Annotated in this window: 406 protein-coding genes, 2 tRNA genes and 2 pseudogenes (2 of these 410 running past the window's edge); 175 read left to right on the top strand and 235 right to left on the bottom strand. The window is 72.3% G+C overall.

Annotated features, from left to right (window positions below):
- Positions 1-471 carry the beginning of a zinc-binding dehydrogenase gene (locus tag VA596_RS14580; RefSeq protein ID WP_323327205.1) on the bottom strand. It extends 579 nt beyond the left edge of the window, so 471 of the gene's 1,050 nt are visible here — the first part of the coding sequence; its start codon is at positions 469-471; its stop codon lies off the left edge, out of view.
- A gap of 33 nt (positions 472-504) precedes the next feature.
- Between VA596_RS14580 and VA596_RS14575 the strand changes: the two genes are divergently transcribed.
- Positions 505-1,098, top strand: coding sequence for a hypothetical protein (locus VA596_RS14575; protein WP_323327203.1), 594 nt, complete (start codon positions 505-507; stop codon positions 1,096-1,098).
- Here the strand turns inward: VA596_RS14575 and VA596_RS14570 are convergent.
- The 4 genes from VA596_RS14570 to VA596_RS14555 form a co-directional block, all read right to left on the bottom strand.
- Positions 1,095-2,051, bottom strand: coding sequence for a catechol 2,3-dioxygenase (locus tag VA596_RS14570; RefSeq protein WP_323327201.1), 957 nt, complete (start codon positions 2,049-2,051; stop codon positions 1,095-1,097). The genes VA596_RS14575 and VA596_RS14570 overlap by 4 nt on opposite strands.
- 10 nt (positions 2,052-2,061) lie before the next feature.
- On the bottom strand, positions 2,062-3,117 hold the full coding sequence (locus tag VA596_RS14565; protein WP_323327200.1) for a 4-oxalomesaconate tautomerase: 1,056 nt from the start codon (positions 3,115-3,117) through the stop codon (positions 2,062-2,064).
- The gene (locus VA596_RS14560; RefSeq protein ID WP_323327198.1) at positions 3,114-3,818 is read right to left on the bottom strand and encodes a 4-carboxy-4-hydroxy-2-oxoadipate aldolase/oxaloacetate decarboxylase; all 705 of its coding nucleotides are present in this window, start codon (positions 3,816-3,818) and stop codon (positions 3,114-3,116) included. Before VA596_RS14560 ends, VA596_RS14565 begins: the two co-directional genes overlap by 4 nt.
- Positions 3,819-3,966: 148 nt before the next feature.
- A complete protein-coding gene (locus VA596_RS14555; protein WP_323327196.1) occupies positions 3,967-4,641 on the bottom strand; it encodes a GntR family transcriptional regulator in 675 nt (224 codons plus the stop codon).
- A gap of 77 nt (positions 4,642-4,718) precedes the next feature.
- Between VA596_RS14555 and VA596_RS14550 the strand changes: the two genes are divergently transcribed.
- From VA596_RS14550 to VA596_RS14540, 3 genes are all read left to right on the top strand, one after another.
- On the top strand, positions 4,719-5,498 hold the full coding sequence (locus VA596_RS14550; protein ID WP_323327194.1) for an NAD(P)-dependent oxidoreductase: 780 nt from the start codon (positions 4,719-4,721) through the stop codon (positions 5,496-5,498).
- Between the two features lie 108 nt (positions 5,499-5,606).
- Positions 5,607-6,926, top strand: coding sequence for an MFS transporter (locus VA596_RS14545; protein ID WP_323327192.1), 1,320 nt, complete (start codon positions 5,607-5,609; stop codon positions 6,924-6,926).
- 573 nt (positions 6,927-7,499) lie between these two features.
- Positions 7,500-8,261: an SDR family oxidoreductase gene (locus VA596_RS14540; protein ID WP_323327190.1), complete on the top strand. Its 762-nt coding sequence runs from the start codon at positions 7,500-7,502 to the stop codon at positions 8,259-8,261.
- 22 nt (positions 8,262-8,283) lie between these two features.
- On the opposite strand, the gene VA596_RS14535 is transcribed toward VA596_RS14540, so the two are convergent.
- Entirely contained in the window at positions 8,284-8,535 is a 252-nt protein-coding gene (locus VA596_RS14535; RefSeq protein ID WP_323327188.1) for a DUF4287 domain-containing protein, read from the bottom strand.
- Positions 8,536-8,733: 198 nt separating this feature from the next.
- Between VA596_RS14535 and VA596_RS14530 the strand changes: the two genes are divergently transcribed.
- The 6 genes from VA596_RS14530 (at position 8,734) to VA596_RS14505 (ending at position 13,705) form a co-directional block, all read left to right on the top strand.
- The gene (locus VA596_RS14530; RefSeq protein WP_323327186.1) at positions 8,734-9,504 is read left to right on the top strand and encodes a response regulator transcription factor; all 771 of its coding nucleotides are present in this window, start codon (positions 8,734-8,736) and stop codon (positions 9,502-9,504) included.
- Between the two features lie 122 nt (positions 9,505-9,626).
- Entirely contained in the window at positions 9,627-10,025 is a 399-nt protein-coding gene (locus VA596_RS14525) for a cupin domain-containing protein (RefSeq protein WP_323327183.1), read from the top strand.
- A gap of 4 nt (positions 10,026-10,029) precedes the next feature.
- Complete coding sequence (locus VA596_RS14520) at positions 10,030-10,353, top strand: hypothetical protein (RefSeq protein WP_323327181.1); 324 nt, start codon at positions 10,030-10,032, stop codon at positions 10,351-10,353.
- Positions 10,354-11,724, top strand: a complete 1,371-nt coding sequence (locus VA596_RS14515) for an FAD-binding oxidoreductase (RefSeq protein WP_323327179.1) — start codon at positions 10,354-10,356, stop codon at positions 11,722-11,724.
- Entirely contained in the window at positions 11,714-12,373 is a 660-nt protein-coding gene (locus VA596_RS14510) for a DUF6875 domain-containing protein (protein WP_323327178.1), read from the top strand. Before VA596_RS14515 ends, VA596_RS14510 begins: the two co-directional genes overlap by 11 nt.
- 24 nt (positions 12,374-12,397) lie before the next feature.
- Entirely contained in the window at positions 12,398-13,705 is a 1,308-nt protein-coding gene (locus VA596_RS14505) for an FAD-dependent oxidoreductase (protein WP_323327176.1), read from the top strand.
- A 488-nt stretch (positions 13,706-14,193) separates the two neighbouring features.
- On the opposite strand, the gene VA596_RS14500 is transcribed toward VA596_RS14505, so the two are convergent.
- The 10 genes from VA596_RS14500 to VA596_RS14455 form a co-directional block, all read right to left on the bottom strand.
- Positions 14,194-14,799, bottom strand: a complete 606-nt coding sequence (locus VA596_RS14500; RefSeq protein ID WP_323327174.1) for a YdcF family protein — start codon at positions 14,797-14,799, stop codon at positions 14,194-14,196.
- Positions 14,800-14,858: 59 nt separating this feature from the next.
- A complete protein-coding gene (locus VA596_RS14495; RefSeq protein WP_323327172.1) occupies positions 14,859-16,061 on the bottom strand; it encodes an acyl-CoA dehydrogenase family protein in 1,203 nt (400 codons plus the stop codon).
- On the bottom strand, positions 16,058-17,356 hold the full coding sequence (locus VA596_RS14490) for an ATP-grasp domain-containing protein (protein ID WP_323327171.1): 1,299 nt from the start codon (positions 17,354-17,356) through the stop codon (positions 16,058-16,060). The genes VA596_RS14495 and VA596_RS14490 overlap by 4 nt, the downstream gene beginning before the upstream one ends.
- Complete coding sequence (locus VA596_RS14485; protein WP_323327169.1) at positions 17,353-18,621, bottom strand: MFS transporter; 1,269 nt, start codon at positions 18,619-18,621, stop codon at positions 17,353-17,355. Before VA596_RS14485 ends, VA596_RS14490 begins: the two co-directional genes overlap by 4 nt.
- A complete protein-coding gene (locus VA596_RS14480) occupies positions 18,618-19,664 on the bottom strand; it encodes an NAD(P)/FAD-dependent oxidoreductase (protein WP_323327167.1) in 1,047 nt (348 codons plus the stop codon). The genes VA596_RS14485 and VA596_RS14480 overlap by 4 nt, the downstream gene beginning before the upstream one ends.
- Positions 19,661-21,199: a class I tRNA ligase family protein gene (locus VA596_RS14475; RefSeq protein WP_323327165.1), complete on the bottom strand. Its 1,539-nt coding sequence runs from the start codon at positions 21,197-21,199 to the stop codon at positions 19,661-19,663. Before VA596_RS14475 ends, VA596_RS14480 begins: the two co-directional genes overlap by 4 nt.
- The gene (locus VA596_RS14470; RefSeq protein ID WP_323327163.1) at positions 21,199-22,479 is read right to left on the bottom strand and encodes a lysine N(6)-hydroxylase/L-ornithine N(5)-oxygenase family protein; all 1,281 of its coding nucleotides are present in this window, start codon (positions 22,477-22,479) and stop codon (positions 21,199-21,201) included. The genes VA596_RS14475 and VA596_RS14470 overlap by 1 nt, the downstream gene beginning before the upstream one ends.
- Before the next feature lie 287 nt (positions 22,480-22,766).
- Positions 22,767-25,583: an AfsR/SARP family transcriptional regulator gene (locus VA596_RS14465; protein ID WP_323327161.1), complete on the bottom strand. Its 2,817-nt coding sequence runs from the start codon at positions 25,581-25,583 to the stop codon at positions 22,767-22,769.
- 384 nt (positions 25,584-25,967) lie between these two features.
- Positions 25,968-26,039, bottom strand: a tRNA-Val gene (locus VA596_RS14460).
- 34 nt (positions 26,040-26,073) lie between these two features.
- Positions 26,074-26,148: transfer RNA gene (locus tag VA596_RS14455), tRNA-Val, on the bottom strand.
- 199 nt (positions 26,149-26,347) lie between these two features.
- Between VA596_RS14455 and VA596_RS14450 the strand changes: the two genes are divergently transcribed.
- Positions 26,348-27,808, top strand: a complete 1,461-nt coding sequence (locus VA596_RS14450) for a DHA2 family efflux MFS transporter permease subunit (RefSeq protein WP_323327159.1) — start codon at positions 26,348-26,350, stop codon at positions 27,806-27,808.
- A gap of 462 nt (positions 27,809-28,270) precedes the next feature.
- Here VA596_RS14450 and VA596_RS14445 read toward each other — a convergent pair whose 3' ends face one another.
- Positions 28,271-28,693, bottom strand: a complete 423-nt coding sequence (locus VA596_RS14445; protein ID WP_323327157.1) for a MarR family winged helix-turn-helix transcriptional regulator — start codon at positions 28,691-28,693, stop codon at positions 28,271-28,273.
- Between the two features lie 79 nt (positions 28,694-28,772).
- Here VA596_RS14445 and VA596_RS14440 point away from each other — a divergent pair, with 79 nt between their 5' ends.
- Positions 28,773-29,705 carry a quinone oxidoreductase family protein gene (locus VA596_RS14440; protein WP_323327156.1) on the top strand — a complete coding sequence of 311 codons (933 nt, stop codon included), beginning with the start codon at positions 28,773-28,775 and terminating at the stop codon, positions 29,703-29,705.
- A gap of 43 nt (positions 29,706-29,748) precedes the next feature.
- Here the strand turns inward: VA596_RS14440 and VA596_RS14435 are convergent, their stop codons facing one another.
- From VA596_RS14435 to VA596_RS14365, 15 genes are all read right to left on the bottom strand, one after another.
- Positions 29,749-33,084, bottom strand: a complete 3,336-nt coding sequence (locus tag VA596_RS14435; protein WP_323327154.1) for a serine hydrolase — start codon at positions 33,082-33,084, stop codon at positions 29,749-29,751.
- Positions 33,081-34,049 carry an ABC transporter ATP-binding protein gene (locus tag VA596_RS14430; protein WP_323327152.1) on the bottom strand — a complete coding sequence of 323 codons (969 nt, stop codon included), beginning with the start codon at positions 34,047-34,049 and terminating at the stop codon, positions 33,081-33,083. Before VA596_RS14430 ends, VA596_RS14435 begins: the two co-directional genes overlap by 4 nt.
- A complete protein-coding gene (locus tag VA596_RS14425; protein WP_323327150.1) occupies positions 34,046-35,947 on the bottom strand; it encodes a dipeptide/oligopeptide/nickel ABC transporter permease/ATP-binding protein in 1,902 nt (633 codons plus the stop codon). Before VA596_RS14425 ends, VA596_RS14430 begins: the two co-directional genes overlap by 4 nt.
- Before the next feature lie 10 nt (positions 35,948-35,957).
- Complete coding sequence (locus VA596_RS14420; RefSeq protein ID WP_323327148.1) at positions 35,958-36,938, bottom strand: ABC transporter permease; 981 nt, start codon at positions 36,936-36,938, stop codon at positions 35,958-35,960.
- Complete coding sequence (locus tag VA596_RS14415; RefSeq protein ID WP_323327146.1) at positions 36,935-38,524, bottom strand: ABC transporter substrate-binding protein; 1,590 nt, start codon at positions 38,522-38,524, stop codon at positions 36,935-36,937. Before VA596_RS14415 ends, VA596_RS14420 begins: the two co-directional genes overlap by 4 nt.
- A complete protein-coding gene (locus tag VA596_RS14410) occupies positions 38,521-39,408 on the bottom strand; it encodes a serine hydrolase (protein WP_323327144.1) in 888 nt (295 codons plus the stop codon). The genes VA596_RS14415 and VA596_RS14410 overlap by 4 nt, the downstream gene beginning before the upstream one ends.
- Positions 39,405-40,790: a serine hydrolase domain-containing protein gene (locus VA596_RS14405; RefSeq protein WP_323327142.1), complete on the bottom strand. Its 1,386-nt coding sequence runs from the start codon at positions 40,788-40,790 to the stop codon at positions 39,405-39,407. Before VA596_RS14405 ends, VA596_RS14410 begins: the two co-directional genes overlap by 4 nt.
- A 120-nt stretch (positions 40,791-40,910) precedes the next feature.
- Positions 40,911-42,014, bottom strand: coding sequence for an o-succinylbenzoate synthase (menC, locus tag VA596_RS14400; protein WP_323327140.1), 1,104 nt, complete (start codon positions 42,012-42,014; stop codon positions 40,911-40,913).
- Positions 42,011-42,895 carry a GNAT family N-acetyltransferase gene (locus tag VA596_RS14395; protein WP_323327138.1) on the bottom strand — a complete coding sequence of 295 codons (885 nt, stop codon included), beginning with the start codon at positions 42,893-42,895 and terminating at the stop codon, positions 42,011-42,013. The genes menC and VA596_RS14395 overlap by 4 nt, the downstream gene beginning before the upstream one ends.
- 31 nt (positions 42,896-42,926) lie before the next feature.
- Entirely contained in the window at positions 42,927-44,057 is a 1,131-nt protein-coding gene (locus tag VA596_RS14390; RefSeq protein WP_323327136.1) for a M20 family metallopeptidase, read from the bottom strand.
- Positions 44,054-45,520, bottom strand: coding sequence for an amidohydrolase family protein (locus VA596_RS14385; RefSeq protein WP_323327134.1), 1,467 nt, complete (start codon positions 45,518-45,520; stop codon positions 44,054-44,056). The genes VA596_RS14390 and VA596_RS14385 overlap by 4 nt, the downstream gene beginning before the upstream one ends.
- Before the next feature lie 123 nt (positions 45,521-45,643).
- Positions 45,644-46,279 carry a TetR/AcrR family transcriptional regulator gene (locus VA596_RS14380; RefSeq protein WP_323327132.1) on the bottom strand — a complete coding sequence of 212 codons (636 nt, stop codon included), beginning with the start codon at positions 46,277-46,279 and terminating at the stop codon, positions 45,644-45,646.
- A gap of 27 nt (positions 46,280-46,306) precedes the next feature.
- Complete coding sequence (locus VA596_RS14375) at positions 46,307-47,191, bottom strand: alpha/beta hydrolase fold domain-containing protein (RefSeq protein WP_323327130.1); 885 nt, start codon at positions 47,189-47,191, stop codon at positions 46,307-46,309.
- A 15-nt stretch (positions 47,192-47,206) separates the two neighbouring features.
- Positions 47,207-48,094 (bottom strand): alpha/beta hydrolase, encoded by an 888-nt coding sequence (locus VA596_RS14370; protein ID WP_323327128.1) that lies wholly within the window; start codon positions 48,092-48,094, stop codon positions 47,207-47,209.
- Entirely contained in the window at positions 48,091-49,074 is a 984-nt protein-coding gene (locus VA596_RS14365; RefSeq protein ID WP_323327126.1) for an SDR family NAD(P)-dependent oxidoreductase, read from the bottom strand. The genes VA596_RS14370 and VA596_RS14365 overlap by 4 nt, the downstream gene beginning before the upstream one ends.
- Before the next feature lie 98 nt (positions 49,075-49,172).
- Here VA596_RS14365 and VA596_RS14360 point away from each other — a divergent pair, with 98 nt between their 5' ends.
- The 4 genes from VA596_RS14360 (at position 49,173) to VA596_RS14345 (ending at position 52,088) form a co-directional block, all read left to right on the top strand.
- Positions 49,173-50,951 carry a flavin-containing monooxygenase gene (locus VA596_RS14360; RefSeq protein ID WP_323327124.1) on the top strand — a complete coding sequence of 593 codons (1,779 nt, stop codon included), beginning with the start codon at positions 49,173-49,175 and terminating at the stop codon, positions 50,949-50,951.
- Positions 50,952-51,039: 88 nt separating this feature from the next.
- Positions 51,040-51,438, top strand: a complete 399-nt coding sequence (locus VA596_RS14355) for a DUF6010 family protein (protein WP_323327122.1) — start codon at positions 51,040-51,042, stop codon at positions 51,436-51,438.
- A gap of 38 nt (positions 51,439-51,476) precedes the next feature.
- Positions 51,477-51,677: a hypothetical protein gene (locus VA596_RS14350; RefSeq protein ID WP_323327120.1), complete on the top strand. Its 201-nt coding sequence runs from the start codon at positions 51,477-51,479 to the stop codon at positions 51,675-51,677.
- 171 nt (positions 51,678-51,848) lie between these two features.
- Complete coding sequence (locus VA596_RS14345; protein WP_323327118.1) at positions 51,849-52,088, top strand: ArsR/SmtB family transcription factor; 240 nt, start codon at positions 51,849-51,851, stop codon at positions 52,086-52,088.
- Positions 52,089-52,090: 2 nt separating this feature from the next.
- On the opposite strand, the gene VA596_RS14340 is transcribed toward VA596_RS14345, so the two are convergent.
- Positions 52,091-53,320 (bottom strand): hypothetical protein, encoded by a 1,230-nt coding sequence (locus tag VA596_RS14340; RefSeq protein ID WP_323327116.1) that lies wholly within the window; start codon positions 53,318-53,320, stop codon positions 52,091-52,093.
- 155 nt (positions 53,321-53,475) lie between these two features.
- Here VA596_RS14340 and VA596_RS14335 point away from each other — a divergent pair, with 155 nt between their 5' ends.
- Positions 53,476-54,321 (top strand): alpha/beta hydrolase, encoded by an 846-nt coding sequence (locus tag VA596_RS14335; protein WP_323327114.1) that lies wholly within the window; start codon positions 53,476-53,478, stop codon positions 54,319-54,321.
- A 10-nt stretch (positions 54,322-54,331) separates the two neighbouring features.
- On the opposite strand, the gene VA596_RS14330 is transcribed toward VA596_RS14335, so the two are convergent.
- A complete protein-coding gene (locus tag VA596_RS14330) occupies positions 54,332-55,294 on the bottom strand; it encodes an alpha/beta hydrolase (RefSeq protein WP_323327112.1) in 963 nt (320 codons plus the stop codon).
- Positions 55,295-55,397: 103 nt separating this feature from the next.
- Here VA596_RS14330 and VA596_RS14325 point away from each other — a divergent pair, with 103 nt between their 5' ends.
- Together VA596_RS14325 and VA596_RS14320 are read left to right on the top strand one after the other, a co-directional pair.
- Positions 55,398-56,438, top strand: coding sequence for a PucR family transcriptional regulator (locus VA596_RS14325; protein WP_323327110.1), 1,041 nt, complete (start codon positions 55,398-55,400; stop codon positions 56,436-56,438).
- A gap of 71 nt (positions 56,439-56,509) precedes the next feature.
- Complete coding sequence (locus VA596_RS14320) at positions 56,510-56,887, top strand: hypothetical protein (RefSeq protein ID WP_323327108.1); 378 nt, start codon at positions 56,510-56,512, stop codon at positions 56,885-56,887.
- Positions 56,888-57,131: 244 nt separating this feature from the next.
- Here the strand turns inward: VA596_RS14320 and VA596_RS14315 are convergent, their stop codons facing one another.
- Genes VA596_RS14315 through VA596_RS14285 form a run of 7 tightly spaced genes read right to left on the bottom strand, consistent with a single transcriptional unit; the run spans position 57,132 to position 66,639 of the window.
- Positions 57,132-58,853: an acyclic terpene utilization AtuA family protein gene (locus VA596_RS14315; RefSeq protein WP_323327106.1), complete on the bottom strand. Its 1,722-nt coding sequence runs from the start codon at positions 58,851-58,853 to the stop codon at positions 57,132-57,134.
- The gene (locus VA596_RS14310; protein WP_323327104.1) at positions 58,850-59,629 is read right to left on the bottom strand and encodes a TIGR03084 family metal-binding protein; all 780 of its coding nucleotides are present in this window, start codon (positions 59,627-59,629) and stop codon (positions 58,850-58,852) included. Before VA596_RS14310 ends, VA596_RS14315 begins: the two co-directional genes overlap by 4 nt.
- A 1-nt stretch (position 59,630) precedes the next feature.
- Positions 59,631-60,377 (bottom strand): enoyl-CoA hydratase/isomerase family protein, encoded by a 747-nt coding sequence (locus VA596_RS14305; protein ID WP_323327102.1) that lies wholly within the window; start codon positions 60,375-60,377, stop codon positions 59,631-59,633.
- Positions 60,374-62,326 (bottom strand): ATP-binding protein, encoded by a 1,953-nt coding sequence (locus VA596_RS14300; protein WP_323327101.1) that lies wholly within the window; start codon positions 62,324-62,326, stop codon positions 60,374-60,376. The genes VA596_RS14305 and VA596_RS14300 overlap by 4 nt, the downstream gene beginning before the upstream one ends.
- A 4-nt stretch (positions 62,327-62,330) precedes the next feature.
- Positions 62,331-63,929 (bottom strand): acyl-CoA carboxylase subunit beta, encoded by a 1,599-nt coding sequence (locus VA596_RS14295; protein ID WP_323327100.1) that lies wholly within the window; start codon positions 63,927-63,929, stop codon positions 62,331-62,333.
- Complete coding sequence (locus tag VA596_RS14290; RefSeq protein WP_323327098.1) at positions 63,929-65,479, bottom strand: AMP-binding protein; 1,551 nt, start codon at positions 65,477-65,479, stop codon at positions 63,929-63,931. The genes VA596_RS14295 and VA596_RS14290 overlap by 1 nt, the downstream gene beginning before the upstream one ends.
- 8 nt (positions 65,480-65,487) lie before the next feature.
- A complete protein-coding gene (locus tag VA596_RS14285; protein ID WP_323327096.1) occupies positions 65,488-66,639 on the bottom strand; it encodes an acyl-CoA dehydrogenase family protein in 1,152 nt (383 codons plus the stop codon).
- Positions 66,640-66,708: 69 nt separating this feature from the next.
- Between VA596_RS14285 and VA596_RS14280 the strand changes: the two genes are divergently transcribed.
- Together VA596_RS14280 and VA596_RS14275 are read left to right on the top strand one after the other, a co-directional pair.
- Positions 66,709-67,329 carry a TetR/AcrR family transcriptional regulator gene (locus VA596_RS14280; protein WP_323327094.1) on the top strand — a complete coding sequence of 207 codons (621 nt, stop codon included), beginning with the start codon at positions 66,709-66,711 and terminating at the stop codon, positions 67,327-67,329.
- A 69-nt stretch (positions 67,330-67,398) separates the two neighbouring features.
- Complete coding sequence (locus VA596_RS14275; protein ID WP_323327092.1) at positions 67,399-69,060, top strand: AMP-binding protein; 1,662 nt, start codon at positions 67,399-67,401, stop codon at positions 69,058-69,060.
- Between the two features lie 54 nt (positions 69,061-69,114).
- Here VA596_RS14275 and VA596_RS14270 read toward each other — a convergent pair whose 3' ends face one another.
- Positions 69,115-71,205 (bottom strand): RICIN domain-containing protein, encoded by a 2,091-nt coding sequence (locus VA596_RS14270; protein ID WP_323327090.1) that lies wholly within the window; start codon positions 71,203-71,205, stop codon positions 69,115-69,117.
- 131 nt (positions 71,206-71,336) lie between these two features.
- Here VA596_RS14270 and VA596_RS14265 point away from each other — a divergent pair, with 131 nt between their 5' ends.
- The 4 genes from VA596_RS14265 to VA596_RS14250 all read left to right on the top strand — a co-directional run bounded on the left by VA596_RS14265 (position 71,337) and on the right by VA596_RS14250 (position 74,441).
- On the top strand, positions 71,337-72,095 hold the full coding sequence (locus tag VA596_RS14265) for an SDR family NAD(P)-dependent oxidoreductase (protein WP_410171880.1): 759 nt from the start codon (positions 71,337-71,339) through the stop codon (positions 72,093-72,095).
- A 272-nt stretch (positions 72,096-72,367) separates the two neighbouring features.
- Positions 72,368-72,670 carry a hypothetical protein gene (locus tag VA596_RS14260; protein WP_323327089.1) on the top strand — a complete coding sequence of 101 codons (303 nt, stop codon included), beginning with the start codon at positions 72,368-72,370 and terminating at the stop codon, positions 72,668-72,670.
- Positions 72,657-73,682, top strand: a complete 1,026-nt coding sequence (locus VA596_RS14255) for a ketoacyl-ACP synthase III family protein (RefSeq protein WP_323327087.1) — start codon at positions 72,657-72,659, stop codon at positions 73,680-73,682. Before VA596_RS14260 ends, VA596_RS14255 begins: the two co-directional genes overlap by 14 nt.
- Before the next feature lie 84 nt (positions 73,683-73,766).
- The gene (locus tag VA596_RS14250) at positions 73,767-74,441 is read left to right on the top strand and encodes an SGNH/GDSL hydrolase family protein (protein WP_323327085.1); all 675 of its coding nucleotides are present in this window, start codon (positions 73,767-73,769) and stop codon (positions 74,439-74,441) included.
- 16 nt (positions 74,442-74,457) lie between these two features.
- Here the strand turns inward: VA596_RS14250 and VA596_RS14245 are convergent, their stop codons facing one another.
- The 6 genes from VA596_RS14245 to VA596_RS14220 form a co-directional block, all read right to left on the bottom strand.
- Complete coding sequence (locus VA596_RS14245; RefSeq protein WP_323327083.1) at positions 74,458-75,297, bottom strand: alpha/beta hydrolase; 840 nt, start codon at positions 75,295-75,297, stop codon at positions 74,458-74,460.
- Positions 75,298-75,441: 144 nt separating this feature from the next.
- A complete protein-coding gene (locus tag VA596_RS14240) occupies positions 75,442-76,086 on the bottom strand; it encodes a response regulator transcription factor (RefSeq protein ID WP_323327081.1) in 645 nt (214 codons plus the stop codon).
- A complete protein-coding gene (locus VA596_RS14235; RefSeq protein ID WP_323327079.1) occupies positions 76,083-77,213 on the bottom strand; it encodes a sensor histidine kinase in 1,131 nt (376 codons plus the stop codon). The genes VA596_RS14240 and VA596_RS14235 overlap by 4 nt, the downstream gene beginning before the upstream one ends.
- Positions 77,214-77,238: 25 nt before the next feature.
- On the bottom strand, positions 77,239-77,922 hold the full coding sequence (locus VA596_RS14230; RefSeq protein ID WP_323327077.1) for a hypothetical protein: 684 nt from the start codon (positions 77,920-77,922) through the stop codon (positions 77,239-77,241).
- A 73-nt stretch (positions 77,923-77,995) separates the two neighbouring features.
- Positions 77,996-78,901: an ATP-binding cassette domain-containing protein gene (locus VA596_RS14225; RefSeq protein WP_323327075.1), complete on the bottom strand. Its 906-nt coding sequence runs from the start codon at positions 78,899-78,901 to the stop codon at positions 77,996-77,998.
- The gene (locus VA596_RS14220) at positions 78,898-79,146 is read right to left on the bottom strand and encodes a PLD nuclease N-terminal domain-containing protein (protein ID WP_323327073.1); all 249 of its coding nucleotides are present in this window, start codon (positions 79,144-79,146) and stop codon (positions 78,898-78,900) included. The genes VA596_RS14225 and VA596_RS14220 overlap by 4 nt, the downstream gene beginning before the upstream one ends.
- Positions 79,147-79,394: 248 nt before the next feature.
- Here VA596_RS14220 and VA596_RS14215 point away from each other — a divergent pair, with 248 nt between their 5' ends.
- From VA596_RS14215 to VA596_RS14200, 4 genes are all read left to right on the top strand, one after another.
- The gene (locus VA596_RS14215; RefSeq protein ID WP_323327071.1) at positions 79,395-79,967 is read left to right on the top strand and encodes a snapalysin family zinc-dependent metalloprotease; all 573 of its coding nucleotides are present in this window, start codon (positions 79,395-79,397) and stop codon (positions 79,965-79,967) included.
- 86 nt (positions 79,968-80,053) lie between these two features.
- Positions 80,054-81,463: a glucose-6-phosphate dehydrogenase gene (gene zwf, locus VA596_RS14210; protein ID WP_323327069.1), complete on the top strand. Its 1,410-nt coding sequence runs from the start codon at positions 80,054-80,056 to the stop codon at positions 81,461-81,463.
- Positions 81,460-83,262: a glycoside hydrolase family 15 protein gene (locus VA596_RS14205; RefSeq protein WP_323327067.1), complete on the top strand. Its 1,803-nt coding sequence runs from the start codon at positions 81,460-81,462 to the stop codon at positions 83,260-83,262. Before zwf ends, VA596_RS14205 begins: the two co-directional genes overlap by 4 nt.
- 41 nt (positions 83,263-83,303) lie before the next feature.
- Positions 83,304-83,738 carry a VOC family protein gene (locus VA596_RS14200; RefSeq protein ID WP_323327065.1) on the top strand — a complete coding sequence of 145 codons (435 nt, stop codon included), beginning with the start codon at positions 83,304-83,306 and terminating at the stop codon, positions 83,736-83,738.
- Positions 83,739-83,744: 6 nt separating this feature from the next.
- On the opposite strand, the gene VA596_RS14195 is transcribed toward VA596_RS14200, so the two are convergent.
- From VA596_RS14195 to VA596_RS14175, 5 genes are read right to left on the bottom strand one after another with little or no spacing between them, the layout of a single operon-like run.
- The gene (locus tag VA596_RS14195; RefSeq protein WP_323327063.1) at positions 83,745-84,140 is read right to left on the bottom strand and encodes a hypothetical protein; all 396 of its coding nucleotides are present in this window, start codon (positions 84,138-84,140) and stop codon (positions 83,745-83,747) included.
- Positions 84,141-84,160: 20 nt separating this feature from the next.
- Positions 84,161-87,430 (bottom strand): hypothetical protein, encoded by a 3,270-nt coding sequence (locus tag VA596_RS14190; protein ID WP_323327061.1) that lies wholly within the window; start codon positions 87,428-87,430, stop codon positions 84,161-84,163.
- A complete protein-coding gene (locus VA596_RS14185) occupies positions 87,430-87,744 on the bottom strand; it encodes a hypothetical protein (protein ID WP_323327059.1) in 315 nt (104 codons plus the stop codon). Before VA596_RS14185 ends, VA596_RS14190 begins: the two co-directional genes overlap by 1 nt.
- Before the next feature lies 1 nt (position 87,745).
- Positions 87,746-88,009 carry an acyl carrier protein gene (locus tag VA596_RS14180; protein WP_323327058.1) on the bottom strand — a complete coding sequence of 88 codons (264 nt, stop codon included), beginning with the start codon at positions 88,007-88,009 and terminating at the stop codon, positions 87,746-87,748.
- On the bottom strand, positions 88,002-89,645 hold the full coding sequence (locus VA596_RS14175; protein ID WP_323327056.1) for a fatty acyl-AMP ligase: 1,644 nt from the start codon (positions 89,643-89,645) through the stop codon (positions 88,002-88,004). The genes VA596_RS14180 and VA596_RS14175 overlap by 8 nt, the downstream gene beginning before the upstream one ends.
- Before the next feature lie 69 nt (positions 89,646-89,714).
- On the opposite strand from VA596_RS14175, the gene VA596_RS14170 reads away from it, so the two are divergent.
- The 3 genes from VA596_RS14170 (at position 89,715) to VA596_RS14160 (ending at position 93,057) form a co-directional block, all read left to right on the top strand.
- Positions 89,715-90,602 carry a carbon-nitrogen hydrolase family protein gene (locus tag VA596_RS14170; RefSeq protein ID WP_323327055.1) on the top strand — a complete coding sequence of 296 codons (888 nt, stop codon included), beginning with the start codon at positions 89,715-89,717 and terminating at the stop codon, positions 90,600-90,602.
- A 1,095-nt stretch (positions 90,603-91,697) separates the two neighbouring features.
- Complete coding sequence (locus VA596_RS14165; RefSeq protein ID WP_323327053.1) at positions 91,698-92,480, top strand: choice-of-anchor P family protein; 783 nt, start codon at positions 91,698-91,700, stop codon at positions 92,478-92,480.
- A 4-nt stretch (positions 92,481-92,484) separates the two neighbouring features.
- A complete protein-coding gene (locus tag VA596_RS14160) occupies positions 92,485-93,057 on the top strand; it encodes a class F sortase (RefSeq protein WP_323327051.1) in 573 nt (190 codons plus the stop codon).
- Positions 93,058-93,100: 43 nt separating this feature from the next.
- Here VA596_RS14160 and VA596_RS14155 read toward each other — a convergent pair whose 3' ends face one another.
- The 15 genes from VA596_RS14155 to VA596_RS14085 form a co-directional block, all read right to left on the bottom strand.
- Complete coding sequence (locus tag VA596_RS14155; protein WP_323327049.1) at positions 93,101-94,579, bottom strand: CoA transferase; 1,479 nt, start codon at positions 94,577-94,579, stop codon at positions 93,101-93,103.
- Positions 94,576-96,345: an acyclic terpene utilization AtuA family protein gene (locus tag VA596_RS14150; RefSeq protein WP_323327047.1), complete on the bottom strand. Its 1,770-nt coding sequence runs from the start codon at positions 96,343-96,345 to the stop codon at positions 94,576-94,578. Before VA596_RS14150 ends, VA596_RS14155 begins: the two co-directional genes overlap by 4 nt.
- 178 nt (positions 96,346-96,523) lie before the next feature.
- The gene (locus VA596_RS14145; RefSeq protein WP_323327045.1) at positions 96,524-96,847 is read right to left on the bottom strand and encodes an MFS transporter; all 324 of its coding nucleotides are present in this window, start codon (positions 96,845-96,847) and stop codon (positions 96,524-96,526) included.
- A gap of 133 nt (positions 96,848-96,980) precedes the next feature.
- On the bottom strand, positions 96,981-97,325 hold the full coding sequence (locus tag VA596_RS14140) for a VOC family protein (protein ID WP_323327043.1): 345 nt from the start codon (positions 97,323-97,325) through the stop codon (positions 96,981-96,983).
- A complete protein-coding gene (locus VA596_RS14135; RefSeq protein ID WP_323327041.1) occupies positions 97,322-97,489 on the bottom strand; it encodes a ribbon-helix-helix domain-containing protein in 168 nt (55 codons plus the stop codon). Before VA596_RS14135 ends, VA596_RS14140 begins: the two co-directional genes overlap by 4 nt.
- Positions 97,490-97,533: 44 nt before the next feature.
- On the bottom strand, positions 97,534-98,415 hold the full coding sequence (locus VA596_RS14130) for an SIS domain-containing protein (protein ID WP_323327039.1): 882 nt from the start codon (positions 98,413-98,415) through the stop codon (positions 97,534-97,536).
- Between the two features lie 26 nt (positions 98,416-98,441).
- Positions 98,442-99,752 carry an alpha-glucosidase/alpha-galactosidase gene (melA, locus tag VA596_RS14125; protein ID WP_323327037.1) on the bottom strand — a complete coding sequence of 437 codons (1,311 nt, stop codon included), beginning with the start codon at positions 99,750-99,752 and terminating at the stop codon, positions 98,442-98,444.
- Positions 99,749-100,687 carry a carbohydrate kinase family protein gene (locus VA596_RS14120; protein WP_323327035.1) on the bottom strand — a complete coding sequence of 313 codons (939 nt, stop codon included), beginning with the start codon at positions 100,685-100,687 and terminating at the stop codon, positions 99,749-99,751. Before VA596_RS14120 ends, melA begins: the two co-directional genes overlap by 4 nt.
- Before the next feature lie 7 nt (positions 100,688-100,694).
- Positions 100,695-101,567, bottom strand: coding sequence for a carbohydrate ABC transporter permease (locus tag VA596_RS14115; RefSeq protein WP_323327033.1), 873 nt, complete (start codon positions 101,565-101,567; stop codon positions 100,695-100,697).
- Positions 101,564-102,502, bottom strand: coding sequence for a carbohydrate ABC transporter permease (locus VA596_RS14110; RefSeq protein ID WP_323327031.1), 939 nt, complete (start codon positions 102,500-102,502; stop codon positions 101,564-101,566). The genes VA596_RS14115 and VA596_RS14110 overlap by 4 nt, the downstream gene beginning before the upstream one ends.
- 9 nt (positions 102,503-102,511) lie before the next feature.
- Complete coding sequence (locus VA596_RS14105; RefSeq protein ID WP_323327029.1) at positions 102,512-103,783, bottom strand: ABC transporter substrate-binding protein; 1,272 nt, start codon at positions 103,781-103,783, stop codon at positions 102,512-102,514.
- The gene (locus tag VA596_RS14100) at positions 103,783-104,607 is read right to left on the bottom strand and encodes an endo alpha-1,4 polygalactosaminidase (RefSeq protein ID WP_323327027.1); all 825 of its coding nucleotides are present in this window, start codon (positions 104,605-104,607) and stop codon (positions 103,783-103,785) included. Before VA596_RS14100 ends, VA596_RS14105 begins: the two co-directional genes overlap by 1 nt.
- Positions 104,608-104,804: 197 nt before the next feature.
- Positions 104,805-105,341: a TetR/AcrR family transcriptional regulator gene (locus tag VA596_RS14095; protein ID WP_323327025.1), complete on the bottom strand. Its 537-nt coding sequence runs from the start codon at positions 105,339-105,341 to the stop codon at positions 104,805-104,807.
- A gap of 13 nt (positions 105,342-105,354) precedes the next feature.
- A complete protein-coding gene (locus VA596_RS14090) occupies positions 105,355-105,900 on the bottom strand; it encodes a pyridoxamine 5'-phosphate oxidase family protein (RefSeq protein ID WP_323327023.1) in 546 nt (181 codons plus the stop codon).
- A 13-nt stretch (positions 105,901-105,913) separates the two neighbouring features.
- The gene (locus VA596_RS14085; RefSeq protein WP_323327021.1) at positions 105,914-106,417 is read right to left on the bottom strand and encodes a winged helix-turn-helix transcriptional regulator; all 504 of its coding nucleotides are present in this window, start codon (positions 106,415-106,417) and stop codon (positions 105,914-105,916) included.
- A gap of 132 nt (positions 106,418-106,549) precedes the next feature.
- On the opposite strand from VA596_RS14085, the gene VA596_RS14080 reads away from it, so the two are divergent.
- Positions 106,550-107,155 carry a VOC family protein gene (locus VA596_RS14080; RefSeq protein ID WP_323327019.1) on the top strand — a complete coding sequence of 202 codons (606 nt, stop codon included), beginning with the start codon at positions 106,550-106,552 and terminating at the stop codon, positions 107,153-107,155.
- A 49-nt stretch (positions 107,156-107,204) separates the two neighbouring features.
- Here the strand turns inward: VA596_RS14080 and VA596_RS14075 are convergent, their stop codons facing one another.
- Positions 107,205-108,338 carry an epoxide hydrolase family protein gene (locus tag VA596_RS14075; protein ID WP_323327017.1) on the bottom strand — a complete coding sequence of 378 codons (1,134 nt, stop codon included), beginning with the start codon at positions 108,336-108,338 and terminating at the stop codon, positions 107,205-107,207.
- A gap of 83 nt (positions 108,339-108,421) precedes the next feature.
- On the opposite strand from VA596_RS14075, the gene VA596_RS14070 reads away from it, so the two are divergent.
- The 3 genes from VA596_RS14070 (at position 108,422) to VA596_RS14060 (ending at position 110,266) form a co-directional block, all read left to right on the top strand.
- Positions 108,422-109,231 carry a metalloregulator ArsR/SmtB family transcription factor gene (locus VA596_RS14070; RefSeq protein ID WP_323327015.1) on the top strand — a complete coding sequence of 270 codons (810 nt, stop codon included), beginning with the start codon at positions 108,422-108,424 and terminating at the stop codon, positions 109,229-109,231.
- The gene (locus tag VA596_RS14065; RefSeq protein ID WP_323327013.1) at positions 109,228-109,827 is read left to right on the top strand and encodes a dihydrofolate reductase family protein; all 600 of its coding nucleotides are present in this window, start codon (positions 109,228-109,230) and stop codon (positions 109,825-109,827) included. The genes VA596_RS14070 and VA596_RS14065 overlap by 4 nt, the downstream gene beginning before the upstream one ends.
- A gap of 148 nt (positions 109,828-109,975) precedes the next feature.
- The gene (locus VA596_RS14060; RefSeq protein ID WP_247051281.1) at positions 109,976-110,266 is read left to right on the top strand and encodes a DUF1540 domain-containing protein; all 291 of its coding nucleotides are present in this window, start codon (positions 109,976-109,978) and stop codon (positions 110,264-110,266) included.
- A gap of 77 nt (positions 110,267-110,343) precedes the next feature.
- On the opposite strand, the gene VA596_RS14055 is transcribed toward VA596_RS14060, so the two are convergent.
- The gene (locus VA596_RS14055) at positions 110,344-111,081 is read right to left on the bottom strand and encodes an SDR family oxidoreductase (protein WP_323327011.1); all 738 of its coding nucleotides are present in this window, start codon (positions 111,079-111,081) and stop codon (positions 110,344-110,346) included.
- 62 nt (positions 111,082-111,143) lie between these two features.
- Positions 111,144-112,457, bottom strand: a complete 1,314-nt coding sequence (locus VA596_RS14050) for an NAD(P)/FAD-dependent oxidoreductase (protein ID WP_323327009.1) — start codon at positions 112,455-112,457, stop codon at positions 111,144-111,146.
- A gap of 191 nt (positions 112,458-112,648) precedes the next feature.
- On the opposite strand from VA596_RS14050, the gene VA596_RS14045 reads away from it, so the two are divergent.
- On the top strand, positions 112,649-113,509 hold the full coding sequence (locus VA596_RS14045) for an RNA polymerase sigma-70 factor (protein ID WP_323327007.1): 861 nt from the start codon (positions 112,649-112,651) through the stop codon (positions 113,507-113,509).
- 36 nt (positions 113,510-113,545) lie between these two features.
- On the opposite strand, the gene VA596_RS14040 is transcribed toward VA596_RS14045, so the two are convergent.
- Both VA596_RS14040 and VA596_RS14035 read right to left on the bottom strand, forming a co-directional pair.
- On the bottom strand, positions 113,546-114,364 hold the full coding sequence (locus tag VA596_RS14040) for a family 1 encapsulin nanocompartment shell protein (protein WP_323327004.1): 819 nt from the start codon (positions 114,362-114,364) through the stop codon (positions 113,546-113,548).
- Positions 114,365-114,368: 4 nt separating this feature from the next.
- On the bottom strand, positions 114,369-114,920 hold the full coding sequence (locus VA596_RS14035; RefSeq protein ID WP_323327002.1) for a hemerythrin domain-containing protein: 552 nt from the start codon (positions 114,918-114,920) through the stop codon (positions 114,369-114,371).
- A 244-nt stretch (positions 114,921-115,164) separates the two neighbouring features.
- Between VA596_RS14035 and VA596_RS14030 the strand changes: the two genes are divergently transcribed.
- Complete coding sequence (locus VA596_RS14030) at positions 115,165-115,959, top strand: IclR family transcriptional regulator (protein WP_323327000.1); 795 nt, start codon at positions 115,165-115,167, stop codon at positions 115,957-115,959.
- Here VA596_RS14030 and VA596_RS14025 read toward each other — a convergent pair.
- On the bottom strand, positions 115,926-116,882 hold the full coding sequence (locus VA596_RS14025; RefSeq protein ID WP_323326999.1) for a hypothetical protein: 957 nt from the start codon (positions 116,880-116,882) through the stop codon (positions 115,926-115,928). The two genes, VA596_RS14030 and VA596_RS14025, sit on opposite strands and share 34 nt — an antisense overlap.
- 62 nt (positions 116,883-116,944) lie before the next feature.
- Positions 116,945-118,324, bottom strand: a complete 1,380-nt coding sequence (locus tag VA596_RS14020; RefSeq protein ID WP_323326997.1) for an MFS transporter — start codon at positions 118,322-118,324, stop codon at positions 116,945-116,947.
- Between the two features lie 192 nt (positions 118,325-118,516).
- Here VA596_RS14020 and VA596_RS14015 point away from each other — a divergent pair, with 192 nt between their 5' ends.
- The 8 genes from VA596_RS14015 to VA596_RS13980 all read left to right on the top strand — a co-directional run bounded on the left by VA596_RS14015 (position 118,517) and on the right by VA596_RS13980 (position 125,758).
- Entirely contained in the window at positions 118,517-119,407 is an 891-nt protein-coding gene (locus tag VA596_RS14015; RefSeq protein WP_323326995.1) for a DUF6282 family protein, read from the top strand.
- Positions 119,408-119,422: 15 nt separating this feature from the next.
- The gene (locus tag VA596_RS14010) at positions 119,423-120,289 is read left to right on the top strand and encodes a cupin domain-containing protein (RefSeq protein WP_323326993.1); all 867 of its coding nucleotides are present in this window, start codon (positions 119,423-119,425) and stop codon (positions 120,287-120,289) included.
- On the top strand, positions 120,286-121,056 hold the full coding sequence (locus VA596_RS14005; protein WP_323326991.1) for an HpcH/HpaI aldolase family protein: 771 nt from the start codon (positions 120,286-120,288) through the stop codon (positions 121,054-121,056). The genes VA596_RS14010 and VA596_RS14005 overlap by 4 nt, the downstream gene beginning before the upstream one ends.
- Positions 121,053-121,898, top strand: coding sequence for an LLM class flavin-dependent oxidoreductase (locus VA596_RS14000; RefSeq protein ID WP_323326989.1), 846 nt, complete (start codon positions 121,053-121,055; stop codon positions 121,896-121,898). Before VA596_RS14005 ends, VA596_RS14000 begins: the two co-directional genes overlap by 4 nt.
- Positions 121,898-122,827, top strand: coding sequence for a beta-keto acid cleavage family enzyme (locus VA596_RS13995; protein ID WP_323326988.1), 930 nt, complete (start codon positions 121,898-121,900; stop codon positions 122,825-122,827). The genes VA596_RS14000 and VA596_RS13995 overlap by 1 nt, the downstream gene beginning before the upstream one ends.
- Positions 122,824-123,582: an SDR family NAD(P)-dependent oxidoreductase gene (locus VA596_RS13990; RefSeq protein WP_323326986.1), complete on the top strand. Its 759-nt coding sequence runs from the start codon at positions 122,824-122,826 to the stop codon at positions 123,580-123,582. Before VA596_RS13995 ends, VA596_RS13990 begins: the two co-directional genes overlap by 4 nt.
- Positions 123,575-124,804: an iron-containing alcohol dehydrogenase gene (locus tag VA596_RS13985; protein WP_323326984.1), complete on the top strand. Its 1,230-nt coding sequence runs from the start codon at positions 123,575-123,577 to the stop codon at positions 124,802-124,804. Before VA596_RS13990 ends, VA596_RS13985 begins: the two co-directional genes overlap by 8 nt.
- 132 nt (positions 124,805-124,936) lie before the next feature.
- Positions 124,937-125,758, top strand: coding sequence for a CPBP family intramembrane glutamic endopeptidase (locus VA596_RS13980; protein WP_323326982.1), 822 nt, complete (start codon positions 124,937-124,939; stop codon positions 125,756-125,758).
- On the opposite strand, the gene VA596_RS13975 is transcribed toward VA596_RS13980, so the two are convergent.
- Both VA596_RS13975 and VA596_RS13970 read right to left on the bottom strand, forming a co-directional pair.
- On the bottom strand, positions 125,742-126,416 hold the full coding sequence (locus VA596_RS13975) for a response regulator transcription factor (protein ID WP_323326980.1): 675 nt from the start codon (positions 126,414-126,416) through the stop codon (positions 125,742-125,744). The genes VA596_RS13980 and VA596_RS13975 overlap by 17 nt on opposite strands.
- Positions 126,413-127,543: a sensor histidine kinase gene (locus VA596_RS13970; RefSeq protein WP_323326978.1), complete on the bottom strand. Its 1,131-nt coding sequence runs from the start codon at positions 127,541-127,543 to the stop codon at positions 126,413-126,415. The genes VA596_RS13975 and VA596_RS13970 overlap by 4 nt, the downstream gene beginning before the upstream one ends.
- An 83-nt stretch (positions 127,544-127,626) precedes the next feature.
- On the opposite strand from VA596_RS13970, the gene VA596_RS13965 reads away from it, so the two are divergent.
- Together VA596_RS13965 and VA596_RS13960 are read left to right on the top strand one after the other, a co-directional pair.
- Positions 127,627-128,646 carry a methyltransferase gene (locus VA596_RS13965; protein ID WP_323326976.1) on the top strand — a complete coding sequence of 340 codons (1,020 nt, stop codon included), beginning with the start codon at positions 127,627-127,629 and terminating at the stop codon, positions 128,644-128,646.
- Positions 128,647-128,823: 177 nt separating this feature from the next.
- Positions 128,824-128,952 carry a hypothetical protein gene (locus VA596_RS13960; protein ID WP_323326974.1) on the top strand — a complete coding sequence of 43 codons (129 nt, stop codon included), beginning with the start codon at positions 128,824-128,826 and terminating at the stop codon, positions 128,950-128,952.
- Here the strand turns inward: VA596_RS13960 and VA596_RS13955 are convergent.
- Together VA596_RS13955 and VA596_RS13950 are read right to left on the bottom strand one after the other, a co-directional pair.
- On the bottom strand, positions 128,949-129,245 hold the full coding sequence (locus VA596_RS13955; RefSeq protein WP_323326972.1) for a hypothetical protein: 297 nt from the start codon (positions 129,243-129,245) through the stop codon (positions 128,949-128,951). The two genes, VA596_RS13960 and VA596_RS13955, sit on opposite strands and share 4 nt — an antisense overlap.
- A 53-nt stretch (positions 129,246-129,298) precedes the next feature.
- Positions 129,299-129,562 carry a GlsB/YeaQ/YmgE family stress response membrane protein gene (locus tag VA596_RS13950; protein WP_323326970.1) on the bottom strand — a complete coding sequence of 88 codons (264 nt, stop codon included), beginning with the start codon at positions 129,560-129,562 and terminating at the stop codon, positions 129,299-129,301.
- 124 nt (positions 129,563-129,686) lie between these two features.
- On the opposite strand from VA596_RS13950, the gene VA596_RS13945 reads away from it, so the two are divergent.
- Positions 129,687-130,403 (top strand): transporter substrate-binding domain-containing protein, encoded by a 717-nt coding sequence (locus VA596_RS13945; RefSeq protein ID WP_323326968.1) that lies wholly within the window; start codon positions 129,687-129,689, stop codon positions 130,401-130,403.
- 1 nt (position 130,404) lies between these two features.
- Here the strand turns inward: VA596_RS13945 and sigJ are convergent, their stop codons facing one another.
- Positions 130,405-131,259, bottom strand: coding sequence for an RNA polymerase sigma factor SigJ (sigJ, locus tag VA596_RS13940; protein ID WP_323327755.1), 855 nt, complete (start codon positions 131,257-131,259; stop codon positions 130,405-130,407).
- Positions 131,260-131,359: 100 nt separating this feature from the next.
- Here sigJ and VA596_RS13935 point away from each other — a divergent pair, with 100 nt between their 5' ends.
- Entirely contained in the window at positions 131,360-131,965 is a 606-nt protein-coding gene (locus VA596_RS13935) for an LUD domain-containing protein (RefSeq protein WP_323326966.1), read from the top strand.
- Positions 131,966-132,016: 51 nt separating this feature from the next.
- Here VA596_RS13935 and VA596_RS13930 read toward each other — a convergent pair whose 3' ends face one another.
- The gene (locus VA596_RS13930; protein WP_323326964.1) at positions 132,017-133,099 is read right to left on the bottom strand and encodes a Dyp-type peroxidase; all 1,083 of its coding nucleotides are present in this window, start codon (positions 133,097-133,099) and stop codon (positions 132,017-132,019) included.
- Between the two features lie 50 nt (positions 133,100-133,149).
- Between VA596_RS13930 and VA596_RS13925 the strand changes: the two genes are divergently transcribed.
- A complete protein-coding gene (locus VA596_RS13925; RefSeq protein WP_323326962.1) occupies positions 133,150-133,923 on the top strand; it encodes an isocitrate lyase/PEP mutase family protein in 774 nt (257 codons plus the stop codon).
- 73 nt (positions 133,924-133,996) lie between these two features.
- Positions 133,997-134,440 carry an SRPBCC family protein gene (locus VA596_RS13920; protein WP_323326960.1) on the top strand — a complete coding sequence of 148 codons (444 nt, stop codon included), beginning with the start codon at positions 133,997-133,999 and terminating at the stop codon, positions 134,438-134,440.
- A gap of 3 nt (positions 134,441-134,443) precedes the next feature.
- Here the strand turns inward: VA596_RS13920 and VA596_RS13915 are convergent, their stop codons facing one another.
- The 3 genes from VA596_RS13915 to VA596_RS13905 all read right to left on the bottom strand — a co-directional run bounded on the left by VA596_RS13915 (position 134,444) and on the right by VA596_RS13905 (position 137,864).
- A complete protein-coding gene (locus VA596_RS13915) occupies positions 134,444-135,613 on the bottom strand; it encodes an LLM class flavin-dependent oxidoreductase (RefSeq protein WP_323326959.1) in 1,170 nt (389 codons plus the stop codon).
- 95 nt (positions 135,614-135,708) lie between these two features.
- Positions 135,709-137,268: a carboxylesterase/lipase family protein gene (locus VA596_RS13910; RefSeq protein ID WP_323326957.1), complete on the bottom strand. Its 1,560-nt coding sequence runs from the start codon at positions 137,266-137,268 to the stop codon at positions 135,709-135,711.
- Entirely contained in the window at positions 137,265-137,864 is a 600-nt protein-coding gene (locus VA596_RS13905; protein ID WP_323326955.1) for a TetR/AcrR family transcriptional regulator, read from the bottom strand. The genes VA596_RS13910 and VA596_RS13905 overlap by 4 nt, the downstream gene beginning before the upstream one ends.
- 287 nt (positions 137,865-138,151) lie before the next feature.
- Here VA596_RS13905 and VA596_RS13900 point away from each other — a divergent pair, with 287 nt between their 5' ends.
- Complete coding sequence (locus VA596_RS13900) at positions 138,152-138,457, top strand: hypothetical protein (RefSeq protein WP_323326953.1); 306 nt, start codon at positions 138,152-138,154, stop codon at positions 138,455-138,457.
- 150 nt (positions 138,458-138,607) lie between these two features.
- On the opposite strand, the gene VA596_RS13895 is transcribed toward VA596_RS13900, so the two are convergent.
- The 4 genes from VA596_RS13895 to VA596_RS13880 all read right to left on the bottom strand — a co-directional run bounded on the left by VA596_RS13895 (position 138,608) and on the right by VA596_RS13880 (position 141,223).
- Positions 138,608-139,156: a hypothetical protein gene (locus VA596_RS13895; protein WP_323327754.1), complete on the bottom strand. Its 549-nt coding sequence runs from the start codon at positions 139,154-139,156 to the stop codon at positions 138,608-138,610.
- 92 nt (positions 139,157-139,248) lie between these two features.
- Entirely contained in the window at positions 139,249-140,373 is a 1,125-nt protein-coding gene (locus tag VA596_RS13890; protein WP_323326951.1) for a hypothetical protein, read from the bottom strand.
- Positions 140,370-140,708: a hypothetical protein gene (locus VA596_RS13885; protein ID WP_323326949.1), complete on the bottom strand. Its 339-nt coding sequence runs from the start codon at positions 140,706-140,708 to the stop codon at positions 140,370-140,372. The genes VA596_RS13890 and VA596_RS13885 overlap by 4 nt, the downstream gene beginning before the upstream one ends.
- A gap of 23 nt (positions 140,709-140,731) precedes the next feature.
- A complete protein-coding gene (locus VA596_RS13880; protein ID WP_323326947.1) occupies positions 140,732-141,223 on the bottom strand; it encodes a YbaB/EbfC family nucleoid-associated protein in 492 nt (163 codons plus the stop codon).
- Between the two features lie 167 nt (positions 141,224-141,390).
- Here VA596_RS13880 and VA596_RS13875 point away from each other — a divergent pair, with 167 nt between their 5' ends.
- The 3 genes from VA596_RS13875 to VA596_RS13865 all read left to right on the top strand — a co-directional run bounded on the left by VA596_RS13875 (position 141,391) and on the right by VA596_RS13865 (position 144,296).
- Positions 141,391-141,567 (top strand): CsbD family protein, encoded by a 177-nt coding sequence (locus tag VA596_RS13875; protein ID WP_323326945.1) that lies wholly within the window; start codon positions 141,391-141,393, stop codon positions 141,565-141,567.
- 171 nt (positions 141,568-141,738) lie between these two features.
- The gene (locus VA596_RS13870) at positions 141,739-142,944 is read left to right on the top strand and encodes an LLM class flavin-dependent oxidoreductase (protein ID WP_323326943.1); all 1,206 of its coding nucleotides are present in this window, start codon (positions 141,739-141,741) and stop codon (positions 142,942-142,944) included.
- An 11-nt stretch (positions 142,945-142,955) separates the two neighbouring features.
- Positions 142,956-144,296: an NtaA/DmoA family FMN-dependent monooxygenase gene (locus VA596_RS13865; protein WP_323326941.1), complete on the top strand. Its 1,341-nt coding sequence runs from the start codon at positions 142,956-142,958 to the stop codon at positions 144,294-144,296.
- A gap of 39 nt (positions 144,297-144,335) precedes the next feature.
- Here the strand turns inward: VA596_RS13865 and VA596_RS13860 are convergent, their stop codons facing one another.
- Positions 144,336-145,889 carry a carboxylesterase/lipase family protein gene (locus VA596_RS13860; protein WP_323326939.1) on the bottom strand — a complete coding sequence of 518 codons (1,554 nt, stop codon included), beginning with the start codon at positions 145,887-145,889 and terminating at the stop codon, positions 144,336-144,338.
- Positions 145,890-145,961: 72 nt separating this feature from the next.
- Positions 145,962-146,315 carry a winged helix-turn-helix transcriptional regulator gene (locus tag VA596_RS13855; RefSeq protein WP_323326937.1) on the bottom strand — a complete coding sequence of 118 codons (354 nt, stop codon included), beginning with the start codon at positions 146,313-146,315 and terminating at the stop codon, positions 145,962-145,964.
- 55 nt (positions 146,316-146,370) lie between these two features.
- Here VA596_RS13855 and VA596_RS13850 point away from each other — a divergent pair, with 55 nt between their 5' ends.
- On the top strand, positions 146,371-147,126 hold the full coding sequence (locus VA596_RS13850) for an SDR family oxidoreductase (RefSeq protein ID WP_323326935.1): 756 nt from the start codon (positions 146,371-146,373) through the stop codon (positions 147,124-147,126).
- A 42-nt stretch (positions 147,127-147,168) separates the two neighbouring features.
- On the opposite strand, the gene VA596_RS13845 is transcribed toward VA596_RS13850, so the two are convergent.
- Entirely contained in the window at positions 147,169-147,960 is a 792-nt protein-coding gene (locus tag VA596_RS13845) for a S1 family peptidase (protein ID WP_323326933.1), read from the bottom strand.
- A 356-nt stretch (positions 147,961-148,316) separates the two neighbouring features.
- On the opposite strand from VA596_RS13845, the gene VA596_RS13840 reads away from it, so the two are divergent.
- Positions 148,317-148,841 carry a zinc ribbon domain-containing protein gene (locus VA596_RS13840; RefSeq protein WP_323326931.1) on the top strand — a complete coding sequence of 175 codons (525 nt, stop codon included), beginning with the start codon at positions 148,317-148,319 and terminating at the stop codon, positions 148,839-148,841.
- Here VA596_RS13840 and VA596_RS13835 read toward each other — a convergent pair whose 3' ends face one another.
- Together VA596_RS13835 and VA596_RS13830 are read right to left on the bottom strand one after the other, a co-directional pair.
- Positions 148,842-149,171, bottom strand: coding sequence for a hypothetical protein (locus VA596_RS13835; RefSeq protein WP_323326929.1), 330 nt, complete (start codon positions 149,169-149,171; stop codon positions 148,842-148,844). It lies immediately after the preceding gene.
- Positions 149,172-150,923, bottom strand: a complete 1,752-nt coding sequence (locus VA596_RS13830) for a zinc ribbon domain-containing protein (protein WP_323326927.1) — start codon at positions 150,921-150,923, stop codon at positions 149,172-149,174.
- 208 nt (positions 150,924-151,131) lie between these two features.
- Between VA596_RS13830 and eno the strand changes: the two genes are divergently transcribed.
- Entirely contained in the window at positions 151,132-152,415 is a 1,284-nt protein-coding gene (gene eno / locus VA596_RS13825) for a phosphopyruvate hydratase (protein WP_323326925.1), read from the top strand.
- 207 nt (positions 152,416-152,622) lie between these two features.
- On the opposite strand, the gene VA596_RS13820 is transcribed toward eno, so the two are convergent.
- From VA596_RS13820 to VA596_RS13785, 8 genes are all read right to left on the bottom strand, one after another.
- Entirely contained in the window at positions 152,623-153,084 is a 462-nt protein-coding gene (locus VA596_RS13820; protein WP_323326923.1) for a molybdopterin-binding protein, read from the bottom strand.
- Positions 153,085-153,156: 72 nt separating this feature from the next.
- Positions 153,157-153,729: an alkaline shock response membrane anchor protein AmaP gene (amaP, locus tag VA596_RS13815; RefSeq protein WP_323326921.1), complete on the bottom strand. Its 573-nt coding sequence runs from the start codon at positions 153,727-153,729 to the stop codon at positions 153,157-153,159.
- Positions 153,726-154,256, bottom strand: a complete 531-nt coding sequence (locus tag VA596_RS13810) for a DUF6286 domain-containing protein (protein ID WP_323326919.1) — start codon at positions 154,254-154,256, stop codon at positions 153,726-153,728. The genes amaP and VA596_RS13810 overlap by 4 nt, the downstream gene beginning before the upstream one ends.
- On the bottom strand, positions 154,253-154,633 hold the full coding sequence (locus VA596_RS13805; RefSeq protein ID WP_323326917.1) for an Asp23/Gls24 family envelope stress response protein: 381 nt from the start codon (positions 154,631-154,633) through the stop codon (positions 154,253-154,255). Before VA596_RS13805 ends, VA596_RS13810 begins: the two co-directional genes overlap by 4 nt.
- Before the next feature lie 3 nt (positions 154,634-154,636).
- Positions 154,637-154,813: a DUF2273 domain-containing protein gene (locus VA596_RS13800; protein ID WP_323326915.1), complete on the bottom strand. Its 177-nt coding sequence runs from the start codon at positions 154,811-154,813 to the stop codon at positions 154,637-154,639.
- Positions 154,810-155,118 carry a hypothetical protein gene (locus VA596_RS13795; RefSeq protein WP_323326913.1) on the bottom strand — a complete coding sequence of 103 codons (309 nt, stop codon included), beginning with the start codon at positions 155,116-155,118 and terminating at the stop codon, positions 154,810-154,812. The genes VA596_RS13800 and VA596_RS13795 overlap by 4 nt, the downstream gene beginning before the upstream one ends.
- Positions 155,115-155,588, bottom strand: coding sequence for an Asp23/Gls24 family envelope stress response protein (locus VA596_RS13790; protein ID WP_323326911.1), 474 nt, complete (start codon positions 155,586-155,588; stop codon positions 155,115-155,117). Before VA596_RS13790 ends, VA596_RS13795 begins: the two co-directional genes overlap by 4 nt.
- 94 nt (positions 155,589-155,682) lie before the next feature.
- Entirely contained in the window at positions 155,683-157,068 is a 1,386-nt protein-coding gene (locus VA596_RS13785) for an MFS transporter (protein WP_323326909.1), read from the bottom strand.
- Positions 157,069-157,161: 93 nt separating this feature from the next.
- On the opposite strand from VA596_RS13785, the gene VA596_RS13780 reads away from it, so the two are divergent.
- Together VA596_RS13780 and VA596_RS13775 are read left to right on the top strand one after the other, a co-directional pair.
- Positions 157,162-157,680 (top strand): winged helix-turn-helix transcriptional regulator, encoded by a 519-nt coding sequence (locus VA596_RS13780; protein ID WP_323326907.1) that lies wholly within the window; start codon positions 157,162-157,164, stop codon positions 157,678-157,680.
- A 161-nt stretch (positions 157,681-157,841) separates the two neighbouring features.
- On the top strand, positions 157,842-159,833 hold the full coding sequence (locus VA596_RS13775; RefSeq protein ID WP_323326905.1) for a glycoside hydrolase family 31 protein: 1,992 nt from the start codon (positions 157,842-157,844) through the stop codon (positions 159,831-159,833).
- A gap of 334 nt (positions 159,834-160,167) precedes the next feature.
- Here the strand turns inward: VA596_RS13775 and VA596_RS13770 are convergent, their stop codons facing one another.
- From VA596_RS13770 to VA596_RS13760, 3 genes are read right to left on the bottom strand one after another with little or no spacing between them, the layout of a single operon-like run.
- Complete coding sequence (locus tag VA596_RS13770) at positions 160,168-160,716, bottom strand: phosphonate degradation HD-domain oxygenase (protein ID WP_323326903.1); 549 nt, start codon at positions 160,714-160,716, stop codon at positions 160,168-160,170.
- Positions 160,713-161,126: an ester cyclase gene (locus tag VA596_RS13765; RefSeq protein ID WP_323326901.1), complete on the bottom strand. Its 414-nt coding sequence runs from the start codon at positions 161,124-161,126 to the stop codon at positions 160,713-160,715. Before VA596_RS13765 ends, VA596_RS13770 begins: the two co-directional genes overlap by 4 nt.
- Before the next feature lie 30 nt (positions 161,127-161,156).
- On the bottom strand, positions 161,157-161,747 hold the full coding sequence (locus VA596_RS13760; RefSeq protein WP_323326899.1) for a hypothetical protein: 591 nt from the start codon (positions 161,745-161,747) through the stop codon (positions 161,157-161,159).
- A gap of 139 nt (positions 161,748-161,886) precedes the next feature.
- Here VA596_RS13760 and VA596_RS13755 point away from each other — a divergent pair, with 139 nt between their 5' ends.
- Complete coding sequence (locus VA596_RS13755) at positions 161,887-162,018, top strand: hypothetical protein (protein WP_323326897.1); 132 nt, start codon at positions 161,887-161,889, stop codon at positions 162,016-162,018.
- A gap of 43 nt (positions 162,019-162,061) precedes the next feature.
- On the opposite strand, the gene VA596_RS13750 is transcribed toward VA596_RS13755, so the two are convergent.
- Positions 162,062-163,096: a class I SAM-dependent methyltransferase gene (locus VA596_RS13750; RefSeq protein ID WP_323326895.1), complete on the bottom strand. Its 1,035-nt coding sequence runs from the start codon at positions 163,094-163,096 to the stop codon at positions 162,062-162,064.
- A 177-nt stretch (positions 163,097-163,273) separates the two neighbouring features.
- On the opposite strand from VA596_RS13750, the gene ligA reads away from it, so the two are divergent.
- Positions 163,274-165,265: an NAD-dependent DNA ligase LigA gene (gene ligA, locus VA596_RS13745; RefSeq protein ID WP_323326893.1), complete on the top strand. Its 1,992-nt coding sequence runs from the start codon at positions 163,274-163,276 to the stop codon at positions 165,263-165,265.
- Between the two features lie 205 nt (positions 165,266-165,470).
- On the opposite strand, the gene VA596_RS13740 is transcribed toward ligA, so the two are convergent.
- Complete coding sequence (locus VA596_RS13740; protein ID WP_323326891.1) at positions 165,471-166,115, bottom strand: TetR/AcrR family transcriptional regulator; 645 nt, start codon at positions 166,113-166,115, stop codon at positions 165,471-165,473.
- Between the two features lie 91 nt (positions 166,116-166,206).
- Here VA596_RS13740 and VA596_RS13735 point away from each other — a divergent pair, with 91 nt between their 5' ends.
- Complete coding sequence (locus VA596_RS13735; RefSeq protein ID WP_323326888.1) at positions 166,207-166,800, top strand: SRPBCC family protein; 594 nt, start codon at positions 166,207-166,209, stop codon at positions 166,798-166,800.
- A 26-nt stretch (positions 166,801-166,826) separates the two neighbouring features.
- The gene (locus tag VA596_RS13730) at positions 166,827-167,168 is read left to right on the top strand and encodes a hypothetical protein (RefSeq protein ID WP_323326886.1); all 342 of its coding nucleotides are present in this window, start codon (positions 166,827-166,829) and stop codon (positions 167,166-167,168) included.
- Positions 167,169-167,183: 15 nt separating this feature from the next.
- On the opposite strand, the gene VA596_RS13725 is transcribed toward VA596_RS13730, so the two are convergent.
- Positions 167,184-167,897, bottom strand: a complete 714-nt coding sequence (locus tag VA596_RS13725; RefSeq protein WP_323326884.1) for a TetR family transcriptional regulator — start codon at positions 167,895-167,897, stop codon at positions 167,184-167,186.
- A 101-nt stretch (positions 167,898-167,998) separates the two neighbouring features.
- Between VA596_RS13725 and VA596_RS13720 the strand changes: the two genes are divergently transcribed.
- Positions 167,999-168,412 (top strand): hypothetical protein, encoded by a 414-nt coding sequence (locus VA596_RS13720; protein WP_323326882.1) that lies wholly within the window; start codon positions 167,999-168,001, stop codon positions 168,410-168,412.
- On the top strand, positions 168,409-170,004 hold the full coding sequence (locus VA596_RS13715) for a multicopper oxidase family protein (protein ID WP_323326880.1): 1,596 nt from the start codon (positions 168,409-168,411) through the stop codon (positions 170,002-170,004). The genes VA596_RS13720 and VA596_RS13715 overlap by 4 nt, the downstream gene beginning before the upstream one ends.
- Before the next feature lie 82 nt (positions 170,005-170,086).
- Here VA596_RS13715 and VA596_RS13710 read toward each other — a convergent pair whose 3' ends face one another.
- The 4 genes from VA596_RS13710 to VA596_RS13695 form a co-directional block, all read right to left on the bottom strand.
- Positions 170,087-170,641, bottom strand: a complete 555-nt coding sequence (locus tag VA596_RS13710; protein WP_323326878.1) for a hypothetical protein — start codon at positions 170,639-170,641, stop codon at positions 170,087-170,089.
- Positions 170,642-170,998: 357 nt separating this feature from the next.
- The gene (locus VA596_RS13705) at positions 170,999-174,334 is read right to left on the bottom strand and encodes a glycosylhydrolase-like jelly roll fold domain-containing protein (RefSeq protein ID WP_323326876.1); all 3,336 of its coding nucleotides are present in this window, start codon (positions 174,332-174,334) and stop codon (positions 170,999-171,001) included.
- A gap of 116 nt (positions 174,335-174,450) precedes the next feature.
- Positions 174,451-176,463, bottom strand: coding sequence for a phosphocholine-specific phospholipase C (locus tag VA596_RS13700; protein WP_323326874.1), 2,013 nt, complete (start codon positions 176,461-176,463; stop codon positions 174,451-174,453).
- A gap of 108 nt (positions 176,464-176,571) precedes the next feature.
- Positions 176,572-177,411: a helix-turn-helix transcriptional regulator gene (locus VA596_RS13695; RefSeq protein WP_323326872.1), complete on the bottom strand. Its 840-nt coding sequence runs from the start codon at positions 177,409-177,411 to the stop codon at positions 176,572-176,574.
- Positions 177,412-177,512: 101 nt separating this feature from the next.
- Here VA596_RS13695 and VA596_RS13690 point away from each other — a divergent pair, with 101 nt between their 5' ends.
- Complete coding sequence (locus tag VA596_RS13690; protein ID WP_323326870.1) at positions 177,513-178,190, top strand: SDR family NAD(P)-dependent oxidoreductase; 678 nt, start codon at positions 177,513-177,515, stop codon at positions 178,188-178,190.
- 1 nt (position 178,191) lies between these two features.
- Here VA596_RS13690 and VA596_RS13685 read toward each other — a convergent pair whose 3' ends face one another.
- Together VA596_RS13685 and VA596_RS13680 are read right to left on the bottom strand one after the other, a co-directional pair.
- Positions 178,192-180,591 (bottom strand): glycoside hydrolase family 32 protein, encoded by a 2,400-nt coding sequence (locus VA596_RS13685; protein WP_323326868.1) that lies wholly within the window; start codon positions 180,589-180,591, stop codon positions 178,192-178,194.
- Positions 180,592-180,676: 85 nt separating this feature from the next.
- On the bottom strand, positions 180,677-181,099 hold the full coding sequence (locus VA596_RS13680) for a DUF6292 family protein (RefSeq protein ID WP_323326866.1): 423 nt from the start codon (positions 181,097-181,099) through the stop codon (positions 180,677-180,679).
- A gap of 103 nt (positions 181,100-181,202) precedes the next feature.
- Between VA596_RS13680 and VA596_RS13675 the strand changes: the two genes are divergently transcribed.
- The 3 genes from VA596_RS13675 to VA596_RS13665 all read left to right on the top strand — a co-directional run bounded on the left by VA596_RS13675 (position 181,203) and on the right by VA596_RS13665 (position 184,175).
- Positions 181,203-181,646 carry an SRPBCC family protein gene (locus VA596_RS13675; RefSeq protein WP_323326864.1) on the top strand — a complete coding sequence of 148 codons (444 nt, stop codon included), beginning with the start codon at positions 181,203-181,205 and terminating at the stop codon, positions 181,644-181,646.
- Between the two features lie 653 nt (positions 181,647-182,299).
- Positions 182,300-183,202 (top strand): NmrA family NAD(P)-binding protein, encoded by a 903-nt coding sequence (locus tag VA596_RS13670; RefSeq protein ID WP_323326862.1) that lies wholly within the window; start codon positions 182,300-182,302, stop codon positions 183,200-183,202.
- Positions 183,203-183,374: 172 nt separating this feature from the next.
- The gene (locus VA596_RS13665; RefSeq protein ID WP_323326860.1) at positions 183,375-184,175 is read left to right on the top strand and encodes an adenylate/guanylate cyclase domain-containing protein; all 801 of its coding nucleotides are present in this window, start codon (positions 183,375-183,377) and stop codon (positions 184,173-184,175) included.
- Between the two features lie 36 nt (positions 184,176-184,211).
- Here VA596_RS13665 and VA596_RS13660 read toward each other — a convergent pair whose 3' ends face one another.
- Together VA596_RS13660 and VA596_RS13655 are read right to left on the bottom strand one after the other, a co-directional pair.
- The gene (locus tag VA596_RS13660; protein ID WP_410171886.1) at positions 184,212-187,898 is read right to left on the bottom strand and encodes a CARDB domain-containing protein; all 3,687 of its coding nucleotides are present in this window, start codon (positions 187,896-187,898) and stop codon (positions 184,212-184,214) included.
- A 175-nt stretch (positions 187,899-188,073) separates the two neighbouring features.
- Positions 188,074-189,864: a sigma-70 family RNA polymerase sigma factor gene (locus VA596_RS13655; protein ID WP_323326856.1), complete on the bottom strand. Its 1,791-nt coding sequence runs from the start codon at positions 189,862-189,864 to the stop codon at positions 188,074-188,076.
- Between the two features lie 148 nt (positions 189,865-190,012).
- On the opposite strand from VA596_RS13655, the gene VA596_RS13650 reads away from it, so the two are divergent.
- Together VA596_RS13650 and VA596_RS13645 are read left to right on the top strand one after the other, a co-directional pair.
- Positions 190,013-190,453 carry a GbsR/MarR family transcriptional regulator gene (locus tag VA596_RS13650; protein ID WP_323326854.1) on the top strand — a complete coding sequence of 147 codons (441 nt, stop codon included), beginning with the start codon at positions 190,013-190,015 and terminating at the stop codon, positions 190,451-190,453.
- On the top strand, positions 190,450-191,265 hold the full coding sequence (locus VA596_RS13645) for a class I SAM-dependent methyltransferase (protein WP_323326853.1): 816 nt from the start codon (positions 190,450-190,452) through the stop codon (positions 191,263-191,265). Before VA596_RS13650 ends, VA596_RS13645 begins: the two co-directional genes overlap by 4 nt.
- On the opposite strand, the gene VA596_RS13640 is transcribed toward VA596_RS13645, so the two are convergent.
- The 4 genes from VA596_RS13640 to VA596_RS13625 form a co-directional block, all read right to left on the bottom strand.
- Positions 191,255-194,665, bottom strand: coding sequence for a glycoside hydrolase family 3 C-terminal domain-containing protein (locus tag VA596_RS13640; protein ID WP_323326851.1), 3,411 nt, complete (start codon positions 194,663-194,665; stop codon positions 191,255-191,257). The genes VA596_RS13645 and VA596_RS13640 overlap by 11 nt on opposite strands.
- Entirely contained in the window at positions 194,662-198,552 is a 3,891-nt protein-coding gene (locus VA596_RS13635) for a family 78 glycoside hydrolase catalytic domain (protein WP_323326849.1), read from the bottom strand. The genes VA596_RS13640 and VA596_RS13635 overlap by 4 nt, the downstream gene beginning before the upstream one ends.
- Before the next feature lie 160 nt (positions 198,553-198,712).
- On the bottom strand, positions 198,713-199,063 hold the full coding sequence (locus VA596_RS13630; protein WP_323326847.1) for a TraR/DksA C4-type zinc finger protein: 351 nt from the start codon (positions 199,061-199,063) through the stop codon (positions 198,713-198,715).
- 32 nt (positions 199,064-199,095) lie between these two features.
- Positions 199,096-199,911 (bottom strand): SDR family NAD(P)-dependent oxidoreductase, encoded by an 816-nt coding sequence (locus VA596_RS13625; protein WP_323327752.1) that lies wholly within the window; start codon positions 199,909-199,911, stop codon positions 199,096-199,098.
- Between the two features lie 56 nt (positions 199,912-199,967).
- Here VA596_RS13625 and VA596_RS13620 point away from each other — a divergent pair, with 56 nt between their 5' ends.
- Positions 199,968-200,609 carry a TetR/AcrR family transcriptional regulator gene (locus VA596_RS13620; protein WP_323326845.1) on the top strand — a complete coding sequence of 214 codons (642 nt, stop codon included), beginning with the start codon at positions 199,968-199,970 and terminating at the stop codon, positions 200,607-200,609.
- Between the two features lie 32 nt (positions 200,610-200,641).
- Here the strand turns inward: VA596_RS13620 and VA596_RS13615 are convergent, their stop codons facing one another.
- Positions 200,642-201,265, bottom strand: coding sequence for a TetR/AcrR family transcriptional regulator (locus VA596_RS13615; protein ID WP_323326843.1), 624 nt, complete (start codon positions 201,263-201,265; stop codon positions 200,642-200,644).
- Positions 201,266-201,346: 81 nt separating this feature from the next.
- Here VA596_RS13615 and VA596_RS13610 point away from each other — a divergent pair, with 81 nt between their 5' ends.
- Positions 201,347-201,943, top strand: coding sequence for a hypothetical protein (locus VA596_RS13610; protein WP_323326841.1), 597 nt, complete (start codon positions 201,347-201,349; stop codon positions 201,941-201,943).
- 186 nt (positions 201,944-202,129) lie between these two features.
- Here the strand turns inward: VA596_RS13610 and VA596_RS13605 are convergent, their stop codons facing one another.
- Positions 202,130-205,525: a TM0106 family RecB-like putative nuclease gene (locus VA596_RS13605; RefSeq protein ID WP_323326839.1), complete on the bottom strand. Its 3,396-nt coding sequence runs from the start codon at positions 205,523-205,525 to the stop codon at positions 202,130-202,132.
- 147 nt (positions 205,526-205,672) lie between these two features.
- Here VA596_RS13605 and VA596_RS13600 point away from each other — a divergent pair, with 147 nt between their 5' ends.
- The gene (locus tag VA596_RS13600) at positions 205,673-207,517 is read left to right on the top strand and encodes a glycoside hydrolase family 5 protein (RefSeq protein WP_323327750.1); all 1,845 of its coding nucleotides are present in this window, start codon (positions 205,673-205,675) and stop codon (positions 207,515-207,517) included.
- Between the two features lie 21 nt (positions 207,518-207,538).
- Here the strand turns inward: VA596_RS13600 and VA596_RS13595 are convergent, their stop codons facing one another.
- From VA596_RS13595 to VA596_RS13585, 3 genes are all read right to left on the bottom strand, one after another.
- A complete protein-coding gene (locus tag VA596_RS13595; protein ID WP_323326837.1) occupies positions 207,539-209,113 on the bottom strand; it encodes a succinic semialdehyde dehydrogenase in 1,575 nt (524 codons plus the stop codon).
- Between the two features lie 13 nt (positions 209,114-209,126).
- Positions 209,127-210,755: a GMC family oxidoreductase gene (locus tag VA596_RS13590; protein ID WP_323326835.1), complete on the bottom strand. Its 1,629-nt coding sequence runs from the start codon at positions 210,753-210,755 to the stop codon at positions 209,127-209,129.
- 101 nt (positions 210,756-210,856) lie between these two features.
- Positions 210,857-211,447: a TetR/AcrR family transcriptional regulator gene (locus VA596_RS13585; protein WP_323326833.1), complete on the bottom strand. Its 591-nt coding sequence runs from the start codon at positions 211,445-211,447 to the stop codon at positions 210,857-210,859.
- A 96-nt stretch (positions 211,448-211,543) separates the two neighbouring features.
- Here VA596_RS13585 and VA596_RS13580 point away from each other — a divergent pair, with 96 nt between their 5' ends.
- Positions 211,544-211,966: a VOC family protein gene (locus tag VA596_RS13580; protein ID WP_323326831.1), complete on the top strand. Its 423-nt coding sequence runs from the start codon at positions 211,544-211,546 to the stop codon at positions 211,964-211,966.
- Position 211,967: 1 nt separating this feature from the next.
- Here the strand turns inward: VA596_RS13580 and VA596_RS13575 are convergent, their stop codons facing one another.
- Complete coding sequence (locus VA596_RS13575) at positions 211,968-212,531, bottom strand: TetR/AcrR family transcriptional regulator (RefSeq protein WP_323326829.1); 564 nt, start codon at positions 212,529-212,531, stop codon at positions 211,968-211,970.
- 94 nt (positions 212,532-212,625) lie between these two features.
- Between VA596_RS13575 and VA596_RS13570 the strand changes: the two genes are divergently transcribed.
- The gene (locus VA596_RS13570) at positions 212,626-214,176 is read left to right on the top strand and encodes an FAD-dependent oxidoreductase (RefSeq protein ID WP_323326827.1); all 1,551 of its coding nucleotides are present in this window, start codon (positions 212,626-212,628) and stop codon (positions 214,174-214,176) included.
- Entirely contained in the window at positions 214,173-214,538 is a 366-nt protein-coding gene (locus VA596_RS13565; RefSeq protein WP_323326825.1) for a putative quinol monooxygenase, read from the top strand. Before VA596_RS13570 ends, VA596_RS13565 begins: the two co-directional genes overlap by 4 nt.
- On the opposite strand, the gene VA596_RS13560 is transcribed toward VA596_RS13565, so the two are convergent.
- Positions 214,504-215,094: a TetR/AcrR family transcriptional regulator gene (locus VA596_RS13560; protein ID WP_323326824.1), complete on the bottom strand. Its 591-nt coding sequence runs from the start codon at positions 215,092-215,094 to the stop codon at positions 214,504-214,506. The genes VA596_RS13565 and VA596_RS13560 overlap by 35 nt on opposite strands.
- Before the next feature lie 112 nt (positions 215,095-215,206).
- On the opposite strand from VA596_RS13560, the gene VA596_RS13555 reads away from it, so the two are divergent.
- Positions 215,207-215,971 (top strand): class I SAM-dependent methyltransferase, encoded by a 765-nt coding sequence (locus tag VA596_RS13555; RefSeq protein WP_323327748.1) that lies wholly within the window; start codon positions 215,207-215,209, stop codon positions 215,969-215,971.
- 47 nt (positions 215,972-216,018) lie between these two features.
- Here VA596_RS13555 and VA596_RS13550 read toward each other — a convergent pair whose 3' ends face one another.
- The gene (locus tag VA596_RS13550; RefSeq protein ID WP_323326822.1) at positions 216,019-216,756 is read right to left on the bottom strand and encodes an ABC transporter permease; all 738 of its coding nucleotides are present in this window, start codon (positions 216,754-216,756) and stop codon (positions 216,019-216,021) included.
- The gene (locus VA596_RS13545; protein ID WP_323326820.1) at positions 216,749-217,573 is read right to left on the bottom strand and encodes an ABC transporter ATP-binding protein; all 825 of its coding nucleotides are present in this window, start codon (positions 217,571-217,573) and stop codon (positions 216,749-216,751) included. The genes VA596_RS13550 and VA596_RS13545 overlap by 8 nt, the downstream gene beginning before the upstream one ends.
- Positions 217,574-217,636: 63 nt before the next feature.
- Between VA596_RS13545 and VA596_RS13540 the strand changes: the two genes are divergently transcribed.
- Complete coding sequence (locus VA596_RS13540; protein WP_323327747.1) at positions 217,637-218,260, top strand: TetR/AcrR family transcriptional regulator; 624 nt, start codon at positions 217,637-217,639, stop codon at positions 218,258-218,260.
- Here the strand turns inward: VA596_RS13540 and VA596_RS13535 are convergent.
- The gene (locus VA596_RS13535) at positions 218,257-218,946 is read right to left on the bottom strand and encodes a haloacid dehalogenase type II (protein WP_323326818.1); all 690 of its coding nucleotides are present in this window, start codon (positions 218,944-218,946) and stop codon (positions 218,257-218,259) included. The genes VA596_RS13540 and VA596_RS13535 overlap by 4 nt on opposite strands.
- A 69-nt stretch (positions 218,947-219,015) precedes the next feature.
- On the opposite strand from VA596_RS13535, the gene VA596_RS13530 reads away from it, so the two are divergent.
- From VA596_RS13530 to VA596_RS13510, 5 genes are all read left to right on the top strand, one after another.
- Positions 219,016-219,408 carry a nuclear transport factor 2 family protein gene (locus VA596_RS13530; protein ID WP_323326816.1) on the top strand — a complete coding sequence of 131 codons (393 nt, stop codon included), beginning with the start codon at positions 219,016-219,018 and terminating at the stop codon, positions 219,406-219,408.
- A 33-nt stretch (positions 219,409-219,441) separates the two neighbouring features.
- Positions 219,442-220,005 (top strand): PadR family transcriptional regulator, encoded by a 564-nt coding sequence (locus VA596_RS13525; protein WP_323326814.1) that lies wholly within the window; start codon positions 219,442-219,444, stop codon positions 220,003-220,005.
- Positions 220,006-220,049: 44 nt separating this feature from the next.
- A complete protein-coding gene (locus VA596_RS13520; protein WP_323326811.1) occupies positions 220,050-220,610 on the top strand; it encodes a TetR/AcrR family transcriptional regulator in 561 nt (186 codons plus the stop codon).
- A 16-nt stretch (positions 220,611-220,626) separates the two neighbouring features.
- A complete protein-coding gene (locus VA596_RS13515; RefSeq protein ID WP_323326809.1) occupies positions 220,627-221,361 on the top strand; it encodes a cupin domain-containing protein in 735 nt (244 codons plus the stop codon).
- 129 nt (positions 221,362-221,490) lie between these two features.
- On the top strand, positions 221,491-223,386 hold the full coding sequence (locus tag VA596_RS13510) for a glycoside hydrolase family 32 protein (protein ID WP_323326808.1): 1,896 nt from the start codon (positions 221,491-221,493) through the stop codon (positions 223,384-223,386).
- Here the strand turns inward: VA596_RS13510 and VA596_RS13505 are convergent, their stop codons facing one another.
- Entirely contained in the window at positions 223,387-223,956 is a 570-nt protein-coding gene (locus VA596_RS13505; protein ID WP_323326806.1) for a helix-turn-helix domain-containing protein, read from the bottom strand.
- A gap of 67 nt (positions 223,957-224,023) precedes the next feature.
- Between VA596_RS13505 and VA596_RS13500 the strand changes: the two genes are divergently transcribed.
- The 3 genes from VA596_RS13500 (at position 224,024) to VA596_RS13490 (ending at position 226,540) form a co-directional block, all read left to right on the top strand.
- Entirely contained in the window at positions 224,024-224,611 is a 588-nt protein-coding gene (locus VA596_RS13500; RefSeq protein ID WP_323326805.1) for a class I SAM-dependent methyltransferase, read from the top strand.
- The gene (locus VA596_RS13495) at positions 224,608-225,072 is read left to right on the top strand and encodes a DinB family protein (RefSeq protein WP_323326803.1); all 465 of its coding nucleotides are present in this window, start codon (positions 224,608-224,610) and stop codon (positions 225,070-225,072) included. Before VA596_RS13500 ends, VA596_RS13495 begins: the two co-directional genes overlap by 4 nt.
- A gap of 64 nt (positions 225,073-225,136) precedes the next feature.
- Positions 225,137-226,540: an alpha/beta hydrolase gene (locus tag VA596_RS13490; protein ID WP_323326800.1), complete on the top strand. Its 1,404-nt coding sequence runs from the start codon at positions 225,137-225,139 to the stop codon at positions 226,538-226,540.
- Between the two features lie 3 nt (positions 226,541-226,543).
- Here VA596_RS13490 and VA596_RS13485 read toward each other — a convergent pair whose 3' ends face one another.
- A complete protein-coding gene (locus VA596_RS13485) occupies positions 226,544-227,566 on the bottom strand; it encodes an LLM class flavin-dependent oxidoreductase (RefSeq protein WP_323326798.1) in 1,023 nt (340 codons plus the stop codon).
- Positions 227,567-227,616: 50 nt separating this feature from the next.
- Complete coding sequence (locus tag VA596_RS13480; protein ID WP_323326796.1) at positions 227,617-228,195, bottom strand: TetR/AcrR family transcriptional regulator; 579 nt, start codon at positions 228,193-228,195, stop codon at positions 227,617-227,619.
- Between the two features lie 69 nt (positions 228,196-228,264).
- On the opposite strand from VA596_RS13480, the gene VA596_RS13475 reads away from it, so the two are divergent.
- The gene (locus tag VA596_RS13475; RefSeq protein ID WP_323326794.1) at positions 228,265-229,182 is read left to right on the top strand and encodes an alpha/beta hydrolase; all 918 of its coding nucleotides are present in this window, start codon (positions 228,265-228,267) and stop codon (positions 229,180-229,182) included.
- Positions 229,183-229,185: 3 nt separating this feature from the next.
- A complete protein-coding gene (locus VA596_RS13470) occupies positions 229,186-229,605 on the top strand; it encodes a hypothetical protein (RefSeq protein WP_323326792.1) in 420 nt (139 codons plus the stop codon).
- 468 nt (positions 229,606-230,073) lie between these two features.
- Here VA596_RS13470 and VA596_RS13465 read toward each other — a convergent pair whose 3' ends face one another.
- The 4 genes from VA596_RS13465 to VA596_RS13450 all read right to left on the bottom strand — a co-directional run bounded on the left by VA596_RS13465 (position 230,074) and on the right by VA596_RS13450 (position 232,906).
- Positions 230,074-230,742: a hypothetical protein gene (locus VA596_RS13465; RefSeq protein ID WP_323326790.1), complete on the bottom strand. Its 669-nt coding sequence runs from the start codon at positions 230,740-230,742 to the stop codon at positions 230,074-230,076.
- A 61-nt stretch (positions 230,743-230,803) separates the two neighbouring features.
- A complete protein-coding gene (locus tag VA596_RS13460; protein WP_323327745.1) occupies positions 230,804-231,175 on the bottom strand; it encodes a hypothetical protein in 372 nt (123 codons plus the stop codon).
- Between the two features lie 65 nt (positions 231,176-231,240).
- Positions 231,241-231,609, bottom strand: a complete 369-nt coding sequence (locus VA596_RS13455) for a roadblock/LC7 domain-containing protein (protein WP_323326788.1) — start codon at positions 231,607-231,609, stop codon at positions 231,241-231,243.
- Positions 231,610-231,943: 334 nt separating this feature from the next.
- Positions 231,944-232,906, bottom strand: a complete 963-nt coding sequence (locus VA596_RS13450) for a GlxA family transcriptional regulator (protein ID WP_323326786.1) — start codon at positions 232,904-232,906, stop codon at positions 231,944-231,946.
- 71 nt (positions 232,907-232,977) lie between these two features.
- Between VA596_RS13450 and VA596_RS13445 the strand changes: the two genes are divergently transcribed.
- Positions 232,978-233,565, top strand: a complete 588-nt coding sequence (locus tag VA596_RS13445) for an HD domain-containing protein (RefSeq protein WP_323326784.1) — start codon at positions 232,978-232,980, stop codon at positions 233,563-233,565.
- Between the two features lie 36 nt (positions 233,566-233,601).
- Here the strand turns inward: VA596_RS13445 and VA596_RS13440 are convergent, their stop codons facing one another.
- Positions 233,602-234,735 (bottom strand): FAD-dependent oxidoreductase, encoded by a 1,134-nt coding sequence (locus VA596_RS13440; RefSeq protein ID WP_323326782.1) that lies wholly within the window; start codon positions 234,733-234,735, stop codon positions 233,602-233,604.
- A gap of 72 nt (positions 234,736-234,807) precedes the next feature.
- On the opposite strand from VA596_RS13440, the gene VA596_RS13435 reads away from it, so the two are divergent.
- The gene (locus VA596_RS13435; protein WP_323326780.1) at positions 234,808-235,497 is read left to right on the top strand and encodes a TetR/AcrR family transcriptional regulator; all 690 of its coding nucleotides are present in this window, start codon (positions 234,808-234,810) and stop codon (positions 235,495-235,497) included.
- A 21-nt stretch (positions 235,498-235,518) separates the two neighbouring features.
- On the opposite strand, the gene VA596_RS13430 is transcribed toward VA596_RS13435, so the two are convergent.
- Positions 235,519-236,418, bottom strand: coding sequence for an AraC family transcriptional regulator (locus VA596_RS13430; protein ID WP_323326778.1), 900 nt, complete (start codon positions 236,416-236,418; stop codon positions 235,519-235,521).
- Positions 236,419-236,488: 70 nt separating this feature from the next.
- Between VA596_RS13430 and VA596_RS13425 the strand changes: the two genes are divergently transcribed.
- The 6 genes from VA596_RS13425 to VA596_RS13400 all read left to right on the top strand — a co-directional run bounded on the left by VA596_RS13425 (position 236,489) and on the right by VA596_RS13400 (position 242,842).
- Positions 236,489-237,886 (top strand): FAD-dependent oxidoreductase, encoded by a 1,398-nt coding sequence (locus tag VA596_RS13425; protein WP_323326776.1) that lies wholly within the window; start codon positions 236,489-236,491, stop codon positions 237,884-237,886.
- Between the two features lie 57 nt (positions 237,887-237,943).
- The gene (locus tag VA596_RS13420; protein WP_323326775.1) at positions 237,944-238,846 is read left to right on the top strand and encodes a helix-turn-helix transcriptional regulator; all 903 of its coding nucleotides are present in this window, start codon (positions 237,944-237,946) and stop codon (positions 238,844-238,846) included.
- 61 nt (positions 238,847-238,907) lie between these two features.
- Positions 238,908-239,594 (top strand): hemerythrin domain-containing protein, encoded by a 687-nt coding sequence (locus tag VA596_RS13415; protein WP_323326772.1) that lies wholly within the window; start codon positions 238,908-238,910, stop codon positions 239,592-239,594.
- A gap of 5 nt (positions 239,595-239,599) precedes the next feature.
- Positions 239,600-240,463 (top strand): LLM class flavin-dependent oxidoreductase, encoded by an 864-nt coding sequence (locus VA596_RS13410; RefSeq protein ID WP_323326770.1) that lies wholly within the window; start codon positions 239,600-239,602, stop codon positions 240,461-240,463.
- 332 nt (positions 240,464-240,795) lie between these two features.
- Complete coding sequence (locus VA596_RS13405; protein ID WP_323326768.1) at positions 240,796-242,385, top strand: AMP-binding protein; 1,590 nt, start codon at positions 240,796-240,798, stop codon at positions 242,383-242,385.
- Positions 242,386-242,452: 67 nt separating this feature from the next.
- A complete protein-coding gene (locus tag VA596_RS13400; RefSeq protein WP_323326766.1) occupies positions 242,453-242,842 on the top strand; it encodes a hypothetical protein in 390 nt (129 codons plus the stop codon).
- Positions 242,843-242,848: 6 nt separating this feature from the next.
- Here the strand turns inward: VA596_RS13400 and VA596_RS13395 are convergent, their stop codons facing one another.
- The 3 genes from VA596_RS13395 to VA596_RS13385 all read right to left on the bottom strand — a co-directional run bounded on the left by VA596_RS13395 (position 242,849) and on the right by VA596_RS13385 (position 244,956).
- Positions 242,849-243,700, bottom strand: a complete 852-nt coding sequence (locus VA596_RS13395; RefSeq protein WP_323326764.1) for a hypothetical protein — start codon at positions 243,698-243,700, stop codon at positions 242,849-242,851.
- A complete protein-coding gene (locus VA596_RS13390) occupies positions 243,697-244,287 on the bottom strand; it encodes a hypothetical protein (RefSeq protein ID WP_323326762.1) in 591 nt (196 codons plus the stop codon). The genes VA596_RS13395 and VA596_RS13390 overlap by 4 nt, the downstream gene beginning before the upstream one ends.
- A 63-nt stretch (positions 244,288-244,350) precedes the next feature.
- Positions 244,351-244,956 carry an RNA polymerase sigma factor gene (locus VA596_RS13385; protein WP_323326759.1) on the bottom strand — a complete coding sequence of 202 codons (606 nt, stop codon included), beginning with the start codon at positions 244,954-244,956 and terminating at the stop codon, positions 244,351-244,353.
- Between the two features lie 135 nt (positions 244,957-245,091).
- Between VA596_RS13385 and VA596_RS13380 the strand changes: the two genes are divergently transcribed.
- The 4 genes from VA596_RS13380 to VA596_RS13365 all read left to right on the top strand — a co-directional run bounded on the left by VA596_RS13380 (position 245,092) and on the right by VA596_RS13365 (position 250,487).
- Positions 245,092-247,866 carry an AfsR/SARP family transcriptional regulator gene (locus VA596_RS13380; protein WP_323326757.1) on the top strand — a complete coding sequence of 925 codons (2,775 nt, stop codon included), beginning with the start codon at positions 245,092-245,094 and terminating at the stop codon, positions 247,864-247,866.
- A 20-nt stretch (positions 247,867-247,886) separates the two neighbouring features.
- Complete coding sequence (locus VA596_RS13375; protein ID WP_323326755.1) at positions 247,887-248,159, top strand: hypothetical protein; 273 nt, start codon at positions 247,887-247,889, stop codon at positions 248,157-248,159.
- 31 nt (positions 248,160-248,190) lie between these two features.
- Positions 248,191-250,020 carry a RiPP maturation radical SAM C-methyltransferase gene (locus VA596_RS13370; RefSeq protein WP_323326754.1) on the top strand — a complete coding sequence of 610 codons (1,830 nt, stop codon included), beginning with the start codon at positions 248,191-248,193 and terminating at the stop codon, positions 250,018-250,020.
- A gap of 65 nt (positions 250,021-250,085) precedes the next feature.
- Positions 250,086-250,487 carry a DUF6294 family protein gene (locus VA596_RS13365; RefSeq protein WP_323326751.1) on the top strand — a complete coding sequence of 134 codons (402 nt, stop codon included), beginning with the start codon at positions 250,086-250,088 and terminating at the stop codon, positions 250,485-250,487.
- Positions 250,488-250,532: 45 nt separating this feature from the next.
- Here the strand turns inward: VA596_RS13365 and VA596_RS13360 are convergent, their stop codons facing one another.
- Positions 250,533-251,354 carry a leishmanolysin-related zinc metalloendopeptidase gene (locus tag VA596_RS13360; RefSeq protein WP_323326749.1) on the bottom strand — a complete coding sequence of 274 codons (822 nt, stop codon included), beginning with the start codon at positions 251,352-251,354 and terminating at the stop codon, positions 250,533-250,535.
- Positions 251,355-251,464: 110 nt separating this feature from the next.
- Here VA596_RS13360 and VA596_RS13355 point away from each other — a divergent pair, with 110 nt between their 5' ends.
- Positions 251,465-251,818 carry a VOC family protein gene (locus VA596_RS13355; RefSeq protein WP_323326747.1) on the top strand — a complete coding sequence of 118 codons (354 nt, stop codon included), beginning with the start codon at positions 251,465-251,467 and terminating at the stop codon, positions 251,816-251,818.
- Here the strand turns inward: VA596_RS13355 and VA596_RS13350 are convergent.
- The 11 genes from VA596_RS13350 to VA596_RS13300 all read right to left on the bottom strand — a co-directional run bounded on the left by VA596_RS13350 (position 251,815) and on the right by VA596_RS13300 (position 268,063).
- Positions 251,815-253,656: a cupredoxin domain-containing protein gene (locus tag VA596_RS13350; protein ID WP_323326745.1), complete on the bottom strand. Its 1,842-nt coding sequence runs from the start codon at positions 253,654-253,656 to the stop codon at positions 251,815-251,817. The genes VA596_RS13355 and VA596_RS13350 overlap by 4 nt on opposite strands.
- Before the next feature lie 57 nt (positions 253,657-253,713).
- On the bottom strand, positions 253,714-257,676 hold the full coding sequence (locus VA596_RS13345) for a ThuA domain-containing protein (protein ID WP_323326743.1): 3,963 nt from the start codon (positions 257,674-257,676) through the stop codon (positions 253,714-253,716).
- Positions 257,673-258,656: a multicopper oxidase domain-containing protein gene (locus VA596_RS13340; protein ID WP_323326741.1), complete on the bottom strand. Its 984-nt coding sequence runs from the start codon at positions 258,654-258,656 to the stop codon at positions 257,673-257,675. Before VA596_RS13340 ends, VA596_RS13345 begins: the two co-directional genes overlap by 4 nt.
- A 17-nt stretch (positions 258,657-258,673) precedes the next feature.
- A complete protein-coding gene (locus tag VA596_RS13335; RefSeq protein ID WP_323326739.1) occupies positions 258,674-259,528 on the bottom strand; it encodes a TIM barrel protein in 855 nt (284 codons plus the stop codon).
- A 40-nt stretch (positions 259,529-259,568) separates the two neighbouring features.
- Positions 259,569-260,711, bottom strand: a complete 1,143-nt coding sequence (locus VA596_RS13330) for a Gfo/Idh/MocA family protein (RefSeq protein WP_323326737.1) — start codon at positions 260,709-260,711, stop codon at positions 259,569-259,571.
- Positions 260,712-260,741: 30 nt separating this feature from the next.
- Positions 260,742-261,797 (bottom strand): substrate-binding domain-containing protein, encoded by a 1,056-nt coding sequence (locus VA596_RS13325; protein ID WP_323326735.1) that lies wholly within the window; start codon positions 261,795-261,797, stop codon positions 260,742-260,744.
- A 25-nt stretch (positions 261,798-261,822) separates the two neighbouring features.
- Positions 261,823-262,821: an ABC transporter permease gene (locus tag VA596_RS13320; protein ID WP_323326733.1), complete on the bottom strand. Its 999-nt coding sequence runs from the start codon at positions 262,819-262,821 to the stop codon at positions 261,823-261,825.
- A complete protein-coding gene (locus VA596_RS13315; RefSeq protein ID WP_323326731.1) occupies positions 262,818-264,320 on the bottom strand; it encodes a sugar ABC transporter ATP-binding protein in 1,503 nt (500 codons plus the stop codon). The genes VA596_RS13320 and VA596_RS13315 overlap by 4 nt, the downstream gene beginning before the upstream one ends.
- Positions 264,317-265,483, bottom strand: coding sequence for an ROK family transcriptional regulator (locus VA596_RS13310; protein ID WP_323326730.1), 1,167 nt, complete (start codon positions 265,481-265,483; stop codon positions 264,317-264,319). The genes VA596_RS13315 and VA596_RS13310 overlap by 4 nt, the downstream gene beginning before the upstream one ends.
- Before the next feature lie 764 nt (positions 265,484-266,247).
- Positions 266,248-267,420 (bottom strand): ROK family transcriptional regulator, encoded by a 1,173-nt coding sequence (locus tag VA596_RS13305; RefSeq protein ID WP_323327744.1) that lies wholly within the window; start codon positions 267,418-267,420, stop codon positions 266,248-266,250.
- Positions 267,421-267,487: 67 nt separating this feature from the next.
- Complete coding sequence (locus VA596_RS13300; protein WP_323326728.1) at positions 267,488-268,063, bottom strand: CGNR zinc finger domain-containing protein; 576 nt, start codon at positions 268,061-268,063, stop codon at positions 267,488-267,490.
- Positions 268,064-268,145: 82 nt separating this feature from the next.
- Here VA596_RS13300 and VA596_RS13295 point away from each other — a divergent pair, with 82 nt between their 5' ends.
- Positions 268,146-269,300: an epoxide hydrolase family protein gene (locus VA596_RS13295; protein WP_323326726.1), complete on the top strand. Its 1,155-nt coding sequence runs from the start codon at positions 268,146-268,148 to the stop codon at positions 269,298-269,300.
- A 6-nt stretch (positions 269,301-269,306) separates the two neighbouring features.
- Here the strand turns inward: VA596_RS13295 and VA596_RS13290 are convergent, their stop codons facing one another.
- The 4 genes from VA596_RS13290 to VA596_RS13275 form a co-directional block, all read right to left on the bottom strand.
- Positions 269,307-270,569: a sigma-70 family RNA polymerase sigma factor gene (locus tag VA596_RS13290; protein ID WP_323326724.1), complete on the bottom strand. Its 1,263-nt coding sequence runs from the start codon at positions 270,567-270,569 to the stop codon at positions 269,307-269,309.
- Positions 270,570-270,789: 220 nt separating this feature from the next.
- Positions 270,790-271,368 (bottom strand): LutC/YkgG family protein, encoded by a 579-nt coding sequence (locus tag VA596_RS13285; protein ID WP_323326722.1) that lies wholly within the window; start codon positions 271,366-271,368, stop codon positions 270,790-270,792.
- Entirely contained in the window at positions 271,365-272,804 is a 1,440-nt protein-coding gene (locus tag VA596_RS13280; protein ID WP_323327742.1) for a lactate utilization protein B, read from the bottom strand. Before VA596_RS13280 ends, VA596_RS13285 begins: the two co-directional genes overlap by 4 nt.
- A gap of 17 nt (positions 272,805-272,821) precedes the next feature.
- Positions 272,822-273,547: a (Fe-S)-binding protein gene (locus VA596_RS13275; RefSeq protein ID WP_323326720.1), complete on the bottom strand. Its 726-nt coding sequence runs from the start codon at positions 273,545-273,547 to the stop codon at positions 272,822-272,824.
- A 288-nt stretch (positions 273,548-273,835) separates the two neighbouring features.
- Here VA596_RS13275 and VA596_RS13270 point away from each other — a divergent pair, with 288 nt between their 5' ends.
- Positions 273,836-274,612 (top strand): ANTAR domain-containing protein, encoded by a 777-nt coding sequence (locus VA596_RS13270; RefSeq protein ID WP_323326718.1) that lies wholly within the window; start codon positions 273,836-273,838, stop codon positions 274,610-274,612.
- Positions 274,613-274,624: 12 nt separating this feature from the next.
- Here VA596_RS13270 and VA596_RS13265 read toward each other — a convergent pair whose 3' ends face one another.
- The 5 genes from VA596_RS13265 to VA596_RS13245 all read right to left on the bottom strand — a co-directional run bounded on the left by VA596_RS13265 (position 274,625) and on the right by VA596_RS13245 (position 280,937).
- On the bottom strand, positions 274,625-275,641 hold the full coding sequence (locus tag VA596_RS13265; RefSeq protein WP_323326716.1) for a YihY/virulence factor BrkB family protein: 1,017 nt from the start codon (positions 275,639-275,641) through the stop codon (positions 274,625-274,627).
- A 5-nt stretch (positions 275,642-275,646) separates the two neighbouring features.
- On the bottom strand, positions 275,647-276,126 hold the full coding sequence (locus VA596_RS13260; RefSeq protein ID WP_323326714.1) for a pyridoxamine 5'-phosphate oxidase family protein: 480 nt from the start codon (positions 276,124-276,126) through the stop codon (positions 275,647-275,649).
- Between the two features lie 67 nt (positions 276,127-276,193).
- On the bottom strand, positions 276,194-277,156 hold the full coding sequence (locus tag VA596_RS13255; protein WP_323326711.1) for a glycine betaine ABC transporter substrate-binding protein: 963 nt from the start codon (positions 277,154-277,156) through the stop codon (positions 276,194-276,196).
- 28 nt (positions 277,157-277,184) lie between these two features.
- On the bottom strand, positions 277,185-279,554 hold the full coding sequence (locus VA596_RS13250) for an ABC transporter permease subunit (protein WP_323326709.1): 2,370 nt from the start codon (positions 279,552-279,554) through the stop codon (positions 277,185-277,187).
- 156 nt (positions 279,555-279,710) lie between these two features.
- A complete protein-coding gene (locus tag VA596_RS13245; RefSeq protein WP_323326707.1) occupies positions 279,711-280,937 on the bottom strand; it encodes an MFS transporter in 1,227 nt (408 codons plus the stop codon).
- A 59-nt stretch (positions 280,938-280,996) separates the two neighbouring features.
- On the opposite strand from VA596_RS13245, the gene VA596_RS13240 reads away from it, so the two are divergent.
- The 3 genes from VA596_RS13240 (at position 280,997) to VA596_RS13230 (ending at position 284,179) form a co-directional block, all read left to right on the top strand.
- Positions 280,997-282,124, top strand: coding sequence for an ROK family transcriptional regulator (locus tag VA596_RS13240; protein ID WP_323326706.1), 1,128 nt, complete (start codon positions 280,997-280,999; stop codon positions 282,122-282,124).
- A gap of 94 nt (positions 282,125-282,218) precedes the next feature.
- Positions 282,219-282,710, top strand: a complete 492-nt coding sequence (locus VA596_RS13235) for an SRPBCC family protein (RefSeq protein ID WP_323326704.1) — start codon at positions 282,219-282,221, stop codon at positions 282,708-282,710.
- Positions 282,711-283,072: 362 nt separating this feature from the next.
- Positions 283,073-284,179 (top strand): MFS transporter, encoded by a 1,107-nt coding sequence (locus tag VA596_RS13230; protein WP_323326702.1) that lies wholly within the window; start codon positions 283,073-283,075, stop codon positions 284,177-284,179.
- Between the two features lie 47 nt (positions 284,180-284,226).
- Here the strand turns inward: VA596_RS13230 and VA596_RS13225 are convergent, their stop codons facing one another.
- From VA596_RS13225 to VA596_RS13205, 5 genes are all read right to left on the bottom strand, one after another.
- Complete coding sequence (locus VA596_RS13225; protein WP_323326700.1) at positions 284,227-287,058, bottom strand: helix-turn-helix transcriptional regulator; 2,832 nt, start codon at positions 287,056-287,058, stop codon at positions 284,227-284,229.
- A 950-nt stretch (positions 287,059-288,008) separates the two neighbouring features.
- Positions 288,009-288,332, bottom strand: coding sequence for a DUF4387 domain-containing protein (locus tag VA596_RS13220; RefSeq protein WP_323326699.1), 324 nt, complete (start codon positions 288,330-288,332; stop codon positions 288,009-288,011).
- Positions 288,325-289,704: an acyclic terpene utilization AtuA family protein gene (locus VA596_RS13215; RefSeq protein ID WP_323326697.1), complete on the bottom strand. Its 1,380-nt coding sequence runs from the start codon at positions 289,702-289,704 to the stop codon at positions 288,325-288,327. Before VA596_RS13215 ends, VA596_RS13220 begins: the two co-directional genes overlap by 8 nt.
- Before the next feature lie 6 nt (positions 289,705-289,710).
- Complete coding sequence (locus VA596_RS13210; protein WP_323326696.1) at positions 289,711-290,667, bottom strand: phosphoglycerate dehydrogenase; 957 nt, start codon at positions 290,665-290,667, stop codon at positions 289,711-289,713.
- Positions 290,664-291,932: an MFS transporter gene (locus tag VA596_RS13205; protein ID WP_323326695.1), complete on the bottom strand. Its 1,269-nt coding sequence runs from the start codon at positions 291,930-291,932 to the stop codon at positions 290,664-290,666. Before VA596_RS13205 ends, VA596_RS13210 begins: the two co-directional genes overlap by 4 nt.
- A gap of 114 nt (positions 291,933-292,046) precedes the next feature.
- Here VA596_RS13205 and VA596_RS13200 point away from each other — a divergent pair, with 114 nt between their 5' ends.
- The 5 genes from VA596_RS13200 (at position 292,047) to VA596_RS13180 (ending at position 298,100) form a co-directional block, all read left to right on the top strand.
- The gene (locus tag VA596_RS13200) at positions 292,047-292,769 is read left to right on the top strand and encodes a GntR family transcriptional regulator (RefSeq protein WP_323326694.1); all 723 of its coding nucleotides are present in this window, start codon (positions 292,047-292,049) and stop codon (positions 292,767-292,769) included.
- A gap of 635 nt (positions 292,770-293,404) precedes the next feature.
- Entirely contained in the window at positions 293,405-295,378 is a 1,974-nt protein-coding gene (locus VA596_RS13195) for a hypothetical protein (protein WP_323326693.1), read from the top strand.
- Positions 295,379-295,380: 2 nt separating this feature from the next.
- Entirely contained in the window at positions 295,381-296,949 is a 1,569-nt protein-coding gene (locus tag VA596_RS13190) for a hypothetical protein (protein WP_323326691.1), read from the top strand.
- Between the two features lie 25 nt (positions 296,950-296,974).
- The gene (locus VA596_RS13185; protein WP_323326689.1) at positions 296,975-297,778 is read left to right on the top strand and encodes a hypothetical protein; all 804 of its coding nucleotides are present in this window, start codon (positions 296,975-296,977) and stop codon (positions 297,776-297,778) included.
- 88 nt (positions 297,779-297,866) lie between these two features.
- A complete protein-coding gene (locus VA596_RS13180) occupies positions 297,867-298,100 on the top strand; it encodes a hypothetical protein (RefSeq protein ID WP_323326688.1) in 234 nt (77 codons plus the stop codon).
- Position 298,101: 1 nt separating this feature from the next.
- On the opposite strand, the gene VA596_RS13175 is transcribed toward VA596_RS13180, so the two are convergent.
- From VA596_RS13175 to VA596_RS13160, 4 genes are all read right to left on the bottom strand, one after another.
- On the bottom strand, positions 298,102-299,415 hold the full coding sequence (locus VA596_RS13175; protein WP_323326686.1) for a DUF4474 domain-containing protein: 1,314 nt from the start codon (positions 299,413-299,415) through the stop codon (positions 298,102-298,104).
- Positions 299,412-299,720, bottom strand: a complete 309-nt coding sequence (locus VA596_RS13170) for a hypothetical protein (RefSeq protein WP_323326684.1) — start codon at positions 299,718-299,720, stop codon at positions 299,412-299,414. Before VA596_RS13170 ends, VA596_RS13175 begins: the two co-directional genes overlap by 4 nt.
- A gap of 109 nt (positions 299,721-299,829) precedes the next feature.
- Positions 299,830-300,663 carry an oxidoreductase gene (locus tag VA596_RS13165; RefSeq protein WP_323326682.1) on the bottom strand — a complete coding sequence of 278 codons (834 nt, stop codon included), beginning with the start codon at positions 300,661-300,663 and terminating at the stop codon, positions 299,830-299,832.
- 115 nt (positions 300,664-300,778) lie between these two features.
- Entirely contained in the window at positions 300,779-301,396 is a 618-nt protein-coding gene (locus VA596_RS13160; protein WP_323326680.1) for a TetR/AcrR family transcriptional regulator, read from the bottom strand.
- 116 nt (positions 301,397-301,512) lie between these two features.
- On the opposite strand from VA596_RS13160, the gene VA596_RS13155 reads away from it, so the two are divergent.
- The 3 genes from VA596_RS13155 to VA596_RS13145 are packed head-to-tail and all read left to right on the top strand — an operon-like array spanning position 301,513 to position 304,822.
- Positions 301,513-303,066 carry an acyl-CoA synthetase gene (locus VA596_RS13155; RefSeq protein ID WP_323326679.1) on the top strand — a complete coding sequence of 518 codons (1,554 nt, stop codon included), beginning with the start codon at positions 301,513-301,515 and terminating at the stop codon, positions 303,064-303,066.
- A complete protein-coding gene (locus tag VA596_RS13150; RefSeq protein ID WP_323326677.1) occupies positions 303,063-304,055 on the top strand; it encodes an LLM class flavin-dependent oxidoreductase in 993 nt (330 codons plus the stop codon). Before VA596_RS13155 ends, VA596_RS13150 begins: the two co-directional genes overlap by 4 nt.
- Before the next feature lie 11 nt (positions 304,056-304,066).
- Complete coding sequence (locus tag VA596_RS13145) at positions 304,067-304,822, top strand: SDR family NAD(P)-dependent oxidoreductase (RefSeq protein WP_323326675.1); 756 nt, start codon at positions 304,067-304,069, stop codon at positions 304,820-304,822.
- A 19-nt stretch (positions 304,823-304,841) separates the two neighbouring features.
- On the opposite strand, the gene VA596_RS13140 is transcribed toward VA596_RS13145, so the two are convergent.
- From VA596_RS13140 to VA596_RS13130, 3 genes are all read right to left on the bottom strand, one after another.
- Positions 304,842-305,402, bottom strand: a complete 561-nt coding sequence (locus VA596_RS13140) for a hypothetical protein (protein ID WP_323326673.1) — start codon at positions 305,400-305,402, stop codon at positions 304,842-304,844.
- Between the two features lie 2 nt (positions 305,403-305,404).
- A complete protein-coding gene (locus tag VA596_RS13135; protein ID WP_323326671.1) occupies positions 305,405-306,958 on the bottom strand; it encodes a Na+/H+ antiporter in 1,554 nt (517 codons plus the stop codon).
- A gap of 715 nt (positions 306,959-307,673) precedes the next feature.
- A complete protein-coding gene (locus VA596_RS13130) occupies positions 307,674-309,656 on the bottom strand; it encodes an APC family permease (RefSeq protein WP_323326669.1) in 1,983 nt (660 codons plus the stop codon).
- 517 nt (positions 309,657-310,173) lie between these two features.
- Between VA596_RS13130 and VA596_RS13125 the strand changes: the two genes are divergently transcribed.
- Entirely contained in the window at positions 310,174-313,251 is a 3,078-nt protein-coding gene (locus tag VA596_RS13125; protein ID WP_323326667.1) for an ATP-binding protein, read from the top strand.
- Here VA596_RS13125 and VA596_RS13120 read toward each other — a convergent pair.
- Together VA596_RS13120 and VA596_RS13115 are read right to left on the bottom strand one after the other, a co-directional pair.
- Entirely contained in the window at positions 313,209-313,973 is a 765-nt protein-coding gene (locus VA596_RS13120; protein WP_323326665.1) for an ABC transporter permease, read from the bottom strand. The two genes, VA596_RS13125 and VA596_RS13120, sit on opposite strands and share 43 nt — an antisense overlap.
- Entirely contained in the window at positions 313,970-314,920 is a 951-nt protein-coding gene (locus VA596_RS13115) for an ATP-binding cassette domain-containing protein (RefSeq protein ID WP_323326663.1), read from the bottom strand. The genes VA596_RS13120 and VA596_RS13115 overlap by 4 nt, the downstream gene beginning before the upstream one ends.
- Before the next feature lie 324 nt (positions 314,921-315,244).
- Between VA596_RS13115 and VA596_RS13110 the strand changes: the two genes are divergently transcribed.
- Positions 315,245-315,448 carry a hypothetical protein gene (locus tag VA596_RS13110; protein ID WP_323326661.1) on the top strand — a complete coding sequence of 68 codons (204 nt, stop codon included), beginning with the start codon at positions 315,245-315,247 and terminating at the stop codon, positions 315,446-315,448.
- Between the two features lie 11 nt (positions 315,449-315,459).
- On the opposite strand, the gene VA596_RS13105 is transcribed toward VA596_RS13110, so the two are convergent.
- Positions 315,460-316,059 carry a TetR/AcrR family transcriptional regulator gene (locus VA596_RS13105; RefSeq protein ID WP_323326659.1) on the bottom strand — a complete coding sequence of 200 codons (600 nt, stop codon included), beginning with the start codon at positions 316,057-316,059 and terminating at the stop codon, positions 315,460-315,462.
- A gap of 86 nt (positions 316,060-316,145) precedes the next feature.
- Here VA596_RS13105 and VA596_RS13100 point away from each other — a divergent pair, with 86 nt between their 5' ends.
- The 4 genes from VA596_RS13100 to VA596_RS13085 are packed head-to-tail and all read left to right on the top strand — an operon-like array spanning position 316,146 to position 320,461.
- On the top strand, positions 316,146-317,663 hold the full coding sequence (locus VA596_RS13100) for an FAD-dependent oxidoreductase (RefSeq protein ID WP_323326657.1): 1,518 nt from the start codon (positions 316,146-316,148) through the stop codon (positions 317,661-317,663).
- Positions 317,664-317,702: 39 nt separating this feature from the next.
- Complete coding sequence (map, locus tag VA596_RS13095; RefSeq protein ID WP_323326655.1) at positions 317,703-318,494, top strand: type I methionyl aminopeptidase; 792 nt, start codon at positions 317,703-317,705, stop codon at positions 318,492-318,494.
- A 53-nt stretch (positions 318,495-318,547) separates the two neighbouring features.
- Positions 318,548-319,426, top strand: a complete 879-nt coding sequence (locus tag VA596_RS13090; RefSeq protein WP_323326653.1) for a cyclase family protein — start codon at positions 318,548-318,550, stop codon at positions 319,424-319,426.
- A 15-nt stretch (positions 319,427-319,441) separates the two neighbouring features.
- Positions 319,442-320,461, top strand: a complete 1,020-nt coding sequence (locus VA596_RS13085; protein ID WP_323326651.1) for an aldo/keto reductase — start codon at positions 319,442-319,444, stop codon at positions 320,459-320,461.
- Between the two features lie 42 nt (positions 320,462-320,503).
- On the opposite strand, the gene asnB is transcribed toward VA596_RS13085, so the two are convergent.
- Complete coding sequence (gene asnB, locus VA596_RS13080; RefSeq protein ID WP_323326649.1) at positions 320,504-322,021, bottom strand: asparagine synthase (glutamine-hydrolyzing); 1,518 nt, start codon at positions 322,019-322,021, stop codon at positions 320,504-320,506.
- Positions 322,022-322,099: 78 nt separating this feature from the next.
- On the opposite strand from asnB, the gene VA596_RS13075 reads away from it, so the two are divergent.
- Positions 322,100-322,852 carry an IclR family transcriptional regulator gene (locus VA596_RS13075; RefSeq protein WP_323326647.1) on the top strand — a complete coding sequence of 251 codons (753 nt, stop codon included), beginning with the start codon at positions 322,100-322,102 and terminating at the stop codon, positions 322,850-322,852.
- Positions 322,853-323,086: 234 nt separating this feature from the next.
- On the opposite strand, the gene VA596_RS13070 is transcribed toward VA596_RS13075, so the two are convergent.
- The 5 genes from VA596_RS13070 to VA596_RS13050 form a co-directional block, all read right to left on the bottom strand.
- Positions 323,087-324,091 carry an SDR family NAD(P)-dependent oxidoreductase gene (locus tag VA596_RS13070; protein ID WP_323326645.1) on the bottom strand — a complete coding sequence of 335 codons (1,005 nt, stop codon included), beginning with the start codon at positions 324,089-324,091 and terminating at the stop codon, positions 323,087-323,089.
- Positions 324,088-325,122, bottom strand: a complete 1,035-nt coding sequence (locus tag VA596_RS13065; protein ID WP_323326643.1) for an NAD-dependent epimerase/dehydratase family protein — start codon at positions 325,120-325,122, stop codon at positions 324,088-324,090. The genes VA596_RS13070 and VA596_RS13065 overlap by 4 nt, the downstream gene beginning before the upstream one ends.
- 215 nt (positions 325,123-325,337) lie before the next feature.
- Positions 325,338-326,798 carry a helix-turn-helix domain-containing protein gene (locus tag VA596_RS13060; protein WP_323326641.1) on the bottom strand — a complete coding sequence of 487 codons (1,461 nt, stop codon included), beginning with the start codon at positions 326,796-326,798 and terminating at the stop codon, positions 325,338-325,340.
- An 86-nt stretch (positions 326,799-326,884) separates the two neighbouring features.
- Entirely contained in the window at positions 326,885-328,276 is a 1,392-nt protein-coding gene (locus tag VA596_RS13055) for an SMP-30/gluconolactonase/LRE family protein (protein ID WP_323326639.1), read from the bottom strand.
- A complete protein-coding gene (locus tag VA596_RS13050) occupies positions 328,273-330,057 on the bottom strand; it encodes a ricin-type beta-trefoil lectin domain protein (protein WP_323326637.1) in 1,785 nt (594 codons plus the stop codon). Before VA596_RS13050 ends, VA596_RS13055 begins: the two co-directional genes overlap by 4 nt.
- A 438-nt stretch (positions 330,058-330,495) precedes the next feature.
- Here VA596_RS13050 and VA596_RS13045 point away from each other — a divergent pair, with 438 nt between their 5' ends.
- Positions 330,496-331,104 carry a TetR/AcrR family transcriptional regulator gene (locus tag VA596_RS13045; RefSeq protein ID WP_323326635.1) on the top strand — a complete coding sequence of 203 codons (609 nt, stop codon included), beginning with the start codon at positions 330,496-330,498 and terminating at the stop codon, positions 331,102-331,104.
- On the top strand, positions 331,101-331,934 hold the full coding sequence (locus VA596_RS13040; RefSeq protein WP_323326633.1) for a class I SAM-dependent methyltransferase: 834 nt from the start codon (positions 331,101-331,103) through the stop codon (positions 331,932-331,934). The genes VA596_RS13045 and VA596_RS13040 overlap by 4 nt, the downstream gene beginning before the upstream one ends.
- Here the strand turns inward: VA596_RS13040 and VA596_RS13035 are convergent.
- The 4 genes from VA596_RS13035 to VA596_RS13020 form a co-directional block, all read right to left on the bottom strand.
- A complete protein-coding gene (locus tag VA596_RS13035) occupies positions 331,919-332,899 on the bottom strand; it encodes a sucrase ferredoxin (protein ID WP_323326631.1) in 981 nt (326 codons plus the stop codon). The genes VA596_RS13040 and VA596_RS13035 overlap by 16 nt on opposite strands.
- 16 nt (positions 332,900-332,915) lie before the next feature.
- Entirely contained in the window at positions 332,916-334,103 is a 1,188-nt protein-coding gene (locus VA596_RS13030) for a cupin domain-containing protein (protein ID WP_323326629.1), read from the bottom strand.
- A 17-nt stretch (positions 334,104-334,120) separates the two neighbouring features.
- A complete protein-coding gene (locus VA596_RS13025) occupies positions 334,121-334,255 on the bottom strand; it encodes a hypothetical protein (RefSeq protein WP_323326627.1) in 135 nt (44 codons plus the stop codon).
- 87 nt (positions 334,256-334,342) lie between these two features.
- Positions 334,343-337,309, bottom strand: coding sequence for a helix-turn-helix transcriptional regulator (locus tag VA596_RS13020; protein ID WP_323326625.1), 2,967 nt, complete (start codon positions 337,307-337,309; stop codon positions 334,343-334,345).
- A gap of 384 nt (positions 337,310-337,693) precedes the next feature.
- Between VA596_RS13020 and VA596_RS13015 the strand changes: the two genes are divergently transcribed.
- The 6 genes from VA596_RS13015 to VA596_RS12990 all read left to right on the top strand — a co-directional run bounded on the left by VA596_RS13015 (position 337,694) and on the right by VA596_RS12990 (position 355,061).
- Positions 337,694-338,302, top strand: coding sequence for a helix-turn-helix transcriptional regulator (locus VA596_RS13015; protein WP_323326623.1), 609 nt, complete (start codon positions 337,694-337,696; stop codon positions 338,300-338,302).
- A gap of 197 nt (positions 338,303-338,499) precedes the next feature.
- Entirely contained in the window at positions 338,500-339,069 is a 570-nt protein-coding gene (locus VA596_RS13010; protein ID WP_323326621.1) for a helix-turn-helix transcriptional regulator, read from the top strand.
- A 265-nt stretch (positions 339,070-339,334) separates the two neighbouring features.
- On the top strand, positions 339,335-345,385 hold the full coding sequence (locus tag VA596_RS13005; RefSeq protein ID WP_323326619.1) for a non-ribosomal peptide synthetase: 6,051 nt from the start codon (positions 339,335-339,337) through the stop codon (positions 345,383-345,385).
- Positions 345,386-345,406: 21 nt separating this feature from the next.
- Complete coding sequence (locus tag VA596_RS13000; protein WP_323326617.1) at positions 345,407-352,594, top strand: non-ribosomal peptide synthetase; 7,188 nt, start codon at positions 345,407-345,409, stop codon at positions 352,592-352,594.
- Complete coding sequence (locus tag VA596_RS12995) at positions 352,591-353,817, top strand: cytochrome P450 (RefSeq protein ID WP_323326615.1); 1,227 nt, start codon at positions 352,591-352,593, stop codon at positions 353,815-353,817. The genes VA596_RS13000 and VA596_RS12995 overlap by 4 nt, the downstream gene beginning before the upstream one ends.
- 17 nt (positions 353,818-353,834) lie before the next feature.
- Positions 353,835-355,061 carry an MFS transporter gene (locus VA596_RS12990; protein ID WP_323326613.1) on the top strand — a complete coding sequence of 409 codons (1,227 nt, stop codon included), beginning with the start codon at positions 353,835-353,837 and terminating at the stop codon, positions 355,059-355,061.
- A gap of 162 nt (positions 355,062-355,223) precedes the next feature.
- Here VA596_RS12990 and VA596_RS12985 read toward each other — a convergent pair whose 3' ends face one another.
- Both VA596_RS12985 and VA596_RS12980 read right to left on the bottom strand, forming a co-directional pair.
- Positions 355,224-356,336, bottom strand: coding sequence for a methyltransferase domain-containing protein (locus VA596_RS12985; RefSeq protein WP_323326611.1), 1,113 nt, complete (start codon positions 356,334-356,336; stop codon positions 355,224-355,226).
- 5 nt (positions 356,337-356,341) lie between these two features.
- A complete protein-coding gene (locus tag VA596_RS12980; RefSeq protein ID WP_323326609.1) occupies positions 356,342-356,545 on the bottom strand; it encodes an MbtH family protein in 204 nt (67 codons plus the stop codon).
- A 188-nt stretch (positions 356,546-356,733) separates the two neighbouring features.
- On the opposite strand from VA596_RS12980, the gene VA596_RS12975 reads away from it, so the two are divergent.
- The 5 genes from VA596_RS12975 (at position 356,734) to VA596_RS12955 (ending at position 364,480) form a co-directional block, all read left to right on the top strand.
- On the top strand, positions 356,734-359,028 hold the full coding sequence (locus tag VA596_RS12975) for a lantibiotic dehydratase (protein ID WP_323326607.1): 2,295 nt from the start codon (positions 356,734-356,736) through the stop codon (positions 359,026-359,028).
- A complete protein-coding gene (locus VA596_RS12970) occupies positions 359,025-360,503 on the top strand; it encodes an amino acid adenylation domain-containing protein (protein ID WP_323326605.1) in 1,479 nt (492 codons plus the stop codon). The genes VA596_RS12975 and VA596_RS12970 overlap by 4 nt, the downstream gene beginning before the upstream one ends.
- A 544-nt stretch (positions 360,504-361,047) precedes the next feature.
- Complete coding sequence (locus tag VA596_RS12965; protein WP_323326603.1) at positions 361,048-361,968, top strand: threonine ammonia-lyase; 921 nt, start codon at positions 361,048-361,050, stop codon at positions 361,966-361,968.
- Complete coding sequence (locus tag VA596_RS12960) at positions 361,965-362,201, top strand: acyl carrier protein (protein WP_323326601.1); 237 nt, start codon at positions 361,965-361,967, stop codon at positions 362,199-362,201. The genes VA596_RS12965 and VA596_RS12960 overlap by 4 nt, the downstream gene beginning before the upstream one ends.
- Positions 362,198-364,480, top strand: coding sequence for a lantibiotic dehydratase (locus VA596_RS12955; protein ID WP_323326599.1), 2,283 nt, complete (start codon positions 362,198-362,200; stop codon positions 364,478-364,480). The genes VA596_RS12960 and VA596_RS12955 overlap by 4 nt, the downstream gene beginning before the upstream one ends.
- 1 nt (position 364,481) lies before the next feature.
- Here VA596_RS12955 and VA596_RS12950 read toward each other — a convergent pair whose 3' ends face one another.
- On the bottom strand, positions 364,482-365,165 hold the full coding sequence (locus VA596_RS12950; protein WP_323326597.1) for a TetR/AcrR family transcriptional regulator: 684 nt from the start codon (positions 365,163-365,165) through the stop codon (positions 364,482-364,484).
- A gap of 70 nt (positions 365,166-365,235) precedes the next feature.
- On the opposite strand from VA596_RS12950, the gene VA596_RS12945 reads away from it, so the two are divergent.
- From VA596_RS12945 to VA596_RS12930, 4 genes are all read left to right on the top strand, one after another.
- Positions 365,236-366,345: an FAD-dependent oxidoreductase gene (locus tag VA596_RS12945; protein WP_323326595.1), complete on the top strand. Its 1,110-nt coding sequence runs from the start codon at positions 365,236-365,238 to the stop codon at positions 366,343-366,345.
- Between the two features lie 271 nt (positions 366,346-366,616).
- Entirely contained in the window at positions 366,617-369,703 is a 3,087-nt protein-coding gene (locus VA596_RS12940; RefSeq protein WP_323326593.1) for an ATP-binding protein, read from the top strand.
- A gap of 283 nt (positions 369,704-369,986) precedes the next feature.
- On the top strand, positions 369,987-370,355 hold the full coding sequence (locus VA596_RS12935; RefSeq protein WP_323326591.1) for a hypothetical protein: 369 nt from the start codon (positions 369,987-369,989) through the stop codon (positions 370,353-370,355).
- Positions 370,352-370,858, top strand: coding sequence for a roadblock/LC7 domain-containing protein (locus VA596_RS12930; RefSeq protein ID WP_323326589.1), 507 nt, complete (start codon positions 370,352-370,354; stop codon positions 370,856-370,858). Before VA596_RS12935 ends, VA596_RS12930 begins: the two co-directional genes overlap by 4 nt.
- A 336-nt stretch (positions 370,859-371,194) precedes the next feature.
- Here the strand turns inward: VA596_RS12930 and VA596_RS12925 are convergent, their stop codons facing one another.
- Positions 371,195-372,076, bottom strand: coding sequence for an SDR family oxidoreductase (locus tag VA596_RS12925; protein ID WP_323326587.1), 882 nt, complete (start codon positions 372,074-372,076; stop codon positions 371,195-371,197).
- Positions 372,077-372,163: 87 nt separating this feature from the next.
- Here VA596_RS12925 and VA596_RS12920 point away from each other — a divergent pair, with 87 nt between their 5' ends.
- On the top strand, positions 372,164-372,742 hold the full coding sequence (locus tag VA596_RS12920) for a TetR/AcrR family transcriptional regulator (RefSeq protein ID WP_323326585.1): 579 nt from the start codon (positions 372,164-372,166) through the stop codon (positions 372,740-372,742).
- On the opposite strand, the gene VA596_RS12915 is transcribed toward VA596_RS12920, so the two are convergent.
- On the bottom strand, positions 372,739-373,500 hold the full coding sequence (locus tag VA596_RS12915; RefSeq protein WP_323326583.1) for a maleylpyruvate isomerase family mycothiol-dependent enzyme: 762 nt from the start codon (positions 373,498-373,500) through the stop codon (positions 372,739-372,741). The two genes, VA596_RS12920 and VA596_RS12915, sit on opposite strands and share 4 nt — an antisense overlap.
- A gap of 68 nt (positions 373,501-373,568) precedes the next feature.
- Between VA596_RS12915 and VA596_RS12910 the strand changes: the two genes are divergently transcribed.
- Positions 373,569-374,009: a hypothetical protein gene (locus VA596_RS12910; RefSeq protein ID WP_323326581.1), complete on the top strand. Its 441-nt coding sequence runs from the start codon at positions 373,569-373,571 to the stop codon at positions 374,007-374,009.
- Between the two features lie 42 nt (positions 374,010-374,051).
- Here VA596_RS12910 and VA596_RS12905 read toward each other — a convergent pair whose 3' ends face one another.
- From VA596_RS12905 to VA596_RS12880, 6 genes are all read right to left on the bottom strand, one after another.
- The gene (locus VA596_RS12905) at positions 374,052-374,885 is read right to left on the bottom strand and encodes a hypothetical protein (protein ID WP_323326579.1); all 834 of its coding nucleotides are present in this window, start codon (positions 374,883-374,885) and stop codon (positions 374,052-374,054) included.
- Positions 374,886-374,978: 93 nt separating this feature from the next.
- Positions 374,979-375,914: an ABC transporter substrate-binding protein gene (locus VA596_RS12900; RefSeq protein ID WP_323326577.1), complete on the bottom strand. Its 936-nt coding sequence runs from the start codon at positions 375,912-375,914 to the stop codon at positions 374,979-374,981.
- A 17-nt stretch (positions 375,915-375,931) separates the two neighbouring features.
- Positions 375,932-376,696 (bottom strand): amino acid ABC transporter ATP-binding protein, encoded by a 765-nt coding sequence (locus VA596_RS12895; protein ID WP_323326575.1) that lies wholly within the window; start codon positions 376,694-376,696, stop codon positions 375,932-375,934.
- The gene (locus VA596_RS12890) at positions 376,693-377,616 is read right to left on the bottom strand and encodes an amino acid ABC transporter permease (protein ID WP_323326573.1); all 924 of its coding nucleotides are present in this window, start codon (positions 377,614-377,616) and stop codon (positions 376,693-376,695) included. Before VA596_RS12890 ends, VA596_RS12895 begins: the two co-directional genes overlap by 4 nt.
- The gene (locus VA596_RS12885; protein ID WP_323326571.1) at positions 377,613-378,098 is read right to left on the bottom strand and encodes a GNAT family N-acetyltransferase; all 486 of its coding nucleotides are present in this window, start codon (positions 378,096-378,098) and stop codon (positions 377,613-377,615) included. Before VA596_RS12885 ends, VA596_RS12890 begins: the two co-directional genes overlap by 4 nt.
- Positions 378,099-378,241: 143 nt before the next feature.
- The gene (locus VA596_RS12880; protein ID WP_323326569.1) at positions 378,242-381,043 is read right to left on the bottom strand and encodes a glycoside hydrolase family 2 TIM barrel-domain containing protein; all 2,802 of its coding nucleotides are present in this window, start codon (positions 381,041-381,043) and stop codon (positions 378,242-378,244) included.
- A gap of 172 nt (positions 381,044-381,215) precedes the next feature.
- Here VA596_RS12880 and VA596_RS12875 point away from each other — a divergent pair, with 172 nt between their 5' ends.
- The 4 genes from VA596_RS12875 to mftC all read left to right on the top strand — a co-directional run bounded on the left by VA596_RS12875 (position 381,216) and on the right by mftC (position 384,986).
- The gene (locus VA596_RS12875; protein ID WP_323326567.1) at positions 381,216-383,291 is read left to right on the top strand and encodes a PQQ-dependent sugar dehydrogenase; all 2,076 of its coding nucleotides are present in this window, start codon (positions 381,216-381,218) and stop codon (positions 383,289-383,291) included.
- A 135-nt stretch (positions 383,292-383,426) separates the two neighbouring features.
- A complete protein-coding gene (gene mftA, locus VA596_RS12870; protein ID WP_323326565.1) occupies positions 383,427-383,543 on the top strand; it encodes a mycofactocin precursor MftA in 117 nt (38 codons plus the stop codon).
- On the top strand, positions 383,533-383,823 hold the full coding sequence (mftB, locus tag VA596_RS12865) for a mycofactocin biosynthesis chaperone MftB (protein ID WP_323326563.1): 291 nt from the start codon (positions 383,533-383,535) through the stop codon (positions 383,821-383,823). The genes mftA and mftB overlap by 11 nt, the downstream gene beginning before the upstream one ends.
- A complete protein-coding gene (gene mftC, locus VA596_RS12860; RefSeq protein ID WP_323326561.1) occupies positions 383,823-384,986 on the top strand; it encodes a mycofactocin radical SAM maturase in 1,164 nt (387 codons plus the stop codon). The genes mftB and mftC overlap by 1 nt, the downstream gene beginning before the upstream one ends.
- 46 nt (positions 384,987-385,032) lie before the next feature.
- Here mftC and VA596_RS12855 read toward each other — a convergent pair whose 3' ends face one another.
- The 3 genes from VA596_RS12855 to VA596_RS12845 are packed head-to-tail and all read right to left on the bottom strand — an operon-like array spanning position 385,033 to position 387,267.
- Positions 385,033-385,281, bottom strand: a complete 249-nt coding sequence (locus VA596_RS12855) for an Atu4866 domain-containing protein (RefSeq protein WP_323326559.1) — start codon at positions 385,279-385,281, stop codon at positions 385,033-385,035.
- Between the two features lie 10 nt (positions 385,282-385,291).
- On the bottom strand, positions 385,292-386,095 hold the full coding sequence (locus tag VA596_RS12850) for an HTD2 family dehydratase (protein WP_323326557.1): 804 nt from the start codon (positions 386,093-386,095) through the stop codon (positions 385,292-385,294).
- 14 nt (positions 386,096-386,109) lie between these two features.
- On the bottom strand, positions 386,110-387,267 hold the full coding sequence (locus VA596_RS12845) for an acyl-CoA dehydrogenase family protein (RefSeq protein WP_323326555.1): 1,158 nt from the start codon (positions 387,265-387,267) through the stop codon (positions 386,110-386,112).
- Positions 387,268-387,449: 182 nt separating this feature from the next.
- Here VA596_RS12845 and VA596_RS12840 point away from each other — a divergent pair, with 182 nt between their 5' ends.
- Entirely contained in the window at positions 387,450-390,281 is a 2,832-nt protein-coding gene (locus tag VA596_RS12840; RefSeq protein ID WP_323326553.1) for an alpha-L-rhamnosidase-related protein, read from the top strand.
- Between the two features lie 5 nt (positions 390,282-390,286).
- On the opposite strand, the gene VA596_RS12835 is transcribed toward VA596_RS12840, so the two are convergent.
- Complete coding sequence (locus VA596_RS12835) at positions 390,287-391,123, bottom strand: AMP-binding protein (RefSeq protein ID WP_323326551.1); 837 nt, start codon at positions 391,121-391,123, stop codon at positions 390,287-390,289.
- 107 nt (positions 391,124-391,230) lie between these two features.
- Positions 391,231-391,734, bottom strand: a pseudogene (locus tag VA596_RS12830) (AMP-binding protein); the annotation flags it as partial.
- A gap of 86 nt (positions 391,735-391,820) precedes the next feature.
- On the opposite strand from VA596_RS12830, the gene VA596_RS12825 reads away from it, so the two are divergent.
- A complete protein-coding gene (locus VA596_RS12825; RefSeq protein WP_323326549.1) occupies positions 391,821-392,567 on the top strand; it encodes an SDR family oxidoreductase in 747 nt (248 codons plus the stop codon).
- A gap of 203 nt (positions 392,568-392,770) precedes the next feature.
- Here the strand turns inward: VA596_RS12825 and VA596_RS12820 are convergent, their stop codons facing one another.
- From VA596_RS12820 to VA596_RS12795, 6 genes are all read right to left on the bottom strand, one after another.
- Positions 392,771-393,913 (bottom strand): FAD-dependent monooxygenase, encoded by a 1,143-nt coding sequence (locus VA596_RS12820; protein WP_323326547.1) that lies wholly within the window; start codon positions 393,911-393,913, stop codon positions 392,771-392,773.
- Positions 393,914-393,995: 82 nt separating this feature from the next.
- Positions 393,996-394,757, bottom strand: coding sequence for an ABC transporter permease (locus VA596_RS12815; protein WP_323326545.1), 762 nt, complete (start codon positions 394,755-394,757; stop codon positions 393,996-393,998).
- Positions 394,757-395,524, bottom strand: coding sequence for an ABC transporter ATP-binding protein (locus VA596_RS12810; RefSeq protein ID WP_323326543.1), 768 nt, complete (start codon positions 395,522-395,524; stop codon positions 394,757-394,759). Before VA596_RS12810 ends, VA596_RS12815 begins: the two co-directional genes overlap by 1 nt.
- A complete protein-coding gene (locus tag VA596_RS12805; RefSeq protein WP_323326541.1) occupies positions 395,521-395,889 on the bottom strand; it encodes a DUF1048 domain-containing protein in 369 nt (122 codons plus the stop codon). Before VA596_RS12805 ends, VA596_RS12810 begins: the two co-directional genes overlap by 4 nt.
- Complete coding sequence (locus VA596_RS12800; protein ID WP_323327740.1) at positions 395,886-396,221, bottom strand: PadR family transcriptional regulator; 336 nt, start codon at positions 396,219-396,221, stop codon at positions 395,886-395,888. Before VA596_RS12800 ends, VA596_RS12805 begins: the two co-directional genes overlap by 4 nt.
- Before the next feature lie 99 nt (positions 396,222-396,320).
- Positions 396,321-397,514, bottom strand: coding sequence for an MFS transporter (locus VA596_RS12795; RefSeq protein ID WP_323326540.1), 1,194 nt, complete (start codon positions 397,512-397,514; stop codon positions 396,321-396,323).
- Between the two features lie 115 nt (positions 397,515-397,629).
- On the opposite strand from VA596_RS12795, the gene VA596_RS12790 reads away from it, so the two are divergent.
- The 3 genes from VA596_RS12790 to VA596_RS12780 are packed head-to-tail and all read left to right on the top strand — an operon-like array spanning position 397,630 to position 398,571.
- Positions 397,630-397,956 (top strand): PadR family transcriptional regulator, encoded by a 327-nt coding sequence (locus VA596_RS12790; protein WP_323326538.1) that lies wholly within the window; start codon positions 397,630-397,632, stop codon positions 397,954-397,956.
- Positions 397,953-398,309, top strand: a complete 357-nt coding sequence (locus VA596_RS12785; protein ID WP_323326536.1) for a DUF1048 domain-containing protein — start codon at positions 397,953-397,955, stop codon at positions 398,307-398,309. The genes VA596_RS12790 and VA596_RS12785 overlap by 4 nt, the downstream gene beginning before the upstream one ends.
- A gap of 1 nt (position 398,310) precedes the next feature.
- Positions 398,311-398,571 (top strand): DUF1048 domain-containing protein, encoded by a 261-nt coding sequence (locus VA596_RS12780; protein WP_323326534.1) that lies wholly within the window; start codon positions 398,311-398,313, stop codon positions 398,569-398,571.
- Here VA596_RS12780 and VA596_RS12775 read toward each other — a convergent pair.
- Positions 398,568-399,188, bottom strand: coding sequence for a TetR/AcrR family transcriptional regulator (locus tag VA596_RS12775; RefSeq protein ID WP_323326532.1), 621 nt, complete (start codon positions 399,186-399,188; stop codon positions 398,568-398,570). The two genes, VA596_RS12780 and VA596_RS12775, sit on opposite strands and share 4 nt — an antisense overlap.
- Before the next feature lie 48 nt (positions 399,189-399,236).
- Between VA596_RS12775 and VA596_RS12770 the strand changes: the two genes are divergently transcribed.
- Together VA596_RS12770 and VA596_RS12765 are read left to right on the top strand one after the other, a co-directional pair.
- Positions 399,237-399,617 carry a VOC family protein gene (locus VA596_RS12770; RefSeq protein WP_323326530.1) on the top strand — a complete coding sequence of 127 codons (381 nt, stop codon included), beginning with the start codon at positions 399,237-399,239 and terminating at the stop codon, positions 399,615-399,617.
- Between the two features lie 11 nt (positions 399,618-399,628).
- Positions 399,629-400,468 (top strand): alpha/beta fold hydrolase, encoded by an 840-nt coding sequence (locus VA596_RS12765; protein ID WP_323326529.1) that lies wholly within the window; start codon positions 399,629-399,631, stop codon positions 400,466-400,468.
- Positions 400,469-400,755: 287 nt separating this feature from the next.
- On the opposite strand, the gene VA596_RS12760 is transcribed toward VA596_RS12765, so the two are convergent.
- The 3 genes from VA596_RS12760 to VA596_RS12750 all read right to left on the bottom strand — a co-directional run bounded on the left by VA596_RS12760 (position 400,756) and on the right by VA596_RS12750 (position 404,608).
- A complete protein-coding gene (locus tag VA596_RS12760; protein WP_323326527.1) occupies positions 400,756-401,547 on the bottom strand; it encodes an FHA domain-containing protein in 792 nt (263 codons plus the stop codon).
- Between the two features lie 2 nt (positions 401,548-401,549).
- A complete protein-coding gene (locus VA596_RS12755) occupies positions 401,550-402,737 on the bottom strand; it encodes a right-handed parallel beta-helix repeat-containing protein (RefSeq protein WP_323327738.1) in 1,188 nt (395 codons plus the stop codon).
- An 80-nt stretch (positions 402,738-402,817) separates the two neighbouring features.
- Complete coding sequence (locus VA596_RS12750; RefSeq protein WP_323326525.1) at positions 402,818-404,608, bottom strand: serine/threonine-protein kinase; 1,791 nt, start codon at positions 404,606-404,608, stop codon at positions 402,818-402,820.
- Positions 404,609-404,805: 197 nt separating this feature from the next.
- On the opposite strand from VA596_RS12750, the gene VA596_RS12745 reads away from it, so the two are divergent.
- The gene (locus VA596_RS12745) at positions 404,806-405,615 is read left to right on the top strand and encodes a MarR family winged helix-turn-helix transcriptional regulator (protein ID WP_410171879.1); all 810 of its coding nucleotides are present in this window, start codon (positions 404,806-404,808) and stop codon (positions 405,613-405,615) included.
- 94 nt (positions 405,616-405,709) lie between these two features.
- On the top strand, positions 405,710-407,524 hold the full coding sequence (locus VA596_RS12740; RefSeq protein ID WP_323326520.1) for a GAF domain-containing SpoIIE family protein phosphatase: 1,815 nt from the start codon (positions 405,710-405,712) through the stop codon (positions 407,522-407,524).
- A 5-nt stretch (positions 407,525-407,529) separates the two neighbouring features.
- Here the strand turns inward: VA596_RS12740 and trxA are convergent, their stop codons facing one another.
- The gene (gene trxA / locus VA596_RS12735) at positions 407,530-407,853 is read right to left on the bottom strand and encodes a thioredoxin (RefSeq protein WP_323326519.1); all 324 of its coding nucleotides are present in this window, start codon (positions 407,851-407,853) and stop codon (positions 407,530-407,532) included.
- 32 nt (positions 407,854-407,885) lie between these two features.
- Positions 407,886-409,634, bottom strand: coding sequence for a cytochrome c biogenesis protein DipZ (locus VA596_RS12730; protein WP_323326516.1), 1,749 nt, complete (start codon positions 409,632-409,634; stop codon positions 407,886-407,888).
- A 220-nt stretch (positions 409,635-409,854) separates the two neighbouring features.
- Here VA596_RS12730 and VA596_RS12725 point away from each other — a divergent pair, with 220 nt between their 5' ends.
- Together VA596_RS12725 and VA596_RS12720 are read left to right on the top strand one after the other, a co-directional pair.
- On the top strand, positions 409,855-410,559 hold the full coding sequence (locus VA596_RS12725; RefSeq protein ID WP_323326514.1) for a response regulator transcription factor: 705 nt from the start codon (positions 409,855-409,857) through the stop codon (positions 410,557-410,559).
- Positions 410,556-412,142, top strand: a complete 1,587-nt coding sequence (locus tag VA596_RS12720) for a sensor histidine kinase (protein WP_323326513.1) — start codon at positions 410,556-410,558, stop codon at positions 412,140-412,142. The genes VA596_RS12725 and VA596_RS12720 overlap by 4 nt, the downstream gene beginning before the upstream one ends.
- Here the strand turns inward: VA596_RS12720 and VA596_RS12715 are convergent.
- Positions 412,139-413,125, bottom strand: a complete 987-nt coding sequence (locus tag VA596_RS12715; RefSeq protein WP_323326511.1) for an LLM class flavin-dependent oxidoreductase — start codon at positions 413,123-413,125, stop codon at positions 412,139-412,141. The two genes, VA596_RS12720 and VA596_RS12715, sit on opposite strands and share 4 nt — an antisense overlap.
- A gap of 130 nt (positions 413,126-413,255) precedes the next feature.
- On the opposite strand from VA596_RS12715, the gene VA596_RS12710 reads away from it, so the two are divergent.
- Both VA596_RS12710 and VA596_RS12705 read left to right on the top strand, forming a co-directional pair.
- Positions 413,256-415,199, top strand: a complete 1,944-nt coding sequence (locus VA596_RS12710) for an acetoacetate--CoA ligase (RefSeq protein WP_323326509.1) — start codon at positions 413,256-413,258, stop codon at positions 415,197-415,199.
- Between the two features lies 1 nt (position 415,200).
- A complete protein-coding gene (locus tag VA596_RS12705; protein ID WP_323326507.1) occupies positions 415,201-415,911 on the top strand; it encodes an LLM class flavin-dependent oxidoreductase in 711 nt (236 codons plus the stop codon).
- A gap of 73 nt (positions 415,912-415,984) precedes the next feature.
- On the opposite strand, the gene VA596_RS12700 is transcribed toward VA596_RS12705, so the two are convergent.
- On the bottom strand, positions 415,985-416,422 hold the full coding sequence (locus tag VA596_RS12700) for an SRPBCC family protein (protein ID WP_323326505.1): 438 nt from the start codon (positions 416,420-416,422) through the stop codon (positions 415,985-415,987).
- Between the two features lie 142 nt (positions 416,423-416,564).
- On the opposite strand from VA596_RS12700, the gene VA596_RS12695 reads away from it, so the two are divergent.
- Positions 416,565-417,164, top strand: coding sequence for a flavodoxin family protein (locus tag VA596_RS12695; RefSeq protein WP_323326503.1), 600 nt, complete (start codon positions 416,565-416,567; stop codon positions 417,162-417,164).
- A 22-nt stretch (positions 417,165-417,186) separates the two neighbouring features.
- Positions 417,187-418,145, top strand: a pseudogene (locus VA596_RS12690) (glutathione-independent formaldehyde dehydrogenase).
- Between the two features lie 10 nt (positions 418,146-418,155).
- On the opposite strand, the gene VA596_RS12685 reads toward VA596_RS12690, so the two are convergent.
- Positions 418,156-419,373, bottom strand: a complete 1,218-nt coding sequence (locus tag VA596_RS12685) for a PP2C family protein-serine/threonine phosphatase (protein ID WP_410171878.1) — start codon at positions 419,371-419,373, stop codon at positions 418,156-418,158.
- A 105-nt stretch (positions 419,374-419,478) separates the two neighbouring features.
- A complete protein-coding gene (locus VA596_RS12680; RefSeq protein ID WP_323326501.1) occupies positions 419,479-419,871 on the bottom strand; it encodes an ATP-binding protein in 393 nt (130 codons plus the stop codon).
- 170 nt (positions 419,872-420,041) lie between these two features.
- On the opposite strand from VA596_RS12680, the gene VA596_RS12675 reads away from it, so the two are divergent.
- Positions 420,042-421,625 (top strand): FMN-binding glutamate synthase family protein, encoded by a 1,584-nt coding sequence (locus tag VA596_RS12675; RefSeq protein ID WP_323326499.1) that lies wholly within the window; start codon positions 420,042-420,044, stop codon positions 421,623-421,625.
- A gap of 15 nt (positions 421,626-421,640) precedes the next feature.
- Complete coding sequence (locus VA596_RS12670) at positions 421,641-423,374, top strand: thiamine pyrophosphate-dependent enzyme (RefSeq protein ID WP_323326497.1); 1,734 nt, start codon at positions 421,641-421,643, stop codon at positions 423,372-423,374.
- Positions 423,375-423,389: 15 nt separating this feature from the next.
- On the opposite strand, the gene VA596_RS12665 is transcribed toward VA596_RS12670, so the two are convergent.
- Together VA596_RS12665 and VA596_RS12660 are read right to left on the bottom strand one after the other, a co-directional pair.
- The gene (locus tag VA596_RS12665) at positions 423,390-428,381 is read right to left on the bottom strand and encodes an RHS repeat-associated core domain-containing protein (RefSeq protein ID WP_323326495.1); all 4,992 of its coding nucleotides are present in this window, start codon (positions 428,379-428,381) and stop codon (positions 423,390-423,392) included.
- A gap of 62 nt (positions 428,382-428,443) precedes the next feature.
- Complete coding sequence (locus tag VA596_RS12660; protein ID WP_323326493.1) at positions 428,444-428,992, bottom strand: TetR/AcrR family transcriptional regulator; 549 nt, start codon at positions 428,990-428,992, stop codon at positions 428,444-428,446.
- Between the two features lie 143 nt (positions 428,993-429,135).
- Here VA596_RS12660 and VA596_RS12655 point away from each other — a divergent pair, with 143 nt between their 5' ends.
- Positions 429,136-430,203: an aldo/keto reductase gene (locus VA596_RS12655; RefSeq protein WP_323326491.1), complete on the top strand. Its 1,068-nt coding sequence runs from the start codon at positions 429,136-429,138 to the stop codon at positions 430,201-430,203.
- Between the two features lie 26 nt (positions 430,204-430,229).
- Positions 430,230-431,243 (top strand): SDR family oxidoreductase, encoded by a 1,014-nt coding sequence (locus tag VA596_RS12650; protein WP_323326489.1) that lies wholly within the window; start codon positions 430,230-430,232, stop codon positions 431,241-431,243.
- 4 nt (positions 431,244-431,247) lie between these two features.
- Here VA596_RS12650 and VA596_RS12645 read toward each other — a convergent pair whose 3' ends face one another.
- The gene (locus tag VA596_RS12645) at positions 431,248-431,679 is read right to left on the bottom strand and encodes a nitroreductase/quinone reductase family protein (protein ID WP_323326487.1); all 432 of its coding nucleotides are present in this window, start codon (positions 431,677-431,679) and stop codon (positions 431,248-431,250) included.
- Positions 431,680-431,881: 202 nt separating this feature from the next.
- Here VA596_RS12645 and VA596_RS12640 point away from each other — a divergent pair, with 202 nt between their 5' ends.
- Positions 431,882-432,841, top strand: a complete 960-nt coding sequence (locus tag VA596_RS12640) for a helix-turn-helix domain-containing protein (RefSeq protein ID WP_323326485.1) — start codon at positions 431,882-431,884, stop codon at positions 432,839-432,841.
- Between the two features lie 148 nt (positions 432,842-432,989).
- Here VA596_RS12640 and VA596_RS12635 read toward each other — a convergent pair whose 3' ends face one another.
- Both VA596_RS12635 and VA596_RS12630 read right to left on the bottom strand, forming a co-directional pair.
- Positions 432,990-433,730 carry a D-Ala-D-Ala carboxypeptidase family metallohydrolase gene (locus tag VA596_RS12635; protein ID WP_323326483.1) on the bottom strand — a complete coding sequence of 247 codons (741 nt, stop codon included), beginning with the start codon at positions 433,728-433,730 and terminating at the stop codon, positions 432,990-432,992.
- Between the two features lie 35 nt (positions 433,731-433,765).
- Positions 433,766-435,097 carry a GH25 family lysozyme gene (locus VA596_RS12630; RefSeq protein ID WP_323326481.1) on the bottom strand — a complete coding sequence of 444 codons (1,332 nt, stop codon included), beginning with the start codon at positions 435,095-435,097 and terminating at the stop codon, positions 433,766-433,768.
- Between the two features lie 260 nt (positions 435,098-435,357).
- On the opposite strand from VA596_RS12630, the gene VA596_RS12625 reads away from it, so the two are divergent.
- On the top strand, positions 435,358-436,935 hold the full coding sequence (locus VA596_RS12625; RefSeq protein WP_323326479.1) for a long-chain-fatty-acid--CoA ligase: 1,578 nt from the start codon (positions 435,358-435,360) through the stop codon (positions 436,933-436,935).
- A gap of 13 nt (positions 436,936-436,948) precedes the next feature.
- Here the strand turns inward: VA596_RS12625 and VA596_RS12620 are convergent, their stop codons facing one another.
- Together VA596_RS12620 and VA596_RS12615 are read right to left on the bottom strand one after the other, a co-directional pair.
- The gene (locus VA596_RS12620) at positions 436,949-437,638 is read right to left on the bottom strand and encodes a M15 family metallopeptidase (protein ID WP_323326477.1); all 690 of its coding nucleotides are present in this window, start codon (positions 437,636-437,638) and stop codon (positions 436,949-436,951) included.
- Positions 437,639-437,768: 130 nt separating this feature from the next.
- Positions 437,769-440,018 (bottom strand): protein kinase domain-containing protein, encoded by a 2,250-nt coding sequence (locus VA596_RS12615; protein WP_323326475.1) that lies wholly within the window; start codon positions 440,016-440,018, stop codon positions 437,769-437,771.
- Between the two features lie 224 nt (positions 440,019-440,242).
- On the opposite strand from VA596_RS12615, the gene VA596_RS12610 reads away from it, so the two are divergent.
- Positions 440,243-440,764 carry a hypothetical protein gene (locus VA596_RS12610; RefSeq protein WP_323326473.1) on the top strand — a complete coding sequence of 174 codons (522 nt, stop codon included), beginning with the start codon at positions 440,243-440,245 and terminating at the stop codon, positions 440,762-440,764.
- 21 nt (positions 440,765-440,785) lie between these two features.
- Here the strand turns inward: VA596_RS12610 and VA596_RS12605 are convergent, their stop codons facing one another.
- Complete coding sequence (locus VA596_RS12605) at positions 440,786-442,888, bottom strand: DUF6351 family protein (protein WP_323326472.1); 2,103 nt, start codon at positions 442,886-442,888, stop codon at positions 440,786-440,788.
- Positions 442,889-443,178: 290 nt separating this feature from the next.
- Between VA596_RS12605 and VA596_RS12600 the strand changes: the two genes are divergently transcribed.
- Positions 443,179-443,526, top strand: coding sequence for a hypothetical protein (locus tag VA596_RS12600; protein ID WP_323326470.1), 348 nt, complete (start codon positions 443,179-443,181; stop codon positions 443,524-443,526).
- 5 nt (positions 443,527-443,531) lie between these two features.
- On the opposite strand, the gene VA596_RS12595 is transcribed toward VA596_RS12600, so the two are convergent.
- Positions 443,532-445,751, bottom strand: a complete 2,220-nt coding sequence (locus VA596_RS12595; protein ID WP_323326468.1) for an ATP-binding protein — start codon at positions 445,749-445,751, stop codon at positions 443,532-443,534.
- Positions 445,752-446,009: 258 nt separating this feature from the next.
- Between VA596_RS12595 and VA596_RS12590 the strand changes: the two genes are divergently transcribed.
- Positions 446,010-446,834: a radical SAM protein gene (locus tag VA596_RS12590; RefSeq protein ID WP_323326466.1), complete on the top strand. Its 825-nt coding sequence runs from the start codon at positions 446,010-446,012 to the stop codon at positions 446,832-446,834.
- 30 nt (positions 446,835-446,864) lie between these two features.
- Here VA596_RS12590 and VA596_RS12585 read toward each other — a convergent pair whose 3' ends face one another.
- Both VA596_RS12585 and VA596_RS12580 read right to left on the bottom strand, forming a co-directional pair.
- Entirely contained in the window at positions 446,865-447,857 is a 993-nt protein-coding gene (locus VA596_RS12585) for an amidohydrolase family protein (protein ID WP_323326464.1), read from the bottom strand.
- Entirely contained in the window at positions 447,850-448,413 is a 564-nt protein-coding gene (locus VA596_RS12580) for an NADPH-dependent FMN reductase (protein ID WP_323326462.1), read from the bottom strand. The genes VA596_RS12585 and VA596_RS12580 overlap by 8 nt, the downstream gene beginning before the upstream one ends.
- 86 nt (positions 448,414-448,499) lie before the next feature.
- Here VA596_RS12580 and VA596_RS12575 point away from each other — a divergent pair, with 86 nt between their 5' ends.
- The gene (locus tag VA596_RS12575) at positions 448,500-448,961 is read left to right on the top strand and encodes a MarR family winged helix-turn-helix transcriptional regulator (RefSeq protein WP_323326460.1); all 462 of its coding nucleotides are present in this window, start codon (positions 448,500-448,502) and stop codon (positions 448,959-448,961) included.
- Here VA596_RS12575 and VA596_RS12570 read toward each other — a convergent pair.
- Entirely contained in the window at positions 448,958-449,524 is a 567-nt protein-coding gene (locus VA596_RS12570; protein WP_323326458.1) for a TetR family transcriptional regulator, read from the bottom strand. The two genes, VA596_RS12575 and VA596_RS12570, sit on opposite strands and share 4 nt — an antisense overlap.
- Before the next feature lie 85 nt (positions 449,525-449,609).
- Here VA596_RS12570 and VA596_RS12565 point away from each other — a divergent pair, with 85 nt between their 5' ends.
- Complete coding sequence (locus VA596_RS12565) at positions 449,610-450,533, top strand: alpha/beta hydrolase (RefSeq protein WP_323326456.1); 924 nt, start codon at positions 449,610-449,612, stop codon at positions 450,531-450,533.
- On the opposite strand, the gene VA596_RS12560 is transcribed toward VA596_RS12565, so the two are convergent.
- On the bottom strand, positions 450,530-451,693 hold the full coding sequence (locus VA596_RS12560; protein WP_323326454.1) for an acyl-CoA dehydrogenase family protein: 1,164 nt from the start codon (positions 451,691-451,693) through the stop codon (positions 450,530-450,532). The genes VA596_RS12565 and VA596_RS12560 overlap by 4 nt on opposite strands.
- Before the next feature lie 170 nt (positions 451,694-451,863).
- Between VA596_RS12560 and VA596_RS12555 the strand changes: the two genes are divergently transcribed.
- A complete protein-coding gene (locus VA596_RS12555; RefSeq protein WP_323326452.1) occupies positions 451,864-453,075 on the top strand; it encodes an oxygenase MpaB family protein in 1,212 nt (403 codons plus the stop codon).
- A 7-nt stretch (positions 453,076-453,082) separates the two neighbouring features.
- Here the strand turns inward: VA596_RS12555 and VA596_RS12550 are convergent, their stop codons facing one another.
- Both VA596_RS12550 and VA596_RS12545 read right to left on the bottom strand, forming a co-directional pair.
- Complete coding sequence (locus tag VA596_RS12550) at positions 453,083-454,252, bottom strand: TetR/AcrR family transcriptional regulator (protein WP_323326450.1); 1,170 nt, start codon at positions 454,250-454,252, stop codon at positions 453,083-453,085.
- Positions 454,253-454,307: 55 nt separating this feature from the next.
- The gene (locus VA596_RS12545; protein ID WP_323326448.1) at positions 454,308-454,667 is read right to left on the bottom strand and encodes an MmcQ/YjbR family DNA-binding protein; all 360 of its coding nucleotides are present in this window, start codon (positions 454,665-454,667) and stop codon (positions 454,308-454,310) included.
- A gap of 47 nt (positions 454,668-454,714) precedes the next feature.
- Between VA596_RS12545 and VA596_RS12540 the strand changes: the two genes are divergently transcribed.
- A complete protein-coding gene (locus tag VA596_RS12540) occupies positions 454,715-455,470 on the top strand; it encodes a DinB family protein (RefSeq protein ID WP_323326446.1) in 756 nt (251 codons plus the stop codon).
- A gap of 9 nt (positions 455,471-455,479) precedes the next feature.
- Here the strand turns inward: VA596_RS12540 and VA596_RS12535 are convergent, their stop codons facing one another.
- Positions 455,480-458,585: the 3' portion of a DUF6531 domain-containing protein gene (locus VA596_RS12535; protein ID WP_323326444.1), read on the bottom strand. 1,499 nt of this gene lie beyond the right edge of the window; only the last 3,106 of its 4,605 coding nucleotides appear in the window; the start codon falls outside the window, past its right edge; its stop codon occupies positions 455,480-455,482.

The following is a 458,585-nucleotide window of genomic DNA, read 5'->3' as shown; positions in this document are numbered from 1 at the left end:
CGGCGTCGACACCGCGTCCGGGATGATCGCCGCCTGGTCGAACGGGAGGTCGTCCGGGATCGGGACGACCGTGTCGGCCCGGGCGAGCGCGTACTCCGCCCAGCCGCCGTCGTAGTGCACCCCGCGCACCCTCAGGCGCCGGCACGGCAGGCGCCGCAGGCAGCGGTCGCAGACGTCGCAGGACTGGCCGGCCTGCAGCGTCACGCGCAGGCCGGTGGTGAGGTGCTCCGGCACGTCCGGGCCGAGCGCCTCGATCGTGCCCGAGACCTCGTGGCCGAGGGTGACCCGGCCGGTGCCGGGCAGCGTGCCGTCGATGAGGTGCAGATCGGACAGGCAGACGCCGGCCGCGGCGACCGCGATCCGCACCTCCCCCGGCCCTGGCACCGGGATCGGCACCTCTTCGACGCCGAACTCCCGTTTGTCCAGATCCAGCCGGCCCGCCAGCATCGTGTCGCCCATGCCTTCGATCACACCACAAAGATCGCCCGCGCGCGGGACCTCCCGATGAAGTACGTTGCGCCGATGGGCATCCCCGACGAGTACCACGAGTTCGCGATCGCCGTCGCCGGCGCGAGCGGCGCGCTGATCGGCCTGCTGTTCGTGGCCGTCTCGGTGTCCCCCGACCGCGTCCACCGGACGACGACGCACGCCGAGTACCACACGCGCGCGTCCGCGGCGATGCTGCTGTTCACCAACGCGCTGGTGCTGTCGCTGATGATCCTGGTGCCCGGCAGCACACCGGGCGGGTGGGCGGTCGCGTCCGGGGTGGGCATCCTGGTGTTCGACGCGGCGGCGACCCGGTCGATCGTCACGGCGGTGCGGCACCGGCGCGGGCACTGGAGCTCGCTGCGCATGGCGTCGGCCCTGCTGGTGATCGCGGGCTTCGAGATCTACGCCGGCGTCCGGCTCCTCACCGAACCGGGCAACTGGGACCCGCTGCGCACGCTGTACTACGTGCTGATCGGCGACCTGGCCTTCGGGATCGCCCGCGGCTGGCAGCTGATGGACATGCGCCGCATCAGCCTGTTCTCCTCGCTGCGCACCTTGGCCCACGGCGACGAGGCCGACGCCGAACCGGAGGAACCCGCCAAGGACTAGACCACCGGCGGGGTGCCGTGGGTGTGGAACGACTCGATCGTCTTCAGCCCCCACGCCTGCCCCTTGGCCCGTTCGGCCTCGGTCCAGGTGACCGGCTCCCAGTCCGGCGCGAAGATCAGCCGGGCGGCCGGGTTGCACAGCTCGATCCGGTTGCCGCCGGGCTCGTAGACGTAGAGGAAGAACGTCTGCTGGATCGCGTGCTTGTGCGGGCCGGTCTCGATGTGGACGTCGTTGTCCAAGGCGATGTCGGCCGCGCGCAGGATGTCCTCGCGGGTGTCGGTGGCGAACGCGATGTGGTGCAGCCGCCCGGTCGAGCGCGTCCAGTCCGTGGTGTACACGAGGTCGTACGACTTCTGCGCGAAGTGCGTCCACTGCCCGGAAATCACGCCGTTGTCGAGCCGGATCTGTTCGGTGACCCGGCCGCCGAGCGCGTCACAGACGAACTGCCCGTTGGCCGCCGCGTCCTGCGCGAGGTAGTTGACGTGATCGAGGCGCCGGACGCCGACCCCGCGGCCCGGGTAGGCCTGCGCCTGGTTCTTCAGCGCCGGGCGCAGGTGCTCGGGCGGCCGGTAGCGCTCGGTTTCCCAGTAGATCTCCAGCTCGTGGCCGTCGGGGTCGTGGAACAGGTAGGTCGGCCCGATGCCGGTGTCCCCGTCGACCCAGCCGACGCCGAGGCCGCGCTCTTCGAGGGCCTTCACCCGCCGTTCCAGCGCCTCCGCGCTCGTCGTGCGCAACGCCGTGCGCCCGACGCCGGACGTCTTCGCGGCGGTGAGCTTGAGGCTGTGGTGCTCGTAGTCGTCCCACGTGCGCAGGTAGACCGAGTCGCCGTCGGTGCCGTTCTCGGTCAGGCCGAGGACGCGGACGAAGAAGTCCAGGCTGCGCGCGGGTTCCGGGGTGAACAGCTCGACGTGACCGAGGTGCGCGATCTCGTGGCGGGGCGAGGGATCGGGCATGGCGGGCTCCTCAGGAACGGGGGAAGACGATGCCGTCGAACAACTTCCGCGCGGTGCGGAACACCGTCGAGCGGGCCACCCGCGGCGTCCCCGACGTCGTGTCGAACTCGACGCCGACACCCAGCGTGCCGCTGGGGTGCTCGACCTCGATCGGCTCCCCGGCGGGCGGGCGGACCAGCAGCTCGTGGCCGACCGCGCCGTCGAGCAGCAGCGCCGTCACGACGCTGACCCCGCCCAGCACGCCGATCGACGGGTGCGGCTTGACCGGGATGAACGTCTGGGTGGCGATGGCGCCGCCGTCGCGCGGAGCCGCGACGAGCGTCGTCTTCGGGACGGAGCTGCCACTCACGTCGCCGAGGCCCATGAGCTTGCCGGCTTCGACGCGCAGGGCGTCGACGCGATCGCCGAGGCCGGTCAGCTCCTCGACCGGTTCGTAGCCGGTGACGCCGAAATCGGCGGCGCGGGCCACGACGACCGGCATCCCGTTGTCCACACAGGACACTTCGATGCCACCGACGTTGTCCCGGATGTTTCCGGTGGGCAAAAGACTTCCGGTGACCGAGCCTTCGGTCTCGGTGAAGTCCAGCTCGACGGGCGCGGCCGTGCCGGGCACGCCGGAGATGGCGAGTGTTCCGGCGTAGTCGACCTCGCCGCCGGGAGTGGCGAACGTCGAGACCGCGATCGCGCCGGTGTTGACCAGGAGCACCCGGACGGTCGTGCGCTCGCCGCCGGCGGGCACCAGGCCGCGCTCGACGGCGAACTGGCCGACCCCGGCGAGCAGGTTCCCGCAGGTCTGCCGGTCGGACACGGTCGGCTCGTCGACCCCGAGCTGCAGGAAGAGGTAGTCGACGTCGCGGTCGGGACCGCCCGGCGGGGAGACGATCGCGACCTTGCTGGTGACGAGCTGCGCGCCGCCGACGCCGTCGATCTGGCGCGGGTCCGGGGTGCCCATGATCCGCAGCAGAAGGTCGTCGCGTTCGCCCGGGTCGGCGGGGAGGTCTTCGGCGAGGAAGTAGGCGCCCTTCGACGTGCCCCCGCGCATGAGCATGCAGCGCACGCCGGTCATCCCTGCTCCTTTTCGTACTCCTCGGCGGTGAGGTAGCGGACGCCCAGCGCGTCGAGCGTCTTGCGCAGGCCGTAGCGGTCGAGGCCGAGCTCGCCGCCGGCGAACGCCTCGCGCGCGGCGGCTTCCTTCTCCAGCCGGGCCTGAGAAGCCATCAAGCCCTCTTCGACGTCCTGGCGCCGGACGCGCAGCACACCGTCGTCGTCGGCCAGGATGGCGTCACCGGGGTGGACGGTCTGGCCGCCCACGACGACCGGGACGTTGACCGCGCCGGCCGTCGCCTTGACCGTGCCCTGCGCGCTGACCGCGGCCGACCACACGGGGAAACCCAGCTCGCGCAGTTCGGCGACGTCGCGGACGCCGGTGGTGGTGACCAGCCCGCGCACGCCGCGGTGGCGCAGCGCGGTGGCGAACAGCTCGCCGAAGAGGCCGTCCTGCGACGGCGAAGTCGTGGTGACGACCAGGACGTCACCCTCCCGGCACTGCTCGACGGCCGCGTGGATCATCAGGTTGTCCCCGGGCCAGCACAGCGCCGTGACGGCCGTGCCGCCGATCCGCGCGCCGTCCTGGATCGGCCGCAGGTGCGGGCCGAGCAGGCCGGTGCGGCCGAGCGCCTCGTGCACCGTGGCCACGCCGTACTCCGCCAGCCGGGTCACCTGCCCGACGTCGGCGCGGGGCGGGTTCGTGACGATGACCGGTTTCATGCCGTCGACGCTAGAGAGCACCGACGAAATTGTCAACAATCTTGGCGACAAGTGGTCGGTGCGCTCGATGCCGTGTCGTCCATCCAGGTACGCGTGTCGTCCGCCGGGGTACGCGTGTCGTCCGTTCCGGCACCGGCGTGCCCCGCAGTCAGCGCAGGTGGGACACCTCGGCCGCGTCGGCTTCGCGCAGGGCTTCGATGACGCTCTGCAGGTGGACCCGCGCGGCTTCGGCGGCCTCGACCGGGTGGTGGGCGCAGACCGCGTCGATGATCGCCAGGTGCTCGGGCAGCGAGACCTGCGGCCGGCCGGGGCGCATGGCGAGGCGGAACTGGTGGCGGACGCTCTGCCCGCGCAGCCGTTCGAGCACCTGCTCGGCGGTGCGCTGCCCGCCGATCTCGCGGACCCGGCGGTGCAGCCGCTGGTTGAGCCCGGAGTAGCCGACGACGTCACCGCTCGACACGGCGGCTCGCATCGCCTCCCCCAGCTCGCGCAGTTCGGCGATCTCGGTGTCGGTGATGCGCTCGGCGGCCTTCGCCGCGCACAGCGCCTCGAGCATCATCCGCACTTCGGAGATCTCGACGGCCTCCTCCAGCGAGACCGCGCGCACCCGCGCGCCGCGGTTCTGCACCCGCTCGACCAGGCCTTCGTTGGTGAGCTCGATGAGCGCGGACCGCACGCTGGCGCGGCTCGCCGCGAACTGGGCGGACAGATCGGCCTCGACCAGCCGCTGGTTGGGGACGAACTCGCCGCGGACGATGGCGTCGCGGATCGCGGCCACCACGGATCGTTCCCCCGGCCGCTGGTCGGCGGCAGTCTCCGCCATACTCCCACCCCTGTTTGTTGACAATTTTGTCGTGCAGATCGTTCACTTGATCGTAGGTGCCTGGAGAGGATTGTGCTATGCGCGGAACCATCGCGGTATTGGGGCTCGGCGAAGCGGGCGGCGCGCTCGCCCGCGACCTGGCGGCGGCCGGCGCCGTCGTCCGGGGTTACGACCCCGCCGCGCCCGCGCCGGAGGGGATCGTCGCCACCGGCTCGGAGGCCGAAGCGGCGACGGGCGCGGACGTCGTACTGAGCGTGAACAGCGCGTCCGCCGCCTACGACGCGGTCGCCGCCGGTCTCGCCGGGCTGGCGCCGGACGCGCTCTGGGCGGACCTGAACACGGCGTCACCCGGGACGAAGCGCCGGCTGGCCACCCTCGCGGCCGCGCACGGCGCCGGGTTCGCGGACGTGGCGATCATGGCGCCGGTGCCGGGCCGCGGGCTGCGGGTGCCGATGCTCGCCACGGGCACCGCGGCCGCCGAGGTGGCCGCGGTGCTCAACGGCTTCGGCGCGGCGGTGGACGTCATGCCGGGCGAGGCCGGGCTGGCGGCCGAGCGGAAGCTGCTGCGCAGCGTGTTCTTCAAGGGCATGTCGGCGGCGGTGGTCGAGGCCCTGCAGGCCGCGCGGGCGGCGGGGTGCGAGGACTGGCTGCGGCAGCTGATCACCGACGAGCTGACCGCCGCGAACGCGTCCACCGTGGAGCGGCTGGTCACCGGGTCCTACACCCACGCGGTCCGCCGCACGGCCGAGATGGCGGCCGCCGCGGAGATGCTCGACGACCTGGGCGTCCCGTCGGACGTCGCGGGCGCGGCGCGGGACCAGCTCGCGAAGTTGTCGAAGGAACCGGGCGGCCGTTAGGCCATGTCGGCCACATTGTGAACAATTATGCTGCGAATCTTGTGGCCAATATCTCAGCGGATGTAACTTCGGGACCCTTCGCCCCATCTCCGGACGAGAGGGACATCGATGTCCGCACCGGAACTCTCCCCCGCCGCCGAAACCGCTTCGAGCCGCCTGTCGGTCCGGGTGACCGCGCTCTGCTGGGTGCTCGTCCTGCTCGACGGCCTCGACCTGTTCGTCTACGGCGCGACGCTGCCCGGCGTGCTCGCCGACCGGGGGTTCGGCCTGACCGCCGTCACCGGTGGCACGATCGGCAGCCTGACCACCTTCGGCATGATGCTCGGCGCGCTGGCCTCGGGTGTCGTCACCGACCGGATCGGGCGCCGGAAGATCATCCTCACCGGCGTCGTCCTGTTCTCCTTCGCTTCGGCCGCGTGCGCGCTGGCCCCGAGCGTCGGGTTCTTCGGGGGCGCGCGGTTCGTGGCCGGGGTCGGGCTCGGCGGGCTGCTGCCGTCGGCGATCGCCATGGTCATGGAGTACGCGCCGCCGTGGCGGAGGAACCTCGCCGTCACCGTGGTGATGACGGCCCACCAGGCCGGCGGCGCGCTCGCCGGCGCGCTGGGCATGGTGATCGTCGAGTCGCTCGGCTGGCGCTCGGTGTACTGGATCGGCGCGGTGCCGATCGTCGTCGTGCTGCCGGTGGTCGCGGTGCTGCTGCCGGAGTCGCTGACTTTCCTGCTGGCCAAGGGAAAGACCGAGCGGGCGCGGGCGATCGCCGACCGGTTCTCGGTGCCGCTCGATGCGTTCGCCCCCGAGCCCGACCCCGGACGCCGCGGCGGGCTGCGCGGGCTGTTCGCGCCGTCGGTCCGGGCGACGACGCTGCTGTTCTGGGTCGCGTCGTTCGCCGGGCTGCTGCTGGTCTACGGCGTCAACACCTGGCTGCCGACCATGATGCGCGCCAACGGCTACAACCTCGGCTCGGCGATCAGCTTCCTGCTGGTGATCAACGTCGGCGGCATCGCGGGCATGCTGGTGGCCGGGCGGCTGGCCGACCGGTTCGGGTCGCGGCCGGTCGCGATCACGTGGTTCGCGCTCACCGCGGCCGGCGTCGGCCTGCTCGCGCTGAAGATGCCGCTCCTGGTGACGTACGTGGTCGTGTTCCTCACCGGCGGCTGGCTGTTCAGCGCGCAGACGCTGATCTACGCGAGCGTCGGCGCCTACTACCCCGCCGACAGCCGCGCCACCGCGCTCGGCTGGGTGTCCGGGGTCGGCAGGCTCGGCGCGGTCTTCGGCCCGTGGCTGGGCGGGATCCTGGTGGCGGGCGGGCTGTCCGCGCTGGGCTTCGGGGTCTTCGCCCTGGCCGGACTGCTGGGTGCGGTGATGGTGTCCCTGGTTCGCCGGCTGCCGAAACCTGTTGTGCTGCCCCGCAGGACCCAGCACGCGTGACCGCGGCCCGCGGGGGTGTCCGGCTCGGTACGGGCTTTCGGGGCGTGGCCGGACGGGCCCGGCCCGCCGCGGTCTCCGGGACACGGCTGCGCGGAATCCTCCCGCCGAGCGGGTTGCCCGCACTCGGCTTCACCCCGCCCACAGGACCCAGCGCGCATGAAACCGCTGCCTGCTGCGGGGCTGTTCGGCTCGGCGTGGTCTTCGGGCGTGGCCGGGCGGCATCTCGCGCCGGGCGGGCCCGGCCCGCCGCGGTCTCCGGGACACGGCTGAGCGGAATCCTCCCACCGAGCGGGTTGCCCGCACTCGGCTTCACGTCGCCCACAGGACCCAGCGCGCAGGAACCGCTGCCTGCGGCGGAGGTATTCGGCTCGGCGTGCTCTTCGAGGCGCGGCCGGGCGGCATCCTCGCGCCGGGAGCCTAGCGCGGGGCGAGGCCGGGCGGGCTCTCCGGACACTGCCGTGAACCGCCACCCGCGAGCCGGTTCGTGTGTGGTGCGCGTCCGGTCAGCGGGGCGCGGAAACCTTCGGTCGTCGCCGGGTCGCCACGGCCCGGCACCGACCGGAGGAGCCCGACATGACCGAGAAGACCGCACTGGTGACCGGGGGTTCGCGCGGCATCGGACGGGCGATCGCCCTCCGCCTGGCCGCCGACGGGGCCGTCGTCGCCGTGCACCACGGGGGCAACGAGGTCGCGGCCAAGGAGACCGTGACGATGATCGAGGACGCCGGCGGCCGCGCCTTCGCCGTCGCCGCCCGGTTCGGGGACGCCGGTGCCGTCGACGCGCTGGCGAGCGCGGTCGAAGCCGCGTTCGGCGACCGCGGGCTGGACGTCCTGGTCAACAACGCCGGCATCGGCTCGCACAGCACGCTCGCCCAGCTGACCGAGGACGAATTGGACCGGCTGCTGACCGTCAACGTGAAGACGCCGATGCTGCTGATCCGGCGGCTGCTGCCGCTGCTGAACGACGGCGGCCGGATCGTCACCGTCGGCTCGATGGCCTCGCGGATCGCCGTGTCGAGCCAGATCGCCTACACCGTCAGCAAAGCGGCGGTCGAAGCGCTCGCCCCGACGCTGGCCAACGACCTCGGCCACCGCGGGATCACGGTGAACACCGTCGCGCCCGGCCCGATCCGGACCGACCTGACCGCCCCGATGCTGGCCATTCCCGAAGCGGCGGCGGGCCTGACGTCGATGACCGCGCTGGGCCGGATCGGCGAGCCCGAGGACGTCGCCGACGTGGTCGGCTTCCTCGCGGGCCCGGGCGGCCGCTGGATCACCGGCCGCACCCTCGACGTCTCCGGCGGCACCTACCTCGGCCCGATGGCCCCGGCCTGAGCCGCCGTGCCGCCCAGGGCGATCAGCCCCGGGCGGCGACGCCGTCGAGGTGCAGGACGCCCTCGGTGTGGTGCTCGGCGACGAACTCCGGCCCCTTCGTGACGAGCCGGGCGATCGCGGTCGCGTGCCCGTGACCGAGGCCGTGCTCGGTCTTGAGCCACGTGACGATTTCGCCGTGCTTCGTCAGGTTCTTGCCGGACGCCAGATCGAGAAAACCACGCGGAGTGATCCCGGTCTGCTTCTCCGCGTTGTCGAGGTAGGCCTGAAAGGACATGACTGCTCCCGGTTTTCGAGGTCCGATGGTGACGATCCGGCTGTTCCGGGCCGTCCGCACCGGCGGTTCCCCGGTGCGTCTCGCGTGCTGCCACCGTCCCACCGACAACTTTTTTTGTCAATAATCCGCTGTCATCACGATGTCGACGGACTGCAACCGGATTGTCGACGGTGACTGCGAAGCTTCGCCGGTCCCCGGATGGGGCGGGGCCGAGGGGTGCTGGGGGAAAACGTGGAGCAGCAGGCGAACGCGGGCGAAATCACCTGGATGCCGGACCCGCGGGGCAGGTTGCACGCGGCCGACATCGACGCGGTGCCCGATGTCGCGGCACCGACCGTGGTGCTCGCCGACACCCGGCCCGCGGTGCGCCGCGGGGTCCGGTCGATGCTGGAGCGCTCCGGCGCGGTCACGGTCGTCGGCGAGGCGGCCACCGCCGCCGGGGCGCTCGCGGAGACCACCCGGCTGCGGCCGGACGTGCTCGTCATCGACGTGCAGCTCGGCGGCGAAGACGGGATCGACGTCATCAGCCGGGTCGCGCGCACCGCGCCCGGGACCGCCGTGCTCGTCTTCAGCGAGGTCGACGACGACCGCGCGATCACGTCCGCCTTCCACGCCGGCGCGCGGGGTTTCCTCGGCAAGGACGCCGGCACGGAGGAGATCGTGCGCGGCGTGCAGGCCGTGGCGGCGGGCCAGGCCATCATCGGCAAGGCGATCGCCGGCCGGCTCGGCGCGTGGATGCGCCCGGCGAGCACCCTCGACCCCTACCCGTTCGCGCAACTCACCGCGCGGGAACGGGAAGTGCTCGACCGCATCGCCGCCGGCAAGTCGAACCCGGCCATCGCGCGGGAGCTCGCCCTGGCGCCCAAGACGATCAGCAACCGCGTCTCGGCGATCTTCACGAAGCTCGGCACGGCCGACCGCGCGCGGGTGATCGTGATGGCGCGCGACGCCGGGCTCGGCCGCGGCTGAACCGCACGGGACCGATTCCCCGGCGGACGGGAACCGCTCCCCTATCCCGCGGGAACCGGCCGATTTTAGCCTCGGCTCAGCTTTTGAGCCCGAGCCTGAGCCACCACCGATCGGAGTGGGACGTGACCGACCTCGAACCTGCCGTCGTGACCATCCGGAAGCGGGAACCCGAGCACCTGCACCGCATGGACGGCCTCGACCTCAAGCTGCTGCTGCCGTGGGACGGCGTGGCGGCGCCCTTCCGCGGCGCCTGGTGCGTGCTGCGGCCCGGTGACGTCGCGCTCGAACACGCCCACGAGGACCGCGAGATCTTCTTCGTCATGTCCGGGCGGGCCGAGGTGCGCGGGGGCGGGAAGCGGTACGAAATCGCCGCCGGAGACCTGGTCTTCCTGCCGCCCGGGCTGGCGCACCAGGTCGTCAACGAAACCGACGAGGACGTTTCGTACTACGCGATTTGGTGGGACACCTCGATGTCGGAGGAGTTCCTCGCGCGGCAGGCGACGCCGGCCGAGGCGGGCTGAGCCGGTGCTGGACTACGACGGGAAGAAGTTCCGCAAGACGGGCAGCGAGTCCCACCCGGTCACCGTGTACCGGCAGGACGGCGACGTCGTGTGGTCGGAGTTCGCCGGCGGTGAGGTGCTGCGCGGCTCGACCGCCGGCACGCGCGCCGCGGACGGGACCCTCCACTTGGGATACACCATCGTGCTCGCGGGCGGGGAGATCATCAGCGGGCACACCGTCAACACCCCGGAAGTGACCGAAGACGGCCGGGTCCGGCTGCGTGAGGTGTGGGAGCGCTACGGCCCGCACGCGGCGACCGGCGTCTCCTACCTCGAAGAGGTGACCTGAGTGACCGCGACCGAGGCGGACTGGCGGCACCTGGCCGGCGCCGTGACCGGCCCGGTGTTCGCGCCGGGGCAGCCCGGCCCGGGGACGCCGTTCAACCGGCGGTTCGCCGGGACCGTGCCGGCCGGCGGCGTCGCCGTGACCGGCGTCGAGGACGTCCGGCGGACCCTCGCCTGGGCCCGCGACACCGGCACCGGCGTCAGCATCCGCGGGGGCGGGCACAGCTTCGCCGGGTACTCGACCGGGACCGGGCTGGTCCTCGACGTCGGCGCGCTGAACGCGGTGACCGCCGACGGCGAGACCGGGCTGGTCACGGCCGCGGGCGGCGCGCTGATGTCCGATGTGTACACCGCGCTGCAGCCGCACGAGATGGCTTTCGCGCTGGGCAACGGGGATTCGGTCGGGATCGCGGGCCTGACGCTCGGCGGCGGCAACGGCGCCACGTCACGCAAGTTCGGGCTCACCGCCGACGCGCTCGTCGCGACCACCCTGGTCACCGCCGACGGCGAGGTCGTGCGCTGCGACGCGCGGGAGAACGCCGACCTGTTCTGGGCGTGCCGCGGCGGCGGGGGCGGGAACTTCGGGGTCACGACGTCGCTGACGTTCCGCGCCCGCCCGGTCCGGGACTGCTCCACCTACCTGCTGCTCTGGCACGTCGCCGACGCGCCGAAGGTGTTCTCCGTACTGCAGGAGACCGTCCGGACCGCGCCCGACGAGTTCGCCGCGCGGATCGGCGTCGCCACGACCGGGGACGGCACCGTCGTCTCGGCCATCGGGCAGCACCTGGGCCCGGCCGCCGAGCTGCGGGAGATCCTCGACCCGGTGCTGGCGGTGGCCCGCCCGTTCCGGTGCGACGTCGACGACCGGACCTTCTGGGAGGCCAAGGACTTCCTGCGGCACGAGACCGCCGCGGGCGCGTTCGCGACGCGGACGGCGTTCACCCGGGAGGCGCTGCCGGACGACGCCGTGGCGACGCTGCTCTCGTGGCTCGAACGGTGGCCCGGCAGCGGCAACCCGGACGGCGGCGGCGCGGCCCTGTTCTCCTGGGGCGGCGAGGTCAACCGCGTCCCGGCGGCGGACACCGCGTTCCCGCACCGGGACGCGCGGTTCCTGCTGTCCATGGACACCTCCTGGGACGAGCACGACGAACCCGGCGTCGTCCGCGCCAACCTCGGCTGGCTCACCGGCCTGCAGGAAGCGCTGGCGCCCTACACCTCCGGCGGGGCGTACCTGAACTTCACCGACCCCGACCGCGCGGACTGGCGCACGGCGTACTACGGCGCCAACTACCCGCGGCTGCTGGAGATCAAGCGGCGGCTGGACCCGGACGGGCTCTTCGCCTTCGAACAGGGCATCGGCCGCGATGATCGGTGACGACCGGGTCCACATCTGGACCGCCGCCGAGGTCGACGACGGCCAGGTGCCGCCGGCGCAGCACGCGCCCGTGGCCGAGATCCTGGCCTGGGCCCGGCGTTACCTCGTGACGTCGAACCCCGGGCTCGGCCGCAGCGGCCCGGTGTGCCCGTACACCCAGCCGTCCCTCCACAGAGGACTCTTCCACCTCGCCGCCCTCACCGACGCCGGTGGCGCCGACATCGCCGAGGCCGTCGAGAGCCTGCGGTCCTGGTACGAGAAGCTCGCGGCCGAGATCGACGGCCAGGACCGCGAGCTGCTCACCATCCTGCTCGTGCTGCCGCACCTCGACCCGCTCAGCTCGGCCGCGCTCGACGCCGTGCAGGCGCGGGCGAAGGACCGGTTCGTGGCCGACGGCGTGATGATCGGCCAGTTCCACCCGGCGTGCGACCAGCCGGGACTGTGGAACCCGCACTTCAAGGCGCTGCGCGCGCCGGTGCCGCTGCTGGCCATCCGCAAGCTCGTCGTGTTCGACCTGCCGTTCCTGATGGACTCCGAGGTGCACGCCGAGAGCTACCTGCGGCGGTTCGCCCCGGACATCCCGCCCCGCATCCGCGACCAGCTCGTCCGGCGGCTGACGGAGCGCCGCGACGCCGTCCGCACGCCCTGACACTTTCGCCCGGAAGGGGTACGCATGGAGTTCACCATCGTGGGCGCCGGCATGGCCGGCGCCTTCCTCGCGCTTTCACTCGCCCGCGAAGGCCACACGGTCACCGTCTACGACCTCCGCCCGGACCCGCGGGTCGCGTCCGGTGAGGGGTCGTCGATGAACCTCGGCCTCTCCCGCCGCGGCCTCGACGCGCTCGGGCACGCCGGGCTCCGGTCCGAAGTGGACGCACTCGTCATGCCGATGCGGGGCCGGCTGCTGCACGACCGCGAAGGCGGCACGCGGTTCTCGACGTACGGCGACGGCGGCATCCTGGCCATCCAGCGTAGCGACCTCGGCGCGCTGCTCGTCGACGCGGCCGCGAAGGTCCCGGGCGTCCGGTTCGTCTTCGAGGCGCGGTGCACCGGCATCGAGAAGGACACCGCGACCGCGTACTTCGTCGACCAGACCACCGGCAAGGGGCTGACCGCGAAGGCGGACGTCCTGGTCGGCGCGGACGGCGTCTACTCGGCCGTCCGCCGCTTCCTGCAGCGCGACGAGCGCGCCGGCTACACGCAGGAGTTCCTCGACTGGGGCTGGCGCGAGCTGCACATCCCGGCCCGGCCGGACGGCGGGTTCCGGATGGACCCGGACGTCTTCCACCTGTGGCCGCGCGGCGACACGATGATGTTCGCCCACCCCAACCGCGACGGCTCGTTCACCTGCTCGTGCGTCCTGCCGTTCCGCGGCCCGCGCAGCTTCGAGACCCTGCGCGAAGCGGGCGACGTCGAACGGCTGTTCCGCGACCTGTTCCCGGACCTGCTGGAGCTGGTCCCGGACATCGGCACGTGGTTCTTCGACCGCCCGACGATGAACCTGGTCACGACGCGCACGACACCGTGGCACCACGAGGACAAGGTGGTCCTGGTCGGCGACGCGTGCCACGCGGTGTTCCCGTTCCTGGCCCAGGGCATGAACGCGGCGTTCGAGGACTGCCGCGAGCTGGTGAGCAGCCTGCGCGCGCACCCGGACGACCCGGGCGTGGCGTTCGAGCGGTACTACGCCCGGCGCAAGCCGAACACGGACGCGCTGGCCGAGATGTCCCGCCGCAACTTCGCGGAACTACGGGACACGGTCCGCTCCCCGGCGGTCCGGGTGGAGAAGGCCCTGGACGTGGCTTTGGAGCGGGTGTCGGGGAAGCGCTGGATGCCCCTGCACGCGATGGTGACCAACACGACGATCCCGTACGCCCAGGCCCAGCGCCGGGCGGCGCGGCAGCACCGGCTGCTACGGGGGCTGGGGGTGGTCGGTCTCGCGGCTATCGGCACGGCTTTGCTGCGGAAGCGGCTGTCCTGAACGGACTTGCTCGGAACGCCCGGCGGACTTCCTTCCGCCGGGCGTTCGTTTGACCGCCACCCGCTGCCGACCGTCGACAGCGCTGGACATTCGGCGTCGTCACACGGAACGGACGGCGGACTCGGATCCGCCGGGTTCGCGCGGCTGCCGCCGCACATCCATGGCCTACACCCGGCTGGCGTTCCGTGATTCGCATCCAGCGTGGGCACCCGAAATGCCCGGCGGACCCCTTCACCGAGCGTTCGCGCAGCGGCCACCCCATGTCCGTGGCCCGCGCACCCGGCGGCCGTTTCCGTCGTTGACGTTCGGTCGATGGAGGATTCGGGACGTCGGGCGGCCAGGTTCCTCCATCGACAGCGCTGCGCGTTCGGCGCGGTCACCCGGGACCCCGGCGGGACCTGCCACCGGGCGTTCGCGCCGTGCCGACCGCCGACGCCGAAATTCCGTGAAGGCCTCCTTACCGGCCATAAGAGCCGGTAAGGAGGCCTTCACGGAACTCGAGCCGACCGCAGCCGGTGCCAGGGAGCGCGTTCGGCGGGCTTGAGGCGGCGCAGGGTCCACAGGCCGTACAGCGCGAGCAGCGGCTTCACCAGCAGCCATTCCCCGGCGCGGTAGTCGTCCGCGGGCGCGAGTTTGGCGGCGAGATCCGGGCGACGGCGGCGGAGGTAGGCGCGGGCCTTGAGCGCGTGCGCCGGCTGGGAGGCGATCTTCACGCGGTCCACGTCCTCCAGCAGCGGGATCACGTTCGTGACGTTCTCCCACGTCGTCCGGCTCCGGTCTTCGAGGAGCACCCGGCCGTCGTAGCCGAGCACGCTTCTCGCGTAGTCGGCCATCACCTGGGCCTCCGCGGGGCCGTCGCCGGTCGTGCCGCCGCTGAAGATCACCCGGGTGTCGTCGCCCGTCAGGGAGCGCAGGCCGGCGCGGACGCGCCAGCGGTTGACGGCGTTGGCCGTCGGGCCGCGGTTGCGGTAGCCCAGTACGACCACGGCTTCGGAACCGCCGTCACGGCCGGGGGTGACGAGCGTGCGGGACCAGCGCCGGTTCAGCCACTCGCTCCACGCCAGGATCCCGGCCAGCACCCACACCGCTCGCATGGGACGACAGTAGGACACGCCCGGCGGGAAACCCGCCGGGCGTGTCCTGCGAACGCCGGCTAACTCGTGATGCCCAGGCAGAGGCGGAACTCGGGAGTCCCGCCCAGCAGGTGCGCGCCCGCGGACTGGAGGATGCGGTCCTGGGCCAGCAGGTGCTGGCACATCGTCGTGGTGTCGCGGAGCCAGCGGTCCAGCGGGCCGCTGCGGTGGATCGAACCCGTCTGCATCAGGTCGTACAGCCGCGTGACGATCGAACGGGCCGTGCGGAACGCGTGCAGCCGCGCCAGCGGCAGCGCCGCCTGCAGCTCCACCGGGACCGGCTTCCCCGCCGAGAGCAGCTCCCACTGCTCCCGCATCGTCCCGTAGACGCCGTGCCGGGACGCCGTGAAGTCCGCTTCGCACTCGGCCAGCGTCGTCTGCATCCGCCAGTTGTCCGCCCACGGGACGCCCGTCGCGCGGTCCACCCGCGTCCGGACGATCTCGCGGACGTGGTCCAGCGCCGCCCGCGCCACCCCGAGGGGCACGCCCGGGATCGTGCGCATGAACGACTCGGCGCTGGTCAGCGGGCTCGGGCGGCCGTGCACGGTGTCGAAGGCGAGGGTGCGCTCCTCCGGCACGAACACGTCGGTGATCGTGTAGTCGCAGCTGCCGCTCCCGGCCAGGCCGGTGGTGTGCCAGTTGTCGACGACCTCGACGTCGGCGCGCGGCACCATGAACAGGCGCGAGTCGTGCGGGTCGCGGCCGTCCGGGCTCGGGTCCGGCCGGCCGTCGCGGTAGATGAACGCGCCCGAGATGACCCAGTCGCTGTGGGTGACCCCGCTGCCGAACGTCCAGCGCCCGGTGAGCCGGTACCCGCCGGGCACGCGTTCGGCGCGGCCCACCGGGAACAGCATGCCGGCCGTGACCAGGTCGAGGCCGGCGAACATCTCCCGGGCCGCCGGGCCGGCGATGAACGACGCGTACAGCCCGGTGCAGGCCCCGATGTGCGTGCACCAGCCGGCCGAAGCGTCGCCGTAGGACAGTGTTTCGACGACCTCGGTCTGCTCGATCGAGGTCAGCTCGGGGCCGCCGAACTCGCGGGGGAACGCCATCCGGAACACCCCGGCCCCCCGCATCAGCTCGACGACGTCCTCGGGCAGCCGCCGCAGCCGCTCGAACTCCCCCGCACGCTCGCGCAGGACCGGGACCAGCGCCTTCGCCCGGGCCAGGATCTCCTCGGCGGTCCGCGGCGGCGCCGGGCGCGTGAGGCTCTCGGCGGTCACGCGTCCACGTCCAGCAGACCGGCCGGCATCACGAACGACGCCCCCGTTTCCGGCGGGTCGAGCGGGTCGGCGTCCACTTCGACGAGTGCCGCCGCCTGGTCGAGCCGCTGGGTGCAGGCCTCGACGTCGTCGCCTTCGCACACGACGAAGGAGTGCCGGGCGAGGTAGCCACCCGGCGGCAGCCGCAGCGACGCGCCGGGCTCGACCATCTTCGACGCCGTCACCAGCCCGGGGGTTTCCGACGGCACCGTCACCGACCGGATCACGCAGTCGCGCGGCGGGCAGCCGAACCGGATGCCCACCACGGACTCCCGGGTCGGCGCCAGCTCCGGCCGCTGCCCGGTGGCGACGTCGAAGAGCACCTCGCCCGGGTCGATCCCGGTGGCGGTCAGGCCGAGGAACGGGATGAGGTCGCCACCCAGCCTGCCGTTGATCTCGATGATCAGCGGGCCCCGGTCGGTCAGCCGGACCTCGGTGTGGGTGATGCCGTCCTCGACGCCGAGCAGCCGGTGCGCGCGGGCGAGGGCGTCCATCAGCTCCCGGTCGCGCAGCAGCGGATCGGCCGCGTCCACGACGTGCCCGGTCTCCTCGAAGTACGGCTCGGCGCCGCTCTGCTTGCGGGCCAGGAACATCGGCAGGTACTCGCCCTTGTGGACGGCGGCGTCGACACTGATCTCCGGGCCCTGCGCGTAGCCTTCGACGATCGCGGTGCCCCCGTAGGGCGCGTGCTCGGCCCGGCTCGCGCCCGCGGCGACCTCGAACGCGGCCTCGACCTCGGCCGCGTCGGCGGCGAGCACGACACCGATGCTGGCGCCCATCGCGCGGGGCTTGACGACGACCGGGTACCCGATCTTCTCCGCTGCCGCGATCGCCTCGTCCGCCGTCGCCACCGTGGCGAAGCCGGGCTGGTGCAGGCCGGCTTCGGCGAGCACCGACCGGGTCCGGTACTTGTCCCGGCAGCCGACCGCGCCGTCCGGGCCGAGGCCCGGCACGCCGAGCTCGACGGCGAGCTCGCCCGCGGCCAGCACCACCGGCTCGTCCCAGCACATCAGCCCGGCGATCGGCCGCCGCGCGGCCACCTCCCGGGCCGCCGCGGTCATCACCTCGGCGTCGAAGACGTTGGTCAGCACGATCTCGTCGAAGTACTTCTTCTGCCAGGTCGGCTTGAGGTTGTTGAGCAGCACCAGGTCCAGCCCCGCCGACCGGGCGCGCCGGTGGATCGAGCGGACGAGGTACTCGCGGTAGAGCTTCAGCCCGCTGCCGATCACCAGCAGCACGCCGTTCGGTTCGGTCATGCCTTCCCTCCCACGGGTTCCGTCGCGGTCCCGGTCTCCACGGCCGGGACGGGCGCGGTCTTCTGCTTCATGGCCGCCCAGGCGAAGTAGCCGGCGACGAGGCCGAGCGCGCCGCCCAGCGGCCAGATGCCCCGGCCCAGCCACGTCCACGCCAGCACCCCGAACACCGGGCCGAGCGCCGAGGACAGGCCGATGATCGTGTGCTGCGTCCCGATGTAGCGGGCCTTCACCCGGGCCGGGAACCGGGCCGGGTAGGCGAACATGCTCGGCCCGGAGATCATCAGCCCGGACACGAAGAACACGGTGCTGAGGATCACGAGCGTGCCGGAGCCGGCGGCCAGCCCCCAGCCCGCGACCCCGACCGCGAAGACGGCGTGCCCGAGCCCGGCGGCCAGCGGGGGCGGCCAGCGGGTGACGTACGTGGTGAGCTTGAGCTCCGTGACGATCAGGATGATCGACGACGTCGCGAGCACCGCGCTGTAGAGCGCCTCCGGGTGGCCGTCGGCGAGGATCTGCAACGGTAGCGCGACGGTGAACTGGGCGTAGACGATCGTGCCGACGAACATGGATCCCAGGTAGAGCAGGAACTTGCCGTCGCGCACCATGGTCGCGTAGGCCGACTTCCGGTCCACTGTGGACGCCGGTTCCTCGTCCTCTTCGGGCGGGACGTCGACGTTCTTCGGCAGCAGTGCGAAGGCGAGCAGCGCGTACACCGCCGCGGTGGCGCCGTCCAGCCAGAACAGCAGGTCCCAGTCGACCAGGATGAGGCCCGCGGCGATCAGCGGGGCCAGCGCGGCCCCGATGTTCAGCGCGATCCGCATCATGGAGAAGCCCATGACCTGGTACTCCTCGGGCATCTGGTCCGACAGCAGCACCGCCGCCGCCGGGCGGTAGGCCTGCGTCGCGAGACCGCCCAGCGCGACGACGCCGGCCAGCGGCCAGAACGTCGACGGGTGAGCCAGCAGCGGGATCGACGCGACCAGCGGGGCCGACGCGATCATCGCCACCACGATCGTGGTGCGCGGGCCGAACCGGTGCGTGAGCTCACCGCCCAGCATCGTCCCGAAGATCGCGCCGACGCTGTAGGCGACGAGGCACAGGCCCGCCGCGGCGACCGAGACCCCCCGCACGGTCAGGTACAGCAGCAGGAAGGTCTGGACGAACGCGCCGAGCTGGTTGACGAACACGCCGCCGAGCAGGTAGCGCACGGGGGTCGGGGTCGCCTTCAGCACGGCGAACACGCCGGCCGGGGCCTCGTTGCTCATGCCGTCTCCTCTGTGATGGTCGTGACGAACCGGCGGGCGGCGAGCGGCGCCGTGGCGAACCCGGTGCCGCCGCACGCCGCGCGGGCCTGGACGGCTGGGCCGACGCGCGCCAGCAACGCGTCGCCTTCCCCGGTCAGGTAGTGGCACTGCTTGGCCCCGACGACGGTGTAGCGGTCCACATCGGACAGGACCGACGCCGCCAGCAGCCGCTCGGTCCAGTCCGCCGGGCCGTCCCCGGTGCAGTCCGTGTCGGGCACCTCGCGGCAGACGGCGTCCGAGCTGATCTTGAGCAGCGTGCCGTCACCGGGTGGCAGCAGCCACGCCCGCGCGTCCGCGCCGATCCGCCCGGCGCCGGGTGCGGTCTCCCACCACCGGGCCAGCTCGGCCGGGGGCCGGAGGTAGAGCATGGTCTGCCGGTGCCGGACCGCCGGCAGCCCGACCAGGTCGGGGGTCCACGGGCCGGCCGCGACCAGCACCCCGTCGGCCCCGAGGACCTCGCCCCCGGCGAGGGTGACCTTGCCGGTGTCGCCGTCCACCTCGGTCACGGCCGACCAGGGCCGCAGCCGCACGGCGGGGTGCGCGTCGAGCCAGCGCACCGCGGCCCGGAGCACCCGGTCGGCCAGCAGCACCCCGGCGTCGAGCTCGAGGACGCCGGTCGTGCCCGCCGGGAAGCCGATGTGCGGCAGCTTCTCCGGGGCGACGGTCGAGACCGGCACGCCGGCACCGATCGCCGCCTCGAGCACCCCGCCGACGTCGCCGTCCGGCCAGGCCGTGACGATGCCGACACGGCGCAGGAACCGTTCTCCCAGCAGGGTTTCCAGTTCGAGCCAGCGCCGGTGCGCCGCCGCCATCCGCCGGGACGCGGCCGCGTCGCCGGGGGCGAACGTGCGCAGCGCCCGGTGCTGGTCGGCCGAGCTGGCGTCCGGGTTGGGGATCGGGCCCCGGTCCAGGACGGTCACGCGATGCCTGGCGAGCGCGCACTCGACCGCGGCGAGCAGCCCGGTGACGCCCGCCCCGGCGACCACCACCTCCCGCGGTGTCACGACGGGACCGCGCCGTCGAGCCGGGGCAGCCGCCGCGGCGTGACGGTGGTCGCGGCCGCGCGCGCCGGGATCGTCCGGTCCGGCAGCGCCTCGGCCAGGTCGACCAGGATCGGCCCGGCGCAGCGCAGGAGGACGTCGACCTCGTGGCAGAAGTCGCCGGCGTCGTGCTCGCCGGGCTCCCAGCCGTCGAGGCGGCCCAGCTGCTCGGCCAGGGTGAACGCGGCCGCCGTCATGCTGAACCCGTCGACGCCGTAGGCGGCGGCGAACCGTTCGAGCACCCGCCCGGCCGCGGCCCGCGACCGCTCGGACACCGGCAGCTCGCGGCCCACCCAGGCGTCGACCTTCTCCGCGACCCGGTTCCACGGCCCGACGAGCCGCGTCTCGGTCACCCGCTCCAGCGCGCCGCGCGTGAAGTCGGTGCGCTGGAACTCGGGGCTGGTCGAGGCGAGGTGGAACCGGATCAGGTCCCGGGGCACCTCGCCGGCCAGCTCCCGCCCGGACACGACGTGGGCGCGGCTGGTGGAGAACTTGTCGTTGGCCAGCTCGTAGAAGTCGTTGGTGACGAACCGGTCCGGCAGGACGTACCCGCCGAGCGCCAGCAGCATCGCCGTCCCGACGACCGCGAACGGGTAGGTCGCGTCCAGGCCCATGAAGTAGACGACCTGCGTGCCCGAACCCGCCGCCCACAGCTCGTCGTCGGCGGCGAGCACCGCGCCCCGCCGCTCGGCGGCCAGCGCCGTGGTGCACATGCTCCAGGGCATGCCTTCCATGTGCGCGTAGAAGACCTGGCCGGGCGTCTCGGGGAACGGCGCCGGGATGCCGAACGAACCCGGTTGTGTGACCGGGAAGTCCGGCAGCGGCCGGGCCAGCATCTCGTCGATCAGCTGGGCCATGTGCGGGCGCATCCCGGCCCGGCGCGCGGCGAAGAACTCGGTGAGCTCCGCCCGGTACTCCTCCGGCGAGAACACCAGGATCTCGGCCTCGCGCAGTTCCACCGGCTCGTCGGGATCCAGCGCCGAACGCGGCGAGAGCAGCTCACCCGGCTCGATCGGGTGGCCGCAGCTCTCGCAGAGCCCGGAGTTCCCGTCGGCCAGGCAGAACGGGCAGCCGCCGCGCACGTAGGCGTCCATCAGGTACTGGCCCGACCGTGTCGAGTAGGGGAACTTCACCGCGCGCAGCTTGAGCTTCCCGAGGGCGTGCAACCGCTCGTGGAAGCGCAGCACCATCTTGACGAACCGGTCCTCCAGGCAGGCGAACCCGTCGACCCGGACGGCCAGCGCGGCCAGGGTCTCCGCCACCTGTGCGGCCGATTCCTCACGCAGGCCCTCGGGCGTCACGCCGAGGCGCCGCGCGGCCGTGACGATGTAGTTCTGCGTGAAGTGCATGCCGGTGCCGAACAGCGCCTCCCGCCCGGTCGCCTCGGCGTACCGGCGGCAGACGTCGGCGGCGAGGAACGGACCGGCGAGGTGCCCGAGGTGCAGGTCGCCGTTCGCGGTGGGCGCCGGCGAGAGCACCACCAGCCGCTCCCCCGCCATCACGCGCTCCGCACCGGTGCGACGCCGCGCCGGGACAGCAGGTCGTCGACGATGTCCTGCGACCGGTGGGCGAGCACGCTGATGAGGGAGTCGGCGATGCCGTGCGTCTCCTCGTTGACGCCCTGCAGGTACACCGCGCCCCACGCCGCGTCACCCAGGTCGACGCGGTAGCACCGGCTGACCGTGATCTCCGGCCGGCCGGCCTTGGCGGTCAGGTCCCGCACCAGCGCGGGCATCCGCGGGTCGTAGCCGGTGCCCAGCAGCACCACGTCGCACTCCAGCGGCTCGACCTTGCCGCTGGTGCGGTCCCGCAGGTCGAGCACGACCGCGCCGTCCTCTTCGCGCGCGGCGACGACCTCGGTCATCGCGCGGACGCGGGACCGTTCCGGTCCCAGCATCTTCTGCCGGTAGAGCATCAGGTAGAGCTCGTCGAGGAACGGCGGCGCCATGCCGCCGTAGTTGGTCAGCCGCATCTCGGACAGGAGCTCCTCGCGGATCTCCGGCGGGCTGTCGTAGAAGCGGTCCACGAAGGACGGGAAGAACAGCTCGTTGACGAACTTGCTCGTCTGGTAGTTCTGCGGGCCGACCGAGCGCACGACGAGCGTGATCTCGCTGGACGGCAGGTTTTCGTGCAGGGCCATGAACATCTCGGCGGCGCTCTGCGCCCCGCCGACGACCACCGCCCGCAGCGGCTCGTCCCGGTCGGTCTGCGCGATGCGCGTCCGGTACTGGGCGCTGTGGATCACGCGGTCGGCGGGCAGGTCGGCGAACACGGCCGGGACGTGCGGATCCCGGCCGCCGCCGACGATCAGGTCGCGGCAGCGGATGGTGTCGCCGTCGGTGAGGGTGACGGTCCAGCCGGTCAGCAGGCCGTCCGCGCCGTGCACCGGTTCGATCGACGCGGCGCGGGCGCCGTAGCGGATGTTGACCTGCTCCAGCGACTTCGCCACCCACTGCAGGTAGTCGGAGATCTCCCAGCGGAACGGGTTGAAGGTGCCGAGGTTGACGAACTCGTTCAGCCGGCCCGATTCGTGGAGGAAGTTCAGGAAGGAGAAGCGGCTTTGCGGGTTGCGCAGGGTCACCAGGTCCTTGAGGAACGAGACCTGGCTGCGGGCCCAGGGCATCAGCAGGTTGCGCTGCCACTTGATGTCGGGACTCTGTTCCAGCAGCAGGGTTTCCCCGGCGAGCTCGGGCGAACCGGACTCCTCGATGGCCGCGGCCAGCGCCAGGTTCGCCGGTCCCGCCCCGATCGCCAGTACGCCCACCTCGTGGTCAGTCACTCGGGTTCCCCCTTTTGTCGCACGTCGGCCGAAGGTCGGGACCGAATGTAACCGCGCCCTTTTCCCGGCCGACAGGGAAAACGATCCCGCCCGGCGGGGAAATCCGACCCGCCTTCGCCAGGCCCGCACGATCGGCGGCGCGCATCTCCCGGCGGCGGTGTACACATGGCCGCGCCACCCGTTCGGCGGTGCCCGGCACCAACTCCAGACGTCCGTGAAGGCCACCTTGAGGGACTCAGAGTCCCTCAAGGTGGCCTTCACGGACGTTCGCCTGTCCTGAAGTGGGGTCAGCCGGTGCGGCTGCGGCCGACGCGGTCGGCGGCCACGTGCAGCTCCCGGGCCCGGTACAGCTCCTCCGCCGCCCGCCAGGCCGCGCGGGCCCTCGCGGAGTCCGCCAGCTGCCGGTGGGTGTCGCCCAGTGCCGACAGGACGCCCGCCTGCCGGTAGGTGTTGTCGAGCGCGCGCCAGAGTTCCAGGGCCCGTTCGTAGTGCTCCAGCGCCTTTTCGTACTCGCCGAGGTCGTTCGCGATCCGGCCGAGGCTCTCCAGGCTGTCCGCCTCGCCATAGACGTCCTTGCGGCGCAGGGAAAGCGCGAGCGCCGTCCGGCAGTAGCGGCGGGCCTCGCCGTGGTGGCCGAGGTGGCTGTAACAGGTCCCGATCAGGCTCAGCGCGCGGGTTTCCCACTTGGTGTTGCCGAGCGTGCGGTACAGGTCGTGGGAGCTGAAGGCACGGGCGAGCGCGCGGACGTGGTCGTCCTGTTCGTGCCAGGCCAGCGCGAGCACGTAGTGGACACCCGCCTGGCCGAGCAGGTCGCCGATCTCCTCGGCCAGCCGCAGCGACTCGCCCAGGTGGTCCAGCGCCTCGGAGAACCGGCCCAGTGGCGCGTAGACGAGCCCGAGCCGCCGGTGCGCGCGGGCCTGGGCGGCCCGGTCGCCCAGCCGTTCGGCCGCGGCCAGGCCGGCCCGCCAGCACGCGATGTTGGCGTGCAGGTCGCCGCGGCGGTAGTGGAAGTTGTCGAGGGTCCAGGCGAGCTGCCACACCGCGGTGTCCCAGCCCTGTTCCTCGGCGGCGGCGCGCGCGGCGAGGACGCAGCGGTGGTTGGCGTCGAACCAGCCCATCGCCTCCTCGGCGTCCTCGAGGGGCCAGGGTTCGCAGCCGGGCGGGTCGAGGTTGATCGGCGGGTGCTGGTCGTCGAGCAGGCGGCTGCCGTGGTAGGCCGTGTGGAGGTGGAAGTCGACGACCCGGCGCAGCGCCGCGCGCCGGTCCGGCTCGGGTTCTTCGTCGAGCCCGGTGGTGTGCGCGTGCCGCCGGAGCAGGTCGTGGAAGCGGTAGCGGCCGGGCGCGTGCTGCTGCAGCAGGTGGTCGTCGACCAGGCTTTCCAGCAGCTGCTCGGCGTCGGCGAGGTCGAGCGCGGCGAGCGCGGCCGCGGCCGGGGCGTCGAAGTCCGGGCCCGGGTGCACGCCGAGCAGCCGGAACATGCGCTGCCGCGCGTCGTCGAGCTGCTCGTAGGACAACGCGAACGCGGCGGCGACCCCGCGGTCCCCCGCCGACAGCTCGGCGAGCGGCCACCGGGCGTGCTGCAGCCGGCGCGCCAGGTACCGCACCGTCCACGCCTGGCGGGTGCGCAGCCGGGCCGCGGCGAGGCGGATGGCCAGCGGGAGCCGGCCGCAGTGGCGCACGACGTCCAGGACGGACGCGGCTTCGGCGTCCCCGCGGGCCTGGCCGACGACCCCGGTGAACAGCACCACCGCGTCCGCCTCGGGCAGCACGTCCAGGGAGATGACGTCGGCGGCTTCGAGGTCGACGAGGCGGCGCCGGCTCGTGACCAGCGCGAGGCTGCGCGGGCTGCCGGGCAGCAGCGGCCGGACCTGCGCGGCGTCGGCGGCGTTGTCCAGCACCACCAGCACCGACCGGGTGGCCAGCTCCGCCCGCCAGAGCGCCGCCCGGGCGTGCTGGTCGGCGGGGATGCGGTCGGCGGGCACGTCGAGGGCGCGCAGGAGCGCGTCGAGGGCCGCCGCGGGCGACGTCGGCTCCTGCCCGGGGGTGTGCCCGTGCAGGTCGACGAACAGCTGCGCGTCGCGGTAGTGCCCGGCGAGGCGGTGCGCGGCGTGCACGGCCAGGGTCGTCTTCCCGACCCCGGCCATCCCGTCGATCGCGGTGACGACGGTGACGTCGGGCGCCTTCTCCCTCGCCGACAGCAGCCGGGTGAGCTCGGGTTCGCGGCCGGCGAAGTCGGGGATGTCGCCGGGCAGGTCGTTGCGCGCGGGTGCGGGCAGCCGGGTGACGACGCTCTGCGCCGGGCGTTGCCCGAGCAGCCGCGGGTCGCCGTCGAGCACCTGGCGGTGGATCTCGGCCAGCCGCGCCGAGGGGTCCAGGCCGAACCGCTCGACGAGCTGGGTGCGGGCGCGGGAGAAGACGTCCAGGGCGTCTGCCTGGCGGTTCGCCCGGTAGAGCGCGATCATCAGCTGGCCCCACAGCCGGTCGCGGCCGGGCTCGCGTTCGGTCAGGCCGGTGAGCTCCTCGACCAGGGTGGCGCTCGCGCCGGTGGCGAGCTCGGCCTCGACGCGGTCCTCGGTGGCGGTCAGGCGCAGGCTCTCCAGCCGGGCCGCCTCGGACCGCAGGGACGCCACGGCGGTGAACTCGCCGTAGGCGTCGCCGCGCCACAGGGCCAGTGCGTCGGCCAGGATCTCGCGCGCCTCGGCGTACCGGCTCGCCGCGAGGGCTTCGCGGCCCGCGGTGACCTGTCGTTCGAACCGGGCGGCGTCGACGAGTCCGGGCGGGACCAACAGGGTGTAACCGGCCGGGTGCGTGGTGATGAGTTCGCCGGTGCCGAGGGCGTCGGCGAGCGGCACCAAGCCGCGGCGCGCACGGGACACATAGGTCCGGACGGTGCGCCGGGCGTCCGGGGGCGCGTCGCCGCCCCACAGGGCTTCCACCAGCGCGCCGACGCCGGTGACGCGCCCGGCGTTGACGGTCAGGAGGGCGAGCAGGGTCCGGATCCGGGTGCCGCCGAGGACGAGGGCTCCCTCGTGCGCGCACACCTCGAACGGGCCGAGAACGCGGACCCGCGGCGGTCCGGCGTCCTGCTCCCCTGCGTTTTCCATCTCCCAAAGGAGAACACGCCCAGGCCCTCGGATACACGTCCGTTCAGGGCATTCCCCATTACCGGCACCCGCTCGGTCCACCGAAAGGCACCCTGCTGGCGGAAACCCCTACCCCGCAAGAAACCCCCACCATCCACAAAGGACACAAAAACGAACGGACAGTCACCGTCCAACCGCAACCCGACACCAACGGGAACTTCTTAACCACGTCCAGGCCCAACAGGACGAACAACAACACCCGACACCCGACAGACCAACGGAACCACGGTGGGGGTCCGGGGGCGTGCCCCCGGCGGGGGTGTGGGGGCTCGGCCCCCACAAGACACTGACGAGAAGAGCCCTGCTTGCGCATTCCGCAAGCAGGGCTCTCCTACGATTCTCGGGTGGGCGATACTGGGATCGAACCAGTGACCTCTTCGGTGTGAACGAAGCGCTCTCCCCCTGAGCTAATCGCCCGCGGTACGAACTCCGCTGAAGGGTTGGGGAACCCTGGTGCGCGATACTGGGATTGAACCAGTGACCTCTTCCGTGTCAGGGAAGCGCTCTCCCGCTGAGCTAATCGCGCGCTCCGGAAGTCCGTACTCGCAGAAGCATATCGGACGGTGTCGAGGGGGTTGCAGGGGGTTCGGTTTCGGCCGGTGTGACCGGGTCCACGCGGTAAACCGCCGTGACACGGGCCCCGCGGCCCAGGCAGACTGCAAGGGAGACCAGCGCACACTTTCCCCGACCGTCGCCGCCGGCGGCCGACAGGAGTTCCCACCCCGATGACCGACACCGTGCACACCGCACCCGCCTCCCGGACGGCCGCTCCGGCGGGCTCGGGGCTCCTCATCGGGGTTCTCGTGCTTTCGGCGTTCGTGATGATCCTGAACGAGACGATCCTGAGCGTCGCGTTGCGTGACCTGACGGTCGACCTGAACGTGCCGACCACGACGGTGCAGTGGCTCACCAGCGGGTTCCTGCTGACGATGGCCGTGGTCATCCCGACGACCGGGTTCCTGCTGGAGCGGTTCTCCCCGCGGCAGGTCTTCGTCGTGTCGCTGACGGCGTTCAGCCTCGGCACGCTGATCAGCGCGCTGGCCCCCGGGTTCGGGGTGCTGCTGGCCGGGCGGGTGGTGCAGGCGTGCGGCACGGCGGTGATGCTGCCGCTGCTGATGACCACCGTGATGCGGCTGGTGCCGCCGCAGAAGCGGGGCGCGACGATGGGCACGATCACGATCGTCATCGCGGTGGCGCCGGCCATCGGGCCGACGATCGGCGGGGCCGTGCTGTCGTCGCTGGGCTGGCGGTGGATGTTCTGGATCGTGCTGCCGTTGTCGCTGGCCGCGCTGGTGATCGGGCTGCTGCGGCTGCGGCTGGACAGCGAGACGCGCCGGGTGCCGCTGGACGTGCCGTCGGTGCTGCTGTCCGCGATCGGCTTCGGCGGGCTGCTGTACGGGCTGTCGTCGACCGGTGAGGCCGGCGGTGCGGAACCGCCGGTGCCGGCGTGGCTGCCGATCGTCGTCGGGGTGGTTGCGCTCGTGGTGTTCACGTGGCGCCAGCTCCGCCTGCAGCGCCGGGACCGCGCGCTGCTGGACCTGCGGCCGTTCACCCATCGCCCGTTCGTGGTGGCGCTGGTGCTGACGGCGCTGCTGTTCGTGTGCCTGATCGGCGCGGCGGCGATCCTGCTGCCGCTCTACCTGCAGACGGTGCTGCGCACCAGCACGTTCGTGAGCGGGCTGGCGGTGCTGCCGGGCGGGCTGGTGCTCGGGCTGCTGGGCCGTCCGGTGGGTGCGCTGTTCGACCGCGTGGGCGCGCGCCCGCTCGTCATCCCGGGCGCGGCGGCCATGGCGCTGTCGCTGTGGCTGTTCACGCTGCTGGGCCCGACGTCGCCGCTGATCGCGGTGATCGGGATCCACGTGCTGCTGATGGCCGGGCTGGGCCTGATGATGACGCCGCTGATGACCGAGTCGCTCGGCGTGCTGCCCGAGCACCTGTACTCCCACGGCAGCGCGATCCTGTCGACGCTGCAGCAGGTGGCGGGCGCGATGGGGACGGCGCTGTTCGTCAGCGTGGCCACCCTCGGCACCGTGAACGCGAGCGCAAGCAGCCCGGACGCGGCGGGCCTGCGGACGGCGTTCGTGGTCGCCGGGTGCATCGGGCTCCTGGCGTTCGGGCTCACCTGGCTGATCCGCCGCTCGTCGGCGAGTTCCGACAGCCCCGCTTCGGGGGATCAGCCGGGCTGAGTCACCCGAACGGGGCGGGGCTGCGGACGGGTTCGCGGTCGCCTGATGCACCGGTCTGCTGGCGTTCGGCTCTCATTCGGCTGATCCGCCAGCTAACCTCGCCCCAGGGGAGCAATCCCGGCCTGAGCCACCCGAACGCGGCGAGGCTGCGGACAGCATGCGGTCACCCGATGCATCGGGCTGCCGGCTCACCTGGCTGATCCGCCACTCGTTCATCGGCTCCAGCCGCTGACTCCGCTTCAGGGGAGCAGCCAGCCCGACCTACCCGGACGCGGCAAAGCTGCCGACGGTGTTCGGGGTCGCCCGATGCATCGGCCTGTCGGCGTTCGGCTCTCATTCGGCTGATCCGCCAGCCGACTCCGCTTCAGGGGAGCGATCCTGGCCTGAGCCACCCGAATAAGGCGGGGCTGCGGACAGCGCGCGGTCGCCTGATGCATCCACTTTCCGGCGAGGGCAGCTGGGTCACCTCTCCGGGGGAAGCATCCGGCCCAGGAGGACACCCAGCCGGTTCCGTTCCGCCGGGCTCAGGTCGTGGGTCAGCGGCGCCAGCAGCGTCGCGATCTCCGCCCCCAGCTCGCCGGCCAGCCGGTGGGCCTGGTCGGTCAGGCCGACGCGGACCGCGCGTCCGTCGTCTTCGCTGGCCTCGCGTCTGACCAGGCCGCGTTTGACCGCGCGGTCGATCAGCCCGGTCACCGACGAGCGGTCCAGGCCCAGGTAGTCCGCCAGCTCCGCCATCTTCGGCGTGCGGTCGCGCAGGATCGCCAGTGCGCGCAGCTGGGTCAGGGACAGGTCGTGGGCGGCCGCCGCTCGGCTGAGCAGGGCCATCACCGTGAAGGACACCTGGACCAGGTGGTCCATCACCTCGTCGGGGCCGGGTTCGGTCATGCCGCGACACTACCTTGAACTAGTTGGTAGTGCCAGCTAATCTAGTTGGTACTACCAATCAAATCCGTAGGGGGTCGCCATGCGCGCAGCGGTCGTCACGTCGTTCGGCACACCGCCGTCCTGCCAGGACTTTCCCGAGCCGGTACCGGAAACGCCGGACGAGGTGCTCGTCGACGTCCTCGCCGTCGGCCTGCATCCGCGGGTGCGGTCGCAGGCCGACGGCTCGCACTACACCGAGTCCGCCGAGCTGCCGTTCGTGCCCGGGATCGACGGCGTGGGCCGCGCACCCGACGGCAGCCTGCGGTACTTCGTCCTGCCGGACACGGCGATGGGCGCGCTGGCCGAGCGGACGGTCGTGGACCCGCGCCGCAGCGTCGTGCTGCCCGCCGGCATCGACCCGGTGCTCGTGGCCGCGGGCATGAACCCGGCGATGTCGGCGTGGATCGCGCTGCGTCGGCGGATCGCGTTCGCGGCCGGGCAGGACGTCCTGGTCCTGGGCGCGACCGGCAACGCGGGACGGCTGGCCGTCCAGGTGGCGCGCCACCTCGGGGCCGGGAGGGTCGTCGCCGCGGGCCGCGACCCCGGCCGTCTCGCGACCCTGCCGGGCCTCGGTGCCGACGTCGCGGTCCCGCTGCCCGACGTCGCCACGGAGGCCGCGGACGTCGACGTCGTCCTCGACTACGTCTGGGGCGAGCCGACCGCCGAGGCGCTGCGCGAGATCGTCACGCACCGCGCGGACCGGGCCCGGCCGCTGACGTGGATCGAGATCGGCTCGGTGGCGGGCCGGACGGCGTCGCTGCCGTCGGCCGCGTTGCGGGCGGCGCGGCTGCAGCTGGTGGGCAGCGGCCAGGGCTCGGTCCCGGCGCGGGACATCGTCGCCGAGCTGCCCGCCCTGGCCGAGGAGATCGGCCGGGGCACCTTCCGGATCGACGCGCGCACGGTGCCGCTGGAGGACGTCGAAGCGGCCTGGAAGGACCCGGGCGACGACCGGCGCGTGGTGATCGTCCCGTGAACGACGGTGGGCTCGCGCCCCCGATGCGCGAGCCCACCGGCGTTCACCCCGCCTTCGGCGTGGCCCGCACCCCCGTGTGCAGGTACCGCTCCCCCGTCGGCAGCTGGTAGAACGTCACCGACTGCCAGGACTTCGTGCCCGCCGGGCGCAGCGCGAACTGGGACGGGCCGATCGGGACCAGGGCGTCCTCCGTGCTCGGTTCCGGGACCAGCTCGGCGAGCGGGCCGGTGACCGTCTGGCGGATGCGCAGGCCCGACTCGCCTTCGAAGACCTCCGTGCGCACCGACTCCCGCTCGTACACCCCGAGGAACTCCGAGACGTCGACCTCGGGCGGGGTGGCCGCGGGCGTCAGCGGCCGCGGCATCGCGACGCCCGCCAGCTCCGCGAAGATCTCGCGGTACAGCTCCTCGTACAGGTCGTGGGTGTTGCCGCCGTTGGCGAGCAGCGTGACCGCCAGGCCGGGCTCCGGCAGGATCCGCAGGAACGCCGACTGCCCGATCGTGTTGCCGTCGTGGCCGTAGACGCGGTGGCCGTCCCAGTCGAAGCGGATCCAGCCGAGGCCCCACGAGTCGCCGAGGGTGTGCTTGTCGGGCATGTCCGCCTGGCGTTCCGTCATCGCGGCGGCGGACGCCGCCGAAAGGACCCGCGTGCCGTCCGGGCCGAGGCCGCCGGTCAGGTGCAGCCGGGCGAACGTCAGGACGTCCGCCGTGGTCGCCGTGATCAGGCCGGCCGGGCCCGCCGAGCGCGGCAGGCCCCAGACCGGCGCCGGCTGCGGCTCGGCGTCGCCGGCCGCGACGTGGCCCATCGCCGCGCGGAACATCAGGGCCTCTTCGGGCAGGGTGCCCGTGTGGGTCAGGCCGAGCGGGGTGAACAGCCGCTCCCGCAGCGCCGCGTCCCACGTCTTGCCGGTCAGCTTCTCGATGACCCGGCCCGCGAGGATGAAGCCCGAATTGCTGTACGACAGGGTCGCGCCGAGCGGGTGGGTCTGCGCGGCCTGGTCCAGCACCTCGACGTACTTCTCCACGCAGTCGTCGCCGCGGCCGGTGTCGGTGAAGACGTCGCCGTCGATGCCGCTGGTGTGGGTGAGCAGGTGCCGCAGCGTCACCTGCTTGGTGACGTCCGGGTCGGCCAGCCGCAGCTCCGGCAGCACGTCGGCGATCGGCGCGTCCAGCTCCAGCAGGCCCTCGTCGACCAGCTGCATCGCGACGGTCGCCGTCCACACCTTGGTGATCGAGCCGATCTGGAACACCGAGTCCTCGGTGACCTCGACCCCGGTCGCCTTGTTGAGCACCCCGGTGGTCGCGAAGATCCGCTCGTCGCCGTCGAGGCGCAGGATGCCCAGGGACGCGCCGGGCACGCGGTGCTTGCGGGCCAGCGCGGCGAGGCGCCGCCGCCAGCGCGCGGCGTCGAGCGGCACCCGGCCCGGCGTGCCCGCGTGCTCCTCCACCCAGTCGAAGACGCGGCGGTTGAAGTCCGCGCGGTGCGAGGGCTTGCCCTCGAGGATGAACAGGTGGGACGCGCCGGGGTAGAGCACCATCCGGGCCGGCACCCCCTGCTCGCGCAGCGCGGTGAACCACTGCTCGGCCTGCCCGACCGGGCAGCGGTCGTCGTCGGCGCCGTGCACCACGAGCGTCGGCGTGCGGACCTGCCCGACCCGGGCCAGCGGCGACGACTCGGCGAAGTGCGCCTGGTCTACGGAGGACGCTCCGCCCAGTTCGGCGACGCCGAGGTAGTGCCCGCTGTCGGACGTGCCGGACATGCTGACCGCGTCGCTGACGACCCCGCCGGCGACGGCTGCGGCGAAGCGGTCGTCGTGGCTGGTCAGGTAACACGTCATGAAGCCGCCGTAGCTGTAACCGGAGACCGCGAGCCGCTTCGCATCCGCGACCCCTTCGGCGACGAGCGCGTCCAGCGGCTCGAGGAAGTCCTTGGCGTCGGCGACGCCCCAGGCGCCGACGGCCGCGGTGTAGAACGCTTCGCCGTACCCGTCGCTGCCGCGCGGGTTGAGCAGCAGCACGGCCCAGCCGCGGGCGGCGAGCTGCTGGTGGTAGGCGTGCACGGCGTCGGCGGTGCCGTTCCACGCGTTGTGCGGGCCACCGTGGATGTCCAGCAGCAGCGGCAACGGGCCGGTGCGCTCGGGGTCCCGCAGCAGCCAGCCGTGCACGACGGTGCCGTCCGAGACGGTGAACTCGCGCTCCTCGCGGGGAAACAGCTCGACGTCGTCGTTGCCGTGCGCGGTAAGGACCTCGGGCTCTCCCCCGGCGACGGCGACCGTGGCGATCTCGCCGTACGACGTCGGCGTCGCGAGGACGACCGCCACCGTGTCTCCGGCGACGGAGACGTCCGACAGCGTGTTCCCGGCGCCGCCGGCCACGAGCCGCGGTTCGCCGCCGTCGACGCCGACCGCGTAGACGTGCGTGTAGCCGCGGTCGCGGACGCAGAACACGACGGACGCGCCGTCCCCGCTCAGCACCGGGACCGCGCCGGGATACCCCGGCCCGCCCGGCATCACGTTCCGGTCCAGCGCGGCGGCCAGGTCGGCGGTTTCCCCGCCGTCCAAGGGAATCCGCAGCAGGCCGAGGTGACCGGGCGCGGTGTCGCGGCGGCCGACGACGAGCAGCGCGGCGCCGTCGGCCGTCCAGGTGACCGTGCCGGACATGCCATCACCGGGGCCGACCGGCCGCGGCTCGGCGAGGCGGTCACCGGACTCGATGACGTAGGCGCCGGAGCGGAACGTCAGGTCCGAGTCGGCGTCCGGCCCGGCGGGGAAGGCCAGCAGCCCGCCGTCCGGGGACCAGGCGGGATCGCCCGCGTGCCAGTCACCCGACGTCACCTGCCGGACCTCGCCCGAAGCGACGTCGAGGACGTGGACGTGCTTGCGCAGGGTGCGCAGCAGCCCGGCACCGTCGGCCTTGAAGTCGAGCCGGTCGGCGACCACCGGAGCGCCCGCGCGGCGGGACCGGGCCGCGTCGTCGTCACCCTCGTCGGCGGAAAGGTCGACCGGGGCGGAGAAGGCGATCTCGGTGCCGTCCGGCCGCCAGACCGCGCTGCCCGCGCCGAGCGGGAGCGTGGTGACCTGCTCGGGTTCGCCGCCGTCGGCGGGCAGCAGCCACAGCTGCGCCGGGCCGTCGCCGGCGCGCAGGAAGGCGATCCGCGTGCCGTCGGGCGACCACACCGGGGCGGCGTCGGTGTCCCCGCGGGTGAGCCGGCGCGCCGGGCCGCCGTCCGTGGCGACCTGCCAGAGCGAGCGGGTGTCGCGGTCCGCGTCGCGGTCGGCGGTGCGCACGACGTACACGATCCGCGTGCCGTCCGGGGAAAGCGCGGGGTGCTCGGGGAACTCCTGCGTGTACAGGTCGTCGGCGCTCAGGCGGCGGGTCATGCGGATCTCCTCGTGGGAATCGGTGGGGTCGCGGCGAAGTGGCAGGCCGCGGTGTGGGGACGCTCGGCGGCCTCGGCGGCCGGGTCGGTGTCGAGGCAGACGGTGCTGTCGGTGTGCACGAGCGGGCCGATCGGGCACCGCGGGTGGTAGTGGCAGCCGGGCGGCGGGTGGTGCGGGTCGGCGGGTTCGGTGTCGGCCAGCGCGTCGTCCTTCACGTCGGCGAGCAGGCCGCGGTGCGGCGACGGTGCGGCGGCCAGCAGGTCCCGCGTGTACGGGTGCCGCGGATCGGTGAGCACCTGCTCGGCCGGCCCGGCTTCGACGATCCGGCCGAGGTACATGACCGCGACGAAGTCGCTCACGTACCGGACGACGGCGAGGTTGTGCGAGATGAACAGCATCGACAGTGACAGGCGTCGCTGGACGTCGCGGACCAGGTTGAGCACGGCGCCCTGCACCGAAACGTCCAGCGCCGAGGTGATCTCGTCGGCGATCAGCACCTTCGGCTGCCCGGCGAGTGCCCGGGCGAGCGCGACGCGCTGCCGCTGCCCGCCCGAGAGCTGACCGGGCAGCGTCGCGGCGCGTTCGGGATCCAGGTTGACCAGTTCGAGCAGCCGCGCCACCTCGGCCCGCCGCCCGGCCTTGCCGCGGTGCGCGCCGCGCGGCATCGCCTCGGTGATGGACTCGCCGACGGCCATCCGCGGGTCCAACGAGGAGTACGGGTCCTGGAACACCATCTGCAGCGGCTTGCGCCGGGGCAGCCGCCGGACGTCGGCGCCGTCGAGCAGCACCCGGCCGCCGCTGACCGGCGACAGGCCGACCGCGGCCCGTGCCAGCGTCGACTTGCCGGAGCCCGACTCGCCGACCAGGCCGACGACCTGTCCGGAAGGGACGGTCAGGCTGACGCCGTCGACCGCCGTCAACCGGCCGTAACGGACACTCACCGTGTCGAACCGCAGCTCGCTCACGCGGCACCTTCCTTTCGCGACCGTCCGGAAAGGACACTCACCTGCGGGTGCCAGCACGCGACCCGGTGACCGTCGCCGGCCCGGGCCAGCGCCGGGTCCTCGGTCCGGCAGCGCTCCGACGCCAGGGGGCACCGGGGGGCGAACGCGCAGCCGTCCGGCACCTGGTCCGGCTCCGGCGGGCGACCGGGGATCACGGCCAGCGGCTCGTCACGTGTGGTGTCGAGGTCCACCGTCGTCGCCAGCAGCGCCCGCGTGTACGGGTGCTGGGCCGGGCTTCCGGTCGGCAGGTCCTCCACGATCCGGCCGGCGTACATCACCAGCATGCGGTCGCACGTCTGGGAGACGACCGCGATGTCGTGGCTGATCAGCAGGATCGCCGCGCCTTCCGCTTCGCGGGTCCGGGCGAGCAGGCGCAGGACCTGCCGCTGCACGGTGACGTCGAGCGCGGTCGTCGGCTCGTCGGCGATGACGAGCTTCGGTGCGCCCATCAGGCCCATGCCGATCATCGCCCGTTGCCGCATGCCGCCGGAGAACTCGTGCGGGTATTGCCGGGCCCGCCGGGCGGCGGCCGGGATCCGCACCGCCGTCAACCGGTCGATCGCGCGGGCGAACGCCGCTCGCCGCGACAGGCCGTGGTGCTGTTCGGACACCTCGGCGAGCTGCCTGCCGACCCGGCGAGCCGGGTTGAACGACGTCATCGGATCCTGGAAGACCATGGCCAGCGCTGTGCCCAGATCGCGGTCCGACGCCTGCTCGACGGGTGTCCCGGCGAACTCCAGGCGGTCCGCCGTCACCACGCCCGGCAGCTCGATCAGGCGCGAGACGGCCAGCGCCGTCAGGCTCTTGCCGGAGCCGGACTCGCCGACGACGCCGATCGCCTCCCCCGCGCGCACGGTGAAACTCAGGCCGCGCACCGGGACCGTCCAGCCACCCGCGCGGGGAAAGGCCACCTGGAGGTTCTCGACGACGAGCACCGCGTCGTCCGCCGGCTCCTCGGCGACGGCGGGCCGCGGCGCGGGCAGCGGGCCGGACGCGCGCCGGGCGGCGCGGGAGCGGACGCCGACCACGGCGGCCACGGTCTCCCCCACCAGGTTGAACGCCAGCCCGGCCAGCACCACGGCGACGGCGGGCGCGAGCGCGGCCACCGGCGTCACGTAGATGCCGTCCAGGCCTTCGCGCAGCAGCCGTCCCCAGTCGTAGTCCGGGGCCTGCACGCCGATGCCGAGGAACGAGAGACCGGCGAAGGCGAGCAGCGACGATCCGGCGCCGATGGTCGCGTTCACCACCAGCGGCTCGCCGATGTTCGGCAGCACGTGCCGGGCCAGCAGCCGGATCCGGCCGACGCCGGACACCCGGGCCGCGGCGATGAAGTCGCGTCCGGCGACCGACGCCGAGAGCGTCTGGACCAGCCGGGCGAACGCCGGCGCCATCGCGAACGCGATCGCCAGCACCGCGCCGTGCGTGCCCACCCCGAAGATCACCGCGAAGAACAGGGCCAGCAGCAGCCCGGGGAACGCGACGGCGATGTCGATCGCCGACGTGAGCAGCCGGGCCGCCCACCGCGGCAGCACCGCCGGCAGCGACCCGAGCACGACGCCGGCCCCGACGCCGATCACGGTCGCGAGCACCGCGAGACCGACCGACAGGCGGGTCGCGACGAGCGTGCGCAGGAAGATGTCGCGGCCGAGGGCGTCCGTGCCGAACGGGTGCGCCGCGGAGGCGCCCTGGCCGATCGCGTCGGTGTCGACCACCGCGGCGCCGTCGCCCCAGAACAGCGGCGCCAGCACGGAAAGCGCGATCACCAGCACCAGCAGCACCGCCGAGCACGCGCCCACCGGCGTGCGCACGGCCGTCGTCCACACCGAACCGCGCTTGCCCAGCGAAAGCCGTGCACGCATCGCCGTCACCTCAGCTCTCCCGGATCGTCGAACGCGGGTCGAGCAGCCCGAGCACGACGTCGACCAGCAGGTTCACCAGCAGCACGGCGATGCCGTAGACGAGCACGATCCCCTGCACCAGCGGGTAGTCCTTCTGCAGGATCGACTGCACGATCGTCGAGCCGAGGCCCGGCCAGGCGAACACGTTCTCCACCAGCACCGTGCCCGCCACCAGGCCGGTCAGCATCAGCCCGCCCAGGGTCAGCGTCGCGGTCAGCGCGTTCGGCAGCGCGTGCCGGACGTACACCAGCCGCGCGGGCAGCCGTTTCGCCCGCGCGGTGCGGACGAAGTCGGCGCCCAGCACCGCGAGCAGCTCCACCCGGACGATCCGGGCGAGCACCGCGGCCGGCCCGATCGTCAGGGCCGCCACGGGCAGCACGTACGCGCCCGGGCCGTCGCCGCCCGCGACCGGGAACCAGCCGAGGCCGACGGCGAGCACCGCGACCAGCCCGACCGCCAGCAGGAAGTCCGGGATGGCGGCGAGCAGCACGCTGCCCGACGTGAAGCCCAGCTCGGTGCCGCGGCGGCGGCCGCCGCGGGTCAGCACCGCGAAGCCCACCCCGACCGGGACGGCGACGATGACGACCACGACGAACGCCAGCGCGGCCAGCTGCAGCGTGGCCGGCAGCCGGTCGCCGATCACCTGGGTCACCGGCTGCCCGCTCGCCATCGACGTACCGAAGTTCCCGGTGACGAGCCCGTGCAGGTAGTGCCCGTACTGCGTCCACAGTGGATCGTCGAGGCCGAGCTCGGCGCGGCGCGCCCGCACCAGCTCGGCGGGCGCGGTCATCCCGAGCGCGGCCCGCACCGGGTCGCCGGGGACCAGGTGGATCATCAGGAACGCCGCGGTGACCAGCGCCCACAGGGACACGGCGAAGCGGGCCAGCCGGCGCCCGGCGAACGCCGGCCACGGGCTGCCCCGCAGGCCGGCGGGCGCCGCCGCCGTGGTCATTTCGCGTACATCCGGATCGAGGACGGCGTGATGGCGCCCTGGCTGATCGTGAACTTCGAGCCGCTGCCGTAGACGGCGGTGACGGAGTCGATGTAGGGCACCACGTCCACCTGCTTGATCAGCGCCGTCTCCGCGGCGTTCCAGGTCGGGCAGCTGGCTTCGCCGTTCGCCGCGGCGGCCTGCTTCACGGCCTGGTCGTAGGCGGGGTTGGCGATGTGCCCGAAGTTCGTCCCGTCCGGCGCGGCCGGGCCGGACACGAACGGCACCAGCTGGCTGGGCAGCGTGAGCCCGAGCGGGCCGAGCGAGACCTCCCACTCACCGGTGCCGAACAGCACCTGGGACAGTCCCGGGCTGTCGACGCCCTTCAGGGTGACCTCGGCGCCGAGCGCCTTCCAGGTCTGCTGGAACAGCTCCGCCGTCGGCGCCATCGTCGGGCCGAGCTGGGTGCCGTAGATGACGTTCAGCGTCAGGCGCTTGCCGTTCTTCACCCGGACGCCGTCCGCGCCGGCCTTCCACCCCGCGGCGTCCAGCGCGGCCGCGGCCGCGGCCGGGTCGTGGGACGGCAGGTTGCCGGTGACGGTGTCGCCCGAGCACGCCTTGGGGTCGGCGGTGACCAGGCCCTGCGACGGCTTGCCCGTGCCGCTGGTCAGCACCTTGCCCAGCTGGGCGAGGTCGAGCGACTGCGTCAGCGCGCGCCGCACGGCTTCGTCCTCGCCGGGACGGCCCGCGGCCTGGTTGAAGAAGATCTCGCCCAGCGGCGCGTTGTAGTCGCCGTGGAACAGCTTGCGCGCGTCGAGGCGCTGGCGGTCCGGGCCGATGATCACCCCCGCGTTGAGCTCACCCGAGAGCAGCAGGTTCGCCGCCGTCGAGGTGTTGGAGACGACCCGCAGGACGACCTTGTCGGGCAGGCCCGGCTCGGCCTTCCAGTCCCCCGGTCCCCACTTGTAGTCCTTGCGGCGGGTGAACGTGTAGTGGTCGTTCGGCACGGCTTCGGAGACGGCGAACAGGCCGGTGCCGCTCTCGCCCTTCGCCAGCAGCTTGCGGTCGGCCAGGCCCTTGCCGCAGACGATCGGCAGCGAGCCGATGTTGCGGAGCAGGAACGCGTCCGGCGCGCCGCTGGTGACCGTGATCGTGCGGGTGGCCTCGTCGGCCGTGGCCTTCGTGCCGGGCGCGACCGTCAGTCCGGCGTACGGCGACTTGTTCGCCGGGTCGCCGACGAACACGATGTTCGCCGCGACGTCGGCGGCGGTCAGCGGGGCACCGTCGGCGCAGGTGAGGCCCGGGCGCAGGGTGAAGGAGGCGGCGGTGGTCGACGTGTCGGTCCACTTCTCGGCCAGCTCCGGCAGGGGCTTGCCGTCCGCGCTCAGCTCGGTCAGGGAGTCGTAGAGGAACTTGTCGACCTGGCCGGTCACCGACAGCACCGACATGTGCGGGTCGAGGTTGCCCGGGTCGGAGCCGAGGGCGAGGGTGAACGTCTGGCCGTCGACCGGGGTCTGTCCCGATCCGGCGGTTCCCGGTCCCGCGCAGGCGGTCGCCACGAGGGCGAGCCCGCCCAGCAGGACCACCGCGGTCCGTGTGGGGGTCATGGGGTTTCCTTCCGCAGGTGGTCCACGGCGAGGCGGGCGGCCGCGCCGATCCCGGCGTCGACGGCGGGCTGCCGTTCGTCGAGCGAGTCCGCGCGGGTGAAGACCGCGACGGCGAACCGGCGTCCGTCCGGAAAGGACACGACGCCGGCTTCGTTGCGGACGGCCGGCAGGGTGCCGGTCTTGGCCGCGATCGTGACGTCCGCACCGAAGCCGGACGAGATCCGGTGCGGCCAGATCTGGCGCGCCATCATCGAACGGACCTTCTCGCACGCCGCGGGTTCGGCGGCGCGGTCGGTCCAGACGGCGTCGAGCAGGGTGGTGACCTCCCGGGGCGTCGAGGACGACGTCCGCTCCGGGTCGAGCACCGAAAGCTTCCACGTCTGCTCGGGGGTGGCCCCGGCGAACGCGGCGTCGAGGTCACCGTCGGCGCCCAGGTCGGCCATGACCGAGGCGAACAGGTCCTCGCAGCAGCCGATCAGCCGGGTCCGCCCGAGGTCCAGGTCGGCCAGCACGCGGTCGACGGCGTTCTGCCCGACCCGGTGGTAAATGACGTCGGTGGCGGCGTTGTCGCTCATGGTCAGCATGAACAGTGCCAAATCCCGCCAGGACATTTCAACGTCGTCTTCGCAACCGGCGGTGCCGATCCCGCCGATGCGGTAGCGCTTCCCGACGCGGGTGCGCTCGGTCTCGTCGAGGCGTCCCGCTACGACTTCGCGGGCGTAGGCGACGGCGACCGGGATCTTGAACACCGACGCCAGCACCACCGGGTCGTCCGCACCGACGGCCACTTCGGCGGGGCCGCCGCCGATCTCGCGTGCGTGGACGAAGCCGCGCGCGCCCGCCGCGGTGAAGATCGCGGTGATCTCGTCTTCGACACCGGTCATGCGCGCACCCGCCGGTCGGCGCGGCCGGTGTGCAGGTACAGCGCGTGCCCGGTGCCGTCGTCGCCGACGAAGGCGTGCGGGATGTACATGCCCTGCATCGGCTCGGCGAGGATCAGCGTGTCGCCGTTCATCGCGACCAGCTCGCTCTTCACCGGGCCGCTCAGCTCGGCGAAGATCCCCTTCGGGACGCGCTCCACCCAGACGCGCCCGTCGTCGTCCTGGCTGACCAGGATGTCCGCGACCGTCGAGGAGTACTCGCCGACGTAGCGGGAGGCGTCGACGCGCGGCGCGGCCGGGTCCGGCACCGGCGGCGGCGCCATTTCGATGCCGGTCAGCTCGCGCAGGACGTGGCCGAGGATCTCGGTGTAGAGCGGGATCGGGTCGCCGCCGTTGGTCAGCAGCGCGACGGCGACGCCGTGCTCCGGGGCGACCCGCAGGAACGACGCCTGGCCGATCGTGTTGCCGTCGTGGCCGATCAGGGCCCCGCCTGGTGCGTCGAACAGCGACCAGCCGAGGCCCCAGGCGTCGCCCATCAGGCCGAGGTCGGGCAGCTCCACCCGGCGTTCCCGCATGGCGCGGGCGCTTTCCGCGCTCAGCACGCGGGTGCCGTCCGGGGCCTCGCCGTCACGCAGGTGCATGCCGGCGAACGTCGCGAGGTCCCGTGCCCGCATCGCGAGCATCGAGCCGGCCGGCGCGTTCGACGGCGCCAGCGCCCAGATCCCCGCGGGCTCCGGCTCGGCGCCCGGCTCCGGTGTCAGGTGGCCCAGCGCGGCGCGGAACCGGATCGCCTCGTACGGGCTCTGCGCCGCGTGCGTCAGTCCCAGGGGGACGAACAGGTGATCGCCCAGGCACTGGTTGTAGTCCTTGTCCCGCAGCACTTCCACGACGCGGCCGAGCACGCAGAGCGCGGCGTTGTTGTAGGAGAACATCTCGCCGGGCGGGAAGAGCTGGGGCACGTCGTGGAGCGTGGCGACGTACTTCTCGACGCAGTCGGCGCCGCGGCCGGTGTCGGTGAAGATGTCGCCTTCGAAGCCGGCGGTGTGGCACATCAGCTGCCGGACGGTGATCCGCGCGGCGGCCTCGTCGTCGGCGAGCACGAACTCGGGCAGGTACTTGCGGACGGGCTCGTCGAGCTCCAGCTTGCCCTCGTCGACGAGCTGCATCGCCAGGGTCACCGTCCAGACCTTGGTGATCGAGCCGATCTGGAACACCGAGTCGGCGTCCGCCTCGACGCCGGTGGCCCGGTTGAGCACGCCGGCCGCGCGGTCGAGGACCTCGCCGCCGGCGTACACGGCGACGGCCGCGGCGGGCACGTGGTTTTCGGCCAGCAGTGCGGGAAGCCGGCCGTCGAGCCAGGCCCCGAGCTCGGTGAGTTTCGACATGGTTGCCTCTCGTCCGATGGTGAACCGGCGTTGCCGGGGATGCTATGACCTGCGCTTACCCCGCCGGTTCGTCGAATCCGACGAGTCCGGGGGAAACTTCCGTCGCGGCGGACGAACCGGTCAGGCGAGCCAGCTCTTCGCGGTGGTCACCTCGGCGAGCCGGCCCGCGATCGGCGTGACGCCGAGGCCGGGGCCCGACGGCACCGGCAGGTGCCCGCCGGTCAGCACGAACGGCTCGGTGATGTCCTCGGTGTAGAACCGGTCCGACGCCGAGGTGTCGCCGGGCAGCGTGAACCCGGGCAGCGACGCGAGCGCGACGTTCGCCGCCCGGCCCAGCCCGGTCTCGATCATCCCGCCGCACCAGACCGGGATCCCGTGCGCGGCGCAGACGTCGTGGACCCGCCGCGCCTCGAGGTACCCGCCGACCCGGCTCGGCTTGATGTTGACGATCCGGCAGGCGCCGAGCCGGATCGCGTCGGCGGCCGAGCGGGCGGAGACGACCGACTCGTCCAGGCAGATCGGCGTCCGGATGTGCTTGGCCAGCTCGGCGTGGCCCAGCACGTCCTCCTCTTCGAGGGGCTGCTCGATCAGCAGCAGCTCGAACGGGTCGAGCCGGGCGAGCTGCGGGATGTCCGACAGCGTGTACGCGGTGTTCGCGTCGACCTGGAGCAGGACGTCGTCGCCGAAGCGTTCCCGGACCGCGCGCACCGGTTCGACGTCCCAGCCGGGCTCGATCTTGAGCTTGATCCGGACGTACCCCGCGTCGAGGTAGCCGCCGACGACGTCGAGCAGGTGCGGGACGGTTTCCATGATGCCGACGGAGACCCCGCACGGCACGGAGTCCTTTGTGGACCCCAGGGCGGTCGCGAAGGACACGCCGTGCGCCCGCAGCTCCGCGTCGAGCACCGCCATCTCGAGGGCGGCCTTGGCCATCCGGTGGCCCTTGAACTTCGCCAGCAGCGGGGCGACCTTGTTCGCCGTCAGGTCGCCGGCCGCGAGCAGCGCCGGGACGAGGAAGGTCCGCAGCACGTGCTCGACGCCGTCGACGTACTCCGAGGAGTACAGCGGGTCGACCATCGCGCCGCACTCGCCCCAGCCCTCGCCGTCGGAGGTGACCGCGCGCAGGAGCAGCAGTTCGCGCTCGGCCTGCGTGCCGAACGACGTCCGGAACGGGGACACCAGCGGCATCCGGACCCGGAGGAGCTCCACACCAGTGAGTTTCACGACGACTGCTCCCTTGCCACGACGTAGAAACCGGCACGATCGAACCCGACGACCTCGGCGCCTTCGGCCATCAGCCCGCCGAGCGCCTCCCGCAGCGCGACGCGCCAGGACCGGCCCAGGTCCGGGTCGGCCCGGCGGAGCGCTTCGACGTCCGGCGGGACGGCGACCAGCACCACCGGCGCGTCCGCGCTCCCGGTCACCGGCCCGCCGTCGGGTCCGACGGTCAGCGCGGTCGCCGCGCCGCGCGCCCGCAGCGCCACGGCGTCGAACCGGGCCGGCTCGCCGAGCGCCGCGGCCCGCACCGGCGGGCTCGCCAGGTCCCAGGCGGCCATGATCCGGTCGGTGTCGCCCCCGCCGTTGATGGTGTCGTGCATCGGGCCGTAGAAGTTCGGCAGGTAGTACTCGGGACGGGCGCCGAGCTTGGTCAGGTTGAAGTGGGCGTTGCGCCGCACGAGCGGGTCGAAGGTCCAGGAGATCTCCGGGACGCCCTGCTCCAGCGCCCACGCCCGCTGGTGCAGCTTGAGCGCGAAGCCGAGACCCCGGCCCAGCCCGGCGGGCAGCACCCCGGCGATGTGGCTGTGCAGCCCGGCTTTCGCCGGGCGGCCGAAGAAGCCGAAGCAGGCACCGAGCAGCCGGGGGCCGTCGAAGGCCCCGGCCACGTAGTTGCCCGCCGTGACCATCGCGCGGAGCAGTTCGGAGTTCACCGGCTGGCTGCCCGGCCCGGGTTGCCAGATCGACTCGAAGAGCAGGGCCGCGGCCGTCAGTTCGGCGACCTCGGTGAGCTCGCGGACTTCGGTGCCCGATGCCGCGGCGGCGGTGGCGGCCGCGACAGCCGCCTCGTCCCGCACGGACGGGGCCGTGTTCGTCACAACGTCAGTCACGGGACCATCCTTTCCGGACAATGCCGGCGCGTCACCGTTGTCCCGCACCGGATTCGCCCCCGGTGTTGGTCGCGGCGGACGAAGATCCCTTGGCCAGCAACGTCTTGGTCAGCGTGACGAGCAGCGCGGTGCGCGGGAGCAGCTCGGAAACGCGGACGTGCTCGTCGTCGGCGTGGGCGCCGCCGCCCACCGCGCCGAGGCCGTCGAGGGTCGGGATCCCCAGTCCCGCGGTGATGTTGCCGTCGGACGCGCCGCCGACCGACGCGCCCGTGAGCGTGCCGCCGGCCAGGGAGTTCGCCAGTTCGAACAGGTCCGCCGACGCGTCGGCGTCCAGCGGCGCGCGGTTGACCGCCCCGGCGATCCGGATCCGCGCGCCCGCCAGCACGGGGCTCAGGCTCCGGACCGCCCGGTCGACCCGGTCCTGCTCGGCGGCGTCCCACGCCCGGACGTCGACCGCGACGCTCGCGGCGGCGGGCACGGTGTTGCCGGTCGTCCCGGCCGTGAGCACCGTCGGGACGACGGTCGTGCCCCGATCCGGGTCGGCCAGCGCGGCCACCGCGAGGATCTGGTGGGCGAGCTCGATCCCGGCGTTGACGCCCTTCTCCGGTTCGAGCCCGGCGTGCGCGGCCCGGCCTTCGACCTCGACCCGGTACTGGGAAACGCCTTTGCGGCGGGTCTTCAGCGCGCCGCCGTCGGCGGAGGCCTCCAGGACCAGCACCGCGCCGCAGCCCTTGGCCTCCTCCTCGATCAGCGAGCGGGACAACGGCGCGCCGATCTCCTCGTCGCCGGTGACCAGGATGGCCAGGCCGCTGCGGTCGGCCAGCGCCGCGGCCGCGTGCAGGGCCATCACGACGCCGGCCTTCATGTCGAAGCAGCCGGGTCCGCGCAGGACGCCGTCCTCGACCGAGAACGGGTGGGTCCGCAGGGAACCGAGCGGCCACACGGTGTCGTGGTGACCGAGCAGCAGGACCCGCGGCGGGCCGTCGCCGAACCGCCAGCGCAGGTGCGTGCAACCGTCGGTGACGAGGCGCTCGGGCTCGGCGCCCAGCAGGCGGCGGCCGATCGCCGCCACGACCTCGGCGCTGCGCGCGACGGCGTCGTGGTCCTGCGAGGGCGACTCGCACTCGACGAGGGCCTGGATGTCGGCGAGGAGGTCGTTCACCGCGGCTCACCTCGCAGCGGCTTGCCGGGGAGCGCGCCGGTGCGCAGCTCGCCGTCGCTGACCACGGGAGTCCCGCCGACATACAGGTGCCGGACGCCCCGGGACGGCCGGGTCGGGTCGGCGTAGGTCGCGGTGTCGGTGATCGTGGCCGGATCGAGGACCACGACGTCGGCGTCGGCGCCGACCCCGAGGTGGCCCTTGCCGCGGGCGGCGGGCGCGACGTCGTCGAGCAGCCGTGAAGGCAGGTGGGAGCAGCGGCGGAACGCTTCGAGCCAGCTCCACTCCCCCGCCTCCCGCACCATCAGGCGCAGCGTCTTGGCGAAGGTCCCGGCGGTGCGCGGGTGCGTCGTGCCGCCCGGCGGGAGCGGCCACTCGGTGGTCTCGGTGCGGCCGTCCTTCCAGTACACGGGCATCGCGTCGCTCGCGACGATCGAATCGGGGAAGGCGAGTGCCTGGTGCAGCAGCGCGCGGTCGCGGGGGTTCTCCTCGTCGAGGAACTCGAGGATGCAGGGCGCGCCGGGGTCGGCGTCGCGCAGCTGCCGCAGGCGGGCGGCGTCCGCGACGCGCTCGCCGGTCTCCAGGATCACCACGCTCGACGGGCTGAGTCCCTTGAGCCGCAGGCGGTCCGGGTCGATGAACGCGGCGCCGACGGCCGTGCTGCCCGCGCCGTACGGGTAGGCCTCCACGGTGACGCGGGAGCCCGCGCCGCGGGATTTCTCGAGTGTGGCCAGGACGCGGTCGATGTGGTGGCCGGAGGTGCTGTTGACGTGGCAGTGGTGCATCGCGGCGCCGGTCTCGGCCGCGGCGACGACGATCTCTTCCGAGCCGTCGACCGGGATCGCCGGGTCGACCTCGACCAGCTCGCGGACGTGGGTGTAGGTCGGCACGCCGGCCCGGGCGGCGAGGTGGGCGACGGCGAGGAACTCGCCGGGCTCGGTCGCCGGCGCGTACCCCATCAGGATCCCGATGCCGAGCGCGCCCGCGGCCAGCTCACCCTCCACAAGGGACAGCCAGGCGGCCAGTTCCTTCGCCGACGAAGACCGCTGCCACGCCGGGTTTCCGAGCACGGCGAGGCCGCTCTCGATCTGCGCGTCCGGCTCGATCCCGGCCAGGACCTGCGCGCGGGCCGCGCTCCAGGACGCGGAGAAGCCGTAGTGCAGCGGACGTCCGGCCGCCGCGGCCTCGGTGTAGGCCCGCTCGATGGGCATCAGCCCGGCTTCGAGGTCGAGGGCGGTGGTGACGCCGTCCATCGCCTGCAGCCGCTGCCCGGCGATCGAGTGGACGTGGCTGTGCAGGTCGACGAACCCGGGCCCGACGACCAGCCCACCGACGTCGACGACGGTCGCCGCCTCGAGCCCGCTCCCGACGGCGGCGACCTTGCCGCCGTCCAGGAGCACGTCGGTGACCCCGTCGAACCCGGTCCCGGGGTCGACGACCCGGCCGCCCCGCAAGAGTGTCCGCACCGCTGCGCCTCCTCGTCGTCACGTACTGGGGTCGTGGCGACGATAGGAGGCTTTCCGGCGGCACCGTTGGTCCGCGACGACGAACCGGGCGGCCCCGGTCCATCCGCGCGGACGAACGCGGGGCTAGGCGGTCACCGGGGCCAGGAGGAGGCCGGTGACCGCGTCGATCAGGCCCGTGCCCGCGTCGTCCCAGGTGGCGCGGGGGGTGGGGGTGTCCTCCGCCAGGGCTCGCTCGCGCTCGGCCGTCATGTGGATCATCAGCTGGCGGGCCATGTCGCCGCGCTCGGCGCGGACGTCCGGCGGGAGGACCGACAGGCTGCGGTTCAGGCCCGCGACCACCTTCGCCAGCGCCGGGGAGGCCATCGACTCCTCCGCGATGATCGCGCGCAGCGCCGGGTCGGTCAGCACCTGCGCGGTGAACCGGGCGAACCACGTCGGGGAGCCCAGCTCGCGCAGGTACGTCGTGGTCGGGCGGATCAGGCAGGCCACCCAGTCGCGCAGCTCGCCCGGGCCGTCGATGGCCTCGGCGACCTCCGCGCGCAGCCGCTCGACGCGCTCGGAGTGCTTGCGGACGATCGCGCGGACCAGGTCGGTCTTGGTGCCGAAGTGGTAGTTGACCGCGGCGTTGTTGCCCTGGCCCGCGGCCTCGCTGATGTGCCGGTTGGACACCACCTGCACCCCGTGCTCGGCGAACAGCCGCTCGGCCGTGGTCAGGATGCTCTCCCGGGTGGCGCTCGCGCGCTCCGCCTTCACGTTCATCCCATCACCCCGATCACGGCCCTCACCTTACGGAGCCACGGCCCGCCGGACGTGCCCGGCCAAGAACTCGTACAGCTCGCGCGTCAGCTCGGCCGACGCGCCGATCAGGTTGTACCCGTGGTCCACGCCCGCGACGTCGCGGTGCTCGACCAGCGCACCCGCCGCCTCGAGCTTTCCCGCGTAGGCCACGGCTTCCGCGCGCAGCCGATCCAGCTCCGCGGTAACGACGACCGCCGGCGCGATGCCCTCGATGCCGTCGCCGTTGGTCCCCCAGGCCGGGGACACCAGCGGATCCGTGCGGCGCCGGGCGTCCGGGACGTAGGCGGTGTCGAAGATCTCGCCCATCCAGGGCTTGATCACCACCGACCGCGCCGCCGGCTTGTCGCGGGCGGCGGTGACGAGGTCCATCGGCGGGTAGTGCAGCACCTGCAGCGCCAGGTCCGGGCCGCCGTCGCGCAGGGACAGCCGGGCGGCCGCCGCGGCCAGCGAGCCGCCCGCGCTCTGCCCGCCGACGCACAGCCGCGCGGCGGGCCACTCGGCGGCGGCCCAGCGCAGCACGTCGTGGACCTGCTCGCACGGCACCGGGAACCGGCGCCGCGGGGCCAGCGCGTACTCGACGTTCACCACCGTCACCCCGGCGTGCTCGGCCAGGAAGCGGCACCACGGGTCGTCGCCCGTCCGGCGGCCGGCGACGAACCCGCCGCCGTGGGCGTTGACGTACACCCCGCCCGGCGTCGACGGCGGCGCGTAGACGGTGGCCTCGACCTCGCCGTGGCGGGTCGGCACCCGCACCTCGCGCGTGCGGCCCGGGATCTCGGGGAACCGCAGGTGCGGCCGCACCCCGGCGGCCGGGATCGCGCCGAAGAGCCGCGCGAGCGTGTCCGCGACCAGGGGTACCGCGAGAACCGACATGAGCACTCCTCAGCGTCAGGTGAAGCTGCCCAGCCACTTCCGCGCGGTACCCAGGTACTCGCGGGCGAAGCCGGTCTTGGGGGCCCAGGACTCGAACCCGTGCGGCGCGCCCGGCACGACGTGGACGGTCGTGTCGACGCCCGCCGCGCGCAGCCGGCGAGCGTACTCGGCGTCTTCGTCGTGGAACAGGTCGATGTCGCCGACGCCGATCCAGGTCGGCGGCAGCCCGGCCAGGTTTTCGCGGCGGGCGGGCGCGGCGTAGTGCGGGACGACGTCCGCCCCTGGTTCGCGGCCGAGGTAGGCGCGCCAGCCGAAGCGGTTGAGGCGGTTGTCCCAGCCCCGGTGGCGCCGCGCGTCGAGGTCGCGCCGGGCGGCGGTGCGGTCGTCGAGCATCGGGCAGAACAGCCACTGTGCGAGCGGCCGCGCGCCTTCGTCGCGCAGGCGCTGGACGAGCGCGGCGGCGAGCCCGCCACCGGCGCTCTGCCCGCCGATGACGACCCGGCCCGGCTCGGCGACGTTCTCGCGGATCCAGGTCCAGGCGGCGTGGCAGTCGTCGAGCGCGGCCGGGTACGAGTTCTCGGGCGCGAGGCGGTACTCGGCCGACACCACGGTGATCCCGAGTTCCCGCGCCGTTTCCCCGCAGAACGCGTCGCCTTCGACGGCGGTGCCGATGACCAGGCCACCGCCGTGGATCCACAGGAGCGTCAGGTCGGACCGCGGCCGGCGAGGTCGGTAGATCCGCCACCCGGGTGTGACCTCGACGTCGACGTCCGGGACCGCCACGGGCCCCATCAGGGCCGTGGTCCGGCGCACCAGCCACAGCCCCCAAGGGCGCTCCAGCGGCAGGCGGGGCAGCCACCGCGCCCTTCCGCGCAGCTCGGGCGCGATCTCGGCGAGCTTCACTGGGCCGACCACCCGCCGTCGGAGGGCAGCACGACGCCGTTGACGTTCGCGCCGTCGTCGCTCAGCAGGAACGTGATCGACGCGGCCAGCTGCTCGGCCGTGGCGATCGGCGGCATCAGCCCGAAGAACGCGCCGAGCCGGCCCTGCCCGAACGCCGACGGTGACGCGCTCTGCCCGATGCCGGTCGCCACCCCGCCCGGCGCGACGGCGTTGACGCGGATGCCGTGCGGCCCGTACATCACCGCGCAGTTCCGGGTGATCCCGACGACCGCGTGTTTCGAAGCGGTGTAAGCGATCCCGGCCGCCGAACCGCGCAACGCGGCTTCGGAGGCGATGTTCACGATCGAGCCGGCACCGGCCTCCAGCATCGCCGGGAGCACGGCGCGGATGAGCGCGAGCGTGCCGTCGACGTTGACCGCGAAGACCCGCCGCCACAGCTCGTCGGTCACCTCGTGGGCGGGCGAGAAGTCGTCGGCGATCCCCGCGACGTTGGCCAGCCCGTCGATCCGGGTCCCGGCGGCGGCCAGGATCCGCTCGATCCCGGCGGTGCCGGTGATGTCCGCGCTGACCGGGACCAGCTCGGGCGTCTCCGCGGCGAACTCGTCTAGGCGCCCGGCCGAGACGTCGACCGCGACGACCCGGCCGCCTTCCCGCGCGATCCGGGACGCGGTGGCGCGGCCGATGCCGGACGCGGCGCCGGTCACGACCACCGTGCGGCCCTCGAACCGGCCGGGGACGGTCCGCTCCCGCGTCCCGGTCGCGGCCGGGACGACCCCGCCGTTGGCGCGCGCGACGAGGTCGTCGACGACGTCCTGGCCGAGTTTTCCCTGGCTGAGCGCGACGAGCTGCCCCAGCGGCACCTGGCTGATCGGCGCGAGCACGGTCTCGTCGAAGCCCGCGCCGGCGAGCAGGGCCCGGATGAGCGGGCCGCCTTCGGGGTGCGCAACCCACTCGCCGATCGGCGTGTCCGCGGTGATCACGGCGACAGCGTACCGCACTTTTAAAGCAACTGCTTGACCAAAGTTCCCGAACTCGGTTACCTGGAGGTGAGCCGATCACCGAACCCGGAAGGGCACCCATGTCCCCCACCCCGTCCCTGCCCGCCGACCTGGGTTTCGACCCGGACGCCCTGCGCGCGAAGTACCGCGCCGAGCGCGACCGGCGCCTGCGGCCCGACGGCAGCGCGCAGTACCAGCGGCCTGCCGGCCGGTTCGGGTACTACGCCGAAGACCCGTACGTCGAAGGCGACCTCGTGCGCGAGCCGCTGCACGACCGCGTCGAGGCCGTGGTGGTCGGCGGCGGGTTCGGCGGCCTGCTCGCCGCCGCGCGCCTGCGCCAGGCCGGCGTCGGGAGCATCCGCGTGATCGAGAAGGGCGGCGACTTCGGCGGCACCTGGTACTGGAACCGCTACCCCGGCATCCACTGCGACATCGAGTCCTACGTGTACCTCCCGCTGCTGGAGGAGGTCGGCCACGTCCCCGGCTGGAAGTACTCGCCGGGCGCGGAGATCCTGGAGCACGCCCGCGCGATCGGCCGGACGTTCGACCTCTACGACGACGCGTGCTTCCGCACCGCCGTGCGCGAACTGCGCTGGGACGACGGCGAATGGCTCGTCCGCACCGACCGCGAAGACGAGATCCGCGCGCGTTACGTCGTCGTCTCCAGCGGCACGCTCGACCACCCGAAGCTGCCGGGCATCCCGGGCATCGAGACGTTCACCGGGCACACGTTCCACACCAGCCGGTGGGACTACGGCTACACCGGCGGCACCGCCGACGGCGACCTGACCGGGTTGGCCGACAAGCGCGTCGCCCTCATCGGCACCGGGGCGACGGCCATCCAGGTCGTCCCCCACCTCGGCCGGGAAGCGCAGGAACTGGTCGTCTTCCAGCGGACGCCGTCCACTGTGGACGTCCGGGGGAACCGGCGCACCGATCCGGAGTGGGCCGCGTCGCTGGCGCCCGGCTGGCAACGGCGGCGGCGGGACAACTTCCTCACCGTCGTCACCGGCGGCCGGGCCGAGGAGGACCTGGTGGCCGACGGCTGGACCGGCAGCGCCCGCCTGCTGAAGGACCTGGTCGCGACCGACGCCTACGCGGACGTCCCGGCCGACGTCCACGAGCTGGCCGACTTCCGGAAGATGAACGAGCTGCGCGACCGGGTCGGCGAACTCGTCACCGACCCGGCCACGGCCGAGGCGCTCAAGCCCTGGTACCGCTACATGTGCAAGCGCCCGACGTTCAGCGACCACTACCTCCAGACGTTCAACCGCCCCAACGTGACCCTGGTGGACACGGCCGACAGCGGCGGTGTGGAGGCCGTCACCGAACGGGCCGTCGTGGCCGGTGGCCGGGAGTACGAGGCCGACTGCATCATCTTCGCGACCGGGTTCTCGGTCGGCGGTTCGGACGTCCTGGCCGGGCGCCTGCCGATCGTCGGCCGCGACGGCGTCTCCCTGCTGGAGCACTGGCGCCACGGACCCCGGACGCTGCACGGCTTCGCGAGCCACGGCTTCCCGAACCTGTTTCACCTCGGGCCGCTGCAGAACGCCAGCTCGGTGAACTTCGTCCACGTCCTCGACGAGCAGGCGAGCCACATCGGGGCGGTCGTCGCCGAGGCCCGCAAGCGCGGGGCGTCCCTGGTCGAGCCGACCGCGGCGGCCGAGGCCGCGTGGGTGGCGACGATCAGCGAGAAGGCCCCGGACCGCTACCAGTTCCAGCTCGACTGCACGCCGGGTTACTACAACAACGAAGGCAGGCCGCGGGAACGCAGCCAGTCGTTCGGCGACGGGCCGATCGCCTTCCACACGCTGCTGGCCGCGTGGCGGGAGAACGGCGGGATGGACGAGGTCATGTGAACCGCTTGGCGTCGTTGGCGAGAATCCGGTGGAGGCTGGCAGAACAGCCACTGGCCGGTGCCCGACCGGGTTCCTAGCGTTGACGGCCATGACCGCTGTGCTGCTGCCGATCCTCATCGGCGTCGTCTACGTCCTGCTCGGTTCGCTGATCCCCGAGCCGCACCGGCGGCGGTTCAACGCGGTGATGATCGCCGGCGCCGGCGCGGCCTACCTCTCCGGCGGCGCGCTCGGGCCGTGGGAGCTGGTGTTCTGCTCGGTGATGACCTACGTCGCCTTCCGCGGGCTCGATTCGTGGACGTTCATCGGGATCGGCTGGCTCCTGCACACCGGCTGGGACGTCGTCCACCACCTGAAGGGCCAGCCGATCCTCCCCTTCGCCCACGACTCGTCGTTCGGCTGCGCGCTCTGCGACCCGGTGATCGCCATCTGGTGCTTCACGGGCGGCCGTTCGGTGCTGACACCCCTGCGTTCACTCGTCACCCGGTGACGTGGTTGCCGCCGGGGTCTCGCGGGTAACCGGTGCCCATGACCAGCACCGACGTCGAACGCGCCGCGCACGCCTACTGCCCCAGGTGCCACCCGGACCCCCAGCCGGGCGAGCGCGTCACGGCCCTGTGCGGCGCCACCCACCCGTACTGGGGCCGCCGCGACCGCCCGGTGACGCGGTGCCCGGCGTGCACCGCCCTGGCCGGCGCGCCGACGCTGGCCTGCGGCCACTCCGGCTGAGGGCTCAGGCAGGCCCCGCACCAGGACCGGCACCGCCGCCACCTGTGCCCCCACGGCTGCGACCAGGTGCGGCACGCGCAGCCCGAACCCGCGGGCAACCAGGCCGCCGGCCGCGGATCCCGGCCATGCTCGAGGCCGACGTCGGGCACCGCGCCCGGCAGCTCGCCGCGGGTGGCAGCGCGAAGCTGTTCACCGGCCTGCACGCCGCCGGGCCGCACGGTCCGGCTGCTCGAGGCACTGCGGTCCCCGGCGACGACGACCGACCTGGCCCAGGCGCTCGGCGTCACGCCCAGCGCCGTATCCCCGCACTTCGGCGTCCTGCGCGAAAGCGGGCTGGTCGAGCGGGAACGTTCCGAGCGCCAGGTCCGCTACCTGGTCACGGCGCTCGGATTGGCCCCGCTCGACCCCTGAACTCAGGCCGCCAGCGACGACAGCGGCACCGCGAACACCGACCGGCCGCAGGTCTGGCTCTGCGCCGTGCAGTCCGCCGTCGACCACTCCGACTGGGACCAGACCAGGCCCGTCGCCCAGTCGTAGGTCAGCGCCTCCGGGTGGACGGCCCAGCAGGCCGCGGTGGAGCCGCACGTGACCGACGTGCTCTGCGTCGTCGTCTGGGTCCAGAGCTGGCCGTTGATCGTGGCCGAGCTGTGGGCGACGTACCACTTGCCGCCGTGGGACAGGACGCCCTGCATGTTGCCCACCGAGCTGCGGAACGCCTCCGTCGCGGTCCCGGACAGCAGGTAGTCCGCCCCCATCGGGAAGCGGTAGAGCCGGCCGTGCCGGCTCTGGTCCGAGAAGTACTCCGTCGTGACGATGCTGGCCGGGCTCGTGCTGCGGTCCAGGGAAATCGACGAGAAGCACGGCACCCCGGTGTCGGAGGCCATGCTGCACGTGCCGCCCGCGTAGGTGTAGTAGCCGACCTGCATCATCGCGTACTTGTACGAGTACGCCGCATATCCGCCCGAGGTCTTGCCGATCGCGTTCGACGTCGTGTCGGTCAGCTGGAGGATGTGCTGGGTGCTGAACACCCGGATCGCGGTGGAGGTGTTCCCGACGGCGGTGACGTAGATCTTGTCGCCGTACCAGGCCATCCCGCCCATGTGGGCCTTCGCCGCCGAGAAGGTGCTGCCGGTGCTGTTCGGCACGGCCAGGTACAGCATCCGGTGGGCGGCGGAGGCAGGTGTGTCGTAGTTGACCGCCTGGATCCGCGCGTCGTCGTAGCGGCCGAGCGCGTCGGTGCCGTGCCAGCCGGACAGGATGATCTTGTCGGCGCCCCACAGGCCGTCGTCGTCGGCGTCACCGGACGTCGTGATGCCCTGCGGGACCCAGGTCGTGCTGCCCGCGCGTTCGGCGTCCCAGCACAGCGACTTCGTGGCGGCCGGCGCCTTGGGCAGCGCGGCCTTCTCCGCGCCGGTGCAGCCGGTCATCGCGTAGCTCGGGTCGTTGACGACGGTGTTGAGGCTGACGTTCGGCAGCGCGTCGTCCAGCGCGGTCAGCGCGGCGGCCGGGGTCGCGTGCCAGACCAGGTTCTGCTTGGCCGTGGTCGTCAGCGGGTCGCTGTAGGCGGCGCTCGCCGTACCGGGCAGCACCAGCGCGCCGGCCACCACGGCCAGCACGAGAAGAAGCACTCGGGGAATTCGCATGGGCGCCATTGCCGCACGCGCCGGTCAAAATTTCGTACAACGGCACTTGTACGACTCCGCGAGCGGCCTCCGGGGACAGCCCGGGGCGAACCCGGCATTCCTCCCGCATCGTGGTACCGCTCGCCACACCCCGGCCGGGTCCCGATAGTGGTCCCGTGCTCACGCCCCGTGCTCCCCTCGCCGCGTTCGCCCTCCCCCGAGCCGAGCGCGCCGGAACGCGGGTGACCTACCGGGACGCGCTCGTCGCGCCCCTGCCCGGCTACCGGCCGCTGCTGCTGGACCTCGTCGTCCCGGCCGGGGCGCCGCCCGCGGTGGTCGTGTTCCTGGACGGCGGCGCGCTCGCGGCCGGCTCCCACAAGCACGGCCGGATCGGCGACCACGTCACGGAAACGTTGGTGGCCAACGGTTTCGCGGTCGCTCGGGCCCAGTACCGGCTGGGCCGGGAAGCCGCTTTCCCGGCCCAGCTGCACGACGTCAAGGCCGCCGTCCGGTGGATCCGGCGGCACGGCACCGAACTCGGCGTGGACGTCGGACGCGTCGCGGCCTGGGGCCACTCGGCGGGCGGGTACCTCGCCGCGATGCTCGCGGTGACGGCCGGCCACGCGGAGCTGGAAGGCGACCTCGGCGTCACCGGCGAGCCGAGCGGGCTCGCCGCGGCCGTCGCGTGGAGTCCCCCGACGGACTTCACGCACATCCCGCCGCCCCCGGAAGGGACGTCGCTGCACCGCACCGGTCACGACCCGCACGACTGGCGGCCGGACGCGTCGGCGAGCCCGCTGCTGCACGTCTCGGCCACCGCGGCGCCGCTGCAGCTGGTGCACGGCACCGACGACTTCGGCATCCCGATCGCGCACAGCGAGGCGCTCGTCGCGGCGTACTGGCGGGCCGGGGCCGACGCCGACCTCATCCGGCTGGACGGCGCCGGCCACTTCTACAGCAGGCAGAAACTGCAGCAGGCCACCGAATCCGGCCTCGCCTTCCTGCGCGAACGCCTCGGCTGAGAGCCGCAGGTCAGTCCTTCGCCGTCACCCCGAGCCCGCGGCGCAGCGCGGCGACCTCGTCGACCAGCATCCGGCGCGAGACCGCCGCGTCCTGGATGATCGCGGACCCGTGGAAGGTGCCCGGGTAGTGGTGCAGCTCCGTGGTCACCCCGGCCTGCAGAAGGCGTTGCGCGTACTGGATTCCCTCGTCGCGCAGCGGGTCGAACTGGCAGGTGCTCACGAACGCGGGCGGCAGCCCGGCCAGGTCCGTGGCGCGGGCGGGTGCGGCGTACGGGGAGACGTCGGCGCCGCCCGGCTCGGTGCCCAGGTAGCTCGTCCAGCTGTAGACGGCGTTCGGGCGGTTCCACATCGGAGTGTCGACGTAGGCGTTCATCGACGGCGTCTCGAGGCGGTCGTCCAGCTCCGGGATGCCGAGGTACTGGAAGCGCAGCGCCGGGCCGCCGCGGTCGCGGGCCAGCAGGGCCGTCGCGGCGGCGAGCCCGCCGCCCGCGCTCTCGCCGCCGACGCCGATCCGTTCCGGGTCGATGCCCAGCTCGGCCGCCTTCGCCGCGGTCCAGGTCAGCGCCGCGTAGCAGTCCTCGACCGGCGCGGGGAACGGGTGCTCGGGCGCGAGGCGGTAGTCCACCGACACGATCACGATGCCCAGCTCGTCGACCAGGTGCAGCAGGGAGGCGTGGAACATGTCCAGGTCGCCGAGGATGAACCCGCCGCCGTGGATGTAGACCAGCGCGGGCACCGTGCCTTCCCGGTCCGCCGGGCTGTACACGCGCACCGGGACGTCGGGGGCGCCGGACGGCCCGGGCACGGTCGTGTCCCGCACGTCGACCGGGTGCACCGGGTCGTAGGCCGGCATGACCTCCTGCAGCTGCGACATCGAAGCGCGCGCGGCCAGGAGGGCGTCGTAGTCGGGCAGGGTCACCGCGGGGAGCATGTCCAGCCAGGGCAGCAGCTCGGGATCGATCGCGTAGGTCATGCTCCGATCTTCGGCGCGCGCCGACGCCGTCGCCACCGCCACGCGGCGGGGGTTGGCGGCCCGGGCCTCGCCATCCGGCGGCGGACGCGCCTATCGTGGCCTCATGAAGGGCCTGCTGCTGAGGCTGTCCGGACTCGACGCCGACGCCGAGAACGCGGTGCGGGTGATCGGGTTCTTCGACCGCCTGATCACCGATCGGGCGAGTCTCGACGTCCTCGTGCGCAGCACGGCCCAGCTGGCCGGCTGCGGGGCCGGGGTGCACGCCCCCGCGCAGGGCCTCGCGCTGCGGGCGGAACCGGACGCCGGCGTCACCGCCTCGGGCCGGGTGCCCGCCGGGGCCGCCGTGCGCCGCCTGGAGGGTGGCGTGGTGGTCTGGGTCTGCCGCGAAGGCCCGCCGACCCCGCTCGACGACATCCTGCTGGAGCGCTTCGCGATCGCCACCGCCGTCCTGCTGGAGCACACCAGCGTGCCGCTGCCCGCGCTCGGCGACCCCGCGCTGGTCGAGCTGGTGCTGTCCGAGGGGATCGGGACGGCCGAGCGCTCGCGGGCGCTGCACCTGCTCGGCCTCGGCACGACGGCCCGGCTGCGCGTGCTGGCGGCCACCGGCGCCGACCTCCCCGGCCGGTCCGCCGCGTTCGGCGACGTCCGGGCCGTGCTCACCGCCGACGGACCCGGGACGGCGCCGCCGGGCGCCCGGATCGGCGTCGGCCCGGAGGTGCCCGCGCTGGACCTGGCCCGCTCCTGGCAGGCCGCGCGCACGGCACTGCGGTTCACAGCCGACGCCGAGCCCGTGGTGTGGTCGGACCGCCTCGGCAGCCTCGCCGCGCTCGCCGGCCGGCTCACGCCCGCGGACCTGGCGGAGTTCCCCGACATCCAGGCCCTCGACCGCCTGGCCGAGGAACCGCACGGCGACGACATCCTCGCGGCGTTGACGGCACTCTGCGCGACGGGCTCGGCCCGCAAGGCCGCGGCCGTCCTGCACCGCCACCACAGCACGATGCCCGCCCGCCTGGCCCGGGCCGGCTCGGTCCTCGGCTTCGACGTCGACTCCCCCACCGGCCGTCTCCGCCTGCACCTGGCCCTGATGCTGCGCCGGCTGCGCGACGCCGGACCGTCCGAAGTGGACACTGCGCCGAACGGGTGACACCGGGGCCCGCGACCCAACCGGCACCGGGCTCCCGGAGTGGACGGCACGGACATCCCCTAGGAGGACACGTGCCGAAACTGCCGACCCTCGCCATCGCGACCCTGCTGGCCGCCGCCGGAACCCTCGCCGTCGCGCCCGCCGCATCGGCGCACGACGCCCTCGCCGAGGTCGTCCGCTGCGGTTACCAGCAACAGTTCCGCTGCGGCTACGGCGGAATCACCAACAGCCACACCAGGGTCTACTCCTGCGACACCTGGAGTGACAGCTACGGCTTCCGCACGGAGTGGCGCACCCGCAGTGGCGGCGGAAGCGGCGTCGACGACGCCAACGGCAGCAGCTCCGGCTGCAGCGCGAAGACCCCGGGCACGGCCGCGAACCCGATCACCATCTTCCGCGGCTGCTGGAAGACACCCACCTGGACCTGCACGGACTGGATGAACGCCTGAGCCACACACCGGGAGCGGCTGGTGTCGCGCGTCGCAAGGTGGCGGCTTCGGCAGTGCGGGATGCACCCCACGCCACAGTGCGCGCATCCCACCGCAGCACAGCAACCTCAGAAACCCCTGCCACCAAACCGATCACGGAAAGTTCCGGTCCACGCGCGCCGAGAGCCACCTTCGCTGCGCATAGCAGGACCACCCCGTCAACGAACCACTCACCGCCGGCGAGCACGACCCTCACAGACCTGAGTCACGGCTCCAGCAAGACCACCGGCACCTCCACGGCCCGGCTCCGCAGGTACTCGCCGAGTCCCTTGGCCTGCGGGTCCGGCCGGGTCGCCGACGCCACGCCGTCGCCGAGCAGGCCCGCCACCACGAAGTTCAGCGCCAGCAGGTTCGGCAGCTCGAACCGGCGGACCTCCAGCTCGGCCGCCTCCGGCAGCAGCTCGCGGAAGCGCGGAACGTCCAGGTAGCCCCGCAACCACGTGTACTCGTCCTCGGTGCGGGTCCAGAAGCCGACGTTCGCGTTACCGCCCTTGTCGCCCGAGCGAGCACCCGCGATCGCGCCCAGTGAGACCCGTCGCGTCGGCCCGAAGTCCCGCGCCTCGAGGGAAACCGGAGGCACGGAGACCGCGGGCCCGGTCGGCGGATGCGGAATCACGAGACGTGAGCCGTCGGGCAGGGTCACCCGGTGCTCGACCAAGGCAGCGGGCACCAGAGCCGGCCAGTAGACGCCGAAAGCGCTCTCCGCGGTCGGCGGGGTCGTCGTGTGGAAGCCTGGATAACCGCCGAGGGCCAGTTCCATCGTGGTGTTCGAGAAGCGGCGGCCGACCTTGCGGGCGTCCGGGTCCTTCACCGTGATCCGCAGGTGCGCGGTCGCCTCGGCGTTGACCGGCGAACCCGGGTGGTCGAACCGCAGCAGCGTGACGTCGACCTCGGCGAACTGCTCCTTGCCGCCCAGCAGGTCGAACAGCTGCTGTTCGGCCCACGAAGCCTTCTCCTCGATGCGGTCGCCGGTCAGCACCAGCGTCATCGTGTTGCGGTAGCCGCCGTCGTAGTTCAGCGCGACCTTGAGCTGGTCCCCCGGCGGGCTGCCGCGGGTTCCGCTGATCCGGACCCGGTCCGGCTCCTCCTCGGCGAGCAGCAGGCTGTCGAAGTGCGCGACGGCGTCCGGCCCGGCGTACGCGGGTTCGGCGATCTCGTACAGCAGCTGCGCGGTGACCGTCCCGGCCGAGACCAGTCCCCCGGTGTCGGCGTGCTTGGTGATGACGCTCGAGCCGTCGCCCGCGACCTCGGCGATCGGGAAGCCCGGGTACCGCCGGTCGGTGACCTCGTCGAAGAAGGCGTAGTTGCCGCCGGTCGCCTGCGGGCCGCACTCGATCACGTGCCCGGCGGCCATCGCCCCGGCGATCGCGTCGACGTCCCCCGGCGTCCACCCGTGCCACCACGCGGCCGGCCCGACGACCAGTGACGCGTCGGTGACCCGCCCGGTCACGACGACGTCGGCGCCCGCCTCCAGCGCCGCCGCGATGCCCCAGCCGCCGAGATAGGCGTTGGCGGTCAACGGTTTCACCCCGGCTTCGGAGAGCTTGCGGCCGGTGTCGAGGTGCGCCAGATCCGGCAGGCGGTCGACGAGGTCGTCACCGTCCACGTACGCGATCTTCGCCTGCGAGTCCAGCGACGAAATCCGCGCGGCCAGCCCCGCCGGGTTCAGGCCACCGGCGTTCGCGACGATCCGGATGCCACGGTCGAGGCACGTGCCGAGGACGTGCTCGAGCTGGGTGAGGAACGTCTTCGCGTACCCGGCGGCGGGGTCCTTCCGGCGGGCCTTCCAGAGGATCAGCATGGTCAGCTCGGCGAGGTAGTCACCGGTGAGGACGTCGATCGGGCCGCCCTCGACCATCTCCCGCGCCGCCTCCAGGCGGTCGCCGTAGAAGCCGGAGCAGTTCGCGATCCGGACGGGGCGCTTCACGCGCGTCCCCGGCCGGGCGCGCCCGCGAAGGCCTGGGCGATACCGATCCACTCCTGCGCCACCGGTCCGCGCACCACCAGGCCGGTGTCCGAAGCGAGCCGTCGCTGGGTGACCGTCAGGCAGAAGTCGAGCGCCGTCCCTTCGACGCGGTCGGCGGCGGCGCCGTCACCCCACGTCCACCGGTCGCCCGAAGGCGCGTGCAGGACGACCCGGATCGGGACGACCGGCGCCGGGCGCTCGTGCAGCCCGAAGCTGAACGCCGTCGTCGAGACGCCGAGGTGGGCGATGTGCCGGAGCCGGTCGGTCGGCACGCGCGTGACGCCGAGCGTGTCGGCGATGTCCTGCCCGTGCGCCCAGGTCTCCATGATCCGCGCGGTCACCGACGACGCGACGCTCATGTCCGGCCCGTACCAGGGCAGCCGCGCCCGGGGGTCGCGGCCGCGGAACGCCGTGACGAACGTCGTCCGCGCGCGCCGGAACCACACCCGGATCTCGTCGGCGCCCAGTTCTTTGTACTGCGCGGCGACACGGTCGGGGAAGTCCATGCCGTCGGCCAGCAACGCTGCCGCCGCGAGCTGGAAGCCCTCGGGGTCGACGGCGGCCTGCGTCGCAGTCTGGTCGAAGAAGGCCAGGTGCGTGACCTGGTCCCGGATGTCCCAGCCCACCGCGGGGGTCGGCCGCGCGATGCCGTCGTCGTCGAGCGGGGCGAGCATGGCCTCGACGTCGGCGGACTCGGCGAGGAGGTCGTCGAGCAGGGCGTCCAGCGAGACGGGCATGTCAGCGTCCTTCCCACACGGGCGTGCGCTTCTCGCGGAACGCCGCGGGACCTTCCTGCGCGTCCCGCGAGCGGTACACCGGCGCCCAGATCTCGTCGGCGCGGTCGTAGACGTCCTGGCGTTGCAGGTACGCCGTCTGCTTCGCCGCCCGCACAGACAGCGGGGCGTTGGCCGCGATCCGCTCGGCCAGCGCCTGCGTCCGGGACCGCAGCTCGTCCAGCGGTACGACGTCGTTCACGAGCCCGACCTCCCGCGCCCGCTGGGCGTCGAGGGGGTCGCCGGTCAGCAGGATCTCCATGGCGATCCGCGGCGGCACCAGCCACGACAGCGGCGCCGCCCACGGCGCCCCGCGACCGACCTTCACCTCGGTCACCGCGAAGCGGGCGTGCGAAGCGGCCACGACCAGGTCGCACTGCTGGGCCAGCAGGAACCCACCGGCGTAGGCGACGCCGTTGACCGCGGCGATCGTCGGCTTGGGGACGTCGACGTTGCGGCCGAACACCGGCAGGAAGTCCGGCGGCGGGATCTCCAGGGCCGTCTCGGCCATCTCCTTCAGGTCACCGCCCGCGCAGAACGCCTTGTCCCCCGCCCCGGTCAAGACCAGGACGGCCGCCGAGTCGTCGTCGACGAACCTCCGGGTGCCCTCCCACAGGCCGTCCCGGACCTCTTTGGACAGTGCGTTGCGGGCTTCGGGCCGGTCGATCGTCAACCAGGCCACGCCGTTTTCGACCTCGTAGGTGACGCTCACGAGACGACCGCCAGCACCTGGCCGGTGTCTACCTGGTCGCCCTGGCTCACCCGCAGGTCCGAGAGCACGCCGTCGGCCGGCGCGGCGACCGTGTGCTCCATCTTCATCGCCTCCAGCACGACCAGCGGTTGCCCGGCCGTCACGGCATCGCCCTCACCCGCCAGGACCCGCACCACGGCACCGGGCATCGCCGCGAGCAACGACCCCGCGGCCGTGACGGCGTCCGGATCGGCGAACCGCGGCACCTCCACCAAACCTGCCGAACCGTCGGGTCCATCCACATAGGACACCCCGGCCACCGTCTGCACGGCGTAACTCCGGTGGACACCGTCGATCTCCAGCTCCACCAGCGAATGGGACGCGGACAGCAGCCGCACCACGCCACCGAGCGGCTCGCCGTTCACCGTGACGCGCAGGCCGGACCGCCGCAGCGAGTACGCGACCTCCAGGGTTTCCGAGCCGGCCGTGTACGCCACCCGTTGTAAAGCCCCGCCGACGTTGCGCCACCCGGACGGCATTTCGGGCACCACCCGCGCGGCGAGCCGGTTGCGCGCCTGGGCCGCCAACGCCGCGGCCGCCGCCTGCCGGGCCCCGCCGGAAAACGCGCCGAGCGCGGCCGGGTCGTGCCGGGTCAGGTAGCCGGTGTCGGTGCGCCCGGCCAGGAACTCCGGCTCGGCCAGGATCCCGGCGAGGAGGTTCCGGTTGGTCGTGACGCCGTGCAGTTCGGCCTGCCGCAACGCCCGCGCCAGCGTCCGCGCGGCCTCACGCCGGGTCCGGCCGTGGGCGATCACCTTGGCCAGCATCGGGTCGTAGTGCGGGCCCACGACGGACCCGTCCTCGACACCGGAGTCGACCCGCACCCCGCGCAGCGGCGGGACGCGGAAGCGGTGCAGCGTGCCGGTGGCGGGCAGGAACCCGGCCGGGACGTCCTCGGCGTAGAGCCGGACCTCGATCGCGTGCCCGTCGATCCGGGCCCCCAGCACCTCGGGCGGCAACGGCTCCCCTTCGGCGACGCGCAACTGCAGCTCGACGAGGTCCAGGCCGGTGACCAGCTCGGTGACCGGGTGCTCGACCTGCAACCGCGTGTTGACCTCGAGGAAGAAGAACCGGCCGTCCTGATCCAGCACGAACTCGACCGTGCCCGCGCCGGTGTAGCCGATGGCCTTCCCGGCGGCGACGGCCGCGGCACCCAGCTCGGCGCGCAGCGCGTCGTCCACGGCCGGAGACGGGCTTTCCTCGACGATCTTCTGGTACCGCCGCTGGATCGAGCACTCCCGCTCGAAGAGGTGCACCACCTCGCCGTGGGTGTCCCCGAGGATCTGGACTTCGACGTGCCGCGGGTCGACGACGAACCGTTCCAGGAACACCGAGCCGTCCCCGAACGCCGACGCGGCCTCACGCCGAGCGCCCTCGACGGCCACTTCCAGTCCCGCGGAGTCGTGCACCACCCGCATGCCGCGACCGCCACCGCCGAACGCGGCCTTCACCAGCACCGGGAAGCCGATCGACGCGGCGACGGCGGCGAGGTCGGTCTCGTCCGTGACGGTCGCTCCCGGCAGCACCGGCACCCCGGCCGCGTCCATCAGCGCCTTGGCCTCGATCTTCGAGCCCATCGACGCGATGGCCTCGGGTGACGGCCCGACGAACGTCAGCCCGGCTTCGGCACAGGCGCGGGCGAACCCGGCGTTTTCCGACAGGAACCCGTACCCCGGGTGCACCGCGTCCGCCCCGGTCGCCCGGGCGGCGGCGATCACCAGGTCGGCACGCAAGTAGGTCTCCGAAGGGGCGGATCCGGGCAGCCGGACGGCCTCGTCGGCGAGCCGGACGAAGGGCGCGCCCGCGTCCGGGTCCGAGTAGACCGCGACGGTGGAGATGCCGAGGTCGTGCGCGGTGCGCATGACCCGGGCGGCGATCTCCCCGCGGTTGGCGACGAGCAGTTTCGCGATCATCGGCTCACATCCGGAAGACGCCGAAGCCGCGACGGCCCTCGACGCGGTTGGAGTGGACGGCGGACAGCGACATCCCCAGGACGTCCCGGGTGTCGCGCGGGTCGACGATGCCGTCGTCGTACAGCCGGCCGCTGACGGCGAAGGCGTGCGACTCGGTCTCGATCTGCGCCTCGATCGCGGCGGTGCGCGCGCGGTCGGCGTCGTCGTCGAACGGCTTTCCCTGCGACGCGGCGGAGTTGCGGCCGACGATCGACATCACCCCGGCGAGCTGGGCCGCGCCCATCACCGCGAGCTTCGCGCCGGGCCAGGCGAACATCAGCCGCGGGTCGTACGCGCGCCCGGACATGCCGTAGTTGCCGGCGCCGAACGAGGACGCCATGTTGACCGTCAGGTGCGGCACCGTGCTGTTGGTGACGGCGTTGATCATCTTGGCGCCGTCCTTGATGATGCCGCCCTGCTCGTAGCGGGTGCCGACCATGTAGCCGGTCGTGTTCTGCAGGAACACCAGCGGGACGTCCGTCTGGTTGGCCAGCAGGATGAACTCGCTGGCCTTCTTGGCCTCCTCGCTGAACAGCACGCCGCGGTGGTTGGCGAGCACGCCGACCGGATAACCGTGGATGCTCGCCCAGCCGGTGACCAGCGAGGTGCCGTAAAGCGGTTTGTACTCGTCGAAGTCCGAGCCGTCGACGGTCCGGGCGAGGATCTCGCGCGGGTCGAACGGCACCTTCGGGTCCGGCGGCACGATCCCCAGGATCTCTTCCGGATCGAACCGAGGCGGCTCGGGCGTCCGGCTGGGTGCCGGGCCGAGCTTGCGCCAGTTGATCCGGGACAGCACGCGCCGGCCGAGGCGGATCGCGTCCCGCTCGTCGACCGCGAAGTAGTCGGACAGGCCGGAGACGCGGGAGTGCATGTCGGCGCCGCCGAGCGACTCGTCGTCGGCCTCCTCGCCGGTGGCCATCTTGACCAGCGGCGGCCCGCCGAGGAACACCTTGGCCTGCTGGTCGACGAGCACGGCGTAGTCGCACATGCCGGGCACGTACGCGCCGCCCGCGGTCGAGTTGCCGAACACGATGGCCAGCGTCGGGATGCCCAGGGACGACAGCTCGGTCAGCTCGTGGAAGATCCGCCCGGCCGGCACGAACAGGTCGGCCTGCGTCGGCAGGTCGGCCCCGCCGGACTCGACGAGGTTGACCACCGGCAACCGGTTGATGCGCGCGATCTCCAACGCGCGCAACGTCTTCCGCAACGAGTACGGATTCATCGCGCCGCCGCGGACGGTCGGGTCGTGCCCGATGACCACGCACTCCACATCGGACACCACGCCGATGCCGGTGAGCACCGAGGCGCCGACCGTGAAGTCGGTGCCCCACGCGGCGAGCGCGGACAGCTCCAGGAACGGGCTGTCCGGGTCGAGCAGCAGCTCCAGGCGTTCGCGCACCGGGAGCTTGCCGCGGTCGCGGTGGCGCTGGACGTACCGCTCACCACCGCCGGCGATGGCCAGCTCCAGCTGCTCTTCCAGCCGCGCCAGGGCTTCCAGCTGGGCTTTCCGGTTGGTCGTGTAGCCCTCGGCGGAGACGTCGAGCAGGGTCTTGAGAACGGTCATCAGGCTCCCCCGTAGTGCCCGGAGTGCTGGTCCCGGACCAGGTTCTTCTGGATCTTCCCGGTGGACGTGCGCGGCAGCTCGCCGGTGACGATCACGGCCTTCGGGACCTTGTACCCGTCCAGGCGGTCCTTCAGCCGCAGCCGCAGGTCCTCGGCGTCGATCGACGCCCCCGGTTTCGGCACGACCACGGCCGTGATGGCCTCGGTCCACCGCTCGTGGGGCAGGCCGACGACCACGACCTCGGCGACGTCCGGCTCGGTGTCGTAGACGGCCCGTTCGACCTCGATCGACGCGACGTTCTCGCCGCCGGTCTTGATGACGTCCTTGTACCGGTCGGCGAACCACAGCACGCCGTCCGGCCCGAACCGGCCGACGTCGCCGGAGTGGAACCAGCCGTACCGGAACGCCTCCTCGGTCGCCTCGGGGTTGTGCAGGTACTCCTGCATGGCCGACGGCGCCCGGTAGACGATCTCGCCCTGCTCACCGCGCGGCAGCAGGTTCCCGTCCGGGTCCATGATGCCGACCTGGACGCCGGTGAGCGGCGTGCCGACCGCGCCGACGTGCGAAAGCTGGTGCTCGGGCCGGAACAGCGTCGTGATCGGGCTCATCTCGGTCTGCCCGAACAGCAGCGCGAAGTCGCAGCGGAAGCCGTCGAGGCACGCCTTGATCTGCGCCTCCGGCATCGGTGCCATCGCGTAGACGGCGCGGCGCAGCGACGACAGGTCGCGCTCGCCGAACGACGGGTGGTCCAGCGCCGCGCGGTACATCATCGGCAGGCCGAAGACCTGGGTGATCTTCTCGCGTTCGATCGTGTCGAGGAACCGCTGCGGGTCGAAGCCGCGGTGCACGAAGATCGTGGCGCCGACGACGATCGCGGGCGTGCAGAAGGCGTTGAGCTGCGCGGTGTGGAACATCGGCATCATGGCGACGAACCGGTCGTCGGCGCGCCAGCCGGAGTCCAGCGCGGCCGACATGGATTCCAGGTGGATCGCCAGGTGCGTGCCGACCACACCCTTCGGTGACGCCGTGGTGCCGGATGTGTACAGATAGGACAGTGGAGCGCGGTCCTCGACGACGACCTCGGGTGACGTGGTGTCGTCCGAGAGCACGTCGTCGAGGGTCAGGCCCGTGACCTCGCCGGTGCCGGGCGCGACGATCACGTCGGCGTCGCCGGGCACCGCGGGCAGGACCGCGTCGGCGAGCTGGCTCTCCACGACGATGCCGCGGGCCTGCGAATGCCCGAGCACGTAAGCGATTTCGTCGCCGCGCCATCCCAGGTTGATCGGCACGCAGACGAGGCCGATTTTCGCGCAGGCGTAGTAGACGGCGAGGAACTCGGCGCTGTTGGCCGAGGCCAGCGCGAGAACGTCCCCGGTCGCGTAGCCGCGGGCGAGGAGGCCGTGCGCGAGCCGGTTGACCCACGTGTCGAACTCGCCGTAGGTCCAGCGGCGGTCGCCGTCGACGACGGCGAGGGCCTCCGGCCGGGCGAACGCGACGCGGGTCAGCGCGTCGCCGACGTTGACCCGGTGGACGAGGTTGTGGTCCGTCATCAGTCCTCCTAGTAGGACCGGGGCAGCCCGAGGCTGTGCTGCGCGACGAAGTTGAGGATCATTTCGCGGTTCACCGGGGCGATCCGCAGCAAGCGGGCCAGCCCCCAGTACGGCAGCAGCCCGAAGTCCGCCGAGACGCCGTTGCCGCCGTGGGTCTGGATCGCGGCGTCGACGGCGGCCAGCGCGGCCTCCGCGGCGGCGTACTTGGCCATGTTCGACGCCTCCCCCGCGGGCTGGCCGGCGTCGTGCAGCGCGGCGGCCCGGTGCGTCATCAGGGCGGCCAGCTCGGTTTCGATCTTGGCCTTGGCGAGCGGGTGCGAGACGCCCTGGTGGACGCCGATCGGCTGGTCCCACACGGTCCGCTCGCGGGCGTAGCGAGCGGCGACGTCGAGGGCGTACCGCGCGATGCCGACGCAGAGCGCCGCGCCGGTGATGCGTTCGGGGTTGAGGCCGTGGAAGACCTGCCGGAAGCCCGCGCCCTCGTCGCCGACGAGCGCCGACGCGGGCAGGCGGACGCCGTCGAAGTGCAGCGTGAACTGCTTCTCCGGGAGCATGACGTCCACCGGCAGGGGCGTCACCGTGAGGCCGGGGGCGTCGACCGGGACCAGGAACAGGGACAACTGGGCGGTGCCGCCGGGGTCGCGGCCGGTGCGGGCGACGAGCAGCAGCGCGTCGGCGGTGTCGACGCCGGAGATGTAGTACTTCTCGCCGTCGACGATCCAGTCGTCGCCGTCGCGGCGGGCGGTGGTGGCCAGCTTGTGGGTGTTGGAGCCGGCGTCGGGCTCGGTGATGGCGAAGACGACCTTCGTCCGGCCGCTCGCGATGCCGGGCAGCCATTCCTTGCGCTGCTCGGGCGTGCCGAACTCGCTGATCACCTCGGCGGAGATGGCTTCGGTGACGAGCAGCAGCAGGATCGGCGCGCCCTTCGCGGCGCTCTCCTCGATCACGATGGTCAGCTCGGCCAGGCCGCGGCCGCCCCCGCCGTACTCCTCGGGGATGTTGACGCCGATGAACCCGGCGTCGCCGAGCGCGTGCCACAGCTCGGTGCACTCACGGCCTTCACGCGCGTGTTCGACGTAGTACCGGCCTCCGAACGGGGCGGCGATCGCGCCGACCGCGGCCCGGAGGTCGCGGGCCTCGTCGCTCTCGAACACGTCCACGCCGACGCTCCTTAGTGATTTCATATTCACTTATAGCGCACCGTAGCGCCCGTCTGCGAGGATGACAAGATGACGGCACCCTCCTCGACCACCCGCCGCCGGCGCGACCCCGACCGGCGGGAGCGGATCCTGACCGCCGCGGCCGAACTGACCTCGCGGCGCGGGTTCCACGCGATCGGCATGGCCGACATCGGCGCGGAGGCGGGCATCGTCGGCTCGGGCGTCTACCGGCACTTCGAGAACAAGGACGCGATCCTGGTCGCGCTGCTCGACCGCGTGATGGACCGGCTGCAGGACGGCGCCGCCGCGATCCTCGCCGACGCACCCGGCGACCGGGCCGCGTTGTCCGGCCTGATCAGGGATCACGTCCGGGTCGCCATCGAGGACCGCACCGTGCTGGCGGTCTACCACCGCGAAGTCCACAACCTGCCCGAGGAGGACCGGCGGCGGCTGCGCCGGCTGCAGCGGCACTACCTCGAGGACTGGGTGCACGTGCTCGCCCCGCTGCGCCCCGACCTGGCCGACGGCGAGCTGCGCCTGGCCGTGCACGCGGCGATCGGCGCGGTGCAGTCGACGTTGTTCTTCCGCAGCGGCCTCGCCCCGGACAGGCTCGCGGCCCTGCTCGACGAGATGGCCCACGCCTGCCTCGGCGTCACGCCGACACCACCCGCCTCAGTGAATGGCGAATAACTTTCTCTTGATTTGGTGACCTGGCTCACGGCATGCTGATCGTCGTCGGCGACGGCGAAGGAGCCCGGCATGACCACGACCAGTGAGAGCGCCACGCAGGCGGCCATCGACGTCGAGACGCTGCGCGGCCGCCGCGCGGTGCACCGCTGGGAGCGCACGTCGATCGGCGACGTCTTCGAACGGCTCACCTGGAGCCGCCCGGACCAGGTCGCGCTCGAGGGCGTCTGCGGCGAAGAGCAGTTCGCCTCCATGACCTACCGGCAGGCCGACCAGGCCGCCAACCGGCTCGCCCACGCACTCGCCGCCGCGGGACTCGCGCCCGGCGACCGGGTGCTGCTGTTCTGCGAGAACACCGTCGAGGCGTTCCTGGCCAAGATCGGGATCGCCAAGGCGGGCATGGTCGCCGTCCCGCTGAACCCCGGTCTCGCCCCGGACGTCCTCGACCACCTCGTGCGGCAGACCGAACCCCGGCTGGCGATCGTCGACGCCGAACTCTGGCCGCGGCTGGAGGGCGTCCCGGGGGTGCGGGTCGGCGCCACCGTCACGGTCGGCGGCGGGCCGGTCGCGGGCTCGCCGTCGTTCGGCGGGTTCCTCGACGGGCAGCCGGACACCGAACCGGACGTCGAGATCCACGGCGACGACATCTTCCAGCTGCTGTTCACCTCCGGCACCACCGCGATGCCGAAGGGCGTGATGCTCTCGCACAGCTACGCGCACCTGGCCGGGCTGAACTTCGCGCTGTCGCTGACCCGCGGCCTGCGCCACGAGACCGACCTGCGCGTCTGCACGTTCTTGCCGATGATCTACCACGTCGGCGACGCGCTGTTCACGTACTCGACGTTCTTCGCCGGCGGCACGCTGATCCTGGGCCGCCGCCCGGTGCCCGGCCCGGTCGCGGAGTCGCTGGCGCGGTCGCGGGCCACCGCCGTCTGGGCGGGGTCACCGCAGTTCGTCACGGCGCTGTCCGACGAGATCGACGCTCGTGGCGACCTCGACCTGACTTCCTTGACGACGCTCGTCTACGGCTGGGGCGTCCTCTCCCCCGACGTGCTGCGGCGGCTGGAAGCCCGGACCGCGCCCGGGTTCGTCACGGTCGGCATCTTCGGGCAGACGGAAGCCATCGCGTGCCACCGGTTCTGGCCGTCGGCCTGGCCGGAGGTGCACGCGCGCACCGCGCCCGCGCTGAACTACGTCGGCGTCCCGAGCGGGCTGCTCGCCTCCGACGTCGTCGACGAGCTGGGCGAGCCGGTCCGCGGCGTCCCGGGCGAGGCCGTCTACCGCTCCCCGGTGATGACGGCGGGCTACTACCGCGACGCGGAGGCAACCCGCGAGGCCTTCCGCGGCGGCTGGTTCCACTCCGGCGACTCGGCCGTGGTGGACGACGACGGCCTGCGCGTGATGGTCGACCGCTACAAGGACATCGTGAAGACGGGCGGCGAGAACGTCTCGAGCATGCGCGTCGAGGCGGTGCTGGGCCAGCACCCGGCGGTCCTGCGGTCGGCGGTGATCGGGCTGCCGCACGAACGCTGGGGCGAGGCGGTGACGGCGGTGGTCGTCACCCGCACCCCGGCGTCCGAAGCCGAGCTGATCGCCTTCTGCCGCGAACGCCTGGCGGGTTACGAAAGCCCGAAGCGCATCGTCTTCGCTGAAACCCTCCCGGAAACGGTGGGCGGCAAGATCCTCAAGTACAAACTCCGCACCCAGCACTCCGCACTCTACGACGGGTCGTGAGTGCGTAACAGTGTTCTAACACTGTTACGCACTCACGACCACTTGCACCGAGGGCTAGCCGAGGGTCCAGCGCTGCAGGGCCGTCCCGGTGTCGGGCTGCTGCGTCACCGCCGCGCCGTCCACTGTGGACGCTGTGGTCAGGACCAGGCCGCTGTGTTGCGCCTTGAGAGTGCCGCCCGGGCCGAGCAGCCAGCGTTGGTTGGCGCCGCCCGTGCACGTCCACTGGATCACCTTCGCGCCCGCCGACGGAGAGCCGTCGGCGACGTCCAGGCAGAGACCCGACTCCGCGTTCGTGATGCGGTAGCTGCCGTCGGCCTGGTGCGTGAAGACCCACTTCTGGTTGGTGCCGCCGTTCGGCGTCCACGTCACCAGGGCCGTGCCCGCGGTCGTCGAGTGCGCCGGGACGTCCAGGGCCTTGCCGGACGCGGTCACCGTGTGCGTCCCGTCCACAGTGGACGCCGTGAAGGTCAGCGTCTGCTCCGCCGCGGTCCGGTTTCCGCCGGTCCAGGCACGGAACGGCGTGGTGTCGGCCACGCCGGAAAGGCTGAGCGCCAGCCCGCTGTACCGGTTGACCAGCCGGAACCCGCCGCCCTGGGCCGGGACGGCGAACCACTGCTGCCCCACGGACGATCCCGCCGTCACGACCGGTTTCGTGCCCCAGGCACGGTTCGCGGGTGACGTCGGCACGCCGAGCGCCTGGCCGGTGGCGGCGTTGGTGACCCGGTAGGCGCCGTCCCCGGTCGCGGTGAACGTCCACGCGGCGAGGTCCGAAGCACCGGTCGTCGACGTCGTCGCGGAGCTGCCCGAAACCTGGGCCAGGACACGGCCGGCGCCGCTGCCGATGCGGTAGGTCTTCGCCGGGTCGACCGGCGACGCCGCGGGAGTGCCGGTGACCGTGATGTTCGCGTACTCACCGTCCGAGGACGCGCAGGCGATCGAGCAGTACGACCGGAACGTCTTGCCGACGATCGTGGAACTCGTCTTGTTCGCGTTGTCGGTGAACCACCGGTACCAGGAGCCGGACTTGTACGCCCCGGAGTCGCCGATCAGGCGCCACTTCTGCGTGGCCAGGTCGTCGGTGACGTAGAACTTCTGCGGCGCGGTGCCGGTGACCACCTCGGGCTCGCCGATGTAGAGGCCGAGGTGCGCGTCGTAGGCGATGTTCATGACGAACAGGTCCGACTTCGGCGGCAGCTGCCCAGCGGCGACCTGCTGGTCGACGTTGCCGGTGTTCGCCGGGTCGTAGTCGTCGGCCGGCGGGGTGTACCCCGAAGCGTTGGTCCCGGTCGGCACCATGTTGCTTTCCTGGCCGCCGACACCCGGCTGCGTCCACTGGCCGTCGTACCACTTCTGCCACGAGCCGGTCGCCATCTTCGCCGACATCGGCGAGCGGGCGACGTGCGCGAGCCCCACCATGCTTCCGCCCGCGCCGGCCTTCGGGACGATCCGCGAGCCGTAGTAGACGTAGAAGTAGCCCGACACCGGGTCGGCGAACAGCCGCGGGTCGCCGTCGCCGTAGTCGAAGGTCTGGTTCGGGAACGCCGTCGTGTCGCCGCGCTTCGTGCTGTACGGCGAGGTGATGGCGTGGCCCTTGATGCTCCAGGTGTGGCCCTGGTCGGTCGAGACGGCCCAGTCGATCGCGTCGTAGTGCGAGAACGAGTACGCGCCGAACGGCTCGGGCGTGAACTCGTTGTGCACCAGGCCGTACCAGGCGCCGGTGTCCGGGTCGACCCAGGTGCCGACGAGGTCGCAGAAGTTCTTCTGCGTGTAGCCCGACCCGGCCGGCGGATCGGTCGCCTCCTTGCCGGTCGGGCTCGTGTTGCAGCGCCAGGTCGTGTCGTTGTTCCTGTCGCGGGAGTCGGCCGGGTTCACGGCGTTGCTCAGCGCGCTCGACTTGGTGGCCGAGTCGAAGTCGGCGCCCGTGTAGAACTCCCACTCGCGCGGGCCGTCCGCGCCGTAGAGGGCGGCGGACTGCTGGAAGTAGAACGTGCCGTCCTTGTCGATGAAGGCTCCGGCCGGCGTGTCGGTCGGGTACGCGTACGTCCCGGTGGACCCGACAGACACGGTGTAGGCGGCGGCCGGCGGGGCAGCCGCGAGCCCCGCGACGAGCGCCGCGGCAGCGAGCGAAGCACTGAGCGATGACATGACCACGGTCGTCTCCTCGGGGACCTGAGCGAGCGATCGAACAATATCGAACAGCTTCTGTGTCGTTTTCTGATCTGTCAAGAGCCGTTGTGAGCATGTTTGCTCATTTGACCGTGCCTTACGATCGGGACGTGAGCGACAACGCGGCCCGTGGCCTGCCCGACCTGTCCGGCACGGTCACCTGCGTCACCGGCGCGTCCGGCACGATCGGCCGCGGGATCGCGCGGCGGTTCGCCGAAGCCGGCAGCGCGGTGGCCGTGCACCACCGGCGTCCCGGCGCGGCCGACGACCTGGTGGCCGCGCTCGGCGACCGGGCCCGCGCGTTCACCGCCGATCTGACCGACGACGCCGCCTGCCACGCGATGCTCGAAGCCGTCTCGGAGTGGGGCGGCCGGCTCGACGCGCTCGTCAACAACGCCGGCGTGCAGCCGGTGGAAGCGCTCGACAAGCTCTCCGTCGAGCGGTGGCGGGCGATGCTGGACGCCACCCTCACGAGCGCGTTCTCCTGCACCCAGGCGGCGGCCCGGTTGATGGGCGACGGCGGGAGCGTCACGCACATCGCGTCGATCGAGGCGAAGCAGCCCGCGCCCGGGCACGTCCACTACAGCGCGGCCAAGGCGGCGCTGGTGATGCACGCGCGGGGCGCGGCGCTGGAGTACGGGCCGCGCGGGATCCGCGTCAACACCGTGTCGCCCGGGCTGATCGACCGCCCGGGCATGGACTGGCCCGAAGGCGTCGAGCGCTGGCGGCGCGCCGCACCACTGGAACGACTGGGCACACCGGAGGACGTCGCGAACGCGTGCGTCTTCCTCGCTTCGCCGCTGGCTTCCTGGATCACCGGCCACGACCTCGTCGTCGACGGCGGCGTCTCGGTCCACCCGACTTGGTGACACGGTCACGCCGTTACCCTGGGTGACAGCCACGCGAAAGAACCTCATGATCCACTCCGTGGGAAATCCAGCTATATTCGAAAAAACGCATGGTTGATCTTCCTTAGCAGCCACTCCGATCACTGTCTGTATCCGGGGGTGCCTGGCGCGCGAAGATCATCGCGGTACGTTTCGCAGCGTTCCTGCGGGCCCCGACGACGCGGCTCGCGCCACCCCCAGGCAGCACGCGCCCGTCCGGCGCGCGCTGCTTCGCCGTGCCGAAAGGAAGTTCCTTGACCGCCACGACGTTGACGCAGGTGCTCCGTGACACCCGCCCGGGCACCGGGACCACCCGGCTGATCGTGCGCTGGGACCGCGAAACGGGCTGGGCGCACCTGGCCATCGCCGTTCCGGGCACCGAGCAGGCCCGCTTCGCGGGTTTCCACCGGTTCACCCGCGGTACCGCCGAAGCCGTCGCCGCCGAGCTGGCGGCGGCCGGGTGCGTGTCCGCTCCCCCGCTGCACGTGGACGACACGCTGTCCGAGATCGAAGCCGTGCTGAGGCACCCGGAGGTGGCCCCCGATGCGGCTCGATGACCTGTACCTCAACGGGATCGGCTGCGACGTCGGCGCGCTGATCCCGGTCTCGGCGCCGATCGCGGCCGGGGAGTTCACCCACGACGACGCCGCCCGCACCGGGCAGCTGTCCACCGCGGTCGCCGAGCGGCCGGGCCCGGAGCTGGCCGTCCGGGCCGGCCGCCAGGCGCTTCAGCAGGCGCGGGCCACCACGGGCGAGCCGGTGTGGCCGTCGCTGTGCCTGCACGCCGGGATCTACCACTCCGGCATCGACTTCTGGCACGCCGCGTCGTACGTCCGCGACCAGCTGGGGGTCGGCGCCGGGCCGGGCCTGACGCTCGAGCTGGGCGCGATGAGCAACAGCCTGGTCGCCGGGATCGACCTCGCGGCCAGCGTGCTGCGCGGCCGCCCGGACCACGACGCCGCGCTCATCACCGCGGGCGACCGGTTCGGCGCGCCCGGGTTCCCGCACTGGAGCACGGACATCGGGATCGTCTACGGCGACGCGGGCAGCGCCGTGGTGCTGACCCGCCGGCCGGGCCTGGCCCGGATCCGGGCGATCGCGTCGTACACCGACCCGTCGCTGGAAGGCCTGCAGCGCGGGGACGAACCGTTCCGGCAGGCGAGCGTCGCCGCCCACCGCGGCATCGACATCCGCCGCCGCAAGCGCCAGTGGCTCAGCCGCCAGGGCGGCCCGGCGCACGTCGCCACCCGCAACGGCGACGCCGTCACCACGGTCGTCAAGACAGCGCTTTCCGACGCCGGGGTCGACCTGCCGGAGATCACGAAGATCTGCGCGCCGCACTACGGCAGGCGGCTGGTGGAGACGCAGATCCTCCGTCCACTCGGGATCACCGAGGACCGCACGATGACGGAGTTCGGGCTGCGGGTCGGGCACCTGGGCGCGAGCGACCAGGTCGTGGCGCTCGAGCACCTGCTGGCCAGCGGCGAGGCCGGTCCGGGCGACACGGTGCTGCTGCTGGGCATCGGCGTCGGCATGACGTGGACGGCGGTCGTGCTCGAACTCGCGTAGACCGGATGGGGTGGCCCAGGCCACCCCATCCGGGGCGAGCCCGGCGCCGAATCCCGGGAAACCGCTTCACGAAGGGACCTGCCCGTGCCGCGACGGACGTGGTCGAGCCGCCTGCTCGACGTCTCCGCAGTGCTGGTACCCGGCATCGGCCGGGTCCGCGCGCAGAAGGAACCGTTCGCCCGGTCGTGGGCCTCGGCCAACCGCCTGGCGCTCGCGTCCGGCCGGCCGCTGTGGGTGGCGCTGGGCGACTCGATGACCCAGGGCATCGGCGCGCACGACGTCGACGGCGGCTGGGTCCCGCGCCTGAACGCCCGCCTCGGCCGGCCGTTCGCGGTCCTCAACCTGTCGGCGTCGGGGGCCCGCATCCAGGACGTGCTCGACGCCCAGCTGCCGCACCTGCCCGAGGCGCCCACCCTGGTCACGGTGCTGGTGGGCGCGAACGACATGCTCACCCCGTCCCGCCGCCGCGACGTCCCCGCCCGGTTCGCGACGCTCCTGGAGCGCCTCCCGCCGGGACGCTCGGTGGTCGCGACCCTGCCGCAGGGCAACGCCGAGGCCCGCGCGGTCAACGCACTGCTCGACGAGGCGGGCGCTCACGGCCGCATCGAGGTGGCCGACATGCGCGGCCCGGCCCTGGGCCCGCTGCGTGGCAGCCTCGCCAGCGACTGGTTCCACCCCAACGACGTGGGCTACGAGAGCATCGCGGGGATCTTCGAGGGTCCGGTCCGCGCCTGCTTGGCGAGGCGGGCCCGCGACTGACCCAAGCTGGGGCGCGTCACGTGAGCGCGCGGGCGATTTCCGCGGCCACCAGGGCCATCGTGGTGCGGGCCCGCTCCGGGTCCTCCGTCAGGAAGTAGTGGTCTGCCCCCGGCGTCCGGTCGTGCAGCACCTCGACGCCCGCCGCGCGAAGGCGGGAGACGTAGCTCTCGCCGTCGGCGCGCAGGGCGTCCCGTTCGGCGGTCAGGACCACCGCGCGCGGCAGCCCGGTGAGATCGTCGGCCAGCAACGGCGACGCGTACGGGTGCCGCCGCGTCGCCGGGTCCGGGAAGTACACCCGGCGGACCAGATCGCGCAGCCCCGGCGAGATCATCCCGCCCGCCGCCGGGTCCGGGTCGGTGGCGAGGTCCAGCGCGGGCACACCCAGCACCTGCAGCCGCGGCCGCCACCCGCCCGCGTCACGCGCCTGCAGGCAGACCGCCGCCGCGAGCCCGCCGCCGGACGAGAACCCGCCGACGGCCACCCGGTCCGCGGCGATCCGGGACGCGACGTCGAAGCACTGGTGCTGCGCCACCGGGAACGCGACGTACGGTCCGCAGCGGTAATCGACGTTATACACCGTCACCCCGGCCGTGGCCGCGACGTACCGGCACCACCAGTCGTCCATCGCCGGGTAGCGCATCAGCCAGGCACCGCCGTGGAAGTGCACGTACGCGCCACCGGAATCCGCGGCCGGACGGTAGACGTGCACCCGCACCGGGCCGTGCCGGGTCGGGACCCGCACCACCGAGGGTGCCGGGAGGTCGGTGCCGGCGAAGCGCAGGTTGTCGCCGTAGCGCACGGTCCACCGCGCGGTGCCGTGCATGACCATCGCCGCGAGCCGGTCGCGAAGCCTCATACCCGGGGTTCGGAGCCGGCGCCGCGGCGGACGGGATCAGATCTTGGAGAAGTCCGTGTAGTGGTTTCGTCGTGCAGACACCGAGCGCGGCGGCCACTGCGGTGACGGTAATCCGCTTCGTGAGCGTCAGGCAGGCACGGAACCTCAGCCCAGACCGGCGTCGTGGACGAGGATCGCCACCTGGGTGCGGTTCGCCGCCTCGAGCTTCGCCATGATGTGTCCGATGTGGACCTTCACGGTCGACTCGCTGACCACCAGGGCCTTGGCGATCTCGCCGTTGCTCAGGCCGCGGCCGATCTGCACCGCGACGTCGTGCTCGCGCGGGGTCAGCGCGGCCAGCCTGCCCCGCGCCTGCTCCCGCGCCCCGCCGGTCGCGAAGTCCGTCAGCAGCCGCTTGGTGATCTTCGGCGACAGCATCGCCTCGCCGCGGGCCGCCACCCGCACCGCCGTGACCAGCTCGCGCGGCGGGGTGTCCTTGAGCAGGAACCCGGCCGCGCCGTGGCGCAGCGCGGCGTAGACGTACTCGTCGACGTCGAACGTCGTCAGCACGACCACCGCGGGCGCCGCCGGGTGCCCGGCCAGCCGGCGGACCACCTCGATGCCGTCGACCTTGGGCATCTGGACGTCGGTGAGCACGACGTCGGGGCGGTACCGGTCGGTCAGCTCGACCGCCCGCACGCCGTTGGTGTCCTCCGCGACGACCTCGACGTCCCCCGCCGACTCGAGGATCATCCGGATGCCGCTGCGGACCAGCTCCTCGTCCTCCAGCAGCACGACCTTGACCGTCACTTCGCCTCCTGTACCGGGAACACCGGGAATTCGGCCAGCACGCGGAACCGGCCGTCGCCGGTCGGACCGGTCCGCAGGTCGCCGCCGGCCAGTTCGACGCGCTCGCGCATGCCCACCAGGCCGTAGCCGGACCCCGGGACGCCGGTGTGGCGCGGGGTGAGCCGGTTGGTCACCTCGACCGCGAGCCGGTCGCCGTCGGTGGCCAGCCGGACGTCGACGGCGGCGTGCGGCGCGTGCTTCCCCGCGTTGGTCAGGGATTCCTGCACGACGCGGTAGGCGGCGCGCCCGACCTGGTCCGGCACGGCGGGCAGCGGGTCCGGCAGCTTCAGCTCGACCCGGGCGCCGGTCGCGGTGACCTCTTCGACCAGGTCCTCGAGCGACGCGAGCAGCCCGGCGCCGGGGCTCGCCGCGTCCGGGGCGTCGTCGCGCAGCACCTGCAGGATGCCCCGCAGCTCCTCCAGGGCGGTGGCGCTGACGGCGCGGATCGTCTCGGCGGCCTGCTCGGTCCGCTCGTCCGGCGCCCGCAGCGACAGGGCACCGGCCTGCAGCGCCACGGCCGTCACCCGGTGGGCGACGACGTCGTGCATCTCGCGCGCGATCCGCCGCCGCTCGGCGAACACGGCCTGGTCGGCGAGCAGGGTCCTGGTGCGCTCGGCCTCGTCGGCACGTTCCCGCAGCACGGCGAGCAGCGCGGCGCGCTGGTGCATCCAGAGCCCGGCGAGCACCGGGCCGACGGCGAACATCCCCAGCACCAGCACGATGGTCAGCAGGTCCGCCGGCTCCCGGACCACGTCCAGGACGCGGCCGGCGAGCACGGTGACGACCATCGCGACCCCGGTCAGGACGCTGACACCGTGGCGGGCCGCGACCGAGTACAGGGCGATGGTCAGCGGAATCAGCGTCACCCCGGCGAAGAGGCAGCCGACCCCGACGAGCAGCACCAGGAACGGCCATCGGCGGCGGGCGAGCAGCACGAGGGCGGAGAAGATCACCGCCGGGACGTAGAGCGCGGGGTGCGGGTCGCGCGGGTCGCCGCCGGCCAGGGTGACGGCGATCACGGCCGCCACCACCGCGACGTCGAGGGCGAGCAGCGCGACCCGGCCGTCCCACCACGTGAGCCATCGCATCGCGCCCAGGCTATGCCGACGGCCCTCACCCGGCACGGCGGGCCAGGGTGAATCCGGTCGCCGCCAGTGCGACGGCGGTCAGGGCCGCGAAGACCACCGGCCCGGGCATGCTCAGCAGGGCCGTCCCGCTGAAGGGCAGCGCGGTCATCGGCACCTTCGCGAGCGCGGCCAGCGTCGTCTCCGCCACCAGCGTCCACACGGCGAACACCCCGATGGCGGCCGCGGTGTGCCGCAGCAGCCCCCCGAGCGCGACGCCGGCGAGTCCGGAAAGGACGGTCAGCAGCAGCACCGCCGAGACGGTCCTGCCCGCCGCCCCCGCGCCGGCGGGCAGGACCCCTCCCCCGGCCAGCACCCCGGCCGCGGCGAGCGCCACCATCAGCAGCCCGCCGAGCAGCCCGAGGCCGCCGGTGACCAGAGCCCGCGCGGCGACGATCCGCGCGGGCGACCGCAGCACGAGCCGCGTGGTGGCGAGCGTCCCGTGCTGGTGGTCGAGCCCGAACGCGGCAACCCCGACCGCGGCGACGAGCAACGCCCCCAGCCGCGCGACCAGCCCGAACGACGAGGTGAACGCGTCGAGGTCGCCGAGATCGCGCTTGAGCCCCCAGTACAGGCCGGACACGAACTCCAGCACCCCGGCGGCGAGCAGCAGCAGCCAGGTCGACCGCAACGAACGGGCGCGGATCCATTCGTAAGCCAAGGCGTTCTTCACAACAGCTCCCCTCGGTGCAGGTCTGCGGGACGAAGCGGCACTTTCACGTGAAAGTGCCGCCGCTTCGCGGGACTCACGACGGCTCACCTCGGTGCCGCACCGCGGCGGCGGTCGCGGCGAGGAAGGCGTCCTCCAAACCACTCCGGCGGACGAACAGTTCCCGCACCCCCACCCCCGCCCGGGCGGCCACCGCGGCCACCCGCTCGGTGTCGGCGGTGTCCACCGCCAGCTCCCCGTCAGCCTCCTGCCGCACCCGCAGGCCGTCCCGGGTCAGCGCGACCATCAGCGCCGGTGCGCCGCCCGTCCGCACCACGACGTCCGCCTGCGCGTGCCGGGCGACGAACTCGTCCAGCGGGCCCGCCGAGACCAGGCGGCCGTCGCCGATGACGATCAGGTCCTCCGCCAGCAAGGACATCTCCGCCAGCAGGTGGGACGACGCGAAGACCGTGCGGCCCTCACCGGCCAGGCGGCGCAGCAGGTCGCGGATCCAGCGCACACCCTCGGGGTCCAGGCCGTTGGCCGGCTCGTCGAGGATCAGGTACTCCGGGTCGCCCAGCAACGCCGTCGCCAGGCCCAGCCGCTGCTTCATGCCCAGGCTGAAACGCCCAGCGGGCCGGCCCGCGACGGACTCCAGCCCGACCGTGGCCAGCACCTCGCGGACGCGCCGGGCGGGCAGCCCGCCACCCGCGGCGACCATCCGCAGGTGCGCGGCGGCGGTGCGCGCCGGGTGGATCGCGCCCGCGTCGGTGAGCACGCCCGCCGCGCGCAGCGGGTCCGCGACCTGGGCGTACGTGCGGCCGCCGAACGTCGTGCGGCCCGCGCCGCGCTCCAGGCCGAGCATGAGCCGGATGGTCGTCGACTTCCCTGCGCCGTTCGGGCCCAGGAACCCCGTCACGACGCCCGGGCGCACGGTGAACGACAGGTCCTCGACGCCGGCACCGCCGCGGTAGTGCCGGGTCAGCCCCTCCGCGACGATCATCGCCGCACCGGCTCACCCGCGTCGCGGCGGCCGAAGGCGAACCACAGCAGGCTGCCCAGGAACGGCGCGCAGAACGCGAAGACCACCCACACGAGCTTCATGCCCCCGGTCAGGCGCGAGCCGAGGATGCTGAAGAGGGCGGACACGAACAGCACGACGAAGGCCAGCAGGACCGCGCCGGTCAGGCCGAGCGCGAGCCACGACCACGTCGTCGCGTGGTCACCGGCGGCGGCGAGCGAGCTCATCGGGGTTCTCCTCACGGGATCTTGGCTGAGGACTCCACGATCGCCGCGCGGGCGTCCCGGCACATCGGATCTTCGGCCCGGCCGGGATAAGCGGAAAGTACTAGCCCGTGTCAACCCGCAGATAGTGTTGGGAATTCACCAAGCACGAGCCCTACGGAAGTCGGCTCCGGCGGCGTGTGTCCGCGGGGTAAATTTCCCCAAGCGCGCGCAAATCCGGCAAATCCCCGTCCCCCACGAGGAGTCTTCCGATGTCCAGGAAGTTCGCCCTGACCGGCGCTGTCGCGCTCGCGATCGCCCTCACCCCGCTCGCCGCGGGCACCGCGACCGCCGCTCCGGCGTCCACCCAGCAGGAAGCCGCCGTCACCACGGTGTACTACAGCACGTCGGGCGCCCCGTCGTTCCGTTCGCAGATCAACCAGGGTGCCGCGAACTGGAACAGCAGCGTGACCAACGTCCGGCTGGTCGAGCGGTCCTCCGGCGCCAGCCTGCGCTACGTCGAGGGCAACGACCCCCGCGGCTCGTACGCCCAGACCAACGGCCACGGCAGCGGCACCATCTTCATCGACTACACCCAGGCCCAGCAGTACTACCCGGTCCGGATCACCGCGCACGAGACCGGCCACGCCCTCGGCCTGCCGGACCACTACTCGGGCCCGTGCTCCGAGCTGATGTCCGGCGGCGGCCCCGGCACGTCCTGCCGCGTCGCGGTCCCGAACTCGGCCGAGCGCTCCCGGGTGAACTCCCTGTGGGCCAACGGCTTCGCCGCGAACAACGCGCCGGAGCAGCGGATCTACGAGGACGGCACGGTCCTCACGTTCTGACCGGCACCACCGGACGGCCCCCGCGGACCTCGTCCCCGGGGGCCGTTCAACGTGCGCGAACGGCGCGCGTGATCAACGATCGAGACGTGAAGACACCGCAGCCCCACGTGCTCGTCCTGTTCGGAGCCACCGGTGACCTCGCGCGCCGGAAGCTGTTCCCCGGGTTGTTCCGCCTCTACACCGCGAAGATGCTGCCCGAAGGGTTCGCGATCGTCGGGTCCGGGCGGCACTCGCCGGGCACCGACGACGAGTTCCGCGACCGCATCGGCGACGCCCTGCGCGACACCCTCGGCGACGACTTCGACGACAACGCCTGGCGCGAGTTCGCCGGGAGCCTGTCGTTCCGCACCTCGTCGGCCGACGACGGCGACGAGCTCGCCCGGCACGTCCGTGACCAGCGCGAAAGCCTCGGCGACGACGCCCGGACCCTGCTCTACCTCTCGGTGCCGCCCGGCGCGATGACCGGCATGGTCGGCATGCTCGGCGAGACCGGACTGGCCGACGGCGCCCGCCTGGTGCTCGAGAAGCCGTTCGGCAGCGACCTCGAGTCGTCGCGCGAGCTGAACGCCGCCCTGCACGAGGTGTTCGCCGAGGAGCAGATCTTCCGGATCGACCACTTCCTCGGCAAGGAGGCGGTGCAGAACATTCTCGTGTTCCGCTTCGCCAACGGCCTGGTCGAGTCGCTCTGGAACCACGACCACATCGCCTACGTCCAGATCGACATCCCCGAGACGATCGGCATCGAAGGCCGGGCCGCCTTCATGGAGTCGACCGGCACGTTCCGCGACATGGTCTCGACCCACCTGCTCCAGGTGCTGGGCTTCCTCGCGATGGAGCCGCCGCCGGAGATCAGCGCCGAGTGGCTGCGCGCCGAGAAGCACAAGCTCTACCGCAGCCTCCGGCCGCTCGACCCGGAGAAGGTCGTGTTCGGCCAGTACGAGGGCTACCGCGGCGAAGAGGGCGTCGACGACGCTTCGGACGTCGAGACGTTCGTCGCGCTGGAGGCCCGGATCGACAACTGGCGCTGGCAGGGCGTGCCGTTCTACCTGCGCACCGGCAAGGCGCTGGCCCAGACCCGCCGCACCGTGACCATCGGGCTGCAGGAGCCGCCGCTGGCCATGTTCACCGGCGAAGACGACCTCGGCGGCGGCAACGAGCTCGTCTTCGAGCTCACCGAGCAGCCGCAGCTCACGCTGGAGCTGCGGGCGAAGCGGCCCGGCGCGGACCTGTCGGTCGGCAAGGCCGCGCTGACCCTCGACACCGCCGGCATCTTCGACGGCGTCGAGCCGCTCGAGGCCTACCAGAAGCTGCTGCTGGACGTCATGCGCGGCGACCACACGCTGTTCAGCAGCGCCGCGGAGATCGAACGGCTCTGGGAGGTCTGCGAGCCCGTCCTGGAAGCGCCGCCGAAGGTCCTGCCCTACGCGAAGGGGTCGTGGGGTCCCGAGGCGGCGCTGCGCCTGCCCGGCGAACGCGGCTGGCGGGTCCCGGAGTGACCTACCTGCCGATCGCCGAGCACGGCCTGGTCGGCGACCTGCGCACCGCGGCGCTCGTCGGCACGGACGGCCGGATCAGCTGGTTCTGCGCGCCGCGGTTCGACTCGCCGAGCGTCTTCGGGGCGCTGGTGGACGCCGAGGCCGGCGGTGACTGGGAGCTGGCGCCGGTGTGCGAGGTCACCGCGCGCCACCAGTTCTACTTCCCGGACACGAACATCCTCATCACCCGGTTCCTCACCGAGGACGGCATCGTCGAGCTGCAGGACTTCATGCCGATCCTGCGCCCGCACGACGACGAGCACCGGCAACGGCTGGTGCGGCGCGTGGTCAACATCCGCGGGCACGTCCGGATGCGCACCCGGGTGCGCCCGCGCTTCGACTACGGCCGCGATACACCCGGCGTGTCCGAAAAGGATGGCCGGATCACGTTCCGGGGCAAGGAACTCCGGCTCTGCCTCGACTCGTCGGTCACGTTGGACACCAGCGGCGAGGACGCCTCGGCCGAGTTCGACGTCACCGCGGGCGACACCGAGCTGTTCGTCCTGGAGGTGCTCGAGGACGACACCGACCGGCCGCCCGCCGACGCGCAGGACCTGTTCGACGCGACCGTCGGGTTCTGGCGCGACTGGCTCTCCCGCTCGTCCTACACCGGCCGGTGGCGCGAGATGGTGCATCGCTCGGCGTTGACGCTGAAGCTGCTCACGCACGAGCCGAGCGGCGCGATCGTCGCCGCGCCCACCCTCGGGCTGCCGGAGCGGATCGGCGGGGAACGCAACTGGGACTACCGGCACGTCTGGCTGCGCGACGCCGGGTTCTCGCTGTACGCGTTGCTGCGCCTGGGGTTCACCGACGAGGCCGAGGCGTTCGTCGGCTGGCTGACCGACCGCGTCTCCGACGACCGCGACGGCGACCTCGGCCCCCTGCGCGTGATGTACTCCATCGACGGCGACGCCGACCTCACCGAGCACGACCTGGACCATCTCGAGGGCTACCGCGGCTCCCGCCCGGTGCGGATCGGCAACGGCGCGGCCGAGCAGCTGCAGCTGGACGTCTACGGCGAGGTCATCGACTCGATCTACCTGTTCGACAAGTACGGCAAGGGCATCTCGCACGCCAGCTGGGCGAGCCTGTGCACGATGCTGGACTGGCTGCTGGAGAACTGGGACCGGCCCGACCACGGGATCTGGGAAACCCGGTCGGGGCAGCGGAACCACACGTTCTCCCGGCTGATGAGCTGGGTCGCGGTCGAGCGGATGGTCCGGGTGGCGCGCCGCCGCGGCCTGCCCGCCGACCTGACGCGCTGGACGTCCGTGCGCGACGAGATCTACGGTCAGATCCAGGAGCAGGGCTGGAACGAGGAGATCGGCGCGTTCGTCCAGCACTGCGAGCCCGGACCCGGCACCGCGCTCGACGCGTCGCTGCTGCTGATGCCGATGGTGAAGTTCTGCTCCCCCACCGACCCCCGCTTCCTGTCCACTGTGGAACGCATCGGTGAAGAGCTGGTGCTGGACAGCCTGGTGTTCCGCTACGACCCGGAGGAGGCCCCCGACGGCCTCGACGGCTCGGAGGGCACGTTCTCGCTCTGCTCGTTCTGGTGGGTGGAGGCGCTCACCCGCGCCGGCCGCACCGACGACGCGCGGCTGGCGCTGGAGAAGATGTTCACCTACGCCAACCACGTCGGGCTCTACGCCGAGCAGATCGGCCTCACCGGCGAGCAGCTGGGCAACTTCCCGCAGGCGTTCACCCACCTGTCCCTGATCAGCGCGGCACTGAACCTGGATCGCGCCCTGGACGGCTAAATTCGGGCGACCCGACGCGACCCGAGCACTACAGTGGGCCGATGGTTTCGGTCAAACAGGTCCAGGTCACCTTCGACTGCGCGGAACCCGAGCGGGTCGCCCGGTTCTGGTGCGAGGTGCTGGGCTACGTCGTCCCGCCGCCACCGCCGGGGTTCGCGTCCTGGGAGGACTACGACCACTCGCTGCCGCTCGAGCAGCAGGGTTCGGCGTTCGCCTGCGTCGATCCCACCGGTGCCGGGCCGCGGCTGTACTTCCAGCGCGTGCCCGAGGGCCGGGTCGTCAAGAACCGGGTGCACCTCGACGTGCGCGCCGGCACCGGGCTCGTCGGGGAAGAGCGCCTCGCCGCGCTGATGGCCGAGCGCGACCGCCTGGTCGCGCTCGGCGCGGTCTGCGTGCAGGTCCTGTACGCCGACGAACACAACGAGTCGTGCATCCCGATGCAGGACGTCGAGGGCAACGAGTTCTGCCTCGACTGACGCCGGCTACCAGGGGTTGTTGAAGCCGTCGCCGTCGTCGTCGGGCTCGGCCCGGTGACGGCGGCCGCGGCGTGGCTCCGCCGGCGCCGTCGACGGCCCGGTCCCCGGCATCGGGGCGAACGGGGACGCCGCCCCCGCGCCCGGCTCACCCGCGAAGCCCTCCGGCTCGAAGCTCTGCGGGCCCCCGGCGTCGCGGACGCCCCAGCCGGACTTGGTCTTGCGGTTGGCCATCTCCCGCACGTGCTGGACGTACCGCTCGGCCGCCTGCACCTGCTTGGTCATGTACTCCTGGGACTTGGCCTTGATCTCCTCGCCCTGCTGCTCGCGCAGCGCCCGGCGTTCGGCCTGCTCGCGGACGAGGCCGTCGAGGCCGGCCTTCATGCCCGCCATGTCGTCGCTCATGCGTCCTCCTCAGCCCGGGCTCACCACCGGCGGGGGGCCGGTGGCTCCTCGTCGTCCAGCGACCCGACGATCCGGCCGGTGGGTTCGGCCATCGGCTCGAAGACCGCGCCCTCGATCCGGTACGCGCGGTTCGACCGCTCCTGGTCCCCGCCGCCCTGGCCGCCGCCGCCCATGCCACCCATCGGCATGCCGCCGCCCATCGACTGACCGGGCTGGCCGTTCGCACCGACCGAAGCCATCGGCGCGAACGCGGGCGCCGCCGTCTGCGACATCCCGGCGCCGACGCCACTGTGGACGCCCTCGGACAGCGACGGCGTCTCGCCGAGCGAGCCGCTCACCGCGCCGACGCCACCACCACCGCCGCCACCGACGTCGAGACCGGCCGTGGACAGCGCGTGGGCCCCGCCCCCGCCGCCGCCCGACGCACCGACCCCGTCGAGCGTGCCGCTGTGCTTGGGCAGGTCGTCGGTCTTGATCCCGGGGGTGTCGCCGAGGGGGTGCGACGCCGTGTCGCCCCGGAGCGCGTCGTCCAGGTGCTTCTTCGCGTCGTCCGTCAGGCTGCCGGGCGACGTGTCGTCCTCGCCGAGGGTGTAGGTCGTCGGCTTGCCGGTGCCGTCGTCGACGGTCACGACCGTCGGGCCGTTCGGGCCGTCGGGCCGCTCGGCGGTGATCTTGACGTCGCCGTCCTGGATGTGGATCTTGCCGTCCGCGCCGGGGTGGTAGACGCCGTCGGCGTCCGGCTTCCCCGGGTCGTCCGAGCCCGCGACGCCGAGGTCGGTCTTCGCGGCGTCACCGTCGGGCCAGTCGAGCTTGAAGTCCTTCGCCGGGCCGTCGCCTTCGCCGACCTTGATGTCCATCTTGCCGTCGGCGTCCGGCTCGGTCATCTCGAAGGTCTTGTCACCCTGCTTGACCTTCAGGTGGTCGAGCTTCTCGTCGAGGTCGGGCTTGCCGTCGCCGTCCTTGTCGACGGCGGCGTCGGGCTTGCCGTCGCCGTCCTTGTCGATGGCGGCGTCGGGCTTGCCGTCACCGTCCTTGTCGACGCCGGTGTCCGGCTTGCCGTCGCCGTCGGTGTCGAGCAGGCCCTCACCGGAGTCGGTCTTGATGCCCTCGCCGCCGAGCTTGTCCAGCGCGTCGGACGCCTGCTTCTTGGCGTCCTCCGCGGCCTTTTCGGCGGCCGCCTTGCCGTCCGCGGCCGGGTCGGAACCGGACCCGGAATCCGAGCCGGAGCCCGATCCCGAGTCGCCGCCACCGCCACTGCCGCCGCCACCGAGGGCGCCCGCGCCCTCACCGGAGTCGGTCTTGATGCCCTCACCGCTGAACTGGCTCAGCGCGTCGGCGGCCTTCTTCTTCGCCGCTTCCGCCGCCGCGGCGGCCGCGTCCTGGCCACCACCGGCTCCCGAGCCCGAACCGGCCCCGGACGGCGACGTGTCGCTGCCGCCACCGGCACCACCGCCGGTGTCGCTGCCACCGCCACCGCCGCCGAGCGCGCCCGCGCCCTCACCGGAGTCGGTCTTGATGCCCTCACCGCTGAACTGGCTCAGCGCGTCGGCGGCCTTCTTCTTCGCGGCCTCCGCCGCCGCAGCCGCCGCGGCCTGACCGTCCGAAGAAGACGGCGGCGTCGAGGACGACGGCGACGTGTCGTCGCCACCGCCCGAGCCCCCGCCACCGGACGTGTCCGGAATGGACGGCATCGGCCCGCCACCACCGGAACCCGAGCCGGATCCGGAACCACTGCCCGAGCCCGAACCGGAACCACCGGGGATGTCCGGGATCTGCGGCGGGTTGCCGCCGCCACCGGAACCGGAGCCCGAGCCGTCACCGCCACCCGCGCCGCCGCCGGAAGCACCGGACGGCGTGTCGAAGTCGGGGATCGGCGGCGGGTTGCCGCCACCGCCGGACCCGGAGCCCGAACCCGAACCGCCGGACCCCGAACCGGACCCCGAGCCACTGCCGGAACCGGACCCGCCGGAACCCGAGCCGCTGCCCGAACCCGAACCCGAACCGCCGCCGTAACCGCCGTTGCCCGAGCCCGAACCACTGCCGGAACCCGAGCCCGAGCCGCCACCGGACCCGCCGGAACCGGAACCCGGACCGCCAGGCCCGCCGGTGCCGGCACCGGCGCCCTCGAACTCGTTCTTGACCTTGCCCATGACCTTGTCCAGCTCGTCGTAGGCCTGGTCGACGAGGTCCTTGGTGTCCTTGCAGGTCTTGGCGAAGCCCTGGTAGAGCCGGTCCCACATGTCGGGGTTGAACTGGTTCTGGATCCACTGCTTGGCCAGGTCCTGGCCGTGCTTCTTGATCTCGTCGCCGTCGCAGCAGCCCTGGTCGTTGAGCGTCTTGACCAGGTTGGTGCCGAAGTTGGCGTCCATCCAGCCCGCGATCTGGGCCAGGTCCTGCTCGTTGCCGTGCTCGCCGCTGGCGACCGCGATGACCTTCTGCGCCATCGTGTAGTCGGCCTTGCCGACCAGGTCGGTGTACATCCCGATGACGGCGTCGGCCTTGCCCTTGCACAGCTGGAAGACCGTGGTGGCGGTGCTGAGCGTCGCCTCGCCCGCGTTGCCGAGGGTCTGGGCCAGCTTGTTCGCCTTGGGCAGGATCTTGTCGTTGTAGTTGTCCGACGACGCGTCGGCGCCGGCGCCGGTCCAGCTCTTGTACAGGCTGGAGAGCTCGGTGCCGGTGTTCTCCACCGTCTTGTCCACTGTGGTCGAGCCGGTCTTGAAGTGGGCGGCGTCCTCGACGAAGTTCTGGAAGCTGATGCCGCGCTGCTCGTCGAACGGCTTGCGGATGTCCTTGTCGAGGTCGAGCGCGCGGGTGTTGCCGCGGCAGTCGTCCGGGACCTTCGCCAGCAGCGACCCGAACGTCTCGAACAGCTTGAGCGCGGGAGCGGCGGCGTCGAAGATCTCGTCGGACGTCTTCGTGCCGGTGCTGCCGGTGCTGCCGCCCGAGTCGTCCGCGGCCGGCGGCTTGGTGTCGTCGAGCTTCTTCTTGCCGTCGTCGACGGCCTTCTTCTCCTGGTCCTCGTTGTAGCTGGCCTGGTCGCCCGCCTTCTTGGCGGTGTCGTAGGCCTCGTCGAGCGGGACGCCGGAGAAGAGCGGGTTCGCGTTGTAGGCGGTGGCGAGCTTCTCGGCTTCCTGCCGCTTCGCCTTGATGTCGTCCGGTTCCTGGTCGGCCAGGAACGGCGGGGGCGGCGGGTTCTCCCGCATCCAGCTGCTGATCAGCACGGTCTTCGTCTGGGCGGGCACGCTCGGGTCGTCGAGCACCGCCTTGACCTCGGTCCAGGTCTTGGCCATTACAGATCAGCCCCCGCGGTGGTGATCGCGCCCGCCTGGTTGTCCTCGTTCGCGCTGTAGGTGCTGCCCGCGGTGCCGAGGTTCGTGCCGAACGAGCCCAGCGTGCTGCTGTAGCCGCTGACCGCGGCCCAGAGCGCCTGCACCCCGGCGGTGTACTTCGTCGCGTGCGCGCCGTGGGCCTGTCCGAAACCCGCCGCGTCGACGGGTGTGCTCGACAGGTCCGGGTTGTCGTCCAGCAGCTGTTCCGAAAGCTGGCCGATGTTCTTGGACGCCGACGACAACGCTTCGGTTGTCGCCGTGTACCCCCCGCTCATCTCAGAGCCTCTCGTCAGATCCGCCGGTCGCGCCCGCGAGCGCTTCCTCTAGCACTTCGGCCACCGAACCCACGTCGGTGAACCGGTCGAGCTGGTCCAGGTCGATCGTCACCCGGAAGTAGACCTCCAGCGCCGCCAGCAGCTTGATCCGGCCCTTGGAGTCGATGCCCAGCTCCTCGAGGGGAGCGTCGGGCTCGACGCCGGCGGGGTCGAGCATGAAGGTCTCACTGACGACCTTCGTGACCTCGGCGCGGTGATCACCCACGAGAATCACCATAACGTGCCTTGGCGGCCGAACGGGCGACCTTGCCACTGGAAGTGCGCGGAAGTCCGCCGGAAGGGACCAGACGTACCGAACGCAGCGTGAGGTCGTGTTCGCGCGAGACGGCGCGGAGCACGGCCCTGGTGACGTCCTTGACGTCGATATCGTCGATGTCGGCGTCCCGCGCCCATTCGGCGACCACCACGGCGCCCTCACCGTCCGTGCCGGTCACGCCGAACGCGGCGACCCGGTCCCGGCGGACCGCGGGGTGCGCCTCCCCCGCCGCCGCTTCGATGTCCTGCGGGTGGAAGTTGCGGCCGTCGACGACGATGAGGTCCTTGATCCGGCCGGTGATGTAGAGCTCACCGCGGTGCACGACACCGAGGTCGCCGGTGCGCAGCCAGCCGCGGAGGCCGTCGAGGGTGGCGCCGAACGCGGCGCCGTCACCCCGGCCCCAGTAGCCGGTCGCGACGTTGGGGCCGTGCAGCCAGATCTCGCCGACCTCACCGTCGGGCCGCTCGAGCCCGTCGCGGACGATCCGCACCCGCTGCCCGACGGGCCGCCCGACCGAGACGAGTTCCTGCCCGCCTGTCACTTCCACGGCCCGGCCCTGCGCGAGCGCGTCCCGGTCGAACACCGCGCCCCGCGGCCCTTCGGGGCCCGCGCTCGCGACGTAGACGGTGGCTTCGGCCAGCCCGTAGGACGGGCAGTGGGCCTCGCGGCGGAACCCGCGCGAGCCGAAGGCCTCCTGGAACCGCTCGACCGTGCGGGGGCGGATCGGCTCGCTGCCGTTGAGCGCGACCCGGACGCCGGACAGGTCGAGGTCGTCGCCCGCCTCGGCGGCCGCGTCGGCGGCGAGGTCGAAGGCGAAGTTCGGGGCGGCGGTGAACACCGCGGGGTAGTCGTGCAGCTGGCGCAGCCAGCGCTGCGGCCGGTGCACGAACTCGGCGGGGGCCATGAACACCGACCGGCCGCCGGAGAAGACCGGCAGGCACAGCAGCTGGATCAGGCCCATGTCGTGGAAGAACGGGATCCAGCCGGCGCAGGTCGTGCCCTCGTCGACGGCGTAGGCCCGGCTGCCCTGCCAGCAGGCCGCGACGATCGCCCGGTGCGGGATCACTGCGCCGGCGGGCTCGCGCGTCGAGCCGGACGTGTACTGGAGGTAGGCGGGGGTTTCCGGGCCGACCGGCACCGGGTCGGCCCCCGGCCCGCTCACCTCGTCCACCACGACGAGGTGGTCGTGGTCCCCGGCTTCGCGCACCCGCTCGGCCGCGGCCGAGGACGTCAGCCACACGCGGGCCCCGCAGTCGGCCAGCACGCCGGTGAGCCGCTCCCGCTGGCCGCGGCTCGACGGCGCCATCAGCGGCACCGCGACCAGGCCGGCGGCGAGCGCGGCGAAGAACGCGAGCGGGTAGTTCAGGTCCTGCCCCACGAGCACGGCGACGCGCTCCCCCGGCTCGGCGACCCGGCGCAGCTCGCCGGTCACCACGCGCACCCGGGCGGCGAACTCGGCCCACGTCAGCGTGTGGTCCACGCCGGCGGTGTGGTCCTGGTGCGTGAACAGCGGCCGGTCTTCGGCCGCACGGGCGAAGAGGCACTCGATGATCGAGGTGCGCAGCACCTCTTCGGGCACGTTCACCGGCGGCGCGGGTGGACGGGAGGCATGAACGAAACCTACCGCGCGCCGCGGCCGGGCTAGGCTCGGGTCGTGGCGCGGACGTTCCGCTTGGCGGTGGCCCAGAGCGAAGTAGTCGAAGATCCGGCGGACGTCGACGCCCTGCGCGCGTCGGGTGCCCGGCTGCGCGAGCTGATGACCGAAGCGCGGGACGCGGGCGCCCGCCTGGTGCAGTTCCCCGAAGGCGCGATCACCTACCCGCACAAGCGCGTGATGTCGGTGCACGGCCCGGACCGGGTCGGCCCGGCCGACTGGACCCGCGCGGCCTGGCCGGTACTGCGCGCGGAAGCCGAGGCGATCGCCGACCAGGCCGGCCGCCTGGGCATCTGGGCCGTGTTCGGCTCGATCCACCCGCTGAGCGGCGGGAACCGTCCGCACAACAGCCTGTACGTCGTGTCGGACACCGGAAAGCTGGTGGGCCGCTACGACAAGCGGTTCCTGTCGAACACCGAGCTGCGGTACCTGTACACGCCGGGGACCGAGCCGCTGGTGGTCGAGATCGACGGGTTCCGCTTCGGCTGCGCGCTGTGCATCGAGGTCAACTTCCCCGAGCTGTTCGCCGAGTACGAGCGCCTGGACGTCGACTGCGTCCTGGTATCGGTCATGGTGGACGACGAGCCACGGGCTACGGTCGCCCAGGCGTACGGGACGCTCTACGGCTACTGGCTCGGCTACTCGGTCCCCGCCCAGTTCGCGGCGACGGTGCCGGCCGGGATCGTGGCGCCCGGGGGCCGCTGGATCGCGCGGGCACCTGCGCGCGCGGAACCGGCGCTGGCCATCGCGGACCTCAAGATGACGGACCCGGACATCGAGGTGTCGGTACAGCTGGCACGGCCTTGGCGCCGCACGGCACGGGCTGGGCTCTACGCGGACCACGTCGTTGTAGGCGACCCACGAAGCGACGACCGCGGTTCCTTCTGAGCGAGGTCCGTCGGGAACCGCCTGCCTCGGTCTGAACCACCCGGACCTGGCCGACCACGGCCGGACAGCACACCTCTTCCGGCAACACCGCAGCCGCCACCGCGACGATCCACTTCCCGGCCCGGCGCCGCGTCGGTATGCCTCCGCTACCCGCGAACCGGCGACCGCGGCTCCTTCCGAGCGAGGCATGACAAAAACACCCACCTCGGCCTGGCCCACCCTGCCCCGGCAAGCCCAGCTCACCGCTTCCCTGCGACCCCGCAGCCGCCACCGCGGCGAACCCGCTTCCCCGGCCCGCATCGAACAACCTCCACGACCTGCGAACCGAGGCCCCCTGGCGAAAGTTCGCCTCGGTCCGACCCTGCCTGCAGGATCGGACCGCTTGCCGCATTCCCACAACCTCACAGCCGCTACCGCCACCGCGGCGAACCGCCTCCCCGGCCCCGGCGCCGCACCGGCCTGCTTCTACAACGCCGAAGCGAGGATCTCGGCTCCCACTTAGCGAGACCTGGCGAGAACCCGGTCTGCCGGATCGACAGCTCGCCGCTTCCCTCAACCCCACAGCCGCTGCCGCCGCAGCGAACCGCCCCGCCGACCCCAGCGCCGCACCGGCTGCCTCCGCAACCCCACAGCCCCGCCGTGGCGATCCACCTCCCCAGCCCGCCTCCGCAACCCCGCGAAGCCACGACCACAGCCCTCCGACCGGCCACGCACAGCTCCCACCCATCCGCAGCTCAGGGAAATCGAACGCGTCGAATGCCGTGGCGGTCACATCACTCCTCGTGTTCGGCGCGCCCCAGCCGAGTAATCACTCGGACGTGTCACAGGGTCTGGTGAACCGCCCCGAATGCCGCAACCGGCGCTACTCGCCGTCGATCATCGGGGGAATGTGCGGTGCCGAAGTGGCCACTTCGAGTTGTTTGATTTCCGGAAGATCACGTTTTGCGAACGTGGGTAACCGCCGCGGAACTCGGCTTCCTTGGCAGCCAGCGCGATTTTGATAGCGTGGCCGAGCTTTCCTCCGCGGACCGAGTCACGCTCGGCCCGCCGTCGCCGCACGTTTTCGCGGCCCATTTCTTTGAAAGGACCTCGTTCATGCGCACAACCATGCTCCGAGCCGGGAGCCTGGCCGGCCTGACCGCCGTCGTCCTGGCGGCGAGCACCACCGGTGCCGCCGCGGCGGACGACGCCGTCAGCGGCTCCGCCTTCGGGGCGTCCGCCGAGGTTTCCCTGCTCCCCGGGGTGCTCAAGGACCTGGCCGGTGGCAAGGGAATCACCGTCGAGACCGGCAAGCTCGCGCCTTCGAGCAGCACCGGCCCGGCCTCGGCGAACGTGGCCGACGTGCCGCTGAAGGGGCTCGTCACCGCCAAGGCGATTTCCAGCTCCGTCGTCTCCGACAGCACTTCCGTCGCGGGCAAGGCGAGCATCGTCGAAGCGACGCTCCCGGTGCTGGCCGCGGTCGCCGGCCGGACGCCGACGGCGCGCCTGATCAGCGCCCGCTGCGGGTCCGCCGACGGCAAGGTCGTCGGCAGCAGCGACCTGGCCGGCGTCAACCTCGGCCGCCTCGGCACGATCCCCGCCGCGGCCGCGCCCAACACGCGTCTCGGCATCCCCGGTGTGGTCGAGGTGATCGTCAACGAGCAGAACCAGCGCTTCGACGGCGGCCTCGACGTGACCGCGCTGCACGTCAAGCTGCTCGGCGGCGACGTCACGGGCGCGCTCGGCAGCGGGGACATCAAGCTCGCCTCGGTGACCTGCGGCCCCGCGAAGGAGCACGCGCCGCAGGCCCCGCCGCGTCCGCAGGGCCCCGGCCAGGTGACCGTCGTCCCCGCCGGCGCCCCGCAGACCGGTGACGGCAGCCTCGCCGCCGAGGGCTGAGCCGATGCGCCGCGCGTTTCTCTTCGTCCTCACCGCGCTGCTGCTCGCCGGCTGCGGCGGGACCACGCCGCCGGCGGCGAACCCGGCACCCGCACCCGCCGCCGCGGCCGCCCCCGCCGGCCTGACGCGATCCCTGCCCACCGCGATCGACGTCCCCGCCATCGCGGCGCAGTCGTCGCTGGTGTCGCTCGGGCTCAACGCCGACAAGACCGTCGAGGTCCCGCCGGTCGACCAGCCGCTGCAGGCCGGGTGGTACGAGTACGGCCCGACCCCCGGCGAGGTCGGCCCGGCCGTGATCCTCGGCCACATCGACGGTGACCACCGGAAGGGCATCTTCTGGCGGCTGCACGAGATGAAGGCAGGCGACCAGGTGCACGTCGACCGCGCCGACGGCGGCAAGCTGACGTTCACCGTCACGAAGGTCGCCCAGATCGCGAAGAAGGAGTTCCCGACGGAAGCCGTGTACGGGAACACGAACGAGCCGGAACTGCGGCTGATCACCTGTGGTGGCAAGTACGACGCGGCGAGCCGCAACTACCTCGACAACGTGATCGTCTACGCGAAACTGGTGCAGTAGCCAGGTCGTGAGTGGTTAGGGCGGTTAGAACCGCCCTAACCACTCACGACCACTCGGGACGGGACGAGCCGCGCGGCACCAGCACCGTGCGGTAGTGGCCCGGTGTCGCGGACATCCGGACCTGGTCCGTGACGCCCTGGTAGTGGCCGAGCGGGGTGTCCGCGGTGAACGTCTCCGGGTCGAGGTAGGCGTGCGCCTCCCCGCGGCCGGCGGTGTCGAGCGCGTAGGCCTTGTCGAACACGCCCATGCTCAGGATCCACAACGCGGCACGAGTGAGCGAGACGTGCACGCGGTAGCTGCCGCCTTCGGTCGCCCGCCGCGTCAGCGCTTCGACGATCCCCGCGGCCATCAACCACGAGACGATGTAGTCGTTGACGACGAGGATCGGCGGCAGCGCCGGGGTTTCACCGTCCCCCTCCAGGTGCATCATGCCGGTGAGGCTGCCGGCGGTCTGGTCGAACCCGATCCGGCCGGCCCACGGCCCGTGCTCGCCGTTGAGGGACGCGGTCGCGTACACGATCCCCGGCCGGGTCTCCGCGGCCTGTTCCGCGGAGAGCCCGATGCGCGCGAGGTAACCAGGCCTTCGGTTGGCGTAGAAGACATCCGCGGTGCCGAGCAGCTCCCGGATCTTCTGCAGACCTTCCTCTTTGTAAGGATTCACGACGGCCGACCGGGTGCCGACGTTCGCCGTCACGTAGGTGACGTCGTGCTCGAGTTCGCCCGGCCGCCACAGGTTCAGGACGTCGGCGCCGTGCAGGGCGAGCGCGCGCCCGACACCCGCGCCGGCGATCACGTGGCCCATACCCAGCGCGCGGACGCCGGACAGCGGATCGGCGGCGCCCGGGGGCAGCGGCACCGGGTCGCTGTCGGCGATCTTGGTGATCTCGATCAGCGGCAGCCCGGCCAGGTGCTCGCGGTACTGCGGCTCGGCGAGCAGCTCGGTGGTGGTGCGCAGCATCGGCAGCACGGTCCCGGCCGCCACCGCGGCTTCTTCGAGCTCGACACCCTTCCAGCCGGCGACGGCGGCGGCCACCCGGTCCGGGTCCTCGGGCACGTCGAGCAGGCGCTGCGCGGCGATCTTGATCTTCGGGTACGGGTTGAGCGGCATCACCCAGCGGTCGTCGGCGGTGCGGTAGAACCGGAACCCCAGCGCCTGGCTCGGGTTGGCCGCCGCGCTCTGCGGGAAGCCGTTGACCAGCTCCCACTTCCGGTCGTAGAACGGGCACAGCCGGTGCGGCGCGACGCGGAGGTCGACGCCGATGTCCTGGCCCTCGCCACCGCGCAGCCGCCAGAGTTTCGCGACCGCCGCCGACTTCGCGGCCAGCGCGATCGCCGACGCGCCGCCGAGGCGCAGCGTGCTCGGCACGACCGGGTCGGCGCCGTCGAAGGTGATCGTGCCGCCGGTGTCGGCGGGGCTCATCCCGATGCCGCCGAGCACGTCGGCGAGCTCGGCGTGCGGGTCGAAGGCGTCGTCGGCCCGCGGGTGGGCGATCGCGTGCTCGACCCGTTCGGTGAGCGTCATCGGTGGTCCTCCCCTTCCAGGAGTTCTTCGGGTACCGGCACCAGCCGGGCGCGCAGGTACTCCCCGACCGCCTTGCCGACCTGGTCGACGCGCAGGTTCGCCGAGCCGCCGGTGCCGAGCAGCCCGCGCAGGACGAAGTGCACGGCCCGCAGGTGCGGGAACTCGTGCCGGACGATCTCGAGGTCCGCGGTCTCCGGCAGCAGCTTGCGGAGCCCGGCCGTGCTCAGCGTGCGCCGCAGCCACGGCCAGGCCGCCGGATCGGACGTCCAGACGCCGACGTTGCAGTTTCCGCCCTTGTCCCCGCTGCGCGCGTGCGCGACGGTGCCCAGCGGCACGAGCCGGGTCCCCTCCGGTTCCCCGTCAGGTTCCGGATGTTCCGGTTGGTCCACAATGGACGTCTGCGGCGGCGACGGCACGTCTTCTGCTTGTCCGTCACCGAAAACCACGCGGTGCGGCACGACGTCCGCGGCCAGCACGGCGGGCCAGTAGTCGATCCGGGGCCGCACCCGGACGGCCAGCTCACCGCCGCCGTCGTGGAAGAACCCGGGGAAACTCTGCAGGTACAGGCTGCCGATCCGGGTCGAAAGCCCGAAGCGCTCCAACGGTTCCCGCTCGCGGGAGGTCGCCATGATCCGCACTGCGGCGGTCGCGTCCCACTGGCTGCCGGGGTCCTCGGCCGGGACGCCGATCCGCGTGACGTCCAGCTCGACGCCGTCCGGCCGGTCGCGGCCGAGTTGCTCACGCAGCAGCGCGACCTTGGCGTCGACGTCGAGGCCGGTGACGTAAACGGTGTTGACCACGCTGTAGCCGATCTGCCCGAACACCGCGACCTTGGTCGTCGGGGGCGGCGGCGATCCGGTCGCGCCGGTGATCGCGACCCGGCCGGGTCCGGCCGGGCTCAGGCGGACGTCGTCGAGGTGGACGGTGACGTCGGGGTTGAGGTAGCGCGGGCCCTGGATCTCGTAGACGAGCTGGGCGGTGACGGTGTCGACGGTGACCGTGCCGCCGTCGCGGGCGTGCTTGGTGATCACGCAGCCGCCGTCCGCGGCGATCTCGGCGATCGGGAAGCCGGGCCGGGTCATCCCGGGAACGGCGGTGAAGCCGGAGAAGTTGCCGCCGACGGCCTGCGGCCCGCACTCGACGACGTGCCCGGCGACGACGGCACCGGCAAGGCGGTCCCAGTCCCCCGGGTCCCAGCCGTGCCACCACGCGGCCGGCCCGGCGGCCAGCGAGGCGTCGGTGACCCGCCCGCACACGACGATGTCGGCGCCGCCGGCCAGGGCGGCCGCGATGCCCCAGCCGCCGAGGTAGGCGTTGGCCGCGATGGGTGTGGTGTCCCAGCTCGACAGGGGACGTCCGGTGTCGAGGTGGGTCAGCGGGTGCGCGACGGCCAGCTCGCCCAGGTCCGCCAGCAGGTTGTCGCCTTCGACGTGCGCGACCGACAGCGTGACCCCGGCTTCGGCGGCGGCGGCGCGGACGGCGTCGGCGAGCGCGGCGGGGTGGAAGCCCCCGGCGTTGGTGACGACCTTGACGCCGCGATCGGCGAGCGTCGCGAGGTGGGGCCGCAGCTGGTCGAGGAAGTACTCGACGTACCCGCGGGCGGGATCACGCCGGTACCGCGCGGCGAGGATGGCCAGGGTGACCTCGGCGAGGTAGTCCCCGGCGAGGACGTCGACGGGGTCGCCGTCCAGGGCTTCGGCGAGCGCGGTGTAGCGGTCGCCGAGGTACCCGGAGAAGTTCGCGATCCGGATCGCCCGGTCCCGCATCCCGGCTCCCTCCGCCGTCGGCCGCCTCCGACGCTAGCCGCCCCGCGCGACGACGGCATCCCCGGCGGCCACACCTCCCCCTGACCTGCGGATTCAAGCTCTCTGCAACGTTTCGTGCCCGTGCGGCGGGCAAACTGGAGCCCGTGGGCCGTGCCGCCGAGGGGGCGGCACGGCCCCGTCATGCCCGAGCCGGCCGGCGGCCGCGGAGGGCGGAGAAGACCGCGGCCAGCGCCATGATCCCGGTCATCGCGTAGAACGCCGCGCTCAGGCCGTGCAGGCTGGTGGTGCCGACGAAGACGGCGAACGCCGTGCTGCGCGGGATCGAGTGCGCGGCGACCAGCATGGCCGTGGTGAACGAGAACACCATGCCGACGCTGGCGAACGTCCGGAGCACGCCGGAGGCGATCCCGAGTCGCTCGGGCGGTGCGGCCTTCATGACGGCCGAACTGCCGGCCGGGTAGAAGAGGCTGCCGCCGAGCAGGCCAAGCTGCGTGGCGAGCACGGTGACGACCAGCAGCTAGCTGATCACCACCCAGGTGACGGCCGACAGCGAGATGCCCAGGTCGGCTTCGATCGCGGGCACCACGATCACGCCGCGACGAGCACGACGAGCATCCCGAGGGTGCGCCGCCCGGTCATTTCCCGGGCGGCGCCTGGAGGATCCACGTGCGGCCGTCGGGATCGCGCACGCTCATCTCGCGCGTCCCGAAGTGGGTGTCCTCGAACGGGCTGACGACCTCGACCGGCGCGCCGGCGTCGAAGGTGTCCTCGGCGGGGACCTTGATGACGACCTGCATCCCGGTCGGCCGGTCCTCGGGCACCTCGGCGACGAACAGGTAGGCGCCGTCGCCGTTGCGCAGCAGCCCCGAGTTGTGGTCCGTCTCGAAGTCGAGCTCGAACCCGAGGGCCCGGAAGAACTGGGCGGCCTTCCCCCAGTTGTGCGTCTCGAGGTACAGGGCTTCGACGCCGTCACTCTTCATCGCTGGTCTCCTTCGGAGTCGGCCGTGGCGGCCAGGTACTGGCGCAGCGCGTCGGCCACGAGGGCCGACAGCGACTTCCCGGTGTCCACGGCGTGGTGCTTGACCTCACGGATCAAGTCCGTCGGCAGGTACACGTTGAACTGCTTGACGTCCTTGTCGCTCATGACAGGATGCTAGCACGCTAGCCAGCTAGCCCGCCATGGTGAAATCAGCTCGCCAGGACTACCGAGCGGGTCAGGTGGGCCGGGCGGTCCGGGTCGCGGCCCGCGGCCTCCGCGAGGGCCACCGCCAGGCGCTGGATCGTCACCAGCTCCGCCAGCGGGTCCAGCTCACCCTGGTGCAGGTACGCGCCCGTGGCCTCGATCTGGCCGACCAGGCCCGGGTCCAGGGGCGCCAGGCTCCAGACCGCCCGGCCCGGGGCCGCCACCGCGATCGGGCCGTGGCGGTACTCCATCGCCGAGTACGACTCCGTCCACCACGCCGCCGCCTCGCGGACCTTCAGCGCCGCCTCGTTCGCCACGCCCACGTGCCAGCCCGCACCGAGGAACGAGATCTGGGACGCCGCCAGCAGTTCCGGGTCGAGCGGGCAGTCCAAGGCCCGCGAAACGTCCGCCAGCGCCTGGTCCGTCGGCAGGCCCAGGTGGGCCCGCAGGAGCAGCAGCTGCGTCGTCGGGAACCGGGTCTGGACCACCGACCGCTCGTCGGCGTAGGGCAGGCAGACGACGTCGTCGGACAGGCCAGCCGCCGGGGAGTCGGCCACCGCGGTGATCGTCGTGACGCGGGTGCCCGGCTTCGTCCGCTCCAGCGCGGTCAGGATCTCCGTGGTCGTGCCGGAGCGGGTCAGCGCCAGCACGCGGTCGTACGGCCGGTCGAGCTTCGCCTCCGACGCCGCGAAGACGTCGGTCAGGCCGTGGCCGGCGTCCTCGCGCAGCTGCGCGTAGCTCTGGGCCATGAACCACGAGGTGCCGCAGCCGATGACGGCGACGCGCTCCCCCGCGGCGGGCAGCGCGGGCGCGTGCTGCGGCAGCTCGCGCAGGACCTGCGCCCAGCACTCCGGCTGGCTGGTGATCTCGTCGAGGGTGAAGGACATGGTTCTCCTGGGTTGGACGCGGACAGTCAGTGGCCGAGCAGGGTGCGCAGGGCGGGCTGGAGGCGGTCGCCGTGCGCGCGGACGAGGTCGTCGCACAGCTCCCAGATCCGCTCGACCGGCAGCGTCGCCGCGGTGGCGGGGTCGGTCATCGCGGCGTGGCGGATGTGGCGCGGGTCGTCCTCGACCGCCGCGCGCACGACCAGGTCGTTCATGCTCAGGTAAGTCCGGTTGAGCGCGGCGAGCTGCGGTGGCAGCGCGCCGATCCGCGTCGGCCGGACGCCGGTGCCGTCGACCAGGCACGGCACCTCGACCACCCCGCCGGCCGGCAGGTTCTCGATCAGGCCGCGGTTGACGACGTTGCCGTAGACCGTGCGCGGGGTGCCGGTGACGATGCTGTGGATGATCTGCGGCGCGTACTCGTTCGTGCCTTCGACGGGCAGCGGCTCACCGGTCGCGACCGCGTGGCGCGTCCGCTCGTACTCGGCCTCGTTCTCCGCGACGATCTCCAGGTAGGCGCCGACCGGCAGCCGCAGCCGCTCGATCTCGCTGTCGTGGTGCAGGTACCAGGGCACGTACTCGGCGGAGTGCTCGCTCGTCTCGGTCGGGTAGTAACCGAGCCGCCGGAACATGTCGAACCGGACGCGCCGCCGCAGCTGCTCGTCGGATTCGGCCAGCGCCGCCAGCCGCGGGTAGAGGTCGGTGCCGCCGTGCTCGAACCGCAGCACCCAGGCCTGGTGGTTGACGCCGGCGGCGACGTAGGTGACCTCGTCGAACGGCACGCCGACCAGCTCGGCGAGCCCGTGCACGGTCCAGTACACCGAGTGGCACAGCCCGACGACCCTGGTCAGGCCGGTGGCCTCGCTCAGGTACTGGACGTTCATCGCCATCGGGTTGGTGTAGTTGAGCAGCCAGGCGTCCGGGCAGACCTCGGCGATGTCCGCGCCGAGTCCCTTGAGGAACGGGAACGTCCGCAGTGCGCGGAAGATCCCGCCGATGCCGAGCGTGTCGCCGATGGTCTGGCGCAGGCCGTAGCGGGCCGGGACGGCGAAGTCCGTACGCGTTGACTCCCCCATCCCGATCTGGACCATGTCGACGACGAAGTCCGCGCCCGCCAGGGCTTCCCGGCGGTCGAGGTGCGCGGTGAGCACGGGCTTCACGCCCCGGACCGCGGCGATCTGCCGGGCCGCGGCCAGCGCGGTCGCCAGCCGCTCCGGGTCGATGTCGTGCAGGGCGACGTGCACCCCGTCCAGCTCGGCGTAGGTGAACAGGTCGGCGAGCAGGCCCTGGGTGAACACGACGCTGCCGGCACCGATGAAAGTGATCTTGGGGGTGGTCATGCGTGATCCGATTCGGTGCGTTCGAGGTGGACGAGGACGTCGTCCCACGTGGCCTGGCCGGCGGTGCCGCCGCGGGCGCGGACCGAGAAGCCGCCGCAGACGACGCCGCAGCGCAGCGCGGTCCCGAGCGGCAGCCCGGCCAGGACGCCGGCGAGGAACCCGGCGTCGAAGCTGTCCCCGGCGCCCACGGTGTCGACGGCGGTCACCGGGATCCCCGGTGTGGTGGTGAGTTCGCCGTCGCGGCAGGCGAAGGCGCCGTCGGCGCCGTCCTTGACCACGACGGCCGGGCCGCGGGCGGCCAGCATCGTCGCGGCCTCCCACGGGTCGTCCGCGCCGGTCAGCCGGATGGCCTCCGCGGCGTTGGGCAGCAGGAAGTCCGTCTCCCGCAACAGGTCCCCGACGTCCCAGCGGCCGGCCGGATCGTCGTTGGTGTCGACGGACGTCGTCGCGCCGTGCCCGCGGGCGGCGCGCAGCAGCTCCGCCAGTCCGGGCGCGAGCTTCGGGAGCAGGAAGTACGACGACGAGTGGACGTGCCGGCTCGCCGCGAGCAGGTCCGGCGGGACGTCCCCGGCGCCGAACGCGGCCAGGGTGCCCGGTGCGGTGACGATCGCGCGGTCGCCGTCGCGGGTCAGGACGGTGGTCAGCGGCGTCGGCAACGACGGGTCGGTGCGCAACGCCGTGGTGTCGACGCCGCGTTCCTCCAGCGCGTCACGGACGAACCGGCCGCCGGCGTCGTCGCCGACGCGCCCGGCGAAGGCGACCTTCAGCCCCAGCCGGGCGGCGCCGGCGGCGGTGATGGCGCCCGAGCCACCGAGGGTGAGCACGCCGGAGTCGGCGAGCTGCTCCCGCTGGCCGAACACGAGATCCGTCCGAAGTGGACCGACGATGACGTCCGGGTTGGCGTCGCCGACCACGAGCAGGTCGAACTGGTGCATGACGGCCCTAGCCCTTGAGGCCGCTGGAGGTGATGGACTGGATGAACGTCTTCTGCGCGCCGAGGAAGGCGAGCAGCACCGGCAGCACGGTGATCACGTTGCCCGCCATCACCGCGGCCCAGTTGGTGTGGTGCTGGCCCTGGAACGTCGTCAGGCCCAGCTGCAGCGTGTAGACGGTGTCGTGGTTGACCGCGATCAGCGGCCAGGTCAGGTCGTTCCACGTGCTCAGGAACGTCAGCACGGCCACCGTGCTCAACGCGGGCCGCGACAGCGGCAGCACGATCGTGAACAGCACGCGCAGCCGCGAGCAGCCGTCGATCCACGCCGCTTCCTCGAGTTCCCGGGGCAGGGACAGGAAGAACTGGCGCAGCAGGAACACCGCGAACGGCGTCACCAGCGACGGCACGATGAGCGCGCCCAGGGTGTCGATCAGGCCGAGCTCCTTCATCACCAGGAACGTCGGGATCATGGTCAGCTGGAACGGGATCGCCATCGTCGCGATCATCAGCCCGAGCAGCACCCGCGAACCGGTGAACCGCATCCGCGCGAACGCGTACCCGCCCAGCGTGCCGAACAGCAGGTTCGACACCACGGTCACCGCCGACACGATCAGCGAGTTCGTGAACCAGCGGACGAAGAGCGCGTTGTCGAGCACGTACCGGTAGCCCGAGAAGTCCAGGTGGGACGGCCACAGCGCGGGCGGGAACCGGTTGATCTCGGCGTTGCTCATCACCGAGCTGAGCAGCAGCCACACCAGCGGCGCGGCGAACACGAGCGCCAGCGGCACGAGCAGCAGGTGCCACGGGCTGAACGGCAGCCGCGGGCGGCGCAGCACGGGCAGGACGCGCGGCGCGGGCACGCCGTCGAGCCGGGCGGTCATCGGAGCACCTTCCGAACCGTCTTCTGGGGGCGGCGGAGCACGCGGACGGCGACCACGACGACCAGCAGGGCGAGCGCGAGCACGTACGCCGACGCCGCGCCGTAGCCGGCGGTGAAGTTCTTGAACGCCTGCTCCCACACGAAGTAGACGATCACCGTGGTGGAGCCGAGCGGGCCGCCCTTGGTCGTCACGTACACCAGGTCGAACACCTGCAGCGACGTGATCAGCTGCCACACCACCAGGAACGCCGTCACCGGCATGATCGCCGGCAGCGTCACGTGCCGCAGCACGCGCCAGGCGCCCGCGCCGTCCAGCCGCGCGGCCTCGACCAGCGACGGCGGGACGTCCTGCAGCGCGGCGAGGTACACCACGACGCAGAACCCGGTGCCGCTCCACAGCGTGATGCCCACGAGCACCAGCAGCGCCTGCCCCGGGTCGGTCAGGAACCCCTGCGGGGACACGCCGAGGTGGTGCAGCAGCGAGTTTGCCGCCCCGAACTGCGGGTCGAGGATGAAGGAGAACAGCACGCCCTGCGCGGTCGCCGAGAGCACGAACGGCACGAAGACCAGCGTCCGGTAGACGCCGATCAGCCGGATGCGCCGGTTCAGCGCCTGCGCCAGCAGGAACCCGAACAGGATGCTCAGCGGGACGTAGAGCACCGTGTACAGCACGGTGTTCCCGACCGCCTGGGCGAAGTGCGGGTCCTGGGCGAGCGCCGCGTAGTTGTCCCCGCCGACCCACCGGCTGGGCGTCACCAGGTCGTCGACCTGGAACGACAGCAGCAGCGACCAGGCCACGGGCACCACGCCGAGACCGAGGATGATGAGCACGGCGGGCGAGATGTAGGCCCAGGCGGCCGCGCTCTCGCTGCGCCGGCGCTTCTTGGCTTGACTCTGTGGAGGCGTGACGGTGATGGGCCTCGGCAGTCCGGGCATGGCGGCTCCCTATCGCGGAATGATCAGGGCGGCGTTCGCGGCCGCGGCGCAGTCGCGCAGCGCGTCGGCCGGGGACGCCTGGCCGAGCAGCACGGCGACGATCGCGGTGCCCAGCGCCGCCGACACCTGCGGGTAGGCCGGGTGCACCGGCCGGACCCGGGCGTTCTCCAGCGCGTCGACGAACACCGGCAGGCCCGGCGTTTCGGCCGTTTTCTCCTGCCACGCGGGCAGTTGCTGCGTCCGCCGGCTCAGCGGGAGGCTGCCCGCGCCGTCGTCCCAGCGGACGTCCTGGGCCGGGTCCGCCAGCCAGGACAGGAATGTGCGCGCCGCCGCGACCCGCTCCTCGCCGTTGTCGAAGAGCGTCCAGGTGTCCGGCCCGGAGATGGTCAGCGGCCGGCCGCTGAAGCTGGGCAGCGGCACCACGGCGTAGTCGACCCCGGCGTCGGCGATGTCGGGCAGCTGCCACGGCCCGGTGACGACCATGCCGATGTTGCCGCTCTCGAACGCCTGGTACATCTGCTCGCTGCCGGTCTTCGGGTCGAGGTAGACGGCCTTCGCCGCGGCGAGGTCGCGCACGACTTCGAGCGCGCGCACCCCTTGGTCGGCGAACCCGATGCCGCGGCCGCCCGGCCCGATCACGTCGCCACCGAGATCCCACACCATCGGCCACAGCCGCCAGACGGTGTCCTCGTCGCCGGTGGCCGGCCAGGCGGTGCCGAAGACGCCGCCGCCCGGATCGGTGAGTTTCTTCGCGGTGGCGACGAAGTCGGCCCACGTCCAGCCCGCGACGGGCGGCGGGGTACCGGTCTTGTCGAACAACGCCTTGTTGTAGACGACGCCCAGCGAGTCGAGCAGCGCCGGCACCGCGCGGACGCGGCCGTTCACGGTGACCGCCTCGCGGGCCGGGGCCCAGAAGCCGGGGCCCGCGTCGACGAGGTCGGTGACGTCGACGACGCTCGGGCTGCGCGCGACGCTGGCGAGGTCCGAGCCGAAGACGTAGGCGATGTCCGGGAAGGAGCCCGACGCGAGCGCCGCGGTGATCTTCTGCAGCATCGCGTCGGCGAGCACGCCGCCGCCGAGGTCGATCCGGATGCCCGGGTGGGTCCGCTGGAAGTCCGCGACGAGCGCGTCGAGGACCTTCTTGCCCGTGTCGGTCTGGCCGTGCCAGACCTCGACCGTCACCGGCCCGCCGCCGCTGCCGCCGGCTGTGGTGCCGCACCCGGCCAGCGCGGTGCCGAGGGTGAGGCCCCCGACACCGCGCAGGAAACCCCGCCGGTCCATCAGCAGGTTTTGCGGACGTAGCCGGACGCGCCCTTGGGGACGACGTCGAGGTCGCGGCGGACGATGCTGAGCGAGCTCCACCGGCTGCAGGCGGTCTTGAGGCCGCTGTCGGTGTACTCGATGACGATCACGTGGTCGCCGAACGCGGGGGTGAACTCGTCGCAGTTCTTCTGCTGCCCGCACTCTTCGGCAATGGCGAAGTCGAGCCCGTTGGCCTGGCGCTGCCCGGCCAGCTCGGAGGTGTTCTTCTGCGCGATCGCCAGGCCCTTCGCGTGGGCGTGGGCGGAAAGCAGGCGGATGTAGGCCTGCGCGTCGCTGTCGGACAGCAGCCCGCGGGAGCGCGTGAAGCTGTCGTAGTTGTCCGGCTCGATCGCCTGGTAGCCCTTCGCCGCGCAGTCGTCGATCCAGGCGTTCACCTTGGCCGCGACGCGCGTGCGCTTGTCCGCGGTGTGCACGTCGAGCAGCGCCTCGTCCCAGTCCTCGTCGACGACGACCTTGCCGTTCGCGTCGCGCAGCAGCAGGTCGCCCCACTCCCCCTCGGAGCCGGGCTGGGCCTGGAAAGCGTTGACGTAGCAGATGTTGTAGAGCCCGGCGGCCGGCGCGTCGCCGTGGTCGCGGCTGACGACCTGGACGCCGGAGGGCGGGGTGTAGGCGCCGCCGATCTGGTAGTCGAAGCCCGCCTTGACCGGCGGCGGGGCGACGGCGGCCGGCGCCGCCGACGCCGTACACGCGCTACCGCCGAGGACGGCGGCCGCGAGCGCGGCACTGGCGAGGAACTGAACGCGGGAGAAGGGCATCATCGAGCTCCGGATGATGGTGGGCACGACCCCGCCTCGGACCACGTGCGCGTCCTGGCGACTCAGTCCGGGCTCGCGGCGGAGGCCGACATACCGGCTGGGCGTACCTCTCACGTCGGGGCGTCCGTTCCGACGTGCCCAGAAGTAAAGCGAGCAAGACCGGGCATGTCAAGTGCTCGATACTGGGGTTTCTTCGTCGTTAATGGACAGTTTCGAGCACCGCGTCAGGCCGCGCCGACTCCGTGCAGCAGGGTGCCGACCAGCAGGTCCGCCGCCTCCGTCGGGCTCGACGGCTGCCGCGACGCCAGGTGCAGCAGCTGGATCAGGAGGTGGTACACCCAGCCCTCCGGGACGTCCGCCCGGAACACGCCCTCCTCGGTGGCGCGCGCGATGAAGGCGTTCACCTCGGCGATCATCCGGCCGCGACGGTCCTGAATGGACGGTTCGGCGCGCATCCGGGTCAGCTCCACCGGCCACTTGCGGTTGACCTCGATGATGCCCTCGGCGTAGCGGTGCAGGGCCGTCGGCACCGGCGCTTCCCGCAGCCGCGCGCGGTCGACGGCCTCCTCGACGGCCGACAGCCGAGCGTCGTAGACCGCGGCCAGCAGCTCGTCGCGCGAGGCGAAGTGGCGGTAGACCGTGCGGCGGTCGACCCCGGCTTCGGCGGCTATCGCGCCGATGCTGGCCGCCGGGTCGGCGGCCAGCATGCGCGCTCCCGTCGTCAGGACGGTTTCGAGGTTGCGCAGCGCGTCGGCTCTCATCCTGCCAAGCTAACTACTCGGCCGGCCGCGCGCTGGTGTGGGTGAACGCGACCGTCGACAACATCGACGTGTCCGACGCGGGCGTGCGCTGACGGCCGAACGTCAGCACCTTCGCGGGCTCCACCGCGAAGATCAGCGCGTCGTTGCCGCCCTGGCGCAGGCCTTCTTCGCCCACCTCGTACTTCCAGCTGCCGTCCCACTTCTCCAGGTACGCGGCGGCGAGGCGCTCGAGCGTCGGCCGGTCGGTGACGCGCCGGGCCTGCCCCTCGACCATGACGTCGAGGGCGTCGTCCCAGGTGTTGCGGCCGGTCGTCAGCACGACGTTCGGGTTCGCGGTGAGGTTGCGGTACTTCTGTTCCGTGGCACCGGTCCCGAAATGGACCTTGCCGTCCAGCCACACCGCGACCAGCGGCGTGACGTGCGGCCGGCCGTCCGCGCGCACCGTCGTGAGCCAGCTGATCTGGGCGGACTCCAGCACTTCCCGGGTCGTGGCCCAGTCGGTGGGCCGGGTGCCGGGGTCGCTGAACCGGTCGTCGAGGTGGATCGCCGGGTCGTTCATCGGTGAACTCCGATCATCGGTGGTTGACGGACGCCAGGTAGGCGGTCTCCATCCGCGCCGCGACGGTGGGACCGTCCGGCACCGGGCCGAGACGGGCGTCCGGTCCGAGGTGGGTCTCCCGCAGTTCGTCCATGAAGGCCTCCCACAGCGGCGGCCCCCCGGCCGTAAGCACCGCGGCGCGGGCGGCGTACGCGTCGCCCACCGGCAGGTGCCGCACCCCCCAGGCGCTGAGCTGGACCAGCACGGGCACCAGCTCGATCGCCCGCTCGGTGAGGCTGTAGGTGACCTTCTGCTTGTGCGACGGATCGCCGGCGCGGGTGAGCAGCCCGTGCTCGACGAGCACGGCGAGCCGGTCGGCGAGGACGTTCGACGAGATCCGCTCGGCACCGCCGAGCAGCTCGCGGAAGTGCCGCGCTCCGGCGAAGACGACGTCACGCAGGACGAGCAGGGTCCAGCGGTCGCCGAAGATCTCCAGCGACAGGTTGATCGGACAGCCCGACCTCGTGTCCTTGCGCACTGCTCTCACCTCAGAACTGGTTGCATTACCGCACCAGTATGAGGCACCGCACAAGCGGTAGCAAATCGGCGGCGACGAGGCCATGTTGAAGGTGCGACGCCGGATGGAGCCGCGAGAACCGAAGGAGTCCCGATGACGGACATGAAACTCGAGATCGCCGTGCTCCCCGTCTCCGACGTCGACCGGGCGAAGGCCTTCTACAAGGCGCTCGGCTGGCGCGAGGACGCCGACTTCCCGGGTGAAGGTGGCTTCCGGGTGATCCAGCTGACGCCGCCGGGTTCGCCCACCTCGGTGATCTTCGGCAGCCGGATCACCGACGCCGCACCGGGTTCCGCCCAGGGCCTGCACCTCGTCGTCACCGACATCGAGGCGGCCAGGGCCGAGATCGCCGCGCAGGGCGTCGCGATCAGCGAGGTGTTCCACGACGCCGGTGGCGTGTTCCACCACGCCGGCACCGAAGGGCGGGTCAGCGGCCCGGACCCGGACCACGCGAGCTACGCGTCGTTCGCCTCGTTCAGCGACCCGGACGGCAACGGCTGGGTGCTGCAGGAGATCACCACCCGGCTGCCGGGCCGGGTGACGGACGTGACGTTCTCCTCCGCCGCCGAACTGGCGGACGCCCTGCGCCACGCCGCGGCCGCGCACGGCGAGCACGAGAAGCAACTCGGCCACGAGGACGCCGACTGGCCGTCCTGGTACGCCGAGTACATGGTCCAGCACGGCCGCGCGGGGGCGTGACCCCCACGGATCTTCCCGCACCGGCCGATCACGTGCGGGTCGCCGGGGGTCAGCGGTAGGGGCGGAAGAACTCGCGCAGTTCGGCCGCGTAGGTCTCCGGCTCTTCGAACGCCGCGAAGTGCCCGCCGCGCGGGTGCTCGGTGACCCTTGCGACGTTCGCCGTGCGGTCCAGCCACGCCCGCGGTGGGCGCAGGATGTCGCCGGGGAACAGGGAAAAGCCCGACGGCACCTCGACCCGGCGCCGGAGCTGCTCGACCGGGATCTCCGAGTTCGCCCGGTACATCCGCATCGACGAGCCGATCGTCCCGGTCAGCCAGTAGATCATGACGTTCGCGAGGATCTCGTCCTTCGTGTACGAACGCTCGACGTCGCCGTCGCAGTCGCTCCAGGCCCGCATCTTCTCGACGATCCACGCGGCCAGCCCGGCCGGTGAGTCGGTCAGGCCGACCGCGGCCGTCTGCGGCTTCGAGCGGTGCATCGCGGCGTAGGCCCCTTCCGCCGCGCCCCAGGTCGCGACGGAGTCGAACCACTCGCGTTCCTCCGGCGCCAGCTCCTGGTCGGCGGGGAGGACCGGGATGCCCGCGTCGGTGCGGTGGACCGCCACCACCCGGTCCGGGTGGTCGAGCCCGAGGTACCGGCTCACGTGACTGCCGATGTCGCCGCCCGCGGCGCCGAACCGCGCGTACCCCAGGACGTCCATCAGCTCGGCCCACAGGCCGGCGACGGCGATCGAGTTCAGCGGCGGGCCGGCCGGGCGGTCCGAGTAGCCGTAGCCCGGCATGTCGGGCACGACGACGTCGAAGGCGTCGGCGGGGTCGGCGCCGTGCGCACCGGGATCGGTCAGCAGCGGGATCACCTTGGTATAGCGCCAGAACGAGTCCGGCCAGCCGTGGCTGAGGACCAGCGGTAGCGCGTTCCCGGTCGCCGCTTTCGCGTGCACGTAGTGGATCCCGAGCCCGCCGAGCGGGACGCGGAACCGGGGCAGCTCCCCCAGCTCGGCCTCCCGGGCCGGCCAGTCGAACCCGTCCGCCCAGTAGGCGACGAGCTCACGCAGGTAACCGACGTCGGTGCCGAGCGACCAGCCGGCGTCCTCGGGCGAGTCCGGCCAGCGCGTCGCGCGCAGCCGCGCACGCAGGTCTTCCAGTACGGCGGGGTCGGTCTTCGGGTGGAACGGATCGGGCATGCCCGCAGCTTACGACCGGCCACCGACATTCCCGCGAAGATATTCCTTGACACGAATATTCTGATCAGTGAATACTTCTGCTCATGGACGAGATCGCGGCAGCACTGGGAGACGCGAAGCGGTGGCGCATCGTGGAGCTCCTCGCAGAGCGGCCGCGGTCCGTCGGCGAACTGGCCGAGCGCACCGGCCTGCGGCAACCGCAGACCACCAAGCACCTGCAGACCCTCGCCCGCGCCGGCCTCGTCACCGTTTCCCCGCTGGGGCAGCGCCGGGTCTACGCGGTCGAAGCCGGCCCGCTCGCCGCGTTCGGAGAACGGCTGCGGGAGCTGGTCGGTGCCATCGAGGCACACGCCGGCGAACGGGACGTCCTGACGCGCTACCAGGCCGCGATCGAGGCGGAGACCGCCGCCGCGAGCCGCCGGCAGTGGGCGGACGGGCGCACGTTCACCTTCGACCGCCTCCTGCCGGCGCCCCCGGACGTCGCCTGGCGGCACTGGGCCGACCCGGACCTGCTCGCGTCGTGGTGGGTCCCGCCGTCGATGAGGGTCACCGAGTGCGCCCTCGAGCCGGCGGCCGGCGGGCGCGTCGTGCTCGCCTACCGCGACGCCGAAGGGCTTTACCGCTCCGAAGGGCGCGTCCGCACCGCCGAGGAGCCCGGGCACCTCGCGTTCGAGCTCTCGGTGCTCGACGCGGCCGGGGCCGTCTTCTTCACCGGCCACTACGACGTGACCTTGACCGCGGCCCCGGGCGGCACCCGCCTGCGGCTGGACCTGCGCATCACCGACACGACCGTCGAGTCCGCCCCGTTCGTCGCCGGCATCGAAACCGGCTGGGGCCAGGTGCTCGACCACCTCACCGCAGCACTCACCCGAGGAAAGGGAACCCCGTCATGACCAGCTCGACCGGCCGCAAGGTCACCGCCAACATCGCCCTCACCCTCGACGGGCACTACAACGGCCCGGCCGGGCCCGCCGACTTCGGCGCCATCGCCCCGTACGTGACGAGCGACGTCGCCCGGGACCACATGAGCCGCATCTGGGAGAACGCGACGACGGCGGTGCTGGGCCGCAACAACGCCGAAGGGTTCCTCGGCTTCTGGCCGTCGGTCGCCGGCGACGAGAACGCCGACCCGCGCGACCGCGGCTACGCGAAGTGGCTCGTCGACACCGAGAAGGTGGTCCTGTCGACCACCTTGACCGAGGCGCCGTGGGAGCGCGCCCGCGTCGTGAACGCCCCCGCCGCCGACGTCGTCACCGATCTCAAGGCCACCGGCGAGGGCGAGATCCTCGTCAACAGCAGCGCGAGCGTCATCAAGCCGCTGCTCGCGGCGGACCTGATCGACCGGCTCTACCTGCTGATCTGCCCCGAGATCACCGGTGGCGGCGGCCGCCTGTTCGACGACGGCCTGCCCGCGACCCGGTGGACGCTCACCCGCCAGGAGACCGGGTCGCTGGGCGAGGCCGCCGTGATCTACGACCGCAAGCGCTGAAAACCGCTTTGTCGATACCGTCATCTTTCACCCGACCGAGAGCGGAGGCCGGGTGAAAGATCACGGCCCGGATTGCCGGGTCCCGGAGCCGGTGGCAGCGTCGGACGCGCCCGAACGCATACCACCACCACGAAACCCGGGAGCCCGGATGACGACGACCGAAATGCCCGCCGTCCACGAGTGCACGGTCAGCGGCTGTTCCTACAACGACGACGGCTGCCACGCCTTCGCCATCACCGTCGGCGGCGACAACGGCTCCGCCGACTGCGGCACCTTCGTGCCGCTGAACACCAAGGGCGGCCTCGACCGCGTCACCGCGCAGGTCGGCGCCTGCTCCCGCGCGGACTGCCGGCACAACGCCGCCCTGGAGTGCACGGCGTCGAGCGTCCGGATCGGCGCCGGCGGCGGCACGGCGAACTGCCTGACCTACCAGAAGTAGCCGGGGTCCCCGGGTGGACGCGTCCGTCCACCCGGGACACCGCTTGCGTCCGTTGTGGACAGTGAGGCCCGACCCGATCAGGCGAGCCAGTCCGCCAGCCGGGTCTCGGCGAGCTGCGCGCCCGGTCCCGGCAGGAGGCTGTCCTTCTCCAGCAGGGTCCCGAAATAGCGCGCCTGCGGGTCGCTGACGACCTCGCGGGGGTCGGATCGCGCGGCCAGCACCGTGCGGATCCACTCGTCTAGGCCGAACACCTCCGGGCCGCCGATCTCGATCGTGCCGCCGGCCGGCTCACCGGCCGCGGCCCGGCCCACCGCCGCGGCCACCTCGGCGGCGGCGATCGGCTGGACCCCGCCGCTGGGCAGGCGCACGACGCCGCCGGTCGTCGCGGTGTCCGCGATGCCGCCCGCGAACTCGAAGAACTGGGTCGCCCGCACGATCGTGTAAGGCAGGCCGGCGTCCTCGATCAGGGCCTCCTGCGCCACCTTCGCCCGCAGGTAACCGGAGTCCGGCAGCCGCTCCGAGCCCACCACCGACAGCGCGACGTAGTGCCCGGCACCGGCTTCCTTCGCGGCCTCCACGAGGTTTCCCGTCGAGGTGCGGAAGAACGCGAGGACGTCGTCGTCGGCGAACGACGGCGAGTTCGACACGTCCACCAGGACGTCCGCGCCCTGCAGGACTTCCTTCAGCCCCTCGCCGGTCAGGGTGTTCACGCCAGTGCTCGGCGCGGCGGCCACGGCCTCGTGCCCGTGCTCCCCCAGCCGGGCGACGAGGGTCCTGCCGATGAGGCCGGTTCCGCCGATGACGACGATCTTCATGGTGTTCCTCTCCGTTGGTGTGTTCGTCAGTCAAGACAAGGCCGCCACCGGATCTGTGACCGTCACTTCGGGTCGCCGCCCGAGACGAAGGCGTCGCGGGGGTGCTCGACCGAGGCCAGCGACACGATGTCGCGGCCGAAGACGGCGGCGGTGAGCCAGACGGCCAGGACCCGGACCTTGCGTTCCCAGCTCGGCACGGCCAGCACGTGGTAACCGCGGTGCATCAGCCACGCGAGCGGGCCCTTGATCGTCAGCCGGCGGTACTGGAAGATGCCGCGGCCGAGACCGAGGGTCGCGACCGAGCCGAGGCTGTGGTGCCGGTACGGCTTCACCGCGCCGCCGTGCCGGGCCGCCGCGATGTTGCGGGCCAGCAGCTTTCCCTGCCGCACGGCGTGCTGCGCGTTCGGCACGGTGTAGGAGCCCGATCCGGTGACGAGGTCCGGCACGGCGGCGTCGTCCCCCGCGGCCCATGCGCCGGGCACGGGTTCGGCGTCGGTGCCGACGCGCAGGTCGGCCCGCACCCGGACCAGGCCGCGCCCGTCGACGGGCAGGTCGGTGTGGTGGTCCACCACGGGGTTCGCCGCGTTGCCCGCCGTCCACACGATGAGGCCCGAGTCGAACTCCTCGCCGCTCGACAGCACCACGTGGCCGTCGACGGCGGACGTCACGACGGTGTTCAGGTGGACGCGGGCACCGCGGCCCTCCAGCGAGCGCACCACCCACCGGCCGGGTTTCGCCGTGACCTCCGGGAGGATGCGGCCGGTCGCCTCGACCAGGTGGAACCGCACGTCGTCCGGCTCGATCCCCGGGTACCGGGCGAGCAGCGCGTGCGCGAGGGAGAGCAGCTCGCCGAACCCTTCGACGCCGGAGAAGCCGCCGCCCACGAAGGTGACCGTGAGCAGCTTGCGGCGCAGCGGCCCGGGCGGCAGGACGGCGGCGCGGTCGAACGCCGTCAGCAGCCGGTCGCGGATGGCCACCGCCTCCTCGACGTGCTTCATCCCGATGGCCTCGTCGGCGATGCCCGGCACCGGGAACTTGCGGGTCACCGCCCCGGCGGTGACCACGATCGTGTCGTAGCCGAGGGCGAACTCCGGGCCATCTGCGGGCCGCACGGTGACGCTGTGGTGGGCGTGGTCGACCGCGGTCACCCAGCCGGCGACGACCCGCGTCCGGCGCAGGTGCCGGCGCAGCGAGACCGCGGCGTGCCGGGCCTCGATCGAGCCGGCCAGCACCTCGGGAAGGAACGGCTGGTAGGTCATGTACGGGCGGGGATCGACCACGGTCAGCTCGGCCTCGTCGCGGCGCAGGAGCTTCTCCAGCCCCCACGCCGTGTAGAAGCCGGCGTACCCGCCACCGACGATCAGGATCCGGTCCACGTCGCACCTCGTTCCGCTCGGTTCACCCTTCGGACAAGACGGCCCGCCGGAACGTGACAGCGACGGTGCGGGACGTGCGTCACAGCTCCGGCCGGTCACGGACCACGGTGCCGCGTCGTCCCGTCCACGGGAAGCCGCCAGTAGGCTTTGCGACGAACCGGGAACGAGGGGGCGAAAGGGGTTCCGCGCGCATGGACCTCGACCAGGCGGCCGCGGTCTTCGCCGGGGTCCGGCCGCGGCTGTTCGGCATCGCCTACCGCATGCTGGGCAGCGCGGCCGACGCCGAGGACCTGCTGCAGGAGGTGTGGCTGCGGTGGCAGGCCTGCGACCGCTCGGCCGTCACCCACCCGGGTGCCTACCTCGCCACGACGACCACGCGGCTGGCCATCAACGCGGGCAAGACGGCCCGCGCGCGGCACGAGACCTACGTCGGGCCGTGGCTGCCCGAGCCCGTCGACACGACGGCCGATCCGCAGCTGGGCGCCGAGCGCGCCGCGGCGCTGGAGCTCGCGGTGCTGGTGCTGCTGGAGAGCCTGACCCCGAGCGAGCGCGCGGCGTACGTGCTGCGCGAGGCGTTCGACTACCCGTACCGGCAGATCGCCGAGATCGTCCGGACGACCGAGGCCGCGGCGCGCCAGCTCGTCAGCCGCGCCCGCAAGCACCTGGCGGCCGGGCGGCGCGCCCCGGCGAGCGCCCCCGAGCACCGTCGGCTGCTGACGGCGTTCGTCGCGGCCGCCCAGGCCGGCGACCTGCCCGCGCTGGAAAGCCTGTTCGCGGCGGACGTGGTGAGCTACTCCGACGGCGGCGGCGTGGCCCGCGCCTCGCGCATCCCGGTCCGGGGTGCCGCGACGGTGGCGAAGTACGTCCGGGCGTTCGCGAACCGCTTCTGGGTGGGTGTGGAGGTGGCGCCGGTCGTCGTCAACGGCTTGGACGCGGTGGTGCTGCGGCGTGACGACGTCGCGTTCGCGGTGCTGACCGTGGCGGCGTCGGAGGAGGGCATCGACCAGGTCTTCTGGATGATGAACCCGGCCAAACTCGCGGCGGCGGTGTAGCCGGTCCGTCCACGGAGGACGGACCGGCCCACCAGGTCAGACCGTGAGGGTGATCGCGGCGTCCGGCTCGGAGACCCGGAAGCTGAAGCTCTCCTCCAGGTACAGCGTCACGTTCTCCGCGTCGTGGTGGCTGTAGCCGACGGCCAGGTCCTGGCCCAGCTCGAGGAAGAAGTCGCCGCCCGCCAGGCTCAGCACCATCGCGCCGTCCAGGCCCGGGGCGCGGACGATCTTGCCGCCGCCGAGGACGCGGCGGACGTGGTCGAAGACCAGCTGGCCACCGTGCTCGGTGCTCTCCACGATCCGCGTGTAGCCCGACGGGCCGATCGCCAGGCCGTACGGGCCGTCGATGCCGGCGCGGCGCAGCGTGTCCACCGCGCGGGCGATCACGCCGGGGTACGCCTCGGCGTTCTCCCCCAGCGCCGGCTTGTCGTACGGGCACGTGTCGGCGATGCCGGTCATCCCGGCCGCGGCCCAGCCGTGGAACACCGCGCGGTTCTCGATCATCGCGATCTGCTTCGCGGCCCGGTCGAGGTCGTCGAACTCCAGGTCGTCGGCGCCGCGCTCGGCGTCGTCGAGCTCCTGGCGGGACACCGTGAACGGGACGCGGACCTCGGCCAGCGGCAGGACGCGGCGCCGGCGCACCACGACGCCTTCCTCACCGTCGGGCAGCGAGGACTCCTTGAGCGAAGTCGTACGGCCCAGGTCGGTGGCCGAGTACTGCCAGCCGTGCGGGCCGGCGACGTCGACCAGGCGCCGGGCGGCGAGGTGCGTGTGCAGCCGTTCCTTCGCTTCGGCGTCGACCTCCTTCCACCCCGCGTCGGAGATCGGGGCCAGGCCGCGCATCAGGTGGTTCATGTGTTCAATCCCGTTCCTTGAGGCTGCCGATACCGAGTGAGCCGTCGCCCGGCCCGGTACCGAGTTCCGCTTCGACGTACCCTTCCGGATCGATGTCGCTGACGTCCAGGTCGCGCGCGCCCTCGTGCTGCCGCTTGAACTCGGCGAACTTGCGCCCGAGCTCTTCGCGCAGGCCGGGGTCGGCGTTGCGCCGGAAGTCGGCCAGGCCCTCGTCCTCCTCCTCGGCCATGTGCTCGCTGTTGGCCATCCTGGCCTTGTGCACCGCGTCGAGCCAAGCGGTGCTGCCGACCGGGTGCAGCGCGGCCTCGTGGACGCCGTCGCGGATGTCGTTGTGGTCACCGATCGCGTCGAGGGTCTCCTCCTTCGCGTCGTCGCCGCGGCGCAGCAGGTGCGGGTAGAAGATCTCCTCCTCGGCCCGCGCGTGGACGTCGAGGAGGTCGGCCAGCGGCTGCCAGACCTTCGCGAGCTCGCCGGCGTCGGTGATGTCGTCCATGCGCGCGAACTGCCGCCGGAACCAGTCGTGGTCGTCGAGGATGAGGCTGGTGATGTCGGCCATGCGGTCAGCCCCTGACCCGCAGCGTGGTGGAAGTAGCCATGTCCCGTCTCTACCCCGTCCCCGGCACCGGAAAACACCGGACCGCCAGTCTCGGGCGCGGCCGGGCCACCCGCCGCGCCGGGCGCGGGTTTTCACCCTTGTGTGGGGGCCCGTGGACCGGGCCCGCGTCGGGTAGCCTGACGGACGTGTTCACGAAGTGAACAGCCGTTTCACGCTCTCGACCAGTGCTCGCCGGAGGCTCCCCGTGACCAAACCGACCCGGTCGCCGGAGGCCTCGCGCGCCGATCAGGCGGACATCCAGGCGGTGAGCCGGGTCAGCCAGATCCTGGCCCTGTTCGACCCGGCGACGCCGGAGGTGACGGCCGGCCAGATCGCCGAACGGCTCGGGCTCAACCGCACCACCGCGTACCGGTACTGCACGTCCCTGGTCGCGGCCGGCCTGCTCGAGCGCAGCGCCGAGGGCGGGTACGTGCCCGGTGGCCTGCTGCTGCAGCTGGGCGCGTTCGCCATCGGCCACCGCCGGGTCGTCAACCTCGCCCCGCGGCACATGCAGGCCCTTTCGCGGGCGACGCAGACCAGCGTCGTGCTCAGCCTGTGGGGCCTCACCGGCCCGGTGGTGTCCCGGGTGGAGGAGAACGTCTCGACGATCGTCGTCGTGTCCGTGCGGGTCGGCAGCCACCTGCCGCTGGACACCGCGCAGAGCAAGGTCTTCCTGGCCTACCACGCCGACCAGCTGTCGATGGAACGCCTGATGGCGAACCTGTCCGGCTCGGCGCGCGACGAGCTGCGCGAAGACGTCGAGCGCGTGCGCGAAGTGGGCCACTGCTCCGCGATGAGCACGCCCGGCGTGGTCGCGGTGGCCGCGCCGGTGTTCGACGAGTACGGCATCTGCGCCACGATCGCCATCGTCGGCCCGGACAACACGCTGTCCATGTCGGACGACGCCCCCGAGCTGCGGGTGGTGGCCGAAACGGCTCGCGAGCTGACCCACGAGCTGGGTGGCCACTACCGCCCGGACGACCTCAGCCGCGCCGTGTAGGGCAACCAGGCGGGCGGGCGCACCGGCGGGACCTCCGCGTACTCCCGCGCCCCGGCCAGCGCGCTGCCCACGAACTCCGCCAGGTCCAGGCCTTCGAGCCCGGCCACCAGCTCCGCGATCACCCCGGGACCCTCGATCCACAGCGCCGTGACGACCTCGACGGCCGACGCGCCCGAAGCCAGGAACCGCAGCACGTCGTCGGCGGTGCGGGCGCCGTTGGTGCCGATCAGGGGCACGCCGGGGCCCAGCGCCAGGCGCGTCTTGCTCACCCAGTACAGGCTCATCGGCAGGCACCCCGGCGCACTCCACGCGCCCCACGAGCCGAGGACCGCGCCGCCGTCGAGGTCGGGCAGGAAACCCGGGTAACGGCCGACCAGCCCGACGGCGTCCGCGCCCGCCGACCGGGCGGCGCGGGCGAGCGCGACGACGTCCGAAGCCTGCCCCGGCAGCTTGACGAACAGCGGCACGTCGACGGCGTCCCGCACGGTTCGCACCGCTTCGCCCACCGCGTCCACTTCGGTCAGCTGACGCACCGCGTGCGCCTCGCGGCCGTGCGGGGCACCGATGTTCAGCTCCACCGCGGGCACCACGGTCGCCATCGCCCGGCCGATCCGGGCGGCCGCCGACGGCTCCCCGAGGGTGATGCTGCCGATCACCGGACAGCCCCGCGGGGCGCCATGAGCCACGCCGTCGGAAAGGACCGCGAGCCACTCGTCCAGGTCCACCTGGGCCAGGCCGGAGCGGTTCAGCAGGCCGTCGCCGAGCCGCGCGGCGCCCGGTGGCCGGACCGCGCCACCGGGCGAGACGAACGCGTAGTCCGCGATGTCCAGCTGCCGCCGGGCTGCGGCGCTCTCGTTCACGGACTTCGCCACCACCGCCCCGGCCCCCGCGTCGATGCAGGCGAACAGCCCGTCGCGGGTCATGGTCAGCTCGGACGAGCCGACCCAGACCGGGTTGGCGGTGGCGAGGCCACCGATCCGTCCGATCAGGACAGTGCCGGGATCGTGCTGTCGTCGCCCATGTCGACGTCCTTGGTCTCCGGGCCGAGGAAGCCGCCGAGGCTGATCAGCACGCCGGCGAGGGCGATGAGCACCGCCGGGGCCAGGTGCGCGGGCATGACGCCGTCGAACCGCTGCAGGTAGAACTGGTAGAACGCCGGGGCGATGAGCGCGAGGCTGTAGCCGACGCCGTAGCCGGTGGAGCGGATGCTCGCCGGGAACCGTTCGGTCAGGTAGGCCGCGATCGGGCCGAACGTGCCGACGGTGAAGATCCCGATCAGGACACCCCAGCCGAGCGCCGCGCCGAAGCCGCCGTTCGACGCCATCAGCAGCGTGTAGGACCCGGCGCCGATCACCAGCACCGCCAGGCCGTACCCGATGTAGAACCGCCTTCGCCCGATGCGCTGGGACAGCAGCCCGAACAGCGGGTACGACAGCGCCGCGGCGGCGTTGATCACGAGCATCGTCATCGTGACCTCCTTGCTGGAGAGCAGGAGGTGCGACTTCAGCTGCGCGGGCGTCACGGCGGCTTCCATGTTGGTCGCCAGCCAGGTGCCGGTCATCAGCACGAACACCTGCGCCAGCGCCCGCGGGTACTTCACCAGCAGCCGGACGAACGGCATCTTGTGCTTCTCGCCGGTCAGCTCCGGCGGCGTCTCGTGCACGTTCTTGAGGTAGTAGCGGAACAGCACGGCCGCCAGCGCCGCGCCGACGAAGAACGGGATCCGCCAGCCCCACTGCACGTAGGCGCTGTGCAGGCCGACGGACGGCAGCAGCTGCAGCATCAGCAGCGTGATCGCGGCGATCACGGCGTACGCGGCGGGCGAGGTCGACGTGATGATCGAGGCGTAGAGGCCGCGCTTGTGCTTCGGGCTCCACTCCATCGCGAGCGGCACCGCGGTCGTGTACTCGCCGCCGAGGAAGATCCCGTCGACGAACCGCAGGCCGATGAGCAGGCCGACCGACCACACGCCGATCGTCTCGTGGCCGGGCAGGCACGCGGTCAGCAGCGTGATGGCCCCGAAGCCGCCGACGGCGACCAGGGTCGTGCGCTTGCGCCCGACGGTGTCGGCGAAGTGCCCGAAGATGATCGCGCCGAGCGGGCGGCCGATGAGCGTGGACGCGAACACGAGCGACGCGAGCAGCGCCGTCGTGCTCGCGCTGAGGTTGGCCGCCTGGAAGTACGCCGTCGCCGGTGCGAGCACCACGATCGGCAGGTAGATGTCGAACTGGTCGACGAAGTAGGCAAGGGTCCCGCCACGGACGGCGGCGCGCACCTTGGCGCTGTCCGGGCCGTGCGGGACGCGGGGGCTGACGTCGTCCAAGGCCGTCGATCGCGGCTCTGCGGCGGGTGGCGGTACGGACATCGTCGTCCTCCGAGGGCTCTGGCTACTCGCAGCGCGTGGGTGACCACACCGGGTGCAATCCGAACTGCGAGTTCACGAAGTGAACAACGGATACCGTAAACACGAGATCCTCGCCGCACAAGAGGGTCCCCAGGGTTGACATGCGGTCTTATAGTGAACTTTGAATTCACAATGCGAACGAAGGGCGGCCTCATGAGCCAGCGTCCCGCCATCACCTCCGTCCTGGACGGCCTGGTCGACATGCACGTCCACTCCGGGCCCAGCCCGTTCCCCCGGCGGTTCGACCACGTCGAGGCCGCGCAGGACGGGGCCCGGATCGGGATGCGCGCGATGGTCGCGAAGTCCCACCACCACAACACCCAGATGGACGTCCTCGCGATGAAGGGGCGCCTCGAAGGCGTCGCCGCCGAGGTCTACGGCGGGATCGCGCTCAACAGCACCGTCGGCGGGCTCAACGTGCACGCCGTGCGCATGTGCCTGCGGATGGGCGGCAAGGTCGTCTGGTTCCCGACGATCTCGTCGGGCCGGCACATCGACTGCCACCCCGAGGACGGCGCCTTCCCGACCACCACCGTGCCGCTGACGCTCGAGCGCATCGACATCGTCGACGAGAGCGGCGAGCTGAAGCCCGCGACGATCGAGATCCTCGAGGAGATCAAGGAGCAGGGCGCCGTCCTCAACGGCGGGCACATGTACCCCGAGTACATCAAGACGCTCTTCACCGCGGCGAAGGAACGCGGCATGAAGCGGATGGTGGTCAGCCACCCCGACTTCGTGATCGGCGCCGACCCCGAGCTGTGCCGCGAGCTGATCGAGCTCGGCGCGTTCGTCGAGCACGAGGTCGGCATGTACGACCCCGAGGGCACCCAGAAGTGGGACCCGAAGCAGCTGCTGACCTGGGTCGAGACGCTCGGTCCGGAGCACATCGTGCTGGCCTCGGACTTCGGCCAGAAGGCCAACCCCAAGCCGGTGGACGCGTGGATGCGCGTCGGCGAGGCGCTGCTCGACCTCGGCCTGCCGGAGAAGGACCTGCGGCGCATGGTCCGCGACAACCCGGCCTACCTGCTCGACCTCGACGCCTGAGCGAAAGGACTCACCGTGTACGAAAAGGACGATCCCCGGTCCGCACTCGCGACCGCGGCGCGACCGGACAACGGCGCCGCGATCACCGCCGCGCAGTACCTCGACCTGCACGAGAACGAGGTCGTGCGCGCGCAGAACGTCATCCTGATCCACACCGAGGCCCACTCCGGTGACGACCTCGACAACGGGTACCTCGAAGGCGAGCTGGCGATCGTCGTCACCGGCGCCTCCCCCGCGTTCACCCTCTTCACCGACGACGGCGCCACCCGGATCGCCGAACCCGGGCTCGTCGTCGCCCCGCCCGGCGCGTCCCGGATCAGCGTCGAAGGCGACGGACCGCTGATCCGCCTGGTCGAGGCGACCGAACGCGACTGGCGCACCCGGCCGGCCAACGCCGCCGCCTACGCCGAAAACCACCCGCGCGTCACGCTCTTGCAGCGGTGGCCGGAACCGGCCGGTGGCAATCGCGTCCGGTTCTACCCGCTGTCGGAGATCCCGCAGGACCCGAAGCGGTTCGGGCGCATCTTCCGCACCCGGGCGTTCATGGTGAACTTCCTGCCCGAGCAGGACGGCCCGCGCGACCCGCACAAGCTCTCGCCGCACCACCACGACGACTTCGAGCAGCTTTCCCTGGCCGTGCAGGGAGAGTACGTCCACCACATCCGCACGCCCTGGCTCAACGACCGCACCACCTGGCGCGAGGACGAGCACGTCCGGATCGGCAGCCCGTCGGTCACGGTCATCCCGCCGCCCACCGTGCACACCTCCGAGGCGAGCGACCCCGGCGTCAACCAGCTGATCGACATCTTCAGCCCGCCGCGGGCAGACTTTTCCGAGAAACCGGGCTGGGTCCTGAACGCCGACGACTACCCGATGCCGTGAGCGGGCGCACCGGTGCCGGGCTGTTCGACCGCCCGGCCACTCCCCTGGGCACCTGGCTGAAGATCGCCTCGGGCGAGCCGGTCGAGATCATGGCGTACGCCGGGTTCGACTTCGTCGTGATCGACCTGGAGCACGCCCCGCTCGACCTGCAGACCGCGTACCGGCTGATCAACTCGGCCGCCGCTCTCGGCGTCGTCCCCATCGTGCGGGTGCCGGACACGACGGCGTCGACCATCCAGAAGATCCTCGACGCGGGCGCCATGGGCATCCTCGTGCCGCACGTCGACACGGTGGAGCAGGCGGCCGCCGTCGGGCGCGCGTGCCGGTTCCCGCCGCACGGCGTCCGCGGCGCCGGCGGCACCAGCCGCGCCGGGGCGTGGGGCCTGCGGCCGAACGCCGAGTACCTCGCCACCGGCAACGACGACGTCCTCTGCATCCCGCAGCTGGAGAGCGTCGAGGCGATCAAGGCCGCGCCGGAGATCCTGGCCCTGGACACCGTGGACGCGGTGTTCGTCGGCGCCGCGGACCTGTCGATGTCGATGGGGTCGACCCCGGCCTCCCCCGACGTGCTCGACCTGATCCGCTCGGCGATCGAGGCCGCGCACGCGGCGGGCAAGCGGTGCGGGCTCGCGTTCGGCGGGGTGCCGGAGAAGGCCGCGCAGGCGGTGCGCGACGGCTGCGACTTCGTCCTGCTCAGCAACGACACGACGATGCTCGCCGAGGCCGCGCGGAACCTGGTGAAGGCGTTCCGGGAAGCCGACGGATGACGCTTTCCCTACCGCACAAGGCGTTGTCGATCGCCGAGCTGGACGACCTCGACCACGACGGCGTCGCCGCGTTCGTGCGCGGGCTCGAAGAAGCCGGGCACCGGATGGTCTGGATCCCCGAGGTCGCCGGGCGTGAGGCGTTCACGACCGCGGCCCTGGTGCTCCAGTCCACCAAGGAGCTGATCGTCGGCAACGGCGTCGCGCGCGCTCTCGAACGCGTGCCGAAGTCGGCGGCGTCCGCGGCGCGCGACCTCGCCGAGGGGTACCCCGGCCGGTACGTGCTGGGCCTCGGGGTGAGCGGCGCGGTCCGCGAACGCGGGGTCGGACCGCTGCCGTTCCTCCGCGACTATCTCGACGGCGTCGAGGCGACGCTGCCCCGGGCCGTGCCGCGCGTGCTCGGCGCGTACTCCGAAGGGATCACGCGGCTGGCCGCCGAGCGGGCCGACGGGCTGCTCACGTTCCTCGTCACGCCCGAGCACACCCGCTGGGCGCGCGAGACGATCGGGCCGGACCTGTTCCTGTCGGTCGTCCAGTGGGCGGTGGTCGGCCGTTCGCGAGCGGCGGCCCGGGACGTCGCCCGCGAACGTCTCGCCTACTACCTGACCCTGCCGCACCAGCTCGCCAAGCTGACGCGGCTCGGGTTCACCGAGGCCGACCTCACGCCACCGGGGTCCGACCGGCTGCTCGACGCGCTCGTCGCGTACGGCACGCCGGACCAGGTGCGCGAGTCCCTGCGGCAGCAGTACGACGCGGGCGCGACACAGGTCGCGATCAGCCTGGTCGGCCCGCTGGACGACGCCAAACTCGACGCCTACCGAGCACTCGCCGAAGAGGAGAACTGATGCGGGCAGCGGAAAAAGTCATCATCACCACCGCGATCACCGGGTCGGTCAACATCCCGTCCCAGAGCCCCTACCTGCCGCTGTCCGCCGCCGAGGTGAGCAAGGCGGCGCTCGAGGCGATCGCCGCCGGTTCGGCCGTCGTGCACCTGCACGCCCGGCACCCGGACGGACGGCCCGCGTTCGAGCCGGAGGTGTTCGACGAGATCCTCGAGCCGATCACCGCGGAGACCGACGCCGTCATCAACATCACCACCGGCGGCGCGTCGTCGATGACCATGGACCAGCGGCTCGCGGCGGCCCACCACGTGCGGCCCGAGCTCGCGTCGATGAACATGGGGTCGATGAACTTCGTCTACTCGGGCATCGCCGACAAGGTCACCGAGTGGAAGCACGACTGGGAGAAGCCCTACGTGCTCAACACCTACTCCCACCCGTTCGTGAACACCTTTGACAAGATCGAGCACACCCTGCGCACACTCGGCGCGGCCGGCACCCGGTTCGAGTACGAGTGTTACGACATCGGGCACCTGTACTCGCTCGCCCACTTCGTCGAGAAGGGCCTGGCGAAGCCGCCGCTGCTGATCCAGGGGGTGTTCGGCGTCCTCGGCGGCATCGGCGCCGACCACGCGAACCTGGAGCACATGGTGCGGATCGCCGACAAGCTCTTCGGCGACGACTACCAGTTCTCGGCGTTCGCGGCCGGGCGCGACCAGCTGGCGTTCGGCACGCACAGCGCGTGGCTCGGCGGGCACGTGCGGGTGGGTCTCGAAGACAGCCTGTGGATCGGCAAGGGCAAGCTCGCGGAGAGCAACGCCCAGCAGGTGCGGAAGATCCGGGCCGTCGTCGAGGACATGGGCAAGCAGATCGCCACCCCGGACGAGGCGCGGGCGATGCTCGCGCTTCGCGGCGCCACTAAGGAGAACTCATGAGCACCCCCCTGCTCGCGGGCAAGGTCGTCCTCGTCGTCGGCGCCAGCTCGGGCATCGGCGCCGAGGCCGCGCGCGTCTTCGCGGAGGACGGCGCCTCGGTGATGCTGGTCGCCCGCACCGAAGAACCGCTTGCGGCCCTGGCGAAAGACCTCGACGCGGCCGGCCACGACGTCGCGTACACGACCGGTGACGTCTCGGACGGGGCGAGCGTGGCCGCCTTCGTCGACGCGACGGTCGCCAAGTTCGGCCGGCTCGACGGGGCGTACAACAACGCCGCGATGGGCCAGGGCGGCCGGCTCGACACCGTGTCCGAAGCGGACTTCGACCGGATCATGGCGGTGAACGTCAAGGGCACCTGGCTCTGCCTGCGCGAAGAAGTGCGGGTGATGGAGGCGCAGGGGTTCGGCGCGATCGTCAACGTGAGCAGCATCGGCGGCCTGCGCGGCAGCTCCGGCATGGGTGCCTACCAGGCCAGCAAGCACGCGGTCATCGGCCTGACCCGCACCGCCGCGCACGACTTCGGCCCGCTCGGGATCCGCGTGAACGTCATCGCCCCGGGCCCGACCGAGTCCCCGATGCTGGACGAGCTGCGCCGCACCATCCCGGGCGGCGTGGAAGCCCGGATCGCTGCGACGCCGTTGCGCAAAGCGGGCACCGGAGCCGAGGCCGGCGCCACGGCGGCGTTCCTGCTCAGCGACCGGGCGAGCCACCTCAGCGGCGTCGTCCTCCCGGTGGACGGCGGGTTCCTTGCCTGAGCTGCCCGACTTGCCCGGCACCCTGCGGCTGCCGGCGCGGGTGCACTTCGGGTACGGCGCCCGCGCCCAGCTGCCCGAGATCGTCGCCGGGCACGGCACGCGGGTGCTCGCCGTCGTCGACCCGTTCCTCGAAACCACCCCGCATTTCGCCGCCGTCCTCGGCGCCCTGGGCACCGCCGGGCTCGACGTGCGGACGTACTCCGAGATCACGCCGGAGCTGCCCGTCGGCACGCTGACCGCGGGCGCCGCCGTCGCGCGGGACCACCGCGCCGAAGTCGTCCTCGCGATCGGCGGCGGCAGCGCGCTCGACGCGGCCAAGCTGATCGCGCTGCTCGCCGTGCACGACGGCCCGCTCGCCCGGTTCTACGGCGAGAACCTCGTGCCGGGCCCGGTCGTCCCGGTGGTCGCGGTGCCGACGACGGCGGGCACCGGGTCGGAGGTGACGCCGGTGGCCGTGGTGTCCGACCCGGACCGCGAGCTGAAGGTCGGCATCTCCAGCCCGTTCCTGGTGCCGGCCGCCGCCGTCGTCGATCCGGAGCTGACGCTGGGCGCGCCGGCGAGCGTGACGGCGTTCTCCGGCATCGACGCGCTCGTGCACGCGGCCGAGTCGTACACCGCCCGGCCGCTGCCCCTCGGCTGGTCCGCGCCGCTCCCGGTGTTCACCGGGCGCAACGCCCTCACCGAGCCGATCGCCTTGCAGGCCGCGGAAAGGCTCGGTCCGTGGCTGCCTGCCGTCGTCCGGTCACCGGGCGACCGGGACGCCCGGCGTGAGGTTGCATTGGGCGCCCTGCTGGCCGGGATCGCCTTCGGCTCGACGGGGACGCACCTGTGCCACGCGATCCAGTACCCGATCGGCGCGCTGACCAAGACCCCGCACGGGCTCGGCACCGGCTTGCTGCTCCCTTACGTGCTCGACGTACTCCGCGCCGAGGTGGCCGAACGAATAGCGCGGCTCGGCGCCGCGGTGGAAGGGATCCCGGAGCGGGACGCCTCGGCGGAGAGGACGGTCGCCCGCGTCGCCGGGATCAACCGGGCGATCGGCGTGCCCGCCACGCTCGCCGAGATCGGCATCGGCCGCGACCAGCTGCCGCAGATCGCCGACCTGGCCCTGAAGTCGGCGCGGCTGCTGGCGATCGCCCCGGTCCAGCCGACGCGGGAGCTGCTGCTGGACATCCTCGGGCGCGCACACGCCGGTGCCCTCGACGATCGGAGCGCGGCGTGAAATCCCAGGTCAAGGCCTTCTTGTCCCCCTGAGGAGCTACACCGGCTGTCCGTCACGGAGTGATGTGGCACCACCCGCCGCGCTCGTAATCTCGCCGTACTCCACAACGAAGTCCGGCGAGAGGAACCCCCGATGACCACGCCCACCGAGCGGAAGCCCCGGCTGCAGCGCTTCCGGTTCCCCGTCCTGCTCGTCGCCACCGCCGTGCTGCTGGTCGCGGCCCGCGGGCTGGACGCGCTCGTGTCGGGCGTGCCGATCCTGCGCCTCTTCGTCGGGATCGGCGCGGCCGCGGGGGCCGTCTTCGCCTACAAGTGGGTGACCCGGCGGGTCGAGAACCGGGACGAGATCACGGAACTGGCCACCACCGGGCGCTGGGGCGGCCTCGGCCGCGGCGCGCTCATCGGCGGCGCCGCGTTCGTCGCGACCATGCTGCTGTCGATCGTCTTCACCCACGCCGACATCGGCGGCGGCTCGTTCTGGGCCTGCCTGGGTGTCGCCGGCTCGATGGCGTCGGTGGCCGTGACCGAGGAACTGCTGTTCCGCGGCGTGCTCCACCGCATCCTCGAGCAGCGCGCGGGCAGTGTCATCGCCATCGTCGTGTCGTCGCTGTTCTTCGGCCTGACGCACCTGATCAACGGCAACGCCACGCTCTGGGGCACCCTGGCCATCGCCGTCGAGGGCGGCACGATGCTGGCCGTCGCCTACACCGCCACGCGGTCGCTGTGGGTGCCGATCGGCCTGCACTTCGCCTGGAACTGGCTGCAGGGCGGCGTGTTCGGCACCGCGGTCTCCGGCGCCGAGAGCGAACCCGGCCTGCTGCGCACCGTCCTTTCCGGACCGGACGCGCTCACCGGCGGCTCGTTCGGCCCGGAGGCCGGGCTGTTCGCGCTGGTGTGCTGCCTGGCGGTGACGGCGCTGCTACTCCGCCGCGCCAAGCTCATCCCCCGGCGCTGACCAGACCGCTCCGGTAGGCCAGCACCACGGCCTGCACCCGGTCCCGCAGGTCGAGCTTGGTCAGGATCCGGGAGACGTACGTCTTCACCGTCTCCACGCTGAGCACCAGTTCGGCCGCGATCTCCGCGTTCGAGAGCCCGCCGGCGATCAGCTTCAGCACCTCCAGCTCCCGTCGCGCGAGCCCCTCCAGCGGGCCGTCGGCGGGAGCTGCCGGTTTGATCCGGTCGGCGTACCGGCCGATCAGCGTCCGGGTCACCGCCGGCGCGAGCAGCGACTCGCCGCGCGCGATCGTGCGGACGCCTTCGACCAGCTCGTCCAGGGGCGCGTCCTTGAGCAGGAACCCGCTCGCCCCGGCCCGCAGCGCGTCGTAGACGTACTGGTCGACGTTGAACGTGGTGACGACCAGGACCTTCGCCGGGTTCTCGGCACCGGGACCGGCGACGCGGCGGGTCACCTCGATCCCGTCCAGCAGCGGCATCTGGATGTCCATCACGACGACGTCCGGGCGCAGCCGCCCGACCTCGGCGAGCGCCTCGTGGCCGTTCCCGGCCTGGCCCACCACCTCGAGGTCCGGCTGGGCGCCCAGGACGGTCACGTACCCCGCGCGGATGAGCTCCTGGTCCTCGCAGATCAGGACCCGGATCGGGCCGTCGGTCATCCGTCGCTCCTCAAGGGAATTTCTGCGCTGACCAGGAAACCGTCTTCCGACGGGCCCGCGGTGAACCGGCCGCCGAGCGCGTCGACCCGGTCGCGCAGCCCGCCCAGCCCGCGGCCCCCGGAGCCGAGCGCGCCGGCCTCGGTCACCGGGCCCTCGGTGGCCACCTCGATGGCGAGGAGGTCGACGCGGTAGCCGACCCGCACCGCCGCGGGACGCCCGGCGGCGTACTTGGCCGCGTTGGTCAGCGCCTCCTGCACGATCCGGTACGCGGTGAGCTCGGTTTCCGCCGGCAGTGCCGGGCGTTCGCCCTCTTCGACGAGCTCGATCACCCGGCCCGGCTGCTCGACGAGGTTCCGCAGCGCGGCCAGGCCCGGCGTGCGCGCGCCGGTCGCTTCGAGGACCCCGAGCAGGAACCGCAGTTCGGTGAGGGCGTCGCGGCCCGAGCCGGTGATGGTGGTGAGCACCTCGGGGACCCGCTCGGACGGCAGGTACCGGGCGGCGTCGGCCTGCACCACCATGGCCGTCACGTGGTGGGTCACGACGTCGTGCAGCTCGCGGGCCAGCCGCGCCCGCTCGTCCGCCGCCGCGGCCCGCGCGGTGAGCCGCCGCCGCTCGGCCTCCTGGCGCCGCCGCTGCCGGACCAGGGAACCCAGCAACCAGAACAGAACCAGCACCACGTAGTAGACGACGTAGACCGGCAGCTCCGACGGGGATCCGCGCAGGGCCAGCAGGATCGCGAAAACGACGTACCCGATCGACGCGATCGCGGGCAGCGCCCGGCGCCACCGTTCCTCGTGGGCTCCGGCCGAATAGAGCGCGAAATACAAGGCGAGACTGCCGATCGACGGCGAATACGCGAGTACTTCGTGGGCCCCGAAACAGATTCCGCTGATCGTGAGCGCCACCGAGGGCCACCGGCTGCGCACCGCCAGCGGGAGCGTCTGCCCGAGCACCAGCAGGACCGCGGCGAAACCGCCGTCGTGCCGCGGCAGGTCGCCGAACTGCGCACCCAGCATCCCGAGACCCGGCACGAACGCGGCCACCGTCACGGCGACGGCGAGCCCCCGGTCCCGGGCCTCGAGGGTGACGCGGGCCCACCGGTTCCGCAGACGCCCCAGCTTCGGCATGGCGGGGAGCCTAGCGAGGCCCGGCTTCCCTCCGGCGGCCCCGGCCGGAAAGGTGGGCACCGACGACGACCGAGGGAGGGCGCATGACCGGCACCCCGTCCGCCTGGCAGCTCCTGGCGCCGGTGATCGACCTGGTCACCCCGCTGGCCGTCCGGGCGGCGGCCAGCCTCGGCGTGGCCGACCACCTGGCGGACGGCCCGGTCCCGGTGGCCGAGCTGGCCCGCCGCTGCGAAGCCGATCCCGACGCCCTCGGCCGGCTGCTGCGGCACCTCGCCTGCCACGGCGTGTTCACCGAGCCGGCGCCCGGCACGTTCGGCACGAACGAGCTCGCGTCGCTGCTGCGGTCCGGCCACCCGGCCGGGATGCGGGCCGGCCTCGACCTGGCGGGCTTCGGCGGGCAGATGGACCTGGCGTTCACCGGCCTGCTGCACACGCTGCGCACCGGCGGGCCCGCCTGGGAGACGGTCTTCGGCGCCCCGTTCTGGGAGTACCTGGCCGCGAACCCGGCGATGGGTGCCTCGTTCGACGCGACCATGGCCGCGGGCACGGACTACGCGGCCGACCTGGCCGCGGGGTACGACTGGTCCGGCGCCCGGCACGTCGTGGACGTCGGCGGCGGCACGGGCGAGCTGCTGGCCGCCGTGCTGACGGCGCACCCCGGGCTGCGCGGCACGCTGGTCGACCTCCCCGCAACCGTGCGGCGCGGCCGGGACCACCTGGCCGCCCGGGGCCTCGGCGACCGCTGCGACGTCGCCGGCCAGAGCTTCTTCGACCCGCTGCCGTCCGGCGGGGACGTCTACGTGCTGAGCAGCGTCCTGCACGACTGGGCCGACCGGGACGCGACCACGATCCTGCGCCGGTGCGCCGAAGCGGCCGGACGCGACGGCCGCGTGCTGCTCACCCAGGAGCACGGCACCGAAGGGGCCGACCGGGCGGAGATGGACCTGCGGATGCTCGTGCTGTGCGGCGGCCGCGAGCGCGGCCTCGACGACTACACCGCGCTGGCGGCCGAAGCCGGGCTGACCGTGGCCGCCGTCCACACGACCCCGCTGGGCCAAGTCCTCATCGCCTGCGCCCCGGTTCCGGGGACGCATCTTTCCTAGCGAAAGCTCCGTCCCGAGGGCCCGGGAGCGTCACTTTCGCTAGGAAAGATGCGTTCCGGGAGCCGCCCTCGCTGATGGTCTTCACCCGGTCGGGGGACCTGCGTTTTGCCAGGCCGGGGGCCGGGTAGCCACGCCTCGGCCGGACGCGGAACGCGTCCCCCGGAGAAGGAGCGGTTCGTGGTCGTTCTCGGCATCACTCTCGGCGCGGGCGGACTGGTTCTCGGGGTCGGCGTGCTCTTCCTGCTCGGCCTCGTGCTCCTCGTCGCCGGGCTGATGTTCCGCCTGCTCGCCAAAGAGGCGTTCTAACCGTCCCAGGGACGGCCCGCGAGCAGGTTCGTCACCCAACGCACCGCCAGCCGGCAGAGCGCCGCTTCCGGGCCGCGCCGGTGGGCCACCACGACGTCGTCGTGCCAGAGCATCAGGGCGGTCGCGCCGCCGGCGGTCGGGGTCAGCCCGACCACCCAGCGCCGTCCGTGCGCCTCGACCGTGCGCTCGGCGGTGGTCCACCGCTTCCGCACCACGGTGACCGTCCAGGCCCGCATCGTCGCGAGCTCGGCCACCGAGGCCGGTTCACGCCGCTGCGCGGTTCGTTCGTCCACACTGGTCACTCTCGCACACCGCACGCCGGTTTCCGGCTGGATGCGCGCCGCGGTCAGTCGCGGCGGCCGCCGGTGATCAGGCGGTAGCCGACCAGGAGGATCAGCGAGCCGAGGATGGCCAGGCCCCACGTCCGCAGGTCGAAGAACGTGCCCAGCTCGGTGTGGAAGAGGGTCTTGCCGACCCAGCCGCCGACGAACGCGCCGGCGACGCCGAGCAGGATCGTGATGATGCAGCCGCCGGGGTCCTTGCCCGGCATGAGGATCTTCGCGATCACACCGGCGATGAGCCCCAGCACGATCCAGCCGATGATGCCCACGGCCTCCGCCTTTCCTCGACGCTTCACCCAGCCGGGACAGGATGGCAGCCGCGCGCCGGGGTGGCGCGCCGAGCGAGGTCGACGTGACCTGGATCTCATCCGGCCCGTCGCTAGGGTCGTGATCATGGGTAAGCCGATCACCGAAGACCTCGCCCCGGCCGGCGTCCTGCGCGCCTCGATCAACCTCGGCAACGCCGTCCTCGCGCAGGGCACCCCGGACGCGCCGGCCGGCGTCACGGTCGACATCGCGCGCGAAGTCGCCGCACGGCTGGGCGTCCCGGTCGAGTTCGCCTGTTTCGACGCCGCCCGGAAGTCGTTCGAGGCCTTGACCTCCGGCGCCGCCGACCTCTGCTTCCTCGCGATCGACCCGGCCCGCGCGGCCGAGGTCGCTTTCACCGCACCGTATGTCGTCATCGAGGGCGTGTACGTCGTGCCGCGCGACGCGTCGTTCACCACCCCGGCCGACGTCGACCGGCCGGACGTCCGGATCGGCGTCAAGCAGGGCTCCGCCTACGACCTGTTCCTCTCCCGCACCCTGCGGCACGCCACCGTCGTGCGCGGCGACGAAGGCGTGACGACCTTCGAAACCCAGGGCCTCGAGGCGGCGGCCGGGATCCGGCAGCCGATGGCCGCCTACGCCGCCGACCACCCCGAAACCCGGGTCATCCCCGAGCGCTTCATGGAGATCCAGCAGGCCGTCGGCACGGCGAAGGGCCGCCGCCCCGAGACCGTCGCGTTCCTGCACGACCTCGTCGAGGAGCTGAAGGCGAGCGGCTTCGTCGCCGAGTCGCTGCGCCGGGCGAACCAGCCGGACGCGGCGGTCGCTCCCCCGGCTCGGTGACTCAGGCCGCGGTCCAGGCGCGGAGCTTCTCCGGATTGCGCACCGCCCAGAGGTGCTTGATGCGGTCACCCTCGACGTGGAACGCGATCACCGTCTCGACGACGCCGTCGCGCTGCGAGACCAGGCCGGGCCGCCCGTTGACCGTGGTCTCCCGGAAGGTCATGCCGGGCAGCACGCCCAGGATCCGGACGCAGGCCAGCGCCACGGCTTCCCCGCCGCGCATCGGCTCGAGCCGGGCGTTCACCAGGCCACCGCCGTCGGCGGTCGCGGTGACGCCGGGGTCGAGCAGGCCGACGAGGGCGGCGATGTCCTGGGCCTCCCAGGCCGCCTTGAAGTCCCGGACGATGCCCGCCTGCCGGGCCGTCGGGGTCACGACCGGCGCCCGCGACGCCCGGAGCCGGCGGCGCGCCGAGGAGGCCAGCTGACGGCAGGCCGCCGTCGTGCGGCCGACGATCCCGGCCACTTCGGCGAACGGGTAGCGGTAGACGTCGTGCAGGACGAACGCCACCCGCTCGGCCGGGGTCATCGCCTCGAGCACCACGAGGAAGGCCATGTCGACCGACTCGTCGAGGGTGACCCGGTCGGCCGGGTCGGCACACTCGGCCGTCCCGGGCAGCGGCTCCGGGATCCACTCCCCCACGTACGACTCCCGCCGCACCCGTGCCGAGCCGAGGTGGGTGAGGCAGATCCGGCCGGCGACCGTCGTCAGCCAGGCCCCGGGTGACGCGATCGCGTCCCGGCCCGCCTCGGACAGGGCGTACCAGCGGGCGTAGGTCTCCTGGACGACGTCCTCGGCGTCGGTCAGCGAGCCGAGCAGCCGGTAGGCGAGGTTGGTCAGCTGCCGCCGTTCGCTCATGATCGGGTCGGATCGGGTCACGTCGCCTCACATTCCGGGGTGCCGCTCGGTCGAACCTCTGACGAACGCACCGGCCCCGGTGTGACCGACAGGAGGAACCATGACCGAGTTCACCGACGCCGCCCCCGCGGAAAGCCTGGAGCGGGCGGCCACCGCGCTGAAGGAGCACGGCTTCGGCGTCGAGATCCTCGACGACGCCGCGGCCGCGCGCGACCGGGTCGGCGAGCTGATCCCGGACGGCGCGAGCGTGTTCACCTCGGCCAGCGAGACGACCCGGCTGTCCGGCATCGAGGAGGACCTCAACGGCAGGCGGTACGAGGCCGTCAAGCCCCGCGTCCTGGCGATGGATCGCGCCACCCGGGCCGACGACATCCGGCGGCTGGTCGCCACGCCCGACTTCGTGGTGGGCAGCGTCGCGGCGGTCACCGAGACCGGTTCGCTGGTCGTCGCCTCGGGCAGCGGCAGCCAGATCCCCGCCTACGGCGGCGGCGCGGGCCGCGCGATCTGGGTCGTCGGGGCGCAGAAGGTGGTCCCGGACATGGCCACGGCGTTGCGCCGCCTGGAAGAGCACGCCCTGCCGCTGGAAAGCGCCCGCGCCCAAGCGGTCTACGGCCAGCCGAGCGCGATCAACCGCCTGCTGGTGCTGAACGCGGAGGCGCCAGGGCGCGTGACCGTCCTGCTGCTGCGCGAGGCCATCGGCTTCTAGCCACCGGGCGACGTGCTGCCGTCCGGCAGCCCGTGCTGGACCGCTACGGCCTCACCCTCGAAACCAGCTGACGCCCGCCGACGGCTCGGCGGTCTCCCGCAGGCCGCCGATGCCGAGCGAGTCGTCGGGCTCGGCCACCCGCTCCGGCTCTTCCTCGGCCGGGGCCGGCTCTTCTTCCTTCGCCGCCGGGGCCTCCTCGGGCGGGTCCTCCAGGAAGTCCGCCGTCGGCACGTAGAACAGCGCACCGGTGTGGGGTGTCGAGAAGTCCAGGATGCGGTCGTGGTTCCCGGGCGGCGACCCGACGAACATGTTCTCCAGCATCCGTTCGATCACCACGGGCGACTTCGCGTAGCCGATGAAGTACGTGCCGAACTCGCCGTAAGCCGGGCGGCCGAAGGGCATGTTGTCCCGCACGATGTCGAGCTCGTTGCCCTCGTCGTCGGTGACGACGTTGAGCGCGATGTGGGAGTCGGCGGGCTTTTCCGCGTCCGGAAGCTCCACATCGGACAGTTTGCGCCGCCCGATCACCAGCTCCTGCTCCTCGGTGGACAGCGCGTTCCACGCCGTCATGTCGTGGAGGTACTTCTGGACGACGACGTAGCTGCCGCCGTCGAAGGCGCCGTCGTCGTCGACGTACACGGCTTCGCGCGCAGCGCGGCCAGTCGGGTTCTCGGTGCCGTCGACGAAGCCGAGCACGTCGCGCGCGTCGAAGTAGCGGAAGCCCTGCACCTCGTCGACGACGGTGACCGCACCGGCGAGCCGCGCCATGATCAGCGTCTCCAGCTCGAAGCACAGGTCCATCCGGTCGGCCCGGATGTGGAACAGCAGGTCGGCCTCGGTCGTGACGCTTGCGTGGCGGTCGCCCTTGAACACCGGCAGCTCGTGCAGCTCGGCCGGGCGCGGGCCGCCGTAGATCCGGTCCCACGCGGCCGAGCCGATCCCGACGAGGCACGAAAGGCCGCCGGTGAGCGACCGGAACCCGACCGAACGCCGCAGCCCGGGCAGGTCCGGCAGGAAGTCCGCGACGACACCCTCGGCGCCGCTGTCGATCCGCACGAGCAGGAAGGTCGCGGCGCGGGTGAGAGGTCCGGCGATCTCGTCGGGGTCACCCGGCGAGGCGGCTTTCGAAGGCATTCGCGACGATAGCATTCGCCCGGCACGCGCCCGTTCCCTAGATTGGGGACATGACTTCCACCGCCGACAAGGCCAAGCGCTTGCAGGAGCTGCACGCCGCTCCGGAACTGCTGCTCGTCGTCAACGTCTGGGACGCGATCACCGCGAAGGTCGTCGCCGAGACGCCGGGCACGCAGGCCCTCGCCACCCCGAGCCACGGCATCGCCGCCTCCCGCGGCTACCCGGACGGCGAAAAGATCCCGCGCGACGAGATGATCGCCGAGGTCGCCCTGATCGTGCGGAACGCGGGCGACCTGCCGGTCACCGCCGACCTCGAAGCCGGCTACGGCGACCCGGGCGGCACCGTCGCCCGCGCCATCGAAGCCGGCGCCGTCGGCTGCAACCTCGAAGACCAGCTGAAGCCGCTCGCCGATTCGGTCAAGGCCGTCGAGGCCGCCGTCGCGGCCGCGCAGTCGGCGGGCGTCGACTTCGTCCTCAACGCCCGCACCGACGCGTTCATCAAGATCGCCGACCAGGAGGAGGCCCTGAACGAGGCGATCACCCGCGGCCGCGCCTACCTCGACGCGGGCGCGTCCAACTTCTTCGCCCCCGGCAAGCTCGACGAAACCCAGGTCGGCCGCCTGGTCGAGGCGCTGGGCGAGCGCAAGGTCAACCTGATCGGCATCCCCGGCTCGATCCCCCTGGCCACCGCCCAGAAGCTCGGCGTCTCCCGGGTCTCGTACGGCCCGTGGAGCCAGAACGTCGCCCTGACCGCACTGGCCAAGCTGGCCGAAGACGTCTACGCCGGCGGCGGCCTGCCCGCCGACACCCGCAAGCTGAACTGACGCGGGCACCCACTCTCGTTGTTTACAGTCACTGAAGTGATACGGTGACTGTAAACAACGAGAGGACACCGCCGTGAGCGAGTTCGAGATCGTCCAGGAGTACCCGCACCCCCGTGACCGCGTGTGGCGGGCGCTGACCGACCCGGCCGTGGTCCCCCGGTGGACGTCCACCGGACAGGGTGGCCGCCCCGAGGGGTTCGTCCCCGAGGTCGGCACGCGGTTCCGGTTCGTCGGCAAGCCCGTCCCGGGCTGGGACGGCGTCGTCCGCTGCGAGGTTCTCGCCGCCGACGCGCCCTCCTTGCTGCGCTTCACCTGGCGCAACAAGGAAACCGACGAACCGAGCTTCGTCACCTACCGCCTCGAGGACACCGCCGCGGGCACCCGCTTCACCTACTCGCACACCGGTTTCCGCGGGGTCGGCGGGCTGGTCATGTCCCGTCTGCTGCAGCGGGTCCGCCGCCGGATGCTGGCCGAGGGCCTGCCGCCGGTGCTCGACGACCTCGGCGCCGCCGCCTGACGCTCACGCCAGGTCCGGGATCAGCTCGCCGATCAGGCGGATGCTCTTCAGCACCTTGTCGTGCGGGATGCCGCCGATCTGCTGCAGGCACATCATCCGGTCGATGCCGAGGTCGGCGTAGGCGCGCAGCTTCTTGCGGCAGGTCTCCGGGCTGCCGACGATCAGCGAGTCCTGCGCGCTCAGCACCGTGAAGACCTCGTCGTCGGGCACGGCCTCCCCCTGCAGGATCCGGGCGATCAGCAGGTTCGCCTCGGTCGGGGCGTCCCGCGCCTCGCCGCGCAGGAAGTCACCCGTGAGGCCGCCGCCGTCCGGGGCCGCCACCAGCTCCTCCTGGCGGGCGTTCAGGCGGACGAACTCGGTCGCCGCCTCGAAGAACGTCAACGCCGTCACGGTGTACCAGGCCGCGGCCGCGGCGGCACCGTTGTGCATCGCCTCCTCGTCGGTGTCCGCGCAGTGGACGAACGTGAAGAACCCGACCTGGTCGTTGACGAAAGCGCCGACCGGGTCGGCACACTGCGCGGCCGCCGCCCGGTAGAGCTCGATCAGCCGGCCGGCGCGTTCCAGCGACTGCCACATCGTCGTGCCCAGCACCCCGACGCCGCGGCGCCCGGCCTCCTCGAACGAGGCCGGGCTCGCGGCGGCCTGCCACAGCGGCGGATGGGGCCGCTGCAGGGGTTTCGGCCCGATCGCGACGTCGTCGACGCGGTAGGCGGCACCCTCGTGGGAGAACCGTTCGGAGGTCCACATCCGCGGGATCATCTCGAACGCCTCCTGCGTCTGGGCGCGAGCCTCGTCCGGCTCGATGCCGAACAGGCGCCACTCCGGGATCGTCGAGCGGGTCAGCCCGAGCTCGACGCGGCCGCCGCTGAGGTGGTCGAGCGTCGCCGCGCGTTCGGCGACGCGGATCGGGTGGTTGAACCGGCCCGGCGCGAGCACCGCGGAGTGCCCGAGCCGGATCCGGCTGGTGCGCTGGGAAAGCGCCGCCAGCATCAGCTCCGGCGCCGACGACAGGCTGAACTCGCCCGCGCCGTGGTGCTCGACCTGCCACCAGCACCCGTAGCCCAGTTCGTCGGCGAGCACGGCCTGGTCGATCGCCTGGCGGAACCTGAGCTGCTCGTGGCCTTCGGGCCACGGCCGGGGGTTCTGGATCTCGTTGAACAGGTCGATCTGCATCCACGGCCTCCGTCGGGTCGGCTCCTCGAAGCACTGAGAAGTCAGTCCCGCAGAGCGACCGGGTCGTTACGCAGGTCGCACGTTCGGCTCAATACCTACGGCTTTCGCAGCCAGAACCCGCAGTGGTGGTCGGATCCGGTGTCGACGGGCGTGCTGCCCGCCGCGGTCAGGCTCAGGACTGTCGCCGACGTGGCGGTTCCGGCGACGGCACCCGGTGGGGTTCCGGTACGGGCGAAGCCGCTCCAGAGGTCGATCATCCGCTCGCCGAGCCGGGCCTGCGCGGCGTCGCCGAGCAGGTTCTTGCCGCCGAGGTCGAACAGGTAGGGCGTGTCGGTGGCGTGCGCGGCGCCCTGGGCCATGCCGGGCACGGTGACCTGGCTGACGTTGGGTGCGTGGGCCTCGGCGAACTCGTACGGGAACACCTTCGTCGAGCGGGCGAGGGCCTGGTTGCCCGCCAGGGTGGGGCAGCTCCACGCCGAGTCGGTGACCACGGTCGACCACGCCTCGACGGCCGTCGGGTAGCGCTGGATCGGGTACTCCTGGAGGACCTCCATGGCGACCGGGTCGCCGTAGGCCGTCCGCGCGAGGTTCGTGTAGGTCGCCTCGGTGATCGCCGACGGGTCGGCCATCGCCGCGCCACCCATGAACGACCGGGCTTCGTCGTGGTTGCCGCCCGAAAGCACCGGGACGCGGGCGATCCGGCCGGCACGGACCGCGTCCGGCGGGTTCTCCGGCAGCAGGTCGGTGCCGTAGGCCAGGTGGTCCGAGAACGCCGCGTTCAGCGGCAGCAGCTTGTCGACGGGGAGCTTTCGCAGGCACGGCAACGCATCCGCGCCGGTGCACCCGAGCTGCTTCGCGGCCGCGACGCCGTCCGCCTGGTCGGTGGCGAGCGACGTGTAGGGCGTCTGCGCGGGAGTGCCGGGGAACAGCCCGCCCGCGGGCCAGTTCAGGAAGCAGGACCCGGACGAGATCGCGACGCGCTCGACCAGCCCGGCGGCGCGTGGCGACGTCAGCAGCGCGCACGCCGACATGCCGCCCGCGGACTCGCCGAAGACGGTGAGGTTGCCCGGGTCGCCGCCGAAGGCCGCGGCGTTGTCCTTCGCCCACTGGGTGGCGGCGAGCTGGTCGGCGAAGCCGAAGTTGCCCGAGCCGGCGAGGCCGGGCAGCCCGAGGTAGCCGAAGACACCGAGCCGGTAGTTGACGGTCACCACGACGACCCGGCCACGGGAGGCCAGGCGCTGGGCGTCGTAGTCGGCGCCGGATCCGCTGGTGTAGCCGCCGCCGTGCCACCACACCATGACCGGCAGCCGCTCGCCCGGCCGCTGGTCGCGCGGGGTCGTGACGTTGAGGAACAGGCAGTCCTCGGACGTCCCGGCGGTCTGCGTCCCCTGGGAGCACCGGGCGCCCGGGTGGGTCGCGTCGGCGACGCCGTCCTGGGCCGGCACGGGTTGCGGGGCGCTCCAGCGCCGCTCCCCCGTCGGCGCGAGCGCGTACCGGACGCCGAGGAACTCGCGCGCCGAGGCGGTGGCGAGGCCGTGCACCTGGCCGGTGGTGGTGCCGACGGTCAGCGACGGCTCCTCGGGTGCCCGGCTCGAACAAGCGGCCAGGACCAGCAGCGCGGCCAAGCCGCCGGCGATCCGGGTCAGGGCGGTCATCCGGTCTCCTTTCGGGTCGCCGCGTCGAACGTGCGGACCAGTTCGTCCCGTACCCGCGCGGCGGTGGCGGGCGTGCGGTCGGCGGTGACCCGGACCAGGGCGGCGTCGAGCGCGGCGCGGATCGTGCCGGCCATGGTTTCGACGTCGAGGTCCCGGAACTCGCCGGCTTCGACGCCGGCGCGCAGCAGCGCGCCTACGTCGTCCATCTCGGTGCGGTGGTGCGATGTGCCGTCGCGCGCTTGAGCGGAGAAGACGGCGCTCAGCGCGGCCAGGTGCCGCGGGTAGGCGGCGTAGAACTCGACACTGCCGCCGACGAAGGCGAGCAGGCTCGCCCTCGGCGACCCGGCTTCGACGACCTGCGGCCCCAGTTCGGCCCCGGCGAGCGCGTAGACGGTCCGGACGACCTCGGCGATCAGGTCCGCCCGGTCCCGGAAGTGGTAGGTGAGCACCCCGCGGCTGACGCCGGCCGCCCGCGCGATCCGGACGGTGGACGCGGCGGCGTACCCGTCGCGGGCGAGCACGTCGATCGCCGCGTCCACCAGCTGCGCCCGGCGCGCGGTGTGGACGGCCGACTCACTGCTCCGTTCGGGGGCCACACTGGGAGGTAGCCGGTGGCGGCGGCTTTTAAACAGTCCTGTTCAGAGTGACGGACTTGAGACGCGGAATCCGTAGGCCATCACCCGTTACGGTGAAAAATCCCGCCACGCGCCTCGTCTAATTGCGCAATGAGCCAGAGCCTGTACCGCCTAGTGGGCGACAGCGACAGTCTTTCGGGTACACCACGTCCCGGACTGATCATCCGTACGCCGTCGTCTGCGACACTTTGGAGCTAATGGGCGGGGACGCAGCGTAGCGACCGCCGGAGGCGCAGGGTGGAGGACTGATGACCACGCACCACCGGCAAGCGGGCTTGCGGGCCTGGACCCACCGCCCGCGGCACGCCCGCCGCTCGACGTTCGGCATCTCGCCGGTCCTGGTCGTCGCCGCGACGGTGCTGCTGCTCGCCGACACCGCCCTCGGCGTCACCGTGGTGATCCTGGCGTTCGCGACGCTGGGCGTGCTGTGGACGCTGCGGCTCCCACTGCGCCGGGCGGCCCGCGACCTGGACGCGATCCTCACCGAAGAGCTGGGACCCCGCCACCGCCGCGGCGCAGTGTCGTTCGGCGAACTCGCTCCCGAGCACCGCTGAGTCTCGCGGTCCTCCGAGCACCCGGTCCAACGGCTACACCGCCAAGTGCGGCGTGCACGACACCCAACGGCTCAACGGACCTCCGCAGATGCTCCCCGCCGGGGCCGCGCGGCGGGAACCGGAACACCGAACCGTGACCCCGCTCCCGAGCTACTCCGGCCGCCCGTCCCAGTGCACGACGCCCGACGGCTCGACGAACTTCCGCAGGTGCTGATCCTCGCCACGGCCGTGCAGCGAAAACCGGAACACCGAACCGTCCGGCCAGGTCAGCGTCCGCTTCGCGAACCTGACCGACGGCGCCTGCGGTTCCCTGGCCTGCCAGGCGATCCGCGGCGGGGGCGCGTCGGCCGGGTCGGCGAACGTCGAGCCCGTGTCCACCAGCGCGACGCCTCCCGGGGAGAACACGATCCACGGCCCCCTCAGCGACCGCAGGCTGTCGGCCGGTTCGAGCGCCAGCGCGTTCGCCGGGCCCGACACGGCCACCTCCCGCTGGAACGGGCGCCCCGCGGCGCCGCCGTTGGCCAGGAGGAAGACGTACATCACCGCGCGGCCGATGCCGCGCAGGATCGTCCAGAAGAACCGGCGGACGCGCCGCGTTCCCTCGACCGTGCCGTCCTCGCGCCGCCCGGGCACGTCGAAGCCGAGGTCGGTGTCCCCGAGCCGCAGCACGATCACCGGCTCACGCCACTGGTCGCGCATCAGCGTCTCGACGCGTTCCCGGAACCCGGGACGCACCTGGGCGTCGGCCGACCAGCGCTCGACGCGGTCGCCGAACGCGGCCGCCCGCTCGTCTAGATGTCGAGGTCCTTGCGGGTGTCCTCCGGGCTCCGGTCCCCGCCGATCTCGCTCTTGTCGAACCACGGTTCGTCCCCCTCGGGCGTGACAGCTTCCTTGCCTTCGGCGAAGGCACCCTTGGCCGCGCCGATGCCCGCCTTGACGCCGGCTCCGGCGAGCAGCGGGCCGGCGCCGGCCGCGCCGCCGAACATCGTCGTGAGCACCCGGTTGCTGGGCTGGAAGCCCTGGGCGGCCGCGCCGAACCCGAACTTGGTCTGGCCGGGCATCACGCCGATCCGCAGCTTGGTCGTGAAGTCCACGAGCTTCGTCGAGTACTTCGCCATGAACTCGATGAAGGTGTCGAGCAGCTTGCCGAACTTGCCCAGGTAACCGGTGACCTTCTTCAGGACGCTGGCGGCCTTGGCGATCGACGCGGTCATCGCGGCGGCGACCGAGCTGCCGAAGCTGATCACCGACGCGGCCAGCGCGGGCAGCCAGAGCGTGATCAGCCAGGACACCAGCTCGGTGATGATCCCCTTGATCACCTCTTCGATGACCACCATGACCATCGACCACATCTGCAGCACCTCGGCCACCGAGCCGGCGGCCGAGCCGACACCGCGGATGCCCGAGGAGAAGTCGCCGAGAGCTTCCTTCGCGGCGTTGCCGGCGTCGTCCACCCACTCGGCCAGCGCCGTGTCGCCGGTCTTCTCGAAGTCCTCGGCGAGCGCGACGAAGCCCTGCGCGATGGTGACGAAGTTCTCCGACGCGTGCCCGATGGCCGGGCCGTCGCCGGTGACCTGGTGCAGCGCGTCCTGCAGCGGCTGGACCAGCTCGAGCAGCATGTTCAGGCCGTGGCTGACGAGCCAGCCGATCGGGTCCATGGCGAAGGTGACCATGTCGCCGGCCGCGGCCCCGACGAACTTCGCGCCGTCGCCGACCAGCGCGCCGCCCGCGGAGGCCAGGTCGCCGACGTTGTCGGCCTGGGCCGCCTGCTGGGCGTGCTCGCCGATGGACTTGCCCGCCTTGTAGGCCGTGCCCGCCACCGGCACGTACCCGGCCGCGCGGTCGAGGTTCGCGCCGGTGCTCTCGTCGTAGGGCTGGACGTCCAGCGCGTCGGCGATGCTCTTGTGCTCGGTCATTTGCCCTGCTCCCCGACCGCGTCGATCTCCGCCTCGTACCGGCCGAACGTGATCACGCCGGCGTCTTCCATGCCCTGGTACATCTCCGCGGCCTTGGCCAGCTTGGTGGTGAACCCGTCCACGCCGTCCTTCAGGTCGGTCAGCAGCGAGCGCAGTTCGCCGAGGCGGTCGGTGTAGCCCTGCTTCGCGAAAAGGCCGATGAGCCCCCAGGCCTCGTCGGTCACGTCGGCGGCGTCGATCTTGGCGCCGAACTTGTCCGCTTCCTGCTCGTAGAACGGCAGTTGCTTGGCGTACGCGGAGATCGCGCCGATGTTCGTCTGGATTCCTTCTGGCATCGCGTGAGCTCTCTCGGTCGGGTTCAGTCGCGGCGGAGGATCGTGTTCTCTTCGAAGTAGTCGTCGTCCCGCGGGGCGGGCCGGCGCCGCGGTGCCGCCTGCGGCGTTTGCGGCTCCGACGCAGGCGGCTCGGCGACGGTTCCGAAGGCTTCGGCCTGCGCCTCGCGCACCTGCTCCTGCGTGTTGACGCCCAGCGTGTCGCCGAAGGCGTCGTCCACGATCCCGGCCTGCTGCTGGACGGCCCCGGCCACGGCCTGGCGCAGGGTCGTCATGATGATCGTGGAGAGGCGGCCCGCTTCGAGGTGCATGGCACCGGCGGCCAGCCGCAGGTCGGTGACGGTCCCGCCGGCCCCGGCCACCACGGTGACGTTGCCGTCCGGCGAGGTCACGGTGGTCTCGACCTGGGCGATCCGCTCCTGCATGTCGCCGACCCCGGCGAACCGGGTCTCGGCCTGGCGAACCTTCGCCTGGAAGTGCTGGAACTGGGCGATCAGCTCGTCCATGTGCGCGGACATCGGGTCTCCCTTGCGCGGTCTGGTGACATCCGTCCGCATGATGTCAGACCCGCGTCCGTTTCGATCGGTTTTCGGAAGATCGCGTCGCGGCCTGCCTCTGATTTCCGCTGCGATGTGTAGCCGTCCCGCCACCGGGTAGCCGTAGAGCACCCCAAGGAAGGTGGACGATGAACGACAAGGCGGAACACAAGGCCGAAGAGCTCAAGGGCCAGGCCAAGGAAAAGGTCGGCGACGCCACCGGGAACGAGCAGTGGCAGGCCGAGGGCAAGGCCGAGCAGGGCAAGGGTGCCCTCAAGCAGGCCGCCGACAAGGTCAAGGACGCCGTGACGGGTCACAAGGACTGATTCACCCCGAGACGGACGGCCGCCGCACTCCGGAGTGCGGCGGCCGTTTCACGTCCGGGTTATTCCCGGTACGCCCGGAAACCTCCCGCTTTCCCACCCCCTGGCCACTCCTGCCCGGCCACCGGGAACCGGCGCACACTGGTGCCACGGGCCAAGGGAAGGAAAGCCGGGATGGCAGCAGCAAACGGACCACGGATCGCCGTCGCGCTGGACGGTGCCGGGTGGCACCCCGCCGCGTGGCGGGAGCCGGACGCGCGGCCGGGCGAGCTGCTCACCGCCGGGTACTGGGCCGATCTGGTCCGCGAGGCCGAAGCGGGCAAGCTGGACTTCGTCACCTTCGAGGACTCGCTTGCCCTGCAGACCGAGCAGTACCTCGACCGGCCCGGCGAGCGCACCGATATCGTCCAGGGCCGTCTCGACGCCGTGCTGATCGCCGCCCGCGTCGCGCCGCTGACCTCGCGCATCGGGCTCGTGCCGACCGCCGTCGTCACCCACACCGAGCCGTTCCACCTCTCGAAGGCGATCGCCACGCTCGACTACGTCAGCACCGGCCGCGCCGGCGTTCGCGTCCAGGTGGCCGGGCGGCCCGCCGACAACCGGCACTTCGGCCGGCGCGAGTTCGGCGAGTTCCGGCTCGAGGACTCCACCACGCCGGACGTCGAGAGCCCGCTGTCGGAGCTGTTCGACGAGGCCGCCGACTACGTCGAGGTGCTGCGCCGCCTCTGGGACAGCTGGGAGGACGACGCCGAGATCCGCGACGTCGCGACCGGCCGGTTCGTCGACCGCGAGAAGCTGCACTACATCGACTTCGAGGGCCGCTGGTTCAAGGTCAAGGGCCCGTCGATCACCCCGCGCCCGCCGCAGGGCCAGCCGCTGGTCACCGCACTCGCGCACGCCGCGGTCCCCTACCGGCTCGCCGCCCGCTCGGCCGACGTCGTCTACGTGACGCCCTTCGACCGCACGCAGGCCGGCGAGATCGTCACGGCCGTCCGTGACGAGCAGGACCGCGCCGGGCGCGCCGGCGAGACGCTGCACGTGTTCGGCGACGTCGTCGTGTTCCTCGACGAGACCGAGCAGGCCGCGGCGGACCGTAAGGCGCGGCTCGACGAGCTGTCCGGAGCCGAGTACACCTCGGACGCGCATGTCTTCACCGGCACCCCCGCCGGCCTCGCCGACCTGCTGCTGGACTGGCAGGCGGCCGGGCTCTCCGGGTTCCGGCTGCGGCCGGGCGCGGTGCCGCACGACCTGACCGCGATCACCCGCGGCCTGGTCCCCGAACTGCAGGCCCGCGGCGCGTTCCGCACCGAGTACGAAGCGGACACCCTGCGCGGCCTGCTCGGCCTCGCGAAGCCCGCCAACCGCTACGCGACCGCCTGAGGAGGCCCGCGATGTCCCAGCCCCGCAAGCAGATCCACCTCGCGGCGCACTTCCCCGGCGTGAACAACACGACCGTGTGGAGCGACCCCGAGGCCGGCAGCCACATCGAGTTCAGCTCGTTCGTCAAGCTCGCGCAGACGGCCGAGCGCGCGAAGTTCGACTTCTTCTTCCTGGCCGAGGGCCTCCGCCTGCGCGAGCAGAACGGGGTGATCTACGACCTCGACGTCGTCGGCCGCCCCGACACCTTCACCGTGCTGTCGGCGCTGGCCGCGGTCACCGAGCGGCTCGGCCTGGCCGGCACCATCAACTCGACGTTCAACGAGCCGTTCGAGGTGGCCCGCCAGTTCGCCTCGCTCGACCACCTCTCCGCCGGGCGCGCCGCCTGGAACGTCGTCACGTCGTGGGACGCCTTCACCGGCGAGAACTTCCGGCGTGGTGGTTTCCTCCCGCAGGACCAGCGCTACTCCCGCGCCGAGACGTTCCTGCGCACCGCCTGGGAGCTGTTCGACTCCTGGCGCGGTGACGAGATCGCCGCCGACGCCGGCAGCGGCACGTTCCTCTGGGACCCGAACGCGGGCGCGTTCGCCCACCACGACGAGCACTTCGACATCGAGGGCCGCTTCCCGGTGCCGCGCAGCCCGCAGGGCCGTCCGGTGATCATCCAGGCCGGGGACTCCGACGAGGGTCGCGAGTTCGCCGCGGCCACCGCCGACGCGATCTTCAGCCGCTACGGCACGCTCGAAGCCGGGCAGGCGTTCTACACCGACGTCAAGGGACGGCTGGCGAAGTACGGCCGGACGTCCGAGCAGCTGGTGATCCTGCCCGCGGCGACGTTCGTGCTCGGAGACACCGACGCCGACGCCCACGAGCGCGCCCACGCCGTCCGGCTGCAGCAGGTCAGCGGGCAGACCGCGATCAACTTCCTGGAACAGCTGTGGAACACCGACCTGTCCGGGCACGACCCGGACGGCCCGCTGCCGAACACCGACCCGGTGCTCGGGGAGAACACGATCTCCCGCGGCCGCGCCAGCGTCCGGATGTACCGCGACCCGCTGGCCACGGCGCACGAGTGGCGGCAGCTGGCCGAGGCGAAGAACCTCTCCACCCGGGAGCTGATCATCGAGGTCACCGGCAGGCAGACGTTCATCGGCTCCCCCGCGACCGTCGCCGCCACGATCGACGAGCTGGTCCAGGCCGACGCGAGCGACGGGTTCATCCTCGTCCCGCACGTCACGCCGGGCGGGCTCGACGAGTTCGCCGACAAGGTCGTGCCGCTGCTGCAGGAACGCGGCTCGTTCCGCACCGAGTACACGGGGACGACGCTGCGGGAGCACCTCGGACTGGACGCCTGAAACGGGCGGGGTTCGCGCGAACCCCGCCCGTTTCGGGAATCAGAGACCTGCCCAGAAAGTGCAGTTGTGCTCCGCGGCCAGGTCCACGGTGCGCGGCGCACCCGGGACCAGCGACAGTGTCGTGGTGCCGCCGCCGAAGCGCGGCCAGGCCGGCGTGCCCGGGCCGTTGGGGTTGCCGGTGCGGGCGAAGGTCGTCCAGTAGCGGATCATCCGGTCGGCCAGCGCCTGCTGCCCGGCGTCCAACGGGGTGGGGACGCCGTTGAGGTCGAACAGGTACTCCATCTCGGCGCCGTGGTAGGCGCCGGACGGCAGACCTTCGGGGAACGGGAACTGCGCGGGCGCGGTCCGGTCGGCGAACTCGTAGGCGTACGCCGGCGCCCAGCGGGCGAACGTGCGCTGGTCGGTCACCTGCGTGCAGGACCAGACGCGGTCGGTCGCGACCGTGGCCCAGGCGACGGCCGGGGAACCGTAGGCGCTCGACGGGTACTTCGCGGCGACCGCCGGGGCCTTCGCGCCGAACGCGTCAACGAGCAGCTGCTGGTAGCCGTCCTCGGTGAAGGCCTGGGGCAGGAACGCCGTCGCGAGGCGCTGTTCGTCGAGGTTGGTCCCGGAGATCACCGGGATCTTCGCGTAACGGCCTTCGGCCAGCGCCCGGTCGGGACGCCACGGCAGCACCGGGTTGCCGTACGCCACCGCCGGCAACGCGGCACTCTGTGACGCGGTCAGCAACTGCGGCACGGGAATCCGGCGCAGGCAGTCCACTTGGGACGGTCCGGCCGCGCAACCGAGCGAGGCGGCGAGCGTGGCACCCTGAGCGTCCACTGAGGACTGTCCCAGCCACGGTGAGCCGGCCGGGATTCCGGGGTTGACGCCGTTGCGCGGCCAGGTCATCGAGCACGACCCGCTCTCCATGATCGCCCGCTGGAACAGCCCGCGGGCGGCCGGCGAGGTGAGCTGCGCGCAGATGTCGTACGAGCCGGCCGACTGGCCGAAGAGCGTGACGTTGCCCGGGTTTCCGCCGAACGCCGCCGCGTTGCGCTGCACCCAGCGCAGCGCCGCTTGCTGGTCCTGCATGCCGAACGTGCCGGCGCCGTCGAGCCGGGGCAGGCCGAGGAACCCGAACACGCCGAGGCGGTAGTTGACCGTGACGACCACGACGTCCCCGCCGACGGCCAGGCGCCGCGCGTCGTAGTCGCTGCCCGCGCCGAAGGCGTTGCCGCCGCCGTGCAGCCAGACCATCACCGGCTTGAGCCCGCCGGTGCGCGGGGCCGTGACGTTCAGGTGGAGGCAGTCCTCGGACTCGCTGGCCGGGCCGATGTTCTGCGGCTGGGCGCACCGCGACGCCGGCGTGGTGGCGTCTCTCGGCACGGTCCAGCGCCGCGGCGGCTGCGGTGCTCTCCACCGCAGCTCACCGACGGGTGGCGCCGCGTACGGCACCCCCTGGAACGTCCTGCTGTCCGCCGTGACCGTGCCCCGCACCGGGCCGGCGTCGGTCCGCACCACCCCGGCGTCCTGGCCCTGGGCGGTGGCGACACCGCCGGTGCCCAGTACCGCCGCCGCCGCGATCACCACTGCCGCGATGCGCCTGCCCATGTCGACCTCCGCCTGCTCGTCCTTGCTGACGAGCAGAGCGTCACACCGACAAGAAAATTTGTCAAGGATGATTCAGTTGTCCATGCGGGACGCGCGCACCAGCGGCGTCGCGTACTTCTCCCCCCAGGTGCGCAGGTGGCCGAGGATCGGCAGCAGCCCCTCGCCGGCCTCGGTCAGCACGTACTCGTCGCGCGGCGGGTGCTCGCGGTAGCGGCGGCGCTCGATCAGGCCGCTGCCCTCCAGGTCGCGCAGCCGCGTGGTCAGGCTCGCCTTCGGCGCGCCGGTGCGCGCCTGGATCTCGCTGAAGCGGTTGACCCCGAAGCCGAGCTCACGCAGGGCGAGCAGCGCCCACCGGTCCCCCACCAGTTCCAGCGCGTCGGCGATCCCGCACACCCGAACCCCGGTTGGTTCGATTTCTGAACTCACTGTGCTAGCGTAGCGCACGGGAGTAAGTTCAACTTTTGAACCTAGGAGATGAGTCATGGCATCCGTGCTGATCACCGGAGCGTCGAAGGGCATCGGCCGGGCGATCGCGAGCGAGTTCGCGCGCCGCGGGCACCGCGTGGTCGCCACCGCCCGCAAGCCGGAGACGCTGGCCGACCTGGACGTCGACCAGCGGCTCGCGCTCGACGTCACGGATTCCGCGAGCATCGAGGCCGCGGTGGAGCAGGCCGGGGAGATCGACGTCCTGGTCTCGAACGCCGGCGAGATCTTCTACGCCGCCGTCGAAGCGACGCCGCCCGCCGAGCTCATGCGGCTGTTCGACCTCAACACGGTCGGCGCGCTGCGCGTTGCCCAGGCAGTCCTGCCCGGGATGCGGGCGCGCGGGCGCGGGCGGCTGCTGTTCGTCTCCAGCGTCGTCGGGCGGATCGTGAACCCGCCGGGCGCCGGGTACGACGCCACGAAGTGGGCACTGGAGGCGCTGGTCGAGTCCCTGGCGATCGAGATCGCCCCGCTCGGCCTCGAAACGGCGCTGCTGGAGCCCGGCGCGGTCAGCTCGGGCGCGCTCGACGACGTCACGACGTACCGGTTGCCGGACGACCCCTACGCCGCCTTGCTCGGCGGCGATCCCGCCCAGCGGCAGTGGATCACGCCGGAGGAGGTCGCCATCGGCGTGGCCGACGCCGCCGAGGTTCCGGCGCTGCCGCTGCGGATCCCGATCGGCGCGCCGGCCAAGGCGGTCCTCGCGGCCCGGCACGCCGCTCCCGACGACCGCCCCTTCGTTCCTGGGAAGTAAGGAAACGGCGGCGACCCGAGGCCGCCGCCGTTCCTTGCCGGGTCAGCCGATGTGCGAGCTGATGTCCGCGTAGTCGTTGCCCACGTTGGTGTAGACGCCCGGGAAGTCCTTGCGCGCACAGCCCTGGCCCCACGAAACGATGCCGGCGAGCTTGCCGTCGACGTAGGCCGGGCCGCCGGAGTCGCCCTGGCAGGAGTCCTTGCCGCCTTCGGGCACACCGGCGCAGAACATGGACGCCTTGTCGTAGCTGTTGCCACCGGTGCTGTAGGCCGTGGCGCAGGAGTCGTTGTCCACCACCGGGACGTTCACCTTCAGCAGGGTGTCGGAGACGTCGCCGCCCTCGGACGTCGTGCCCCAGCCGACGACGGTGACGTCCGCGCCCGCCTGGTAGGCCGCGTCGCCCGCCGACTGCACCAGCGTCGCCGGCGCGTAGGGCAGCTCCTTGTCCAGCGTCAGCACGGAGTTGTCGTGCTGCATGCCGGTCATGTCGAACCCGGGGTTCTGCCAGACGTCGCTCACGCCGGCCTTCTCGCCGGAGGTGTCGCTGAACTTGGTCTGGCCGCCGATGATCTCCATCTGCGACGCCTGGACGCCGTCGGTGCAGTGCGCGGCGGTCAGCACCTTGTTCGGCGCGACCAGGGTGCCCGCGCAGTGCTGCGCACCGTTGACGTTGAAGATGACGGTGGCCGGGAACTCGTCGATGGTGGTCGGCGACCCGCCGACGATCCGCGGATCGGCACCGGAAGCACCCTGAGCGGCGGCGACGGCGAAAGCCCCGGCCGCCACGAGGGCCACCGCGGCCCGCCGGACCATCGAACGTCCGTCTACCTGCATGAACATCTCCCTTCGGGGACCTGGAAGGTGGTGATCACGAGCAGACCAGACCGGTTCGGGTCTCGGTTAGCTACGAAAGTAGCAATCTGAAAGTTTGCGCAGATGGTTGGTTTTTGTCCGACGCTCCTCTTGGCGATTCTCTGTAACAAGCCACCGCCGGCTGCGGACTATGGGGCATGACCTCCTGCTCGGCCTGCGGACGGGAACTCGGCCCCCAGACCCGGTTCTGTGGTTCCTGCGGTACCGCGGTCTCGGCGCCTCCTCCTGCATCACCGGTCGAAACCGTTGTCCCCCAACGGGTTACGACCGGGTCGCGGCGGACGGCGATCGTCGCGGTCGCCGCCACCGTCGTCGTGGTGGCCGCCGGGGTGACGGTCTTCGTCCTCACACGCGGAACGGGTGACACCGAAACCGCTCAGCCACCGTTGAACACCAATGTCCCTGCGCCGGCGCAGCAGCCGCCGACCACGACGGTGGCGCCGACCACTCAGGCACCGGCCGAGATCACCGAGGACGACCTCCGCCGGCAGACCTCGCAAGACTCCACAACGGCCGAACGCCTTGTCGGACACTGGGTTCCGCAGCTTTCGTCGAAGAACCTCGGCCTGGTCGTCGGCGGTGTCACGTACGACTACCCGGCCATCATGGCCGACTTCAAGTCCCTGCACGACCGCTTCCCGGACGCCGTCATGGTGAACTCCAGCGACTACAGCAACTTCTCGCGCAAGGACTTCTGGGTCACCGTCGAGGCGTCCGTCTTCGCCTCGGCCGACGCGGCCAACGCGTGGTGCGACGAACAGAACTTCGCGGCTCAGGACTGCCACGCCAGCCGCCTGACCCACTCTGGCGGGCCGGCGGGCAACTCCAAGCCGCGGGGATGATCAGCCGAACAGCTTGGTGACCAGCTCGGCGACCTTGGTGACGGGCTCGCTCAGCGTGCCGATCAGCGACGTCACGGTGTTCCAGCGGCTGCCGACCACCGCGGGACGCGGGTCGTCGCGCCGCAGTTCGTCCTCGATGCGGGCGAGCGCGTCCCGCACCTCCTGACGGTCGGCTTCCGGTGCCGCTCCGGCGATCTCCTCGCGCGAGCCCGCAAGGGCGGTGAGGAGATCCTGCACCGACGGTACGGACCCGTTGTTGTTCACCGTCGCACCCGAGCCGAGCGCGCTGCCGGTGAAGCTCGAGCCCCGGATGTCGAACTGGTCGCCCATTTACTTGCCCTTCGCCGATTTCGAGTTGTTCACCGTGCTGTTCGACCCCACCGCCGAGTTGACGAACGTGCTGCCGCTCACGTCGTAGTTGTTGACGACCGGGTCCGCCATCTTCATGAACTCGACGACCGAATAACCGTGGTCCTGCAGGTATTCCCCGACCGCGCGGAACAGCGTCGCGTCCACGATGCGCACGTACCGCTCGACGTCGACGTCCTGGAAGTAGCTCTGCACCCGGTCCGCCTGGGCCAGCTCGCGCAGGCTCCGGTCGGCGCCGTACTTGGCCGGGACGACCTCGTTCAAGTCCTGGCGCAGCGGCTTGAACCGCCGGAACACCGACGCCGTGCGGCGGAACAGGGTCGCCGGCAGCGTCCACATCTCGAGGAACGTGTCCGCGAGCAGCCGGGCCGCCGAATCGCGGTGCCGGTCGATCGCGCGGAACTCCGGCGCGATCGGCAGCAGGGCGAGGAACTGCCACTCCAGGTACAGCATCCGCTGGTCGGTGCCGACGTGCAGGTAGCACGACGTCGTCAGGTCGCGGTCCCACGATTCGACGCGGAAGCAGCGGTAGTAGCGCGCCCATTCCACCGCGCTGTCGGCCAGGGCCCGCGCCTGCTCGACCGGCAGCCGCCCGGCCGGCGGGTGGTCCAGGTCCCGCAGCACCTCGGGGACCGACGCGTGGTCGACGACCAGCCGGTCGGCCGGGACGAGCACCTGTTCCCGCTGGGTCAGGTTCTCCAGGCGCCGGCCCGGTCCCAGCGACGACGTCGTCCGCAGCCGGTCGATCGCCGCTCCGACGTGCTGCTGCAGTTCGACGACGCTGATGCCCTGCGGGTCGGTGTGCTCCCCCGACGGGTCGAGCGGCAGCGTGATCACCTTCTGGTGCAACGGGATCCCGGCGCCCACGAACGGCGAGAACTCCCGGTGCACCACGACGTCGGCGGTCGCGTCGTGGTCCGGCACGGACTCCTCCGCCGCGGCCACGCGGCCCAGCGGCAGCCGGAACCCCTCGAGGCCCAGCCCGCGCAGCCGCCGTTCCCACTCGGACGGGCTCGTGCGCCCGTCGACGACGAACGCGCCGCGGCGGAACCGCTGGAACACCAGGAACCGCACGACGAGCTGGTCGGCCAGCAGCACCCCGAAGATGAGCAACGACAGCACGGCCGTCAGCACGACGACCCGGACCAGGCCGCTCACCGGAGACGCATCGGCCCCGGACAGATCCGAGTACCCAAGGCTCGAAGAGCTTCCCGACGACCGGGAACTCGTCAGGTCGTCCACCAACCCGAGGCCGAGCACGAACGCGGCCACCGCCATGACACCCACGGCGAAGACCAGGTCCGCCGGCCCGCTGACCCGGAACCGGCCCGGCAGCATCGCCACCACCACGGCCGCCAGCAGCCAGAACAGCAGCGCGGTCGGGTTGACGAACAGGAACACGAGCGCCAGCACGAGCAGCACGCCGTCGCGGATGCGCCGCCGCGTGCGCGACGCGACCGCCTCCCGCAGCACCGCGGAGGTGTCCACGCCGGGGGCCGGCGGGATGGCGCGCAGCGGCTCCACGAGGAATTCGCGGATCGCCGCGTTCGCGTACTTCTCGCTGATCTGCGCGGCGGCGCACAGGTACCGCGTCGTGTTGTCCCGCTGCACCAGCGAAGCACCGCACTGCTGGCAGAACCCGTCTCCGGGCTGGTTGGCGGACCGGCAGCGCCAGCAGCTCTGGCTCCGCCCCACGCCGACACCGGCAACCATGGCGCTCCCTCCTGGCCGAGTGTTCCGGCCGGGAGTTGCTCGGCGTGCGGCGCCTTGTTACAAGATTCGGAGGCGGCCACGAAAAATTCAGGATCGATTCAGTAACTTCTGCTAGTCTCCCCGATGTTTCGCGGCTCACCGTGGCGCCGCGCCCGCAACCGTTGCGCCGTAACCGGTGTCGCGGCACCAGAACTCATCGAGGAGCGAAATGACAGCCATCGTCCGGGTCCACGGCCGCCAGGTGCTCGACAGCCGGGGCAACCCGACCGTCGAGGTCGACGTCGAGCTGGCGGACGGCTCGCTCGGCCGGGCCGCCGTGCCTTCGGGCGCCTCGACCGGCACCAAGGAAGCGGTGGAGCTGCGCGACGGCGACAAGGCGCGGTTCCACGGCAAGGGCGTGCGCAAGGCCGTCGACGCGGTCAACTCCGAGATCGCCGAGGCGGTCGTCGGGCTGGACGCCGAGGCGCAGGCCGAGGTCGACCGCGCGCTGATCACCCTCGACGGCACCCCGAACAAGGCCCGGCTCGGCGCGAACGCCACGCTCGGCGTCTCGCTCGCGGTGGTCAAGGCCGCCGCGGCCGCCAGCAGGCTGCCGCTCTACCGCTACGTCGGCGGCGTGTTCGCGCACCTGCTGCCGATGCCGATGATGAACATCATCAACGGCGGCGCGCACGCGGACAACCCGATCGACTTCCAGGAGTTCATGATCGGCCCGATCGGCGCGGAGACCTTCGCCGACGCCGTCCGGATGGGCTCCGAGGTCTTCCACACGCTGCGCAAGTCGCTCCACGAAGCCGGGCACGGCACCAACGTCGGCGACGAAGGCGGCTTCGCGCCGAACCTCAGCTCCGCCGACGAAGCGCTCGAGTTCGTCCTCCGCGCCATCGAGCAGTCCGGCTACAAGCCCGGTGAGGACATCGCGCTGCTGCTCGACCCGGCCGCGTCCGAGTTCTACACCGGCGAGGTCTACGACTACACCGGCGAAGGCCGCAAGCGCAGCGTCGAGGAGCACGTCGCCTACCTCGCCGAGCTGACCGCGAAGTACCCGATCGTCTCGATCGAGGACGGCCTGGCCCAGGACGACTTCGCCGGCTGGAAGCAGCTGACCGACCGGATCGGCGAGCGCGTCCAGCTCGTCGGCGACGATCTGTTCTGCACCAACGTGAACCTGCTCAACGACGGCATCGAGCGCGGCATCGGCAACTCGATCCTGATCAAGGTCAACCAGATCGGCACGCTCACCGAGACGCTCGACGCCGTCGAGACCGCCCACAAGGCGGGCTACTCGGCCGTCATGTCCCACCGCTCCGGCGAAACCGAGGACACCACGATCGCCGACCTCGCCGTGGCCACCAACTGCGGCCAGATCAAGACCGGCTCGCTGTCACGGTCGGACCGCACCGCCAAGTACAACCAGCTCATCCGCATCGAGGAGGAGCTGGGCGCGGAGGCCCGCTACGCGGGCGCGTCCACCATCAGCGGCCGCCGCTGACCCGCTCCGGCCCGGGATCGCCGCCACGGTCCCGGGCCGGGTGCCTGGTCACTCGAAGGTGAGCCGGCAGGCCGCGAAGCTGTCCACGAGTCCCGGGTTCGGACACGGTGGCCGTGCCCTTTGCCGATGTGGGCGAAGTTGGTGCTCTTGGCGGAGCTTCCGAGCCGGTGCTCGGCGCCGAGGCGCTCTACGCGGGCGCGACGACCGTCAGCGGCCACCGCGGTCCCGGGCCGGCTCGCCGCCTACGCACAGCAGCTGCAGCCGGGCCAGGCCGCGGACGTAGCGGCTCGCCCGCTGGTCGCTCGGCATCACCAGCGTGGGGCGGGCCAGCAGCTCGCCGTTGTAGCGGGTCGCCAGCAGGGCCGCGCAGGCGCCGAACTCCGGGTCCAGCTCGGCCAGCGACAGCGCGACCTGGAAGCCGTCTTCGGCCACGGCCAGTACGACCACCGTCAGGCTCGCCATCTTGTGCCGGGTGTCCACCGGCAGCGGGCCCTCCCGGAGCACGTCGTAGAGGTGCACGCCGTGCACCTCGTGCCGCTCGTGCTTGCGGCGCGTCACGTACTCCACGTCGAGCCGGATCCGCGAGCGCTCCCGCAGCTCGCCGATCCCGATCACCCGCGACGCGCACCCGGTCCCGGTGACCAGGAGCCCGACTGCCGACGGTTCCATCCCTCCACGCTAAGTCACCGTGGCCGCCGCGTACAGGCGCAAATGCGGCACTTTTCGGCACCGAAACCCGCGTCAGCGGATGCGCGGGCCCGCGGCCGTGGTGAACCGGAACTCGACGGCCACCGGCACGTCGTCGAGGTCCAGCGCCTGGCGCAGCCGCGGCAGACCCTCGGCCTCCAGGCGCTCGCGGATCTCCGTGGGGTCACCGTCCTGCTCCACCGAGACGACCAGCGCCAGCGTCGGGTCCTCGCGCGTCCCGGCCAGGGTCGCCCGTGCCTGGTGCACCCCCGGGTACGTCCGGAGTTCCTCGGTGAACGGTGCCACCGCGGCGTCGGCCGCCAGCTCGGTCCGCCCGCGGTCCGGGTCGGCCTCGAAGCGCCACGTCTGCGTCCTCGGCCGCCGCGCCAGCTGGGCCAGCAGCCAGCGCAGCGCCAGCAGCCCGAGCACCACGGCCGTCGCCGCGGCGACGTACAGCACCCACGTCGGCGGGGTGGTCGTGCCCGGCACCAGCGGCGCCTCCGGATCGACGACCGTCAGGCGGCGGAAGTGGGTCGCGACCGCGAAGCCGCCCGCGGCCAGCAGCACCAGGCCCAGGAGCCCGAGCAGGACGCGGTTGAGGCGGGCCGGGCGGTTCAGGTTCGTCATGACGCCTTCTTCCGGGGTGCGCGGACCCGCACCGACACGGCCGGCCGGGTGGCCGGGCCGACCTGGTCGAGCCGGTGGCCGACCGCCTCGCGGACGGCGTCGGCGAGGCCGTCGGGCCGGGTCCGGGACGTCTCGACCCGGACCTTCACCCGGCGTGCGCCGAGCTTGACCGCGGCGCCGGACACGCCGTCGACGGTCGCGGCCGCCGCCCGCAGCGTCGAGCGGTACCCGCCGCGGGCGGCGCCCGCGTCGAAGGAACCGCCCAGCGGCAGCACGGTGGCCGCCCCCGGCAGGATCGCGGCGAGCACCAGGACCAGGCCGAGCAGCGCGACGACTCCCCCGGCGACGGCCGGCAGGACGTCGCTCCACCGCAGGTCGTGCAGGGCGGACGCCACCGAGTCGAAGCTGACCCACGGGCGTTCGCCGAGGATCATCTGGATCGCCACGACGGCGACGAGCACGCACGCGGCCAGCACCACCACCGCGGTCAGGACGGCCGGGACGCTCCGGCGAGGACGGCGTTTCATTCGACCCTCCGTACTTGGCCCGCGGTGGTGTGCAGCGCGGTGACGGTGAGGTCGACGCGCGTCACCGCGAGCCCGGTCAGCGCCTCCACCCGCTCCACGAGGTGCTCGCGCGCCTTCTCGGTGGTGCGCGCGACCGACGCCGGGTAGACGATCGAGATCCGCACGTCGAGCGTCACGGTCCCGTCGCCGACCCGGGCACTCACCTTCGCGGAGTGGTCGAGGTCCTCACCGCTCAGGCTGACGCCGAGGACCCGGCCGGCCGCGCCGCCGACGTCGTCGACCTCCAGCACGGCGCAGGCGGCCAGGCGTTCGACCGCCTGCTCCGAGATGGTCAGTACCCCGCGCTCGGCGACCGGCGCGGGCAGGGTGGCGGTCACGGCTCAGCCCCGATCGCGGCCGGTGAGCTGCGACAGGTCGAGCTTGCCGTCGAGGTAGCGGCCGACCAGGAGGCCGATCGCCCCCAGCACGGCGACCGCGGCGAAGGCGCCGAAGCCGCCGATCGCGACGGCCAGCCCCAGGACGAGGCCGGTGATCAGGCCGAGCTGCGTGGCTTTCACGAGACCCTCTCCTTCACTTGGTGCGCTTCGGTGGCCGGCTCGGCCAGGTCCGCGATCACGACGTGCACCGGCCGCCCGGCGACGCCGGCGGCGGTGCGCACGGCCGCCGCGACGTCCGCGGCCACCAGCGGGTAGCCCGTGGTGACCGCGATCGTGACGTCCTCGTCGCGCACGCGCACGCCCGCGATCCGCCGCGGCGGGTCGAGCGTGGCGATCTCGCCGAACCGGCCGCCGTGCAGCCCGGTCACGCCGGGCGCGATCCGGACCGCGGCGGCGATCCGGGCCGCGTCGGGCTCGGGATTCACTGCACCCGGCCGGTTTCGGTGCTCTCGCTCTCGTCCTCGGACGGCAGGTGCAGGTCGCCGACGTTGATGTTGACCTCGACCACCTCGAGGCCGGTCATCTGCTCGACGGCGGTGATCACGTTGCGGCGCACCGAACGCGACAGGTCCGCGATGGACACGCCGTACTCGACGACGATCTGCAGGTCGACGGCCGCCTGCTTCTCGCCGACCTCGACCGAGACGCCCTGCCCGGCCGACGCGGTCGCGCCCGGGATGCGTTCGCGGATCGCGGAGAACGCCCGCGCGGCGCCGCCGCCGAGGGCGTGCACGCCGGGGATCTCCCGGGTGGCCAGGCCGGCGATCTTCTGGACGACGACGTCGGCGATCGAGGTGGCGCCCTCGGTCGTCACCAGTGCGCCGTCGCCGCCCTTCTTGGCGGGCTCGGCGGACGCCTGCTGGGCGGGCACCTTCGTGGCGGTGGCGTTCGTCATGACGTCTCCTTCACACATCGGAATGCGTTGTCTTGTCGGTGGAAGCCCCTTGATTGTTCTTCCACACGGGACAGACAACGCGGTGGGAAGATCGTCACGACCCGATCGTGTGAACCGCGTCTCGCCGCGCCGCGGCGCTCAGCGCGGCGATCACGGCCGCGCCGGCGACGGACAATCCGATCCCCACCAGCACGGCGACGTTCCAGCCGTCGACCAGGCTCGCCGCCGGGGTGGCCGAAGGGTGCACGGCGAGCACCGTCACGACCGTGACGCCCAGCGCGGCCCCGACGTAGCGGCTCGTGTTGTTGATCCCGCTGCCCATCCCGGCCCGGTTCGGCGGCACGCTCGCCACCGCCTCGCGGCCCAGCGACGCGTTCACCACCCCGGTGCCGATCCCGGCCAGCAGCAGGCCGCCGACCAGCAGGCCCGCGCCGGAGCCCGGGGTGACGAAGGCGAGCGGCACCAGCCCGGCGGCCACCACCAGCAGGCCCGCGCTCATCCGCGCGCCGCCGGAGAACGCGGCGGGCAGGCGCCGGGTCAGCAGGGCCGAAGCCACGCTGGCCGCCGACCAGGCCAGCACCACCAGGGACGCCGTCACCGGGGTGAACACCAGGCCGTTCTCGAGCATGGTGCAGAGGAACGACATCAGCGCCGTGACCCCGGCGCCGGCCGTGAACGCGCCGGCCGTCGCCGCGACGAGTGCCGGACGGCGGAACAGCGTCAGGTCGAGCATCCCGCCCTCGGTGCGGCCCTGGTGCGCGATGAACGCTCCGAGCAGGACGATCGCGGCGGCGATCAGGCTCAGTTCGAGGGGGCTCGTCCAGCTCTGGCGGCCTTCGGTGAGCGCGGCGAGCAGGGCCGCGAGCCCGCCGCCGAGCAGCAGCGAGCCGGTGACGTCGACCTTGCGCGCCCGGCCCGAAACGGACTCCTCGAGCAGCACCCGGCCGAGCACGGCGACACCGAGGGACAGCACGGTGGCGACGACGTAGAGCGTGCGCCAGCCCGCGGCGGTGTCGAGGACGGCGCCCGCCACCGGGCCGATGGCGATGCCGGCCCCGAGGCAGGCGCCCCACACGCCGGTGGCGCGGGCGCGGCCGGCGGGGTCGGGGAAGGCGTGCCCGAGCACCCCGAGCCCGCAGGCGACCAGCGCGGCCGCCCCGAGCCCTTCGACGACCCGGCCGGCGATGAAGGTCAGCGGCCCCGGCGCGACCGCGCCCAGCAGCGACCCGGCGGCGAGCACCGCCCCGCCGGCGGCGAACACGCGCCGCCGCCCGAAGTCGTCGCCGATCGCGCCGGCCGGCAGCAGCGCGACCGCCAGGCCGAGGCTCATCGAGCTGAGGATCCACGACGTCGCGATCGCGCCGGCGCCGAGCCCGCGGGCCACCGACGGGACGATCGACAGCGGCGCGGTGAACACGAACATGGCGAGCAGCGTGCCGCCGCCCGAAGCGACGAGCACAGCGGCCGGACGGCGGTCCATGCGGACTCCAGTTGATTCGGTGACCGAACTCTCTCGCCGGAGGCTAGCACGGTTTGTTCGTTCACCGAACTCTTCTGTGGCACACTGGGACGCATGGCACTCCCCCGCGAGTACACCGGCCAGGCCTGCTCGATCGTCCGCGCCCTGGAGATCGTCGGCGAGCGCTGGACGCTGCTGATCGTGCGGGACGCGGTCTTCGGCGTCCGGCGGTTCAGCGACTTCCTTGAGCACCTGGGCATCCCGCGCGCGGTGCTGACCGAGCGGCTGGAGTTCCTGGTCGGTGAGGACGTGCTGGCCCGGGTTCCCGGGCCGGGCAAGCGAAGCGAGTACGAGCTGACGGCGAAGGGCCTCGCGCTGTGGCCGGTCGTCCGCTCGCTGTCGGCGTGGGGCGACGAGTACTACGCACCCGAAGGCCGCCGCCGCGTCTTCGTGCACGACTCCTGCGGCGGCGAGGTGTCCCCAGCCGGCGAGTGCGCCGGTTGCGGCGAGCGGGTGCCGGTGGCCGCAACGGTGATGACGCCCGGCCCCGGCCTGCCCCCGCCGTCACCGCAGGACAGCGCGATCACGGCAGCTCTGGCCCACCCTCGGCCGCTGTTGCAGCCGCTGCACTGACGAGCCCGAGCCACCCGCAGTCCGAACGCACCCGCGACCCCAACCGAGGGTCCGCGGGTCGGTGTCGTGAACGCTTGACAAGCAAGCCTGTCACCCTGTCTGCTTACTAGTGCGCGAACGAACGCGGTATCGAGCAGTTTCTCGCACTTCTGGAGGCTCGGGTGCAGTTACGGACTTCCCGGCCGGCGGTCTGCGCGGCCGTCGGGCTGGTACTCACCGGCGTCCTCGCGGCGCCCGCGGCGGCGGACCCGCTCTCGGCGGCGACGTTCTCGGTCCCGCGCCGGGGTGACGCCCCGGGTTACCAGGTGCGCGTCGACACGGCCCGCCTCGGCGTCACCGTGTCGCGAGGTGGGGAAACCCTGCTGCGCACCGCGCCGGACGCGTTCACCTTCGGCGGCGCGGTGGCGACGCGCGTGCGGTCCGTCTCGAAGCAGGGTGACACCGTGGTCGCCGAGGCCGACAGCAGCGCGGGCAAGGCCGTGACCCTGCGGCTGACCCCGCACGCGGACCGCTTCGACCTGCGCTGGTCGGTGGCCGGCGAACCGGCCGGCGACCGGGCGACGCACTTCGACCTGGCCACGTCCGGGCACTGGTACGGCGGCGGGGAGACGAGCGAGGGGAAGCCCCAGCCCTACCCGCTGTCGGCGGGCGTGGTGGACGAACCCGAGTTCTCCCCCGCCAGCTACATGATGCAGGAGCCGTACTTCACGACGTCGAAGTCGGTCGGGGTGTACGTCCGCACCGCGCAGCCGATGAAGGTCGCGCTGGCGCAAGGCCGCGCCGACCTCACGGTCACCGGCGCGTCCGAGTACTCGAGCACGGTGTTCGTCGAGTCGAGCCGCCGCGCGGTCTACGACGACTACATCGGTGAGGTCGGCAAACCGGCGAAGAGCGACGCGACCGACGCCGAGTACGCCAGTCCACTGTGGAACTCGTGGGCGCAGTACTACCGGAACATCGACCAGGACAAGGTCGTCGCGTGGGCGCGCGACCTGAAGGCCGCGAACGTCGCCGGGCACACCGTGCAGCTCGACGACAAGTGGGAGTCGAACTACGGCAACCTGACCTTCGACGCGAAGACGTTCCCGGACCCGAAGAAGCTGGTCGCCGACATCCACGGGATGGGCCAGAAGTTCGGGCTGTGGACGACGTTCTGGATCAACCTCGACTCGGCGAACTACGGCTACGCCCGCGACCACGGTTACCTGCTGCACGCCAAGGCGGACCCCGCGCAGCCGTGCACGGTGACGTGGTGGAACGGCACGGCCGGGATCATCGACCTCGGCAACCCGCAGGCGCGCGACTGGTACACCGGGAACTTGCGCAAGCTGATGGCCGACTACGGCGTCGACGGCTTCAAGTTCGACACCCGGTTCTTCGACGACAGCTGCGCCACGTCGAACGGCCTGACCCCGCAGGACTACCAGAAGCTCGGCGCGGACATGACCGACCAGTTCGACCAGCAGGGCGCCGGCATCCGGACGCACTGGGGCAACCAGCGCTACGGCTTCGTCATCCGCGCGGTCGACGCCGACACCACCTGGGACGGCCTGCGCACGTCCTTGCGCCGGGCCTCGGCGATCTCCACCGACGGCTACCCGTTCGTCGAGACCGACATGATCGGCGGCTCCGAGAGCATGCCGCCGCCGTCGCGCGAGGTCCTCGTGCGCTGGGCGCAGGCGGCGTCGCTGATGCCGCTGATGTACGCCTCGACGTCGCCGGTGTCGACCGTCGACACCACCACGGGCCAGCCGGTGACCTACCCCGCCGACACCGCGCGGCTCTACGCCGACGCCGTGCGCACGCACTCCAAGCTGGCCGGGTACATCCAGGCTCAGGTGAAGCTGGCGGTCGCGGACGGCTCGCCGATCATGCGGCCGGTGTTCTTCGACTTCCCCGCCGACCACCGCTTCGACACGATCGACGACGAGTGGCTGCTCGGCCCGGCCCTGCTGGCCGCCCCGGTGATCACGACCGGCACGACACGGGACGTGGTCCTGCCGGCGGGCCTGTGGTTCGACCCGCACACCCGTCGCATCGAGATCGGCGGCCGCACGTTGCACGGCTACCCGGCACCACTGGACACCACCCCGATGTTCGTCCGCCTCGGCGCGCCGGGGTCGGCGGCGCTGATCACCGCCCTGACCCACTAGGCGGACGGCGCTCACGCGGGATCACCCGCGTGAGCGCGCCGGGCGGCGGCGTGTCGCCAGGTGGCCGCCATGTCAGGGTCACGCCCGGCGCAGCGAAGTCCACAGTGGACACCGCCGCGCAGAGACGTGGAACCGGGTGGCGCCCCGCAGCCACCGAATGCCATGCGAGCACTGGGCTCGGAGCCGCGATTCCACGGTGATGCCACCGCGCCGAGCCGCGAACACGACTGGCGCCCCGCAGCCACCGAATGCCACGCGAGCACCAGGCTCGAAGCCACGAATCCACAGTGGACCTTGCCGCGCCGAGCCGCGGACACGGCCGCTGCTCCGGGCTTCAGCGGTTCTCGAGCAGCCGGGTCAGCAGCGGGCGGAAGTGGTCGAACCCCGGCGTCTTAGCCTCCGGATCCTTGGCTTCGTCGTCCCACCGACGCAGCGCCACCGCCTCCGCGTGGTGCGGGTTCCCTTCGAACTCGCGGGCCTCGTCCTCCGTCATCGGTCCGCCTTGGACACCCAAGGTGTGGACCGACGCCGGGGACAGCCGGGCCTGGTACCCGGGGTCGACCGCGCACAGGTAGCGCTTCGCGGCGACGTGCAGCCGTACGGGCTCGGTGACCGCCGGGCCGAACCACTGGGCCAGCCAGGCGGCACCGCTGTCGCCGTGGCGGTTGTCGGTGCCCGCCATGAGGTCGTGGCCGCTCAGGGCGCCGTGGAAGTGGCCGACGTCGTGCAGCAGCGCGGCGGCGACCAGCTCGTCGGGCGCGCCGGCGGCCTCGGCGAGGGCGCCGGCCTGGCGCATGTGCTCGGCCTGGGTGACGGCTTCGCCGAGGTAGTCTTCGGCGCCGGGGCCGTCGAAGAGCGCGGCCAGCTGGTCGATCGGGTTCACGCGGGCTCCTCCGGGATGCCGGCGGTCAGCGGCCCCAGGACGGACCAGTGCTCGGCGAACCGGCCGTCGCGCATCCGCACGAAGTCCATCACGCGGAAATCGGCGTCCTGTCCCGACGGCGGCGTGCCCAGCCACTCCCCGACGTGCCGGCCGCGGTAGATCTTGTGGGTGGCGACGACGTCGCCGGTCTCCACGCAGTGCACGATCTCGACCTCGAGGCCGGCGAACGCGGTGTGCAGCGCCCGGGTGACCGCGACGACGCCGCGGCGGTCGTCCGGCTGGCCGTTCTTCGCCGACCGGTTCCGGAAGTCGGCGTGGAGGAAGTCGTCGATCAGCTCGACCCGCCCGCCCTCGTGCACCTGCTCGACGAACGCGCGCATCCGCGCGATGTTGCCGGATTCCGCACTCACCTGGTGGCCCCCCTTCCGGGTGACCCGACCCTACAGACAGGGCGGCCGGTAGCCGTCGACGCGCAGCCCGCGGAAGTCGAGCCGGTTCGGGGTCTTGCCGACGAACACCAGGCCGCGCGCCTCGGTCAGCGCCGAGGCGAAGGAGTAGGTGGGGGTGCCCAGCTCGGGCAGCGACGTCCAGGCACGAGGCGCGAAGCTGAACCACCGCGTCACGAGCTTCCCGTGCGTCGAGGGCACGAGCGTCAGCCACTTGTCGCCGCCGCTCCAGTGCGAGGCCGGGCGCAGCTGGACGTAGAGGTCGTCGGTCGCGCTGTAGGTCAGCCGGAAGCCCGCCGACTTCGACAGGTCGGCCTGCGCCTCGAACTGGTTGCCGAGCCAGAGGACGGCCACGTGCCACTCGGCGTTCAGGAACGTCACCTTGGCCGCGTACTGCCGGCCTTCGCGCACGAGCAGGCTGCCGGTCGCCGGCACCGTCGTGCCCTCGCCGCTGGCGAGCCACTGCTGGTAGCGGTCGATCGACGGGGTCGCGCACTCGCAGGCGGACGCGCTCGCCGTTCCCGCGCCGACCAGCGACATCACCAGCACCAGGACAAGAGCGGCGAACGGGACCCGGGTACGCATTCCGGGGAAGTTAGCAAAGACCAATCAGTGTCGCGATCACGTGTTTCGCTGAGCGGGACCGTGTGGCGCGCGTCACGGAATGCCTGTCGATCTTCGGCGCTGAACAGGAGGAGAGAGCGTTCCGATCCGAGGGAGAGCCATGTCCGCCACCACCACGCCGCAGGAGGCGTCCGCCGCGCCGGTCGTGCCCGTGCTCGACGACTTCGACTTCCCGCTGACCGACGGTGCGGCCTGCCGCATCGACGACCCGGACTGCGAAGCCTGCCAGTGAGCCCGGGTGCGGGCCGCCCACTCCGGTGAGCGGCCCGCGCCGGTCAGGCCGCGGGACGCTCGACCACCACCGTGGCCATCAGGGAGTGGCCGACCCCCAGGCCCTGCTGGGACTGCTGTTCACACGCGAACAGCGCCTGCGCGAGCCGCCTCGCCTGCTCGGGTGAGCGCGGCTCCCCCGCCGACGCGAGGACGCCGTTCCAGCGTTCGGCGAAGGCGGCGAAGAACGCCTCGACCCGCGGCGGCGCCTCGGCCGCGGGCGGCTCGAACCGCAGCTGCGCCGCGCCGACGCCGGTGTCCCCGCGCGCGAGGTCGTTGAGCAGCGTGCGGTACGGCGGGATCGCCGGGTTGAACGAGCGGGTGGCGGTGTGCCGGCCGACGAGGACGGACCGGTCGGTGAAGGTCACCGCGCTCAGCCGGGCGCCGGCGGCGGTCGCGGCCTCGACGAGGGTGTCGTCGAGCGAGCGGCGGTCGTAGAAGCTCATCCGGTCCTCGACGGTCTCGTCCGCCCCCTCGAAGAAGCTCATGTTGTACGCCCAGCGCGTCTCCGGCCAGCGGGGTGTCCACTCGACCGAGTAGCGCCCGAGCACGTCGACGACCAGGACCGCGCGGTCGCGCGTCTCGACGATCCGCCGCATCAGGCCGGTGAGCACCTCGGCCGTGTCGTCGTGCGGCAGGTGGGAGTACGGCACGCCGCAGGACAGGTAGAGGTCGAAGTCGCCCGGCGGGAGCTCGGCGCGCATGTCGGCGACCTCGAACCGCGCGGGCCGGCCCGCGTGCAGTGAGCGCGCGGTGTCGACCATGCCGGGGTCGAGGTCGACCCCGAGGTAGTCGAGCCGGCCGTCGTCGATCACCGGGGCCAGGCCGCCGTGCCGCTCGGTGAGCAGCGCGAGGCCGTCCCCCGTCCCGGCGCCGATGTCGAGCACGCGCAGGGGCCGGTCCGGGACCCGGCCGACGGCGTCGCGCAGGACCCGGTGGGAGACCACCTCTTCGAGCATGGTCTTGACCGGGTCCCGGCGCTTGGGCGAGGTGTAGTGGGCTTTCGCGTCTCGGTAGGGCGTGGCGGCCGTCGTGTTCACGCCGCCTCCCGGACGCGGGCACCGTCGATCAGTACGTATGACGCGTTGCTGGTCGTGGTCTGCATAGCCGGATTCTGGCAAGGAACGACGGCACCGGTGGGTGACTTTCTCCGAGCATGCCGACTAGTCGCGGCCGGCTGCGCGTTTTCGTCGGTGGCCACAGGTAACGTCTCCGCCGTGAACGCTCGGGAACGCATCCAGGAACTCGCCGATCGGATCGTCGTGCTGCGCGACGCCTACTACCGCGGCTCGCCCACGGTGGCGGACGCGGAGTACGACGCGGTCGAAGACGAGCTGCGCGGCCTGGTCGAGGCGAACCCGGAGCTGGCGCCGGACCCGAACCCGCTGGAGCAGGTGGGCGCGCCCGCGGTGCTGCACGCGCCGATCCGCCACTCGCGCCCGATGCTGTCGCTGGAGAAGGCCACCAAGCCCGAGCAGGTCGCGGCCTTCTTCGAGCGCTTCCCCGGCCAGCCGGTGGTCGTCATGCCGAAGCTGGACGGCCTGTCGCTGGCCGTGGTCTACGAGAACGGGCGGCTGGCCCGGGCGGTCACCCGCGGCGACGGGACGACGGGTGACGACGTCACGAAGCTCGTACGCGCGCTGACCGACGGGATCCCGGCCCGCGTCGACGCGCCGGGCCGTGTCGAGGTCCGCGGCGAGGCCGTGATGCTGCGGTCCACCTTCGCCGCGTACAACACCGATCACCCGGACAAGCCGCTGATCAACCCGCGCAACGCCGCCGCCGGCACGCTGCGGGCCAAGGACCCGGCCACCGTCGCCGGGCGGAACCTGCGGTTCTTCGCCTTCGACCTCTACACCGAACCCGACAGCGCGGAAACCGACCTCGGCAGCGCGTTGCAGACGCTCGGGTTCACCGCCGCCGACATGCGGCGCTGCACCGACGCCGAGGCCGCGCAGGCGGTGATCACCACGATCGAGCAGCAGCGCAACGAACTGGACTACGACCTCGACGGCGCGGTGCTGCGGCTGGCCGACCGTGACGCGTACGCCGCCGCCGGCACCCGGTCGAGCTCACCGCGCGGCGCGCTGGCGTTCAAGTTCGCCGCCGAGGAGAAGACCACCGTGCTGTCCGATGTGGTCTGGGACGTCGGCAAGACGGGCAAGATCGCCCCGGTCGCCTGGCTGGAGCCGGTGTTCGTGGGCGGGACCACGGTCACCCGCGCGACGCTGGCCAACCAGGAGGTGATCCGCGCCCGCGGCATCAAGATCGGCGACACCGTGCTGGTGCGCCGCGCCGGGGACGTCATCCCGTTCGTCGCCGGGGTGCTGGACGCCTCGAAGCGCACGGGCGCGGAGCAGGAGATCGTGCCACCCACGGTGTGCCCGTCGTGCGGGCACCCGCTGACCGAGCAGGGCAACAGCCGGGAACTGTTCTGCACCAACGTCTCCTGCCCCGCCCAGACCGTGCGGCGGCTGATCCACTGGGCCTCGCGCGCGGCGGCGGACATCGACGCCATCGGCGGGGTCTGGATCGAACGGCTCGCCGAAACGGGGCTCCTGGAGCACCCGTCGGACTTCTACGGGCTGACCAAGGAAACCCTGCTGGAGTACGACCGCATCGGCGAGGTCTCGGCCGCGCGCATGATCGAGTCGATCGACCGGAGCCGCCAGGTCGGCCTGCGCCGCGCGCTGATCGGTCTCGCGATCCCGATGGCGTCGGAGGGCACCGCGGCGCGGCTGTGCCGAGCGGGCTTCGGATCGCTCGAGGACGTCGTGGAAGCGGGCGTCGACGGGCTCGTCGCGGTGGAGGACATCGGCCCGAAGGTCGCCAGTTCGCTGATCGAGCACCTCACCCGGCTGCGCCCGGAACTCGAGCGGCTGCGCGAAGCCGGCGTCTCGCTGGACGTGCGCGAGGAGGACCTCCCGCCGGTCGTCGCGGCGGGTGCGCCCCTGGCGGGCAAGACGGTGGTGATCACGGGCTCGATCAGCGACCCCCGCTCCGGCGAGAAGGTCCCCCGCCCCACGTTCCAGCGCCTGTGCGAGAAGGCGGGAGCGGCGATCGCGTCGTCGGTCTCGGCGTCCACGGACATGCTCATCACGGGCGCCGACGTCGGGGCCGCCAAGCTCACGAAGGCGGAGAAGTTCGAGGTCGAGGTGGTCGACCAGAGCGAAATCTGGCCCCAGCTGATCGCGGCGGGCATCGTCTAGCGCCGGCGGGCCCCTCACGACTTCGGTCCGGAGAGCCGGCCGCCCCATGCGGTGACGAGCCTCGCCGGCCGGCCCGGCAACGTGGTGGCCGCCCAGGCCGCGCGGCTGCCCCGAACCTCCGGCTATCGAGGTCTGCCGCGGCTGGTCGTGAGTGTTTAGAAGGGTTCTAACCCTCCTAAACACTCACGACCCCCAAGCCGGGCGGTCAGCTTTGCCGTAGGGACTCGAGTTCCTCGTCGATCAGCAGGGCCGGGTCGAACTTCATGCCCGCGAAGTGGCCCGCCAGCTCCAACGACAACACGCCGTGCAGGCGGGTCCAGAAGGACAGGGCGCGGTGCAGGGTCGCCGCGTCGGCCGGGTGGTCGAACGCCCACTCGCGGTGGTCCTTCAGGTGCTCGTCGAACGGGGTCGAGCCCACCGCCGGTAGGGCGCCTGCCGCGTCCAGCAGCACGGTCATCACCTCGAACGAGATCGCCGTGATGTCGTCCGGTGCGTGGTAGCCGGGGACCGGGGTGCCGTAGATGAGGAAGTACCGCTGCGGATCACTGCGACCCCAGTCCCGCACCACGTGGGCCAATTCCGCCAGGCCCGCGCCCGACGACCGGGCCTCTCGGACCGTGTCGGCGAGGCTTCGATACGCGTCGCGGATCAACGCCGTGATCAGCTCGTCGCGGCTGGCGAAGTACCGGTACAGCGCCGGGCCGCTCATGCCCACCTGCTTGGCGATCGCGTTGAGCGACAGCGCCGGCACGCCCGCCGCGGCGATCTGCTCCCACGCGTGCTGCTTGATCTCCGCGCGCACCTGCGCCCGGTAGCGCTCGCGGGGGCTCTGGCCGGCTGGATCCGTCATGAGTTAGAGGCTATCACTTTTCCTATTGACACTCACTCACGCGAAGTTATAGCTTCTAACCAACACGATGACCCATAACAAGGAGCACCCGATGCGCCTCCGTTCCGCTCTGATCGCGATCCCGCTGGCCGCCGCCGGAGTCTTCGGCGTCACCGCCGCCACCCCGGCCGAAGCCGCGACGAGCCTGACCTGCCACGGCGCGGGCATCGACCCCGCCGCCCAGCTCCACTACCGGACCGAAACCCTGGTCAAGGCCCCGCTGAGCACCGTCTGGCGGCTGCACACCGCCGTCGAGGGCTGGCCGTCCTGGCAGAGCGCCGTCGCCACGATGAAGCGGCTCGACCCCGGCCCCCTGCGGCCCGGCTCGCGGTTCCGGTGGACCACGCCGGTGCCGCCGACGCCGACGACCCCCGCGACCACCCTGGTCATCACCTCGACCGTCCAGCAGGTCACGCCGGGCCGGTGCATCCGCTGGATCGGCCCGGCGATCGGCGACGGCCTGCGCATCGACCGCGGCGTCCACGTCTGGACCTTCACCCCGGTCCGCGGCGGCGTCCTCGTCAGCACCGAGGAGAGCTGGACCGGCGAGCAGATCGAGAGCGACCCCGCCACCGCGATCAAGTACCTCGCCCCGGGCCTCGACGCCTGGCTGGCCGCCCTCAAGACCACCGCCGAAGCCTGCTGAAACCCCGCAACCACAAGGAGAATCCGATGACCACCACCGCCACCGCCCGCAAGACCTCGCTCGCCGTACTGGTCGCGGCCTGGGCCGTCCCGGTCTTCGTCGCCGGCCAGTTCGCGCTGCTCGCCGGAGTCCCCGTCATCGTCATGCTGGTCGGCACGCTGCGCGAACCCCGGCTGCGCGCCGTCCGCTGGTGGACCGCCGCGATCACCGCGGTCTACGCCGGGTCGGTCGCGTTCTGGCTGCTCGGCCCGAGTGACGCGCCGAGCCTGTCGAAGTTCCTCAGCCCGGTCGCCACCGGCGTCTTCACGGCAGTCGGCGTCGCGGCCGCCGTCGCCCACCACATCGCCCGCCGCCGCTCGGCCAAGTAACGGGAAGAGCCGGGCTCAGGCCGTGAACCGCGGGAGCGCCTCGAGCCCGGCTTCGACGAGTCCCGCCGCGCGGCCGACGTCGGCCGCGACCGCCTCTTCGACCGCCTCCGGCGTGCGGGAAACGTCCAGGTGCTGGGCCATCGACCGGAACTGGATCTGCCATAGCGCGACGAGCGCGGTCGCCAGTACCCGCGGTTCCGGGTCGTCCGGCGTGGTCCCGGACCGCTGCGCCAGCGCTTCGGCCGCGACGACGACGAGCTGTTCGGTCATCTCCAGCCGGTGCGCGCGCAGCGCCGGCGTGGTCGCGATCAGCAGGCCGAACCGCCGGGACTTCGTGACCGCCTCGGCCGGGTCGTCCTGCTCGGCGAGCCAGGACAGGACGGCGGCGCGCTCCTCCGCGAGGATCCGCAGCACCGCCTCGACCGGGGACACCCCGGGCTCGGCCAGGTCGGCCCGCAGCGCGGCCAGCGCCGTGTCCGGGTGGTCGAGGATCAGCGACTCCTTGGTCGGGAAGTAGTTGAAGACGGTCTTCTCCGACACCCCGCACGCCTCGGCGATCTCCGCCACCCGCACGGCGTCGAAGCCCCGCTCGACGAACATCTCCGTCGCGGTGTCGGACAGCTGCTGGCGCATCAGCCGCTTCTTGCGCTCGCGCAGCCCTTCGACCTCGCCTGCCTCGCCGTCGCGCCGGGCACGCAAGGCTCCCCAGTTCACCGTTCGCGGACTCATGCTCCCCAGCTTAGTGCACCGGCCTGAGATTTTCTGCTACAGTAATTTTTCAGTGACAGAAGATCACTTCGCCGAGTCCCCCCGGAGAAACGAGTCTTGTGATGGACCCTGTCCGCACCCCGATCAGCCGCGGCGCTCTCGTGCTGCTCCGGGCGGGCGCCGCCGTGGCGGCCGCCCTCGCCTGCCTGCAGCCGGTCCTGGCCGGCGCCTTCCTGCAGGGGCACTACTCGATGCTGGCCGCGCACCGGATGTCCGGCATGCTCTTCGCGCTGGCCCTGCTGCCGACGCTCCTGGCGGCCCTGGTCCTGTGGCGCGGAGGCCGCGGCCCGGGACGCCCGGCGCTGTTCGCCGCCCTCGCGCTCGTGCTCTGCGCCGCGCAGATCGTCCTGGGTTTCACCCGCGACCTGACCGTCCACGTGCCGCTCGGTGCCGTGCTGCTCTACCTCGTCGTCCGGATCGTCATGCTCTCCTGGGCGAAGCAGCCGGTGGCGCGCTACGCCGGGGTCCCGGCGTGAGCCCCGCGATGAGCCGCCGCCGGTTCCTCGGTGCCGGCACCGTGGCCCTGGCCGGCGCCGGTGCGCTCGCCGTCGCCGGGACGCCGTTCCTGCGCGAACTGTTCGCCGACGGCCAGCCCGGTCTGCTGCTGACCAGCCGGGCGCCGGTCCCGGCGGCGTTCCGCGCCGAGCTCCCGATCCCGCCGGTGCTCGCGCCCGTCCACACCGACACGACGACCGACTTCTACGAGATCGTCCAGCGGCCGGGGAAGCTGGGCATCCTGCCCGGGCTGAGCACCGAGGCGTGGACCTACCACGGCAGCTTTCCTGGCCCCACCTTGAAAACGCCCGCCGGGCGCAAGGCCGTCGTGAAGCACACCAACCAGTTGCCGCACCCGACCGTGGTGCACCTGCACGGCGGGCACACCCCCGCCGAGAGCGACGGCTACCCCACCGACCTCATCCATCCCGTCGGCGGCGAGCAGCAGGGTTCCCTGACGGGCATGGCGGCGATGTCCGGGATGGCGGGTATGGCGAAGCTCGACTCCGGCGGCGGGCAGACCAGCCGGACCTACACCTATCCCCTGGACCAGCGCGCCGCGACGCTCTGGTACCACGACCACCGCATGGGCTTCACCGCCGCCAACGTCTGGCAGGGCCTCGCCGGGTTCCACCTCGTGACGGACGACGAAGAGGCGGCTTTGCCGTTGCCGCAAGGGAAGCGGGACATCCCGCTGATGATCTGCGACCGGTCGTTCGGCGCGGACGGCTCGTTCACCTACCCCGCGCTCGCCGGCGGCCAGCAGCTGCCCGGCGTCTCGGCGGCCTACATGGACGGCGTGCTCGGCGACGTCATCCTCGTCAACGGCGCCCCGTGGCCGGTGCTGCGCGCCGACCGCGCCCGTTACCGCTTCCGGATCCTCAACGGCTCCAACGCCCGGCAGTATTCACTGGCGCTGGACCCGCAGCCGCCGGGCGGCGGCGCGCTGGTCCAGATCGGCAGCGACGGTGGCCTGCTCGCGAGCCCGCGGACGCACGACAGCATCGACGTCGCCCCCGCCGAACGCTTCGACGTCGTGATCGATTTCGCCCGTTACGCGCCGGGCACACGCGTCCGGCTGGTCAACAAGCTCGGCACCGGCGGGACGGCGGAGGTGATGTGCTTCGACGTCGGCACCGACGGCCGCGTGGCCGACGACAGCCACGTCCCGGCGAAGCTGTCGGAGATCGCGCCCCTCGACCGGGCGAGCGCGACGACGACGCGGGACTTCCTGTTCCAGAAGTCGTCCGGCGCCTGGACGATCAACGGCGCGCCGTACACCCCGGGCCGCGACCTGGCCCGCGCCCGCCTGGGCACGACGGAGGTGTGGCGCTTCACCAGCGACGTCCACCACCCGGTGCACCTGCACCTGAACCACTTCCAGGTGCTGAGCCGCAACGGACGGCCGCCGGGCCCGTACGACGCGGGCTGGAAGGACACCGTGGACGTCCGCCCGTCGGAAGCGGTGGAGGTGGCGGTGAAGTTCACCGGCTACGCGGGCCGCTACATGCTGCACTGCCACAACCTGGAGCACGAGGACATGGCGATGATGGCGGACTTCTCGACGGAGTAGCGCGCACAACGACGGCCCACCCGGGGTTTCCGGGTGGGCCGTTCCGTCATCCCGGCGAGCCGGGATGTCCGTTGTGGACGCCTCAGCCGCCGAGGATGGCGATGATCTGGTTCAGCAGGTTGACCAGCGCCTGCAGGTTGCTCAACGGGCCCGGGTCGAGCAGGCCCGCGATCGCGCACAGGAGGTTGCCCAGCAGGTTGCCGGGACCGGCGTCGGCCGTGATGTTCAGGTGCACCTGGTTCAGGTGCACGACCAGGCCGAGCAGGTTGAGATCGAGCGGCCCGAGCACCAGGTCGAGGATCTGGCACGACGCGGCGGCGACGCCGACCGGGACGGTGACGGCCTGCGAGACGGTGCCGACCTGCTGGCCGGCGGAGTCGACCATGGTCAGGTCCGCGACACCGTTGGCGAACGTGCTGGTGCCGTCAGTGGTGAAGTCGCTCGGGGTGAAAGTCCCGGTGGCCGTACCGGTTCCGCCCGACGCGTCGGTGAACGTGCCGGCGATCGGCGCGGTCAACGCGGGGACGGCAGGAGCGGCCGGCGCCGCGGAAGCCGTGCCGGCACCGGCGAAGAAAGCTACGAGACCGGTGACGAGCAGGGCGACGACCGCGGAGCGGCCGAGCTTTCCGATTCTCACTGTGTGCTCCTTTCGGAAGGGTTGTTCGACCTCCGAGGAATGCACCGAAAGCGCCCGGGGAAAACGGCCGATCGGGAACTATCCGCAGTGAGCAATCTCAACTGATCGACACCGCCGCGGACCGTAACCAATCCGGCGGCCAGTCGTCTACACCGGTTTTTTCCCTTGCCCGGCGGGTTTGCGGAGGCAGAGCGCCTGCCCACCGTCCCCAAAGGACACTGTAACACGAGCCGCGCCCCGCGCCCCCGGAAAATCGCGCTCGACCGAACGGTCTTTTGCATTCGACTGAATGCCGCACCCGTCCTTCTGGGACATTTCGAGGCCCCGTGTATCACTGTAACGTCCGAAGTGGACATGTCACCGGGGACCGGGGCCCAGTGGCACGTCGACGAGGCGGTACGGCCGCAGCGCCACCGGGCCCAGCAGGCCGGAGGCGAGCACCTCGCCTCGGGCGTTGGCGCCGGTGTTGGTGACGCGCACCCGGACCCGGTTCCGGCCTGGTCGCAGGGCCGCGGTCACGTCCACCCGGTACGGCGCCCACAGCCGGGACCCGATCCGGCGGCCGTTGACCTCGACCTCGGCCACCTCGTGGACCTCGCCGAGGTCGAGTGTCCACCGGCGACCGGGCGCCGCGGGCACGTCGAAGTTCGTTTCGTACCAAGCCGAACCGGAGTAGGCCGGATCGAGGTCGGTCCACGAGCCGAGTGGCCGGGTGCTCACCGGTGCGTCCGGACGATCGAAGTGGAAGGCCCAGTCCTCACCGGACGGAACGGCCGTCAGCGGGTCGGAAACCGTTGTCGCGCCGGAAAGAGTCCGGCTGCCCGCATGCACAGTAACGCTCACCGGGCCCGGCGCGATCACGCGCAAGGTCGCCACCCGGCCGTCGGCGCGTTCCACCGGCGCCGACGCCGCCACGGCGTGCGTGGGTTCCGGCCCGGCACCGAACACGACCAGCACCGTCGCCTTGGGTTCGAGATGCAGCACGACCGCCGTGGTGCCGGACGACGTCCGCCGCCACACCCCCGCCGGGGTCGCGGCGCCCGTGTCGGGGTCCCACACCTCGGGCACCCCGGTCGCCGGGAACATGGCGGTGAGGTCGACGGCCTCGGCGCGTTCGTTGAGCACGACGAACGCGGGACGGCCGCCGGGCTCGAGACGCAGCACGCGGACGTCGTCGTGCCGTGGTTCCAGCGACGCCGCCGCGCCACCGGCGGTCACCGCCGCGGCCGCGGCCGCCACCGGGTCGGCGGCCCGGACCGCCGAACGCGCGGTGAACAACTCGTTCAGCGCGGCCCGCAGCCCCGCGTCGTCTCCCCCGGCCTCGCGGGCCGGCGGCTCGCCGAAGAGGACCACCGTGCCCCCGCCGCGGACGAACCGGATGAGCGTCCGCACCGACCCGACCGCGAGCACCGGCGTCCGGGGCACCACGACGATGCCGTACGCCTGCTGCCCCACGACCAGCTTCGGCCCGGCCGGCCGCGCGTGCGTCACCAGCGCGGGGTCGGCGTCGAGCGCGCCCTCGTCGAGGAAGTCGAAGTCGACCTGGACGTCCTCCAGCGCGTGGGCGGTGGTGAGGAACGCGGTGTCGAGGTCGGCCATCGCCGGGGTGTCCTGTGTGGACTCGACGGCGCGTTGCGGCTGCAGCAGCGCGGTGCGGGCGCGGGCGGGCGCGCGGCACGCCTCCATCAGCCGGCCGATCCAGTCGTTGAGCGGCGCGGACACCGCCCACCACGGGTTGGCCGGCTGGAACGGCGGCGGGTAGACGATCTGGTTCTCGTCGCTGAACCGCGCGTGCAGCAGCGTGTGGTTCACCCCGCGCACGGCGAACGCCCCGACCACCTCGCGCACGAACGACGGCGTGACCGGCCAGCCGGTGCCGCCCATCGCCTCCAGGTAGACGCGCTCCAGGCCGAGCTGGTGCGCGGTGCTGGCCGGCCAGCGCGACAGCGTGCGGTGGTAACCGCGCTGGTAGTGGTCGAAGATCAGGTCGGTGCCCGGCACCTGCGCCCACTGGTTGGTCGTGTTCAGGTTGCCGGAGCTGCGCAGCTGCTCGCCCGGGCCGTACTCGTCCCACAGCGGGTTCGAGATCAGCTTCAACCCCCGCGCGGCCAGCCACTTGCCCTGGGTCCTGTAGTACGCGGCGGCGAACCGGTTGCTCACCGCGCGCCAGAAGACTCCGCGCAGCCGCAGGCCGGCGTTGCCGAGGCCGGCGTCGTGCACCGCGGTCAGCGCGATGCCCGGCGACGTCCCGAGCGCGTGCAGCTCCGCGTCCAGCGTGGGCGACCACGGGACCGTGTTGAACGGCCCGTCGGCGGAAGCGAGGTACGGCTCGTCGTCGGCGAAGCCGCGCAGGACCGCGCCCGGCGCCCACGGGAACCGGCGCACGTACTCCCCCGGCACGGCGTCGACGAACAACCGCACCGCCTCGTCGTCGAGCAGGTCGAGGTAGGCGCGGCCGGTGCCGGTGGGCTGGCTCAGGTCGCGGACGGTGAACAGGTCCAGCCGCCAGCTCCCGGCCGGCGGCGTCCACGTGCCGCCCGCACGGGCCTGCGCGGTGAGGTCCACCAGCGTGGCGGGATCCGCCGAGGACGCCGGCCGGGCCGCCGCGGCGACCAGCGGCACCCCGGTCGCGGGCAGGGCGAAGCCGTCGAGCGCGGCGGCGCTGTCGAACGTCTCTGCGTACAGCACGGCACCGGACGCATCGGTCACGGTCAGGCTGTCCCACGACGAGCGCTGGCTCGCCACCGCACGCACCCCGACCCGTCCGGTCGCGTACTCGAGGCCGTCCACCGCGGGCTGCGCGACGCCGTCCAGCGTCACGGTCAGGCTCGTCCCGCGGACCCGCACCGCCAGTTCGTGGTCCGCAGCCGGGTCGAACCCCGGGACCGGCGTACCGCCACGGGTCTGGGTGAACGCGCCGCCGGTCTGCTGCCAGATGTCCACGGCGCCGTCGCTGCGCAGGTCGGCCAGGACGCCGTCGCCCTCGTCGGCGCTGCGCACCATGAGCCCGGCGGTGGCGCTTTCGACGCGGACCTTCGCCACGACGTCGTAGTCCTGCCACCCGGCGCCGTCGCGCAGCAGCGTCACGCCGTCGCGGGCCGCGGCGTCGACCAGCAGCCGGCCGCCCGACACGGACAGGCCCCGGCTGACCAGCGGCACCGGCACCCCGCCGGGCACGGTCAGGACCTGGTGCCCCACGCCCTTGAGCCGCAGGTCGGGCCGCGGCTGGTAGACGCGGCTGCCGACCTTGCCGCCGTCGACGACCAGGCCGCCGGCGCGGCCGCTCGGGAAGTAGTCGTCGTTGAACAGCCAGAGGTGCATGCCATGGCGCTGCGCCTCGCGCAGGGTGAACTCGATGATCGTGAACCAGGCTTCGGTGAAGAACGCCGGTTGCAGCGCGGCCGTGTCGAACGGGAAGACGAGGACTTCGTGGACGCCCTTGTCGCGCAGGTCGGCCAGCCCGTCGGCCACCAGCGCCGCGGTGACGGTGCCGTTCCAGAACCACAGCACGGTGGGCCGCGAATCGGGCCGCGGGTCGGCGAACCGGCCCGCGGCGGCGCTGGTTTCCTGCCCTGCGTAGGCGAACTCCCAGCCACCGGCCGTCCCAGCGATTGCGGCCGCCGAGGCGAGCGCGAGCATCCGCCGCCGGGACAGCCGGAACTCTCCGCCGCGTACCGGGTCGTTTTCGATCACCGTTGATCCCCCGACCGTGTATTGAAACGATTCAAGACACGGCGGAAGTTACGTGACACCGGTCATACCCGTCAAGGCATGACCGGCATCCTGTCCGGCGGGACAGCCCTATCGGCTCACCGCGTGATGATCGCCGGGTCGCTGGTGCTGGGACGGCCGTTCTCCACGTGCCCGGCCAAGCGGCGCAGGAACTTCGGGTCCTTGTCCGACGTCACGGAGACGTCGTACCAGTTGTTGCTCCGCCCGGTGTCCACCTTCTCGACGGTCCGCGCGCCCGGCCGCAGCTGCCGGGTCGCCGAACGGCGCCCGTAGGCGTCGGTGATCGTCAGCCGCACGGTGGCGGACCCGGTGTTGACCAGGGTCAGCTCGACGCACCCGCCGTCCTGGCGCAGGCTCACCTCGGGCCCGGCCGTGGTGCCGCGGAACTGCCGCAGGAAGCTGTTCGGGCCGTGCGCGGTGAAGTCGTACCCGCCGGACGCGGGCACCGCGCCGGACAGCGAGCGGCCCGCGCCGACGGTGTAGGTCCGCGGGTCCGCCGACGGCGACGTCACGACGAACGCCGCGCCCGCCCGGCCGTGGTTGGCGAAGGTCAGCGTCAGCTGGTCACCCTGCACCCGCGCGTCGGCGGCCAGGTCGTACGGCAGGGCCCGCGCCGGGCGCAACCCGTGCTCCTGCTTCGGCAGCACACCCTTCGCGGGCACCGCGGGCACGTAGTCCGGGTGCCGCTCGCGGTCCGGCGGCGCGTAGGCGGCGGTGTCCGGCAGCCGCAGCACGTGGGCGTCGGTGCGCGAGAAGTCGAACGCCGACGTCAGGTCGCCGCAGACCGACCGCCGCCACGGCGTGATGTTCGGTTCCTTCACCCCGAACCGCCGTTCGATGAACCGGATGATCGACGTGTGGTCGAACGTCTCCGAGCACACCCAGCCGCCCTTGCTCCACGGCGACACGACCGTCATCGGCACGCGCTGGCCGAGTCCGTAAGGGCCGGTCGGGTTCGACGCCGAGCCCGCAAAGATCTCCCCCGTAGTGTCCACAGTGGACTGACCGGCCGTCGCGTACGGCGGGAGCACGTGGTCGAAGAAGCCGTCGTTCTCGTCGTAGGTGACGAACAGGGCGGTCTTGCTCCAGACCTCCGGGTTCGCGGTCAGCGCGTCGAGCACCTGCGCGAGGTACCAGGCGCCGTAGTTCACCGGCCAGTTCGGGTGCTCGCAGAACGCTTCCGGGGCCGTGATCCACGAGACCTGCGGCAGCTTCCCGGCCTTGACGTCGGCGCGCAGCAGGTCGAAGTAGCCGTCGCCGGCCTTGGCGTTCGTGCCGGTACGGGCCTTGTCGTACAGCGGGTCGCCGGGCTGGGCGTTGCGGTAGGAGTTGAAGTACAGCAACGAGTTGTCGCCGTAGTTGCCGCGGTAGGCGTCGTCGATCCAGCCCCAGCCGCCGGCGGCGTCGAGGCCGTCGCCGACGTCCTGGTAGATCTTCCACGACACCCCGGCCTTCTCCAGCCGCTCGGGGTAGGTCGTCCAGGAGTAGCCCTTTTCGTCGTTGCCCAGGACGGGCCCGCCGCCGGTGCCGTCGTTGCCCGTGTAGCCCGTCCACATGTAGTAGCGGTTCGGGTCGGTGGAGCCCATGAACGAGCAGTGGTAGCTGTCGCAGATCGTGAACGCGTCGGCGAGCGCGTAGTGGAACGGGATGTCGTCGCGGGTCAGGTACGCCATGGTGGTCGAACCCTTGGCGGGCACCCACTTGTCGTACTTGCCCTGGTTCCACGCGCTGTGCGTGTCGTTCCAGCTGTGCGGGAGGTCCTGGATGAACTGCAGGCCCAGGTTGTCCGCGTCGGGGTGGAAGGGCAGGATGTCGCGGCTGCCGTCGGGCTGCGCCCAGACGGGCTTGCCGGACTGCAGCGTCGCCGGCCGCGGGTCGCCGAAGCCGCGCACCCCGCGCATCGTGCCGAAGTAGTGGTCGAACGACCGGTTCTCCTGCATCAGGACCACGATGTGCTCGACGTCGCGCAGGCTGCCGGTGCGGTGGTTCGCGGGGATCTCCGCCGCGCGGGCGATGCTGCCCGAAAGGACCGAAAGGGCGGCGGTGCCCCCGGTCAGCTGCAAGAACCGCCTGCGGTTGACGTCCGTCATGAGCACTCCGTGGTGTGATGGCCGGGAACCGCGCCAGTATCACCCGCTCGCCGGGGCAATCACTACCGCCGCAGGCGAACTCCCGGTGAAGCCCAGGTCAACGGCTCGTCAGACGAGGGTCTGCGTGCCGAGCACGATCGCCAGGCCGAGGCGCTCGGCGTCCTCCGTGCCCGGTTCGGCGGTGTAGACCATGATGCGCAGATCGTCCGCGGCCACGATGAGCGTGTCGCAGTCGAGGGTGATGCGGCCGACCAGCGGGTGGTCGACGATCTTGTGCCTCGACGTCTCCTGCGCCGGCTCGGGTGCGCCGGCTTCCCACAGCTCCACGAACCGCGGGATCCGCGACAGCTGTTCGACGAGCCGGGTGACGCTCCGGTCGGCGGGGTACCGCGCCGCGTTGAGCCGCAGGTCGGCGACCAGCTGGGCGACGAAGTCAGCGTGCTCTTCGGGGGTGTGGACGGCGCGCGTGCCGGGGCCGGCGAGGTGGCGCCAGACGGCGTTGCGCTCGATCCCGTGCCAGGTCGTCGTGTCCCCCATCAGCGCGTCGTAGGGCGCGTTGGCGACGACGAGCGTCCAGGTGGCGTCGTAGACCGCGACCGGCGTGCCGGCCAGCCGGTCGAGCAGGCGCTGGACGCTCGGGGTGATCCGCGACGGGACGAGGTCGAGCCCCGGCGCGACGTGCCCGGCCAGGCGGAACAGCAGGTCACGCTCGCCGTCGGCCAGCCGCAGGGCGCGGGCCAGCGCCTCCACGACCTGCACGGACGGCGACGTCGCCCGCCCCTGCTCGAGCCGGGTCAGGTAGTCGGCGGAGATCCCGGCGAGGCCGGCCAGCTCTTCGCGGCGCAGCCCGCTCGCGCGGCGGCGCCGGCCCACCGGCACCCCGGCCGTCTCGGGCGCGACGCGGTCGCGGCACCGCCGCACCATCCGGCCGAACTCCCACGTCTCCACGCCTCCAGTGTGCGCGCCCGCGGTTCCGTTGTCCTGGCCCTGGCGGTCCTACGAAAACGGCACAACTGCCTGACCGTGGGGCCGCGGTGGACCCTCGGGTCATGACCACGACATTGATCACCGGGGCCAACCGGGGCCTCGGCAAGGAAACCGCCCGCCAGCTCGTCGCCGCCGGGCACACCGTTTACCTCGGCGCCCGTGACGCCGAGCGCGGCCGTGCGGCCGCGGACGAGGTCGGCGCCCGGTTCGTCCAGCTGGACGTCACCGACGACGCGTCCGTCGCCGCGGCCTTCGAGCAGCTCGAAGGTGGGCTCGACGTGCTCGTCAACAACGCGGGCATCGCCCTGCTCGGCCTCAACGGGCCGGAGGCGCTGGCGGTGTTCGACACGAACGCGGTCGGGATCGTCCGCGTCACCGAGGCGGCGCTGCCGCTGCTGCGGAAGTCCGCCAACCCGGTCGTCGTCAACATCTCGAGCGCGCTCGGCTCGTTCGCGGCCAACCACGACCCGTTGCGGCCCGCGTCGCAGGTGTCGGCGATCGTCTACGGCGCGAGCAAGGCGGCCGTCTCGATGCTCACGGTCCAGTACGCGCGGGCGGTGCCCGAGGTCAAGTTCAACGCCGTCGAGCCGGGCTACACGGCGACGATGCTCGGCGGCATCGAGAACAGCCACGGCCGCCCGGTCGAGATCAGCGCCCGGACGGTCGTCCGGATGGCCGTCATCGGCGCGGACGGCCCGACGGGCACCTTCCAGGAGGACGACACCGAGCTGGGCTGGTGACTCAAGTGATCGCCAGGTGCTGGGTGAGGGTGTTCCCGGCATAACCGTTCACCCCGAACCGCCCCGACGGGTAGGTGCTGTCGGTGGCGTCGATGATCGGGGCGGTGCCGTGGTCGAGCCAGACCTGGATGCGGGCGCCCGTCGTGCGCACGGTCAGGTGGTAGGTGCGGCCCTCGATGATCGGCGTCGCGTACGTTGCGATGTCGCGGCCGGGGCGCCAGAGCTTGACCAGGCCGTTGCTGTCGACGTTCGCGGTGTAGCCGGTGCTGTCGGCGGCCGCGCGGAAGGTCAGGCCGGCCGCCGTGCCGTTGGTGACCGAGACGTCGCCGTCGTAGGTGAAGTCCGTGCCGGTGCGGTCGCTGAGGTAGAAGCCGTTGTCCGGCGAGCGGCCGCGCAGGCCGTCCGGGGTGGTCGTCCAGGTGCCGCCCCGGGCGGTCCAGGCGCCGGAGGTGAACGCGTCCAAGCCGCCGGGACCGGTGTTGAGGTTCTGCACGGTCGCCGTCCCGTGGTAGGCGTTCGCGCCGAAGCGGCCGGACGCGAAGACGTCGTCGGTCGCGTCGATCACCGGCGTGGTGCCGTGGTCGAGCAGGACCTGGATGCGGGAGCCGGTCGTGCGCACCTCCAGGTGGTGGGTGCTGCCGGCGGCGATGGGCGTGGCGTACGTCGCGATGTCGCGGCCGGGCCGCCACAGCTTGACCACCCCGCTCGTGTCGACGTTCGCGGTGTAGCCGGCGCCGTCGTCGGCCGCGCGGAACGTCAGCCCGGCCGCCTGCGCGGTGTCCAGCCGGACATCACCCTGGTAGACGGCGTCACCCGCGGTGCTTGCGCTGAGATAGAAGGCGTCGCCGGTGGACTGGGCCTGCTTGCCGCCGCTGGTGTCGGTCCACGAGCCGCCCGCCGCGTGCCACGGGCCGGCGAGGTTGCTCTCCAGCGTCGACTGGGCCGTGCCCCAGCTCGTGCTGAGCCGGGTGAACTTGGCGTTCTTCAGCCGCACCTGGCCGCCGGTCGCGAAGAGCCGGATGCCCTGGCTGACCGCCGCGGAATCGAAGTTCACGTTGTCGGCGACGGAAAACCGCCCGTCGCCGCCGAAGACCTCGAGCTGGCCGCGGTCGACCAGCAGGCGCATAGTGACTTCACCGTTGGTGGGCGCCAGCGGCTTCCCGTAGAGCGTGCCCGCCGCGCGGTCGTAGACGACGGTCCGGTCGGCGCTGCCGTCGGAACGGCTGTGCAGCGCGAAGCCGAACTGCGCGGCGGTCGCGCTCGCGACGTCGAACGTCGCGGTGATTTCGTAGGTGTCGGCGAGGATCCCGCCGAAGAGGTTGCTGCCGGGGCTCACCGTCTGGTTCTGCCAGCTCCGGCTGTCGGCGCGCAGCGAGTCCAGCTCGGCGACCGGCGTCCGCGTGATCTGGGGGCCGTCGGGTGAATCGACGAGCCGCAGCTCCGCCGGGAAGGTCGCGTTGCCGGTCCAGCTGCTGCCGCGATTTCCGCCCTGCCAAGCCATCTGCACCACACGGCCGTCGGGCGCGTTCGAGAACGTCTCGGCGGCGTAGAACGTACCTCCGGCGAAAGTGGTGCCCTGGTTCATCTTCTTCGGCTGCGGCCGGTCGGTGCGGAACGTCCTGCCGTCGAACGAACCGACGACGTACTCGCTCGTCGCCGACGTCAGCACCCACTGCTGCGTGCCGTTCAGCGTCATCGGGACCAGGTCGGGGCATTCGAAGAGCCAGTCCGCCGCGTACCGGCTGGCGAACGTCCAGTGCAGGACGTCGGGCGAGGTGTAGAGGTCGACGCCCCGGCCGCCGCGATCGGACCAGACGACCATGACCCACTGGTGGCGCGCGGCGTCCCAGACGACCTTCGGGTCCCGGCTCTCCTCCGGGATCTCGATCTGCTTGCGCCCCTTGTCGTAGGGCTGGAAGCTGCGGCCGTTGTCGTTGCTGTAGTAGATGCTGACGCCGTTGGTGTTGGTGAACACGATGATCGGGTCGAGCGGGCCGGTCTTCAGCCCCGACGTGTTGTCCCGGTCGACGATCCCGCCGCCGGAGAACAGGGTGCCGGGGTGCACGTCCGGCTCCAGCGCGATCGGTTTCTGCGTCCAGTGCACCAGGTCCGGGCTGGCGGCGTGGCCCCAGTGCATGGTGTCCCACTCGAGGCTGTGCGGGTTGTGCTGGTAGAAGAAGTGGTAGAGGCCGTTGGCGTAGACGAGCCCGTTGGGATCGTTCATCCACCCGGCCTGCGAGCTGAAGTGGAACTGCCCCCGGAACGGCTCCGAGTAGGTGGTCGCCGGGTAGGGGAACTCCGGGTAGTCCGCGACGGTGCCCGCGATCGCGGGCGACGCCGGCACGAAGACGGCCAGGGCGGCGAGGAGAACGACGAGCGACACGCGGGCGATGCGGACCACGGCACGGTCCCCTTCCCGGAGACAACGTTGTCAGCCTCGACCGTGGCACAGGCGCGGTGCCGCCCACAACGGCGGATCGGAGGGTCTACGTCCGGTCGGGCACGTACTCACCCAGTTGCCGGGCCAGCACCTGGCGGGTGACACCGGACGGCGGCGGGCTCTTCGGCTCCGCGTGCCTGCCGGACGCGGCGTCGTCGACGAACCGCGTCACCTCCCGCGGCGGGGGCACGAGCTCGTCACCCGCCCACCGCGCGATGACGACCGGGTCCTCGTCGGGCGCGGTCTCCACCGCGACCGTCCAGCCGCGCTTCTCACTCCACAACAGCATCACGTCGTGGCGTGGCCGGCCCGGCCACGGGCGTGACAGGGCGAGGTAGGCCGTGGCCGTGTCGCTGATCTCGATCGTCGTACCTTCCGCGGGAACTCCGACGGCGGTGGCGACGGCCCGCACGTATGCACCGAGCCCACGCTCCAAGGCCCGGGTCGGGTCCTGCTCCGAGGACTCCATGGGCGTCACGTTAGCCGCCCGCTACCGATCACGCCGTCCGGTGGCGCGTGGAACGGCCGGGGCCGGGGTATCCGGCGGGCCCCGCGAACGAACGGAGCACACCATGGCCGAGGTCAGCCGAGTGGTCGACGCATCACCGGAGGCCGTCTTCGCGGTCCTCGCCGACGGCTGGTCCTACGGCGGCTGGGTGGTGGGCAGCTCGCACATCCGCGCCGTCGACGAGGGCTGGCCGGCGCCCGGGTGCCGGATCCACCACAGCGTCGGCCCCTGGCCGGTGCAGCTCGAAGACGAGACGAAGGTGACCGCGGTGGAGCCCGGCCGGTCGCTGTCGCTGGAGGCGAAGGCATGGCCGACCGGCGTCGCCGCGGTCGGGCTCACGCTCACCCCGCGCGACGGCGGCGCGCGGACGCAGGTCACGATGACCGAGCACGTCGTCCGAGGGCCGGGCAAGCTGCTGCCGGAGGCCGTGCAAAGCTTGCTGCTGACTCCCCGCAACAAGGAGTCGCTGGCCCGGCTGGCCGACATGGCGACCGGCAAGCAGGCTTGACCTTCCGTCCACAATGGACCCTTTCCGCATCGGTTACGCATCGACTTCTTGCGGTTGTGCCGGGTCCGGCTCGGCGGCTGTAACGGTCGCGCAGCGAAAAGCGTCTTACCCTTCAGACGGAGGCCCCAGGCGCGGTCGTCGTCGACCACCGGTGCCGGTGTCCACGGCCCGGGACGGCTTCCCCCCGACCGTCCCGGCACTGCGGGCGCCGGCACCGGTTCCACGCCGGGCGGACGACCGTTCACCGGTTTGCCAGGTTTCGCCCCCTGCCCGCGGCGGGAATGCCTGAACCACGGCCCGCCGGCACTCCCCCCTCGCGGACGGGCCGGATCCCCGGTTCCGCCGCGCTCCCCTCCCTCGGTGCGGCGGAGCCGGGACCCCTCGCTGTTGTGGCACGGCGACGCGGCACCCATGGCCGAATCGGCCAACGCGTGATGGCGGCATCCGGCAAGTGCTCGGACGCCCAGTCGCCGCCCGCTGGCAGCGGATTCTGCGGCGGCGCCACTCCCCCGTGACCATGTCGGCCGCCCAGCGACCCCTCTCGTTGATCGCATCGGCGAAGCAGCGCGCTGATCGCTGTGGCGCAGCGCACTCCACTGAGTCCTATTTCAGGACTTAGCATGTCGAAGTCATCTTTCGACGGATGGAGCACGATGAACGGAACGATTCTCGTCACGGGTGCGGGCGGGCGGCACGGGAGCACCGGGACCCATCTGGCCCGGCGGCTGCTGGAGCAGGGCGTCCCCGTGCGGATCCTCGTGCGCCGTGAGTCGGACGTCAGCCGGACCCTGCAGGCGCTCGGCGCGGAGGTCGCCGTCGGTGATCTGCATGATCGGCGCACCCTCGAACCCGCCCTGGAGGGCGTCGCGCAGGGTTACTTCGCCTATCCGGTAACCGGCGGGGTCGTCTCGGCCGCGGCGAACTGGGCCGAAGCCGTCCGGCGGGGCGGCAGGCCGATCCGGACCGTCGTGCTGTCCATGGCGCCCGCGCATCCCGATCACCCCAGCGCGCTCGGGCGGGCGCAGTGGCTGGCCGAGGAAGTCCTGCGCTGGGCGGGGATCGACGTGTTCGTGCTGCGCGTCATGGCGCTGTTCCACGAAAACCTCCCGCTCCTGCACGGCCGGTCCCTCGCCGACGACGACGTCATCCGCAACGCGTTCGGCGCGTCGACGCTGGCCTGGATCAACGGCCAGGACGCCGCGGAGTTGGCCGTCCTCGCCCTGACGCGGCCCGAGCTGTTCGACGGTCCCCTCGCCGAGGTCCCCGGCACGGAACTGCTGACCCACCAGGAAATCGCCGACGTGCTGACCGGTGTCCTCGGCAAGCCCGTGCGATTCGAATCGATCAGCGTCGAGGCGTGGAGGGACGAACTCGACGGCGTCGTGAACGCGGACATGGCGTCGCACATCCCCCACGTGGCGGCCGCGGTGCTGCGGCGTGGGACCAGCATGGCCCCGGACCCGAGCCGCTACACCCAGCTGACCGGACGGCAGCCGGTCGCGCTGTCGACCTACCTCGGCTCGATCAAGGACACCCTGGTCAACGAACGGCGATGACCGCGGCGACGCCTGGCAGCAGCAGCGCGGCGCCAGTCTTCCCGACATCCGCGCCTGAGCGGGCCGAACCCCGCACGACGGCGATCACGCGGCACGGCCGGCGGCCCACCGCCGAGCGGGGCCCGTCACGTTCCGGGCGCCGGGCGGGCTACCTCCCGGTAGCATGCGGCCGGTGACGGACAGCCACGACGGACAGCCGGACCGGACGCGGAAAGCGTCCCGGTTCGTCGACCTGCTGCGGGCGGCCGACCGGCGGCCGGGCCTGGTCCGGTCCGCCCGTGCCGTGCGGCGGCTCGTGCCCGGTGACCGCGACCTCGGCGACGCGCTGTCGACCACCGCGGGCCATCCGTCCGACCGGGTGGCGCGACTGCTGGCCGAGGCGAAGGCCGAACAGCCCAGCGCGATGCGTGAACTGGGGCTGGCCGCGGTGCAGGTGTGGCAGGCCGTCGCCCAGGGCCGGGAAACCGAGACCGGCGAGACGACGATCGTGTTCACCGACCTGGTCGGGTTCTCGAGCTGGGCCCTCGACGTCGGCGACGCCCGGGCCCTCGAACTCCTGCGCGCGGTGTCGACGGCGAGCGAGGCGACGATCGCCCGGCACCGCGGCCGGGTCGTGAAAGGACTCGGCGACGGCTTGATGGCCGCCTTCGCCGATCCCGCGTCCGCGGTCGAAGCGGCGTACGAGACGTGCGGCGCGGTCAGCGCGATCGACCTCGGCGGCTACCGCCCCCAGCTGCGCGCGGGCCTGCACACCGGCCGCCCGCGCCGGGTCGGCCGTGACTACTTCGGCGTCGACGTCAACATCGCCGCCCGGATCATGGACGCGGCCGGCGGCGGCGAGGTCCTCATCACCGGCGACGTGCTGGCGTACCTCGACCGCGACCGGTTCACCGTCCGGCGGCGGCGCAAGTTCCGCGCGAAGGGCGCGCCGAGCGACCTCGAGGTGTTCGCCGTCGTCCCCCGCTACGAGTGACGCCGGGGCGGGCTCGCACCCGCCCCGGCACCAGCGTTACCTCGTTTCGCGACGGCCGGAACTGACCACCGCAGGGATGGGCGCCCCGTTGATCACGAACTGCGAACCCGGTTCGACGACCACGTTGCCGGTCGACGAGTTCGTGATCGCCACGTTCGTCAGGGTCGCGCTGCCGCGGGCGCCGCTCATCGCGAGGATGCCCGCGCCGTTGTTCGACTTGTCGATCTTGACGTTCGTGACGGCCGCGGTCACCACGCCGCCGCCCGTCTTGAACTGGATGCCGTCGTAGGTCGAGTCGTGGATCTCGGTGTCCCGCAACGTCACCCCCGGGATGTCCTTGCTCTGCGCGAAGAACGTGATCGCGCCGAACTTCTGCTGCTCGCCCCAGAACACGCCGCCGCAGCGGTACAGGGCGTTGTTGGCGATCAGCGTCTGCCCGGAGAAGGGCAGCGGGTCGTGGTCGGTCGCCAGCATGATGCCCGGGTAGTTCATCGTGTCGTAGACGAGGTTGTTCTCGATCTTGTTCCCGTACCCGCCGTAGATCGCGATCCCGTTGGCGCGCCAGGGAAGCTGGATCGTGTTGTTGGTGAACGCGTTGTCGTGCCCGATGTCCACCGACGTGTCCTTCACGTACTGGCTCGCCCACACCGCGAGCGAGTCGTCACCGGTGGTGCGGAACGACGAGTTGAACACCCGCGAGTTCCTGGTGCCGTTGGTGAAGTTGATGCCGTCGGCGTAGGTGTCGCGGATCCGCATGCCGCTGAACTCCAGGCCGTCGCCCGGACCCCACAGCGCCGGGATGTTGGTGTAGTCCCGGCCGACCCACACGCCCACGTTCGCGTGCTCGATCCAGACGTTCGAGATCTTCGTGCCGGTGCCGAACCGGCCGTTGAGGCCCACGCCGCCTTCCGCGTTGCCGTCGCCGCCGCGGATCCGGCCGGAACCGAAGATGGCGATGTCGGAGATCTGGACGTTCTTGTCGATGTCGAACCCGAAGTTGCCCTCGTGCGGGTGGTTGATCGTGCCCGCGTCCTGCGGCTGGATCAGCGAGTACAGCTGCGAGCGCCACATGCCGGCGCCCTTGACCGTCACGTTGGAGATGCCGATCTGGTTGTACTGGCCGCCGCCGTTGGGCACGTTCGGGTCGTCGGTCAGGATCTTCTTCTCCTGCCGCCACTGGCCTTCCGGGATCCAGACGCAGGTGATGACGCCGTTCTGGTCGTCGGTGACCGCGTGCTGGATCGCCGTCGAGTCGTCGACGCCGTCGTTCGGCACCGCGCCGTAGTCGGTGATCGACGTGCACTCGGCCGGCTTGGCCGTCGCCGGCGCGACCTGCTCCAGGTCGACCAGGTCGATGACGTAGAACGACGCGTTGTCGCCGCTGTCGCGCTGCAGCTTGAACTTCGTGCCCGGCGGGTACGACTGCGCCAGCAGCGCGTGCGACTCGTCGAACAGCCGCCGCGCGTCTCCCCCGGGCCGGTTGGTGAGGCCCTCGGGGTCGTCGGTGGTGCCGTAGAGCCAGCTGTGCGTCGAGGACAGCGTCAGCTTCTGGGCGAACGCGCCGTTGACGTACAGGCTGAGCGTGTAGTCCTGCCCGCCGCCGGCCGCGGCGTCGGGCACCGAGTTGCGCACGACGATCGAGTTCGACTGGTTCGTCGACGTGACCTCCACGTACTGGCCCTGGCTCGCCAGCCGCACGGACTGGCGGCCCGAGGACTCGGTCGCGAAGTTCGTGTGCCCGAACGTGCGCAGCGGGTCGGCCGTCAGCAGCTGGCCCTCGTATTGCGCGGCTTCCGCCTCGTACTCGGTGTACGGCACGGCCGCGCCGCGGCCGACGACGATCGCCCGCGAGAGCCCGTTGTTGGACTCGTTGGTCTCCGCGACGGTGTTCGTCGCGTCGGCCGTCGCGGTGAGCGTCGCGCCGCCGTTGGTCGCGGTCCACGTGCCCGGCACCGCGACGTTCGCCGTCGCCCCGGCCGCGATCGCGCCGGTGGTGGCGTCCAGCGTGGTGCCGCCGACGGTCAGCCGGGTGACGGAGCTGCCCGAGCTGCTCGTGCCGCGGTTGTGCACCGCGACGGTGAACGACACCGCCGCGCCGACCGCCGGGTTCGGCGGGTTCGACGTGATCCCGGTGACCTCGAGGTCCGGCCCCGGCGCCTGCGCGATGACGAGCTGCGTCGGTGACGTGTAGGTGTTGTTGCTGTCGTTCTGCTCCACGACGGTGTTGGCCGGGTCGACTGTCGCGGAGACGCTGTAGGTGCCCTGCGGCCGGGTGCCCGCGTTCACGGTGACCGTGGCGGACGCGCCCGCGGCGAGCGCGGCGACGGCCGCGTTGCCGACGACGGTGCCGCCGAGGCTGACGTTCACGGTCGTGGCGCCCGCGTTCGCGGTGCCGGCGTTCTTCACGGTCGCCGAGACCGCGAGCTGGCTGGTCTCGGTCGGGTTCGCCGGGGTCCAGGTCGTGCCGGTGACGACCAGGTCCGGGTTCGGCGCCGGGGTGCCGAGCACCTGGAACTCGGCGACCTGGCCGCCGGGGGCGCCGGAGTTGGCGGAGAACTGCAGCCGCACGTCCGCGACCCGGCCGGTGACCGGGATCGTCACCGAGTTCTGGTTGGCCGCCGGGTCGAAGCGGTAGTCGGCGCGGGCCTTCAGCGAGGTGAACACGGTCGAACCCTGGTCACGGCCGAGGACCTCGAAGTTCTGCGTCCGCGCGCCCCACACCGGGTCCGGGTTGAGCTTGACGACGACCGAGTCGAGGTCGGCGTTCGCGCCGAGCTTGACCGTCAGCGTGTTCGGGTAGCCCGCGGCGGACTCCCAGTACGTGGCGGTGTTGCCGTCGTTCGCGTTGGCGGCGACGAAGTCGTTGACCGTCGAGGACGCCTCGATCGGCTTGCCTGCGGCGAGGTTCTGGCCGGCCTGGGTGCCTTGGCGCACCACGTGGTTGCTGTCGGCGGACTCGTTGCCGGCGGCGTCCTTGGCCCGCACGAAGTACTCGACGCGCGTGCCCGCGGGCCGCGTCTCGGTGAACGTGGTGCCGGTGATCGTCGTGACGGGCGCGTTGTCGCGGTAGACGGTGTAACCGGTGACGCCGACGTTGTCCGTCGAGGCCGACCAGCCCAGCCGGATCTGGCCGGAGCCCGGCTCGGTCAGCGCGAGGTTCGCGGGCGCGGACGGCGCCTGCGTGTCGCCGGTGTCCGCGCCGTACAGCTCGAACTCCGACAGCTGCGCGGCCGGCCACTGGGTGTTGGCGGTGACGTTCAGCCGCACGTACCGGGTCGACGCCGTCACCGGGATCGTGACGGTGTTGCCGCCGGCCGCGAACGCGTAGCCGTTCGAGGCGGCGAGGTCGGTGAACGAGCTGCCGTCGGTGCTGCCGCGCACGGCGAGGGTCTGGGTGCGGGACTCCCAGGCCGCGGGCAGTTTCAGCACGATCCGCGAGAGCGTCTTGGCCGAGCCGAGGTCGGCCTGGATCCACTGCGGGAACGCGTTGTTCGCGGACTCCCAGTAGGTGTCCTGGTTCCCGTCGACGGCGTTGGCGACGGGGAAGCCGGGCAGCGCGCTGCTGGCCGAGACGGTGCGGGTCAGCGGCACGTCCGCGAGCGCGGCCGGCCGGGCTTGGGTGGTTTCCGGGGGTGGCGGCGGTGGCGCACCGGCTGCGGAAGCGAGTCCGGTGAGGGTGAGCCCCGCAGCGAGGAGACCTGCGACGAGCCGGGACAGGCGCATACGTGTCATGGCGTCTTCTCTTCTTCGAGAACAGCAGGAGGGGAGCCAGAGTCGTACGAGTCTGCAACAACCGGGAGACGATCTGCAAGAACTTGACATGGATGAGTAAATTTACGACTAAGCGCGTTGCTCCGTCAGGAGGACGCCGCTTTGGTCGCGCGATCGGCCGGCCCGGTTACCCGGCGAAGTCCTGGGTCAGCCACACCGAACCGCGGGCGTCACGGGTGACGGAGATGCCGACGCGGGTGAACGACGTGCTGAGGATGTTGCGGCGGTGGCCGTCGTCCGGCGGCTTCTCGTCGTGCATGCTCTGGGTCAGGCCGAGCGCCATCCGCGCGATCGGGTCGGTGGCGTCGGCGACCGGGCCGCCGGTGCCGACGTTCTCCCCGGCCGAACTCCACTGCGCACCGGCGGCGTGCTCACGGTCACCGAAGGGCGCCTCGCCAGGGCACTGGTGCGACAGGCCGCAGTTGTCGGCCATCGCCCGGTTGTGCGCGGCGGCGCTGGTGACCAGCGCGGGATCCATCCGCAGCGGAGGCAGGCCCGCGGCGGCGCGCTGGTCGTTGATCATGGCGAGGACACGTTCGGCGGGTGTTGCGACGTGCGGTGGGGTGGAGGTGGGGTCTGGCGCTTTCGGTTGTGGCGCAGTGGATTGCGCTTCGGTCGTTGGTGTCGTTTCGGTGCTCGCGACCGGCGGGGTGGTCGGGGTCGTGACCGGCTCGGTGACCGGCTTCGGGGCGACTTGGGAGGTACCCCCGGCGAGCGCAGCGGGCGGCTGGATCGGCTGGTCGGGCTGGGCAAGACCCACGACCCCGGCCACCCCGAGGACGCTGACGATCGCGGCACCGGCGGCCGCAAGGAAGGGCTTCGAGGCGAGAAGCCGGGCGAGGGAACCAGCGGCCACAGCACCACCGGCGGCAAGGACACCAGCGCCCGCGACGGCGGCCGGACTTGCCGCGACGGCAGCACCACTTCCGGCGCCGGCAGCAACACCTCCCCCGGCGGCAGCACTTCCTGCGCCACCCGCACCAGCAGCCATGCCTGCCCCAGTGGCCACACCACTCCCGGCGGCGCCAGTCCCAGCGGCACCGCTCGCGGCCGCGCCGCCACTGGCGCCACCGGCGGCACCAAGAGCGCCGCTCCCGGCTGGACCGGAGACCAGGTCACCCAGGTTGGCCAGCAACTGCGGCAAGTACCCGAACGGAAGCACCAGCAAAGCCGCACCCGTAAGAATCCGCTCCACTGGCACCGCGTCGTCCGTCTCGTGGCGGCAACGCTCGCAGTCCTCCACGTGCCTCAGGAAACGCTTGCGCCACAACGCACTCGGGCGGCCTGACCAGCCCTCCGAGGCCCCGATGAGCGCCGCGCAGCCCGGCTCCGCGGCCAGCGCGCGCACCAATGGCCGGACCGCTTCCAAACGCGTCTTCAGCCTGCTCACCCGGACCGTCACCAGGTGGGCGTCCAGGCGCAGGGCCTCGGCCACCTCCGTGCGCGTGAGGTGACCCGCGCGCTCGAGGGTCCAGAGGGCCAGCAGCTCGCGGTCCGCCGGGTCGAGCCAGCGGGCCGCCTCGTCGACCTCCCGTCGCTGTTCCGCGATGTGCAGGCGCGCCAGGGCGATGTCGGTGAACTCGGCGTCGGGGTCCGGGCGCTCGTCGTACTCCGCCAGCGGGGCGGGGGCCGCGCTGCGGCGGCGGTGGTGCTCGCGGATCTGGTTGATCGTCACCGCGACCAGCCACGACCGGAAGCGGCTCGGCTCCCGCAGGTTCTCGATGCCGCGCAGGACGCGCAGCATCGTCTCCTGCACCACGTCGTCGACGTCGGCGTCCGAGGTGAGCGCGCGGCCGGCGATGCTGTAGACCAGCGGCAGGTAGGCCGCGACCAGGGCGTCGAGCGCCGCACGGTCCCCGGCCCGCGCGGCGGTCACCTGCGCCACGTCTGCCTGAGCCAGCCGCTTCTGACCGATCACGTCCCCACCCTCACTCCGCCGACGACTTTCCCGTACGTCCAGGAGACCGGGCCCGCCCATCCTGGATCACAGAAACCACGCCTGCGAGTGACCCGGGTCACAATCGGCTCGTGTTACAGTCATGACTGTAATGACTGAAGGTAGGAACATGACCGACGAGGAAGCCTGGGTCGAGCAGGTCTCGGCCTTCTTCGCGCGCCAGGAAGGGCTGCCGCCGATCACCGGGCGCATCCTCGGCTGGCTGATGATCTGCGAGCCCCCGGAGCAGTCCGCGGCCGACATCGCCGCCGGGATCAAGGCGAGCCGCGCGTCGATGACGGCGAACATCCGCTCGCTCACCGCCACCGGGCTGGTCCGCCGCTACACCCGGGCCGGTGACCGCACCGCCTACTACCGCCTCGACGACCAGGGCTGGGAAACCGCCGTCCGCCGGCGCATCGAAGGCATGAGCGCGTTCGAAGACGTCCTCGAACGCGGCCTCGACCTCGTCGGCCCCGAAGCCGAACGCGCGTCCCGGCTGCGCGCCGCCCGATCCGTCTACCACTGGGTCGGCTCGCTCCTGCGCCCGGAGAACGGAGAACCCCGATGACCGAACAGGTCCGCCTGAGCCAGGAGAAGGAAACCCTGCTGATGGCGCTGTACCTGCGTGCCCTCGACAACCGCCGCCGGACGCCGATCCTGGGCGACCGGTTCGCACAGGACGTCGTCGACCGGATCGACTACGACTTCGGCCGCCTCGGCAACCTCAAGGGCAACGCGCCGCTCATCGCGACCCGCGCCCGGCAGTTCGACGCGTGGACCCGCGACTTCCTCGACGGCCATCCCGACGGCCTCGTGCTGCACCTGGCCTGCGGCCTCGACAGCCGCCCGCTGCGCATCGACCGCCCGGCGACGGCCCAGTGGATCGACGTCGACTACCCCGACGTCATCGAACTCCGCCAACGCCTCTACGGGCCGATCGACGGCGTCCGCGCCCTCGGCTCGTCGGTCATCGAAGAAGCGTGGTGGGACGAGGTGCCCACCGACCGCCCCGCCCTGGTGCTGGCCGAGGGGCTGCTGATGTACCTCGCGCCGGACGACGTGGACCGGCTGGTCGACCGGGCGCTGCGGCACTTCCCCACCGGACGTCTCGTCTTCGACGGCGTGGCGCCGTGGGTCAAGACGGTCGCCGGGATGCAGCCGTCCATGCGCCGGGCCGACACCGGCTTCCGCTGGGCGATGCCCGCGCCGGAAGCCTTCGCCAAGAAGCACCCGCCGCTGCGGCTGCTCGACGAACGCTCGGCCGTCGACCTCATCGCCGGGCACCAGAGCGCCGCGGCCCGGGCGGTGACGCGGGCCCTCGCCCACGTCCCGCCGGTCCGCGACGCCATGCGGTTCCTGCGCTACGGCTTCACGAGCTGAACGCCGTCGCGAAGACGTGCAGCTGCTTGTTCGACGGCAGCGTCAGGTACGCGACCTGTTTCGACGCCGTCAGCGGCACGGAAGCCGCGTAAAGACTCACCTTCTGGTCGTGCGGGTACGTACTTCCCGCGGGCCGGTTCCAGTACGGCGTCGTCGCCACGAGCACACAACCCGGGACGGCCTGGTTGGCGTACCAGTCCGCGACCGTCAGCGTCGAGGTCGACGTCGTCCCGTCGGTGTACGTCACGGTGACCGGGCCGCTCTGGGTACCGTTCGTCCCGGTCGTGAGCAACGCCAAAGCCGATCCTGAGCCGCTCACCGTCACGCTCTGGCCGGCCGTGGTCACCGTGTCCGGCTGCCCGGCCGGGACGTCCGGCCAGGTGAACGTCGCCGCGCCGCTCGTCACCGAGCCGCCCGGGTGGACACCGACCGAGTCCAGGGCCTGCGCGGAGAAGCTGAAGCCCGCGCCGTCGAGGTTGCCCGGCGCCGGGTTCGCGTCGTCGGTGACGCCGACGTCCGTATAGGCCGCCGCCAGGTTCGGGTAGGCGACCTGCGTGCTCGCCGTGCCCCGGACCGAGCCACCCGCGTACCGGGTGACGGCGGACAGCGTGACCGGGCCGGGCGCAGCTGATGCGCCGACCGTCACCGTCCAGGTGGTCGCCGCCGACTCCCCCGGCCGGACCGTCCGCGCGACGGCCGGGGTGCGCGGGGTCGCCTTCCAGCCCGCCGGGACGGCCAGGCTCGTCACGGCGTCGTGCACGGTTTCGGTGGCGCCGTTGGTGAAGGTGGTCGTCACCGACAGGGTCTTGCCGGGCGCCGCGATCGCGGGCACGGCCACCTTGGTGAACCGCGGCCCGGTGGTGTGGTCGACGCGGAAACCGCCCGACAGCGGGAGGTTCCGCGACGAGTCGCCGACCCGGACGGTGTACTTCCCGACGCCCAGTTCCCACGCGTGCGCGTCGGTGCTCCAGTACGACGCGTCCTGCGCGGTCAGCTCGAACCGGACCCGCTGCGTCTGGTGCGGCTGAAGATCCACCTTCTGGAAGCCCTTGAGCTGGTTGACCGGCTCCCCCGTGGACGCCGGATCGCTCAGGTACAGCTGGGCGACCTCGGCGCCCCGCCGCGCGCCCGTGTTGGTGACGTCGGCACTGACCGAGATCCGGCCGTTCTCGCGCAGGGTGTCGCCGTCCACCCTCAGGTTCGAGAACCGGAAGTTCGTGTACGAAAGCCCGAAACCGAAGGGGTACAACGGAGTCAGGTTCTTCCGGTCGTACCAGCGGTAGCCGACGTCGAGGCCCTCGGAGTACTGGACCTTGCCGTCGACACCGGGCCACTGCTGCGGTGTGGACGCCGGAACCTGGCCGAGGGACGCCGGGAACGTCACCGGCAGCTTGCCGGACGGCGCGACGTCGCCGAAGAGCAACGACGCGATCGCGTTGCCCGCCTCCTGACCCGGGTACCACGCTTCGAAGACGCCCTTGACCTTCGCCAGCCACGGCATCGTCACCGCGGAGCCGGTGTTGAGCACGACGACGGTGTTCGGGTTGGCCGCCGCGACGGCGTCGATCAGCTTGTTCTGGTCGGCGGGCAGATCGATGTCGTCCAGGTCGCCGCCCTCGGACTCGTAGTCGTTGGCGTAGACGACCGCGACGTCGGACTTCGCGGCGAGCGCGGCCGCCTGGCCGACGAGGTCCTCCCCCGGCGGCAGCCAGCCGAGGCTCACCGAAGCGTCCCCGCCGGCCTGGTAGTAGTCGACCTCTACCGGCACCGGCTGGCCCGCGGTCAGCGGCACCTGCGCGGTCTTGGTCTGCGCGCCGTGGTCACCCCAGTTGTCGATCACCTGCTGGCCGTTGACGAGCAGGCGGCTGCCGTCGTCGCTGGTCAGGCCGAGGGTGTACGTCCCGGTCGCGGGCGCGGTGAGCGTGCCGGTCCACTTGGCCGAGAAGTTCGTCGCGGGCACGCCCGGCGCGGGCGCCCCGCTGAAGGTGAACGCGACCTGCGGATCGGTGCGGGTCACCACCGGCGTCCCGGACGAGTCGGTGTTCGCGTAGTAGTCGCCCTGCAGCCCGCTGCCGGTGCCCGACGGCGGCTTGAGCGCACTGCTCTCGATCGGGGGCAACGCGCTGCCCGTGCCGAGGTTGCCCTGCGCGTACTCGACGTCGATGCCCGAGCCCGCACGCGCCTTGATGCCGTCGAACGGCGTGACCGTGCCGGTACCGGCGATGTGCGCGCTGCCGCCGCCGGAGCTGAGCGTGTTCTTGCCCGCGCCGTCGCCGATCACCGCGACCGAGTGCAGCTTGTGCGCGTCCAGGGGCAGCAAGCCGCTGTTCTTCAACAGGACCGTGCCGTCCTCGGCGGCCTTCTTGGCCACCGCCAGGTGCCCCGCGGTCGAGGCGGCCGCGTCCGGGGTGTCGGCCGACGGGTGGTCGAACAGCCCGAAGCGGAACTCCTCACGCAGGATGCGGGTGACCATGTCGTCCACACGGGACTGCGGCACCTGTCCACTTTGGACGGCCGTCTTCAGCGTGGCGCCGAAGAAGTCCTGGCCGGGCATCTCCATGTCCATCCCGGCGTTCGCCGACGGCGCCGCGCTGTGCGTGGCACCCCAGTCGGACGTGATGAAGCCGTCGAAGCCGAAGTCCTGCTTGAGGATGTCGTTGAGGTAGGGGTTCTCGCAGGCGTAGGTGCCGTTGATCGAGGAGTACGAGCACATCGCCGACGACGGCTTGGCCTGCGCGACGACGTTCCCGAACGCGCTGGTGTAGATCTCGTGCACGGTCCGGTCGTCGATCACCGCGTTGTCGGCGGTGGTGTTGCGGTTGGCCTCCTGGTTGTAGACGGCCCAGTGCTTCACCTGCGCCATCACACCCTGCGACTGGACGCCGTTGATGTCCGCGGCGCCCATCTGCCCGGCCAGGTACGGGTCCTCGCTGTAGGACTCGAACGCCCGGCCCCAGCGCGGGTCACGCACGATGTTGATGGTCGGGCCGAGGTCGACGTCGACGCCCTTCGTCTTGTCCTCGGCGCCGATCACCGACCCGTAGGTCTTGGCCAGCCCCGCGTCGAAGGACGCGGCGACGGCGGACGCGGCGGGCAGCTGCGTGGTGTTGCCCAGGTTCACGCCCAGCGGGCCGTCCTCCATCTTCAGCGACGGGATGCACAGGCGGTCGTCGCCCGCGACGCGGCCGGTGTAGCCGCCGGCGGCGGTGCCGTGCACCATCGAGATCTTCTCGTCGAGCGTCATCTGCCCGAGGACCTGCGCGACCCGCTTGTCCACGGGCGCGTGGGACCCCACCCACGGACAAGCAGAAGGCGAAGCGGGCGCGGCCTCGGCCGCTGCGGGGACGGTCGTGCCGGTGATCAGCACGGCCGCGATCAGGGCTGCTCCACGCCGTTTCACGGCGTCACCTCCGCGATCCTCGTGAAACTGTTCTGCGCGGCCGCGACGGCGATCCGCACCTGGGTCGTGGTCACCGGCGCCGGGAACGGGATCCACCGGTAGACGGCGGTGTTGCCGGTGACGTGCACCTGGTCGGCCCACTGGGCGCCGTCCCAGGTCTGCACGGTGAAGTCGGTCGGGACGCCGTCCGGGTGGGACGCGAAGCCGACGCCGGTCAGCGTCGTCGCGGCGGGCGCCATGACGGTGAGCGTGTCCGGGTACTGGCTGTCGGTGTCGTCGTTCCAGAACGTCGCGAGGTCGTGGTCGATCGCGTTCGACGCGACGTAGGTGCGGGTCGCGCCGTTGACGATGTTCGGCGCATGCTCGCTCGACGCCGTGGCCGTCGTGCCGCTCGCCCAGCTGCCGAACACGGGCACGTTCACGGTCGTCTTCACGACGTCGCCGCGAGGTGGCTTCACGGTCAGCGTCACCGGGTACAGCCCGCTCTTGGCGTCGGCCGGGACGGTGATCCGCACGCTGCCCGGCGTCTCGGAGGTGGCCGGGGTCAGCGGGATCGCGGTCGTCGTGGCGGTCCAGCCCGCGGGTACCTGCGCGCCGAGGGTCGCCTGACCGGCCACAGTGGACCGTCCTTCGACGACCACCGGGATGTCCCCGCTGCCGCCCGCGGTGATGGCCGCGGGTGTGCCCGTGGTGAGGGCGAGCCGGGTGAACGGCGTGCGCGGCGGCGTCACGGTGAACGTGTAGTCGCCCGAACCTGCGGTCAGGGTGAGCGTCTCGTCGTCGGCCCGGCCGACGCTCAGCCCGGGGTCGGCCTGGGCGGCGTGGCCGTCGGCGAAGATCGTCCGCCCGTTCTCGCGCACGGACGACTGCTTGCCACCCAGCAGCGGGAGCCGGATCGTCGCCTTCGCGCCGACCGGAATCGTGGCGTGGTAGGTGATCGTGCTGCCGTCGCGCTGCCACGAACTGGAGACGGTGCCCCGCACGGTCTGCTGCTGCGCCGTCACGTGGGTGAGGTTCCCGGCGACGGCCGGGGCGAGGGTGAACTCGCGCCAGCCGGGGCTGCCGGGCTGGATCCCGGCCAGCTGCTGCTGGAACCACTGGCCGATCGCGCCGCCGAGGCCGATGTGGTCCTTCGACGACGTGCCGTCCGGCGCCGACGAGTTGTCCCACTTCTCCCAGATGGTCCCGGGACCTTGGTTCACCATGTAGCCGAAGCTCGGGTAGTCGGTGCGTTGCGCGATGGCGAGCGCGACGTCGTTGCGCTGGTACTTGCCGAGCGCCTGGAACACCAGGGTGGTGCCGACGAACCCGGTCGTGACATGGTTCTGGTGCGACGCGATGTCCGCGACCAGCCGGTCCACTGTGGACTGCTCGCGGCCCGCCGGGACGAGGCCGAACGCGAGCGGCAGGGCGTAGGACAGCTGCGTCCCGGTACCGAAGACGCCAGTGTCGGCGGAATAGAACCGCTTGAGGAAGCCCGTCGCGATCTGCCCGGCCAGAGCGTTGTACTTGGTGGCGTCGGCCTGCTTACCGAGGGCTCCGGCCATCTTCGCGAGCAGCTGCGCGTCGAGGTAGGAGAAACCGGTCTGGAAGTAGCCGTGCGGCGTACTGACCGTCGAAAGCCAGTCGTCACCCCAGGACGTCGGCGGGTTCACGACGACGTGGTCGGCGTCGCTGATCGTGCCGAGGTACCCGACCCACGCCTTGACGTCGTCGTAGTGCGTGGCCAGCAGCTGCGAATTCCCGTACTGCGTGTAGGAGTCCCAGATGATCTGCGGGTAAGCGGTGCCCCACGCGGGGTCGGTCGCCCAGTCGGTGCGGCCGTTGACCGGCGCGACCGAGGGCAGGCTGCCGTCGGCGTTCCGGCTGGTCACCATGTCGCCGAGCCACTTCGCGTAGAACGCCTGCATGTCGAAGTTGGCCATCGCCTCCTGGTCGGAGTCGGCGGCGTCGCCGAGCCAGCCGTGACGTTCCCGGGTCGGGCAGTCCATCTGGATCGACTCGAGGTTGTTCAGCTGGGTCTGCGTGACGGCGGCCTGGATCTTGTCGAGGCCCGGGTCCGAGGTGCCGAACCGGCCCGTCGAGGCGACATCGGTGTGGATCTCCTGCGCGGTCACGGTGACGGCCGCGTCGTCGGGCACGCCGGTCAGCTCGGCGTAGCGGAAGCCGGCGTAGTTGAAGTGCGGCAGGTACGTCTCGGTGCCGGTGCCGCGGAAGGTGTAGTGGTCGGTCTGCCGCGGCGGCTCGGAGCCGTTGAAGCTGATGTTCGCGGTCGAGACGCGGCCGTTCGCGTCGAGGATCTCGCCCTTCTTCAGCGACGCCGTCGTGCCGGCCGGCAGGGCGGCCCGCAGCGTCGCCTGGCCGGTGCGGTTCTGGCCGAAGTCGTAGACGCGCACCCCCGGCGCGGGCCGGGTTTCCTTGACCGGCTGGTGGTTCGCGACGATCCGGGACGGCGGGGTGGTGTCGGGCAGCAGCCGGGTGACCCCGCTGTCGACCACCGCGGGATGCGGGCCGTAGACGCCGATCTCGGCCAGCCGGAAAGTGCAGCTCGTGCCGACGCAGGCGAGTTTCGTCGCGGTCACCCGCACGTACCGGCCGGTGACGTCGGCGGGCAGGGTGACGGCCGCGGTGCCCGGGTTGGGCTGGTCGGCGTCCGTGCGGTGGGCGACGGTCGTCGCGGTGGCGAACGCCGGGTCGTCGCTGACCTGGACCCGGTAGCGCACCGGGAAGCCGGCACCGACGACGTCGCCCGAGGTGTCGTTGGTCGGCCGGGCCGGGAACAGCGCCACCGAGCCGATCTTCTGCGCCGAGCCGAGGTCGGCCTGCGCCCACTTCGTGCTGTCGGCGGTGGACGCGATGGCGGAGTGGTAGCCCTCCGACACGTCGCTCGAGCCGTCGATGCCGTCGGTCGCGGCCGCCGGGGACCAGCCGCAGCAGGTGGTCGTGTCGAGCGCGGTGACCGGCTTGCCCTGCGCCAGGCTCTGGCGGTGCGACGCCGGGGCGACGGCGCGCGCGGCGGGCCACGCGCTCGCGTCGAACCCGGCGGTGTCCCAGCCCGCGATCTCCTTGCGGGCGTCGTAGGTCTCGCCGTAGTAGAAGTCGTCACCGGTGACCGGGCCCGCCTGGGTCTTCCAGTCGGCGCCGGTGCCGAAGCGCGCGGTCGAGCCGTCGGCGTAGGTGACGTTCAGCTGGGCGACGAGGGCCGGGCGCCCGCCGTACTGGCCCTTCCCGGCCATGAACGCGAGCGCGTTGCGGCCGGGCTTGACGAGGTTAGTGACGTCGAGGTCGCGGTAGAGGACGCGGGCGGCGTAGTCGGTCACCGCGGAATCGAGCGCCCGGTCGGGCTGGACGCGGGCGCCGTTGAGGTGCGGCTCGGCGACCCCCTGCGCGCCGACGTACAGCCGGGCGCGGGCGACGGGCTTGCTGACGTCGAAGGTGCCGCGGACGAGCGCGCCGTCGTCGGCCTGCAGCCACCACGCGGTCCAGTCGGCGGGCCGGAGCAGGCCCGTGTCGAACTTCGCGGGCGCCGACCACGACGACGTCCGGCCTTCGCTGTTCCAGGTGCGCACCGACCACTGGTAGGTGCGGTCGCTGTCCAGGGCGGGCCCGGTATAGGCGACGTCGACCGAATTGCCCGACACGACCCGCCCGGAGTCCCAGTGGGACCGGGGGCCGTCGACGCGGATTTCGTACGCCGTCTGGGTTTCCGCGCGTCCGGCGTCGTTCACCGTCCACGCGAACGTCGGCTGCGGACCGGCGGCCAGGACGTTCGCCGTCTGGCCGTCGGCCCGCAGCGCGCTCGGCGGTTGCGGGCCGCCGTGCGCGGGCTCGGCGCTCGCGGCCGTGGCGGGCACGACTGCCGCGGCGAGCGCGAGCGCGACGATCACGGCCCGTCTCTTCGTTGAGGTTCCCAGCCGGCGCATGAACGTCTCCTGACGTAATAAAACGTTTCAATCAGCCGAGGGACTGTCTACAACCTCCGTCGCGGGGAAACAAGAAACGGTGTCGATCCTGTCCGGATCACGCCGAAGAAGACACTCGAACAGCTCAGCGCGCCTTGTTCGCGCAGCCGATGCAGATGCGCGTCGCCGGGAGGGCGGCGAGCCGCTCTTCCGCGATCGGCCCGCCGCAGCGTTCGCAGGTTTCGTAGGTGCCGGCGCGCACCCGCCCGGCGGCGCGGTCGAGATCCGCCAGGTCGTCCTCGGCCTGCCGCAGGAGGGCCTGGACCTGGGCCCGCTCGAACGCGATCGTGACGCCTTCCGGATCGTGCTCGTCGTCGTTGCTGGTGAACTCCGACGCCTCGACGATCCCGTCGCGCTGCCGCGCCAGCGACGCGGCCAGCCGCGCGGTTTCGTCGGCGGCCCGCGCGATCAGCTCCAGCGCGACGGGCTCGTCCATGCCCCCAGCCAACCACGGACGAGGCCGGTCCGTCAGCCGAACGCGGCCTGGGCCAGCGGCTCCCACTCGCGCCAGGTCGCCAGCCGCTCCTGGTACTCGGCCTCGACCGCGGCGAACGACTTGCCGAAGAACACCCGCTGCGGCGGCTTGTCCGTGTCGGCCAGCTCCAGCAGCGGCCCGCGGGTCGCCTTGGGGTCGCCCATGTCCCACTCGATCCGGCCCGTCTCGCGGACGTCGTCGTAGTCCGGGTTCGGCTCGCTGGTCCGGACGCTGCCGCCGCCGAAGTCCGTGCGGTACGGGCCGGGCTCCAGGCAGATGACGTCGATCCCGAACGCCGCGACCTCCTGCCGCAGGGACTCCGAAAGCCCTTCGACCGCCCATTTCGACGCGTGGTAGGCGCCGATGCCGGGGAACGCGCGGATGCCGCCCTCGCTGGTGACCTGGATGATCCGGCCGCGGCCCTGCCGGCGCATGACCGGCAGCGCGGCCTGGGTCAGCCAGAGCGTGCCGAAGAAGTTCGTGTCGAGCTCCGCGCGGATCTCCGCCTCGGTGAGCTCCTCGACCATGCCGAAGTGCCCGTACCCGGCGTTGTTGACGAGGACGTCCAGGCTCCCGAACTTCGCCACTGTCGCTTCGACGGCTTCAGCCGACGCGGCGCGGTCGGTGATGTCCAGCCGCAGCGGCAGGACGGCGTCGCCGTACCGCTCGACGAGCGGGCGGAGGCTTTCGACGTCACGCGCGGTGGCGGCGACGCGATCGCCCCGCTCGAGGGCTGCCTCGGCCCACTCGCGGCCGAAGCCCTTCGACGTTCCCGTGATCAGCCAGCTCTTCGTCTCATTTCGCTGCATCATGACGCAACAGTAGCATGGACTGCATTAATATGGCGAGTGGTAGTGTTCCGGTCATGATCGCCGGAGACAGCCGCCGTGAGCGCAAGAAGGCCCAGACCCGGGCCGCCATCCAGGAAGCGGCCTTGGAGCTGTTCGTCAGCCAGGGCTACCGGGAGACGACGATCGCGCAGATCGCGGCGCGCGCGGACGTGGCGACCCGCACGGTCACGCTCCACTTCCCGGCCAAGGAAGACCTGCTCTTCGCCGACGACCCGTTCGCCCCGGAGTCGCTGGCCCGATGCCTGCACGAGCGAAAGTCGGACACCTTCGCCGTACTCCGGGACTGGATGCACACGACGATGCGCGCGCTCGACGCGAGCGACCTGGAGCAGGAGCCGGACCCGGCGCAGCTGTGGCGCCGCCGAGCCCTGCGAGCCCAGCTCCTCATGGAGGACGACGACCTACGAGGCCGAGCACGGGCCGGGTATCGCGACCTGGAGTTGTTGGTGGCGAAGGGGATCGGCTCGGACATCGGGCTGCCGGCGGATGCGCTGATCCCCCGGCTCGCGGCGGTCACGGTGGTGGCGGGTCTGCGCGAGATCTACGTGACGCGGGAGGGTCGAGCGAAAGCCCAGTCGGCGGCCAGTGAGCTTTCCGGGTTGGTCGATCAGGTGCTTGCTTTCGCGGAGGCCGGGGTCCGCAACGCCGGGATGTGACTACCTGCGATGCACCCAATCGCCGCGCGACGCTACGCGTCTTCCTTGCGGGCCAAGCCATTGCGATAGAGGTCGACCGTGGCGACGTTCCAGCGGTCCAGCTGTGCGGGCGTGTAGAACGGTTCCGGTAGCTGGCGGCTGATCGCCGGTTCCAGCAGGACGCTGGCCAGGTTGAACACCGCCGCGTGGATCGCTGCCCAGTCCCGGTCCGCTTCCGGCCGCAGGGCGCCCGCGCGGTCCAGTGGGGCCAGCCAGCTCGTGCGGGCGATGCCGACCAGTGCGTCGAATCCTCTCGCCGCTGCGGGGTCGCCGTCGATCATGGCTCGGGCCAGGTAGCGCAGGGCCAGTGCGTTGTCGCGGACCCAGGCCGTCGTGGCGTCGCCCAGGCCCGGCCAGGCCTCGTCACCCTCGCTTCGCTCGGCCAGCTCGCGGGAGAACTCCGCCATGACGTCGAGGATGTACTCGTCGACCGCTTCGCGCAGGCGGGCCTTGGTGCCGAAGTGGTGCTGCACCAGGCCCGGGGACACGCCCGCGGCCGCGGCCACGTCGCGGATCGACGTCGAGGCGACGCCACGGGCGGCGAAGCCCTCCAGGGCGGCGTTGCGGATTCGGGCGTAGGTGGTCAGATCGGACTGCCTGGCCGGGATCTGGGGCATCTTCGTACGGTAAACCATACGTTGCACCTGACCGACGATACGTGTGTATTGTTCTTGGTACTTACGTATTGGAGGCACTCCATGGGGATCACCAGGCTCGCCGCGGCCCTCGCCGTCTCGCCGGCCATCACCCGTCAGGCCCGGCGCGACGCCGCGTTCGCCCGCGGCGACTTCCGCGTCTGCCAGCCCTGGTACGACGGGCCCGCCGAGAGCACCGGACGCGTGCTGATCAGCGTCAACGAATACCGGCCGCACAGCATCAAGGACGTGGTGGGGATCGGCCGCGCGGCCGAGGCGCTCATCCGGGACGAGGTGCTCGCCAACCCCGGCGCGGCCGGCATCATGAGCGCCTTCGGCCCGCGGCGCCGGATCCTGTACTCACTGTCGGTCTGGACCAGCGAGGACGCGCTCAAGGAGTTCACGATCGCCCCGGCGCACCGCGAGATCATGCGCCTCTACCGGGCGCGCGGGTACCTGCGCCACCTCCACTGGTGGGACACGCACCGGTCGATCGGCGCGTCGATGCTCGAGGCGACCCGGCGCCTCGACCGGGGCGAGGGACGCCGCGTCGGCGACGCCCGCGACCCGTGGGCTCGTGCGGACCAGGCCCGTCTCACCGAGCTTGGTACGACCCCGGCCGCGCCGATCTGGCGCTCCGGAGGACGCCGGGCCGGCTGAGAACCCCGGCCGGCGCCGGCAGCGGGGAGGCCACGCGCTGACGGTGTCAGTCCTCCCCTCGACGAGGTCGAGTGGTTCGCGTCCCCGTCGGACCTCTGCCGCGCCTCCGCGGGGCTCCCCCGCGAGCCGTGTCCGACCCGGAGTCCACTTTGGACACGCTCCCCCTGACCGCCGAAGCGCAGTCGGTCATCCGCGGGGCGTTCCACCTGCCGGCGTGACCGGCCAGGGGCCGGCGCCGGTCATCAGGCCGATCATGCCCGCGACGAGCCGCATCTGGTCCACCGTCCGGATGTCGGCCTCGACGAGCCTCGGCGAGCACACGAGGATCGCCAGCGCCTGGGCCCGTGACAGAGCCACGTTGAGCCGGTTGCGGGAGAGCAGGAAGTCCAGCCCGCGCGGCAGGTCGACCGCCGACGACGACGTCATCGTCGTGATCACCACCGGCGCTTCCTGGCCCTGGAACCGGTCGACGGTACCGACCCGGACCCCGGGGAACCCGGCGTCGGCCAGGGCGCGCGTCACGGTGCGCGCCTGCAGGTTGTACGGCGCCACCACGACGATGTCGGCGTCGCCGAGGGGCCGGGACGTCCCGTGGTCCGTCCACAAGCGACCGTGCAGGCCGGCGACGATCGCCGTGACGGCCGCGGCTTCCTCGACCGAGCGCGTCGTGTTGCCGTGGTGGTCGACCTCGGCCAGGTACAGGCCCGCGTCGACGCCCTCGATGGCACGCTCTGCTGCCGAGGGGTGCGCGTGGAGGCGGCCCGCGTAGGACAGGTTCGACACCGGCTCGCACACGGCCGGGTGCATCCGCCGGGTCTCGTCGAGGAAGTAGCCCAGCGACGGCGGCATGATGTCGGCCTCGCCGATCAGGTGCCCCAGCGCCGACGCCTCCGCGCCCGCCGGGTGCGTGCCCTGCACGACCTGCGGCAGCTGCTGCGGATCCCCCAGCAGCAGGACGTTCTTGGCGCACATCGACACCGCGAGCGCGTCGGCGAGGGCGAACTGCCCGGCCTCGTCGATGATCAGCAGGTCGAAGGGCTCTTCGCGGATCGCGGCGTTGGCGAACGTCCACGCCGTGCCGCCGACCAGGTGCCCGTTGTCGTGCTCCAGGCGCCAGTTCACCAGCGCCGGGTTGCTCTTCGGCTGCTCCCACGGCGCTTCCGGGTCCGGCGTCTTCTTGGCCCGCTTGGCGCACGGCAGCTCCGGCGCGCTCTTCATCGCCGCGCTCAGCACGTTTTCCACGGCCTTGTGGCTGTTCGAGGTGACCGCGACGGTCCGCCCGGCGCGCACGAGGTGGGCGATCAGCTTCCCGGCGAGGTACGTCTTCCCCGCGCCCGGCGGGCCCTGCACGGCGAGCGCCGACCCGTCGAGCTCGTCGACGGCCTCGATCACTGTGCGGACCAGGTCCTCCCCCGGCTCCGGCAGCGCGGCGCCGCCGAGCAGCCGTGGTGACGTCCGGCGGAGCAGGTCGACGCCGGGATGCCGCGGCAGCACCGGGAGCGCGTCGACGACCAGGCGGGCGAGATCGGCGACGGCCTCGTCCTTGGGCGACGGCCGCACCGGGCTGCCGGGCAGCACGGCGGCCGGGCGGTCGGCGGTGGTGGCGTCCGGCGCGCAGCTCTCCTCCAACGTCAGCTCCACGGCCGACGCGGCGACGACCTTGGCGTCGCGGGCGGTGTCGCCGTAGCGCAGCCGCACCTCGTCACCCGGGGCGAACGGGTGCGGCCGGTCCGGGTCGCACGTGAGCTGCAGCGTCCGCTTCGCCTTGCGGACGCGCCCGGCGGGCGGCACCCACTCCCCCGCCTCCAGCGCAACCGGCACCGCGCAGGCGGTGTCGACCTCGAGGTCGCCGAGCGGGGCGGCCAGCTGGCGGAAGTACTCCCACCAGGCGGGGTTGGTCTCGCGGCGGTGGTACCCGACCGACGCCGCCAGCAGCGCGCGGGCCCGCTCGTCGGGCGTGAAGTCGCCCGGGTCGTCCGGCAGCCCGTCGAGCAGCGGGTCGACCAGGGCGGCCAGCTGCGCGGCGCGTTCGGCCCGCCGCTCGGCGGCGACGTCCTCCTCGGCCTGGCGGATCAGCGCGTCCTCGGCGGACTCTTCGACCGGCTCCGGGAGGTCGATCCCGGCGTCGGCGCGGACCTGGTGGAGGAACTCGAACAGCCGCAGCGTCGAGACGCAGTCGTACTCGGTCGTGTCGGCGATCCCGCGCAGCACCTCGCCGGCGCGTTCCGGTTCGCCGGCCAGGGTCAGGTACTCCTCGTACGCCTCGACGTCCGAGACCGCGGTCTTGCCGCCCTCGCGCGCGCCGGGCATGTAGAGCGCCTCGAGGTAGCGGATCGAGTAAGACCGCTGCGACACGCGCAACGCCTTGCGCACCACCGCATGCAGGTCGACGACCGCCCCGCCGCGCAGCAGCTGGTCGACGGCCTCCTCGCGGGTGCCGTGCACCGCCGCGAGCCGTTTGATCGCGGTGACCTCGTACGGCGCGTAGTGGTAGACGTGCGAACCGGGGTGCTCGGCGACGCGGGCCGCGGCGAAGTCGACGAACTCCTCGAAGGCCCGCTTCTCCTGGGCGCGGCTGTGCGCCCAGAACGGCGTGAACTCCTGGCCGCCGTCCGTGGTGACCGCGCCGAAGAGGTACTCCAGCCCCTCGCCCGACAGCGCGTGCGGGTCGCCGGCCAGGTCGAGGAAGACGTCGCCGGGTGCGGGCGCCGGCAGGTCGGCCAGCGCGCCGGGGTCGACGATCTCGTAGGAGATGTCGCCGGTGGTGTCCTGCCGGACCTGGAGCGCAGCCTGGGCGCGCAGGGCCGCGAACGCCGTGACGGACAGGTCCCGCGGCCGGTCGGCCGGCCCGGCCGCGGCGAGCGCCTCGATCGTGCCCAGCCCGGCGGCGGTGAGCTTGCGACGCTGGTCGCCGCGCATCCCGGCGACGAGCGAGAGGTCGCGGTCGGCCTCGCGGGCCGTCGTGCAGTGCTGGGCGAACCCGCAGCCGGCGCAGGCCGGGCGTTCGTCCGCCCAGAGCTGGACCGGCAGGACCGCCGGCCGGCCGCGCAGCCGGGCCCGCAGGCGGTCGACCAGCGGCCGGAAGTCCGCGACCCGCAACGTCCGGGTGCCGCCGTCGGCCAGTCTGAGGTGCAGGTGCGGCCCGGCGGGCCACCCGGCCCGGCGCAGCGCGTCGGCGTACGCGGTCAGCTGCACCACGGCCGGGGGCTTCGCGAGCCGGGACGGCTTCGCGTCGTAGACCTCGTAGCGGCCTTCGCCGTCGCGCACCAGGAAGTCCGCGCGCCCCGAGAACTCGCCGTCGTCGAGGACGGCCCGGTGGATCACCGGGGCGCCCGACCGCAACGCCGCTTCCGTCGCCTTCGCCGCGGCGGCCTGGTCCCGGACGTCGATCTCGACCACCGCGCGGCCCTCGCCGCGGAACCGGGCGAGCATCGCCGCCGCGGCGGCGCGAGCCTGCCGGTCCGGCTGCCCGGGTGCGGCGGCGGGCCGTGGCGCGCCCGGCAGGTCCGCGGCCAGCGCCTGGTTCAGGACGCTGCGGTGCTCGCACTCGAGCAGGTCGGCGAGATCGGCTGGGGTGTGCATCGCTGGGCAGTCTGACACGCGCCGTTCGCCCGGTTGGAGCACACCGCCGCGACACGCCCACCAGGTCTGCCCGGGAGTGCGACTTCTGTACCCGCCTGACCGTATACAGCGGATCGAAACGCCGGTTAGCCTCCGCGCGTGAGGATCATGGGTGCTCTGCTCACCGCGCTGCTGACCGCCGGGCTCGTCGTGCCGATTGCGCTGCTGGCGCCGGATCCGGCGAAGGCCGACCCGGCTCCGTGGGTCGGCCCGCTCAGCACCAGCGGGCGCTACATCGTCGACGCGACGGGCAACCGCTTCAAGCTGAAGGCCGCCAACTGGCACGGTGCGAGCGGCACGTGGACCGGATCGGGTGACATCAACGACCCGGCGAACCACCACGCCGGCGAGATCGCCTACCAGACCCCGCTGGGCCTGGACCGCGCGTCGATCGACACCGTCATCGACGGGCTCGCGCAGCTGGGCCTCAACAGCGTCCGGCTGCAGTTCTCGAACGCGATGATCCACGACGCGAACCCGGTGCCGGACCTGCCGGCCAACCCGGACCTGCACGGCAAGACGCCGTTGCAGGTGTACGACCGGGTCGTCGAGCGGCTGACCGCGCGCGGGTTCGCCGTGATCCTCAACAACCACACCACGACGTCGCGCTGGTGCTGCGGCCTCGACGGCAACGAGCGCTGGAACACCGCGCAGTCCGAGCAGCAGTGGCAGGACGACTGGCTGTTCATGGCCCGCCGCTACGCCGCGAACAAGCGGGTGGTCGGCGCCGACCTGTACAACGAGGTCCGCCGGAACACCTTCGACGACCCGAACTGGGGCTGGGGCAACGACAAGGACTGGCAGCGCGCGAGCCAGCAGGTGGCCGACCGCATCCTGACCGAGGCGAACCGGGACCTGCTGATCATCGTCGAGGGCATCAACTGGACCGGCCTGCCCATCGACGGCTTCGCGCACGGCCGGCCCACGCTGGAGCCCGCCCGCACGCTGTCGCACACGCTCGTGGACTCGGGGAAACTCGTCTACTCGGCGCACTTCTACGGTTACACCGGCCCGAACCACTCCGGCGCGACCGGCATCGGCGAGACCCACGACCCGCGGTACCGCGACCTCTCGCCGCAGGAGCTGCGCGACACCCTGTACCGGCAGGCGTTCTTCGTCGAGCAGGACACCGGCAAGCACTACACCGCACCGCTGTGGATCAGCGAGTTCGGCGAGGGCCGCAACACGACCGACCCGGCGTCGCGCACGTTCTTCGAGAACTTCGTGAACTACCTCGCCGAGACGGACACCGACTTCGCCTACTGGCCTGCGGTGGGCTTTCAGACCAACGGCGTCGGCGACGGCTGGTCGCTGCTGGCCTACGACAGCGCGGGCCGCCGCATCGACGTCCTCGACGGCACCGACTGGCGCGGTCCGGCGTGGCAGCGGCTGGTGAACGCGCCGTCCCGGACCGGGGCGATCCCGGCGGCCGAGCACTGGTCGATGCTGAACCTCGACTACGGCGACTTCCAGGAGTCCCGCGCGGTCCGGGCTCAGCCGGACTGGGATTCGGGCGCGCGCAAGGGGGCCTGCCCCGACGGCCAGCGCCTCACCGGCCTCGCGCACACCGGCGGCCGCGGCCTGTGCACCGGCACGCTCCCGGCTCCCGCCGGCTACACCGTGGTCCGCGACGAGTCCTATGTGGACACGGACTGGGCGTCGGGGTACACGAAGGCGCAGTGCCCGCCCGATTCCGCCGTCGTCGGCTACAGCGTCCGCGGCGCCGCGGTTTCCGCCGTGCTGTGCGGGAAATCCGCCACCCCGCTCGGCCGCACCGGCCGCACGGTCTGGTTCGACCGCGGCGACAACCGGCCACCGGGCGACCTCGGCGGCGACTTCGCTTCGGGCAACTACAAGGGCCAGTGCGCGCCGGGCGAGTACGTCGCGGGCGTCGCCTACACCGGCCGCATCGGCTCGAGCCGAACCCCGGACGCGCTGCTCTGCCGCTCCTGACCAGGTGCGCGACGGGCCGGGCTAGCGGATGCGGAACCTGCGCATCATCTTGAGCCCGGAAAGCATGCCCTCGACGTACTTTTCGTAGGTCTGACCGGGCCGCGGGCCCATGACCTGCTTCTTGAGCAGGGCCATGTTCTGCACGTCGGTGTACTTGAGCAACCCCTGGTCACCGTGGCGGGCGCCGACCCCGGAGCTCTTGACCCCGCCCGACGGCGTGCCCTTGGCCGCGTACGCCGTCGCGAGGATGTCGTTGATGTTGACGTTGCCGGATTCGAGGCGGGCGGCCACGGCGCGCGCGGCGTCGAGGTCGCGGCCCCAGACCGAGGCGTTGAGGCCGTAGTCGGTGTCGTTGGCCAGCGCCACGGCCTCGTCGACGGTGCCGTACTTGTGCAGTGCGACAACGGGTCCGAAGGTTTCGGTGACGCCGCAGAGCATGTCCTTCGTGACGCCTTCGAGGATCGTCGGCTCGAAGAACGCCGGGCCGAGGTCGGGCCGCGGCTTGCCGCCGCAGAGCACGGTGGCACCCTTCGCGACGGCGTCGTCGACGTGCGCCTTGACGCGGTGCATGTGGTCGACGGACACGAGCGAGCCCATGTCGGGGCCGAAGTCGTAGGCCGCGCGCACGTCCAACGCGAGAGCCTTGGCCACGAACGCCTTGGCGAACTCGTCGTAGCGGGACTCCGGCAGGTAGATCCGCTCGATGTGCATGCAGATCTGGCCGGTGTTGCCGAACGCGCCGAACACCGCGCCCTGCGCGGCTTCCGCGAGGTCGGCGTCCTCCAGCACGATCATCGGGTTCTTGCCGCCGAGCTCGAGGCAGCAGCCGATGAGGTTGCGCCCGGCCCGCTCGCCGATCACCCGGCCGGTGGCCGTGGAGCCGGTGAACATCACGTAGTCGGCGTGGTCGATGAGCGTCGGGCCGACGTCCGGGCCCTCGCCGCACACCACCTGGAACAGCCCCTTCGGCAGCCCGGCCTCCTCCAGCAGCTCGATGCCGTAGAGCGGCGAGAGCGCCGTCTTGTTGTCGGGCTTCAGCACGACCGCGTTGCCGGCCATCAGCGCCGGGATCGCGTCGGAGATGCCGGTGGCGAACGGGAAGTTCCACGGCGCGATGATGCCGACGACACCCTTGGGCTGCCGGATCTCGGTCGAGGTGGTCAGCAGCGGCACCGGCCCGCCGCGGCGGGTGGGCGCCAGCAGCTTCGCGGCCCGCCGGAGGTAGTGGCTCATCACCATCGCCGGGTCGCAGGTCTCCTCGATGGCCATCCGCCGGTTCTTGCCGCTCTCGGCCTGGATGAGGTCGGCGACGGCCCGCGCGCGGTCGACGAAGAGCGTGTGCGCGCGCTTGAACACGGCCAGCCGCTGCTTGAGCGGGGTGGCGGCCCACGCGCGCTGCGCCTCGCGGGCGACGGCGAACGCCTGCTCGATGTCGGCCGGGGTCGACTGCGGCAGCTCGGCGAGCGTGTCCCCGGTGTAGACCTCGGTGAGCTTCCAGGTCGTGCCGGACGAGCCCGGCACCCTGGCGACGAGCCGCCGCAGGAACGCGTCGGTGACCGACGCCGGGCGGGTGAGCTCGAGCGGGGTGAGGGTCATGGTCCGCTCCCGGTCAGTGGCCTGAAAGGACGAGTCGCGCGCCCATCTCGCCGATCATGATGGCGGGCGCGTTGGTGTTGCCGCCGGTGATCGACGGCATGATCGAGGCGTCGCAGACCCGCAGGCCCTCGACGCCGCGGACCTTGAGGTCGGGGCTCACGACCGAAAGCTCGTCGACGCCCATCCGGCAGGTGCCGACCCCGTGGTAGACCGACGTCGCGCGGTTGAGGATCGCGTCGCGCAGCGCCTGGCCCTTCAGGTCCTTGCCCGGGTGGATCTCCTCCTTGACCGCGCCGTTGAACGCGCCCGAGGCGAAGATCTCGCGCGCCATCTCCGAACCCTCGCCGAGCACTTCGAGGTCGGCCGGGTCGGCCAGGTACTGGAAGTCGATGAGCGGAGCGGCCTTCGGGTCGCCCGACGCGAGTCGCAGGGTGCCGCGGCTCTTCGGGTAGATCAACGTCGTCAGCACGGTGAGCGCGGTGCGCGTGTCGACGTCGTGCCGGATCGGCGCGTCCTGGTTGGGCGAGACGTACGCCCACGGCAGCAGGTGCAGCTGGAGGTCGGGGATCTTGCCGGCCTGGGACGTCTTGAGGAACGCGACCGCCTCGAAGACCGAGTTGGCCAGGAAGGTGGTGCCGGGCCGGAGCAGCTCCTTGACGAGCCCGCGCGCGAAGTACGACGGCCGTCCGGTGTTCTTGCTCGACGTCACGTGGAAGGTCAGCGCGTGGAACATGTGGTCGTGCAGGTTGTCGCCGACCGGCAGGTCCGCGAGGACGTCGATGCCGTGCTCCCGCAGGTGCTCGGCGTGGCCGACCCCGGACAGCATGAGCAGCTGCGCGGAGCCGACGAACCCGGCGGAGAGGATGACCTCCTTGCCGGCGCGGACCGTGCGCTGCGTGCCGTCGGCGTCGACGACCTCGACGCCGGCCGCGCGGCCGTTCTCGATGACGACCTTCTTGGCCAGGACGCCGGTCTGCAGCTGCAGCGTCGGCGGTGCGAGGTGGTGGAGGTAGCCGCGCGAGGCGCTGTAGCGGAGGCCGTCGGCGGCGTTCTGCTGCATCCGGCTGACCCCCTCCTGCGACTCCGCGTTGTAGTCGTCGAGGATCTTGCAGCCGATGGTGTCGGCGGTGGCCTGGAGGAACTGCAGCGCGCCTTCCTGCGGGATCTTGTTGCGGGTGACCCGGATCGGCCCGCCCGCACCCCGGAAGGCGTTCTCGCCGTCCTCGAAGTCCTCCATCCGCTTGTACGCGGCGTTCACGCTGTCGGCGTCCCAGCCGGTGTTGCCCTCGGCGGCCCACGAGTCGAAGTTGGCGCGGTTGCCGCGGACGTAGACCATGCCGTTGATCGAGCTGGAGCCGCCGACGACCTTGCCGCGCGGCACCGGCATCCGGCGATCGAGAACGTGTTTCTGCGGCACCGAGTACAGGCCCCAGTCGAACGGCTTCTTGAGCTGGGGCACCGCGTGCATGGGCCCGACGAGCCCCGGCTTCTTGATCATGAGCTTCTCGTCGGTCTTGCCCGCTTCGAGCACGATCACGCTGGCGCCCGATTCCGCCAGCCGTCCCGCGATCGCGGCCCCCGAACTGCCCGACCCGACGACCACGTAGTCGGCTTCGTCGCCGCGCGGCGCCCTGTTCGCCATGTCCGCTCCTCGGTCCGGCCCGCCACCCAGAAACTGTAACCTGTTCTAGTTCTCGGGCAACCGTATAGCGTTCCCTCCCCGTCCGCAACGACCTCGTCGCCTCAGCGGGGCAGCAGGCCGCGCACGAGACTGCGCAAGGTCCCCGCCACGACGTCGTCCGGCGACCGGCCGGCGATCATGCCGCCGGTGATGATCGACGCGAGCCCCTGCAGGGTGGCGAGCACGGCCATGGCCACGCGATCGGGGTCGTCGTCAACGATCTCGCCGCGCTCCCGGGCCCCGTCGATGAGCGCGACGGGTGCGGCGAAGGTCCGTTCGTTGGCTTCGAGCAGCTCCGGTCGCGCCGGGTTGTCCTTGTGCGCGAACACCAGGGCGAGCAGCGCCGGGCACCGGGTCGCGAAGCCGACGTAGACCTCCGCGAACGCGGTCAGGCGCTCCTCGAAGCCGCCGCTCGCCCGGCCGAGGCCCGCGTCGAGCTCGTCACCGAGGCGCCGCAGCCCGCGCAGCACGAGGGCGTCCAGCAAGGCCTGCTTGTCGGCGAAATGCTGACGCGGCGCGCTGTGGCTGACCCCGAGTTCGCGCGCGAGCCCTCGCAGCGACAGCCCGGCCACGCCGGATTCCTCGAGGGTGCGTTCGGCCAGGTCCAGCAGCTCGGAACGCAGGTTGCCGTGGTGGTACGGGGCTTCGGCCATAGCCGGAGTGTAGTCACCGCCCACAATGTAGTCGTTGACAACATTGTGGGCACTGCCTACTTTGAAAGGAGACCCACGAACCCCCAGGAGCCCGTCATGCCCTTCCCCGTCCGCTTCCACCACGTCGGCCTGTCGGTCGCCGACCTCGACGCGCAGCGACGCTGGTACGCCGACGCGCTCGGGTTCACCGAGGTCGTCGAGGAGTTCGAGGTCCCCGAAGCCGGCGTCCGCACGGCCGTCCTGCGGACCGCGGACGGCACCCGGATCGAGCTGATCGAACGCGCGGGTTCCGCGCGCACGGAGACGTTCACCGACCCGATGGACGTCCTGCGCGCCCAGGGTTACGGCCACTGGGCCCTCGAAGTCGGCGACCTCGACGACGCGTTCGCCCGCCTGACCGGCGCGGGCGCCGAGCCGGTGTGGCCCCCGGCCGACGCCGTCCAGCCCGGTGCGCGGTTCGGCTACGTCAAGGACCCGGAAGGCAACCTGATCGAGCTGATCCAGCCGGCCGCCTCCTGAGTCAGGCGGGAGCCGGGCCGGTGAGGATCTCGCGGATCACCGGGGCCGCCCAGGCCGCGAGCCGGTCGGGCGGCATCGTGGCGATGCCCGGCGTCGCCAGTACGTAGCGCGTCGTCGCCAGGCCCAGCAGGAACGAGCCCAGCAGGGCCGCGCGCTCGGGCGCGTGGTCCGGGGTGGCCTTGGCGAAGGCCGGCACGACCTGGGCGGCGAACAGCTCGCGCAGCTTGTCCGCGGCCTCGGGGCTCGTCATGGCCACGCGCAGCAGGGCGAGGAACGTGCTGTCGTGGTCCCAGACCGCCAGGAACCTCGGCAGGATCTCGGCGCCGAGGTCCGCGGGCGCGACGCCGTCGAGGTCGGGCAGGTCCAGCGAGAAGTCGGCGGCGGCGGTGAACAGGCCCTGCTTGCTGCCGAAGTAGCGGATCACCATGGCCGGGTCGACGCCGACGTCCGCGGCGACCATGCGCAGCGTGGTGCGCTCGTACCCGTCCGCCGCGAACCGGTCCCGCGCCGCGGACAGGATCGCGCCCCGCGTGGCGCCGGCGTTGCGGCTTCTTCCTGATGCCATGACCCGAGCATAAGTCACCCACCGTTGACTTGTCTGCCCGGACGGTCTTACCCTCGATAAGTCAACGCTCGGTGACTTGAGGAGAGGGATCACCATGGACCAGGAACGTCCCGTGCTCGTCGTCGGCGCCGGCCCGACCGGCCTGACGGCGGCGATGGAGCTCGCGCGTCACGGCGTGCCCGTCCGGATCGTCGACCGGGCACCGGCCCCGTCGACGACCTCGAAGGCGCTGGCCGTCCAGGCGCGGACCCTCGAGCTGCTGCGCCCCCGCGGCGTCGGCGACGAGATGCTCCGCCGGGGCCAGCGCGCGTCCGGCACCGCGATCTACGGGCGCGGCCGGAAGCTGGCCACGGTCGAGCTGGACCGCGTCCCCGGCCGGTTCAACCACATCCTGCTGCTCCCCCAGTCCGAGACCGAAGAGCTGCTGGCGCGGCAGGTCCAGGCGTACGGCGTGGACGTCGAACGGGGCATCGAGCTGCTCTCCTTCGACCACGACGCCCACGGCGTCCGCGCGGTGCTGAAGGACCGCGACGGCGGCCACGAGACGGTGCACGCCGCCTACCTGATCGGCGCCGACGGCGCGCACAGCGGCGTCCGGCACGGCCTCGGCCTGCCGTTCAAGGGGCGCGCGCTGGCCCAGCGGTACCTGCTGGCCGACCTGCACCTCGACGGCGACGTCCCGGAGGACCAGCTCTCGATCTTCCTGGCCCGCGACGGGTTCGTGGCCGTCTTCCCGATGACCGCGGGCCGGTTCCGGTTCATGGCCACCGATCCGGGCCCCGGCGCCGACGACGACGTCCCGGAACTGGCCGCGCTGCAGGACATCTGGGACCACGTCACGCCCCTGCCCGCGCGGCTGCACGACCCGCACTGGCGGTCGCGGTTCCGGATCAACAGCCGGCACGTCCCGGCCCTGCGCGCGGGCCGGGTGTTCCTCGGCGGCGACGCCGCGCACGTCCACAGTCCCGCCGGCGGGCAGGGGATGAACACCGGCATCCAGGACATGATCAACCTGGCGTGGAAGCTCGCCCTGGTGCACCGCGGCCTGGCCGCGCCGGCGCTGCTCGACACCTACCAGGCCGATCGCGTCCCGGTGATCACCAAGCTGGTCCGCGCGACCGAGACCGCCACGAGGGTGTGGAACTCCACCAATCCCGTGGTGCACCGGATGGTCACGACGATGGCCCCGCTCGCGCTCGGCCGGGATTTCGTGCAGGACAAGGCGACCGCCGTCCTCGGCGAGACCACGGCGAACTACCGCAGGAGCCCGATCGCCGCCCGGGCCGGACGGCTGGGCGCGCTGCGGGCGGGCGACCGGGTGCCGGACGTCGACGTCGTCGTCAACGGCGAGACCCGGCGGCTCTACGACCTGCTCGACCTGACCAAGCTGACCGTCTTCACGACCGGGCCGGCCGTCGACGTTCTCCTTCCCTGGCACCGGGTTTTCGCCCAGCACCACGGCCGGATCGCGACGGCGCAACCCGGGCTGCTCGGCGGTGACGCACGGGTCGCGGCGGCCCTCACCGCGAAGCCCGGCGTCCTGGCGATCCGGCCCGACGGCTACCTCGCCGCCGCCGGCACCGATCCGGCGTCCCTCGTTTCCTGGTTCAGCAAGTGGTTCCCCGTGAACGGAGAAAACCGATGACCGTGCTGCCCGAGCCGGACGCCGACGAGACCGGCCCCTACGCCCACCTCGGCTTCGCCACCGCCAAACCGGGGTGCGCGGACCGGGTCGAAGCGCTGATCCTCGCGCTGGTCGAGCCCCTGCGCGCGGAGGAGGGCGCGCTCGAGTTCCACGTCCACCGCGACCGGGCCGACCGGGACACCTTCGTGATCTACGAGATGTTCCGCTCGAAGGCCGATCTGGAGAAGCACCTGACGCAGCCGCACACCCGGGAGTTCATCGGGGCGATCGGGCCGTACGTCACCGGCCCGCTGCGGCAGCGGTTCCTCCGGATGTCCAGTCCCCTGCCTACAGCAGGCGCCGCTGGACGACGTCCGCGATGACCGTCGCCACCAGCTGGTCGACCTCCTCGGCGGGCGGCGGGCCGCCGCGCCGTCCCGCGAACAGCAGGTGCCCGGCCCCGATCAGGGAGAGGGCGACGTTGTCGACGTCGGCGTCGGCGGCGATCCGGCCGAGCGCGCGTTCCTCCACGAGGTAGGCGGCGAGCATCTCCCGGGCCTCGGCGAGCACCGGCACGCCGGCTCCCCGCAGCCGGGTGCGGACCTCGTCACGGAAGAACACCAGGCTGACCATCGCCAGCGCGGTCGGGTCGAGCACGTCGGTCAAAGCGGCGGCGAGGTTGCCCTGGACCGTGCCCGTCCCGGCCGCGGCACGCAGGGCGGCGGCCTGGTCGCCGACCCGGGTGATGCGCTCCTGCACCAGCTCGGCGAGGAACTCGTCGAAGTCGGCGAAGTGCCGGTGCAGCACGCCTTTCGCGCAGTCGGCCTCGGTGGTGACCGAACGGCTGGTCAGCGCGCTCGGCCCGTCCCGGAGCAGGACGCGCTCGGCGGCGTCGAACAGCTGCCGCCGCGCGTCGCGGATGTGCACCCCGGTCGGCACGCGGCTTTCCTCCTTGCCCGTGTGGGCGCTTGCCCACTATGGTGGGCGCATGCCCACTTCCCCGTCGGAACAGCCCTATTCTGCCGGAACCGCACCCCATCAGGCCCGGCGGATCGCGGAGTCGTTCGGGGTCGACCCCGAACGCTACGACCGCGCCCGGCCGCCCTACCCCGCCGCGCTGGTGGAGCGGATCCTCGCCGCGAGCCCCGGCCGCGACCTGCTGGACGTCGGCTGCGGCACCGGCATCGAGGCCCGGCAGTTCCAGGCGGCCGGCTGCGACGTGCTCGGCGTCGACCCCGACGCGCGGATGGCCGCCTTCGCCCGCGAGAGCGGTGTCGACGTCGAGGTCGCGACCTTCGAGGACTGGGACCCCGCGGGGCGGACGTTCGACGCGGTCGTCGCCGGCCAGGCGTGGCACTGGGTCGACCCCGTGCGAGGCCCCGCGAAGGCCGCGGAAGTCCTGCGCCCGGGCGGTCTCCTGGCGGTGTTCGGGCACGTGTACGCCATGCCGCCCGGGATCGCGGAGGCGTACGCGACGGCCTTCCGGCGGGTGGCGCCCGACTCGCCGATGGGCCTCCCGAACGCGGAACGGACGGCGCTGGACATCTACCGGACCATGTTCGCCGCGGCCGCCGACGGAATGCGCCGGGCGGACGGACTCGGCGAGCCGGAGCAGTGGCGGTTCGACTGGGAGCACACGTATACCCGTGACGAGTGGCTCGACCTGCTGCCCACGACCGGCGGCCTGACCCGGCTCCCGGCGGACAAGCTGGCGGAACTGCTGGCCGACGTCGGCGCGGCCGTCGACCGGCTCGGCGGCGAGTTCACCTTGCAGTACACAACCTTGGCCGCCGTCGCCGCGCTGCAGTGGTCGTGAGTGTTTAGGAGGGTTCTAACCCTCCTAAACACTCACGACAAGCCGAGTCAGCCGCGCAGCCGGCTCAGGCCGCGGTCCAGCCGGACCACCGCGACGATCCCCGCCACCACTGCGAGCCCGCCCAGGATCGCCGCCCCGCGGAAGACGTCGCTCGACTGCCCTTCGACCGCCCCGCGCAGCATCGTCATCGCCCAGTAGCCCGGCGAGATCGGAGCGATCGCCTGGGCCCAGCCCGGCAGCATCGCGGCGGGGATCAGCGCGCCGCCGAGCGACGAAACCACCAGCGAGCCGACGTCGCAGACCGCGGAAAGCTCGCCGTGGCTGCGCACGAGCGTCGCCGCCGCGGTGCCCACGGCCAGCAGCGTCAGGCTCCAGACGAGCACCGCGAACCCGAGCAGCACCGGGGACACCGGCGCGGGCATGCCCACGACGTAGTGCCCGAACACCAGCAGCACGGCCTGCTGCAGCACCAGCACGGCGAACACCGGGACCGCCTTGCCCGCCAGCAGTTCCCCGGCCGTCGCCGGGGTGGCGCGCAGCCGGTCCCACGTGTTCCAGGTCCGTTCCGACAGCATCGACGTGCCCACAATGGACAGTGCGAGGACGGTGAACATCACGAGCAGGCCGAGCACGGCCTGGGTGGGCCCGTCGGCGACCGACGCGGCGAAGAGCGGCTTGAACACCAGCATCAGCACCATCGGCATCACCGCGTAGCTGATCAGGTGGCCGGGATCGCGCAGCCGCAGCACCGCGCTGTGGCGCACCAGCACCGAAAACCTAGTCATGCGCCACCGCCCGGTAGAGGTCGTCGAGGGTCGGCCGGCGCAGCTCGACGTCGCGGACGTGCGCGGACGTCGTCGCCAGCACGCCCGCCAGCTCCGCCCCGGGATCGGCGGCGGGGACGCGGATCTCACCGTCGTCGGTGCTGAGCAGGATCTCGCCGGGCAGGCCGCCGAGCAGGTCCGCCGCGGTGCCGCGGGCGATCACCCGGCCGCCCTTCGCGACAGCGAGGGTCGCGCCCAGCTCGGCTAGCTCGGGCAGGTAGTGGGTGGTGTAGACGACCGCCGCGCCGTCGTCGGCGGCAGCCCGGACGGCGGTGAGCAGCGCGGCCCGGGTCTGCGGGTCGACCCCCGCGGTGGGCTCGTCGAGCAGCAGCAGGCGCGGGCGGTGCAGCATCGCCGTCGCGGCCTGGGTCCGCCGTTGCTGGCCGCCGGACAGCACGCCGACGCGCCGGTCGAGGAACGCCGTGAGCAGCAGCGCTTCGGCGATCCGGTCGATCGCTTCGGCCAGCGCGCGACGCCGCAGCCCGGACAGGCCGCCGAACAGCCGGAGCGTCTCGGCGACGGTGGCGCTCGGGTACAGCGCCGGTTCCTGCGGCGCGAAGCCGAGCAGGGCCCGGGCCGCTTTCGGCGGGCGCCCGGCGATCCGGACGTCGCCGGCGTCCGGCGCGGCCAGGCCGGCCACCAGCCGGGCGAACGTCGACTTGCCGGCGCCGTTGTGGCCGACCAGGCCGACCACCTCGCCGGGCTCGGCGCGCAGCGTGAACCCCGACAGCGCGCGGACGTCGCCGTAGCGCTTCACCAGATCGGTCGCTTCCAGCATCCCCAGCCTCCAGTATACGGTGTAGACCAGCAATCTACACCGTAGACTGCTCCGGTGCGCAAGATGAAGACCAGCCGGCGTGACGAGATCGTGGACGCGGCGATGGCCCTGGCCCGGGAGAAGGGGCTCGACGCAGTGTCCATGCGCGCGCTCGCCGCCCGGCTCGAACTGACGCCGATGGCCCTCTACGGGTACTTCCGCGGCAAGGACGACCTGCTCGACGCCATCGTCGGCCGGCTGCTCGGACTGCTCCCGGAACCCGACCCGGCCGCGCCGCCGCTCGAACGGCTCGGGGTGCTCGCCGGCGGCGTGCGCGTCCTCGCCAAGGACCACCCCGCGGTGGTGACGCTGCTGTTCACCCGGCCGTCCGTCACCGAGGACGCCGTCGTCGCCGTCGACCGGATCTACCAGGCCCTGCTGGACGCGGGCGTGCCCGACGCCCAGGTCGGCCGCCTCGAGCGGCTGCTCACCACGTTCGTGCTCGGGTTCGTCATCTCCGAGACCCAGGGCCGGTTCTCCGAGGGCAACCGGGACATGCGCTCACGCCGCGCGCTGCTCGGGCCGGACGAGCTGCCCGCCCACCACCGCCTCGGTCCCCTGCTCGACCCCCAGGTCGACTGGGACGCCGAGTTCGACGCCGACCTCGCCGACCTCGTCACGGTGATCGAACGGGCGGCCCGCACCTAGCCGGCGTCGGCAAGTCGACTCGGCACGCCCAGCTGGCCGGCCAGGTCGTCGAGCCCCTCGGCGTACAGGTCGAACCCGTCCGAGGGCAGCGGCGGGTCCCCTGCCGGCCGGGCGACGTAGGCGGTGCGCAGGCCGGCGTCCCGCGCGCCACGCAGATCCCACGCGTGCGCCGCGACCATCAGCAGCCGCTCCGGCGGCCCGCCGGACGCGGCGACGGCGAGGCCGTACACCGACGGGTCCGGTTTGTAGGCCCGCGCGTCCGCCGCGGAAAGCGCTTGGTGCCAGCGCAATCCGGCGTGGGCGTTGAGCCGCAGCAACCCGGTCCGGCTCGCGTTGGAGAGCCCGATCAGCGGGAACCGTCCGGCGAGCCGGTCCAGCCCGGCGACGGTGTCCGGCCACGCGGGCGGGCGGCGGGCCGCCACCGCGAGCGCGGCGGGGTCACCGGCTCCGGCGGCATGGGCGACGAGCTGCGCGGCTTCGCGGTCGAGAACGTCGCCGTCGACGTAGGGGCGGTCACCTTCGGCGATGCGGCGCTGCTCGTGGTCGACGTGGTCCAGCCAGAGCCGGACCAGGTCGTCGGCGAGCGACGGCCCGAGGTCGCGGACACCGGCCCGGATCCCGGCGGGCTCGTCGACGAGGGTGCCGAGCACGTCGAACACCAGGGCGTCGATCTCGAAGGCGGCCATCGCTCCACCCTAGCGAGGTCGTCCTGCTACGCTGCCAATACTCAATTAGTTGACTATACGAGGTGGGACATGACCAGCTTCCGGAAGGCCGTCGAGGCACGCGACCCCGAGGCCATGGCGGCCGCGCTGGCGGAGAACGTGGTGTTCCGGAGCCCGGTGGCGTTCCGGCCGTACCCCGGCAAGGCCATCACGTCCGCGATCCTGCGCGGGGTGCTGCGGGTCTTCGAGGACTTCCGGTACGTGCGGGAGCTCGACGGCGGTGGCGGGCGGGAACACGCGCTCGTCTTCGAGGCCCGGATCGGCGACACCCGCGTCGAGGGCTGCGACTTCCTGCACCTGGACGACGACGGCCTGATCGACGAGTTCACGGTGATGGTCCGCCCGCTGTCGGCCGCCCAGGCGCTGTCCGCCGCGATGGCCGCTCAGTTCGAGCAGATCCAGCGCGAGGCCATGGACGCCTGAGATACTCAACTTGTTGAGTAGAGAGGAACGAGCGTGGCGCTGCGCAACGCGCTGATGGCGGCGCTGCTCGAGGGCGAAGCGTCGGGTTACGACCTCGCGAAGGTGTTCGACGCGTCCGTCGCGAACTTCTGGATGGCCACCCCGCAGCAGCTCTACCGGGAGCTGGACCGGATGGCGGCCGACGGCTTGGTGCACGCCCGGCTCGTCCACCAGGAACGGCGGCCCGACAAGCGGCTCTTCTCGCTGACCGAAGCCGGCCGCCGGGCGCTGCACACGTTCACCGCCGGGCCACCCCGGCCCGGCACGATCCGCGACGAGCTGCTCGTGCAGGTCCAGGCCGTGGACGCGGGTGACCAGGCCGCCGTCCGGACCGCGCTCGAGGAGCGGGCGACCGCCGCGGAGGCGAAGGTCGCCCGCTACGAGAAGCTCCGCGCGCGCCTGCTGGACGGCCGCTTCGAAGACGACTACCTGGCCGGCGCCGAGCGGGTCGGGCCGTACCTGACGCTGATGCGCGGCCTGTCGTTCGAACGGGAGAACGTCCGCTGGTGCCGGCAGGCCCTGAAGGTCCTCGACCTGCGGGTGGCCGCCCCGCACTGAACCCCTTTTGCCGACTGTACCTACTAGTATGTACAGTAACGCTCATGGGAACCAGGGAGCAGCTCGTCGACAGCACCCGTGAGCTGCTGTGGGAGCGGGGTTACGTCGGCACGAGCCCCAAGGCCATCCAGCAGCGGGCGGGGGCCGGGCAGGGCAGCATGTACCACCACTTCGCCGGGAAGCGGGAGCTGGCGCTGGCCGCCATCGAGCGCAGCGCGGACGAACTGCTGGCTGCGGCCGACGAGCTGTGCGCCCCCGGTACCGCCCTCGAGCGGGTCACCGCCTACCTGCGCCGCGAGCGCGAGGTGCTCAAGGGCTGTCCCGTCGGCCGGCTCACCCAGGACCCCGACATCGTCGCCGACCCGCAGCTGCGCGCGCCCGTCGACGAGTCGCTCGCCCGGCTGCGGGCGCGGCTCACCGAGGTCCTCGACGAAGGCCGGGCCGCGGGGGAACTGCCCGCCGTGCTGGACACGGCCGCGCTCGCCGCCACCGTCGTCGCCGTCCTGCAGGGCGGTTACGTGCTGGCCCGCGCCGCCGGCGCGCCCGAACCCTTCGACCAGGCCGTTTCCGGTGTGCTCGCGCTGCTCGCCGCGCACGCCCACTGAACCCGGGAGTACCTCCGTGCACGTCCACCACGTCCCGTCCGCCAGCACCGCCGCGCCCGCCGAGGCGATCACCGGCAGCGCGTGGGTCACCTCGCTCGCCGTGCCCGAAGGGCCGTCGCGCACCCAGGTCGACCGCGTGCAGTTCGCCCCCGGCGCCCGCACCCGCTGGCACCGGCACCCGCTCGGCCAGGTCCTCGTCGTCACCGAAGGCACCGGGTACGTGCAGCGCCGCGGCGGCCCGGCCCAGCTGATCCGGACCGGCGACACGGTCCGCGTCGCCGCCGGCGAGTGGCACTGGCACGGCGCGACCGACACCACCTCCATGACCCACCTGGCCATCGAAGAGCTGCTTGATGACGGAACGCCGTCCGAGCTCGCCGAACCGGTGGGCACCGTCGAACCCGCCGTCGTCACCGCCACGCCCCTGACCCGGACCCTGGTGCTGGAGCAGGATCTTCCGGCACCCCGCGTGGTCGACCACGTCCAGATCCGCCGCATCACCCTCGCCCCCGGTCACGGCACCGGGCCGCACGTCCACAATGGACCCGTCTTCGGCAGCATCGAGACCGGCTCCGCCGTCTACCAGATCGACGGGGAGCCGGAATCGGTGCTCACGCCCGGCGACGTCTTCTACGAGCCGGAAGCGACCCGGATCGCCCGGTTCGACGCGCAGGAGGACGGCGTCACGTTCCTCGCCCACTTCCCCGCCGGGCCGGGCGAGACCCCGGAGCTGATCCCGCTCGAATCCTGACGGCACCATTTCCGGGGCCATTTCCGGGGCCACCACCGGCGTTTGCGCAAATCGTTGTCTTCGCCGGGCGCCCCGGGGCATCCTGGCCCCGGCCGGATCCCGCGGGGTGATCCGGCGACGGGAGGCTCGATGAAGCGCCGTGATCTGCTCCGCCACAGCGTCGCCACCGGACTGGGTGTCGCGCTGTCCTCAGCAACGACGTCTCCAGCGGGCGCCGCCGAAGCGCAACCGGAAACCGTTGCCACCGAAGACATCGTCGTCGCCGACTTCGAGGGTGCCGACTGGTCGGGCTGGACCGTGCAGGGCACCGCCTTCGGCTCCGGGCCGGTCCACGGCTACGCGCGACTGGCCTCAATGGACATCGCGGCGTTCCACGGCGACGGAGTGGCCAGCAGCGAATCCGAGGGTGACGGCCCGACCGGCACGATCACCTCCCCCGAGTTCACCATCCGGCGGCGGTACCTCGCCTACGGGATCGGCGGCGGCGACTACGAGTACGTCACCTGCCTGAACCTGCTGGTGGACGGCGAAGTCGTGCGCAGTGCCACCGGCCGCACCAGCGACACGCTCGTGCCCGGCAGCTGGGACGTCGCGGAGTTCGCCGGGCGCCGCGCGCGCATCCAGCTCGTCGACACCGCCACCGGCGACTGGGGCCACGTCAACGCCGACCACGTGGTCCAGACCGACCGTCCCGAGGTTCTCCCGGCGAACACCCAGCCGCTGTACGGCGAAACCTGGCGCCCGCGGGCGCATTTCACCGCCCGGCAATGGGCCATGAACCGGCTCGAGCCCGGCCAGCGGCAGGAAGGCTGGCTCAACGACCTCAACGGGCTCGTGTTCTACGATGGTGAGTACCACCTGTTCGCTCAGCGCTGGAACAAGTGCTGGATCCACGCCGTGAGCCGGGACCTGGTGCACTGGACCGAACTGCGCCCGGCGTACTTCGAGGAGTCGCTGGGCACCGGCGTCCAGTCGGGTTCGGTCGTCGTCGACTACGGCAACACCTCCGGCCTCTCCCCCGACCCGGCCAAGCCGCCGATGGTCGCGTTCTGGTCGCGCAACGACAACCGCAGCCAGTGCCTGTCCTACAGCCTCGACCACGGCCGGACCTGGCGCCACCACCCGGGAAACCCGGTGCTGAGCATGCCGGAGCGCGACCCGAAGGTGTTCTGGTACTCACCCGGCGGCCACTGGGTGATGATGCTCTACGGCGGCGGCCAGTACCACATCCTGACCTCGCCGGACCTGCTGCACTGGACCGACACCGGTAATCCCGTGCCCGACAGCTACGAATGCCCGGACTTCTTCGAGCTGCCCGTCGACGCCGGGCAGGCGACCAAGTGGGTTCTGGTGCGGGGCAACGGGTTCTACTCCGTCGGCACCTTCGACGGCGTCCGGTTCACCGAGGAGACCACGCAGCGGCCCGCCGACCTCGGCCCGCACTTCTACGCCACCCAGACCTGGAACAACACCGAAACCGGCGACGGCCGGCGCGTCCAGGCCGCGTGGATGCGCGGCGGGTCGTACCCCGCCATGCCGTTCAACCAGCAGGTCACCTTTCCCTGCGAGCTCAAGCTCCGGTCCCAGGGCGGCGCACTGCGGCTGACCCGCCGTCCGGTCGCCGAGATCTCGAAGCTGCACGCGGGCACCACGACCTGGTCCGGTGCCGTGCGGCCGGGCGCGCCCGTGACCCTGGCGCGGGACGGCGGCGCGTTCCACCTCCTGCTCACCCTGGACGTCCCGGCCGGTACGACGCTGACCGTCACCCTCTTCGGCGTGCCCGTCACGGCCACCGCGCAGGCCATCGACGGCGGCACCGGGCCCCAGCAGCTCACCGAACCGTTGCGCAGTATGGAGATCCTCGTCGACCGCACCTCGATCGAGGTCTTCGCCAACGACGGGACGTTCTCGTTCTCCCGGTGTTTCCTGCCGAACGCCGGGGGCATCACGCTCGCCGCGGCGGGCCGGGCGGTCGCCGTCCACCCCGTTGTGGTCCACCCGTTGCGCTCGCTCTGGGAGAACTGACTACCGCCGGACGTGGGCCCGCTCTCCCTGCGGTCCGAAGAGGACCAGCGTCTCGACGGCCCGGCCGTCGGCCGAACCCAGCCAGTGCGGCAGTCCCGTGTCGAACTCGGCCGCCTCGCCGGCGGGCAGGACCAGGTCGCGGTCGCCGATCACCAGGCGCAGGCGGCCGGTGAGGACGTAGACCCATTCGTAGCCGCCGTGCGTCTGCGGGGTCGGCTCGGCCGGTTCGGCACGGCTCGGGATGAGCATCTTGAACGCCTGCAGGCCCCCGGCCCGGCGGGTGAGCGGCAGGAACGTCATGCCGTACCGGTGGATCGGCCGCAGGTGGACCCGCGGGTCGCCGGTGCGGGGTGCGCCGACGAGGTCGTCCAGCGGCACGTCGTAGGTGCGGGCCAGCGGCAGCAGCAGCTCCAGCGTGGGCCGGCGGCCGCCGCTTTCCAGCCGTGACAACGTGCTCTCCGAGATCCCGGTCGTCGCCGCCAGCTCGGCGAGGGTGAACCCCCGCTGCTTGCGCAGGGCCCGCAGGCGGGGCCCGACCGCGTCCAGCACCTCGTCGTCGATGTCTGCCATGACCGCCATCTTGCCGGAATGGCAAGTTTTCGTGCTCCCCGCGGCCCGGCCGGGTCACGGTGGGGGCATGCACGACGAAGCAACCCGGTTCTGGGACGAGCACTACCGCAACCCGCCCGCCGAGCGGGTGAACCCGCTGCTGGCCGAGGTCGCCGGCCCGCTGCCCGCCGGCACCGCGCTCGACCTGGGCTGCGGCTCCGGCGGCGACGCGCTCTGGCTGGCCCGGCGGGGCTGGCGGGTCACCGCGGCCGACCTGGCCTCGCCCGCGATCGAGTCGCTGCGGCAGCGGACGGGCGGCCTGCCGGTGACGCCGGTGCGGATCGACCTGGCCGAGGCGTTCCCGGACGGCACGTTCGACCTCGTTTCCGCGCAGTACCTGCACACGCCGTTCCCGCTGGCGCGCGAGCGGGTGCTGCGCCGGGCCACGGACGCGCTGCGGCCCGGCGGGCTCCTGCTGGTCGTCGACCACGGGTCGGCGGCGCCGTGGTCCTGGAACCAGGACGCGGATTTCCCGCGCCCCACCTTCGACCTCGACCCGGCGCGGTTTTCCGTCGAGCGCGCGGACTCGCCGCAACGCGTGGCGACCGGACCGGATGGCCGGACGGCAACGGTCACCGACCACGTGCTCCTCGTGCGACGGGAGCCGAACCGATGACCAGGAAACGCGACGCGGGACCGCCGTCCACCGGAGCCGCCGAGAAGGACGTCCTGCTCGGTTTTCTCGGCTACCTCCGCGACGCCGTCGCCGCCAAGGCCGAGGGCGTTCCCGAGCCGCAGGTGCGCACGCCCGGTGTCCCCTCGGGCACGAGCCTGCTCGGCCTGGTCAAGCACCTCACGCACGTCGAAGCCCATTGGCTGCTGGGAAAACCCGTCAAGAACTGGCAGGCGACCTTCCGGCCGGCGCCGGCCGAGACCGCCGACGACCTCCTCGACGCCTACCGCGAGACCGCCGCGCGGGCGGACGAGGTGATCGACGGCTGGGACGACCTCGGGGCGCCGGGGCCGCGCCGCGCGTCCCGGCGCTGGACCCTGACCCACCTGATCGAGGAGACCGGCCGGCACGCCGGGCACGCCGACATCCTGCGCGAGCTGCTCGACGGGACCACCGGACGCTGACGCTTGTGGTCTTGACCGTGTCACCCCTACGGTCGGAAAGTCACCGGCGATACGGGGAGGGACCTTGCGGGTCTTCGGAGCGATCGTCGTGAGCGCACTCCTGCTGACCGGCACCACCCCGGCGCTGGCGGACGCGGGCTGGTCGCCGTCCCCGGTCACGTGGGGGGCCTGCCCCGGCGACCCGGACAACCCCGTTCCCCCGGACGGCGAGTGCACGACGCTGCGGGTGCCGCTGGACTGGGACCGGCCGCACGGGCCGTCGTTCGACCTCGCGGTGGCCCGGCACCGGGCGACCGACCCGGCGCACCGGATCGGCGTGCTGCTGGCCGACGCCGGCGGCCCCGGTTCGTGGGGCACGGAGTTCGCGCTGTCCCCCGGCTACTTCAGCCCGGAGATCCGGGCCCGGTTCGACGTCGTGGGCGTCGACCTGCGGGGCACCGGCCACAGCGCGTTCATCCGGTGTGAGGACCCGCCCGGCGCGCCAAGTGACGAGCCCGCCGACCAGGCGGAGTTCGCTGCCCTGCTGCGGTACACCCGGCAGGCGAACGCGGACTGCCGCGCGAGCAACCTGCCGGTGTTCGACCACGCCGACACCGGCGTCAACGCCCGGGACCTGGACGCCGTCCGCCGCGCGCTCGGCGAGCAGAAGATCAGCTTCCACGGCATCTCCTACGGCACGCTGCTCGGCCAGCAGTACGCGGAGAAGTTCGGCGACCACGTCCGCGCGATGGTGCTGGACAGCTCGATCGACCACAGCGTCGGCCTCACGCGGTTCGCCGGCGACCGGGCCACCGCGGCCGACGAGCTGTTCGGGCAGTTCACGGCGTGGTGCGCCTCGACGGCGTCGTGCGCGCTACACGGCCAGGACGTCCGGGCGGCCTGGGAGCGGGCGCTGGCCGCCGCCGACGCGATGCCGCTGGAGCACAACTGGTTGCGCGACTGGGTGTTCTCGGACATGTACGGCCCGAACTGGGACGACGCCGCGCACCTGATCGCCGACACCGCGGCCGGGCAGTCCCCGATGCGGGCCCAGTTCGAAGCGAACTACGGCTCGATCCGCCGCGCGGTCGTCTGCCAGGACTTCGACCTCCGCATCCGGAGTTTCGCGCAGTATTCGGCGATGCGGGCCGAAGAGCTGCGGCGCGGGCCGATCATGCGGGGCAGCCCGCTCAGCCACGGCGAAGCCACCGCGTGCCTGGGCATCCCCGGCCCGCCCGCGAACCCGCCGCACCGGCTGGACATCACGCGGGCGCCGCGGGTCCTGCTGGTGAACGCCCGCTACGACCCGGCGACCCCGTACGCCTGGGCGCAGGACATCCACCACCAGGCCCCGGCGAACACGACACTGCTGACGTACGAGGGTTCGGGCCACGGCGTCTACCAGCGCACGGCCTGCACCCGCGCGGCGGTGGACGCCTACCTGCTGACGGCCACCGCCCCTTGGCGCGACTTCGGCTGCCCCGCCTGAGCGTCAGCGCCAGCCCAGCGCCGGGGCGACGTCAGTCAGGATGCTCTCCAGCACGTGGGCGTTGTAGTCGACGCCCAGCTGGTTCGGGACGGTCAGCAGCAGGGTGTCCGCGGCCTGGATCGCCTCGTCCTCCTTGAGCTCCCGCACGAGTTCGTCCGGCTCGGCGGCGTACGAGCGCCCGAAGATGGCGCGGGTGTTCTCGTCGATCATGCCGACCTGGTCGCGGGAGTTGCGGTCGCGGCCGAAGTAGGCGCGGTCCAGGTCGTTCGTCAGCGCGAAGATGCTGCGGCTGACCGACACGCGCGGTTCCCGCTCGTGGCCGGCCTCCTTCCACGCCTCACGGTAAACCTCGATCTGCTTGCGCTGCTGGACGTGCAGCGGCTCGCCCGTCTCGTCGTCCTTGAGCGTGGAGCTCTGCAGGTTCATGCCCAGCTTCGCGGCCCAAATGGCCGTCGCGTTCGAGCTGGAACCCCACCAGATGCGCTCGCGCAGGCCCTCGGAGTGCGGCTCGAGCCGCAGCAGGCCCGGCGGGTTGGCGAACATCGGCCGCGGGTTCGGCTGGGCGAACCCGTCACCTTCGAGGAGCTTGAGGAAGACCTCGACGCGCTCCCGGGCCATGTCCGCGTCGGTCTCGCCGTCGGCGGGGGCGTACCCGAAGTAGCGCCAGCCCTCGATCACCTGCTCGGGGGATCCCCGGCTCACGCCGAGCTGCAGCCGGCCCCGCGAGATGAGGTCGGCGGCGCCCGCGTCCTCGACCATGTACAGCGGGTTCTCGTAGCGCATGTCGATCACGCCGGTGCCGATCTCGATCTTCGACGTCCGCGCGCCGATCGCCGAGAGCAGCGGGAACGGGCTGCCCGCCTGCCGCGCGAAGTGGTGCACGCGGAAGTAGGCGCCGTCGACGCCGAGCTCCTCGGCCGCGACCGCCAGGTCGATCGACTGGTGCAGGAAGTCCGCGGCGGACCGCGTCTCGGAGTGCGCGCTCGCCGACCAGTGGCCGAACGAGAGGAAGCCAATCTTCTTCACGCTCCGTCCAACGTCCGGAGGCCGGATTGATTCCCCGGTGTGATCAGGCCCTACACCGGACCGGTGCCGTCGGTGAAGTGGCGCAGGACCATCTCGGCCAGGGCCGCGATGTCGGCGTCGGCCATCGGGACGCCGGTCATGCCCATCCGGTGGAGCAGGGTCCCGACGACGACGTCGATGAAGAACAGGACGCGGCTCTCCGGCTCGCCGAGCGCGTCCTGGAGCGCGAGCCGGTAGGGGTCCTGCAGCCGGGCGGCCAGGATCGCGCGCAGAGCCGGGTCGCTGACCGCGTCGCTGAACACGCCCGCGAACGCGTCGCCCACGCCGGGCTCGCCGATCTTCGCCGCGATCCAGCGGATGGCCGACGCCATGAGCTCGGTGCGGCCGGCGCTCTCCAGCGGCAGCGGGCCGAACGCGTCGAGCAGGCAGTCGACGATCAGCTCGCCCTTCGACGGCCAGCGCCGGTAGACCGTCGTCTTGGCGACGCCGGCCGCGGCGGCGATGCGCTCGACGGTGGCCGCCGCGTAGCCCAGATCGTGGACCGTGCTCAGCGTGGCCGCGAAGACCACGGCGTTGACGCCGATGCGGGGACGCCCGGGCGGCCGGCCGGAGGTGGTCGCGGAAGTCATGGCCACACGATACCGAGTTTCGCTACGATAGGTATCGATACCTCAGGTAGCGAAACCAAGGAGAACGCCATGAGCGAGACCACCGCCGTCGCGCGCCCGCCGGAGCCGGACTGGCTGACGATCACCGCCGAGGAGCTCGTCGCCTATCGCGAGGCGGAGAACCGCGCCCGGGCTTCGGTCGCGGCGCGGGTGATCACCGGAGAGCCCGATCCCGGCGCCGAAATCGAGTGGCGCTCGCTGCCCGGCCGCGACCTGCCGGTGCGGGTGTACCGGCCGTCGGGCACCGGGCTCCCGCTCGTGGTCCACGTGCACGGCGGCGGTTTCGTGGGCACGGCCGTGCAGAGCGACTGGGTGAACAGTCACCTCGCCGCGCGGCTGCCCGCGGTCGTCGTCTCGGTCGAGCACCGACTCCTGGACCCGGGCACCCCACTCCCGGCGGCCGCCGACGACGGCTGGGACGTGCTGCGCCACGCCGGTGCCTGGGGTGCCGACCCGGCACGGACGGCCGTCTTCGGCGAGAGCTGCGGAGCGTTGATCTGCGCCCTGGCGGCAATCCGGGCCCGCGACGCCGGGGTGCGGCTGCGGGCGCAGGTGCTGGTGAACCCGGCCGTCGACGTCACCGGGACGTTCCTGGACTACGCCTCGGTCACCGAGTACGGCGACAGCCCGACGCTCACCGTGCCGCAGCTGAAGCTGTTCCAGCGGCTGGCCGTCCCGGCGGGGACCGACGGTCGCGCGCTTTCCCCGCTGTACGCCGAAAACCTGGGCGGTCTGGCGCCGGCGCTGGTGGTGGTGCCGACCCACGACCCGGTGGCCGACCACGGCCGCCGGTACGCGTCCCGGCTTCGCGACGCCGGGACGCGGGTGCAGCTGACCGAGTACCCCGGTGCCGGGCACGCCTTCCTCAGCATGCCGGGCGTGGCTCCGCAGGCCGAAGCCGCGCGGGCGGAGATCCTCGAGTTCCTCCGCACGTCGCTGGGAGCGTGAGAGATGAGGAAGCCGGCTGTCACGGCGATCTACGCGGGCCTCGCGCTCACCGTGGTCGCAACGATCGTCCCGTTCACGACCCGGCTGCTGGCCGACCACGTCCGGGCCGGTTATCCGGCCTACGGCCCGGCACAGGTCGACTCGGCGGTCACGACTTACCTGGTCCTGCTGTCGGTCGTCGGCGCGCTGGGCGTGGCCGCCTGGCTCGGCACGGCGTGGGCCGTCAAGGCGGGCAAGCGCTGGGCCCGCGCCGCAACGGCGGCGCTGTTCGTGCTCGGCACGGGCATCGGGCTGACAGGGCTGCTGATCACGGACACCTCCGGCGACCCCGGCCTGCCCCCGGCGCTGGCCTGGACGGGGCTGGCTCCTTGCCTGGCCGCGCTCGTGGCTGTGGTGCTGTTGGGGAGGCGGCGACCGGCGTGAAGACGGCCCGGCGGCCCACCTCGAAACTCGCACACAGTTCCGGGGTGGGCATCGCGCGACGGGTGCAGCTTCATCTAGATGCCCCTGATCCGCGCGATGCGGCCACCGCCGCGAAACCCACACGGCGCCGAGGCGGGCACCCACACGCCAACCACGACCGCGGTACCCCATGATCCGCGCGGTGCGGCGCCAGCAGAGCCACCGCCGCGGCGGCCTGCTGCGGCGATCCTGGCCGCAGCACAGCAGGAAAGCCGCAACCGACGCGACACAGCGGAACCACCCCCGCACCGAACTGCTGCCACGACCCCGGCCGCAGCACAGCAGGAAAGCCGCAACCGGCGCGACGGCGCCGATCCACCCCTGCGCTGACCTGCGGCGCCCAACCCGGCCGCCGACCTGCCGGGGAACCACGACGGTGCCCCGCCCCGGAACCCGCACACGGTTCGGGGGCGGGGCGCCACGCGCCGATCACGGGGGCAGCTCCACCTCGATGCCCATGATCCGCGCGGTGCGGCGCCGGCGGATCCACCGCCGGGCCGAGGTCACGTCGGGCAGGTCGTCGGCGAAGACCTTGCGCTGCGCGGGAGTCACCGCGCGCCAGCGCATGCCGAGTACCGGGCGGACCGGCGGGACCCAGCCCCTCGCCGACTCGTGGGCCTCGGCGACGCGGGTGTCGTAGTGGGCCACCGGGCGGTAGGCGAGCTCCAGGTCGATCAGCGGCTCGGTGCCGCCGCCGTAGTGGTGGCAGCGGAAGAGCATCCGCCCGACCTCGTCGAGCGCGATCTTCAGCGTCGTGGGCACCTGGTCCTGCCAGCGTCCCAGGTTCGGGGCGTTCACCGCACCGGCCGTCAGCTCGGCCGGCACGACGATCACGGCCCGGACCGCGGTTCCGGCGAGCTCGACGCGGATCCGGCGGCCGCCGGCGTCGGCGAAGAAGCGGGGCACCCGGCCGGCCATGCCGGTGCCCGACCACCGCCGCACCCACTGGTCGACCCCGCCGGGCGGGTGTTCGGCCAGCACGAACGTGAACTCGAGGTCCTCGCCGGCGAGGCTCATCCGCACCGGGAACAGCGACCCGATGTCGTCCATGAACGCCGAGCCGATGACGAGTGCGGCGCCGGATCCGCCTCCGGTCAACGCCGTCTCCTCCCCTGGCGGGTGGTCCGCACCCGCTGCCGTGCCGCGCTCGCGGCCGCCGTCACACCTGCAGGTCGGCTTCTATGCGCTTGAGGTAGTGGCGGGCCAGCGCCAGGTTCGCCCGGTCGCGGTCGAGCACGAGGTACAGGAACAGCTGGTTCCGGGACGACCCCCCGTTCATCAGCCGGATCAGGTGGTACTGGCGGTGCAGCGTGATGAGGATGTCCTCGATGGTGTCGTTGAGCGCCAGCGAGGACATGACGCGCAGTTTCGCCCGCACGACCTCGGTGTTGCCGGCCGCGGCGATGTCCAGGTCCAGCCATTCGCCGCCGCCGCTGGTGCCGAGCGACATCCCGCTTTCGTAGTCGACCAGCGCGACGCCGACCGCGCCGGCGATGGACATGGCTTCCTTCAGTGCGGTGTCGATGTTCATCATGTCGTCACTTCCTTCTGTGAAATGGTGGTCGGCGCCTTCGCGTTCCCGATGTGCGCCGGGCATCAGGCGGCCAGGATGGAGCTGATCCGCTCGATGACGGGACGGCACTCGAACAGCAGCCGCCCGACGTTGAGCCCCTTGTCCCCCAGGACGACCATCAGCGCCAGCCGGCCGATGGCGTAGACCGCCATGTAACCCTCGCTGCTGAACACCACGGTCTGGCTGAGCGTGCCCTGCCCCGTCACGTGCGCGGCCTGGCGCGCTATCCCGAGATCGGCGGCGGCGAGCGCGGAGATCTTCGCCGGATCGATGCCCTCGGCCGCGTCGGCGATGATCGGAATCCCGTCGACCGCGGCCAAGACGGTATCGGTCACCCCGGCGACGCTTTCCCGGAGGGTGCGCAGTTCACCAGCCAATGCGTCGAAGTCCAATGTTCATTCTTTCTGCTCCGGAAAGGCTCGGCGACAGGGCGCGGCGCCCGGCTCGAAATGGCCTGAAAATGGGCAGCCGACACGATGATCATCCATTCGGGTTGCTCTCTCGCCGGGAGACCTTACAGCTCCCGCTACTTTTCGCCTATCCGCGCCAGGCAAGCACTGCGAGGCTTACACGATCGAGTGAACAGCGTCGAGCGGCGTAACAACAATTAATCGACGGTTTCGACCACCGTCAATGAATCACGCCGACGACGATTCCCGCGTTTTCCCTTCCCGGTACGCAACGCGACGGGTGATTGCCTTGCTCCATTGAGCCGAATGGTGCCGGTCAGGAATTCCCCGACGGGCCGCCGTGCCGGAAAAGCGTCCGGTATTCCTGCGGCGACGTCCCGAGGTGCCGGTGGAACGCCGCCCGGACCGAAGACGGCGCGCCCAGCCCGGAAAGCCGGCCGATGCGCTCGACGGACGTCGTGGTCGTCTCCAGCAGTTCGCGCGCGCGGTCGATGCGCGCGTCGGCCAGCCAGGCCATCGGGGACGTGCCGGTCTCGTCGCGGAACCGGCGGATGAGCGTCCGGCGCGACACGAGGGCGCGCCGGGCGAGGACGTCGATGCTGAGGTCTTCCGCGAGGTGGGCCAGCATCCAGCTCCGCAGCGGCGCGAACCGGTCCCCGGTCGCTTCGGCGCGGTGCTGCTCGATGAACTGCGCCTGCCCGCCGGTGCGCCGCGGCGGGGCGACCAGGAACCGGGCGCGGCGGTTGGCGGCCGCGGGCCCCTGGTCGAGGCGGACCAGGTGCAGGCCGAGGTCGACGCCCGCGGTCACGCCGGCGGAGGTGAGGATGTCGCCGTCGTCGATGTAGAACCGGTCCGCCCGCACCTCGACGCGCGGGTACAGCCGGTGCAGCAGGTCGGCGTACTGCCAGTGCGTGGTCGCCGGGCGCCCGTCGAGCAGGCCGGCCGCGGCGAGGGCGAACGCGCCCGTGCAGATGGAGACGAGCCGGGCGCCGCGGGCGTGCGCCGCACGGAGCGCGTCCAGGACACCGGACGGCGGCGGGGTCGCGACGCCCTCGAAACCCGGGACGAGCACCGTGCCGGCGCCGGCCAGCCCTTCGAGGCCGGCCGTGGCGGTGGCGGTGAACCCGTCGCCCGGCACCGGCCCGGGGCCACCGTCGGTGCACACGGTCATCTCGTAGTAGGGATCCGTCGCGAAGATCTGCGCCGCGATGCCGAATTCGAGCGCCGGCACCCCGGGCAGGACGAGGACCGCCACCTGGTGCCGACTGTCCGTCGTCATGGCCCGATCATAGCGCCGGTTGGCGCTCGGGCCACTTCCGGCGGCCGCGGCCGGCTCCTACGGTCGTCGGCATGAACGACACACTCGCCCTGCCCGCCGGGCCGCTCGCCGAGGCGAGCCTCCGCCTGGCCCGGGAATCGGAAAGCGCCGCGATCGCCGACCACAGCGTCCGCAGCTTCCTGTTCGCCCGCCTGCTGGCCGGGCAGGACGGCAGCGTGCGCGACGCGGCCTACGACGAGGACCTGCTCTTCACCGCCTGCGTGCTGCACGACCTGGGCCTGGGCTCCCTCGCGACGGCCGAGGCCCGGTTCGAGGTGGAGGGCGCGGACCTGGCCGCGTCGGTGCTGACCGAGCACGGCGTCGCCGCGGCCGAGGTCGACCGCGTCTGGGAGGCGATCGCCCTGCACTCGTCCCTGGGCATCGCCGACCGCCGTGGCCTGCTGACTTCCTTGACCCACAAAGGAGTCTTCGTCGACGCCGGTCGTTTCACCGGCCTCGACGCCGCAGTGCTGGAGCCGGTCTACGCCGCGTACCCCCGGCCGGACGGCGAGCGCTGGATCGAGGACGCGATCGTCGAGCACGCCGCCCGGTCCGCCGCCGCGGCCCCGCCGTACTCCCTCGGCGCCGAACTGCTGCGCCAACGCCGAGGCGGCGCTTGACCGGTCAGAGCCACAGCACCCCGCGACTGCCAAGGCTTACGAGACCTGCTCCTGCCCGGTCAACAGGTTGATCAAGCTCTGGGGCGTCTTCTCGCCGAAGCAGATCTCGAAGTCGCGGGCCGCCTCCGCCCCCTCCTCCGCGCTGCGGGTGAAGAGCGCCTGCTCGTACTCCGCCAGCGCCGCCTCGGTGTCGTCCGGGTGGGCGGCGAGGAGCTTGCCGAGTTCCGCGCCGTCGTACATGGCCAGGTTGGCGCCTTCGCCGTTCGGGGGTGAGAGGTGGGCCGCGTCGCCGAGCAGGGTCACGCCCGGCAGGCGGTCCCAGCGGTGCCCGATCGGCAGGGTGTGGATCGGGCGCAGGACCGGCGGGGTCTCGCCGTCGGTGATCAGCGCCGTCAGCTCCGGGGTCCAGCCCTCGAACTCCCCCGCGATCCGCGCCGCGGCGACGGCCTGGTCGGTGAAGTCGATGTCGGCGAACCAGTCCAGCGGCTTCGACAGCACCACGTAGGTGTGCAGGTTCCCGCCGCTCTCCCGGTGCGCCTGGATCCCCTTCCCCGGCTCGGCCGACAGCAACGCCCCGCCGCCGACGGCCTTCGCGCTGTCGGGGTGCCGGGTGTCGCTGTCGAACAGGTAGGTCTCGACGAACGACGTGCCGACGTACTCGGGCACGGCGTCCGACAGCAGCGGGCGGACCCGGGACCACGCGCCGTCGGCGCCGACCAGCAGGCTCGCGACGACGGTGGTGCCGTCGGCGAAGGTGATCTCGTGGCCTCCGCCGTCGAGGGTGCGGACGCCGCTCACCTTGTGCCCCCACCGGACGGTGCCCTCCGGGAGCGAGTCGAGCAGGACGCGGCGCAGTTCGCCGCGTTGCACTTCGGGGCGGCTGCCGGTGCCGTCGTCGGGTTCGTCGAGCAGGACGGTCCCGTCCCGGGTCAGGACGCGGGTCGCCTCGCGGCCTTCCAGGATCAGGTTGCGGAACTCGGCCGTCAGGCCCGCGGCCTCGAGGGCGAGCTGCCCGTTGCGCTCGTGGATGTCCAGCATCCCGCCCTGCGTGCGGGCGGCCGGGGACGCCTCGGCCTCGTAGACCGTGGCCGGGATGCCGTGGACGTGCAGGACGCGAGCCAGGGTGAGGCCGCCGAGGCCGGCGCCGATGATCGTGACGTGGGTGTTCATGGTGACTCCTTCGGATTCTCTGGAATGTCGTTCCATCTTGGAACACCGTTCCAGATGTGTCAAACTGAAGGCATGCCATCTCCGACACACCGGGCCCAGCGGCGCACCGACGCACTCTCCCGCGAACGCATCGTCGAAGCCGCCGTCGAGCTGCTCGACACCGCGGGCGAGAGCGGGCTGACTTTCCGGGTGCTGACCGAGCGCCTCGCCACCGGCGCCGGGGCGATCTACTGGCACGTCGCGAACAAGGGCGAGCTGCTCGCCGCCGCGACCGACGCCGTCGTCGCGGCGGCCCTGGCGCCCGGCGGGTCCCAGGCCTCCCCGCAGGAGGAGATCCGCGCCGTCGCGCTCGGCCTGTTCGACGCGATCGACGACCACCCCTGGCTCGCCACCCAGCTCTCGGCGCAGTTCTCCCGCAGCCCCTGGGGAGCGGTGACCCCGCGGATCTTCGAGCGCATCGGCCGGCAGGTCAGCGCGCTGGACGTGCCCCAGGAGACGTGGTTCACCGCGACGTCCGCCCTGGTGCACTACATCCTCGGCGCCGCCGCCCAGAACGCCGCGAACGCGGTGAGCGCCCGCGAGCTCGACCCCAGCGTGGACCGCGCCGGGTTCCTCGACGCGGCGGCGACGGCTTGGGAAGAGCTGGATCCCGACGACTACCCGTTCACCAGGGCGGTCGCCGCCCAGATGCGGGTCCATGACGATCGCGAGCAGTTCCTCGGCGGGGTCGACCTCGTCCTCACCGGCATCATCACGCGGTGAAACGAGCCGCCGTGCAGGGCGTTATACAACCCTGAGCGCTTCCCGCCGGAACCGGCCGGGTGACGTGCCGAGCGCGGCGTGGAAAGCCTGCCCGAAAGCCGATTCCGAGCGGTAACCGACGTCGCTCGCCACCCGGCTGACGGAGTGGTCCGACCGGGTCAGCAGGTCGGCGGCCACCATCATCCGGATCGCCGTCACGAGGGTGGCCACCGTGGTGCCGGTGCGCGCGGTGAAGCGGCGTACGAACGTGGCCCGCGACATCGACGCGGCGGCGGCCAGGCGGTCGATCGTCCAGGCCTCACCCGGGTCGTCGACGATGCCGGCGATCACGCGGCCCAGGACGTCGTCGCCCATGGCGGTCCACAGCGCCGGCTCGCCGAGCCGCTGTTCCGGGCGGCTGCGCAGGGCCATCGCGAGCAGCGCGTCGCACAGCGCGGCCACGATGGCGCCCGTGCCGGGGCCGTCGACGCCGGCCTCGCCGCGCAGGACGCCGGCCAGCGTGCACGCGGGCGCGTCCAGCGAGACGTGCACCAGCGGCGGCAGCAGGCGGAACAGCAGCGCGCCCGCGCCCGGCTCGAAGCGGTAGTGGCCGCAGAACAGGTCCAGCTCGGGCTCGGCGCCGACCGTCCGGCGGGTCGGGAACACCGCCCCCGGCTCCTCTTCGAAGCGCCGCCGTCGCCCCGAAGCCGCCGACACGGTGTGCGCGCCGCCGTGCGGGAGCAGCACCATGTCCCCCGGCCCCAGCTCGACGCTCGTGGCGCCCGACGTCACCGTGCACCGGCCGTCGAGCACCAGGTGGAACGGCACCTCCCCCGGCGCGGCCGCCGGGTGGTCCAGTGCGAAACGCCCGGCGAGCAGGCAGCGCACGTCCACGCCGCCCTCGAGCCGGGCCAGCCGGACGAGCCGGCTCACGCCGTCCATGAGCCGATTCCGACGGAAGTCGAGCTGTTCATGCGTGGTCGTCTCTCCCGGCGCGGTGAATCCTGAGTGTATGGAGTACTTCGATCTGATCGTCATCGGGTTCGGCAAGGGCGGCAAGACGCTGGCCGCCACGATGGGACGGCTCGGCAAGCGGGTGGCCATGGTCGAGCAGTCCGCGCAGATGTACGGCGGCACGTGCATCAACATCGGCTGCGTCCCGACGAAGGCGCTCGTCCACCACGCCGAGCACCCCGGCGCCGGCAGCCCCGCCGAGCGCCACCGCAAGGCCGTCGACGACACCCGCGCGCTCACCACCACGTTGCGCGGCAAGAACTTCGCGAACCTCGACACGATCGACTCGGTCACGGTGATCACCGGCCGCGCGACGTTCCTGGACGCCAAGACCGTGCGGGTCACCGCCGGGGACGACGTGCTCGAACTCGGCGCCGAGACGATCGTGATCAACACCGGCGCCGTGCCGACGGTGCCGCCGATCCCGGGCCTGCGCGCCAGCGCGCGCCTGCTCACCAGCACCGATCTGATCGACCTCGACCACCTGCCGAAGCGGCTGGCGATCCTCGGCGGCGGGTACGTCGGCGTGGAGTTCGCGTCGATGTACGCCCAGTTCAGCAGCGCCGTCACCGTGCTCGACGCGGGCCCGCGGATCATGCCGCGCGAGGACGAGGACGTCGCCGAGGCGGCCACCGAGATCCTGCGCGGGGCCGGGGTCGAGTTCGTTCCCGGCGCCCATGTGACGGCCGTGCGCGACATCGAGAACGGCGTCGAGATCACCTACGAGGCCGGCGGCGAGACGCACACCCTGGCCGCCGACGAGGTGCTCGCGGCCACCGGCCGCACTCCCGCCACCGAGGGGCTCGGCCTCGAGCGGGCCGGCGTGCGCACGACGCCGTCAGGTGCCGTCGAGGTGGACGAGTTCCTGCGCACCAGCAGCCCGAACGTCTACGCGGTCGGCGACGTCAACGGCGGCCCGCAGTTCACCTACATCTCGCTCGACGACAGCCGCATCGTGACGGACCAGCTCACCGGCCGCGGGCGGCGGTCCACAGTGGACCGGAAGTTCGTGCCCTACACGGTGTTCATGAGCCCGGCGCTCTCCCGCGTCGGCCTCACCGAGCGCGAAGCCGTCGAGCGGGGACTGCCGGTGAAGGTCGTCGAGAAGGCCGTCGCGGACATCGCCGGGATGCCGCGGGCGAAGATCGTCGGTGAGACGCGCGGGCTGATGAAGTTCGTGGTCGACCGCGAGACCGACCTGATCCTGGGCGCCACGCTGCTGAGCGTCGACTCGCAGGAGCTGATCAACCTCGTCACGCTGGCGATGCGCCAGGGCACGACCGCGAGCGAGCTGCGCGACGCGATCTACACGCACCCGTCGTCGACCGAAGCGTTCAACGAGGTCTTGTCCACCGCGCCGCGTGAGACACATCGGGAGGGAAACGTACTCTCCTGATCACGCCGGTAAAATCGTTCCCGGAATGCGCTGAACGCACCGCCGGGGAGGAATCGGATGTTCGTGCGCACGTCGACGATCGAAACCGTGCCGCAGGACGAAGTCACCGTTTCCGCCTACCGGGACGCCGCGCTCGGGCCGATCACCATCGGCGAGGTCGCGTTCCGGGAGGAGCTGCGGCTCGAGACCGACGACGTCGGCACCGGGTTCTACGTCCACCTGCCGATCACCGGCCGGTTCGAGTCCCGGCACCGCGGGGTCGACATGATCGTCCACAGCCGGTCGTCGGCGGTGTACCTGCCCGGCGGCGGGGCGTTCACCGGGCGGTGGCCGGCCGGCTACCGCGCCCTCTGCGTGCGGATCGACCTGCCGGCCGTCGAGACCGCGCTGGCCCGCCTGGTCGGCGACCGCACGTCCGGCCGCGTCACCTTCGACCCGGTGATGAACACCCGGGACGGCCACGGCCGCAGCTGGGCCGACCTGCTGTTCTCCGTCAACCGGCAGCTCTCGCGCCCGGGCGGGCTGCTGTCCCAGCCGCTGGTCGCGGCGCCGCTGGCGGAGAGCCTGCTCAACGGTTTCGTGCTCGCGGCGTCGCACTCCCACGCCGCCGCGCTCGCAGGGCCGGTCGTCGCGGCGCGGCCGGCGTCGGTCCGCGCCGCCCTCGACGTCATCGAGTCGGACCCGCAGGCGCCGCTCACCCTGGCGGTCCTGGCGGAACGGTGCGGGGTCGGCCCGCGCACCCTGCAGAAGGGGTTCCAGCAGCACCTCGGGATGTCGCCGATGGAGTACGTCCGCGACGTCCGCCTGCGCCGCGCGCACGAGGAGCTGCGCGCCGCCGACCCGTCCGCCGCCTCGGTCGCCGACGTCGCCCGCCGCTGGGGCTTCACCCACCTCGGCCGGTTCGCCTCCGCGCACGAGGCGAAATACGGCCAGAAACCGCTGAGTACGCTTCGCGGATAACCGGATTCGCATCCTGGACAATTCCGTTACCGAGCGCTTTTCCCCTGTTAGAAAAGCGACCATGACCCACGAACCACTCGCCGACGTGCGCGACATGTACCTGGCGCACGTCATGTTCCGCCGGGAGATCGGCCTCGCCCCGGCGCTGATCCGCGGCGTCGCCGACGGAGACGTCGAACGCGCCGCGGTCGTCGCCGACCACGTCCGGCTCGTCGACACCGTCCTGCACCACCACCACGAAGCCGAGGACGAGCACCTGTGGCACCGCCTGGTCGAGCGGGCGGGCGCCGACGCCGAGCCCGTCGTGCGGACGATGACGGACCAGCACGGCGCCATCGACGAGCTGCTGGACGAGGTCCGCGCCGAGCTGACGTCGTGGCGCGACAGTGCCGACCCGGTGCGGGGCGAGGCGCTCGCGAAGACGGTGACCCTGCTGCACGAGCGGCTCGTCGAGCACCTCGCCGTCGAGGAGGAACAGGCCCTGCCGCTCATCGAGAAGCACATCACCGCCGCGGAATGGGGCCAGATGATCGCCGCCGGCGCGGCCGACGTCGCGCCGGAGCAGATGCCGCTGATCTTCGGGCTGATGGCCTACGAGGGTGAGCCCGGCACCGTCCGGGACGTCATCGCGTCGATGCCGCCCGAGGTCAGCTCGGTGATCGGCGACCTGGCCGCGCAGGCCTTCGCGGCGCACGCGGAACGGGTGCACGGCACGGCCACGCCCGAGCGCATCGGCGCGGCCCGGTGACCGCCGTGCGGTTCGGGGCCCTGCTGGAGCCGCCCGCGGAGCGCCCGCAGGACGTCGTCGGGCTGGCGGAGCTGATGGAGGAGCTCGGGTACGACGTCGTCACCCTGTCCGACCACCCGTACTGGCCGGAGCGGCTGGACACCCTCGCGCTGCTGTCGGCCATCGTGGCCCGGACGACGCGGATCACGGTGCTGCCCAACCTGCTCAACCTCCCGCTGCGCCCGCCGGCCGTGGTGGCCCGCACGGCGGCGACCCTCGACATCCTCAGCGGCGGCCGTTTCGAGCTGGGCCTCGGCACCGGCGCGCAGCAGATGTGGGACGCCGTCGTCGCGGAGGGCGGCCCGCGCCGCACCGCCGGCCAGTCGATCGAGGCGCTCGAGGAGGCCGTCCACGTCATCCGCGCGCTGTGGACGTCCAAGACCGACGTCGAATTCCAGGGCGAGCACTACCGGCTCGACGGCGCCAAGCCCGGCCCCGCGCCACTGCACGAGATGGGCATCTGGTTCGGCGCCTACCAGCCACGGCTGCTGCGCCTGACGGGAACCCTGGGCGACGGCTGGATCCCCAGCTCGCCGTTCTTCCCGCCGGAAGCTCTGCCCGCGGCCAACCAGATCATCGACGAAGCCGCGCTGGCCGCCGGCCGGTCGCCAGAGGATGTCCGCCGCGGGTACAACATCGAGGGCACCTTCGGCACCGGCACCGGGTTCCTGCAGGGGCCGCCCGCGGTGTGGGCCGAGCAGCTGGCCGAGGTGACGCTGAACCACCGCATCGACACGTACTTCCTGTACCGGGCGGAGTCGGCGGAGGTCCTGCGCCGCTTCGCCGCCGAGGTGGCACCGGCGGTGCGGGATTTGGTGGCCCAGGGCTGACCCGGGCCGACCGCTCGGCCGACCTCCGCGGCGATTCGCTGCGGAAGTCGCGCCGGCGGTTCCGGGACTCGTGGCTACGGCCTCACCTCACCGGCGAACCCGGACCGGCGACCGCCTGATCGCAGCCGTCTTTACCGGGGCCGGTCGGCCGAGGTTCTGAGCCCTTAGCCGCCGAGGTGGTCCCAGCGGTCCGGAACCCCTGGCTCGGGCCTGGCCCGATCTCGGCGCCGAACCAACACCAGCGGCCCGGGAGCGATCACCCGGTCGGTAACCGTGGTGAGATCGATGGCGACTCACCACTGCAGGCGGAACACCGATCCGAGGAGGCCACCATGGCGGACCTGGCCCACGCGCCCGCGGTGGACGTCGATGCGGTGCGGGAGCTGACCGTCGGGTCCCTGCTCCGCGAGGCCGTCGAGCGGGCCCCGGCCGCGCCGGCCCTGGTCGAGGGGGTGCCCGACCCGCGGGCGCGGCGACGGTGGTCGTACTCGGATCTGCTGACGGAAGCCGAAGAGGCAGCCCGGGCGCTGCTCGGCCGGTTTCAGCCGGGCGAGCGGGTGGCCGTGTGGGCCAACAACATCCCCGAGTGGGTGGTGCTGGAGCTGGCTGCCGCGCTCGCCGGGCTGACCCTCGTCACCGTGAACCCCGCGCTGCGGGAGGACGAGCTGCGGCACGTCCTGAGCCAGTCGCGCGCGACGGGGATCTTCCTGGTGGCGGACTACCGCGGCAACCCGATGGCGGAGACGCTCGACCGGCTGCGTCCCGATCTCCCCGGCCTGCGGGAGACGGTGCTTTTCGAGGACTGGCAAGCGTTTCGCGCGTCCGGCTCCCCCACCGAGGTGCTGCCCGCGGTGAGCCCGGACGACCCGGCGCAGATCCAGTACACCTCCGGCACGACCGGCACGCCCAAGGGTGCGGTGCTGCACCACCGCGGCATCACGAACAACGCGGTGCTGTCCTACGTGCGCACGCTGGACATGCGGCCCGGCGAGGCGTTCGTCAACCCGATGCCGCTCTTCCACACCGCCGGCTGCGTGCTGGCCACCCTGGCGCCGATCGCCTCGCAGGGCACCCAGGTCCTGCTGCCGTGGTTCGACCCCGGGCTGCAGCTGGACCTGATCGAAGCCGAACGCGGCGTGGTGTTCGGCGGCGTCCCCACCATGTTGCTGGCCCTGCTGGGCCACCCACGGTTCGCCGGGACCGACCTCTCGTCCGTCCGCTACGCCCTGGCCGGCGGCGCGACCGTCCCGCCCGATCTCGTCAGGCGCGTCGAGTCCGCGGTGGGGGTGCCGATGAGCATCGTCTTCGCGCAGACCGAGGCCTCCCCCGGCATCACCATGACCCGGCTCGACGACAGCCCGTCGCACCGGGCGGAAACGCTCGGAAAGCCGTTGCCCGCCTGCGAAATCAAGATCGTCGACCCCGCCGGCGGCGACGTGCGCGCCCGCGGCGAGGTCGGTGAGCTGTGCACCCGCGGCTACCACGTGATGCACGGCTACTTCGACCGGCCCGACCAGACGGCCGAGGCCATCGACCCGGCGGGCTGGCTGCACACCGGCGACCTCGCCACGATGGACGACGAGGGTTACCTCCGCATCGAAGGCCGCGTGAAGGAGATGATCATCCGCGGCGGCGAGAACATCTACCCCCGCGAGATCGAGTACGCCCTGCTGGCTCACCCGGCCGTGGCCGACGTCGCGGTGGTCGGCGTCCCGGACCCCGAGTGGGGCGAACAGGTGGCGGCCTTCGTCCGGCTGGCACCCGGCGAGACCGCGGACGAGGCGGAGCTCTTCGCCCACGTTCGCGAGAAGCTGGCGCCCCACAAGACACCCCGGATCTGGCGCTTCGTCACGGAGTTCCCACTGACGGGGTCCGGGAAGATCAAGAAGCACGAGCTTCGCGAGCAGCTCAACGACGGGTGACCCCCGATCGTGTCCGTTGACCGGCCGATCACGTTGTGTGATCACGGTGGCGGATGCGAGGTTTGCCGTGCGGGTGTTCCGAAAGGCGCTGCCGGTCGTCTCGGCGGCGAAAGTCAGCTGCACCAACGCCGACCGGTACATCACCTACCCCAGCACCACCCACGCCACCGCGGTGAAGTGGTCCGTGCGCGTCGACTGGTGCTACGACGGCAAGACCGTCAGCAACATCCGCCACTACGACTACATGAAGGAGGACGGTGGCGGCGTCGCCGACTACCAGGGCCTCATCCAGAACCAGCTGACCTACCCCGGGTCCGCGCACTACGAGGCGACCCTGGTGAAACAGGCGAAGATCGCGCTGTGCGTGTTCAAGATCGGCTGCTACCGCACCTACTACCCGCTCGAGCGGTTCGTCCTGGGCAACAACGGCAGTTACCGGATCGAACAGCAGAAGTGACGGGGCTCAGGGCCGGTCGTTCTGGAACTGGAACTGGACGCGCACCGAGCCGTCCAGGGGGACGATGAGCGTCGCGTCGCTGGCCGACCAGCGGTCCGGGACCAGGAACATCCGGTCCTTCCCGTGGATCAGCAGGCGCAGCCGGCGGTAGCGGTAGTGGAACGTCTGGCCCTCGGACGGTGGCAGCTTCGTCTCCTCGATGCCGGGGCTGCGCAGGAACAGGCTCTCCTTGGTGTCGAGGATGACGCTGGGCAGCTTGCCGAGGCGGGCCGCGTCGGACATCGCCGCGCCGCGGCCCGACCACTGCGCCACCGTGGCCGTCATCCAGAACACGCTCACGGCGATCACCAGGTAACCGAGGACGACCGCGCCGCGGTGGGCCGGCGGCCGCAGCCGGCGGCGGATCGCCGAGCCGTAGCGGACCAGGGTGGTGCCCGCCGCGATCAGCAGCGGGGTCACCAGCCCGTATAGCCGCCAGTCGCCCAGGAAGGCGTACCCGAAGAGCAGCAGCAGGCCGGCGGTCAGCGTGCCCAGGCCGATCCCCTGCGCAACCCGGCCCAGCCGGCGCATCGACGTCGTCCGGATCCGCTTCCGGACGACGGTGTGCACCGCGACCGAGCCGGCGCCGGCCGCGGCGAACACCAGCAGCGGGGTGAGCAGGGGCTGCGGGCTGCGCATGATGTACTCCTGCGTGCCCAGCCCGATCGTGTCGACGTCGACGCCAAAGTATTCGAACCGCGCGCGGGCGGAGACGTAACCGAAGTAGAACAGCACCGCGCTCAGCAACGTCAACGGCGGGATCGCCGTCTTGCCCGCTTCGAGGAAACGCTCGATCCGGCCCGGGGCCGGCGAAGTCACCCCGTCGCCGTGGTCTCCGTCGCCGTCGGATCCGGCTGCGTCAACGGGATCGATCCGGGACTCACCCGGCTTCGCAGGTCCTGGCACGAGCTTTCCTTCCCGGGGGCGCAGACCGCCTTGCCCTGGACCGTCAGCCGCGCGCCGCCGCCGGTGCCGCGCGCGGTGACCGCGACGGAACAGGTGTCGGCGCCCGCGCCGAAGGTGAACCCGGCGCACGCCTTCGGGTCCCCGCACTGCCCGCCCACGCTGAAGGCGCCGCGCGGCGTGACCTGGATGCCGGTGACCTCGACGCCGTCGTCCGGCAGCAGTTCCGGCTGCAGCCAGCTGACGGTCACGCACTGGTCGCGGGCGCTCGAGTCGTCGGCACCGCCGCCGATCGGCAGCTGCGGGATCGAGATCGCGACCCCGGCGTCGTCGGCGGTCCTCGGGGTCTCCGGGCCGGTCGGTTCGGCGCTCGGGGTGCCGGTGGTCGGGGGTACCTCGGTCGTGGACGTCTCCGTCCCACCACTGGACGGCGTCGAACAGCCGGCCACCCCGAAGGCGAGCACGGCGGCCAGCGCGGGACAACTCGATCGGAACAAGCTCATCGTGGTTCCTCCTCGGCCTGCGGAGTCGGGGCGAGAGCCCGGTGATACGCCGGAATCGCGGTATCACGCCGTGGCCCGCGCGCTCTGAGGGGTGTGTCCAGGGACGTCGTGCGGATCGCCGCCGAGCAGCGCCGCCACCGCCGGTGCGCGGCGGGCGCGGGCGAGGCAGCGCGCCCGCGACGGGCCGATCGAGCCGACCGGGATGCCCAGCGTCGCGCTGATCTCCCGGTAGGACCGCGGCGGATCGCACAGCAGCATCGCGAGCAGCCGCTGGTCGCGCGGCGGCAGCTGGGCGAACGCGTGACGGGCCGCGGCGCGGCGTTCCCCGGCGACCAGCGCGGCGTCGAAGTCCGGCTCGGCCGGGTCGTCGATCAGCGCGGCGTCGGTCGGGACCTGCCGGTTCCGGTGGCGCAGCAGCCGCAGGCACTCGTGCCGGGTGGTGGTGCTCAGCCAGCCCGGCAGCGCCTCCGCGTCGCGGATGTGCGCCAGGTGCGTCACCAGGTTCAGCCACACCGCACCGGCGACGTCCTCGGCGTCCGCGCCGGAGATCCGGTACTGGCGGCAGACGGCCGAAACCAGCGACGAATAACGGACGACGATATCCCGCCACGCCCATTCCGCACCCCGGGCGGCGTTTTCCAGCAATGGTGCCGGCGAATCGTGGTACATGACCCCTCCTCGAACTGTCTCGCTCCCGGGTTCACGGTTCCGCCACGACCTGGTCGCCGACCTTGCGGGAATCTTGCGGACGGAGCAGTATCGGTTCCGCCATTCGCGACGCGTCGGACACGGGAAGGCCGCCGCATGGAGTTCGTGCTGTTCGGGGAGGTGCAGCTCCGGGTGGCGGGGCGGCCCCTGGACATCGGAACGCCCCGGCAGCAGGCGGTGCTCGCGGTAGTGGCGGCGGAGGCGGGACGGCCCGTTTCCCTGGAAACGATCATCAATCGGGTCTGGGGCGACGATTCACCCCCCGAAGCACGCAACGTGTTGTATTCCCACATCAGCCGAATACGCCGGCTGTTCAAGGAGATCGCCGATTCCTCCGGCGAGATCGCGGAACTCCCCCGCCGCACGGCCGGTTACGTGCTGGAAATCGACCCGGACGACGTCGACCTGCTCCGCTTCGAGCGCTTGGTCGACCGCGGGAACGACCCACTGCTCTCCGACGCCGACCGGGTCGCGGCGCTGGCCGAAGCGGTTTTCGGCCGGCCGGGCGCCCCGTTGGCCGGCATCCAGGGTGACTGGGCCGATCAGGTACGCGCGACCTGGCACCGGCGCCGGCTGGACGCCGCGGTGCGCTGGGGCGAGCTGGAGCTGCGCCGGGCCCACCCGGACGCCGTGATCGACGTGCTGTCCGGCCTGGCCGGCGAATACCCGCTCGCCGAACCGCTGGAAGCCCTGCTGATGCGGGCCCTGCACGCCGCGGGGCGCCCGGCGGAGGCGCTCGACCGGTACGACGTCGTCCGCAAGCGGCTCGCCGAGGCGCTCGGCACCGATCCCGGCCCCGAGCTGCGCGCGCTGCACCGCGCGATGCTGCGGGACGAGCTGCCGGCCGCACCGCGCAGCGCGCCGGTGACCACGCCGGCCCAGCTGCCACCCGGCACCCCCGGTTTCGTGGGCCGGGAAACCGCGCTCCGCCACCTCGACTGGGTGAGCGACGAGCAGTTCCCGGCCACCCGGGTCGTCGTGCTGTCGGGCACCGCCGGCGTGGGCAAGACGGCGCTCGCCGTCCACTGGGCCCACACGGTCGCCGCCGGGTTCCCCGACGGCCAGCTGTACGTCAACCTGCGCGGGTTCGACCCGACCGGGTCACCGGTGGACCCGGCCGAGGCGCTGCGCGGGTTCCTCGAAGCACTCGACGTACCCGGCGGCCGGCTCCCCACCACGCTCGAAGCCCAAGCCGGCCGGTACCGGAGCCTGCTCGCACAGCGGCGCGTCCTGATCGTGCTGGACAACGCCCGCGACGCGGAGCAGGTCCGGCTGCTGCTGCCGGGCGCGCCGGGCAGCGTGGTCGTCGTGACCAGCCGGGACCGCCTGGCCGGCCTGGTCGTCGCGGGCGCGCACCCCCTCACCGTCGACCTGCTCGACGACGCCGAGGCCCGGGTGATGCTGCGACGGCGGATCGGCGCCGGCCGGGTCGCCGCCGAACCCGAGGCGGTCGACGAGATCATCGGCCTGTGCGCGCGTCTTCCGCTGGCCCTCGCGGTGGCCGCGGCCCGCGCCGCCACCCACCCCGCCTTCAGCCTGGCCGCGCTGGCCGGGCAGCTGCGGGACGCGCGCGATGTCCTCGACGAACTCTCCGGCACCGACCCGGCGACCGACGCCCGTGCCGTGTTCTCCTGGTCGTACCTGCGGCTGGACCCCGCCGCGGCCCGGCTGTTCCGGCTCTTCGGGCTGCACTCCGGGCCGGACGTCGGCACCCGGGCGGCGGCGAGCCTGGCCGGGGTGGCGGCCGGCAAGGCGCGGCAGATCCTGTCCGAGCTGGCGCACGCGCACCTGATCACCGAGCACGCCCCCGGCCGCTACACCGTGCACGACCTGCTGCGCGCCTACGCCACCGAGCTCGTCCAGGAGACGGAGTCCGCCGCCGAGCGGGAGGAAGCCGCCCACCGCGTGCTGGGCCACTACGCCCACACCGCCTACCACGCCGACGGGTTCCTCGACCCGCGGCTGGAGGTGCCACCCGAGCTGACGCCCCTGCCGGCCGGCGCCGAGTCCGAACGGATCACCGACCGGCGGCAGGCCGTCGCGTGGTTCGAGGCCGAACACCGGGTGCTGCTGCTGGCCGTCCACGCGGGCGCCGCGTTCGACACCCGTGCCTGGGACCTCGCCCGGTCGATGCAGCGTTTCCTTTCGATGCAAGGACTTTGGCACGACGAGCGCGACGTGCTGACGGTGGCGGCCGCCGCCGCGCGCCGCCTCGGTGACGAGCGCAAGCAGGCGTTCGCGCACCTGCACCTGGCGGGCACGCACGTCCGGTTCGGCCGGCACACCGAGGCCCACGACGATCTCCGGACGGCGCTGACCCTGTCCCGCGCGGCCGGCGACGTCGTCGGGCAGGCGTACGCGCACCGCCAGTTCGCCTGGCTGCTCGACCGGCAGGGGGCCGTCACGGACGCCCTCGCGCACGCCGAGCAGGCCCTGGAGCTGTTCCGCGCGGCCGAGCACCGGGCCGGGCAGGCGACGGCGCTCAACGCGGTCGGCTGGTTCCGCACGCTGCTCGGCGAGCACGAAGTGGCCATCGGCTTCTGTCAGCAGGCGCTCGACCTGCAGACGCAGCTGGCCGACCAGATGGGTGCGGCGCAGAGCTGGCACAGCATCGGCTACGCGCACAAGCAGCTCGGCGACCCCGGCCGCGCCCTCACCTGTTACGAGACGGGGCTGAACCTGGCCCACCGCAACGGAAACCTGATGACGGAAGCCCGGTTGCACATCGAGATCGCCAACCTCCACCAGGAACTCGGCGACGTCGATGCCGCCCGATCCGGCCGGCAGCGGGCCCACGACATCCTCGCGCACCTCGCCCACCCCGACGCGGACGAGGTGCGGACACGACTGTCCGAAGTAAACAGTGATTGATTCACGAGAGGGAGGAACCCATGCCCGAGATCAGCAACCTGGAACTCGACGACTTCTGCGGCAGGCTCGCGGAGTTCAAGGAGTCGCTGCAGCCGGCGCAGCAGGAGTTGCTGGACAAGATCCTCAAGTTCGCCTGGAACGCGACCAAGTGCGAGGCCCACATCGCCGACGGGTTCGCCGGATCCTTCACGCCGGAGCAGGCCTCGTTGCTCCTGGACTATCCAGCCGATGCCGATGCCGATGCGCCCGCGGTGCACCTGGTTCCCCGGATGATCAAGGGTTTCATCAGGTGAACTGCCGCGTGAGAGCGGCGGGTTCACGACCATGACCGAGCCGGTCGTGCTCGTGTCCATGCCGTTCCTGGAGGTCGACCGGCCGTCCATCCAGCTCGGGCTGCTCAAGGCGATCGCCGAACAGCACGGGTTCCCGGCGCGGACCCTGCACCTGAACCTCGACTTCGCCGTCCGGATCGGCCTGGACTACTACCGATCGCTGGCCGAGCACCGCGGCCGGCAGATCGGCGACTGGCTGTTCTCGGTCGCGGCGTTCGGCGAGGCCGCGCCGGATCCGGACGGCAAGCTGCTCGACGAGATCGGGGCGGGACTGTCCTACCTGGACGGTCCCGCCGAGCCCGCGGCGGCGCGGCTGCTGGGTACGCGGGAGCGGGACGTTCCCGCGTACCTCGACGCCGTCGCCGGGGAGTTCGCCGGGATCCGGGTGGCCTGCTTCAGCTCGACGTTCCAGCAGAACACGGCGTCGTTCGCGCTCGCGCGCCTGCTGAAGGAGCGCTACCCCGGCATCGTCACCGTGTTCGGCGGCGCCAACTTCGACGGCGACATGGGCCTGGAGCTGGTGCGGACCGTGGACTGCATCGACTTCGCCGTCCTCGGCGAGGGCGACGTCGCGTTCCCGCGCCTGCTGGACGCGCTCGCGCGGGGCACGGACCCCGGCGGGATTCCCGGCGTCGCCCGGCGCGTCGGAAACGACGTCGTCGCGACGCCGCCCGAGCCGCCGTACAGCCGGCTCGACGACCTGCCCGTACCGGACTACGGCGAGTACTTCGCCCGGGCCGCGCGGCTCGGGCTGCCCGCCGACGACGTCACGATCCCGTTCGAGTCGGCCCGGGGCTGCTGGTGGGGCGCCAAGCACCACTGCACGTTCTGCGGGCTCAACGGGACCACCATGCGGTTCCGCGCCAAGTCGCCCGCCAAGGTGCTCGGCGAGCTCGACCGGCAGGCACGGCGGTACGGCACCTTCCGGTTCGACGCCGTCGACAACATCCTCGAGCCGAGCTACCTGAAGGAGCTGTTCCCGGCGATGACCGAGGGGACCCGGGACTACCGGATCTTCTACGAGGTCAAGGCGAACCTGACCCGGGCGCAGCTGAAGGTGCTCGCCCGGGCGGGGGTCGACCGGCTGCAGCCGGGCCTCGAGTCGCTCAGCTCGGAGGTGCTCCGGCTGATGGACAAGGGGGTCCGGGCCGCGCAGAACGTCAACCTGCTGCGCTGGGCCGGGTACTACGGGATCTCCGTCGGCTGGAACATCCTCTGGGGCTTCCCCGGCGAGACCGCCGGGGCCTACGCGGCGCAGGCGGCGGTCGTCCCGGACCTGGTGCACCTCCAGCCGCCGGCCGGCGCGGACCGGGTGTGGCTGGAGCGGTTCAGCCCGCTGTTCACCCAGCCGGCCCGGTTCCCGCTGCGGCGGCGCGAACCCGAACCGAGCTACCGGCACGTCTACCCGTCCACAGTGGACCTCGACCGGGTCGCCTACTTTTTCGACTACGAAACGGAAGCCGCCCTCGACCCGGACGTCTACACCCCGCTGGCCGACGCCGTGTCCGCGTGGACGACGGCGTGGGAGGCGGGCCCGCGGCCGTTACTCGTCTACCGGTCCGCGCCCGGCTTCCTGCGGATCCACGACGGCCGGCAGCCGGACCGCGCCGGCGTCCACACCTTCCGCGACCCGCTCGCCCGCATCTACCTCGCCTGCACCGAACGGCCCCGCACCGCCGCGGCCGTGCACCGCGAACTCGGGCTCACCGCACCGGTCGCGCAGGTCGAGGACGTCTTCCGCGAGTTCGCGGCGCGCGGGCTGATGTTCCTCGACGAAAACCTGGCGCTGTCGCTGGCCCTGCCCGCCACGCGGGGCCGGTGACGCGTATCAACGCCGGGTTCCGCTCCTCTGTCCGGCGGGGGGTGGACGAGCAGAAAGGCCGTGTCATGGATCCGTCGGCCATCATGGTGGCGGCGAACGCCGCCGCGCGGCGCCTCACCGGCTGGACCCCGTGGGAGTTCACCTGGGGGCCGATCAGGAAGGGGACCTGCACGATGGCCGCGGGCGCCCGGTGGACCCTCTTCCCCAACGGGACGGCCGTCTTCGACGGCACGGTGTCCAGTGTGGACGACGACGCCGCGTGGGTGATCTGGCACGTCGACCTGCTGGACGCCGGCTGGGCCGTGCTGGGCTCGCTGGCCACCGAGCACCCCGTCGGGGGCGACTGGCGCAAGTTCGTGCGGACCATGCCGAGCGGCGCGGAACCCTACCGGTTCCGCGCCTGGGCGAGCTTCGAGCCGGACCTGTGGGACGACATCGCCCACTTGAAGATGTACTCGAGCTGCTGAAAAGGGGCCGGTTCCCGCGGTGCGAGAACCGGCCACGATGGTGGTTCAGGCTCGCGGCAGCTCGGTCGGCACCGGCGTCACCGCGAACGCGTGGACGGCCAGGCGGGCCGCCGGCGCGGGGACCGCTGGCAGCTCGTAGGCGTCGGCCGCGTCGACGTCGACCTGGTAGCCGAGGTCGCCGAGCGAGGCGGCGGTGACCCGGCTCAGCGGGTTCGGCGCCCGGTTGACGAAGCCGGTCATCAGCTCGCTGCCGAAGGTGCGGTCGCGCCAGTGCACATCCGCGGTGCCCGGCCCGCCGGTGTTCTCCACCGGCACCCGCACCGGGTCGCCCGAGCCGCCGCGCAGCTTGTGGTACTCGGCCATCGCGCCCGGCCCGGCGAACGTGGGGTCGGTGGTGCCCTTGCCGACCAGCAGGCCCTTGGCCGCCCAGCGCGAGCCGACGCCGAGGACGTGGCCCATCTCGTGGGTGATCACGTCCCCGAGGATGCCCTCGGCCTCCATCTTGGCCAGGTCGACCTGGTCGAACGTCATCTCGCCGCGGGCCGGCAGCAGCGCCGAGGGCTCGGGCCCCGCGGCCCGCACGTGGGTGACGAGCGCCTGGCCGAGGATGTGCCCCTCGCCGTCGATGTCGGCACCCTTCGCCACGATCAGGACGTCGTCGATCAGCTCGCCCTCGACCACGACCGACGGCAGGTCACCGACGATCACCGTGGCCCACCGGTCCGCGGCCGCGGCGAAGGCGTCCTGCTGCGACGGCGTCAGGCCGCCGGCGAACCGGACGGTGATGGTGAACGGCGACGTGGTGCCGGTCAGCAGCAACGCGCGTTCGGCGTCGGCTCGGGCGTGGTAGATCTCGTGGTCCGGCATGGCGGTTCCCTTCCCTCGGTGGTCGTACCGGGTCGGATCCCGGAACCGAGGGAGAAATACACCGCGTGTCGCCCGCCCGCCTCCGGACGCCGGGCTGGCACGATCGGGCCATGGAACGCGTGCTCGGCATCGGTGGCTACTTCATCCGCGCTTCGGACCCTGCGGCCCTGGGCGCCTGGTACCGCGACAGCCTCGGCCTCGACGCCGACGAGCACGGCCTGTGGCGCCAGGAGGCGGGCCCCACGGTCTTCGCGCCGTTCGAGGCCGGGACCGACTACTTCGGGTCCCGGACCCAGCAGACCATGCTCAACTTCCGGGTCCGCGACCTGGACGCCATGCTCGCCCAGCTCCGCGCCCAGGGCGCCGACGTCGCCGAGGAGACCCAGGACATGGACGGCGTCGGCCGCTTCGGCTGGGTCACCGACCCCGAGGGCAACCGCATCGAACTCTGGCAGTCCGCTTAGTCCTGTCCGCGGGGCTTCACCTTCTTCACGTCGGGCTTGACGTCGTGCCCGGCGGCAGGAGCGCCACCGACGCCGGACTCGATGGCCGCCGTGACGATGCGGTTGCGGTCGCCCGAGGACAGCACGCCGTTGGCGACCAGTTCCTGGGTCACCGCCTTCACGTGCTTCACGAACCGGTCGTGGGACGCGTACTCCGCGTTCTCGTCGATGACGTCGTTGAGCGTGCAGCCGTTGCCGATGTCGGTGTTTTCGACCTGGCTGTCGATCCCGCCGATCACGACCGTCTCCCGGGTGTCGGAGTTCGGGCAGGCGTCCGGTGGTGGCGGCGCCGCGACCACGGTGAACGCCCCCGACTGCTCCGCCGAGACGTTCCCGGCGACGTCCGCAGCCCGGAACCGGACCGTGTGCGCGCCGAGCGCGGAGACCACCACCGGCGTGGTGTACCGCGTCCACGCGCCACTGTCCACTTTGTACTCTGCAAAGTCCACACCGGACTCTGCGTCGGTCGCCGTCAGGGTCACCGTCGCCTGGCCGACGTACGACCAGTCGCTGCTCTGCTTGCCGCTCACCGTCAGGGACACCACCGGCGCGGTCGTGTCTCCGCCGGCGACCACCGTGAAGGTTACCGTGCCCACCGCGGACGTGTTGCCGGCGACGTCACGAGCCCGGTAGTCCACCGTGTGCGCGCCGGCCGAGGAAACCTGAACCGGTGCGGTGTAGGCGGTCCACGCACCACCGTCGACCCGGTACTCCACCGCGCCGACCCCGGAACCCGCGTCCGACGCCGTGACCGTGACGACCGCCTTGCCGACGTAGTGGCCGTCGCCGTCCTGCGTGCCGGCCACGGAGGCCGAGACGACCGGCGCCGTCGTGTCGCTCTTCACCACCGTGAAGTGGGCCATGCCTTCCGGTGACGTGTTCCCGGCGTTGTCACGAGCACGGTAGGAGAGCATGTGCATGCCCGCCGCGGTCACCGGAACCGGGGCCGTGTAGGCGGTCCACGCGCCGTCGTCCAGTTTGTACTCCACGGCGGCGACCCCGGAGTCCGCGTCCGTCGCCGTGATAGTGGCCGTGGCGACGTCGACGTAGTTGCCCGACGCGTCCTGCGTTCCGGCCAGCGAGGCCGTCACCGTCGGCGGGGTGCCGTCACCCTGTCGCTCGACGATCGTGAAGTGCGCCATGCCTTCGGCGGACGTGTTCCCGGCGACGTCGGTCGCGCGGTAGCCCAGCATGTGCATGCCCAGCGACGACACCACGACCGGCGCCGAGTACGGCGTCCAGGTCCCGCCGTCGAGCTGGTACTCCACCGACGCGACCCCGGACCCGGCGTCCGTCGCGGTCAGGGAAACCGTGGCAGAGCCGAGGTAGTTGCCGGACGGATCCTTGTCGCCCGTCACGGCCGCGGTCACCGTCGGCGCGGTCGTGTCGCCGGTGCCGTCCGACACCACGAACTCCCCCACCATCGACGTGTGGCCGGGGATGGTGCAGAAGTACCGGTACTTGCCCGGTGTGAGGGTCACGGTCGCCTCGTGCCGGCCGTTCTGCGGGTCGAACGGGTTGGCCAGCACGTTCAGCGTGACGTCGTGGTTGTACCCCGGCGTCGAGGTGTCGAACGTCAGGGTGTGCGACATCCCCGTCGTGTTGCCGGTGGCTTCGCTGTTCTCGAAGACGATCGTGGTCTCGCCGGGCAGCGCGCCCGTCGGCGCGGACGCGTATTCGGTGGTGCTGTTGCTCCCGGTCCAGGTCAGGGTCTGCACCGGCGCCGCCACCGCGGGGGTGGCGAGCCCGAGCAGGGCCAGGAAAGCGGCCAGCAGCACGGCGATCGGGCGTGGGGACATCGCGGGAAACCTTCCTGGGAGGAACGGGGGCCGGGCGTGTGCCCGGCCCCCGTCGCGCTACAGCTGCCGCACCCGGATGTTGCGGAACTCGGTCAGGTCGTTGTCGCTGTGGTTCTGCAGCCCGATGAACCCGCTGACGAACTGCCGCAGGTCGGTCGGCGGGTCCCCGGCGCGCGAGGACTGCTGGCCGGGCGTGTTGTCGAACTCGTTGATCACCACGCCGTTGCGGATCATCGTGTAGTGCTGCCCGACGACCTTGATCTCGTACTCGTTCCAGGTGCCCTTCGGCCGCGCGCCCGCCTGGTCGAGCGTGCGCGGGTCGAAGTTGTAGACCGACCCGGTCTTCTGCGGCTCACCGCTGTCGCCGTCGTAGATCTGGATCTCGTGACCGCAGTAGATCGCGACCCACGCCTGCGACGTCCGCGCCGAGCCGACCGTCCCGCAGCTGCCCGGCGGCCGCTGGTCCAGCGGCGTCCGCGGGTCCGGGAACCGGACGAAGACCCCGCTGTTGGCCCGGAAGGTGTCCGGGGCGATGTCCTTGAACTGGACCTTCACCGAGAAGTCGCCGAACTGCCGCTGGGCGTACCAGAGCATGCCCAGCCCGCCGGACGAGCGGATCGACCCGTCGGGTTGCAGCGTGAACTGCCCGGACGGTGCCTGTTCCCAGGCCCGTAGCGATTCGGCTGTGCCGTCGAAGAGCGCTTCGTACCCCGTGGTGCCCGGTTTCCCGATCGGCGACGCCTCCGCCGCCGCGTTCAGCTCGGCCACCTCGGCGTCGTTCAGGACCCCGAGGTCGGAGAGCGTTTCGGTGGCCTGGTCGACGTGGTTGACGAACGCGGCGTGCGTGCTCCACGTGCCTTCGTCGTCGATGAAGTCGTCGACCGTGCAGCCGCCACCCGCGTTGCGGTTCACCACCTTCGTGATCGTGTCGCCCAGGGTCACCACCGGACTCGGATCGGCCACCGCGCAGCCGATGTTCACGGCCGTCCGGGTGGTCACCGCTTCGCCGTTCGCGTAGGTCACGGTCAGCTTGGCGGTGAAGATCCCGGTGCGCGGGTAGGTGTGGCGCGGGTCGGCCTGGGTGGACACCGAGCCGTCGCCGAACTCCCAGCGGTAGGACACGCCGCCGGACTTCGACCCGGTGAACGCCGCCGTCAGCGCCTTGTTCTGCACCAGCGTCGACGACGCGGCCGGCGCCGGGGTCGGCGCGCCGCCGGTGTAGCTGATCTTCAGGAGCTTCTGGTTGGCGTCCAGGGAGAAGAAGCCGTTGCCGTAGTCGAGCACGTACAGCGCGCCGTCCGGCCCGAACTTGGCGTCCATCCAGCTCTGCACCCTGGTGTCACCCGCGCCGCCCGGGATGATCTGGCGGAACGTCTCGGCGAACACCGGCGGCTGGTGCGTCGGCACGCCCGCCGGGTCCACGGTCACCGCGACCCGGTTCTGGGAGTTGGACTCGTCGCCGATGAACCACTTGTTGTCCCAGTACGCCGGCCACGCGACACCGCTGTTCGTGTCGACCAGCGAACGGTGGTACGTCGGCCCGGACATGATCGCCTGGCCGCCACCGCGCAGGTACGGCTGGGTGTAGGTGGCGTCCGCCGCGTTGTACGTCGGGATGGAGCTGTTGGGACGGTTGGGGAAGACCGGGCCGCCGCCGTCCGGCGAGTACCAGATCATGTTGTCCTTGATCGGCGGCAGGTTCACCAGGCCGGTGTTGCGCGGCGAGGTGTTGACCGGGTTGTTGCAGTCGTACCAGCCGGTCAGCTCCGCGGCGTTCGTGCTGCTGCGGTCGCGGTAGGGCTGCCGGTTGCCCATGCAGTACGGCCAGCCGTGGTTGCCCGCCTCGGTGATGATCGTCGCCGTCTCGTACTTCGCCGGCCCGAGCTCCGGGCTCGGCGAGGACGCGTCGGGGCCGACCCAGCCCGCGGTCATCCAGTTGTGCACCGGGTCGATCTGCAGCCGCGAGATGTTCCGGACGCCCATCACGTAGATCTCGGGGCGCGTCTTGTCCGCCGGCCCGTTCGGGAAGAGGTTGCCCTGCGGGATGGTGTACGTCCCGTTCGCCTCCGGGTGGATGCGCAGGATCTTGCCGTCGAGGTCGTTCGTGTTGCCCGCCGTGCGGCGCGCGTCCTGGAACGAGATGCCCTTGTAGTCGAGCGTCCAGTTGTTGCCCGAGTACCCGTTCGAGCCGCCCGAGGAGTTGTTGTCCCCGGACCCGACGTAGAGGTTCCCGTCCTTGTCGAACGCCATCCCGCCGCCGGCGTGGCAGCAGCTGTGGATCTGGACGTCCCAGGACAGCAGGTCCTTGCGGGTGGCCTGGTCGAGGGTCTGCGCGGTGGCGTTGTAGGTGAACCGCGAGACCGTGCGCTTGCCGATCCGCTTGTCGCGGTCGATCGACGCGTGCGGCATCCAGTAGGCGTACATGTAGCCGTTTTCGGTGAACTTCGGGTCCAGCGTCAGCCCGAGCAGGCCCTCTTCGTTCTTGACCAGCTCGTCACCGCTGCCGCGGTTGCCCATCACCGGCAGCGTCGTGAGCAGCTTGATCTTCTTGGTGACCGGGTCCCACTGGTGGACCGTGCCGCAGCCGAGGCCGACGTTCGGGTCGTCCCAGCTGACGATCGGCCCGGTCGGGCAGGCCGCCTTGCCGATGTAGAACACCTTGCCGTCGGGGGCGATGGTGAGCCCGTGCGGCTCGCCGATCTGGTCGAGCTGCCCGGCCGCGTTCTTCCCGGTCAGCCGCTCGACCTTGTAGTTCGCGGCGATCCCGGCCTGGCAGTCGCCGCGCACCATCCCGGTCGTCCAGCGCAGGGCGCCGAGCAGGTGCTGCCGGAACTGCGCTTCGCCGTAGGACCCTTCGGTGCGGCCCATGCCGGTGTAGAAGGAGCGGCCGCCGTCGTAGTCACGGCACCACGAGATCGGGTGGAACGCGCCGTTCGCGCCGACCCCCGGGTTGTAGCCCTTCTCCTCGACCTGCGCGACGGTGTGGACGGTGCCGACCGGGTTGGACTCCCAGTTGAGCCAGCGGTCGGTGCGCGTCCAGTTCTGCGGCAGCCCGGCGGTGGCCGGGTGCTGGGCGTCGAGGACGTCGACGACGGCCTGCTGCGGCGCCGGTTCGGGCGGCGGCGGGGTCGTCGAGGTGTCCTTGAACAGCTTGAGGTCGGCGAGCTGGATGAGCGGCTCACCCGAGTTCGCGGTGATGTTCAGCCGGTAGTTCGGGTAGACCGTGGTGTTGGCGAAGGTGAACGTCCGGGTCTGGAACCGGTCGGTGAACGTCTCGTTCGTGCGCGTGTCCAGGTCGGTCCAGGCTTGCCCGTCGGCGGAACCCTGCAGGGTCCAGTTCTTCGGGTCGCGGCCGGGGAAGTCGTTCGCCGACACCAGCGAGTAGCTGCTGACCGCGACCGGGGTGGCCAGCTTGTAGGCCGCCCAGCCGGTCGTCGCGAACGTCAGCCACTTGGTGTTCTCGTTGTTGTCGGCCAGTTTCTCCTTGGTCTCGTTCGGCGGGTTCTCCGCGCTGGCGGTCACCGAGGCCACCGTCTCGGGCGTCGGGCGGGCGCCGACCGGGCGCGCGCCGATCAGGCCGGTGAACCACTGGGACGAGTCCTGCGCGCGGGCCGCGTCGGAGATGCCGAGGAACCCGCCGCCCGCCTTCATGTAGGCCTGCAGCGCGGCTTCCTGCTCCCGCGCGAGCGTCACGCCCTGCGCGGACAGGAACACCACACCGCGGTAGCGGGCCAGGTTCGCCGTGCTGAACACGGCCGGATCGGACGACGCCGTGACCGTGATGCCGTTGTCCGAGCCCAGCCGCGCGATCGCGTCCGCCGCGCGCAGCACCGGGTCCTTCTGGCCGTCCGCCGCGCCGTGGAAGACCAGCACGTTCACCGGCACGTTCACCACGGCCGGCGCGGCCTGCGCCACCGGCATCACCATCAGCGGCGAGCCGGCCGCGAGGACCGAGCCGATGGCGAGCACGACCGCGCCGCGCCTGCCGAACCAGCGTCTCTTCACGATTCCCCTCCTCATGCGTGGGTCCGCCCGTCGGGGCTCATGTCGTGCCCGGCGTGGCCGTGCTGCTTGAACCGGTCGATCGCGTCCTGGGCGCCGTCGGGCAGGCTGCCGTCGGGGTTGCGGACCAGGAACAGGCCCACCATCCCGCCGTCGGAGTGGGTCTGGACGTGGCAGTGGTACATCCACACCCCCGGCCCGGCGCCCTCCCCGGCGATCACCTGGAAACCGAACGAGCTGCCGGGGTCGAGGTTCTTGTTGTCGACGATCTGGGCGTTGTCGGCGGCGCCGTCGAGCATCCCGGTGCGGGTGTCGGCCCAGCGGTGCCCGTGCAGGTGGAACGTGTGCGGCAGGCTGCCGTACCCGACGCAGACCCACTCGACGCGCTCGCCCAGCCGTGCCTCGAACATCGGCGTGTCGGGTGCCATCTCGTGGTTGATCATCATCTCGTTGAACACGACGGTGTACTGCTTGGCCGGCAGCAGGTCGCCGCGCTTGCGCACGATCAGCCCGCCGTAGAGCCCGCGGGCGAGGCCGCCGGTGCCGTGGTCGGTGCCCATCGCGTGGTCGTGGTAGTGCCAGTACCCGGCGCTGCCCGGCATCCAGAACCCGCCGCTCGCTTCGTAGCGGGTCCGCGTCTTCCAGGTGTAGGTCCGCGTCTCGCGCGGGTTGTTGAACGACGCGTTGAGCGGAGCCCCGTCGGACGCGGTGTCGTAGATGACCCCGTGCGGGTGGATCGACAGCCGCTGGTCGGTGAGGTTGACGAGTTCGATCTCGACGGTGTCGCCCTCGTAGACCTCCAGCAGCGGCCCCGGGATCGTGGCCTTGCCCGGCTCGAGGCCGTAGCCGTACAGGCCACCGGGCAGCGCCTCGGCGTAGATCGTGATCCGGCGGGTCAGCCCCGCCGCCGCGGCGGAGTCGGCGGCGACGGCGCCCACGGCCGGGATCAGCACCCCCGCGGCGGTTCCGGCCAGCATCGACCGACGTGACACTCGCATGTGGACTCCCCCGCGTCTCAGAAGCGCACGGTGCGCAGGTACTCGAACCCGACCTTGGCGGTGTTCAGCGGATCCGTGGGCTGGTCGTGCTCGACGATGTACTCGCCGATGGTGTGGCAGGACGCAGCGAAGATCCGCGGGAAGTTGATCACCCCGGTGCCGGGGTCGGTCATCTGCCCGTCCGCGGTCCGGTCCTTCACGTGGTACTGCGTCACGCGCGGGTAGTTCCGCCGGAACAGCTCGACCGGGTCGGCGCCGCCGTTCACCGCCCAGAAGAGGTCGATCTCCAGGTGGACGTCCCGCTTGTTCGTCTTCGACGTCAGCACGTCGTACGGCAGCACGCCGTCGATCGGGTGGAACTCGTGGTCGTGGTTGTGGTAGCCGAGCTTCAGCCCGGCCTTCCTGAAGGTGACCGCGGCGGTGTTCATGCGGCCCGCGAAAGCCTCCCACTCGGCGATGGTGCCGAAATTCGCGTACGGCACCACGACGGAGCGGTTGCCGAGGATCTTCGCGTCGGCGATGGTCTGGTTCAGGTCGCCGTCGATGCCGACGTGCGTCGAGGACGCCTTGAGGTGGTTCTTGTCGAGGATGGCGCGGAACTCCGTGGCGCTGCGCCCGTACGTCCCGGCCAGCTCGACCTTCCGGTAGCCGATGTCGGCCAGCGCCGACAGCGTGCCCTCCGGGTCGTTCTGCAGCAGGGAACGCAGGGAGTAGAGCTGGATGCTGATCTTGTCGAGCGGAACGCGTTGCCGCGCCGGGGAAGCGTCCGCGGCGCCGGGCAACACGATCGCCGCCGCGCCCACCGTGAGGGCCGCCGTCGCCACGTTCAGGAATGTCCGCCGGGAGTGCTGCTCAGCTTCATGACCGCACATGGAACTCCCTCATCTCGTTGACCGAAAAGCAGAACGGGAACTAGTCCTCGATCGCGACCCACGCCGACTGCGTGGAAGCGCTTTCCTCGACGGCGTGCAGCACGCGCTGGACCCGCAGGCCGGCGTCGAAGCCCGGCTCGGGATCGGTGCCCGCGCCGATGGCGTCGAGCAGGTCGGCGACCTCGTGGGTGAACGTGTGCTCGTACCCGAGGAGATGCCCCGGTGGCCACCACACGCCGACGTACGGGTGCTGCGGTTCGGTGACGAGGATGCGGCGGAACCCCGCCTCGGTACCTTCACCCTCGTACCACTGGAGTTCGTTCATCGACTCGAAGTCGAAGGCCAGGCTGGCTTTCGACCCGTTGACCTCGAGCCGCATCGCGTTCTTGCGGCCCAGCGCGAACCGCGTGGCTTCGAAGCTCGCCACCGCTCCCCCGGACAGCCGCGCCAGGAACAGCGCGGTGTCGTCGACCGTCACCGCGTCCGTCCCGCCGTTCTCGGACGGCCGTTCGTGCACGAAGGTGTTGGTGAGCGCCGAAACCCCGGTGAGCCGCTCGCCGGTGACGAACTGCGCAGCGTCGACGATGTGCGCGCCGAGGTCGCCCAAGGCGCCCGACCCGGCGGATTCCCGGCGCAGCCGCCAGGTCATCGGCGACTGCGGATCCGAAAGCCAGTCCTGCAGGTAGACCGACCGCACGTGCCGGATCTCGCCGAGGGCCCCGCCCGCCACCAGGTTCCTGGCGTGGGCGAGCGCGGGCACCCGGCGGTAGTTGAACGCGACCATGGCCCGGACCCCGCGGTCACGGGCCCGTCGCGCCGCCTCGGCCATCGCTTCGGCCTCGGCGACCGAATTGGCCAGCGGTTTTTCGCACAGCACGTGCTTCCCGGCCTCCAGCGCGGCGATCGCGATCTCCGCGTGGCTGTCGCCCGGTGTGCAGATGTCGACGAGGTCGACGTCGTCGCGGGCGATCAGCTTTCGCCAGTCCGTTTCGACGGCCTCCCAGCCGAACTTGGCCGCTGCGTCATGGGCCCGGGTCTCGTCCCGCCCGGCGAGGACGGCGAGTCTCGGCACCAGCGGCGGGTCGAAGAACCGGTGGACGCTGCGCCAGGCGTGTGAGTGCACGGCGCCCATGAACGCGTGGCCCACCATGCCGATCCCGATCGTTTCCCGTGCCGGGCTCAATGCCCCTCCTTCGGTTTTTGGCGGGCCAGGTCAGGAGTCGAAGCCGACGTCGAGGTACTGGTCGACGTTCTCCTTGGTGACGACCGCGGAGTACGTCGTGATCTCGGCCGGGATGTCGTGCTCGGCGAGGTCGCCGACCCCCTTGTTCTGCCCGAGCAGGCGGGCCAGCGCGATCGCGGTCGAGGCCATCGACGGGCTGTAGAGCACGGTCGCCTTGATCGGCGACGCGTCGGCCTTGATCAGGTTCATCATGTTCTTCGAGCCGGCCCCGCCGACCATGATGAACTCCTTGCGGCCCGCGGTGTCGATCGCGGCGTTGACGCCGATGCCCTGGTCGTCGTCGTGGTTCCACAGCGCGTCCAGCTTGGGCGCGCTCTGGAGCAGGTTCGCGGTCTGCTGCTCACCCGACTCCGACGTGAACTGCGCCGAGACCCGCGGGCCGACCTTGTACCCGGCCCGCGCGAGGGCGTCCGAGAAGCCCTTGCTGCGTTCCTGGGTCAGCGGCAGCGAGTCGATCCCGGCGACCTCGCCGATGACCGGGTTGGCGACGTTCTTCGCTTTGAGCTGCTTCGCGATGTAGTCGCCGGCGTTGACGCCCATCCGGTAGTTGTCGCCGCCGATCCACGTGCGGTACGCGAGCGGCGTGTCGAAGACGCGGTCCAGGTTGATCACCGGGATCCCGGCGTCCATCGCCTGCTGCCCGACCGAGGTGAGCGCCTTGCCGTCGAAGGGCAGGATCACCAGCACGTTCACCTTGGCGTTGATCAGCGTCTCGACCTGGGAGATCTGCTGGTTGACGTCGTTGGTGCCCTCGGTGGCGCTGAACTTCACCTCACTGAACTTCTGGGCCTGGGCCTTGGCGTTCTTGGTGATCGCCGCGATCCAGCCGTGGTCGGCGGCGGGCGCGGAGAAGCCGATGGTGACGGGCTTCCCCGGCTCGGCGTTGCTGCCCGCGTTGGCGACCGGCGCGTTCGACTCCGAGTTCGCGGGCGTGTTCGACGTGCAGCCGGCCAGCAGCGCGCCGGCGCCGACGGCGGCCCCGCCCAGCAGGAAACCCCGGCGGCCGAGGAAGGGGTGTTCGGCCATGGTGAACCTCCATCGGTGGTGACTACTACGACCCGGTCCTGGCTTTCCTGGCCCGGAACTGCAAGAGCACGGCGAGCACGATGATCACGCCCTTGGCGATGTTCTGGATGTCGGTGTCCAGGTTGTTGAGCGTGAAGAGGTTGGACAGCACGGTGAAGATCAGCACGCCGATCAGGGTGCCGATCAGCGAGCCGCGGCCGCCGGTGAGCAGCGTGCCGCCGATGACCACCGCCGCGATCGCGTCGAGCTCGTAGAACATGCCGTTGGTGGACGCGCCCGCCGTCGTCCGCGCGACGACCATGAGCGCGGCGATCCCGCAGCACAGCCCGGCGACGCCGTAGACGAGCGCGAGGTGCCGCTTGACGTTGATCCCGGCCAGCCGCGACGCCTCGATGTTGCCGCCGACGGCGAAGGTCCGGCGGCCGAAGGTGGTGCGGTTGAGCACGACCCAGCCGACCGCGAACACCAGCGCGAACAGCCAGATCAGCACCGGGATGCCGAGCAGCGCGCCGCGGAAGAAGGCGAGGAAGTCCTGGTCGGCGACGACCTGGGTGCGGCGGCCGCTGAGCCGCTCGGCGAGCCCGCGTGCCGAGACGTACATCGCCAGCGTCGCGATGAACGGCACGACCTTGCCGTAGGAGACGAGCACGCCGTTGACCAGCCCGCAGCCGAGGCCGACGGCGAGTCCACAGAGGACCATGATCCACGGGCCGTAGGACTGCGTGGCCAGTGTCGTCAGCCAGACGCTCGACAGCGCGACGATCGAGCCGACGGACAGGTCGATGCCGCCGCTGATGATCACGAACGTCATCCCGACGCTGACCACGCCGATCGCCGCGGCCAGCCGCAGGATCGTCGAGATGTTGCTTTCGGTGAAGAACAGCTCGGGCCGGGTGAACTGGCCGACCAGGCACAGCACCACGAGCACGCCGGCCAGGCCCAGCAGCCGCGGGTCGGCCCGGAAGGAGAACCGCCTCGCCGGTGCGGGCAGCGCTTTCGGTGGTGCCGTTTCGGTGTCGGTCATGCCGCGCTCCCCTCGAGAATCACGTCGAGCACCCCGGCCTCGGTGAGCCCGGACGAGGGCCGGTCGGCGAGGACACGGCCCTCGCGCAGCACCAGCACCCGGTCGGACAACCCGAGCACCTCGGGGATCTCGCTGGACACCAGCACGATCGCCACGCCGCTCGCGGCCAGCTCGTCGATCAGCCGGTACAGCTCGGCGCGGGCGCCGACGTCGACCCCGCGGGTCGGCTCGTCGAGCAGCAGCACCCGGCAGCCGCGGACCAGCCAGCGGGCCAGCACCGCCTTCTGCTGGTTGCCGCCCGAGAGCGTGCGGACGATCCGCCGCGGGTCGGCGGGGCGCAGGTCGAGGCGCCGCAGGCTCGCGCCGGCGTCGTCCAGCTCCCTGCCGCGTTCGGTGAACCCGAGCTTCGCGTAGCGGCCGAGGCTGGCCAGCGTCACGTTGTGCACCACCGGCAGGTCCAGCAGGAGCCCCTGGCTCTTGCGTTCCTCCGGGGCCAGCCCGATCCCCGCCTTGACGGCGGCCCCGATGTTCCCGGGACTCAGCGCTTTCCCTTGCACCGCAACGGTTCCGCTGTCGGCCTTGCGTGCACCGAAGATCGTCTCCAGCAGCTCGCTGCGGCCGGAGCCGACCAGGCCGGCGATGCCGACGACCTCCCCGGCGTGCACGGTGAAGCTCACGTCCTCGAACTCGCCGTCCCGCGTCAGGTTGCCGACCTCGAGCAGCGGGGCGGTGCGGTCGGCGTGCCCGTCGTGGCGCGGCCCGAAGACCGTCTCGACCTTGCGCCCGGCCATCAGGGCGACCAGGTCGGCGGTCGGCGTGGTGCGGGCGTCGAGGCCGGTGCCGACGGTCTGGCCGTCCTTGAGCACGGTCACCCGGTGCCCGATCCGGCGCAGCTCCTCGAGCCGGTGGGAGATGTAGACGACGGAGACGCCGTCGGCGGTCAGTTCGCCGACGATGCGGAAGAGGTTGTCGACCTCTTCGCCGGCCAGCGCCGCGGTGGGCTCGTCCATCACGAGCAGGCGGGCGTCGTGGGCGAGCGCGCGGGCCATCGACACCAGCTGCTGGCCCGCCGCGGACAGCTTCCCGACCTCGTGCCACGGCCGGATGTTCGCGTGGCCGAGCCGGGCCATCAGCCGGGCGGCCTCGTCCCGAGCCTGCGAGATCCGGGTGAACCCGAGCCGGGCGCGTTCATGGCCGAGGAAGATGTTGTCCGCCACCGAAAGCCCGGGCACGAGGTCGAGCTCCTGGTACATGGTGGCGATGCCGAGGCGCAGCGCGTCGACCGGCGAGCCGAGCTCGACGCGTTGTCCCTGCCAGGTGATCTCGCCCGCGTCGGGCCGGTGCGCGCCGGAGAGGACCTTGATGAGCGTCGACTTGCCGGCGCCGTTCTGGCCGAGCAGGCAGTGCACCTCGCCGGGTTCGACGTCGAGGTCGACGCCGTCGAGCGCGCGGACGCCCGGGAAGGCCTTCACGATCCCGCGAACGGAAAGCAGGCTCATACCAGGGCCTCCTCGGTGCCGGCGGCCAGAGTGGGGTCGGTGAACAGGCGTTCGGCCGCCAGGTGCGCGGCACCGCGCAGCGGGGCTTCGAGGCCGAGTGCGGACGCCACGACCCGGGCGTGCCGTTCCGGCTGGGCGTGGGCGGCGAGCTCGACCCGGACCGGTTCCACCAGCCACTTCCCCAGTTCCGCGAAGTACCCGCCGAGCACGACGACGTCCGGGTCGAGCACGTCGACCACAGTGGACAGTGCGACGCCGAGCGCGACGCCGAGTTCGTGCACCGCGGTGACCGCGCGCTGGTCGCCGTACCGCACGCGGTCCTTCAGCCGCGCGACCCGGCCTGCGACGCCGAGCGCGGGATCGAGCAGCGGGTCACCCGGCGCCGCGGCCGCGCGCAGGACCGCGGCCAGGTTCGCCTTCGTCTCGAGGCAGCCGGTGCGGCCGCAGGAACACCGCTCGCCGGACGGGTCGACGGCGATGTGCCCGACCTCGCCGGCGAAGCCGCGCGCGCCGCGCAGGACCGCGCCGCCGGACACGAGGCCGCCGCCGACCGCCGTCCCGCCGCTGAGGTAGAACAGCTCGCCGGCGCCGGTGAGCGATTCGGCGAGCGCGCCGAGGTTGGCTTCGTTGTCCACGGCGACGGCGTCGGCGGGGAGGTTCAGCCGGGCGGCCATCAGGCCGGCGATCTCCGCGTCGCGCCAGCGCAGGGCCGGGGCGAACCGCAGCACCGCGGCGGCCGAGTCGACCAGGCCGGGCACCGAGATCGCGACGCCGACCGGCGGGCCGGGCAGTACCCGGTGCGCGAGGTGGGCGAGCTCGTCCATGCCGCGCTGGAGCCCGGCCGCGGCGACGTCGACGGTCTCGGCCCGCTCGGCCAGCACCCGCCCGGACAGGTCGGTGACGACCGCCGACAGCCGGTCGGCCTCGATGCCCAGGGCCAGCGCGTAGGCGTCTTCGCCGTCCAGCTCGACCAGGCGGCTGGGCCGGCCGTTGCCGGGGAGGACACCGGCGGGCCGGATCAGGCCCCGCCGCGCGAGCTCGGCGAGCAGGCCGGGAACGGCCGACTTCGCGACCCCGCAGCGGGCGGCCAGCTGGGTGCGGGAGAGGGGGCCGGTGCGCAGCGCCCGCAGGACCGCGGCGAGGTTCGCCGTACGCGGGCTCACCGCATCGGCTCGCCTGGTACCGGTCACGGCCACGATGCCCCCACCTGTGCTGCTGCGCCACTTTGTTACTCAGACAGCGAAAGTAGGGTGACCCGTGTCACCCGTCAAGGTGATGAAGGCGTGCTTAGTCCGGTTTTCACCCGGATAGACGCGCCAAACCGTACATACTTTCGATCGATGGATGCAAAAGTCTGCACGGTTCGAGCGCTACGGCGGGGGTGTACTCAGCGACCGAGTGTGAGGTTCCGACCGGCTCCTGCCGCAGGGGTCGTGAGTGTTTAGGAGGGTTAGAACCCTCCTAAACACTCACGACCAAGCCGCGGCAGACCTCTTACGTGAGGGGCGCGGTCAGCTGCTGCGGGGCGAGCGCCCGGGTCGACCGCGAGCGCGGCGGTTCCGGCCGGGGGACGCGGCCGCGGGTGTCGATGGAGCTACAGCGGGCGAGCCGGTCAGCTGCCGAGGGTGAACGCCCGGCCGATGTCGACCACGAGCGCGGCGGTTCCGGCCGGGGATGCGGCCGCGAGGTGTCGATGGACCTGCAGCGGGCGAGGTGGTCAGCTGCCGAGGATGAACGCCCGGCCGATGTCGACCACGAGCGCGGCGGTTCCGGCCGGGGGCGTGGCCGCGGGTGTCGATGGAGCTACAGCGGGCGAGCTGGCCAGCTGCCGAGGGTGAACGCCCGGCCGATGTCGACCACGAGCGCGGCGGTTTCCGACCGGGAATGCGGCCGCGAGATGTCGATGGAGCTGCAGCGGGCGAGCTGGTCAGCTGCTGAGCGTGAAGGCCCGGTCGGTCGCCGACCAGGCCGCGCCGATCACTCCCGCCGTCTCGCCCAGTTCGGACAGCACGATCGGGAGGTTGCCGGTCGCCAGGGGCAGCGAACGGCGGTAGACCGCGCTGCGTACCTCGGCCAGCAGCTGGTGGCCGAGCTGGGCCACGCCGCCGCCGATCACCACCATGCCCGGGTTGATGAAGCTGACCAGCGAGGCAACGACGTGGCCGAGGCGGCGCCCGCCGTCGCGGATCAGGTTGACCGCGCCGAAGTCGCCCGCCGCGGCGGCGCGGCCGACGTCGCGGGCGGTGACCACCCCGCGTTCGGCGGCGGCGTCGGCGAGGTGCGCCGACCGGCCGCTGCGCGCCAGGGCCAGCCCGTCGCGGGCCAGCGCGGCGCCGCCGAAGTAGGCCTCCAGGCAGCCGACCTCCCCGCAGGCGCAGGTCGGGCCGAAGTCGTCGAGCCGGATGTGCCCGATGTCCCCGGCCGTGCCGGCGACCCCGCGGTACACCTTGCCGCCGAGCACGATGCCGCAGCCGATCCCGGTGCCGATCTTCACGAACATCAGGTCGTCGGTCGAGCGCGCGACCCCGGCGTGCCGTTCGCCGAGCGCCATCGCGTTGACGTCGTTGTCCACCGCCACCGGGCAGCCCCACAGGCCGCCGAGGTGGTCCCGCACGTTGAACCGGTCCCAGCCGGGCATGATCGGCGGGGCGACGGCCATGCCCTCGGCGAAGCTGACCGGCCCCGGCAGCCCGATGCCCGCGGCGACCAGCCGGCCGGGCGCCTCGTCCCGGACCTTCGCCGCCAGCTCGGCGACCCGGCGCAGGACCGGGTGCGGCCCCTGCCGGACGTCACAGTCCTCGACGGTGTGCGCGAGCACCTCGCACGACGCGTCGGTCACCGCCACCCCGACCGACGTCGCGCCGACGTCCACCGCCAGCACCCGCAGCTCGCCGGACAGCCGGACCAGCGTCGACCGGCGCCCGCCGCGGCTGGCCGACGGCCCCGCCGTCTCGACCAGGCCGACCTCGTCGAGGCGCGCCACCTCGGCGCCGACCCGGGCGCGCGGCAGCTCCAGCCGCTCCCCCAGCTCGACCCGCGACATCGGGCCCTCGTCCCGCAGCAGCGTCAGCAACCGGGTCTGGTGCCGGGTTTCGACCATCGAGTGCTCCGAAGACGATGCCGTGGATACCCCGCTCATCCGGTGGAGCCTACTGTGCCGGCGGCCGTCACTCCGCCGATCCGAGGTTCTTGCGCCGGCTGGCGACGAAGCGCGCTTTCTTCTGGCGATTCCCGCACGTGTTCATGTCACACCATTTGCGGGTGCGGCTTTGGCTGGTGTCGAAGAAGGCAGCTTGGCACGTCGGTGAGGCGCACAAAGCCAGTTTTCCGTCTCGTTCGCCCGAGATGATGCCGATCGCGTCGGCGGCGATCACGCCGAGCGCGTCTTCCACCCGGGACGGAGAACTGAGCTGCCATCGCCGCGTGCCGTCAGGCGTCAGGATGGCCGCCGCCCGGCCCTGAACGCTGCGATCGTTGATGATCCGGACGGCGGACGCGGGGAGCGCGTCCCCGACCGCGGTCGCCGTCGCGGCGGCGTGAATCGATTCCCTCAGTTCCCGGGCGAGTTCGAGCTGGGCGGGGGTACAGGAGTCCACGGCGAGGCCGCTCACCACCAGCCAGTCGACGAGCCGGCGCGGCGTGGGAATGCGTTCCACCGGATCGCCGTGACGTTCCGACAGAGTCCCCGTGAAGCTGGTCGCCAGCACATTCCCGAGGCGGAATTCGGGGACTTCGATACGCATCGAACCAGCTTAGCAGGTTGCGAGAACACCCGGACGCCTGTTAGAACCGTCTAAGCCGGTTCCACTACGACCAGGAGGGCCCATGACCACCGACGTGCACGTGTTCGAAGCCCACGCCCCCGACGCCGACCTCGACGATCTCCGCGCACGGCTGGCCGCCGCGCGGCTGCCGGAGCCCGAGACGGTCCGCGGCACCCCACAGCGGTGGGACCAGGGGGTCCCGCTCGCCGACCTCGCCGATCTCGTGGAGTACTGGCGCACCGGGTACGACTGGCGCTCGTTCGAAGAGCGCCTCGACCGGATCGGCCAGTTCCGCACGACCGTCGACGATCTCGGCATCCACTTCCTGCACCGCCGATCCGCGCGCGCGGACGCCACGCCGCTGCTCATGACGCACGGCTGGCCGGGCAGCGTCGCCGAGTTCGTCGACGTGCTCGACGACCTGGCGGATCCGGCAGACGTGGACGCGCCGGCGTTCCACGTCGTGGCTCCCTCACTGCCGGGTTTCGGCTACAGCGACAAGCCGGCCACCACCGGGTGGGGAACCGAAAAGATCGCGGCCGCGTGGGTGGAGCTGATGGGACGGCTCGGCTACCACGGGTTCGCGGCCCACGGCGGCGACTGGGGCGGCAACATCACCACGGTTCTCGGCGGCCGGTTCCCGGAGCACGTTCTCGGCATCCACACGACGTTCGCGGAGGGACCGCCCGGACTGACCACGGACGGCCTGACGGCAACCGAACGCCGGTGGACCGAGGAAACTCACCACTTCTGGCGCCACCGCGCGGCGTACGCGAAGCAGCAGGCGACCCGGCCGCAGACCATCGGCTACGCGCTCGTCGACTCACCGATCGGGCTGCTCGCCTGGATCCTCGACAAGTTCGCCGAGTGGTCGGACACCGAGGACAGCCCGTTCGAGACGATCTCCCGCGACCGCGTGCTCGACGACGTCACCCTGTACTGGCTGACGCGATCCGGCGCGTCGGCGGCCCGCATCTACTACGAGAGCCACAACTCGCTCGACCCCGGCCTCCGGGTCGACGTCCCGTCGGCCATCACCATGTACCCCCGCGACATCGAGAAGTACCCGCGCCCCTGGGCCCAGGAGCGGTACCGCCGGATCATCCGGTGGACCGAGCCCGAAGCCGGCGGGCACTTCCCGTCGCTGGAGGTTCCCGGGTACTTCGTGAACGATCTTCGAGAAGGCCTCGCGGCGGTGCTGGCCACCCCTCGGTGAGCCGGGTCATTCCTTGGGCGTCTTCGTCTTGTCCGGCTTCGGGGTCTTGGACGTCTTCGGCGTCTTGGTCTTGGTCTTTTCCTTGGTCTTGTCGGCCTTCTTCTGCTTGCTCGTCTCGGCCGCCGACGGATCACCCGACGTGTCGGCGCTGTCCGTGACCTCGGGCTCGTCGCTCGTCGTCACGGCTGCCGGCCCTTCCGGCGCCGTGGTGAGCTGCGCGGCCGAAGCCGGGTACTCCTGCTGACCGGCCGGCCGAGCCGGCACGACCACCGTCGTCGACGCCGGGGCCACCACCCCGCCGCCGGTCCCGGCGGGCGGCGGCGCGGCGGACGTGCTCGCGCCGATCGTCACCGTGGTGACCAGGGCGGCGCTCGCGGCGGCCACCTTCGCCGCCGTGGCCCACGACAGGGCGGACGCCCCGGTCCCGGCGACCGCGCCCGTCCCGGCGGCCGCCCCGGTCCCGGCAAGGGATCCGGACAGCCACTGCGTGACGAACGGGACGCCCAGCAGCAGCGGCGCGATCGCGGCGGGCAGCTCCTCGTTGAGCCGCCGGAGACCGGTGGCCAGCTCCCGGCAGTCGGCGCAGCGGTCGAGGTGGTGGGTGATCCGGTGGGCCTTGTGCTCGCCGATCCCGTCGCGCACCCACCGGGAGAGCTGGCCGCCGACGACGCGGCAGTTCCGCCGCCGCGCGGCCGGGATGTGCTGGTCCAGGTAGGCCTGCCGCAGCCCTTCCCGCGCGCGGTAGGCCAGCGCGGCGACGCTGTTCGGCGTCATCCCGAGGTCCTCCGCGATCCGCGCCGGCGTGTCGCCGTCGATTTCGGTGCGCCACAGCACGGTCCGCCACCGTTCGGGCAGCTCGGCGAACGCGTCCGCGGCGACGGTGGCGTGCAGCCGGCTGCCCACCGGTTCGTCGCTGCCCGTCGCCGGCAGCACGTCCGGCACCTCGGCGACCACGGAGACGCCGGAGTCGCGCCGGCGCCAGGTGATCATCGTGTTCCGGATGGTCGTGAGCAGGTACGCGCGGAAATCCTCGTCCGGGCCCGCGCCGGAGCGCAGAATCCGCAGTACGCGGGTGAATCCTTCGGCGATCAGGTCGTCCCGCTCGGCGGCGTCGGCGGCGATCGCGGCCGCCACGCGCCGGGCGGCGGCCAGATGCCGGTCGTAGAGCAGGCCGTACGCCGAGGTGTCCCCGCCTCGCACCGCCTCGATCAGGACCGCGTCGCTCGGGACGTCAACCGTCCCGGCCACCGCCGGCACCACCTCGGTCATGCACCCCCCTTTGCTCGTGCGCTTGCACGTGCAGAACGTCACGAGATGGTGGTGCACCGAGCGGCCCGGCGCAAGGCATCGGCGCCAAGTCCCGCCTTCCTCCGGGGAGAGCGCTTCCCGGCCCGGGCTTTGTCAGGCTCTGCGGCTCTGGGGCGTGGTTTCCCCGGCGCCGAGCCGAACAGGCTATTCGAGGGTACGTAGTACTTAGCCCGAACGGCCCTCAGTCCGCGACGACGATGACGTGCAGGGTTCTCGGCCCGTGCACGCCCTCCACCCGGGTCAGCTCGATGTCGCTCGTGGCGCTCGGGCCGCTGATCCAGGTCTGCGGCCGTGCCGGGTCGAGCGCCGCCACCGCCTGCGGGACGCCCGGGACGATCCGGTCTTCGCGCAGCACGCAGACGTGCACGTCCGGGACCAGGCTCAGCGCGCGGCGGCCCTGGCCGGGGCCGTGGTCCAGGACCAGGGTTCCGGTGGTGGCGATGCCCAGCGCCGCCGTGGTGACGACCGCGTCGAAGGTGTCCAGGTCCGCTGCGTCGGGCACGCCGTCGAGCTTGACTGGGAAACCCGCTGGTACCAGCACTTTCCGGGCCGGGCCCAGGGCTTCCCGGATGGCGTCGGGCAGCTCGGCGCTCGTGCAGCGCGTCAACGCCGCGCGGTAGTCGACCACGCGCTCGGCGAACAGGTCCACGACGTTCGGCGGCACGACCGTTCGGTAGCCGCGGGGCACCGGGGCCTCCGTGCGGTCCGCGGTCCGCAGCGCGCCGCGGACCGACGCCAGGATCTCTTCGCGCGCGTTCACGGCCTGCCTCCCCGGCGCCACCAGCTCCGGAACGATTCCCTTGGCGGGGCCGGTAAGTCGCGGGCGTTCGTCCACAGGGAACCCGGCCACGGCAGGCGGCCCAGGGCCCGGCGCCCGCCAGGGAGAACTCGCTTGCCGAAGCGGGTCAAGGCCCGGTTGGCGACGCCCAGACCGCGTTCGGCGGCGCTCAGGCGCCGTGCGTCCGACAGCAGCCAGGACGCCGACTTCATCGCCAGCGCCTCGGGTTTCGGGGTGCCCTCGCGGTGGGCGTCGACGACCTTCGCCCGCAGGTGGACCAGGACCTCGGGGATGTCGATGCGCACGGGACAGGCGTCGAAGCACGCGCCGCAGAGGCTGGACGCGTACGGCAGCGAGTCCGTCTGCTCGTCGACGCCGACGCCCTTCAGCAGCGGGTTCAGGATCGCGCCGATCGGGCCCGGGTAGACCGAGCCGTACGCGTGGCCGCCGGTCCGCTCGTACACCGGGCAGACGTTGAGGCACGCCGAGCAGCGGATGCAGCGCAGCGCCTGGCGGCCGACCTCGTCGGCGAGCGCGCGGGTGCGGCCGTTGTCGAGCAGCACGACGTGCATCTCCTGCGGGCCGTCGCCGGGCGTGATGCCGGACCACGTCGAGGTGTACGGGTTCATCCGCTCCCCCGTGCTGGAGCGCGGCAGCAGCTGCAGGAAGACGTCCAGGTCGGACCACGTCGGCACGATCTTCTCGATGCCGACCACGGAGACCAGCACCTCGGGCAGCGTCAGGCACATCCGGCCGTTGCCCTCGGACTCGACGACCACGAGCGTGCCGCTGTCGGCCACCGCGAAGTTCGCGCCGGACACGGCCATGCGCGCCCGCAGGAACTTCTCGCGCAGGTGCAGCCGCGCGGCGGCGGCCAGTTCGGCGGGCTCGTCGGACAGTCCCGGGGGCGCGTCGTCCATGCCGCGGCGGAAGATCTCGCGGATCTCGGCGCGGTTGCGGTGGATGGCGGGCACGAGGATGTGGCTCGGCAGGTCGTCACCGAGCTGCACGATCAGCTCGGCGAGGTCGGTCTCCCAGGCGGTGACGCCGCGTTCGGCCAGCGCTTCGTTGAGCCCGATCTCCTGGGTGGCCATGGACTTGACCTTGACGACCTCGTCGACCCCGTGCGCGTGCGCGATCTTCGCGACGATCTCGCAGGCTTCCGCGGCGTCGCGAGCCCAGTGCACGGTCGCACCGCGCGCCTGCAGCGACGTCTCCAGCTGCAGCAGGTACTCGTCGAGGCGGCGCAGGGTGTTGTCCTTGATCGCCGCGCCGGCCAGCCGCAGTTCTTCCCACTCCCCGACTTCGCCGACCACGGCCGCGCGCTTGGCGCGGATGGTGCCGGTGGCGTGCGCGAGATTGCGGCGCAGCTGGGTGTCGGCAAGCGCTTTCCGGGCGGCCTCGGGAAAGGCGGGCATGCCGACGAACGTGGCGCTCACGCGTCCCCCTCGGTTGAAGCCAGCACATCGGCCAGGTGCATCACCCGCACCCCACCGCGCTCACGCGAGAGCAAGCCGCCGATGTGGAGCAGGCACGAGTTGTCCCCCGCCACCAAGACCTCGGCGCCGGTGCCGCGGACGTGGCGGGCCTTGTCCGCGCCCATGGCCGTCGACGTTTCGGCGTTCTTCACCGCGAACGTGCCGCCGAATCCGCAGCACTCGTCGGCGGCCGGCAGCTCGACCAGGTCCAGCCCGCGGACCTCGCGCAACAACCGCAGCGGCCTGTCGCCGACGCCGAGCATGCGCAGCGAGTGGCAGGTCGGGTGGTAGGTGACGCGGTGCGGGAAGTAGGCCTGCACATCCGTCACGCCGAGCACGTCGACCAGGAACTCGCTCAGCTCGTAGACCTTCGGCGCCGCCGACGCGAGCCGCTCGTCCCCCGCGCGCCGCGCGACGATCGCGTGCTGGTGGCGGATCGACCCCGCGCAGGAGCCGGACGGCGTGACGATCGCGTCGTACCCCTCGAAGGCGTCCACGAACGTCCGCACCACCGGCACGGCCTCGTCGAGGTAGCCGGTGTTGACCATCGGCTGCGCGCAGCAGGTCTGCCCGGCCGGGAAGTCCGCGTCGACGCCGAGGCGGCGCAGCAGCCGGAACACCGACTTGCCGGTCTCGGGGAACAGCGCGTCGTTGATGCAGGTGACCAGCACCGCGACGTTCACGGGAAGCTCCCCGCCGCCTGCCGCAGCATCGCGACCTCCGCATTGAAAGGTTTCATAAACCTGGCGCGGTGACGCTACTATGCGACGGAACGCGAAGTCAACGACGTGCCCCAACCCGGATTGACGCGATCTTGCCGTGCCACACTCCGAATTGTCACGTTTCAACGCCCACCTCGAGCACGCGGCCACCAGGTTCGCTCAGCGAGAAGAACCGCCGTGCTTCCGGCAGAATTGAACGCGTCCGAAACGCCGTTGCCAGCCGGAGGCAGGAGCCCGTGACGCGAGCCCGTGACGCGCACCCTGGTCGACGCATCCGATCGGTGGAAGCCTCTCAGCCAGCTGCTGACCGAGCTGCTGGACCGCATCGCCGCGGAGATCCCCGGCTGCGTCGGCGCGGCCCTCACCACCGGGCACGACGGCGGTCCCCTGTCGGTCCTGGCCACCCACGGCGTCGCCGAACGTCTCGCCCCCGCCGAGGTGCGCCACGGCGGCCCGATCGCCGACGCGGCCGCCACCGGCGACGTCGTCACCACGGACGACCTCTTCGCGGACCCGCGCTGGCCCGGCCTGCACCGGGACGCCCTCGCCGACCGGTGGAGACAGGTGCGTGGCGTCGTCGCGTTCCCCGGCCCCTGGGACGACGGCGGCACGCTCGTGCTGTCCGCCGTGCTCGACGGGCCCGTCGGCCCCGAGGTGCGCGCGGTGCTGGCCCGCTACGAAAAGCTGACCGCCGACCTGCTGGTCGTCGCCGAAGCCGCGGCCGCCGGCGACTCGGCCCAGGTGCTGGCGATGCTCGCCTCGCGCGCCGCGATCGAGCAGGCCAAGGGCGCGATCACCGCCCTGCGCCGCTGCGGCGCCGACGAAGCCTGGAACACGTTGCGCCGCACCAGCCAGGAGTTCAACGTCAAGGTCCGCGACCTCGCCGTCGCCCTCGTCGAGCACCTCGGCCAGGTTCCCGTCCGGCAACCCGACGGGACGATCCCCATCACGCCCGACCATCCCGCCCGCGACGCGGCCCGGCAGCTGTGGACGGCGTTCACCGCGGACCGGCCGGTCGGGCCGTAGCCGCTCCCCGCGTCACGGCGTTCGCTCGGTCACCTCCGCGACCTCGTCGGCGTCCATCGCCTTCGTGTCGCGCGGGGGCAGGAACGGCTCGTCCTCGCTGTCCTGGCCGCCTTCGATGCCGCGGCCGCGGGCGAGCTCGGCGTCCAGCTCGGCGCCGAGCAGCACCGCGAGGTTCGAGATCCACAGCCACACCAGGAAGACGATCACCCCGGCCAGCGAGCCGTAGGTCTTGTTGTAGGAAGCGAAGTTCGCGACGTACACGGCGAACCCCGCCGACGCCAGCGCCCACAGCACCACGGCCAGCAGCCCGCCCGGCGTCAGCCACTTGAAGCCCGGCTGCCGGACGTTGGGGCCGGCCCAGTACAGCAGCGCGAACGCCAGGCTGACGAGGATCGCGATCACCGGCCACTTCGCGATCTCCCACACCAGCACGCCCGTCGACCCGATGCCCACCAGGTCCCCGAGCCGGCGCGCGACCGTGCCCGTCGCCACGACGCCGAGCGCGCACGCGCCCAGCAGCGCCACGATCCCGACCGTCAGCAGGATCCGCAGCGGCAGGACCTTCCACAGCGGGCGGCCTTCGGGCATGCCGTAGATCGCGTTGCCGGCCCGCATGAACGCGCCGACGTACCCGGACGCCGACCACAGCGCGCCGAGCAGGCCGAAGATCGCCACCGGCCCGGCGAGACCGCGGGAGCCGGACAGCTCCTTGATCGCGCCGACCAGGATCTCCCGGCCCTGGCCGGGCACGACCTGGTTGACGTTGTCGATCAGGGTCTGCGTCGCGCTGGGACCGAGCAGGCCCAGCAACGCGGTCAGGAGCACCAAGCCGGGAAAGATCGACAGGACGCCGTAGTAGGTGAGCGCGGCGGCCCAGTCGGTGAGGTTGTCCCGGCCGAACTGGTGCACGGTGCGCTTGAGCACCTCCCGCCACGACCGTTTGGACAACTCGGTCGGGCCTTCGGGTTCTTCGCCTCGCTTGCGCACCGGCACCACTCCTGTCTCGGCGACCGAGGCCTCCTCACGCATGCGTCCTACAGGTCGACGGACTTGTTGTCGCCGGGGTCGGGTGCCGAGCCGGTGACCCGGGCCTTGGCCATCTCGAACAGCGCCCGGGGCTTGCCGCCGGGTGAGGTCCAGTACTCGGCCGAGTCGGCGTCCACCTTGAGCAGCACGACGTCCGCGTCCTCCGGGCCGCCCGGGAACCAGGCCTCGACGAACTCGTTCCACAGCGCCTTCTTCTTGGCGGCGTCGTCCACCACCGACGCGGCCCCGCTGAGCGAAAGCCAGGACCCGGAGCCGGCGTAGCCGACGTTGACCTGGCTGTCGCGGGCGATCTCGGCGACCATGTCGGCGCTCCTCGAGACGAAGAACCACGCCGACCCGTCGAACTCCACCCGCTGGCCGGTCATCGGCCTGCTCACCAGCTTGCCGCCGGCCTGGCGGGTGGTGATCATCGCCGTGCCGACCTTCTTGGCGATGTCGGTGACGATCTGGTTGTCCTCGGCGCTCATGGCTGCTCCGTTCCGACGTTGGTCGGACCCGGTTTCCCCGCGGGCGGCCCGTTCACTCATGCGCCGGTCAGCTGATGAAGCCCGCAGCCTTGAGCCAGTCGTGGGCCACCGTGGCGGGTTTCTGCCCGTCGACGCTGACCTTCTTGTTCAGGTCGGTGAGCGTCGCCGTGTCGAGCTTCGCGGCGATCGGCGTGAAGACCTGTTCCAGCTGCGGGTACTTCCGCGCGACCGCGGACGCGATCGAGATGGCCGGGTTGTACGTCGGGAAGAAGTGCTTGTCGTCGTCGAGGACCACCAGCTTCTGCCCGGCCACGCGCCCGTCGGTCGAGGCGACCGAGCCGAAACCGCAGGGGTCGCCCTTGCCGATGCTGGGGTAGACGACGGCGTCGTTGAGCACGTGCACCTGCGCTTCGGGCAGCGTGAACCCGTAGGTCTTCTCCACGCCGGGGAAACCGTCGTCCCGGCTCTTGAACTCCGGGCCGATGCACGTCGAGGCCGCCGCCGGGTCCTTCTTCGCCAGCGCCGCGTAGTCCGAGATCGTCTTGACGCCGGTCTTGGCGACCGTCGCCGGGTTGCCGGCCATGGCGTAGGTGTCGTTGGCCGGCGAGCGCGCCCACCAGGTGACGCCGTTGGCGGCGTCGTCCTTCTTGACCGCGTCGTACTGCGCCTGCGGGTCGGCGATCGGCATGGTCTGCTTGAGGTAGCTGACCCACGCGGTGCCGGTGTACTCCCAGTACAGGTCGACCGCGCCGCTGGTCAGCGCCTGCCGGACGTTGGTCGAGCCGGTGATGTTGGTCTTGTCCTGCGGGCTCGCCCCGGCCGCCTGCAGCGCGACGAGCGCGATCTGGCCGAGCAGCAGCTGCTCGTCGAACTCCTTGGAGCTGACCCGGATCTGCGCCCCGCTCAGCGCGTCGATCTTCTTGATGGACCCGGCGCCCACCTGGGTGCCGGCGTCGTCCTTGCCGATCGTGCACCCCGCGGCGAACACCGCGACGAGCGCGAGGACGGCGGCTGTCGTGCGCTGGAGCATGGGTGGGACCTCCTGGAGATGGGTCGGGCTACAGACCGCGCGGGTGCAGGACCTCCTCGGCCACCAGGCCCAGCCAGTCGGCGAAGAGCGCCAGCGCGGCGACGACGATGCCGAAGGTCAGGCTGAGGATCGGGCGGTAGAGGCCGATCCCGGCGATGAGCCCGCCGCCGAGACCGCCGCCGTCGATGAAGGTCGCCAGCGTCGCGCTCGCCACCGTGAGCACCAGTGCCGTGCGGATGCCGGCGAGGATCACCGGGACGGCCAGCGGCAGCTCGATCCGCCACAGGATCGACGTCCGCGTCATGCCCATCCCCCGCGCGGCGTCGACCAGCGTCGGGTCGACGCCGTCGAGCCCGACGATCGTGTTGCGCAGCACCGGCAAGGTCGCGTAGACGACCAGCGCGGTCACCGCCGTGCCCGTTCCGGTGCCGACCCAGAGCGCGAGCAGCACGACGAGCCCGATCGACGGGATCGCCTGGCCGAGGTTGCCCAGGCCCAGCCCGATCGGCCGGGCCCACCGGGCGCCGGGGCGGGTCAGCAGCACGCCGAGCGGGAGCGCGATGGCGATCGTGCAGACCGTCGAGATCAGCGTGAGGCGCAGGTGCGCGCCCAGCTCGGTGAAGATCTCGTCGGCGTTGAGGTAGCGCTGTTCGATCGAGTCGGCCGGGTGCGCGCGCACGAGCAGGACCAGCGCCAGCAGGCCGAGGGTGAGCAGCACCGGGCGCACCAGCAACCCGAGCCGGCGCCGGCTCGGCCGTGCGGGCGTGACGACGTCCGGGCCCCGCGGTTCGACGACCTCGGGGACCACGGGCGCCTCTTCGGCGGGCCGGAGCGCGGCGAGGAGGCTGGGCACGTCGCACACGGTGCCGTCCTCGCGCACCCGTACCGCGGTGCTTCCAGTGCGCACCATGGTGTCCAGCGCGTCCCGGAGGGTGGCCTCCCGCGAGACCGCGGGCAGCCCGTCCGCCTCGGCCGGCCGCAGCTCCAGGTCCGCCACCCGGATCAGCGCGAGCCGCTTGAGGTTCCGCTTCGAGCCGGCGAAGGAGGCGACGTAGTCGTCGGCCGGCGCGGCGAGGATCGCCTGCGGTGTGTCGTACTGCGCGAGCACCGAACGCGGCCGCAGCACCGCGATCCGGTCGCCGAGCTTGAGGGCCTCGTCGAAGTCGTGCGTGACGAACACGATCGTCTTGCGCACTTCCCGTTGCAGGCGCAGGAACTCGTCCTGCAGCCGGGTGCGGGTGATCGGGTCGGTCGAGCCGAACGGCTCGTCCATCAACATCACCGGCGGGTCCGCGGCCATCGCCCGCGCCACGCCGACCCGCTGCTGCTGGCCGCCGGAGAGCTCCCGCGGGTAGCGGGTGCCGTGCTCGCGGGCCAGGCCGACGACGTCGAGCAGCTCGCGCACGCGCCCGGCGACGCGCCGCCGGCTCCAGCCGAGCACCCGCGGCACCACGCCGATGTTGGCGTCCACCCGCAGGTGCGGGAACAGCCCGACCTGCTGGATGACGTAGCCGGTGTGGCGGCGGTGTTCGTCGAGGTCGAGCGCGGCGACGTCGGTGCCGCCGATCGTGACGGCCCCCGACGTCGGCTCGACGAGCCGGTTGATCATCCGCATGGTCGTCGTCTTGCCGCACCCCGACGGCCCGGTCAGCACGACGATCTCCCCGGCCGGGATGCGCATCGTGAGGCCCTCGACCGCGGGCACCGCCTGCCCGGGGTAGCGCTTGGCGACGTCCAGCAGCTCGATCGTCTCGCCGGCGGTGCCCACGACCTGCGCCGGGGCCGCCTCTTCGCGGGCGCGCGGGCGCCGCCAGGTGGTGAGCTTGCCGAGCGCCACGTAGGCCAGGTCGAACAGCAGCGCCAGCACCACGATCCCGAGCGTGCCGGTCAGCACCTGGTTCAGGGAGTTGACCGAGCCGAACCGGCCGAGGCCGTCGAAGATCTCGTTGCCGAGCCCGGGGCCCTTGACGTACGCGCCGATGGCCGCGATCCCGATGGTGATCTGCGTCGAGACCCGGATGCCGGAGAGGATCACCGGCCAGGCCAGCGGCAGCCGCACGCGCCACAGCAGCCGCACGCGGCCGAGCCCCATCCCGCGCGCGGCGTCCACGACGGCCGGGTCGACGCCGCGCAGCCCGACGATCGTGTTGCGGGTGATCGGCAGGAGCGCGTAGAGGACCAGCGCGAACAGGACGTTCGTCAGGCCCAGCCCGAACGGCCCGATCAGGATGCCCAGCAGCGCGATCGACGGAATGGTCAGGAAGGCCGCGGTCGTCGTGGTCGCGAGCGAGCCGAGCCACCAGCGGCGGTAGGTGAGCAGGCCGAGCGTCATCCCGGCCAGCACGGCCAGCGCCATCGCCGCGAGGGTGAGGTCCACGTGCAGGATCGCGTCGTTCACGACGTCGATCCAGTTCTCGCGGAGGTACTCGATGAGGCTCAGGGCCGCGCTCCTCGACGTCGAGGGGCGGAAAATCCCCGACCGCCCCAGTCCGGCTGCCCCCAGCCCAGCACGTCCGCGGGTCCCTGTCCACCGCCCCGCGTGATCGGCGCGGCGTCAGTGCACGGTCTGCGCCGCCGGTGACCTGCCGGAACGACGGCGGTCGAACGCGAGACCGGCGACCGCCAGCAGGAGCCCGATCGCGCTCACCACGACCCCGGCCCACGCCGTGGCGCGGTAACCGAGACCGGCCGCGATGACGACACTGCCCAGCGCCGCACCGAGGCTGTTCGCCGCGTTGAACGCCGACTGGTTGAGCGCCGCGCCCATCAGCTGGGCGCCGGGCGCCACCGCGATCAGCCGCGCCTGCAGGACCGGTCCCAGGAACAGGATCGTCGCGCCGATCAGGAAAGCGCCGGAGAACAGCCCGAACGCCGAACCCACCGTCAGTCCGAAGTAGACGTTCGCGGCGATCACCGCGGCGAAGCCCGCCACCATGGCCCGCCGCAGGTCCCGGTCGGCGTACCAGCCGCCCAGCACGTTGCCGGCGGTCATGCCGAGCCCGACGGCGACGAGCACCCACGCGACCGAACCGGGTGAGAGCCCGGTGACCGACGTCGTGATCGGCGCGAGGTAGCTGTCCACCGCGAAGAACCCGGCGATCCCGATCGACGCCGTCGCCACGACCAGCCACACCTGCGGCCGGCGCAGCGCGCGCAGCTCGTCAGCCGGTGACCCGCCCGAGGCCGGCGCGTCCGGCACCGTGGCCGCCACGGCCAGCAGCGCGAGCAGGAACACCCCGGCGATGACCAGGTAGGCCGTCCGCCAGCCCGCGGCCTGGCCGAGCCGCGTGATCACCGGGACACCGCCGACGTTCGCGACGGTCAGCCCGCTCAGCACCACCGCGAAGCCCCGGCCCTCGCTGCCCGGCCCCATCAGGGTCGCCGCCAGCAGCCCGGCCGCCCCGAAGTACGCGCCGTGCGGCAGCCCGGCGGCGAACCGGGCCACCAGGACCAGCCCGAACGTCGAGGCCACCGCGGACGCCACCGTGCCGAGCACGAACAGCACCAGCAGCCCGAGCACCAGGCGCTTGCGCCGCATCCGCGCGGTGATCGTGGCGATCAGCGGCGCGCCGACGACCACGCCCAGCGCGTACGCGGTGATCATCCACCCCGCGTGCGCGACGGCATCGGGCTCGCTGCGGGCGTACTCGTCCCCGAGCACGCTGCGCGCGATCTCCGGCAGCAGGCCGGCCGGCACGAACTCGGTCAGGCCGATCGCGACCGAGCCGAGGGCCAGCGAGAGCAGCGCGGCCCAGCGGCGCCGCCGGGAGAGGTCGTCCATTCCGGCGACTTTAGCAACGCTGTTGCGTTAGTACCAGGAGCCGACGGTAAGGTGACGCGGTGCACCTGGCCTTCCTGCGCGACTACCACGAGGCGCTGGTGATCGCGCTGGCCCGGACCGTGCCCACCCTCGAGCGCGGCACGGTCGCCGAGGTCACCGGGCTGACCCCGCAGGCGGTGTCGAAGGTGCTGGCCCGCCTGGTCGAGGAGGGCCTGCTCGAACCGGCCGGGGTGCGCCGGCCCGCGCTCGGCAAGCCGGCCGCGGTCTACCGGCTCGTCCCCGGGAGCCGCTGGGCGATCGGCGCGCACGTCACCCGCCGCGAGCTGCGCCTGGTCCTGACCGACCTGGCCGGCACCGTCCGCGCGTCCGCCGTGACCCCGCTGCCGGACGACTTCACCCCGGACCAGCTGCTGGCCCGGCTCGCCGACGGCGTCACGACGCTCATCGCCGACCACCGCCTGACCACGCCCGTCCCGGACGGTGGCGCGGACCCGTCGCGCGTGCTGGCCGGGGTCGGCATCGGCATGATCGGGCCGCTCGACCAGGCGGCGGGCACGGTCCGCGGCGCGCACCGGCTGCGGCACTGGCGTGACGTCCCGCTCGCCGAACTCGCCGAGAAGAAGCTGGGCCTGCCGGTGGTGCTGGACAAGGACGTCACCGCCGGGGTCACCGCCGAGGCCTGGCGCCGCGGCCCCGCCTTCCGGGACGCGGCCCTGGTCGTGGTCGACGCCGGCGTCGGTGCCGGCCTGTGGCTGGGCGGCGCCGCGCACCGCGGCGCGCACACCAACGCGAGCGAGTTCGGCCACGCCGTCGTCCAGCTCGACGGCCCGCTGTGCGCCTGCGGCCGGCACGGCTGCCTGGAGGCGGTCCACGAGCGCGCGGCCGACCCGGCCGCGGCGGCGGCCGTGCTCGCGACGGGCGTGGTGAACCTGCTGCAGACCCTGGACCTCGGCCACATCGTCCTCGGCGGCGCCGACCTGCTCCGCGACGGCGAGATCTACCGGGAAGCCGTGGAACACGCGGTACGCACCCAGCTCCCGGGCGCCGGCTGGCTCACGGTGGAGGTGTCCCTGACGTCACTGGGCACGGACGTCGTCGCCGCGGGCGCGGCCATGCAGGTGCTCAACACCCGCTACGGCCTCCCCGACCCCGCCGGCCTCCGGCTGCCGGTCAGCGGACCGGGATAACCGCTTCCGCCGCCGTGTCGAATCGGGCGGGCCGCGTTCGTAGTCCTGGTGTGAGGGCCCCGATCGCGGGGCCCACGACGACGAGGAGCGGGCCGTGAACCCGGAGACCGTGAGCGCCACCCTGACCATCACCGTGCCCGTCACCAGGGTGTTCGCCGTGCTGGCGGACCCGGCGGCCCACAGCGCGATCGACGGCACCGGCTGGGTCCGGCAGGCCCCCGACCGGGCGCCGCTGACCGCGGTGGGGCAGCTCTTCCGGATGGACATGCACCACGCCGACCACCCCGACGGCGACTACCGCGTCGTCAACAAGGTCCACGTGTTCGAGGCGCCGCGGGCCATCGCCTGGCTCACCGGGACCGCCCAGGGCGACGGGGAACCGGAGTTCGGCGGCTGGATCTGGCGCTACGACCTCAGGCCGCTCGGCCCGTCCGCGACCGAGGTCACCCACACCTACGACTGGTCGCAGGTGCCGCCGTTCGTCCGGGAGCGCGGCATCCGGTTCCCGCCGTTCGGCCCCGGCCACCTCAGGAACTCGCTGCGCCACCTCGCCGGGCTCGCCGCCCGCACCGAGGGAGCGGCCTGACCGCCACCTACACGGCGACGGCGACGAGGGGAGCTGCTCGAGCACCGCGTGGCCGTGTACCGCGAAGAGCAGCGCATGGTCTCCGGGGCACCACGCACCGGGCGCGTCCGCTGGCCCGGCCGGCACGCCTGAGGCCACCGCCGGGCCCGTCCGGCCGTGCCGATGCATGCCCGTTCGCCGGGGTACCAGGGCGAACGTATCCCTTGAGCTGCAAGAAAACTTCGTACATCCGTCAGCTGACGGATGTCTGGCACGGCCCCGTCGCGAAGCATGATTCCACGGGGCCCAGCCGCTCCGGACCTCGGTGCCGAGGAGGAGCGATGTACCGTGCTACGTCCGTCTCGACAGCTGTGATCTTCATCTTGGCCCTCAACCTCCGGCCGGCCGTCACGAGCCTGGGCGCCGCTCTTCCCGACATCTCCGTGGCCGGTTCGCTGGTCGCCGCGATCCTCGTCGCCCTGCCCCTGTGGGCGATCGGCCTCGGCGGCTGGGCGACCCCGTGGCTGTGCGCACGGGTGGGGACCCACCGGACCGTCACCGTGTCCCTGGCCGGGCTGGCGGCGTCCCTGTTCGGCCGCGTGCTCGGGGGGCCGATCCCGCTGCTGGCCGGGACGACGCTGGCGTGCCTGTCCATCGCGGTCCTCGGCACCATGCTCCCCCTGCTGGCCCAAGGCTCCTCGGCCTACCCGCTCGGGCTCGGGGTGGGCAGCACGGCCGGGGCGCTGATCACGCCGCTGACGGTGATGTCGTCGTCCTGGCGGGTCGGCTTGGGCGTCTGGGTCGTCGTGGCCCTGCTGGCCGAGCAGGTCTGGCGGCGCACCCCCGGCGAGTTCCTCGCCCCGCGCATAGCGGGAAGGCCGGTGCGGGCGACCGCGCTGACCATCCACTTCGGACTGATCTCGACCGTGACGTTCCTCGTCATGGGCTGGCTGCCCGGAATCCTGCGCAGCGCGGGTGTCTCCCCGACGGTCGCGGGCGCGTGCCTCGCGTTGTCGATGGCGATGGGGCTGCCGATGATGTGGCTGGTCCCCGGCTGGACGCGCCGCTGGCACAACCAGACCCTGCTCGTCGTCGTCCTCGCCGTCCCCAACGTCATCGGCGTCGCCGGGCTGCTCCTCGCCCCGGCCGCCGCACCCTGGGTCTGGGCCGGCGCCACCGGCATGGGGATGGGCTCGCTCGCCTTCGTCCTCACCACCATCTCGTTGCGCAGCAAGGACAGTTCGCTCTCGCTGTCCGCCGTCGTCCAGGGTGTGGGTTACGTGGTCGCCGGGTTCGGCGTGCTGGCCTGCGGCTGGCTGCACACCCGCACCGGCTCCTGGGAGGTGCCGCTGCTGCTGGTCCTGGCCATCCTGGTCGGCCAGGTGATCAGCGGCCACGTCACGGTGGCGCAGCGGCGGCCGACGGCACCCGCGATCCCCCGCTGGACCGCGCTGCTGCGCCAGCCGGAGGCACCCGAGGTCGGCGCTTGACCCGCACTCCACTTCGGACACTCGGGCTGGGCGGCCGGTGCGGCCGCTCAGCCCGAGGCGGGCTGGTGGCGGGCGGCTTCCCGGGCGATGTCGATGCGCGAGCTCACCCCGAGCTTGGTCAGGATGTGCGAAACGTGCGTGCCGACGGTGCGCGGGGACAGGTACAGCCGGGCCGCGATCTGCGGGTTCGACAGCCCTTCGACGACGAGGGCGGCTATCTTGCCCTCCGTCGGGGTCAGGCTGTCCCAGCCGTGGGTGGTCTGACGGTGCTTGACCGTCGGGCCACGCCGGATGCCGAACGCCCGGAACCGCGCGCGCAGGCGGACGACGTCCCACTGCGCGCCCAGCTCCGTGTAGAGGTCCAGAGCGTGGGTGAAGGCGGCCCGGGCCGAGCCGCGGTCGTCGGCCGGGCCCTCCGCGAACGCGGTCGCTGCGGCTTCCAGAGCCTTGGCCCGGGAGAGCGGACGACTCGCGTCACGGTAGCCGTCGGCGGCTCGCAGCAACGCTGTCGCGTCCCGGTCGAGCAGGCCGGTGCAGTACTCGGCCAGCGCACGACGGTGCGGGACGGTGGATTCGGCGGCGATCGCGCGGACCCGGGCCCCGATCGCCTCGGCGGCCTGCGCGTCGTTGTTCGCGACGGCCAGCCGGGCGGCGTCCCCGAGCAGGTCCTCCCCCGCGTCTTCACCGTTCAGCCCTTCGAGCAACGCGGCCAGCGCCTTGTCCGGCGCGCCGGCGTACTCGAAGGCGAGGCTGCGGGCGCGCACCAGCAGTTCGACGACCTGGTCGCCGATGCGCTCCGAGTACGTCGCCGCGACGTCGACGTGCCACTGGGCCGCGGCCGCCTCGCCGCGGTGGAAGTGGATGATCGCGGCGACCCCGTGGTCGCAGCACACCACGCTCGGGTCCTTGCGGTCGTCCGGGATGACGTCCACCTCGGCCAGGGCGTCGTCCCAGCGGCCGGCACCGAGCAGCAGCTGCCCGAGTGCGCTCTGGACCTGGGTCAGCCGCACGGCGCTGCCGGTGCGGTCGGCCAGGTCGCGGGCCTGCCCGGCGGCGGCGAGCGCGTCGGTGTAGCGGTTGAGCGCGCCGTAGCTGACCGACTGGTTGATGCGCAGCCGCAGGGTGAGGTCGATCAGCGCGGGGTCGCCGCGCACGATGACGATCGCGCGTTCGAACAGCGGCAGCGCCTTCGCCCACTCGCCCCGGGTCATCGCGACCATGCTCAGCACGTACAGCGCCCACCCGGTCGTCCAGCGGTCTTCGACCTCGCCGAGCTCCGCCAGCGCCTGGGTGGCGACCCGGTCCGCGATGTCCACCTCGCCGAGCTCCCGCTGGGCACGCGCGATGAGCACCAGCAACCGGACCCGGTGCCGGGTCTGCAGGCCCGGCCGGCTCACGGCGTCTTCGAGCACGACGAGGGACTCGGGGAGGCAGCCGGTCAGCGCGCGGCACTGCAGGACCGTCGTGTGCAGGTCGATGAGCACGTCGGGGTCGCGGACGCGGTCCAGCGCCCGGCAGGCGATCCGCTCGGCCTGGGCGATGTTGCCCACCCCGAAGTAGGCGTCGGCCAGCCGGCAGGCCAGCGCGCCCGTCACGGCGTCGTCGAGCGGCGCGTCGCGCACCGCCCGCCGCAGGAGCGCGACCGCGGCCGCCGGCGCCTGGCCGATCAGCGACGTGGCCACGTCGAGCAGCCACCGCACCGCCCAGGGCGGCACCGGCAGCCGGCTGTCCGTTGTGGACACCATGGGCAGCAGCTGCCGCGCGACCCGGTCGACCGGGGCGCTCGCCTCGGCCAGCGCCCACGCGGCGGACTGGTGCCAGGCGATCCGGACCGCCGTCGGCATCTCGTCGTACAACGCCTTGCGGATCAACGGGTGCCGGAAGGCCAGGTCGTCGTCGGCCGCCACCAGCACGCCGGCCGCGCGTGCCTCGTCGAGGGCGGGCAGCAGCTCGGCGAGCGAGCAGTTCGTCACGGTCGCGAGGTCGGCGACCGAGAAGCCGTCCCCGAGCAGCGCCGCCGCCCGCAGCACGGTCCGCGCCGCCTCGGTCAGGAAGCCCAGCCGGTCCGCGATCGCCTCCGGCAGGGAGTCCGGCGTGGCTCCGCCGGTCAGCTCCACGACGCCCGCGTCGCCGACGTCCAGGCACGAGCTCCGGCTCAGCGCGTCGAGCAGTTCGGTGAGGTACAACGGGTTCCCGGCGGCGTCGGCGGCCAGCGCCTCCAGCTCGTCACCCGGCTTGCCGCCGGCCAGCGCGGCCACCAGCTCGAGCACCGCGGGTTCCGCCAGCCGGCCCAGCCGCAGCCGCCCTTCCGGCCCGACGAGCCGGAACAGGGAGCGCAGGTCGTCGCGGCGCGGCACCGGCCGGGTCACCCCGATCAGCAGCAGCGGGAGCTGCCGGACTGAGCGGACGAGCCGGCCCCACACCGCCACCGTCGTGCGGTCGGCCCACTGCAGCTCGTCGACGACCAGCACGACCGGCCCGTCCAGGCAGAGCTCCTCCACCAGCACGATGACCTGCTCGGCGGCGGCGGCCGCGAGGTCGGTGCCCTTGCCGGCGGTGGCCCGGCCCCGCAGCAGCTCGGCGATGGCGCCGCGGCGCGGGTCCTGCGTGGATGCGGTGATCTGCAGGGCGTCCAGCAGCGGCAGGAGCGGCAGTGACTGCCCCAGCTCGTCGCCGGCGCCCCAGTAGACCTGGCAGCCCGCCCCGGCGGCGGCGGTGCACCCGGCCCGGACCAGCGCGGACTTCCCGATGCCCGGCTCGCCGTCCACCAGCACGGCGCGCCCCCGGCCCGCGGCCACGTCGCACACCCAGGCGGCCAGCCGGGACAGCTCACCGTCCCGGCCGACCAGCAGCTCGGTACCGTCCGTGAGCGGTCGCACACGGCGATAATAGAAGCAGGACAGTTTTCAAACAAGAGGGTATGCTCGAAGAGCGCCGGAGTCGCCGCCCCGTTACCCACTCTTACCGGGCGATAAACATCCATTTCCAAAATTGTTCGGAAATACGGTTCCGGTTCGATTCCGCCGTCCCGCGTTGGTGGATCATTAACCATCCGTTGGCCACCGCGTGCTCCGGCTCTGCTAAGCTCCTTCGGTCCCGGTCCACCGGCGGCACTGTTTGACCACCGGTGGAACGACGCCGCCGCACCGGGCGCCCGCCGTCGGCGCCGCGGCGATGTTGACCATTTTCGCAGAACCCCTCCCCGGCACCCCGCGGCCCTCGCCGCCGGCAGTGCGATCACCACGTCGACGCCCAGCGCGGCGGCCGGGCCGGACGAAAACGGGGTGCACGTCCGCCTGACCCGGAGAAATGGGTGACAACCGGCGGCCACCCCGAATCCCGTTGCCGTTTCGATACAATTCCCGGCCCCGGCCATCACCCGTCCGCGTACTGATCCATTCGAGGATTTCGACCGCGTATCCGCGGTCGTTTGCCGGTGCCTCCACGAATACACCCGAGATCGGCACCACCCGGTCCGGGGACCGCACCGGTGACCGTCCGCGATCACGAACAGGTGGCCGCCACCTGGGCGACACCACGGGAAAGGGAAACAGCACAGGTGCCCTTGATCGAATGACCGGGAGCACTGTTCAATGGCCCGGCCAGATCGTTTTCCGGTGCCGCCGCGAAAAACCGTGAACGGCGAAACCGGCGCACGGGTGGCACGGCGGGTGCTCGCCGCCGGCGTGACCGAGGGCGATCCCGCGGACGACGACGTGGTCACGGGCACGCGTCGCGGGCCTGCGTGGCCGGGCTGGTGAGCCGACGAGGGGCTTCGGGCGTCCGGCTTCCGGGGCGCCGCCGTCACCCGGCCACGAACCCCCTCGGATCAGGACACCGGCGGGACCACCAGCCGGGCCAGCGGGACGTGGTGCTGGCCGGCGTGGATGTCGCGGTCCCGCAGGGATCCCTGGCTCACCGGGCGGGGGAACGAGATCTTGACGACGTTCAGCGACGGGATCCGGAAGATCTGGATCGTGCTCTCCTCGACCCGGTACAGCCGGGCGATCACCCCCTCGTTGAGGAACGACTCGTCCGCGGCGATCCGGTAGCCCTCGGCGTCGCGCATGAACAGCTCCATCGTGACCCAGAACGGGCCCGCGTTCTTGGACCGGACCTCGTGGGCCAGCTCCGCCAAGGTGGTCTCAGGCATGGGTCTTCCCCCCGAACTCGATCCGGAACAGGTCCAGCGGCGCGCAGTCGACGACGTGGTTGAGCACGAACTCGTACGCCGCGCCGCGCTCGACCTCGGCCGGTGAGGACGCGAACGCGAAGCTCGGCAGGTAGTCCATGGCCATCGTCGGCAGGTGCAGCATCAGCGGGTTGGCGATCTTGGCCACGGCCGTGGCGGTCGCCTGGTCGGGCGCGTTGACCAGCAGCATCACGCCGACCTCGCGCGGCGGCCCGGTCTCGGGTTCGAGCTCGCCCAGCACCGCGTTGTGACCGTAGAGGCGCAGGTCGAACGCGTACTCGCCGGCCGCCAGGCCAAGGGTCTGGGCCACCCGCTGCGTGAGCACCGCGCGCAGCAGGTCCGCCCACGCGTCGATGTCGGCCAGCACCAGCGGGTCCCGGACCGCCGTGAAGGCCATCGTCTCGTACCCGGTGATCCGCGCGCCCTCCAGCTTGATCGTGTGCTGCTCGGCGAGGTGGAACTTCGAGCCCTCGACCCGGACGATCCGCTCGTCCAGGGCGACGTACTTCGCGTCGCGGACGTCGAGGGTGCCGTCGGGTTCCCGCATCTCGAACGGGTTCGCGGTCTCGTAGAGCATGTGGGCGGCGACCAGGATCGGCGTGCACGCCACCTCGGGGTCGAGCGGCTCGATGGTGAAGCCGCCCGCGTCGATCGTGGCGAGGACGCCGCCCGCGCGCGGGTTGCTGGTGCACTGCCCGCCGCACTCGATGATCTTGGCGGCGTGCCACGTCGGCCCGGCCGGCATGCCCTTCATCAGCGGGTAGGCCGCCGCGACCGCCGTGTCGGTGGCGCGGCCGGCGAGCACGACCTGGGCCCCGTCGCGCAGCGCTTCGACGATCGGCTCGTGCCCCATCGCGCCGACGATGTGGGTGCAGCTCTCGAGGGTCTCGGCGTCCAGCTCTCCCAACGGGGGCAACGGATGCACCCGGCCCGCGCCGAGGTGCTCCTTGAGGGCGGCCGCGTCCTGCTCGCTGTAGATCCTCGCGACCTTGAGGTCGAGACCTTCCTCCGCCATCACCTCGGCGGCGATCCCGGCGACCCAGTCGACGCCGGTGTCGGTCCCGCTCGTGCCGCAGGAGCCCACGACCACCGGGATGCCCGCGCCGGCCGCGGCCGTCAGCAGGCTGCGCAGGTCGCGCGCGACGGCCTTCGCCGTCGTCTTGGCCGTCGCGGCGCCGAGGTAGTACGGGCCGGAGTCGGTGGAGCCGCCGTCGATGCTGATGACGTCGGCGCCCAAGGCGATGCCGCGCTCGACCGTCGCGTGGTCCCAGCCGGCGCCGAGCATGCCGCTCGGGGCCAGGACGCGGACGGACTGCACCGGTTCGGTGTCCATAGTTCCTCATTCCTCCTCGTTTCGCGCGTTCACCACGAACCGCGCCCGGCCTTCGAGAGCCGCCACCAGCTCCTCCGCCCCGCGCCGGCCCGAAGCGGCCCGTGCCTCGGCGGTCTGGCCCGCCAGGTGTGAGAACACGACGATCCCGTCGACCCCGCGCAACGGGCTGCCGGGCGGAAGCGGCTCCTCGCCCACGACGTCGAGCAGCGCACCGGCGATCTCCCCCGCCCGCACCGCCGCGACGAGCGCGTCCTCGTCGACGATCGGGCCGCGGGCGGTGTTGACGAGCAGGGCCGTCGGCTTCATCCGCCGGAACGCCGGGGCGTCCAGCAGGCCGCGAGTCCGTTCGGTGAGCGCGGTGTGCACCGAGACGTAGTCCGAAGTGGACAGTAGTTCGGGCAGCCCGGCGAACCGGACGCCCGGATCATCGGACGGGACGCCCGTCGTGCAGAGCACCGTCATGCCGAAGGCCCGGGCCAGCGGCACCACCGCCCGCGCGGACGCGCCGTAGCCGATCAGCCCGAGCGTCGAGCCACGCAGCTCGTGGCCGTCCTCGCGCGGCCACTTCCCCTGCGTGACACCGGAAGCGGACTGCACGAGCCGCCGGGCCCCGGCGAGCAGCAGGCCGATCGTGTACTCGGCGACGGCGTTGGCGTTGACGCCGGGCAGGTTGCTCACGCTGATCCCCAGCCGGGCCGCCGCGGCGACGTCGACCGAGTCGTAGCCCACACCCGTCCGCACGACGACGCGCAGCCGCGGTGCGCGGGCGAGCACCTCGGCCGTGAGCGGCTCGCCGGCGGCCACCAAGGCCGCGTCGATCCCGTCGAGCGCCGCCACGAGCTGCTCGGGCTCACGGCGGCCGGTAATCGGCGCGTGCACCGTTTCCAGCCCGGCGGCCCGCAGGTACCCGTCGACCTCGTCCCCGGGGCGGAGGTAGTCGGTCGTGACCAGGACGCGCTTCACAGCGCGGGCCTGTCGGCGCGGCGGCGGCGCAGCACGCCGACCCGGGCGACCAGCAGGACGGCGACCAGCGTGACGGCCCCGACGTCGAGGAGCATGAACGGCCAGCCCGTGACGTCCACCATGCCGCCGACCAGCGCCGGCCCGGCGAACCCGCCGCTCGACCAGCCGACGGTGTAGAGGCCGGTGTAGGTCCCGAGCACGCGGGCCGACGGCGCGAGGTTCCACAGGACGACGGCCATGTTGACCATGAACGCCGCCGCGCCCGCGGCGGCGACGCAGAAGGCGACGACGGTCCCGGCCGGGGTCCGCAGGACGGTCCCGAGCACCATCGCGGCGGCGAACACGACCATCCCGGCCAGGATCACCCGCAGCCGGCCGAAGCGTTCGGCGAGCAGCGCGGCCGGGTAGGCGGCCGCGATGAAGGCCACCCCGCTGGGCAGCGACACCCCGCCCGCGTCGCCGCGGGACAGGTGCAGGGCCTCCATGCCGTAGTTGGTGACGAGCGACCGCGACGCGAACCACGCGCTCCCGAAGGCGAAGACGGCCAGGATGACCAGCAGCCTGCTGCGGTCGGCGTCCCGGACGATGTCCAGCAGCACCTGGCGCATCGGCACGCGGGACGCGGTCCCGGTGTCCCCCGCGCGGTCCTCTTCGAGGGCGGCGAGGTAGGCCGGCGACCGGCTGTCGCGCACCTTCCAGCCGAGCACCGCCACGGACACCAGCATCAGGAACGCCGGGATGACGAACGACAGCTTCGGGAAGTCGTCGATCAGGAACAGGCTGATCAGCGCCGCGACGATCACCGTGATGCTCGAGGCGACCTTGACCGCGGCGTTGGCCCGGCTGCGGCGTTCGGGGGCGATGAAGTCCGGTAGCAGCGACTCGGCGATCGGCTTGAACGAGTTCGCGACCAGCGCGTAGCCGAACATCGTCAGGATCAGCAGCGGCAGTGTGGCCGCGGCGTGCGGGATGAGGACGAACAGCACCGCCGCCACCGGCATGCCGACCACGAGGTACGGGATGCGCCGGCCCCACGCCGTGCGGGTGCCGTCCGAGCGGTTGCCCATCCACGGCTGGATGAAGATGCCGAGCAGGTTGTCCATCCCCATCAGCGCCCCGATGAGCGCGGCGCTGCCGAGGTGCTCGCGCAGCAGCGGCGGGACCTGCGAGTCGTAGAGGTTCCACGTCGACTCCTGCGCGAAGACCGCGAGAGCCACGAAGAACGTGATGCGGCCCGTCCGCGCGCGGGGCGTGGCCAGTGTCATCGCCGGCACCTTCCCTCCGCCACCGCCCTGGTGGCGACCGCTACCGTACTTTTGCTATAGCAAGATGGTCAATAGTTGCAAACGACTTTTGCGGTGGCTACTAGGCTGGCGGTCATGACGGGCGAAGTACTGAAGGGCACCGACACGCTGGCCGACCGCGTGTACCGCGCGATCCGCGACGCGATCACCACCGGCGAGCTCCGCCCGGGCCAGAAGGTCACCGAACGCGGGCTGGCCGAACGGCTGTCGGTCAGCCCGACACCGGTGCGCGAGGCCATCCGGCGCCTGGAACAGGACGGGCTCCTCGAACGCACCGGGCCCCGGACGGTCAAGGTGGCGGAGTTCGGCGACGTCGCGATCCAGGACCTCGCCGAAGTCGAGGTGGCCCTGCGCGGCATGGTGGCCCGCTTCGCCGCCCGGCACGCAACCCCCGCGCAGCTCGACCAGCTCGACGCCGTCCTCGACGAAGCCGACGACCTGCTCATCCTCGTCAAGCAGCGCCACCAAGCGGGGCAGGAGGTCTCACGGCACCTGGACCGGCTGCTCGACGCGATGCAGCGCTTCAACGGGGTCGTCGAGTCCTGCGCCGGCAACCCGGTCCTGGTGCGCCTGCTGGACCAGACACGGGTGTTTTCGGCGCCGGAGCGGCGTACCCGACTGGTGGAGCTGATCAGCCTGGACGACCGGTTCGGCATGGAGCGCTACGCGATCCACCGCGCGCTGGTCCGAGCTTTGCGGGCGGGCGATTCGGCGGCGGCCGAGGCGCTGGTGCTGGAAGACGCGCGCGGCGGTCTTGGTGACCTGCTCGCGGGTACAACGGGCGCCGCGCAAGCCTGAACTCAGCCGCCCAGCCCCAACCGGGAGCGGACAGCATCACGTGGGTTTGCGGATCAAGCCGGTGTGGCCCGCGAGTGCGAGGGTCGCGAGGCCCCACACCGCCGCCTGCACGAGCCAAACCGCGACGGTGAACCACCGCCCCGCGGTGGCGGCCGTATCGAGGTCGCACCGGGAGCGAATTCCCGTGGGCGAGAACGGCAGGCCACGATCGAGACCGACTCCGACCAGTTCGACTGTGGCGCACGCAGTGCCCGACGGCGCGGCGAAAGTCGCGGTCTGTTCGGCAGCTCGATGGCCATCGCCAGTGGAGACATGTCCGGCCCAGAGGCCTAGAGCTCCGGCAGTGGTCAACGCCAGCAGCAGGGCCGCAGCCGTCCGGCGTGCCCGGTATCCGTATCCGGCGAAGGCGCCCCATGCGAGGTGGAACAATCGCGAGGGCCAGGGACCTAACGCCGAACGACTCCGGCGGTCGCCGTCCAGGCCGCCGGCGGCGCCGGCCGCGACGAGCTGCAGCAGGTCGCCGACGTCGCCCTGCGGAAATGGCCGCCCGCCTGGCACACCGGGCCCCGCCGCCGTTCGAGCGCGGATTCGGCGTTTGCTCGTTTTCGGCGGGCGGCACCTCCTACGCTCACTGTGTGGACGGCATCGACAGTCTCCGGCACGCCATCGAGACGATCCCCATTCCCGGCGCCCCGCCCCGGCTGTCCCGGCAGGGCGCGGCCGTCGGGCTCGCCCTCCTGGACACCTCGCTGCGGCTCAACCACGTGCGCCGGCTGACCGAACGGCTGACCGTCGTCGAGCACGGGACGGCGCGGCGCAGCACCGAGGTCGACGTCAGCCTCAAGCTCCTCGACGAGGGTCAGCGCCAGGCCACCGCGCAGCTGCAGGACCTCATCGGCCAGGAACACGGCGAACGAGCCGCGTCGCGACCGGCGCGGCAGCGTTCGCTGTGGGTGCCGCTGGCCCGCCTGCCGCGCCGCGACGTCTCCCCCATCGACGTGTTCGACAGCTCCGGCCAGAAACTGCCGCGGCTCACCCAGCACGAGGCGTCCCGGCTGGTCGCCTCCGGGCTCTACCGGCTGCTGCGCGGGATCCTCGCCAGCGACGAGAACGCGCAGACCGCCAAGCACGAGCTGAACACCTTCCTGTTCCAGGTGCACGAACCGCGCTGGCTCATCCAGCAGGCGCTGCTGACGCTGCTCACCGAGCGGAACCACCCGGAGGAGGAGTTCGCGCTGGCGCCGGCCGGCGGCACGGTCGCCGGGTACGGCCGGCAGTGCCGGGACCTGGCGCTGGACATCCTGGCCGGCTGTTCCGAGCTGCTGGTCGAGTACGCGTACCTGCTGAACGTCGCGGTCCGCGACTACATGCTGGTGGTGGCCCTGGACGACTCGGTCGAGGAACACCGGCTCAGCTACGAGACCCCGCTGCACGTCGACGCGCGCCAGCCCGTGGCCAAGGAGCAGTGGCGGCGGCTGGCCTCCAGCCGCCGCGGGTACGTCGTGACCTACGAGACCATGATCCCGGCGACGCTGAAGTCCTACCACCTGGTCGCCCGGACCGCGCCCGAGGCCGAGATCTCCCGGATGTACCTGTCCACCGACGCCGACCGGCACCAGGTGGACGGCCTGACCGAGGACCTCGTCTCGCTGGCCGAGCGGCAGGACGCCGCCCCGCTGCAGGAGGCCGACGGCGCCCGGCACAAGATCCTGGAGCTGCAGGCGCAGAGCGTGCTGCGGCGGCTGGCGGACCTGGTGCGCCGCCGCAAGTGGGAGGCCGGCCAGTCCGGTGTGGAGCTCTCCCCGCGCAGCCTGCCGGCCTGTCACCGGCTCGCCGCCGCGGCCACCACGGGCGAGGCGGTGCGGACGGACTCGGGCGAGCTGGACAACTCCCTGCGGCGGCACCCGGAGTTCACCGCCGCGAACCTGCGCGAGGCCGCGCGGGAGCTGACCGAGCGGGAGTTCGGGCAGGACCTGGTGCTCGTCAACGGCATCGCCGACAACGAGGCGCGGGCGTACTGGCGCCGCTCCGGCGGCCGGGACTCGCGGGGCGACCACGTCCGGGTGCGCGCGACGCTCGTGCTCAAGGACTCCACGAAGTCCGGCCCGCTCAACGTGACGTTCTACGCGCTGGCCGTCGCGGCGGTCTCGTTCGTGCTCGGCTGGCTGCTGGTGGGCAGCCCCTGGTTCTACGGCCGGACCGCCACCCAGGAGCTCGGCCACATCGGCGACGGCCAGTCCGTGATCACGATGCTGCTGCTGTTGCCGGGTTTCCTCTACAGCCGCCTGTCGCTGCCGCCGCGCCGGACCGTCCTCGGGTACCTCGGCACGCTGCCGCAGGCCCTCGTGCAGCTGAGCATCGCGGCCATCGCCGGGTTCGCCGCCGCCGTCGCGACGCAGAGCCGGGGCGAGGTCGTGCAGGTCACGCTCACGATCGCCGTCGGGGTGCCGGTGCTCGCCGCGCTCGTGCTGTTCAGCCAGGCTTCATGGCGGGAGTCGGCGATCCCGTTGTCCCGCATCGGGGCGCCGCGGTGGGCGGGCACCGGTGCCTGGGACCGCCGCAAGCCGCTGGACGCCGACGTCCGGTTCGACTCGTCCGGGGGGTGGTGAAGATGCGCGGCCAGCGGATCTCCGTGCGCAACGTCGCCGACCTGGCCCGGGCCGGTTTCGAGATCGCGCGGCAGCCGGTGACCAAAGTGGACTTCGAGGTGCACCACGCGATGGCCCGGCACGGGTACCTGCGCGACCTGGTGGCCGCGGAATCAGACAGCACGGTCTTCCTGGAGACGCTGTGCTCGGCGACGAACGGCGCCGGCGTCGTGATCGGCACCCGCACCCGGAAACCCCTGGACGGCACGGAAGTCGTCGAGCGGGTCGAGGGCCAGCAGCCGGCCGAACGCCCGCAGCAGCACGCGGGCGCCTGGACGTTCCACCAGACGACCTCCCCCAACCCGACGTTCATCTACGAGTCCGCGCAGACCTTCGAGGGCCTGATCGCGATCGACCCGGGCGCGCGCGAGGTGTGCGAGTGGCACGGCCTGGCCCTGCGCGACCTGGTGAAGGAGATCTCCGACGCCGCGTCCGCGCTCATCGACGCGCCGCTGCTGTCGTTGCAGAGCCCGGCCCAGCTGCCGACGATCGTCAAGACCCGCAACCACGATCTCCGCACCCGCAAGGAGGTCGCGCCCCCGTGCGCGTCGCTCGCGGTCCGGTTCTCGATCGCGGTGCGGGACGTGTCCGCGGCCGTGCGGTTCGAGCTGGCCGACCGGTTCCGGGAGCTGTGCGAGAAGCACCGGTACAGCTTCTGGCTCGCCGACACGCGCCCGGGCCACCGGCAGGGCAACTGGTTCGAGGTCTACCACGCCGACGGCGAGTTTTCCCCGCTGTACAAGGGAGATCTCCGGTCCCGCCAGCGGATCGGCACCTGCCTGCCGGTGACCTTCGTCGGGCCGGCGCGGATCGGCTCCACGCACGCGATCGCGTCCTTCCTGCAGCGCTACCCGCAGGTGGGGGTGGTCGGCTGCGCGGGCACGACGTTGTCGGACGTCGCATTCGTCCACCTGCAGCTTTCGATCCACGGGGTGGCCGCCGACCGGCTGAACCGGATCCTGGGCAAGCTCCTCGGCGAGGCCTCGACCGCGGCCCGGCCGTACAAGCTGCTGCGCGAGCTGTTCAAGCGGCTCGGCCTGCCGCCCGACCCCGACGGGCCCGCCTCGTCCGCGCCGGACCCGACGAGCGACTACCAGACCTTCGCCGGCCCCGCGTTCGCCTACCGCCCGTTCCAGATGCCCGAAAGCATGGCGGTGTGGGTCTCGTGGGAGATCGCCCGCCAGCACGAGGGTCTCGCCGCCCCGCTCGACTGCCTGTACCGCGCGCTGGCCCAGGTCGCGCCCCGGGTTTCGCCGGACCACCCGGCGTCCGCGGGCGACCTGGCCACCGTCGAGTACCTCATCTGCCGTGCCACCGAGCAGTCGGTGATCCGGGGCAAGGCGAAGCTCGCCGTGCCGAAGACGGTGCTGCGCCAGTTCTCCTCGGGCGGCGTCGAACCGCCGGCGGCCAAGCTGTGCGCGTCCCTGGAGGAGGCGTGGAAGGCCCACGTGGACCAGTCCGGTGTGGACGGAGTGAGCGAGCTGACGGTGGCCTGGCGCGAATCCTGGCTCGGCCACTGGACCTATTCCTGAACCGGAACCGAGGTGAGGAGACGCGATGACGGACGAGGACGAGCTGCCGCCGTACCGCGCGGTCCTGGTCGTGGACGCCAAGGAGTTCGGCGGGCACTCCGACCGCGGGCAGGCGGTGCTCGCCGACGCCATCCCCGACGTGCTGGCCCTCGCCTTCGAACGCTCGGGTCTCGCCCACGTCTGGCGCGAGGCGTTCTTCCCGCACGGCACCGGTGACGGGTTCGGCCTCGGCTTCGACACCCGCCACCTGCCCGCGGTCGTGATGCGGTTCTTCGACACCCTCCAGCAGGTGCTGGCCGAGCGGGACGCCCGGTTCCGCGGCGGCGGCCGTCGCGTCCGGTTGCGGCTGCGTGCGAGCCTGAACGTCGGGCCGGTGCTGGATCCCGGGCCCGGCACCGGCTCGGCGGCCGCGATCGGCGGCGCGGTGATCACGACGCACCGGCTGCTCGACGCGCCCGAGGTGCGTGACCTGCTGACCCGTTCGGACCCCGCGCAGACCTTCCTGGCGGTGGTGTTGTCCCAGCGGGTGTTCGAGGACGTCCTCCTGACCGAATACGCCCGGCTGCCGCCGTCGTTGCTGGTGGCCCGGCGGGCCGGGGTGAAGGAGTTCACGGGCACGGTCCACCTCTACGTCCCCCGGCCCAGCGGCGACCTCCTGACCCACGGCTTCGGCACCGACGCGCCGCCGGAGCCGCCCAGGAAGCCGGAGACCGCGCACCCGGCCGGGGTCACCAACGTCATCACCGGCGGCGACTTCGGCACCGCCATCCAGGTGGGCCACCTGCACGGCGGGCTCCGGCACCACCCCGGCGGGAGGGAAAACCCGTAGAGAGCCACGTTTCCCGGTGCGGTTCACGGCCGCGCGGCGGTGCGTCGGGTCGCGCCTGTTTCCCGGCGTTTCCGCCTAGAGTGGGGTCATGACCGAGTCGGAGGAGCTGGCCCGCGCGCTGCGGGCCACGGCCAGGAACGCCGCCACCACGGCACTGCGCGCAGGGCTGGAGGAGATCGACGCGCGGCACGGCGCGCGGGTCGCCGACGAGGTGGCCGCCCTGATCGATGTCGCCGGGGTGTACGCCGGGCTCGCCGACCGCGAGGTCCCGGCGCACGGGAGCGACGACGAGCCGTGGGAGTACCGGCCGCTGACGTCGTAGGTCACTTCCGCCAGTCGTAGCTGAGGACCGGCGGGTCGTCGGAAACCTTGGTGACACTCAGGTTTTCCTCGGGGTGTGCGGCCGCGTACCGGGTCATCTCGTCGTACATCCGGTCGCGCATGCCGACGTCGCGCACCTCGATCGTGGCCCGCTGGCCCAGGTTCCCGGAGTCCACGCTCGGGTCGTTGCGGATCGCCAGGTTCCAGAAGTGCTTCTTGTCGGTGCCGTCGGCGCCCTGGCCGTCGTTGGTGAAGTAGACCTCCCCGCTCGTCTTGTCGTAGATCTGCTGGGTCACCTTGATCTGGTCGTCGCCCTGCGCGGCGGAGAAGTAGCCGGAGTCGTCGCCGGCTTCGCTGGTGTAGAAACCGACTTCGCCGCCGTATGCCTGGCCGAACCCGTAGCTGCCCTTCCACAGTTCCAGCCGGTACTGCTTCCCGGTCTTCGGGTCGGTGAACTCCATGTTGTCGCCGCCGTCGCTGGTGTGGTCGAGGTGCGCGCCGATGACCGGTTCCAGCTTGTCGTAGAGGTCGTGCCAGCCGAGGTAGCTCTGCACCGAGTGCTCGCCGGTCGTGTAGAAACCGCCGTCCTCGACGTACTTGAAGCCGAAGTAGTCGTAGATCTTCTGCGCGACTTCGGGGTTCTGCATGATCTTGTCCCAGTCGCCGTGCAGCAGCGCCCAGTCGAGTTCGGGGTGCTTCGCGATCAGCGCGGCGAGGCCCGGGATCTCCTTGAGGATGATCGCGCCGATCTCCGCGAGGTTCCGCTTTTCCGAACCCGCCAGCTCCCAGACCGAGCCGGTTTTGGTGCGCAGCTTCAGGCCTTCGGCGAGCAGGACGGCGTCGTAGGTGGTGACCACCCGCTGCAGGTCGGCCAGCAGGATCAGCGCCTTGGCCTTGACGAGCTTGTCCTCCGCCCAGGCCAGCACGATGTTGCCCCCGCCGTGCCCGTGGTCGTTCCACACGCCGTCGAGCTTCGTCTGCAGGGCCTTCGCCTCTGCGCGCTTGTTCCGGCCCTCCTGCTGGGCGTGCGCCAGCGCGTCACGGACCACCTCGAACGACCGCGCCGACTCTTCGAGGTCCTCGGCCTGCTCGTCGCGGTTCTTCTTGAAGTCCTCCAGCGAAGCCAGCGCCCGTTCGCCGGCTCCGCCGTGCCAGCCTTCACTCAGCTCGACGCGGACACTCTCCAGCAGGGACTTGGCGTCCTTGACCGCTTCCTTCGTGGTCCGGCAGGCCCGGGCCCGGTCGTCCAGCTCGGTGGGGCTGCCCTTGTCGAGCTGGTCGGCGAGCTCGTAGATCTTGTCGAACACCGCCGTCACCGATCGATCTTCGCGAAGCCGCTGTCCAGCGATTTGAGGAAGGTGTCACGGGCTTCGTCGTCGGTCGCGTCGTAGCTCTTCGCGGCGAGCTTGATGCTTTCGACCAGGGCCTCGACCTGCTGCTGCGCGGCCTCGAGGTCTTCCTTCCGGGTCAGGAGCCAGACTTCGTAGTCGCCCGCGTAGCCGGCGGCCCGGTCCGTGCCCCCGACGTTCGGCGACCCGCCGGCGGAGAGCGACGGCGGCGTCCCGGTGCCGAGCTTGGCCGCCGCCTTGCTGATGTTCTCGACCTCGACCTCGAAACCCACTGAGCTTCCTCCCGCACGACGAGCTGAGTGACACTCGATCCGCGAAATGTAACAGCCGGATCGGTACGGAACGTCCGTTTCGGGAGAACGCGCGGACCGGCCGTCCGGTTTAGCTTGGGAAGTCGGCGGACGCGCTGACCGAGGCCCACTTCTCGGTCTCGGCACTGCGCTGCGCGGCCGACTCCAGCGCGCTCCGGACGGCGTCGGCGCCCAGCACCAGCCGGCGCGGCAGCTCGTCCGACGCAAGCACGTCCAGGATCACCCGCGCGGCACGGTCCGGGTCGCCGGGCTGGACGCCGTCGTTCGCGACGCGGTAGCGGTTGATCGCGCCGACGGTCTCCTCGTAGTCCGGGCCGGCCGGGTGCAGGGTCATCGACGAGCCCTGCCAGTCGGTGCGGAACGCCCCCGGTTCGACGATGACGACCCGCACCCCGAACGGCGCGACCTCGCTCGCCAGGACCTCGGAAAAGCCCTCCACCGCGAACTTCGCGGTCTGGTAGGCACCCATGCCCGGGGTGCCGCCGACGCGGCCGCCGATCGAGGAGAACTGCAGGAACACACCCGACCGCTGCCGCCGCAGCACCGGCAGCGCCGCCCGGGTCACGTTCACCACCCCGAACAGGTTCGTCTCGATCTGCGCGCGGAAGTCGTCCTCGGCCATCTCCTCGATCGGCGCGCTGTTCGCGTAGCCGGCGTTGTTCACCACGACGTCCAGCCGCCCGAAAGCCGTCACGGCCACCTCGACCGCGGCCCGCGCCGCGGCCGGATCGGTGACGTCGAGCGCCACCGCGCGCACCCGGTCACCGAACCGGTTCACGAGGTCCTGGAGCTGCTCCGGACGCCTGGCCGTCGCAACGACCTGGTCCCCGGTCGCGGCGGCCGCCTCGGCGAGGCTGCGTCCGAACCCGCGTGACGCCCCGGTGATCAGCCACGTCTTGCTCATCTGCCCACTCCTTCTCGGTAACTGCCACAGCCTTGTGACAGTTACTACGCGGACAGGCACCGGTTTAGTCCCGCGCACGCTGTGACGGCGAGCACGGGAAAGGGTGGAGCGGGTGTCAGGCGACGAGGCGTGGGAACAGCTCGCGGATCCCGCGCCGGAGGTCGTCCAGTGCGCCTTCCGTGCCGACCAGGTGGCGCAGCAGGGCTTGCTGGAACAGGCCGTCGAACAGGGCGTACGCCTCGGACGGGGAGCACGTCGGCTCGGCGCCGGCCAGGTCGGCGTAGCCGCGGACGTTGCGCCAGATCATGTCCTGCAGGCTGTCGTCGATCTCGGCGACGTCGTCGCGGAACGCGGCCTCGAACAGCGATTGGGTGCGCAGGTCGTACCAGAGCCGGTGCATCAGCGGGGCGTCACCGAGGGCGGCGGCCAGCCCGTCCGCGCACGCGGTGGCGAGTTCGCCGGCCGTCGCCGCCTCGCCGACGCCACCCTCGTAGCGCTGCACGCAGGCGGCCTTGTAACGCCGCACGCAGTAGGTGATCAGCTCGACCTTGTCGGCGAAGTAGTAGTGCAGCAACCCGTGCGAGAACTTGGTGTGCTCCGCGATCGTCCGCAGGCTGGTGCGGGCGTACCCGAGGTCGGCGAGCGCGAGGAGAGCCGCGTCGGCGAGTTCCCGACGGCGCTCCTCGAACTTGTCGACGCGGGTCCCGCGCCTCACGGCGGCTGCGCTGGTCACCGGCCGAAGATACCATCGAGCGACTCTCTGACCAATCGTCCAAGAAAATCTTGACATTCGTCCAAACGGCGGTCAAGGTCGTGTCCAGCGACCGACGCAGCTCGGGAGGGACGACGATGTCTCTGTACTTCTACCTGGAAAAAGGCGCCTCTCTGAACCCGGACGCGCCCTGCCTGACCCTCGACGGGAACTCCGTCTCCTACGGCCAAGTGGCCGAGCTGGCCGGGGCCGTCGCCCGCGCGCTGCGGCACTCCGGCGTGCGACCCGGGGACAAGGTCGGCATCCTCTCGGCCAACGACCCGACCGCCTTCACGTGCGTCTTCGGCATCGCCCGCGCGGGTGCGGTCTGGTGCCCGATCAACCCGCGCAACGCGGCCGGCGAGAACGCCGAGCTCCTGGACCTGTTCGACTGCACCACGTTGCTCTTCCAGCCGGGCTTCGAGGACCTCGTCCGCGAGATCGTCCCCCGGCTGCCGAAGCTGACCACCCTGGTCCGCCTCGGCGACGGCGACGACTTCGCCCCCGGCTTCGGCGACTGGCTCGACGCCGCCCGCGACGATCCGCCGGCCGAAGCGCCGCAGCCTGACGACGTCGTCGCGCTGGTCGGCACCGGCGGCACCACGGGCCGCCCCAAGGGCGTCATGCTCACCGACCGCAACCTCGAGGTCATGTCGGCGATCACGCTGATGAGCTACCCCTTCGACGGGCGGCCGGTGTACCTGGCACTGGCCCCGCTGACGCACGCCGCCGGTGTCCTGTGCTTCCCGATCCTCGCCCGCGGCGGCGAGGTCGTGATCATGGCCAAGCCCGACGTCGGCCGGTTCCTGGAGCTGGTCGAGCGCCACCGGGTCACGCACACGTTCCTGCCCCCGACGCTGATCTACATGGTGCTCGGCCACGAGGCGCTCGATCGCACGGACCTGTCGTCCCTGCAGTGCTTCTGGTACGGCGCGGCGCCGATGTCGACGACCCGGCTGACCGAAGCCCTCGAGCGCATCGGGCCGATGGCCCAGCTCTTCGGCCAGTCCGAAGCGCCGATGATGATCTCGACGATGGCGCCCGCCGAGCACCGCCACCCCGACGGCACCGTCCACACGGGACGGTTGTCGTCCGCCGGACGGCCTTCGCCCTTGGTCACCGTCGCGATCCTCGATGCCGATGGACGGCCTGTGCCGCAAGGCGAACGCGGGGAGATCTGTGTGCGCGGCTCGCTCGTGATGGCCGGGTACTACCGCAACCCGGAGGCCACGGCGGAGTCGTCGGCCCACGGCTGGCACCACACCGGCGACATCGGGTTCCTCGACGGCGAGGGCTACCTGCACATCGTCGACCGCGCCAAGGACATGGTCATCACCGGCGGGTTCAACGTCTACTCCGCGGAGGTCGAACAGGCCGTGATGGCCCACGACGCCGTCCGCGACTGCGCCGTGATCGGGCTGCCCGACGACAAGTGGGGCGAACGCGTCACCGCCGTCGTCCAGCTCCAGCCCGGTTCCGAGCTCGACCCGGGCGAGCTGATCGCGTTCGTCAAGGCCCGCATCGGCAGCGTCAAGGCGCCGAAGCAGATCGAGATCTGGCCGGAGCTGCCGCGCTCCACTGTCGGCAAGGTCCTGAAGGCCGACATCCGCTCCACGTTCACGCAGAACAGCAAGGAGGCTGTCCGACCATGAAACTCGCGCTCTACCTGCCGAACTTCCGGGACAAAGTGACCGTGCGGGAACTCGAGGACCTCACCGCCCTCGCCGAGGACCTCGACTTCGACTCCGTCTGGACGCTCGACCGGATCATCGTGCCGGAGGCCTCCGACCGCGGGGAGATGCAGTACCCCTTCGGGATGCTGGACGAAATGGGCAAGCAGCTCCCGGTGAGCTCCCGGGGCGAGTTCCTGCAGGGCATGCCGCTGCTCCCCTGGCTCGCCGCGAAGACGTCGAAGGTCCGGATCGGCATGAGCATCATCGACACGCCGTACCGGTCCCCCGGCGTGCTCGCCGCGGAGCTGGCCACCATCGACCACCTCTCGGGCGGGCGGCTCAACGTCGCCGTCGGCTCCGGCTGGATGCCGGAGGAGTTCGCCGCCGCCAGCGCCACGCACATCTTTCCCAAGCGGCACAAGCACGTCCGCGAAACCCTGGAGATCATGCAGGGCATCTGGACCAACGAGGTCTTCGAGTACCACGGCGAGTTCGCCGACTTCGAGCCGGCCGGGTTCGGGGCCAAGCCGGTGCAGAAGCCGCACCCGCCGATCTTCTTCAGCGGCCTCAAGGATCCGAAGCGCTCGGCGAGCCGCATCGCCAAGTACAACCTGTCGGGCTGGATCGGGATCCAGGACTCACCCGAGGACATCCAGCGGTGGCGCACCGAGATCCAGCGTGAGCTCGACGAACTCGACACCCAGCGGTCCGTCGACGACCTCGAGATCTCCAGCATGATCTGGTTCGTCATCACCGACCAGGACATGGACCAGACCCCGCGGGGCAAGGGCACCAACCTGCTCGTGGGGTCGGCGGCGCAGATCACCGACCAGCTCAAGCGCTACAAGGAAGCCGGGCTGACGATGCCCTTCCTGTGGCCGCCGTTCCAGGACGTGCCGGTGGCGAAGACGCTCGACGACCTGAAGCGGCTCAAGGAAGAAATCCTGCCCAAGATCGACGCGATGTGAGAGGAACAGGAATGTCCGAACTCGAAGGAAAGCGTGTCTTCGTCACCGGGTCCGGTGCCGGGATCGGCAAGGCCATCGCGAAGCTGTTCATCGAACGCGGCGCCCAGGTCGTGGTCAGCGACCTCAACGCCCTCTCGGCCAAGCAGGCGGCCGAGGAGATCGGCGCGGCCGGCGTCGCCAACTGCGACGTCACCGACGAAACCCAGGTCCAGACGGCGATCCAGCAGGCGGTCGAGATCCTCGGCGGCCTCGACGTCCTGGTCAACAACGCCGGGATCGAGGTGTCGTCACCGCTGCTGCAGCAGTCCACGGAGAGCTTCGACAAGATCTTCGCGGTCAACGTGCGCGGCACGTTCGTGGCGATGAAGGCGGCGACCCCGCACCTGGTGGAGTCCCAGGGCAACATCGTCAACATCTCGTCGATCGCCGGGGTCGGCGGCAGCCCGCTGCTGGGTTCCTACTGCGCGACCAAGGCCGCGGTCATCCAGCTCACCCGGGTCGCCGCGGTGGAGATGCGCCCGGCCGGGATCCGCGTCAACGCGGTCTGCCCGGGCTTCGCCGACACGGCCATGGTCGAACGGCTCGTCCCCGACTTCGAAGCGGCGACCCAGGTCCCCTTCGGCGACCTCGTCGCCGCGAAGCAGGGACGGCTCGGCACCCCGCAGGACATCGCCGAGGTGGCGGCGTTCCTCGCGTCCGACCGGGCGAGCTGGGTGACGGGCAGCCACTACGTCCTCGACGGCGGCCTGACCGCGTCCCTGGTGTGAGGCCCGGCCGGCGGTCCCGTCACGAGGCGGGCCCGCCGGCCAGCGCCCGCCCGAGGTCGGCGGGGTGGCGGATCCAGACGTCGACCGCCGTCCCGGCGGGATGGGTGAGCGTCAGGCAGCCCTGGCGGCCCGGACCCCACAGCGGCACGACCTCCGCGGCCCAGGACCGGTCGAACACCAGCGGTCCGACACCCCGCCGGCGGTCGCCTTCCCTGGGGGCCCAACGCAATTCCCCGCCCGCCAAGGTCAGCCGGCCCAGCAGTTCGCCGACCTCGTCGGCCCGCCGGGCGTGCCGTCCCGGTGCCTTGGCGCCCAGGAGGTGGGCCGCCGAAACCGGCAGCTGGGCGGGCCACGACGGTGGGGCGCCCGCGGCGCGGCGCCGCCGTTCCCTACGCAGGTCTCGCCGGACGACGATCGTGAGCACTAGGTAGACCAGCGCGAGCGTCCCGAGCAGGACGCCCGCCGCGGGCACCCAGCCCGCCTTCAGCCCGAGCAGGGCCGACAACCCGGCCAGGTAGGCGAGGCCGAGCAGCGAACGGGTGCGTCGCCTTCGTTCCCGGTCACGGCCGGCTCCGGTCATCCTCACTCCAGCCCGGCGTGTTCCAGGTCCAGCAGCCGCTGGATGCGGCGGCGGGTACCGTCGGTGATCTCGCCCTTCTCGAACAGCCGGGTCAGCTCGGCGGCCTCGACGTCGATCAGCTCCCGCCGCAGCGTCCGGTAGTCGATCCTTCGTTCCAGATCCGCGGAGTTCTCGCCGTCGTCGTCCTCGATGCGTTCCAGCCGGGCCTGCCAGCCGGTGCGCAGCTGGTCGACCACGAACTCCGGCGCCGACTCCGTTTCGGCCAGGTGGCGCAGGTGGTCCAGGCCGGCCTCGGCGAGCTTCCGCCGCGCGGCGCTGAACTCCGTGCGCAGGTCGGCCGGGTCCAGCGCGATCCCGGACCGCCGCACCAGGGGCGCGAGGGTGAAGCCCTGCACCACCAGCGTCAGCACGATCACCGCCGTCGTCAGCAGCAGCACCAGGTCCCGCGCCGGCAGCGCCGAACCGTCCAAAGTGGACACCGGCAGGGACAGCGCCGCGGCCAGCGGCACCACCCCGCGTGCCCCCGCCCAGGAGACGACGGCGGGCACCTGCCAGGACAGCCGTTGACCACCGCGGCGCTGCCGGATCGCCGAAAGCAGGAACACCAGCAGCAGGCGCACGAGCACCAGCGTCACGGCGATGGCCACCGCCTGCAGCAGCCACCACGCGCCGTTGCCGGTCAGGCGGCGCACCAGCGTGGGCAGCTGCAGCCCGATCAGGCCGAACACGACGCTCTCCAGCAGGAACACGACGGTCTGGTAGACCGCACCGACCTGCAGCCGGATCCGCGCGGTCGTCAGGCGCTCGGCCTGCGTCCCCAGGATCACGCTCGCCACGACGACGGCCGTCACGCCCGAGCCGCCGACCGACTCCGCCACGACGTACCCGGCGTACGGCGTGACCAGCGAGATCACCGTCTCCAGCACCGGATCTTCGGTGCGCCGCCGGATCAGGAAGGCGCCCAACGCGGTCAGCACACCGACCGCCACCCCGCCGCCGGCGAGGATCGCGAACTCGCCGGCCGTCCGGCCCCACGACGCGGCCCCGCCCGCGACGGCCAGGAACAGCGCCACCCGGAACAGCAGCAGGCTCGTCGCGTCGTTGAACAGGCTTTCGGCCTGGATCAGGGCCTGCACCCGCGGCGGCAGGGCGAGCCGCCGGGCCAGCGCCGTCACCGCGACCGGGTCCGTGCTGGCCAGCACCGCGCCCAGCACGAAGGCCATGCCGACCGGCAACGGCGTCACCAGGACGGCCGTGCCGACCACCGCCGCGGCCGAGAGCAGCACCAGCCCCACCGACAGCACGGCGACGGGCCGCCCGACGGCGCGCAGGTCCCGCCACGGCAGCTCCTCCCCCGCGGCGAACAGCAGCGGGGGCAGCACGACCAGGCTGATCATCTCCGGCGTCACCTGCACGGCCGCCGCCCCGGGCAGCAGCCCGAGCGCAACCCCGGCGACGACCAGCAAGGAGGGCGCGGGCACCCGCAGCCGCTTGGCGAAGGTCGCCACCACGGTCGCGACGACCACCAGGAACAGTACGGTTTCGACCCCGCGCATCAGCCGGTCCTCCACATCCCGATCCGGATGCCGACCAGACTTCCCGGCGCGCCGCGCTCAGCCTACGCGACGCGCCCGCCCCACCGGGGCGAACCGCGGGGGTGCTTCCGAACAGCCGACACGGTGCCGGAGCACCCGACACGGCGACGGGAGTGGCCAACACCGCCCACAGTGGCCACCACCGGCTCGCGGCGGCGCCGACGAACTCGGGCGCCGGCGACTTGGCCGTTCCGCGCGGCGTGCTCCCTGGCCCGGGCGGCGAACTGGCCGGTCCGAGCGGCGAACCTGGCCGGTCCGAGCGGCGTGTTAGCCGGTCCAGGCAGCCAATTGGCTGCCCCGGGCAGCGAGCTAGCCGGTCGGGGCGGTATGTCGGCCGGTCCGGGCGCCGAGATGACCGGTCCGGGCGACGTGCTGGCCGGTCCGGGCGGCGTGCTAGCCGTCCCAGGCGGCGTGTTAGCCGGGTCCGCGCGGCGTGCTGGCTGGCCCAGGCGGCGTGCTAGCCGTTCCGCGCGGCGTGCTAGCCGTCCCAGGCGGCGTGTTAGCCGGTCCGCGGCGTGTCGGCCAGTCGGGGCGGTGTGCTGGCCGGTCCGCGCAGCGAGCTGGCCGTCCCGGGTGGTGTGTCGGCCGGTCGGCGCAGCGTGCCGGCCGGCCCGGGCGGCGAGCTGGTCGGTCCGCGCGGCGCGTCGGCCACTTCTTCCGAGCGGCGAGCCGGCCGTCAGCCGCCGACGTGGATGCCGGGGCGGCGGGCCGGGTCTTCCTCGGTGGTGCGCAGGATCTCCCGGACCACCGGCGCGGTGTCGCCGCGGCCGAGGATCAGGTAGCGGAACAGGTGCCCGAGCGGGTTGCCCTCCGACCACTCGAAGTGGCACTGCGGCCGCACGCCCGTCGCGTCCCGCAGCGCCAGCAGCACGGCGGCGATCGCGTTGGGCGCCGCCGGGCTGTCCGCGCGCAGGATCCGGTAGCCGTCGACCTCCACGCCCCGCACCTGCAGCACGTTGCTGAACTCGGACGGGTCGACCACGTCGATCTCGAGGAAGAGCGTGTCCGCGGTGCCGGGCACCGGGTTCATGCCCCGCTGCTCGGCCTCCTTGGCCGAGTACTCCGCGAAGTCGCCGCCCTGACGCCGGTTGGCGATGATGTTCAGGGCGCCGTCGTAGGCCAGCGAGTCGGTGACGAACCGGCGAGCCTCCTCGTCGAACTCGATCCGCTCGGCGCGCAGCTCGGTCGTGCGGGACACCCGCGAAACCAGCGACACCACGACGATGCCGAGGATGAACAGGCCCGAGATCGCCAGGCCGTCCGGCTTCTCGCGGACGTTCTCGACCAGCGCGTAGAGCAGCACCAGCGTCAGCACGGCGAACCCGATCGTCCCGGCGACCTGCTTGCGGCGCAGCGACGAGATGGTGACCGCGACGGCGCCGGAGACCATCATCGCCAGGATCCCGGTCGCGTACGCACCGGCCTGGGCGTTGACGTCGGCGCCGAACGCGACGGTGATCAGCACGCTGATCACCGTGTAGACCAGCACGACCGGCCGGACCGCGCGGCCCCACTCCGGCGCCATGCCGTAGGAGGGCAGGTACCGCGGCACGATGTTGATCAGCCCGGCCATCGCCGACGCACCGGCGAACCACAGGATCAGCACGCTGGAGACGTCGTAGACCGTGCCGAACGCCTCGCCCAGCTCCTGGTGGGCGAGGTAGGCCATGGCCCGGCCGTTCGCTTCGCCGCCTTCCTTGAACTGGTCCGCGGGGATCAGGACGGTGGTGATGAAGCTCGTGGCGATCAGGTACACCGACATGATCAGCGCGGCGACGGTCAGCAGCTTGCGGGTGTTGCGGATGCGCGACTCGAGCCGTTCCTCGTCGGACTTCCCGTCGGCCGCGACGAGCGGCATCATGCTGACCCCGGTCTCGAAGCCCGACATGCCGAGCACGAGCAGCGGGAACGCGACCACGGCCGGCCCCACGATGCCGCCGAAGCCGCCGCCGCCCGAGGTGAGCGCGTCCGTCCAGCGGGACAGCGCGGCCGAGTCCGAGAAGAGGTCGACGCCGGCCACGACCACGACGATGGCGTTGAGCAGGAGGAAGACGGCCACCAGCGGGATGGCCACGCCGACGGCCTCGCTGAAGCCCATCAGGAAGACGCCGCCGAGGATCAGCAGCAGCACGACCGTGATCAGCACGGCGTGCCCGTGCAGGAAACCGGGCAGGTACGGGTTTTCGAGCAGGTGCACGGAGGCGTCCGCCGAGGACAGGGTGATCGTGATGATCCACGACGTCGCCACGAACCCCAGCAGCACCAGCACGAAGATCTTGCCGCGCCAGAACGGCAGCAGGTCCTCCAGCATCGCCACCGACCCCTGCCCGCGCGGGCTTTCCCGGGCGACGCGCCGGTACATCGGCAGCATCCCGAGCAGCGTCAGGGCGACGATCAGCAGGGTCGCCAGCGGCGACAGCGCACCCGCGGCGAGGGCGGCGATCCCCGGCAGGTAGGACAGGGTCGAGAAGTAGTCGACGCCGGTCAGGCACATGACCTTCCACCAGGCCTGCGGCGTGGCGTGGTCCTCGGCCGCCTCCGGCCCCGCCGGCGACACCCGGTGCTCCAGCAGCCACCGCACGGCCCGTCCGGACGGCGGTTTCGCCTGCACCGGACTGTCCACGACGGCCGGAACCACGAACTCAGGTGCGGTGCTCAAGCTACGACTCCCCGATCGACTCCTGTGCTGCACTCCCGCGCGCAAGAATGCCCGACCCGCACCGGACCCCCCGACCCGGGCCCGGCCTGGTCGGGCGCCGGACCCGGACAGCCCGAGCCGGTGACGGTCGAGCCGGCCCTGCGGCTTGGACCGGCCGGTGGCCCAGCTGTGGGCCGCGAACGACCCGAACACCCCCGGCCGAGGCGGTGCCGATCCCGGTTTCGCGGCCCTGGGCGCGGCTTGGCCCGGAAGGCCCGGCGTCCCAAGCCCGGACGGGTCGGCGCCCGTGACGGTCGAGCCGGGTCTCCTTCCGCGGCCGGGAACTCGTCTGTCCCGGCCGAGGCGCCGACCGCTCACGAAGCGCGGCGCGGACGGCTGGCAGCCGAGCAAGGTGCGGCGCGGACCAGCTGATGGCCGAACCGTGCAGATCCTCATCTCCGAACTTGGGCACAGCCAGGCGCCGGCCGCACCCGGAACATCCGGAAAACCGGCGCCGGCCCCCGATAGCCTGGTGTTCGTGACCGTCGAGCTGGCCCTGCTGTCCGGGGTCTCCTTCCGCGGCCGGGAGCTGACCGGGGCCCGGCCGGGGTCTCTGCTGGCCCTGCTCGCGGCCACCCTGCGCGCGGGGTGCGGGGCGGACCGGCTGGTTGCCGAGCTGTGGCCGGGCGAGCCGCCCGAGCATCCGGCCAAGGCGTTGCAGGTCCTGGTTTCGCGGACCCGGGCGCGGCTCGGCCCGGACGTCATCGTCACCACCGCCACCGGCTACCGCCTCGCGCTGCGCGACGAGCAGGTCGACACCTCCGCCGTCCTGCTCCACGCGGCGGCGAGCGAGCGGGCCGCCCGCGACGGCGACCACGCCGGCGCCCTCGAGCACGCCGAAGCAGGCCTCGCGCTCTACAACGGACCTGCGGACGCCGCCGCCGACGACCCGCTGGCCACCCTGCGGGCCGCCCGCGCCGCGACGTACCGGAGCCTGGCCCGCTCCCGGGCGCTCGCGCTGGCCCGCCTCGGCCGGTACGCCGAGGCTGCCGGCCCGCTCGCCGAAAGCCGGCAAATCCGGCCCGCGGACGAGGAAGTCCTGCTGGAGCTGCTGCGCTGCGAGGCCACCACCGCCGGACCGGCCACGGCCCTGAAGCACTACGAGGACCACCGGCGGGCCCTGCGCGACGAACTCGGCAGCGACCCCGGACCCGCGCTCCGGGCCCTGCACCGCGAGCTGCTGCTCGCCGACGCCCCCGCGCAGCGCCACGGCGTCCGCCACGAACCGAACCCGCTGCTGGGCCGGGACCGGGACATCGCCGCGGTGACCGCGCTGCTGCGCACGTCGCGGGTCGTGTCGGTCACCGGCCCCGGCGGGCTCGGGAAGACCCGGCTCGCGCACGCCGTCGGCCGCCGGGCCGACCAGCGGGTCGTGCACTTCATCGAGCTGGCCGGGCTCACCTCCGACGGTGACGTCGCGGCGGCGGTCGCGGCCGAGTTCGGCGTGAGCGGCGGTGCGGCGCTCGCCGACGTCGCCGAGGCCCTCGGCCCGGACCCCGTGCTGCTGATCCTGGACAACTGCGAGCACGTCGTCCGCGGCGCGGCGGACCTGGCGCACGGCCTGGTTTCGCTGAGCGGCGAGCTGCGGGTGCTGACCACCAGCCGGGCCCCGCTCGGCCTGTCGTCCGAAGCGGTCTATCCGCTGCCGGAGCTGGACCTCGCGACGGCCGCCGAGCTGTTCACCCAGCGCGCCCGGGCGGCCCGGCCCGGCGCCGACCTGCCGCCGGCGGCCGTCCGGACCCTCTGCGGGCGCCTGGACGGGCTGCCGCTCGCGGTCGAACTGGCCGCGGCCCGGATCCGGACGCTGTCCGTCACCGAGATCGGCGCGCGGCTCGCGGACCGGTTCACCGTGCTGCGCGGGGCCGCCCGCGACGCGCCCGGCCGGCACCGGACGCTGCACGCCGTCATCGACTGGAGCTGGCACCTGCTCGACGGCAACGGCCAGGCCGCGATGCGCGCGCTCTCGGTGTTCCCCGGTGGCTTCACGGCCGACGCCGCCCGTCATCTGCTGGGTGACGACGGCGTGCTCGAGCAACTCGTCGACCAGTCGCTGCTGAAACCGGCCGACGACGGCTCGGGCACCCGGTTCCGGATGCTGGAGACCGTGCGCGAGTTCAGCGGGGCGCGCCGCGACGAGATCGACGGCGAGACCGGCCGTGTGATCGGGTCCTTTCTCTCCTGGGCCCGGGATTTCGGGGTGACGCACCACGATTCGGTGGTCGGTCCCGACCTCGTGCAGGCCGTCGGGCGGATCCGGGTCGAGGAGGACAACCTGGCGCTGGCCCTGCACCACGGGCTCGAACGCGGAGACGGGCCGGCCGTCGCCGCGATCGCGGCCGTCCTGGGCAGCCTGTGGGTCACCGAGTCGAACTTCACGCGGCTGACCGCGCTGGCCGAGGACACCGCGTGGCTGCTGTCGCACTACTGTCCGGCGCCCGACCTCCTCGAAGCGACCCGCACCGCGGCCGTGCTGGGCGCGCTCATCAGCCTGCTCATGCGCACCGCGTCGGCCCGCCGCACCCTGGTCACCCTGCGGCGGCTGCCGTCCGCGCCACCGGACGACCCGGTCCGGGCCATCCAGGCGGCGTTGTGCACGCCGGATGATGCTGCGCTGCAACGACTCTGCGGCAGCGACCGGCCGATCCTCGCGGGCATGGCCTGCTACATCGCCAGCTACGCCAGGGAAAGCGCCAACGATCTCGAAGGCGCGCTGGCGGCGGCCCGCCGGATGCTCGCGCGGCTGGAGCGCGACGGCACGCCGCTGCCGGTGGCGCTCGCGCACGCCCGCGTCGGCGAGCTGTGCCTGCAGGTCGATCCCGGCGACGAAGCCCTGCGGCACATCGACATCGCGCTGTCGCTGCTCGAAGAGCTCGGCGCGCGCTCGACGTCCACCCGGGCCCGCTGGGCGAAGGTGCTGGCCAACCTGCAGCGCGGCGCGTTCGACGAGGCCGAGCAGGGCCTGCAGCCGGGCGCCGGGGACGACGAGCCGATCGGGCTGCCCATGTTCGACGTCTGCTCGCGTGCCGAAATCCTGCTCAGCCGCGGCGACGTCGAGGGCGGCCTCCGCCTGTGGCGGCAGGCGGCCGACCACCTGCGCGCCATCCCGGGTGCGGGGCTCTGGAAGTGGGAGGTGCAGGCCGTCGCGGTGGTCACCCACGCCCGGCACGGCCGGGTGGACCTCGTCGCGGACGTCGTCGCGGGCCTGTCCGGCCCACTGTCCACAATGGTCACTTCGGCGCCGGTCGTGGAGTTTCCCGCCTGTGGCTCGCTTCTGGTGGCACTGGCCGTTTCCGACCTCGGCCGCGGTGACACGGTCTCCGGTGCGCGGCTGGTCGCGCTCGCGGAGCGGTTCGGCCTGCAACGGTCGTTCCAGCCGGCGATGTCGATCACGCGGCTGCGGGAGGTCGCGGAGCTTGCCGACCCGGCCGCGTACGCCGAGGCGGCCTCGGCGTACGCGGACTTGGACCATGACGGCCTGCGTGCGGCGGCGACGGCCGAGCTGGGTTCTCGGGCTCAGCGCGGATCCCGCCGGAACAACGCCCGCGCCCAGAAATAGCCCACCAGCGCCAACCCGACACACCAGCCCACCGCCACCAGGCCGTGCCCCTCGACCGGGGTGCCCAGCAGCAGGCCGCGCAGGGCGTCGATGACCGGGGTGAACGGCTCGTGGGCCGCGAACCAGCGGACCGCGCCCGACATCGCGTCCGGGGACACGAACGCGCTGCTGAGGAACGGCAGCAGCTGCACCGCGAACGTGAACGGCGCGGTGCCCTCGGCGGTCCTGGCGGCCAGCCCGACCGCGACGCCGAGCCAGGTGAGGGCCAGCGTGAGCAGGGCGAGGATCCCGAAGGCGCCCAGCCACCGCAGCGGGTCGCCGTCCGGCCGGAAGCCCAGCAGCACCGCGACCGCCACCACCAGCACCGCGCTGACCAGCGTGCGGACGGTCGAGCCGACCACGTGGCCGGTCAGCACCGACGCGCGGGAGATCGCCATCGTGCGGAACCGGGCGATGACGCCCGTGGTCATGTCCCGGTTGACCGCCATCGCGGTCGTCGTGGCGCCGTACCCCACGGTCATCAGCAGGATCCCGGCGACGAGGTAGTCGATGTACCCGCGGCCCGCCGCCGCCGGCCCGAGCCCGGCGGTCAGCGCCCCGCCGAACACCCCGACGAACAGCAGCAGGAGCACCACCGGCAGGGCGATCGTCATGACCATCGCCCCCGGGTTGCGGAGCGTGTGGCGGAAGTTCCGCCGCACCATGGTCGTCGCGTCGCTCATCGGGCGGTCTCCTTCGAGGTGGTGTGGCCGGTGAGGGCGAAGAAGACGTCGTCGAGGTCCGGGGTGTGCACCGACAGCTCCTCGGGGTCGATCCCGGCCTCTTCCAGGCGGTCCAGCACGGCTCGCAGCGCGCGGACACCGCCGTCGCCCGGCACCTGGAGGGCGCCGGTCTCGTCGTCGCGACGCCCTTCGCCGAACAAGCGGGCCGCCGCGTCGAGGTCGGCGGCGTCGCGGAACTGCAGGCGCACGTGCCCGCCGGGGACGCTGCGCTTGAGCTCCTTCGCGGTCCCGGCCGCGACGATCACGCCGTGGTCGAGGACGGCGATCCGGTCGGCCAGCTCGTCGGCCTCCTCCAGGTACTGCGTGGTGAGGAAGATCGTGACGCCGCCGGCCACCAGCTCCCGGATGATCTGCCACATCGTGCGGCGGCTGCGCGGGTCGAGCCCGGTCGTCGGCTCGTCGAGGAAGATCACCCGCGGGTCGCCCACCAGCGTCATCGCCAGGTCGAGCCGCCGTCGCATGCCCCCGGAGTAGGCCGACGCGAGCCTCCCGGACGCGCCGTCGAGGTCGAACCGGCCGAGCAGCCCGGCGACCCGCCGCCGTCCTTCGGCGCGGCCGAGGTGGTGCAGGTCCGCCATCAGGAGCAGGTTCTCCTCGCCGGTCAGCAGGTCGTCCACCGCCGAGAACTGGCCGGTGACGCCGATCGCCGCCCGCACGGCGTCCGGCTCGGCGGCGAGGTCGTGCCCGGCGATCCGGGCCGTCCCGCCGTCCGGGCGGATCAGCGTGGAGAGGATCCGGACCGCGGTGGTCTTCCCGGCCCCGTTCGGCCCCAGCAGCGCGAACGTCGACCCGGCCGTCACCTCCAGATCGATGCCGTCGAGCACGACGTGGTCCCCGAACGACTTCCGCAGCCCGGTGACCGCGATCGCGGGTGCGACGCTGTCCATGTGCCTCCTTCGCCCGCGTGACCTGGGCGGTCACGACAGGGAGGAGGATGCGGGACGCGGGATTCACGGCGGTTTCACCGCGGTTTCCGCGGCGGCTTCGCGTGCCGCCCGGCGCGTACCCCGGTCCAGCCGGTACACTGGCCGTAGCCGGGAGCGCCGACGTGCGGTCGAGCCCCGGAAACCAGCTCTTCTGCCTCACCGGCCCGCAGCTCACAGCCGCGGCCGGTTCGTCCAGCTCGAAGGACCCGGTCCCAGCTGGCTTCGGCGGCGCACAGCCGCCCTCAGAGGTTACCCGCGAAAGGAACTCCCATCAGCAATTCCACAGTGGACGGCTCGTTGTTCAGCCACCCCGTCGTCGAGCAGCCCGCACCCGAGGCGCTCAGCACCCCGCAGCACACCCGGTACGGCGGCCTGTTCCTCCAGCCGTTCTACACCCCGGGGTCCGTGGCCGACGAAGAGTTCGAGCCCGCTCCGCAGCAGCGCTCCCGCAAGGCCCACGACCCGTCCGGGCGCCGCGGCCGCCGCTGAGCCCCCACCGTTCACTGTGGACGGTCGCGCACCAGGGGCAGGAAGAGGTCGTCGACGATCGCCTGGATGCGTGCCGGCTTCGGAGGCTCCAGGTCCATCAGCAGGTCGTGGCGCACCAGGTCGAACGGCATGGCCAGGACCACGGCGGGGATGCGCGCCAGATCGATCTCGCCGCGGTCGTGCGCGCGCTGGTAGAGGGCCCGCGGGAGCGGCTGGCCGCCCATGACCTTGTCGCGCACCTGCGCCGGGGTCAGGCCGGTGTCGGCCAGCAGCCCCGCGAACGCGGTGGCCGCCGCGATGGCGAAGAACCCGGCCAGCGCCTCGCTCACCGCCGTCAGCTGCGCGATCAGGTCGCCGCGCAGGGTGCCCGTGTCGGGGAACACGACCGGGTGGGCGCCGCGGTGGTGCTCGAACGCGGCGAACACGAGCTGGTCCTTGTTGGCCCACCGCCGGTAGAGCACGGCCTCGCTGGTGCGCGCGCGGACCGCGATCGATTCCATCGTCAGGCGGCCGTAGCCGACCTCGACCAGCTCGTCCCATGCGGCAGCGAGCAGCTCGGCCTCCAGCTGCTTGCCGTGCCGCCGTCGGCGGACGGGCTCTTCGGTGACCACCCGCTCACGATAGAAAGTCTTTCCTTTCTTGGCAAGAGCGCCTACCGTGAGATAGAAAGTGATTCCTATCTTGCGGGGTGGAGACGATGACCGAGACGACAAGACCCGTCCTGATCGCCGGGGCCGGCCCGACCGGACTGACGCTGGCCTGCGAACTCGCTCGCGCCGGCGTCCCGTTCCGCCTGGTCGAGGCCGCTCCCGGGCCGCAGCCCGGCTCGCGCGGCAAGGGTGTCCAGCCGCGCACCCTCGAGGTGTTCGACGATCTCGGCGTCGTCGGCCGGGTGCTCGCCCACGGCCGGATGGCCATGCCGATCCGGTCGACCGGCCCCGGCGGCCAGGTGACGCTCGGCGGCGGCGACCTGCCCGAAAGCCGCCCCGACATCCCGTATCCGGCCAGCCTGATCACGCCCGAATGGCGGGTCGAGGAAGCACTGCGGCTGCGGCTGGCGGAACTCGGTGGCGCGGTCGAATTCGGCACCACGCTAGAGAGCTTCGAGCAGTCGGACGACGAGGTGACGGCGGTGCTCGCCAAGGACGGCGGGACCGAGACGGTCACCGCGAGCCGGCTGGTCGGCTGCGACGGCGGCCACAGCGTCGTCCGCAAGCAGGCCGGCATCGCGTTCGAGGGCGAAACCCGCGACGCCGTGCGGATGCTCGTCGCCGACGTCGAGGTCGACGGCCTCGATCGCGACGCCTGGCACATGTGGCGGCACCCCGACGGCTTCTTCACCCTGTGCCCGCTGCCCTCGACCGGCGTCTTCCAGTACCAGGCCGGCATCGCGCCGGGCCAGGATCCCGACCTCGGCCTCGCGAACCTGCAGGCGGTCCTTGACCGGCGCACCGGCCGTTCCGACATCCGCCTCCACGAGCCAGAGTGGACGTCCTTGTGGCGCGCCAACGTCCGCCTCGCCGCCCGCTACCGCGCAGGCCGGGTGTTCCTCGCCGGCGACGCCGCGCACATCCACTCCCCCGCCGGCGGCCAGGGGATGAACACGGGCATCCAGGACGCGCACAACCTCGGCTGGAAGCTCGCGGCCGTCGCCAACGGCGCCTCCCCGGCGCTGCTCGACAGCTACGAGGCCGAGCGGCGGCCGGTCGCCGCTGACGTCCTCGCGCTCTCGGACGCGCGGCTCGCGCAGGCGATCGAGCAGAAGGGCATCCCAGCCCGTCGCGACGCGAGCACAACCCAGCTCGGCGTGGGCTACCGCGGCTCCGCGCTGGCTCGCGACGACCGCGACGACACCGCCCTGCTCCGCGCCGGGGACCGCGCGCCCGACGCGACCGGGCTGACGACGGTGGACGGCGAACGACGGCTGTTCGACCTGACGCGCGGCGGGCGGTTCACCTTGCTGAGCTTCGGGACCGCGGCCCTGCCGTCCGGCATCCGGACGCTCCAAGTCGTCGAACGACCGGCCGGGCCCGGCGACGTCGCCGACACCGGCGGTCACCTCGCCGCCGCGTACGGCGCGACCGAGGGCACCCTCGTGCTGATCCGCCCCGACGGCTACGTCGGGCTGATCTCCGACGCCGGCGACGTCCCGGCGGTGGCGGCGTACCTCACCGAGATCGGCTCGCCGTCCGCTGCCGGGAGCGTGTTACGGTGACGGTATAACTATACCGGTACCGAGGTAGTGAGGGTATTCGTGATCGAACTGAAGACGCCTGCGGAGATCGAGCGCATGCACGTGGCCGGGCGGTTCGTCGCCGAGGTGCTCACGGAGGTCGGCGGGCTCGCCGACATCGGCGTCAACCTGATGGACCTGGAGCACCACGCGCGCGGCATGATCAAGCGGCGTGGGGCGGAGTCGTGCTACTGGGACTACGCACCGTCCTTCGGCGAGGGCCCGTTCCGCAACGTCATCTGCCTCTCGGTCAACGACGCGGTGCTGCACGGCCTGCCCCACGACTACGTCCTGCGCGACGGGGACGTGCTCACCGCGGACCTCGCCGTCGGCATCGACGGCTGGGTCGCCGACTCGGCGCGCACGGTCATCGTCGGCACCGCCGCCGAAGAGGACCTGCGGATCATCCGGGCCACCGAAGAGGCGCTGGAGGCGGCGATCGACGCGGCGCGCCCCGGCAACCGCCTCGGCGACATCTCGGCGGCGATCTACGCGGTGGCGTGCGACTACGGCTACCCCGTCAACACCGAGTTCGGCGGGCACGGCATCGGCCGCACCATGCACGAGGACATCCACGTCTCCAACAAGGGCCAGGCGGGCCGCGGGATGAAGCTCCGGCCGGGCCTGACACTCGCGCTCGAACCGTGGTTCGCCCGCACGACCGACAAGATCGTCTACGACGAGGACGGCTGGACCATCCGGTCGGCCGACGGCTCGCGCACGGCCCACTCCGAGCACACGGTCGCCATCACCGACGACGCCCCGCTGGTGCTCACCCGGCGCGCCGGGGAGACCCCGCCGACGCGCGGCTGACCGTCCACAAAGGACGACGGGTACGGTGGGCCGGGACGAAAGGGGCCTGCCCGATGGCCGATCCGACCGACGCCGACCTTCCGGACAACTGGGGCCGGTGGGGTGCCGACGACGAGCTCGGCACCCTCAACCTCATCACCGCCGAAGTGCGTGCGCAGGCCGCCGCGGAGGTGCGGACGGGCCACTGGGTGTCACTGGCGCAGCCGATCACGCCCAACCCGATGGTCAGCGGCCCGTTCGCGCCCACGACGGCGGACGTCTCCCCGGTGCAGCACCTGATGGCGCACACCGGGGTGGGCGTGGCCGCCGACCTGATGCTCGTCACGAACCACCACGCGAAGTCGACGCACCTCGACGCGCTGGCGCACTGGTCGCGCGACGACGAGGTCTACCCGGGCCGCCCGCGGGCCCAGGCCGTGACCGCCGGTGGGGTCACGCACGCGTCGACCACGGCCTTCGCCGCCGGGATCGTGACGCGCGGGGTGCTGCTCGACCTGGCCGCCGACGGGCCGCTGCCCTCGGCGCACGCGGTGACGTCCCACGACTTCGAGGAAGCCGAAAAGCGCCAGGACGTCGAAGTGCGGTCCGGCGACGCGCTGGTGCTCCGCCTCGGCTGGCCGGCCACGCCGGTGCCCGGCACGCCGACCCCGGGGATCAGCCTCGACGCGGTGCGCTGGATGCACCGGCGCGGCGTCGCGCTGTGCGCGCCCGACCGGGGCGACGCGCAGCCGCCGCTGGACCCGGACGGCCCGTCGCCGCTGCACGGGGTCGCCCTGGGCGGGCTGGCGATGCCGCTGATCGACGCGGTCGCGCTCGACGACCTCGCGGCGTTGTGCGCGCAGCTGGGGCGCTACAGCTTCCTGCTCACCGTCGCCCCGCCGCGCATCCACGGGATGAGCGGTGTCCCGGTCAACCCGATCGCCCTGTTCTGACGGATTGGACCTCTGATGGCACAGCTCGGCCGTACCGGTATCGACGTGTTCCCGCTCGCGCTCGGCGGGAACACGTTCGGCTGGACCAGCGACGAAGCGACCTCGCACCAGGTGCTGGACGCCTTCGTCGCGGGCGGTGGCAACTTCGTCGACACCGCGGACGGCTACTCCGCGTTCGTGCCGGGCAACTCCGGCGGCGAGTCGGAGACGATCATCGGCTCGTGGCTGGCCGCCCGCAAGAACCGCGACGCCGTCGTGATCGGCACCAAGGTCAGCACGCACCCGAAGTTCAAGGGCCTGGCCGCGCCGACCGTCGCGGCGGCCGCGGACGCCTCGCTGACCCGGCTGGGGACCGACCGCATCGACGTCTACTACGCCCACTTCGACGACCCCAAGACCCCGCTCGCCGAGACGGCCGCGGCGTTCGACGCGCTGCACAAGGCGGGCAAGATCCGCGCGGTGGCGCTGTCGAACTACACCGGTGCCCGGATCACGGAGTGGCTGGACATCGCGCGGCGCGAGGGTTTCGAGCCGCCGACGGTGCTGCAGCCGCACTACAACCTGGTGACGCGGCAGCCGTACGAGCGCGAGATCGCGCCGGTCCTCGAGGAGGCGGGCATCGCCGCCGTGCCGTACCTCGCGCTGGCCAGCGGGTTCCTCACCGGCAAGTACCGCCGGATCGGCGGGTTCCAGAAGGTGGCGCCCTACCTGTCCGTGGTGGGTGGTCTGCTGACCGGCAAGCACCGCCGTGACAAGCAGGAGTTCGGCGGCGCGGCCCGCCGGATCCTCGCGAGCCGCTACTTCACCGCGGCCGGCTTGGCCGTCGTCGACGTGGTCGAGCAGATCGCGGCCGCCCGCGACGCCGAGATGGCGACGGTGGCGGTCGCCTGGCTGCGCGATCGCCCGGGTGTCGTCGCCCCGCTCGCGAGCGCCCGCACGGCCGAGCAGCTTCCGGCGCTGCTGGCTTCGGCGACGTTCGACCTCACCGCGGACGAGAAAGCCGCGCTGGACAAGGTTTCCGGCCAGCTCGGCTGACCTGCCCGGCTGCCCGGCTGCCCGGCTGTCCGGCTGCCCGGCTCAGGCGACGGCGAACCGGGTCAGGACCGCGTCCGGGCGGACCTCCGGCAGCGCGCGGCGGAACGCGCGGTAGTAGGCCAGTTCCTCTTTGGACCGCAGGCCGGTGGCCGGGTCCTCGGTCAGTTCGGCGTCGCCGATGCGCTGGTTCCAGTACGGGGTCAGCAGGTCCGCCGCGCCGCTGCCGGTGCCGAACTCCAGCTTCGGCCGCCACAGCAGCCGTTCCGGCAGCCAGCCGGTGAACGCGCGGCGCAGGTGGCCCTTCTCGAGGCCGTCGGCTTCGAGCGACTTCACGGTGTCCGGCAAGGACATCGCGTGGTCGACCACCCGGGCGTCCAGGAACGGCACGCGCGCCTCGAGGCCGTGCGCCATCGTGACGCGGTCGCAGCGCTGGAGGTTGAGGCCGTGGAGCAGCTCGATGGTGCGCCGCAGCTCGCGGCGCAGGGCCGCCGGGTCGCGGTGGAGTTCGTGGTAGTAGCCGTAGCCGGCGAACAGCTCGTCCGCGCCCTCGCCGGTCAGCACCGCCTTGACGTGCTGTGAAGCCAGCTCGGCGAGGAACCAGTTCGGCACCGCGCTGCGGATCAGGCCGGCGTCGAACGACTCGACGGAGGCGACGACGTCGTCGAGCGCGGCCACGGCCCGGTCCGCGTCGAAAACCGTTTCGTAGTGGTCCGTCCCCAGGAACGCCGCGACGTCACGGGCCGCGAGCAGGTCGGCGGACCCGTCGACGCCGACGGCGAACGTCTTCAACCGCCGTCCTTCTCGGGTGTACTCGGCCGCGGCGACGGCGGCGACGATGCTGGAATCCAGTCCCCCGGAAAGGAAGACGCCGACCTCGACGTCGGCCATCAGGTGCCGGCGGACCGAGTCGACGAGCACGTCACGCGTCCGCTTTTCCAGTTCCGCCGCGGTGAAGCCGTCCTGGGTAGGTGCGGCGGTGACGGCGGTCGCGAAGCGGACCAGGCCGTCGGCCGGGGTCCACCAGCAGCCGGGCGGGAACATCGCCACCGCGTGCTGGACGTCGACCGGGAAGGCGCGCATCTCGGACGCGAAGTAGTGCAGGCCGCCGATTTCCGCCCAGTAAAGGGGTTTGATGCCGAGGCGGTCGCGGGCTGCGACGAACCGGCCGTCCGGCGTCGCCGCGCACAGCGCCCACATCCCCTCCAGCCGGTCGAAGGCCCAGGGCCCGCGCCCGTTCAGCAGTGCGAGGGCGGATTCGCTGTCCGAGGCCGTGGTGAAGTCGTGGCCGGGCAGGCTTTCGCGCAGGTCGGCGTCGTTGTAGATCTCGCCGTTGCAGACCAGCGACCACGGCCCGGGGTCGCCGAGGGGCTGCCGTCCGTTGGCGGGGCCGACGATCGACAGCCGGTTGTGCCCGAGCCACGCCTGCGCGCCCACGCGCGCCTGGCCGGTGTCGTCGGGACCGCGGTGGGCCAGCCGGGTGAGCATGGTCCGGCCGGCGGCGACGACGTCGGAGGTGATCGCTTCGGGGGACGAGGTGTAGCACGCGACGATTCCGCACATGACCCTCACGCTAGGTCGGCCCGTGCGGGGATCTCAATCGCAGTTGCGCTCCGCGCACGGCGGCCGGACACTGGGCCGATGGCGAACGACAGTCTGACCAGCGTGCACCGCGCCCTGGAAGTGCTGCGGGCGCTCGGTTCGGGACCGCTGGGCGTCCAGGCGGTCGCCGAAACGCTGGACGCCGAGAAGACGCAGATCTCGCGGACGCTGAAGGTGCTGCTGGAGGAGGGTTTCGCCGAGCGCGACCCGAAGTCCCTGGAGTACCGCCTCGGCTGGCGGCTCTACGCGCTGGCCGGCGCGGCCGGGGACAGCCGCCTGCGCCAGGACGCGCCCCGGGCGCTGCGCGCGCTGGTCCAGGAGCTGGGCGAGGCGGCGTACCTGACCGTCCGCGAGGGCGACGCGGCCCTGACGGTGCTGAGCGAGCAGGCCGGCCGCAGCGTCCAGGCGCGCGAGTGGGTCGGCCGGGGCACGCCGTTGAACTGCACGTCCAGCGGGCGAGCGTTGCTGTTCGGCCTGTCCGACGACGAGGTCACGACCCTGCTGAGGATGCGCCCGGGCCGGCTGCCCGGCACCCGCCACGCCCCACTGACCATCGCGGCCGTGCTGAAGCGGCTACGCCAGGAACGCGCGGCGGGGTACGTGGTCGCGGCGGAGGAGAACGAGATCGGCCTGACCGCAGTGGCCTCCCCGGTCCTGGACTTCCGCGGCGCCCCACTGGCGGCGGTGAATGTGTCGGTGCCCAGCTACCGCCTGACCCCGGAGGTGCTGGAGCGGATCGTAGAAGCAGTGAGAGCCACGGCGGCAGCTCTGTCGACGGGCACCCGGCCCTAAGCCGCGGTGGTGGTTCCCACTGGCACGAAATTTCAGGCACGCCAAAGGATTACCTACCCGGCAACCGAATCCGCCCCCAGCAGTGCCCGGCCCGCACCACGGCGGCTCCCGGCCGGTGACCCGAGCCGGGTCTCGCCACGGGACCACTCGCCCGGCAGGTGGCCGACTTCAGGTCGGCCGCCGACTCATGGAGTCCTGCGCCTGCGCAACGAGAGGGTTGGTCACCCGCAGCGATCACAGCCGCGCCTGGAAGGCGACGCCGGTCAGGCGCTCGCTCAGCTCCCACAGCCGCGCGGCCGCGCCGGGGTCGGTCGCGTGCGGGGACACGCCCGCCGTGGGGATCTCGGCCGTGCCGTGGCTGCGTGCGTCGGGCCCGCTCTCCGCCGCCACCGGCGCGATGTTGTTGTCCACGCAGTACACCCCGCCGAAACCGTCGAGCTGGGGACTGACCGCGCACCACACGCTCGTCGCCGCGCCCTGCGGCACGTTTTTCTTGCCCGAGTAGGGATCGATGACCGGTTTGCCGTCTTCGTCGACGAGCTTCATCGCCCGCAGTGTCTCGGGTGCCGCCCAGCCGCTCAGGTTCGTCTCGACGATCGATCCCGGGTGGACGGAGAACGCCCGGATGCCCCGGCGGTCCAGTTCCAGCGCGAACAGGATGTTCGCGGTCTTCGACTGGCCGTAGCCGAGCATCGGCTGGTACTCGCGGCGCTCGAAGTCCACGTCGTCGAACACGACCGGCGACAGCCGGTGCGCCGCCGCGGACACCGACACCACGCGGGCGTCCGGGGCCAGCACCGGCGACAACCGCGCGGTCAGCCGGAAGTGCCCGAGGTGGTTGGTCGCGAAGTGCGACTCGTGGCCGTGCACGTCCCGGGTCAGGGGCACGCCCATGATGCCCGCGCTGTTCACCACGATGTCCAGTTGCCGTCCGCCGGCGAGGAAACCGGCCGCGAACGCGTCCACCGACTCCGGGTCGGCGAGATCGAGCCGGTCGATCTCCACGCCCTCGACGCCTTCGAGCATGCCCGCCGCCTTCGCCGGGTCCCGGACCGGGACGACGACGTCCGCGCCACGGGCGCGCAGCACCCGGGTGGTCTCCCGACCGATGCCCGAGTGCCCGCCGGTGACGACCGCGACCCTGCCGGTGAGGTCGATCCCGGCGGCGACCTCCTCGGCCGTCGACGCGGCGTCGAACGGCGTGTCCCGCAGGGGTTCCTGGGCCCGCGAAACGGTCATTTCCCCACCACCTCGTGCTCGATGAGACTGCGCGCGCAGTCGAGGACGCTGACCTCCGCCGGCCGTGGCGACCAGTCCAGCAGCCGCTTCGCCTTGGCGATGCTGTGCCGGTTGCGGCGGCCGAGGCCGGGCATGATGTCGCGCAGCGAGCGGTCGAACAGCGCCGCCGCCCGCACCGCGATGTCCGGCAGCCTGCGCGTCGGGACCTTGCTGCCCGCCTCGCCGAGGCCGTCACGCAGGATGCGCGCGATGTCGTGCATCCACAGGAACTCCCCCGTCGCGAGGAACCGCTGTCCGGCCGCCTCGGGCGCGGTCATGGCCCGGACGTGGACGTCGGCCAGGTCCCGCACGTCGACGACCTCCAGCCCGATGCGCGGGGTGCCGGGCATCGCGCCGGACAGCAGCCGCGCGATGATCTGCACCGAACCGAGGGTGCCGGCCGAGAGCACCGGCCCGAACACCGCGCCCGGCAGGACCGTGGCGAGCGTCATCGGCCCCTCGTGAGCGTCCATGAACTCCCACGCCGCCAGCTCGGCCGCGGTCTTGGAACGCCGGTAGGGCAGCAGTTTCGGCGCGTCGAGGTCCGTCCACAGTGTCTCGTCGGTGACGCCGTCGTCGGCGTAGGAGGACGGGCTGGCGGTGTTCGCCGCCGACGTCATCACCACCCGCCGCACCCCCGCCGCGGCCGCGGCCCGCAGCACGCGCACCGTGCCGTCGCGCGCCGGGACGAGCAACGCCTGCGCCTCGTCCTTCGCACCCGCGGCGTCCGCGCCGAGCGGTGACGCCACGTGGAGCACGTAGTCGCAGCCGTCCATGGCCTCTTTCCAGCCGTCGTCGGCCGTCAGGTCCGCGACGGCGAACTCCAGGTGGTCCACCCGGTCCGACACCGTGGCCACGGCCCGCCGGACCCGGTCGCCGCGGCTCGCGTCGCGCACGGTCGCCCGGACGTCGTACCCACGGCCGAGCAGCTCCGCGATGCACCAGCCCGCCACGTAGCCGGTCCCGCCGGTCACCAGCACCGAACCCGCCATCACGCCTCCTCGAGAATTCGTTAGCCGTTCGGCTAACGAATTCAGGTTAGCACTCCCCCGGAGCCGCCGCGAGGAAAGCCACCGCACTGTGTGACAGGCCACGGCGAGCGTGATGATGTCGCCGCTCGTGGGACGCACCGTCCATTCCGGACACCACGAGCATCGCCCGCCCGATGGCGCCGGTGGACGTCGCCCCGTAGACCACGCGCGCGGCGTCAGAGCAGGCCGAGGGTCCGCATCGCCAGCCAGAGTTCGTGTTTGGCGCTCGGCGCGTGCAGCAGGGAACGGCCGAGCGCCTGCTCGATCCTCGCCAGGCGCTTGCGGGCGGCCGGCGGGGAGATGCCGAGGGCCGCGGCGGTCGCCGGGAGCCGGGTGTCGGCGCGCAGCCAGGCCCGGATCGTCTCGGCGCCGGCCGGGAGGCCGGCCTGCTCGAGGGGACGGAGCTGGGACCGGGCCCAGACCTTCGCCGCCGGGGTGGCGAGCAGCTCGTCGAGGGTCGCCGTCTCACCCGGCGTCGTGCGGTGGGTGGTCGTTCGATGGGTGGAGTGCAGCCGCAGCGCGAGCCAGGCGGCCGACTGGTCGGCCACCCGGGTGAGGTCCAGGCCGAGCAGCTCGCCGAGCAGGCGCAGGCGGGCGGCGAGGGTGTTGCGGTGGATCTTGAGGTGCCGGTTCGCGCCGCTGTCGAACGTGAGCCAGGACGTCAGGGTGGCGAGGAGCTCCTCGGCTCCCGGGTCCGGCCGCCGCGCCGGGGTGTGGGACAGGCAGGGCGCCAGGAACCCGGCCGCCCAGGCGGGCCCGGCACCGCCGAGGAACGGCGCGAGGTCGGTGTGCCGGTCGAACCGGGCGTACCCGCCGGGCACGCCGCGGGCGACGGCCAGGGCGTGGAACGCCTGCTCGTAGCCGATCGCCGCCTCGCGCAGCGGCACCTCCTCGCTCGCGCCGACGCGGGATTCGGGGGCGTGCTCGGCGATCAGCTGGTTCAGGTGCGCCCGGCTCACGGCGGGTTCGGCGGAGTCGCGGCCGGACGGCACGAGCGCGATCAGGTGCCGGGCGCGGACGGGACAGCGCACGATCCACGCCCGCCCCCGCGCGAAGCGCTCGATCTGGTCCGCGACCTCGGGACGGCGCCCGGCCGGGCACTCGACGACGTACACCCGGGACACCTCCGGCAGCTGCGGCCCCAGCGTCCCGGCGATCCGGCGCGCGGCGGCGACGCTGCCGATCATGAGCAGGTGCAGCACGACCTCACGGCTGTGTCCCATCGCCACGGCGACCTGCTCGCGGGTCCGTTCGGCTTCCTCCAGCCGCCAGCACAGGCCGAGGAACCGGGCGGTGTCGGCGAGCAGGACACCGTGCCGGTGCTTCTCCCGGCCCAGGACCACCAGGTACGGCGGCTGTCCCGCCCCCGCACCGAGGCTGACGAGGTCGATGGTGCCCATTTCGCCGCCGAGCACGGCCGACGGCGTCCCGGTGCGGCGCATGTCGGCCACCGCCGCGGTCAAGACCTCAGGGCGCGGACGGGATCGCCCGGCCAGGGTGCTCCCGTCGGCACCGAGCAGCGCCACCGACCCTCCCGTACGCCCGGCGAGCCAGTCGAGCACCGCACCGACCGCACCGGGGCCCGCGGCCAGCCGCGCCAGCGTGACCAGGTCGTCGGCGCGATCGGCACCCCTCACCCGCACTCACCCTCCGTGGCCGCGAAGGGTTCACCTTAACCGCACCGCACGCCGCCCCGGAACCGAGCGGCGTGCGGTGCGATCGGTCAGTACGGCCAGCCGGGCACGTTCAGCCGCACGCTGTACAGCGCGAAGTTCCCGCTGTCACCGCCGCCGGACGGGGTGCCCGACGTGAGGTAGAGCGTCTTCCGGTCCGGCCCGCCGAACGCGAGGTTGGTGGCGTTCGGGCCGGCGGTGATCATGCCGAGGGCCTGCCCGGCCGGCGAGAAGACGTGGACCTTCCCGTCGCCGTACGTCACCTGGTAGACGTTGCCCGCGCAGTCGACCGTGCCGCCGTCGGTCCCCGCCAGCGACGCGAAATCACTGCGGGCGCCCGTGCTGCCGTCCGCGGCGACCGGGTACCGGTAGATCTTCCCGGTCGCGTTCCCGCCCACGTACAGGGTTTTCCCGTCCGGCGACAGCTCGATGCCGTTCGGCTCGCGGATGGTGTCGTCGATCAGCGTGACGACGCCGCCGCGGACCCGGAACACACTGGTCTTACCGGACATCCGGTCGGGCCGGTTCGCGCGCTGGAAGTCCGGGTCGGTGAAGTAGACGGTCCCGTCCGCACCCTCCGTCACGTCGTTCGGTGAGTTGAACAGGCGTCCCTGGTAGTCGGCCGCGATCGTCCGCCGCTGCCCGGTGGCCAGGTCGTACGCCGAGACGCTGCGCTGGTCGTGCGTCGCGGCGTACACCGACTTCCCGTCCCGGCTCAGCGCCAGCCCGTTGCTGCCCGCGCCGGCGACGAACGTGGTGAACGCGCCGGTCGACGGGGTGAACCGCAGGATGTCCGACGGCTGGACGTTCTCCGCGCCGGTGCCGTCGTGCATGTTCGTCAGCAGCAGGGTCTGGCTCGCCGCGTCCCAGGTCGGCCCCTCCAGGAAGTTGAAGCCGTCCCGGATCGCGGTCGCGGCCACGACCGGCGACGGCAGCGGGTTCCCGAACGGGCCCTGGGGACACGGCCCGCCGGCCGGTGCCGAAGCCGGCAGGACCCACTGCTGGTTGGCGCCGGTGGAGCAGGACCACGTCTGCAGCGGCGTACCGTCCACACTGGACACACCGGTGGCGTCGAGGCACTTTCCCGCGCCGGCGTTGACCAGGCGGCCGGCGTCGGCGGTCCAGCGCTGCGCGGCGGTGCCGTTGCAGTCGTAGATCTGCACCGCGGAGCCGTTCTGCGTGGAGCCGCCCGCCACGTCGAGGCACTTGCCCAGCGCGGTGATCGTCCCGTCGGCGCCGGCCGACCACTGCTGGGCCCCTCCTCCGGTGCAGGTCCACAGCTGGACCCGGGTTCCGTTGGCCGCGGCGCCACCGGTGACGTCGAGGCACTTCCCGCCGATGCCGGTGATCGCACCCGTTGTCGCGGCCGAGGCGCCGGTGACGGTCAGCCCGGCCGCGGCCAGCACGGCCGCCGTCACGGCGAGCCCTCGCCGGAGCGTCACGCCGGCACCGTCCAGCGCTGGTTGGGCCCGCCGGTGCAGGTCCAGATCTGGAGCTTGGTCCCGTCCGCCGTGCCGCCGTCCTTGACGTCCAGGCACTTCCCGCTGCCCGCGTTGACCAAGGCGCCGTTCGCCCCGGTCGTCCACCGCTGGTTGGCGCCGCCGAAGCAGTCCCACAGCTGGACGGCCGTGCCGTCGGCGGTCCCGCTGCCCGTGACGTCCAGGCACTTGCCGAGACCGCGGACCGTGCCGTCGGAGGCCAGCGTCCACTGCTGGTTCGGCCCGGACGCGCAGGTCCACAGCTGCGGCAGGTTCCCGTTGACGGTCGAGCCGCCGGTGACGTCGAGGCACTTGCCGCCGAGCCCGGTGATCGGGCCGGTGCGGCCGGTGGGCGGCGGCGTGGTGCCGCCGGTGCCCGGCCAGGTGAACGTCGCCATCGCGCCGCCGGGCAGCTGGTAGCCGAACGACTGGCCGCCGAAGGAGACCTGGAAGTTCTGCGTGCCGCCGCTGTTGACCGCGACGAGGACGATCGTGCCGTCCGGGTTGCGGAACGCGACGTTCTGGATGCCGCCGTCGCCGTAGCCGGTCGAGTCGATCCGCACCGCGCCCGGCTGGACGAACTTGCTGAGGTGGCCCAGGACGTAGTACTCGGCGTTGTACGTGACGTTCGATCCGTTGGTGGTGACGACGCCCGTGCAGTTGCCGCAGCTGCCGATGACCGGGCCGTGGTTGTTGTCCAGGGCCATGTTCCAGGTGGTCACGGTCTTGGCCCAGTTTCGGGTGGCGCCGACGGCGAGGTTGATTCCCTGCCAGCGCAGCGAGTCGGCGAACGTGTTGCCCGACTCCGTGCCGGAGCACTCGGTGAAGAAGATGTCCTTGCCCGGCTGGGCGTTGTGTACTGTGGACTGTCCACTCGGGTTGCCGCCGTAGCAGTGCCAGGCGGAGCCGGCGACGTTGGCGCCCGCGCCGCTGTTGACCTGCTGCGGGAACGTGGTGTCGTCCCAGTTGTGGTCGTACCCGAGGATCTTCGTGGCCTGACCCGCGCTACGGAGCTTCGGCGCCAGGTTGTTGATGATGTTCACCTGCTGGCCGGAGGTCATCTTCATGCCCGGGTAGGCGGGCGGTGAGAAGTTCGGCTCGTTCTGCACGCTCAGGTAGTCGATCGGCGCGCCCGCGGCCTGGTAGGCCTGGGTGAACTTGGTGAGGTAGTCGGCGTAGGTGCCGACCTGGCTGTCGTTGAGCGAACCGCCGACCAAGTTGTTGCTGGACTTCATCCACGCCGGCGCGCTCCACGGAGTGGCCATGATGGACAGTTTCGGGTTCAGCGCCTTGGCCTGCTTGACCAGCGGCAGGATGTAGGCGTTGTCGTGGGCGACGGAGAACCGGCTCAGGCCGGGGTCGGCCGCGCCGTCGTCGTAGGTGTAGAAGCTGCGCGAGAAGTCGGTCGCGCCGATCGGCTGCCGCAGGAAGCTGAGGCCGACGCCCGAAGACGGGTTGAACAGGGCGTTCATGATCTCGTCGCGCCGGGGCGATTGGGAGACGTTCCACGCGGCGGCGTCGGTGAAGGACGCGCCGAAGCCGACCATCGACTGGTAGGTGCTGTTCGGGTTCACGGTGATCACCGGCCCGCTGCCCCCGCTGCCGAAGGAGACGCTTCCCTGCTGCTTAAGCAGGTTCGCCCGGTCGGCGGTGGTGAGCCACACGTTCGCGGACGTCGCGGCCGACGCGGGCTGGGCCGGCACGGCGAGCACACCGGCCGCCGCGGCAGCAGCGACGACGGCCACCACCACCGGCCTGGACCGCCTTCGTACGGGGACACCTGACATCGAGGACATGCCGCTCCTTTGCACGCAGGATGATCGGGCTCATCTGCTGCCACAGTGGCGGCTGTCAGGCAGGCTGGGGACACCGCGACCCCTCGGCCGCGTCGTCAGATAGTAAATAAGTATTACTTACGATGTCAAGACTTGACGAGCCCCACCCGATGCTCGTCGGCCTCCCCCGGACCACTCGCCGATCAGGTACGGCCCCATCACGGACGCGAGCCGGCCGCGGCGACGGACCTGCCCGGCCCAGTTCACCCGCTGGGACAACACACTCGAAAAGAATGCACGGCGAAACCGACGGCGTTCCTGGCGAGCCGACGTTCTCTGACACGGCGTCAGACTTACTTACCTCTGACACCTTGTCAGAGTTACCACCGGGCGGCTAACCTCGGCCGCATGGCCGACAATCCCGCGCCGACCCGCCGACGGCGGTCCGATGCCCGGCGCAGCATCGACGCCATCCTCGACGCCGCCCGGGTCGTGCTCGGTGAGCGGGCCGATGCCGGCATGGAGGAGATCGCCGCCGCGGCCGAGGTCAGCCGGCAGACCGTCTACGCGCACTTTCCGTCCCGTGACGCGCTTTTCGCCGCGCTCATCCAGGCCGCGGCCGCCGAGTACGCGGGCCTGCTCGACGAAGTCGGCCTCGACACCGCCCCGCCCGTCGACGCGCTGGCCGGGTTCCTCGACGCGGGCTGGCGGTTCCTTCGCCGCTATCCCCTGTTGCTCGACCCCACCGCGCAGGTGCCCCGGCCCGAACGGGACGACCCGCACGACGTCGTGCCGCCGCGGCTCGAACGGCTCATCCGGCGGGGCCAGCGCGCGGGTGACTTCGACCGGGCGCTGCCCGCCGGCTGGCTCAGCGCCGCCGTCATCGGGCTGCAGCACACCGCCGCGGCGGAGGTCGCCGCCGGCCGCCGGACCGCCCGCAAGGCGGCATCCCTTTGCCTCGCAAGCTCTTTGCGCCTTTGCGGCGTTCCACACCCACCGACTGGGGAGTCGTCATGACCGAGGAAAGCATCGACGGAGCGACGCTGGACGGCGTCGCGGCCACCGGCCTGTGGACCCTGCGCAACCGGGCCGAAGAGTCCCGGAACCCGGCCTCGGCGTTCCGCGACCCGCTGGCCGAACAGCTCCACCGCACGATCGGCTACGACTACGAGCGGTTCGGCAAGCCCAACCAGGGCCACCCGCTGCGCGCCCAAGCGCTGGACAACGCCCTGCGCGCCTACCTGGACCGTCGCCCCGGCGCCACCGTGGTCGCCCTCGGCGAGGGCCTGCAGACCACCTACTGGCGGCTCGGGCGCCCCGACGTCGAGTGGCTGTCGGTGGATCTCCCGCCCGTCATCGCGCTGCGCCGCCGCCTGCTTCCCGAAGAGCCGCGGATGCAAGGGATCCCGGCCTCGGCGCTGGACCGCTCCTGGCTGGACGTCCCCGATCCGGCGCGGGGCGTGTTCGTCTCGGCCGAGGGCCTGTTCATGTACTTCGAACGCGAGCAGGTGCTGTCCCTGATCGCCGACTGCGCCGCGCGGTTCCCCGGCGGGCAGCTGTTCTTCGACTCGATCCCCGCGTGGCTGCGCGACCGGACGCTCAAGGGCTACCGGATGTCGGACCGCTACACCGCGCCGCCGATGCCCTTCAGCCTGTCGGTCACCGAAGCCGCCCGGCTGCCCGGGCGGATCCCCGGCGTGGCCGCCGCGGAGGAACTGCCGCTACCACTGGGCCACGGGCTGCTGGGGTCGAAAACCGTCCGGAGGTTCGCGTCCCTGCCCGGGCTGCGCGACCTGCGTCCCTCACTCACCTTGCTGAGCTTCGCCGCGGATCAGGACACTGCGTAGCCGACCGCGGTACCCGACAGCGAAATCTGCCGTACCGACTCCAGCGCGAACCCGGACAGCACGACCCGGGCGGAGCAGCGGCTCACGCCCGATCCGGCCGACGGCACCCGGCGCAGGACGACCTCGTACATCGCCCGCGGCGCGGACACCAGCACCACCCGGGAGTCACCGTGCGTGTGTTCCTCGACCGCCAGCACGGCGTCCACGCCCCGCGCGCCGACGCGGCCGCGGACGGCGATCTCGGCGAACTGCGCCGACGGGCTGTCCGCCGAGGTGCGGCCGCGGAGGTTCTCCAGGCGGACGTTGCCGTGCAGGGCCTCCTTGGCCACCAGCTCGGCATCCGCCACGCCGAGGCCGCCGTGCAGGAAGCCGTCCGGGACCGTCAGCAGGTTGCCCGCCCAGCGGTCACCGCCGACGTGGCTGACCTCCCAGACCTGGCCGGGGTGGTTCTGGGCCAGGCCGGCGACCACCGGCCGGCCGTAGACCGCGCAGCACATGTCCTTGCTGCCGTGCGTGCAGACGAGGAACAGCGGCCCGCACACGGGGACGCCGTGGCCGCCACGCCCGGCCGCGACGGCGGCGAGGTCGAGGTCCGCGAGCTCGGCGAGGTCGTTCACCTCGAGCCGCTCGAGCCACCGGCGACCCGGGCGGCCGCTGGCCAGGAACACCGTGCGCGGCGTGCCCGGCACCCGCGCGTGCCTGCCCGGTTTGCGGATGAGCAGCGGACGCAGGCCGGCCTGCCGGGCGGCGTCCAGCTGCCGATCGGGAAACACCTGGTCGACGGTGGTTTCGAGGGCGTCGGGGCTCCACGCTCCGGGCTGCTCGACGAGCAGCCACGACGTCATGCGCCCCGCTGTTCCGGCGGGGTCGCCGCCGAGCGCGCGGGCGAGCGTGGCGCACCCCGGCTCGGCGTCCGGTTTTCCGGCGCAAGCTCCCCCTGGAACACCGGAGCTCGACTTAGGCATGCCTAAGCATATCGGACTACGCCGTCGAGAGCAGCCCCTGTGTGACCAACTCCCCGAGCAAGGCCCTCAGGGTCACCCCGTCGAGGGATGGTGCGGCCTCCGCGAGCACCCGGACGTCGTGCGGCGAACCGTCGAGCAGCGCGGCCAGCACCGGGCGCGCGATCGCCGCGAACACCAGCCGTTTCCCGGCCGCGACCAGGGCGACCGTGCCTTCGCCGTCCTCCAGCGCCGCGCGCGGGGCGAGCAGCCGGACCGCGAAGTCGTCCCCGGGCGGGAGCAGCCCGGCCGTCGCGGACCACGGCAGGCCGATGCGCGGGTGCGCCGGGGCCTGGGCGTCCCGATCGGAAAGAAACCGGTCCACGAGGTCGTCGGTCATCAGCTCGGCGATCTGCTGCCGCAGCTGGGCCGCCCGTTTCGTCCGGTCTCCCGGGCCCGCGAACCGCGGCAGGTCCTCGCGGAACAGCTCGTCGGCTCGCACCTGGTCGGCGAGCCAGGCCACCAGGTCGACGCCGGTGGCCGGGTTGAACCCGATCGTCAGGTGCAGGGACTCCTCGCCGACCGCGGAGACGTCGTGCCAGTGCCCGCGCGGCACGTAGAGGACGTCGCCGTCCTCCAGCAGGAAGTCTTCGAGGGGCTCGCCCTCCGGCCGTGGCGGGAGCTCGACGTCGCGCTGCAGCGGGGCCGGCCGGGTGATGCCGTGCAGCCGCCAGCGTTTGCGGCCGGCGATCTGGATGATGAACGCGTCGTGGTCGTCCCAGTGCACGTCGAACCCGTGCGTGGTCCCCCACCCGGCGTACAGGTTGACCTGGACGCGCTCACGCAGGTCGTGTTCGAGTCGCGCCGCCAGGTCGCCGACCGGCTCGACGAGCTCGTTGACCGAGTCGAGCACGAGGGTCGCCCCGGCGCGCAGCCGCTCGGCGAACGGTGCGGACAGCACGCGGGGCACCAGCCCGGTACGCCGTGTCTGCACCATTTCGGTGTAGGAGTGCGCGGGCACGACCTCGCCGTCGAGGGCGAGGCGCAGCCGCGGGAAGTCCAGGCGGTGCTGCCTCAGGACCCGGTCGAGGTCCGTCCACCGGAGCAGGGACGCGAACCGCCCGGGCCGCCCGGTGAACCGCCGGGGCGCGCGCCCCAGCACGTCGGAGTGGAACTGGCCGGCCTCGAGCGGAGCCACGAGGTCGGCCAGTCCCGGAACTGCCGTCACGACAGCCCTTCGCCGGGCTAGTCGTTACCGTCGTTGTCGGCCACCGCGCCGTTCGCCTTGCCGCGATCGACCGCGGCGGGCAGCGCCTCCACGCTCAGCAGCAGGCCGCTGACCGGCGCCTGGTTCTCAGTTGCCGTGTGTTCCTGCCCCATCCGGACCTCCCAAGACATCGACGACTGGTCGGCTTCACGCTACGTGAGACCGACTTTTCCGTCATCGATCATTTGAGTAGTCCTCGCTCACGCAAAGGTGTCATCGGCGGCCGTCTCCTGGACCAGGTCCAGCATGGTGCTGTGCAGGCTCGGCTCCCCCGGGCCGAGGACGTCGAGGGCCAGCGCGCTCAGCGCGATCCGGTTGGGCAGGCCGGTCTTGGTGATCAGGTTGCCGACGTGCCGCTCGACCGTGCGGGGCGACAGGTGCAGCCGGGCCGCGATCTCCTGGTTGTTCAGCCGGCCCGCCAGCAGCCCGAGCACCTCGTACTCCCGCGCGGTGACGCCGGCCGAGCGCAGCCGCGCCGGGATGTCGTCGGTGCCCGCCCGGTGCTGCGGGACCCGGGCGCCCGTGCGGCGCAGCAGGGCCCGGCACGCCCGGGCGACCGCCGGGACCTTGCCCCGGTGGAAGTACCGCTCGGCGGCGCGCAGCCAGCCGACCGGGTCACCCCAGCCGTCGTCCAGCGCGGCCTCGCCCACCAGCCGCAGGGCGAGGTGCCGGCTGGTCGCGTACGGCTCGGCGATCCGCAGGGCCTCGACCATCGCCCGTTCGGCCTGGCGGCGCTTGCCCTCCCGGCCCAGCAGCACGGCGCGGGCGAACTCGGCGAACTGCCGGTCCCAGCGCAGGGCGGCCGCCGGGTCGGCGTGCACGGCCCGCCATTCGGGACGGCCCGCCGTGCCGTCGACCACGCGCAGCAGCAGGTGCAGCCCGAACCGGCCGGAGAGGTGGTCGATGTCGCCGCCCGCCTCCTCGTGGTGCGCGGCCAGCGCGAGGTCCTCGCGGGCGCGGGCGTGGTCCTCCTCCAGCAGGGCGCAGAACGCGCCGGCCAGGCCGTGGATGCGCGGGGCGTGCAGCGTGACGTCCCCGCGCCGGCGCCCGAACTCGGTCAGGGCCTCGGTCAGCGCCGCGCGGTCGCCCCGGTGTCCCGCGAGCACCACCCGCAGCAGCAGTACATAGCGCGTCGTCTCGGCCTGGCGGAAGCGGATCGTCGCGTCCAGGGCGTCGTCGAGCAGTTCGGTTGCCTCGGCCAGTTCACCACGCAGGATCGCGTGCAGGGCCAGGCCGGCCTCGGCCTGGTAGCGGGCGGTCACCGAACCGGCCGCGCTCGCCTGCTCCCGCGCCCGGTTGAGCCGGGTGAGGTCGCCGGTGCGCAGCGCGTCGTCGTTGCCCAGCCGGACCAGCGCATGCAGCTCCCACAGCGGCAGCCGGTGCAGCACGGCCAGCGAGTGGGCGTGCTCCAGGTGGGCGGTGGCCTCGGCCGCGTCACGCTGCCGGGCGATCGCGGCCAGCAGCAGCCACGCCTGGCAGGCCACCACCGGCAGCGGCACCGACTCGGCGACCGTCGCCGCCCGCCGGGCCAGCGCCTCGGCGGCGGGGCGCCGGTCCGGGCCCGGCTGGTCGTAGGCGAGGTGCGCGGCGACCACGTCGATCACGGCGACGTCGGCCGCCGCGGCGTCCGGGCCGAGCAGCGCCCGGGCCGTGTCCACCTGGGCCAGCGCCTCGTCCACCCGCCCGGCCACCTCCAGCGCCCAGGCCAGCCGGGTGTGCAGCACGGCCCGCCGGGCCGGGGTGAGCCCCTCGAACCGGTCGAGCGCGGCGACCGAGGACAGGGCCCGGTCCACCAGGCCGTCCTCGGCCAGGGCCAGCAGCAGCTGTTCCAGCGCGTCCGCCCGCGACGCCGGGTCGCCGGCGAGCAGTTCCCACGCCTGGCTCAGCAGCGCGACGGCCGCGGTGCTCGCGCCCCGGTCCAGCGCGCGACGGCCGCTTTCGGCGAACAGCCGTCCGGCGGCGGGCCGCTGGCCGGCCGCCAGGCGCAGGGTGGCGGCCAGCTCGCACCACTCCCCCGGCAGGCCGGGGTGCACCGAGTCCACGGCGTCGGCCGCGCGGGCGGCCAGCCGGATCCGGTCGTCGTCACCGAGCTGGGCCAGCACCGCCGCCCGGCCGAGCGGGTGCCGGAAGGCGTACCAGCCGGCGTCTTCCGGTTCGACCAGCGAGCCGGCTGGGTCGTCGCGCAGCAGGCCGACGACGTCGTCCTCGGTCAGGCCGGTGGCGCGGGCGAGCACGGCGAGCGGGAACCGGGACCCGAACAGCACCGCGGCGGACAGCACGTCCCGGGTGCGCTCGTCCAGCCCGGCGATGCGCGTGGCCAGGGGGCGGGCCAGCGCGGGCGGCAGCACCGGATCGGCCCGATCCGGAAGCACCCAGAGCGGGCCTTCGCGGACGACGACCTTCTCCTGCACCAGCGCGCTCACGACCTCCTCGGCCAGGAACGGGTTGCCGGCACTGCCCGCCCACACCAGCTCCAGCGCCTCGGCCGGGACCGTCTCCGGGCCGGTGTCCAGCCGGGCGCCCACCAGGGCGCGCAGGTCGGCCCGGGTGAGCCGGGCCGGCTCGAGGAGCCGGCCGCGGCCGCGCTGCGCGGCGTCGCGCACCAGGGCGAGCGCGGCGCCGTCCGTCTCGCGCAGCCCGCAGAGCAGCAGGGTCGGCTGCCGGTCGACGTTGTCGATCAGGTACTCGAGCAGGGCCAGCGACGCGGTGTCCGCGTCGTGCAGGTCGTCCAGGGCGAGCAGGCAGCCCCGGCCCTGCCCGGCCACCCCGGTCAGCCGCAGCACGGCCTCGCCGAGGGTCACCGGCGACTCGACGGCGGGCCCGGCGGGCGGATCGCACCACTCGGGCACCAGCCGGCCCAGAACCGTCGCGTAGGAGCCGAGTGCGGACGGCTCGACCGGTTCCGTTCGGAGGAGGTGCAGAATTGCTTCGGTAAATGGGCGGAACGACACCGATGGTCCGATTGCGCTCGCCCGCCCGCGCAACAGCGCCATCCCCGCCGCGTTCGCCAGTTCGATGCCCTCGGTTATCAGCCGGGACTTGCCGATTCCACTTTCCCCCACGACGAACACGGCTCCGCCGCGCCCATCCCGGGCCGCTGACAACGCATCGTCCACCACCCGTAACTCTTCGCTCCGACCGACCACAATTAGTGAGCGGTATTCCATGCCGGAGAATGCTAATCGATTCTCACGGACCACGCCGTGCGTAATTGTGCTCGATGCTGTCGATATTTTTGACCGCAGCCAACCGGGGTAGGTAACGGCATTTCATGATCGCGTCATCGGAATTCCGGGGCGAAAACCGGCGGCGACCCTAGCGGACCGGGTGCGCGGCGTCATGCGGGCGCTACCCGCATGTTTCGGGGTCACACTCCGGCCGCCGGCTCGCCCGGTACGGAGGGTTGGGGCACCCCTCACGGCGTCCGCGCAGGTCAGCCGGGTCGCCGCGGTGCGTGCGGGGCGCCACGGGAACCTGGGGGCCCGTGACCGAAGCGGGACGCTCCGTCACCGGCCGAGGGTGGAAGCACGAGCCGGACCCGAGGAGGACTCATGGGCGAACCCGTCGCCGTCAGCGTCGTCGCGCAGGACCCGATGCTCGAAGCCGGGGTGACCGTGGCGGTGCACGGCTGCCCCGACGTCGACGTCTCCCCACCGGGGGTGCCGCCGGCGGTCACCGTCGTCATCGTCGACGAGCTGGGTGAGCACGAACTGGACCTGGTGCGGGCCACGCGCACCGCGGCCCACCGGCCGGAGGTGGTGCTGGTGGCCACCGAGCTGACCCCCACCCAAGCCCTGCACGCGATCGCCACGGGCGCCCGCGGACTGCTGCGCCGCCGCGAAACCGACCCGGACAGACTGGCCCGCACGGTCCTGGCCGCCGCGGCGGGCGACGCCGCGATGCCCCCGGACCTGCTGGACCACCTGCTGGACCACACGGCCGCCCACCGCCCACCAGGCCCGGCGGGCCTCGGCCTGAGCGACCGAGAGCGGGCGGTGTTCAGGTTGGTCGCGGACGGCCGCGAGACCGGCGAGATAGCGCGGGAGCTGAGCTACTCCCAGCGCACGGTGGCGGGAGTGGTGCACGACGTGACCAACCGCTTCCGGCTCCGCAACCGCGCGCACGCGGTGGCGTACGTATTGAGGGCGGGTTTGCTGTGACCGGGCCCGAACGACCGACGCCTGGGAGCGCGGAACCGAAGCGACACGACTCTGCGGTGCCGAACGCACCTGCCGCGATCCCGCGCGAATCGCCGACGGGAGTGGTCGACGGACCCGGCACCGCGTCGCACGCGACACCACACCGGCCAAGCGAGCTTGCCCCCGACCGGCGTGAACCGGGGTACCCGTCCGAGGAGGTGCGGGTTCGGGTTGCCGCGCCCGATGCGGCTCTGCGGGCCAGCATGCACACCGCGCTCGGCCGGGCCGGCGTTCCGCTGGTGCGGGAGCCGTCGTCCGATGCCGTTCTGCTTGCCGCCGCGTCCACTGTGGACGAAGCCCTTGCGGACTGCCAGGGTGGGAATCAGGGCGGGATCGTCGTCGTTGCGGATCGGTTGGCCTCTGAGGGGGTGCGCCGGGCTGTGCGGGCCGGGGTTGCCGTGCTCGTCCAGTCCGCCCGGGCCACGCCGACTCGGCTGGCCGCGGCGGTGCGCTCCGCCCACGACGGCGAGGGCCGTCTTCCGCACGAGACTTTGGTCCGGCTGCTGGGCACCGATCGGCGGAAACAGGCGGCTCCGCCGCGGCTGACCGCCCGGCAGCTGGTCATGCTGCGGCTGATGGCCGAAGGCCTGGACAACATCGGCATCGCTCGCGCGCTGTCGTGTTCGGCGCACACCGTGAAGAACGTGATCTACGACCTGATGAGCCGCCTGCAGGCACGCAACCGGGCGCACGCGGTGGCGGCGGGCGTGCGAGCCGGGCTGATCTGACCGGCGCGGAGCGCCAACAGGTCCACGCGGCGCAATCGCGCACCTGGCGACCCGCTGCGTGCGGGGCGAGCGGACCTGCCCGCCCGCGGCAGCCGAGCCGTTCCCGGCCCCCTGTTGCGTGCGGCAGGGGGCCGGACTCGTCTGGCAGCGCGGCATGGGTAGAAGCTGCAGAACTGGGCGCACCCGGCGGGTGCCGCCGCTTCCCTGGTGAGCGCACCCGCGGGGGAAGCAGACTCGGCCGGGGACAACACCCGGGAGGCCGAAAGTGCATGACGGGGTCAACGACGGCGGCACGCAGGTGTCCTTCGCGCAGCGGCGGCTCTGGTTCGCCCAGCAGCTCGACCCGGGCTCGGCGGACTACCTGCTGCCGCTCGCTTTGCGGCTGTCCGGCGACCTGGACACCGACGCACTCATCCGGTCGCTGACCGCGATCGTCGACCGGCACGAGCTGCTGCGCACTCGCTTCGACGCTGTCGACGGGGAACCCCGGCCGCGGGTCGAGCCGCCGGGGCGGGCGCGTGTGGACCGGACCCGGGCCCGCGAAGCCGCCGAGTTGTTCGACCGGGAGCTGAGCCGCCCGATGGACCTCGCGGCCGCCCCGCCCGTGCGCCTCACCCTCGCCCGCCTCGACTCCGGGGAGCACCTGCTGCTCGTGGTCGTGCACCACATCGTCGTGGACGGACGGTCCTGGGACGTCATGCTCGACGAACTCGCCGCCGGTTACCGGGGCGAGCCGGTGGCCCCGCCGACGGCGAAATACGCCGACGTCGCCCGAAAGCAGCGTGAACGGCTGTCCGGCGCGCGGCTGGAGCGGCTGCTCGGGCACTGGCGCACCCGGCTGGCCGGGCTCGCGCCGCTCGACCTGCCGACCGACCGGCCGCGCCCGGCGTTCTGGGACGGCGCGGGGGACGTCGTGCGCTTCACCATCCCCGCCGAGCTGGTCGCCGCGGCGGACGAGACGGCCAAGACCCACCGCGTGACCCGGTACATGCTGCTGCTCGCGGTGTACCAGGCCCTGCTCGCGCACTACTGCGGCCGCGACGACATCGCCGTCTGCACCACGCTTTCCGACCGCACCCGGCCCGACCTGGCCGGCCTGATCGGGCCGTTCGTCAACACCGTCGTCCAGCGCACCGACCTGAGCGGGGGCCCGACGTTCACCGAGCTGCTGGCCCGGGTCCGCGACACCGTGCTGAGCGGCCTTTCCGCGGCCGAGGCGCCGTTCGAGCAGGTCGTCGGCGCGGTCAGCACCGAACGCGACCTGTCCCGCCACCCCCTCGCGCAGGCCTCCTTCACCCTGGTCAACACCGCGCTCGCGCCGATCCGGCTGCCCGGCCTGGACGCCGAGCTGGTGCCGCCGCCGCTGGTCGGCGCGCCGATGGACGTCTTCCTCGACCTCAACCTGCGCCCCGACGGCGGCCTCGCCGCCCGGCTGCAGTACGCCACCACCCTCTTCGACGCCGAGACCATGCAGCGGTTCAGCGAGGGCTACCGGACGCTGCTGGCCGCGGTGCTCGCCGCGCCCGAGGCCCCGGTGGCCGACCTCGCCGCCACCCTCGGACCGCTCCGCAAAAACGCGAGCACACCGGATTCCTTCGAAGTACAAGGAGATCCGCACAAAACAGCCGTCGTCGACGCCGAGCGCGAGGTGACCTACGCGGAACTCGACACGATGGTCGACGGGCTGGCCGGAGCGTTGCATACCCGTGGTGTGGGCCGCGGTGACGCGGTCGCGGTGTGCGTCGGACGCGGCGTGTGGTCGGTGGCCGCGATGCTCGCGATCTGGCGAGCGGGCGGGGTGTACGTACCCCTGGATCCCGCACTGCCGCTCGAAAGGCAGCGGTTCATGGTGTCCGAAGTGGACGTCACCCACGTGATCACGGACGCCGGAACCGCGCTGGACGTGCCCGTCGTGCCGGTGACCGAGACCGGGCCATCCGCACCGGCCACCCAGTCCCACCCGAACGACCTCGCCTACGTCATCTTCACCTCGGGCTCCTCAGGGCGCCCCAAGGCCGTCGGCGTCGAGCACCACGCCCTGGCCGCGCACGTCGCCGCGGCGCGCGAGCACTTCGGGTTCACCGCCGCCGACCGCGTCCTGGCCTTCTCCTCGTTCTCCTTCGACGCGTCCCTCGACCAGCTCCTGCCCGCACTGAGCATCGGCGCCACCGTGGTCGTCCGCCCGGACGAGCAGTGGCTGCCTTCACAAATCCCCATGATCGTCCGGGACCACGGCCTGACCGTGCTCAACCTGCCGCCGACGTACTGGTCGGAACTGGCCTTCACGCTCACCGAGGCCACCGCACCCGCCCTGCGCTCGCTGCGGCTGCTGATCCTGGGCGGGGAGACCGTCCCGCCCAGCGCGCTGGCCGCGTGGCGGGAGCACGTTCCCTGGGTCCGGGTCGCCAATGCCTACGGCCCCACCGAAACCGTCGTCACGGCGACCGTGCACGACGTGTCCACAGTGGACGACACCGTCCCCATTGGACGGCCGCTGGGCGGACGCCGGACGTACATAGTGGACAGCCAGGACCGGCTCGCACCCACCGGCGAGCTGCTCATCGGTGGCCCGGAACTGGCCCGGGGGTATCTGGGCCAACCTGCGCGCACCGCCGAACGGTTCGTGCCCGACCCCTTCGGCGGCACCGGCGGGCGGCTCTACCGCACCGGCGACCTGGTGCGCCGCCACCCGGACGGCGAACTCGAGTTCCTCGGCCGGGTCGACGACCAGGTCAAGGTGCGCGGCTTCCGGATCGAACTCGGCGAGGTCGACGCCGCCCTGGCCCGCTGTGAAGGCGTCCGCGCCGCCGCCTCCGCCGTGCGCCAGGACCCGCAGGGCGGGCAGACGCTGATCGGGTACGTCGTCGGCGAGACCGAAGGCGTGCGCGCCGAGTGCGGACAGTGGCTGCCGGCGTACGCCGTGCCCACCGAAATCGTGGCTCTCGACGCGCTGCCGGTGAACACCGCGGGCAAGCTCGACCGGGCCGCGCTGCCCGACGCCCATCAGCACCGGCTCGCGCCGGACGCCGGGTTCACCGCGCCCCGCGACGAGACCGAGCGGGCCATCGCGGCCATCTGGAGCGAGGTGCTCGGCGTCGAGCCGATCGGCATCGACGACTCCTTCTTCGACCTCGGCGGGCATTCGCTGCTGGCCACGATGGCCGTGTCGCGGGTCGCCGAGCGCCTCGACCGGGACGTCGAGCTGCGCACGCTGTTCGAGAACCCGCGCATCCGCGACTTCGGCCCCCGCGTCGCCGCTGCCCGGGCGGCCGGCGGCGCCGGGATCGTGCCGGTCGACCGGCGCGGGCCGCTGCCGATGTCGTTCGCCCAGGAACGCCTGTGGTTCCTCGACCGGATGTCCGAGCTGGGCGCGGACTACGTGCTGTGGTTCTCCTGGCGGGTGCGCGGGCCACTGGACCGCGCCAAGTGGCAGGGCGCGCTGAACGACGTCGTCGCGCGGCACGAGGTGCTGCGCACCGCGCTGGTCGAGCTGGACGGACGCCCGGTGCAGCTGGTCCGCGACGCCGTCACCGTGCCCCTGCACTGGACCGAAGCGACCGCCGACACCGTGCGGGCCGAGGCGACCGCGTTCGCCACCGCCCGGTTCAACCTCGCCGAGCCGCCGCTGCTGCGGGCCGGGGTCTGGGCGCTGGGTCCCGAGGACCACGTCGTCGTGCTCGCCTTCCACCACGTCGCGACCGACGGCTGGTCCACGGGCCTCGTGTTCGACGAACTCGCGCAGTCCTACGCCGGACGCCGCATCGACCAGCCTTCCGTGCAGTACGGCGATTTCGCGGTGTGGCAACGGGACCGGGACACGAGCGGGCAGCTGGAGTACTGGCGGCACGCGCTCGCCGACATGTCCACCGTGGACCTGCCCGCCGACCGGCCCCGGCCCGCGGTGCGCTCGGGTCGCGGCGCGGCCGTGCGCGTCTCGTGGCCGATGACCGCCGAACTCGACGCGCTGGCCGCCCGCTGCGGCGCGACCCGGTTCATGGTGCTGCTGGCCGTGTTCCAGGTGGCGCTCGGCCGCTGGGCCGGCCGGACCGACATCCCGGTGGGCACCCCGGTGGCCGGGCGCGGGCGGACCGAGCTGGAGCGGCTGGTCGGGTTCTTCGTCAACACCGTGGTGCTGCGCGGCGACCTGGCCGGCGACCCGGCGTTCACGACGTTCCTGGACCGGGTCCGCCAGGGCGTGCTCGGTGCGTTCGACCACCAGGACGTGCCGTTCGAGCACTTGGTGCAGGACCTGCGGCCCGAGCGCGACCTCTCGCGCAACCCGTTGTTCCAGGTCATGTTCGACCTGGCCGAGTCGGCGGCGAGCCCGGCGCCCGCGGTCGCGGACCTCGAGTTCGGGCCGTTCACACTGCCGTGGCAGTCGGCCAAGTTCGACCTGACCGCGAACGTGGTGCTCCACCCGGACCGGATCGCCCTGGACCTCGAGTACAGCACCGACCTCTTCGACGAAGCGACCGTCCACCGGTTCGCCGAGTGGATGCGCCGGACCCTGGCTGCGGTAGCCGCCGACCCGGACGTCCGGATCGGCGACGTCGACCTGCTCGATGCCGCAGAACGCACCGAGCTGCTGACCTGGGCCGGAACCGGCGACGCCGCTCGGGATCCGTTCCTGGTCGCCGGAGCACCGGACGACGTCGCGCTGGTGTGCGGGGACGACGTCCTGCGCTACCGCGAGCTGGACGAGCGGGTCGGCCGCCTGGCCGGGGCGCTGGTGGCCGACGGCGTCCGGCCCGGCACGGCGGTCGGGGTACGGCTGCCCCGAGGCATCGGATCGGTAGTGGCGATGCTGGCCGTGTGGCGCGCAGGCGGGGTGTACGTGCCCCTGGACCCGCGTTTCCCGGAGCAGCGGCTCGCGTTCATGATCGCCGAAGCCGGGGTCGAGCACGTCATCGACGACACCGAGGTGCGAGCGGACCCGGTCGGGCCGAGGACGCCGGACCCGCGCGAGACCGCGTACGTCATCTTCACCTCGGGCTCGTCCGGGCGGCCCAAGGCGGTCGCGGTCTCGCACGGCGCCCTCGCCGCGCACATCGCCGCGGCCCGGGATTGCTTCGACATCACCAAAAACGACCGCGTGCTCTCCTTCGCGTCCTTCTCCTTCGACGCGTCGTTCGAGCAGATCCTGCCCGCTCTCAGCGCGGGAGCGAGGGTGGTGCTGCGCCCGGACGACGTCTGGTCGGTGCACGAGCTGGCCGAGCAGGTGCGCAAGGAGGGCGTGACCGTCCTGGAGCTGACGCCGTCCTACCTCACCGAGCTGACCGCCGCCGACGTCGACCTGGGCGGGTTGCGACTGCTGGTCACCGGTGGCGAGGTCCTGCCCACCGCGACGCTGAGCCGCTGGTTCGAGCAAAAGCCCACCGTGCCGGTGGTGAACACCTACGGCCCCACCGAGTCCGTCATCTCCAGCACCACGCACCGGGTCACCGGGCCGTGCGGCAGCAGGGTCCCGATCGGCGGCCCGCTGGGCGGACGGCGGCTGTACGTGGTGGACGCCCGCGGCGCGCTCGTCCCCGCCGGAGTGCCCGGCGAGCTGCTGGTCGGCGGCGACGAGCTGGCCGTCGGCTACCTCGGCCGTCCGGGCGCCACCGCCGAGAAGTTCGTGCCGGACGCCTTCGGCGGCACCGGCGGGCGGCTCTACCGCACCGGCGACCTGGTGCGGTGGCGGCCGGACGCGACGCTGGAGTTCCTCGGCCGCGTCGACGACCAGGTCCAGATCCGGGGGTTCCGGGTCGAGCCGGGCGAGGTCGAGGCCGTGCTGCGGGAACACCCCGCGGTGACCGACGCCGCCGTCGTGGTCCGGGACGTCCGAGGCGAACCCGCCCTGGTCGCGTACGTCGTCGGCGACGCCGGGGACCTGCGCGAGTGGTGCGCGCACCGGCTGCCGGGTTACCTGGTGCCGCCGGTGTTCGTGGCGCTGGAGACGTTGCCGCGCACGGTGCCGGGCAAGCTCGACGTCGCCGCGCTGCCCGCCCCGGACGTGCCGGTGGCGGCGGGGTTCGAGGCCCCGGACTCCCCCACCGAGACGGTCACCGCGCAGATCTGGGCCGAGGTGCTCGGGGTCGCGCGGGTCGGACGGCACGAGGACTTCTTCGCCCTCGGCGGGCATTCCCTGCGCGCGGTCGCGGTCGCCGCCCGGCTGCGGGCCGCGTTCGGCTGCCCGGTGCAGGTGCGCGACCTGTTCGAGGACCCGACCGTCGCGCGGCTCGCGGCGCGGGTGGAGGACCGGCTCATCGCGGAGATCGCCGCGATGAGCGACGACGAGATCGATCTGTCCCTGACGGTGGATCACCGCAGCTGACGAACGGGAAGGACACACGGCATGACCACCTCGGAGACCCGCGCCCCGTCGTCAAGGGCGAACCTGTCGGCCGCCGCGCAACGCCTGCTCGCCCAGCGGCTGCGCGGCGCGGCCACCGCCGAACCGGCCGGGATCCCCCGCCGGGACTCCGGCGGTGACCGGGCGCCGCTCTCGGCCACCCAGCAGCGGCTCTACTTCCTGGACCAGCTGGAACCGGGCAGCACCGAGTACCTGATGCCCGCCGCGTGGCGGCTGCGCGGGCGGCTGGACGTCGCCGCGCTCGCCGCGGCGGTCGACGACCTCGTCGCCCGGCACGACCAGCTCCGGGTGATCTTCCCCGACGAGCAAGGTGTTCCGGCACAACAGGTTCTCCCCGTCCGGAGCGACAACCTGAACGTACTCGACGGCGACGCGGACACCGTCCACGAGCTGGCCACCGCGCCGTTCGACCTGGCCGCCGAGCCCGCCTTCCGGGCCGCGCTGGTGCGCTTCGCGGCCGAGGAGCACGTGCTCGTGCTGGCCATGCACCACATCGTCACCGACGGCTGGTCCCTGGACGTCCTGCTGCGCGACCTGCGCGAGCTGTACCGGGCACGGCTGGCGGGCGAGGCCGCCCGGCTTCCCCGACTGGCGGTCGACTACCTCGACTACGCCGTCTGGCAACGGAATTCCGCCGACTCCGAAGCGGCCAAGGCCGACCTCGACCACTGGCGTGACGCGCTGGCCGGGCTCAGCCCCCTCGAACTGCCCACCGACCACCCGCGCCCGGCCGTCCGCTCGCACGCGGGCGCGGTGCACCGCGTCGAGCTGCCCGAGCCGCTCACGCAAGCGCTGGCCGAGGTGGGCCGCCGCGCCGACACCACGCCGTTCATGACCCTGCTCGCCGCGCTGCAGGCGACCCTGGCGTTCCACAGTGGACAGGACGACGTCGCCGTCGGCACCATCGTGGCCAACCGGGACCGCCCGGAAACCGAGGACCTGGCCGGGTTCTTCGTCAACACCCTGGTCATGCGCGCGGACCTCACCGACGACCCGACGAGCGCGGGGTTGCTCGCGCGGACCCGGGAGCGGGTGCTGGACGCGCTGGGCCACCAGGGCGTCCCGTTCGAGCGGATCGTCGACGAGCTGGTGCCGGACCGCGACCTCTCCCGCACTCCCCTGTGCTCGGTGCTGTTCTCGCACGCCGGCGCGGGCTCGGGCGGGTTCACCCTCGGCGAGGCGACCGGGGAGGCGTTCCCGGTGGCGCTGACCGAGGCCAAGTTCGACCTCGCGCTGGAGACCGCGGAGCACGACGGCCGGATCCGGCTGTCCTGGCTCTACCGGACCGACCTGTTCACCGACGAGACCATCGCCCGGCTGGCCGACCACATGGTGACCGTGCTGCAGGCGTTCGCGGACCGGCCGGACACCCGCCTCGGCGAGCTGGACCTGCTGACCGAGGCCGAACGCTCGTGGCTGCTCGGTCCCGAAGGACCCGGGCAGCACCGGCCCGCCGAGGCGCCCGCGCGCCCGGTGCTGGACCGGTTCGCCGAGCAGGTCCGGCTGCGGCCGGACGCCGTCGCGGTGAGCGGGGGCGGCGCCACCCTGACTTACGCCGAGCTGGACGCCCGGGCCGACGCGCTCGCGTTGCGCCTGCGGGCGACCGGGATCGAGGTGGACTCGCTGGTCGGCATCAGCCTGGCCCGGTCGGTCGAGCTGGCCGTGGCGGTGCTCGGGGTGTGGCGGGCCGGCGCGGCCTACCTGCCCCTGGACCCGGCGCACCCGCGCGGACGGCTGGAGTTCGTCGTCTCCGACGCCGGGATCACGGCCGCCGTCACCGACGAGGCCGGACGAGCCGCGCTGGCCGGGCTGCCGGTCGAGCCGATTCCCTTGGAGGGCTCGCTTCTCACCGGGTTGGTGCCTGAGATCCGGACCGGCGACGCCCCGGCGTACGTCATGTACACCTCGGGTTCGACCGGGCAGCCCAAGGGTGTCGAGGTCACCCACGGCAACGTGGCCTGGCTGTTCGACGCCGCCGACCGGTGCTTCGACTTCGGCACCGGCGACGTCTGGGCGCTGGTGCACTCGGCGACGTTCGACCTGTCGGTGTGGGAGCTGTGGGGTGCGCTGACCGTCGGCGGCCGTTCGGTGGTGCTGACCGAGGACGAGGTCCGTGACCCGGCCGAGGTGCACACCGTGCTGCGGGACGAGGGCGTCACCGTGCTGACCCAGACCAACGCCGCGTTCAGCGGCCTGCGGGCCCACCTTGAGCGTGAAGGCGAAGGCTTCGCCGACCTGGCCCTGCGCACGGTCGTCTTCGCCGGGGACGCCTTCGACGCCCGGGAGTACCGGGAATGGTTCTCCGGTGCGGACAGCCGTCCCGAACTGGTGAACATGTACGGCATCACCGAAACCACCGTCCACGTCACCTACCGGCTGATCACCGCCGCCGACACGACCGCCGCGGTGACGTCCCCGGTGGGCCTGCCGATGCACGGCTCCCGCGGGTACGTCCTGGACGCGCGCGGCCGGCTCGTGCCGCCCGGCACCGTCGGGGAGCTGTACGTGGCCGGCGACGGCGTCGCGCTGGGCTACCGCAACCGCCCGGAGCTGACCGCGGCGCGCTTCACCACCGACCGGTTCGCCGGCGACGGCGCCCGGATGTACCGCAGCGGCGACCTGGTGCGGGTGCTGCCCGACGGGCAGCTGAACTACGTCGGCCGCGCCGATCACCAGGTCAAGATCCGCGGCTACCGCGTCGAACCGGGTGAGGTCGAGAGCGCGCTGCGGGACTGCCCCGGGGTGGCCGACGCCGCCGTCGTGGCCCGTCCCGAGCCCGGTGGCGACGCCCGGCTGGTCGGGCACGTGGTGACGGACGGGGCGCGGCCGCTCGACGTGCCCCCGTTGCGCGCCGGGCTGCGGGCGACCCTGCCGGAGTACATGGTGCCAGCGCTGTTCGTGGCCCACCCCGCGCTGCCGGTCACCGCGAACGGCAAGATCGACCGGGCCGCGCTGCTGGCCGTGCGGGACGGCGCCGTCGTGACCCCGGCCGAGCACGTCGCGCCGCGGACGGCGACCGAGGCGACGCTGGCCGCGGTGTGGGCCGAGGTGCTCGGGGTCGGCCGCGCCGGGCTCGCCGACAACTTCTTCGAGCTCGGCGGCGACTCGATCCTCGCGCTGCGCGTGATCGGGCTGGCCCGCGCGGCCGGGCTGGGGCTCTCCGTGGCCGACCTGTTCCGCGCCCGCACCCTGGGTGAGCTGGCCGCGCTGACCACCGAGGCGCCGGGCGACGAGCCCGCGCCGGTGGAACCGTTCGCCATGCTCGACCCGGCCGACCGGGCGCGGCTGCCGGAAGGCCTGGAGGACGCCTACCCGCTGACCATGCTGCAGGCCGGGATGCTGCACGAAATGCTGGCGCAGCCCCGGATCGGCGCCTACCACAACGTCACGGACCTCAAGATCACCGTGACCGAGACCTTCGACCGGGACGCGTTCCAGGCCGCGATGGACCGGCTCGTCCGCACCCACGACAACCTGCGCACGTCGATCGACCTGGTGTCCTACCGCGAACCCCTGCAGCTGGTGCACGAGAACGCCACGCTGCGGGTGGGGTACACCGACCTGCGCGGGCTCGACCGGGACGCCCAGCGGGCGGCCCGCCGCCGCTACGCCGACACCGAGTTCGCCCACCGCTTCGACCTGACCCGCGCGCCGCTGATCCGGGTGCACCTGCACCAGCTCACCGAGCACGACCTGCGGATCGTCATCACCGACTGCCACGTCGCCATCGACGGCTGGAGCCTGACGTCGATGATCGCCGACCTGGTCGCGCTGCACGGGCGGATCGTGCGCGGCGAGACCCTGCCCGATCCGGAGCCGGCGCCGCGGTACGCCGAGTACGTCGCCGCGGAGCGGGCCGCCACCTCGTCGGAGGAGTCGCTGGCCTTCTGGCGCGGAGTGCTCGCCGACCTGGCCCCGGTGCGGTTCACCCGCCGCGGCGCCACCGATGGCGCGGTGCTGTACGAGGTGCGCCGCTCCTTCGCCGGCCTGGCCGGGGAAATCGGCGCGCTCGCCACGCGGGCCGGGGTGCCGCGCCGCAGTGTCCTGCTGGCCGCCTTCCACCACACGATGGGCCTGTTCGCCGAACGCGACGACCAGACCTGCGGGCACGCCGTCGGGCTGACCACCAACGGCCGCCCCGAGCGGGCGGGCGCGGACCGGATGCGCGGCCTGTTCGTCAACACGGTCCCCTTCGGCATCACCGGCGAGCCCAAGAGCTGGCTGGAGCTGATCCACACCGTGTTCGCCGCCGAGCAGGACCTGATGCCGCACCGGGTGGTGCCGCTGGCCCGGATCGCGCGACTGCGCCCGGGGGCGCCGAACCTGCTCGACACCGTCTTCAACTACGTCAACTTCCACCAGCTCGCGCCGGAGAACTGGGAGGAGGCCGAGGAGTTCGCGCGGACGATGTTCCCGCTGTACATCAACATGAGCGTGGACGGGTTCAGCATCGACGTCGACCCCGAGTACCTCGACCCGGCGACCGCGGACCAGCTCGCCGACCTGATCCGGGACCTGGTCGAGCGGATGGTGGCCGACCCCGAGGGCCCGGTCACCCGCCCGGCCCTCGGCGGCACCGCCCGCGAACGGGCGCTCGGGCCGTGGGCCCACGGTCCCGTCGCCGACAACCCGATGGCCCTGTTCCCCGACGTCGTCCACGAGCACGCGGTCCGCACTCCGGACGCGGTGGCCGTCGCCCACGAAGGGACGTCGCTGACCTACGCCGAGCTGGACACCCGCTCCGACGCGCTGGCCGCCCGGCTGGCCGGGCTCGGTGTCGGGCCCGAGGTCGTCGTCGGGATCTGCGCCCGGCGGGGGCTGGACCAGGTGCGCGCGGCGCTGGCCGTGCTCAAGGCCGGCGGCGCGTTCCTGCCGCTGGATCCCGGGTACCCGGCCGACCGGCTCGCCTTCATGGTCGAAGACAGCGGGATGCGCGTGCTGCTCACCGAGTCCGATGTGGACGGAACGGTTCCCTTCGACGGCACCAAGGTGCTGCTGGACGAGCCCGAGGCAGGCCCGGTCGGCACCCCGGTGCGCCCGCACCTGGACCATCCCGCGTACGTGCTCTACACGTCCGGCTCGACCGGGCTGCCCAAGGGTGTCGTCGTGCCGCACCGCGGGCTGGTCAACCTGGTCCACGCCCAGCGCGACGTGTTCGCCACGGCCCCGGACGAGCGGATCCTGCAGCTGGCGTCGTTCAACTTCGACGTCTCGATCCACGAGATCGTCCTGGCCCTGGCCAACGGCGCCCGGCTGTGCACGGCACCGGCCGAACGGCTGCGTGCCGGGCCGGACCTGGCCCGCACGATCCGCGACCTCGGCGTCACCACCGCGACCATCGTGCCCACCGCGCTGACCATGCTGGCGGGCGAGGAGCTGCCGACCGTGCGCACCCTGCTGACCGGCGGTGAGGCGCCCACCGAGCAGCTCGTCGAGAGGTGGTCGCCGGGCCGGGCCTTCTACAACTGCTTCGGGCCCACGGAAGCCACCGTCTGGACCCACATCGCGCGGTGCAAGCCGGGTGAAGGCCGGCCGGTGATGGGCCTGCCCTTCCGCAACACCGAGTCCTACGTGCTCGACGAGCGGTTCCAGCCGGTGCCGGTCGGCGTGCCGGGCGAGCTGTACCTCGGCGGCGCGGGCCTGGCCCGCGGTTACCTGGGCCGGCCCGGCCTGACCGCGGCCAGCTTCGTGCCGCACCCGTACGGCGCCCCCGGCGAGCGGCTCTTCCGCACCGGTGACCTGGCCCGCCAGCGCGCCGACGGCGCCGTGGAGTGGCTGGGACGTCGTGACTCCCAGGTGAAGCTGCGCGGCTTCCGCATCGAGCTCGGCGAGATCGAACACGCGCTGCGCGCGCTGCCCGAGGTGCGCCAGGCCGTCGTGCTGCTGCGCGAGGACCTGCCCGGCGAGCCCGCGCTGGTCGCCTACGTGGTGGGCGAGACGTCGGACGCCGAGTCGCTGCGACGGGCGTTGCGCACCCGGGTGCCCGCGCAGATGGTGCCCGCCTGGTTCGTCTTCCTCGACGCGCTGCCGCTCAACGGCAGCGCCAAGGTCGACCGCCGGGCCCTGCCGCTGCCCCCGGCCGAGCGGCCGGACACCGGCACCGACTACGTGGCACCGGGCACCCCGACCGAGCGGATCCTGGCCGACATCTGGCAGGAGGTGCTCGGCGTGTCCGACGTCGGCGTGCACGACGACTTCTACCGCGTGGGCGGCAGTTCGCTGTCCACCGTGCGGATCGCCGCCATCGCCACCTCCCGCGGCGTGCCGCTGTCGGTGCGGGACCTCGTCGAGCTGACCACGATCGCGCAGCTGGCCGCGCGGGTCGACGCGGGCGGACCGGACCGGGAGCTGACCGCGCTGCGGTCGGAGGTCCGGCTGCGCGACGGCGTCGGCGAGCCGCTCTACTGCGTGCACCCCTCGGGCGGCAGCGCCACCTGGTACGTGCCGCTGGCGCGCGCCCTCGACCGCGGACCGGTCGTCGGGTTCCAGGCCCGCGGCCTGCTCGGCGGGGTCGACCCGGTCACCGTGCCCGGCATCGCCGCGAACTACGTCGCCGAGATCCTCGAGCGCGACGAGCCCGGCCCGCACGCCGTGCTGGGCTGGTCGCTCGGCGGCAACCTGGTGCTGGAGATGGCTTCCCAGCTGCGGGCGCAGGGCCGGGACGTCGACCCGCTGATCCTGATCGAGCCCTACCTGCCCAACCCGGAGGCGGCCCGCCGGCTGGCCCGGCTGGGTCAGGACATGCTCGACGCGCTGCCGTTGCGCGACCAGGTGCGGGCCATGGCGCCGTCACCGCGACGGGACGCGCTCTCGGCCGAGCTGACGGCGTTGCTGCTGGGCGCCGGGATGCGGGCCGACGAGGCCCAGCTCGTGGAGAACGCGCCCATCGAGGTCTGGCACTCGCTGCTGACGGCCATGGCCGAGTACCGGGTCGAGCCGTACCCGGGGGCCATCCACCTCGTCGTCGGCCAGGAGGCCGCGGACGCGCCCGCCGGCGAACCCATGCCCGGCCTGGACATGGACTACCAGTCCTATCTGGACCGCTGGCGGGAGCTGGCCCGCGGCGGCCTGACCGTGCACGTGGTGCCGGGCAGCCACATGTCGATGCTCACCGAGCCGAACGTGCGTGAGGTCGCCGCGCTGCTCGACGGGCTCCGGGAGGGACGATGACCAGCACGGTCACGACGTTCACCGAGCGGTACCTGCTGGACCCGGCGATCAACGCCGAGCCGTACGGCTACCTCGCCGCGCTGCGCGAGCACGACCCGGTGTACTGGAGCACGATGCACCGCGCGTGGCTGGTGACCGGGCACGCGCCGCTGACAAGGTGCCTGCGCGAACCGGCGATCACCGCCGACCGGGTGCGGCCGCTGATGGACGCCGTGCCCGCCGGGGCCCGCGACGACGCCGAGCGCGCGTTCGCGATCCTGTCCCGCTGGATGGTGTTCAACGACCCGCCGGAGCACCGTCGGCTGCGCAAGGTGTTCCAGGAGCCGTTCTCCGCCCGTGCCGTCGGCCGCTACGCGGACATGGTGGCCCGCGCCACCCGGGCGCTGCTGGCCCGCCGGGCCGCGCCCGGCGGCGTCGGCGACCTGCTGGCCGACGTCGCCAAGCCGTTGCCCGCTTTGGTGTTCGCGCGCTGGCTGGGCGTCCCGCAGCGCGACGGCCCGTCGTTCTGGTACTGGAACGCCCGGGTCGGCGACCTGGTGCTCGGCGCCACCCAGGAGGAACGCGAGTACCGGACGTCGCTGCAGTCGCTGGTCAACCTGGACGACTACCTCGCCGGCCTGGTCCGGGCCCGGCGGGCCGAGCCCGCCGACGACCTGATCAGCTCGGTGCTGGCGGGCGGTGAGATCGGGGCGTCGGTCAGCGAGGCCGAGTTCGTCGGGATGCTCACCCAGCTGGCCTTCGCCGGCGGTGAGACGACCAGCAACCTGATCGCCAACGGCGTCCGCGCGCTGCTCCAGCACCCCGAGGAGCTGGCCGCGGTGCGCGCGGACCCGGAGCTGCTGCCTGCGAGCGTCGAGGAGGCCTTGCGGTTCGACGGCCCGTCCAAGATGTCCATCCGGGCCGCGGCTCAAGACTTCGACCTCGACGGGCACGACGTGCGCGCGGGCGACCGGATCTTCCTGGTCACCGCGGCGGCCAACCGCGACCCGGACCGGTTCCCCGAGCCGGAGCGGTTTTCGGTGCACCGCAGCGATTCCACCCACCTGGGGTTCGGGCACGGCGCACACTTCTGCATCGGTGCCGCGCTGGCCCGGCTGGTGGCGCGGGCCGTGCTGACCGTGCTGGTGCACGACTACCCGGACCTGGCATTGGCCGGCTCCGCGCACGAATGGCAGTCGTCCCTGCTCAACCGGAGCCTGACGGCGTTGCCGGTGAGGTACTGATGAAGGGGCGGTCGGCCGTGACCGACGCGGGCTCGCGGCTGTGGGCCCCCGCCCGGCTGGGCCCGTTCCGGCTGCTCTGGCTGGGGCAGTCGCTGTCGTTGCTGGGCGACGGGTTCAGCTACGTCGCGTTCTCGTGGATCACGTTGAGCCTGACCGGTTCCACGCTGGCGCTGGGGTACGTGCTGGCGTTGCAGGCCATCCCGCGGGCGCTGCTCACGCTGGTCGGCGGCTCGCTGGCCGACAAGTGGTCACCTCGCCGGATCATGGTGCTCTCCAGCTGGGCCCGGACCGCGGTGATGGCGTCGGTCGGCATCACCGGGCTGACGGGCACGCTGAGCATCGCGCTGCTGTGCGTCGCGGCCGCGGCGTTCGGCGCGGTGGACGCGTTCTTCCAGCCGGCGCGGATGACCGTCCTGCCGTCGGTGGTGGCGAAGGACCTGCTGGCGCCGGCCAACGCCCTGCTCGGCACGGGTTCCCGGATCGCGGCCATGGTCGGCCCGGCGGTGGGCGGCGTGGTGGTGGCCGTGTCCGACGCCGACGTCGCCTTCCTGGTCGACGCGCTGTGCTTCGCGCTGTGCGGGCTGTGCGTCCTGGGGGTGCGCACGCGGGACGACTATGCCCCGGCGCGTGCTGCCGAGCCGGAGCGCATGCTCGTCCGCATCCGCGCCGGCCTGCGGTACGCCTGGGCCGATCCCCGGATCCGCACGATCCTCGCCATCGACGCGGCGGTCACGTTCTGTTACGCGGGCGCGTTCACGGTGGGGTTCGCCGACCTGGCCCGCTTCGAGCTTTCCGGTGGCCCGACGACTTTGGGCGTCCTCAACGGCGCCTTGGCCGCCGGAGCCGTCCTGGGTGGACTGACCGGCGGCCTGGTCGACGGCCGCCCCCGGATCGGCCTGCTGATCGCGGCGCTGGCGGGCTGGCTCGCGGTGGGCACGGCGGTCCTCGGCGTCCTGCACAACACCGTGGCGGCGGTCGCGACGGTACTGGCGATGGGGTTCGCCATCGGCTTCCAGGGGGTCTTCGGCCTGAGCTGGATCCAGCGCACCATCGACGAGTCGGTGCTGAGCCGGGTGCTCTCGCTGGACATGGTGCTGGGTTACGCGGTCGCGCCGGTTTCGCTGGTGCTCTGCGGCGCGCTGGCCCAGGTCCACACGGCCCTGATGTTCGGCGGCACGGCGGTGATCCTGGCTGTTACGGCGCTGGGTGTGCTTGCCTCGCCTCGGGTCCGCGCCTCTCGCTGAACGGGGCCTTTGGTCCGCTTGGTCGGGCCAAGCCGTGATGCACCCAGTGTGGCGTTCGGTGCGTTGGACGCACCGAACGCCACATTGGGTGCGTCCCTGGCGGCCGAAGCTCGCGCCGAAAAGGACCGGCGGCCGCGGGGGCCACCGGTCCTTCGTGTCCACTCAGGACAGTCCGAAGGTCACCGCCTCCTGGGGGACCGCCCGGCCGCCGGTGTGGCGGAACTGCACCAGCTGGTTGTAGAAGCCGTCCATCGCCACCGATTCGCTCTCCAGCAACGCCCGCAGCTCGGCCATGAGCAGGTCCGCGTCCGAACGAGAGCCGACCTCGGTGCGCAGCAGGTCGAGGACGCCGTCCACGGTGTCGAACACCGGGTCGACGTACGCGGCGACCGCGCAGCCGTGTTCGGCCAGCCGGGCCGCGATGGACTCCAGCTGGTACGTCCGGCCCGCGTGCCCCACCGAACGCCACGTGGCCACGATCCCGCGGGCGGCGTCGGCCAGGTGCGGGGGCAGCTCGGTCAGCAGCGGCCACAGCAGGCGGTTGCCGATCTCGGCCACTGTGGACGGACGGTGGTCCGGGTCGAGGGCCGGCGCGTACGGCAAGTTGGCCACCACGAAGTCGAACCGCTCGCCGGGCTCCAGCGCGGCGAGCAGGTCCGAGCGGCGGAACCGGACGCGGTCGGTGAGCCCGTTGAGCACGGCGTTCGCGCGGGCGATGGTCACCGCGGACTCGTTCAGCTCCAGGCCGAGCACCTCCCGCGCCCCGCGCGCCGCGCACAGCAGCGCCTGCACCCCGGTGCCCGAGCAGACGTCGAGCACGCGGCACCCGGCCAGCGACGCGGGCAGCGCCGCGGCGACGAAGGACGTCGACAGGTCGAACACGGCCTTCGGCGGCCGCCGCACGGCGGTGGGATACCCGGCGGGGACGCCGGTGATCAGCAGCATCCGCTGGGCGGGCACCACGAGCAGGTCGGCGCTGCGCCAGCCGTCCGGCCCGCCCACCACCAGCTCACCCGTCCGCAGCGCCGCGGCCACCTCGGCCGGGAACGCCCCGCGGAACGCCGCGTCGTCGACGGTCTCGCCCAGCCGGAACATCCGGAACAGCGTCCGCTGCGCCGGCGCCAGGCGCGCGACGATCCGGCGCAGCGCCTCGTACTTCGGGAACCCCGTCGGGCTCGGCCGCAGCTCCAGCGACATCCGGTGGTCCAGCAGCGAGTACATCGACCGGTCGAAGTGGTCGCGGACGACGGCCAGGGCCGCGTTGTCGATCCGCATCGGGCTCAGCCGGCCGGGTCCATCGCCCGGCGCAGGCTCAGCGGCCGCATGTCCACCCACACCGCGTCGATGTGGGCGAGGCACTCCGGCCGGGTCCCGGTGAACCCGTCGGCGTGCCAGCCGCGCGGGATCTCCTGCTCGGCCGACCAGATCGAGTACTGCTCCTCGTCGTTGCGCACGACGCGGTAGGCGCGCTCGTCGTCCTCCACGGCTGTCCCTCCATTGACGATCACTGTTGTGGGTCTCTGCGAGCCCTCGACGCTGCCCGCCGCGACCCGCGCGGACCAGGGACAAACCTGCAACGGCACCCGCGATCCGGTGCTGCCGCTGCTTCCCTGGAGCGGGACCCGGGCGGGCGGCACGGTGATGAGGTGCGGTCGACTCGAGGAGGTTCCTGATGGCGGACGACCTGCTGCTGCCCGGCGGCGAATGGCGGTTGTGGCCCCAGTTCGCCCTGCGCGGCCCGGGTTTCCCCGCCGCCGGGGTGCTCGCGATGGCCCCGGCCGGGCTGGCCGAGGCGGCCGACAAGTTCCGCGCGGGAACGGCGCTCACCGGCGCCGCGTGGACGGAGTTCACCGGCCAGTTCGGGACCGCGGTCGCCGAGTCGACCCGGGCCCTGCAGGGGTTCGCGAGCCGCCCGGCGTTCCGCACGGCCGTCGCCTGGCAGAACCCGGCGGTCCTGGGCCGCGGCGTCGGCCTGTTCCTCGGCTGGGACCCGGCCGCCGACGGCCGCACCAGCAAACGGCGGGAACGCGAGGAGCTGGTCGCGCACTACTGGCAGCGGTTCTGCGTCAAGAACGACACCATCGGCTTCTTCGGCCCGGTGGGCTGGGGCCGCTGGGACACCGGGCGGCGCGGGCTGGCCGTCGACCCGGGGCAGGGCCTGGTCTCCAACACCGAAGTGTTCTTCGCCAGCTGGGCGATCGACGCGCTGGCCAAGACCGTCGACGCCGATCCCGCGGTGCGCCCGTGGGTCCCGCCGCGCCGGGTGCCGTTCGTCCGCGCGGCCGGTGACCTGGTGCACGTGCCCGGCCGTCCGCCGCAGGAGGCCACCTCGCGGGAACGGGAGCTGCTGCGCCTCTGCGACGGCACGCGGGACCTGGCCGCGCTCGCCGCGGCGGTGTCCGCCCCGGCCGAAGACGTCCGCGCCGACCTGGAGACGCTGGTGGCCCGGCGCTGGCTCGTCTGGCGCCTGGAGGTGCCACTCGACGCCCACCCGGAGCGTCACCTGCGCACCGCCTTGACCCGCATCGGCGACGAGCCCGCCCGGACCCGGGCGCTGGCGATGCTCGACGCGCTGGAACAGGGCCGCGACCGGGTGGCCGCGGCCGGCCTGGACGCCGACGAGCTGTCCGCGGCCATGACCGCGCTGGAGACCGAGTTCGCGGCACTGACGCAGGTCGCGGCCCAGCGCGCCAAGAGCGCCCGCACGGCACCGGGCCGGGCCCTCGTCTACGCCGATTGCCGGCGTTCGGCGACGGCCAGCGTGGGCACCGCCGTGCTGGACGAGCTGGCGCCGCTGGGCCTGTGCCTGACCGCGGCCCGCTGGATGACCGGCCGGTTCGCCGAGGCGGCATCGGCGAACCTGCGTCGCGCCTACGACCGGCTTCGCGCCCGGCAGGACCGCGTCGACCTGGGATCGCTGTGGCTGGAGTGCCTGCCCGCGCCGTACGGCGAGTCCGTCGCCGACATCACCGCGATCCAGGCCGAGCTGCGCCGCCGCTGGGCCGAGGTGCTCGACCTGCCCGGCGACGCCCGCCGCGTCCACCGCACCAGCGCCGAACTCGCGGACCGCGTCGGGACGGCGTTCCCCCGGCCGGAGCACGGCTGGGCGTTGTCCCGTTACGCCAGTCCCGACCTGCTCGTCGTGGCCGACGACGCGGACGCCGTCGAGCGCGGCGAGTTCGAGCTGGTGCTCGGCGAGCTGCACGTCGCCATGAACACCGTCGGCCACTCGCTGTTCGTGCGCCAGCACCCCGAGCCCGCCGAACTGCACGCGCAGAACGCCCGCGACTACCCCGGGCCGCGGCTGATCCCGATGCTGCCCAAGGCCGCGCCGCCGCGGATCTCCGCCCGCGGCCAGCACGCGCTGGTCCGGCCCGAGGACTACCACGTCGCGCTGGTCGACTACACCGGCGACCCGCACCGCCCGCGGACCGTCTTCGGCGCCGACGCCGTCATCGAGGACCGCGACGGCCGGCTGGTCGCCGTGCTGCCCGACGGCGCCGAGTTCGACGCGCTCGACGGGTTCTGCAGCGCCCTGACCAACCGCGTGATCGACCGGTTCGCCCTCGTCCCGGACGGCGACCACACGCCGCGGATCACCATCGACCGGCTGATCGTCGCGCGCGAGACGTGGCGCCGCGCCGCCGCGACCCTGGACTTCGCCACCGACACCGACGAGGCGCGCCGGTTCGTCCGGGCCCGGCAGTGGCGCGAGGAACTGGAACTGCCGCGATTCGTGTTCGTCGTCTCCCCCACCGAACCGCGACCGTTCTACGTGGACTTCGACAGCCCGGTGTACGTCAACATCCTGGCCAAGGCCGTCCGGCGGCTGGCCCGCCAGGACCCCGAAGCCCGGCTGACCATCACCGAGATGCTGCCCAACCCGGACCGCACCTGGCTCACCGACGACACCGGCGCGACCTACACCGCCGAGCTGCGCCTCATCGTCGTGGACGGTGCGCGATGACCGCCTGGTTCCTCGACGAGATCCTTGGCCACGCTCCGGACGCGCCCGCGCTGCGCACGCCGGAAACCGTGCTGTCGTACGGCGAACTCGCCACCCGCGTCGACCGGCTGGCCGCCGCGCTGGCCGGCACCGGCTTCGGACCCGAGCGGGTGTGCGCGATCGCCGTCGAGTCCACAGTGGACGCCGTGGTCGCGATGGCCGCGGTCCTGCGGGCGGGCGGCGCGTTCCTCACGCTCGACCTCGACCAGCCCGCGCCGCGGCTGGCCCAGATGCTCGACAGCGCGGGCGCGCGGTTCCTGATCAGCGCCGCGGAACCTCGGGTGTCCGTGCCCGGCCCGGCACTTCGGCTGGACCGGCTCCCTGCTGTTCCTCCCCTGGTTGCCGATCCGCCTGGTCCCCGCGCGCTGGCGTACGTCAGCCACACGTCGGGCTCGACCGGCGTCCCCAACCCGGTGCTGATCGAGCGCGGCAACCTGGACGCCTACCTGCGTTTCGTGGTGCGCGACGGCGGTCTCGACGCCGGCACGGTGACGTTGCAGCTGGCGCCGTTGGGCTACGACGCGTCGATCCGGGACACCTTCGCCACGCTGCTGGCGGGCGGGCAGCTGGTCCTGGCGCCGCGTTCCACGCTGCTGCGCGCGGACGGGTTCGCCGCGACGGTCGCTTCGTACGGCGTCAACACCGTCCTCAGCATCACGCCGTCCCTGCTGACGTTCCTGAGCCGGAACGACGCGGCCGCGCGCGCCTTGCGATCGCTGCGGCTGACGCTGTCCAGCGGGGAGTCGCTGCGGCCGTTCCTCGCCGCGGGCGGCCGGAGCCTGCTGGAAGGCCGGCTGTTCAACCACTACGGCCCCACCGAGGCGACGATGACCTCGACCCGCCTGGACGTGCCTTTTGAGCCCGAGCGGGCGGCGGACGTCGTCGGCACCCCGCGCACGGGAGTGACGGTCCGGCTGCTCGACGCCGACCTGCGCCCGGTGCCCGACGGCGCCGAGGGCGAGGTCCACCTGGGCGGCACGGGCGTGGCGCGCGGCTACCGCGGCCGCCCGGGCCTGACGGCCGACCGGTTCCGCCCCGACCCGGCGGGTCCACCGGGCGCCCGCGCGTACCGCACCGGCGACCTGGCCCGCCACCGCCCGGACGGCACGCTGGAGTACCGCGGCCGGCTGGACCGCCAGCTGAAGATCCGCGGCTACCGGGTGGACCCGGCGGAGATCGAAGGCCGCCTGCTGACCCACGCAGCGGTCCACGGCGCGGTGGTCACCGCAGCCACCGACGACCGCGGCCGAGCCCACCTGGTGGCGCACGTGGCGGGAGCAACGGACGGCGTCACGGATGCGGCGTTGCGGCGCCACCTGGCGGAGACCCTGCCGCACCACCTGCTGCCCCGGCGGTTCCGGAGGGTGGACCGCTTGCCGACCACGCGTACGGGCAAGACGGACCGAGCCCGCTTGAGCCGGGGAGGCCGGCCATGAGCCCCGCAAGCCGCCGAACCCAGCGCGCCCAGCCTGGCTCAGGCGAGGCGACCGCGAACCGAGCACTCCCGCCTGAACCACAAAACCTGGCCGCGCATGGCGCCCTCCACCCCACCGCGACTCGCTGGACCCACGGGGACCAACGGGCCTCGGCCAAGCCAGGGAAACCGACCATGCGCCCCGCACCCGCGCCTGAACCACAGAACCTCGCCGCGCGTGGCGCCCTCCACCCCACCCCAGCGCGCTGGACCCACGGGGACCAACGGGCCTCGGCCAAGCCAGGGAAATCGGTCACGGGCCCCGCACCCGCGCCTCATCAGACCTGGTTGAGCCGGGGAATCCAACCGGACCCGGGCGAGGCCGGGGAACCAGCCACGAGCCGCGCACCCGAGACTCACCGAAGCGCGGCTGAGGCAAAGAAGCCAGCCGCGAACCGCGCATCCGTGACCCGCCGAAGCCCGGCTGAGCCAAGCAAGCGAGCCGTAATGCGGGCCGCTCACCCGACCAGGACCCGCCGGGCCCGGCCCACCCGAGGCGGCCGACCATGAGCCGCGTCCTTCGTTCCGCGGCCGGGATCGATCTGCGGGCCGTCGCCGCGCGGATCGCCGGGTACGTGCGGCCCACGCCTCTCCTGAGGGTCGATGGCCTGCCCGGGATCGCGCTCAAAGGCGAGCACCTTCAGAAAGGCGGCTCCTTCAAAGCCCGCGGAGCCGCCAACGCCCTGCTCGGCCTCGGCGCGAAAGAGATCGTCACCGGCTCCTCGGGCAACCACGGCATCGCCGTGGCTCTGCTCGGCCGCGCGCTCGGCGTCAAGGTCACCGTCGTGATGGCCGAAGGCGCCAGCGCCGCCAAGGAAGCCGCCATTCGCGGGCTCGGCGCGCGGGTCCGGCACGCCGCGGGCGGGGTCGCGGAGCGCGATCGTCAGGCCCGCGAGTACGCCCTGAGCACCGGTGGCCAGGTCGTGCCCTCCTCCGACCACGAACTGGTCGTCGCTGGGCAGGCCACCGTCACCCTCGAGGTGCTCGACGACGACCCGGACACCGACGTCGTCTACGTCCCCACCGGGGGTGGCGGGCTGCTCGCCGGGGCGTGCCTGGCCGCCGAGCAGCACTCCCGGCCGGTGCGGGTCGTCGGGGTCGAGCCGATGGCCGGCCGCCGGTACGCCCGCTCGCTCGCCGCGGACCAGCCGGTGCGGATCCCGCCGCCGGACACCATCGCCGACGGGCTGCGCGCCCAGCACCCCGGCGAGGTGCCGTTCCCCATCATCCGCCGGCGCGTCGACGACCTGGTCGGCGTCACCGATGAGGAGATCACCCACGCCATGCGCCTGCTGCACGACGCGGGCATCGACGCCGAACCCAGCGGCAGCGTCGCCCTGGCCGGCGCCCTGCACCACGGCTTCACCGGTCGCGCCGCCGTCGTCGTCTCCGGCGGCAACAACCACACCAGGAAGGCAACCCCATGACCACCACCCACCTCGACGTCCCGGAACTGATCGCGGCCGGCTACCGCGAGGCCCTCGACGACGCGACCCTGGACACCGAAAGCGACTTCTTCGAGGCGGGCGGCGACTCCCTCGCCGCCTTCCAGATCGCCGCGGGGATCCAGGACGCGCTCGACGTGGACGTCCCGGTCGCGCTGGTGTTCGCCTACCCCACCCCCGCCGAGCTGGCCGCCGTCGTCGGAGGCCTGGCATGAACGACGTACGGCTCGGCGAACGCTGGCGCCTCTGGTCGCAGTTCGCCCTGCGCGGCCCGGGTTTCCCGGCCGCCGGGGTGCTGCGGCTGGCGCCCGAGGGGCTGGCCGGGGACGCGGACAAGTTCCCCGCGGGGACCGTCCTTTCCGGACCGGACTGGGACGCCTTCGCCGCCGAATTCGCCGACACGGCCAGGGAAACCTCGGGTGAGCTGCAGCGCATCGCCGCCCAGCCCGCGTTCCGGGCCGCCGTGGCCTGGCAGAACCGGCCGGTGCTGGACTCCGGGATCGACCCGTTCATCGCCTGGACGCCCGAAGCCGGACGCACCAGCCGCCACCGCGACCGCGAGGGCCTGGTCGCGCACTACTGGGAACGCTTCTGCGTCAAGAACGACAGCATCGGCTTCTTCGGCCCGGTCGGCTGGGGTTCGTGGGACCCGGACGCGCACGGCGTCGAGGTCGACCCCGGCACCGGCCTGATCTCCGCCGCCAACCTGTACTTCTCCAGCTGGGCCGTGGACACCCTGGCCAAGACCCTGGACGCGGACGAGGCGCTGCGGGAGTGGACCGCGCCGCGGCGGGTGCCGTTCGTGCGGATCGCCGGTGACACCGTGGTCGTGCCCGGCCGGCCGCCCCAGCCGCTGTCCCCGGACGAGCGGCGGGTGCTCGAGGCCTGCGACGGCGTGCGCCCGGCCCGTGACCTCGCCCGGGAACTCGGCGACGGCACCATCGCCGACCTGACCGAGCTGGCCCGGCGGCGGTGGATCGTGTGGAAGCTGGAGGTGCCCGCCGACGCCCACCCCGAGCGTTACCTGCGCACGTGGCTGAACCGGGTCGAGGACCCCGAGGCACGCGAGCGCGGCCTGACCGGGCTCGACCTGCTCGAACGCGGCCGCGAGCGCATCCGGGCCGTCGGCGAGGGCGACACCGCCGACGCCGACGCGCTATCCGAAGCGATGTCCGCGCTGGAGCGGGACTTCACCGAGCTGACCGACACCGCCGGCACCCGCGCCAAAGGCGCGAAGACCGCACCGTGCCGCGCCCTCGTCTTCCAGGACTGCGTGCGCGCCACCCGGGCCCGGCTCGGCCCCGGCGTCCTCGGCACGGTCGCCCCGCTGGACCTGCTGCTGACCAGCGCGACCTGGATGACGTCGGCGCTCGGCCGGCGGGTCATGGACCGCGTGCGCCCGGTGTTCGAGCGGCTGCGCGCGGCGGGACCGGTGGACCTGGCCGCACTCTGGTTCGCCTGCATGCCGATCCTGCACGGCGACGCCGTCACCGACGCCGAGGCGATCCAGCACGAGTTCCAGCGCCGCTGGCGCGAGATCCTCGACGTGCCGTCCGACGCGAGCCGGATCCGCCGCCGCGGCGCGGACATCTCCGGCGCGGTCGAAGCCGCCTTCGCGGCACCGCGCACCGGCTGGGGCACCGCCCGGTACATGAGCCCGGACCTGCTCTTCGCCGGGGACACCGAAGCCGTGGCGCGCGACGACTTCGAGGTGGTGCTCGGCGAGCTGCACCTGGCGGCCAACACGATCAGCTTCTCGGTGTTCGTCAACCAGCATCCCGCCCCTGGGGAACTGCTCGACGAGACCGGCCGGGACTTCCCGCAACCGCGGCTGTTCCCGTTGCTGGCCAAGGAACACAAGGCGCGGCTGTCCGCGCGGATCCGCCAGTCGCTGGTGCGCGAGCAGGACTACTACGTCGGCCTGGTCGACCACACCGTCGACCCCAGCCGGCCCCGGACGGTGCTGGGTGCGGACGTCGCGGTCGAGGACCGGGACGGCGACCTGGAGGTGGTCCTGCCCGACGGGGCCCGGTTCGCGCTCGTCGAGGTCTTCGCGCACGTGCTCACCACGCTGGCGATGGACCTGTTCCGGCTGCTGCCCGAAGGCGACCACGCCCCGCGGATCACGATCGACCGGATGGTCGTGGCCCGCGAGACCTGGCGCCGCCCGGCCACCGACCTGGCCTTCGCCACCGACAAGGACGAGGCACGGCGGTTCGTCCGAGCGCGGCAATGGCGCGAGGAGCTGGAACTGCCGCGGTTCGTGTTCGTCGTTTCCCCCACCGAACCGCGCCCGTTCTACGTGGACTTCGACAGCCCGGTGTACGTCAACATCCTGGCCAAGGCCGTCCGGCGGCTGGCCCGCCAGGACCCCGAAGCCCGGCTGACCATCACCGAGATGCTGCCCACCCCGGACCAGACCTGGCTCACCGACGACGAAGGCCGGGCCTACACGGCCGAACTGCGGCTGGTGGCCGTCGACCAGGCGCCGTGAGTCACTCCTTCGCGATGCGGGCCGCGATGCCGTCGAGCAGGCAGTCGAGGCCGATCCGGAACGTCTCGTCGGCGTCGTGGTGGGCGGCGTCGCGCACCACCCGTTCCAGCGCCGGGAACCGGCCGGTCGCGAGGGTCCGCACCAGGTAGGGACCACGGGAGGCCTGCCAGCGCTGCTGGTCCATCCCGGTGGCCCGCTCGGCCCGGCGCTCGGCGATCTCGCGGCGCACCGCGCCGGTCACGTACGCGTTGACCGCGCCGGCCACCGGCATGACGGCGTCCACGTCGACGCCGCCCAGCGCGGTCAGCACGGTCTCCCCGTTGGCCAGCGCGTTCGGCCCGAGCTGGGGCCGGCCGCCCAGCAGGTCGGCGAGCCATTCGTGCTGGTGGGCGGCGCGGCGGGTGGCTTCGGCGTGCGACCGCAGCACCTCCCGCCAGCCGTCCCCGGCCGGCCGGATCTCGGCGTAGACGGCGTCGACCATCAGGTCGAGCAGCTCTTCCTTGCTGTCGATGTAGCCGTAGAGCCGCATCGGGCCGACGTCCAGTGCGGTGGCAACCTTGCGCAGCGACACCGCGTCCAGGCCGTCCGCGTCGGCCAGCACGATCGCCGCCCGCACGATCCGGTCCCGGCTCAGCGGGGCCGGCGTGGGCCGTTCAGGGGGCTCCGGCCTCTCCCACACCAACATGACGGTGACAATACATCGCATCACTCGATACACTGTATTGGTCAATACGCTGTATCGAAGGAGAGCGACCGTGACCATCGCCATCGTCGGAGCGGGCCTCGGCGGCCTGGCCCTCGCCCGGGTGCTGCACGTCCACGGCATCGAGGCCGTCGTCTACGAACGCGAGCCGTCGCGCGACGCGCGCGGCCAGGGCGGCATGCTCGACATCCATTCGGGGCAGCGAGCGCTGCGTGAGGCCGGGCTGATCGAGCAGTTCCACACGATCGCGCGGCCCGAAGGCCAGGACATGCGCCTGCTCGAGCCGGACGGCACCCTGCTCCTGCAGGAGGACACCCCGGACGACGCGCCGTCCCTGCGTCCCGAGGTCGACCGCGCGGATCTGCGCGCCCTGCTGCTGGATTCCCTCCCCGAGGGGACGGTGCGCTGGGGGCAGGCGTTCGCCTCGGCCGGCGACGGCTGGGTGCACTTCTCCGATGGCGGCCGGGCGCCGTACGACCTGCTGGTCGGCGCCGACGGCGCGCAGTCCCGGGTCCGCGCGCTGCTCACCGACGCGCGCCCGGCGCACATCGGCCAGAACGTCGTCGAGCTCGGCATTCCCGACATCGACCGCACCCACCCCGACCTCGCGGCGATGGTCGGGCGCGGCAACTACTGGGTGTTCGGCGACGGGCTTTCCCTGGCGGCGCAACGCAACGGCGACGGCCGCGTCCGCATCGGCGTCAACTTCTACAACACCGGCGAGGACTGGTTCGACGGAAGCGGGATCCCGTTCGACGACCCGGCCGCCGCCCGCGCGCGGCTGATCGACCTGCTCGACGGCTGGGACGCCCGGTTCCACGCGCTGATCGCGGCCTGCGACGACACGGTCGAGCCGCGGTCGATCACCACGCTCCCGCTCGGCCTGACCTGGCCGTCGACCCCCGGCGTCACGCTGGTCGGCGACGCCGCGCACCTGATGCCACCGGTGGGCGAGGGCGCCAACATGGCGCTGCTGGACGGCGCCCTGCTCGCCCTCGCGCTGGCCGCGCACCCGGACGACCTCCCCGCCGCGGTCGAGGAGTACGAAAGCGAAATGTTCGAACGCGCCGGCGCCGCCGCCCGCATGTCCGCGGAAATGCAGGAACTGCTGATGTCCCCGGACGCGGGCCGGCGGCTGCTCGCTTTCTTCCAGCCCAGCTGACGGCGAGGCCGGAGTCCACACTGGACGGTCTCGGCCGTCAGAAGAGCAAGCTGACGAGGAGACCCACCGCCAGGCAGGTACCGCACAGCTTGGCGATCGAAATCGGCGTCAAGAGAATTTTCATTTCGGTTTCCGTTCGTTCCGCCTTCTCCGTGACTGGTCACCATCCAGCGTGGGCGCCTTCCGGGCGGGCCCGCACGCGTCTCGAAGAACCGAACGATCCGGCGTGCCGCGATAACCTGGACGGAGGGCGGCACGCGGGGAGGCGGCGATGACTCACCCGGATCCCGACGACCGCGTCCGGGGGCGGTTGCGCACCCTGCAGCGGGCGGTCGGGGCTCCCAGCGACGCGGTGCTGGCGCGGCGCAGCGGGATCTCCGCGGCCACGTTCTCCGAGGTGATGTCCGGGAAACGGCGGCCGCGCCCGGAGTTCGTCGGCAAGGTGGTCGCCGGGTGCGTCGTGTCGGCGCGGGCCGGCGGGCAGGCCCCGATCGACGTGCGGCGGGTTCTGCACGCGCTGAGGCTGCCGGGGCACACCGCCGGCGACAGCGGGCTCCTGGAGCGCGACGACGACCTGGACCGCTGCTCGGCGGTGCTGGACGCGGTGGGGGCGCGGGCCGGCGCGACGGTCGTGATCGAGGGCCCCGCCGGGATCGGCAAGTCGGAGCTCGTGGCCCAGGTGTGCACGGAGGCGGCGGTGCGCGGGTTCGTGCCGCTGGCCGTGCGGGGCAACCAGCGGGACGAAACGATGGCGTTCGGCGCGGCCCGCACGCTCTTGGGGCGCTGGGTCGCCGGGCACGGCGAGCGGGAGCGGCGGGCGTTGTTCGCGGGCGCGGCCGATTTCGCGCGGGTGCCGCTCGGCGTGCCCCAGGCCCGCCACCGCGGCCCGGAGTCGGTCATCGGGCTGACGGAGGCGCTGTACTGGCTCGTCGTGAACGCGACGTCCTTCCTCGGGGCCGAGGACGGCCTGCTGCTCGCCGTCGACGACGCGCACTGGCTCGACGAGGAATCGTTGCTGTGGCTGGAGTTCCTCGCCGGCCGGCTCACCGGGCTGCCCGTCGTGCTGCTGCTGGCGCACCGGCCGCACGAGCGGGCCACGCTCCGGCGCATCGGCTTGCGGGCCACGGAGGTCGTGCGGCCGCACCCGCTCGGGCTGGACGCCGTGCGCACGCTGGCCCACCGCGACCTGCGCGCGGGCGGCGAACCCGACGAGCGGTTCTGCGCGGCGCTGCTCGACCGCAGCGGCGGCAACCCGTTCTACCTGCGGTGGATGCTCGACATGGCCCGGGAAAGCCGGGTGCGGCCCACCGCCGCCGACGCGGAGCTGGTCGGCACGCTGACCCCGCGCCACGTCGTGCGGTACCTCTCGGAACGGCTTGCCGGGCTGGGTCCGGACGCCCAGCGCCTGGCCCACGCCGTCGCGGTGCTGGGCCCGGGACAGCCGCTCCCGGACGCCGCCCGGCTCGCCGGCCTCACCACCGCCGAGTCGAAGCGCCAGTACGACCGGCTGTGCGGTGCGGCGATCCTCGCCCCCGGGCCGACCGCGGACTTCCACCACCCGATCATCCGCAGCGCCGTCTACGACGACATCGAGCCGTCCCGCCGCAGTGATCACCACCTCGCCGCCGCGCGGCTGCTGCACGAGCGCCGCGCCGCGCCCGACGCCGTCGCGGCGCACCTGCTCGACGTCCACGCCGCCGGCGACCCCTGGGTCGCCGACCGGATGACCGCGGCCGCCGAGGACGCGCTCGGATCGGGGCTAGCCGCCACCGCGGCGCGCTACCTCAAGCGGGCGATCGACGAGCCACCGCCGCCGGAGCGGCTGCCGCGGGTACGGCTGCGCCACGGTCAGGCCCTCGCCCTCGGGCAGGTCGCGGCCGCGCTGCCCGAACTGCGCGTGGCCTACGCGCAAGCACGCGACGACCTGCTGCTCACCGACGCGGCCGTCGCGCTGGCGAAGACCCACGGCTACGCCGACCAGCTCGGCGACGGCGTCCGCCTGCTCGACGCCGCGCTCACCCGCTGCGCAGACGAACGGCAGCGGCAGCGCCTGCTCGCCGAACAGCTGCTGTGGGCCGCCTGGTGGGGCGACGACCCGCTGCGCGCCGACCGGATGGCCGTGCTCGACCGGATCGCGCCGCCGCTGACCGGCGGCACCGACGTGGAACGGCTGCTGATCGCGCTGCACGCGTGGAGCCTCGTGCTGCGCGGCCGGCCGCGCGCCGAGGGGCTGTCCGCGGTCGAGCGGGTCCTCCGGGCCGGGGTCGTGTTCGCGGACGTGGACCAGGGCATGGAGGTCGCGACCGTGACCGGGTTCGTGCACCTCTACTCCGGCGCCGCCGACGTCTCCCACGCCCTGTTCGACCAGGCGGTCGACGAGTTCGAGGAGCACGGCTGGCGGGGCACGCACCTCGCCTTCGCCTACGCGAACCGCGGGCAGTCGGCGTTGCGGCTCGGCCGGCTGCCCGACGCCGTCGCCGACTCCGACATCGCGCTGCGCCTGGCCGTCCGCAGCGGCGCCGGGACACCCGCCGAGTGGTTCGCCACCGGCACCCTCGCGCAGTCGCTGCTGGCCCGCGGGGAGCTCGGCCCGGCCGCGGCGGCCTGCGCGGACCACGGTTATCACGACCGCCGTCCGGACGCGGTCGTCATGCCGGTGCCCAAGGCGGTGACCGGCGAGCTGCTGCTCGCCCAGGGCGAGCACCGCCGCGCCGCGCTCGCGCTGCGCGAGGTGGGGCGCCGGCTCGACGCGGCGCCGATGCTCAACCCCGCGGTCTGCGGCTGGCGCTTCGACCTGGCCCGGGCGCTGCGCCGGGCGGCTCCGGACGAGGCGCGCGAGGTGGCGTCCGAGGCGCTGCGCCTGGCCGACCGGTTCGCCGACCCGGCGACCCGCGGGCAGGCGCTGCGGACCCTCGCGGACCTCGACGCGGATCGCGCGGCGCTGCTGGAGGAGTCCGCGCGGCTGCTGCGGGGCGAGCCGGACCGGGGGCAGTACCTGCGGACCCTCGCCGATCTCGGCGCGGAGTTCGCCCGCACCGGGCACCCGGAGGACGCCCGCCGCACGCTCACCGAGGCCGTCACCCTGGCCGACGACTGCGGTGCCCTCGCGCTGCGCAAGGACCTCGCCGAGCAGCTGGGCCGGCTCGGGGTCACCGCCGAGCGGCCGCCGCGGGTCAACGCCCTGTCACCACGCCTGCGGCGCGTCGCGGAGCTTGCGGCCGAGGGACGTTCGGAAGCCGAGATCGCGCACCGGGTGGTGCTGAACCTCGACACGGTGCGGAAGCTCGTGCTCGAGGCCCACGTCCACTTCGGCACCGACACCCGCACCGAGCTGCGCCGCGCAGTGCGGCAACGCTGACATTCGACGGCGGAGCGTTTCCCGTTTCGCTATTTGCCAACTGCAAATTGCAGATTCAGCCACGACCTGGGCGTCGACCGCACTCCCGGAAAACGATTACCCGATCCAGTCGTCAGTTGCGCGAAAAGCCACGGAAACTACGCACTGCGAACCAATCAAATTGCTCCGAACGGGCGTACTCAGAACGACCGCGGACACATAACGTCACCTGCCTGGGGCAACGGCGCAGGCTCGTCGACTTGCCGTAACCGCGCGTGAACGTCCGACAGGAGTGCTCTTTTCCATGACGATCGACCTTGCGCTGAAAGAAGCGATGACCATTCCGGGCGCCGTCGGCGCGACGCTCGTCGACTACGACAGCGGGATGTCCCTCGGCTCCATCGGCGGCGGCGAGTGGCTCGACCTGGACATCGCGGCGGCGGGCAACACCGAGGTCGTCCGGGCGAAACTGCGCGTGATGGCTTCCCTCGGGCTCGACGACGCCATCGAGGACATCCTCATCACCCTCCACCGCCAGTACCACGTGATCCGGCCACTGTCGGCCCGCGGGAACTCCACGCTGTTCCTCTACCTCGTCCTCGACCGCGAACGCGCGAACCTCGCGCTCGCGCGGCACAGCCTCAAGCGCATCGAGACCAGTCTCTCCGTATGAGCGGTACCGACACCCACAGCCAGCGCCTCCGCGCGCCGCTGCCGGTCCGCACCCCCGCGTCCGCGATCGCGAGCTCACCGCCGGAGCCGGCGGCCCCGGGCCCGCCACCCGACACGGCCCGGACGCACCTGGTCCTGCGCAAGATCCGCGAGCAGGTCGACCAGGTGGCCGGGCTGCTGATGGCCACCCACGACGGCCTGGTCCTGGCCAACGACACCGACAGCGTCGAGCCCGACAGCGTCGCCGCGATGTCGGCGGCGGCCGCCGGGCTCGCCGCGCAGTTCACCGCCCAGGCCCGGATCGGCGAGGCCCGTAGCGCGATGTTCGAAGGCAGCACCGGTTACGTCTGCGTCTTCCCGGTCGAATCGACGCTCCTGCTCGTCGTGTTCGGCCAGCCGGACATCACCATGGGGCTGTTCACGCTGGCCGCCAAGCAGGCGCTGACGCTGCTCCGGCACACCGATCTCGCGCCGGAGGCTTCGCGTCGTGCGTCACGGGAGTGACGGGTCCTCGCGCAGGAGCCGTCGGCAGAGGTAGCGGCAGAGACCGGCCACAGCCCGACCCCGGCGCGCGCTCGGCCAGAGTGCAGCGGGGTCACCGCCACCGCGGTAGGCGCGAACCTGTTGGGACGCATGGTGTCCTCGTAAGTGCCGATCGGCCCGAGCCGACCGCAGTGGGCGCGACGCATCGCGCCCTCGCCAGCGCCGATCGCGTCGAGCAGGCCGCGGTGTGCATCATCCAGGGCCTTTCACAGCCGGTGCGCGTGCGGCACTGCCTGACCGGCTAGACAGCACGGCCACCGCGCCCGTGAGCGCGGTGGCCGTGGTCCTCGACGCGCGTCAGGGCCGGATGTTCTCCAGGTCCTCCAGCAGGCTCGGGTGCTTCGGCTCCCAGCCGAGCGCTTCCCGGGTGTGGGCGCTGGACGACGGCTGGTCCATCGCGAAGATCGGGCCCAGCGGGCCGAAGTTCTCCTCGGGCACGGACTCGACCGGCAGGCCCAGGCGGCGGCCGATGACCGCCGCGATGTCCCGCACCGCGTCGCCCTCGTCGGCGACCGCGTGCCAGGCGGTTCCGGCCGGGGCCTGCTCCAGGGCCAGCCGGAACAGGACGGCCGCGTCGAGGGCGTGCACGGCCGGCCAGCGCTGGGCGCCGTCGCCCGGGTAGCCGGACACGCCGGACTGGCGCGCGATCCGGGTCAGCAGGCCCGCGAAACCGCCGTCACCCTCGTTGTGGACGGTGCGCGGCAGGCGCACGGCCGAGCTCCGGACCCCGCGCGAGGCCAGGTCGAGGGCGGCCATGACGGCCCGGCCGCGGCCGCCGACCGGCCCGTCGGTCGGCGACGGGTCGGTTTCGGTGGACGCGCGGCCCGGCACCCACGGTGTCCCCGAGACGGTGACGAACGGACGGTCGCTGCCGACGAGCTCCTCCCCCAGCGCCGCGATGGCCGCGCTTTCCTCGGCGACCGACTGCGCGACCGCCTCGGCGCTGCTGAAGTCGTTGCTGAACGCCAGGTGGATCACGCCGTCGGCCGCGGCGGCGCCGGCGCGAAGGGTGTCCAGGTCGGCGAGATCACCCCTCAGCGTCTTGGAGCCGGCCTTCTCCGCGGCCGCCGCGGACGCGTCGGAGCGGGCGAGGACCACCGCGGTGTGGCCGTGGCCGAGCAGCTCCGCGACGACGGCGGAGCCGACCAGCCCGGTGCCACCGGTGACGAAAACATCCATGGAACACTCCCTGGAACGTGATGGGACTAGTGTCTCATCACGCTACCAGAGTGATGAGACACTAGTCCCGTCACCTATGATCGCAGCATGGCACGATGGGAACCCGGGGCGCGTGAACGGCTCGTCCTGGCCGCCGTCGACCTCTTCACCGAGCAGGGGTACGACGCCACGACGGTCGCGCAGATCGCCGAGCAGGCCGGTGTCACGCGGAGCACGTTCTTCCGCTACTTCCCCGACAAGCGCGACCTGCTGGTCGCCGGCCAGGAGGCGCTGAGCCTCCTGCTCGCCGAGGGGATCGCCGAGGCGCCGCCGGAGGCCAGCCCGCTCGAAGCGGTCGCGGCCGGCCTCGAACGCGCGTCGAGCACGATGGGCCCGATGAACCACGACCTCGGTCCCCGGCTGAAGGCGGCCGTCGCCGCCAGCACCGAGCTCCAGGAGCGGGACGCCCTCAAGAGCGTCGGGCTGGCGGCCGCCATGACGACCGCCCTCGCCGCCCGCGGGGTGCCCGGCCCGGTCGCCCAGCTCGCGGGCGAGCTGGGCGTCCTGGCGTTCAAGCGGGGTTACGCCGAGTGGTCCGAAGCCGACCGTGACAGCGCGGGCGACCTCGCGCCGTACACGCTGGCGGCCCTCGACGACCTGCGGGCGGCGAGCGCGTCGCTGGGTTAGAAGCCGGGGAACACCCGGCGCAGGTCGTCGAGCGAAACGGTGCCCTCGACCGTGACGCCCTTGTCGTACGGCGCCTTGAGCCGGCCGCTGACCAGGCGGATGAACGCCTCGGCCGGCCCGTTGAACGTCGCGGACGGCGACTCGAGGTGGTCCACCACGGTCACCGCGTCGTCGATCACCAGCGCACCGCCCGGGACCGCTACCGACGCCGGGTCCGCGAGCTCGGCCGGCTTCGCGAGGAAGCCCAGCATGAAACCGAGGGGGCCGGACATGTGCTCGACCAGCACGTCGGCCGAACCGGCGTCCACCCCGGCTTCGGGGTCGAAGGCCACGCGCACGTCCCACGAGTGGTTGGCCACCTCGCTGAGCCGCATGCCCACGGCGGTGAGCAGCGGGACCGGCTCCGGCAGGAAGCCGAGGTCGACGGTCAGCGACGAGCGCTGCTCGGGCGTGAACGCCTCGACCAGCTCGAGCCAGCGGGCGTTGTGCTCCAGGAAGCCCTCGGCCTGCGCGCGCGGCGCGGACCCGTCCCAGCGGGCCCAGATCGTCGGGTTGTCTTCGGGCGTCACGTCCTCCCCCGCGGCCTTGGCGATGGGCGCGTAGCCGATTTCCGCGCCGCTGCCGAGGTGGGAAAGGGCCTGGGCGACGGTCCACTCCGAAGCACCGCTGGTCGCGGCCAGCTGGTCGTCGGTGAGGGTGCTGACGAGGGCGGCGAGCGTGTCGTGCTCGGCGCGCAGGGCGGTGATCGTACGGTCCACGAGTTGACTCATGCCACGCTCAACTCCCGGCCGGGCGCGCGTGTTCCGCGGCAGGCTAGGTTACCCGGATGAGCCTCCTCGATGACGTCGCCGAGCGCGACGGCTGGCGCTGCTGGGTGTGCGACGAACCGGTCGACCCCGGCATGTCGGTGAACGACTCGCGCGGGCCCAGCGTCGACAGCCGCACCGCCGACCGCAAGGCCAAGGTGCCCGAGCGGCTCGCGCACCGCGGCTGCAACACCCGCAAGGGTGCGGTCAAGGTGGTCATCGCCTGGCCGGACCGCCTGCACGTGGCCGAGCCCGCGCCGCTGATCACCGTGGCCGGCCGCCTGGAACGCAAGGGCGGCCGCGAGATGGTCGGCCGCTGCCCGACCAAACAGGACGCCCAAGAGACGGCGGACTGGCTGGTGGACCGGTTCTCCCGGCTGGTGCCGGGCATGCCGGTGACCGCGAACGTCGAACCGGGCGGCGGCCAGTTCCTCGTCATCCTGGCCACCGGCCGCCGCTGACCGGGCTCACCCAGAGCCGAAACCGATCCGGTCACGAAATGATCAGCCACGGGTACGAGGAGGCGGTGCCGGGAACGGTCTGGACTCGGGCTTTCTCGGTGGAGTGATGCCCACGCTGAGCAGGACCCGGTCTATACGGCGGAAGTACTCAGGTACCGCGCGGCGTGCTCGAGCCGTGGGCGCTGCGTCGGCACTGAAGTAGCTGTCCATCCCGATGAACAGCGCGCGTGTTCCGAACTTCTTCTCGAGGTCAAGAAACGCCGTAGTTAAAGAGTCGACAAGCTCACCTTCGTATTCCGTCGCTACCTTGAGCTTCAGATCGAGCGTTGGAGCTTCGGATACGCTACGCCTATCTCTTCGCTCCTGCAGTGATCGCACGTTGCTGCCTCGGATCGTCACCTTTGGTTGCTCATCCGTGGAATTTTCCCGCCGCTCCTCGGCATCGACGCGACTGACGTCCGCGCTTAGTGAGAGGAGCCACTGCCCCAGGCTTTCCGTTCGAGCGGCGGTCAGCTCGAACGCCCGCCGGCTTCTGGGATTGAAGTAGATCAATGCCCGCGTCGAAGACGTGGCTTGGCCACTGGGCTCCACTCGCACGATCTTGGCGTGCACGATGTTCGCGGCCGTGTCGTGTCGGCGAACCAGAAGGGCCGGTCGCTTGTCCGCACGGCACCACGGCTGGCGAAGGGTATACGGTCGATCGGCTCCGGGACAGGTCGCACACGCATAGACCTTCGATCCGGTATCCGAGAAACCCACATGCTCCCGACGCGTCCGAACCTGGGAGAATTTCCGCCCGCAGCAGGCACACGCCTTGCCGTGCGCCTGTCCCGGCAGCAAGTCAGTGATCGTTGGCAAGATTTCGACGGTTCTCATCAGATTCCTCCTCAAACGAGTCATCAACAGCGTCGCATTTCGCAAGATTGATGACCATCGGCGAAGAGAAAACCGGCCGCCGCTGACGCCGGATCACTTGCGGGGCAGGCCCTGCGGGTTCACCTGGGACGCCGGGAGTGCTTCCGAGGCCAGGTTCCAGCGCTTGAGCACCTCGGCGTACTTGCCGTCGGTGATCAACGTCTGCAGCGCCTGCTGCAGGGCGGTCACCAAGCCGTTGCCCTTCTTGGTCATCGCCGCGATGTCCGCCGGGATCTGGCCGCCGCCGGAGATGCTGCCCACGATCTTCGTCGCGCCCTCGACCGCCACGTGGTAGGCCGACGTCGGGTTCGGGCCGACGTAGACGTCGATGCGGCCGGACTGCAGCGCCAGGTAGTAGTCGGAGGTGTTGTTGTAGTACTGGAACTTCACCGGCGCGAGGCCCGCCGCCTTGTTCTGCTCGTCCCAGCGCAGCAGGATCTGCTCCTGGTTGGTCCCGGCGCCGACGCCGACGGTGAGCCCGGCGATGTCCTTCGCCTCCCGCACGGCGAGGTTCTTGTCGGCCCGCACCTCGAAGGCCAGCGTGTCCTTGCGGTAGCTGGCGAAGTCGTACTTGTCCTTGCGCTCCTCGGTCACGGTGATGTTCGAGAACCCCGTGTCGTACTGCCCGTTTTCGACGGACAGGAACAGGTTCTCCCACGACGTCGCCTGCAGGTCGAGCTTCAGGCCGAGGACGTCGGCCACGAGCGAGGCGATGTCCGGCTCGACGCCGATGATCGTCTTGTCGTCGTCCGCGCGGAACGACAGCGGCGGGGTGCCGTTGCCGGTGGTGCCGACGACCAGCGTTCCCCGGGCCCGGATCGCGGCGGGGACCAGCGCGGCGATCGTGTCGACCTTGTCGGCCCGGACGCGGTTCTGCTGCGCGGTGATGTTCACCCCGCCCGCCTTCGCCGGGGCTTCGGTCGCCGCTTCGGGGCTGCCGCACGCGGCGAGCGTCAGCACCGAAGCGAGCAGGATGGCCCGCAGTCTCATGGTTCTCCTCAACGGACTCAAAGGACTTTGTCGACGAAGGCCCGGGTCCGGGCGTGCTGGGGGTGGTCGAGGACGGCCGAGGGCGGGCCCTGTTCGACGACGCGGCCGCCGTCGAGGAACACGACGGTGTCGGCGACCTCCCGGGCGAAGCCCAGCTCGTGGGTGACGACGACCATCGTCGTGCCACCTCGGGCGAGGTCGCGGATGACGGCGAGGACCTCGCCGACGAGTTCGGGGTCGAGCGCGGACGTCGGTTCGTCGAAGAGCAGCACATCCGGCTCGAGGGCCAGCGCCCGGGCGATCGCGACCCGCTGCTGCTGGCCGCCCGACAGCCGCCGCGGGTACTCCCCCGCCTTGTCGGCCAGGCCCACCCGGTCGAGCAGGTCCCGGGCCCGGGCCTCGGCTTCGGCGCGCGGACGTCGTTGCGCCGAAACGGGGGCCTCGACGACGTTCTCCAGCGCGGTCAGGTGCCCGAACAGGTTGAAGTTCTGGAAGACGAACCCGATCCGGGTGCGCTGCTTGAGGATCTCGCGTTCCTTGAGCTCGTGCAGCCGGTCGCCCGCCCGGCGGTAGCCCATCAGCTCGCCGCCGACGCTGATGAACCCGCGGTCGGCGCGTTCGAGGTGGTTGATCAGGCGCAGCAGCGTCGACTTCCCCGAGCCGGACGGCCCGAGCAGCACGGTCACCTCACCCGCGCGCACCTGCAGGTCCACGCCGTCGAGCACGGTGAGCGCGCCGAAGCTCTTGTGCACGCCGCGGACGTCCACCATGTAGCCGGTCATGCGCGCCTCCAGGCGGCGCGTAGCCGCTGCACCGGCGTCGGCGGCAGCGTGCGGAGGGCACCGCGGGCGAAGTGGCGCTCGACGTAGAACTGCCCGATCGAGAGCACGGTGGTCAGTGCGAGGTACCACGCTGTCGCGACGAGCAGCAGCGGGATCACCCGGCCGCTGCGCGTGTAGATCACCTGGACCTGGTAGAACAGCTCCGGCAGGGCCATCACGTACACCACCGACGTGCCCTTGACCATGCCGATGATCTCGTTGGCCGCGGTCGGCACGATGGTGCGCATCGCCTGCGGCAGCACGATCCGGCGGAACTGCCGCCCGGCCGGGATGCCCAGCGCGGCGGCCGCCTCACGCTGGCCCGCGTCGACCGACAGGAACCCGGCTCGCACGATCTCCGCGGCGTACGCCCCCTGGTGCAGCGCCAGCCCGAGCCCGGCCGCCAGGAACGGCGGGATGAGGCTCATAGTGCCGACCGAGAAGAACGACGGCCCGAACGGCACGCCGAAGGAGATCTCGTTGTAGAGGATCGCGAGGTTGTACCAGAAAAGGAGCTGCAGAATGAGCGGGACCGACCGGAAGATCCACGTGTAGGTCCAGCCGACCGCGCGCAGCAGCGGATTCCGGGAAATGCGCATGACCGCCACGACGGTGCCGATCAGGAATCCGGCGACCACGCCGAACGCCGTCAATTCCAGGGTGAGCGCGACGGCGTCGAGGATCGATCGCTGGAACAGGTACTTCGCGAAGGTGGGCCAGTCGAAGGCCTTGTTGGTCACCAGCGCGTGGCCCGCCATCGCGACCAGCACCGCGACGACGGCGGCGGCCAGCCAGGTCAGCGGGTGCCGCGCGGGCACGATCTTCAGTGACTCCTCCGGCGCCGCGAGTGGCGCGGGCCGGGTCCCGACGTCGCTGGTCACCGCGCGCTCACCGCGGCGGGAAGCGCTTTCGAGAACCGCAACCGCGTGGCCGGGACGGCGTCGACGTCGAAGTGCGGCGTGTAGCCCGCGGCCAGGTAGAGCCTGCGGGCTTCCGGCTGCTTCGGCCCGGTGGTCAGGTGGATCCGGGTGTAACCGCGGCAGGCGGCTTCGGCTTCCAGCTCGGCCACGACGCGGCGTCCGAGCCCGTGACCGCGGTGCGCGCGGTCCGTCCAGATCCGCTTGAGCTCGGCGGTTTCCCCGTCGTAGCGCTGGAACGCACCACCCGCGACGGCCTGCGCCCCCGTCACCAGCAGCAGCAACCCGCCTTCGGGCGCGGAAAAGCGAGCCGCCGGGTATTCCCGGAGTTCGAAGTGGACGTCGTTGAGGACGCGCTGATAACGCGCCGAGTATTCACGGGCCAGGTCCGCGAGCAACGGCCGGACCCGCGGATCTGACTGGGCGACCCAGACGGATTCGGGCATGACGGTACCTGTTCCGGAAAAGAACGGGGAAGAAAGGCCCCCGCGTTCCGGAGCGCCTTCCGCTGACGTCGTCGACTTTAGGAAGCCGGGCCGAGCCCGGTCAACGTGCGGTCCCCGGGTTCCAGATCCTGGACGATCCCGCGCTAGGCGTCGAAGCGGAAGTACACCGTGCGGTGGTAGTCGCCGGTGGCGGCGTTCGGCCGGCTCTCCGGGCCCAGCGACGCGACGCCGTGGAACTTGTTGCCGATCGGCGCGATGCCGTCCAGCAGCGAGATACCGCCCGCCGGGTAGGTGACCACGGCGTTCTGCGGGTCGGGTCCCACCGCCGGGGTGAACAGCCGCAGGAACAGGCCCTCCTCCGCGGCGACCACCGTGACCGCGCCCTCGGTCGTGTCCAGCACCGCCCAGCAGGTCCGCGCGTGGTAGCCCTTGAACTCCGGGTAGCCGAACCCGCTCGCGCCGGTCGCGGTGTTGTTGTAGGGCTTGCTCCAGACGTCGGGAGACACGCCACGCAGGCGGTTCTTGTAGACGCGGTACGGCCCGTCCCCGAGCCAGGTGAGGCCCCGGACGTACCCCTCGGGGTAGTCGAAGTTCACGCCGAGGTGGTCGTGGTCGCCGGTGGCGCGGTAGCGGTACTCCAGCCGCAGCCAGCCGTTGGCGTCCAGGCGCCAGCGCACGGACGTCAGGTCGCCGCTGTAGTCGGCCTGCACGACCCAGCCGGTGCCGTCGCGGAAGTGGCTGAACGCGGTGAGCGTGGCCGTTCCGCCCGCCGGGGCGGGTCCGTTGGCCAGCGACACCGGCGTGCTGCCGCGGCGCACGCCGGTCAGGCGTCCGCTGGACTTGCTGACGGTGACCCGAGTGGCGCCGGCGACGAGCGTGACGTCGGCGGCGGTCTCGGCCGCGGTGACGCCGCCCGTGGTCGCCGGCTTGACCAGGCGCGCGGCGAAGTCCGGCGCCTTGCGGATGCGCCACGTCCAAGAGGTGACGTCCCGGCCGGTCCGGTCGGTCACGCTCAGCCGCAGCGCGTCGGCGCCGGTCCAGTCGGCGGGCAGGCCGAGCGTCACGGCGCCGGTGGCGCCCGGGGCGACGTCCGGTGCGGCGGCCTCGCCCTGGGACAGGACCTGGTGGCCGGGGCTCGCGCCGGGCGCGGGGAAGGCCAGCAGCTGCCAGGCGAACCGGCATTCGCGGAGGTTCGTGAAGTCGTACCGGTTGACCAGCTTCACGGTCTTGTCGAACGACGCCGGAAACGTCGAGTCGTAGTAGCCCGGGCTGGCCAGCTGGACCGGCGACCAGATGTCCTTGATCGTGAAGAAGCTGCCTTCCTTCTCCCGGTACGGGCCGAGGATCCCGTCGGGGGCGCGGCTGCCGTTGGTGTCGAGGGCGCCGCCGCGGTCGTCCCGCGCGACGCTTTCGTCGACGAGCGCCCAGATGAACCCGCCCGCCGAGCGCTGGGCGCCGCCCATGAGCTTCCAGTAGTCGTTCAGGCCGGCCCCGGCGCCGCCGTCGTAAAGACCGTGCAGGAACTCGGTCGGCATGAAGACCGTGGTGCCGGCGGCCTTGCTCGCGGTGCTGCTGTAGGTCTGGTAGTGGCTGGTGTCGACGCCGCCGAACGTCGTCCACGGGTGCAGCACCGCCCGCCGCTGCGGGTCGTAAAGCCCGAAGTCGTCGTCCAGCGCGGTGTTCCAGCCGCCTTCGTTGCCGTTGTCCCAGAACAGGATCGACGGGTGGTTGACGTCGCGCTCGACCAGGGCCTTGACCAGCGGCGCCCCGACACCCTCGTCGTAGTCGCGCTGCCAGCCGGTCAGCTCGTCGAGGACGTAGAGCCCGAGCTCGTCGCAGAGGTCGAGGAAGAACCCGTCCGGCGGGTAGTGCGACATCCGGACGGCGTTCATGTTCATGTCCTTCATCAGCCCGATGTCGAGCCGGGCGAGGCGCGGGCTGGACGCCCGGCCCGACGTCGGCCAGAAGGTGTGCCGGTTCGCTCCTTTGAGGACGATCCGCTTCCCGTTGACGTAGACGCCGTCACCGGCCCGGACCTCGACCGTGCGGAAGCCGAAGCGCTCGACCGTGCTGTGCAGCGGAGTCCCGGCGGTGCTCGCGAGCGTCAGCTCGACCTGGTGCAGGTTCGGCGTTTCGGCCGTCCACAGGGGTGGCTGGGTCGCGGTGGTCGTCAGGGTCGCGCCGGTGGCGCCGCTCGCCACGGCGACCGAGAAGGCGCCGCCGACGGCCGTGCCGTCGAGTCGCCGCAGCTGCGCGGTCACCCGGGCCGCCGCGGTCACCCCGGCGAGCGCGACCTGGGCCGTGAAGGTGCCGTCGGCGCGGGCGTCGATCGCGACGCGGTCGATCCGGGCGGCCGGGTAGGCCTGCAGGAAGACCGGCCGGAAGATCCCGCCGAAGTTCCAGAAGTCGCCCCGGCGCTCGGCGTCGTTCACCGAGTTGTCGGCCGACTCCTTGCTGACGGTCGCCTCGAGGAGGTTCGCCTCGCCGAGCCGCAGCAGGGCCGTCACGTCGTAGCGGAAGCGGTAGAAGCCGCCCTGGTGGACCGGCCCCGCCGAGACGCCGTTGACCCGCACGTCGGCGTCGGTCATGGCCGCCTCGAACACCAGGAAGATCCGGCGGCCGGCCCAGGACGACGGCGGTGTGAACGAGTGCCGGTAGTTGCCCTTCTCCGCCGGGACGAGATCTCCGCCGTAGTGGTAGCTGCCGAAGCCGTGGCACTCCCAGTTCGACGGCGTCGGGATCGTGGCCTGCTCCCCCGCACGCCGGCCGGCGGTGACCTGGAAGTCCCAGTCGACGGTGTGGTCGGCGTCGGCGCCGGTGAGCAGCATCGTCTCGGTCACCGGCCCCGGGAGCACGGCACCGGAAGCCACCCCGGACGTCGGCCATCCCGCCGCGGCCACGCCGGCCGCGCTGATCGCCAGAGCCTGCCGACGGGTGAGTTCCACCAGGCCTCCCAGAGTCCGATCTGATATATGACACACCGTACAACGACAACAGCCGACCAACCGGACAAGCAGGCGGACAAGTCTTGACGTCGTGTCGCGGGCCCACGACAGTGGTGCGGCACTCCGCCCTTCCCTGCCGTCTCCGGCCGATCCCCCCGTGAAAGGTAGGAGAATGTTCTCCTCGAACGTCCGTCGCAGACTGCGCCTCGGCGTCCTGACGGCGGTGATCGCCGCCGCCGCACTGGTCGCGCCCACCGCCACCACCGCGACCGCCGCCACCGGCTCGACCGTGGTCGGCGTGGCCTCCGGGCGCTGCCTGGACGTCGTCGGCAACAGCACCGCGGCCAAGACGCGCGTCAACATCTACGACTGCATCGGCCAGGCCAACCAGGCGTGGACGTTCACCTCGGCCGGCGAGCTGCGGGTGTACGACGGCACGATGTGCCTCGACGTCGCCGGCGCGAGCACCACCTCCCCGGCCGACGCGCAGATCTACACCTGCAACGGCGGCGGCAACCAGAAGTGGCGGATCAACGCCGACGGCACCATCACCGGCGTGCAGTCCGGGCTCTGCCTGGACGTCACCGGGGCGGGCACCGCGAACAGCACCCTCGTCGGGTTGTACACCTGCAACGGCGGGGGCAACCAGCAGTGGCGGACCTCGCTGGGCGACACCCAGCCGCCGAGCGTGCCGGGCAACCCGCGGGTCAGCGACCTGGTCTGCGACGCCGTGACGTTCTCGTGGAACGCGTCCACCGACAACGTGGGCGTCGCGTTCTACGACGTCTACCACGACGGCCAGCTGATGAAGTCGGTGAGCGGGAGCACCCTGTCGACGAGCCTCACCGTGGTCGGCGGGGTGACCTGGGGCCTGTACGTCAACGCGCGGGACGCCGCGGGCAACGTCTCGCAGGCCAGCACCACGGTGCCGATCACGCCGCCGCAGTGCCAGCCGGACACCCAGGCGCCGAGCGCGCCGACCGGCCTGACCGGCCGCGCGTCCGGCACGACGGTGACCCTGAACTGGACCGCGGCCACGGACAACATCGGCGTCCGGGCGTACGACGTCTACCGCGGCGGCGCCAAGGTCGGCGCGGTCACCGGGACCGCCACCGCGCCGCCCGCGACCACCTTCGTCGACAGCGGCCTGGCGGCGAACACGAGCTACACGTACTACGTCGTCGCGCGTGACGCCCAGGCGAACGTGTCCTCACCGAGCGCGTCCACGACCGTGACGACCGGCGCGGCCTGCGGCGACTCCGTGTGCGCGGTGACGCAGATCGCGACCGACACCGACATCCCGTGGGGCCTGGTGACCCTGCCGGACGGCACGATCCTCTACAGCCGGCGCGACGCCCACGACATCGTCCACCTGAACCCCGCCACCGGGGCCAAGACCAGCGTGGGCACGGTCCCCGGCGTGGACAACACCGACGGCGAGGGCGGGCTGCTCGGCCTCGCCATCCCGTCCACGTTCGCCAGTGACCACTGGCTCTACATCATGCACACGTCGCCGTCCGACAACCGGATCGTGCGGATCAAGCTGGAGAACGACAAGCTCACCACCAGTACGGAACAGGTCCTGCTCAGTGGCTTGCTGCGCAACAAGTTCCACAACGGCGGCCGGCTGCGCTTCGGCCCCGACGGCAAGCTCTACGCCAGCACCGGCGACGCCCAGAACGGCGACAACGCGCAGAACAAGGCCAGCCTCAACGGCAAGGTCCTGCGCCTCAACCCGGACGGCACGGTGCCCTCGGACAACCCGTTCGGCAACCCGGTGTGGAGCTACGGCCACCGCAACCCGCAGGGGCTGGCGTTCGACTCCCAGGGCCGGCTGTGGGAGCAGGAGTTCGGCAACGCGGTGATGGACGAGACCAACCTGATCACCAAGGGCGGCAACTACGGCTGGCCCGCCTGCGAGGGCACGTCCGGGACGTGCGGCACCGCCGGGTTCATCGCGCCCAAGCGGACGTACTCCACCGCGGACGGCTCCTGCTCCGGCATCGCCATCGTCCGCGACGTGCTCTACGTCGCCTGCGAGCGCGGGACCCGGATGTACCGCGAGGTGATCAGCGGCAGCGACCTGACGAACGTCCAGGCGTACTTCAACGGCACCTACGGCCGCCTGCGCACGGTCGAACCCGCACCCGACGGCGGCCTGTGGCTGACCACGACCAACAACGGCGACAAGGACAGCATCCCCGACAACAGCGACGAGAAGCTCTTCCACGTCACCCTCGGCGGGTAGCCGGGCGAGGACACGAGGGGCATGAGGGGCACGGCCGCCACCGCGCCTTGATTATGACACCACGTGCCATTACTCTATTCGGCACACGGTGACGAATCTCGCGTGTCCTGCTCAGCCCGTGCCGAAGGAGTCACGATGACCGAGAAGACCATCCCCGCGACCGAAGCCGACGCCGACGCCGCCGAAACCCCCGTCGCCGAAGAGCTGCTCGTGGAAGAGGTCTCGATCGACGGCATGTGCGGTGTCTACTGAGCCGCGGGCGGCGTTCGACCTGGACAGCGCGTGGCGCCTCGACGACCGGGTCTCGATCCGGCCGGAACGGTTCGGCGCCCTGCTCTACCACTTCGGCACCCGCCGCCTGTCCTTCCTGAAGAGCCCGACCCTGCTGGCCGTGGTCCGCGGGCTCACCGACCAGCCGACCGCCCGCTCGGCGTGTGCCGAAGCCGGCGTCGGTCCCGGTGAGCTGCCCCGCTACCGCGCCGCGCTGGCCGCTCTGGCCGAGTCACGGATGATCCAGCCGAGGAGCGTGTGATGTCCCTTGTGGACGAATTCCGGTACGGCCTCGACGCGCCAATCTGCCTCACCTGGGAGCTCACCTACGCCTGCAACTTGTCCTGCGTGCACTGCCTTTCCTCGTCGGGACGGCGGGATCCGCGGGAGCTGTCCACAGTGGAGTGCAAAGCGCTGATCGACGATTTCGAGCGGATGCAGGTCTTCTACGTCAACATCGGCGGTGGTGAGCCGACCGTGCGCCCGGACTTCTGGGAGCTGGTGGACTACGCCACCGCGCACCACGTCGGCGTCAAGTTCTCCACCAACGGCGTCAAGATCACCCCCGAGGTGGCCCGGCGGCTGGCCGGCAGTGACTACGTGGACGTCCAGATCTCCCTGGACGGCGCCACCGCCGAGGTCAACGACCACGTCCGCGGCCCCGGCTCGTACGCCACGGCGATCCGCGCGATGGACAACCTGGCCGCGGCGGGCTTCCGCGGGTTCAAGATCTCCGTCGTGGTCACCCGGCAGAACGCGGGCCAGCTCGACGAATTCAAGGCCATCGCCGACCGCTACGACGCCCAGCTGCGGCTGACGCGGCTGCGTCCGTCCGGGCGCGGCGCGGACGTCTGGGACGAGCTGCACCCCACCGCCGCGCAGCAGCGCTCGTTGTACGACTGGCTGGTCGCGCACGGCGAGAACGTCCTCACCGGCGACTCGTTCTTCCACCTCGCCGGGTACGGCGAGGGTGGGCTGCCCGGGCTGAACCTGTGCGGCGCCGGGCGGGTGGTGTGCCTGGTCGACCCGGTCGGCGACGTCTACGCCTGCCCGTTCGCCATCCACGACACGTTCCTGGCCGGCAACATCCGCGACGCCGGTTTCACGAGCGTCTGGCGGGAGTCCGAGCTGTTCACGGAGCTGCGCAGCCCGCAGAGCGGCGGCGCGTGCACGTCGTGCTCGGCGTTCGACGCCTGCCGCGGCGGCTGCATGGCGGCCAAGTTCTTCACCGGGCTGCCGCTGGACGGCCCGGACCCGGAATGCGTACGCGGCCACGGTGAGCCGGCCCTGGCCGGGGTCACGAGCGTGCCGAAGCCGTCGCTGGACCACTCGCACCGCCGCCGCCCGGTCCCGGTGACGATCGGCGTGCGGCGCCCGCCGGAACGGGCGTGCGACGAGAACCCACTAGCCGGCTTCGGCGGCTGACGTTCGGTGGCCGGCAGCCGCATCGACGTACTCGCGTCGTGAGGCCTCAGCTGTCCTCGCGGTAGAGGACCAGGTGCTCGTGGTACAGCACGCCGTCGCGGATGTCGCCGGTCGCGGTGAAGCCCGTGTCGTCGGCGTAGTCGATGTGGTTGCCCGTCGCGGTGTAGCTGCCGGTGTAGGCGCTCTTCCTGGTGCCGCGGGCCTCGTCGTAGCGGCCGTCCGGCCGCAGTTCCTGGCGGATGTGGCCGTCGGCGGTCACCCACATCCCGGTGAGGGGAGCGTGTTCGTCGGTCATGGCTCCAGCGTCACCGATCCGCCGCCGCCGAACCAGGGTGCCGTTCTCCCAGGTTCAGCGTCCCCGTCGCGGTCTGCCGCCCGTGGCGGTCGCGGACCGACGTCGTCGCGCCGTCCGCCCGGGCGATCAGCCCCTGGTGGTCGAACAGCGGCGACACCAGCCGGTATTCGAAGTCCAAGTCACCGGCGGCGCCCTGCGCCCGGGCGGCTTCCGCCATGGCCAGGGCCTGGAGCGGGCCGTGGGTGAGCAGGCCGGGATACCCCTCGACGTCACGGCTGTAGTCGCGGTCGTAGTGGATGCGGTGCGCGTTGTAGGTCAAGGCGGAGAAGCGGAACAGCAGCGTCGGCGTCACGTCGAGCGCCCACTCGCCCTCGGCGGGCGGGATCTCCGGGCCGTCGTCGGACAGAGCCAAAGCCGACCCTGCGCGGTAGACGAGGTCCTGCCGTTCGTCGACCACCACCTGCCCGCGCTGCCGGATCCGGTGGGCCACGACGACGAACGTCAGCGCACCCGACCGGCCGTGTTTCTCCGTGGTGGACAGGACTTCCGAATGCCGGGTGGCGGGTTCACCGCACCGCAGCGCCCCGGTCGTCCGGACCCGGCCGCCCGCCCACATGCGCCGCCGTCCCGGGCCCGGCGGGGCCAGCACGCCGCCGCGCACCGGGTGGCCGTCCGGGCCGAGGTCCGCCTGCGCGGGCCGGTCCAGCAGGTACACCCAGTGCCACAGCAGCGGAAGCCCCGCCTCGACGTCCGGCAGCGGCACGCCGAGCAGCGCGGCGAGCGCCTCCGCCGGTTCCGGCTGGATCAACTCCATGCTTCTCCCCCGCCTCAGGACTGGATCGGGTGGCGCTTGACCAGCTGCCGCGCGATGACGTTCCGCTGGATCTCGTTCGTGCCCTCACCGACGATCATCAGCGGCGCGTCGCGGAAGTAGCGCTCGACGTCGAACTCGGTGGAATAGCCGTACCCGCCGTGGATCCGGACGGCGTCGAGCGCGATCTCCATGGCCGCCTCGGACGCGAACAGCTTGGCCATGCCGGCCTCCATGTCCGCACGCTCCCCCGAGTCGTAACGCCGGGCGGCGTGGTGCACCAGCTGCCGCGCGGCCTCGAGCTTGGTGGCCATGTCGGCGAGCAGGTTGCCGACGGACTGGTGCTGCCAGATCGGCTTGCCGAAGCTCTCCCGCTCCTGGGCGTAACGCAGGGAGTCCTCGAGAGCGGCGCGCCCGACCCCCAGGGCCCGGCTCGCGACCTGGATCCGGCCGATCTCCAGCCCGCGCATCATCTGCGCGAAGCCGCGGCCCTCCTCGCCGCCGAGCAACGCCGTCACCGGGACGCGGAAGCCGTCGAAGGCGAGTTCGCAGCTCTCGACGCCCTTGTAGCCGAGCTTCGGCAGGTCACGCGAGACGTGGAAGCCGGGGCCGGGCTCGGCGAGCAGGATGCTGATGCCACTGTGGGCCGGCTCGGCCGCGGGATCGGTCTTGCACAGCAGGGCGACAAGCTGCGAGCGGCGGGCGTTGGTGATCCACGTCTTCGAGCCGTCGACGACGTAGGCGTCACCGTCACGGCGCGCGGTGGTCCGCAGGGCCTGCAGGTCGGAGCCGCCGCCGGGCTCGGTCAGGGCCATCGTCGCGCGGATCTCGCCGGTCGCCAGCTTCGGCAGGTAGGCGTCCTTCTGCTCCGGCGTCCCGTGCTCGAGCAGGAGCTTCGCGACGACGGTGTGCCCGCCCATCGCGCCGGCCAGGCTCATCCAGCCGCGGGCCAGCTCTTCGGTGACGGCGGCGTAGCACCGCGCTGACACGTGCGCCTCGCCCCACGGCTCCGGGATCGCGAGCCCGAAGACGCCCATCTCCTTCATCTGCTCGATGAGCTTCTCCGGGTAGACGTTGCCGTGGTCCAGCTCCTGCGCGACGGGCCGGACCTCGCGGTCGACGAACGCCCCCACCAGGGCGACGATCGCCTCTTCCTCCTCGGTGAGCCCGTCCATGACGACTTCCTCTCTGCGGTGCGGCCGTCCACCCATCATGACCCAGGGCCCGCGCGGGCATTGACAGAACCAGGGCCGGAGAGCACCCTGGCGTGACCAAAAACGTCTAGACCAATCTTCCCCACATTTTTCGAGGACCTGTCGCAGCCCGGGATTGAAACGTTGCAATCGTGGAGGTCGTCATGCGTTCCGCCGCTCTGGTGGGTGCCCTGCTCCTGGTTCTCCTGGCGGCACCACCCCTGGAGGCCCGGACGGGCTCCCCACCCTCGCTCGCGGCGGCGCTCGACCTGCCGAACCTCTCGCCGACGTCCCGGACGGTGCGCCCGGTCGCCGTCCAGGGCACGGCCGGCTCGGTGACCGGCCCGCAGAACGTCCTGTCCGGGCAGGCGACCCGGCTGTCCGGGACGAACGCGTCGATCACCCTCGACTTCGGCAAGGAGGTCGGCGGGATCGCCACGCTCTCGTTCGGCGCGACCAGCGGCGGGCAGCGGGTCGGGCTCGCGTTCACCGAGTCGTCCCTCTACATCGGACGGACGAGCGACGCCAGCAGCGGCGGCAACGCCGACGGCGCGCTCTTCGGGGACGCCACCGCCAACGGCACCTACGTGATGCCGACGGCGCGGCTGCGCGGCGGTTTCCGGTACCTGACGGTCTTCCTGAGCACCGCGGGCTGGGCGGACCTCACCGGCGTGTCGCTGGCCTTCACCCCCGCGCCGGGCAAGACGAACCCCGCGGCGTACGCGAACTACTTCTCCTCCAGCGACCCCTTGCTCAACCGGATCTGGTACGCGGGCGCCTACACCGTGCAGACCAACATCATCGCGAGCAACCAGGGCCGGGCCTGGCCACCCCCGGCGTCCGAATGGGACAACAGCGCCGTGGTCGGGGTGGGCAACTCCGTCCTCGTGGACGGCGCCAAACGCGACCGGACCGTCTGGCCCGGCGACCTCGGCATCTCCGTCCCGACGGCCTACGCGTCGATGAACGAGCTCGAAGCGACCCGGAACGCGCTGTCGACCATGTACGGCGCGCAGGCCGCCAACGGCGAAATCCCCTGGTCCGGCCCCGTGTTCAACCTCAAGGGCTCGGACACCTACCACACGTGGACGCTGCTCGGCACGTCGTTGTACTACACCTATTCCGCCGACCGTTCCTGGCTCGACTCGGTGTGGTCGAACTACACCCGCGGGATGCAGTTCATCCTCGGCAAGATCGACTCCGCCAACCTGCTCAACGTGACCGCGACCCAGGACTGGGCGCGCTCCGGCCAGGGTGGCGAGAACATCGAGGCGAACGCGCTGCTCTACGCCGCGCTGACCGGTGGTGCCGCCCTCGCGGCCGTCAAGGGTGACAGCGGTTTGGCCGCCACCTACACGAACAAGGCCGCCGCGCTGAAGGCCGCGGCGAACGCCCGGCTCTGGGACTCCGGTGCCGGCATGTACCGCGACAACCCGAACAGCAGCCTCTATCCGCAGGACGGCAACTCGCTCGCGGTCTGGTACGGCCTGACCGACTCGCCGTCGAAGGCCACCACCGTCGTCCGGGCCCTGAGCACCCGCTGGAACGCCTTCGGGGCCACGACCCCCGAGTGGGGCGGCGGGGTGCACCCCTTCTCCGGCGGCATGGAGGTGCAGGCGCACTTCGCGGCCAACGACGATTTCACCGCCCTGGCCCAGATCCGCCGGACCTGGGGCTACATGCTGGACAGCCCGGTCGGCACGAAGAGCACGTTCTGGGAGGGCATCAACGCCGACGGCAGCCCGGCCTACGGCGGGCCGTTCATGAGCCTGTCGCACGGCTGGTCGAGCGGCCCGACCTCCGCACTCACCTTCGAGGTGCTGGGCACCGCACCGGAACCCCAGGCCGGCCAGTACCGGTTCGTGCCGCACCCCGGTGACCTGACCAGCGCCGAAGGCCGCATCACGCTGCCGCAGGGGCCGGTGAACGGATCCTGGTCCCGCAACCCCGGCGCCGGCACCTACACCGCGCACCTCGTCAGCCCCGCCGGGACGACCGGCCGGATCGGCGTGCCCAAGCTCGGTGGCGCGAACATCTCGGTCTCCGTCAACGGCGCGGTGGTGTGGAGCGGCGGCACCTTCACGCCCCGCCCGGGAATCGGCGCCGCGTCGCAGGACGGCGACTACGTCTACCTCACCGGCGTCGCACCGGGCACCTACGATCTGACCGCCAGCGGGCTCGGCAACCCCAGCCCTCCCCCGCTCGGCACCTCCGGTGGTCTCCCGGCCGGTTTCACCCACTGCGCCACGGAAAGCGGGCAGTGCTCCTTCACCGGCACCCGCAGCGTCGCCTACGGAGCCGGGACCTACACGTTCAAGACCGCGACCTCGGCGACCGCCTGCACGAACGACGCGTTCGGCACCGACCCGGCCGCGAACCTCGCCAAGTCCTGTTACGTGGCACCGCTCGGCGGCCCCGCCGGGTACACGGCGTGCGCGGCCGAAAACGGCACCTGCTCCTTCACCGGCTACGGCCGCAGCATCGCCTACGGCGCGAACGGCGCGTTCGCCTACCGGGTGTTCAGCGCCGGCACCCCGTGCACCAACGGCGTCTTCGGCGATCCGATCGGCAACGTCGCGAAGTCGTGCTACATCGCGTCGGCCGGACCGCCCGCGGGCGGCTGGAGCCAGTGCGCGGGCGAGGGCGGCTCGTGTGCCGCGGCCGCCGGCCAGCCGATCGCCTACGGCGCGTACGGCGCGTTCCGGTACGCCACGGCCACGGGCACCACCAGCTGCGCCAACGGTTCCTTCGGCGGCGACCCGATTCCGGGCGAGGCCAAGGCGTGCTACACCACCGGCGGCAGCCCGCCCGGCTACACCACGTCGTGCGCCGGCGAAGGCGCCACGTGCAGCTTCACCGGCCAGCGCACGGTCGCCTACGGCGCACGGGGAGCGTTCGTCTACCGCACCTTCACCGGCGGAACCCCGTGCACCACCACGGCGTTCGCCACCGACCCGCTGAACGGAGTCGCGAAGTCCTGCTACCTGACGCCGTGACGACGTCACCCTTCGGGCGCAGGCAGCGCGCGGCGGTTCAGCTTCCCGTTGGGCAGCAACGGCATCCGGTCGAGGACGAGCACCCGGTGCGGGACCAGGTGCGCGGGCAGCTGCCCGGCGAGCGCGGACCGCACGGGTCCGGCGTCGGCGGGGCCCACGACGTAGCCGATCACCCGCCCGTCGCGCAGCGCGGCGGCGGCGCGGACTACCCCCGGCTCGCGCAGCAGCGCGTCCTCGATCGCGCCGAGCTCCACCCGCTGCCCCTGCTGCTCGATCTGGTCGGTGCTGCGGCCGAGGTAGTCGTAATTGCCGTCGGCGCGGACCCGCACGACGTCGCCCGTGCGGTACATCCGCGCACCCGCGGCGAACGGGTCGGCGACGAACAGCGACGCGGTCAGCGCGGGCCGGTCGCGGTACCCGCGGGCCACGCCCGCACCGCCGATGTAGAGCTCGCCGATCCCGCCCGGCTCGACCGGCCGGAGCCGGGCGTCGAGAACGTGGGCGTGGACGCGGGGTATCGGCGTGCCGAGCGGCACGATCGCGGCGTCGCCGAGCACGTCGGCGTCCGGGCGCAGCAGGAGGGAGTCGACGGTGGTCTCGGTGAGGCCGTAGGCGTTGAGCACCACCGAATCCGGGGGCAGCCGCCCGGCGAGCTCGCGGAAGTCGGCCGCGGGCCAGCCCTCCGAGCCGACCGACATCAGCCGCATGGCGGGCAGCTCCCCCGCGCGGCCGAGGGCCTTCGCCTGGCTGGGGACCAGTTCGGTCGCGTCGCCGCCGTGACGGCGGAACTCGGCGAGCAGCTCGGCCGGGTCGGCCACCGCCTCGTGGGTCGCGATGACCATCGTCCCGCCGGCGAACACCGAGCGCAGCAGGTCGGCGAAGAAGAGGTCGACCCGATCCCGATGACGGAGACGAAGGTCAGCGGCTCCTCGCGCAGCCGGAACAGCTCGTCCCACGCCGCGAAGACGTGCGCGAGGTGGCGGTGCTCGACGCCCACCGGCTTGGGCTTGCCCGACGAGCCCGAGGTGTACATGACGTAGGCGAGGTTCCCGGGCCGCAGCTCGACGTCCGGGGCGTGCTCGGGCTGTCCGGCCACGGCGTCGCCGAGCCGTACGTCTTCCGCGACTTCGGTGGTGTTGGTGAGCACGAGGGAGACGCCCGCGTCCGCGCCCATCCAGGCCACGAGGTCGGACGGGTACACCGGATCGAGCGGCAGGCAGGCCGCACCGGACTTGAGGACGCCGAGCGCGCCGACCGCCATCTCGAACCCGCGGTCCATCCGCAGCCCCACCAGGTCCTCGGGCCCCAGGCCCCGCCCGGCGACGTACTGGGCGACCCGGTTGGCCTCGCGGTCCAGCTGCGTGAACGTCATGCGCTCGCCCGCGAAGACGAGAGCGGTGGCGTCGGGGGTCTCGGCAACCCGGGCCGCGAAGAGATCGAGCAAGCTTTCCATGAGTCCCTCCTGCTTTCATCGTGCGGGACCGGCCGCCCGCTCGCAGCGTGGTTGCGTCGGCCGGCGCGGCTGTTTACCGTTGATCCGTGCGTATCGCGGTGGCTGGAGCGGACGAACTGGTGGGCCCGCACGTCGCCGAGGCGGCTCGCGGGCGCGGCCACACGGTGGTGGCGCTGGAAAGCGTCGATCTCACCGGCGACGGCTTGAGCGCCGCGCTGGACGGCGTCGACGCCGTGGTCGACGTCAGCAACTCCACGTCCCTGGACGAGGAGCCGGCCCGGCGGTACTTCACGACTGCCGCGGCCAACCTGCAGCGCGCCGGCGCCGAGCGGGGGGTGCGGCACATCGTGACCCTGTCGGTCGTGGGGATCGACGACACGGGTTTCGGCTATTTCCGCGCGAAGGAGGCGCACGAGCGCGCGGCGGGTGCGGGACCGGTCCCCGCGACGATCGTGCGCGCGACCCACTTCCACGAGTTCCCCGGGCAGCTGGTGGGCCGCACCCGCGACGGCGGCCAGGCCACGGTGTTCGGCCTGCGCGTCCAGACGGTGGCCGCGACAGCGGTGGCCGCGGCGCTCGTCGAGGTCGCCGAGCGCCCCGCGCAGGGCCGCACGCCCGACATCGCGGGCCCCGAGCCGGCCGAGGTGCTGGACCTCGCCCGCGCCTTCGTCGACCACTTCGGCCTGGGACTGGAGCTGCGAACCGACGACCACACGGTGACCGGCATCGCCGAGAACGGCCTCCTACCCGGGGCGGGCGCGACGATCCTCGGGCCGAGTTACGCCGAGTGGCTCCACAGCCCCGAAGCCGCAGCATTGGCCTCCGACGGCTGACCCATGCGCTCGCCCGACGTGTCGGTGCAGGTCCGAAGGCTGGCTCCGGCAAGATCCGGCCGCGGGATCGGATCCGGTGCAGTGCCCGCGAGCAATGCTGTGAACAGCGGCCACAACGCCTCGGTGCGGCCGGAACCGGGGTCACCGCAATGAGGTCAGCGGCAGTGTCCGACCCGGCGGAGCACCTGGCCGGCATTCAGCGATCAGCCGACCGACCCGGTTTCCTCGAAGATCCAGCTGACCGCGTCCAGTGCGAACGCCTCCCCCCGACGCATTGCCTCGTCGCGGGAGTGCTGCTCCGGGCCGTCCGGTAGGTGGTAGGCCGTGTTGTTGTCCCAGGACATTCGCTGGATTCGGGACGCCTTGGGCAGGCGCAGCCGTTGATATCGCTCCAGCGCCGCCGGAACATCGTGATCCTCCAGGCATTCCGCGAGGACCCCTGCGTCCTCGATGGCCTGCGCGGCGCCCTGGGCGAGGAACGGGAGCATCGGGTGGCACGCGTCGCCGAGCAGGGCGGTCGTCTGCCCGACCCACTCGGGCAGTGGCTCGCGGTCGTACAGGGCCCACCGGTAGACCGGGCCGTCCACCCGGTCCAGCAGCCCGGCCACCGTCGCCGACCAGCCCGCGTAGTGACGGCGCAGGTCGTCGGCGTCGCCGGGTGCGATCCAGGACTCGGTCCGCCAGTCCGCTGCCGGGACCACGCCCACCAGGTTGAGGTAACGCCCGACGGAGTAGGCGACCAGGTGCCGGCCGGGGCCGAGCCAGATGCGCACCTTCGTCTCGGTGCCGTCGGCGGGGACCAGCGCGCGGTAGGCGCACATGCCGGAGAACCGGGCCGGGACGTCGCCGACAGTGGCGGACCGGACGGTGGAATGGATGCCGTCGCAGCCGAGCACCAGGTCCGCCTCCAGGCGCCGTCCGTCCACAGTGGACACGGTCGCGCCGTCGGCACCGGCGGTCATCCCGGTCACCCGCGCGCCGAGCAGCAGCTGATCGGCGGGCTGCGCACGGGCCAGCACCTCGATCAGGTCGGGCCGGTAGAGCGTGTAGTACGGCGCGCCGAACCGCTCGCGCATCCGCCGCTTCACGGGCCATTCGGTCAGCACGGCGTCGTCGTCCCACCGGCAGAACCGCACCACTTCCGGTGTCACCGCGACCTTCGCGAGCTCCTCGTCGAGCCCCAGCCGGGCCAGCACCCTGGTGGCGTTCGGGCCTAGCTGCACCCCGGCACCCACTTCGCCGAACTTCGCCGCGCTCTCGACCACAGTGGCCGTCCACCCCCGCCGCCGCAGGGCGACGGCCGCGACGAGCCCACCGATCCCGCCACCGACGACGACCGCCCGCATGCGGCCAGCATGGCCAACCGGACGTCCCCGAGTCAACGGTGCCCGGCCACACAACGGAATCCGCTTTCCCGGCGGCGGATTCTCAGGAGATCTTGCGCCGGTAGGTGATGGTGGCGAAGACGTACGCGACGACGAGGAGGCCGGCGCACCAGGCCAGCGCGACCCAGAGGTCGGCACCGACCGGCTGCCGGGCGAACAGGCTGCGCAGCGCGTTGACGATCGACGTCACCGGCTGGTGCTCGGCGAAGGCGCGCACCGGGCCGGGCATCGTGCCGGTCGGCACGAACGCGGAGCTGAGGAACGGCAGGAAGATCAGCGGGTAGGAGAACGCGCTGGCGCCGTCCACGGACTTCGCGGTGAGGCCCGGGATGACGGCGAGCCACGTCAGCGCCAGGGTGAACAGGAGCAGGACGCCGAGCACCGCGAGCCACGCCCCGACACCGGCGTCCGACCGGAACCCCATGAGCAGCGCGACACCCACGACGACCACGAGCGAGATCAGGTTGGCGACCAGCGACGTCAGCACGTGCGCCCACAGCACCGACGAGCGCGCGATCGGCATCGACTGGAACCGCTCGAAGATGCCGTTCTTCATGTCCAGGAACAGCCGGAACGCGGTGTAGGAGATACCCGAGGCGACGGTGATGAGCAGGATGCCGGGCAGCAGGTAGTTCACGTACGAACCGGACCCGGCCTTGATCGCGCCGCCGAACACGTAGACGAACAGCAGCAACATGGCGATCGGCATGATCGCGGTCGTGATGACGGTGTCCGCGCTGCGCGTGATGTGACGCAGCGACCGTCCCAACAGGACGGTGGTGTCGCCGAAGAAGTGCTTGGTCATCACTGCTCCCCTCTCGCTTCGGTGCCGACGAGGGTGAGGAAGACGTCTTCCAGCGTCGGCTGTTTCTCGACGTATTCGACCTTGGCCGGTGGCAGCAGCCGCTTGAGCTCGGCGAGGGTGCCGTTCACGATGATCCGGCCCTCGTGCAGGATCGCGATCCGGTCGGCGAGGTGCTCGGCCTCGTCCAGGTACTGCGTCGTGAGCAGCACCGTGGTGCCCCGGCCGGCGAGCTCCTTGACGGCCCGCCAGACCTCGAGGCGCCCCTGCGGGTCGAGCCCGGTCGTCGGCTCGTCGAGGAAGACGACCGGCGGGTTCCCGACGAGGCTCATCGCGATGTCGAGGCGTCGGCGCATGCCTCCCGAGTACGTCGCCACCTTCCGCGCCGCCGCGTCGGTCAGCGAGAACCGCTCGAGCAGGTCGTCCGCGATCCGGCCCGGGCCCTCGAGGTGCCGCAGCCGGGCGACCAGCACCAGGTTCTCCCGGCCGCTGAGGATCTCGTCGACGGCCGCGAACTGTCCCGTGAGGCTGAAGGACGCCCGGACGTCCTCGGCCTGCGTGGTGACGTCGAAGCCGTTGACGCCGGCCGTCCCCGCGTCGGCCTTGAGGAGCGTGGAAAGGATCTTCACGACGGTCGTCTTGCCCGCGCCGTTCGAGCCGAGCAGGGCGAAGATGCTGCCCCGCGCCACTTCGAAGTCCACGCCGCGCAGCACCCGCAGCGTCTTGTAGGACTTCTCGAGCCCGCGCACGTGGATCGCCGCGGCCGTCATGACAGGGCCTCCCCGGCGGCCTCTTCCGCGCGCTTGATGCCGTTGGTCAGCCGGTCCCGTTCCCGGATGATCCAGCCGCCCTTGGTGTAGTTCTGGATGAACGCCTCGACGAAGTCCACGGGGTCCTCCCCGACGATCTCGCGGATCGCCGTCCCGTCCGCCGCGGCCCGTTCGAACAGGTCGGCCAGGTCCTCGAACATCGTGGCCGCGCTGTCGCCGTCCGCCGCCCCGAAGAACATCAGGTACCGCTCCAGCGCGTCGACCGCGATGCGGTAGTTCTCCGGAAGCCTTTTGGTGCGCGCCTTGTAGGCCCGCCAGCGCCGTTTGTCGCCGATCACCCTCGCGGTGATGTCGGAAATCTTCATGGTCGGTTGCCCCCTTCGCGGAGCTGCTCGAGCCGGTGCGCGAGGAAACTCCAGGTCTTCCAGAATTCGTCGAGCTGCTGCTGTCCCAGTGCGGTGAGCGAATAGACCTTGCGTGGCGGTCCCTTTTCGGACGGCACCTTCTCGACGTCGACGAAGCCGCGCTGCTCGACCCGGACGAGCAGCGCGTAGACCGTGCCCTCGGCGATGTCGGAGAAACCCTGCTCCCGCAACCACGCGGTGATCTCGTAGCCGTAGGCGGCCCGGCCGGACAGGATCGCCAGGACGATGCCCTCCAGCACCCCCTTGAGCATCTCCGTCACCTGCTTGCCCACGGGCACCTCGCTCACTACTCAATGACGTTGACTACCGGTACATAGTATCGCTGAATAGCGATCGCGCAAGGGTCCCCGAAGCGGGACAGCAACGATGGGTCAGCCGTCCGGGCGGGTCCGGGGTATCCAGCGCCACAACGCGCCGGCCGCCGCGAAGCCGACCAGGCCGCTGGCCACGATTCCGGCGCCGAGGCCGGCCAGGGCGGTCACCGCGGACAGGATCAGGGGGCCGACCCCGCTGCCGATGTCCGCCAGCTCGTTCCAGATACCGATGTGCGTCGGGCGGCCCGCGCGCGGGGACACGTCGGCGCCCAGCGTCATCACGATGCCCGAGCCGATGCCGTTGCCGAAGCCCATCACCATGGCCGCCACCGCCAGCGACACCGCGCCGCCCGTGAACGGCATGACCACGAAGGAAACGCCCAGCACGAGCGTCGCGGGCACGGCCACCCAGCGCCGTCCGTGGCGGTCCATCACCTTGCCCGCCGGGTAGAACGTCAGCGCGTCGATGGCTCCGGCGACGCCGTAGATGATCGAGCTGGTCGTCGGCGACAGCCCGAGGTGCGCCGCCCACAGGGGAACGACCGTCTGGCGGGTCTGCCGGATCGCCGACAGCAGCAGGATCCCCACCCCCAGCGTCGCGTAGACCCGCCACCGCTGCCGGAGCATCCCCCGCGTCGTGACGGCGGAGGCGTCGGCCCGGTCGACGGCGGTGACCTCCAGGTCGGGCATCCGGAACACCAGCGCGCCGGCCGCCACGATCGCGGCCAGGCTCACGTAGTACGCGCCCGGCAGGCCGGCGAACTGCATCGCGACGGCCCCGGCGAACGGCCCGAGGAACACGCCCACGCGCATGCTCCCGCCCAGCGTCGACAACGCCCTGGCCCGCATGTGCGCCGGGACGATCTCGGTCAGGTACGACTGCCGGGCCAGGCTGTAGACCGCGCTCGCCGCGCCGATCAGCAGGATCCCGACGCCGTAGAGCAGCAGGGACGCCGTCCCGCGGCCGAGGTCGACCAGGCAGGTCAGGACGCCGGCGACCATGACGGCCGTCGCCAGGAGCATCGACCGGCGTTCGCCGAACCGGGTCGCCAGCATCCCGGCCGGGATGTTCGCGGCCAGCGACCCGACGCCGAGCAGCGCGGCGATCAACGCGGCGGTCGGAGTGTTCGCCCCGCGGTCGATCGCGCTCAGCGCGACGACCGGCAGCACGGCTCCCTCGGACAGCCCGAACAGGGCCGCCGGGCCATACGCCGCCGCGGCGACCGAGCGCAGGCGAAAGTCTTCAACCATCTCCGTGCATCATGCGCGACCGGCAGGGGCGGCCGGAGCCGGGAGTGATCAATATCGCTACCTAGTGGTACCGTGTAGCAGTACTCGGTGCCACCGAGTACCGGAGAGGACCACGATGGACGACCTGACCGAGATGCTGAAGGGCACGCTCGAGGGCTGCGTGCTCGAGATCATCGGCGGCGAGGAGACCTACGGGTACGCCATCACGCGCCGGCTGAACGAACTCGGCTTCGCCGACGTCGTCGAGGGGACGGTCTACACCATCCTGCTGCGGCTGGAGAAGAACGGGCTCGTCCGGGTGACGAAACGCCCGTCCGGGGTGGGCCCGCCGCGCAAGTTCTACGCGCTCAACGACGCCGGCCGCGAACAACTCGCGACGTTCTGGGCGAAATGGGACTACGTCACGGCACGGATCGGCAAGCTCAGGGAGAGCGGCGGATGAACTTCTGGGACACCATCACCGGCAGCGATCTCACCAGGGAATGCCAGGCTTTCGAAGCCAGGGCCGCGGTTTTGCCCGCCGATCACCGGGCGGCGTGGGAAGAGATCAAGAATCACCTCTTCCCCTACGGGGACTTCTCCGGCCGCAACCTGATGCCGATTCTCGAAGGCGCGCTGGGACTGCTCGAAGAGACGGCGTCCGACGGGCAGCGCATTCGGGAGGTGCTGGGCGACGACGTCAAGGGATTCTGCGCGGCACTGGCGGGCGGAGAAGGCGCCCGGAGCTGTCGCGACCGGTGGCGCGAGCAGCTGAACCGGAACGTGGCGCGGAAACTGGCACAGCTGGGAGGCTGACATGGGCGTGCACGACGTCATCGAGGGCAAGAAGCAGTGGCGGGCGCACAAGGCGCGGGTCAAGGCGCTGCCGCCGGACTACCGGATCGTCTACCAGGAGATCCAGCGGTACGTCTTCAAGGTCGGCGTGGCCGAGGGGCTCGGCGAGCCCCCGCTCGCCGGGATCGCCGAGTTCTTCGAGGAGGGTGCCGCGGCCGGAAAGGGCGTCCTGGAGCTCATCGGCGACGACGTCGCCGCCTTCTGCGACGACCTGCTCGGCTAAGCGGGCGACAGCAGCGCGTGGGCGAGTGATTCGACGACGAACCGCTCCCACCGGTCCGGGCTCCAGCCGCGGTCGCTGAGCACCAGGTACATCTCGAGCCCGGACAGCGCGCACAGGATGTCCACGGCCTCCCCGACCGGCACGCGCAGCGCGGACAGGCCGTCGAGCTGCTCGGCCAGTACCCCGAACGCGGTCGCGGTCTGGGACATGTTCGCCGTCCACTGGGCGGCCATGTCGGGGTCGACGACGGCGGCGTCGCGCACGACCCGCATGATCGGGCCGATCCGCGTCACGATGCCGCGGCCGTAGGCCGTCCACAGTTCGATGACCCGCCGCGGGTCCCGTTCGGCCCGGGCCTCCTCCAGCCACGGACGGCCGAGGATGCCGACGGGGGCGTCGTCCCCCACGACGGCGAGGTCGACGGCTTCCTTGAGCACGGTCCGCTTGTTGCCGAAGTGGAAGTACACCGTCTGCACGGCCACTTCGGCCCGCTTCGCGATCTGTTCGAGCGTGGTCGCCGTGTAGCCGTCGGCGATGAACAGCGCGGCGGCCGCGTCCACGATCCGCCGCCGGGTCGCCCGGGTGCGGGCCGCGCGGGGCTTGACGTTCTCGGTCACACGTTGCACTCTAACTCTAGAGTTGGACTACAACGAATCGGGGTCGCCATGGAGCTCACCGGCATCCACCACGTCAAGCTGCCCGTGGGCGACGTCGCCCGCAGCCGCGCCTGGTACCAGCGGGTGCTGGGCTTCGAGGTGGCGATCGAGTTCGTCGAAGACGGCGAAGTCCGTGGTGTGGCCCTGCAGCGGGAAGGGTGTCCGCCGCAGCTCGCGCTGCGCCACGATCCCGCCCGCGCCAAGGCGCTGTCCGGCTTCGACGCCCTGGCCCTGCTCGTGCCGTCCCGGGAGGGCGTCGAGACGTGGAAGGCCGCGCTGGACGAGGCCGGCGAACCCCACGGCGGCGTCGTGACCGGCCACGGCGGCGGCAAGGTGCTGGTCGGCCTGCACGACCCCGACGGCATCGAGATCCGGCTCTACGCGAACTGAAGGGACGAGCCATGCACACCACGACGATCGACGGCGCCACGCTCGGCTGGACGGACACCGGGGCCGGGGAACCCACCCTGCTCGTGCACGCCGGCGTGTTCGGCGCGTGGTTCGAGCCGCTCGCCGGGCTGCTGGGCGGCCGCGTCATCCGGATGCTGCGCGCGGGTTACACCGGTGGCGCGGCCGTGCGCGAGCCGATCGAGCTCGCCGGGCACGCGGCGCACGCCGCGGCGCTGCTCGACCGCCTCGGCACCGGGCCGGCCACGGTCGTCAGCCACTCGTCCGGCTGCGCGATCGCGCTCCAGCTCGCGCTCGACCGGCCGGATCTCGTGGCCCGCCTGGTGCTGTCCGAGCCGCCGCTGATCGACGAGCTGCTGGACCCGGCGGACCAGGCCGAGGTGCGGAGCACGGTCGGCGCGGCGCTGGGCGGAGCCATGGCCGCGGCGGCCCGCGGTGACATCCCCACGGCGTTCGACGCGTTCAACTCCGTGGTCTGCGGCCACGACTACCGCGCGGTGCTCATCGACGTCCTCGGCGAAGACGGACTCGCCCGCGCCGAACGGGACGCGGAGTTCTTCTTCACCAACGAGGTTCCCGCCATCGGCCGCTGGACACCACCGGACCCGGCCCGGATCACCACCCCGGTCCGGCTCGTCCGGGGCGCGGACAGCCCCGGCGCGACGCACCGGCTGATCGCCCGCCTGGCTGCCGTGCTGCCGGACGCCAGCGTCACGACGATCGCGGGAGCTAACCACCTGCTGCCGCTCACCCACCCCGCCGAGTTGGCGGGCGCCATCTCGTCGTCGAGCGTCGCGGCGGCCGGATCGCCGAGTCACGCGGGCACCGGCTGACCTCGATCAGCCCGCGTCACGACGACCGCGGGAACGAACCACCCACCCCGCCGAACTGGCGAACGCCATCTCAGCGCCAACCGTCGCGGCGGCCGGATCGCCGAGTCACGCGGGCGCCGGGTGACCACGAACAACCCACGCCAGGACGACCGCGGGAACGAACCACCAGCCACTCAACCACCCCACCGAACTGGCGAACGCCATCTCAGCGCCAACCGTCACGGCAGCCGGATCGCCGAGTCGCGCGGGCACCGGGTGACCTCGATCAACCCTCGTGCAGGGCCGGGTCAGTCCGGGAACGGCGGTGGGTCCGGCAGCTCCAGCCACTCCAGGTCCATCGGTACCAGCGTCGTCGAGAGGACCAGCTCGCGGAGCAGGTTCACGGTCAGCGTCAGCCCCACCGGCTCGCCCACCTCCTCGCGGCGCAGGCCGTGGACGCCGGCGTCGGAAAGCCTCTGCCGGACGCGGGAAACGAGGTGCTCGACGCGCTTGGCCGTCCAGTTCTCGCGCGGGCGCCGCTCGGCCAGCTCGGCGGCCGCCTGCTGGCGGGACAGCGGCAGCGGCTGGGGATCGTAACCGAGGTAACGCTGCCCTAGCACCGCCAGCACGACGTGCTCCTCCGGGGAGAGCCGCCAGCGTTTCGGGGGCGCCGTCGGGTGCGTCGGGCGGCTCGGGGAGACGCCGGCCTCGCCGTCGGAGACGAGCAGCTCCAGCACGTGCTCGCGGGTGCCGCGCAGGAACACGGCGGTGTAGCCGTCGGCCAGCGGCAGCGGTTCGCTGTCCCGGTGCAGCAGCACGCTGTCGAACAGCCGGATCGGCGAACGGCCGGTGTTGCTCAGCCACCAGCGGTCCCGCTCGCGCACGAGCAGCCCGTGGACCCGGCTGATCCGCACGTCCTCCTCGCCGACGCAGACGTCGACCTCCCGCCGGTTGCGCCCGAACGTCACCCGGCTCCCGGGTGACGGCGGCACCGCGACGCCGCCGGTGACGGTCAGCGCGCTCAGCGTGCCGGGCACGGCGACGGTGACGCCGTGGCGCAGGCTGCGCTGCCGGTGCGGGTCGAGACGTCCGGTGGCCACGGCTACTTCCGTTCGTAGGCGCCGATGTCGAAGCCCGCGCCGGCGGGCCGGGCCACGCCGTCGAGGTCGGTCGCGGGGGCGCGCACGGGGCTGCCCGCGTCGACCGCGGCCGAGCCCGCGGCGAGGTGGTAGTCACCGTGGGCCGGGTCCGCGAACCCCGGGTCGCCGGCGAAGTTGTGGTCGGCGGTGAACGGCGCAGCGTCGACCGGGCCGTCGCCGAACACGTTGTTGCGCAGGGTGTTCGTCCCGGTGAACCGGTCGGCGTCGACGACCACCGAGCCGCGGGCGTTGCCGGCGAAGGTGTTGTTGACGATCTCCAGGTCCCGCATGGTGCCCGTCGACTCGACCCACAGGCTCAGCCCGGCCTGCGCGTTGCCGGTCGAGAGGTTGTCGAAGACCCGGACGTCCGAGAGCAGCCGGGTTTCCGAGTAGTCCTCGACGGCCAGCCCGATCCCGGCCTTGGTGGCCTCCCGGGTGCCGCCGACGACGTTGGCGTAGACGTCCACAGTGGACGACGAGTCGACGTAGACGTCCGGCCCCCGGTTGCCGGTGACGACGTTGTGGTGGATCCGCACGCGGGCCGCGTCGTCGTACTTGACGTCGATGCCCTCCTCGCCGTTGTCGTGCACGCGGCAGCCGGACACCTCGACGTCCGACGAGCCCGAGGCGACGCTCAGCGCTTCGTGGTCGGCCGACGTGCCGCGGGCGTTGGTGCCGCGGATGTCGCAGTGCGTGACGCGCACCCGGTGGGTGCCGACCAGCACGAGCCCGCCGTCGCGGGAGCCGTCGACGCCGAAGCGGTCGAACACGAGGTCGTGCGCGCCCTCGGCGTACGCGCCGAAGCCGGCCGAGCCGGCCACGGTCACGCCGGTGAACTCCAGCCAGCCGTGCCCGCCCACGGCCAGGCCGCCGGCACCGGCCAGGACCGCGGTGCCGCCGACGCCGGTGAACCGGATCGGCCGTCCCGGGGCGCCGTCATGCCGGATGGTCAGCCCGCCCGGGTACGTGCCGGCCTCGATCGCGACCGTGTCCCCCGGGCGCGCGGCGTCGGCCGCCGCCTGGACACCGGTGTATTCGCTGTGTGGCCCGACGTGCCGGATCCGCGGCGCCGGTCCGGCAGCCCCCTCGCCCGCCGGACCGGCCACGGCCACGGCCACCACGAGGAGTGCCACCCCGGCCAGCACGTGCATCGCCACCCCTTCGTCCGTTCCGGCGGCTCCGTGCCGGCCTCGTCCTTTTTAGCCGGGCCCGCCGGGGACCGGTCCCCGGTTCACGACGGCAGCCGGGCGGCGACGGTGGCCGCCAGCGTCCGCGCGCCGGCGCAGAGCGCGTCACCGCCGGCCGCGCCGGTGTCCTCCAGCGTCACGACGGCGAGTTCCTCCCGGCTCGCCGGGGTGCCGCGCAGCACCGGCAGCACCGGGGTGTAGCTGCGGTGGATGATCGTCACGGCGCACTGGGGCTTGCCGCCCGGCACCGGGGCCACGATGGCGGTGCGGCTGCCGAGGCGGATCCGTTCGCCGGGCACGTCTTCGTCCGCCTCGAGCGGCCATTCCCGGTCGAAGTCCACGGTGATCGTGCGGGGGTCGGCCTCCCACGTGCAGCCCCAGCCGCCGAACTCGTGATCCGGCGGCGGGGTGCGGCCCGCGGCCGCCGACACCGCGGCGGTGCCGAGCAGGCCGCAGGCGTCCACGTGGGCCAGTGACCAGGCCGGGAACGGCTGGGTCCGCCGCGGCAGCGGCCCGTTGGCGAGCATGGGCAGCACGCCGGACAGCACCGCCTCCGAGATGGCGCACACCGGCGCTTCCCGGGCCTCGGTCACCGGGTAGGAGGTGACGACGACCCGGTTGGCGTCGGCCAGCGAAATGGCGCGCTCGCAGGTGCCGTTCTTGGCCTCGGGGCGCTCGATCTCGCCCATCTTGCCGGGCACCGGCGGCCGGGTCGGGTACCGCAGCGGGCCGGTCAGCGCGAACCGGGTCTGCACCTGGCCGGTGCCGTCGGCGAGCGTGGTCGTGACCGCGCAGGTGCCGAAGGTCAGCACCTCGGGGTCCACGAACGGCTCGCCGAACGAGGCCAGCGCGTCGGTCGAGATCGCCGCGCACGGGTCGGTCGCGGCCGGGTCGGCACCGAGGGTGTTCGGGGCGGCCGCAGCCACCGCCGGGGCCGGGGCCGGCGGGTCCGTCCTGGTCAGGACGAAGCCGGTCACCAGCACGGCCACCGCCACCACCGCGGCCGCGGTGAGCAGCCGGCGGCGCAGGCGGCGCCGGGACCGTCGCGGGGCCGGGGCGTCCGCCGTCAGCAGCGTGACCGCCTCGGCGGCGGTGGGCCGGTCGGCCGGGTGCCGGGCCATCAGCGCGGCGAGCACCGGCGCGAACGGCCCCGCGCGCTCGGCGGGCACCGGGCGTCCGCCGGCGGCCCGGCGCATCTGCGCGAACGGGCCGTCCTCCCCCGAGCCCCACGGCGACCGGCCTTCGATCGCGGCGTAGAGGGTGGCGCCGAGGGAGAAGACGTCGGAGGCGGGCCCGGCTTCGGCGCCGTCGGCCACCTCCGGCGCGACGTACCCGAGCGTGCCGGTGAGCTGGGCGCCGCCGGTGCGGGTGACCTCGGTCCAGCGGGCGATGCCCAGGTCGGTCAGCTTGGCGACGTCGTCCGCGGTCACCAGGACGTTGCCCGGCTTGACGTCGCGGTGGACGATGCCGCGGGCGTGCATGCCCGCGAGCGCCGCGGCGAGCTGCGCGCCGATCTTCCGGACGCGGTCCTCGGGCAGCGGCCCGCCGTCGTCGACGAGCTCTTCGAGGCTCCGGGCGGCCAGGTACTCCGTGACCAGCCACCGCGCGTCGCCGTCGACGACCGTGTCGAACACCGTGACGACGTTCGCGTGCAGCAGCCCGGCCCCGATCCGCGCCTCACGCCGGATCTGCCCGGCGTCCTCGTCCAGCGACCGCTTGAGCGTCACCTGCCGGCCGAGCTCGAGGTCGGCCGCCCGCCAGACGACGCCCATCCCGCCCCGGCCGAGCTCCTCCTCCAACCGGTAGCGGTTGGCCACGACGCGCCCCTTGCCCACGCCGGGCAGTGTACGAAACGCCGTGTCGGTGCGCTGACCCCGCGTCACCGCGGCGGCGGGCCGTGCCGGTTCTCCCCCCAGCCGGTCCCCTCCGGAACGAAATCGGCGGGAGTTGTCGAATCCGGGACTCGCCGTTCGTGGCCAGGGTGAGGGCCCGCCCGCGAGGGGCGCGGCCACGACCACGGGAGAGCCGACCGATGCCGCACCCACTGGCCAGGATCCACCGCATGTTCGAGCTGATCGAGGCGATCGGCACCATCACCTTCTCCGGCGTGCCGGACGAGGCCTTCCGGGCCGTCGGCATGCGCAACTACTGGGACGGGTACTTCGCCGGCCGGGCCGCGCCGCTGGGCCTGGCGCCGGCCGAGGTGGTGCACGCCGTCTTCTACAACTTCGCCGACGGCGAGGTGGCGCGCCACATCCCGTGGGTCTGGGGCAAGATCACCCCGGAGGAGGCGATCGCCGTGCGCGAGCGGGGCAGCGCCGACGCCATCCGGCAGAAGATCGGGGACCTCGCCGCCTCCCCCGGCCTGGTGCGGATCGGCGACCTCGCCACCCGCGCCGCCGTCAGCGCGCCCATCGAGGGCCGGGTGCTGTACGCCGGGCTCCGGGCGCTCGCCGTGCCCGAGGAGCCGGTGGCCCGGATCTGGCACGCGGCGACGCTGCTGCGGGAGCACCGCGGCGACGGCCACAACGGCCTGCTCGTCGCGCACGGCATCGGCGGCACCGAGGCCCACGTGCTCACCGCGCTCGCCTTCGGCATGAAGCCGCAGGAGTTCGGCCGGATCCACCACCTGCCGAAGGCGCAGCTGGCCGGGGTCGTCGACGGGCTGCGCGACCGCGGGCTCGTGGACGCCGCCGACGGGTTCACCGACGCCGGCCGGGAGCTCCGGGAGCGGATCGAGACCCTCACCGACGAACTTGCGGCCCCGGCGTACGACGTGCTCACCGCGGACGAGCTCGACGAGCTGATCGCCGGGCTGGCACCCATCGCCGACGCCCTCTAGATCCCGGTGATCCGGTCGTGACGCGGCGTCACGACCTACCCTGGCCTTCGCGCTCCGGACCGGCCGGGCGGAGACCACGGCGCAGGGAGGGCGAATGCAGGACGGCGTCCCCGCACCGGACCTGGTCCTGTGCGACCCGGCACGGGTGAGCGCCCTGCACGACAGCGGCCTGTCCGCCCAGCCCGACAGCGCGATGGACCGGTTCGCCGCCATGGTCCGCGTGCAGCTGCGGGTCCCCGTCGCGCTGGTCTCGCTCGTGGAGCCGGACCGCCAGGTCTTCCCCGGCATGCAGGGGCTCCCGGAACCGTGGGCGAGCGCGCGCCAGACCCCGCTCAGCCACTCGTTCTGCCAGCACGTCGTGGCCACCGGGGTGCCGCTCGTGCTGTCGGACGCCCGCACGTCCGCGCTGACCCGCGACAACCTGGCCATCCCCGACCTCGGTGTCGTCGCCTACGCGGGGATCCCCCTGACCGACACCACCGGCCAGGTGCTCGGCTCGCTGTGCGCGATCGACACCCGGCCGCGCACCTGGACCGACGACGAGATCTCGACGCTGGCGGACCTGGCCACGATGTGCGCCACCGAGATCCGCCTGCGCCTGGCCACCCGGCAGGGCAAGCGCGACCGCGACCGCCGCGACGAGCTGGCCTCGCAGCTCGACCGGGCCCACGCCCGCAACGAGATCCTGCTCAGCGCCGCGCAGGCGCTGGCCGGGACCCGGACGCTGGAGCAGATCCGCCACGAGGTCAGCTGGCTCGTCTCCGCCGACCACCGGCCGTCCTACGTCGGGCTGGTCGTGGCCGAGCCGGGCGGCACGCTGCGGCGGGTGGCCCAGCCGGGCCGGACGACCACCGCGGACACGGCGGAGTTCGCCGTCTACCGCCCCGACGCCGCCATGCCCACCGCCAAGGCGTTCCGGGAACGGCGGCTGCTGTGCTACGAGGACCCCGCCGCGATCGACGCCGGGTTCCCGGCCGCGATCGGCCGCCTCTACCGCGAGCTGGGCCTGCACGCCACCGCCTGCGCGCCGCTGGTCGGCAGCCGTGACGTCCTCGGTGTCCTGACGCTGGGCTGGGACGGGCCGCACGAGCTCGACAGCGCCGAGCGGGCCGTGCTCAGCACCATCGCCACCTACACCGCGCAGGCGCTGGAGCGCGTCCGCCAGCTGGAACGCCGGATCGGCGTGGCCCGCCAGCTGCAGGAAGCCATGCTCACCGCGCTGCCGGCGGTGCCCGGCCTGCGGATGGCGGCCCGCTACCGGCCGTCGGAGGCGGACGAAGCCGTCGGCGGCGACTGGTACGACGCCGTCACCCTCCCCGGCGCGCCGGGGCCGGCGGCTTTGGCGGTGACGGTCGGCGACATCACCGGCCACGACGTCCACGCGTCGACTCTGATGGGGCAGGTCCGCAGCATGCTGCGCCAGGCCGCGTGGGACCTGCCGGGCGCCGGTCCCGCGGAGACGGTCGAAGCCCTGGAAACGGCGCTGACCGGCCTCGAGCTCTCGGCGACCGGCACCCTCGTGCACGCCCACCTCCGCCGCGGCGGAGGTGGGCGCTGGGACCTGACGACCACGAACGCCGGCCACCCGCCGCCGATCGTGGTCCACCCGGGCGGCCGCACCGAGGTGCTGACCGAGCACGACGTCCTCTTCAGCCACTTCGGCATCCGCACCCGGCCGCGAACGGACCTGCGGACGACCCTGGAGCCGGGCAGCCTGGTCTTCCTCTACACCGACGGCCTCGTCGAGCGCCGCGGCGAGGACATCGACGAAGCGCTCCGCGGGCTCGCGGCGTTCCTGACCGGGTTCGCCGGCCAGGACCCCGCGGTGGTGGCCGACGCCGTGCTGGCGCACCTGGTCGAGCCGGGCGGTCACGACGACGACGTCGTCGTGCTCGCGATCGGCACCTGAGGGCGTCAGCTCCGGCCCAGGACCTCGGCGAGCTCCGCCAGCAGCGCGGCCTTCTTCTTCGCGCCGACGATGTGCTTCACCGGCTTGCCGCCCTGGAACAGGATCAGCGTCGGCAGCGACATCACCTGGTAGTCGCGTGCCGTGTCGGGGTTGTCGTCGACGTTGAGCTTCACGAAGCTCACGGTGCCGTCCTGCTCGGCCTCGATCTCTTCGAGCACCGGCGTGACCTTCTTGCACGGACCGCACCAGGTGGCCCAGAAGTCGACCAGCACGGGCTTGTCGCTGTCGAGCACGTCGGCGGCGAAACCGGCGTCGGTGACTTCGTTCATGATGTTCTCCTTGAGAATTAAGGGTTCGGGGCTCAGTCGAAGGTGAACGAGTAGGCCTGCAGACCCGGGCTCAGCGTCAGCGACAACTGTCCACTGTGGAGGTCCGGGGTCTGCGACAACCGGTACAGGTTCGGGGTTCCCGAGACGGTGACCGTGCGCGGCGGGCCGCCGTCGACCGAGACCGTCACCGTGCCCTGGCCCGCCAGGACGAGGTTCGTGCTCTTGGCCGTGTAGTTCAGCTTCAGCTGCGCGTCCGGCCCGGCCGTGGCCTTCTGGTAGTCGATCGTCCAGTCGCCGCCGAAGGCGACCTTGCCCGCCGGGAGGTTCGCCGGGAAGTCGTAGCTCGCCTGCTTTTCCAGCACCAGCGGCGATCCGCCCGAGGTGAACGACTTCGGCAGCTCGCCGTAGCTCAGGTAGGTTTCGCGGCTCGTGCGCTGGTCCGTCGGGGTCGTGTCGGGCAGTTCGCCCGGCTTCGGCAGTGCGACACCAGGCTTGGCCTGCTGCAGCAGCTCGCGGACGACGTTCTCGGTCTGGTCGTAGGCGCCTTCGCCCAGCTTCAGGTACCGGACCTGCCCGGTGGCGTCGATCAGGTACCGCGCGGGCCAGTACTGGTTGCGGAAGTTGTTGAAGGTGCTCGTCTCGTTGTCGATGGCGACCGGGTAGGTGATCCCCAGCTTCTTCGTCGCGGCTTCGACGTTGCCCTTGTCGTGCTCGAACGCGAACTCCGGCGTGTGCACGCCGACGACCTCGAGCCCGGCCGCCTGGTAACGGGCGTAAAGGTCCTTGATGTGCGGGAGGCTGCGCTGGCAGTTGATGCAGGAGTACGTCCAGAAGTCGACGAGCACGACCTTGCCCTTGAGCCCGGCCATGGTCAGCGGCTGGCTGTTGAGCCAGCCGTCGATGTTCTCGAACTCCGGTGTCGGCCCGCAGTCGCGCAGCTGCCCCTGGTCGTTGTTCGCGCACTTGTCCAGCGCCTGGTTGCTCGCGTCGCCGAGGTTCGACAGCCGCAGGTCGCTGATCGCCTGGGAGCTCTCCACCTTGTCCTGCAACGCCTGCGTGTAGTTCGGCAGCTTCGTCTGCAGCAGCGACGGCAGGTCGAAGTACAGCGCCACCGCCAGCAGCAGCATCATCACCCCGCCGATCGCGCGGACCTTGCCGTTGTTCTTGCGGAAGAACTTCACCCGCTCGGAGATCTTGGCGCCCGCCAAGGCGAACACGAGCAGCGGCGCGGTCGCGCCGATCGCGAAGGAGACGGTGAGGGCGACGGTCTCGACGCCGATCTTCCCGTTGGCCGCGGCGATCGTGATCGCGGTCAGCACCGGGCCGGCGCACGGGACGTACAGCAGCCCCAGGCCCAGCCCGAGGGTGAAGCCGCCGCCGTTGGGGTTCACCTTGCGCTGCGGCAGCTTCGAAAACGGCTTCTCCAGCAGGCGTTCCAGCGGCGGGACCAGCAGGCTCAGCCCCACCACCGAGAGCACGACCAGCCCGACGATCCGCAGGATGTCGTCCGGCAGGTTCAGCGCTTTGATCAGCAGCGAACCCAGCAGGGTGAACACGGTGAAGCTCAGGACGAGCCCGCCGATCACCGCGTACGGCCGCCGGTTGCGCGCCCGGGTCTTCCTGGTGGCGACCAGCACGTCGCCGGCCGGCTCGGGTTCCGGCTCACTGCCCGGTTGTTTCGCTCCGCCGGCGAAGAACACGACCGGCAGCACCGGCAGGATGCACGGCGACACCCCCGTGATCAGGCCGCCGAGCAGGCCGATCAAAACCAACGTCCACATTGCCGTTTCCCTCCGCAGCCCCGGCCCGTCGCCGGCGTCTCACACCGGTCATTCGGCGCAGGTGCGGATCAGGCAAGGTCTTTCCCTCCGCGTTATCGGTTCGAAAGATCTCTTTGATCCGCAGATGCGGAACTCTCGCCGATCTGGCCTCCGCGCCGCAGGTGAGGCACCATGGATGGCGGCCGCGCCGTGGCGGCCGCACGCCGGTGAAGGAGCCGCGATGGACGCCCCTGCGACGCTGCCCGGCAAGCGCGGGGCCACCGGGCGGCTGGTGCTGGTCGTCGACGACGACCCGCGGGTGCGGACCGTCGTGACGTGGCAGCTGGAGGCCGAGGGGTTCCGCGTCGCCGAGGCGCCCGACGGCCGGCGGGCCCTCGAAACCATCGGGCGTGAGCACCTGGACCTGGTCATCCTGGACCTCGCGCTGCCCGGCGTCGGCGGCCTGGACGTGCTGCGGCGGCTGCGCAGCGGTGAGCGCAACGCGGCGTTGCCGGTGATCGTGCTGTCGGGCCGCAGCGGCGAGACCGACCGGATCGTCGGGCTCGACCTCGGCGCCGACGACTACCTCGTGAAGCCCTTCTCCCCCGGCGAACTGGTCGCCCGCGTGCGCTCGGTGCTGCGGCGGGCCGCGCCGGCGCCCCCGGTGACCGCGGCCGGGCTGCGGATCGACCACGCCGCGCGCGAGGTCTTCCTCGACGGCCGCGAGATCACCACGACGGCCAAGGAGTTCGACCTGCTGGCCTTCCTCTCCGCGCACCCGCGCCAGGTGTTCACCCGCGCCCAGCTGCTCGAATCCGTCTGGGCCAGCGCCGCCGAGTGGCAGAGCGAAGCGACCGTCACCGAGCACGTCCACCGCCTGCGCCAGAAGCTCGGGCCGGGGCTCGTGCGGACCGTCCGCGGTGTCGGCTACCGGCTCGAGCCATGACGGAGGTCCGGGAGGCCGTCGGCGACGCCGAGGCGTTGCTGCGGGCCCAGTCCGGGGTGCTGGAGCGCATCGCGGGAGGCGCGCCGTTGGCCGAGGTGCTGACCGAGGTCGCGACCACCCTCGAACGGCTGATGCCCGGCTGCCACTGCTCGATCCTGCTGCTCGACCTGGAGTCGGCGACGCTGCACCACGGCGCAGCGCCGTCGCTGCCCGCGGCCTGGTCCGAGGGCATCGACGGCCTCCCCATCGGCCGGGACGCCGGGTCCTGCGGGGCCGCGGCGTTCCTGGGCGTGCCGGTGATCGCCGAGGACGTCACGACCGACCCGCGCTGGGTGCAGTTCCGGGAGCTCGCCGGGGCGCACCGGCTGCGGGCCTGCTGGTCGACGCCGATCCGCGGCCGGGGTGGCGTCGTCGGCACCTTCGCCGTCTACCACGAACGGACCCACCAGCCGGCGCCCCGCGAACGCGACCTCGTCGACCGGCTCACCCACCTGGCGTCGGTGGCCATCGACCACGACACGCTCTTCGGCGCGCTGGCCGACAGCGAGGAGCGGTTCCGGCGGGCCTTCGACGACAACGTGACCGGCATGGCCATCACCGAGCCGGACGGCGCCGTGACGCGCACCAACGAAGCGCTCCGGGACCTGCTCGGGCGTACGGAGTTCGAGCTGCTCGGCGCCCGGCTCGACGAGCTGCTCACCCCGGCCGGGGAGTCGGCCGCGCCGTACGAGGCGACGCTGAGCCACCCCGACGGGCGCACGCTGGACCTCGTCGTCTCGGTGTCGCCGGTCGCCGGGCCCGACGGCCGTCCCGTCCGGCTGATCGCGAACGTCCTCGACGTCACCCAGCGCCGCGCCGCCGAGCGGGAACGCCGGGGCCGTCGTGAGGCCGAGGTGGCGCGCCAGGCGGCGGAGCAGGCCAGCCGGGCCAAGACCGACTTCGTCGCCGCCCTCGGCCACGAGCTGCGCACGCCGCTGCAGGCCGTCACCGGGTTCACCGAGCTGCTGGGCTCGCTCGACCTGCCACCGGAACGCCGTCGCGCGGCGCTGGAGCACATCAACGACGCGGCCGGGCACATCCTGGCCATGGTCGACGACGTCCTCGACGTGGCCCGGATCGAGGCCCGCGCGCTGCCGCTGCACCCGGCGGACCTCGACGTGGCGGCCGTGGTCGCCGAGGTGCTGCACCTGCTGGAACCGCTCGCCGGTGCCGAAGGCGTGCACCTGCGCGACGAGAGCGGGCCGGCGTCCGTGTGCTGCGACGAGCGCCGGCTCAAGCAGGTCCTGCTCAACCTCGCGGGCAACGCCGTGCGCTACAACCGGGCCGGCGGCACGGTCACGATCACCACCCGCGTCGAAGCCGAAGCGGTGGTCGTGACCGTCGCGGACAGCGGCCGGGGCGTCGCGCCCGAGGACCTCGAGCGGCTGTTCACGCCGTTCGACCGGCTGGGCGCGGACACCGGCCAGGGGGTCGGCCTCGGCCTGCCCCTCGCGAAGGGGCTGGCCGAGGCCATGGGCGGGCGGCTCGCGGTGACGAGCGTCGTGGGCCAAGGCACGACGGTCGAGGTGCGGCTGCCTCGCTAAGCCGCGTCGACCTTCGGCATGATCTCCTCGGTCAGCCGCTTGAGGTCGTCGAGCGTCTTGGACGTCGGCACGTCGCGGAACGGCGGCCACAGCAGCGGCATCGTCATCCCGGCTTCCTTGTAGCGCTTGAGGATGTCCTCGATCTGCTGCGCGCTGCCGGCCAGCAGGTTGGTGCCCTTGCCGGCCGGGGTCTGGTCCATCGGCTCGTCGGTGATGACGAACCAGATCATGCTGCACATCTCGAACCCGTCGGGGAAGCCGCGGCCGAGCTCGCCCAGCTCGCGCTCCATCTCGCCCTTCCAGCGCTTGATGTCCTCCGGGGTGTCCTGGATGCCGATCCAGCCCTGCAGGCCGTACTTCGCGATGCGCTTGGCCGAACGCTTCGGGTCCTTGAGCCCGGAGAAGAAGATCGGCGGCGGCTGCTGGATCGGCTTGTGGCCGAAGCCGGACAGCTCGAAGTCCGCGAACTCGCCGTGGTACTCGAACAGCTCGTTGGCCCAGATGCCCTGCATGATCTCGATCGTCTCGCGCACGTGGGCGTGCCGGCGGCCGAAGAGCTGCGGGACGCTGGCCGCGGCGAACTCCTCGGGCATCCAGCCGGAGCCGATGCCGACGTTCAGCCGGCCGCCCGACAGGTGGTCCTGGGTGGCGAGCTCGGCCGCGAGCACGCCGGGCGAGCGGTACGGCGTGTCGATGATGCTCATGCCGATCCGGACCTTCGTGGTCTTCGCGGCGAGCCACGGGATCAACGTCATGCCCTGGAACCACTTGCCGCGCGAAATGACCGGCAAGGCGTTGGGCAGGTCGGTCATCATGCCGAACGGGTACTGCAGCTCGGCACGGTCGGACGATTCCGGGACGACGATCCGGTCGAGCGTCCAGACGGAGTCGAAGTCGAGGTCTTCGGCCAGCGCGGTGAGGTCTTCGAGCTCCTTGAGCGTCACCTCGTCGCGGAAGTTGGGCAGGTAGAGAGCGAGCTTCATGCGTCCGGCCTCCTCGAGACGTCGTCGTCCCCCGGAGCGTCCGCCGCTCGGCTCAACTCGATCACACGTGATGCTCAAATCCCCGTCAACGGCGCCGGGGAGCACCGCGGGGTGTCTCTATGTTTCCGGTATGGACGTGCTCTGGAGTCCCCCGGCGGACCGCATCGAGAACTCGCCGCTGCGCGCGTACCTGAACTGGCTGGAAAAGCGCGAGGGACGGCCGTTCCCCGGCCACGACGCGCTGTGGGCGTGGTCGATCGAAGACCTGGACCGGTTCTGGGTCTCGATCGTCGACTACTACGAGGTCGCCTTCAGCACGCCGTGGACGCGGGTGCGCACCGGCGACCCCATGCCGCACACCCGCTGGTTCCCCGGGGCCCGGCTGAACTGGGCGGAGCACGCGCTGCGCGCCGGCGACGACGACGGCACGGCGCTGGTGTGCGTCCAGGAGGGTGGCCGGCCCGCGCGGGAGATCACCTTCGGTGCGCTGCGCCGGTCGGTGGCGGCAGTGGCCGGCTGGCTGCGCCGGGCGGGGGTGCGTCCCGGCGACCGGGTCGGCGCCTACCTGCCCAACACCGAGCACGCCGTGATCGCCTGCCTCGCGACGGCCGCGGTCGGCGCGGTGTGGGCGTGCTGCTCCCCCGACTTCGGCGCCGACGGCGCCATCGGCCGCCTCGTCCAGCTCGAGCCGGCCGTGCTCATCGCGGCCGACGGTTACCACTGGAACGGCAAGGAGATCGACCGCGGGGACGTCCTCGCGCGGCTGCGGGCGGAGCTGCCGGCGCTGCGGCACGTCGTCCACGTCCCGTACGTCTTCGACCGGCCCCGCCCCGAAGGCACGACCCCGTGGGACGACCTGCTGGCCCAGGACGAGCCGTCGTCGTTCGAGCAGGTCGAGTCCTCCCACCCGCTGTGGGTGCTGTTCAGCTCCGGCACCACGGGCCTGCCCAAGGGCCTGGTGCACGGCCACGGCGGCATCACCCTGGAAGGCCTGAAGTGGTCCGGGCTGTACTGCGGGCTGCGCGCCGGCGAGCGGATGTTCACCTTCACCTCCACCGGCTGGGCGCTGTGGAACATGCAGCTGGGCGCGCTCACCCAGGGCGCGGCCATCACGCTCTACGAAGGCAGCCCGAACCACCCGCCGGGCGCCGTCTGGGAGGTCGCCGCCCGGACCGGGGCGGACCTCGTGCTGCTCGGCGCCGCCGTGATCACCGCGAACACCGGCGTTTCACCCCGCGAGGAGCACGACCTGAGCCGGTTGCGGCACGTGATGGTCAGCGGCTCGGCGTTGCCGTCCGCCGGTTACCACTGGGTCATGGAGCACGTCGGCCCCGACCTGCGGATCGACTCGACCAGCGGCGGCACCGACATTTCGGGTTCGTTCGTCGGCGCCAGCGAGTACGACCCGGTCCGGGTGGGGCGCATCGGCGGCCGGCTCGCGGGCGTCGACGCCGCGGCCTGGGACGAGGACGGCGAGCCGGTGGTCGACGCGGTCGGCGACCTGGTGATCACGCAGCCGATGCCGTCGATGCCGGTGTCGCTGTGGAACGACCCGGACGCGGTTCGCTACACCGAGTCGTACTTCGACACCTGGCCGGGGGTGTGGCGCCATGGCGACTGGGTGACGATGCACGCCGACGGCAGCGTCTCCATCCACGGCCGCTCGGACTCGACGCTCAACCGCCAGGGCGTCCGGCTCGGCAGCAGCGACTTCTACGACGTGCTGGAGACGATGGACGAGATCACCGAGACGCTGGTGATCGGGGTCGACCTGCCCGACGACGGGTATTGGCTGGGGTTGTTCGTCGTGCCGGCGCCCGGGCACGAACTCGACGACGCCCTCAAGCAGAAGATCGTCACCACGCTGCGGACGCGCCTGACCAACCGGCACGTCCCGGACGAGATCGTCGAGGCGCCCGCCGTGCCGCACACCCTGAGCGGCAAGCGGCTGGAGGTGCCGATCAAGAAGCTGCTGAGCGGTAGGGAATTGTCGCAAGCCGCGAACATCGCCTCGGTGGACGATCCGGACGCGTTGCGCTGGTACGCGCGGTTCGCGGCGGAACGAGGGTTGTGACATGCGCCTGGGTGCGACGCTGGCCGACCTGTCCCCCGGGCCGCCGACAGCGATCGCCGAACGCGCGAAACGGCTGGCGGGCGCGGGTTTCGAGAGCCTGTGGACGCCGCAGATCATCGGGCGCGGCTTCTTCGTCCCGGACCCGTTCGTCACGCTGGCGGTCGCGGCGACGGCCACCGAAGACGTCGAGGTCGGCACGGCCACCGTCCAGGTCCCGCTGCACCACCCCGCCGAGCTGGCCCACCGGGTCCGGTCGCTGATGTCGGTGTGCGGCGACCGCCTGACGCTCGGCGTCAGCCCCGGTTCGACCGACCTCGACTACGCGCTCTTGGACCGGGACTTCGCCGCGCGTTTCCGTACCTTCCGCGAGAACCTGCCGAGACTGCGAGCCCTCCTCGGCAACGACCGGCCACCCCTGCTCCTGGGCTCGTGGGGCGCCAACGTCGAGCGGGCCGCCCAGGAGTTCGACGGCTGGCTGGCGTCGGCCCACCGCCGCACCCCGGACCAGATCATCACCGCCTGCGCCGGGTTCCGAGCGGCAGGCGGCGGCCGAGCGATCGTGTGTGCAGTACCGGTGCCGGAGTCCGGCGACCTCGGCCCCACCGCCGAGGTGTTACGACGCTACGCGGATGCAGGCTTCGACGACGCGGTGGTCCTGATCGGCCCGGACGGCCCGGACCCGACGCGGGTCAGAGCGCTGCTCCCGCGCTAGGCGAACGACTTCCGCGGCCCGCCTGCCACCTCGGCCCTACGGGCCCCCACCGGGCGCGGGGCCGAGCCCTCCCTCAGGCGAGCAGCTTGCGCAGGCCGTCGATGCCGCCGCCGTAGACGTCTTGGGCGAAGGTGCGGTTCAGTTCCTCCTCCTGGGCTGCGTCGGCGTCGTACTCCGCCCACCATTCGACGAAGGACTCGCCCGTGTCGGTGACCGGGCTGACTCTGATCGTCGAGACGTAGCGGCGGACGCCGAAGGGGTTGGCTCCGGTGAAGGCGTAGGTGAGGGTGCGGGCGGGGTCGTCCAGGACGAGCAGCCGTTCGTCGAAGGGGTCGCCGCCGGCCGCCAGGGTCAGCCGCCGGACGGCGCCGACGTGCCCGTCCGCGCCCTCGACGATCTCGCAGTGGCCGATCGCCCCCAGGAAATCGGGCAGGTCACCGAAGGCGCGGACCCGGGCCCACACCTTGTCGACGGGTGCGGCGACGACTCCGCTGGCGTAGGGACGCGGCATGGTCACTCCAAGGTGTCGGGCTCTCCAGGTTCACCGATCCATCTAACGCCGAGCACAACGGAATCTCCACGGACCATCAACGCGGGCACGACCGGTTTCGATCGCCGATCGCGGGGAAACCGGCGGAAAAACGGAGGAAACGATGCACGTGCTCGCCCTGGTCTGCACCCTCAAGCCGTCACCGGCGAAGTCGAGCAGCGACCTGATCGCCGCCCAGCTGCTCGAACTCTTCGCCGAGCGGGGTGCCACCGGCGAAACCGTGCGCGTGGTCGACCACGACGTCCGCCCCGGCGTGGAAGCCGACATGGGCGACGGCGACGCGTGGCCGGGCATCCGGCGCAAGATCCACGAGGCCGACATTCTGCTCGTGGCCACGCCGACCTGGATGGGGCACATGTCCAGCGTCGCCCAGCGCGTGCTGGAACGCCTCGACGCCGAACTGTCCGAAATGGACGATGAAGGCCGGCCCCTGACGTTCGGCAAGGTCGCGGTCGCCGCGGCCGTCGGCAACGAGGACGGCGCCCACAAGATCATCGCCGATCTCTTCCAGGCCCTCAACGACACCGGCTTCAGCATCCCGGCCCAGGGCGGCACCTACTGGAACGGCGAAGCCATGCAGGGCGGCGACTACATCGACCTCGACGAGACGCCGAAGGCCGTCGCAGCCGCCAACGCCACCCTCGTGCGCAACGCCGTGCACCTGGCCCGCCTGCTCGACTCGGTGCACTACCCGGCCAGCTGACCCTCAAAGAAAGAAGCACTCGATGAAGGCACTCGTTTACCAAGGACCGTACGACGTCACCGTCAAGGACGTCGCGGACGCGCGGCTCGAAGCACCGACGTCGAAGAGGGCAAGGTCCTCGGCCACGAGAACATGGGCGTCGTCGAGTCGGTCGGGGACGCCGTCGAGCGGATCAAGGTCGGCGACCGCGTCTCGCTGCCGTTCAACATCGCGTGCGGCACCTGCGCCAACTGCTTCAAGGGCCTGACCGGGTTCTGCCTGCGCGCCAACCCCGGCAGCGCCGGCGCCGCCTACGGTTACGCCAGCATGGGCCCCTACAACGGCGGCCAGGCCGAGTACCTGCGCGTCCCGTGGGCCGACTTCAACGCGCTCGTGCTGCCCGAAGGCACCGAACACGAACTCGACTACACGATGCTCTCGGACATCTTCCCGACCGGCTGGCACGGCGTCGAACTCGCCAAGATGCAGCCCGGCGAGACCATCGTCGTCTACGGCGCCGGGCCCGTCGGCCTGATGGCCGCGCACGCCGCGAAGATCAAGGGCGCGTCCCGCGTCTTCGTCGTCGACCAGCAGCCCGACCGGCTCAAGCTCGCCGAGCAGATCGGCGCGATCCCCATCGACCGCTCCGCCGGCGACGCCGTCGAGCAGCTCAACGAGCTGGTCGCCGCGGTGAAACCGACCGGGGGCATCGGCGTCGTCGGCGTCTACGTGCCGCAGGACCCCAACGCCGAGGGCGAACTGGCCAAGCAGGGCAAGCTCGCGTTCGACTACGGCACGTTCTTCTTCAAGGGCCAGTCGATGGGCACCGGCCAGTGCAACACCAAGCAGTACAACGCCCAGCTGCGCGACCTGATCACCGAAGGCGTCGCCACCCCGGGGTTCCTGGTGTCGCACGAGCTGAACCTCGACCAGGCCGCCGAGGGCTACGACCACTTCGACAAGCGCGAAGACGGCTGGACGAAGGTCGTCCTGCACCCCTGACCCACTCCGGTCAGGAGGCGGGCTCCCCGGTGAGCAGGACCAGCGCGACGTCGTCGTCCAGCGGGCCGTCGTTCAGCTGCTGGACACGGCCGATCAGGGCGTCGAGGGCGGCGCCGGGGTCACCCGGTCCGGTGAGGAGCTCGCCGGCCAGCGCGGCCATCCGCGTGCGGCCGAGGCGATCGTTCCCGCCGGACCGGCCTTCGAAGATGCCGTCGGTGTAGAGCAGCAGGGACCAGCCCGGCTCCAGCGTGACCTCGGTCTGCCGCCGGGGGCGCTTCAGCGGGAGGCCCAGCGGCGGCCCGAGGGCGTCCGACGGCAGGAACCCGGCCGCGCCGGCCCGCGTGAGCAGCAACGGCGGCGGGTGCCCGGCCAGCACCATCCGCGCGGACGTCCGGTCCGGGGCGACGGTGACCATGCACGCGGTGGCGAACAGCGGCTCGATCTGCTCGTTCACCAGGACGCGGTCGACCGTGGCCAGCACGTCGGCGGCCGGCAGCCCGGCCAGCACCAGCGCCCGCCACGCGATCCGCAGCGCCACGCCCAGCGCGGCCTCGTCCGGGCCGTGCCCGCAGACGTCCCCGATGATCACCTCGACGGTGCCGTCGGCCAGCTCGACGGTGTCGTAGAAGTCGCCGCCCAGCAGCGCGCCGTCGCGGCCCGGGCGGTACCGGACCGCCAGGCCCAGGCGGTCGTCGGCGAGCAGCGGGGTGGGCAGCAGGCCGCGTTCGAGCCGCGCGTTCTCCCCCGCGAGCAGCTGCTGCTCCAGGAGCCGCTGTTCGGCGCCCTCGGCTCGCCGCCGTTCCCAGGCGTAGCGCATGGCGCGCATCAGCAGCGGGCCGTCGACCTGGTCCTTGCCGAGGTAGTCCTGGGCACCGGCGGCGACGGCGGCCATCCCGGCGGCGGTGTCGTTCTGCCCGGTCAGGACCACGATGGCGCTGGCCGGGCTGTGGTGGCGCAACGTCTTGAGGGCGGTCAGGCCGGACGCGTCGGGCAGCTGCAGGTCCAGCAGCACGCAGTCGACGCCGCCGGCCAGCGGCAGCGCGGCCGCCAGCGTCGCCACCCGCAGCAGCGTGATCCGCTCGGCCTCGACCGGGACGTCGGCGAGCATCTCCTCGACCAGCAGCGCGTCGCCGTCGTCGTCCTCGACCAGCAGCACCGAGAGCCGGCTGACCGCGGGCGGGGTCGGCGGCACGAGCAGCCGCGGGGAATCGGCCGGAGCAACGATCACCGCACCGAGCCCCCTCTCGCACGAGCAGCCGCCGGCGGCGGCGATGCGCTGGGGGAAACTCTAAACCGCGGCGATCGGGTGCCACCACGCCGGTGCACGGTGTCGTCAGCCGGCGGCGAGGTCGGCCCACACCGTCTTGTAGACGTCGTCGTGCGTGATGACGCCCCATCGGCGGCTGACCGCGTCCACCAGCAGCAGACCGCGGCCGCGGTCCTCGTCCGTCGACGAACCGCCCAGCCGGAGGGCGAGGTCCGGGCGCGCGTCGTCGATCTCCAGGCGGACCGCCGAGCGCGGGTCCCGGCACAGGATGCGCAGGGCCCGCACCCCCTGGGCGTGGTCCAGCGCGTTGGCGACCAGCTCGGTGGCCAGCAGCAGCGCGTCCTCCAGCCCGTCGGACGAGGCACCGGCCAGCACCCTCCGGATCCAGCGCCGCATGGCGGCCAGGTCGAGTGGCACGCCGGCGTCGAACCGGTATTCGTGTGTGGCGGGGAGGTCCATGCGGTCCTTTGACGGGCGATTCCGGTGCCGAAAGCAGCCTTTCCCCGGGGATACCCCGAACGACCGGAACTACGCCTCGACCGCCGCGCCCACCGGGACGAATGCCCCATCGGCGCCGGTAACCGCCGCTCGACCTGCGCCCGGGCGGGGACGCGGTTAGCTTCGGTTCCGTGCTCAGATTCGGCGCGGTAGCTGCGCTCTCCCTGCTCGCGCTCGGCGCCGCCGCCCTCGCCGTGTTAGCCGGCCCGTGGTGGTGGCTGCTCGCGGTGCCGCTGCTCGCCGTCGCCGCCCTCGGGTGCGGGGATCTGCTCCAGCGGAAGCACTCGGTGCTGCGGAACTACCCCGTGCTCGGGCACCTGCGGTTCCTCCTGGAGGGGCTGCGGCCCGAGCTGCAGCAGTACTTCGTCGAGCGCAACTTCGACGGCCGCCCGTACGACCGGGACGTCCGCAGCATCGTCTACCAGCGGGCCAAGGGCACCGACGCCGAGGAGCCGTTCGGCACCGAGCGTGACGTCTACGCCGACGGGTACGAGTCCCTCGTCCACTCGATGGCCCCGGTGGCGCAGCCCGACGACCCGCCGCGGATCCGGATCGGCGGGCCCGACTGCACCCAGCCCTACGACATGGCCCTGCTGAACGTGTCGGCGATGAGCTTCGGCTCGCTGTCCGCGAACGCGATCCTGGCCCTCAACAAGGGGGCCGCCCTCGGCGGCTTCGCCCACGACACCGGCGAAGGCGGCCTCTCGGAGTACCACCTGCGCCACGGCGGCGACCTCGTCTGGGAGATCGGCACCGGCTACTTCGGCTGCCGCACCGGCGACGGGGACTTCGACAAAGGGGAGTTCGCCGACAAGGCCGCGCACGACGCGGTGAAGTGCGTGTCCCTGAAGCTCTCCCAAGGGGCCAAGCCCGGCATCGGCGGGGTGCTGCCCGGCGGGAAGGTGAACGCCGAGATCGCGCGCGTGCGCGACGTCCCGGAGGGCAAGACGGTCATTTCCCCGCCGTACCACCGGGTGTTCTCCACGCCCCGCGAGCTGATCCGCTTCATCGCTTCGATGCGCGAACTCGCGGGCGGCAAGCCGACCGGCTTCAAGCTCTGCGTCGGCTCGCGAAGCCAGTTCCTCGCCGTCTGCAAGGCGATGGTCGACGAAGGCGTCACGCCCGACTTCATCATCGTCGACGGCGCCGAAGGCGGGACCGGCGCCGCGCCACTGGAGTTCGCCGACCACATCGGGACGCCGCTGACCGAAGGTCTCATCACCGCCCACAACGCACTGGTCGGCACCGGGCTGCGCGACCGCATCAAGCTCGGCGCGAGCGGCAAGGTCGCCACCGGCGCCGACATCGTCAAGCGCCTGCTGCAGGGCGCGGACTACACGAACGCGGCGCGGGCGATGATGTTCGCCGTCGGGTGCATCCAGGCCCAGCGCTGCCACACCAACCACTGCCCGGTCGGCGTCACCACCCAGGACGCCCGCCGCGCCCGCGCCCTCGACGTCGGCGACAAGTCCCTTCGGGTGGAACGGTTCCAGCGCTCCACGGTGACCGGCGCGCAGCAGATCATGGCGTCGATGGGCGTCCGGTCCCCCGCCGAGCTGCGCCCGCACATGCTCCGCCGCCGCGTCGACCCCCACCGGGTGCGCTCCTACGCCGAGCTCTACGACTGGCTCGCCCCCGGGCAGCTGCTGACCGAACCGCCGCGAGAGTGGGCCCAGGACTGGGCCGCGGCCGATCCCGACCACTTCACCGTCTGACCACCAGGAGAACCCGTGTCCCGCACCGTCGCCCAGGTCATCGTCGACAGCCTCGCCCAGCTGGACGTCACGCACGTGTTCGGCGTCGTCGGCGACGCCCTCAACCCGCTGACCGACGCGATCCGCCGCGCCGAAGGCATCGAGTGGATCGGCTGCCGGCACGAAGAGGTCGCCGCGTTCGCCGCCGGCGCGCAGGCCCAGCTCACCGACACCATCGGCGTCTGCATGGGGACCGTCGGCCCCGGGTCGGTGCACCTGCTCAACGGCCTCTACGACGCCGCGAAGAGCCACGCCCCGGTGCTCGCCATCGCCGGGCAGGTCCCGCAGGCCGACCTGGGCACCGAGATGTTCCAGGAGGTCGACAACGACCTGCTGTTCAAGGACGTCGCGGTCTTCCGCGCCACCGTGACCTCGCCCGAGCAGATCCCCGGCCTGCTGGAGATCGCGGTCCGCACGGCGATCAGCCGCGGCGGACCGGCCGTGCTGACCGTGCCGGGTGACGTCGGCGACAAGAAGGTCGAGAACGACCGGGAACCGCGGTTCTCCCTCGCCGAGCGCAGCACCCGCCCCGACGATCCCGCCCTCGACGCCGCCGCCCAGCTGCTCAACGCCGCGGAGAAGGTCACCCTGCTCGTCGGCCGCGGCGCCCGGCAGGCCCGCGAGGACGTGCTGGCTCTGGCCGACCGGCTGGGCGCGCCGATGGTGCTCACCCTCAAGGCCAAGGAGGGCTTCGAGGACGACAACCCGTTCGAGGTCGGCCAGACCGGCCTGATCGGCAACCCCGCCGCCGCCCAGGCGATGGACCACGCCGACCTGCTGCTCCTGCTGGGCACCGACTTCCCCTACCGGGCCTGGTACCCGACGGGCAAGAAGGTCATCCAGGTGGACGCCGTGGCCGAGCACATCGGCCGCCGCGTCCCCGTCGACATCGGCCTGGTCGGCGACGTCGCCCCCACCGTGGCGGCGCTGCTGCCGCGGCTGTCCCCGCAGGCGTCCCGGACCCACCTCGACGACGCCCGCGCGCACTTCGAGCGCTGGCACGCCGGGCAGCGGCGGCTGGCCTCGCCCGAGCACGACAAGGGCCTGGTCGGCAAGGTCCGGTCCGTCTTCGACAACGCCGAGCACCAGATCCGTCCCGAAGCCCTGGCCGCGCTGATCGACGAGCACGCCGCCGGCGACGCCGTGTTCACCTCCGACACCGGCATGGCGACGGTGTGGCTCTCGCGCTTCGTCCGGATGACCGGCTCACGGCGGCTGCTCGGCTCGTACAACCTCGGCTCGATGGCCAACGCGATGCCCCAGGCGATCGGCGCCCAGCTGCAGGACCGCGACCGCCAGGTGATCGCGTTCTGCGGCGACGGCGGCCTGAGCATGCTGCTGGGCGACCTCATGACCATCCGCACCCACCGGCTGCCGGTCAAGCTGGTGGTCTTCGACAACCGGCGCCTGGGCATGGTGAAGCTCGAGCAGGAGCAGGCCGGGCTGCCCGAGTTCGGCACCGAGCTGGACAACCCGGACTTCGCGGCGGTCGGCACCGCACTGGGCCTGACGGGTATCCGGGTCACCGACCCGGACGACCTCGCCGAGGCCGTGCAGCGCGCGCTGAGCACCGAGGGCCCGGTGCTGCTCGACGTCCTGACCAACCCCGAGGAGATGTCCGTCCCGCCGAAGCCCACCGTCGATCAGGGCTGGGGTTTCGCGATCGCCAAGGTCAAGGAGCACCTGCGCAGCACCGGCGACAAGAGCTGACCGCGCAACCCGCCGTCACTCGCCGAGGTTGGGCATCGGCCGGTTCGAACCCCAGCGGATCGGCGGGTCGAACGCCCCGCTGACCGTGTCCAGCTTCGTCCCCTTCGGCGGGAACTCCGTCAGGAAGTTGTCCGGCTTGTTGTGCTGGATGAACTTCTGCACGTTCGGAGTCAGGCCCTGGTACTCGGCGTCGAGCGTGACGTGGTCACGGATGCCCCGTTCCGAGGGGTTGCGGGCGTCCGGCCACTTGACGTTGTCGCTGGCCGTGACCGAATAGTCCACCTTGAGGCCCTGCGCCTCCTTGCGGAAGTCCGCGGGCTTCCCGCTGATGCCCCAGTCGTTCATCTTCCGCTGCAGCTCCGTGTCGCCCATCCGGTTGACCGTGTCCTTGAACTGCCCGATCTGGATGTCGGACTGCTTGAGCTTGCTCTCGAAGTTGCCCGACATCTGGGAGTTCGCCTTGCGGGACAGCGTGGTCATGTTGTCGGCGGTCCCGGAGCCGCCGAGCTCGTTGTTCTTCAGGTGCCCCTTGATGAAGTAGCCCTCGTCGGTGTCGGGCTTGTAGCCGTTCTTGCCGTCGCCCTTGAGCTTGTCGAGCTCGGCCTGCAGGCGCGGGTCGAAGTTCGCGTGCTTGGTCCCGTTCAGCTCGTTGACGTCGGTGAGGTGGTTGCCCGCCGGCGTGGTGCCGCCGGGGCGGCTCCCCCGCCCGGACCCGTCGAGCGAGCCGCCGCCCGACTCCCCGCCGCCTTCCATCACCGTGCGGCCGGAGTTCCCGTGCGACACGTTGTCGTTGCCGGTGAGCGGCGGGTCGTACCGGCCGGTCCGGGGCTTCTTGGTGGCGGAGCCGGACCCGGAGGCCCCGTTCCCGGCGCCCTGGTTGGGGTTCGGGCGCTTCTTCGCGGCCTTCTTGCACGGGGCAGCCGACTCGAAGGTCGCGTCGTCGTCGAGGAACGCGGTCGGGTCGTCGGCGTAGTTGACGACCTTTCCGCTGTTGCGGGTCAGGCCGAGCGGGTCGGCCGCGAGGAACGGGTCCTCGACGTAGGTTTCCGGGTTCAGCGCCGGGGTCAGGCCGAGCGGGTCCGGCGAGATGTAGCGCGCGTTGGCCGGGTCGTAGTAGCGGAAGACGTTGAAGTGCAGGCCGGTCTCCGCGTCGAAGTACTGGCCGGGGAACCGCAGTGGCGTCGGCGGGCGCTGCCCGGCCGCGGTCAGGCCCCACAGGCTCGTCAGCAGCGGGCTGACCGTGCCGTGGTCCGGGCTCACCAGCTCGGTCGGCGTGCCGATCTCGTCGGTGATCACCGCGGAGACCTCGACCCGCCCGTCGGGCAGGGTCCGCGCCTGCGCCACGACGCGGTCCTCGTCGGGGTGGTGGATCCAGGTCAGGGCCTCCACCAGCGCGCCACCGGCGGTGTGCCGGGCCTCGACGAGGTTCGTGCCGTCCCAGGCGAAGTCGACGCGCTCGGCGACGCCGCCCGCGGTGTCGAGCCGTTCCTTGGCGATACGCCGGTCCAGGGCGTCGTAGCGGTAGCGCCACCGGGTGCCGTCCGGCGTGCGCACCCAGACGAGGTGGTCGTGCGCGTCCCAGCCGAACGTCCAGGTCAGCGCCGTCCCATCCGGCGCGGGCAGGGTCCGCCGGACCAGCCGGCCCTGCGCGTCGTAGGCGTAACGGACCGCGCCCGCCGCGGCGAGCACCCCGCCGGCGTACTGGCGCGGCCCCGCCTCCGGGCCGGTCCCCGGTGAGGAGGAGATCAGGTTGCCGAGCACGTCGTAGGCGTAACGCTCGGCCACGCCGGGGTGCAGCGCGGCGGTGACGCGGCCGGCGTTGTCGAACTCGTACCGCACGCCGCCGGCCGGCGCCTCCCGGGCGGCGACGCTGCCGTCCGGACGCCGGTGGTAGCGCGTGGCCCCGGCCGGGGTGTGCTGCGCGGCGAGCCGCCCGGCGGGGTCGAACTCCTGCCGCAGCAACGGGTTCGGCCCGGCGGAGAGGCCGAGGGTGCGGCCGGCGGCGTCCTGGTGCAGGGTCAGCTCGGTGCCGGCGACCCGCAGCAGCTCGAGGCCGTCGGCCGTCTGTCCCCAGTGGACGTCCACACCGGACGGGGTGCGCCGGCTCTTCGCGCCGTGGGGGTAGTCGAAGGTGGTGGTGCCGGCCGCGGTGGTCTGGCGGGTGAGGCGGCCTTCGGTGTCGTGCTCCAGTTCGAGCACGCCGTCCGGGCCGGTGGCGCGCACGAGCCGGCCGACCGGGTCGTAGCGGTAGGTCTCGGTGCCGGCCGGGCTGGTCCGCTCGGTCAGGTTGCCCAGCACGTCGTACCGGGACTCGACGGTCTCCCCCGCCGGCCCGGTGAGCCGCACCCGCTGCCCCGCGGCGTCGTACTCGCACCGCGTGACGCGGCCGGCGTAGTCCGTCTGGGAGAGCAGCCGGTCTTCGGCGTCGTAGGCGTAGTGCCAGGTCTGCCCGGCGGCGTTCGTCACGGCCACCAGCCGCAGCTCGGTGTCGTAGCGCTGGGTGGTGCGCGCGCCGGCGGCGTCGACCGTGGCGGTGACCGTGCCCTGCGGGCCGTACTCGGTGCGGACCACCCGGCCCAGCTCGTCGGTGCGGGAGGTCTCCTCGCTCTCGCCGTCGAACGTCCACTGCCGGCGGGTTCCGTCCGTGGCAACGACTTCCCGCAGCGAGCCCTCGACCGTCCACGCGAACGTGGTCCGGCCGCCGGCACCCTCGATCACCCGCGGGCGCCCGAACAGGTCGGCCTCGACGCGGGGTTCGGGGGCGTCCGGCGCGGTGCCGGGGTCCGCCGCCTGCTCGAGGTGCTGGTCCGCGGTCACGCCGAGCGGGTCGGTGTAGGGGTCCGGCAGGTTCGGCGCGGTGTAGCGGCGGCGGAACACCCGGTCGCCGTCGGCCACCTCGATGACCAGCCCGGTGTCGTCGCGCTCGGCGATCAGCACCCGGGAGCCGTCGGCGCGCAGCACCGAGACGAGCCGTCCCTGCGCGTCGTGCTCGAACTCGGTGCGCCGGCCGAGCGGGTCGGTGCGGGCGAGCAGGACGTCACGCGGTCCCCACTCCCGGCGGGTCACGCCGCCGGTCCGGTCGGTCAGCGCGACCGTGTTCCCGTTCTCGTCGAACTCGTACACCGTCTGCCGGCCGGCCGAGTCGGCCACGCTGGTGCGCCGGTCGCCGTAGACGAGCGAGGCGTCGAGGAAACCCTGGTCGCCGACGCCCCGCACGCAGCGGCCCTGCTGGTCGTAGACGTAGCGGTACCAGGCGCCGATGTGGTTGGTCCAGCCGGTGATCCGGCCTTCGGGGTCGTGCGTGTACTGGGCGGGCCGGGACGACGAGTTCGTGCGCAGGCTGAGGTGGCCGTGCGCGTCGTAGTCGTAGCGGGCCACGAGAACGTCGCCGCCGTCGGACAGCGCGCGCACCGCGCGGATCCGGCCGCCGTCGACGTCGAAGGCGATCCGGGCGCCGCCGGAGTGCGTGAGCAGCGCGGGCGCGCCGTCGGCGTCGTGGTCCAGCTCGACGTAGCCGCCGGCTTCGGTGCGGATCTCCTTGAGCAGCAACAGGTCCGGGTCGCCGTCGGCCGGGACGAACCGGTGCAGCGTGCCGCGCGCCGGGTTCTCGACGACGTATTCGGTGCCCTGCGCGTGAAGCCGGCGCAGCGGGCCGTGCGGCGAGGTGGCCGACCTGCCCGGCGCGGGCACCGGGAAGCGCAGGATCATCGCGTCGGCGCTGTGGTACGTGACGGTCCCGTCCGCCACCGTCAGCCGTTCGTCCACCAGGGACGCCCACGAGGGGCCGAACCAGCGCCCGGCCCGGTAGGACGAGACGTGGTTGCGCACGATGAGCTGGCCGAGCGGCCCCGGCACGACGAGGTCGCTTTCGGTGACCAGGACGTCGCCGGTCTCGACGTCGATCGGGTCGCCGCTGCCTTCCTTGCAGACGGGTTCCTTGGTCTCGGAGGTGTTCCGGTCCGGCCCCTTCGAGCCGTCACCCTTCGCACCGGACGACGTCGTCGAGTCGCCGCCCTTGGGCGTGTCGGACGGCGGCGGGTCCCCGTCGGGGCTCTTCGGGGTATCGTCCGGGCCCTTCGACGCGGGCGGCGGGTCGGTCTTGGGCGGCGCGTCCGCCCCCGAGGAGTGGGTACCGTCGCCGTCGCCCTTCGCGCCCGACGGAGTGGTGGAATCCCCGCCCTTGCCCTTGGGCCCGTCGAGGCCCTTCGGGTTGCCGTTGATGTCGGCGTGCTTCGGCGGCGGCGCGGACTTGCCCGGCTTGATCTTGCGCAACGCCTTCGCCGCGTCCGAGAACAGGTCTCCGGCGCGCTTGAGCAGCGGGATCAGCGCCTTCAAAGCGGTGACGAGGCGCTTGACCAGGTCCGCGATCTTCGACGCCGTCTTCGCCACGGCGTTGATCACCTGCGGGACGACCCAGGTGAGCCCGATGCCGAGCGTGAACACCACCTGCAGCGCCCAGCTGATCAGGTGCCCGATCAGCTCCGCGATGATGTCCCGCACCAACGCTCGCACCGCGGCAACGACTTCACCGGCGGTCTTCACCCCACTGGAGGCGCCTTCGCAGCCCTTCTGGGCCGTGGCCAGCAGGGTGACGGTGTCGTCGGCACGCTGGCGGTAGGTGTCGGCGGCATTGCCGGTCCAGGACACGGTGTCGGCCTTGACCATCCCGGTCAGGTCCTCGCCGATGCTGCCCAGTTCGGTCGCGATGTTCTTCCACGTCTCGGACTGGGCCGCGATCTCGTCGGCGTTGCCGGTCAGGCCGTTGAGCGCTTCCTTGAGCGGCCCGACGTGCTCCATCAGCCAGCCGACGCCGGCGGCGAGAATCGCCCCGAACGGGTCCATCGCCATCGACAGCGCGTCGAGGGCGGTGCCGACGGCACCCATCGCCACGGAGGCCCAGTCGCCGGATTCGATCGCGGACTTCAGGTCGGCGGCCGACTCCAGCAGCGACACACCCGAGTACGCCTTGGTCGAATCCTTGGTCTCCGCGACCAACGGATTGCTCATCCGTGCCCCACCTCAGCCCCTCGACGATCACGAAGTTTCCATGAAAACACACCCCCGTCAGCTCATTCGGAAGGGCTCCTGCACACGCTCAAGCCGTCGAGGATCAGGGCGAGCATCGACGGCGACCGGTCCTCCGGGCCGGACGCGGCCCGCCAGAGGGCGCCGGTGAGCTGGAGGAAGTCGCGGGCGTCGGCGTCGGCGCGGATGGTGCCGTCGCGCTTGCCCGCGTCGAGGATCAGCGTGATGGCGGCGATGACCGGGCCGTAGGTCCGCTCGGTGATCGCCTGGTGCGCGCCGGGGCTGAGCGCGTCACCCAGCCCGTGCTTCTTGCGCATCGCGTCGACCAGGTCGGTGGTCCACTTCCGCAGCGCCTCCAGCGGGGACAGCGTGGTCAGCGACTCCGCGACGGACTCGACGAGCCGGTCGACCTCGACCTCGTAGATGGCCAGGACGAGGGCTTCGCGGGTGGGGAAGTTGCGGTAGAGGGTGCCGGGCCCGACGCCGGCGAGCCGCGCGATCTGGTTCATCGAGGTGTCGTCGCCCTCGGCGAAGGCCTCCCGGGCGACCTGCAGGATGCGGGCCCGGTTCTCACGGGCGTCCGAGCGAACCAACGTGCCCTCCCTGCTGTCCGGTGTTGTGCCCACCTTATCCGGAGACTCCTCCACTACCGCGCTTGCTAACCGGAGCGCTCTCCACTACCGTAACTGGAGAGCGCTCCACTTACTGCCCATCAGCTCAGGAAGGTGTCCACGGCATGGAACTCGACGAGTACCGCACCCTCGGCCGCTCCGGCCTGCGGGTCAGCCCGCTGGCCCTGGGCACGATGACGTTCGGCGACCCGGGCTGGGGTTCCGGCCCCGAGGCGTCCAAGGACGTGATCGCGCGCTTCCTCGACGCCGGCGGCAACCTCATCGACACCGCCAACGGCTACTCCGAAGGCGCGTCCGAGCGGATCGTCGGCGAGTACCTGGCCGCGCGTCCCGGCCTGCGCGACCGCGTCGTGCTCTCCACCAAGTACGCGCGGAACCTGCACCCCGGCGACCCGAACGGCGGCGGCGCGAGCCGCAAGGCGATCCTCGAGCAGGTCGACGCTTCCCTGGCACGCCTCGGCGTCGACTACATCGACCTCTACTGGCAGCACTGCCTGGACCGGCACACCCCGCTCGAGGAGTCGCTCTCGACGCTCGGCGACCTGGTGCGCGCCGGGAAGATCCGCTACGTCGGGATGTCGAACACCCCCGCGTGGGCGGTGTCGCGGATGGCCACGATCGCCGAGCTCCGCGGCTGGGCGCCGATCGTGGCGCTGCAGGTCGAGTACTCGCTGGTGCGCCGCACGGTCGAAGGCGAGCTGTTCGGCCTGGCCCGGGAGCTCGGCCTCGGCGTCCTGCCGTACAGCCCGCTGGCCAGCGGCGTGCTGTCGGGCAAGTACACCCGCGAGAACCGCACCCCCGACGGCTCGGGCCGGGGCCCGCTGGCGCAGGCCCAGCTCGACGGCACCAACGCGTTCGAAGTGCTGGACGTCCTGCGCGACCTCGCACAGCGCCTCGACACCACGGTCGCCGCCGTCGCGCTCGCCTGGGTGCGGCAGCAGGCGCCCGTCACGTCCACGCTCATCGGCGCCCGCTCGGTGGCGCAGCTCGAGGCGAACCTCGCGTCGCTGCACGTCACCATCCCCGAGGACGGCCTGCGGAAGCTCGACGCCGTCTCGGCGCCCGACCTCGGCTACCCCTTCCCCTGGCTCGCGACGATCGCCGTTTCGCTGCAGCAGGGCGGAACGCGGATCAACGGCGTCGGCTCGGCCACCTACCGCCGCGCCGTCTGAGACTCTCCTTCGAAAGGCGGAAAATCATGGCAGAAGTCCTGGTCACCGGCGGCTCGGGCTACATCGGCAGCTGGTGCGTGCTTGCGCTGCTCGCCGACGGGCACTCGGTGCGCACCACCGTGCGGAACCTCAAGAAGGAGCCCGAACTGCGGGCCATGCTGCGCGCGGGCGGCGCGCCCGATGACGCGAAAGTCACCGTCCTGCAGGCGGATCTGCAGCAGGACGCCGGATGGCGCGAGGCGGTGGAGGGCTGCGACTACGTACTGCACGTCGCCTCACCGACGCTGACGAGCGTGCCGCGCGACGACGACGAGATGGTCGTCCCGGCCCGCGACGGCGTGCTGCGGGTGCTGCGGGCCGCGCGCGACGCCGGCGTGAAGCGGGTCGTGCTGACCTCGGCGTTCGGCGCGGTCGGCTACGGCCACCCCGAGGCCACGCGGGTGTTCACCGAGGCCGACTGGACCGACGTGGACGCGGGGATCCCGCCGTACCAGAAGTCCAAGACCCTGGCGGAGAGGGCGGCGTGGGAGTTCGCCGCCGACGGCGGGCCGGAGCTGGCGGCGGTGAACCCGGTGGGCGTGTTCGGGCCGGTGCTGGGCACGGACTACTCGCCGTCGCTCGGCCTGGTGCAGCGGATGCTCGACGGCGAGATGCCGGCGCTGCCCCCGTTCGCGAGCGGGTTCGTCGACGTGCGGGACGTCGCCGACCTGCACCTGCGGGCGATGACCGACCCGGCCGCGGCGGGCGAGCGGTTCATCGCCATCGCCGGGCACAGCCTCTGGGTCCGCGAGGTCGCGGCGATCCTGCGCGCACGCCTGGGCGAGCGCGCGGCGAAGGTGCCGACGCGCGAACTGCCGCTGTGGGCGGCGCGGGCGCTCGCACGAGTCAACCCGGCGATGCGCGTCCTGCGCCCGCAGCTGGGCAAGAACTTCGACGCCACGTCGGAAAAGGCTCAGCGCCTGCTGGGCTGGTCACCCCGGCCGATCGAGGACACCATCGTCGACACCGCCGAGAGCCTGCTGGCCCTGAAAAGCGCCTGAACGGTCAGTCCGGGGCGGGGACGCCTTCAAGGACGACCAGCGGGAACGTCCGGTCGGTGTGCTGCTCGTAGGCGGAGGTGCCGTCGGAGACCAGGCGGTAAAGGCGGTCACGTTCCTCGCCGGTCGTCACGACACCGCGGGCCTGGTACGAGCGGTCGCCTAGCTCGACCGTCACGGCCGGGTCGGCCCGCAGGTTGTGGAACCACGCGGGATGCCGGGGCGCGCCTGCCTTGGACGCGACCACGAAGACGCGCCCCTGCTCGTCCACGCCGAACCCGAGCGGCACGGTCGTCCGCCGTCCGGTGCGCGCCCCGGTGGTGGTCAGCAGCAGGATCGGGAACGGCGGCCGGCTGACCTTGCCCTGGTGGGCGCGGAATTCGCTGATGACGCCTTGGTTGTAGGTCCGGAACTCCTCGTCGGACGGCACGGCGGACATGAATCTCCTTCGGCTCTCGGGCACCTCTCGACGTGCAGACCATCCGCGCCCGCGCCAGGAATCGGTCCCGCCACTCGGACTGGTGCGGACCGCCGTGTGGACCAATCCGTGAGTTTCCGCCCGGCGTGCGGCGGGACGGTGTTAGCTTCCGTCCCGTCATCCGCTGCCGGAGCGAGGTGTTCCAGTCACAGTGACACCGCACATGGACAAGTTCGCCGCCTACCTGCGCATGCTGAAGGACCGCAGCGGGCAGGGTTACGAACGTCTCGGCAAGCAGGCCGGGGCCAGCGGCTCCAGCCTGCACCGCTACTGCTCGGGCAAGAGCGTGCCCGCCGACTACCGCGTGGTCCACTCGTTCGCCAAGGTCTGCGGCGCGTCCGCCGAGGAGCTGCGCGAACTGCACCAGCTGTGGGCCCTGGCCGACGCCGACCGCGTCGACGAGGTGCCCTCGGAGCACGTCGAGACGCCGCCGGCCGCCGAGGACGCCGGACGGCCGTCGCGCAGGCGCGGGTACCTCGCGGTCGCCATCGCGATCGCGATCCTGCTGGCGGGCGGCCTGGTCTGGGTCACCGCCGACGGGTCCGTCCCGCCACCCGGCCGGTACGCCGACCGCGTGCTGTTCTCCCCCGGCTGCCAGCCGCCGGTGAGCATGGGCCAGCACGACGAGTGCGTCACCGAGGTGCAGAACCTGCTGGTCTCGGCCCAGGGACGGCTTTCGGTCGACGGCTCGTTCGGCCCGGAGACCCTGCGCCGGGTCACCGCGTTCCAGGTGCTGGCCGGCCTGCCCCCGCGCGGCGTGGTCGACGAGGCCACCAAGAACGCGCTGTACGACCACCGGACCAGCATGGCGGGCTGGTCGGGCGCCATGGTGGAGCAGCGGATCCGGGCCGTGTTCACCGAAGCGCCGGACACCGCGGTCGCGATCGCCCGCTGCGCGTCGTTCCTCGACCCGCTGTGGGTGCTGCCGAACACGAACGGCAGCCGCAACTGGGGCGTCTTCCAGATCTCCGACGGCCGCCTGCTGGAGCTGGGCGGCACGCCGCTGCGGGCGTTCGACCCGGCCTGGAACATCGACGCGGCCCACCGCCTGTGGACCGCGCACCACGACTTCCACGACTGGCCGGCCTGCTCGGCGGCCCTCCAGAACCCGCTGTCGCACTGACCGAAAGGGCGAAGCCCGCGCCCTCCGCGAGGGGTGGCCCCGAGGGTGCAGGCCGGAGGGCGCGGGCTTCGCGGCACGGACCGGGCACCGCCGGCGCCGGGAACCCCCGAGGGGCGGGGTTTCCCGGCGCCGGACCCCCGGTCGCCGGTCAGACGGTGCCGTTCTCCCACCACCACGCCCGGCCGAGGTCGGCGCGGCTGTCCACGTGCTGGTGGTCGGTGTTGTAGGTCTCCAGGCCGGAGAACCCGCTGGTCTCGGCCTTCTGGTAGACGGTCTTGTTGGCCACGCCCGGCACGTCGAGGTCGGCGGCGGTGCCGTACATGTGCATGCTGTCGCTGGCCCCGCCGATCTCCGCGTTGTGCGCGATGCTGCGGAACCCGGAGTTCACCGTGATCGGCTTGTTCCCGAGCTTCTTGCGCACCGCCTCCAGCTTGTACATGCAGCGGCGGGCGTTCTCCTTGGCGGTGGCCGCGCTGACCTTGCCGCCGTTGAAGGTGCCGCTCACCCGGTCGGTGAACTCGCTGAAGTTGAAGTGCGCGGTGGACCCGTCGCTCTGCTCCAGCGCGTTGAGCGCGGCCTGGGTGGCCGGGCCGACCTGCGCGTCCACGCCCAGGCCGTAGGCCGACTGGAACCGGCGGACCGCCGCCGCCGTGCCGGGACCGAACTCGCCGTCGATCGAGACCCGGCTGTGGCTGGGCGAGTCGGCCGCCCAGCCCGCGACCCGGATCTGGAGCTCGGTGACGTCGGCGCCCGTGCTGCCCTCGGTCAGGGTGCGGGACCAGGGGTAGGCCTGGGCGACGCCCGGCAGCAGCAGCGGGCTGACCGCCACGGCGGTGCCGATCACCGCCGCGCTGCGCAGCAGCGTGCGGCGGCTCATGGGGAGACTCATTCTCGTCCTTTCCTAGCGGGGATTCCGTGCGGGGTTCAGCGGTTGGCGAGCTTGTCGAGGTCGGCCTGGGTGCCGTTGAAGACGTCCCCGGTGGCCGGCGCGGGGATGCCGTCGGGGATGGCCGCGTCGGTGTACTGCCACATCAGCCAGGTGCTCGACCCGGCGGGCAGGGCCGGCTGCGTGACGGACTGGCGGTAGTCGGCGAGCTGCATCGGGTAGGACGAGAGCGCCGTGGTGCCGCCCAGGCACGAGTCCAGGAACGACTTCTGGGTGTAGATGATCGGGGTCCGGCCGAACGCCGCGGCCACCTTGTCCAGCCACGCCTTGGCGTCGGCGACGGTGACGTAGGGCGGGCAGCCGCCGGAGCCGTCGTCCTTCCACTCCAGGTCGAACACGGGCGGCAGGTCACCGGCGCGCTTGCCGGTGTAGCCGGTGGCCCGCACGGCGGCGATGAACCGGTCGGCCTGCGCGCCGCCGGTGTTGGCCGCGGTGCCGGTGTAGAAGTGGTACGGCCCCACGGCCAGTCCGGCGGTGCGAGCGGCGGGCAGGTCCGTGGCCAGGTACTCGTCGGTGACGTTGAGGCCGCGGGTCGCCTTGACGGTCGCGAACTCGACCCCGGACGCCTTCACCGCGCCCCAGTTGATCGGCGCGCCGCCGGGGTGCTGGTACTTCGCCGTGTCCACGCCGTCGATCGGGTGCCCGGCGGGCTTCGGCGGCACGCAGTAGGCGTTGCGGCTGGACCAGTCCGTGACCTTCGACCAGGTGGTGGGCCCGGCGACGCCGTCGGCACTGGCGTTGACGCAGTGCTGGAACTGGATCACCCGGTTGCGGGTGCCGTCGCCGAAGTTGCCGTCCACGGTCAGCGGCGGGTAGTGGCCCGGCTCCATGGCGAGGTTCAGCCGGCACTGGAGCTCCTTGACCTCCGTGCCGCTGGAACCGCTCTGCAGGGTCGGGCGGGCGGTGGAATGGCCGCACACCACGCTCTGCGCGGTGTCGGACGTGCCCTGGGTGGCGCACTTCTTCGGCTTCGCGGACCAGGAGTTCAGCGCGGCCCACGTGTTCGGCCCGATCTCGCCGTCCACGCTCAGGGCGGCGCATCGCTGGAACACGCGCACGCGGGCGTCGGTCGCCGGGCCGAACGAGCCGTCCGCGCCGATGGGCGTGTACCGGCTCGCCTTGGTCGCCAGGTTCAGTTCACACTGGGCCTCGGTGACCTCGGTGCCGGACGCGCCCTGTTTCAGGGTGGGCTGGGAGCTGGTGTGCCCGCACACCGCGACGGGTGCGGCCGCGGCGGTGGTGGTGGCCGTGGCGGCGGTCGCGGCGGGGAACACCAGCAGCACCGCGACGGCCAGAGCGAGTCTTTGCATGGCGAGGAGGCTCGCAGTGGCCACCCCGCCGGTCGCCGGTCCGCGGCCGATTCGGGACGCCGGGACAGTCCCACCCCACCGGACCAGCGGGAACGCCACCCCCGTGGGACACCTCTGGGACGCCCACCGTGCGGACGCCGTGCAACGAGCGGTATAGGGCGTTATACGAAAACGACGGCCCGGCGTGGTGGCCCCGGGACGATCACCGTGGTAGAAATAGAACGTGTTTCAGTTCTGACCGAGGTGCTGGAGGTGCGCGGATGAGCGTCCCGACGGTGACGGAACTCCTGCTGGCCCGGGCCGGCGACGAGCGTCCGGGCCTGCGGTTCGAGGACGAGACGTACACCTGGGCCGAGCACGTCCGGGCGTCGGCGATCCGCGCGGGCGACCTCCGGGAGGCGTTGCGCTGGGACCGGCCGCCGCACGTCGGCATCCTGGCCGACAACGTGCCGGCGTTCTCCGTCCTGCTGGGCGCCTGCGCGTTCGCCGGGGCGGTGCTGGTCGGGCTCAACCCCACCCGCCGCGGGGAGGCCCTCGCGCGGGACGTCCGGCTCGCCGACTGCCAGTTCGTGCTCGCCGAGGAGAAGTACCGGCCGCTCCTGGACGGGCTGGACCTCGGCGGGATCGACGTCCGGGACCTGGACGCGTGGCCGTCGGCGGACACGCCGGCCGATCCCGTCCCCGCGTCCCCGGACGACCTGCTCATGCTGATCTTCACCTCCGGCACCAGCGGTGACCCGAAGGCCGTGCGCTGCACCCACGGCAAGATCGCGTTTCCCGGCGCGATGCTCGCCGAGCGCTTCGGGCTGTCCCCGGCGGACACGGTCTACGTCACGATGCCGCTGTTCCACTCCAACGCCGTCATGGCCGGCTGGGCCGTCGGGCTCGCGGCGGGGGCGGGCATCGCCCTGCGCCGCCGGTTCTCCGCGTCCGGCTTCCTGCCCGACGTGCGGAAGTTCGGCGCGACCTACGCCAACTACGTGGGCAAACCGCTGTCCTACGTGGTCGCCACTCCCCCGCGCCCGGACGACGCCGACAACCCGCTGCGGCTCGTCTACGGGAACGAAGGGGCGAGCGCCGACCTGGCCGCGTTCGAGAAACGCTTCGGCTGCACGGTCGTCGACGCGTTCGGCTCCACCGAAGGCGGTGTGGGTTTCGCCCGCACCGCCGGCACCCCGCCCGGCTCCCTCGGCAAGCCGACCGACGACGTCGCCATCCTGCACCCGCACACCGGACGGCCGTGCCCACCGGCCGAGTTCGACGCCCACGGCACCCTGACCAACGCCGCGGAAGCCGTCGGCGAGCTGGTCAACACCGCCGGCGCCGGCTGGTTCGCCGGGTACTACCGCGATCCGGGCGCCGACGCGGAACGGCTGCGCGACGGCCGGTTCCACACCGGAGACCTCGCCTACGCCGACACAGGAGGCTTCTGCTTCTTCGCCGGGCGGCTCGGCGACTGGCTCCGCGTCGACGGCGAGAACCTCGGCACGGCGCCGATCGAGCGCATCCTGCTGCGCCACCCCGCGATCACGGACACCGCCGTCTACGCGGTGCCCGACCCGGTGACCGGCGACCAGGTGATGGCCGCCATCGTCACCGATGGCACCCCCGTCGATCCCGGAGAGTTCGGCCGGTTCCTGGCCGGTCAGCGCGATCTCGGGCCCAAGCAGGTACCCAGGTACGTGCGCACGGTCCGGGAACTGCCGCGGACGTCGACGTTCAAGGTCGTCAAGCGGCAGCTTTCCGCGGAGGGCCTGAACTGCCCCGGCACGCTCTGGGAGCGCGCGGGGCAGGACGTCGTCTACACGGAACTGTCCACCGTGGACGATCCCGCCTGACGGGCGGCCGGGGTCAGGGCTTCTCGAAGTGCTGGTAGTCGATCGGGGTGTCCCAGGACCCGCCCCAGGTCCAGCCGCGCGTGGTGAACGCCCGCTCGGTGGCGTCACCCGCGTGGATCATGCCCGGGGAAGTCTGCGTGCGGTCGACGTACGGCGCGCCGTTGGGCGGATAAACCGCGCCACTGCCGGAGATGTAGGGGTTCTGCACCGTGTTGATGTCGATGGCGCGGCCGTAGGAGTGGTTCGACCAGGCGGTACCCCCGGTGATCGCCCGGCAGTTGAACGCCGAAGTGTTGTTGGCCGCCATGGACGCGTCGTCGTCGGAGTTGTACTTCTCCACGGTTTCCATCCGCTCGATGGGGAACCGTCCGAAGTAGAGGTCGGCGAAGGTGCGGGCGACCTCGACGGCGCGATCGGCGTTGACGACCAGCTCGCCCCGGTGGACCTTCCCGTCGAAGCCGAAGAAGTTGAGGCTCACCAGCCGCAACTGGTCGGGCCCGACCGGGCAGCCCTCGTGCCAGCTGGACGCGAGCCGTTCCGCGCTGACCGGCCGGATGACGGCGAGGTAAGGCGGAAGCCCGTTGGCCGCGGGCGCGGTGACCTCCACGGGCGGGGCCGTGGTGGCCGACGCCGGCATGGACCCGGCGAAGACCACGGACAGGGTGAACGCGATGACGGCGATTGCTTTCGTTCTCAGTTTCATGACGGCTACACGCCTTGCCCCGCCATGCGGCTTAGCCGAAGTTGGCTTCACCACACGAGGCAACCTCAAGCACACCAACGAAAACGCGCCGAACCCGAGTGTCCGGTTCCGGCCAGGCGGCCGGTAGCGGTCAGTGCGGCCGGGAGAGATCGCCGGGCTTGAAGGCCTTCACCGTGTCCGTGACGGGCTTGTCGAGTTCCGCCTTGTGGGCGGCCGGGTAGACCCAGCGCAGGCCGGCCGTCGAACCGGCTCCGGTGGACTCGTGCTCGTAGAAGATCCGGCCGTCGCCCTGGTAGCCGGACACCGTGTAGCCGTCGCCGTCGGCGGAGCGGAAGGTGACCCGGCCGCCGTTTCCTTCGATGGAAGCGGCCAGCTCGGCCAGCTCGTCCGCCGGACGGCGGCCGCCCGAGTTGGTTCCCCACACCGTCATCGTCGCGCCGAGACCGGCGTTCGTGAACGTCATCCCCTCGCCGTCCTCCGGGGTCCACGGCGACGCGGTGTAGCCCGCCGGCACCAGCGTGGTGAACCCGAAGCGCGCGTTCGTGTACGTGGTTGCGGCACCCGGCTTCGCCGAGGACGGCGGTGGTGCCGGAGAAACCTTCCTTCCCAGCATGGTCAGGAACTTCGGCTGCAGCAGGTCGTCGAGCTCGCCGTAAGGCAGGGCCACGGGCTCCTTCCCGGCTGCGGAGGCGCAGCCGAGTTCGTACCACAGGATCTCGAACTCGGCGCCGGTCCCGGTGAATCCGAACGTCGCGGCCGGCACGTGGTCACCGCCACCGGGCCGCTCTGCGGCGTCCATGCTCACCTGCCGCTCCCCTTCGCCGGCGACCGTGGGCACGGTGCAGAAACCGTTCTTCGTGTGCGGCGCCAGCCGCTGGGTCAGCGTCCGCAGGCCGTCCGCCGTCAGGGTCTCGGGCCGGAAGACGTCCTGGGGGCCCAGCACCCGCCCGGTGGCGAGGTCGACGGACAGCGCTTCGGGGAACCGCCAGGTGGTGTGCCCCAGCACGTCCGAGTCGAGATCGTGGTCGTACCGCACGGAAAGCAGGCCCGGGGTCCGCAGCAGGACCCGCGCGGTGGTGCGCAGCGCGGGCGTTTCGCCGTTCGCCCGGATCTGCTCGAGCGTGCTCGGCACGGCGACCCCGTCCCGCACCGACTTCAGCCGCTGGTCGACCGGCGCCCGCAGCGCGTCGTTGATCCGTTGCCGGACGGCGGCGTCCGGGCCGCCGGACACCTGCGGGTACTGGAGCTCGTAGCCGATGGGCAGCACCGGGTCCCGCCCGGACAGGGTCTGCACGGCCACCGACAGCGCCGCGGGCGGAGCGGGCGGGTCGTCCTTGCCCGGAAGGATCAGGAACCCGCCGACGGCCAGCGCGCCGAGGATCGCGATCACCATGGCGATCTTGCCCGCCAGTGCCGCGGTCACCCCCGCGCTGGTGCCGGCGGTCGTCACGCCCGCCCCGGCGCCGGCCGCCGCGAGCGGCGCGGCGGCCGTGCCGGCGGTCGTCAGGAGCGCCAGCGGTGTCAGGGCCGTCAGCGCCGCGGCCGAGGTGGCCAGCCGCTTCCAGCCGCGCTTCTCCCAGTTCTTCCCGTAGGCCTCGCGGGCGACGGCTTCCAGCTCGGTCACGAAGGCGTCCGCCGTCGCCGGCCGCCACGCCGGGTCCTTCGCCATGCCCCGCGCGATCAGCGGGCGCAGCGCCTCGGGCACCGCTTCCAGCGGCACCGGCGCCTGCCCGTGCAGGGCGCGCAGCTGCTCGCTCGTGTCCGCCTCGAACGGCCGGTGCCCGGTGACGCACTGGTAGAACACGCACGTGGCCGCGTACACGTCGGTGGCGGGCCGGCCCGGGCGGCCGGCCCACTGCTCCGGGGCCATGTAGGCCGGGGAACCGGCGGTCAGTCCGTGGTGTCCGTCCAAAGTGGCCAGTCCGAAGTCGACCAGCTTCGACTCGCCCTCCCGCGACACCAGGACGTTGCCCGGCTTGTAGTCGCGGTGGACCACGCCGACGGCGTGCGCGTCGGCGAGGCCGAGCAGCGAGCCCTTCAGGATCGCCAGCGCGGCTTCGGGCGGCAGGACGTTCTCCGCCACCAGCAGAGCGCGCAGCGACACGCCGGGCACCGCCTCCATGACCAGCGCGGCACCCTGCGGCGTCTCGACGAAGTCGAAGAGCCGGACCACGTGCCGGCTCCGCACGCCGGCCAGCAGCCACGCCTCCCGCCGGAACCCGTGCGCGATCCGCGCGTCGGCCAGGAACTCCGCGCGCAGGTACTTGATCGCCGCCATCTTCCCGGAGGCCTCGTGCTTGGCCAGCACGACCCGCCCGAAACCGCCGGTGCCGAGCACGTCCACTTCGGCGTACCCGGGCACGCTCCAGGTGTCGTTCATCCGCGGCGGTCCTCCCCCCAGTGATTCCCGGCCCCGGGCTGCACCTTAACGGAGCGTCGGCCGGCCACGAAGCAGTTCACACAAAAGTGTCACTTCTTCCTGGTCACGGACGTTCCGCGGACACTGGCCGGATCCGGCCATTCCGGCTCGGCGGTCCCGTTCCGCCCCACATTCCCGGTCGCGGTCCCTTATGCTGCAGCCGTTTCCGATTCGAAGGGTGTTCCATGCCGGCTCGCGCACTGCCATTCCTGGCCACGGGTGTCGTTCTGCTGATCGCCGGATGTTCGGGCGGCGAAAACGGCACCGCGGCGCCGGTGCCGTCGAGCACCGCCACACCACCGGCGTCGACCACGCCATCCTCGACGCCGACGACTTCGGCCACGCCCAAGACCTCCGCGGTGAAGACGGCCGCCGGAGCCGTCGAGCGGTACGAGACCTACCTGCACGCGGTCGGCGCGGAGGACGTCACCACGGCCTGCGAGATCGCCGCGCCCGCCGCCAAGAAGGCGGAGGACGAGGGTTTCGGGCCGTGCGAGAAGACCCTCCCGATCACGTTCCAGCTGTTCTCCGCGGCGGAGCGGAAGGCGCTGCAGAACGCCACCGTGGACCGGGGCAGCGTCACCCAGAGCGCGAAGAAGACCGAGATCCCCGCCAAGGCGGTGCGGGCCGCGGTCCGGTTCACCGACCACGACCTCGGTGACGCCGTCCTGGAACTGCGCGACGGCGCCTGGTACGTCACCGACTGACCGTCCATCCACATCGGACGGTCAGTAGCTCAGCCAGGTCCCCCTCGGGGCGCGCTGCCCGACGCCCGGCCGGCCGTAGTCGCACACGCCGCCGGGGAACGCCGCCCGCAGCCGCTTCTGGTCGGCGGCGGTGAAGGCGACCGGGTAGTCGCGGAAGTTCAGCGGCTTCAGCCGGCACTTCAGCACGTCGAGGGCCAGGCCCTCCCCCGCGACCAGCCGGGTGTTGGCCGCCACCGGGTACAGCGCGCCGCACTGGCCGCTCGCCGGGTACGTCAGCTTCTCGGTGACCCGGGACGCGGCGGAGAGGTAACACCCGTCGCCGAGGTCGCGCGGCCGGTTCGCCAGCACCTTCTGCTGGCGGCTCCGGTGCGAGCCGTCGGCGTCGATCGCGGTGAGCCAGCGGTCCATCGCGTCGAGCTCGTAGACGCTGGCGGCCGCCGCTTCCGCTCCGGTGGCGTGGTTTTCGATGATGACCTGGTTGGCCGCGGTGCCGTTGGCCCGCAGAAGCCGTTGCCGCAGCACGTAGGACCACTCGGTGGTGTGGATGTCGTTGCCGAAGCCGGCGAGGTCGAGGTCGGTCCGCTGGTCGATGATCGGCGTTTCCCGCAGGCCCTGCGACGCCGAGTTCAGGATGTCGTCGGCGTACACCGCGTCGAGCGCCTTCGGATCGGCCGCCGTCCGCTGCGCCACGGGCTTTCCGGTGTAGTCGAGGCCGCCGATGGCCGCGTTGAGGTCGGTGAACTGCGCCGCGGTGATCGTCCCGGCCGTCAGCGCGGCCAGGCCGTACTGCACGCCGGTGGTGTCGAGCGTGCTGCGCACGAACCCGGTCCGCGGGTCGCGCCCGACCTGGTTGACCAGCTGCTCGTTGGAGTTGCACTTCACCCCGCGCGGGTTGGTGACCGGGTCCCACCGCGCCGCCACCGGGATGGCCGCGTTGCAGCTGTCGGTCGCGGTGGCGCGGCTGGCGAAGGTCTGGTCCCAGGAGACGCAGGTGTCGTAGGTCGGGAAGCCCGCGACGGCCTGCTTCTGCGCCGCGGTGAACGACGCGCCCGGCCCGGCGAAGTACCGGTTCAGCAGGCGGCAGTCCGACACCGGGCCGCCGACGCTCAGCGGGTCCGGGAACGAGACGCCGGGGATGATCCCGTCGACGACGCCGGGGTAGTTCTCGGCGATGTCGTACTGCTGGATCGCCCCGCCCGAGCCGCCCCAGCCGATGGTGTGGGCGACCGGGCCGTAGGTCTCGATGAAGTGCTCCTTGACCATCATCGCCGCCTCGGCCGAGATGATCGGGCTGCAGTTGTTGTCGAGCACGTTCAGGGTCGACGACGCGACCGCGTAGCCCTGGGCCAGGAACAGGTCGTTGACGACCCCGCCGGTGGAGTTGCCCTGGTGGTAGCCCGCGTTGCAGCCGCCGCCGAAGGTGTAGACCAGCTTCCCGTTCCAGCTCTTGTCCGGCGCGACGGGCGACGGCGTGCCGTCGTGGAGCGCCGCGATCTCGTAGACGGCGCGGTCGATCGTGCCGCGCTCGACGCGGACCACGTACGGCACGGCGCGTCCGCCGACGGTGGCCGTCGCGAGGTCCGCCGGCCGGGTCGCCGGGTCCGCCAGCGGCGCGAACACCCCGGCGGTGGTCTTGTACTGGTAGCTCACCCGGGTCGGCGCGCTGCAGAGCGGCTGGGACGCCGCGGGCAGGCCGAACGCCTGGGTCTCGCAGTAGAACGGGCGCTGCTGCGCGCCGGAGAAGACGGGCCCGGTGATCGGGTGGTTGGTGACGCGCAGGCTCGCCCGCTGGTCCCGGCCGGGCCCGCTCGTCCGCGCGCTCAGCTCGTTGGCGCCGTCACGCAGGCCGGTCACCAGGCCGAGCAGGCTGCCGTCCGGCTGGGCGCGGAAGCTGGAGGTCACATCGTGTCCGTTGTCGCTGACGCTGACCCGCGCCCGCTCCGGCGCGACGACCTTGACCAGCACCTGTCCCCCGCTGACGAGCGCGGGCCTTGGGTTCGACACCGTCTCGATCGTCAGCTGCCGCCCTGGGGACGCGGCCACGGCGGTCGCGGTCCCCAGCAGCAGGACGGGCGCGGTCAGGACCGCCACCACGAGGGATGAGCGCACAGGACGGTTGGCCACCAGACACTCCGCTCGCTTGTGGCATCGCGTCCTCGCGACACCCGCAGCTGCCGGTATAGCACCTGCGGCCGGGCGGGAACAATGAATCGTCTGCAAGGAATTCCGCCCCGGTGATCGGCGCGACGGGCGGCACTTCCCTCGCCGTAGCCGGTGCACCGCCACGACGAGGCTCACCTTTCCGCACGACCGCCGCGCCGGCGGCAGCACCTCGGGCCTCACAGACAACCGGGACGGAAGCGGTCCTTTCACCCGTATCCTCGGCAAGGTAAACCGATCTCAGGGAGGGTGCTGTGCCTGAGCCTGTGCTGGTGTCGATGGCGGCGGCGATCGCGGCCCGCACCGTGGTGGGGCTGTACAACCTGGTGAAGGCCAGGTTCGCGGCCGATCCGGAGGCCAAGGCGGTGCTGGAGGCCGCCGAAGGCGCCACGGCGGATTCCCCGGAGGTGCGGAAGCTGGCCGATGCCCTGGAGGAGAAGAGGTCCGAGGACCCCGCGTTCGCCGAAGAAGTGGCCTCGGAATGGGAGCGGGCGGTGGTGGAACAGAACGCGACCTCGGGCGGCGTGACGAACCAGATCTCCGGCCACGTCAGCGGAAACGTGGTCCAGGCCCGCGACATCCAAGGTGGTGTCTCGTTCTGATCCGCTCAGGGCAACGCCCGCCGCACCTGCTCAAGCCGTTCGGTGGCTTCGGGATCGTCGAGAAGCTCGAGCAAGCTCGCGGCCTCTTGCCGAACGGAACCGGCCTCGCGATCTTCCCCGGCGACGGTCAGCGAGTCGGCCAGATTGGAGAGAATCAGGCCCAGCACCCGGGGCGCCTCGGCGGCGCGCGCCACCTCGACCGCCTGCCGGTGGATGGACACGGCCTCCTCGATACGGCCGGCTTCCCGGCAGGTGGTGCCGAGCCCGTCGAGTGACCAGGCCCGGCGCTGGGACACGCTCGTGTTGCTGAACCTTTCGAGGGCCCGCCGGTAGGACACCAGCGCGTCGTCGTAGCGGCCGGCAAGACGCTGGATCCGTCCGTAGTCCAGCAACGCCCACCCTTCGGTGCGGGTGTCACGCAACTCCCGCGCCAGCTCGACGCCGCGCGCGGCGTCGGCCAAGGCGACGCCGAGCTCGCCGGCGTCGGCCAGGTTCGCCGTCGCCCTGGCGAGGATGACCAGGCCGACGAGCTCGAAGTGCCGGTTCCCCAGTGCCCGGGCGAGCTCCACGCTGTGCCGGGCCGCGTCGACGGCGTCGTGGTGCCGCCGGATCCCGTCGTACGCCTCGGCCAGGTTGAACAAGGCCGCGGTTTCGCCTTCGAGATCCTCTTCGGCACGTTGCAGCGCCCACAAGCTCTCGAACCGTTCGGCGGCTTCGGCGAACTTTCGCCGGTGCAGCAGACTGACCCCGAGGAAGTTCAGCGTGATCCGGACGCCGTGGCGGTCGTCGAGTTCGCGGAAGATCGCCAGTGCCTCTTCCGCACAGGTGGCGGCCTCGTCGAACTGCCCCTTCGTCCGCTCGATTTCGGCGAGCTTGGCCAGCAGTTCACCTTCGCCCTGCCGAGCACCGTCGCGGCGGGCGGCGGCGAGGGCCATCGTGATCGCGGCGCGCCGATCGTCCGATGGCATACCGCGCATCGCCGGTTCGGTGGCCACTGCCAGCTGCCAGGTCAAGGTGTCCCGCCCGGACTCGTCCGCGGCTTGGATCGCGGCGAACAGGTTCTGGCCTTCGAGGTAACACCACTCTACGGCCGCGTCGTGGTCGGGGAACCGCGGAACAGCGGCGGGAGCGGGCAGGGCGTCGGGCTCCAGGATCCGCCCCCATGTGCGCATGACTGTGCCGACCGTGTGGGCCGTGTGCAGGTACCAGGCCAAGATCCGGGCCCGGGCGTCGTCGCGGGGCAACGGCGGCTCGTCCTGGTGGGCGACGTCCGTGGCGTAGGCGCGCAGCAGGTCGTGGAACTGGTAGCGATCGGCCCCGATCTGCTCCAGCATGTGCGCGCCGACGACCGCGTCCAGCAGCTGCCTGGCGGCGGCCACCGGCACACCGGCCGCCTCGGCCGCGACGTGCGTGCCGAACTCCGCGCTCGGGTGCAGCCCGAGCACGCGGAACATGTGCGCCGCCTCCGCACTGAACGACCGGTAGGACAACGCGAACACGGCGCGGACACCGTCGTGCTCCCCGCCGCTGCCGAGCTCGTCCCAGAGCCGGGATTCGTCGCGCAGGTTGCCGATCAGCTCCGCCAGCGGCATCCACGGCCGGGAAGCCGCCCGCTCCGCCGCGATGCGCAGCGCCAGGGGCAGGCGGGCGCACAACCGGGCGAGCTCGGCGCGCTCACCCGGCTCGTCCGCGGTGCGGTAGTCCGTGGTCAGCGCGCGAATCAGGGTGATCGCGTCGGCCTCGGGCAGGACCTCGACGGTGACGCGCTGCGCCCCGTCGCGTGCCATCACCCCTTCGAGCCGGTCCCGGCTGGTGACGATCGTGCGGCAGGCAGGCCCGCCGGGCAGCAGCGGGCGGACCTGGCCGATGTGCGCGGCGTTGTCCAGCACTACCAGCACCCGGCGGCCCGCCAGCAATGAGCGGTACAGCGCGGCCTTGTCCTCGACGTCGTCGGGGATCCGGGCGGGCGGCACGGACAGTGCCCGCAGGAAGCGGTCCAGCGCCTGATCCGCCGTCATCGGCGCACCCGGGTCGTAACCGCGGAGGTTGACGTACAGCTGCCCGTCCGGGAACCGGGCCGCCACGCGGTGGGCCCAGCGCAGCGCCAGAGCCGTTTTGCCGACACCGGCCGTGCCCACGACCAGGGCGGGCCCGGTCGGCCCGGCAGCCAGCAGCACGTGGTCCAGCCGGGCCAGTTCGGCCGTCCGGCTGACGAATCCGCGCACTTCACCGGGCAATTGCCGGGGGACATCGAAATCGGCGGCGGAAGCGTGGTGGAAATGCACACCGCCGCTGATGTCCCGGGCCTGGACGACATCGGCCGCCGTGCCGGACACCACCGACCAGGTCCCGTCTCGAAGGGCGGGTTCCGGATCCTCACCAGGTGCTTCAGGTTGGGCCATCAATCACTTTCGTGAGCGTCTGTCGCGCAAGTATATCCACGACGCCTCCCGCCGGGCGGCCGACGCTGCGAGACTGAACGGATGCGAAACGGCCGTGGACCGATTGATCTTGTGTGGCTGGAAATCACCGGGAAATGCCAGCTGATGTGCGTTCACTGTTACGCCGAAAGCACGCCCACCACACCACACGGCCCGATGAGCCGGGACGACTGGATCCGGGTCATCGACGAAGCCGCCGCCCTGGGCGTGGCGAAAGTGCAGTTCATCGGCGGCGAGCCGACGCTGCGCCCGGAGCTGCCCGACCTCATCGGCCACGCGACGGCGTCGGGCTTGCGGGTGGAGGTGACGTCGAACCTGGTCCGGCTGTCCGCGCGCATGTGGGCCGCGGCCGCCCTCCCCGGCGTCGAGCTGGGCACGAGCTACTACTCCGACGATCCCGCGGAGCACGACGAAATCGTCGGCAGGCGTGGCAGCCACGCCAGGACCACGGCCACGATCAAGACCGCGCTTGCGCAGGACATCTCGGTGAACGTCGGGGTCATCGACGTCCGGGCCGGCCAGCGGGTGGCGGCTGCCCAGGAGACGCTCCGGGACCTGGGCGTCACCCGGATAGCGGTTGATCGCATGAGGCATTTCGGCCGCGGCGCGAGTGGCCGCGGTCCGGCCGTCGGCGAGCTGTGCGGCCGGTGCGCGAAGGGCGTCGCCGCGGTCCTGCCCGACGGCTCGGTGACCCCGTGCCCGATGTCGCGGTGGCTGTCGTTCGGCAATGTGCGCGAGACTTCGTTGGCCACCTTGATCCGCGGCGCCGAGGCCCGCCGGATCCGGGCGTCGATCGCCGAGAAGACGACCTGGACCGGCAACTGCGCGTCAGGCAGCGGAGGCGGGGGCGGCGGGTGCACACCTTGACTGCGGCCGGGCGGGACCACCGTCGATCGGTCAGCGCCGGATGCCGGCGGTGAGCTTCTCCCAGTTGCCGTGGGTGATGCGGTCGCGGTCCTCTTCGGAGAGCGGTGCCTCCTCCAGGAACCGGCGGGCGGATCCGGCGCGTTCGCGGTTGAACGGGTAGTCGGAGGCGTACATGATCCGCTCGGCCCCGACCGTCTCCAGGCTCCACCGCAGGTACTTGGGGCTGGAGATGCCGCCCGGGGTGACGAAGATGTTGGTACGGAAGTACTCCGCGACCGGTTGCCGCAGGTTGGTGAGCCGGTCCAGGGCCGCGACGCGGTCGAGGTAGAACAGCACCACCTCACCCCAATGTCCCAGGATGAGCTGCAGGTCGGGGAACCGGTCGAAGACGCCGGCGAGGATCATCCGGAGCACGGTCAGCCCGGCGTCGTAGTGCCAGCCGAACGCGCCGGTGGCCAGCATGCCGTCCACCGGTGGGCCGAAGCCGCGGTAGTAGGCCTCGGTGACGGCCGCGACCGGGACGCTCGGGTGCAGGTAGACGGGGGCACGCAGGTCTTCGGCGGCCTCGTAGACGTCCCAGAACTCGGGTGCGTCCAGCGATCGGCCGCCGGAGTTCGCGTTGACGAGCGCGCCGTCGAGGCCGAGTTCGCCGACCGCGCGCCGCAGCTCGTCGGCGGCGGCCGCCGGTGCGGGGGTGGCCAGCGCGGCGAATCCCCGGAAGCGGCCGGGGTGGCGGCGCACGGCGGCGGCGAGGAGGTCGTTGGTCGGTCCCTGCAGGGCGACCGCCTCCGCCGCGTCGAGGTTCTGCAGGCCCGGCGTCGTGAGGGACAGCACGGCCGTGTCGATCCCGGCGTCGTCCATGGCGGCGACGCGGCCGTCGCCGAGGTCCAGCAGCGCCGGCGTGACCTCGCTTTCCAAGGCCCACTTCATCATCGGCTCGGCCAGCTCGGGGTCGCGCCGCCGCCACGCTCCGACCACGTCTTCGGTGACGAAGTGCTCTTCGAGGGCGTAGAGCTCAGCCACGGACGGTCTTCAGCGCGCCGGCCCAGGACTCGAGCTGGTCGAAGAGGACGGTCGCGGCGTCGTCGTGCGTCGCGGAGGGCGTGAACGCCGAGAAGTTCTCGAAGTCGGAGAACAGCGAGAACGACAGCTGCTGGCGCACGTGGGCCAGCTGCAGCTCGCTCGCGATCGCCCGCAGGTGCTCGATCGCCCGCGTTCCGCCGAGCGAGCCGTACGACACGAAGGCGGCGGCCTTGTTGTTCCACTCGGCGTAGAGGTAGTCGATGGCGTTCTTCAGCACCCCCGACGTGGAGTGGTTGTACTCCGGGGTGACGAAGACGTAGCCGTCGTATTCGGCGATCTTGGCGGCCCAGGCCTTCGTGTGCTCCCCGGAGTACGCGCCCCGGCTGGCCGGCACGGCCTCGTCCAGGTGCGGCAGCGGGTAGTCGAGCAGGTCGATCAGCTCGTAGTCCGCGCGGGTGCGCTCCTTGGCCTTGGTCAGCACCCAGTCCGCCACCGCCGCGCCCTTGCGGCCGGGGCGGGTGCTGCCGAGGATGACGGCGAGCTTCAGATCGCTCATGGTGGGACCTCCGGAATCGGTTGACTTGAATCTTCAAGTCAAACTAGCGCCCTCGACTTGAAAGTTCAAGTCAGTACACTCCGACCATGCCTGCCCGGGAACAGTGGCTCACCGACGACCAGCTCGCGGCGTGGCGCGGGTTCATGAAGCTCCTCCAGCGGCTGCCCGCCGCCCTGGAGTCACAGCTCCAGCAGGACTCCAAGCTCAGCTTCATCGAGTACTACGTCATGGCCCACCTGTCCGACCAACCTGAGCGTCGCCTGCGGATGAGCGAACTGGCCGTCCTGGCCAACACGGAGCTGTCCCGCCTGTCCCACCTGATCGGACGCCTCGAGAAGCGCGGGTTCGTGTACCGCGAACCCGACCCCGGAAACGGCCGCTACACCCGGGCGGTCCTGACCGACGCGGGCCAGGCCTACCTCGCGGAAGCGGCCCCCGGGCACGTCGCCCGGGTGCAGAGTCTGTTTGTCGACGTTTTGACGCCCGAGGAGCTGCGCACCCTGCACGGGATCTCCGACGCGGTGCTCGCCCGCATCGACGGGGACTAGCCCTCCGCGATTCCCCACTGCAGGCCCACCGCCGTCACGGCCTCTCCGAGCAGGTCGCCGAGCTTTCGCGATTCCCCGTCGGCCACCCACCGGGTGAACGCGGCGCGGAACACCGCCATGGCCACCTCGGCGCTCGCGGCGGCCGAAAGCTCGTCGACGCCCCAGCCGGTCAGCGTCCGGGTCAGGCTTCGCGTCCAGACCTGGAGCTTCCCCAGCTCGCGCTCGGCCAGTTCGGGAACGGAGCCGATCAGCGCCGCGCGCTGGGCGAGGGACTTCCGCCGCGGTTCCATGTCCGCGGCCACCGCGCGCAGGGCCCGGGGAAGCGCTTCCGCGACGACGTGCGGCCCGGCATCGAGCGCGTCCGTGAGCAGGTGCTCCAGCCGCTGTCCGTCGTCGAAGAGCACTTCGCGCTTGTCCGGGAAGTACCGGAAGAACGTCCGCTCGGTGACGTCGGCGCGCGCCGCGATGGCCGCGGCGGTCGTGGCCGCGTACCCGTCGCGGGTGAACAGCTCGAGCGCCGCCTGCTGCATCCGGGGACGGCTGTCGGGTCGCCGTTGAGGCACACCTCACCCTAACCGCCGTTGTCAGTCACTGACAACCGGGGTTACGGTGGCATTGTCAGTCACTGACAACCTCGAAGGAGCGGTCATGCCTCGTCCCGAAGTGGCAGCGGTGCTGTCGTACCTGGAGTCACGGCCCCCCGCCGCACCGCCGACGCTGCCGGAGATGCGCGCGCAGCTGGTCGCCTCGGTCGCGGCCGGCGACCTGCCCGCCGGCGAGATCGCCGTCGAACGGGCCCTCACGATCCCGACCCGCGCCGGCACCGTCCCCGCTCTCCTGCTGGACGCGCGCGCCGAGCGCGGCGACGGTCCCGTGGTCGTCTGGTACCACGGCGGCGGGTTCGTCACCGGCGGGCTGGACACCCACCGCGGGTTCGCGGCCGAGGTCGCCCGGCAGCTCGACCTCCCGGTCGTGCTCGTCGGCTACCGCCTCGCCCCCGAACACCCCTTCCCGGCGGCCGTCGAGGACGCCGAGGACGCCGCCCGCTGGGTCGCCTCCCGGCCGGACGGGCTCGGCCGGAACGCCGACGCCCTGGTGCTGGGCGGCGACAGCGCGGGCGGCACGCTGACCATCGTCACGTCGATGGCGCTGCGCGACCGGCCCGCCGAGGTGCCGGTCCGGGCGCAGTTCACCATCTACCCCGCGACCGATCTCACGCGCCGCTACCCGTCGCAGGACGAGTTCGCGACCGGCCGCCTGCTCACCGAGGAAACCCGCCGTTTCTACTACGCGCAGTACGATCCCGACATCGACGACTGGCGTGCTTCCCCGCTGCTCGGCACCCTCACGGACCTGCCGCCCGCGGTGGTCCTGACCGCCGGCGAAGATCCGGTCCGCGACGAAGGACGGGCCTACGCGGCCGCGCTGATCTCGGCCGGTGTGCCCACCACGTTCCTGGAGGCCGCCGGGCACATTCACGCGTTCGTGCTGATGCGCCAGGTCGTTCCGTCGACCCAGGACGACCTCCGCCGGGCCTTCAGGGCGCTCACCACGACCCTGGAGGGGCGCTAGAGACCCAGGTCGCGGCCGACGATCTCCTTCATGATCTCCGTGGTGCCGCCGTAGATCGTGGAGACGCGCGAGTCGAGGTAGTCCTGTGCGATGCGGTATTCGAGCATGTAGCCGTAGCCGCCGTGCAGCTGCAGGCAGCGCCCGACGATGCCGACGTACTGTTCCGTGGTCCAGAACTTCGCCGCCGCGGCGTCCACAGCGGACAGTGCGCCGCGGGAGTGCCGGGCGAGCAGGTCGTCGATGTAGGCGCGGCTCACCCGCACGGCGGTGACCATCTCCGCCAGTTCGAACCGCGTGTTCTGGAACGAGCCGATCGGCTTGCCGAACGCCGTGCGCTGCTTGACGTAGTCCAGGGTCCGCTCCAGTACGCCTTCGGACGACGCCACGGCATTGGCGGCGATCGAGATCCGCTCCTGGGGCAGGTTGCGCATCAGGCCGGGGAAGCCCGCCCCCTCCTCGCCGAGCAGGTTGGCGGCGGGCACGCGGACGCCGTCGAAGAACAGCTCGCTGGTGTCCTGGGCGTGCAGGCCGATCTTCTCCAGGTTGCGGCCACGGGAAAAACCGGCGCGGTCGGCCTCGACGACCAGCAGGCTGAGCCCGCCGTGGCGGTCCGGGCCGGTCCGGACCGCGGTGACGACGAGGTCGGCGTTCTGGCCGTTGGAGATGAAGACCTTGCTGCCGTCGACCACGTAGTCGTCCCCGTCGCGGACGGCGGTGGTGCTGATCCCGGCCAGGTCGCTGCCGGTCCCGGGCTCGGTCATCGCGACCGCGACGACGAGCTCCCCGGCGGCGATCCCGGGCAGCCAGCGGGCTTTCTGCTCTTCGTTGGTCAGGTCGGTGAAGTAGGGCACGACGATGTCGTTGGACAGCGCCACGCAGGCGAGCCCGTCCGACACCGGGTGCCGTGAGAACTCCTCGCCGATCACGGCGTTGAAGCGGTAGTCGGTGATGCCGCCCCCGCCGTACTCCTCGGGGATCGAGAAGCCGAGGATCCCGGCGCGGGCGGCCTCGCGGAACAGCTCGCGGTCGACCCGGCCCGCCGCCTTCCACCGCTCGGCGTGGGGCGCGGCGTGCTTGTCGACGAACGCGCGGACCGTGTCTCGCAGGAGCTCGTGGTCGTCGTCGTAGAGCGGCCGCTTGACGGGGAAGACAGGGGGCACGCGAACTCCTCGGCGGCATGAACGGCACTGGTCTTGCTGACCGGCACCCGGCTTCGATATGTTAATGAGAAATCGCACCAGTGGGCAAGCTCGGGCCCGACGTCGCAGCACCAAGTCCAGGCCAGACCGCAGAGATGCACGAACACACCTCCAAGGAAGCAGGTATGTAAATGAGCAATCTCAGCAGAAGGAGCGCCTTGTCCCTCGGTGCGGCCCTCGGGCTCGCGGGAGTGGCGAGCACGGCCGCGCCCGCGTGGGCCTGGTCGTCGGCGGGCTCGGTGGCCGGCACCGGCTCGGGAGCCGACCCGTGGCAGGTCTGGGACGACCCGGTCGACGGCCTGCTGGCGGCCCTGCTCGACAACGGCCAGGTCCCGGCGGTCAACGCCGCACTGGCGTCGTGGGCGAACAACGACGACCCGCTGCCCGCCGGCCTGCCGGCCGCCCTCGCCGCCCACCTGCAGCAGGCGAGCGCCCTGCCCTCCTGGGCCGACCGCGCCAAGCTCCGGCTCGCCGCCGACTTCAACCGGCGCAAGGACACCTACCTGTTCATGCTCTACGGCCTCGGCAGCGGCATCATGAGCACGGTGATCCCGCGGGAGGCCGAGTCGGTCTACTGGTCCGCGGGTGGCGCGAACATGAAGGACCGCGCGGCCAAGACCTTCACGTTCGGCTACGACCTGAGCGAGCTGACCGCCTACGAGCCCGCCGGCCAGTTCGTCGTCACCGCCAACAAGACGCGCCTGGTGCACGCCGCGGTGCGTCACCTGCTGCCGCAGTCGAGCCACTGGCGCGCGGTCACGGACACGCCGGTCCCGATCAGCAACGGCGACATCCTGGTCACCTTCCACAGCCTGGGCACCTTCGTGCACCGGAAGCTGCTCGAGTGGAAGGTCCCGATGACGGCCGCGGAAGAGGACGCCTTCCTGCACATGTGGCAGGTCGCCATCCACCTGCTCGGTGTGCGGGACGAGTTCATCCCGAAGACGTGGGCCGACGCGGACGCGCAGTCGGCGTACGCGCTCACGCCGATCCTCGCCCCGACGACCGAGGGCAAGGAGCTGGCCAAGGACCTGCTCGGCCTGACCGCGCAGGTCGACCTGGGCGTCACCCGCGGGTTCCTGAACGAGTTCGTGCGCTACGTGCTGAACGACCGGATCGGCGACTGGCTCTCGCTCCCCCGCGACTACGCGGCGGCCACCCTGGTCCGCACCGGGTGGCCGGCCTACATCGCGTTCCGCGAGGGGCTGCTGCCCGTCCTGCCGGTCGGCTTCTACATGTTCGACCAGTTCGTGCGCGCGCTGGCGATGCTGTTCCTCAACAACGGGACGTCTCCGGCCACCACGACCATCGTCATCCCCACCGCGAACCGGCCCGGCGCCTGACGGGCCGTCACGCGGGGAGCCCCAGCGCGCCCACGACCAGGGCGGTGACGGCGGCGCGGTGGTCCGGGCCGTCCTGCCACCGCAGCCGCCGCCCGGCCTCGACCACGACGCCGAACCCCGCGTGCACCAGGGCGCGGGCCTGGCGCGGGTCGAGGTCCGGGCGCGCCAGCCGCAGCTGCTGCTCCCAGATGGCGATGTGCTCCCGCTGGGCGACGGCCAGCGGGCGCTGCAGCTCGGCGGGCAAGCCCGCGACCTCGGCGTCGGCGACGCTGGTGAGGGCGGTGTGCTCGAAGCTGTAGGCCACGTACGTCGCCGCCAGGGCGACCACGGCGTCGTGCGGGCCGGCCACGCCGTGCAGGTTCTGTTCCACCGACTGGGCCAGCAGCGCCGCGGCCTGCAGGCAGGCCGCGGCCAGGATGTCGGCCTTGCCGGGGAAGTGGCGGTAGAGCGTGGACGGGACCAGCCCCGCGGCCTCGGCGATCCGGCCGTTCGTGACGGTGGCGAAGCCGTCCCGTTCGAACAGCGGGATGGCGGCGGCGAGGATCTCCGCGCGCCGGGTGCGCGGCACGGGCAGGACGGGCAGCTCGACCGGCCGCGCCCGCCCGACGGGGGCGGCGGGGCTGGTCGCGACCACGCGCAGGGCCGACGCCAGCAGCAGGTCCTCGGCCCGGCGCGGGGCGATCGAGGTGTGGTGCATCGTGATCGACGCGATCGCCCCGAGGGCCGCCGCGGCCCGCAGGTGCTCGCCGGGCAGCGGGTGCTCGCGCCGCACCACCTCGGTCACCCGCGCGACGACGTGGGTGAACTTCGCTTTGAGGACCCGGCGGTCGCCGCGGTCGAGGTACCGCGCCTCCCACCGGTACAGCCCGCCCGACGCGCGATGGGCGACGGTGACCCGGGTGACGGCGGCGAGCAGGTCCGCCAAGGGCGCCGCGGGCGGCACCTCGTCGACCGCGGCCACGAGCCGGTCCACCATGACGTTCGCGCACTCGGCGAACAGCGCGTACTTGTTCGGGAAGTGCCGGTACAGCGCCGCCGCGGTGATGCCCACGGTGGTGGCGATCTCCTCCATGGACGCGGCGTGGTAGCCGCGCTCGCTGAACACCCGGCCCGCCGCGTCCACGATGAGCTGCTTGCGGTTGCGCGGCCGGGTGGCCGCGGTCGACTCGGCGGTCATGCGGACGGACGCGGGAACAGGGCCATGCGTGCCAGTCAATCACGAGCCGGCCGCGTCATCCCGGACCGTCGGGGTGGACGAGGTCGTAGGCCCGGGAAACCTTCTGCGGAACCACCATCCGCCACGCGTCCACGACCAGCTCGCGGGCCTCGGCCGGGTCCAGCGCGGCCAGCTCGGCGTGGACCCAGTTGAACCGCAGGTCCGATTCCGAGGGCAGCCGGAACTTCCCCGGCTCGCCGGCGACGAGCGCGGCGCGCTCCTCCTTCGGGAACCCGAACCCCATCACCAGCTCGTCGGGCGAGAACGCGACGTAGACGATCTGCTTGACCCGGAACTTCAACCGGCCGCGCACGTACACCGGGTAAGAACGCTCGAGCTCCGAACCCAGGGCGAGCACGTCGCCGACAACCGCCATGACACCAGAACGTAGCGCGGGCCGGACGGGTGAGCGAGACTGCTCCGATGGTTTCCGAGTACACCGAGAGCGACCAGTTCCGCGGCGCTCGCATCCACCTGTGCACCCTCGATGGCCTCGAGATCCGCGACTGCGAGGTGACCGGCCTGAAGATCGTCGACTGCTACGGCAGCGACGTCTCCCTCGGGGGCCTCTTCGAGCGCGTCGTCGTCAACGACGTCGACGTGACCGCCTACGTCGAGGCCGAACTCGACCGCCGCCACCCCGCGCGGGTGCTGGCGCGGGATGCGGCGTCCCCCGAGGACTACCGGGCCGCCTGGGACGCCATCGAGACGCTGTGGAGCGAGACGCTCGACCGGGCGAAGCTGTTGCCCGAGGCCACCTTGCACGAGCAGGTCGACGGCGAGTGGTCGTTCGTCGAGACCCAACGGCACCTGCTGCTCGCCTCCGACGCCTGGCTCGGCAACGCCGTGCTCGAGGAGGAAGCGCCCTACCACCCGCTGGGCTACCCGCACGGCGGGATGCCGCCCGAGGAGGCGGCGAAGCTCGGCCTCACCCTCGAAGCCACCCCGACGCTCGAGGAGGTGCTCGCGCCGCGGCTGGCCCGCATGGCCGCGATGCGGCGGGTCGTCGACGGGCTCACCGCGGCCGGGCTCGACCGGGTGTGCGGCCGCAAGCCGGCGGACCCGTACCCCGACCAGGAGTACGTCGTGCGCCGCTGCCTCAAGGTCGTGCTGAAGGAAGAGGCCGAGCACCACCGTTACGCGGTGCGCGATCTCGCGGTGCTCGAGGCGCGTGCCTGAGCGGCCCGCTCACTTGGGCGCGCGGTACGGGCGCTCGTAGTCGGTCCGGTCGTGGAACTTGGTGATGTCGCCCTTGCCGTCCTGCTTGAGCCGCGGGTACTCGGTCTCGTCGAACACGTTGTCCGGGCGCCGGTACGGGTAGACGTCGTGGCCCTTGCCGGGGTGGCTGGGGAAGACCACGTGCGTCTTGCCGGCCTGGGAGTTCTTGGCGAACGTGTCGGAGACGTAGTCCCACTTCTCCTGGACCAGCGGCCGCCTCGGGTCCTTGGGGTCCTTGATCCACCCGGGCATCTTCACGTTGTTGTCCTTGAGGGTGCCTTCGAGGGTGTTGCCGCCGTGCTGCTTCGCGATCCGGGTGGCCTTGTCCTCCATCGACCCGAGGTACTTGTCCGGGTTCGTCTTCCCCGGCACCCGCTCCATGTGACCGCCGGACCAGAAGAAGTGCTTGTCGGCCTTCAGCATCTTGTCGAGCTTCGGCTTGAACTTGTCGAACTCCTCCTTGGACATCTTGTCGACGCGGATGGGCTGCTTCCGCGGGCTCTTCCGCGTCGCCGGCTGGGCCGCCGCCTTCTTCTTGTTCCGGTCCCGCAGCCGCTTCGCGCGGTCCTTGACCTTCCCCTTGAAACACCGCTGGGGGGCGAGGCCGAGCGGGTCGCTCTCGAGCAGCGGCTGGTCGACGTAGCCGACGGGGTTGGGCGCCGCGGCCAGGCCCAGCGGGTCCTGGCTGAGGTACCGCGTGGTCCGGGGGTCGTAGTACCGGAAGACGTTGTAGTGCAGCCCGGTCTCCTCGTCGCGGGACTGACCGGGGAACGCCAGCGGCATCGCCGCGGTGTCGGCGCCGGCCAGCGGCACGCCCCAGAAGCTGCTGCGGTCCTGCCAGACCAGCGTCCCGCGCTCGTCGAGCAGTTCGGTCGGCGTCCCGGCGGGCGAGGTGATCACCACGCGGAACCGGGCCTGCTCGACGGCGCCGTCGTGCTCGACCTGCACGACGGGACGGTCGTCGCCGAAGCGCTCCCAGGTGAGGAACCGGTAGGACCCGTCCGCCGGGCGGTGCTCCACCTGCTCGACGAGGTTCAGCTCGCTCCACAGGAACCGGACGTCCAGGGTGAGCTCGGGCTCCCCGTCCGGGCCGCTCACCCAGCAGCGCTTGGCGAACCGCCGCCCGATCGGGTCGTAGTGGTAGGTCCAGAGCGCGCCGTCGGGCGTGCGTGCGGAGCGCAGCCGGTCGAGGTGGTCCCACCCGTAGGCGCACGCCCGGTCGGCGTGGCGCCAGCCGGTGACGCGGCCCTGCTCGTCACCGTCGAAGCGGATGTCGCCGATGCGGGCGAGCCGGTTGCGCTCGTAGTCGCGCGAGCCCGGCGGCGACGGGTTCGTCGCCGAGGTGATGTTGCCCGCGGCGTCGCGGGTGAACCGTTCCGACGCCCCCGGCCCGTGTGCCTCGCTGACCCGGCCGGCCGCGTCGTAGGAGAGCTGCCAGGGCCGGATCGTGTCGTCGATGCCGGCGAGCCTGCCGTCCGGGCGGTAGCGGTAGGTGCGCCGCCCGACCCCGGCGACGTCCTCCTCGGCGAGCCGGTCCTCCTCGTCGAACCGCCGCCGCAGGACCTCCGCGCCGTCGACGCTGCGGACGACCTCCCGCCCGGCCTCGTCGTAGGTGAACGCGACGTCGTGGCCGGCGATCCGCAGCGACCGGGGCCGTCCGGAGTCGTCGAAGCGCCACTCACTGTCCACACCGGACGAAGTCCGCCGGACGACCGTGTCGCCGTCGTCGCCCTCGTCTCGCCAGCACACCCCGAGCCCGTTGATCGTGTCGGTGATGACCCGGTCACCGCCGTCGCGGCGGATCTCGACCCGCGACTCGGCGTTCTCGGCGACGACCAGCCGGCCGAGCGCGTCGTAGCCGTAGCTCGTGACGTCGTCGGGGGTCCGCCGCGCCACGACGTTGCCCTCGAGGTCGTAGTCGTACTCGACCACCTGATCGGCACCGGTGGTCATGCGCCGCAGCTGGCCCGCCGCGTCGTGGGCGTAGGTGGTGCGGCGGCCGTCGAAGTCGGTCTCCTCGACGAGGCGTCCGGCGGCGTCGCGGACGTAGCTCCAGGTGAGGCCGGCCGGGTTGGTCACCGAGGTGAGCCGCAGCTCCCCGTCGTAGGTGAACAGCGTGCGCCCGCCCGCGGCGTCGGTCTCCTCCAGTACCAGGCCGAACGGGCCGTGCTTGCGGCGCCGCGCGGCACCCGCCGCGTCGCGGTATTCGACGACGTTGCCCTCCGCGTCGTGCACCCACGTCTCGCGGCCGCCCTGCGGCCCGAGCCGCCAGGCGCGGCGGCCGTCGGCGGTCCAGCCGAGCCGCGCGGCCGCGCCGGACGCCGTGTGCGCGAGGCGCGGGCGGCCGTACAGGTCGCGGTCGCCGGGACGGGCCGCCCGGTCGGTCACCGGAGCGTCCTCGAACGGGTCGGGCGGCTCCAGGACGTCCACCGGCAGCCCGTTGCCGAGCAGGGTGGTGACCGGGTCTAAGTCGAACACCAGCCGCTCGATCTCGTCGTCGCCTTCGCCGGCCTGCAGCCACATCGCGCCGTCTTCGCCCGGGGTCAGCCGCACGGCGGGCGCGCCGGGGCGGTGCAGCGCCACCAGCCCGTCGTCGTCGTAGTCGTACCGGGTTTCGCGGCCCAGTTCGTCCACTTGGGACAGCAGTTCGTCCCGCCGGTTCCAGGTGTAGTACCGGGAGTTGCCGAGCGGGTCGACGCGCTCGACCAGCTGGCAGGCCGCGTTCAGGCGGTAGGTCCAGGTGTGGCCGAGGGCGTCGGTGTGCCTTGTCGCGCCGGGTTCGTAGGCGAAGGCCGCGTTGTAGTAGCCGTTCGCGCCCACCGCCCGGACGCAGCGGCCCGCGTTGTCGTAGACGTAGCGGTACCAGGTGCCGACCCGGTCCTGCCAGCCGACGAGCCGGTGCTCGAAGTCGTAGTCGAGCGCCATCGAGCGGCCCGCGAAGTCCGTGACCGTGCTCAGCTGGGTGTGCCGGTTGTACGAGAACCGCACCACCGGCGGCTGGTCCGGCGCCCCCAGCGCGACGATCCGGCCGCGCGCGGTGCTGACCAGGATCTCCACGCCGCCGGGACGGCGGAGC

The organism is Amycolatopsis heterodermiae, assembly GCF_034929455.1.
GTDB lineage: Bacteria > Actinomycetota > Actinomycetes > Mycobacteriales > Pseudonocardiaceae > Amycolatopsis > Amycolatopsis heterodermiae.
This window is presented reverse-complemented; position numbering and strand designations above follow the sequence as displayed.

Bases quoted from the DNA above. Each gene is read 5' to 3' on its own strand.
- VA596_RS13935 (WP_323326966.1), top strand. From the start codon at position 131,360: ATGACCGAGTTCACCGACGCCGCCCCCGCGGAAAGCCTGGAGCGGGCG.
- VA596_RS13115 (WP_323326663.1), bottom strand. From the start codon at position 314,920: ATGGACAGCGTCGCACCCGCGATCGCGGTCACCGGGCTGCGGAAGTCG.
- VA596_RS13835 (WP_323326929.1), bottom strand. From the start codon at position 149,171: ATGGGCGACCAGTTCGACATCCGGGGCTCGAGCTTCACCGGCAGCGCG.
- VA596_RS13520 (WP_323326811.1), top strand. From the start codon at position 220,050: ATGGGAACCAGGGAGCAGCTCGTCGACAGCACCCGTGAGCTGCTGTGG.
- VA596_RS12950 (WP_323326597.1), bottom strand. From the start codon at position 365,165: ATGTTGGTGTGGGAGAGGCCGGAGCCCCCTGAACGGCCCACGCCGGCC.
- VA596_RS14330 (WP_323327112.1), bottom strand. From the start codon at position 55,294: ATGACCTACGCGATCGATCCCGAGCTGCTGCCCTGGCTGGACATGCTC.
- VA596_RS12995 (WP_323326615.1), top strand. From the start codon at position 352,591: ATGACCAGCACGGTCACGACGTTCACCGAGCGGTACCTGCTGGACCCG.
- VA596_RS13675 (WP_323326864.1), top strand. From the start codon at position 181,203: ATGGCCGAGGTCAGCCGAGTGGTCGACGCATCACCGGAGGCCGTCTTC.
- VA596_RS14155 (WP_323327049.1), bottom strand. From the start codon at position 94,579: ATGACGCTCACCGAACGGGTCGAGCACGCGATCGCCCACCCGCGGGCC.
- VA596_RS13540 (WP_323327747.1), top strand. From the start codon at position 217,637: ATGAAGACCAGCCGGCGTGACGAGATCGTGGACGCGGCGATGGCCCTG.
- VA596_RS13305 (WP_323327744.1), bottom strand. From the start codon at position 267,420: ATGGTCGAAACCCGGCACCAGACCCGGTTGCTGACGCTGCTGCGGGAC.
- VA596_RS13875 (WP_323326945.1), top strand. From the start codon at position 141,391: ATGAACGACAAGGCGGAACACAAGGCCGAAGAGCTCAAGGGCCAGGCC.
- VA596_RS13475 (WP_323326794.1), top strand. From the start codon at position 228,265: ATGAGCGAGACCACCGCCGTCGCGCGCCCGCCGGAGCCGGACTGGCTG.
- VA596_RS13255 (WP_323326711.1), bottom strand. From the start codon at position 277,156: ATGCTCCAGCGCACGACAGCCGCCGTCCTCGCGCTCGTCGCGGTGTTC.
- VA596_RS12910 (WP_323326581.1), top strand. From the start codon at position 373,569: ATGAGCCTCCTCGATGACGTCGCCGAGCGCGACGGCTGGCGCTGCTGG.
- VA596_RS12855 (WP_323326559.1), bottom strand. From the start codon at position 385,281: ATGACCGACGAACACGCTCCCCTCACCGGGATGTGGGTGACCGCCGAC.
- mftC (WP_323326561.1), top strand. From the start codon at position 383,823: ATGTCCCTTGTGGACGAATTCCGGTACGGCCTCGACGCGCCAATCTGC.
- VA596_RS14300 (WP_323327101.1), bottom strand. From the start codon at position 62,326: ATGATCGCGAAACTGCTCGTCGCCAACCGCGGGGAGATCGCCGCCCGG.
- VA596_RS14570 (WP_323327201.1), bottom strand. From the start codon at position 2,051: ATGCCCGATCCCTCGCCCCGCCACGAGATCGCGCACCTCGGTCACGTC.
- VA596_RS13260 (WP_323326714.1), bottom strand. From the start codon at position 276,126: ATGAGCGCCGAGGACAACCAGATCGTCACCGACATCGCCAAGAAGGTC.
- VA596_RS13445 (WP_323326784.1), top strand. From the start codon at position 232,978: ATGAACGACACACTCGCCCTGCCCGCCGGGCCGCTCGCCGAGGCGAGC.
- VA596_RS13500 (WP_323326805.1), top strand. From the start codon at position 224,024: ATGCACGACGAAGCAACCCGGTTCTGGGACGAGCACTACCGCAACCCG.
- VA596_RS13205 (WP_323326695.1), bottom strand. From the start codon at position 291,932: ATGACACTGGCCACGCCCCGCGCGCGGACGGGCCGCATCACGTTCTTC.
- VA596_RS13980 (WP_323326982.1), top strand. From the start codon at position 124,937: ATGACCACGCCCACCGAGCGGAAGCCCCGGCTGCAGCGCTTCCGGTTC.
- VA596_RS13930 (WP_323326964.1), bottom strand. From the start codon at position 133,099: ATGCCTTCGAAAGCCGCCTCGCCGGGTGACCCCGACGAGATCGCCGGA.
- VA596_RS13495 (WP_323326803.1), top strand. From the start codon at position 224,608: ATGACCAGGAAACGCGACGCGGGACCGCCGTCCACCGGAGCCGCCGAG.
- VA596_RS14415 (WP_323327146.1), bottom strand. From the start codon at position 38,524: ATGACCCCCACACGGACCGCGGTGGTCCTGCTGGGCGGGCTCGCCCTC.
- VA596_RS13460 (WP_323327745.1), bottom strand. From the start codon at position 231,175: ATGAACATCGACACCGCACTGAAGGAAGCCATGTCCATCGCCGGCGCG.
- VA596_RS14360 (WP_323327124.1), top strand. From the start codon at position 49,173: ATGTCCCCCACCCCGTCCCTGCCCGCCGACCTGGGTTTCGACCCGGAC.
- VA596_RS12805 (WP_323326541.1), bottom strand. From the start codon at position 395,889: ATGAAGATTTCCGACATCACCGCGAGGGTGATCGGCGACAAACGGCGC.
- VA596_RS14485 (WP_323327169.1), bottom strand. From the start codon at position 18,621: ATGAGCAACGAGGCCCCGGCCGGCGTGTTCGCCGTGCTGAAGGCGACC.
- VA596_RS12610 (WP_323326473.1), top strand. From the start codon at position 440,243: ATGCCGGCTCGCGCACTGCCATTCCTGGCCACGGGTGTCGTTCTGCTG.
- VA596_RS14375 (WP_323327130.1), bottom strand. From the start codon at position 47,191: ATGTCGGTTCTCGCGGTACCCCTGGTCGCGGACACGCTCGCGCGGCTC.
- VA596_RS13945 (WP_323326968.1), top strand. From the start codon at position 129,687: ATGGGTAAGCCGATCACCGAAGACCTCGCCCCGGCCGGCGTCCTGCGC.
- melA (WP_323327037.1), bottom strand. From the start codon at position 99,752: ATGACCACCCCCAAGATCACTTTCATCGGTGCCGGCAGCGTCGTGTTC.
- VA596_RS13035 (WP_323326631.1), bottom strand. From the start codon at position 332,899: ATGCCTAAGTCGAGCTCCGGTGTTCCAGGGGGAGCTTGCGCCGGAAAA.
- VA596_RS14255 (WP_323327087.1), top strand. From the start codon at position 72,657: ATGCGGCTCGATGACCTGTACCTCAACGGGATCGGCTGCGACGTCGGC.
- VA596_RS13910 (WP_323326957.1), bottom strand. From the start codon at position 137,268: ATGACCGCCCTGACCCGGATCGCCGGCGGCTTGGCCGCGCTGCTGGTC.
- VA596_RS14160 (WP_323327051.1), top strand. From the start codon at position 92,485: ATGCGCCGCGCGTTTCTCTTCGTCCTCACCGCGCTGCTGCTCGCCGGC.
- VA596_RS14410 (WP_323327144.1), bottom strand. From the start codon at position 39,408: ATGACCGGTGTCGAAGACGAGATCACCGCGATCTTCACCGCGGCGGGC.
- VA596_RS12580 (WP_323326462.1), bottom strand. From the start codon at position 448,413: ATGAGCGATCTGAAGCTCGCCGTCATCCTCGGCAGCACCCGCCCCGGC.
- VA596_RS13740 (WP_323326891.1), bottom strand. From the start codon at position 166,115: ATGACGGATCCAGCCGGCCAGAGCCCCCGCGAGCGCTACCGGGCGCAG.
- VA596_RS14120 (WP_323327035.1), bottom strand. From the start codon at position 100,687: ATGCACCAGTTCGACCTGCTCGTGGTCGGCGACGCCAACCCGGACGTC.
- VA596_RS13680 (WP_323326866.1), bottom strand. From the start codon at position 181,099: ATGGAGTCCTCGGAGCAGGACCCGACCCGGGCCTTGGAGCGTGGGCTC.
- VA596_RS13505 (WP_323326806.1), bottom strand. From the start codon at position 223,956: ATGGCAGACATCGACGACGAGGTGCTGGACGCGGTCGGGCCCCGCCTG.
- VA596_RS13370 (WP_323326754.1), top strand. From the start codon at position 248,191: ATGACCGAGCCGGTCGTGCTCGTGTCCATGCCGTTCCTGGAGGTCGAC.
- VA596_RS14135 (WP_323327041.1), bottom strand. From the start codon at position 97,489: ATGAGCGACAAGGACGTCAAGCAGTTCAACGTGTACCTGCCGACGGAC.
- VA596_RS14140 (WP_323327043.1), bottom strand. From the start codon at position 97,325: ATGAAGAGTGACGGCGTCGAAGCCCTGTACCTCGAGACGCACAACTGG.
- VA596_RS13425 (WP_323326776.1), top strand. From the start codon at position 236,489: ATGGAGTACTTCGATCTGATCGTCATCGGGTTCGGCAAGGGCGGCAAG.
- VA596_RS12655 (WP_323326491.1), top strand. From the start codon at position 429,136: ATGGAACTCGACGAGTACCGCACCCTCGGCCGCTCCGGCCTGCGGGTC.
- VA596_RS13090 (WP_323326653.1), top strand. From the start codon at position 318,548: ATGGCCGATCCGACCGACGCCGACCTTCCGGACAACTGGGGCCGGTGG.
- VA596_RS12575 (WP_323326460.1), top strand. From the start codon at position 448,500: ATGCCTGCCCGGGAACAGTGGCTCACCGACGACCAGCTCGCGGCGTGG.
- VA596_RS13725 (WP_323326884.1), bottom strand. From the start codon at position 167,897: ATGAGTCCGCGAACGGTGAACTGGGGAGCCTTGCGTGCCCGGCGCGAC.
- VA596_RS12875 (WP_323326567.1), top strand. From the start codon at position 381,216: ATGTTCTCCTCGAACGTCCGTCGCAGACTGCGCCTCGGCGTCCTGACG.
- VA596_RS12620 (WP_323326477.1), bottom strand. From the start codon at position 437,638: ATGAAACTGAGAACGAAAGCAATCGCCGTCATCGCGTTCACCCTGTCC.
- VA596_RS13155 (WP_323326679.1), top strand. From the start codon at position 301,513: ATGTCTCTGTACTTCTACCTGGAAAAAGGCGCCTCTCTGAACCCGGAC.
- VA596_RS13790 (WP_323326911.1), bottom strand. From the start codon at position 155,588: ATGACGAACGCCACCGCCACGAAGGTGCCCGCCCAGCAGGCGTCCGCC.
- VA596_RS13440 (WP_323326782.1), bottom strand. From the start codon at position 234,735: ATGAACACCCACGTCACGATCATCGGCGCCGGCCTCGGCGGCCTCACC.
- VA596_RS13830 (WP_323326927.1), bottom strand. From the start codon at position 150,923: ATGGTTGCCGGTGTCGGCGTGGGGCGGAGCCAGAGCTGCTGGCGCTGC.
- VA596_RS13220 (WP_323326699.1), bottom strand. From the start codon at position 288,332: ATGCCTGAGACCACCTTGGCGGAGCTGGCCCACGAGGTCCGGTCCAAG.
- VA596_RS13450 (WP_323326786.1), bottom strand. From the start codon at position 232,906: ATGACGACGGACAGTCGGCACCAGGTGGCGGTCCTCGTCCTGCCCGGG.
- VA596_RS13290 (WP_323326724.1), bottom strand. From the start codon at position 270,569: ATGACCGAGGTGGTGCCGGCGGTGGCCGGGACGGTTGACGTCCCGAGC.
- VA596_RS13380 (WP_323326757.1), top strand. From the start codon at position 245,092: ATGGAGTTCGTGCTGTTCGGGGAGGTGCAGCTCCGGGTGGCGGGGCGG.
- VA596_RS13645 (WP_323326853.1), top strand. From the start codon at position 190,450: ATGACCGAACAGGTCCGCCTGAGCCAGGAGAAGGAAACCCTGCTGATG.
- VA596_RS14425 (WP_323327150.1), bottom strand. From the start codon at position 35,947: ATGCGTGCACGGCTTTCGCTGGGCAAGCGCGGTTCGGTGTGGACGACG.
- VA596_RS13975 (WP_323326980.1), bottom strand. From the start codon at position 126,416: ATGACCGACGGCCCGATCCGGGTCCTGATCTGCGAGGACCAGGAGCTC.
- VA596_RS14550 (WP_323327194.1), top strand. From the start codon at position 4,719: ATGCGCGGAACCATCGCGGTATTGGGGCTCGGCGAAGCGGGCGGCGCG.
- VA596_RS12545 (WP_323326448.1), bottom strand. From the start codon at position 454,667: ATGGCGGTTGTCGGCGACGTGCTCGCCCTGGGTTCGGAGCTCGAGCGT.
- VA596_RS12590 (WP_323326466.1), top strand. From the start codon at position 446,010: ATGCGAAACGGCCGTGGACCGATTGATCTTGTGTGGCTGGAAATCACC.
- VA596_RS13040 (WP_323326633.1), top strand. From the start codon at position 331,101: ATGACCGAGGAAAGCATCGACGGAGCGACGCTGGACGGCGTCGCGGCC.
- VA596_RS14405 (WP_323327142.1), bottom strand. From the start codon at position 40,790: ATGTCGAAACTCACCGAGCTCGGGGCCTGGCTCGACGGCCGGCTTCCC.
- VA596_RS14545 (WP_323327192.1), top strand. From the start codon at position 5,607: ATGTCCGCACCGGAACTCTCCCCCGCCGCCGAAACCGCTTCGAGCCGC.
- VA596_RS13315 (WP_323326731.1), bottom strand. From the start codon at position 264,320: ATGAGCCTGCTTTCCGTTCGCGGGATCGTGAAGGCCTTCCCGGGCGTC.
- VA596_RS13610 (WP_323326841.1), top strand. From the start codon at position 201,347: ATGGGGATCACCAGGCTCGCCGCGGCCCTCGCCGTCTCGCCGGCCATC.
- VA596_RS14185 (WP_323327059.1), bottom strand. From the start codon at position 87,744: ATGAGCGGGGGGTACACGGCGACAACCGAAGCGTTGTCGTCGGCGTCC.
- VA596_RS13630 (WP_323326847.1), bottom strand. From the start codon at position 199,063: ATGGACGAGCCCGTCGCGCTGGAGCTGATCGCGCGGGCCGCCGACGAA.
- VA596_RS13140 (WP_323326673.1), bottom strand. From the start codon at position 305,402: ATGACCGGAGCCGGCCGTGACCGGGAACGAAGGCGACGCACCCGTTCG.
- VA596_RS14295 (WP_323327100.1), bottom strand. From the start codon at position 63,929: ATGACCGTTCTCAAGACCCTGCTCGACGTCTCCGCCGAGGGCTACACG.
- VA596_RS13870 (WP_323326943.1), top strand. From the start codon at position 141,739: ATGGCAGCAGCAAACGGACCACGGATCGCCGTCGCGCTGGACGGTGCC.
- VA596_RS12680 (WP_323326501.1), bottom strand. From the start codon at position 419,871: ATGGACCTCCCCGCCACACACGAATACCGGTTCGACGCCGGCGTGCCA.
- VA596_RS14165 (WP_323327053.1), top strand. From the start codon at position 91,698: ATGCGCACAACCATGCTCCGAGCCGGGAGCCTGGCCGGCCTGACCGCC.
- VA596_RS14500 (WP_323327174.1), bottom strand. From the start codon at position 14,799: ATGCGAGCGGTGTGGGTGCTGGCCGGGATCCTGGCGTGGAGCGAGTGG.
- VA596_RS13100 (WP_323326657.1), top strand. From the start codon at position 316,146: ATGACCGAGACGACAAGACCCGTCCTGATCGCCGGGGCCGGCCCGACC.
- VA596_RS14560 (WP_323327198.1), bottom strand. From the start codon at position 3,818: ATGAAACCGGTCATCGTCACGAACCCGCCCCGCGCCGACGTCGGGCAG.
- VA596_RS12925 (WP_323326587.1), bottom strand. From the start codon at position 372,076: ATGGATGTTTTCGTCACCGGTGGCACCGGGCTGGTCGGCTCCGCCGTC.
- VA596_RS13390 (WP_323326762.1), bottom strand. From the start codon at position 244,287: ATGAGCTTGTTCCGATCGAGTTGTCCCGCGCTGGCCGCCGTGCTCGCC.
- asnB (WP_323326649.1), bottom strand. From the start codon at position 322,021: ATGTGCGGAATCGTCGCGTGCTACACCTCGTCCCCCGAAGCGATCACC.
- VA596_RS13510 (WP_323326808.1), top strand. From the start codon at position 221,491: ATGAAGCGCCGTGATCTGCTCCGCCACAGCGTCGCCACCGGACTGGGT.
- VA596_RS13435 (WP_323326780.1), top strand. From the start codon at position 234,808: ATGCCATCTCCGACACACCGGGCCCAGCGGCGCACCGACGCACTCTCC.
- VA596_RS13145 (WP_323326675.1), top strand. From the start codon at position 304,067: ATGTCCGAACTCGAAGGAAAGCGTGTCTTCGTCACCGGGTCCGGTGCC.
- VA596_RS12740 (WP_323326520.1), top strand. From the start codon at position 405,710: ATGCAGGACGGCGTCCCCGCACCGGACCTGGTCCTGTGCGACCCGGCA.
- VA596_RS14055 (WP_323327011.1), bottom strand. From the start codon at position 111,081: ATGAAGATCGTCGTCATCGGCGGAACCGGCCTCATCGGCAGGACCCTC.
- VA596_RS14245 (WP_323327083.1), bottom strand. From the start codon at position 75,297: ATGAGGCTTCGCGACCGGCTCGCGGCGATGGTCATGCACGGCACCGCG.
- VA596_RS13595 (WP_323326837.1), bottom strand. From the start codon at position 209,113: ATGACCCTCACCCCGCTCGAGCTCACCCGCCCGGCGTCGGTCACCGAC.
- VA596_RS14540 (WP_323327190.1), top strand. From the start codon at position 7,500: ATGACCGAGAAGACCGCACTGGTGACCGGGGGTTCGCGCGGCATCGGA.
- VA596_RS13995 (WP_323326988.1), top strand. From the start codon at position 121,898: ATGCGGGCAGCGGAAAAAGTCATCATCACCACCGCGATCACCGGGTCG.
- VA596_RS12920 (WP_323326585.1), top strand. From the start codon at position 372,164: ATGGCACGATGGGAACCCGGGGCGCGTGAACGGCTCGTCCTGGCCGCC.
- VA596_RS12770 (WP_323326530.1), top strand. From the start codon at position 399,237: ATGGAGCTCACCGGCATCCACCACGTCAAGCTGCCCGTGGGCGACGTC.
- VA596_RS13025 (WP_323326627.1), bottom strand. From the start codon at position 334,255: ATGGGGCAGGAACACACGGCAACTGAGAACCAGGCGCCGGTCAGCGGC.
- VA596_RS12955 (WP_323326599.1), top strand. From the start codon at position 362,198: ATGAACGACGTACGGCTCGGCGAACGCTGGCGCCTCTGGTCGCAGTTC.
- VA596_RS13200 (WP_323326694.1), top strand. From the start codon at position 292,047: ATGACGGGCGAAGTACTGAAGGGCACCGACACGCTGGCCGACCGCGTG.
- VA596_RS13590 (WP_323326835.1), bottom strand. From the start codon at position 210,755: ATGGCGAACAGGGCGCCGCGCGGCGACGAAGCCGACTACGTGGTCGTC.
- VA596_RS12755 (WP_323327738.1), bottom strand. From the start codon at position 402,737: ATGCACGTGCTGGCCGGGGTGGCACTCCTCGTGGTGGCCGTGGCCGTG.
- VA596_RS12640 (WP_323326485.1), top strand. From the start codon at position 431,882: ATGGACAAGTTCGCCGCCTACCTGCGCATGCTGAAGGACCGCAGCGGG.
- VA596_RS14475 (WP_323327165.1), bottom strand. From the start codon at position 21,199: ATGGCGGGGGAGCGGCTGGTGGTGCTCTCGCCGGCGCCCACCGCGAAC.
- VA596_RS14420 (WP_323327148.1), bottom strand. From the start codon at position 36,938: ATGACCACGGCGGCGGCGCCCGCCGGCCTGCGGGGCAGCCCGTGGCCG.
- VA596_RS12985 (WP_323326611.1), bottom strand. From the start codon at position 356,336: ATGCGGATCGACAACGCGGCCCTGGCCGTCGTCCGCGACCACTTCGAC.
- VA596_RS14110 (WP_323327031.1), bottom strand. From the start codon at position 102,502: ATGCCCGGACTGCCGAGGCCCATCACCGTCACGCCTCCACAGAGTCAA.
- VA596_RS13135 (WP_323326671.1), bottom strand. From the start codon at position 306,958: ATGCGCGGGGTCGAAACCGTACTGTTCCTGGTGGTCGTCGCGACCGTG.
- VA596_RS12935 (WP_323326591.1), top strand. From the start codon at position 369,987: ATGACGATCGACCTTGCGCTGAAAGAAGCGATGACCATTCCGGGCGCC.
- VA596_RS13845 (WP_323326933.1), bottom strand. From the start codon at position 147,960: ATGCAGGTAGACGGACGTTCGATGGTCCGGCGGGCCGCGGTGGCCCTC.
- VA596_RS13295 (WP_323326726.1), top strand. From the start codon at position 268,146: ATGACCACCGACGTGCACGTGTTCGAAGCCCACGCCCCCGACGCCGAC.
- VA596_RS12970 (WP_323326605.1), top strand. From the start codon at position 359,025: ATGACCGCCTGGTTCCTCGACGAGATCCTTGGCCACGCTCCGGACGCG.
- VA596_RS13470 (WP_323326792.1), top strand. From the start codon at position 229,186: ATGAGGAAGCCGGCTGTCACGGCGATCTACGCGGGCCTCGCGCTCACC.
- VA596_RS14105 (WP_323327029.1), bottom strand. From the start codon at position 103,783: ATGGACCGGCGGGGTTTCCTGCGCGGTGTCGGGGGCCTCACCCTCGGC.
- VA596_RS13900 (WP_323326953.1), top strand. From the start codon at position 138,152: ATGACCACGCACCACCGGCAAGCGGGCTTGCGGGCCTGGACCCACCGC.
- VA596_RS13890 (WP_323326951.1), bottom strand. From the start codon at position 140,373: ATGACCGAGCACAAGAGCATCGCCGACGCGCTGGACGTCCAGCCCTAC.
- VA596_RS13075 (WP_323326647.1), top strand. From the start codon at position 322,100: ATGGCGAACGACAGTCTGACCAGCGTGCACCGCGCCCTGGAAGTGCTG.
- VA596_RS13280 (WP_323327742.1), bottom strand. From the start codon at position 272,804: ATGCCCGCCTTTCCCGAGGCCGCCCGGAAAGCGCTTGCCGACACCCAG.
- trxA (WP_323326519.1), bottom strand. From the start codon at position 407,853: ATGAACGAAGTCACCGACGCCGGTTTCGCCGCCGACGTGCTCGACAGC.
- VA596_RS13780 (WP_323326907.1), top strand. From the start codon at position 157,162: ATGGCACTCCCCCGCGAGTACACCGGCCAGGCCTGCTCGATCGTCCGC.
- VA596_RS12815 (WP_323326545.1), bottom strand. From the start codon at position 394,757: ATGACCAAGCACTTCTTCGGCGACACCACCGTCCTGTTGGGACGGTCG.
- VA596_RS13565 (WP_323326825.1), top strand. From the start codon at position 214,173: ATGACCGTGCTGCCCGAGCCGGACGCCGACGAGACCGGCCCCTACGCC.
- VA596_RS13605 (WP_323326839.1), bottom strand. From the start codon at position 205,525: ATGCACACCCCAGCCGATCTCGCCGACCTGCTCGAGTGCGAGCACCGC.
- VA596_RS13150 (WP_323326677.1), top strand. From the start codon at position 303,063: ATGAAACTCGCGCTCTACCTGCCGAACTTCCGGGACAAAGTGACCGTG.
- VA596_RS12790 (WP_323326538.1), top strand. From the start codon at position 397,630: ATGGACGACCTGACCGAGATGCTGAAGGGCACGCTCGAGGGCTGCGTG.
- VA596_RS14290 (WP_323327098.1), bottom strand. From the start codon at position 65,479: ATGACGGACCACAACCTCGTCCACCGGGTCAACGTCGGCGACGCGCTG.
- VA596_RS12550 (WP_323326450.1), bottom strand. From the start codon at position 454,252: ATGACCGCCGAGTCGACCGCGGCCACCCGGCCGCGCAACCGCAAGCAG.
- VA596_RS13480 (WP_323326796.1), bottom strand. From the start codon at position 228,195: ATGACTTCCGCGACCACCTCCGGCCGGCCGCCCGGGCGTCCCCGCATC.
- VA596_RS13625 (WP_323327752.1), bottom strand. From the start codon at position 199,911: ATGCAGCGAAATGAGACGAAGAGCTGGCTGATCACGGGAACGTCGAAG.
- VA596_RS13620 (WP_323326845.1), top strand. From the start codon at position 199,968: ATGATCGCCGGAGACAGCCGCCGTGAGCGCAAGAAGGCCCAGACCCGG.
- VA596_RS13820 (WP_323326923.1), bottom strand. From the start codon at position 153,084: ATGGAACCGTCGGCAGTCGGGCTCCTGGTCACCGGGACCGGGTGCGCG.
- VA596_RS13120 (WP_323326665.1), bottom strand. From the start codon at position 313,973: ATGAGCGACGCGACGACCATGGTGCGGCGGAACTTCCGCCACACGCTC.
- VA596_RS14035 (WP_323327002.1), bottom strand. From the start codon at position 114,920: ATGGCCGACATCACCAGCCTCATCCTCGACGACCACGACTGGTTCCGG.
- VA596_RS14065 (WP_323327013.1), top strand. From the start codon at position 109,228: ATGACCAGCTCGACCGGCCGCAAGGTCACCGCCAACATCGCCCTCACC.
- VA596_RS13570 (WP_323326827.1), top strand. From the start codon at position 212,626: ATGGACCAGGAACGTCCCGTGCTCGTCGTCGGCGCCGGCCCGACCGGC.
- VA596_RS14025 (WP_323326999.1), bottom strand. From the start codon at position 116,882: ATGACCCGCGACGGGCTGTTCGCCTGCATCGACGCGGGGGCCGGGGCG.
- VA596_RS14465 (WP_323327161.1), bottom strand. From the start codon at position 25,583: ATGGAAAACGCAGGGGAGCAGGACGCCGGACCGCCGCGGGTCCGCGTT.
- VA596_RS13350 (WP_323326745.1), bottom strand. From the start codon at position 253,656: ATGTCCCCACGCCCGATCGCCGTGCTGCTGGCCGCTTTCCTGGCCCTG.
- VA596_RS13165 (WP_323326682.1), bottom strand. From the start codon at position 300,663: ATGAGCAAGACGTGGCTGATCACCGGGGCGTCACGCGGGTTCGGACGC.
- VA596_RS14060 (WP_247051281.1), top strand. From the start codon at position 109,976: ATGACGACGACCGAAATGCCCGCCGTCCACGAGTGCACGGTCAGCGGC.
- VA596_RS14350 (WP_323327120.1), top strand. From the start codon at position 51,477: ATGACCAGCACCGACGTCGAACGCGCCGCGCACGCCTACTGCCCCAGG.
- VA596_RS12795 (WP_323326540.1), bottom strand. From the start codon at position 397,514: ATGGTTGAAGACTTTCGCCTGCGCTCGGTCGCCGCGGCGGCGTATGGC.
- VA596_RS13345 (WP_323326743.1), bottom strand. From the start codon at position 257,676: ATGAGGAGGGGAATCGTGAAGAGACGCTGGTTCGGCAGGCGCGGCGCG.
- VA596_RS14555 (WP_323327196.1), bottom strand. From the start codon at position 4,641: ATGGCGGAGACTGCCGCCGACCAGCGGCCGGGGGAACGATCCGTGGTG.
- VA596_RS14445 (WP_323327157.1), bottom strand. From the start codon at position 28,693: ATGACCGAACCCGGCCCCGACGAGGTGATGGACCACCTGGTCCAGGTG.
- VA596_RS12710 (WP_323326509.1), top strand. From the start codon at position 413,256: ATGGACGTGCTCTGGAGTCCCCCGGCGGACCGCATCGAGAACTCGCCG.
- VA596_RS13810 (WP_323326919.1), bottom strand. From the start codon at position 154,256: ATGAAACGCCGTCCTCGCCGGAGCGTCCCGGCCGTCCTGACCGCGGTG.
- VA596_RS13365 (WP_323326751.1), top strand. From the start codon at position 250,086: ATGGATCCGTCGGCCATCATGGTGGCGGCGAACGCCGCCGCGCGGCGC.
- VA596_RS13895 (WP_323327754.1), bottom strand. From the start codon at position 139,156: ATGCGCGACCAGTGGCGTGAGCCGGTGATCGTGCTGCGGCTCGGGGAC.
- VA596_RS14020 (WP_323326997.1), bottom strand. From the start codon at position 118,324: ATGTCCGTACCGCCACCCGCCGCAGAGCCGCGATCGACGGCCTTGGAC.
- VA596_RS12900 (WP_323326577.1), bottom strand. From the start codon at position 375,914: ATGAGACTGCGGGCCATCCTGCTCGCTTCGGTGCTGACGCTCGCCGCG.
- VA596_RS14440 (WP_323327156.1), top strand. From the start codon at position 28,773: ATGCGCGCAGCGGTCGTCACGTCGTTCGGCACACCGCCGTCCTGCCAG.
- VA596_RS12785 (WP_323326536.1), top strand. From the start codon at position 397,953: ATGAACTTCTGGGACACCATCACCGGCAGCGATCTCACCAGGGAATGC.
- VA596_RS12780 (WP_323326534.1), top strand. From the start codon at position 398,311: ATGGGCGTGCACGACGTCATCGAGGGCAAGAAGCAGTGGCGGGCGCAC.
- VA596_RS14045 (WP_323327007.1), top strand. From the start codon at position 112,649: ATGGACCTCGACCAGGCGGCCGCGGTCTTCGCCGGGGTCCGGCCGCGG.
- VA596_RS13760 (WP_323326899.1), bottom strand. From the start codon at position 161,747: ATGCGTACCCGGGTCCCGTTCGCCGCTCTTGTCCTGGTGCTGGTGATG.
- VA596_RS13335 (WP_323326739.1), bottom strand. From the start codon at position 259,528: ATGTGCGGTCATGAAGCTGAGCAGCACTCCCGGCGGACATTCCTGAAC.
- VA596_RS13415 (WP_323326772.1), top strand. From the start codon at position 238,908: ATGACCCACGAACCACTCGCCGACGTGCGCGACATGTACCTGGCGCAC.
- VA596_RS13730 (WP_323326886.1), top strand. From the start codon at position 166,827: ATGACCACCACCGCCACCGCCCGCAAGACCTCGCTCGCCGTACTGGTC.
- VA596_RS14340 (WP_323327116.1), bottom strand. From the start codon at position 53,320: ATGCGAATTCCCCGAGTGCTTCTTCTCGTGCTGGCCGTGGTGGCCGGC.
- VA596_RS14450 (WP_323327159.1), top strand. From the start codon at position 26,348: ATGACCGACACCGTGCACACCGCACCCGCCTCCCGGACGGCCGCTCCG.
- VA596_RS13420 (WP_323326775.1), top strand. From the start codon at position 237,944: ATGTTCGTGCGCACGTCGACGATCGAAACCGTGCCGCAGGACGAAGTC.
- VA596_RS14505 (WP_323327176.1), top strand. From the start codon at position 12,398: ATGGAGTTCACCATCGTGGGCGCCGGCATGGCCGGCGCCTTCCTCGCG.
- VA596_RS13785 (WP_323326909.1), bottom strand. From the start codon at position 157,068: ATGGACCGCCGTCCGGCCGCTGTGCTCGTCGCTTCGGGCGGCGGCACG.
- eno (WP_323326925.1), top strand. From the start codon at position 151,132: ATGACAGCCATCGTCCGGGTCCACGGCCGCCAGGTGCTCGACAGCCGG.
- VA596_RS14215 (WP_323327071.1), top strand. From the start codon at position 79,395: ATGTCCAGGAAGTTCGCCCTGACCGGCGCTGTCGCGCTCGCGATCGCC.
- VA596_RS14095 (WP_323327025.1), bottom strand. From the start codon at position 105,341: ATGAGAGCCGACGCGCTGCGCAACCTCGAAACCGTCCTGACGACGGGA.
- VA596_RS13535 (WP_323326818.1), bottom strand. From the start codon at position 218,946: ATGGCCGCCTTCGAGATCGACGCCCTGGTGTTCGACGTGCTCGGCACC.
- VA596_RS12745 (WP_410171879.1), top strand. From the start codon at position 404,806: ATGCCGCACCCACTGGCCAGGATCCACCGCATGTTCGAGCTGATCGAG.
- VA596_RS12715 (WP_323326511.1), bottom strand. From the start codon at position 413,125: ATGAAGCTCGCTCTCTACCTGCCCAACTTCCGCGACGAGGTGACGCTC.
- VA596_RS14435 (WP_323327154.1), bottom strand. From the start codon at position 33,084: ATGACCCGCCGCCTGAGCGCCGACGACCTGTACACGCAGGAGTTCCCC.
- VA596_RS13880 (WP_323326947.1), bottom strand. From the start codon at position 141,223: ATGTCCGCGCACATGGACGAGCTGATCGCCCAGTTCCAGCACTTCCAG.
- VA596_RS14150 (WP_323327047.1), bottom strand. From the start codon at position 96,345: ATGCGGGACCGGGCGATCCGGATCGCGAACTTCTCCGGGTACCTCGGC.
- VA596_RS13355 (WP_323326747.1), top strand. From the start codon at position 251,465: ATGGAACGCGTGCTCGGCATCGGTGGCTACTTCATCCGCGCTTCGGAC.
- VA596_RS13215 (WP_323326697.1), bottom strand. From the start codon at position 289,704: ATGGACACCGAACCGGTGCAGTCCGTCCGCGTCCTGGCCCCGAGCGGC.
- VA596_RS12565 (WP_323326456.1), top strand. From the start codon at position 449,610: ATGCCTCGTCCCGAAGTGGCAGCGGTGCTGTCGTACCTGGAGTCACGG.
- VA596_RS14380 (WP_323327132.1), bottom strand. From the start codon at position 46,279: ATGAACGTGAAGGCGGAGCGCGCGAGCGCCACCCGGGAGAGCATCCTG.
- VA596_RS13915 (WP_323326959.1), bottom strand. From the start codon at position 135,613: ATGCAGATCGACCTGTTCAACGAGATCCAGAACCCCCGGCCGTGGCCC.
- VA596_RS13925 (WP_323326962.1), top strand. From the start codon at position 133,150: ATGACTTCCACCGCCGACAAGGCCAAGCGCTTGCAGGAGCTGCACGCC.
- VA596_RS14200 (WP_323327065.1), top strand. From the start codon at position 83,304: ATGGTTTCGGTCAAACAGGTCCAGGTCACCTTCGACTGCGCGGAACCC.
- VA596_RS12705 (WP_323326507.1), top strand. From the start codon at position 415,201: ATGCGCCTGGGTGCGACGCTGGCCGACCTGTCCCCCGGGCCGCCGACA.
- VA596_RS13385 (WP_323326759.1), bottom strand. From the start codon at position 244,956: ATGTACCACGATTCGCCGGCACCATTGCTGGAAAACGCCGCCCGGGGT.
- VA596_RS12725 (WP_323326514.1), top strand. From the start codon at position 409,855: ATGGACGCCCCTGCGACGCTGCCCGGCAAGCGCGGGGCCACCGGGCGG.
- VA596_RS13860 (WP_323326939.1), bottom strand. From the start codon at position 145,889: ATGGGCAGGCGCATCGCGGCAGTGGTGATCGCGGCGGCGGCGGTACTG.
- VA596_RS14235 (WP_323327079.1), bottom strand. From the start codon at position 77,213: ATGCGATGGCTCACGTGGTGGGACGGCCGGGTCGCGCTGCTCGCCCTC.
- VA596_RS12835 (WP_323326551.1), bottom strand. From the start codon at position 391,123: ATGGTCATCGCGACCCACGAGGCGGTGGCCGACCCGGCCGAGCTGCTC.
- VA596_RS12665 (WP_323326495.1), bottom strand. From the start codon at position 428,381: ATGAGCAATCCGTTGGTCGCGGAGACCAAGGATTCGACCAAGGCGTAC.
- VA596_RS13185 (WP_323326689.1), top strand. From the start codon at position 296,975: ATGACGGACGAGGACGAGCTGCCGCCGTACCGCGCGGTCCTGGTCGTG.
- VA596_RS13970 (WP_323326978.1), bottom strand. From the start codon at position 127,543: ATGCCGAAGCTGGGGCGTCTGCGGAACCGGTGGGCCCGCGTCACCCTC.
- VA596_RS14130 (WP_323327039.1), bottom strand. From the start codon at position 98,415: ATGTCCTTCACCCTCGACGAGATCACCAGCCAGCCGGAGTGCTGGGCG.
- VA596_RS13580 (WP_323326831.1), top strand. From the start codon at position 211,544: ATGCCCTTCCCCGTCCGCTTCCACCACGTCGGCCTGTCGGTCGCCGAC.
- VA596_RS13660 (WP_410171886.1), bottom strand. From the start codon at position 187,898: ATGCGCCTGTCCCGGCTCGTCGCAGGTCTCCTCGCTGCGGGGCTCACC.
- VA596_RS13530 (WP_323326816.1), top strand. From the start codon at position 219,016: ATGACCAGCTTCCGGAAGGCCGTCGAGGCACGCGACCCCGAGGCCATG.
- VA596_RS13375 (WP_323326755.1), top strand. From the start codon at position 247,887: ATGCCCGAGATCAGCAACCTGGAACTCGACGACTTCTGCGGCAGGCTC.
- VA596_RS13045 (WP_323326635.1), top strand. From the start codon at position 330,496: ATGGCCGACAATCCCGCGCCGACCCGCCGACGGCGGTCCGATGCCCGG.
- VA596_RS14080 (WP_323327019.1), top strand. From the start codon at position 106,550: ATGACGGACATGAAACTCGAGATCGCCGTGCTCCCCGTCTCCGACGTC.
- VA596_RS13265 (WP_323326716.1), bottom strand. From the start codon at position 275,641: ATGCGTGAGGAGGCCTCGGTCGCCGAGACAGGAGTGGTGCCGGTGCGC.
- VA596_RS12720 (WP_323326513.1), top strand. From the start codon at position 410,556: ATGACGGAGGTCCGGGAGGCCGTCGGCGACGCCGAGGCGTTGCTGCGG.
- VA596_RS14075 (WP_323327017.1), bottom strand. From the start codon at position 108,338: ATGCCCGATCCGTTCCACCCGAAGACCGACCCCGCCGTACTGGAAGAC.
- VA596_RS12885 (WP_323326571.1), bottom strand. From the start codon at position 378,098: ATGCCCGAATCCGTCTGGGTCGCCCAGTCAGATCCGCGGGTCCGGCCG.
- VA596_RS13755 (WP_323326897.1), top strand. From the start codon at position 161,887: ATGTCCGCCACCACCACGCCGCAGGAGGCGTCCGCCGCGCCGGTCGTG.
- VA596_RS14220 (WP_323327073.1), bottom strand. From the start codon at position 79,146: ATGAGCTCGCTCGCCGCCGCCGGTGACCACGCGACGACGTGGTCGTGG.
- VA596_RS12840 (WP_323326553.1), top strand. From the start codon at position 387,450: ATGCGTTCCGCCGCTCTGGTGGGTGCCCTGCTCCTGGTTCTCCTGGCG.
- VA596_RS14190 (WP_323327061.1), bottom strand. From the start codon at position 87,430: ATGGCCAAGACCTGGACCGAGGTCAAGGCGGTGCTCGACGACCCGAGC.
- VA596_RS14015 (WP_323326995.1), top strand. From the start codon at position 118,517: ATGAGCCAGCGTCCCGCCATCACCTCCGTCCTGGACGGCCTGGTCGAC.
- VA596_RS13020 (WP_323326625.1), bottom strand. From the start codon at position 337,309: ATGGAATACCGCTCACTAATTGTGGTCGGTCGGAGCGAAGAGTTACGG.
- VA596_RS13885 (WP_323326949.1), bottom strand. From the start codon at position 140,708: ATGCCAGAAGGAATCCAGACGAACATCGGCGCGATCTCCGCGTACGCC.
- VA596_RS12645 (WP_323326487.1), bottom strand. From the start codon at position 431,679: ATGTCCGCCGTGCCGTCCGACGAGGAGTTCCGGACCTACAACCAAGGC.
- VA596_RS12650 (WP_323326489.1), top strand. From the start codon at position 430,230: ATGGCAGAAGTCCTGGTCACCGGCGGCTCGGGCTACATCGGCAGCTGG.
- VA596_RS14355 (WP_323327122.1), top strand. From the start codon at position 51,040: ATGACCGCTGTGCTGCTGCCGATCCTCATCGGCGTCGTCTACGTCCTG.
- VA596_RS13360 (WP_323326749.1), bottom strand. From the start codon at position 251,354: ATGCCGGACCACGAGATCTACCACGCCCGAGCCGACGCCGAACGCGCG.
- VA596_RS14280 (WP_323327094.1), top strand. From the start codon at position 66,709: ATGACGGCACCCTCCTCGACCACCCGCCGCCGGCGCGACCCCGACCGG.
- VA596_RS13585 (WP_323326833.1), bottom strand. From the start codon at position 211,447: ATGGCCGAAGCCCCGTACCACCACGGCAACCTGCGTTCCGAGCTGCTG.
- VA596_RS13550 (WP_323326822.1), bottom strand. From the start codon at position 216,756: ATGACTAGGTTTTCGGTGCTGGTGCGCCACAGCGCGGTGCTGCGGCTG.
- VA596_RS13070 (WP_323326645.1), bottom strand. From the start codon at position 324,091: ATGACCGTTTCGCGGGCCCAGGAACCCCTGCGGGACACGCCGTTCGAC.
- VA596_RS13600 (WP_323327750.1), top strand. From the start codon at position 205,673: ATGGGTGCTCTGCTCACCGCGCTGCTGACCGCCGGGCTCGTCGTGCCG.
- VA596_RS12960 (WP_323326601.1), top strand. From the start codon at position 361,965: ATGACCACCACCCACCTCGACGTCCCGGAACTGATCGCGGCCGGCTAC.
- VA596_RS13850 (WP_323326935.1), top strand. From the start codon at position 146,371: ATGGCATCCGTGCTGATCACCGGAGCGTCGAAGGGCATCGGCCGGGCG.
- VA596_RS13405 (WP_323326768.1), top strand. From the start codon at position 240,796: ATGGCGGACCTGGCCCACGCGCCCGCGGTGGACGTCGATGCGGTGCGG.
- VA596_RS12540 (WP_323326446.1), top strand. From the start codon at position 454,715: ATGGTTTCCGAGTACACCGAGAGCGACCAGTTCCGCGGCGCTCGCATC.
- VA596_RS12630 (WP_323326481.1), bottom strand. From the start codon at position 435,097: ATGCAAAGACTCGCTCTGGCCGTCGCGGTGCTGCTGGTGTTCCCCGCC.
- VA596_RS14115 (WP_323327033.1), bottom strand. From the start codon at position 101,567: ATGACCGCCCGGCTCGACGGCGTGCCCGCGCCGCGCGTCCTGCCCGTG.
- VA596_RS14575 (WP_323327203.1), top strand. From the start codon at position 505: ATGAAGTACGTTGCGCCGATGGGCATCCCCGACGAGTACCACGAGTTC.
- sigJ (WP_323327755.1), bottom strand. From the start codon at position 131,259: ATGAGCGAACGGCGGCAGCTGACCAACCTCGCCTACCGGCTGCTCGGC.
- VA596_RS14510 (WP_323327178.1), top strand. From the start codon at position 11,714: ATGATCGGTGACGACCGGGTCCACATCTGGACCGCCGCCGAGGTCGAC.
- mftA (WP_323326565.1), top strand. From the start codon at position 383,427: ATGACCGAGAAGACCATCCCCGCGACCGAAGCCGACGCCGACGCCGCC.
- VA596_RS12820 (WP_323326547.1), bottom strand. From the start codon at position 393,913: ATGCGGGCGGTCGTCGTCGGTGGCGGGATCGGTGGGCTCGTCGCGGCC.
- VA596_RS12765 (WP_323326529.1), top strand. From the start codon at position 399,629: ATGCACACCACGACGATCGACGGCGCCACGCTCGGCTGGACGGACACC.
- VA596_RS12700 (WP_323326505.1), bottom strand. From the start codon at position 416,422: ATGCCGCGTCCCTACGCCAGCGGAGTCGTCGCCGCACCCGTCGACAAG.
- VA596_RS13300 (WP_323326728.1), bottom strand. From the start codon at position 268,063: ATGCGTATCGAAGTCCCCGAATTCCGCCTCGGGAATGTGCTGGCGACC.
- VA596_RS12965 (WP_323326603.1), top strand. From the start codon at position 361,048: ATGAGCCGCGTCCTTCGTTCCGCGGCCGGGATCGATCTGCGGGCCGTC.
- VA596_RS14195 (WP_323327063.1), bottom strand. From the start codon at position 84,140: ATGAGCGACGACATGGCGGGCATGAAGGCCGGCCTCGACGGCCTCGTC.
- VA596_RS13340 (WP_323326741.1), bottom strand. From the start codon at position 258,656: ATGCGAGTGTCACGTCGGTCGATGCTGGCCGGAACCGCCGCGGGGGTG.
- VA596_RS12940 (WP_323326593.1), top strand. From the start codon at position 366,617: ATGACTCACCCGGATCCCGACGACCGCGTCCGGGGGCGGTTGCGCACC.
- VA596_RS13180 (WP_323326688.1), top strand. From the start codon at position 297,867: ATGACCGAGTCGGAGGAGCTGGCCCGCGCGCTGCGGGCCACGGCCAGG.
- VA596_RS13245 (WP_323326707.1), bottom strand. From the start codon at position 280,937: ATGGACGACCTCTCCCGGCGGCGCCGCTGGGCCGCGCTGCTCTCGCTG.
- VA596_RS14000 (WP_323326989.1), top strand. From the start codon at position 121,053: ATGACGCTTTCCCTACCGCACAAGGCGTTGTCGATCGCCGAGCTGGAC.
- amaP (WP_323326921.1), bottom strand. From the start codon at position 153,729: ATGACGAACCTGAACCGCCCGGCCCGCCTCAACCGCGTCCTGCTCGGG.
- VA596_RS13190 (WP_323326691.1), top strand. From the start codon at position 295,381: ATGCGCGGCCAGCGGATCTCCGTGCGCAACGTCGCCGACCTGGCCCGG.
- VA596_RS13325 (WP_323326735.1), bottom strand. From the start codon at position 261,797: ATGGCCGAACACCCCTTCCTCGGCCGCCGGGGTTTCCTGCTGGGCGGG.
- VA596_RS13015 (WP_323326623.1), top strand. From the start codon at position 337,694: ATGGGCGAACCCGTCGCCGTCAGCGTCGTCGCGCAGGACCCGATGCTC.
- VA596_RS13320 (WP_323326733.1), bottom strand. From the start codon at position 262,821: ATGACCGACACCGAAACGGCACCACCGAAAGCGCTGCCCGCACCGGCG.
- VA596_RS14270 (WP_323327090.1), bottom strand. From the start codon at position 71,205: ATGTCATCGCTCAGTGCTTCGCTCGCTGCCGCGGCGCTCGTCGCGGGG.
- VA596_RS12555 (WP_323326452.1), top strand. From the start codon at position 451,864: ATGAGCAATCTCAGCAGAAGGAGCGCCTTGTCCCTCGGTGCGGCCCTC.
- VA596_RS13085 (WP_323326651.1), top strand. From the start codon at position 319,442: ATGGCACAGCTCGGCCGTACCGGTATCGACGTGTTCCCGCTCGCGCTC.
- VA596_RS14530 (WP_323327186.1), top strand. From the start codon at position 8,734: ATGGGGCGGGGCCGAGGGGTGCTGGGGGAAAACGTGGAGCAGCAGGCG.
- VA596_RS13690 (WP_323326870.1), top strand. From the start codon at position 177,513: ATGACCACGACATTGATCACCGGGGCCAACCGGGGCCTCGGCAAGGAA.
- VA596_RS13990 (WP_323326986.1), top strand. From the start codon at position 122,824: ATGAGCACCCCCCTGCTCGCGGGCAAGGTCGTCCTCGTCGTCGGCGCC.
- VA596_RS12905 (WP_323326579.1), bottom strand. From the start codon at position 374,885: ATGAGAACCGTCGAAATCTTGCCAACGATCACTGACTTGCTGCCGGGA.
- VA596_RS14225 (WP_323327075.1), bottom strand. From the start codon at position 78,901: ATGATCGTCGCGGAGGGGCTGACCCGGCACTACCGCGGCGGTGCCGGC.
- VA596_RS12845 (WP_323326555.1), bottom strand. From the start codon at position 387,267: ATGGACGGGCTCACCGAGGAGGAAGAGGCGATCGTCGCCCTGGTGGGG.
- VA596_RS13865 (WP_323326941.1), top strand. From the start codon at position 142,956: ATGTCCCAGCCCCGCAAGCAGATCCACCTCGCGGCGCACTTCCCCGGC.
- VA596_RS14090 (WP_323327023.1), bottom strand. From the start codon at position 105,900: ATGAACGACCCGGCGATCCACCTCGACGACCGGTTCAGCGACCCCGGC.
- VA596_RS12695 (WP_323326503.1), top strand. From the start codon at position 416,565: ATGCACGTGCTCGCCCTGGTCTGCACCCTCAAGCCGTCACCGGCGAAG.
- VA596_RS13575 (WP_323326829.1), bottom strand. From the start codon at position 212,531: ATGGCATCAGGAAGAAGCCGCAACGCCGGCGCCACGCGGGGCGCGATC.
- VA596_RS13430 (WP_323326778.1), bottom strand. From the start codon at position 236,418: ATGGACGGCGTGAGCCGGCTCGTCCGGCTGGCCCGGCTCGAGGGCGGC.
- VA596_RS14325 (WP_323327110.1), top strand. From the start codon at position 55,398: ATGAAGGGCCTGCTGCTGAGGCTGTCCGGACTCGACGCCGACGCCGAG.
- VA596_RS13720 (WP_323326882.1), top strand. From the start codon at position 167,999: ATGGACCCTGTCCGCACCCCGATCAGCCGCGGCGCTCTCGTGCTGCTC.
- VA596_RS13965 (WP_323326976.1), top strand. From the start codon at position 127,627: ATGACCGGCACCCCGTCCGCCTGGCAGCTCCTGGCGCCGGTGATCGAC.
- VA596_RS14565 (WP_323327200.1), bottom strand. From the start codon at position 3,117: ATGACCGGCGTGCGCTGCATGCTCATGCGCGGGGGCACGTCGAAGGGC.
- VA596_RS14040 (WP_323327004.1), bottom strand. From the start codon at position 114,364: ATGAACCACCTGATGCGCGGCCTGGCCCCGATCTCCGACGCGGGGTGG.
- VA596_RS12615 (WP_323326475.1), bottom strand. From the start codon at position 440,018: ATGAACGACACCTGGAGCGTGCCCGGGTACGCCGAAGTGGACGTGCTC.
- VA596_RS13615 (WP_323326843.1), bottom strand. From the start codon at position 201,265: ATGCCCCAGATCCCGGCCAGGCAGTCCGATCTGACCACCTACGCCCGA.
- VA596_RS14070 (WP_323327015.1), top strand. From the start codon at position 108,422: ATGGACGAGATCGCGGCAGCACTGGGAGACGCGAAGCGGTGGCGCATC.
- VA596_RS14310 (WP_323327104.1), bottom strand. From the start codon at position 59,629: ATGCCCGTCTCGCTGGACGCCCTGCTCGACGACCTCCTCGCCGAGTCC.
- VA596_RS12975 (WP_323326607.1), top strand. From the start codon at position 356,734: ATGGCGGACGACCTGCTGCTGCCCGGCGGCGAATGGCGGTTGTGGCCC.
- VA596_RS14275 (WP_323327092.1), top strand. From the start codon at position 67,399: ATGACCACGACCAGTGAGAGCGCCACGCAGGCGGCCATCGACGTCGAG.
- VA596_RS12850 (WP_323326557.1), bottom strand. From the start codon at position 386,095: ATGGAGTTGATCCAGCCGGAACCGGCGGAGGCGCTCGCCGCGCTGCTC.
- VA596_RS12730 (WP_323326516.1), bottom strand. From the start codon at position 409,634: ATGTGGACGTTGGTTTTGATCGGCCTGCTCGGCGGCCTGATCACGGGG.
- VA596_RS13545 (WP_323326820.1), bottom strand. From the start codon at position 217,573: ATGCTGGAAGCGACCGATCTGGTGAAGCGCTACGGCGACGTCCGCGCG.
- VA596_RS12625 (WP_323326479.1), top strand. From the start codon at position 435,358: ATGAGCGTCCCGACGGTGACGGAACTCCTGCTGGCCCGGGCCGGCGAC.
- VA596_RS14490 (WP_323327171.1), bottom strand. From the start codon at position 17,356: ATGACCGAACCGAACGGCGTGCTGCTGGTGATCGGCAGCGGGCTGAAG.
- VA596_RS13670 (WP_323326862.1), top strand. From the start codon at position 182,300: ATGAACGGAACGATTCTCGTCACGGGTGCGGGCGGGCGGCACGGGAGC.
- VA596_RS12810 (WP_323326543.1), bottom strand. From the start codon at position 395,524: ATGACGGCCGCGGCGATCCACGTGCGCGGGCTCGAGAAGTCCTACAAG.
- VA596_RS13065 (WP_323326643.1), bottom strand. From the start codon at position 325,122: ATGGCGGGTTCGGTGCTGGTGACCGGCGGGACCGGCTACGTGGCGGGC.
- VA596_RS12635 (WP_323326483.1), bottom strand. From the start codon at position 433,730: ATGAGTCTCCCCATGAGCCGCCGCACGCTGCTGCGCAGCGCGGCGGTG.
- VA596_RS13700 (WP_323326874.1), bottom strand. From the start codon at position 176,463: ATGACGGACGTCAACCGCAGGCGGTTCTTGCAGCTGACCGGGGGCACC.
- VA596_RS13735 (WP_323326888.1), top strand. From the start codon at position 166,207: ATGCGCCTCCGTTCCGCTCTGATCGCGATCCCGCTGGCCGCCGCCGGA.
- VA596_RS13650 (WP_323326854.1), top strand. From the start codon at position 190,013: ATGACCGACGAGGAAGCCTGGGTCGAGCAGGTCTCGGCCTTCTTCGCG.
- VA596_RS14535 (WP_323327188.1), bottom strand. From the start codon at position 8,535: ATGTCCTTTCAGGCCTACCTCGACAACGCGGAGAAGCAGACCGGGATC.
- VA596_RS12895 (WP_323326575.1), bottom strand. From the start codon at position 376,696: ATGACCGGCTACATGGTGGACGTCCGCGGCGTGCACAAGAGCTTCGGC.
- VA596_RS13000 (WP_323326617.1), top strand. From the start codon at position 345,407: ATGACCACCTCGGAGACCCGCGCCCCGTCGTCAAGGGCGAACCTGTCG.
- VA596_RS12930 (WP_323326589.1), top strand. From the start codon at position 370,352: ATGAGCGGTACCGACACCCACAGCCAGCGCCTCCGCGCGCCGCTGCCG.